Genomic DNA, 461,373 nt, shown 5'->3' on the forward strand with positions numbered 1-461,373 from the left:
AAGCGGTGGTTGGAGAAGATGCTACCATTGTTTTCAACTCCAAGAATCAGCTGGTTAGTGGATATGATATTGCTAAAGCAAGATCCAATTACAACCAATTAAAACAAACCTGTGATATTATAATTTCATTTGGTGCTTTTGACAATTTGGTAATTCGCCAAGAAAAAGCATATCCCGTTCCTGTGTTAACCGTTGGAGGTTTGAGTAGTGAGGTGTCTGGAATAAATAAGTTACAGAAAACATCAGGTATCAATAACCTAACTTACATTGTTTCTAATGATAGTTTTTCCGAAGATATTAAAACCTTTCAGCAATTAGCAAAGTTTAAAACAGTAGGAATTGTTGTAGAAAGACCCTTAACAGAATTAATAGATTTTAATGAGGTGTTTCATAAGAGTTTAAAAGGAAGTGAAATTAATTTTAAATTGATTCCTTATACTACTTTAGATGATATTTTTAAGAATTTAAACGGAATCGATGCCTTACAACTAGCAGGAGGATTCTCGTTAAAAACTTCAGAAGTAAAAGAATTGGCCCAAAAACTAATTGAGCAAAAAATACCATCGTTTAGTTCTGTAAGAAAATCAGATGTAGCTAACGGGATTTTAGCTACTAATCAAACCGAAGATAATTTTAATACCTTCTTTCGTAGAATAGCCCTTTCTATAGAGTCTTATGTGAACGGAACTAATTTTTCTGAACTTCCAGTACTATTAGATTTCAATAATGAACTAACCTTAAATTTTAATACGGCTCAAGCTCTAGATGTACCCTTACGATATAGTTTAATTGGTCAAACAGAATTTATAGGAGATGTCAATAACAATCCATCGGCACAGAAGGTATATGATTTACCAATGGTGATTAATGATGTACTTGAAAATAATCTATCATTACAAGCGGTTGAAAAAGACGTGTTGGTTAGCGAACAAAATGTAAAAACAGCTAAAAGTAATTACTTACCAAGTGTTACTGCTACGGCAACAGGAACTTATGTAGATCCTAATATTGCAGAAATAAGTAACGGACAAAATCCAGAATTTGGAGCTTCTGGAAATGTTACGTTACAACAAGTGGTGTTTTCAGAAAGTGCTAATGCAAATATTCGCATTCAAAAAAGCCTAGCAAAGGCACAACGAGAACAATTTAACACAGAGCAATTAGATGCTATTTTTAATGGAGCAAATGCCTATTTCAATGCCTTGATTCTTAAGGCGAATTTAGATATTCAAATGCGCAATTTAGACCTTACCAAAAAGAACTTACAAATTGCCGAAGAGAACTATAATGCAGGACAATCAGGAAAAACCGATGTATTGCGTTTACAAAGTCAGCAAGCACAGAATACACAAGCCATGATTGAAGCTATTAATCGATTGAATCAAAGTTTTATCGGAATCAATCAATTAACCAATAATGCAACCGATTATGAAATAGATGTAAAAGAAGCTTCTTTAGATGAAGAATTGTTTCAGCAGTATAACTACGATAAGTTTATTGATATTCTTGATTCTCCCGTACAACGTGATCCTTTTGTAGAATTTTTGATTCAAGAAGCTTTAAAAAACGCTCCAGAATTAAAGCAATTAAACTACAATTTAGATGCAGTAAAACGTCAAACAAAACTATATGGTAAAGGACGTTTCTTGCCTACACTTGCGCTGCAAGGACAATACAATTATCAGTTTTCACGCTCTGGAGTAGGAAGTACATTTCCAACGGGCTTTCCTACGCCTCCAGATGGAAATTATAATGTCGGATTGAACTTAAGCTTGCCTATTTTTAATAAAAACACCAATAATATTAACAAGCAAACGGCCATTATTCAGCAAGAACAAATTGAAATAAACTCAAATAATGTGAAGCTAGCTATTTCAGCCAACGTAAGAAATGGCGTGTTGAGTTTAATCAATCAAATTTCAAATATTGAATTGTCAAAAGTTTCAGAAGTATCTGCAAAAGAAGCGCTTGATTTAACGCAAACATCGTATTCTACAGGAGCTGTAAATATTGTTCAACTATTGGATGCACAAAACAATTATCTGAATGCGCAATTGGCTAAAGCAAATGCAATATACAATTACCTCATAGCAACATTGCAATTAGAGCGTTATTTAGGGTATTACTTTTTATTACATACCGATGATGATAATGCAAAGTTTAACCAACGTTTTTTAGAATTCTTGAATAACAACTAATACAACTAATCTACAATACACCAACACCATGAAAAACATCACTCAATTAATATTATTATGTGTTTTTTCTCTAATTTTCTTTTCATGTGGTAAAGAGAAAAAAGAAGTACAACAAGCATTAAGACCTGTAAAGTATCAACAAATTGGATATTTGGGAGGCGATAAAATCCGTACGTTTAGTGGAACTGCAAAGACCGATAAAATCATCAATTTAAGCTTTAGAAGTTCAGGGATTATTACTGAGTTTAATATGAAACTGGGACAAAAAGTAAACAAAGGACAATTGTTAGCAAAACTGGACAATGTACAATCGAGATTGTCATTTGAACAAGCAAGAACCCAAGTAAACAGTGCACAATCGCAAATGAATACAGCAAAGTTAGGATTGAATCGTGTACGTTCTTTGTATGAAAAAGGGAGTGCTTCTTTAAGTGATTTTGAAAATGCAAAGAACAGTTATAAAACGGCGCAAGAAGCATTCAACTCAGCAAAAAGAGGATTGGATATTCAGGCAGAACAAATAAAATTTGGATTTATCTATGCACCCGATAGTGGAGTCATTGCTTCGGTAAGTGCTGAAATTGATGAAAATGTAAATCCAGGGCAAACCATTGCAACCTTGAATGCTGGAACCGAAATGGAAATTACCTTAGGATTGCCAGAAAGTGTGATTAATGGTGTAAAAGAGAATATGAAAGTAGATGTAACTTTTACCGCATTGGCAAATAAAAAATTTATTGGAAAGGTAACGGAAGTTGCGCCGGCAGTGAGTGCCAATACAGCTACATATCCAGTAAAAATTGCAGTCACAAATCCATCAGATTTAATTAAAAGTGGAATGGCATCGAATGTAACTTTCGATTTTGGAAATCATACCTTAGATGATAAAGTGTTGGTGGCTCCTGCACATGCTGTGGGAGAAGATAGTAATGGGAATTTTGTATTTGTTGTGAATGGAGAAGGAGAGAAAGGAACGGTTAAAAAGCAAAAAGTAACCATAGGCAAGCTTACTTCAGAAGGTTTCGAAATAACTTCAGGATTAAATGCAGGACAGAAGATAGCTACAGCAGGGTTGCAAACTTTGTTAGATGGGCAAGAAGTAAAATTGAATTAATCTAACAAAACCAGTCAATATGAATTTAGCAAAATTCTCAATAGATAAGAATAGAATTACCCTAATGGTACTTGCAACCATTGTTATCATGGGGCTTGTCATGTATTCTGGATTGTCGCGTGATAGTATGCCTCCATATACAGTACGCGTAGCAACGGTAGTTTCTGTATTTCCAGGGGCGAGTCCTGAGCGTGTAGAACAATTGGTAACGGATAAGATAGAAAAAGTAGCACAAGAATTACCTGAGTTAAAAGATGTAAATTCTACGTCTCGTACAGGATTATCGGTAGTTTCAGTAACTTTAAAAGATGAAACCTCTCCTGAAAAATTACAATCTGTTTGGGATCGTTTACGAAGAAAATTAAACGCTATTCAAGGGTTACCGCAAGGAGTGAATCCGAATTTGAATGATGACGGAATTGGAGATGTATATGGTATTGTGGTTGGTTTAACTTCAGATGGGTTTAGCTATGCTGAAATGAAAGATTATGCCGATGATATCAAAGATGATTTGATTCGCTTACCAGATGCTGCAAAAGTAAGTATGGGAGGTTCACAAGACGAACGTGTATTTGTTGAATTTGACAATACGCGTTTAAAAGAATATGGTTTGTCTGCTTCTAAACTGCAACAAATAATTGGTACCACCAATATTTTAAACTCAGGAGGTCAGGTAAATGTAGGGGATGAACGTATTATTTTAGAACCTACTGGAAACTTTAACTCGGTAAGTGATATTAGAGATATGTTGGTGCCTGTGGGAAATGGATCTCAACTGGTAAAATTGGGAGATATTACGACAGTTAAAAAAGGTTATGTAGATCCGTCAAGTCAAGAAGTATTTATCAATGGGAAAAAAGCCATTTCATTACATGTCAACCTAAAGAAAAACTCGAATGTAATTGAGTTAGGAAATCAAGTAAATGGTGTTGTGAATGAATGGCAAAATAGATTACCAGTTGGATTAGAACTAACCCGTGTATCATCTTTAGATACCTATATTGATGATAAAGTAGATAACTTTATTAGCAATCTAATGCAATCTATTGCGATTGTATTAGTGGTAATGTTAGTATTTCTAGGATTCCGAACTGGTTTTGTGATTGCAAGTTTAATTCCGATTGTAACCATCATGACTTTGATGATTATGGGGCTGATGAAAATAGGATTGAATCAAGTAACATTAGCGGCCTTAATTATGGCATTAGGAATGCTGGTAGATAATGCCATTGTGGTAGCAGAAACCATTATGGTAAAGCTCGAACAAGGCGTTGATAAGTATAAGGCTGCAGTAGATGCATTCTCAGAATTATGGATGCCTTTATTAATTTCTACCTTAACTACATCGGCAGCCTTTTTAGCCTTTTATTTATCGCCAACTTCTATGGGAGATATTGTAGGGCCTATTTTCGTAGTAATTTCTATTGCGTTATTATCTTCTTGGTTTATTGCGTTAACCGTAATTACCTTATTCTGTTATTTATTCTTAAAAGTAGCGCCAAAAGAAACTAAAACACCTAGTTTGATTGATCGTGTGATTAATAATTTAAAAGTGGGGTATAAGGATTTAATCATGGTAGCACTTCGTAATAAATACAAAGTGATTGTAGGAATTTTTATTGCCTTTTTTGCTTCCTTATATGGTTTCGGATTTATTCCATTTGTATTCTTCCCAGATAGTGATCGAAATATGATTACGGTAGATATTAATTTACCACAAGGAACAAAAATTGAGCGTACCAAAGAAGTGGTGGCTGCTTTGGAGAAATACATGATTGATAACCTAAAAACCAAAGAGGGTCGTGAGTTAGGAATCGTAGATTGGAGTGCCTATGTTGGAGAAGGACCAGAGTCCTATGATTTAGGATATTCGCCAGATGAAGCCAATTCAAACTATGCCCATATCTTGGTAAATACTTCTTCGTTTAATGAGAATAAGGAAATGATAGCGCAATTAGATAGCTATGCGTTTAACAATTTTCCGAATGCAGATATTCGTGTAAGTACCTTATCTAGTGGTGGAGCAAGTACTCCGATTGAAATAGAAGTTTCAGGGAATAATCCAGATGAATTGGCGAAAATTTCAGAAGCGGTAAAACTAAAACTTTCAAGTATCTCAGGAACCAAGAATATCAAAGATAACTGGGGACCAAAGAGTAAGAAGTTTTTGGTAAAAGTAGATCAAAGTAGAGCGCAAACAGCAGGGGTTTCAAGTTCTGATATTGCTACTTCGTTAACTACGGTATTAGACGGATTTCAAACAGGAGAGTACCGAGAAGATGACAAATCAATTCCAATTGTCATGCGTGCAGATGCATCACAACAACAATCCTTAGCTTCTTTAGAAACCTTGAATGTATTTGCACAATCGAGTGGTAGAAGTGTACCTTTATTGCAAGTAGCAGAGATTATTCCGCAATGGCAATATGGTAAGATTGTACGTAAGAATTTGCGAAGAACCATTAATATTACGAGTAAGCTAACAGCGAATGGAAATGCTACCGCAATTACCAATGAAATTACACCTTGGTTAGATGAGCAAATGAAAACTTGGCCATCAGGATATACTTATGAATTAGGTGGAGAAGCAAAACAATCAGCAGAAAGTATGGGTTCTGTCATTGGATATTTACCAATTTCTGGATTTATCATTGTATTGTTATTAATCATTCAGTTTAACTCGTTCCGTAAAATGTTTATGGTAGTATTAACCATTCCATTAGGAATAATTGGAGTGGTGATTGGCTTATTGACCTTCCAAGAACCTTTCGGATTTATGCCTTTCTTAGGGGTGATTTCTTTAGCAGGAATTGTAATTAACAATGCCATTGTATTGATAGACCGTATGGAAATAGAATTGGCAGCAGGACGTAGTGAACAAGATTCTGTAATCGCAGCCTGTTTACAACGTTTCAGACCTATTTTATTGGCAACCTTTACAACGGTATTAGGATTGATTCCATTATATCTTTCAGGAGGAGAGATGTGGGAAGGAATGGCCGTAAGTATTATGATCGGATTGTTATTTGGTACCATTATTACCTTATTGTTTATCCCATCCTTGTACAGTGCTTTGTTTAAAGTGAGTTATAAAGGCTATGACTTTAACGAGCAATTATTAGAAGAATAAAAAAGTATAGCATTATATAAAAAAATCCACCTCTAGGGTGGATTTTTTGTTTATTGATTTAAAAAGGAATCTATAATTCGTTCTGCTTCTTTGGAGGAAATTTCAGGATTGTCGTTTACCAAAATAACATCAAAATCTTTGGCATATTCCATTTCTTTTTTGGCTTTACCTAATCTCGTTTGAAGCGTAGCTTCGGTTTCTGTTTTTCTATTTCTTAAACGATTCTCTAATTCTTCTATGGAGGGAGCTTTTACGAAAACGGAAAGAGCTTTATCTCCGAAGTACTTTTTTAAATTTAAGCCACCAATAACATCTACATCAAAAACAATTACTTTACCAGCCTTCCAAATACGTTGTACTTCAGATTTTAGAGTGCCGTAAAAATTGTCTTCATATACTTCTTCCCATTCAATAAATTCATTAGCAGCTATTTTTGATGTAAACTCTTCTACCGACAAGAAATAATAATCTTTGTCATTAGATTCAATGTTTCTTTTGGCTCTGCTACAGACAGAAATTGAAAAAGATAATTGATTGTTTACAGAAAGTAAGTGTTTGACAATAGTTGTTTTTCCTGCCCCCGAAGGTGCTGAAAAAATAACAACCTTCTCATTTTGTTTCATGCTATTTTTTATTTGGTTCTGCAAAAATACAATGAAAATTTTTTGGAATTGAAAAGCCTGAAACAAGTTCGGTTATTTCAGGCTCTTAAATGTTTTAGAAATTATAACTGGAAATTTCGATTAAGTTTTGATCTGGGTCTCTTGCATAAATAGAGCGTATGTCTCCTAAAGCTCCAGTTCTTTTAATGATGTCTGGATACATTTTTAAGTTGTTGAATTCTAGAATTTCTTTGACATCATTTAGAGGTATTGAAGTTATTAGACATAAGTCTGCGGTACCTGGCAGTGCAATAGTGGCTTTGGGTTCAATTTCTTCTCCTTTAATATGTAAATTGATTTTTTGATCTCCAAATTTTAATGCTTTTCTATTGTCTCCAAAAGAAATCAAATCCATATCTAATACTTCAGTATAAAAAACAATTGTTTTTTCTAAGTCATTTACAGTTAAGACTAAATGATCTAACCTTTGAATAGGTATCTTTTTATCTTTCATAATACATAACAATAGAAGACTTTGCTAAAGTATTTGCATTCAGATAATAACCTACTATTGCTGGATTTGTGTTTTTGTCTAAACCAAGTTTGTCTGTTTTTAAAGCGTAAACAGTGATTACGTATTGATGTGGTCCGTGACCTTCGGGTGGACAGGGTCCTCCGTAACCAGATTTACCAAAATTTGTAATGCTCTGTATGGCTTTTTTGGGTAATAGATTTGTTGAAATATTTCCTGCACCTGATTTAATTTTATTAATATTTGCGGGAATATCAAAAACTACCCAATGCCACCAACCACTACCAGTAGGAGCGTCTTTATCGTACATGGTAATTCCAAAACTCTTAGTTCCTTTTGGAGCATTGACCCAACTAAGAGCTGGTGATGTATTGTCGCCTGAGCAACCAAATCCATTGAATTCTTCTTTTTTGGTTGCTTGGCCTCCAATATCTGAACTGGACAATGTGAATGTTTGTGACCAAATAATACTTGGTAATGTAAATGCTAATAAGATAAGTACTCGTTTCATTTGCTTAGATTTTTAATTATTCTCTTTTGCAAATTTCAGAATGAAATGAATGTTTCTGTTAGCTGGTTTAGTTCAAAAAGTATACTAAAAAGTTCATTTTGAATGTTGTTGAAATTGTTTAGGAGTTATTCCGTATTCTTTTTTAAAGGCACTTATGTATCTTGATAAACTACCAAAGCCATATTTTAAGTAAATGTCAGAAGCTCTTAAATATTTGTCTTTTAAATCGTTCTTAGATAGTTCTAATCGTCTTTTTTTTATCCATTTAGAAGGAGTAGATTGATATTCTTGATAAAAGGCTCTTTTAAATGTAGACAAGCTCATATTACATAAAAAGGCTAACTCATCAACAGATAAACCTTTGGTTATATGTTTTTCAATTACCTGACGTAAACTAGAAGAATATCTGTCGGCTTTTAGAAAAGAGAAAAACTCATTTCCATAGGTTTCATAGCAGTAGATTAGTAGTTCTTCAATTTTAGCTTGCTGCATTCTATCTGAAGGAAGAATATTAAGAGATTTTATATAGAGTTTTATATAATTATCAAATGGTAAAACTCTGTATAGTTTAGTTTCATTATTTTCTTCATAGTTTATATTTATATTATACTTGTTTATGAACTCAAGTAAAAAATCGTTTGAAAAAGTAATAAGCTTGCTTCTATAATTGGAGCTTGTAGAAAGTGTTTCAGTCATTAAACAATTACCTCTTTTTACAATTAAAAAGTTTGAAGCTAAGATTTCTTCACTTTCATTTGAAGAATATATTTCTTTAACACCTTCCATTAAAAAACTGATGGTATAAAAATCAAACGATACTCTTTGTCTTGAAGAGATAATGTGATGTTCATAATCGATTATATAAGCATCTTTTTTAACTTCCTCACTTATTAGTTGTTCAGGTATGTTGATTATGCTCATTATAATTTTTATTGTAAATATACGAAGTCCTAGTTTCCGAAAACTTTTTTGTTGGTTTGTTTTAACTTATTACCAGAGCACAAATTTGAGATAGATAAAACGTTATTGTTAAACGTACTGTTTTGCTATGAAGGTATGAAACATTAAAAAACCCTTTAAAACTCAGTTTTAAAGGGTTTTTTCGTGACCTCGGCAGGAATTTTCATAGAACATCCTGACTGAACTCTCTTCTGTAAATAAGAAACCACACAGCTGTCGCTATTTGTTCTTTGTTTTATTCCAAAAGTTTCAAATTGAATTTGGTTTTTTCCATAAAAAAAAGAACCACACCATATGGTGTGGTTTCTTGCTTAATGTGACCTCGGCAGGATTCAAACCTGCAACCTCTTGAGCCGTAATCAAGTGCACTATTCAGTTATGCTACGAGGCCTAATGCGTTTGCGGGTGCAAATATACAGCTATTTTTTAATTGCAAAAATTATTTTTCAATTTCTTTTCTGAAATTTTCAATTACATTTTTAGCGCCCTCAAAATCAGAGTCAAAAATATGTAACTCGGCAGAATCTCCAAAGGTTCCAAATCCTGCAAGTCTTCCAGATTCTTTATCATCCTTAATAATAGAAGGAATACTAATTTGGTCTAATAAATAAGCCAACCTGTTTACTAAAATCGAGGTTCCTGTAAATATTTTAATATGTTCTTTCATAACGTTTAGGTTTTAAAGGTTAATCTAATGCATTTATGGTAACAAAAGCACGCCATCCAATAATGGCTAATTGAAATTTAGATGCTTTTGCAATGTCCAACTGTCTTTTGGTAAAAGACGGTAAAAGAACTTTGTTTAGTTTGGCTAAAAACTTAAATAATTGTTTTTTCATTAAGTAGTTGATTTACTATCAAAAATAATGAAAAAATCTTTAAAACTAGAGTGGTAGCTTCACTCTAGTTGTAGTTTTTCTTTTTCTTTCTTGTTGTTGGTTAGTCGGTGTTAACTTCCCGTGATAACAAATTTCCCTTCGTATGTGTTTTCTTTTTTAGCTTTTCATAGAAAGCGTACGCTGTTGTTGTGTTTTTTTGGTTTCTTTTTCTTTCTTGTTGTTGGTCAGTTGGTGTCAACTTCCTTTAATAACAAACTTCCCCTTTGTGTTGTTTTCTTTTTCTAGCAATTCATTAAAAGCGTACGCTGTGTCTCTTTTTCTTTTTTATTTCTTTTTCTCCATCATTTTCTTGGCTAATTCAGCACCAATTAACGATTGTAATAAGTTGCCATTGTTTCCATTTTTACTTCCTTCAATGTAGGTAGAAGGTAGTTTTAAATCTTTAATTTGTTGCGCAACTCCTACTGCAGTTTTATACTCCCATTCAGCACGTTCTTGAGGGGTTAATCCTGCACTTACTAATTTTGCATTTTCATAGTATTGAGCATCCGCAGCAACTTTTTTACTTTTCGCTTTAAATTGCTCTACTTCATATTGTTTTTTCTCTTTGATTAAGTTAAACTCAGCAACTTTCGCTTCTGTTTCAGCAGCAATGGTTTGTTGAATTTGTGCTTTTTCTAAACGGGCTCTTTCTTTTGCTTTTTCAGCTTCTCCTTTTGCTTTTTCTTTTTGAGCACGATAAAATTCACGCTCTGCTTGTTGTTTTTCTAATTGTGTTTGTGCAACTTCTTCTTTTTGCAATTGTAAGCGGTTGTCAAAAGTCTCTTCCCAATCAATCTCATTTACCACAGCTTGCACTACTGTTAATCCGTATGACTTTAACGAGTTTCCTTTAACACGTACTGGTTCACCATTTGACATTTTAATTCTAAATCTTTTTTGACGAGATTCTTTGTTAGGTACAGTTCTTACAATTGTACTGTCTCCAATAATGTCTGGCTTTTGATTTTCAACATACTCTTCTAAAACATACATTCCGTTTTCTAATTGGTCTTGAAAATACCTGTCAAAATCAGCCGCTTGTCCTGAGATATAATCTTGTGCAGCCATTAACTTACACGTGTTTTTTATAGATTGATCTATGTTGGGTATAATACGAGAACGTATTAAGTTCTTTTCGGTTTTATTTCTGTCTGCAACCGATAAAAACTGTTCTTTGTCGGTAGTATTGATACTAATTACAATTGAGGTTGCAATTTGCCCCTTTACCGCGTCGTTGAATTCCCACTGTCTTGCTTTGTCTACATAAGCATATTGACTTTGGTCACCTAACTTTCCATTTTCATTAGGAATAACATATTTGATAGGGATTTCAAACTGAATAGGAATCAATCTTCCCCACATTTTTGTTTTTATTCCTTGTTGAAATACCGCTTTTTGTCCTCCCCAAGGGTATTGAACAGCATAGGCAGTACCTGGTTCAGCGTAAAAAAACATTCCTGTAATAATACTCATCACCACCCCAATAATAATAAACTGAATACTTCTTTGTGTGGTAAACCAGTCTATGACTTTGTTGTTTTTGATAATTGATTTTAAAATAATAGCCACCACTCCCATGATGACTAACAAAATTCCAATAATTGTTAGCATAATAATAGTTGAATTAATATAGTTGATTTAAAAAAATTGTTGAACGATTTCAGTTGCAATTTGAACGGCAAAAATAGCTAGTTTTAATATAATAGTAATCATTAATAGTATAGTGTTTTTATGTGTTAAAATAGTTTGATTTCGATATTGTTTTTCGAATATATGAGGTTGCAAATGTTTGTACCAAATGGTTTGAAAAGAATTAATTTATTTGGATTGATAAATGAAGTTTAAAAAGTTGATTAAGTTTTAATGTGTAACTAATGTTTCTTGAAAAAAATAATGTATTGTAAGTTTAAAATGGTTTTAGTGTTTTAAAGTGTAATGAAATAAAGGAGCTTTTTTGGCGCTTTTAAAAAAGTAAAGGAACAAACGCTTTTTTTTAGGAAGATTTTTGCCTTTTGATTTTTTTCAATCCAACTCGAACTGATAAAAATCATTGTTTATGTGGAGTAATTTTTTTAGTCTTTTTAATTTGAAAAAGGGATTGAACAAAAAGAGTATCTTCGCAGAAAAAAAACGTACATGAGTATTTTATACATAATCGGTGGATTAATATTGTTGGTTTTAGGAGGAAATTGGTTGTTAAAAGCAGCAGTAGGATTATCATTAAGATTAAACATACCTAAAATAGTAATTGGTATGACCGTGGTTTCTTTTGCTACCTCGGCACCAGAATTAATTGTTAGTATAAAATCAGCTTTAGATGGGGCAACTGGTTTAGCAGTAGGGAATGTAATAGGTTCTAATATTGCCAATATTGGATTGGTTTTAGGAATTACCGTAATACTATCTTCTATCAATGTAGAAAAAAGTTTTTATAAAACTGATTGGCCAGTAATGATGGTGGCCTCTTTATTATTGTACTTTTTTATTGTAAATGACAGAACCATTCAATCCTATGAAGGAATGATTTTATTTGGAATGCTAGTGGTATTCCTAGTATACTTATTACGTTTTCAAAAACAGGCTGTGGTAGACGAGATGCCAGAAGATGATGAGGAGTTACCTTTATATAAGGTAGTATTGTTTTTAGCAGTAGGAGGTTTTGGATTATGGGCAGGATCGGAGTTGTTAATAGACGGTTCAGTAAGCTTGGCTAAAAATATGGGAGTAAGTGATGCGGTAATTGGAGTTACAGTAGTTTCTGTAGGAACCAGTGTTCCTGAGTTAGCAGCTTCTATAATTGCGGTTTTAAAGAAAGAAAAAGCCATCTCATTAGGAAATTTAATTGGTTCTAATGTGTTTAATATTTTGGCAGTTTTAGGAATTACGGCAATGATTACTCCAATCGAAGTAAAATCAGACGCCTTGAGCTTAATTAATAATGATATTTATTGGATGTTAGCCATTTCATTCATTGTGTTACCATTGGTATTTATACCTAAAGGATTACGCTTAGGATGGCGAGATGGAATCATTTTACTTGGAGCCTATATTTTCTTTGTATATCAAACATTAACATAAAAGAAAAATCCCGCAATTGCGGGATTTTTTTATGAATTCAAAAACTAAAAACCTACTTAGATTTTTGCGCTTTTTACAGTGTCAATAATTCTTCCAGCTACTTTGTATGGATCAGCATTAGAAGCAGGTCTTCTGTCTTCTAACCATCCTTTCCAACCTTGCTCAACAGTAATAATTGGAATTCTAATAGAAGCACCACGGTCAGATACACCATAGCTAAAATCGTTGATAGAAGCTGTTTCGTGTAAACCAGTTAAACGCTGGTCGTTATATTCACCATATACTGCAATGTGTTCTTTAGTTACTGGTCTGAAAGCTTCACATACTTTTTCATACGTTTCTTGACTACCACAAGTTCTTAATAAAGTATTAGAGAAGTTTGCGTGCATACCAGAACCATTCCAATCTCCTTTTACTGGTTTTGGATGGTACTCAATGTAGTATCCATATTTTTCAGTTAATCTGTCTAGTAAGTAACGAGCTACCCAAATTTCGTCTCCAGCTTTTTTAGCACCTTTTGCAAATAATTGGAATTCCCATTGTCCAGAAGCAACCTCCTGGTTAATTCCTTCAAAAGTTAATCCCGCAGCAATACATAAATCAGCATGCTCCTCAACGAAATCACGTCCGTGTGTATTTTTACCACCTACAGAACAGTAGTACATACCTTGTGGACCAGGATAACCTCCAATAGGGAATCCTAAAGGTAATTGTGTGTGAGTATCCATAATGAAGTACTCTTGTTCAAAACCAAACCAAAAATCGTTGTCATCATCATCTATATTAGCACGCCCGTTTGATATGTGTGGTGTTCCATCAGCATTTAAAACTTCTGTCATTACTAAAAATCCATTCTCGCGAGCTGGGTCTGGATAAATAGCTACAGGTTTTAATAAACAATCAGAATCTCCTCCTTCAGCTTGTCTAGTTGACGAACCGTCAAAAGACCAAATTGGACAATCTTCTAACTTTCCACTAAAATCTTCTACAACTTTAGTTTTACTACGCATGTTTTGAGTTGGATAATATCCATCTAACCAAATATATTCTAATTTAGATCTAGTCATGATTTTTGTTTTGTTATTGTTTTTGAACTAATTATGATGCAAATATGTGGTATTTTTTTTATACCCTAAAATTTTTAGGGGTATTTTTGAAAAAGTTAACCTTAATTTAAATTTAACCCTCAAAAAAATAGGGTTAAAATTATTTTTAATACTTTTGATGTGGTTTAACGGTAAAAAAACAAAATGTCTACAATTCGATTTAGAGCTTTAGAGCAAACCTTACATAGGAAACCGATTTTGATTGAAGAGAAGGGAAGAAGATCAGAACTTTTTGCTCAAAATGTATTTAATGAGCAAGCCATGCGCAGACATATGACGAAAGAAGCATATAATGCGGTTCAAAATGCCATTGAGTTTGGTTCTAAAATAGATAGAGGAATTGCAGATCAAATAGCGTTAAGTATGAAAGAGTGGGCACTCTTAAAAGGAGCAACACACTATACACACTGGTTTCAACCTTTAACAGGAGCAACCGCAGAAAAGCACGATGCCTTTTTTGAACCTATTGATGGAGGAGGAGCCATGGAACGTTTTGATGGCGGACAATTGGTGCAGCAAGAACCTGACGCTTCAAGTTTTCCGCATGGAGGAATTAGAAACACCTTTGAAGCACGTGGATATACCGCTTGGGATCCTACATCACCAGCCTTTATATATGGTACTACTTTATGTATTCCTACTGTATTTGTTGCTTATACAGGTGAGGCATTAGATTATAAGACACCTTTATTAAGAGCTTTGCATGAAGTTGATAAGGCTGCTACTGCTGTAGCAAAATATTTTGATAAGAATGTAAACAAGGTAAATGCTACCTTAGGTTGGGAACAAGAATATTTCTTAATTGATATGGCGTTGGCAAAATCGCGCCCAGATATTAGCTTAACAGGGAGAACTTTGTTAGGACATTCTTCAGCAAAAGGACAACAATTAGACGATCATTATTTTGGAACCATTCCTACGCGTATTTTAAATTTTATGCGCGATTTGGAACAAGAGAGTTTATTGTTAGGAATTCCTGTAAAAACAAGGCATAACGAAGTAGCGCCCAATCAGTTTGAATTAGCACCTATTTTTGAAGAAGCAAACTTAGCAGTAGATCATAACTCCTTATTAATGGATGTTATGAAGAAGGTTGCAGAAAGACATGCTTTTAAAGTATTGTTTCATGAAAAGCCTTTTGCAGGAGTTAATGGATCTGGAAAGCATAACAACTGGTCGTTGGCAACCAATACAGGAGTAAACTTATTAAGTCCCGGAAAAACGCCAATGCGAAACCTAGAATTTCTAACCTTTTTTATCAATACTATCAAAGCAGTAAATGATTATGAAGAATTGTTAAGAGCTTCTATAGCGAGTGCAAGTAACGATCATAGGTTAGGAGCTAATGAAGCACCACCTGCTATTATTTCTGTTTTTATAGGATCGCAATTATCTGCTGTTCTAGATGAACTTGAAAATGTTACCAAAGGAAAAATTTCTCCAAAAGAAATGACCGATTTAAAATTAAATGTGGTTGGTAAAATTCCAGAGATACTTTTAGACAATACAGATAGAAATAGAACTTCTCCATTTGCTTTTACAGGAAACAAGTTTGAATTTAGAGCGGTAGGATCAACTGCAAATTGTGCCAATGCAATGACCGTATTGAATACCATTGTTGCGAAACAGTTAACAGCATTTAAAAAAGAAGTAGATGCTTATATTGAAAAACATTCTGTTAAAAAGGATGATGCCATTTTTAATGTGTTAAGAGAATATATCAAAGCATCAAAGAGAATACGTTTTGAAGGAAATGGTTATGGAAAGGAATGGGAAAAAGAAGCGAAGAAAAGAAAACTAAGCAATCATAAAACAACTCCCGAAGCATTACGAGCAAAGGTTTCAGAGGCTACTATTAAATTATATGAAGAAATGCATATAATGAATGAAGTAGAATGTAAAGCACGATATGAAATAGAAATAGAAGAATATACTTTACGTTTACAAATAGAGTCGAGAGTACTAGGAGATATTGCTAGAAATCACGTAGTTCCAACGGCTATACGCTATCAGAATATATTGGTAGATAATGTAAAAGGATTGAAAGATATTTATGGAGATTCTTTTAAAACCATTGCCAAAGAACAAATGATGATTATCGAATCGATATCAATACATATAGAAAAGATAAATCATTTGATTAACCTAATGATTGAAGAGAGAAAGAAAGCAAATGCCTTAAAAAACTCAGAGAAAAAAGCAGTTCATTATTGCAATAAGGTAAAACCGTATTTTGAAGAAATACGTTACCATTGTGATAAATTAGAGCTAATTGTAGATGATAATTTATGGCCCTTAGCGAAGTATAGAGAACTGCTTTTTACGCGATAATTGGTGTAGAAAAACGGTTTTTGAACAGGGAAATCCTTTTTTTTAAAAAGGGGGATTTTCCTGTTTTTTGTTTTTTAGAAGAAGTCTAAACCTCAGTGTTTGTAATCATTACAGCAAAAATTCGACGAGTTGAACTCGTTTTTTTAAGATTTCGATAATAAATTTTGTAAATTAGCAAAGCTTAAACGTTTAAACAAGTGAATCTTACAACCTGCCCTAAGGTTGTTGAAATGTGAAAGAAGACACCACTCCCAAAATCGCTTTTACATTTTCCCTGTAATTTTAAATACCCTTATAATTATTTGAAGCTATCGGTTACATAATACCACTATGTTAACCCTAGGATAGACTTTGTTTTAACTATTGTATTTTAAAATTATTAATCATGAAAAAATTATTTTTTGTACTAGCTTTTTTACTAGTAGGGGCCATGGCTTACGGACAAGGAGAGCCAGCTAAAGCTAAAAAAGCAAAAAGGGCAGTAACAGCCCAACCAGTTGATTGTTTAGATTGTGAAATCGAAAAAATGGGACCTGAAGAAAGAGGTGCCGATGTAAATACAAATAAGCTTACTCAAACAGGTTTGAGTAATAGCGCAACTGTTTTACAAATAGGATTAGGGAACAAATCAACTGTAGACCAAGATGGTAAAAATCAATCTTTTACTGGAGGATATGATAACGATGTAAAAGTTTATCAAAGAGGAACTAAAAACGAAACCTATATCGACCAAAATGGTGATATGAACACAGGAAGAGTTACTCAATTTGGTGAAATGAACTACGCTGAGCAAAAAGTAGGTGTAGGATATGCTGAAAACAATACAGCAACATCGTATCAAAGTGGAAAGAAGAATACATCTTTACAAGAGCAATATTACGATAATAATGAAGCTCACGTAATTCAAGATGGAGAAGAAAACTATGCTAAACAATACCAAAGTTCTGGTGCCGATGGAGTAGCAGGATCTTATGCTTGGGCAAGACAAGACGGGTATCGTAATATGTCTGAACAAGTTCAGAATGGAAGCGATAATAGCTCTATTGTAGACCAAGATGGTAGTTATAATATGGCACATACTAACCAAGCAACTTCTTCTGGAGGAGAAAACGATTCTGATATAGAACAAGACGGAAGAGCAAATTTAGCTTGTGTAGATCAAGTGGCGTCATATGGAGGAGATAATGACTCAGATATTGATCAAGATGGATATAGAAATAGAGCTTCTGTTAAGCAATCTTCTACAGGTCGTTTTGCCGATAATGATTCAGACATCGATCAAGAAGGAAGATATAACAAAGCAGCTGTAGACCAAACTGGTTATTATGGAGATAATGATTCTGATATCGATCAAGATGGTACTTTAAATCGTGCATCTGCAAGACAAGTAGCATCTTCTGGAGGAGATAACGATTCAGATATCGATCAGGACGGATGGAGAAACAGAGCTGTTGTAGATCAAAGAGCTTCAACAAGAGGAGATAATGATTCAGATATTGATCAAGAATCTTCAAGATATGGAAATTACGCTTCAGTAATTCAAAGAGCATCTTACTATGGAGATAATGATTCAGATATTGATCAAGATGGAAATAGAAATAGTGCTGTAGTAAACCAATACGCTAGAGGATATTCTGCTGACAATGATTCAGATATCGATCAAGAAGGGTATAGAAATTATGCATCTGTAAGACAAACTGCATATACTCGTAGTGATAACGACTCTGATATTAATCAGGATGGAAGGTATAATAGAGCTATGGTAGAGCAAAGCGCTTCTACTGGAGGAGATAATGATTCAGATATTGACCAAGACGGAACAGCAAATTTTGCATCGGCTTTACAAAGAGCATCTAGAGGAGGAATGAATACTTCAGAAATCGATCAAGATGGTTATAGAAATTCGGCTTGTGTAGACCAAAGTGCGCGTGGAGGATTCAATGAGTCTGATATACTTCAAAGTGGTTCTTTTAATAGTGCTTCTGTTGTTCAAACTTCATTACCTGGATACAGTAATACAAGTTGTATTACTCAAACAGGTAGAGGAAATTCTGCTTGTGTACAACAAACAGGAACTCCTGTATCAGGAGGAGGACTATAGGGTTTAGATAGTTAAAGTGAAATAATTAATGGAGAGTGAGCTTGGTTTTCAAGCTCCTCTCTTAATAATCAAAATATAAAGACATGAGGTTTCTATTAATTTTTGGAATACTTTTTTTCAGCACCAACATGCTGTGGAGTCAGGAAACTTCTAATAAGGATAGAGAAGTATTGTTTATTCAGCAAATTGATTTGGCGTCAATTAACCAAAATAATAATGATACCAGTAATTTAACTATAGGAAGAAACAATCTTAATCAGAATCATCAATTTATCATTACTCAAATAGGAGAAGGAAATTTATTGAATATAAAAGCAGGAATTAATGATTTTCAAACCGTAAAACAAACAGGAGCTAAAAACTACTACAACTTTATAGATTATTACAATTCTAGAAGATCAGATATCAACGTTTTACAAGAAGGAACTGCAAATTCACTGCATGTGTATGGAACAAATTCTTTTACAGATAAAATAAAGATTTACCAGAAGTCAGACTATAAAACAATTACCATTCGAAATTTCTAATTAAGAACTTTGAAAAAATGAATTTATATACAAGTTGTTTCGTTTTTTTTCTCTGCATTTCTGCAGTTGTGTTTTCTCAAGAAGAAACCAATATTGTTGGGAAAATACAAGTTTTAAAAAATGACAATTTTATCAATTTAAAAGCAGAAGTAATTAATGATGGTGTTTTGTTTGTTGATGAGTTGAGCTATAATCTGGTAGCTTTAAAAAAAGATGTAAGAGGTAATTTTTCAAATAACAAACAATCGGGAGAATTTTCGATTAAACCCAATGAGAAAAAGGAATTAGCCCTTATAAGATTAAACGTAAACAAAAAGGAGGAGTTAAGAGCATTTCTATTTATAAAACACAAAGACAAACTCATTTCTAGAGATACCTTTTCATTAGGAGGAGTAAAAAAAGTGAAAAAAGAAGTAGGAAAAATTAACGAATCTAATTTTATAATTAAAGGATTGGTTATTGACGAGGCAATAACAAAAATAGGGAAGGACTTTTACGATTTTTTTTATCAAACCTACCTGTTGTCTGGAATAAAATATCCTTTCATAATTAAAATAAAAGAAAGACCGGGGCTAACAAGAACAACCAACATTAGTGTTGAAGTTGAGGATAATATGATTTTTGAATTTAGATCCAATCCAAGTGAAGACTATCTGAAAGAAATAGTTAATGTATCACTTGCAAGATTAAGGGTGTACGCAAAACAAAGAAGAGTTTTGAAAAGTCAAAAAATTTAAAGTATGAGAAAAAAGATATATTGCTTACTACTACCATTGCTGTTTTTTAGTGTTTCTGCAATTTCGCAAACATTAACCTACAGACCTATAAGTCCATTTTTTGGAGGAAATAACCCATTTGCATACCAGCAATTATTGGCTTCTGCAAATGCACAAAACGATTTTCAAGAAAATAATGATGGCTTAGAACAACAATCTGACCTAGACAATTTTACGGAAAGTTTGAACAGACAGTTGTTAAATACGCTTTCAAATAATTTGTTTCAAGAACAATTTGGAGATCAAGAACTAACGGTTGGAACCTATGTGTTTGGATCATTAGCGGTAGAAATTTCTCCAACAACAGGCGGATTGTTAGTAAATATATTAAATACAGAAACAGGAGAGCAAACTCAAATTGTGATACCTGGAAATTAAAAAAACGTAAACTAACCAAACTTAACCTCTATGAGAAAAGCATTATTAGCAGTATGTTTTAGTTTGATACTACTTATGTTAACAGGTTGTGGTGCATATTTTAATCAACCATTTAACCAAACTAAAGCAAGAATTGGTGAAAGCACTTCTTCATTCAACAATTTAGTGAAAGAATTCTCTCCTAAAGAGAAGATAATTGTTGGTGTTTATAAATTTAGAGATCAAACAGGGCAATACAAACCAGCAGAAAACGGATCTACTTTTAGTACGGCTGTAACACAAGGGGGAACAGCAATTTTACTAAAGTCGTTAGAAGAATCGAAATGGTTTAAGCCTATTGAACGAGAAAATATAGCAAACTTACTTAACGAACGACAAATTATACGATCTACTCGTCAAGAATATGAAGGGAACAAATCTAAAAAAATGCCTCCATTATTATTTGCTGGAATCATTTTAGAAGGAGGGGTTGTTTCATATGATTCAAACATTATTACAGGTGGTTCAGGTTTGCGTTATTTTGGAGTTGGAGGATCTAATCAGTACAGAGAAGATAGAATTACGGTGTATTTAAGAGCGGTATCTACTTCAAATGGTGAAATTCTTAAAAACGTATATGTATCAAAAACTATTTTATCTCAAGGGATTTCTGCCAATTTATATCGATTTGTTTCCTTAAGAAGACTTCTAGAAGCTGAAACAGGAGTAACAAAAACTGAACCGACCCAATTAGCAGTAAAATCGGCAATTGATAAAGCAGTTGAACAATTAATTATTGAAGGTGTAGCGGAAGGTTTGTGGAATGTAAATGGAGGAAAACAAGTAAGAGATTTGTTTCGTAAACAAGTAGATACAGAAAAAACAACGGCAAAAAACACCTTACTTTATAATAGAAAACAAGAAGAACGAAGAGGTAGACTATCAGCCGGAGCAGGGATGGGGGTTTCAAGAATTCAAGGAGACTACACAAATCCAACGTATCAATTTGGTTTTGATTTAAAAGCTAAATATACGTTTGATGATCGGAGGTTTAACTTCTGGGGAACGATTGGAAGGTTTGAATTAGAAAATAAAGGAAGCTTTCATCAAACTTTTATAACCTCAGGTTTAAATTTTGAATATGTAGTGCTTCCAAGAGACCGTTTAAGCCCTTATGTGTATACTGGAATTGGTTCAATTTCAACAAAAAATTTAAGTCAAACATTTTTTAAAATTCAAGGAGGAGTTGGACTAGAATACTTAATTACCAACAAGTTTGGAATTTATATAAATGGTGAAGGAAATATGCTTACAAGAGATGACCTTGATGGGCAAGTTGTAGGCGAGAAGAATGATTTAGTTTGGCGTTTCGGGTTTGGTTTTAATATCTATCTATAAAATAAAATAGTATGAAAAAAAAGTTACACATAATAGGCCTTCTTTTTGTTTTAGCATTGTTTGTACAATGCGGAGAAGATGGCTCAATTGGCCTAGTTGAATTTGGAAATTTAACAGGTAAAGTAGTGAAGAAATCTAATTTTGAACCTTTAGAGAATGTAAAAATAACGCTATCACCATCGAACAATACAACCTTTACAGATGCTGATGGTAATTTTTCATTTACAGGAATTGAAGCACAAGATTATTCTGTTCAAGCTGCCAAAGATGGATATTTAGATAAGTTTGAAGGAGCAACGGTAAATAAAGAAAATGCAGTAAATGTAGTGTTAGAAATGGAAATTTCTACAGCACTTAATCAAGCACCTACCAAACCAAACTTACTGACACCTTCTGATGGAACTATCGATTTAAACAATGTTGTGAATTTAACATGGGAATCTACAGATCCAGATGGAGATGAACTGACCTTTGTTATAGAGTTACGTAATGATATAGATAGCGAGGTTAAAAAATACGAAGACATTAAAGAGTTGGCTTTTGAACTAACTGATTTGAAATTTGGTGTAAAATATTTTTGGCAAGTTTTAGCGTCAGATGGTATCAATCAACCTGTATCAAGTTCAGTATTTTCTTTTACAGTGAAAGAAGATCCCGGAAATCGTTTTTTCTATGTTAGAAATGAAAATGGGAATAGTGTAATTTATTCTGGAAGTTTCAATGCGCAAAACGGAAGTGCCATCAATGAAATTAGATTAACTTCAGAAAATGCAAACTCATGGAGACCACGTAAGAGCAATGCTGCTGGTTTGATAGCATTCTTAAGAACCGATAGTAACGAAGCACATATATTTACAATGAAAGCTAATGGAAATGATGTGCAAAAAGTAACATCTTCAGTTCCAGTAGCAGGATTTAATTTAAATGAAATGGACTTTTCTTGGTCGCCAAATGGTGATAAATTGATATATCCAAGTTTTGGAAAATTATACATGATTAATAAAGATGGTACCGGTTTACAAATGATATACGAAACTACAGACGGAAGTTTAATTTCTGAGTGTGATTGGAGTGAAGATGGAAGTACAATAGCCTTAAAAACGAATGACTCAAATGGATACAATGGTTCAATTTTTACTATTGATGTAAACGGAAATGTGTTAAATACAGTGGTTTCTGGAGTTATTGGAGCTTTAGGAGGATTAAATTTATCAGCTTCTGGTAACCAATTATTATATGCGAGAGATATTTCTGATTTTCAATCAGCTAATTATAGGCAATTAGATACGAGAGTTTTTATCTACAATTTTACAACAATGATGAATACACCAGTATCGGCCGACCAAAAAACAGCGGGAACCAATGATTTGGATCCTAGATTTTCCCCGAATGAAGCAGAGGTGATTTTTATGAACACGTCTAATGATGGAATTTCTCAAATGAATGTGGTCAAAACTAACCTAGCTGGTAATATTCAAAGAGTAGAATTATTTCAAAATGCTTCAATGCCAGATTGGGAGTAAAGCTACTTTTGAATATACAAAAAAGCCGAATGAAAAATCATTCGGTTTTTTTATGGTGGCAATTTTATAAAAACTAAATTTGCAACAACAACACAACAACACAACAACAAAAATGAGTCAAGAAATTTCAAAACGCTACGCACAACGTGGTGTTTCTGCATCAAAAGAAGATGTTCATAATGCAATTAAGAACATTGATAAAGGATTATTTCCAAAAGCTTTCTGTAAAATTGTTCCAGATTATTTAACAAACGATGAAGATTATTGTTTAATAATGCATGCTGATGGAGCGGGAACCAAAAGTTCTTTAGCCTATATGTATTGGAAAGAAACAGGAGATGTTTCTGTATGGAAAGGAATTGCACAAGATGCTTTAATAATGAATATTGATGACTTATTATGTGTAGGTGCAACTGATAATATTATGTTATCTTCTACTATTGGAAGAAATAAAAACCTGATTCCTGGTGAGGTAATTTCTGCAATTATTAATGGTACAGAAGAGTTGATTTCTGAATTAAAGGAGTTTGGAGTTACTATTCATTCTACTGGAGGTGAAACAGCAGATGTAGGAGATTTGGTACGTACCATTATTGTTGATTCTACGGTAACAGCTCGTATGAAAAGAGCAGACGTTATTGATAATGCTAATATCCAAGCAGGAGATGTAATTGTTGGTTTAGAATCATTCGGACAAGCATCTTATGAGAAAGAATATAACGGAGGTATGGGATCAAATGGTTTAACATCTGCACGTCATGATGTTTTTCATAAATATTTAGCAGATAAATATCCAGAAAGTTTTGATGCCGCTGTTCCTTCTGAATTGGTGTATTCTGGAGGTATTAAGTTAACAGATGAGGTAGAAGATGCTCCTATTGATGCAGGAAAATTAGTCTTATCTCCTACAAGAACTTATGCCCCAATTATCAAAGAAATTGTATCGAAGTATAATGCTGATAAGGTACATGGAATGATACATTGTAGTGGAGGAGCGCAAACAAAAATTTTACATTTTGTAGATGATTTACATATTGTAAAAGATAATATGTTTCCAATTCCACCATTATTTAAATTAATTCAAGAGCAGTCTAAAACTGATTGGAAGGAAATGTATCAAGTATTTAATTGCGGACATCGTATGGAATTATATGTGTCTCCTGAAGTGGCAGAAGATATTGTTGCTATTTCAAAATCGTATAACGTAAATGCTCAAGTTATAGGAAGAGTAGAGGCGTCTGAAACTAAAAAACTTACTATAAAGAGTGCTTATGGTACTTTTGAATATTAAGATATTATAAACAAGCTATAAAAAAGCCTCAGATTTTTCTGAGGCTTTTTTTATTAATTACATTCAGGTCTATTTAGCTTTATTTTACCTAACATGTTCCATGTTTCATGTTCAAAAGGTTTTGGTGAAAGCTTAAAAAATAACATTGTTTTTTGCTTAACCTTACAATAAGTAGTTTCAATAAACACCTTTAATTTAATTGGTTTATGGGTAGCAAAACGATCAAAGGTTTTAATACTTCCAATAAAAAGATTTGTTGATTCTGAATTTTTAATTTCAGTCAAATGAACAACTGCTTTATGAGCATCCATATTTTTATTAACGCCAACTCCGTTTAATCCATCAAAATACTTTTCTAAATTGCTCATAAGTTCTTGAGCATCGATCCTTTTTGAATGATCTAGATTCCAAGCAAAAGTATAAGACCAAAAGTTTGGATGCTTCGGGTCTCTCCAACCTTTTGGAGGAAAACGTACTTCGGCAATTCCTTTGTAGTGTATGTTTTTTGCAAAGCGTATAGGGAAAGGAAAATCCTCTTTAGCCCATGAAGTATCAAGTTGAATAAGATTTTTACTTGTTTCTTTTATGGTAACCTTATCCAATTGATTCCATATAGGGTTGGTTTTGTCTTTTGGAGATATACGAAATGTGATCGTTGATATAAGATCTTTTTTAGAGTATTGTTGACTACCAGAAATGTTCAAAGTAATTACTTTACCTGTATGAAAGCCATCAAATACGATCATTTTTCCTGTGAAACCATTGTTTTTTTCTTTTAAAAAGACTTTAGGTTCTGGAAATTCTTGTGCCCAATGATTAGGTTTCATTAAACCATCAAAATAGTTTTTAAAACCTTTACTGATTTCTTTTAGTGCAAGAGCTTTAGAACTTTCTATTTTCCATCCCATTACCAAAGACCAAAAGTCATCGCTTTTAGCATCCGACCAGTTCGGAGCGAAAAGAAGTTCTTCAAAACCTGTAAATTTTACATCTGGAGCCCATTTTACTGGAAATTTAATAACTTCTTGTTTCCAACCATTTGGGTTTTCAAAAATTGAGAGAGTTTCCTTTTTTTGAGCATGTCCCATACCTACAAACAGGACGGTTGCAAAAACGAATACTATTTTTTTCATGCTTATAATTTTACTGACACTTCAAAACCAATTCCGTCTGAAATAGCACCATCTTTAAATTTACTTGTGTAATTAACATTCCATAATCTTCTATTAATTTTGAATCGAGTTTTCATCTCTTTTCGCTCATAATTAAAAGAAGCCCTAAAGTTAATAGGTTTTGTGATTTCTTTAAGTGTTAAATTAGCTTCAATTCTGGCTTGGGAGGTGTCGAAGTATTCAACTTTGGTAATTTTGAGTTGCGCCAGAGGGTATTTTGTTACATCAAAAAAGTCTGGGTCTTTCAAATGGTTTAGTAAGCTCAGTTTACCTTTTTTGTCTTGAATATCGCTGTTGCTCATGGAATTCATGTCAATAATGAATTCACCCCCTGTTATTTTGCCATCTGTTTTAACGAAATGTCCTTCTTTAAAGTTAATAAATCCATCATGTCCTCCAAAGTAAAATGTATACTCTCCTATCCATTTAATACTACTCTTTGTAGTATTTATATGTAATTTTTCTTGTGCATTGCTTTGAGTGATAAAGAAAAAAGCACTCATAAAAATGATGATCATTGTTCTCATTTGATTTAATTTTAAATTCAGGCTAAAACTATTTTAGTAGGATTTAAAAAATGTCAAACGAATGCAAAAGAAGTGCAAACAGATGTAAAATATTAATAAAATAAGGTGTTTTGACGTTCGTAACTAATCTTTAGAGATGTTTTAATCGTTTGGAACAAATTCAATATCAACCATGCCTAGATAAGAAGTGGTTGAGAAGGTTGTAGGAAGCATTTGTGAAGTTCCTAAATAACTACCATATCCTTTAACTAAAACATCACCGATATCTGATGGAAAGATAGCTGCTCCTCCTTTATTGAAAACATAATAATCACTGGTATTCACAGAAACAAAATAATCAACACTAGAAGTTATTGCGATAGGAGAAATTTCTTCGGTAGAAATTAATCCATTGCTAGATTGTACTTCTTGGGTAAGTAATAACTCTTCGGTTTCAAAATTCCATAAGGAAACACGATAACTACCATTGGCAGGAACACGGATACTTACCGATTTTATTTTTCCGTTTTTAAAGGTTTTGAATTTATAACCTACTTCAAAGGTGTTTGGACTATTTACGGTAGATTGTAAATCTAAAATACCATTTTCTATCAACGCCTTCATAGGATACTGAGAGGCTTGTTCAGGCGTAGTATCATCATCTTTACCACAACTTAGTAAGATGAATAGAAACAAAAGGAGGTAATGTGTTACGTTGTTTTTCATGTCTTAAGTTGTTGTTTTTCAATAGGTAAGATAATGAAAAAAAACGAGAATACTTTGATTTATAGGGTTTTATAAAATCCTATGAGAACTAATCTAAGGATTGAAAAACGAAATCAATATGAAATTCTTCATTGGCTACTTTTGCTTTTAAATATTCTTTGGATTTCCAATAAGTAATAATCTTAGGAAATTCATTCTTATGGTTTTCTGCTGTAAAAGAAGTATCTGTTTGCTGGGTAATAGCAAATAAAGTAGGTGATTGGTTAACTCCTGTAACTTGTAAAAATAAAGAATCGTTTTTAGTGATTATATGTAGTATCTCTTTAAAAGTTGTATCCTTTTGCTTTAAAGTAAAACCTAGTCCAGATAAATCTTTATTCCAAAATTCATAAGTAGTATGATTAGGCTTATTATTAAGGCGTTTCCATTTTCCAATTAACCATTTTGGTTTTTGCTCTTTTGATTGGTGTTTACAAGAAGCCATTGTTGTTATAATTAGGAGTGCTAGTAGAAGTCTCATGAGAATTTTTATAAAGTGTTGATATATTGATGACGAATTAACTCCTTTGGAGAGGACACTAATTTACTCCAACCATCTTTAATAAGATATAAAGTATCTGAAATTTCAATGATCTCCTTATATAAATGATCAGTAATGATAATCGTTTTATGTTGTTTCTCCCGTTCAAATATTTCCTTGAGTTTTTGGATATGTAAGGGAGCTAGGTGAGAAAAAGGTTCATCTAATAAAACAATTTCAGCACTGGATACTAACATGATGTAAGTTTCTATAAGTCGTCTTTCTCCTCCAGAGAATTCTCCAAAACATAAATCTTCTTGGTTCTTAAAATTAGGGAAATCAATAAAGAAATCAGTTAAAGAAACATTGAAAAAATAAAATCCTTTTTTTAATGAAAACTCTTTTGGAATGATGTTGAACTGAGGTAAATATTTTACAATCCCTTTTTTATACAAAGGAGATAATAGAGGCTTGCTATTGAGCCTGATAAGTTTACTTTTAGGTTGTAGTTCGCCAAAGATAATTCTGAGTAAAGAAGTTTTACCACAGCCATTACGTCCTAGAATACCTGTAATTTTTCCTTTTTGAGCTTTTAGATAGATGGCTCTCAGAATTTCTTTACTGCCAAAGTTAAGTTCAACGTTGTCTATTTCTAAAATATCCATTTTATAATTAGGTTTATACAAACTAAAAGGAAAAAGTTAAGAAAGAAAATAAAGGAGTATAACTTGAATTCTGTTAATCCGAAATTATAATAAAAATATAGGGTTTGTTTTTTTCTGTCGTTGATAAAACGGTGGTAAAACCAAGTAGTAATAACAGCAGTAATTAATGCAATTAATACCCAGAAAAAAGCCTTTAGTTTTAATAGTATAAATAGAGAAAAAGCTAAAGACAGGAAAAACTTTGTCCTATAAAAAAGAAAATAGAGTCTTAATTTTTTCACAGCAGTATCTAAGTTTAAAATCAAATATACTTAAAAGAAGGATTCAAATTAAAATCCGATAAAAAATTGTAAATTCGCACTCCAAGAAAAGAGTAAGATGTTAGATAAGTTACAGATAGTAAAACAACGTTTTGATGAGGTTTCAGACTTAATCATCCAACCCGATGTTATTTCTGATCAGAAGCGTTACGTACAATTAAATAAAGAATATAAAGATTTAGGAAAGGTAGTTAAGAAAGCTAATGAGTACGAAACTTTATTGAACAATATAGAGGAAGCTAAAGAAATTATTGCCGATGGAAGCGATGCTGAAATGGTAGAAATGGCAAAAATGGAAATGGATGAGGCGAAAAGTCGTATTCCTGCTTTAGAAGAAGAAATGAAATTCTTATTAATTCCAAAAGATCCAGAAGATGGTAAAAATGCAGTAGTTGAATTACGTGCTGGTACAGGTGGTGATGAAGCAAGTATTTTTGCAGGAGATTTATTTAGAATGTACAACAAGTACTGTGAAGGAAGAGGTTGGAATGTATCTGTGGTAGATTACTCTGAAGGAACCAATGGTGGATTTAAAGAAATTCAGTTTGAAGTTTCTGGAGAAGATGTATATGGAACCTTAAAGTTTGAAGCTGGAGTACACCGTGTACAACGTGTACCTCAAACAGAAACTCAGGGACGTGTACATACCTCTGCAGCGACATGTATGGTGTTTCCAGAAGCAGAAGAATTTGATGTAGAAATTAATCCTAAAGATGTACGTATAGATTATTTCTGTTCTTCAGGGCCAGGAGGTCAATCGGTGAATACAACCTATTCAGCGGTACGTTTAACACACATTCCAACTGGGTTAGTAGCTCAATGTCAAGATCAAAAGTCTCAACACAAGAATAAGGAAAAAGCGTTTAGAGTTTTACGTTCTCGTTTATACGATTTAGAATTGGCTAAAAAGCAAGCAGAAGATGCGGCGAAACGTGGTTCAATGGTAACTTCGGGTGACCGTTCTGCAAAAATTAGAACTTATAACTACCCACAAGGTCGTGTAACTGATCATAGAATTGGATTGACCTTATATGATTTACAAAATATTGTAAATGGAGATATTCAAAAAATTATAGATGAATTAATGCTCGCTGAAAACACTTCTAAATTAAAAGAGTTAGGAGAAACAATATAAATGAAAAAGCAACCTTAAATAGGTTGCTTTTTTTATGAAACTGTTAGTTTAATAGATAAAAACCACACCCAAGGGGGTGCGGTGATAAATTAGGGGATAGAACTAATCAATAATGATTAATTAATTATATCAACCTAACTTGTTGATTTAAAGATAGGTAAAAAAATGTTAAAAAACAAAGCAAAGTATTGGTTTTCAGAAGATTTACATTTTAATAAGTTGTTAAGTTGTAAGGAGTACAATAATTTGTCAGTTCTTTAAATAAGCGGTACATTCGCTGTACTGATATTCTATTCTGTATTAAGGTAGATTCTACAATTATTTTAAAGGTAATTATTTCACTTTCTCATAGTTCAGTAATACCTAGTTTTTAGTGGTGGTTTTTTTTAGTTTGTAAAAGCGAACTCTTTTTATATCATAGGACTTCACGTATAGGAGTTTTATTTCTTGCTTTATTCATAACATTTCATTGAACTGTTTATAATAATTGCTTGATGTAAGCTAAGTATTAATTTATAAATCATAAACCATGTTAAAGATTATTGTAAAAGAAGGTGAGAATATTGATAGAGCCTTAAAGCGTTATAAACGTAAGTATAGAAATGTGAAAATATTGCAAGAGCTAAGAGAACGCAAGCAGTATACAAAGCCATCAGTAGCAAGAAGAGCTGAGGTTAAGAAAGCAGCTTACAAGGAGCAACTGTTTAAACAAGAATAGTATACATAAAAAAGAGCTACTTTCAAGTAGCTCTTTTTTATTAAGTGTAGTTTGTATTATAAGCCTTGGGCTATATGTTTGAGACTCGTAGTATCTAATACAAAAATCTCTTTACCTTTTAGTTGAATCAGTGCTTTCTTTTTAAACTCTGCAAGCAAACGAATAGCACTTTCTGTGGCCGTACCAATGATATTGGCAATATCTTCTCTGGTTAAATGAATATCTATTGAACCATTTTCTCTTTTAGGAAACTTATCATTTAAATACAATAAAGTTGCAGCCAAACGTTGTTTAACCGTTTTTTGAGCCATGTCAACAATTACATTATCAGCTTCCTTTAAAGAGGTGGCCATATTTTTAAGAATATCCATAGTGAAATTAGGATTCTTTTCTAAGTCTCTTACAATTTCTTCTTTAGGAATAAAACAAACTTCCATATCATTCACAGCTACCGCCTTTAAATTGGAAGCTTCATCATTGATCAAACTTCGTTCTCCTAGTAAGTCTCCTTTTTTAATTAAGTGAATAATTTGGTCTCTACCATTTTCACTCATTTTAGAAACTTTACAAATTCCATCTTTCACGCAAAAAACACCATTGATGTGTTCTCCTTCTTCAAATAAAACCTCCCCCTTTTTTATGGTTTTAGAAGTTTTACATCCAGAAATTCTAACTAATTCATCTTTTGTTAGCGCTTTTAAAGAATTAAACTGTCGGATAATGCACTGTTCGCATTTGCTCATAGTAATGCCTTTTAAGAGTATTTCAAATATACTCAAAACCTGACAAATATCATGTTTTAAAATGGATTCTTATTGGATATTTGCAGTAGGCAAAAGAGTAAATATGGAAAACACAAAATGTTTTCATTGTGGTAACCCATGCGATACAGAAATTATTAAAATAGAAGAGAAATCTTTTTGTTGTAATGGATGTAAAACGGTATTTGAGATTTTTTCTGAGAATGACTTAACTTGTTATTACGATTTCCAGAACAATCCGGGAGCAATTCCACAAGAAATAAAAGGGAAATACGATTTTCTAGACAATACATCTATTGTAGAAAAATTAGTAGAGTTTAATGATGGCAATGTACAAGTGGTAAATTTATATATACCACATATTCATTGTAGTTCCTGTATTTGGATATTGGAAAACCTACATAAACTTAAAGAAGAAGTAAGTGCTTCACAGGTTAATTTTCCAAAAAAGACCGCACGTATTACGTTCAATTCAGCAACAACCTCTTTAAAAGAAATTGTGTTGTTATTGAGTTCTATAGGATATGAGCCTTACATCTCTTTAGAAGATTATGAAGTAGGTAAAAAGAAAGTAGATCGAAGCTTAATTTACAAATTAGGAATAGCAGGATTTGCTTTTGGAAATGTAATGTTTTTATCTTTTCCAGAGTATTTTGAAGTATCTGAATACTGGTTAGAACAATACAAAGGAGTTTTTAGATGGTTGATGTTTGTGTTCTCTTTACCCGTAGTTTTTTACGCTTCTCAAGATTATTTTATTTCAGCCTATAAAGGGTTACGTTCAAAAATTCTCAATATTGATGTGCCTATTGCTTTAGGAATCACTGTGTTGTTTATAAGAAGTGCTGTCGAAATTATTTTTGATTTAGGAACTGGTTTTTTTGATTCGTTAACAGGATTAGTGTTCTTTCTATTATTAGGGAAGTTTTTTCAACAAAAAACATACAATTTCTTATCGTTTGAACGTGATTACAAATCATACTTTCCAATAGCTGTTACCAAACTAACTTCAGAAGGAAAAGAAGAGAATATTCAGATTTATGATGTAGAAAAAGGAGATCGATTGTTAATTAGAAACCAAGAACTGATTCCTGTAGATGGTATTTTAATGAATGGAGATGCACAAATCGACTATAGCTTTGTTACAGGAGAAGCAGTACCAGTATCTAAAAAATCGGGAGATAAGTTATTTGCAGGAGGGAAACAACTATCAGGAGTTTTAGAAATGGAAGTTTTAACCTCAGTATCTCAAAGTTATTTAACACAACTGTGGAGTAACGATGTGTTTAAAAAAGATAAGCATTCGTCTTTTAAAACAATAACCGATAAAATAAGTCAACATTTTACTATTGTTATTCTATTAATAGCATTGATAGCCACTGCGTTTTGGTTATACTACGATGCAAGTAAAGCCTTAAATGTGTTTACAGCAGTATTAATTATAGCATGTCCATGTGCTATTGCATTGGCCGCTCCATTTACGCTAGGGAACATATTACGTATTTTAGGAAATAAGAAGTTTTATTTAAAAAATGCAACAGTGGTAGAGCAATTGGCAGCTTTAGATACTATAATTTTTGATAAGACAGGTACATTAACCACTAATAAAGAAAATCAAATTGTTTATGAAGGAACTTTCTTAGCTTCAAATGAAAAATCAATTTTAAAAAGTGCTTTAAGGGGGTCAAATCACCCATTAAGTAGAATGCTATATGATTCGCTTACAGAAGAAACAAGAGAAATTGAGACATTTGAAGAGTATACAGGTAAAGGGATAGCGGCTGTTTGTGACAATACTAAGTTGAAGGTGGGATCAGCTACTTTTGTTAAAAATGCCCATGAGCAAATGAACTTAGATACGTCTGTTCATGTAAGTATTAATGAAACTTACAAAGGGAAATTTGTTTTTAAAAATGCCTATAGAGAAGGAGTAAAAGAGTTGTTTACTGAGTTAAGTGCAAACTATAATTTGGCAGTAGTATCAGGTGATAATGAAGGAGAGAAAAAGTACTTAAAAGACTTACTGCCTCAAGGAACAAGTTTATTGTTTAATCAAAAGCCTGAGAATAAACTATCTTATGTAGAAGAATTGCAAAATAATGAGAACCGCGTAGCTATGATTGGAGATGGCTTAAATGATGCAGGAGCTTTAGCTCAAAGTAATGTGGGAATTGCAATTTCAGAAAATATTAATGTTTTTTCACCTGCTTGTGATGCCATATTAGATGCATCTAAATTTAATCAGATAGCGAATTATATAAAGGTGTCTAAAAAAGCAATTCAAATCATTAAATATTGTTTTATATTGTCTTTATTGTATAATATAATAGGGTTGTATTTTGCTACAACAGGACAGTTAAAACCAGTAATAGCGGCTATTTTAATGCCTTTAAGTTCAATTAGTATTGTTGTTTTTACAACCATTGCAACAAATGTAATAGCAAGAAAAATTAAGTAAGAATATGGAAATTAATAAATATATAGATCACACTTTGTTAAAGCCAACAGCAACCAAAGAGCAAATTATTCAGTTATGTTCAGAAGCCAAGTCGTATAATTTTTATGCGGTTTGTGTAAATGGTTCTTATGTGGAATTGGCAAAGAAAGAATTAGAAGAAACTTCAGTGAAAGTAGCAGCTGTTATTGGGTTTCCTCTGGGAGCAATGACCACAGAAGCGAAGGTATTTGAAGCTAAAAATTGTATCGAGAAAGGAGCGTCAGAAATTGATATGGTAATCAACATTGGAAGATTATTGGATGGTGAATTTGACTATATAGAAAATGAAATCAGATTGATAAAAGAAGCTATTGGAGCCAATGTGTTAAAAGTCATTTTTGAGAATTGTTATTTGAATAAAGAGCAAATTAAAATGGTGAGCCAATTAGCAGTAAATGCAGGAGCAGATTTTGTGAAAACATCTACTGGATTTGGAACAGGAGGAGCAACATTTGAAGATGTTCAACTAATGAAAGAAGTAGTAGAAAACAAAGCTCAAATAAAAGCAGCAGGAGGGGTGCGAGATGCCAAGACTGCACAAAAATATATTGAAATGGGAGTTACACGTTTAGGTACTTCATCAGGAGTATCACTAGTAACAAAAGGAATTTCAGATAAAAATCAGTATTAAAAAAATGTAGTTACAAAAATGTCAGTTCGAGTGTGTTCTAGAAGTATGAAAAGAAATGTATCGAAAACAATATTCTGTAACTACCTACTAAAATTAAATCATTAAAAAATGAGTGTACATATAGAAGCCAAAGCAGGAGAAATAGCAGAAACAGTTTTACTACCAGGAGACCCAATGAGGGCGAAATGGATTGCAGAAACATTTTTGGATAATCCGGTGTGTTATAACGATGTTAGAGGAATGCTTGGGTTTACTGGAACATATCAAGGGAAAAGAATTTCGGTACAAGGAACTGGAATGGGAATTCCTTCGGCTTTAATTTATGCGCATGAGTTGATTAATGAATATGGAGTTAAAAATTTAATTAGAGTAGGTTCGGCTGGATCGTATCAAGAAGAAGTAAAGATTCGTGATATCGTGGTAGCTATGGCAGCTTCTACTAATTCAGGGTTAAATACCATACGATTTAATGGAGCAGATTATGCACCCACCGCAAGTTTTAAACTATTTCAAAAAGCGATTGAAGTAGCAAAAGAAAAGGGAATTCCTTTAAAAGCAGGTAATATTTTAAGCTCAGATGAATTTTATGCAGATGAGTTTGAAAGTTATAAAAAATGGGCAGACTATGGAGTTTTGTGCGTAGAAATGGAAACTAATGGATTATACACTGTAGCGGCGAAACACAAAGTAAACGCCTTATCTATCTTAACAATTTCAGATAGTTTGGTTACGGGAGAAAGAACAACTGCCGATGAAAGAGAACAAACCTTTAAAGAAATGATTGAAATTGCTTTAGAACTAGGAGAATAGTTTGAGTAGTTAATTGAAGAATGATTAAACGGTATCGTAACATGAGCACACTTATTCAAAAATATAATATTCCAGGACCTAGATATACGAGTTATCCTACAGTTCCTTATTGGGATGAAACCACATTTTCAAAACAAAAATGGATTCAAACTTTTCAAAAATCTTTTGAAGAAAGTAATACCTCAGAAGGAATTAGTTTATATATCCATTTACCTTACTGTGAAAGCTTATGTACTTTTTGTGCGTGTCATAAACACATTACAAAGCGCCATGAGGTAGAAGAACCTTATATTGAAACGGTTTTAAAAGAATGGGATTTGTATGTCGATTTGATCGATGAGGTTCCTGTGATAAAGGAAGTGCATTTAGGAGGAGGAACACCTACTTTCTTTTCAATTGGGCAGTTAGAAAAACTAATCAATGGAATTTTTAAAAGAGCCCAAAAACACCCAAATCATGAGTTTAGTTTTGAAGGACACCCAAATAATACTTCCAAAGAACATTTACAAGGTTTGTATGACTTAGGGTTTACTCGAGTAAGTTTTGGAGTACAAGACTATAATCCGAAAGTACAAGAAGCAATTCATCGTATACAACCTTTTGAAAACGTAGAAAGAGTTCACAATTGGGCAAAAGAAATAGGATATACTTCTATTAGTCATGATTTAGTATTCGGACTTCCTTTTCAAACCAAAGAAAATGTAATTCATACCATTACTAAAACAAAAGAATTACAACCCGATAGAATTTCATTTTATAGTTATGCTCATGTACCTTGGGTGAAAGGTGTTGGACAACGTGGATTTAATGAAAATGATTTACCTAAAAATGACGAAAAAAGAGCCCTGTATGAAATAGGAAAGGAGTTGTTTGCAGAGATGGGATATATAGAAATAGGCATGGATCATTTTGCTTTACCTACAGATAGTTTATATACCGCTACAGAAACTAAAACATTGCACCGAAATTTTATGGGATATACGGCAAATAAAACCCAATTAATGATTGGTTTAGGAATGTCGGCAATATCAGATTCTTGGTATGGTTTTGCACAAAATGTAAAAACGGTTAAGGAATACCAGCAAATCGTAAATGATGGTGAAATTCCGGTGTTTAGAGGGCATATTTTATCCAAAGAAGATTTGGTAATGCGTAAGCATATCTTAAATATCATGTGTCATTTCAACACTTCATGGGAAGAAGAAGCATTACAAATTGAAAATATAGAAAATCATATAGATAAACTACAAGAAATGATTAATGATGGTTTGGTATGCGTTGAAAAAAATCATTTAACGGTTCCTGAAGAGGCAAGACCTTATGTAAGAAACATTTGTATGGCTTTTGATAAGAAACTTCAAGAAAAACAACCTGAAACAAAATTGTTTTCAATGACGATATAGTTAATTAATTGATTTTAAATTAATTATGATTAATATCATGGTTTTGTGTCTTAATAATTGGTAACTTTAAGAAAACTTAAAAACTCTTGAATTATGGGAACAATAACTGAGACAAATTGGACGAAGAAGGAGTTATATACATATCTTTTTATTTACTGCATGAATGCAGATTTTATAGAGGCTCCAGAAGAGCTTGAGAGAATAACTTCTAGGGTAGATAATGAAACCTATCAAAGAATGCATGCAGAATTTGATGCAGATAGTGATTATGCCAGCATTCAAAAAGTAAAAGAATCATTGGTTAATTTAAACATTTCTGATGCTGAAATTGAAGTGCTTTTTGAAGAAATGAAGGATCTATTTCTCGCAGATGGGAAGTATGAGATTTTAGAAAGAAATTTAATGCTAGGATTAAAGAAAGTTTTAAAATAAAATATTGTTTAAATATTTTAAAATGAGTTCGTTATTTACGGACTCATTTTTTGTTTACTGCATAAAAAAAATCTTAAAACATGACTTTTGTCATATTTTAAGAAAACCTTCAAACCTACCTTTGACGTATAATTATCAGGCAAGATATGAGCGTTATTTACTTACTACTTACACTAAGTATTTTAGTGGCAATTGTTTTTTTCATTGCATTTATTGTTTCAGTAAAAAAGGGACAGTACGATGATTCGTACACACCCTCGGTTCGTATGTTATTTGATGACGAATTGGTGAAAGAAGATAAATAGAAAACTAACAAAATAGATATTAAATTCAATTTAGATTATGGAAATGCAGCAATTTTATTACGATAACAAAATCGTAAAAAAGTTCATTTACGCCACGTTACTCTGGGGGATCGTTGGTTTCTCAGTAGGACTACTGTTGGCTTTTATGTTTTTATTCCCAAATATTACTGACGGAATTTCATGGTTAAGCTTTGGGCGTCTACGTCCGTTACATACCAACGCAGTAATTTTTGCATTCGTAGGAAACGCAATTTTTGCAGGGGTGTATTACTCACTTCAGCGTTTACTAAAAACACGTATGGCAAGTGACTTTTTAAGTAATTTCAACTTCTGGGGATGGCAGTTAATTATTGTTGCTGCAGCGATAACCCTACCGTTAGGAATTACAACATCCAAAGAATATGCAGAACTAGAGTGGCCTATAGATATTGCTATTGCTTTAGTATGGGTAGCTTTTGGAGCTAACATGATTTGGACGATTTTACAAAGAAGACAACGTCACTTATATGTAGCTATTTGGTTCTATTTAGGAACCTTTGTAACGGTTGCTGTATTACATATATTTAATAGTTTAGAGTTACCAGTAAGTTTCTTAAAATCATACTCAGTATATGCAGGAGTACAAGATGCCTTGGTACAATGGTGGTACGGACATAATGCGGTAGCATTCTTCCTTACAACACCGTTCTTAGGATTGATGTATTATTTTGTTCCGAAGGCAGCCAATCGTCCAGTATATTCTTATAGATTATCTATTGTACACTTCTGGTCGTTAATCTTTATTTATATCTGGGCCGGTCCTCACCACTTATTATATACATCGTTACCAGATTGGGCACAAAACTTAGGAGTAGCATTCTCTGTAATGTTAATTGCACCATCTTGGGGAGGTATGATCAATGGTTTATTAACCTTACGTGGAGCTTGGGATAAGGTAAGAGTGGATCCAGTATTAAAATTCATGGTAGTAGCAATTACTGGTTATGGTATGGCTACGTTTGAAGGACCAATGTTATCTCTTAAAAATGTAAATGCAATTGCGCACTTCTCTGACTGGATTATTGCACACGTGCACGTTGGAGCCTTGGCATGGAATGGTTTCTTAACCTTTGGTATGTTATACTGGTTAATACCACGTATGTTTAAAACAAAACTATACTCTACAGCATTAGCAAACTTCCATTTCTGGATTGGTACTTTAGGTATTATCATGTATGCGTTACCAATGTATGTAGCAGGATTTGTACAAGCTTCAATGTGGAAACAATTCAATCCAGATGGAACCTTAACTTACGGTAACTTCTTAGAAACCGTAAACGAAATTATTCCAATGTATTGGATGCGTGCTATAGGAGGAAGTTTATTTATTCTAGGTGCCATTGTAATGTTATACAATGTTGTAAAAACAGTGAAGTCTGGATTTGATGTTACTGATGAGTTAGCAGAAGCACCAGCATTAACAAAAGTATCTAAATACAGAACATCAAAAGAAGGTTGGCATACTTGGTTAGAAAGAAGACCAATCAAATTAACCATCTATGCAACCATAGCAATTTTAATTGGAGGTATTGTACAAATTGTACCAACCTTATTAGTAAAATCTAATATTCCAACCATTACCAGTGTAAAACCATATTCGGCATTAGAATTAGAAGGTAGAGATATATACATTAGAGAGGGATGTGTAGGATGTCACTCGCAAATGGTACGTCCATTTAGAAGTGAGGTTGAACGATATGGAGAATATGCGAAAGCAGGTGAGTTTGTATATGATCATCCGTTCTTATGGGGTTCTAAACGTACTGGGCCAGATTTATTAAGAGTTGGAGGAAAGTATTCTGACAGTTGGCACTTAAACCATATGTATGATCCACAAAGTACTTCACCAGGTTCTATTATGCCAGCATACCAATGGTTGGTAAGAAATGAACTTGATAAGAGTGATACCGAAGCAAAAATGAGAGCTATGGTAAGCTTAGGAGTTCCTTATACAGATGAAGATATTGCCAATGCACAAGCAAGTATGGAAGCCCAAGGAGCTAAGATTCAAGAGAATTTACATCAGGACCCAGATTTTGCAAAGAGTTATGCTGATGATAAAAAGTATGCACAGCAAAACGGACAGAAATTTATCGAAATGAAAGACAGAGAGATTGTAGCATTAATCGCTTATCTACAACGTCTAGGAACCGATATTAAAGTAAAAGATATAGAAGACCAATTAGGTAGTAAAAACTAGAAATTATGTTAAAGTTCGTAAAAAATCACATGGAGACTATTGCTGGTATTGAAATCTACCCAATTATCTCATTAACCATATTCTTTACATTCTTTGTAGTGTTGTTTTGGTGGGTGTTTACAGCCAAAAAGGAGTATATAAGTAAGGTAAGTGAATTACCATTAGATAACTAGTAAATAAAAGTAAGATGAAAAAGTATTTTCAATCTATAGCATATATAACGTTCATTGCAGTTACACTTTTTGCTATTATGACTGCAATACAATCATACGAAAATCCATTTAGTTTGTATGAGAACCCATTAGTGTGGATTGCCATTGTAGCCTTGATTATTGTAATTCTAATGAAAGAATTGTTAAACATCGTTGCGCAGCAAAAAGCAGAAACACTTCAAATGGAAAAAGAAGGAGTAAATCCTGAAGAAGTAGATCATTGGGCTTGGGCAAAACAATTAATTAAAAAGTGGACAGATACCAAGGCCATTGAAGAAGAAGATGAAATTATCTTAGATCATAATTATGATGGTATTAAAGAGTTAGACAATAACTTACCACCATGGTGGCTATATATGTTCTATGCAACCATCATTTTCGGAGTAGTATACTTAGTAAAATATCATGTATTAGATGGTGATAGCCAAACTACAGAATACAACAAAGAAGTTGCCTTGGCAAAAAGAGAATTGGCAGCGTTTAGATCTACTTCGAAAGAAGCAGTAGTCGATGCAGAAACGGTTACGGTATTAACTGCCGATAGAGATTTAAGTAGAGGTAAAGCAGTATATAACCTAAACTGTGCGGCGTGTCACGTTGCTGATGGTGGAGGTGGTATTGGACCTAACTTAACTGATGAATACTGGATTTTAGGAGGTGGAATCAAGAATATATTTACCACAATTACCAATGGAGGTAGAGATGGAAAAGGTATGGTAGCTTGGGGAAAAACATTGAAACCAAAAGATATTCAAAAAGTAGCAAGTTATATTATGACTTTCCAAGGAACCACTCCAGCGAAACCAAAAGCACCACAAGGAGAGTTGTATAAAGATGAATCAGCTCCAAAAGAGGTAAAAGAAGAAGGAACAGAACAAGCAAAAGATAGTGTGCGATAATTTAAAATTACTGCAAATTAGTTTTTAATAGTTGATTATGGAAACTCCCAAGAACGAACAATTTAGAGATAGTATCGGTACGATAAATGAAGAAGGTAAACGTGCTTGGGTGTTTCCTAAAAAACCAAGTGGAAGGTTTTATAAATACAGAACCTATGTCAGCTATTTTTTACTACTATTTTTACTGTCAGCTCCTTTTATAAAAATAGACGGAAACCAGTTTTTACTGTTCAATGTTTTAGAAAGAAGATTCAATATTTTCGGATTCCCATTTTGGCCACAGGATTTTCATTTACTCGTGGTGTCTATGATTATAGGAGTGGTGTTTATCATTCTGTTTACAGTTGTATTTGGTAGAATTTTCTGCGGATGGATTTGTCCACAAACCATTTTCTTAGAAATGGTTTTCAGGAAAATAGAATATTGGATTGAAGGAGATAGAGGAAAACAAATACGTTTAGCAAAACAAAAATGGAATGCAGAGAAAATTAAAAAGAGAGTTTTAAAGTGGATTATCTTTTTTATCATTTCGTTTTTAATAGCCAATGTGTTCTTAGCATATTTGATTGGAGGAGATACGGTGATTGATTATGTAACCGGAAATCCTTTAGATAACATTAGCACCTTAATATCGCTGTTGATATTTACTGGAGTCTTCTATTTTGTGTTTGCATGGTTTAGAGAGCAGGTGTGTATTATTGCTTGTCCGTATGGAAGATTACAAGGAGTATTATTAGATAATAAAACCATTAATGTTGCCTACGATCATGTAAGAGGAGAAGGAGAAAAAGGACGCGCAAAATTCAATAGAAAAGAAGACAGAGCAGCTTCTGGAAAAGGAGATTGTATTGATTGTTTTCAATGTTTAAATGTATGTCCGACAGGAATTGATATCCGAAACGGAACACAATTAGAATGTGTAAACTGTACGGCATGTATTGATGAGTGCGATCATATGATGGAAAAAGTAGGATTACCAAAAGGATTGATACGTTACGCAAGCGAGGAGAATATTGTAAAGAAAGCACCTTTTAAATTCTCAGCAAGAATGAAAGGGTACTCTGCAGTATTAGGAATCTTAATTGCAGTTTTAATCGGAATGTTGTTCTTACGAAATGATGTCGAAGCTACGATTTTACGATTACCAGGACAATTGTATCAACACAAAGAAAACGGAATCATTAGTAATATTTACACCTATAAGGTAATCAATAAAACGACCAAGCAAATAGACGATGTAAGTTACAAGTTACTATCGCACAAAGGGAAAATAGAAACGGTTACTCATCAAAATTTTGAAGTTCCAAAACAAGGATTGGCGGAAGGAACATTGTTTATAGAATTGCACCAATCTGAAATGAAAAAAGAAAAGGTCACCTTAAGAATTGGAGTGTATAGTGGAGATCGATTGATTGAAACGGCAAAAACTAATTTCTTAGGACCAAGAAGCTATCGATAGGTAGTTTTAAGTTGATAGTTTTTAGTCTTTTGGAGACAGGAGACAGAGAAAAGAATAAATAATAACCCGTCATTACGAGGAAGAATGACGAAGTAATCTCTTAATCAATAAACAGAATACTTCATTCTTAATGACACAAATACAATAAAAATGAAACTAAACTGGGGCACGGGCATAGTAATCGCAATTATTGGATTTATAGGATTTATCATGTATTTCGTAATTACCATGAGTACAGGTAAAAATTATAATCACGATTTAGTATCTGATAAATATTATCAGAAAGAACTAGAATATCAGAACAGTATTAATGCCACAAAAAATGCAAAGGCATTAAAGGAAAATATAAAAGTTGAAAAAACAGCAAAAGGATTAAACATCCATTTTCCAACGGAGTTTAATCCTAAAGAAATTTCAGGAAAAGTGTTCCTATATAGACCATCTAATAAGCAATTGGATTTCGAAATTCCAATTTCACTTTCCAATACATATTTGCTCGTGCCTGAGAACCGTTTGTTAGGTGGTCGCTGGAACATCACTGTATCCTGGAAGCACAAAAATAAAGATTATTTATATCAGAAAGAGTTGATTTACTAATGTATATATCAGCACTCATATTAGGATTGTTAGGAAGCTTCCATTGTATAGGAATGTGTGGCCCAATAGCGTTTATGTTACCAGTTGATAGAACAAACAAAGTAAAACAGTTCTTTCAAATAACAAGCTATCATTTAGGGCGCTTATTTACCTATAGTTTGATAGGAATGCTGTTCGGATTATTGGGGAAGAGTTTTTATTTCTTCGGATTCCAACAGCAACTCTCTATCATAATGGGAGTTTTAATGATTCTAGTTATTTTACTTCCCAAAACGTTTCAGAAATATAACTTTTCCAACAGAATCAATAAGCTTGTAATGAAGGTGAAGTCTACCTTAGGAAAAGAATTAAAAAAGAAAGGAAACGATACTTTTTTTACCATTGGTTTTCTCAATGGTTTTCTTCCATGCGGATTAGTATATATGGCAGTATTTGGTGCATTAACCGCTTCAAATGCTTTTTCTGGAAGTATTTATATGTTATTATTCGGATTAGGAACCATTCCACTAATGACAACCGTAGTGTATGTTGGTAACTTTGCAAACGGATTGATAAGAAAGAGAATATTACAAGCAATCCCTTATGTAGTTGTTTTTATCGGTGTCTTATTTATTCTCCGTGGATTAGGGTTGGGAATTCCCTATGTATCACCCGTTTTAAAAAGTACTGCAGACACTGTTGTAGGTTGTCATTAAGTGGATAATATTTTGGCGTTCATTGCTAAAATTTCAGGGAAATGAATGCAAGCTTCTTTGTGCTAAGAAAACAGATTGTTATAGCTTTGTACTTTTAAGAAGTATCTTATGAAGAAAGAAGTTTTAAACTACAGTTTTATCATCATCGGTTGTTTGTTAATGGCGTTTGGTGTAGTTGGATTTTTAAGTCCAAACAAAGTAGCCATGGGAGGAACAGGAGGTTTAGCCATTATATTCAACTATTTATTTAGTCTTCCAATAGGGGTGTTGTTTGCCCTCATTAATATTCCTTTATTAATCATTAGTATTCGTTTTTTAGGAAAGTATTTTGCTTTAAAAAGTACCGTAGCCATTATTACGGTGAGTATTTTTATAGATGTTATTTCAGAATACATCGGATTACCTGCTTTAAGCAAAGAACCACTGCTAGCAACATTGTATGGAGGAATAGCTGTAGGATTGGGAATCGGGTTTATCTTTAAAGGGGGTGGATCTGCCGGAGGAGGAACTATTATTGCTCGAATTATTACCTCTAAAACATCACTAAAAACAGGTACCGTTATTTTAATATTAGATGCCATTGTAGTCGTATGTACTGCCATTGTATTTAACAATGTAGAATTAGCGTTGTGGAGTATGATAAGTATTTTTATTACTACTAAAATGATTGATGTAGTACTATCGGGTAGACCTAACGGGCGTGTGGTACACATATCTTCAGCCAATAACTTAGAACCTTTGGGTAAACTAATCAATGAAAAAATTGGCGTAAACGGAACCTTGGTAGCTGGAAATAATCTAAGCTTGAGCAATGACAAATACATCATTTTTGTAACCGTACCAGTAAACCGATTGAATGCTTTAAAACAATTGGTATATGCAGAAGATAAAAAGGCTAAAATGATGGTAATGGATGCTACAGAAATGCTAGGAACTAAGTTTTTAGAATAAGGGTTTTTAGGAGTTTTAACCTGATAAAAATCATATTTTTTTATACAAAAGAGAAGTACTTTTAATGTAGAAATTAAAACCAAATCTCTTATGAAAAAAATTATTGTACCCGTTGATTTTTCTGAATATTCAGAGAGAGCATTACAAACCGCAAGCTATTTAGCAAAGTTCTTTGATGCTGAGGTATTACCCGTACATATGCTTGAACTATCAAATGCACTAATTTCTAGATCTGAAAGTGCCGTAAACGAACAAACAGTTTTCTATTATAAATTAGCAGAAAAACGCTTTAAAGAATTTTTAGATAAAGATTTTTTAAAGGAGGTCAAGGTAACACCTATTATCAAGCATTTTAAAGTATTTAGCGAGCTCAATGCTTTAGCAAGAGATGAAAATGCCGATATGATTGTGATGGGATCTCACGGTGCTACTGGAGCTAAAGAATTTTTTGTAGGCTCTAATACCGAAAAAGTAGTTAGAAATGCGGAAATACCCGTATTGGTAATTAAAAACGAAGCGGTAACTACCTCTTTTAAATCGGCAGTATTTGCTTGTGATTTTTCAGATGAAGATATTGAACCTTACCAACAAGCCAAAGCATTGTTAGCTCAGTTTAATTGTACGGTAGATTTACTACATGTAAATACCCCTAATTCTAAGTTTAGAAGTACCAAAGAAATGCAAGAAAAAGTAGCCAATTTCTTACAAAAAGCGGAAGGGAGTATTGCTAATTTAGACAAGGTACATTACGTAGCGGATTATACCATTGAAGATGGGATTTTAGAGTTTTCTAATGTGCATGGAAAAGATGTGATTATCATGGCAACACACGGACGTAAAGGACTACAACATTTTATTGAAGGTAGCATCTCTGAAGATGTAGCCAACCATGCTACCTTACCCGTATTGACTTTTAAGATTTAAAATATAGGTTTCCTCTTAATTCAAAAAAACCTCGACATCTTAGTTAGATGTTGGGGTTTTGTTTTTATACCTACACTGTATAAATTACCTACTTCTAGGTAAATAAAGTCAATTGTTTGTTCTTAATTTTAGCTAAAAGAAACCTTTGTTAGAAAGACTAAGATTAAAACTACCTTAAAACAGATTAAACATGAAAAAACTTTTGTTTTTAACAACTTTGTTGACTTTATTGTCGTGCAAATCAACAGTGCATATGTATGTATATGGTCTTAAGAATTTTGATGTAAAGAGTGAAAGAGATTTGCTAAAAGTCAAAAAGAAATTTTTACATAAAGAAAGAGATGCCCAAATAATTCAACCGCCTAAGGTCTCTGAAGGAGTTAGCTTAACCAACTTAGCATATTACGGAAAAGCAAAATCAATACTTGAGTTAGAGAGTGATAATTTTCATGTAGTAGATGTGTCTTCGCAGTTAAAGTCTTTAAATGTAGAGAAATTGTCTGGAGATAGAGTTGAAAAAATAATCATAAATAGTACCATTAGTATCTCACCATATGAAAGCGGATGGCTCGATAGATTAATATCATCTGCAGAGAATTTACCAAAAGGAGAACATAGAATTCAGTTCACAGGACCCGAGTTTTTTAATCCAGGAACTATCAATTTTCAAATGATACTCTTAACTGTTTTAAGAGAAATTGACTTTTCCAAAGGGTTTAGAATTTCCTATACTTTTGACGAAAAGTACAATATGTACATCTCATCAATTTGGTTAACTAAAAGATAACTTGAACTACAACAAAAAACAAATTTAAGGTTGTGGTGTAGTCAGAAAAAATAGAGTAAATAAAAGGATGGACTTCTGTTCATCTTTTTGGTTGTTAATTTTATTCTTTTTTGGGAGCAAATAGATAAATCCAGATTAAACGAGATAGCTTAAAGTTTACACCTACCAATAACAGAGATAGTAATACAATTAAACCGAAGCTTAAAAACCATTCTAATTGTAAGAACAACCTAAAAATGATAAAAGCGGCTATACTTTCAGCTACAATTAAACCATAGCTTACATACATGGCTCCAAAAAAGAAACCAGGCTCTTTTTCATAAACAAAATCGCAATGAGAACAACTCTTTTCCATTTTTCCAATTTTGAACAAGTTAAAAACAGTGTTTTTAAATACTTTTCCTTTGTTACATCTTGGGCATTTATTAGAAAGTAAAGCTATAACTGATTTCATATGATTTAAATTTGTGCAAAGGTATGATGCTGTGTTTTGGAAAATGTTATCCATAAGTTGCTTAAATTTGTCTAATTAAGACATTTCTGTATGATTCCGATTTTAAATATTGAAAATTTTCAACCTTCTATAGCAATTGAAGATTACTTTTATAGCAATGAGTTAGATGTCCATTTAAAAAGAAACGAACGCTATTTTAGTCAACCACATAAACATAGTTTCTATTTATGTGTATTGATAATTGAAGGGGAAGGGAAACATGAAATAGATTTTACTACCTATGAGGTAAAACCAGGACGGGTGTTTTTCTTAAAACCAGGGCAATCTCATTTTTGGAGTTTTACATCTTCGGTAAAAGGATTTATCTTTTTTCATACACTAGAGTTTTTTAGGTTGAGTATGAGTGAATTGAATTTGAATGAGTTTCCTTTTTATACCTTACATGAGTCTTTGATTGATTTACCCAAAAACAAAATAGCCTCCTTTAGTACATCCTTTCAAAGAATTAATGAAGAATATCATACCGATGAAATTTTAAAAAGAGCCTCCTTACTGAGTTTGGTAAACCTACTCTATATAGATTTTATGAGGCTATATAATCAAGAAAATACACCACAGCCCAAACAAACGGTAAACAACATTATCGTTATTCATAAGTTAGATGATTTGATTACTACACATTTTAAAGAACATAAAAAAGCAGCATTTTATGCCGACAAATTACATATGTCGGTAAGGCATTTAAATAGAATTTCTAAGGAAGTCTTAGACAAGACCGTTACGGATTTATTGTATGAGAAAGTAGTATTAGAAGCAAAACGATTATTGGTACATTCAAAACAACAACTAACCGATATTGCTTATGAATTAGGCTTTGAAAACTATTCGCATTTTTCTAAGTTTTTTAAACTTAAAACTGGTGAAAGTCCAACTGCTTTTAGAAAACGTTATTAACATAGGGATCTTATTTTTTTGTTGTTTACGAGCCGTTAGTAAAGAAAAGCTTACCAACTATTGAATTCAAAAATAGTTTGGACATGGTTGAAAACTTCGGTTTTTAATTGTTTGGAAGTAAGTGGTTTGATATTATTCTTTCTTTATATTTACCGATCTTAAAAAGCAACACACAACTATGGACAACCTGTCTTTTATCAATATTATTATTGGTATAGCTCTTATTATTTTTATTTTTTTCAATAAGCATAATTTGGGTAAAAACGTATACGCTAAACTTGCTATCATAGGGGTGATTAGTATTTTTACCTTATCGGCGTTGTCTGATTATCTCATGACGTTAGGTGCTACTCTTCGTTATAGTATATTTACCTATATAGCATTGCTAGTATCGCATTTAATAGGATTTTTTTTATTACTATTCGTTTCTGCCATTACAGGGCAAACCAGCCATCTTAAAACCATTATAATTGCTGTTATTGGAGTTACTGTAGTAAGAGTATTGCTTATTTATTCTTTGATCACAGGGTTTCTAATAAAACAAGATGCATCTAATATTGATAATTTAGCAGAAGCCAATACTAAGCTACCAATAATACTTGCTAATACAGATGAGTTTATAATGGCAGCTTTCAATTTAATATTAACAATTATAGCCTATAAAACATTAAAAAAGGCGCCGTTAATTGTCGATTTAGGTTCGAGTAAAGCACTGTATTATAAATGGGGAAAAATTATCTTAGTTTTTTCAATAGTGCTCTATACAATTGTGCTTTTAAATACAGTACTGCTGTCTTTTAATAGAGATAATTTAGAGCATATTTTATTTGTAGAAAAGATATTAAAATCGATATTTTTTATTTTTCTAATTATATCGATGATGTATTTTCCTGTGTTTGCTTATTCAGGTAAATATGAAGATTTACCATCTTTGTATGAAATAGATAAAGAAAAGTATAAAGGATCTACTTTAATTGATTCACTAGCACTTTTTAATGAGATAGATACTTTAGTTCGAGATGAAAAATTATACCTTGATTCTGAATTAAAGATGGATAAGGTTTCTAAAAAACTAGCAAGACCAATTCCGCATATCTCTCAAGCCATTAATGAGAACACGCAGAATAGTTTTCCAGATTATATCAATTCTTTTAGAATAGAAGAAGCTAAGAAGAAACTGTTAGTGGAAAATCCTGATACCATTTTTGCTATTGCTATAGACATAGGTTTTAACAACAAGACTACTTTTTACAATGCATTTAAGAAGTATACAGACATGACGCCTACACAATATAGAAAGCAATTTAGAAAAGAAAAGGACGCTTAGTTGGGTATCTTACTTCATAACTATTAAAGTTTTAGTTTTTTACAAAACTAGTGCTTCCTATGAAACTTCAATAAATCCATATTCCTATAGGAATGGGATACTATAAACTTATTCTTTCTTAAAAAAGAAATTCAATTCTCTCTCTTAATTAATGTTTTAGAAACCATTTGTTGATGGTTTTTTGAAGGAGGAATGAAGAGATTAGTTACTTAAATACCAGAAAACGGAAATAAAAAGGGGTCATTTAAATGATTACTTCATCCTATAGTGATAAGACCTCAATGAACTGTTTTTTCAAGGGATTGTTGGTGATTTGTTAGGTGTAAACAATTATAAAAATGAACTTATTTTTTGTGTTAGTATTGTAAAACTGAACTTTTTATTAAAGAAGGGAAGCTAATTTTAATCCGAAATTATTTAATTATAAATTAACCCTTCAGAAATGAAAAACAATTATTTAAAGGCGATGGTCCTTTCGTCTGTTCTTCTAGGAACGAGTTATCAAGTACAAGCACAGAACAAACAAGAAGTAGAATCTATACGTGGCAGTTATGATTTAAAAAAACTACAAAGATTAAGTAGTAATTTTCAAAAAGAAAGCAACAATAAAAAAGAAGAAGCTTATAAAATAGCTAAACAAAAAGGATGGGAAACTACCATCTTTAAAAAGGATGGTACCTATATGGAACTTCAAGAAGTTGTAGATGGTAAACCTATTTATTATACAACATTTAATGTAGACGCGGCAAAATCAACAAGAACAAATCACTTACACAAAGGTGGTTCATTAGGCTTAAATTTATTTGGTCAAGGAATGAAAGCCTATGTATGGGATGGGGGAGTACCCAACAAAGACCATCAAGAATATGATGGAACTGGAGGAAACAATAGAGTATCTGTAGGTGATGGATCTTCTACTTTGAACTTTCATGCAGAGCATGTAACGGCTACTATTGTAGCGTCAGGAAAAGTGGCGAAAGCAAAAGGAATGGCTCCCTATGCATCTGCCATTGGAAATGATTGGAACAATGATAAGTCAGAAGCAACAAATGCAGCATCTAATGGAATGATACTTTCGAATCATTCATATGGTTATGGCGCAGCGCAAATTCCTGATTATTATTTTGGAGCATACATTAAAGTTTCTCGTGATTGGGATGAATTGATGTTTAATACACCAAATTATTTAATGGTAGTAGCAGCAGGTAATGATGGACAGGATGAAAGCTCGAATGCAGAACCATTAAATGGAAACAAGGCTTATGATAAATTATCTGGTCATGCTACCTGTAAGAATAATTTAGTAGTGACTAATGCACAAGATGCAAATGTTGACGCAAGCGGAAAGTTAATTTCAGTGCAAATTCACAACTCAAGTAGTGAAGGACCAACAGATGATTTACGTATCAAACCAGATATTGCAGGGAATGGAGCAGGAGTATACTCAGCTACTCACTTTCCTAGTTATGACAAGGCATCTGGGCAAAACAATAGTGACGGAAATGTTAACGATGATTATGTTGAAATGACAGGAACATCGATGGCAGCACCAAATGTAACAGGTTCTTTATTGTTATTACAACAGCATTATAAGAATAAGAACAATAACTTTATGAAAGCAGCTACCTTAAAAGGTTTGGCTTTACATACTGCTGATGATGCAGGTTCAACAGGACCGGATGCCATTTTTGGATGGGGATTATTAAATTCGAAAGAAGCTGCCGTAGCTATTACACAAGCAGGTAAAGAAGCTCAAATTAAAGAGTTAACATTAACATCAGGAAAGTCGTATACCTTAACAGTAGAGTCTGATGGGAAAAGTCCATTATTAGCATCAATTTCATGGACAGATAGACCAGGTACGGCTACAGAAAAAGCAAATCAATCTACAGCTGTTTTAGTAAATGATTTAGATATTAGAGTTAAAAAAGGAACTACAACCTACAATCCTTGGAAATTAACAGGAGTAAACACTAATACCAAAGGAGACAATAAAGTAGATCCTTATGAAAGAGTAGATGTAGCAAATGCATCAGGAACCTATACAATTACGGTTACTCATAAAGGAACTTTAACAGGAAATAGTCAGAATTTTTCTTTAATCGTAACAGGATTAAAAGGAGCACCAATAGTATGTAATGCAACAGTACCAACAAATGTAGTTGCAAATAACGTAACGGAAACGGAAGCTAAAGTAGAATGGACTGCGGTAGTTGGAGCAAAATACGATTTACAATACCGTAAATCTGGAACTACAAATTGGATAACTAAAGAAGCAACTACAAATAGCTATACAATTGAAGGCTTAACAGCTGAAACAAAGTATGACGTACAAGTACGTAGTAAATGTGCAATTAAAAACTCTGCATATAGCACTTCAATTAACTTTACAACTAAGAAAGAAGCGGCTAAAGATACACAAGCACCAACAGCACCAACAAGTTTAAAGGCTACTAATATTGAGAAAACTAATTTAACTTTAAACTGGACAGCTTCAACCGATAATGTTGCCGTAACAGGGTATGATGTATATAGAGGAACTACAAAGTTAACAACGGTAACAGCGACCAACTATAATGTAACTGGTTTAACAGCTGATACAGCGTATAAGTTTTCTGTAAAAGCAAAAGATGCAGCGGGTAATATTTCTTCTAGTAGCAATGAAGTCAGTGTAACCACTAAATCAGATTGGGATGATGATTGGGATGATGATTGGGGAGATGATTGGGGGGAATTCTCAATAAATGGTGATACCTCGAAAATTACTGTTTTTCCAAATCCAACATCAAACTTTTTAAACATTAAAATAGTATCATTATCAAATACTAGGTATTCCATTATTAATGCGGTAGGTAGCGTGGTACAATATGGGAAAGCAACCAATAACATAGATGTTTCAAAATTGCCAAATGGAATTTACTTCTTTGAGTTAAAAACTAAAAAAGAACGAAAGGTACTTAAGTTTATAAAAGAGTAATCAATATTGAATTACCAAGAATTGACAAAACATGTTTTAGTCAATAGTTTTATTTTTTTAGATCATGAGCCTCAACTAAAATTAGTTGGGGCTTTTTAGCAGTTAATATGTTTTGATTCTAGTTGTGGTTCATGAAAAAGGTGAATACTGCTTTGTAAAAAAGAATAGCTATTCAATACATTATCAGCTATACGAATACAGTCTTTTTCAATTTTGTTTTTAACGCTCATTGTAAGCGTTTGTGAATTGTTATGATGTTTGATTACAATACTACCATTTGGGTAGTAAATGATTAGCTCGTTTTTTAACTGTTCCTGTAATAATAAATCAAACTCTGCACTTAACCAGTTGGTGAACCTATTGAAAAAGGCAAAGGATTGTTTTTCTTTCAACTCCATGTAGTAATAGGAATTATAGTAGGTAATATGGATGTTGCTTTTCATTATACTTTGATAAAAATTCGTCTTTTAAATAAAATAAACCCTAAAAGGATATAAGATAGCATTACCGTGAATGCATATAAAAGGGAGGCTAACTTATTGTTAGTAATAACACTGGTGTATAGATGTTCATATAAGAAAGAATGTATGTTTTGCTGTTCGTTTAAGTTGACTAAATAAAAGGTCTTAGCAACGAGTGAAGACAAGAAATAAATAGTAATGGCATTGGTGCCTACATAGATGCAGATTTTTCCAAATGTTTTTTGTTGAACATCTGCCACATAGTAAAAAATCAACAAAAACAAAATGGCCCAACCCGCTGTAACTAATACAAAACTGCTACTCCACAATGCTTTGTTTATCGGGAAAAATACATTCCAGATATATCCTATCAGCAAGGCAAAACTTCCGCTACCGAACAAGTATTTTAGTTTAACGTTAGTATTTTTTAAGAGAAGTACTTTTCCTATTAACACACCTATAATACAACTAATAATAGCTGGGATGGTACTTAGAATACCTTCGGGATCATAATCGGGTTTCCATAAATGATTGTCCAAAAGTTGTACATCAATATAGTTAGCCCAGTTATTGGGAACTCTTGCCAAACTGGGAACTTCTCCGTTGGGTAAAGGCACATAATTCAACACTATAAAATAGCCCACCAATCCCCAAAAAGAAATATGTAACAATGTTTTGGTGGTACAGTTTAAATACAAAAAAGAGGTGATGCAAAACACAATTCCTATACGCTGCAGTACACCAGGTAGCCGAACCGTTTCATAACTTTCAAAAAAAGGAAAGTAAGGAATAAACCAGTTTAAAAAGAGCCCAAGTGCTATCAACTTTGCACTACGAATGAATATTTTTTTATAGATAGTTCTAGAAGCTTTTTTATGCTGATATGCCAAAGTAATAGAAACGCCTACAATAAAAATAAAAAAAGGAAAGATTAAATCTGTGGGAGTTAACCCATGCCATTCGGCATGCAATAAAGGTGGGTATACATGGCCCCAATCACCGGGATTGTTGACCAATATCATTGCCAATATGGTAAGTCCTCTTAATATATCTACTGATTGAATGCGTTGCATAGCGCTTATTTTTTTAGTCCGATTTTATGTCCGTAGACGGCATAAAACAGTATAAAAACATAACAAGGAATTAAAATCCAATAACTCTCGGTAGATGCTTTTGCTAAAGCAGTTACTTCACTAATTCCTTCGGTTATGTATGCTTCTTTGTAATGATCTATAAGTTTGCCAAATAAAGGAGGAATGATAGCACCTCCTGCAATGGCCATAATTAACAAAGCAGAAGCAGTTTTGGTAAATTTACCTAATCCCTTTAATGTTAGAGGCCATACAGCTGGCCATACTAACGCATTGGCAATACCTAAAGCGGCAACAAATAAGATTGAAGTAAATCCGGTGGTATTCATGATTAAAATGGTAAAAACAATTCCTAAAACAGCGCTTATTTTTAAAGCGGTTTGCTGTTGAAGATATTTCGGAATTAAAATAACCCCCAGAATATAAGTTGCTACCATTGCCATTAGAGTAAATGTGGTAAAGAATTTAGCTTCTGAAGCGGAGATTCCTAAGGAGATTCCATAAGAAATAATCGTATCTCCCGCAATAACTTCGGCACCTACATATAAGAACAAGGTAATAACCCCTAACCATAAATGAGGGAATTGAAATATAGAGGTTTTATGGTGAGGACTAGTACTAGTTTCATCGTTCTCTTGCGGATGTACTTCGGGCAAGGGAGCCCATCGAATTAAAACACCAAGTACAAAAAGAACCAGTGCCATAATAATGTAAGGAGTAATTACGCTATTGGCCATTGTATTCAGTATGGTTGATTTTTCAGCATCGTTTACTGTTAAAAGTTGTTCTTTGATTTCATCAATTCCAGAGAGTAATAAAGAACCAAAAATTAAAGAGCCTAAAGCTCCTGCTACTTTATTGGAAATTCCCATGATAGCAATGCGTTTTGCACCACTTTCTAAAGGACCTAAAATAGTAATGTATGGATTGGCTGCCGTTTGTAAAATGGTCATACCTGTACCTTGAATAAAAATACCCAATAGAAACAATGAATACGTTCTTGCATTTGCAGCTGGTATAAAAATTAAAGCTCCGATTCCCATAATAATTAAACCTACAGACATACCTTTTTGATATCCAATTTTATTGAGTAGGTAGGAAGCAGGAAGAGCCATTAAAACAAAAGAAATATAAGAAGCAGAGGCAACTAAATATGATTGAGATTCGGTAAGTTCGTTAATAGTTTTCATAAATGGTATCAACGCTCCATTTACCCAAGTAACAAAACCAAAAATAAAGAATAAGCTTGCTATGATAACAATAGCGGTAACCTGTTGATTGTTTGTTGTTGTATTCATCTTTCTTTATTACAATGAAAAATGAAGTAAGTAATTAATCAAGCAATGATTAAATTTTTTCTACCTGTAACACAAAAAATACGCTAAACACATCAATTTTGTATATAAAGTTCTTATTCTCTGTTTAAAATAATCTGTTTGGTAAGATTGATATATTTTCTTCCTATTGGAATTCTCTTTGAACCTATTTCAATTAAATTTCCTTCAATAGAATCAATTTTATCTAAAGCAATGGTATACGACCTATGAATACGAAGAAATTTTTCACTTGGTAATTCTTCAGTAATACTGGTAAGTGATTTATGAACAATATATTTATCGGTACTTGTTTGAATTCGAATATAATCTTTCAAACTCTCTATGAACAAGATATCTTTATATTTAATCTTAACTAACTTTTTATCTACTTTTAAAAAGATATAAGAGTCAGATTGATTGGATGAAGCATCTAAATTTTGAGTTAAGTATAATTGTTGAGTGAGTTTGTTAATAGATTTTATAAATCTAGAAAAAGGAATAGGTTTTACTAAATAGTCGAGTACATCTAAATCGTAACTATCAACGGCATATTCACGATAAGCCGTTGTAATAATAACATAGGGTTTTATACTTACGTTTTTTAGAAAATCTAAGCCACTTATTTTAGGCATATTAATATCTAAGAAAACAACATCAACCTTATGTTCTTCAATAGTAGGTAGTGCGCTAATAGGGTCATTGAATGTACCAATAACCTCCATGTTTTTAAATTCTGTTAAATGATTTTCAATAACCTTAATGGCTAAAGGTTCATCATCGATAATAATACAATTAATTTTCACTGTATTCTTTTTTAGTTAGCGGAATATTTAAGTTAACGGAAAAAATATTTTCTTCTCTTGAAATATCAAGTTGGTAACGGTTCTTAAAAATTAAATCAAGCCTTCTTTTCGTATTTGCATTGCCAATTCCTTTTTTATCATTAACCTCAAAAGAAGGGTTAAAACTGTTTTTTAAATTGAAAACCAACTCATTTTGCGGATTGATTTTGAAACTAATATAGATATAAAAATCATTACTGTTTTTATTTCCATGTTTAAAACAGTTTTCTATATAAGGTAAAAATAATAGAGGAGGTACTTTTGCTTGACTGATATCTCCATGTATTTTTAAATCAATATTAGCATTTTTATTACAACGTAGTAATTCTAAATCTATATAATTTTGAATGTATTCTATCTCCTTTAACAAACTTACATTAGGTTCTTTAATATCATAAATAACATATTGCATAATATCAGAAAGCTTTAAAACCACTGAAGATGCTAAATCAGATTTTTCAAGTGTTAAAGCATATAAGTTGTTCAGCGTATTAAAGAAAAAATGGGGTTGTATCTGTGTTTTCAAAAAGTTTAACTCGCTTTTTAAATGCTCTTTTTTAAGATTCTCAATTCTTTTACGTTGGTTAACCCAATCTACTGTAAGTTTTATGGCTGTTGCCAATGCTAAAACGTATAATTCTCCCAGAGTTACTGCAATAATATGATTAAAGGTAAAGGCTTCCTGATACCCTTCTGCCTCGGGCCAAATATTTTCAGTAACCAATACATAATTCAACAGAGTTCTAACAATATATAAAAGACATAAAGAAACAAACACTAAAGAAATGTATCTTTTGTACTTTTTTGCTAATAAAAATTTAGGAATGAAAAAATACAAATTAAGATACACAAGAATAATGTGTAGTGGGAACTCCACCAAATTAGATTTTAAAGAATACCAATAATCGTCAAAATAGCTTCCCCATCGTATGACATTGAAGCTAAAATAGCCAATCCAGAAAAGAATGTGATATTTTTTTGGAATGGTTCTAATAGAGGTATTATTGTCGTATAATTTAAGTTCAATCATTAGTGTTAATTTGATAAAAAACACAGCAATTTAATATATTAGTATGAAAAAATAAACTTGATTTTTATTAATGTCTCAATGGTTTTTGCAGTTATCTATGCTGGAGTGTTGTTTATTCCCAATTTCATGTTGTTAGTAGATAATATTTTTTCAAAACTTTATTCTATTTCTACATTTAACCTAACTATATTCTAATTTTTACTTAAAATGAAAAAAAATAAAATTCTACTATTTTTCTGTTTTTATATACTCTTAATAGGAGTATCTATAGCTCAAGAAAAGAAGGTAGTCGGAGCGGTTACATCAGCCGCAAGTGGAGATCCTTTACCAGGGGTTAATATCATAATTAAAGGAGATACCAAAGGTACAGAAACCGATTTTGATGGAAAGTACACGATAAATGCTTCTTCGGGAGATGTATTAGTGTTTTCTTTTGTAGGAATGCAAAGCAAAGAGGTAACCGTAGGAAGTCAAAGTACAATTAATGTACAGTTAGAAGAAGGCGATCTTTTAGATGAAGTGGTAGTAACTGCTTTAGGTATTAAAAAAGAGAAAAAAGCCTTAACCTACTCAGCTCAAGAAGTAGATGGAGAGGAACTTACCAAAATAAAACAAACCAATCCAATTAACAGTTTATCTGGGAAATCGGCAGGGGTTACCATTACAAGAAGTTCTTCTGGACTTGGAGGAGCAGCAAAAGTAGTATTAAGAGGAAATTCTTCTACCAGTAACAATGATCCATTATATGTGGTAGACGGAATTCCAATGTCTAATAATGGAAATGGTTCGAATGGATCTGAACCAGGAACAGATATTTTTGGAAGTCAGATTGGAAATCGAGACGGAGGAGATATCATGTCATTGATTAACCCAGATGATATTGAATCTTTAACCGTATTAAAAGGAGCTTCTGCATCTGCCTTATATGGTAGTCAGGGAGCCAACGGAGTTATTTTGATCACTACCAAAAAAGGAAAAGAAGGAAAGCTTTCAGTAAATATGTCTTCAAGCTTTACAATTGAAAACGTAATTTCTTTACCAAAATTACAATCAGAATATCAATCAGCTTCTGTAGGAAATCCAATTGCTGAGAACGGTAGGGTAACAGATCCTAAATCTTGGGGAGATAAAGCTTCTGGATTAAGAAATGATGCAGAAGACTTTTTCAATACAGGGTATACTGCAATTAATGCAATAAACTTAACTGCAGGAAACGCAAAATCTCAAACTTACTTTTCTTTTGCAAACACCTTAGGAGGTGGAGTGATACCTGAGAATAAATTGATAAGAAACAATGTTACTTTACGAGGAACCTCTAAGTTTTTTAATGAAAAAATAGATGTTTCTGCAAGTATCAATTTATCAGATCAAAGAATTACCAACAGGCCAACCAACGGATTGTATTCAAACCCATTAACAGGAGTGTATTTGCACCCAGTTGGAATTGATAGAAATATTTATAAAAACCAATTTGAATACTTCAATGCATCTTTGAATATGATGGATCAGTATGCGTCTTCTTTTGATGAAAATATTCAACAAAATCCTTACTGGTTAATCAATAGAAATCCAAGTAAAGATGTAGCACAAAGAGTATTAGCAAACTTATCAGTTAAATATCAAATAAATGAGAATGTATCATTGCAATCAAGATTAAGCTATGATAAGTCGTTTTTTAAATTTGACAAAAGACAATATGCAGGAACAGATCCTGTAAACTCTGGAAACAACGGAAGGTATATTTTAGAGAAAACTGAAAATACACAGCAGTATGTTGATTTAATAGCAAATTACTCTAAAGACCTTTCTGAAGATTTTTCTTTTACAGGATTGTTAGGAACGAGTTTGACGAAGTATGCTATAGGAGATCAAATTTTATTAGACTCGGGAAGAGACGGAAACGGATTAAATTTTCCGAATGTATTTACCATAGCAAACTTCGAAACGACAAATAATATCAGTCAATCGGTAACCAATAGAGAAGTACAATCAGTTTTTGGATCTGTAAATTTAGGATACAAAAAGATGTTGTATTTGGAAATCACGGGTAGAACAGACTGGTCTTCTACGTTAGTAAATACAAGATCAAAGTCATTCTTTTATCCATCTGTTGGTTTAACAGGAGTTTTATCAGAAATGTTTGAACTACCAGAAACAATCAGTTTTGCTAAAATTAGAGCGTCTTATGCAGAAGTAGGGAAGGATATCCCAGCGTATGCAACTGTACCTTTGAGTACAATAAATACTACAGATCCTAATATTAGTCAGGCTTCTTTTGCTCCATTAGAAACTTTAGAACCAGAAAAGCAAAAATCTTTTGAAATAGGAGCAGAGTTAAGAATGTTTGATAACAGAGTTGGCCTAGAATTCACGTACTATAGTACTAAAACATTGAACCAAATATTCTTTATACAGGCACTTCCAAATATTAATGGTTTCCCGCAGAATATTGTAAATGCTGGAGAAATTACCAATAAAGGAATTGAGTTAATGTTGAATGTAAAGCCGATTAGAACAGATGATTTAACATGGGATTCAGCAATCAACTTTGCACAAAATGAAAACAAAGTGGTTTCAGTGCACCCTGGTTTAAATAATGGAGAAGCTGTTATTACTGCAGAAGGAGTAAACGGATATAGATATTCTTTAGTTGAAGGAGAAGATTTTGGAAGTATTCGAGCAAAAACTTTAGTGAGAAATGCAAATGGAACTCCAGTTGTAAATTCTTCAGGAGACTTATTAGTAAATGATGATTTTACTACAGTAGCACATGCACAACCAGACTTTACATTAGGTTGGAACAATACCTTCAATTACAAAGACTTTAGTTTTAGCTTTTTAATAGATGGTAAGTTCGGAGGAGATGTAGTAAGTGTAACTGAAGCTGTAAATGATCAATACGGAGTATCACAGGCTACTGCCGACGCCAGAAACAGAAATGGAGGAATGGTCAATGTGGTAGACGAAACTGGTGCACCATCACAAATAACAGCGCAAGCATATTATAATAAAATAGGAGGAAGAGCAGGAGTTTTAGGAGAGTACGTATATGATGCAACCAATATCAGTTTACGAGAAGTAGCACTAGGATACAAATTACCAATAAAATCAAATTTATTTGAAAGTGTTAAGTTGTCATTGATAGCTAACAATTTGTTTTTCTTGTATAAAGAAGCTCCATTCGATCCGAATATTGCAGCAAGTACTGGATTAGGATTACAAGGGGTTGATATCTACAATCAACCTTCAACTAGAAGTATAGGATTTAATGTAAATATTAACTTTTAAGCAAGATGAAACAGATAAGTAAATATATATATGCATTCATAATTTTAATTATTGTTAGTGCGTGCACGGAAGATTTTAAAGACATCAATACCAATCCTAATGGTATTTCACAAGAGAGTATTTCACAGCAGTTCAATCATATTAGAACTAAGTTTTCTCCTATGTTTTCAAACATTATCAGGGTAAATCCAGCTTGGAATTATCAGTTGCAACATGGATTAAATTCAGATGTGTACTCTGGGTATATGGCCGCTCCAACACCTTTTGCAGGTAACATTAATAATCAAACCTATAGCCTTGTTAATGGTTGGAATGGGTTTATCTGGAGTGATGCGTATAACGGAGATCAAGGAAATGGAGTAATACCACACGCAAGAGGAGTCAAAGAACAAATAGGTTTAAGTGATATTGATGGAGGAGAAAAATTTATCTTTTTAGCCAATATTATTAAAGTAATGGGAATGCATAGAGTATCGGATGTATTCGGACCTATTCGTTATTCAAAGTATGATAATTATGAAACTACAGGAGAATACGATTCTCAAGAAACTGCTTACAAAACCTTTTTTGCAGAATTAGATGAGGCAATAGCCGGATTAAAGCAGTATGAAGGAAATACGCAATTTGTTTCTATGGATTTATCAAATTTAAATGGAGATATTGCTGCATGGAGAGCTTTTGCAAATACACTTCGCTTACGATTAGCAATTAGAGTTTCTAAAGTAGATGCAGCGTTGGCTAAAACAGAAGGAGAAAAAGCCTTGAGTAGTGATGCAGGATTTTTAAGTACAGAATTAACTGTTGACATGGGAGGTTTTGTACATCCAATAGCAACCATTAGTGGAACTTGGAATGACGTATGTATGAGTGCCGAAATGGAAGTGATTTTAAAAGGATTTAATGATGGTAGAATTGCCAAGTATTTTAATGCACCAGCAGACGCTAGTTTAGGAGATTACAAAGGAGTGAGAATGGGTATTGATATTACAGCAAAATCTCAATATGCAAGTCATTCACTTTTAGGAGACGTAGTAATGGCAGCTGAAAGAAAAGTTTGGTTTACAGTAGCTGAGGTATACTTTTTAAAAGCGGAGGCCGCTTTAAGAGGTTGGGCAGGAGCTGGTACTGCAAAAGACAATTATGAATTAGGAGTAAAAGCTTCTTTTGCACAGCACGGAGTTTCTGATGTAGACACCTATTTAGCTGATAATACAAGTACTCCAAATGATTTTGTAGATGCACTTAATGCAGTGAATAATGTAGCGTACGCAAGCGATGTTAAAATTGCATATAACGCTACAGGAACTAATGAAGAACAATTAGAACAAATTATAACACAAAAGTGGATTGCCATGTTTCCTGATGGACAAGAAGCTTGGAGTGAATTTAGAAGAACTGGATATCCAAGAGTTTTTCCAGTTGTAGTGAACAATAGTGGAGGAGATATAGATACAAATACTCAAATACGACGTATCAATTTTGTAGACAGTGAGAAGAACACAAATGCTGCCAATGTACAACAAGCTGTAGGGTTTTTAAAAGGACCAGATAACGGTGGTACGAGACTTTGGTGGGATACAGGTGGAAGTAATTTTTAATAAAATGAACTTTGTTTTAACAATCGGGAATGTAAGCATGATATGTAAATGCATTCTCGTTTGTTTTTAGTACCTCTTTTAAAGTGGTTAGTCGAAAAAATTAGCTTCATCATATTTCTCGAGATAATTTTATTAAAAAATTAAAATAATGGTCACAGATATATATATGTATAATCCACAAGAAATAGTTTACAAGCCTGCAGGACAATTTGAAGAAACTCGATTCGAAAAAATTCATAACATTATTTTTAATAATTCGTTAGACGCTTCTAAAATTGTAGCAAAGGAAATAGCAGATTTAATCAGGCAGAAATCTAAGGAAGGAAAAATGTGTGTATTAGGATTGGCTACAGGATCTTCTCCAATTAAGGTTTATGAAGAATTAGTTCGTTTGCACAAGGAAGAAAACTTAAGTTTTACAAATGTAATCACGTTTAACTTAGATGAGTATTTACCTATACAACCCAATGATATGCAAAGTTACTATTACTTTATGCATGATCATTTGTTTAACCATGTAGATATTTTACCAGAAAATGTGCACATACCAGATGGTACCATTTCATCAGAAGAAATCTATCAATATTGCATTGATTATGAATTGAAAATTAAAGAAGCTGGTGGATTAGATTTTCAATTACTTGGTATAGGAAGAACCGGACATATAGGATTTAATGAACCTGGTTCTCATCAAAATTCAGGAACAAGAAGTATTACATTAAATCATATAACAAGAGTAGATGCAGCTTCTAGCTTTTTAGGAATCGATAATGTTCCTAAACGAGCAATTACAATGGGAGTAAATACCATACAAAAAGCACGACGTGTTGTACTTTTAGCTTGGGGAGTTAATAAAGCTAAAATTATAAAAGAAACCATTGAAGGAGATATCACCTCTCAAGTTCCTGCCACCTATTTACAAAACCATAAGAACGCAACGTTTATTTTAGATATTGAAGCCTCTTCAGAACTTACAAGAATAAAAACTCCTTGGTTGGTGTCTTCTTGCGTTTGGAAAGATGAACTTAAAAAGAAAGCTGTTTTTTGGTTGAGTGAGAAACTTCAAAAATCAATCTTAAAACTTACAGATAAAGATTATAACGAGCATGGAATGTCTGGTTTATTAGCAGAAGAAGGGAATGCGTATGATTTAAACATAAAAATCTTTAATAAACTACAACATACTATCACTGGTTGGCCGGGAGGGAAGCCAAAATCTGATGATACAAACCGTCCAGAAAGAGCAAATCCATCAAAAAAACGTGTACTCATATTTAGTCCGCATCCTGATGATGATGTTATTTCTATGGGAGGAACTTTTGATCGATTGGTAGAGCAAGGACATGAAGTACATATAGCCTATCAAACATCTGGGAACATTGCGGTAACAGATGAAGATGCTCTAAAATTTGTTGAGGTGGCAGCAGGATTAACTTCCAATGCTTTGGCAATAAAAGATATGGTTGGTAAAATTCTAACAAAAAAGAATAATAGCATCGATTCATTAGAAGTAAGATTGTTAAAAGGAGCAATACGAAAAGCAGAATCGTTGGCGGCAACAAGATATCTTGGATTACCTGATGAGAATGTCCATTTTTTAAACCTTCCATTCTATGAAACTGGTACGGTAAAGAAAAAGAATCTTTCAGAAGAAGATATAAACATAATGAGTGATTTAATAACGAAAGTTAAGCCACATCAAATTTATGCAGCAGGAGATTTAGCTGATCCTCATGGTACTCATAAAGTGTGTTTGGATGCTTTATTTGAATCAATCGAAATATTAAAAGAACAAGCATTTATGAATGATTGTTGGGTATGGTTGTATAGAGGAGCTTGGTTTGAATGGGAACCATATGAAATAGATATGGCGGTACCGATGAGTCCAGATCAGGTGATCAAAAAGAGACACGCAATATTCTTTCATCAATCACAAAAAGATAAAGTAATGTTTAGAGGAGATGATGCTCGTGAGTTTTGGGTAAGAGCAGAAGACCGAAACCGATTGACTGCAGAAAAATACCATGGTTTAGGTATGGCAGATTACGCAGCTATTGAAGCTTTTAAACGATATTATTTTTAATATATGAAAAAAGAGTTTTATTTAATTATAACAATATTGAGTACTGTTTTTTTATCGTACTCTCAAGAAATAGAAAAGGATTTTGATTTAATGCCTTGGCCAAAAGAAATAACAGGCAATTCAGAGAAGTTAATAATCACTGAAAACTTTACCATATCCTTAAACAATCAAAGTAATAGAGTCTATAGAGCAGCTACACGATTTATTAGACGGTTGGCTAATAGTACGGGAGTATTTATAAATGAAGGGTTTCCTGTTCAAAATAGCAAAAAAGCAACCGTACAAATTCGTTTTAAGAAAACAGCAGATTTAAACTTGAAAGTTAATGAAGCTTATACCCTAGAGGTAAATCGAAAAGGAATTACTATTGAATCTGAAACTGATATTGGTGTGTTACATGCATTAGAAACACTAAGGCAATTAGTAACCTTTAATAAACATGAGTATTTCTTTAGAGGAGTTTCTATTAAAGATGCCCCTCGTTTTAAATGGAGAGGACTTATGATTGATGTAGCGCGTCATTTTCAACCCGTAGCTGTTCTTAAAAGAAACTTAGATGCAATGGCAGCTGTAAAGATGAATGTTTTTCATTGGCATTTATCCGATGATCAAGGGTTTAGAATTGAGTCGAAAGTTTACCCGAAGTTGCATGAGTTAGGATCAGACGGTCAATATTATACCCAAGAAGAAATTAAAGAGATTGTAAACTATGCGAATAGATTAGGAATTCGCGTAATTCCAGAAATAGATGTTCCTGGGCATGCAACAGCTATTTTAACAGCATATCCTGAGTTAGGAAGTAAAGATGGATATGATTACAAAATAGAACGATTTGCAGGGGTTTTTGATCCTACATTAAACCCTATGAAACCGGAGGTTTATGTGTTTCTTGATAAGTTATTTGCCGAAGTTACTACGTTGTTTCCTGACATTTATTTTCATATCGGAGGAGATGAAAACGAAGGGAAGCATTGGGATGCTAATAAAAAGATTCAAGCATTTAAGAAAAGACATAGTTTAAAGACAAACCATGATTTACAAACATATTTTAATATTAAGTTAGAGAAAATATTAAAAAAACATGGAAAAAAATTAGTTGGTTGGGATGAAATCATGACTCCTAATATGCCTAAAACGGCCATCATCCACTCATGGAGAGGAGAACATGAAGGATTTAAAGAAGGAACTTTAGTTGAAGCTGTAAAAAAAGGATACCAGGCCATACTTTCAAATGGTTACTACATCGATAGAATGCAACCTGTAGAGGAGCATTATCTTATTGATCCTACAAATGGCATAACATTCACTTCTAAAGAAGAGCAACTAATTTTAGGAGGAGAAGCAACCATGTGGGGAGAACTTGTAACTCCACTAACTATTGATAGTCGCATTTGGCCAAGAACAGCTGCAATTGCAGAAAGGTTTTGGTCCCCAAAAAACATCAGAGATGTTGATAATATGCGAAAAAGGTTACAAAAAGTAAGTCTGCAATTAGAAAAGATAGGCATTACTCACTTGAAAAATCAAGATGTAATTTTAAGAAACCTTACCAAAGGACAAGAGATAAGTTCGTTAAAAACATTGACAAAGATTTACGAACCTTTAAAGATTTACTCACGAAATAAAGGAGGTACTGAGTATAAGTCATTTTCTCCATTTACTTTGTTTGCCGATGCTTGTACCACAAACGCAACTGATGCAGAAAAGTTTGCTAAGGTGGTAGATGTCTACATGAAAACTTCATCGGTAAAGAGCAAAGAAGAATTATTGAGTTTATTCGAAAAATGGAGTAATAATTATAAGGACTTCTTAAAGTTAAATACCAATCCTTTATTGGAAGATATTAAACCCTTTTATGCAAGTTTGGATGTGGTCTCCTCAACGTTAATACACTCCATAAAAAAAGGGAAGTTAATGACAGAAGAAGCGTCTTTGATCAAAGAGAATTTACAAAAGTTGAACGAACCCTTAGAAGATACTGAATTGATGATTACAGAATCGTTAAACAAGTTGATAGCTCATTTAAAAGGAGGTAGAACAAAGTAATTTTTAATGTAATATCTTTTTGTTAAAAAAACGATTATAATTATTGTAGTAAAAGCCTTTGGGAAAATCTCTTTGGTTGTTTGCAAAAGATTAAAATTAAAGACATATGCAAAACACAGTAACACTAAAAAACATAGCATCAAAATTAGGAGTATCAGTATCTACTGTGTCAAAAGCATTGAATGATAGTTATGAGATAAGCAACTCAACAAAAAAAAGAATAATAACAGCAGCCAAAGTACTCAACTATAAACCTAATTTTTATGCTAAGAGTTTAAAGAAAAGAGAGAAGTTGATTATAGGAGTCATAGTACCCTCTTTAAAAGAAGAGTTTTATTTGAACTTGGTTACAGGAATCACGGAAGAATCTTATAAACAAGGACATCTCATAATGGTTTATCAAACAGGAGATACTGTAGAAAAAGAAATCTCTTATACTCGTTTGCTTTCAAGAGATATTATTGATGGATTGATTTATTCATCAAACGCCAAAAAAGAGGAAAACATCTACTTAGAGAAATTGTTGAAAGAAGACTTGTTACCTATTGAATTAATGCAACGAACAACTCAAAAAAACTTTCATGATTTTGAAGAAAACGGAACCGTAAAAGAAGTTGATTTAGGAAGGGAATTAGTGAATAAAATAATTGATAGAATAAACTCGTAAGAAATGATTTTAGTAGCGGATAGTGGATCAACAAAATGTGATTGGGTTTTAATAGCAAAGAATAAGAAAAAGGTTAGAAGAGTTAGAACTAAGGGATTGAATCCGGTGATACTGAAAGAAGAACATATTGTAAAGGTTATACAGAAAAACAAAAGTTTAAGAAAATATAAAGACAGTATAGAGCAAGTGTATTTTTTTGGAGCGGGTTGCAATACAGAAGAAAGTAAAGATCTTGTTTCTAACATTCTTACATCTCAATTTGTAAATGCAAGAAGTATTTATGTAAATGAAGACTTAATGCTTGCAGCTTTATCTATAACATCAGAGCCAGCAGTCGTTTGTATCTTAGGTACAGGTTCTAATTGTTGTTTCTTTAATGGTGAAGAAATAGAACAGAAAAATTTAGCAATGGGCTATTTGTTAATGGATGAAGGAAGTGGTAATCATTTAGGGAAAGAGCTGTTAAAGAAGTACTATTATAATAAAATGCCTGAAGACCTTAAGTTTTCTTTAGAAAAAGAGTTTAATCTATCCCCACAAAAAGTCATCTCTAAATTATATAACTCCAAAGCACCTAATAAATATTTGGCAAAGCATGCGCGATTTTTATTTGAAAATATAGAAAATGATTTTTGCCAAGAAGTCATAAAAGATGTTATACATCAATTTATAGAAAATCAATTAAAGGAGTATAAAAATGAAATAGTTTCTCATCCAATTTATTTTGTAGGGTCGGTAGCGTATTTTTCTCAAAACCTTATCAATGAGAAGTTGAAATCTAAAAACATAAAACAAGCCAATAGGTTTGTAAGAAGGCCTTTACAAAGTTTTATTCAACGGATAAAAAATGGAGAAGAGGTTTTTAAAAATATAAAAACACAAGAATTTCATTATCACTAAAAAATAAACCCTGTAAGTACATAACTTACAGGGTTTATTTGTGGAGACGCCGAGTATTGTTATTTCTATATCTTGTTATAACTAAAGAATATAATTAACTATAAAACCCTTGTTTATCAAGGGTTTTGTTATATTTGTTTCATATCGAAGTTTTAATAAAATATAACATTTTTGTCAGTGAATTTGTCAGTAAGATATGAAACATACTTTTTATTTAGATAAAGCAAAATCAGAAAAAAAAACTCTGATTATGTTTTCTTGCAGTTTCAAATTAGAAAAAAAGAAATTTGTTTATTCCACAGGAGAAAGTATTCTCCCTGAACATTGGAATAAAGAGACAAACTTACCAAAGTTAAAAGGTCCAAAAAAAGATCCCTCTGCTAGAACAATCTCAAATCAATTAAATAGATACTCTAAATACTTTTCTGAAATAGTAAATATTCATAAAAATATTGGAGAACCTCTGACTTCACAAAAACTGAAAGACCTTTTTAATAAAGAGTTTAAGAAAGGATATGGTAATATTGGGGATTTTTTTTCAGTATTTGATGATTTTATGAAAGAAAAAATTGAATTAAAACATTGGTCTCATTCTACTATTAAAAGGTATAAGAATATTAAAAATATTCTGAAAGCTTTTGAAAAAGAAAAGAAGTACAAATTGACTTTTTCTACAATAAACAATCAGTTTCATAAGAAATTTACTACCTATTGTATGGATGATTTAGGGCATATAAATAATACTTATGCTCGTAATTTAGGACTTTTTAAAACATTTATGTATTGGGCTTATGATAATAAAAAAACGATGAAAGATGATTTTAAAAAGTTTAAGAAAGTTGAAAAGGTAATTACAAATCAAGTTGCTTTAACCCTAGAAGATTTACAAAAATTATTAAATCATAAATTTAATAATGAGCGATTAGAAAAAGTTAGAGATACTTTTGTGTTTGCTTGTGTTACAGGAATGCGTTTTGGTGAATTAACAACTATTTCAAAATCATCAATTACAAATGATGCTATAATTTTGAAAGAGGAGAAAGATGAAACAAAGCAAGTACGAGAAATTCCTTTAAGCTCAATATCTAGAGCGATTTTAGAAAAGTATAACTATAAACTACCTCTAATAACGAATCAAAAACAAAATCAATATATCAAAGAGGTTTTTAAAGAGCTTGACTACACGTTTGAGGTACAGAAGGTAACAACTAGAGGAAAAGAAAACATAAAAGAAGAAATGCCTTTTTATGAAAGAATTTCTAGTCATACTGCAAGGCGTACTTTTATAACGATGATGAAAAGAAAAGGTAAAAGTGATAAATTAATAGCTTCTGTTACTGGTCATCGAGATATGAAAACGTTGAATCAATATTATCAGGTAAGTACAGATGAAAAGAAAGATGCTATTGACGAAGTTTTTAAAATAGATTAGCTATGAAGTACGCAAAAAATCAAACTATTGATAGGATAAAAATACTAATATTTATACTTGTCTTTTTTGTGTTTTTAATTGTTCTAATTAAGAATCTTAATATTTCTATATATATTAAAGAATTTATTATAGGTGTTGCTTTTTTATTATTTATTATTTATCTGTTTCTAATGTATTTTGAAGTAAAAAAGGTACAGATGGCAAAAGTTAAGTTACCTAAAAATGATGTTTCAAATATAATTAATGACGAGTTAACTTTTCAAAATTTATTTAAGGAATATAAATTTGAAGAGTTTAAACAGAAGGTTTCGGGATTGGAAGTTTTAAATAAAAACTCTTTGAAAAAAAGAAAATATATTAATGCCGTTCTTTATTACAAATTGATGAATAATAATTATTTATTTGAATGGGTTGAACCTACAACAATTTACCATAAATTTTCACAAGTTTATTTTGATGTTAAATATCATAATTCTAATTTTTCAAAAAATAAGATTGAAAAAATGACTTTAAAATCTAATAAGGATAGCATGAGTAATGCAATGAAAGTTTATTATTACGATTTAAAAGTTTTGGGAGATAATTAATGCTTTTTTGAGTTTCAATTGGTTTCAATTGAATCAATTGAACTGTTTTTTATAGCTTAAAGTGTTATTTAACTACACCTTTGTGGCATAACTCAAAATGTCATAAAATGGAAAATCCTTTTGAAAAAATAACTTATCAATTAGAGAAATTAACTTTATCTATTGAAGAACTAAAAGAAGTTAGTAGGACAGAAAAAGAAGATAAAATATATTCTGTAGAGGAAGCTTCTGAAATTACAAAATGCTCTAAACAAACTATTAGAAGTCTAGTTAAACGAGGTATTATAAAAGGCACACGAATTGGTAGAAGAATTTTAATTCCACATGAGGAATTATTTAACTCTATGAACGAAGTGAAATCGTTGAAATACAAGCGATAGATGAAAAGTTTAGAGCCAAGTTATTACTCAATAATTCCCGCACCTGTAAGGTATGATAAGCGTTTAACCCCAAATGCTAAAATATTGTATGCAGAAATAACCTCATTAACTAATCAATTAGGATTTTGTTATGCGAGTAACAAGTACTTTCAAGATTTATATCAAGTTTCAAAGCAATCAATAAATACCTGGTTAAAACAGCTTGAAGAATACGGGTATATTAAACGGCATATTTATCGTGATAGAGGTAGTAAACAAATCTTGAATAGGTATATAACAATTTTTGAAAAGCCTATACAAGTAAACTTTAATAGGTCTATACAAGAAATCTTTACAGATAATAATAAAGCTTTAAATAATAAATTTAATAATTTAAAAAAGAGAAGTTTAAATCCTAGAAAATCATGAAAGCAGGGCAAAAATTAAAAATTCAAATGGGGTTTGAATTAGATGAAGAAAAAAAAAAGAGTTGCGCGAGAAAAAAAAGAAATTGAACGGAATGTAGAATATTTCATAAAAATTTCTAAGTCTAAAATTAATACTAATCAGAAAATGAATACAGAAGAATTTAAAAATGTATTTTGGAAAATAGCGAATGAGTATTTTTCAAAATTAAATAGAGAATTTATAGTTGATGATAACAACAAGGACTTCCTACATCTTTTGTCGTTATATTTTTCAGAAAACCAAGATTTTGAAACAATTGCTGGCGGAGAAATAAGGAAGGGACTATTAATCTATGGTTCTTGCGGAACAGGTAAATCCTCAATTTTTGATATAATTCAAAATATTAGTAAAAGATACGGTTTAAAATCTTTTTGGTTTAAAAATGTTTCTGTTCATCAAGTAATAACCGATTATAATACACAGGGAGAGGAAATAGTAAAAATATATACTAGAGGAAAGATACATTTTGATGATTTAGGGGCAGAAAAAGAAGCGAATAGTTGGGGGATTCGTGAAAAATTGATGATTAGAATTTTAGAAACACGATACAACCTTTTTAAAGAAAAAGGGATTAAAACATATATAACAACAAATTTATCACTTGAAGAATTAAAAAAAATCTATGGTATGCGTGTCTACGATAGATTATTTGAAATGTTCAATTTTCTAGAGTTAAACGGAAGCTCTAGAAGATACTAAAGTATAATTATCTAATTGGTCAATTATAGGTTTAGATAAATAGCTGTAAATCTAAATATCTATTTAACAAATTAGTTATTTATGTATTTATCTAATTCTCTGAATATTTAAAAGACTATATAGATAAGTGTCACTTTTAAAGACTTTCGCAACTTTTACTTTGGATTAATACACATATTTTTCATAGATGATATACTCATATGCTTTCGTTTAAAAAATGCTAAGAAAAACCTGTTTTTATTTTTTTGCAAGTTGTGTTTTCGCAAAGCGAATGAAAACAAATCTTGCCCCTTTTTATCAAGGGGAGAGTAAAAAAATCTCCCAAGTCGATTTTTAAAAATTAAAGGTAAAGCATCAATATAGCTTATGAAATACTCAAAAGAACAGAGAAAATTAATTGCAAAAAAAGCTGTTGAAGAAAACAACGTAGCTAAAATTTCTGCTGAATATGGTTTGAATCAAAGTACTGTTTACAGATATATTGAAAAGTTAAGAAATAATGATAATAGAAAAAATCATTTAAGTATATCATTCACAGATAAAGAATATGAAAAATTAGTTAGTAAAGCTAAAGATTTAGGTTATGAAAAAAACTATGCTTACTACATAAGAAAAATGCTTTTCGATAAAAATAGAATAATGGTTAATCCTAAAGTATTAATTGATGAATTGTATCTATTAAGAGCTGAGATAAATAAAATTGGTTCTAATGTAAATCAGATAGCTAATTACACAAATTTTTTAGGTAACAGAAACAGTATAGAAACTCAATTTTATGTACGCTATTCTGAACTACAAATTGAATTTGAAAAGCAAGTAAATGAAGCTAGAAAAAATATAGATGATATTTTATCTAAGATATGACGATTCTTATAGTTTTTTTGAAAGTACAATTTGAAAAAAATATGTTTTCTAAATTGAACACCAGAAATGCTTTTTGGTCAAATAAAGTTATCTAGTGATTTTTATTATAAAGTTTCCTTTGTTTGTTGATTCGCTTTTATTTTTAGATAATTTTAATTCCTTACTTAAAGATATAAACGACAATATCCTTTCATATGGTGTTAATGACAAAAACTGGTCTAACTGCCTTTGGTTGCTTTCTTCTTTAGTTTCAAAACGGACTTTCATATTAGCGATTTAATACAAATATAGTGTTTAATAGGAAGTTTTAAATAGGTTTGGTTTCAGATATTTTAGTGCTATAATAATAGAAAAAACGTAAGTTTGTAACAAACTAAATAATATAAGAGAATACATAAATTAACATAAAATACACAGCGTTTAGCTTTTGATTTGGAACTAGGAAATCGCCAATTTTTTAAATCCTCCACATTCAAAACTAAGACGCCCACGTACTGCGTGGGCTGTTCTTGTTTGGAGGAAAGGGTGTTTGGCGATACCACTAGTTCATCAAGTTTCAGTTCCACGCTTTTTTTATACTCCAAAATGAAACAAATAGGACAAATTTCAAATAGTACTGCAACAAAAAAAGATAATGAAATGCTTTCTGATTATTGGAAAGTAAAAAGCAAAAACGATATCGAAGGTTTTGTTTTTTCAGATAACGAGTTTTTAAAAAGATATTCTAATAACAAGAGTTTCTTAAGTTTAAAAAGTATAGAAACATTTGCTGTTTATCGAGTTTCTAAATGTGATGTATGTCTAGATTCTTTTAACATAATTATCAATGACAGAAACCATCTAAGAGAATTTCTTCAATCTAAAATTAAATGTTGTCGTGTTTGCAAACTTTACCAATCTTCAATAGAAACAATTACAAAATAATTTTTAACAACTAAAACAACCAATTATGAAAATCAATTTATCCTCATTAACAATCTTTTTATTCGTATTAATGACATCTTGTAGTTCTGATAAACTTACTAAAGAAAAAGTAAGAGAACTCTACAAAGAATGTTATGAAAAAGGAGAAACCCAATATGCAGAAAAAAAGATAGTACTTGGAAACAAAACTGTACTAAATAAAAAGTTAAATCCTCAAAATACTGAAGAAAACTATAATAAATTAAAGGCGCAAGGCTTGATTAGTTTTGAAAAATTAACAACATCTTTTATGGGGTATCCAGAGTATAATATTTCACTAACAGAAAAAGGGAAAAGCTATATTTCACAAACAATAAAAAAAGGAGCTTGGACTACAACTATGATGAAATGTTTCTCATTGGAATTAGATGAAATAAAAGAAATTCACGAAATTCCAGAAAAAAATATAGCTACAATAAAAGTTACTTTTAAAAAAGTTAATAAAACACCTTTCATTATTTTAATGAGTGAGAAATCAAATAATAATGAAGTAATTGAAAAAACTATTGGTTTGAAAAAAACAAACGAAGGATGGAAATTGTGTGATTAGAAACCAATAATACTTTAGAACTCGCTTACGCTCGATATTTTTATTTTCAGTGAAACAAGTTTAACTAAAAATAAAAATAGTCGGGCTTTTTATTACAGCTTTAGTTTTTTACTGTAGCTGTGTTTATTTTAATACTCATTTAGTGAGATATTAAATAAATACTTCTAAATTAGCACCTGAATTTAAATATTCAAAGATGAACCGAATTAAAGTGGTTTTAGAACAGAAAGGAATAAAACAAAAATGGTTAGCAGAACAGCTAGGTAAGAGTTATAATATGGTAAACTCTTATGCTCAGAATAGACGACAACCAAGTATTGAATGTTTGTATGAAATTGCTGAAATATTAACTATTGATGTAAAAGATTTAATAGTTTCAAGCAGAAATAAGAATGAAAAATAGATTAAATGTAATAGACTTATTTTCAGGATGTGGGGGGTTGAGTGAAGGTTTGCTTCAGTCAAAGAAATTTGACCTAGTTGCTCATGTAGAATGGGAATTACCTATGGTTGAAACTCTAAGAAATAGATTAGTTAGTAAATGGAATCACACTAACGAAGAAGCAAAAAAAAGAGTAGTTTTTTTTGATATTCAAAAAACAGAAGAATTAATAAATGGTAATTGGAATGATGAAACAGTTAAAAAATATGCTTCTAAAAATGATTCTCTGATTATTAATAAAGGGTTAAGAGGATTAATTAGTAATAAGAAAATAGATGTTATTGTTGGTGGTCCACCATGCCAAGCATATTCTATTCATGGAAGAGCAACAGACCCTAATTCAATGAATGACGATTATCGTAATTATCTTTTTGAAAGTTTTGCTCACATTGTAAATGATTTTCAACCTAAAGTATTTGTCTTTGAAAATGTCCCGGGTATTTTAAGTTCTAATCCTGGAGGTGTACCTATAACAGAAAGAATCTCAAAAGCATTTAATAAAATAGGATATAAAATACTAGATTCAAAAAACTTAAAAGATTCTGTATTTGATTGTTCTGAATATAATGTACCCCAAAATAGAAAAAGAGTTTTAATTATAGGAATTAAAAAAGATTCTAAATTAAAATTAAGCGATTTTTATGAAGCTATAAAAAGTAGAAGTAATAAAAACAATAAAAAGACTGTAAGAGATGCAATTGGTTTTTTGCCTGCTATTTACCCTTTAAAAAAACCAAAAAAAGTAGGTAGAAAAAATGTTTCTCATTATTCATTAGACAATAGTGTTTTACAGCATACACCTAGATATAATAACTTAAGAGATATCAATATTTTTAAAGAGTGGGTCACAAATAAAATGAATTATATATCTCATCAAGAGAAAATTGAATTTTACTATAAGAAAACAAACAAAAAAACTTTATACAGTAAGTACAGGAGTTTGGAATGGGATAAACCTTCTTATACTATTGTGGCTCATTTGCAAAAAGATGGATTAACATTTATCCACCCTGATGCGGAGCAAGCTAGGAGTATAACTATTAGAGAGGCAGCATTATTAATGACTTTTCCTTTAGATTATAAATTTTTGGGTTCAAATGCCTACTGTTACAAGATGATAGGTAACGCTGTTCCTGTTGAATTTGCCAAGATAGTAGGTGAATCTGTATACAAAGTATTTTCTAAAACAGAAATAATAAAAGAGTATGAATGTATTGATAGCGTGTGAAGAAAGTCAAACAGTTTGTAAAGCCTTTAGAAATATAGGTGTTGAAGCATTTAGTTGTGATATCCTTCCTTCTAGTGGAGGTCATCCTGAATGGCATTTTAATTGCGATGTGTTTGAAATAATAGATAATAATGGAGGTGTGTTAGAAAATGGTGAAGAGCATTTTATTAAAGGTAATTGGGATTTAATGATTGCTCACCCTCCTTGTACTTATTTAGCCGTTAGTGGGGCTAGATGGTTTTATCACCCAGATGATAAACATTTACCTGTTACTAAACGTAGACCACACCCTAGATTTCCTGATAGAGCTAAAAAGCGTGATGAAGCATTAAACTTTTTTATTAAGCTTTGTGAAGCACCAATTGAGAGAATTGCGGTAGAAAATCCAGTTGGTACTGTTAATACAAAATACAGAAAACCAGATCAAACTGTTCAACCATGGATGTTTGGTGATGAAGCATCAAAAAAAACATGCTTATGGCTTAAAAACTTACCTAATCTAGAACCAACAAATATAGTAGGTGAAGGAGAAAGAGTTGTCTTGTCTAGTGGAAGGTCATTACCAAAGTGGTATTCAGATTCTTTTCACACTTCAATTCCGACAGAATTAAGAAGAACTTTAAGAAGTAAAACTTTTCAAGGATTTGCTAACGCAATAGCACTTCAATGGTCAAATTTATAATTATGTTTCATGATTTATATTAGAGAAATTTTTAAACAAGATTTAAGAGGAGGAAAACAAATAGCATTTCCTACAAAACCTTCAAATAATTTTTTCAATTTTGATTATGTAAAACCAGACGAAGATCGAAAAATATCCTTTTCTTTTATAGAAGACGATATTCACTCTGAAAATAACAAGTTTAACAATAAACTCATAAATACTAGATTGTATGCTGCAGAAGGAAAAGAAGCAAGGATAGATAGTGAATTAAAAAGTTTTTTGATTAAATCATTAAAGGCTGAAATAGGAGATATAATTGTTTTTATTAGAAAAAATGATAAAGAGTTTCAATTCAAATTTATTTCGAGTAAAGATAAAGTCAGATACAACCTTTTAAAATCATTAATAAATGGTTATCACGAACTCCCGATAATTGATAATGATAGGAGCGAGAAAGAAATTACTATAAAAGCGATTAATAAAATCTTTTACGGAGCACCAGGTACTGGTAAATCTCATAAAGTAAAAGAAATTGTAAAAGGTAAAGAAGAAAGAACGGAAAGAGTAACATTTCATCCAGAGTATGATTATTCGTCTTTTATTGGTGGTTATAAACCTACAATGGATGGTGAAAAGATTAAATACGAATTTGTTCCACAGGCTTTTACAAATGTTTATATAAATGCTTGGAATGACCTAGAAAATGATTATTACTTGGTTATAGAGGAAATTAACAGAGGGAATTGTGCAGAAATTTTTGGAGATGTTTTTCAACTATTAGATAGAACTAATGATTATAAAATAACTCCTTCTAAAGAATTAAAAGAATATTTGGAAACAAAGTTAAAAGATAATCCTAACATTCAAGCGAATAAACTTTTACTTCCTCCAAACCTTAGTATTTTGGCAACAATGAATACCTCAGACCAATCATTATTTCCAATGGATAGTGCATTTAAAAGAAGATGGGATTGGGAATATATTCCAATCAACTATTCAAGAATAGAAGATGAGAATTCATCAACAAAATTTGTCGTGAAAATATCAAATGGTGAATCATTTAAATGGTTAGATTTTATCGAAAAAGTTAATGAAAAAATTAGTCAAAATCATAATTTGGGAATGGACAAATGTTTAGGGAATTATTTTATTAAGCCTATAAATGACGTAATTGAAATAGATACTTTTATTAATAAAGCGATTTTTTACTTGTGGAATGATGTTTTTAAAGATGAACGAGAGGAAGAAAGCATCTTTAAAAACAAAGTTACTTATGAAAAATTCTTTCCAATAGATGAAAAAAACGGAATACAAAAAGTAAAAGATATTTTAGATGATTTGGAAATTGATTATAAAGATTCAATCTAATGAGAATCCTAATTGAAGGAGAAAAATATAAGTTAGAAGAACTAAATAAAATTTTTGATAACCAAAAATTTTATTATCAAAACGATAGTCAATATGGCACAATATTATCGGTAGGTTATTATCATTCCTATGAAAAAGGAGAGCTTGTTTATATGCTACCAAAAGTATTTATGGCTGGTGGTGGAAAAACAGTATTTAACACAGATAAAGAAGAACTTTACAATTTAGATAAAGTAGAAAGTTTTAAACACAAAGAACAGTATAATTGGATTAGGCAAATTTCTGTTTATTTTTATAATAGTCTACTAGAATTTAAAAGAAGAAATAAATCAACTACCATTGTTCAAAGTTCATTATTGTCAAATTTAAATACTAATTTAAAAGATAAAGAATATTCTTATTTAGATTTACTTTTAAGTTTTGTTAATTTTTATAAAAAGAATAAAAACCAAATTTTATTTAAGTATGTTGAATTTAATTCTAAACAAGTAAAAAAGCTTAATTGGGAAAAGACAATTAGAAAATCAATTCCACTAATTACACAAGACAAAAAGCCTATTTACAACATTTTTAGAAATAGGAAAAGAATTATAAATACTGAAGAAGAACTATTAATCTATTTTTTTTCAATTTTAAATAAATTAAATACAGAACATAATCTCTATTTAAATATTGATAAATCTTATCCATTAATAAAAGGTGCAAAATTTGAACTGTTACAAAAAAATGGGTTATCAAAACTAAAAAAAATAAAATACCGTTATTTCAATGATACTTTGAAAAAAATGTATCATTTATGTGAAATCTATTTTTCTCAGACAGATACAAGTAGTATCCGTAAGAAAAAAGAGGAATTCATTTCTGTAAACAGCTATAACTTAGTTTTTGAAGATATGATTGACAAACTTTTTTCAGATAAAATTGAAGATAAAAAAACATCTGACGGAACGACATTAAGACATTTAAAATATAATGATGATGGTAAAATAATTGACCATATTTTTGATTACCAATCTTTATTAGACACTAGTGATATTTTTTATATTGGAGATTCTAAATATTATAAATCAGATAATACGGCTGGTAAAGTGTCTAAATATAAACAATTTACTTATGCTAGAAATGTAATTCAATATAATATTGACCTTTTAAATGAAACAGATTCATATTATAAAGAAAATTTAAGGTATAGGGACAAACTTACTGAAGGTTATAATATTACTCCTAATTTTTTTATTTATGGATATATCAATGATTATAAAAACTTTGATAATAATAAATTGACTGAAAAAGGAGATGTTGTGAAATCGTTTCACTTTAAAGAAAGGCTATTTGATAGAGATACACTTTTTGTTCATCAATATAAAATTAATTTTCTCTATGTTTTGAAATCTTATTCTCAATTTAGTAATCAAACTATAGAAAAATTCAGAACAGAAACTAAATTAGTATTTAGAAATAACTTTATTAACTTCTTGGCAAACCCTAGTAAATCGGAGTTTCAATTTTTTGAATACAGAAAGGATAATATTGAAGCTTTTGTAGATGATAATTTTAGAAAAATAAATGGAAAAACTTTCTATACAAAAGAAAAAAAATTGATTTTAGCTAAACATAAAACAGATAGAAGTTTAGATGAGATTTTGACAGAATTTAATGAGTATCAATTCCAACATTAATTTAGCCAAAATGTTTTAATAAAACTAGATTAAGTATTGAATGAAAATAAAAACTAGATTTACATATAGAAGTTATAACGGAAGTACTGAATATAGTAAAGAAGATAATATTTATTATGGAAAAATAATAAATATAACAAATCTTGTAAGTTATGAAGGAGCTTCAGTAAAAGAATTGGAAGAAAACTTTAAAAATGCTGTTGATGATTATTTAGAAATGGTTAAATAATTTCTTTTAAAAAAGTCAGTAAATTTGTCAGTATAAAACAACAAACCCTGTAAACATAATGCTTACAGGGTTTATTTGTGGAGACGCCGAGAATCGAACTCGGGTCCAAACAAGCAGCTCAAATGCTTTCTACATACTTAGTTTTGATTTAGTTTTCGACTAAAAGCTGATTCAAAACCACCCACTTTTAGCTTATCTCCTTAAATTTCGAAAACTTATCGGAGTGTTAAGTTTTCTATGTTTACTTTTACGATGCCCAAAAATGAAACGCCGTAAACCAAGGCTTTTCGTGGACATTTAGCTTGCACACCTTGTGTGCCGAGGCTCTATCTTACTATAATTCAGATTAAGCAGCTAAAGCGTAGTTATCTTCGCCGTTTAAAAGTTTGAAATAAGTTTTACGAGTTGTCATCTCACTCCTCGGTATGCTTACATTATCCCTGATCTCGCTGTCAAAACCAGTCGTCCCCAATATGTCAAAGAATTAAAATTATAATCGGCAAAAAGTATACCAATTATTAGGGCGTTCGGGTGGGCTTTTATTACTCTTTTTTTTAAGAAAACTTCATAAAAGAGCTCAAACAAATCGCTTAATCCCTAACGCGGGCAGCAAATATATAAAAATACTATTTGTGCAATAATTTTAAAACAAGTATTTTCGCAGGAAATGTTATAAAATATAACAATAAACAAAAAATTGTTTAATTTTAATACAAACAGACAATGAAATTCGGAATCATAAGAGAACGTAAGAATCCACCAGACAGAAGAGTTGTTTTTTCTCCAGAAAAACTAAGCGAATTTAAAGAAAAATTTCCGCAAGCAACCATAGCGGTAGAAAGTTCAGATATCCGAGTTTTTTCTGATCAAGCATATAAAGATGCCGGATTAGAAGTATCCAATGATGTTTCAGATTGCGACGTACTTTTAGGGGTAAAAGAAGTCCCTGTAGAGGCCTTAGTTCCGAATAAAAAATATTTCTATTTTTCACATACTATTAAAAAGCAACCTTACAATCGTAAGTTGTTAAAAGCTATGTTGGAAAGAAATATTGAAATGTATGATCATGAAACTATTGTAAAGGAAAGTGGAGCAAGATTGATTGGTTTTGGACGTTATGCTGGATTGGTAGGAGCTTATAACGGATTTAGAGCATTCGGATTAAGAGAAGGATTATTCAACTTACCAAAAGTAGAAACCTTAGCTGATTTAGATGAGGTAAAATCAGAATTAGATAAAATTACCCTGCCTAATATCAAAATATTATTGACGGGAACAGGAAAAGTGGCCTACGGAGCAAAAGAAATTTTAGATCACCTACAAATCAAACAAGTGAGCGATGCTTTGTATTTAACTGCTGATTTTTCTGAACCTGTTTATTGTATGGCAGATGTGATGGAATATAACAAACGTGTGGATGGTAAAGTAGGAGAGAAGTATGCCTTTTATAAAGACCCATCTGGGTATGAAAGTAACTTTATGCCCTATGCAAAAGTAACAGATTTCTTTATTGCAGGGCATTTCTATGGAGATGGAGCTCCATATTTATTTACAAGAGAAGATGCGAAACATCCTGAATTTAGAATCAAATATGTAGCTGATGTTTCTTGTGATATCGATGGACCTGTAGCCTCTACTATTCGTCCTTCAACCATTGCTGATCCTATTTACGGGTATGACCCTCAAACAGAATCAGAAGTTGATTTTAATGACGAAAGAGCAATTACAGTAATGGCGGTAGATAACTTACCATGTGAGTTACCAAAAGATGCCAGTGAAGGTTTTGGAGAAATGTTTTTAGAACACGTAATTCCTGCTTTTTACAATAATGATAAAGATGGAATTTTAGAAAGAGCAAAAATGACGACCAACGATGGTAAATTAACAGAGCGTTATGCTTACTTACAAGATTACGTAGACGGAAAAGAATAATAATTAGTTCAATCCCACTTCGGTGGGATTTTTTATATCATGATATCTGATAAACAATTTTTGGTAGATACCGCAAATATGAGAATGCCATTTGGTAAGTACAAAGGAACCTATTTAATAGATATACCAGAATATTACTTAGTTTGGTATAAGAACAAAGGATTTCCAAAGGGGAAATTAGGAACTATGCTTGGCTTGGTATATGAACTCCGATTAAACGGATTAGAAGATATTTTAAAAAAAATAAGGGAATGATTGTGTGAACATCATTCCCTTTTACTTGTCTATTTAAACCCTTATTTTAATAAAGACAAGTTGTAAGTGATTCCCCCTGAATAAATAATTGAATCACCTATGTTTCTTCCATCAATAACTTTTCCAATACCAGCACTAATTCCTAAGTTTGGAATAACTTCTTTATAAACTGTTAATCCAACTCTAGCGTAGTCAACATCTGTTTCTGGGAAATTTCCGGCAAAGGCTGGTGAACCAATATCAACTCCTTCTTCAGAATTAGCGTAGTCTGCCCAAGCTTCTACATAAATATGCTTACTTGCATATCCAATTTTTCCACTAGTAACAAAGGCATTAGGAGCATTAAAATCTCCTCTATTTGGTATCAAGTTGTTATCTGCATCTCCTCTTAAATTGTATCCGGCATAAAGCGTAGAGAAGAAACCGATATCAGTATTTAAATGTAGTCCTAATCGTAAGTCTACTCCAAAAGCACCTGTACCTAAAGATAAAATTCCAACAGGTTCATAATTGGTTGGAATAACAACTGCACCAGCTGTTAAAATGCTTAAATCTGCTTTTGCAAACTTAAATGTGTGTGCATTTAACTTTAATCCAATTGTAATGTCTTGTAAACCAGAAATAGAAGTTTCTCCATTTACTGGGTCAGGAGCACCACTGGTATTTTCTGCAGAAATATACGGTACTTTAACAACTGCTGATAATCGGTCAGTAATACCATACTTGGCAAATAAAGAGAAAATGTTTTGATTAATTTCTCCATGAACAGGAACAGCATCTTGCTTTTCTTCTCCTAAGTAAAATTGGTCAAAATCACTTTTTGCATAAGAAGCTGTGATTGAAAGATCTCCTTTTTTCGGTGTAAAACCATCAAACATACCTTGTGCATTTGAAGCGGTAGAAACTCCTAGTAAAACGCACAACGTACATACTGCTTGGGTAATTTTTTTCATTATGTATATTGTTGATTTAATTACAAGTTCGTCGAGAAAAAAATCAATCATTACTCAAAAAAAATGATTTAACATTTTTTAACAACATAAACTGCAGGTATTTTATGTACTTTTAAAATGTGAAACCGGCAGAACTTTACATTCTAAATCAACCAGAACCTTTTAAATCAATATTGCTACATATACAGTTATTGGTTGAAAGTACTTTTCCGGAAGTAGTAATGCAATACAAGTGGAAAATTCCGGTATATTATTTAAACGGAAAGCAACTATGTTATCTAAATGCTTCCCATAAAAAAGGATATGTAGATGTTGGATTTTGGGCTAAAAATTTATTAGATGATTACAATGCACACTTAGTCTCAGAAAAGAGAACTGTTGTAAAATCACTTAGGTACACTTCTGTAGAAGAAATTGATGAAAAAATTTTAATTGAAGTTTTACAAGTTATCGGACTTTAATTTTATACTCCAGTGCTAATTCATTATTGATATATATATGTAAACTGGTATCACGTTTAGGATTTTTAAAATACAGATTAGTTAAACGCTCGTGTTTGTTTACTACTTGTGCCTTATGCAATATCTTATCGTGTAAATAAAGATAACGAATCTTATCTGATTTTGATAGCTTTTTTACCGTAAGACGTATTCTCTCTCTTTTGTTGATGATAATCTCTCCAACAGTAGGTGTTATAATTTCAATGTTGCTTTTTAAGAATGCATTTTGAAAGAAAGGATCCTCACAAAATTGTTGAAATTCTTTTTGTTTCATAAACCTTTTCCATTTTAAACCTGTAGCAAAATGGGTAAGTTTTAAAAACTTTTTTCGGGCATCAAAATACTTGAAATTAAGATGTTGCTGCCAAACATCTTTATACATATAACCAGAACCAAAGGTAACATCTATTAATAACCATCTATTATCAATGTTAACACTGTTCCAAACATGGTTCTTAGTTGTAGGTTTAATACCAATATCTTGGAAGGAGGTTTTGGTATAACCAAAAATTAATTCATTCGGAATATCAATTAGGTTGCAAATTCTTTGAAAGAGATAGGCGTACCCCGTACAAAGTCCCTTCTTTTTAGAGAAGGCTTTTTGAGCGATTTCTTTCTTCTTTCTTTTTTTTATCCAATTTAAATCACTTTGATCATTGAAAACGATAAATTCTGGTTGGCGTAATAAATTAGAATCATACAACATATAGTCGTATTTAATATTTATTCCAATCCAAGTGTATACTGCTCTTACCTTTTCAAGATTACTACCTTTAAAGTCGTAATTTATTTTTTTAGCTAGCTCTTCTATAGATGTTACTTCGGGATAGGAGCTAACTATTTGATCAACTTTTTTAAGGTTTTGAGCAAAAGAAAGTTGGTATAAGAAACCAAAAAATAAAATGAGTGTAATCTTTTTCATTTTTCTACATTGTTAAATATCAAAATATAAAAAATTACTGAATTAAAAATTCTAAGACTACCTCGCCATTGATTAAAAGAAACAGTTCCTTCGCACCTTCGGGTGGAGTAATACTCAAAGTACTAATATTATTTTTTTGAGTTATTTTAGGTTGTACGGCAAACTGATACCCCAAAAAACCTACCATAACACGTTGATCCCTTTTTAGATTTTCAAGTTTAATTTCTACCTGATTGTTGGTAGAGGTTAAAATTCCTTTTTGTGGAGCTATTAATTGTAAGTTAGATTTTAAAAAACTACTATCGTAAATAGGTTGGTTGTAAAAATCCGCAAGTTCCATACGTCCAATGCGTAATTGCCAAAGTTTATCGACAGGAAAGTGCGTTTTGAAATGTTTACTTTTAGGAATATTGTAGTAATATGGATTAAAACGACGTTGCCATTTACCATTCATCACGGCACCTGCTGCCCAAGTGGCGTCTAAAAAAATCCATTTGTTATGAAGCTTTACGGCATTCCAAGCATGGTTTGTACTATTTCTTGGGCGATTTATTTCTTGAGAAGTATTTCGGATATACCCTTTAATAACTTCATTTTCTATTTGAAGTAAAGAACAAACTTTAGCCAAAGTTTGAGCATACCCTTCACAAACTCCTTTTCTAGTTCTGAGGGTTTGCTTTACAATATTGTCTTTTATTTCTCTAATTTTTTGAAGGCGTTCCGCTTCATCTCTATATCGAAAACTTACTCGTTTGTTTTTCGGATTATAAAAATCTTCTAAATCATATCGAATGTTTTGTGTTAACCAGAAAAAAGCCGCTTTAACTTGGTCTTCTTTAGAGTTAAAATCTTTTGAAATGGAAGTTGCTAAGTTTTCAGCAGTGATTAATTTGGGGTAAGAGGCCACCTTTTCTTGAATAGAAGAAAAGTCTTGACTAAATACTGAAAGAGAGGTGAAAAAGAGAAAAAATAAAAGTTGTTTCATGGTAAAATTATATGTTTAAGAAACAACTTTTATTATCAAAAATTGTGCCTATAAATTATTTATAGTTTTACGTATCGTTACTAAGTTATGAAGTAACTTCTCTAAATAATCTAAATGTAACATGTTTGCACCATCAGATTTTGCATTTGCTGGATCAAAATGCGTTTCCATAAATAATCCATCAACATTATTTACTACACCAGCACGAGCGATGGTTTCAATCATATCTGGTCTACCTCCAGTAACACCACTCGATTGATTTGGTTGTTGTAATGAATGGGTAACATCTAAAACAGTAGGTGCAAATTGACGCATAGTTGGAATACCTCTAAAATCGACAATCATATCCTGGTACCCAAACATAGTACCTCTATCGGTAATCCATGCCTTTGTGTTTCCTGCATCATGTACTTTTTTAACTGCATGTTGCATTGCTTCAGGGCTCATAAATTGTCCTTTCTTTAGGTTAACAACCTTTCCTGTTTTAGCAGCTGCAACAACTAAATCTGTTTGTCGAACTAAAAATGCTGGGATTTGTAAAACATCTACATAGGCTGCTGCCTTTTCAGCATCAGATACTTCATGAATATCTGTAACAGTTGGTACATTAAAAGTTTCAGAAACTTTACGTAAAATTTTTAAAGCTTTTTCATCTCCAATACCAGTAAAACTGTCAATTCTACTTCTATTTGCTTTTTTAAAACTCCCTTTAAATACGTACGGGATTTCTAATTTAGTTGTAATTTCTACAACCTTTTCAGCAATTCGCAATGCCATATCCTCTCCTTCAATAGCACAAGGACCTGCTAATAAAAAAAAGTTGTTAGAATCTGTATGTTTTATATTGGGTATAAGATTTAAGTCCATTGGTAAAAATTTTGAACAAAATTAAGAAATTAAATTGGCTATCTTTAAGCTTTGAAACTAAATAAATATCATGAAGAAAATTATTCTATCATTTGCAGTTATAGGTGCACTAACTGCTTGTAATCAGGCTAAAAAAGAAAAATCTACAGATAAAAAAGAAGAAAAGACAGCAAGTAAGGTGAAAGAAGTAGAAATAGACTCTGCTACTGTAAGAAAACACTTATATACATTAGCTTCTGATGAAATGGGAGGGAGAAAGCCAGGAACTGAGGGAATGGAAAAAGCAACGCAATACATAGAAAGTGAATATAAAAGAATTGGTTTAAAAACCTTTGACACTTTAACAACCTATCGTCAAAACTTCACTCATAATGGTATTGAAATGAGTAATATTATTGGAGTATTAGAAGGAAAATCAAAGAAGGACGAATATGTTATTGTTTCTGCGCATCATGATCATTTGGGAATGAAAGAAAGTGGAGAAGGAGATCGTATTTTTAACGGAGCAAACGATGATGCTTCTGGAGTAGTTGGGGTATTGGCACTTGCAGAATATTTTGCAAAAAAAGGAATGAATGAACGCAGTATTGTATTTGTTTGTTTTACCGCTGAAGAAATGGGGTTAGTTGGATCTAAGTATTTTGGAAAAGATATTGATGCTTCAAAATTTGTTGCAGGAATTAATTTAGAATTGATAGCAAAAGAACCTAAAACTGGACCAAAAACGGCTTGGTTAACTGGTTTTGATAGATCTGATTTTGGTAAAATAATTCAAAAGAATTTAGAAGGTACTGGGTATAAGTTATTTCCAGATCCGTATCCGAAATTTAACTTGTTTTTCAGATCAGATAATGCTTCTTTAGCAAGATTAGGAGTTCCTTCTCATACGTTTTCTACGACACCAATCGATATTGATGCTGACTATCATAAAGTTACTGATGAAGCAGAAACTTTAGATATGGGAGTTTTAACTGAAACGGTAAAGGCTGTTGCTAAAGGAACCGAAAGTATCATAAATGGAGTAGATACGCCTACGAGAGTGGTAATAGAAGAATAAAAAAATACATAGTTTGAAATAAAAAAGGATCGCATCGCGATCCTTTTTTTTGTTGACTATTTAAAATAAGTGTTAAGGTTTTTAGGTATGTGTTAAAGAAGTATTAAAAAATTACTATATTCGCAATGTTTAAAAATTAATCCCTTCATCATGAAAAAAACACTTTTAAGTCTAGCAGTGTTGCTAGCAGTGGTTTCTTGTTCAGATAATGAGTCTGTAGATTTACAAGAAACGCAAGCAGAAATTCTTTCAAAAAAAGAAATTAATCAAAAAATTGAATCTTCATTACAGCAAACAGGCGATTTTAAATGGACAGAGCAAGATGCTAACTTCATTTGGAGTGCTGTAAAACACGGAGAAGATATTTTAACTGTAGGTTATGGAACTTCAAAAAATAATTTTGCAAGAAGTGCTGAAGCCGATAATATAAAAGAGCAGTTAATAAAATTAATTCATAATATAGAAGGTGCTTCTGCTAAAGGAAAAACAGAACTTTATGTAGATGAAAATGTAAACTACATTGATATCAAAGTAACGAATAAAGCTACTATTGAAACTTTATTAAAAGATAGCAGAGTTCGTTATATCGAACCAAGTGCATACAATTTTTACCTTTCTAACAACAACACCCAAGAACGTTCAAGTTCTTCTGGAGGTTCTGGTTGTGGATATGCTGGAGTAGCAACAGCATCTGCAGATTATAGAACTGTAGCGCCAGGAGCTAGAGTACCTTGGACTTTCGATAAACATAATATTCCGCAAGCTTGGAATTATAGTACAGGAGCAGGAGTATCTGTAGCTATTATTGATACTGGATTATCTCCAGAACAAAAATGGATGAATCAGTATTTTAATGATGGATATTCTTCAGGAAGATTTGTTCAAAAGTATGGAACTTTCGTAGATTCTTGGTGGGCATGGTCTAATAATTATGATGGTGTAAATGATAAATGTGGACATGGTACTAGCATGGCTTCTGTAGCAACGGCACCAAGAAATAATGATAATTTACCTGTAGGGGTAGCATACAATGCAAACTTAGTAAGCTATAGAGCAGTAGAGAATGTTGTGATAGATGATTATCATGAAAAAAGAGGAATTGTAGAAGCATTAACGGCTTTAGCAAATAGAAGTGATGTTAAAGTAATTTCAATGTCTTTAGGATATCCATTTAGTATTGGAAATGTTTCAGATGCTATAAAGTATGCACACAGTAAAGGAAAAATGATTTTAGCAGCGGGAGGAACTTCTACCTCGTTTACAACTTGGTATGGAGTAATTTTTCCAGCAAGTATGAATGAAACAGTTGCTGTAACTGGAATTAAAGAAAACAGTTACTCTAAGTGTGATGTATGTCACTCAGGGTCTAAAATTGACTTTACAGTACAAATGCAAAGAACTAATGGAACTGATAACAAGGTACCTGTATTAAGTTATTATAACGGACAAGCAAATTATGTTGGAGGATCTTCTGTAGCAACAGCTACAACTGCAGGAATTGCAGCTTTAGTATGGTCTAAACATCCAACATGGTCTCGTGATCAAGTATTACAAAAAATGAAAGAATCAGCTGATTTTTATCCTAGTAAGCATTCAGAATATGGATATGGAAATATTGATGCTTTAAAAGCTGTTCAATAAAAAATCAATTAACTAATCTTAGAAAGCCTCGAAGTTATTCGAGGCTTTTTGTATTTTTATTGGGTATAGTTTTTGATAAAAACTTTAAAATGATACATATGAAATATATTAAGCTTTTAGGACTTCTTTTTTTTATAGGATGTGCTTCTGTGAATGTGGTTTCTGACTACGATTCAAAAACAAATTTTACGCAGTATAAAACATTCCTGTTTTTTGAAGATGCAGGGAAAGGATTAAATGAATTGGATGTAAAAAGGATTGAAAGAGAAATTATAGCAGGATTAGAATCTAAAGGGTTAAACACTGCAGAATCTCCTACCTTCTTAATTAATATTGTTGCAGAAGAAAGAACTTCTGAAAATAGAAATACCATTGGAGTAGGTATTGGAGGAGGAGGTAATGTTGGTTTTGGTATTTCCGGTGGTATTCCAATAGGAAGAAAAAAGGTGAGTCAACAATTAATGATTGATTTTGTAGATGCAAAAACCAACGAATTAGTTTGGCAAGGAATAGCAAAAACAGAAATGAAAGTAAGAGCTACTCCGGAAGAAAGAAAAGCATATTATAAAAAAGTTATTGCAAAGATTTTGGAAGAATATCCACCAAAAAAGCCTCAAAAATAATTTGAGGCTTTTCTTTAACAACTACACACTACTATGTCCTAATCTAGTAATACATTTTTAGAGATTTTTCTCCAGTCAACTATTTTAAAATTTTGATGTAGACTATCCTTTTCTTGTGTATTGGCTCCGTCTTGTGCTATAAAAATACCTTGAGGATATTTGCTTCCTAAGTTTTGAGAACTAACATCTATTCCATCGGTATCATAGGTTCCGTCAATAATACTATCTTTTAAAGAGAAACTTTTAATATAGGCATTTGTTACTCTATCCAATACCGCATAGCTATTATTACCTTGAGAAGATAGAATAATGTATCCTTTACCATTTCCAGCATCATACAAAGTAACACCTTCAAAGTCTGATGCCATATTTTTGTCTTGGGTACTAATTACTTGAGTTGCTTTAACAGAAGCTTCAGGCTCTGCATCAAATTTCCACAAGGCAGTGTCTTCTTCTCCGATATATACTTTACCATAAAAATCGTCAGCAACGATACCTTCTCCTTGGCTTTTAAGATTGAAATTTCTTACAAGTTTAGCGTCTATTTTAGCAGTATTCTCAAACAATTCCCATTGTTCAATACCTCCTTCTTTCCCAACCATAAAAACATATATCTTATTGGTTTTGGCACTTTTGTACATTCCTAATCCATAAACTTCATTAAGATTCGATTTGATTGGTCTTGCTGCAATTTCTTCTAATTCTCCAGTTGGTTGCACTGTTAAAATAGAAATTGTATTGGTGGTTCTATTGCTGGCAGTAACCACAGTAACTTCTTTTCCATTTAATAAAAAGCCATCACGAATGTCTACATTATTTACACGTCCAATTTTATAAGTATACAATCGCTCTCCTTCTAAATTATAAACTTCTAAACCTTCTTTTTTGTTGGTGCCTATAATAGTTGATTTAGAAGGATCTGTCGGATGCACCCATATACAAGGATCATCAGCAGCATCGTCAAAAGAAGCTACAGGTGTTGTTTCTGCATCTGCTGTTAACTCAATGATGTTAGAATTTTCAACTTGTGGAGTAGCTTTCTTTTCCTTTTTACAAGAAATCATACCAACACAAATAAGGGCTACTATAAAAATATACTTCATGTTTAAAAATTGTATTTTATTCCAAGATTCCAGTTGTAATCATAAAACTCTGCTTGTCTTGTTTGATTCTTACTTCCTTGATAAAAACGTAGTTCTTGATTAGTTAGATTTTTAGCTTCTGCGTAAATACGTAAGTTCTTAGTAATGTTATAAGCTGCGTTGATATCTAAAAATAATTGTTGATCATAGAATGCATCTGTAAATGTATCTTTTCCATATTCGAAAATATAATCATCGGCAAAGTTCAAAGATGTTCTAATAGATAGTTTTGCTGTTTCGTAAGCTAAAGAACCATTAAACATGTTTTTTACTGCTCCCGCTAGAGGTAATCCATTTTCTCTACCTACAATACCATCTGTTTTAGAATCGGTAAATGTATAGTTTCCATAGATGGTTAAATTTCTTAAGAATCCTGGTAAGAAGTTTAATTTGCGTTGTACAGAGATTTCAAAACCATATACTTCAGCTGTTCCTCCATTAAAAGGTCTTGTAACGTCGTATATTTCTGTGTTGCCACCTATAGTAATAGATTCTCTGGAAATAGAATTATAAATAAATTGATCGATATCTTTATAGAAAACCCCTGCTGATATAATTCCCACGTTACTAAAGTAATGTTCAAACATTACATCAAAATTCATCGATTCAGTTGGGTTTAAACTAGAGTTTCCATATTCGGCCTCTAAATCATCACTATTGATGTTTCTATAAGGAACTAAATCAAAATAGTTTGGTCTAGCAATAGTATTGGTCCAAGCGGCTCTAAGAAGTGTATTGTTATTAATTTTATACTTTGCATGTAAGTTAGGCAACCAGTTAATGTTAGAGTTGCTTCCAGAAGTAGTAGTAACTTCTTCTTCTTCAATTTTTAAATCAAATCCGTTATAATCAATAGTAGTTTTTTCAGCTCTAATCCCTGCAATGATAGAAAGATTTTCTCCTAATTTTTGATTTAACATTCCGTAAAAAGCGTAAATGTTTTCATCTGCATCGTAGTTTCCAGGAACGTATTCATCTAAAACAGCTTCTCCATTTATTAAGTTTAAACTTCCTAAAAATTCTCTTGAAGTAAATAAACCTGACTTATAATTATCTCCTGCTAAGTAACCATTAACAGTATAATCGGCTGTAGTTGTAAGGTTCATTGTAGGGAATTGGCTTTCCAAATCATATTCAAAGAAATTATTATCTCTTAATTTTTCTTTGTACTTGTGCTTGAATCCAAATTTTAAATTGTTCTTATAAGTACCTGTAGTATTTACTGGAATAATAAGATCTATTTTAGAACTCATTTTACGTTCTCGTGTAAAACGTTTTTCTTCTGTAACTTCATCATATACAAATTTATTGGGATCGTTGAAATCGTTGTTTGTAGGGATTAAAGTTGGGAACTTTGCTCTTGAAAAATCTTGTCGAACTTCAATGTCGTCATTTTCAAAACGTATATAACGTTCATTCGGACGTTCTTCTTGTGCTCTAGAAATTCCTGTTTTCCATATGAGTTTTACATTTCCAAAAAGTAAATGTTCTCCTCCAATAGATAGTTTATAAACACTTTGCTTTTCAAGTCGAGTGTTATCATTTGTACTATTATTAATTCCTCCTTTGGTTTGACGACGGACTTCAGCTTTAGATATTCCACTGGCATCAGGAGCATCAATCTTTCTAAAACGTACTCTATAACGGTTTTCAAAGTCTTTTCTTTGGTTGTACATAGATTTGAAAAAGAGTGTATTGTTTTCATCTAAGTTCAAATCAAGATTTGTGGCAATACTCATACGGTTTCTTTTAACATCATATCTTCGAATATCGTGTTCTCCTAGATAAGAGTTTCCGTTGTCGTTTTCCCATTCAAATTCTACATTGTCAGAACCGTATTCATTAGAGTTATAAGAAGCATTGATTACATAGCCTAGCTTTTTGTTAAAAGCTCTATTAGTAACTAAACCTGAGAAATTATAGTTAGGAGTGTTTCTTACAGGATTTTGTCCGTAAGACCCTGTTAAAAAGGCTCTAAAAGTACTTGGAGCTGATCGAGTAATTAAGTTAACAGAACCACCAATAGCGTCTCCTTCCATATCTGGAGTTACCGCTTTGTTTACCTCAATTGTTTGAATCATATCAGATGGAATTAAATCCATTTGTACACGTCGGTTATCTCCTTCAGCAGATGGAATTCTATCGCCATTTAAGGTAACTGAGTTTAACTGTGGTGCCAACCCACGAATAATAATATCTCTTGCTTCCCCTTGATCATTTTGCATAGAAATTCCAGGTACACGCTTTAAAGCATCTCCAATATTTGCGTCTGGAAACTTTCCTACTTGGTCAGCTGAAATGATATTGGTAATATTGTTTTTGTTTTTCTGCTGGTTTAAAGCTTTTGCTTGTCCTTTACCAATACTTCCTTTGATAATAACTTCAGCAAGCTCATCTGTTTTAGGTAGTAAAGAGAAATTTTTGATAGTTGTTCCTGCGTTGAAAGAGATGCTTTCTTCAATGTCTTGATATCCAATAAAAGTAATGGTTATCTTATGGTTTCCTTTGGGTAAATCAATAAGTTCATAGTAACCATTAAAATCACTTGAAATCCCAATTTTAAGTGAAGGAACTAGTATAGTTGCTCCAGGTAATGGTAAATTGTTTTCATCTAGTATTCTTCCTTTTAAACTTGAATTGTCTTGTGCATACCCCCATATGCTTGTAAGACAAAAAACAAATAGTAGTAGTTTTTTCATTGTGTTTGTTAATTGATATAGAATTATTCTGAACAAAACTATTTAGGAAAAGTGGGAAGCATATTTTGTTATTGTTAGTAAATATTTATGAAACTTTCATAGAAATATTAATTGGATGTTAATCTGTTTAATATTCTGTAATGTTTTATTTAATTTTAATTAATCTAAAAGTTACTTTAAAAAAACATAGCATATGGCATACAATGAATTTTTATCAGATAGAATAGCGCAATATTTTAAAGAGCATCATGTGTCTTTTTATGAAAAGAAAATGTTTGGAGGTTTATGTTTTATGGTAGATGATAAAATGTGTGTAGGAGTAAATAAGGATGAGGTTATGGTAAGAATTAACCCTGAATTTTATGAAGAAGTACTCACAAAGAAAGGTTGTAAAGAAATGAATTTTACAGGAAGACCTATGAAAGGTTTTGTGTTTTTGACCGAGGAAGCAACAGATTTAGATGAAGATTTGTTTGAATGGTTAGCGTTGGCTTTAGCTTATAATCCATTTGCAAAATCGAGTAAAAAGAAAGCCTCCAAATAATGAAGGCTTTTATATAAAAGTAAGAATATGTTATTTTAAAATTGATAACGAATTCCTAAACCAAAGTCTGATTGAAATCCATCGTAAAATCCGCTAAATCCGATTTCTGGGCGGTAATCTAAAGAAATTACAATTGGAATATCAAAGTTATACTCAATACCCACTACACCAGCACCAAATATTGCAGTACTGCTATTAGCTGAAGCAATTCCACCTCCAAATCCAGCAAACCAATTGAACTGGTCTTCTAATTCCCAAACCCATTGGTATAATCCAGTTGCTTTAAAAGCATCTCCTTTTCTAATTCCAAGGTCAATTTCTAACCTATTACTATCACTAAGTTTTCTTTGGTAAGAAATTTCTCCTCCAAAACCGTTATTGTCTCCAAAGCGAACCCCAATCGCATTGTCAGAAATTTCCTGAGCACTCATTGTAAAAGCTGCTAGGAATAATCCGAAAGTTAAAAATAATTTTTTCATGTTCTTGATTTTTATGTTATGCTAATATATCAATTATTTAACGGTTTAGGGAGAGGTTTAGTATGTGCCTAATTCCGTTGCCCCTGCGAATTTAGCCGTTTGTCATAATTCAGTTCTTCACTACTTGAAACCAAGTTAGTTTTGATCTAAAATTTAAATTTATAATTATGACTAAAATCCTAAATGTATTCATCATCGTCTTATTTTCTTTAAGTTGTAAATCAACCTTAAAGAAGAAAGAAGCAATTATAACCACTGATATCACAAATTTTTGGACGGCTTATGATAAGATTAAAGCAACACAAGATTCTGTTTTGCAAGTGCAATATTTAAAGGAGTTATTTTTAGATAAAGGAACAATAGGTCTAAAAGATATTATGAAGGCAAGGAGATATACTATAAATTCTTATTTAAAAGCGATTCATAAGTATCCGAAGTTTTGGGAAACTTTACGACCTAATACTTTAAAAATAGAAAGTTATAAAGAAGAAATAAATAGGGGAGTAGCTAGTTTTAAAGAAATATATCCCAAAGCAAAAGAAGCAAAGATATTTTTTACCATGGGAGCTTTTAAAACAGGAGGAACTACGATGGAAGATAAAGTTCTCATAGGAACTGAGATTGCTTTGGGAGATAAAACGATAAATGTATCAGAGTTAAAAGAAGATTTTCCTCATTTACCTAAGTATTTTAGTACCAATATTCCAGAAGAAAGTATTGTATTTAGCAATGTACATGAATACGTACATACACAGCAAGACACTACAATAGCCAATTCATTGTTATCAAAGGTTATGATAGAAGGTGTGGCAGAGTTTGTCGCAGAAAAGGCTTTGAATATTCCATCTCCAAATGAATGTACAATATATGGAAAACAGCATGACGCCAAGATTAAAGAGGCTTTTGTCAAAGAGATGTTTACGAAGTATGAGGTTCGATGGTTTTGGAGTAATACAAATAATCAGTTTAAAGTGGGAGATTTAGGATATTATATTGGATATGCAATTTGTAAAAGTTATTACGAGCAAGCAAAAGATAAGCAACAAGCTATTGAAGAAATGATTACGCTAGATTATCTAGATGAAAAAGCACTACATTCCTTTATTAATAAATCAAACTATTTTAAAGAGTCGATTGAGAATTATTATGAAATGTCTGAAAAAATGAGACCTAGAGTAGTTGGTATCAGTGAGTTTGAAAACAATTCAATAAATGTAGATGCTAGTATTAAAACAATGACCATAGAGTTTTCAAAGGAAATGGATACTGGTTTGATGAACTTAAGATTAGGGCCTCTAGGTGAAGAAAATTTACTACAAGTAACCAATAGTTTAGGATGGTCTGAAGACAAGAAAAAAGTTACTTTTGAAGTAGCATTACAGTCTAATTTACAGCAACAATTATTAATAACCGATATCTTTCGTTCTAAAGAAGGTTATTTATTAGCGCCATATTTAGTTGACATCACCACAAAATAAATACATTTACTATTTGAATAACTTGCTAATTAAAACGTATTAAGAGAATTATCAATATGAACTATTTTTTTTCAAAAAAAGCAATACCCAATTATAGTGTTTGGAGCATTACTTTACTGTCTTCTTATATAATGAAGTTGAGTGATTTAGGAAAAACAAAAGAATTGGTTTATTACTTCATCTCTGAATGCTTTGTTTGGTTCTTGATAGGAGTGTTATTAACTGGACTTATTCAAATAGGTTTAGAAAAGTTAACAAAAGACAAAAGTGTTATTACTAAAATTGCGTATCTGATTATTCTAATGTTGATGGTGTCAGTAGTGTTTAATTATGTTTTTTGGCCTCTTATTGATATATTACATACATACTTTCTAAAGAAGTCTAGTTATCATGGTAAGTTTGCTACACGTATTTTCAATTGGTTGAATTGGATTATTTGGTTTGTCTCTTACACTGCTTTAAATCTCTATACCGAAGTAGAAGAAGCAAAGTTAAAGAACATGACTTTGCAGACAACTTTAAAAGAATCTCAATTAAATATATTAAAAGGACAAATTAACCCTCATTTTATGTTCAATAGTTTAAATAACATAAGAGGATTAATGTTGGAAGATACTAACAAAGCAAGAGAAATGTTAACCTCTTTGTCGGAAACGCTGCGCTATGCTCTTAGGCAGAATGCAATTACCTCTATAGCTTTAGAAGATGAATTAGAAATGGTTGAAAAATACCTAGATCTTTCTAAAATTCAATTTGAAGATAGATTACAGTACGAAAAGCATATTGATACGTCATCATTATCCATTCAAATTCCTCCAATGCTGATTCAAATGTTGATAGAAAATGCCATTAAACATGGAATTTCCAACATAAAAGAAGGAGGAAAGGTTACATTATATACAGAAATACGTACTAATAAATTATGTATAAAAGTTACGAACCCTGGTAGATTAAGAAAAAAGTTTGATGGTACTCAAGTAGGTGTTGAAAACATTAAAAATAGATTGGAATTATTATACGGAAAAAAGGCTTATTTTGAATTAAAGGAAGTAGGAAAGAAAGTAGAAGCAATTATAGAAATTCAATTATGATGAAAAAGTTAAAAGCGGTTATTGTAGAAGATTCTCGTTTGGCAAGAAACGAATTAAAAGAGTTGCTAAAAACATATCAAGAAATAGAACTCATTGGTGAAGCAGAAAATGTTGATCAAGGGTACGAATTGATTACTTCAGAAAAACCTGATTTACTGTTTTTAGATATAAATATGCCAGAGAAGGATGGATTCGAATTGTTAGAAATGTTAGAAGAGGTTCCAACTACCATTTTTACGACGGCTTTTGATGAATACGCCATCCAGTCTTTTGAATACAATGCATTCGATTATTTATTAAAGCCTATTAATTCAAAACGTTTTTCAAAAACAATTGAAAAGGTTAAAGAACAATACCTCAAAGTTACTCATAAAGAAAAAAGAGAAACGAATACATTAAGCCCAGAAAAACAAATCTTTATAAAAGAAGGAGAGCGGTGCTGGTTGGTAAAGATTGAAAACATTACCATGTTTGAAATAGTAGGAAATTATACACGTGTTTTTTTTGAAGGGAATAAACCTCTTATATACAAATCGCTCGCAAAGATTGAAGAAAAGTTACCCGAATCTTTGTTTTTTAGAGCGAATAGACAACAAATAATTAACATAAATCATGTAAAAAAAATAGTAGCTTGGTTTAACGGAAAATTGAAAATAGAATTGCAATCTGGAGAAGAAATTGAAATCTCCAGAAGGCAATCTTATATTTTTAAAGAACGTTTAAGTTTATAAACATTTTATTTTACCTTAATTCTTGTTCCTTGACTATGACTGGTAAACTCTGGAGCATACATGTTTTGAATGGTAGTGATACCATTACTAAAATCACCAGCGTTATTCACTCTAACATCGTATTCAAATACATATACTCCTTTAGGTAAATAATCAAAAAAGAAGTTGGTCGCTGCATCTTTAGTACTTTGATAATATCCCAATCCGTCTTGCCATTTGTACTGAGATAGTGCATCAATAGGTTCTACCCCTGAAGCACGTAAATCTTTCATATGAATAAACTCCATATCTCGATCAGTACGCAGTTCGATTCTTATCGTGATTAAATCTCCAACTTTTAATGAAGTGTCGTTTGTAATGGCTAGTAACTTCTTGCCCGTATCTGAATTTATTTTTTTAAAGAGTTCTTTCTTTAGCTTTAGAGGAGTTTCAACAGAAGTTATTTTATCTAAATCTTCAAAATATTGCCAGTAAATACCTCCCCACGCAATGCCATTATTTTTCTTTGTTAAGGTAATTTCTCCCATTTCAGGTTGAATTTCATTACCACTCCAAGAAGTTTTGAAATAACCAGTCCCTGCCTCAACTTTTACATCCTTAATTTTTAATGGGTTAATAGGAGTATTCCCTAAGGAAATGTCTACCATATCGGTTACAGAAATCCAATCTGAACCTTTTAATAATAAGGCATATATAGCTTCGGTAGTTGCTTTAGTAGTTTTCCATTGACTTACTTGCTTGTTCTTAAGTAACCAAACTTTTAAGTTATCAATCGTCTCTGAATCATTTTCAATTTCAGAAAAAGCTTCTATTAATAAGGCTTGCGTTTCTATAGGAGCTTGATACCAAAACCAACTAGATTTATTACTTTTCCAATACATTCCTAACTCCTCTGAAGTAATACTTGTTTCTTTTAAAGATTTTAGAATTTTACTCGAAACTTTTTGACGGTTATTTCTAAATTGAATCAATGCTATTTGTGCTTTACCATACAAACCAAAATCTTTCCAAAATTCTTCAGCTTGATTTCTATAATATGCAATAGCCGTTTTTGTGTCATTTTTAATAGTAACGTCTTTAAAGAAGCTACGCATGTACAAATATTGAATATGGAAATTACCAATGTGTTTTTGCTTTAAATATTTCTCTGCGCTAGTAGTTCCATTTTTTCTTCTAATTTTATCAGCTTCTTCTTGTAATTTTTTATAGCGATCATTCATTTGCGTATCTAAAAACTGAATTGCTTTTTTTAGCATTTTCTTGGTTTTAGAAGTATAGTTTTGAGTACCTAAATGTTGTAAATGCCCAAAACCTGTAGCAATATGATTGGTGATATATACATTCGCATAATTGCTTCCTTTAAACCAAGGGAAACCACCATTGGTCATTTGATAATCATACAGTTTATGTAATGTTTTTTCTTGCATGTTTTTCATATGATTTAAATCAAATAACAATGCAATACGCTTTTTTTGTTCTGTTTCAGATTGTGCATCTCTCAACCACGGAGTTTCTTGAATAATCAATGATTTTAATTCTTCATTTTTCTCCAAATTGCTTAACAAAGCATCAGAAGATTTCCATGCGTTAAAAACTTCCTGAATTCTAGGGTTTGAATTTGCAATATGACTAGCAATAGTATTGGCATAATAACGAGCAAAGGTTTGCTCTGAACATTCATATGGGTATTCCATTAAATAAGGTAGTGCTTGTATAGCATACCATGCCGGGTTAGAAGTTACTTCTAAAGTAAGCTTATGGTTTTTTATACTGGTTGAAGTATTGTTTTTTAATTTATTAAGATGAAAAGTTTTTGATTGATTGCTACGAACCCAAATAGGCAACGTTTCAGTAACCAACATCCTATTTGATAAAACAGGTAAAACATTTTGTTCACCATCAGAAAAATTACCTGCTTTAGCTACTATTTGGTATTGAATAGCTTGTAGGGTGTCAGGAATATTCAAATTCCAAGAAACGTTTGTGTTTCCTCTTGAATCAACAATAAAACTTTGTTGACTTTGTGTGTTTTCTATGTTAAGATTTATAGGTTTTCCAGTAATAGCGTCGGTTAAAATTAATTGAGCAAGTCCTTGTAGTTTTTTATCAGACAGATTGCTAATTTTTGAACTGATACTAATTTGATCTCCTTCTCTTAAAAAACGAGGTGTATTAGGAGTAACCATTAATTCTTTTTGAGTTACGACCTCAAAGGTTTTAACTGCAGCGTGTAGTTCTTTTGTATGTGCTAATAATTGCACTTTCCACTTCGTTAAAGCCTCTGGGGCGGTGAAGTTAAAAGAGATGTTTCCTTTGCTGTCAGTAGTTAAATGCGGGTAGAAAAAAGCAGTTTCTTGTAAGTTTTTTCTAATTTGAATACCTTTTAGAGGAGCTCCTTTTTGATTTTCTTTCTTTTTGTCAAGAGTACTATCATAGGCGAAAATAGACTCTTCGTTTTCAACTGCCGTATCATCTTCACTTGCTGAAGCAATTTTTTTCATCATAGCAGGTGCTGCTGCTCTTCCTCTAATTCGTATATTCTTATTAGAAGTGCCATAGCCGGTAATAACTACTTCTTCCAAAAGATTACCTTCTTCCATTTCTACGAATAAATAGTTGGAATCACCTACAACTCTTTCTTGACTTTCCATTCCAGTAAAAGAAAATACGAGTACATCTCCTTTTTTAACCTTGATATTGAATTTTCCATCAAAATCTGTAGTTACTCCATAATTAGTGCCTTTGATAAGTACATTGACACCTGGTAGTGGACCACTTTTATCAGAAACAATTCCAGATATGGCATCATCAAAATCAGTACGCTGTGTAGCAAGGTTTCTTAAATATTCTTTGTTAATCCAGCTCAAGTTGTTAAAACTAAATCCGAACCAATTAAAATGATCATAAGCTTGTTGTGGAAATCTACGTTTAAATTGAGTATCAGGATTAGTAATTCTAAAATTGGTGTTTCTAAAACTCTGACGCGAATTGGCATTAGTATAGGTTCTATAAATAGGTCTTCGAATTGGATTAAACTGCCATTGATGGTTTACAAACTGATCTAGAGAAGCATCATACATACTGGCCAATAGCTCTGCAGTAAATTTGTCTTTTTTAGCTCCTTTTACAGTAAAACTCCAGGTTTCATTTGCTCCAGGTTTTAATTTGTCGCGAAATGTTTTGGTCAGAATTTCTAAATCAGTTGTTGGGTAAGGAACGGAAATATTTACACTACCATTAGCAAAAGAGTTATAATTGGTATAGTAGTAGGTAACTCCAAATCCTCCTACATCTTCTTTGGTAACAGGAATGTTGATAGTTTTATGATTCTGATTTAAATGAACATAATAGGAATTTACAATTTGATACTTTTTTTCAATAAATACCATAACCGTAATATCTTGAGAGTTAGAACTCACGGTAATTTTGGCAATATCCCCTGGTTTATAGGTTTTCTTATCAGTCTTTATTTGAACCAATGCATTGTCTGCAGGACGCTTATCTTTTTCAGCATATATATCGAACCAATGTTTGTTACTGACTTCTTGATTAAATTTATCTTTTGATTTTAATTCAATAAGATACTTTCCTGAAGTCCATTTTCTAATATTTTTCAGTTGGACTTCTTTAGCTTTAGCAGTATTAAACTTAGTTTCGAAAACAAGTTTCCCTTTCTCCCACTGGAAGGGATTGTCTTCATTTTTATAAGCCTCATTAGGGAATTTTATCTTGTATTCTTTTTGAGAAATTATTTGATAGTCAGGAGTTTTCCACGGACGTTTACGAATCGGATGTTTTGGTGCTTGTAGTTTATAAATTTTAATAATTCCATGAGCAGGAACGAATTCGTCATTTAAATTTCTTGTGTCAATTTTAAATGAATGATTTTTTGAAGTTTTATCAATAGGAGTGTCCATTTGAATATTAGCAGTTAAACTATGATATCCAACCTTAACTTGTGTTGTTGCGCTTCTAGTTTCTCCATTTATATCAGTTACATCTGCTGTAACTTCATAAGTAAAAATAGGAAGGCTTTCTTTAGATACACTCTCATCGGGTAATGCTTTAAATTTTATCGAAAAATTTCCTGAAGCATCGGTACTACTTTCTCCAAAAGTTATTTCTTGTGGTTCAGAAGTAAAACTAGGTCTAAACCAATACCACCAACGAGGATATTGTACTTTTCTATGAACACGATACACTACCTTCCCATCGGTAATATTAGCTCCCGAAAAAGCTTTGGCAAACCCGTTTAAAGTAATACTGTCATTTAATTTATAAGCTTTCGTTATAGGTTTAAAAACTGTTTCGAATTTAGGACGCTTATATTCTTCAACTGAGACTTGAGTTGTATGGCTTGTATTATTTATGTTAGCTTCAATAATAAACTCACCTGTAAGTCCTGTATTTGGAATTATTAGAGCGCCTGAAAAAGAACCAAAATCATTGGTTTTCAGTTCAAGGGTTTTTATGATTTGATAGTTTACATCTTTAAAGAAAACCGTTACTTGTTTTTGAGTAAGAACTTCTGATTTCTTTTTAGAAGTTTTCATAGAAATACCTTTAAAATGGATAGTTTGACCTGGTCTATAGATACTTCTGTCAGTAAATAAAAATGTTTGTAAATAAGACTTAAAAGAATTATCGTTCTTATAACGTCTATTCAAATAGAACCCCTCAAAAATGGCGCTATCTTTTTTGTAATTTACTGAGGCAGTTACATTGTGATAATAATTGTTTGGGTTAAAGGTAAATTCTCCTGTTTTATTTGTAGTAAAAGTTCTGTGTAACTTTTTAGCATTTTGATTGTGATGGTTTGTAAAGGTTAAAGATGCATTTTCTATTGGAACTCCAGAACTTCTATCTACAATTTGATAGGTTTTCCTCCCGTTATTATCTCTCATTACAATAGCTAAATTGGTAACCTGAATATTAGCTGTTCCTAAAATAGCTTCTTCCAATTTTGTTGCAGATGAGGCAACAATTAAATAATTATCTAAGGGTAACTTAGGAATAATAATTTCGCTTGTATGAAGTTGATAATCGTTTTCATTTTTTAAGTTAGTAGACCAAGAATCAACTTTTTTAAGTTTATTGATAAATTCAATTTTATCCTTTTTTAAATAGCTTTTTTCAAACTTTTTTAATTCAGCTTTGGAAATTTCATAGATAGCAAAATGAACTTTATCCAAATTTTTGTAGGTAATTAAGGTTTTTGAAAATTTATTTGAAGGAATGTATTGTTCTGTAAGTAACTCTACTTTTTTACTTAGGATTTTCTTTTTAAGATGGTCACATTTATATGCTCCTTTACTATCTGGAAATTGTTCGATGATCGCATTGCAAATAGCAAGAGCTTCTTTATTTTTAAAACGATGTTCAGGATTTTTTGTTGGGGTATAAGTGTTCGCTTTTTCATTGTATATTTTAGCTACTTCATAAGCATAGAGTCCTGAAAGTTCATTGTTTTTTAAACTGCTTTGAGAAGCAATCAAGGTGTTTAATAGCACTTCCTCTTTATCGTTAAAAACGGCATGTTTATTTACAAAGGTTAAACGATGTAAATCAACATCTATCATAGCTCTTCTATTATTTTTTATGTGAAAATTGATGAGATCTTGGTATATCTTTAATGCATTGAATTGTAGAGACAAGGAGTCTTTACTCTTTAAATTGAGAGCGCCAAATGTATGCGCATTACCCAAGTAGTCTTTATTATTAAGCTTAAATTGATAAGCTGGTTTTGTAATGTTAGTTTCTGTAGTTTTATAGAACTCTAATGCATTATGTGCTAAAAAATCATAAAGTGTTGGACGGTATTTTTTTGAACCTTTAGCAAGAATTAATATTTCAGAGAATTGATAAATATCGATTTGTTGTAGTTTGGTTCTATTCTTCAATGACGCTTGATAAGTTGTATGGATTTCTTTGAAAAGAGTATTGAGGTCCCAAGTTCTAAAATCTTTTTCATCAACTTTTTCTTTAGTTTGAGTTCTGTTATAGAATTTCCATCTATTTCGAGTAAAATATTGCCAGTATAAATTGGCTAATACATTTTCTAAAACATTGCTAGTAGGAAATTCACTTTTGTCGATTTGTTTTTTAAACTGAGAAATGATTTTCAGTTGTGCATCTTCTTCTAAAGTCAGTGAGAACTTACTTTGATATAATAAAGTTTTTACTAATTGAGGAGCGTTTTGTTCTTTATCTGCCTTCTCATAAATTTCATCTACAATTTCTAGGGCAGATTTAGGCAAGTTCTCTAATTCAAACTTGTGAACTTGATCCCATAGGTCGTTGTAGTTTTTTTGGGCATGTATAAACGTCGAAAATAAAATCATTAATAGTATGGATGTGAGTTTTTTCATAACTAGCGTCATTTTGATATTCAAATCACTAAAAAAATAATCTACAGGACAATAAAGAGTTTGTGAAAATAGATTTTGAATGAGTGAATTAAACTTTTCAATGAGTTTCGTTTTAAAGATACTTAAAATATAGCTTGGTTTTGTATTTTTGACTTTCGTTACAGATAACTAAAGCATGAAAATTCATTTTATAGCCATCGGCGGAAGCGCAATGCATAACCTAGCAATTGCATTATACCAAAAAGGATACCAAATTACAGGAAGTGATGATACCATTCATGATCCATCTAAAAGTAGATTGGAGAAGTATGGGGTGTTGCCAAAAGAGTTTGGTTGGTTTCCTGAGAAAATTTCATCTGATTTAGATGTTGTTATTTTAGGAATGCATGCGAAACCAGATAACCCTGAGTTATTAAAAGCACAAGAGTTGGGAGTTAAAATATATTCTTATCCAGAATTTTTATACGAACAATCAAAAGACAAAACTCGTGTGGTAATTGGAGGTTCACATGGTAAAACTACAATTACTTCTATGATTTTACACGTGTTAAATTACCATGATAAAGATGTAGACTATATGGTAGGTGCACAATTAGAAGGGTTTGAAACCATGGTGAAACTTACCGAAGAGAATGAATTTATTGTATTGGAAGGAGATGAATATTTAAGTTCTCCAATAGATAGAAGGCCGAAATTTCACTTATACAAACCCAATATAGCCTTATTAAGTGGTATTGCGTGGGATCATATTAATGTGTTTCCCTCATTTGAAAATTATGTAGAGCAATTTTCAATCTTTACAGAATCGTTAACGAATGGAGGTATCATGGTTTATAATGAAGAAGATATTCATGTAAAAAGGGTAGTGGAGGACAGTACACATCCAATTAAAAAGTACCCTTATGAAACACCGAAATATACGATTGAAAACGGTACTACGCTTATAGAAACTGAAGAAGGAGATTTACCTTTAGAAATTTTTGGCGAACACAATTTGCAAAATTTGGCTGGAGCAAAATGGATTTGTCAACATATGGGAATTGAGGAGGATGAGTTTTATGAAGCTATTGTAAGCTTTAAAGGGGCGAGCAAACGTTTAGAAAAAATTACTGAGAATAAGGAAACAGTGATTTTTAAAGATTTTGCTCATAGTCCAAGTAAAGTAAAAGCAACAACTACAGCAGTAAAGAATCAATATGCAAATAGAGAATTGGTGGCCTGTTTAGAACTACATACGTATTCAAGTTTAAATGCAACCTTTTTAGCTGAATATAAAGGAGCGTTAGATAAAGCAGATAAGGCAGTGGTATTTTACTCACCAGATGCTGTTAAAATTAAGCAGTTAGACGAGGTTACGGAACATCAAATTGCTGAAGCTTTTGAAAGAGAAGATTTAATTATTTTTACGAATCCTCAGGAGTTTAAAACATTTTTGTTTAATCAAGAATTAAAAAATAAAGCTGTTTTGTTAATGAGTTCTGGTAATTATGGAGGGCTTGATTTTAATGAGGTTAAACGTTTAGTTTAAGAATATCAATACCTTAACGTTTTAGTTTTTCTTTTAACCATGCCTTACTAGTAATTCTTTGAAGTAACCAATTTCTTATTTTTTTATTAGTGAAAGCATTTTTTATGATACTTAAACGATCTTTAAAGAATAGTTTTTGATTGGTTTTCTTTCTCTTTGATTTGTTTTCCTCAGTATTTTGAAGCCTATCTAAAAATTCTAGCGTATAGGTTTGGCTCTCTATTGTAGAATTATGAATTATATTCTTACTACTTAAAGCTATAGCAGAGCAGGCTAAGTAATTGTTGGCGGGATGAAATAATACATCATATTTTGCTATTGCATCCAAAGAGTTGACTTTTAAAGAAAGCAAGAAAATATCATAGGAGTTTTTTAAAGCAATATCAAAAAAGTGCTGTCCGTGATCATTTAGTTGTTTTGAAAAAATAGTAAGTGCCAACTGATTTTCAAGAGAAAGGAAGGAATCGCCATTTTTTTGTAGGATAGTATCTTGAATATGTTGGTAACTAAAGTTTTTTGCAAAATCTTTATGCAACATTTCTTCATGAATTTCTACAGCAGCTATTCTATCTTTATTGGTAAGTCGAGGCAAATGTCTAGCATCATCAAAAACTTTGGTAGTTTTATTTTGATACCCATTTTTTTTAAGGATATTAAATGCTTGGTCAGCGTGTTCTTTTGAGACCAAAAAATCAATGTCACCGACCATACGTTCTCCAATATCTTGATAAAGACCACTCAAAAGGTTGCTTGTTCCTTTTAAATAAATAGGGGTAATGTTTTCTCTTAAAAGTATTTGAGTAATCTCCTTAGCCTGTGTCAGAATTTGTTCGTTACGATCTCGATTTAAGCTGGTAATATATTCCATGTATTCTACCAGATCTTTTGGTAGATATTGTAAAAAACCAACACGTTTTAAATTACAAAATAAGGCAGGGAAAACATAGTGAGCAGTGCTCACTTTTACAATATTGTCCCAATTGATATTTCCTTTTTGTAATTGTTTTTCAACTAGTAATTTGTTTTCCTTCTCATGAGAAATAGTTAAACAAAGACCAATAAAAAAAAGTGTTTCCTTATAATTCATTCTTAAATAGTTTTTCTACGGTAGCAATCATTTTTTGATTGTTAGAGTAGGTTAACTGATAACAGTTTAAATTAGAAAACCAGTCTAAGAAAATAGAAGCATTTTCTTTTAAAGGAGATAACCATGAATCAGGAATTAATTGTTCAAATGCCTGAATGTTTGAAATTTTAGAACATTGGAGCTCGCTGTCTTTTATATATTTAATAAAGACCAAGTTTTTACAAGGAAGATGTTGAGTGTAATCAGAGTTTTTTGGAGGTAAATATCTAACGATTTTATGAAGTCGTTTAAAATGATATTCTGCTGATGTTTCAAGTTCAGGGTATATTGGAAGTAAAGTTTCTAAACTGTTTTTTTTAATTGAAATTGCAGAAGGAAAACTATAAACCTCTTGGCTTTGGGTATCAACAGGAACAAAGTCGTCTGCCAAACAGGTAAATTTATTTGCTTGTAATAAGGCAAGAGAAGTACTTTTTCCATTTCCAGAGTCACCCAAAAACAACATGGCTTCTTCACCATTACTAATAGCTGAAGCATGAAATACTCCCAACCATTTATCTTCTGGCTTTTGATGGATTAGTTCTACAATTTTCATAGAAAATTTACCTTGAAAATAATGTACTTCACTAATACTCCATATTCCAACATTTTCTCCATCAATAAGAAAGCTTATAAAATTACTATTACTATAAACTTTAAAGTGATGTTGAACAACATCAGATGATTCGATTTCTAAATGAGCAAATTTAGGGTGTACAAGATAAAGCTCATATTCAGAAGCAAAATCAATTCTAAAAACAACTTGATTGATTTGGTAGAAAATAGATTTTAAAAACTCCATTGGTTCTTCAATGGAAGCAATTGTTTCATCTGTATAAATTTCAGAAGGAAGCATCAATAAGGAAACATCCTCTATTAATTTACTAAGTTCACCATCTGGAATATGAATTTTGTTGGAAATAATGTGGTGTATTTCTTCTTTTGAGATGTTATCTTTTAAACAAGAAAGAATTTCACTAACAATAGGTTCAATGACCAAATATTCATTGGAATCTTCAAACCAAACCACTGATTTATTTTCAATACTTTTAATAATCATAATGTGTAAAAATAGCAAAACCTCGAATGACTCGAGGTTTTGTTTGTAGATATTTTTAGTTTATTAAAATCCTCCACCTGGTGTATCTGGAAGTGGACTTTGAGCTTGTGCTTTTTGTGGATTTAAAATCATATAGGTTCCTAGTGCTGTTAAGGCCGCATATTTACTATAATTTCCTATTTTTTTTAAAGCTTCTTTACGTGTGATATTATCGTTATTGTTTATATTTTTTTCCATGATGTTTCGTGTTTTAGTCTAAAATGATCTTTTTAGTTGTTTTCCCTTTATTTGAGTTTATTTCAACAACATATACCCCTGTAGTTAAGGAAGGTATATCTAAAGTTGAAACACCATCTGAATCAAAATCTTTTCTGATAACTTCTTTACCAAGTATTGAGTAAACTTTTAAAGAAGCTTTGTTTTGTTGTACTCCTACAATAGTTAATGTGTTAGGAGCAGACTTGTAAACACTTACATCTATAGTAGATAAATCTAAAGGAGCATCTAATTTTAAAGATGTTATATGTAAATAAAATTGCCCAATACCGTTTGCATCTTCATTAAGTGTTATTTTATAAGATGTGTCTGACAAATTGGTAAATTCATTATTTTTACGATCTTCTAAGTACACATAGAATGTATCTGAAAGGTTTTCAGAAGTAATGCTAAATTCAATTTCTTTACCAGCTTTTGCATTTAAACCTACAGGAATCACAGAACGATTCATGTCGTTTTTAGGTAATGATTGTATTGCATAGTTAACTCCGTCATTATCTGATACCAGTTGCGAGTATACAGCAAAATTATTTGTAGTACCACTAAACATCTTACCATCATAACCATTATCGAAACCTTTAGTAGTACCATCAATAAAGTAAAATTTAGTTTTACTGGTTTCTTTATTTGCAGAAATGTTTAAGTGAATTTCTGACTTTGAGTTAGACTTTTGAAAAGTATCTGTGGTTTCGTGACTTAAATCAGCTGTTTGAAAAGTTACGCTACCTCCAGTACCACATTCTACAAAGAAAGCTTGTCCTGGCGCGATTTTAAAATCATCTGCAGTAACTTTAGTTTCATAACTACCTGTAGCTTGATTCCATACCCATAAAGTTTGAGAAGTTAATAAACCTGAGTTATCTGGTAAAAATCCACCCGTACCACTATTTAAAAACGCAGTAAATGGATTCCCCACTAAATTAAATCCAGTTGTTCCAATAGATATTGATCTTGTTACATTAGAGTTATGTACAGTTCCTGTGAAAGCTAAATTACCAGCAGCAGCTAGTTTAATAGAATATCCTTGTCCATTATTCAAAGTCCCTGAAGAACTTGTAGTTTGATATATCCATCTTGAACCCGCAGCTTGTGTGTTATCATAAGGAGCTAATCCAATTCTTCCCGCAACAGAACCTGAAGCAAAATTATTATTGGTTCTTAAGTCTGTAATGCTTTCTCCAGAAACAGGAGAAGATACGAGGTACCAGTTGGTAGTTCCAATACTTCTTGTATATGTGGTAGGTCCTGTGACCGAAGCTGTGGCTATTAAAGAAGCTCCAGAAGCAATACTTATAGAGTTTACGGTAACTGAACTTGAAATAGTAGGGTAATTGGTTAAACCATTTGGAATTGTGACATCTGTACCAGATGTAGGAACAGCCCCAGTACTCCAATTGGCTACATTATTCCAGTCGTTACTAGAAGCTCCACTCCATGTGGCAACATCTGAAAATGCAGTTCCATTGAAAGAGGTGGGAACACCTGTAGGAAAAGTAAAGGCTCCAGTAGTCCAGTTTGCAGGATTATTAATCATTGCTGCACAATCTCCTAAGGAAGAGTTACATGTTGTAGACCCAGAATAGTATCCTAAGTTAGATGTTACAATAGCAGTACTTCCATCTGTTAATCCCGTACCTGATAATGTAGCTAAAGGTGGAGTAGAACCAAAACCTCCATAAAAAGTAAGGAAAGTCGTAGCACTACGAGTAGTTCCTGTAGTAGTACCTAGGTATGCAAACAATTGATCACCTGCAGCTAAATTAAATCCACCATTGGTCTCGACCACAGCTCCTATATTAGCAGTAGGTGAATCATTTCCACTACTTACCTGAATTACGGTTCCTGCACTAATTGTACTTCCAGTACTATTGGTCCAAGTGTTATTTCCTTCAGATGTTTGAGAATTAAATCCAGCTCCAGTCCATTCTTCATCATCAAAAATAATAGAGGTACCTGCTGTACAGTCATCTAAAAGAAGAAAAGCATAATCAGACTTTGAAGTTGGAGAAGTTAGTTTGTTGAAAGCAACTATGGCGATATCACCTGCTGCATCAATTGTACCATTATTGTTTTGGGCACATAATTTTCCATTAACAAGGAATAGTAATAATAAAACGCATAGTGGTTTTATTACTACAGTAGTAGTTTTAATTTTCATTTTATGATTGATTTTCGGGTTACCGTCTAAAGATAATTTTTTTTTTATAAAAAACCTCTAAAATTTTGTTTTAGAGGTTTTGGTAAAATCTTATATCGTTCAACGGAAACGATTATTAATTTCTTGATGGAAATACACCTTGTAGGCATATGATATAACGAACAGTAGTAAAAGGTTGTCTATTGTCAAAAGATTGATTACCTCCTGTATTTCCAATAAGACCATTACCTGTAAGAACAATAGGAACATTTCGCCCACCATATATTGCATTAGGTGTTGCTTCTGAAGAAAAACGATCAGCTCCGGTATTGGCTAAAACACCTGCACCTGGATTTGATTCATCTTCATTTCCTGCTTCTGTATTAACTGGAATCAGCGCACTCCCGGTAACATTTGCTAATGACATCATATGATTATGACTTGGTATTTGAGTAATGTTTAATGTTCTCAATTCAGATCCTCCTTTAGCCCCTTGTCTGTAATCTTGTAATCCAGGTCCTCTTCCTGCACTGATAGCTACCCTACCTCTTAAATCTGGTAAACCAAAAGTTGTTCTTCCGTCTCCTCCGTATGTTGTTCCTAGTATTGAAAATAAAGCAGTGTTTTGAGAAATTGCTAATAATTGTCCTTCACAAAAAGCCCACCCTCTTGGAGCAAAATTTCCTCCGAACATTTTAATTTCTCCAAGAAATCCTTCTTGTTGAGCATTGATGTTGGTGATTGATAAAAATACTAGTAGTATTCCCCCGAATAATTTAGTTTTTAAATTCATAATAAATAAGTTTAGATTAGTTTTTACTTACTACAAATTTATTTTGAAAACTTCTTCGATAACTAAAATGATACCTTAGTGTAAATCATATAGGCATATGTGTAGCTTGATTTGTCACAAGTGTATTTAGTTCTTTCTCCAGAAAAAAGGAGTTAATAAGATTAATACAGTAAATAACTCTAAACGCCCTATAAGCATTAGGAATGAGCAAAACCATTTGGCTCCAACAGAAAGGTGTGAGAAATTATCTACAGGACTTACTGTACCTATGGCAGGCCCAATATTTCCTAGAGAAGAGGCACAAGCACCAATAGCGGAAATAAAGTCAAGTCCTAAGAAAGCTAAAATCACCGTTCCAATAATGAATATGAGCATATATAGGATAAAAAAGGATAAAATATTGAATACAATATTTTGACTAACGGCCTTCCCATCATAACGAACAGGTATAATGGCATTAGGATGTAGTGATTTTTTAAACTCTAAAAAGCTATTCTTAAGCATTACTATATGACGTACTATTTTTACACCTCCTGATGTTGATCCTGCAGATCCTCCTAGAAAGAATAAAGAGAAGAATAAAGCTGTAATAAAAAAGCTCCACATGGTAAAATCTGCAGTTACGAAACCGGTGGTTGTTACAACAGAGATAACAGCAAACAAAGCATGTCTTATAGCGCTCTCTGTTTTTCCCCAAACCATTGGGTGTTCTATACTAGTTTGTAAGGAAGGATCTTGGAAAAATAATATAACAATGGTCACAATTGTAGAAATCAAAAGAATTCCTACGGCGTAATATTTAAATTCTTCACTTTGAATTACTTTTTGAACTTTTCCTTTTAATGCAAAATAGGTAAGGACAAAGTTCGTACCTGCTACAAACATGAAAAAGATAATGATATACTGAATTAAAGGAGTTCCATTCCAATGAGCAACACTCGCATTTTTTGTAGAGAATCCACCAGTACTAACGGTGGCCATGGCATGGTTAATAGCATCAAACCATGTCATACCAGCTACTTTTAAAAGTAAGAATTCTACTACAGTAAGGAGCACATAAATTAACCATAGTCGTTTAGCAGTGTCTGTAATTCGAGGGTGTAGCTTATCTGCTGAAGGTCCTGGAGCTTCAGCCATAAAAAGCTGCATTCCTCCAATACCTAATAAAGGCAAAATGGCAATGGTTAATACAATTATTCCCATACCTCCAATCCAATGAGTTGCACTACGCCAAAACAAAATTCCCTTGGGCATAGATTCTATGTCTGTTAATATTGAAGAACCAGTTGTAGAATAACCAGAGATGGTTTCAAAAAAAGCATCAGTAACACTTGGAATAGCTCCGGTAAAAATGTAAGGAAGCATTCCGGTAAATGAAAGAGTTAACCATCCTAACGTAACGATTAAATATCCTTCTTTTTTCTGAATGTTTTTTTGTTGAGGTTTATTGAAAAAATATAGTAATAAACCGATAGATACAGTAACAATTCCAGCATTTAAGAATCCCCACTTAGCTTCATCATTAAAATAAAAACTAAAAGGAATAGATAACCACATGAATAATCCGTTCAAAACGGCTGTGATACCCAAAAAACGGTAAATAAGTTTGGTGTTAAGATTTTCCATTATTGAATAAATCTTCTACAATTGATATGGCTTCTGGTAAACAAAAAACAATGGCTTTATCTCCACTTTGTAATTGAAAATCTCCAAAAGACATTAAAGGTTTTTCATCTCTAATAACTCCTCCAAATACCGCTTCTCTAGGAAAACGTAGATCTTTAATTGGAGCTTTGGTTACTTTAGCGTTTGGTTGCACTTCAAATTCGAAAACTTCAGCATCAATATTATGTAAATTTGCTAATGCTAATATTTCTCCTTTGCGTATATGTCTAAAAATATTACTAGCAGCAATTAATTTTTTATTAATAAGGGTATCTATACCAATGGTTTGAGAGATATTGATATAGTCCATGTTTTCCACTAGGGCAACAGTTTTCTTAACTCCTTTTGATTTGGCTACTAAACAAGACATGATATTTGTTTCAGAATCTCCAGTAACGGCAATAAAAGCATCCATATTTCGAATGTTTTCACCTTCCAAAAGCTCTAAATCTCTACCATCTCCATTAATAACTAATGTATGACGTAGCTCTTCTGCTAAACTCAATGCCTTTTCTTTTTTACGCTCAATCAGTTTAACGTTAAAATTATCTTTACATAAGTTTCTAGCAGTTTTATGTCCAATGCTACTACCTCCTAAAATCATAACATTTTTAATTTCAATATGTTCTTTACCAATAATTGGGTATAACTTATCAATGCTATAATTAGGAACAGAGAAATATACTTGGTCGTTCATTTTATATACTGTGTCACCACGTGGAATAATAGTTTGTGCTATTCCTTCTCGCTTAATTGCAATAGTAATAAAATCAACAATGCTAAACTTTTCTTTAGCCTCTTTAACTGTTAAATCTAAAATGGGAGATTTATATCCCAAGGTAGTTCCCATGACATTAAAAACACCATTTTCGAAAGCAACAGTGTCGTTAAATGAAGATTGACGTAAAAGAAGATTAATCTCTTCTGCAGCTAATTCTTCTGGAGAAATCATAAAATCAACTCCATAATCCTGGAAATTAATACAGTCGTTTTTTAAAAATTCAGGATTATTAATTCTAGCAATTGTTTTTTTAACACCTAAAGCTTTTCCTATAACAGAAATGGTAAAATTAGTATTTTGACTTTCTGTTACTGCTAACAACAAATCTGCAGATGCAATACCTATTTCTTTTAATAAGTTAATAGAAGTAGCATCACCTTTTTTGGTAATAACATCTAAATGATTGTTGATATAATTAAGTTTCTCTCCATCAAAATCGATAACATAAGTATCTTGAGATTCATAAGAGAGAAGTTTAGCTAAGTGAAATCCAACATCTCCAGCTCCGGCGATGATTATTTTCATAATACGTTACAAATGGGAATAAGAGCAAAGATACTGTGCTTGTTCTTGTTGTGCAAAAAAAGAACTATATTTATCATTAAGAAAAGAAAAGCTATGAAAAATAAATATTCCATTAAATCTTGGGCTTTAGATGATAGACCAAGAGAGAGATTAGTATTAAAAGGGAAGTTTTCACTTTCAGATACAGAGCTGTTAGCTATATTAATACGATCTGGAAATAGAGAAGAATCTGCTGTAGATTTAGCCAAACGAATGCTCTTGTCGGTAAATAATAGCTTACATAAACTTTCTAAGTTATCTATTGAAGAACTTATGAATTTTAAAGGTATTGGAGAAGCAAAAGCCGTTAGTATTGTCACTGCATTAGAATTAGGAAAACGAAGACAGTTTCAAACCAATGAAGTAAAACCAAAAGTGTCTTGTTCTAAAGATGTATTTCTTGTTACGCAACCGTTAATTGGAGATTTAAGCCACGAAGAGTTTTGGGTGCTTTTTTTTAACAATGCCAATGAAATTATAGCCAAACAGCAACTTAGTAAGGGAGGTTTTACAGGAACAATTGTAGACATACGGTTGTTGTTTAAGAGGGCTTTAGAATTACAATCAATTGCAATTATAGTCTGTCATAATCATCCTTCAGGAAAACTAAAGCCAAGTAAATCAGATATTCATCTTACTAGAAAGATTAAAAAAGCTGGAGAAACCTTAGACATTAAATTACTAGATCATTTAATAATTACCGAAAAAGCGTATTTTAGCTTTGTTGATGAAGGTGTTTTGTAATGATTTTTTAGTAACGTATGATACTTATTTACTCACATAAAGTAACTCCAAGAATTCGGTATATCTTTAAACATATTTTTACCAGAATTTTATTAATTGATATAGATTTTACCACAAAAGTAGAGGATTTTGTTGCTTTTAATGGGCCTAAGTTATCTTATAATAAGGTTCCATTAGGAAAGGAGTTTTTTATTCGAAGTCATGATCTACTTTTTCAACAAGGGGTAAGAGATGTTGATATTCATATAGAAAAATGGGAAGGGATACCCAGTTTCTTTTCAGCAGGGGAGAGGTCGGCAATCCCTTTTGATATTTTCGCTGCTAGTTTTTACTTAATTACTAGATATGAAGAATATCTGCCGCATATAAAGGATAATCATGGACGATTTACAGCCAAAGAGAGTATTGCGTATCAACATGGTTTTTTGGAAAAACCGCTTATAGATATTTGGGCTTACAAGTTAAGGAAGGTTTTACAAGAAAAGTATCCTGATTATCAGTACCAAGAAAGAGTATATAAGTATATATCAACAATTGATGTAGATAATGCTTATTGTTATAAACACAAAGGAATTATTAGAACGATAGCAGGTTTTTTGAAGGATGCTTCACAGTTTAAAATATTTAATTTATGGGATCGCTTTGCGGTTAGGTTTGGAATAAAAAAAGATCCATTTTACACTTTTAATGAGATTTTGGACTTAAGAAAAGAATTGAATATTAGAACCATTTTCTTTTTCTTAATTGGAGATTATACAACCTATGATACTAATGTGTCAACATCAAAAAGCAAGTTTAAATTGTTGATTAAAGAAATGGTTGACTATGCAAGAGTAGGATTGCATCCTTCGTATTACACATCTACAGATATTGTTATGCTCAAAAAAGAAAAAGAGCGTTTGGAGAACATAACTAATATGCCCATTATAAGATCTAGACAACATTATTTGAAGTTTAATTTGCCAGATACGTATCAACGATTGATAGATTTAGAAATAAAAGAAGACTATTCCATGGGATATGCAAGTCATGTAGGCTTTCGAGCAAGTACTTGTACCCCTTATTATTTTTATGATTTGGACTTTGAGATTCAGACTCCATTGAAAATTTTCCCGTTTGCTCTAATGGATACAACTCTTAATGACTACATGAAGTTAACACCGAAGCAGTCTTTAGGAAAAATAAGAGATATTAAAAACGAAGTTAAACGAGTAAACGGAACATTAATTACGCTGTTTCATAATGAAAGTTTGAGTAATTATCAAAGATGGAAAGGTTGGAAACGAGTATACGGTACCATGTTAAAAATGGTGAAAAATGACTAAATAATTATTTATGCTAAGTGTTAAACATATTTTCTTCGATTTAGATCATACATTATGGGATTTTGATAAAAATTCCAAGCTTACATTCAAACAAATATTTGAAGAGCAACAAATTGATCTCAATATTGATGTTTTTCTGGAAGTATATATGCCCATAAACTTTGAATATTGGAGGTTATATAGAGAAGATAAAATTGAAAAAGAAGCGTTGAGATATGGAAGACTGAAAGATACATTTGATCAGTTGAAATTTAGTGCTACTGATGATTTAATACATCAAATTTCACATGATTATATAAGTTATTTACCAAATTATAATTATTTAATTGATGGAACTATAGAGCTTCTTGAATACCTAAAGCCTAAATATGAGTTGCACATTATAACCAACGGTTTTGAAGAGGTGCAAAATTTGAAGTTGGAAGAATCGGGAATTAAAAAATATTTTAATGAGATTATAACTTCAGAGGAAGTAGGAGTTAAAAAACCAAATGTGAAGGTTTTTGAGTATGCCTTTGAAAGAGCGGCTTGTTTGGCTCATGAATCAATAATGATTGGAGATAGTTATGAAGCTGATGTGTTAGGAGGAATAAATGCTGGTATGTTAGCCGTTTATTTTAATCCTGAAAAAAAGGAGGAAAATGGAGTCTTATCAATAGCTAAACTGAGTCAATTAAAGCAATATTTGTAGCGGTACATCGTTTTTTATTTATGAAAATCAATTTTTTTCTTCCAATTTTAATGGTAATTACAATGGGATTTTCCTCTTGTGTAAAAGATATTAACCTAGATCAAGTGAATGATTTCAACTCTGAGCCTAGATACATTGCATCATTGGTGTATTTTAAAATTCCAGCACTGGGTTTTTTGGATAGTTCTAACAATGAAATCACAACTTCAATATCAGACGAAACAAGGCTAGATCTTATTGAAGAAGAAGTTTTTCAAAAATATTTAAAAGAAGTAAAGTTAGATTTCGAAATATCAAATCCTTTTGATAGAAATATTCAAGTTGAATTGCAGTTTTTAGATGAAGCAAATGGTATTACATATCAAATAGGCCCTATTTTGATTCCTGCAAAAACAGCTAAAGTTGTTTACCAAGAAACAATATCTGTAGCTGGAACTCCACAATTTTTAAATAGTAGAAACATTAAGGTATTGTCACAATTAATAACGACTACAGGTTCTCCAATTGAAGCAAATAACACAGAGGAATTTGAATTTAAATCTGCGGGAACTTTTACTTTTCAAATATAATACCAATGAAGAAGTGTTTATATCTATTAGTAATGCTTTGTGTGGTTATATTTAAATCAGTAAAAGCTCAGAATAAGAAGTTATTATACGATTTTGATGAGATACCTCAAACTATGTTATTAAATCCAAGTGTGAAACCTACTTATAAATGGCATGTAGGAATTCCTTTTATATCTGGTATTTCTTTTGATGCTGGTCTATCTGAAGTTACCGTTGCAGATTTGTTTAGAAATGATGGAGTAGATTTTACAGTAAAAGTAAGAAATGCTATCGATAGAATTTCTACTGAAGATTATGTAAGTATTAATAACCAGATAGAGATTTTAAGTGGTAGTTTTAAACTTAATCAAAGAGACCATCTCAGTTTTGGATTTTATACAGAATTTGATTTTTTTGCAAATTATCCAAAAGATATCATTGATTTAGTAAACGATGGAAATACAACTAATTTGAATAGAACATTTCTTTTGTCTCAAGCAAATGTTAAGACAGAACTAATAAGTGTATTACATGCTGGAATTGCCCGTAAACTGAATGATAAAATGACTATTGGAGGTCGATTTAAAGTTTACTCAGGAATAGCGAACGTTACAACAAGTGGTAATACAGGAAGTTTTACTACGCGTTTGGGACAAAATAATATATACACCCACAGCTTAAGTAATATTAGTTTTAATGGATACAGTTCAGGTGTTTTTTTTGATGATGATATAGAAGCCAGTGATATATATGGAAAACTTTTTTTGGGTAATGTAGGTTTTGGTTTTGATATAGGGTTTACGTATCAAATAGATAAACAAACCAAAATTACGGCGAGTTTATTGGATATCGGATATATATCTTATTCAAAGGATAATAAAAATGTAGCTGTAAGAGGGAATTATACATTTTCAGGAATAGAGTTTCAGTATGATAGTTCAAATAGTGATTATTGGCAAAACCTGATAGATGATTTTAAAGCACAAGTTCCTTCAGAAGAAAACGAAAATTCATATGCTGTTATGAGACCAATAAAATTTAATGGGTCTTATAAATATAGTTGGGGAAAAAGTAGAAATGAAGAGAGTTGTTATGATATGACTTATAAAGAATATTATAATAATTCTGTTGGAGCTCAAATCTTTTCTGTATTTAGACCATCAGGACCTAAATTTGCTCTGACAGGATTTTACGAACGAAGAATATCGAAAGGAATCAATACAAAAATTACATATACGATTGATGATTTCTCATATACAAACTTTGGTTTGGGGTTGTCGACTAAAATAGGTAAATTTCAGGTCTACGGATTAGTAGATAATTTATTTGGACTATCGGATATTGCAGCTACTAATTCCGCGGCTTTTCAATTGGGTATGAATTTAATATTTAAATAATAAAATGAAAAAAATTGTGTACTTGTTTTTAATGTTTTCAATAACAACATTTGCTCAGAAAACAATTAATAACTACAAATATGTTATTATTCCTAATCAGTTTAGTTTTTTCAAAACAATTGATAAGTATGAAACAAGTTCTTTAACCAAGTTCTTGTTTAATAAGTATGGTTTTAAAGCGTTTTTATCAAGTGAAAGATTACCTGAAGACCTAGAACAAAATGGTTGTTTGGCTTTAAAAGCAAATGTCAAAAATAATTCTGGAATGTTTACTACAAAAAATGTAATTGAATTAAAAGATTGTAATGGCAAAGTAGTATTTACATCAGTAGAGGGAAGAAGTCGAAAAAAACAATATAAAGATGCTTACCATGAGGCTATTAGAAATGCCTTTAAATCAGTTCAACAGTTGAATTATGTTTATGTTCCGAGTATTAATGAAGAGGTTAATGTTGAAAAAGATGCCCCTGCAATGGTTCAAATTCCGAAGGTAATAGAACGTAAACCTATAGTACTTAAAAAGACTAAAAATGTACTATATGCACAAGCGATTAAGGATGGTTTTCAATTGGTAAATACAAAGCCAGAAATAATATTTTATGTACTAAAGACTAATTTGAAAGATGTTTTCGTAATTAAAGGGAAAGATGGAGTTTTATATAAATCAGGTTCTCATTGGGTAGCTGAATTTTATAAGAATGGTACTAAAAAGATAGAAACTTATGAGGTTAAGTTTTAATATTATTGATCTAAATAATCAATTACCTTTTGATAAAATTTGAATAAAGGTATAATTGCAGAAGGTGAGTTTTCAAAGGCCAAATGATATTTAGTTATAATAAGTTTTTCATAGCTCTTTTTTGAGGAAAAAATATAGGGGTCAAAAGCAACTTGTGTACTTAAAGGTTCTAATTCCTTTAAGGCATTCTCTTGTAAAAATAATTTGAAATTACTGTTAGTAGATTTAACTTTAAACCTACTTTGTTTTCTTAAAAATAGATTAATAAAGTGGTGTATTGTATCTATTTCAAAATCAATAAACTTTATATCAGGGTTTAGAGAACAAACAACTTGACCAGAAGCTTGAGCTCCAATAGTGTTCCTAACAACAATCAAATTGTTTTTATGTTTTAATTTTAGCGTATATGTTTCAAATGGTTCTCGGCTTCCATCAAAGTAAGAGTATTTTTCTTTTTTTATGTTTAGTTCTCCTCTTAAACCTTGTGCTATTTTTTTTACTTCTTTTTCAAAATCCAATGTTCACAAAATCTTAATAGTTATACTTTTCTTTCCAGCGCTGTTTTAAAATATCTCTAAAATTATTTTCTCTTGAGTTATTACCTGGTTCATAGAGCTTAGTTCCCTCAATCTCTTTAGGCATGAATTCTTGTACTACAAAGTTTCCAGGGTAGCTATGTGAGTATTTATAATCTTTTCCATATTCAAGATCTTTCATTAATTTGGTTGGAGCATTTCTAATAGACAAGGGAACAGATAAATCACCAGTTTGCTTTACCAATTGTTGAGCGTTATTTATAGCCATATAGGATGCATTACTTTTGGCGGAGTTAGCAAGATAAATTGCACATTGACTTAATATAATTCTTGACTCCGGATATCCTATAGTACTAACGGCCTGAAAAGTGTTATTAGCCAAGATTAATGCAGTAGGGTTTGCATTACCAATATCTTCTGAAGCCAAGATTAGTAATCGTCTTGCAATAAATTTAACGTCTTCGCCACCTTCTATCATTCGGGCTAACCAATATACTGCAGCATTTGGGTCACTTCCTCTGATAGATTTAATAAAAGCGGAAACAATATCATAATGCTGCTCTCCAGTTTTATCATATCGAACAGTATTTTTTTGAACTTTTTCTAAGACGAGTTTGTTGGTAATCTCAACTTGCTCCTCAGAGGCAACTAACAAGTCAAAAACGTTCAAAAGTTTACGAGCATCACCACCAGAAACACGAAAAAGTGCATCTGTTTCTTTTAATGTAATGTTTTTTTTAGCAAGAACTTCATCTTGCTCCATTGCTCTATGAAGCAAGGCAAGCATATCTTCTTTTTCAAAAGAATTTAGGATATAAACTTGACATCTAGACAATAATGCGGGAATAACTTCAAAGCTAGGGTTTTCTGTTGTAGCACCTATTAAGGTCACCCATCCACGCTCCACAGCTCCTAAGAGAGAATCTTGTTGAGACTTGCTAAATCTATGAATTTCATCAATAAACAAAATAGGGTTTTTCTGAGTAAACAGTCCACTACTTTGTTTTGCTTTTTCAATAACCTCTCGTACATCTTTCACTCCTGAACTAATGGCACTTAAAGTATAAAATGGTCGTTTAGACTCGTTGGCAATAATGTTTGCTAAAGTTGTTTTTCCAATACCGGGAGGACCCCAAAGAATTAAAGAAGGAATAATACCTTGTTTAATGTGATTGGTTAAAATTCCATTTTTACCCACTAAATGTTGCTGACTTATGTAATCATTTAGTGATTTTGGTCGTATACGTTCTGCCAAAGGTTGATTCATTTGGTAAAAATAGAAAAGATTTATGACAGATGTTCCGAAATTTAACTTTGGAAATGTTTTTGTTATTTTAAAAATGATGAAAACAGAAGAAAAATTACAATATTCAAATTCTATATTTTTAATTCCGACAATATTAGTGTTTAGTATTTGGTTTATTTACTATTTAGAAATTCGTTTTGGTTGGAATTTTAACAAGTTTGGAGTGTTACCGAGAAAATTGAGTGGTTTAAAGGGGGTTTTCTTTACACATTTTATACATAGCGGTACCAAACATCTTTTTAATAATTCAGTGCCTTTATTCGTGCTTACAGCAAGCCTTTTTTATTTTTATAAAGAGGTAGCGTCCAAAGTTTTGATTTATGGAGCTTTGTTAACTGGAATGTTAACTTGGATAATAGGAAGAGAATCTTATCATATTGGTGCCAGTGGAGTGGTGTACTTATTATTCAGTTTTGTTTTTTTTAGCGGAATTATAAGGAAGCATTTCAGATTAATATCAATGTCGCTAATTGTTATATTTTTATATGGAAGTATGATATGGTATATATTTCCTGTTAAAGAAGGTATGTCATGGGAAGGGCACTTGTCTGGTTTTTTGATGGGGTTAGTGTTTGCCTATATTTATAGGAATACTGGAATTGTTAAAGAGAAGTTTGTTTTTACCAAAACTGAATTTGATGATATGTTTGATGAAGATGGGAATTATGTACCACCAGTATATAACGAGGAAATAGAGGAGGAGGTAGGCTCCACTGATTTAACAAGAGATATTAGTTTTACCTATGAAATAAAAAAGAATGAGGATTAACTCATTCTTTGTCTAACAGTTTCATATAAAAAGGCACCACAAGCTACTGATACATTTAAGGATTCAATCTCTCCCAGAAGTGGAAGTTTGGCTTTGTAATCTACCATTTTAAGTACGGAGTTACTAACACCTTTATGTTCAGATCCCATTATGATAGCAATGGGTTGATTCATATCAACTTTGTAAATCGAGTCTTCTGTTTTTTCCGTTGCTGCTACTAGTTTGATGTCAGAAGCTTGCAATTGGAATATAGCATCTTTAATATGATCAACTTTACAAATAGGTACTTTAAATGCAGCTCCTGCTGAGGTTTTAATAGTTTCTGCATTCACTGGTGCAGAACCGCTTTTTTGAATAATTATTCCGTTTACACCTGTACATTCAGCAGTTCTTATAATTGCTCCAAAATTACGAACATCAGAAAGTTGATCCAATAATAAAAATAAAGGGGTATTTTCTGATTCAATAGTTTTTTCAATTAATGATTCTAAATCATAAAATTCTATTGGAGATATCTTTGCAACGGCACCTTGATGATTATTGTGTTTAGATAAGCGATCAAGCTTTTCTGTAGGAACTATACTCGTCGAAATTTTATTTTTTTTAATTAGTTTTTCTAATTGAAAATACAAATCACCGCGCAGTCCTTTTTGTAAATATACCTTATTTATTGATGAGCCGCTATCTATGGCTTCAATGATAGCTCTTATACCAAATATTGTTGTTGATTCTTGCATGCTGCAAATGTAGTTGAATTTATTGTATAAAAAAACCACCTCGAAAGAGGTGGTTTTTAAGATATAATTTAATGATTTTAGTTTTTCGATAAAATCATTGATCTATCAGTAAAATATCCTTCAGCGGTATAAGTTAAAGTAATAGTAGATTTGTCTGCAGATACAGTACCAGAACCACTAACAGGAATACCAAAGTTATCAGCTAAGAAACCTCCAGTAACGGTGATGTTACTACATGCATCAGAGATGTAAAATGGATAGTTACCTCCAAAAGCATTATCAGCTCCAATAGAATAAGTCCCGTCTCCAGTTTGAGTAATAGAAACAGTTTTCCCATTTCCATTTGTATAAGTCCAGCTTCCAGCTAAATCTGAAGGGCATAATACACTAATGTTAAAGTCAACCTTAGAGTTTCCTTCGAAATAACCTTCCGGTCCATCAAAAGAGATAGACATAGTCTCTCCCATTCTGTTTAAGCTACTATCAGTAAAGTTGATAGGAATTACTACTTTGTTATCTCCTTTAGGGATTGTAACAGATGCAGGAACTGTATAGTTATCTGCATTCATAGATGTAGTAACATTTAAATTAATAGTGGTATCAGATCCCATTTTCTTAGAAGTAAAAATGGTAACTTGAGTATCTAAGTTAGAGTTCTCCACAACAACGATATCCTTTTTAAAGGCGTCTGCTGTGATAAAACTTAAGTCCTTAACCTCTATTGAATCATCATCACAACTATTTAAAGTCATAAATGATATAGCCAACATAGCTAGATATAATATTTTTTTCATAATTGTATAAATTATTAACTACCGAGGTAGTGTTATTAGTTTTGAGTTGAAATAAACGGATTGTTTAAGATCTCAGCTTGTGGGATCTCGAAACTTAATCTGTTGTCATCATAAGACATTACATCACCAACAAAAATTAAGTGGTTAGAACCTCTAACAATATCCATTTTGTTTCTTCTCTTTAATAAATAAGCTTTACCTTCTCCCCAAAGCTCTAAACGAGTTTGTAAAGTAATTTCGCTTGTTAAAGCAAGAGTAGATAAACCATCAATATAACTTGCGTCGTTAACTCTTTCAGAAACAACAGTTTTTAATGCTCCTCTTGCAGCACCTGCATCACCATCAGCTTTTAAAGCAGCCTCAGCGTGTAATAAATATACTTCAGCAATTCTCATATAGAATACATCAGTAATAACAGGTCTCTGACCATCCCATTGTCTTGCTGGGTCATAGTATTTACGCCAGTTAATTAAATCACTAGATCTAAACCAGTCTCTTCTTACATCATCAGCTGGCATTTCAGCATATAAAGAAGCATCAATAGATTTACTATTTCCTACAGAAGCATATCCATAAGTAAAGTAATCCATTTGAGAGTAGAAAGAAGCTAAACTAACACTATCATCAATAGTAATGTCAGATGCCCAAATCCATCCTGGAGTAGAGATAAAGTTCATTCCGTCTAAAGCTTGAGCTTTAGCTAAAATTGGATAACTTCCAGTATTAATTACATCAGCAGTTAAAGATTTAACTTGATCCCAGTTTTTATCTTCAGAAGCATAAGCATATGCTAATAACATTTTAACAACATCAGTGTTAATTTGACTTTTAGCAGTTCTGTTAAAATCGCTTAAAAGAGATAAAGCATCATTTAAATCACTATAGATTAAATTATATACTTCTTCCATTGTACTTTTTGCTACACCTTCTACCTTTTCAGCACTGTTATAAATAGGTAAAACTTCTTGAGTAGGATCATATCTATCAGTATATAATTGTACTAAATAGAAATACGCATAAGCTCTCATTGCCTTAGCTTGTCCCATGTAGTGACGATTAGCTTGAGCTTCTGGAGTAATATCATTACCTCCTAAAGTACCAATAAGCTTGTTAGCAGCTCTAATGATTCTATAGTAGTATCTCCACGCCATATAATTAGCTCTATTTGTAAAGTCTACAGAAGCTTGTAAGTTACTAAAAGTACTATACCATCCGTAGTTTGTTTCAGAATGAGCAATATCCGCAGATAACATATCTGTCCAAATATCAATACCTTTTTGACCGAAATCATCGTCTCCACCGAATCCTCCAGTACCTGGTAAATACATTAACTGGTATAAACCAGCAACACCACCCTTAATAATTTCCGGGTTGAATTCAGCAGCTTGTCCAAGCTGCTCAGTTGATAATCTATCAGAAGGTTGTACTTCTAAAAAATCATCATTACATCCATAGATAAATAGGATGAAAATTGGTAAGATTTTTACTATTTTTTTAAGCATAATTTCTTGATTTAAAATTTAACTCTAACTCCTAAGCTAATATTCGTTAAAGGAGCATAACTATATCTTGCACTACCTCCAGATTCGCTAGTCGTTGGGTTGAATCCTTCTCTAGCAGATAATAAGAATAAATTATCTCCAGACATCCAAATATTAAGATTAGAAATTCCTGATTTTTCCAAATACTTAGACGGAACAGTATATCCAATCCTTACATTATTTAAGGCTAAATAGTCTGTTTTTGTAACAAATCTAGAAGAAGCTGCGTTTGCAGTGTTATAAGTAATGTTTCTATCTGGATTTGAAGTGTCATTTTCACCGTTAGTTAAAGCAGGTACATTAGTGATGTCACCTGGTTGTTGCCAACGATTAAAGATGTTTTTGTGCCAGTTCCAGCTACCAACTCTATCGTTATCCATCATGTCAGCGTAAGCTGCATCATATGCATAACCACCTAAGCTATATACGAACTGAGAACTAATATCAAAATTCTTATAAGTCATGTTTAATCTGAATCCTCCTCTTACAGTTGGGATACTAGACTTGTTTAAGAATTGTCTTGTAGCAACAGCTGAATTACTTGTTGTAGTTCTTACTAACTGTCTGTTAGGGAACTCAGCTTGATATTCATGTAACGAGTTAACAACTTCGTCATCTTGAGATTCATTAAATACACCATCACCATTAGCATCGTAAAAGTAAGTGTACCATAAAGGAGCACCGTTTGAAGGATCAACACCAGCCCACTCTCTAGTATAAATATCATATAATGATCTACCAGCAGTTCTACCAAAAATACCATCGATATCGATTACTTTAGGTTGACCAGTACCATCGATTGGCATTTCTTTAATTTCATTGTTTAAGAATTCACCATTAATACTTGCGCTAAATTTAAAGTCTTCTTTATTAATGATTCGAGCATTGATATCAAATTCTAAACCTGAGTTTCTTAATACACCTTCGTTTACATCTACGATAGCAACACCTGTACTAATTGGTAATCTCTTATCGAATAATAAGTTTTCAGTATCCTTGATATAGTAATCTACGTTTACATCTAAGAAATCACTGATTTTACTTTCAACACCAACCTGGTACATTTTAGAAGTTTCCCATGTTAATGCAGAGTTTCCTACAAAACTTTCAGTATAAGAAATTTCACCACTTGCGTTGTTAATATCATGTAAAGTAAGACCTGGGAATAAACCAGCTCCAGATTGCTCACCAATAATACCGTAACTTGCTTTAAGCTTTAAAAACTTTAAATATTTGTTGTTATTTAAGAAGTTTTCGTTTGTCATGATCCAAGCACCTCCAACAGATCCAAAAGTATCCCACTTGTTACTTCCTAAGAATCGAGAAGAACCATCACGTCTAATAGATCCAGATAAGTAGTAAGTATCTTTAAAGCTATAGTTAGCTTGAGCGAAGTAACTTTCAAGTCTACTCTTATTAGTATAAGATGTAGTTGGTAATGTTACGATAAAGTTGTTAAATTCTAATAATCCAGGTAAAACAACTTTGTTCTTAGCAGCATTGGTTAACTTAAACTCGTTTTGGTTTGTTTCGTGTGCAGCAAGTGCAGTAATAGAATGCTCTCCAAACTCTTTAGTATAAGTGAACATGTTTAAGAAGTTCATAGTAGTAGATCTAATAATTCTTCTACTTAAGCTACCTTCAGTAGCAACACCTACACCAAAGAAAGGGTTTGAGTAAATGTTTCTAGTTCTATCATTATGTTGAAGACCGAATTGCGTCTTGAACTTTAAGTTCTCAAAAAGATCAACATCAAAAGAAACGTTTGCGTTTACTTCGTGTCTTTTTTCTCTTCTGATATTATTTCTTGCATCAGCAAGACCATTTGTTAAACCAGAGAAGTTTCTTCCTCGTCCGATATCATAAATAAATCCTCCGAAAACAGGATCTGGAATTCTATTTCCATTTGCATCTCTTTCGAAAACAGGGTAAATAGAAGGCATGTTGTCTACTAAGAAGAATACGTTACCAGAATCACTAGTTTGACCATTGTTGTTTAATTCTGAATATGCATAACCAATGTTAAAGTTTGAAGTTAACCACTCTCTAACATCTTGAGTTAAGTTAATTCTTCCTGAGTATCTTGTATAGTCAGAATTAACACTATAACCTTTACTATCTAAATAACCGATAGAAGTAAAATACTTACCGTTTTCACCACCACCACTCATTTTTACGTTTGCTTCTGATCTAATAGAAGGTTGGAAAGAGTAGTCTCCCCAATATTCAGGAAGGTATCTTCTTCCTACTCCAGATCTTACACTTCTTGTAGCAGGATCGATTAATTGAGAAACATCAGAAGTATCCCAAGAGTTATAATCTGGGTTAATACCAATAGATCCGAATAAATTTGCGTTAGCAAAAGCAACAGGATCTACACCTCTGTTATTTCCTTGGTTGTAAATTGCTTCCCAAGCAAGACCGATGAAGTCATTAGATGATCTAATTACATCATATCTAGGAATAAAACTGAAGTTAACCCCTGTTTTAACATCTACTTCAATGCTTGAAGAGTTTTTCTTACCACCTTTAGTTGTAATTAAGATAACCCCGTTCGCACCTCTAGATCCATAAATTGCAGTTGCAGTTGCATCCTTTAAGATAGTAGTACTTGCGATATCTTCAGGGTTAATAGAGTTTAAGTTTCCACTAAAAGGAACACCATCTAATACATAAAGAGGACTTCTGTTACCATTTACAGAACCGAAACCTCTAATTCTAATAGTAGAAGTAGAACCTGGTTGACCAGTAGTGTTAATTACGTTTACACCAGCAGCCTCACCCGCTAAAGATTGTGATACGTTTGTGAAGCTCTTTGCTTGAATATCTGCAGTTTTTACAACTTTTGCAGTACCAGTATAGGCTTTCTTTGTAGTAGTACCATAACCAACAACAACCACCTCTTCTAGTAAATTGTCATTTTCTAAGGTTACATTTATTTGGTTTGAAGCACCAACTGTTCTCTCCGCATTTTTCATTCCGACAAATGAAAATACTAATACATCTCCATTTTTAGCTTGGATTGAATAATTACCATCAAAATCAGTTTCGGTACCTTGAGTCGTTCCTTTTTTAAAAATCGTAACCCCAGGTAAGGGACCAGATTCATCAGAAACAGTACCAGAAATTGTTCTGTCTTGCGCAAAGGATATTTGCACAATAAACGCCAAAATAAGCGTTAGAATTCCATTAAACTTTGTTTTCATTATCTAATAATTTGAATTAATTAGGCGCTAAAATCTTAAAATATTCTTAAAGCCGCAAATTTTTGTTGTGTTAATTAACAAAAAAGCTTAGTATACATGGCATATACTAAGCTTTTTATAATTCAAATTATTATTATTCTTAATGGAAAGGTAAAACCTGATCAGAAGTTTTATTTGCAACTAAGATTGCATTTAAATCTATAGTCGTAGTTGCTGTTTTGGCTACTGCATCGTATGTAATAGCATCTAAGTTAGCAATGTTTGAATTTATAAAAGAAGGAATTACTGGAGTTGTTCCAGGGTCTCCTGAGTTGATGTTTGGGTTTAAAGCAATTTCCTCTTCGAAAATAACTAATTTAACTCCCATATCAACAAGTCTCATACCTTCAGCTAAGAAAACTTCTTGTCTAGTTCTATAAATTAACTCTAAAGCTTCATCTTCTGTTGTAACAGCATCGATTTCAGCTACAGTTACAGAAGTACCAGAAATAGAAGGAACACTTACATTACCAGCTTGACGATCTAACACTAAACCAGTTCTACCGTTAACTGTAATATCTGCTTTATCAGGTCTAGATCCTGGGTCGTTTTGAGTTCTACCTTCTACAGCATCACTAAAGGTTCTTACTTCTCTAGTGTTTACTAAAGTTAATAAATCTTTTAAATTGTCTTTAGCAGCATTTAAATCCGTTGAAACATTTGCCTCAGCTAAAATTAAATATGCTTCTTCAGCTTTTAAATAGTGGATCGAAGGATCAGCACTTGCACTTAAGAAAGAATATTTAGGATCTAAAAAATCTAAAGTTGGAAGTGGTTGTAAATCGTCAAAAGTACCTCTTGCGAATAAAGCAGCTTCCATTACACTTACAGGACCACTACTACTAGCTTCGTCAAATCTAGCTTCTCTTGTGAAACTAGTACTTAAAGCTAAAGCGGCATTAGCAGCACTAACAGCCATTGTTCTATTACCTAAGAAGTAATATGCTCTTGCCTTAGCTAATTGGTAATCAGCTCTGTTGTTTAAAGCGATTGCGTCATCAAACTTTTGTACAGCTAAATTATAGTTGTCAGTTGAAGAAGCAGGAGCTCCAAGAGGTTCTTGTGGTAAGAATGAGAAATACATTCCAGCATATAAATAAGACATTCCTTCAAAGAATAAAAAGTCAGCCTTAGTTGCATCAGTAGCTTCAGAATCGTTTGGTGCAACTTCATTAGTACCAAACTTAGCTAATTCTCTTAAACGAGCAATATTACGTTGCGTATCTCTCATATCTGGATCTGTTATCCTAATATCAAGAGCATCCATAAACTGGCTATAGAAAGTTTGTGTGTTTACAAAGTTGTCCGATCCAATTTCAGCTAAGATTACAGTTTCGTTTTGAACTAAAGACATTTGTCTTTCTACTCCTTGCAATAAAATTGCAGCAGAGTTAGGTTGTCCCACAACCGCTGATTCCGAGAAATTAGGGTTGGTTACCGTGGTAAAATCCACTACTTTATTAAAATCATTAGTACAGTTATATAAAAGTGCTAAAGATAATATTGGTATAAATATTTTTTTCATTTTTTTCTAGATTTAAAATTGGAATTTAAGAGAGGTCATGTAAATTCTTGGAGCAGACTCGGTACCGTATGCGAAACCACCAGTAGCGAAACCATTTTGAGCTCCTACACCAGATCCAGTTGTTTCAGGATCAAAGTTACCAGCTGTCCAGTTGAATGGATTTGTAACGTTGAATCCTACAGTAACGTTTTTGAATAAACTTAAAGTTTCACCAAAGCTATAAGATAAACCAATGTTTCTGATTTTAACAAAGTCAGAATCAAATACGAAATAGTTTACATAGTTAAATGGAGAAGTTGTTCCAACTAAGTCTGCTGGAATTCCAGTGTTGTCATGTCCTCTTAAGTGTCTTAATAAGAAACTTAAATCTACAGATTTACCTCCGAATTGGTAGTCTCCAGACATAAAGAAGTTAAACTTCTTGTAAGAATAGTTTAAGCTGAAAGATCCAAAGTGAGGAGCGTAAGTATCACCTAAGAAAGAATTTCTTTCAAAGTTGTAAGAACCATCTGATTGTCTAACTGCAGCAGTACCTCTTAAGTATCCTAAAGAAAGTCCCTCGTCAACACGAGATCCAATTACTGTAAATCCACCAACGATAAATCCTGGAGCACCTCCTGTACTTGTAACAACGTTATTGTTTTTGTTATAAGAAGCATTAAAGTTTAATGTATGATCTTCAGTTTGAACAAGTGTAGAAGATAATTCAAATTCCCAACCAGTGTTTTCAATTTCACCAATGTTTGTAGTTTGGCTTAATTGTCCAGTAGATTGTGCTAAGTTAGGGTCAAATAAAGCATCAGTAGTAATACCTCTATAGTAAGTAGCACCTAAGTTTAATCTGTTGTTGAAGAAACCTAAGTCTAAACCAAATTCAGTAGTAGCTACTTTTTCAGAAACTAAGTTAGGGTTTCCTGGGTTTCCGAATGTAAATGCTGGAACTCCAAAGAAAGTGTTTAATGTGAAGGTTTTATCCTCAGCAAAAGCTCTTGGGAATAATGTAGCTTCACCATAGTTAGCTCTTAATCTAATGTTAGATACAGTCTCGTTAAAAGAAAGATCATTGTAGAAATCGTGATCTGAAAGATTATAAGTAAGACCAACTTTAGGTAAGAAACGAGTTACAGCCGCAGGACCTGCAGATGTGTTTTGGTCAATTCTACCTCCTATTTCTAAATAAGCAACATCATAGATACCAATGTTTTCTAAGAAATATAAACCGTAGTTTGCATTCTCTAAAATTTGATCTTCAATTTCTTTAGTAGGATAGTTTTGTACTAAGAAAGAACCATCAACCCCTCCAGAACCACTAAGTCTAGATTGTCTATCTGAAGTTCTAAAGAACTGTCCACCTAATATGGTTACAAAAGAAAAGTTTTCTAAGTCAAACTTGTGTGTAAAGTTTAAGTCAGCCGTAGTAGTAAAAGAACTTCTTAAAGAACGAGTAATTGTACCTCTATCAGTTGTTCCAGGAGCTTCTGCACCTAATGCAACTAAAAGTGCGTTTGAATTTCTTTGTTGGTTTTGAGAATTTCTTGAATCAATACCAATCGTAGCATTTACTTGTAAGTTATCTAAGATATCGTAAGTAAATTTGTTAGAGTTTGTGAAACGGTGAATGAATCTTTCGATGTCAACTAATTTACCAATTTCTTGTGCTCTTGCTTTTTCAGCAGCCCATTGAGCGTCTGTTAATTCGTCTAAGTTTCCTCTTCCTGCACCTTCAAAAGCAGAGAATCTAGAGAAACTTGTGTTTGCGTTAAAGTCAGTGTTAGCGTCAAAACCTACATAAGAGAATGATCCACTATACTTCAATTTCTCATTTAATTTTGCATTTAAACCAAACGATAAAGATCTTTTAATTTGTTCGTTGTAGTCATTGAAACTATCATCGTGATATAAGCTTCCTGAGAAGTTATAAGTTACATTTTCGCTACCTCCATTGATTCCTACTTTATATTCTTGAGCAACACCAGGCTTAAAAAGAGCCTCTGCAGTTCTGTCATATTTTAAGAAGTCTTTAGTTGCGCTAATTACACCTAATCTAGATTCGAAAAAGAAGTTAGCTCTACCAGCTTTACCTTTTTTAGTAATGATTTGGATAACACCATTTGCAGCATCAGCTCCATATAATGTAGTAGCAGCACCCCCTTTGATATATTCAATTTTTTCAATTGATTCAGCTGGGATATCTGCAAGAGCAGAAACGTTTGCCCCTCCAGTTCCAATTCCTAAAGTTGGATTTGAGTTTAAGTTATCAACTCTAACTCCATCTACAATGATTACTGGTGTAGCAGAAGTAGAAGCTGAAATAGGACCTCTTGTTCTAATTAAAGCAGTTGTACCAGGTTGTCCTGAACTCAATCTAATTTGAGCACTTGGAGTAGTAGACTGTAATAATTGGTCTATTTGATTTCCTGGAAGTTTTTCAATATCCTTAGAAGATAAAACATCTACCTTAGTAGATAGTCTTTTTCTTTCAATACCAGAACCCTGTCCTGTAATGATAATCTCATCTAAAACATTGTCTTCCTCCATTGAGATGTTCATTGTTGATTCATTACCAATTGTCTTTTCCACTGTTTTCATACCAATAAAGCTAAACTGAATAATATCTCCAGTATTTGCTTTTATAGAGTAGTTACCATCAAAATCAGTTTCAGTACCCTTGTTGGTGTTTTTGATTAAGACTGTAACGCCTGGTAAAGGACCAGAATCATTCGAAACTGTTCCCGAAATTGTTTTTTCTTGAGCAAATGTTATTTGTACAAGTAACGTTAGAATAAACGTTAAAATTCCATTAAACTTTGTTTTCATTTTATAATTATTTGAATTAATTGCCGCTAAAATCTTAAATATTTCTTAAAGGAACAACTATTTTGTTAAAAAAATACTAAAAGCCTTTTAGCTTGTTATCCCCCGTTAGTTGGGGATTTATGGTTAAACTTACATAGATGTTTTATTTTAAACAAAAGGGTTGTTTTTTGTTAAATTTTCTTAATATGTTTTTTGTGTTTGAAAAATAAAGCGCTGATATTTGATTAATTATAAAATAATTGTACATTTGCAAACTCTTAAAAAAGAGTATAATTAATAGTACAAACGAAAAATTAGTAACAATTTAGTATGCCAACTATTCAACAATTAGTTCGTAAAGGAAGAACCAAAATGACTAAGAAGAGTAAATCGGCTGCTTTGACGTCTTGTCCGCAAAGACGTGGAGTTTGTACGCGTGTGTATACCACTACACCTAAGAAACCTAATTCAGCAATGCGTAAAGTAGCGCGTGTTAGGTTAACTAACGGTAATGAGATCAACGCGTATATTCCAGGTGAAGGACATAATCTTCAGGAGCACTCGATAGTATTAGTCAGAGGTGGAAGGGTAAAAGATTTACCAGGTGTTAAATATCACATTGTACGTGGTGCATTAGATACTGCAGGTGTTGAGGGAAGAACTCAACGTAGGTCTAAGTACGGTGCAAAACGCCCTAAAGACAAAAAGTAAAAATTAGTAGTAACTTTTTTAATGTAGAGACATGAGAAAAAGAAGAGCTAAAAAAAGAGTTTTGTTACCGGACCCAAGGTTTAATGACCAATTAGTTACACGTTTTGTGAATAACTTAATGTGGGATGGTAAGAAATCTGTAGCATTCAAAGTTTTTTACGATGCAATGGATATCGTAAATGAAAAGAAAACTGACGAAGAAAAGTCGGCTTTAGAAGTATGGAAAGATGGTTTGTCTAACGTAATGCCACATGTAGAGGTGCGTTCTCGTCGTGTAGGTGGTGCAACATTCCAAATTCCAATGCAAATTCGTCCAGATCGTAAAGTTTCAATGGCGATCAAATGGATGATTTCTTATGCGCGTAAGCGTAATGAAAAAACAATGGCACAACGTTTAGCATCAGAGATTTTAGCTGCTGCTAAAGAAGAAGGTGCTGCTGTTAAGAAAAGAGTAGATACTCATAAAATGGCTGAGGCTAACAAGGCATTCTCACACTTTAGATTTTAATAACAATGGCTAGAGATTTAAAATTTACAAGAAATATTGGTATTGCTGCTCATATTGATGCAGGAAAAACTACAACTACTGAGCGTATCTTGTTTTATACAGGAGTTTCTCATAAAATTGGAGAAGTGCATGATGGTGCTTCTACAATGGACTGGATGGAGCAAGAAGCAGAAAGAGGTATTACAATTACTTCTGCTGCAACTACTTGTGAGTGGAAGTTCCCGATTGAAAATGGACAACCAACTCCTGATACTAAAGGATATCACTTTAATATAATTGATACTCCTGGGCACGTTGACTTTACTGTAGAGGTAAACCGTTCATTACGTGTATTAGATGGTTTAGTATTCTTATTCTCAGCTGTTGATGGTGTAGAGCCTCAATCAGAAACAAACTGGCGTTTAGCAGATAACTATAAAGTACCTCGTATTGGATTTGTTAATAAGATGGACCGTCAAGGGTCTAACTTCTTAGCAGTATGTCAGCAGGTAAAAGATATGTTAAAGTCGAATGCAGTGCCAATCGTATTAAATATTGGTGATGAAGCAGACTTTAAAGGAATTGTAGATTTAGTAAAGAACCGTGCTATTGTTTGGCATGATGATAATTTCGGATCTACTTTTGATATCGTTGATATTCCAGAAGATTTAAAAGAAGAAGCTGCTGAGTTAAGAGCTAAGTTAATCGAAGAGGTTGCTGCTTATGACGAGAATTTATTAGAGAAGTTCATGGAGGATGAGAACTCTATTACAGAAGAGGAAGTACACGCTGCTTTACGTGCTGCTGTAATGGATATGTCTATTATTCCTATGGTTTGTGGATCGGCATTTAAAAACAAAGGTGTTCAGTTCTTATTAGATGCTGTTTGTCGTTATTTACCTTCTCCAACAGATAAAGAAGCAATTATTGGTACTGATCCTGATACAGGAGAAGAGATTGCTCGTAAGCCAGATGTAAAGGAGCCTTTCTCGGCTTTAGCATTTAAGATTGCAACAGATCCTTTCGTAGGACGTTTAGCATTCTTCCGTGCATATTCTGGACGTTTAGATGCAGGTTCATACGTGTTAAATAATCGTTCTGGTAAGAAAGAGCGTATTTCTCGTATTTACCAAATGCACTCTAACAAGCAAAATGCTATCGATTTTATTGAGGCAGGAGATATTGGAGCTGCTGTAGGATTTAAAGATATCAAAACAGGAGATACTTTATCTGCAGAAAAAGCACCAATCGTATTAGAATCAATGGATTTCCCTGATCCAGTAATTGGTATCGCTGTTGAGCCAAAGACTAAGGGAGATGTAGATAAATTAGGTATGGCTTTAGCTAAATTAGCTGAGGAGGATCCAACGTTTACGGTAAAAACTGACGAAGCTTCTGGTCAAACAGTAATTTCAGGAATGGGTGAGTTACACTTAGATATTATTGTAGATCGTTTAAAGCGTGAGTTTAAAGTAGAGGTAAACCAAGGTCAACCACAAGTAGAGTACAAAGAAGCAATTACTGCTACTGCAGAGCACAGAGAGGTTTATAAGAAGCAATCTGGTGGACGTGGTAAGTTTGCTGATATCGTATTCAAAATGGAGCCAGCTGAAGAAGGTAAGCAAGGTTTAGAGTTCGAATCTATCATTAAAGGTGGAAACGTTCCTAAAGAATTTGTTCCTTCAGTAGAGAAAGGTTTCAAAGAAGCAATGAAGAATGGTCCATTAGCAGGATATGAAATGGATGCAATGAAAGTAACATTAGTAGATGGTTCTTTCCACCCTGTAGATTCTGATCAATTATCATTCGAATTAGCTGCAAAAATGGGTTACAAAGCTGCTGCTAAAGCTGCAAGAGCTGTGATCATGGAGCCAATGATGAAGTTAGAGGTGTTAACTCCAGAAGAAAATATGGGTGACATCGTAGGTGACTTAAACAGAAGACGTGGTCAAGTAAACGATATGAGTGATCGTTCTGGATCTAAAGTAGTAAAAGCTATCGTTCCATTATCGGAAATGTTTGGTTATGTAACTTCTTTACGTACATTATCTTCTGGTAGAGCAACATCTACTATGGAATTCTCTCACTATGCAGAGACTCCTTCAAATATTGCAGAGGAAGTAATCGCTAATGCTAAAGGTTAATTAAGATGAGTCAAAAAATTAGAATAAAATTAAAATCTTACGATTATAATTTAGTAGATAAGTCTGCTGAGAAAATCGTTAAGACAGTAAAAAGTACTGGAGCGGTTGTTAACGGACCAATTCCATTACCAACTCATAAAAAGATTTTTACAGTATTACGTTCACCACACGTAAACAAAAAATCTAGAGAACAATTTCAATTATCTGCTTACAAGCGTTTGTTAGATATCTATAGTTCTTCTTCGAAAACTATTGATGCTTTAATGAAACTTGAATTACCAAGTGGAGTTGAAGTTGAGATTAAGGTATAAGTAAATGATAACTTTCGGTTTAATTTTGTTAAACCGAAAGTTTTTTATACTTTTGCACCCGAATTAGGATTCAGGGTGTAATTTTATATGCTGAATTTGAATTCAGTAAGACATGTCCGGAGGGTTTCGCGAAGGAAAAATGGAAAAACACTTAAGAGCTAAGCTAAATGTGTTTTATGCTCTTTTTTTTTGAGAGAAATTTCGGAAGTCTAAAAAATGAAACTTTAGTTTCAAATAATAATTATTAATTGACGCGCTGGATAAATAAATCTATCGTCTAAAACAAACAAATATGTCTGGGTTAATAGGAAGAAAAGTAGGAATGACCAGCTTATTCGATGAGAACGGGAAGAATATTCCTTGTACCGTAATCGAAGCAGGTCCTTGCGTTGTTACCCAAGTCAGAACCGAAGAGGTTGATGGCTACAATGCTTTACAACTTGGTTTCGATGACAAAAAAGCAAAAAGCTCTAATAAAGCTTTAGATGGTCACTTTAAAAAAGCTGGTACATCTGCTAAGAAGAAAGTTGTTGAATTTCAAGGATTTGATGGTGAGTACAAATTAGGTGACTCAATTACTGTGGAAATGTTTACTGAAGGAGAGTTCGTTGACGTGTCAGGAACTTCTAAAGGTAAAGGTTTTCAAGGTGTTGTTAAACGTCATGGTTTTGCCGGAGTTGGACAAGCAACTCACGGTCAACATAACCGTTTAAGAGCTCCAGGTTCAATTGGTGCTGCTTCTTACCCTGCAAGAGTATTCAAAGGAATGCGTATGGCAGGTCGTATGGGAGGAGATCAAGTTAAAGTTCAAAATTTAAGAGTATTAAAAGTGGTAGCTGATAAGAACTTAATCGTTGTTAAAGGTGCGGTTCCAGGTCACAAAAACTCTTATGTAACTATCGAGAAATAATGAAAGTAGCAGTATTAGATATTACAGGAAAAGATACTGGTAGAAAAGTTGAACTTTCTAGCGAAGTATTCGGTATAGAGCCAAATGATCACGCAATCTATTTAGATGTTAAGCAGTATTTAGCTAACCAAAGACAAGGAACTCATAAGTCTAAGGAAAGAGCTGAAATTGCTGGTTCTACAAGAAAGATAAAGAAACAAAAAGGTACAGGTACTGCTCGTGCAGGATCTATTAAGTCTCCTGTTTTCAGAGGAGGAGGACGTATCTTTGGTCCAAGACCGCGTAATTATTCTTTCAAATTAAACAAAAATTTAAAGCGTTTAGCTCGTAAATCAGCTTTAAGTTTACAAGCAAAAGATAACAATTTAGTAGTTGTTGAAGATTTCAATTTTGAAGCTCCAAAAACTAAAGAGTTTGTTAATGTATTAAAAGCTTTAGAATTAGATACTAAAAAGTCTTTATTTGTAATTGCTGAAGAAAATAAGAATGTTTATTTATCTTCTCGTAATTTAAAAGGTTCTAAAGTAGTAAATGCTACAGGAATTAACACTTACAATGTTTTAAACGCAAGTAAAGTTGTTATTGCTGAGAGCACTTTAGAAGGAATTCAGTCTAATTTAAGTAAATAGGGAAAGAAATGAGTATTTTAATTAAACCTATTATTACGGAAAAAGCTACAAATCAAAGCGAAGATTTTAATCGTTTTGCATTTGTTGTAAATAAGAAAGCTAACAAGTTAGAAATCAAAGGAGCTGTTGAAGCTGCTTATGGTGTAACGGTTGAAGCAGTAAGAACTATGAATCATCCAGCAGAGAGAAAAACTAAATATACTAAGAAAGGTTTAGTTACTGGATTAACTAGTGGTTACAAGAAGGCAATCGTTCAGTTAGCAGAAGGAGAAACTATTGATTTTTATAACAATCTTTAAGAAAGACAACAATGTCAGTTAGAAAATTAAAACCAATAACACCAGGTCAGCGTTTTAGAGTTGTAAATGGGTTCGACACCATTACTACTGATAAGCCGGAGAAGAGTTTATTAGCTCCGAAAAAACGATCTGGAGGTCGAAACAATCAAGGGCGTATGACTACTCGTAATATCGGAGGAGGTCATAAGAAAAAGTATCGTATTATCGATTTTAAAAGAGATAAGAATGGTATCCCTGCTACAGTAAAAACTATTGAGTACGATCCAAACCGTACTGCATTTATTGCATTAGTGGTTTATGCTGATGGAGAAAAGCGTTATGTAATTGCACAAAACGGATTAAAAGTAGGTCAAACTATCGTTTCAGGAGAAGGATCAACACCTGACGTAGGAAATGCAATGCCTTTAGCAAACATTCCTTTAGGTACAACAATTTCTTGTATCGAATTACGTCCAGGACAAGGAGCTGTTATGGCTCGTTCAGCTGGTTCTTTCGCACAGTTAATGGCAAAAGACGGTAAGTATGCAACAGTTAAGTTACCTTCAGGTGAAACAAGATTAATCTTATTAACTTGTATGGCAACTATCGGAGTTGTATCTAACTCAGATCACCAATTATTAGTTTCTGGTAAAGCTGGTAGATCAAGATGGTTAGGTAGAAGACCAAGAACGAATGCTGTTCGTATGAACCCAGTAGATCACCCAATGGGTGGTGGTGAAGGACGTTCTTCTGGAGGGCATCCAAGATCTAGAAACGGTATCCCAGCTAAAGGATTTAAGACTAGATCTAAGACCAAAGCTAGTAACAAGTATATTATAGAACGTAGAAAGAAATAATAAACCATGGCAAGATCATTAAAAAAAGGACCTTACGTTCACTATAAGTTAGAGAAGAAAGTGTTAGCTAACGTTGAGTCAGGGAAGAAAACAGTTATCAAAACTTGGTCAAGAGCAAGTATGATTACTCCTGATTTTGTTGGGCAAACTATCGCTGTTCACAATGGACGTCAGTTTGTACCAGTATACGTTACTGAAAACATGGTAGGTCATAAATTAGGCGAATTTTCACCAACTCGTTCATTCCGTGGACACGCTGGTGCAAAAAATAAAGGAAAAAAATAGTAGGAAATTATGGGAAGTCGTAAACATAACATGGCAACACAGTTAAAAGAGGCTAGAAAGTCTAGAGCTTTCGCTAAATTAACTAATTGTCCTACATCACCAAGAAAAATGCGCTTGGTGGCAGATTTAGTAAGAGGAGTTGAAGTTGAAAAAGCTTTACAAATCTTAAAATTCAGTCCAAAAGAAGCATCTCGTAACTTAGAGAAGTTATTATTATCAGCTATTGCTAACTGGCAAGCTAAGAATGAAGATGCGTCAATGGAAGATGCTGGATTATACGTTAAATCTATCTGTGTTGATAGCGCAGGAATGTTAAAGAGATTAAGACCAGCTCCACAAGGGCGTGCTCATAGAATTCGTAAGCGTTCTAATCACGTAACTTTAGAGTTAGGAACTAAAAATAACAGTAATTAATCAAAGTAGAAATGGGACAAAAGACAAATCCAATAGGAAATCGTTTAGGAATTATCAGAGGATGGGAATCTAACTGGTATGGAGGAAATGACTACGGTGATAAAATTGCTGAAGATGATAAGATAAGAAAGTATTTATATGCTAGATTATCTAAAGCAAGTGTATCAAGAGTAATTATTGAGCGTACTTTAAAACTTGTAACCGTTACTATCACTACGGCTCGTCCTGGTATCATTATCGGTAAAGGAGGTCAAGAGGTAGACAAGTTAAAAGAAGAGCTTAAGAAGATTACTGGAAAAGAAGTTCAGATTAATATTTTTGAGATTAAACGTCCAGAATTAGATGCGAGATTAGTAGCGTCTAGTATTGCTCGTCAAATCGAAAATAGAATTTCTTATAAGAGAGCAACTAAAATGGCTATCGCTGCTGCAATGCGTATGAACGCTGAAGGTATTAAAGTACAACTTTCAGGACGTTTAAACGGAGCTGAAATGGCGCGTTCTGAGCATTACAAAGAAGGTAGAATTCCTCTTTCTACGTTTAGAGCAGATATCGATTATGCATTAGTTGAGTCACATACTACATACGGAAGAATCGGTGTGAAAGTATGGATTATGAAAGGTGAGGTATATGGTAAACGTGAGTTATCTCCATTAGTAGGCTTATCAAAGCAAAAAGGTGGAGGAAACAAAGGTGGTAAACGCCAACCTCGCAGAAGAAAATAATTTTTAAAAGAAATTAGACATGTTACAGCCAAAAAGAGTAAAGTTCCGTAGAGTTCAGAAAGGCAAGGGTAATATGAGTGGTAACTCTGGTAGAGGTACTCAACTTTCTAACGGAATGTTTGGTATCAAATCATTAGATCAGAACTTACTAACATCTCGCCAAATAGAAGCAGCTCGTATCGCGGCAACTCGTTATATGAAAAGAGAAGGACAGCTTTGGATTAAAATTTTCCCAGACAAGCCAATTACTAAGAAACCATTAGAGGTACGTATGGGTAAAGGTAAAGGTGCTCCAGATCATTTCGTAGCAGTAGTAAAACCAGGAAGAATATTATTTGAAGTTGGTGGTGTACCAATGGAAGTAGCAAAAGAAGCATTGCGCTTAGCTGCTCAAAAACTTCCTGTGAAAACGAAGTTTATCATCGCAAGAGATTTTGATTATAACGCTTAATTCTATAAACCATGAAACAATCAGAAATTAAAGAATTATCAACAGCTGACTTACAAGACAAGCTAGGAGCGTTGAAGAAAAATTATACGGATCTTAAGATGGCTCACGCCATAACTCCATTGGAAAATCCAATGCAGTTAAGAAGCTTAAGAAGAACTGTTGCAAGAATTGCTTCAGAGTTAACAAAAAGAGAATTACAATAATTCTAGTCAGTTTTAAAGATGGAAAAAAGAAATCTTAGAAAAGAGAGAATAGGTGTTGTATCTAGTAACAAAATGGAGAAATCTATTGTTGTTAACGAGGTAAAAAGAGTTAAGCACCCAATGTACGGAAAGTTCGTATTAAAGACTAAGAAGTACGTTGCACATGACGAGAATAACGACTGCAACGAAGGTGATACTGTAAGGATTATGGAAACACGTCCTATGAGTAAATCTAAGCGTTGGAGATTAGTAGAAATCCTAGAAAGAGCTAAATAATATGTTACAAACAGAATCAAGATTAAAAGTAGCAGACAACACTGGAGCTAAAGAGGTTTTAGTGATTAGAGTTTTAGGAGGAACAAAAAAGCGTTACGCTAGCGTTGGAGATAAGATCGTTGTTACGGTAAAGTCTGCAACTCCAAACGGAACTGTAAAGAAAGGTCAAGTATCTCGTGCAGTTGTTGTTCGTACTAAGAAAGAAGTTAGACGTAAAGACGGATCATATATTAGATTTGACGATAATGCTTGTGTATTATTAAATCCTACTGAGGAAATGAGAGGTACACGTGTATTTGGTCCTGTGGCTCGTGAGTTACGTGATAAACAATTTATGAAAATAGTATCATTAGCACCTGAGGTGTTATAAAATCAGATTTTAAAATGAAAAAATTTAAAATTAAATCAGGAGATACTGTTAAAGTTATCGCAGGAGATCATAAAGGATCTGAAGGAAAGGTATTACGTATCTTAAAAGATAAGGATAGAGTAGTTGTAGAAGGTGTTAATATGGTGTCTAAGCACACTAAGCCTAGCGCTGCTAATCCACAAGGAGGTATCGTAAAAAAAGAAGCTCCATTACATATTTCTAACGTGGCTTTAATCGAAAACGGTGAAGCAGTAAGAGTTGGTTATAAAATGGAAGGAGATAAGAAGGTAAGATTTTCAAAAAAATCAGATAAAGCAATATAACCATGAGTTACGTACCAAGATTAAAAGAAGAGTACAAGAGCAGAGTAGTTAAGGCTCTTACTGAAGAATTCGGTTATAACAATGTAATGCAAGTACCTAAGTTACAAAAGATCGTTGTAAGTAAAGGTGTAGGTGCTGCAATTGCTGATAAGAAATTAATTGAATACGCTGTTGAAGAGTTAACAACTATTACAGGGCAAAAAGCAGTATCTACTGTTTCTAAGAAAGACGTTGCAAACTTCAAATTACGTAAAGGAATGCCAATTGGTGCTAAAGTTACGTTAAGAGGAGATATTATGTACGAATTCTTAGATAGGTTAATTACAGCTTCATTACCACGTGTAAGAGACTTTAACGGAATCAAAGCGAATGGTTTTGATGGTAGAGGTAATTACAACTTAGGAATTACTGAACAAATCATCTACCCAGAGATTAATATTGATCAAGTGAAGAAAATTAGTGGTATGGATATTACATTCGTAACATCTGCGAACACTGATAAGGAAGCAAAATCATTATTAGGAGAATTAGGTTTACCATTTAAAAAGAATTAATAAGATGGCTAAAGAATCAATGAAAGCGCGTGAGCGTAAAAGAGCTAAGATGGTTGCTAAATATGCAGAAAAGAGAAAGGCTTTAAAAGAAGCTGGAGACTATGAAGCATTACAAAAGTTACCAAAGAACGCATCACCAATTAGAATGCACAATCGTTGTAAATTAACTGGTCGTCCTAGAGGATATATGCGTCAGTTCGGTATTTCACGTGTAACTTTCCGTGAAATGGCTAATCAAGGATTAATCCCAGGAGTTACTAAAGCAAGCTGGTAATATAGCTCGTTTTATTTCAATATAATTAAGCATACAACCCTTAAAAGTTGTATGCTTTTTTGTTGTATTTATATGTTTTCTTGAGATGAAAATAAGAGGCAATTATACCCAATAAATTAATAGTCAAACTGATAATTGATAAAAGCCTTTTTTTTTCGAAAAGATTATGTATATTTGCACTCTGTTTTTTATAGGGTAAATTACGTCTTGTAAGTACTTGATACAGAAGGGTGTGTTTTTGTTAGAGAAAAGCAAGAGAATTATTCTAAAAAACAAAAATGAATTGTTAACTGGTTTCAGGTTTAGGAGTTACGATTTTCGTAGGAACAATAGAAACTGCTAAAAACCAAAACCGCAAATTAATTATTATGTATACAGATCCAATCGCGGATTTTCTTACTCGAGTTAGAAATGCTATCGCAGCAGGTCACAGAGTAGTTGAAGTTCCTGCTTCAAAATTGAAGAAGGAAATGACCAAGATTTTGTTTGATCAAGGTTACATTTTAAGTTATCAGTTTAACGATAATACCGTACAAGGTACTATCAAGATAGCTTTAAAGTATGACCGTGACACAAAAGAGTCGGTTATTAGAAAAATTCAAAGAGTTTCTACACCAGGTTTACGTAAGTATGTTGGTGCTAAAGAAATGCCTAGAGTATTAAACGGTTTAGGTATTGCAATCGTTTCAACTTCTAAAGGAGTTATGACGAACAAAAAAGCACGTAACGAAAACGTAGGTGGAGAAGTATTATGTTACGTTTACTAAAAAACATTTTGTAAGATGAGTAGAATAGGTAAAAGCCCAATATCATTACCACAAGGTGTTGAAGTAAAAGTAGACGGAAACGTGGTAACAGTAAAAGGAAAGTTAGGAGAGTTAACTCAAAACTTAACTTCTGATATTACTGTAAAAGTAGAAGATGGTACTATTAACTTAGAAAGACCATCAGATAGTAAAGAACACAAAGCTGCTCATGGTTTATACCGTGCTTTAATCAATAACATGGTTGAAGGAGTTAGCAAAGGTTATACTAAGGAATTAGAGTTAGTTGGAGTTGGATACAGAGCTTCTAATCAAGGTCAAAAATTAGATTTAGCTTTAGGTTTTTCTCACAATATTATTTTAGAATTAGCTCCAGAAGTTAAGGTTGAAACAATATCTGAAAAAGGTAAGAATCCAATCGTTAAGTTAACTTCACATGACAAACAATTAGTTGGTCAGGTTGCAGCAAAAATCCGTGGTTTCCGTAAGCCAGAGCCTTACAAAGGAAAAGGAGTTAAGTTTGTAGGAGAAGTAATTAGAAGAAAAGCAGGTAAATCTGCATAATTTATAGTATTATGGCATTATCAAAGCTTGAAAGAAGACAACGTATTAAGCATAGAATTAGAAAGATTGTTACTGGTACAGCTGCTAAACCAAGATTATCAGTATTTAGAAGTAACAAAGAGATTTATGCTCAATTAATAAATGATGTAGATGGAGTTACTTTAGCTTCAGCATCATCAAGAGATAAAGAAATTACAACAAGCACTAAAGCAGAAGCTGCTGCTGCAGTTGGAAAAGCTATCGCTGAAAAAGCTACTAAAGCAGGAGTAGATACTGTTGCTTTTGACCGTAACGGGTATTTATACCATGGTAGAGTAAAAGTATTAGCAGACGCTGCAAGAGAAGCTGGTTTAAAATTTTAAGAAATTATATTATGTTAGGATATAAAAACGTAGAAAGAGTAAAACCAAGCGGATTAGAGCTTGTTGATAAATTAGTAGGAGTACAACGTGTTACCAAAGTAACTAAAGGGGGTAGAGCATTTGGTTTCTCTGCAATCGTAGTTGTTGGAGACGGTAACGGTGTAATCGGACACGGATTAGGAAAGTCTAAAGATGTTTCTTCAGCAATTGCTAAGGCAGTAGAAGACGCTAAGAAGAACTTAGTTCGTATTCCAATCTTAAACGGAACATTACCTCACGAGCAAAAAGGTAAATTTGGTGGAGCAAAAGTATTCATCAAGCCTGCTTCAAATGGTACCGGAGTTATTGCTGGTGGTGCTGTACGTGCGGTATTAGAATCAGTAGGTGTAAAGGACGTATTATCAAAGTCTCAAGGATCATCTAACCCTCACAATGTAGTAAAAGCTACTTTTGATGCTTTATTACAATTACGTAGCGCTGAAACTATCGCTAGACAAAGAGGTATATCTTTAGAGAAAGTTTTTAACGGATAAAATTTAAGACGATGAGTAAAATTAGAGTTACACAAGTAAAAAGTCAAATCGGTCGCCTTAAAAACCAAAAGAGAACGTTAGAGGCGTTAGGATTACGTAAAATGAACCAAACTGTAGAGCACGAAGCAACTGCTACAATTTTGGGTATGGTAAATAAAGTTCAACACTTAGTTTCTGTAGAAGAAGTTAAATAAAACAAAATAGAATGAGTTTATTACATAACTTAAAGCCTGCAGAAGGAGCTAACAAGAACCAAGGGAAGCGTTTAGGACGTGGAGAAGGTTCTGGAAAAGCAACTACTGCTGGTAGAGGACATAAAGGAGCTAAATCTCGTTCTGGTTATTCTAGAAAGATTGGTTTTGAAGGAGGGCAAATGCCACTTCAAAGAAGAGTTCCTAAGTTTGGATTCACTAACATTAACCGTAAGGAGTATGTTGGAATCAACTTAGACAAGTTACAAACTTTAGTAGATAACGGAAGAATTAAAGATACAGTTAATTTAGAAGTTTTAATAGAGAATCGTTTAGCAGGAAAAAACGATTTAGTGAAGATATTAGGAGGTGGTGAATTAAAAGCAAAATTAAATATAACTGTTCATAAATTTACTGCATCAGCTAAAGCTGCTATTGAAGCGGCAGGTGGTGAGGCAGTTACCTTATAATCCCTGTAAAAGATGAATTTTATAAATACCTTAAGAGACATTTTCAAAATTGAAGAGTTAAAAGAAAAGATTCTTTTAACGATTGGTTTAATTGCTGTATATCGTTTTATGGCTGCTGTTCCATTACCCGGAATAGATCCAACACAATTAGCAGAATTAAAAAACAATGCAGAAGGTGGGCTTTTAGGTTTATTAAACGCATTTACAGGTGGGGCATTTGCTAGAGCGTCAGTAATGGCACTTGGTATTATGCCTTATATTTCTGCTTCTATTGTAGTACAGTTAATGGGGATTGCAGTACCTTATTTACAAAAACTACAAAAAGATGGAGAAAGTGGACGTAAAAAGATTACGCAAATTACACGTTGGTTAACGATCTTAATTACATTAGTTCAGGGTCCAACGTATATTACATTTATTAAAACACAAATGGGATTACCAGATGCAGCTTTCTTAGTTGGAGGTGCTACATTCTGGGTATCATCAATGATTTTACTTACCGCAGGAACTATTTTTGCAATGTGGTTAGGGGAACGTATTACTGACAAAGGTGTTGGTAATGGTATCTCTTTATTAATTACAGTAGGTATTATCGCAAACTTCCCGGCAGCATTTATTCAAGAGGTAATTTCTAAAACTACCGCTGGAAATGGAGGGATAATGATGATTTTAATTGAATTAATCGTTTGGTTCGTAGTAATCTTGTTATCTGTTTTATTAGTTACAGCAGTTCGTAAAGTTGCAGTGCAATATGCAAGACGTACAGTTGTTACAAACATTAAAGATGTTGATGGTGCTCGCCAGTATATCCCGTTAAAGTTAAACGCGGCTGGAGTTATGCCAATTATTTTTGCACAGGCTATTATGTTTTTACCAGTAGCTTTAGGTCAAAAATTCCCAGCATTAAATAGTTTAACTGATATTAATGGATGGCAGTACAATGTAATATTTGCTATCTTGATCATCATCTTTAGTTATTTTTATACGGCTATTACTATACCGACTAATAAGATGGCTGAAGATTTAAAAAGAAGTAATGGTTTTGTTCCAGGATACAAGCCAGGAGAGGAAACTGCTAATTATTTAGATTCAGTATTATCTAAGATTACTTTCCCTGGTTCATTGTTCTTAGCTGCTTTGTCGATTTTACCGGCAATCATCGTTAAATTTGGGGTAACTCAAAATTGGGCAATGTTTTATGGTGGAACATCATTAATCATTATGGTAGGTGTTGCTATCGACACTATTCAGCAAATTAATTCATATTTATTAAACAGTCGTTATGACGGTTTAATGAAAACAGGTAATAGTAACAGAAAATCATCAAAATAATATGGCTAAGCAACCAGCAATTCAACAAGACGGAACGATAACAGAAGCATTATCAAATGCTATGTTTCGCGTAGAATTAGAGAATGGACATATTGTTACGGCTCATATCTCTGGTAAAATGAGAATGCATTATATCAAATTATTGCCAGGAGATAAGGTAAAGTTAGAAATGAGTCCTTATGATTTAACGAAAGCAAGAATTACTTACAGATACTAAAAACACATACTGATGAAAGTAAGAGCATCATTAAAGAAAAGAAGTGCCGACTGTAAAATTGTACGCAGAAAAGGCCGTTTATACGTAATAAATAAGAAAAATCCTAGGTTTAAACAAAGACAAGGATAATTATTGAATTAAAGTCATTAGTAATTAGTAGTTAGATGAATCTGTTTGAAATAGAAATGTTTAGGATTCTAACAACTAAAAGCTAACACTAACACTAAGAAAGATATATGGCAAGAATCGCAGGTATTGATATTCCAAAGAACAAGAGAGGAGCAATCGCTTTAACTTACATCTTTGGTATCGGAAGAAGCAGAGCTAAGGAAGTTTTAGCTAATGCAAAAATTGACGAGAGCATCAAAGTTCAAGATTGGACTGATGATCAAATTGCAGCAATTCGTGAGCAAGTAGGAACTTACACTATTGAAGGTGAATTACGTTCTGAAGTTCAATTAAACATTAAACGTTTAATGGACATCGGATGTCAAAGAGGTATTCGTCACAGACTTGGTTTACCATTACGTGGACAAAGAACTAAGAATAACTCTCGTACAAGAAAAGGTAAGAGAAAAACAGTTGCTAACAAGAAAAAGTAATTGTTAGTTAAGTTTTTACTAAACATTAAAGAATTATGGCAAAGTCTAAAGTAACAAAGAAACGTAAAGTTATAATAGAATCAGTAGGTGAAGCGCACATTACTGCATCATTTAACAATATTATTATCTCTTTAACGAATAAAAACGGAGACGTTATTTCTTGGTCATCTGCAGGTAAGATGGGCTTCAGAGGTTCTAAAAAGAATACTCCTTATGCAGCTCAATTAGCAGCAGAAGATTGTGCATCAACGGCAAAGGAAGCTGGTTTACGTAAAGTTAAAGTTTATGTAAAGGGACCAGGTAATGGTAGAGAATCTGCTATTCGTTCAATCCACAATTCAGGAATAGAAGTAACAGAAATCATTGATGTTACTCCAATTCCTCACAACGGATGTCGTCCTCCTAAGAGAAGAAGAGTATAATTTTATACAAATTATTAAGTTGATTCCTAAAGAAATTTTCTTTAGGAATTTGACTTAAATTACAATTAAATATTTTAACAAAGTAGAAAAAAGATTATCGAAGGAGTACGCCTTAATTCATAATCTCTACTTAAATTAATTTTAGAAATGGCAAGATATACAGGACCAAAAACTAAGATTGCTCGTAAATTTGGTGAAGCAATTTTCGGAGATGATAAGAACTTTGAAAAAAGAAATTATCCTCCAGGGCAACACGGTGTTGCAAAGAGAAGAGGTAAGAAATCTGAATATGCTATCCAGTTAATGGAGAAGCAAAAAGCAAAGTATACATATGGTATATTAGAGCGTCAATTCAGTAACTTATTCAAAAAAGCATCAGCTTCTAAAGGGATTACTGGTGAGGTTTTATTACAATTATGTGAATCTCGTTTAGATAACGTTGTTTATCGTTTAGGAGTAGCTACTTCTCGTAGAGCTGCACGTCAATTAGTTTCTCACCGTCACATTACTGTGAATGGTGATATCGTTAACATTCCTTCTTACAGATTAAAAGCTGGAGATGTTGTAGCGGTAAGAGAAAAGTCTAAATCATTACAAGCAATTGAAAGCGCTTTAGCTGCGAATTCAAGTGTTTACGAATGGTTATCTTGGAATGCTGATCAAAAATCAGGAACTTTTGTTAAAGTACCAGAAAGATTACAAATTCCAGAGAATATCAAAGAACAATTAATCGTAGAATTATATTCTAAGTAATAAATTAACCATATTGGTATTTAGCCAAAGGGTTTATTCGTATTTCTTCAAACTTATAAACCGCGCAACTAAATAACAATTAAAACGAAGAACAAAAACTATGGCAATTTTAAATTTTCAAAAGCCTGATAAAGTAATAATGATTGAATCAACTGATTTTTCAGGAAGATTCGAATTCAGACCGTTAGAACCTGGTTTTGGTTTAACTGTTGGTAATGCTTTAAGAAGAGTATTATTATCTTCATTAGAAGGGTTTGCAATTACATCATTACGAATTGATGGAGTAGATCACGAATTCTCTGCTATTCAAGGTGTGGTAGAAGATGTTACAGAAATCATCTTAAACTTAAAACAAGTTCGTTTTAAGAAGCAAATTGAAGAGTCGGATAGAGAAACTGTATCGATTGCAATTTCAGGTCAAGAGCAATTAACAGCTGGAGATTTACAAAAGTTTATCTCAGGTTTTCAAGTATTAAATCCAGACTTAGTTATCTGTAATATGGATACGTCTGTGAATTTAAATGCAGAAATCACTATCGAAAAGGGTAGAGGTTTTGTTCCAGCAGAAGAAAATAAAAGAGCAGGAGCTCCTTTAGGTACAATTTTCACAGATTCAATTTACACTCCGATAAAGAATGTAAAGTATGCTATTGAAAACTTCCGTGTAGAACAAAAAACAGACTACGAAAAGTTAGTTTTTGATATTGATACAGACGGTTCAATCAATCCTAAGGATGCATTAACTGAGGCTGCAAAAATCTTGATTCACCACTTTATGTTATTCTCAGATGAGAGAATTACATTAGAGGCAGACGAGATTGCTCAAACTGAAACATATGATGAGGAATCATTACACATGCGTCAGTTATTAAAGACTCGTTTAATTGATATGGATTTATCAGTTAGAGCCTTAAACTGTTTAAAAGCTGCTGAAGTAGATACTTTAGGAGACTTAGTATCATTCAACAAGAGTGATTTAATGAAGTTCAGAAACTTTGGTAAAAAATCATTAACTGAATTAGAAGAGTTAGTGAACAACAAAGGTTTAAATTTCGGAATGGATTTAAGCAAATACAAATTAGATAGAGATTAATTAAAATTAGATTAACCCTTCCATAATTTGCTCCTCGAAATGAGTAGTAGCAAGATGGGAGCTAAAACAAACGGTCATGAGACACGGAAAAAAGTTTAATCATTTAGGAAGAAAGTCAGCTCACAGAAAAGCAATGTTATCTAATATGGCTTGTTCTTTAATCGAACACAAGCGTATTAACACAACAGAAGCTAAAGCGAAAGCTTTACGTAAGTTTGTTGAGCCTTTAATTACTAAATCAAAGGATGATACTACTCACAATCGTCGTGTAGTATTTAGTTACTTACGTAACAAGTTTGCTGTTACTGAATTATTCAAGGATGTATCAGTAAAAGTTGGTGATAGACCAGGAGGATATACTCGTATTATCAAATTAGGAAATCGTCAAGGAGATAACGCTCCTATGGCAATGATTGAATTAGTTGATTATAACGAACTATATAATCCAAAAGGAGAGAAGGCTAAGAAAACTACACGTCGTAGTCGTCGTGGAGGTAAGAAAGCTACTGCACCAGCAGCTGATGTTCAAACTTCACAAGAAGAAGAATAGAATGAAGATTCTTTCAAATCATATCAAAAGGGACAAACATTTAATGTTTGTCCCTTTTTTTATATAATTTTGCAATCAAATTTATACAACACACTAAATGAAATATCAAGAGCGTAAAAAGGCATTAGTTTTATTAGCAGATGGAACTATTTTTTATGGAAAGTCAGTAGGTATAGAAGGAACTTCCACTGGTGAAATTTGTTTTAATACTGGAATGACAGGCTACCAAGAAGTCTTTACAGACCCATCTTACTTCGGTCAATTAATGGTTACTACCAATGCTCATATTGGTAATTACGGAGTTAATAGCGAAGAGGTAGAATCTGAGGGAATTAAAATTTCAGGTTTAATCTGTCGTAACTTTAGTTTCACACATTCGCGTGTAGATTCTAATGGAAATTTATTAGATTGGTTTAAAGAGCATAACTTAGTTGCGATTTCTGATGTTGATACACGTGCATTAGTATCTTACATAAGAGATAATGGAGCTATGAATGCTATAATTTCAACAGAAGTTGATAAGATAGATGAGCTTAAAAAGCAGCTGGCAGAAATTCCAAATATGGAAGGTTTAGAACTGGCTTCAAAAGTATCAACTAAAGAACCTTATTTTATTGGTGATGAAAATGCTCCGATTAAAATCTCTGCATTAGATATAGGAATTAAAAAGAATATTCTAAGAAACTTGGCAAAGAGAGGAGCTTATATTAAAGTATACCCATATAACGCAAGTTTTGAAGATATGAGTAACTTTAATCCTGATGGTTATTTTATTTCTAATGGACCTGGAGATCCAGAGCCATTAGTAGATGCTCAAAATACAGCAAAACAAATTATTGAGAAAGATTTACCATTATTTGGGATTTGTTTAGGGCACCAAGTAATTGCTTTGGCCAATGGAATTTCTACTTATAAAATGCATAACGGACATAGAGGTATTAATCATCCTGTTAAGAACTTACTTACAGGAAAAGGTGAAATAACTTCTCAAAATCATGGATTTGCAATTAATAGAGAAGAAACAGAAGCACATCCAGACGTAGAAATTACACATGTACACTTAAATGACCATACGGTTGCTGGTATTCAAATGAAATCAAAAAATGTATTTTCAGTGCAATACCACCCAGAGGCAAGTCCAGGACCTCACGACGCAGAGTATTTATTCGATCAATTTATTGAGAATATTAAAAAAGCAAAAGTAGAGGCGTAAACGTTTTCGTAATTAATCATGGATTCATGATTAAAAAAGAAGACAAATAAGTAAATTAGCAAAGAAAATAATTCAAATCCCGTGAATGTATATTCACGGGTTTCTATATTAAAAATAAACAACTATGAGTATTATAATCAACATTCACGCACGTCAAATTTTTGATTCTAGAGGAAATCCTACAGTAGAGGTAGATGTAACTACAGAAAATGGAGTAGTCGGTAGAGCGGCAGTTCCTTCTGGAGCTTCTACAGGAGAGCATGAAGCGGTAGAATTGCGTGATGGAGGAGATACATATATGGGTAAAGGAGTATTAAAAGCAGTAGAAAACGTTAATACTCTTATTGCTGAGGAGTTACTAGGAGTATCTGTTTTTAAGCAAAACATGATTGATCAAATGATGATTGATTTAGACGGAACTCCAAATAAATCTAAATTAGGAGCGAATGCTATTTTAGGAGTTTCTTTAGCTGCTGCAAAAGCTGCTGCTAATGAGTTAGGATTACCATTATATCGTTATGTAGGCGGAGTTTCGGCTAATACATTACCGGTTCCTATGATGAATATCATTAATGGAGGATCACATTCAGATGCACCAATTGCATTTCAAGAATTTATGGTAATGCCAGTAAAAGCAAAGAATTTTACAGAAGCAATGCAAATAGGTTCTGAAATTTTCCACAACTTAAAAAAGGTTTTACACGATAGAAATTTATCTACCGCTGTAGGAGATGAAGGAGGATTTGCTCCAACATTAGAAGGAACTGAAGATGCTATTGAAACAATTGCATTAGCAACTAAAAATGCTGGATATAAATTCGGAGAAGAAGTAATGATCGCATTAGATTGTGCTGCTGCTGAATTCTTTGTAGATGGAAAGTATGACTATACTAAGTTTGAAGGAGCTAAAGGAGCAGTAAGAACTTCTGAAGAGCAAGCATCTTATTTAGCGGAATTATCTGAAAAGTATCCAATTATCTCTATTGAAGATGGAATGGATGAGAATGATTGGGACGGATGGAAAATGTTAACGGATAAAGTTGGAGACAAAGTTCAATTAGTTGGAGATGATTTATTTGTAACCAATGTAGAGCGTTTATCTAGAGGAATTGAAAACGGAATTGCAAATTCAATTTTGATTAAAGTAAACCAAATTGGAACTTTAACAGAAACCATTGCCGCTGTAAACATGGCACATAATGCAGGATACACTTCTGTAATGAGTCACCGTTCAGGAGAAACAGAAGATAATACCATTGCAGATTTAGCTGTAGCGTTAAATTGTGGTCAAATTAAAACAGGATCTGCATCTCGTTCAGATCGTATGGCAAAATACAACCAATTATTACGTATTGAAGAACAATTGGCTGATGTGGCATATTATCCGCAAGAAAATGCTTTTAAAGTAAAGTAAATCAAATAGATATATTTATTTAAAAAACTCGTTAATTTGATTAACGGGTTTTTTGTTTTTTAAGAGTTTGATAGATTGATAAACCTTATTTTCAGATATTAAAAATCTATGGTTCTCAATTTTTAAAATATTTTAAAAAATGGTATCTTCGCAACTCACTTCAATAAATAAAAATTTTAATAAAAAAATGTCAGATATAGCAAAATTACAAATTGGCGAAAAGAGCTATGAGTTTCCACTTATAGAAGGAACAGAGAATGAGGTAGCAATTGATATTAAAACTTTAAGAGGAGCTACTGGTGGGGTTGTAACTATAGACCCTGGATATAAGAATACAGGTTCTTGCCAAAGTGCTATTACATTTTTGAATGGAGAAGAGGGAGTATTAAGATATAGAGGTTATTCTATTGAGGAATTAGCTGAAAAAGCAGATTTTTTAGAAGTAGCTTACTTATTAATTTTTGGAGAGTTGCCAACAAAAGAACAGTTAGATAAATTTTACAGTGATATTTTAGATCAAGCAATAGTAGATGATGATATTAAAAAGATCATAGACGCATTTCCAAAGAATGCACACCCAATGGGAGTGTTATCTTCATTAACATCTGCTTTAACTGCATTTAACCCAACTTCTGTTAATGTTGATTCTGAAGAAGACATGTATAATGCAATCGTAAAGATTATGGGTAAATTACCTGTACTAGTTGCTTGGACTATGCGTAAGAAGCAAGGATTACCATTACATTATGGTTCTCGTAAATTAGGATATGTAGAGAATGTTTTAACAATGATGTTCCAAAAACCTAATGATGAGTATGAATTAAATCCGATTTTAATTAATGCTTTAGATAAGTTATTAATCTTACATGCAGATCACGAACAAAACTGTTCTACATCTACAGTACGTATCGTAGGATCATCTCATGCTGGATTATTTGCTTCATTATCTGCTGGGATCTCTGCATTATGGGGACCTTTACACGGTGGGGCTAACCAAGCAGTATTAGAAATGCTTGAAGCGATTAAAGAAGATGGTGGAGACACTAAGAAATACATGGCGAAAGCGAAAGATAAATCTGATCCTTTCCGTTTAATGGGATTCGGACACAGAGTATATAAGAATTTCGATCCACGTGCAAAGATTATTAAAGTAGCTGCAGATGAAGTATTAGCTGACTTAGGAGTGCAAGATCCAGTATTAGATATTGCTAAAGGATTAGAGCAAGAAGCTTTAAGCGATCAGTATTTTGTAGATCGTAAATTATATCCAAATGTAGATTTCTACTCTGGAATTATATACAGAGCTATGGGGATTCCTGTAGAAATGTTTACAGTAATGTTTGCTTTAGGTCGTTTACCAGGATGGATTGCTCAATGGAGAGAAATGCGTTTACGCAAAGAACCAATTGGACGTCCACGTCAAATCTATACTGGTGAAAATTACAGACCATTTGTAAAGTTAGAAGATAGATAAAAAATTAGAAATGTCATTTAAAAGCTTTTAAATGACATTTTTTATTGAACTTATTTTCAATGAAAGAAATAAAACTTATAAAAAACAGATCAGATATTGGAGCTGGAACTCGTGGTTCTGATATGGGAGTAGACGCAATTGAAATTGCGGCAATCAATAAGAAGAACGATTATTTTAATCGTTACGAATTTGAAGATGTAATTACCGAGAACGAATCTATTTACAATAAGGTAAATAATTCATTTGGAAAGCAGATTGAAAGCGTATTTAATCAATGTAAACGGTTAAGTAACCATGTAAAAGTTAATTTGCAAGAAGGTAAATTTCCATTGGTTTTATCTGGAGACCATTCATCCGCGTTAGGAACAATAAGTGGAATTAAAGCTGCTTATCCTAACAAAAGATTAGGGGTTGTTTGGATTGATGCTCATGGAGATTTACATACACCGTATACTTCACCTTCTGGAAATATCCATGGAATGCCCTTAGGTGCAGCAATCAATGATGATAACTTAGATTGTCAAATCAATGATATCGATCGTGAGACTGCTGAGTACTGGGACCGAATGAAAAACATTGGTGTTTTAGGTCAAAAAGTAATGCCAGAAGATATTGTTTTCTTTGGAGTTAGAGATACGGAAGAACCAGAAGACAAACAGATCGAAAAGTATGGTATCAAAAATTACATGGTTGCAGAAGTACGTTATAGAGGTTTAGAAACTTGTGTTAATGAAACATTGGAGAGTTTAAAAGATTGTGATGTTATTTATGTTTCCTTTGATGTAGACGCTATGGATTGTGATATGATTTCTTACGGAACAGGAACACCTGTGCCAAAAGGATTTGATCAGTATGAAATTATTGAAATCATTAATCAATTACTAAAAAGTAAAAAAGTAGCTTGTGTTGAATTTGTAGAGGTGAATCCTTTATTAGATTTAAAAGGAAATAAAATGGCAGAAACTGCCTTTGATGTACTTCAGGAAGTTACAAAAACAATAGAAAAGATATAAGTATTATTAAGTATACTAAAAGAAAACCACGAGTAACACTCGTGGTTTTTTTGTTTTAATTGTTTGATAAATATTGAATATGCGTAGCTTTTATTTTAAAGTTACTGAAAAAGCCTTCAACAGTTAATTCTCCTTCTTTAAGTCCTGGATTTAAAGTAATACTTACTTCTGCACTAATTGGTTTTGGAGGGTTAGGAACAATTGAAATAGTACCTTTAGATGCTGCATTAATGGTTGTATAACCAGTGCTTGGGTTGAAATGAGATGGACCATTAAAGTTTAGCAGTGTAGTAGATCCCATTACCCATAACGTTGAAATTTTAATTTCTCCAATAGCATTGTCTTCAGATAAAGTTAATTTTAATGTTCCAAACGGACCATTGATTGAGTCGGGGTTTTGAAATGCATATTCAGCGATAATTTGTATCGCCCCAGAACTTAATTGCTCTAATTCTTTGTTAGAATTTACTAAAGTTTTTTGTACTGTAGTTTCCATATGATAAGTTTAAAGTTGTTGGTTAATTGAAGTAAAGTTCTTTAATTAAAGGAATCCTTTTTTGTTGAAGGTTATAAAAGCACTAAAACAGAGTATAACAGCATTTAGATTGATCAAGAGTAGTTTTTTCTTTTAAAACAGAAATAAACATTTATATTTGTCTTGTAAACTTTAGGAGTAGCTAGTTCGCTAGTTTGAGAAATATCCTTAGAACCTGATATGGTTAACACCAGCGTAGGGAAAAGTTGTGATACTGCATGCTAGTATATAAAAGGTTGTACACCTGTTATACTTCTTCTTTAGTTTACTTTAAAGTATTTATACAATGATTATAAAAGTAAACGAAACTCCTAGAGAAATTTCAAATACAATGTCTTTACAAGAGTTAATAGACGAATTACAAATTTCAGTAAATGGAATTGCTATTGCTATTAATAATAATGTGATTAAAAAGGAAAATTGGCAATTACATTCGCTTAAAGAAAATGATAATATATTGATTATTAGATCTACTCAAGGAGGATAATTCATAAAGTATAATAGAAGAAAGCATAAACTAACAACCTTAACAATGAAGAAAAAAGATACCGCACCAAAGCAAGATGGTGTAACTAGAAAACCATTTCCAAATTCGAAAAAAATCTACGTTTCAGGAAAAATACACTCACAAATTCAAGTAGCAATGAGAGAAATTGAATTGAATGATACTGTGGATGCAATGACTAAAAAAAGAACTCCCAATGAACCAGTAACAGTATATGATACTTCTGGACCTTATACTGACCCTAATAAAGAAATTAATATTCATAACGGACTAGATCGTATTCGTGAAGAATGGATCAATGAAAGAGGAGATGTAGAAGCATTAGAAAACTTTACTTCAAAATATTGTAATGAACGTTTAAACGATGAAAGTTTAGATCATCTACGTTTTAATCTAAAACATAAACCGAAAAGAGCTAAAGAAGGAAATAATGTTACTCAATTGCACTATGCAAAAAAGGGGATTATAACTCCTGAAATGGAATATGTAGCTATTCGAGAGAATCAACGAATAGATGAAATGACTCGACTATCTAAGCAACATCCTGGGCAAGATTTTGGAGCAAATATTCCTGAAAAAATCACTCCAGAATTTGTTAGAGAAGAAGTAGCAAGAGGTAGAGCTGTAATTCCATCAAATATAAATCACCCAGAAGCAGAACCAATGATTTTGGGAAGAAACTTTTTAGTGAAAATCAATGCAAATATTGGTAACTCGGCAACAACTTCTTCTATTGAAGAGGAAGTGGAAAAAGCAGTTTGGGCTTGTCGTTGGGGAGCTGATAATATTATGGATTTATCAACTGGAAAGAATATTCATGAAACAAGAGAATGGATTATTCGTAATTCACCAGTACCAGTAGGAACAGTACCAATTTATCAAGCACTAGAAAAAGTTAACGGAGTTGCAGAAGATTTAACATGGGAGATTTTCAGAGATACATTAATAGAACAAGCAGAACAAGGGGTAGATTATTTTACCATTCATGCAGGAGTTCGATTAGCGTATGTACCAATGACAGCAAAACGTATAACAGGCATTGTATCGCGTGGAGGATCTATTATGGCTAAATGGTGTTTAGCACATCATAAAGAAAGTTTCTTATATACCCATTTTGAAGAGATTTGTGATATAATGAAAGCTTATGATGTAGCTTTCTCATTAGGAGACGGATTGCGTCCGGGATGTATAGCAGATGCTAATGATGAGGCACAATTTGCTGAATTAGAAACCTTAGGAGAATTAACAAAAATAGCTTGGAAACATGAAGTACAATGTTTTATTGAAGGACCAGGACACGTTCCTATGCATATGATTAAAGCCAATATGGATAAACAATTGGAAGCTTGTGGTGAAGCTCCATTTTATACATTAGGACCGTTAACTACTGATATTGCTCCAGGGTATGACCATATTACTTCAGGAATTGGAGCTGCTATGATTGGATGGTACGGGACAGCAATGTTGTGCTATGTGACTCCTAAAGAGCACTTAGGGCTACCAAACAAAGATGATGTACGAACTGGAGTAGTTACCTATAAATTAGCAGCGCATGCAGCAGATTTAGCAAAAGGACATCCTGGAGCACAACATAGAGATGATGCTTTAAGTAAAGCTCGTTTTGAATTCCGCTGGGAAGATCAATTTAATTTAAGTTTAGATCCAGAATTAGCACGAGAATACCATGATGAAACCCTTCCAGCTGAAGGAGCTAAAATTGCGCATTTCTGTTCTATGTGTGGACCAAAATTCTGTTCTATGAAGATAACTCAAGAAGTAAGAGATTATGCAGCTAAGAAAGAACTAGAATCTGAATTGGCACTAGAGGAAGGAATGAAGGAAAAATCTGAGGAATTTAAAAATAAAGGATCAGAAGTATACTTATAGAAAAAAAGTAAGCGTTTATAATTATGAGTTACGAATTAAAATTTTGACCTTTTAAGAGTGTAACTCATAATTAAAAACAAATTGTATGATTGTATTAATAGCACCAGAAAAAGATATAGAAAATGAAGTAGAAATTCTACATCGTTTGTTCGATGCAGGATTACAGTTTTATCATTTTAGAAAGCCTTATAAAAACTATGAAGAGCATGTAAGATATCTGAATCTGATTGATCAAAAGTATCACTCAAGAATTGTAGTTCATTATTTTCATGAGTTGTTGGAAGACTATAAATTAAAAGGAATCCATTTACAAGAACAGCCTAGAATTGATTTAAAGGAAAGACTAATATCTTATGTGAATAGTTATAAAGAAAAAGGATGTACTGTAAGTAGTTCTTTTCATGAACCTGAAGTTTTGGATGCTTGTGAGGTGAAATTTGATTATAATTTGTTAAGTCCAGTGTTTTCATCCATATCAAAAAAAGGATATGAAGGAAAAGGGTTTGATGTAAGACATATCAATAAAACCGTTGTAGGAATGGGAGGTGTAAATTCAAAAACCATTGGGAAAATCAAATTACTAGGTTATAAAGGAGTTGGTGTATTAGGAGGTGTTTGGAATTCAGAAAACCCAATAGAAAGTTTCAAAGCTATACAGCGACAATATGAAATAGAAAAATCAACTAAAAATTGAAACAATTGAGTGATAAGAATTACATATTGTCTATTGCAGGATTTGATCCTTCAAGTGGAGCAGGTATTACTTCAGATATTAAAACATTTGAAGCGCATAATTTATATGGATTATCTATTTGTACTGCTATTACGGTTCAGAATGATATAACTTTTAAGAAATGCTACTGGGTAGAAAAGGAGATTATTATTAGTCAAATAGAAACGTTGTTTGAACGCTTTGATATTAAAGTGGCTAAAATTGGAATTATTGAATCTTGGGAAGTTTTATTGGAGGTAGTGCAGACGTTGAAAATTTTTAATTCAGACATAAAGATAATACTAGATCCAATTTTGAAAGCAAGTGCAGGGTTTGATTTTCATGCGAATAGCGATTTAGAAGTATTTGAGAGAGTATTACAAAATTGTGATTTTGTAACACCTAATTATGAAGAGATAAAATCATTATTCCCTAATAAATCAACGGAGGAAACGATAGAATTCCTTTCTGAAAAAACAAACGTTTATTTAAAGGGAGGACATAGAGAAGATAAAAAAGGATGGGATGAAGTATATCACAATAAAATAGTGAAATTGAATATACCTCCTATTGCAGATGCTATTTTTGAAAAGCACGGTAGTGGTTGTGTACTTTCATCGGCATTCGCAGCTAATTTATACAAAGAAGCATCCATTGAAGATGCCGCTAAAAATGCAAAGGCTTACACGGAAGAATTTTTAAACTCTAACCCAAGTTTGTTGGGAAATCATCAATATTATGATAAGTAAATTACAGTATATTTCTCAAGGAAATACTATAGAAGAACACCTAGAACATATTCAGAGAGCATGTTCATATGGAGTAGAGTGGGTACAACTACGAATAAAGAATATAGATGAAAAAAGTATTCTTGAAACGGCTAAAGAAGCAAGAGCTATCACAAGTCATTTTCAAACAAGATTAATTATCAATGATTTTTATAAAGTAGCAAAGGAAGTACAAGCAGATGGAGTTCATTTAGGTAAAACAGATACTTGTCCTGAAAAAGCAAGAAGATATTTAGGTGATTTTTATACTATTGGAGGAACTGCAAACACATTAGAAGATTGTAAAAAACTGGTAGATAAAAAAGTAGATTATATTGGTCTAGGCCCTTTTCGTTTTACAGAAACTAAGAAAAATTTAAGCCCAGTATTAGGCCTTAAAGGTTATGAACTTATTATAGATGAACTCAAAAAAGATATTCCCATTATTGCTATTGGAGGAATAACGATAAATGATGTGACTTCTTTATTAGCAACAGGAATTCATGGCATAGCAGTTTCAGGAGAAATAACACAAAATTTTGGACTAATCCCTTCATTTCATAAGTTACTTCATACAGGTAGTTCGCAAGAGCAGGTATATCGGTTTAATTAATTAAACCTTAAAAAAGAAAACAATGACAACATTACAACTAGCAGATAAAACTTTCAATTCAAGATTATTCACAGGAACAGGGAAATTTAGTTCTTCTCAAAAAATGAAAGAAGCATTATTAGCTTCTCAAAGTGAACTGGTAACTGTGGCCTTGAAAAGAGTAGATGTACAAAATGAAGAAGATGATATTTTAAGTCATTTAAATCATAAGCGCATCAACTTATTACCCAATACTTCAGGAGTAAGAACAGCAAAAGAGGCAGTATTTGCTGCTGAATTATCTAGAGAAGCTTTAGAAACAAATTGGGTTAAATTAGAAATACATCCAGATCCTAAGTATTTATTACCAGATCCTATTGAAACTTTAAAGGCCGCGGAAGAATTGGTAAACAAAGGATTTGTGGTGATGCCTTACATTCATGCAGACCCTGTTTTATGTAAGAGATTAGAAGAAGTAGGAACGCAATGTGTAATGCCTTTAGGAGCTCCTATTGGTAGTAATAAAGGACTAAAAACTTTGGAGTTCTTAGAGATTATTATAGAACAATCTAATGTGCCTGTTGTAGTTGATGCAGGTATTGGATCACCATCACATGCAGCACATGCTATGGAGTTAGGTGCCGACGCTGTACTGGTAAATACAGCGATTGCGGTATCTGAAAACCCTGTGGCAATGGCAACAGCATTTAAAATGGCTGTAGAAGCGGGAAGAATGGCATATGAAGCAAAACTTGCTCCGATAAAAAAACATGCTGAGGCAAGTAGCCCTTTAACTTCCTTTTTAAGCTAGGTTTAATTTTTAGTAAGAATTAAAGGTATGATGAGTACAGTAAAAACCGTTACTACACATAGTTTTGAAGACATTTTTAATCAGTACGATTGGGATACAACTTTAAACAGTATTCTCTCGAAAACTGAAGGAGATGTTAAAAGAGCATTAGCTAAAGAAAAAAGAGATTTAGAAGATTTTAAAGCATTAATATCTCCCGCTGCAAGACCATATATTGAACAAATGGCACAGAAGAGTAGTATGTTAACTAAGAAGCGATTTGGAAATACGATTCAAATGTATGCTCCTATGTATTTGAGTAATGAATGTCAGAATATTTGTACTTATTGCGGATTTAGTTTAACTAATAAAATTCCAAGACGTACGTTGACGGATAATGAAATATTGGAGGAAGTAACGTTTTTAAAAGAAAAAGGGTATGATCATATTTTGTTAGTAACAGGAGAAGCGAATAGAACTGTAGGAGTAGAGTATATAAAAAATGCTATTCAATTAATTAAGTCGCAATTTTCTAACATAACGATTGAGGTACAGCCATTAGATCAAGATGAATATGAACAACTAATTGAAAACGGACTCTATGCCGTATTAGTATACCAAGAAACATATCACGAACAAGAATATAAAAAGCACCATCCAAAAGGGCGAAAATCAAACTTTTATTATCGTTTAGACACACCAGATAGACTTGGAAAAGCAGGAATTCATAAAATAGGGTTAGGAGCTTTGTTTGGTTTAGAAGATTGGAGAGCAGATAGTTTTTTTACAGCGCTACATTTGAAGTATTTACAAAAGACATATTGGAAAACGAAGTATTCCATATCTTTTCCAAGATTACGACCACATTCTGGCGGATTAGAGCCTAAAGTAGAAATGACTGATGCAGATTTAGTACAGTTAATCTGTGCTTTTCGATTGTTTGATGAAGATGTTGAACTGTCTATGTCTACTCGTGAAAGTGAAGTTTTTAGAAACAATATTGTCAATTTAGGAGCAACTTCAATGAGTGCAGAATCTAAAACAAACCCTGGAGGTTATAGTGTAGAACCTCAATCTTTAGAACAGTTTGAAATTTCAGATGAAAGAACTACAGAAGAAATTGTTCAAATGTTAAAAAATCAAGGTTTGGAAGTTGTATGGAAAGATTGGGAACATTTTAATTAATTTTGGATATTGAATCATATAACCTATTAGACAAGAGATGCAAGAGCTAACTTCGGAAGAACAAAAACAATACAGTCGTCACCTAATTTTAGATAAAATTGGAAAAGAAGGACAATTGAAATTGAAACAGTCCAAGGTTTTAGTAATCGGAGCAGGAGGATTGGGGTGTCCAATATTACAATATTTAACAGCAGCAGGAGTTGGTACTATTGGTATTATAGATCACGATACAGTAGATCAAAGTAATTTGCAAAGACAAATATTATATACGGTTGATGACATTGGAAAATCCAAAGCAGAAACAGCAGCTTTGCGATTAAAAAAACTAAATCCCTTTGTACATTTCGAAGTTTATAAAGAGGAATTAACTAATAAAAATGCACTTTTATTGTTTAATAAATATGATGCTATCGTAGATGGAAGTGATAATTTTGCTACTCGTTATTTAACAAATGATGCGGCTATTATAGCTAAAAAGCCTTTGGTATATGGTGCAATTTTTAAGTTTGAAGGACAGGTAAGTGTATTCAATTATAAAGGAAGCGCATCATACAGATGTTTATATCCAACCCCTCCAAATCCAGAGGAATCTCCAAATTGTTCGGAAATTGGCGTTTTAGGCGTTTTACCTGGAATTATTGGGAGTTTACAAGCTAGTGAAACAATTAAGATTATTTGTGGAATAGGAGAGGTGTTAGCAAATAAATTATTGATGTTTGATACGCTGAGTATGCGTCAAATGACTTTAAAGTTTGAAAAAACAGAGCAGGCTGAAATTGAAAGCCTCGAAGATGATTATGCTTTTTTCTGTGGAATTCAAACGGCGAATAAAGAAATTGAACAAAAAGAATTAGAAAAGGACATTAATAAATATAACTTATTAGATGTTCGAGAGCTTTGGGAGCGGGAAGAATATCATATTGGAGGACAACATATTCCATTAGGGGAATTGCAAAATAGATATACAGAAGTAAACTTAGATAAACCTTTAATTGTTTATTGTAAGTCAGGTAAACGAAGTGCTAAAGCTATTGAGTTTTTAGAAAGTAAATACAATACACCCGATTTTATCAATTTAAAATCAGGTGTACGCTAAACATATTTAATTTATTCTTTTAGTATAGATATAGTAATTTCTATCAACAGAAATATTATCTGAATTTACAGCAAGAGTTTGCCATTTTTCTGTTGGATTTATTTCAAAACTTTTTGTTGCAGCATTAATTTTAACTGGCATGTTAAAACCTTTTATAGTGTTGTGCCACTTAAATTTAAGCTGCCCGTTGTTAATTTCATATTTTAAGATTGGAATCTCTGTAGTGCGTAAATATTGATCAAAAACGGTACTTAAATCAATACCAGATTTTTTTGAAATGTAATTTTCAACTTCTTTTGTGGTTACTGTTTTATGATAAAAAGTAGCATTTAAACCACGTAAAATAGCACGCCATTTATCATCATTATTAATTAAGGTTCTAATAGTGTGTAGCATATTGGCTCCTTTGTAATACATGTCACCAGAGCCTTCGTTGTTTACGTCATATTTCCCTATAATAGGTTTGTCATTCTGTATATTTCTGCGAGTTCCAATTACATAATCAGCTGCAGCTTCTTTTCCATAGTAATAATCTAAAAATAAGTTTTCAGAATACGCTGTAAAACTTTCATGAATCCACATATCTGCTATGTCTACATTGGTTATGTTGTTCGCAAACCATTCGTGACCAGCTTCGTGAATAATAATAAAATCAAATTTTAATCCCCATCCAGTACCAGACAAATCTCTACCTAAATACCCTTTTTCGTATTGATTACCATAGGTTACAGAACTCTGATGTTCCATGCCTAAGTAAGGTACTTCTACCAATTTGAAACTATCTTCATAAAAAGGGTATTTACCAAACCAGTGTTCAAAAGCTTTCATCATTTTAGGAGCATCTTTAAAGTGTACTTTTGCTTTTTCTAAATTATCTCTTAAAACATAATATTCCATATCCAATTCACCAGCTTCGCCTTGGTATTTTTCAGAAAAATGAACATAATCACCAATATTCACATTTACTCCATAGTTATTAATAGGATTGTTTACAAACCAATGGTACGTAGTTGTATTGTCACTATGAGTTTCTACTTTACGTAATCTTCCGTTAGATATATTCATTAAATTCTTAGGAACGCGCACACTAATGGCCATACTATCTACTTCATCATACATATGATCTTTATTTGGCCACCAAACACTAGCTCCCAAACCTTGACAAGATGTAGCTACAAAATGTTTCCCATTTGAATCTTTCTTCCAAGAAAACCCTCCATCCCAAGGAGCTCTTATGGCTTCTTTAGGGTATCCTTCGTAATACACATCAATACTTTGAATGCTACCCTTTTTTTGAGGAGCAGTAAGTTTTACAAAATGAGCATTTCCTTCAGAAACAACTTTTAATTTTTTTCCGTTTTGTAAGACTTTCGTAATTTTTAAAGGAGATTGCAAATCTACTTGCAATGTGTTGTTAGGTTGTAACACTTTGTATTGAATTGTGTTTTTACCAAAAATAAATTTCTTGTTTGGTTTTACTTCAATATCTAGGTGATAGTAGGTTAAATCCCACCATAATCTTTCAGGAGTAATAGAACCTCTTAAGGTGTCTTGACGTGTGAAATTTTCTTGTTTAGAATTTAGAAGAGATTCTTTTTGAGCGTTGACTTTACATGAAAATAAAGTAGAACTTAAAAGAACAATAAGAGAAAATTTGCGAAACATATGAATAAACTTAGGTTTAGATGCGAATATAAGTTTTTAAACTGTTTTTTTATTTTAGATATTTGCTGAAATTTTATTCAATGCAAAAAGTTGTATTAATTACAGGAGCTTCCTCTGGAATTGGTAAGTCGATAGCTACATATCTTCATACAAAAAATTATAATGTTTATGGAACTAGTAGGAATCCAAATAAAGTGGACCTACCTTATGCAATGGTTGCTTTAGATGTAACCAATTCAGACACTATACAAAATGCTGTAGAAGAGATTATGGCTAAAGAAGGAAGAATCGATGTGTTAATCAATAATGCTGGAAAAGGAATAACTGGTCCTATTGAAGATACACCTACTGATGAAATGCGTGCAAATTTTGAAACTAATTTTTTTGGAGCTATTGAAGTAATAAAAGCAGTACTTCCAACAATGAGAAATCAAGAAAATGGATTGATTATCAATACTACCTCAATTGCAGGATATATGGGATTACCATTTAGAGGTGTTTATTCGGCAAGTAAAGGAGCTTTGGAATTGATAACAGAAGCATTAAGTATGGAAGTGAAACAATTTGGAATTCGTGTTGTAAATGCTGCGCCAGGTGATTTTGCTACCAATATTGCTGCAGGAAGATACCATACACCTGTTTTTGATGAATCAGCTTATAAACAAAAGTATGCCGAAAACTTAGCTTTAATGGACGAGCATGTAGATGCTGGAAAAGACCCAATAATTATGGCAAAAGCTATTGAAAAGATTATAGAAACTAAAAACCCGAAGATTCATTATAAAATTGGAGCTTTTATGGAAAAATTCTCGATTGTTTTAAAAAGAGTATTGCCAGATAAAGTTTATGAAAAGCTTTTGATGAATCACTACAAACTATGAAAATAATTACTACAACTCTTTTGGTACTCTTATCATATGTTCTTAAAGCACAAAGCATTGAAGGAAAATGGTTGATGAGTACGGAGAACGCAATTGATACTTATTCTATTCCTGAAATATTTGTAATAGAGTTTAATAAAGGAATGACAAGAGTGTTTGATTTTGATAAACCAGTAGAAAAAGAGAAAAAAATTATAATAACGAAAGATACTTTAGAATTTACTGAGAAAGATAGCATTGTTAGTTTACCTTATAAGTTTATAAGCAATGATGTGCTTCAAATAGTTCATTTTATAAAAGATGAAGAAGGAGAAAAGAGTGAGTTTCCAGTAACTTATTTTAGAATAAAACCTACAAAAACTTCATTATCCAAAGAAGAAATAGAAAACATTATATATAAAACAGAAATAGGTACTATTTCTTTTGAAAAGAGTTTAGAAAATTATTTGTTAAAAGTTAAAGAGGAGGATTTTAACTTTTTTAATGAAAGGTTTTTTATTGAAAAATTGGATGATACTTTTGTTATTTCGAGTTATCAATATGGAAAAAGAAATAACATAACTTTAATTAAAGAAGTAAATAATAATGGTTTAGTATTGGTTGGAGGCAATGAAAAACCTTATCTGTTGACTTTAAAAAAGGTGAACACTAAAAATTAAGTGTTTACACGTATTATTTATATTAAGCTAAGTATCTTTGTTCTTTAAATTATTCTATTAATCGAACACAACTATTTAATACAATATATACATGAAATTTTTTATTGATACTGCAAACTTAGATCAGATTAGAGAAGCGCAAGCTTTAGGTATTTTAGATGGAGTTACTACAAACCCATCATTAATGGCTAAAGAAGGAATTACTGGAGAAGAAAATATTAAGAATCACTACAAAGCTATTTGTGAGATTGTTGATGGTGATGTTTCTGCAGAGGTAATTTCTACTGATTTTGAAGGAATGGTAAAAGAAGGAGAAGCATTAGCTGCTTTACACCCACAAATTGTGGTAAAATTGCCAATGATTGCTGATGGAGTAAAAGCTTGTAAGTATTTTTCTGATAAAGGAATTAAAACAAATGTTACATTAGTGTTTTCTGCAGGGCAAGCTTTATTAGCTGCAAAAGCAGGAGCAACATATGTATCTCCATTTATTGGTCGTTTAGATGATATTTCTACAGATGGATTAAACTTAATTGAAGAAATCCGTATGATTTATGATAACTATATGTTTGATACAGAAATCTTAGCAGCTTCTGTGCGTCACACAATGCATATTATTGATTGTGCTAAGCTTGGTGCTGATGTAATGACTGGACCTTTAAGTGCAATTTCTGGATTATTAAAACACCCATTAACAGATATCGGTTTAGAAAAATTCTTAGCAGATTACAAAAAAGGAAACTAATCAACATAGTTGATGTAAAATACTAAATGTCATTTCGATTTCGAAATGACATTTTTTAGCTAAAATATATGTACCCAAAAAAAGAATTAGCACAATTAGTAATTTCGGCTTGTCATCAATTTGAAATTGATACGGTAGTAATATCTCCAGGTTCGAGAAATGCTCCCTTAACGATTGGTTTTTCAAATCATTCAGGAATTGAAACGTTGAGTGTAGTTGATGAGCGTTGTGCTGCGTTTTTTGCTATGGGTATAGCCCAACAAAAAAGAAAACCAGTAGCCATTGTATGTTCTTCTGGATCTGCTTTGTTGAACTATTATCCGGCCATTGCTGAAGCTTTTTACAGTCAAATTCCATTGATTGTTATCTCAGCAGACAGACCTAAACATTTAATAGATGTTGGAGATGGTCAAACCATTCGTCAAGAAAATGTATTTAAAAATCATATTCTCTACTCGGCGAACTTAGTAGAAGGAGAAACAGATCAAAATAAAATTTTAATAACAGAGGCATTACAGACTTCAAAAGAAAATATGGGCCCTGTTCATATCAATGTTCCTTTTGATGAACCTCTATATGAAACAGTAGAAGAATTAAATGAATTCGATTTTTCTAAGAATGTTTTGAAAGAAACAAAGCAGTCTGTAAAATTTGAAAAGTTAGCTTCTATATGGAATACTTCTGCTAAAAAAATGATTTTAGTAGGAAGTAACTATCCTGATATTGAATTACAAGAAGTGTTAGAAGCTTATGTACAAGATATATCTGTTTTAGTTTTAACCGAAACCACTTCTAACCTTTATCACGCTAAGTTTGTTAATTCAATTGATAAATTAATTTTTCCATTATCAGATGAAGAGTTTAAAGCACTTCAACCTGATGTTTTAGTAACATTGGGTGGATTAGTGATTTCAAAAAAAATAAAACAATTTTTAAGAAAATATCAGCCTAAACATCATTGGCACATTGACCAATTAAGAGCCTTTAATACTTACTTTACGTTAGATGAATTTATTCAGGAAGAACCAGTGAAAGTTCTAGAAGAGTTCTCAAACTACACTAAAAAAGTAGAGAGTACGTATCAATCTAAGTGGTTATTAAAGAAAGAAGAAAGAGCTCTAAAACATCAGGAGTATCTGTTAGGTTGTGAGTATTCAGATTTAAAAGTTTTTGAGTCTGTATTGAATACGATACCAAATAATAGTCAGGTACAAATAAGTAATAGTTCTACTATTCGTTATTCGCAATTATTTGATGTGAATCCAACCTTAAGAATATTCTGTAATAGAGGAACAAGTGGGATTGATGGAAGTACGAGCACCGCAGTTGGTGCCGCTTTTTCAGATGAGCAACAAACTATTTTTATAACAGGAGATTTAAGTTTCTTTTACGATAGTAATGCATTGTGGAACACTAATATTCCAAATAATTTCAGAATAATTATTTTAAACAATGCTGGAGGTGGAATTTTTAGATTTATTCCAGGGCCTTTAACTACAAATGCTACAGAGTATTTTGAAACTCCACATAATCTAACAGCAGTACATTTGGCTAAAATGTATAATTTTGAATATGTTGCTGTAAAAGATCATATAACATTAGAGAAAGAGTTGGGTGATTTTTATAAAGAATCTGAACAACCAAAAATAATGGAGGTATTTACTCCAAAAGAAATTAATGATGTAGTTTTAAAGAACTATTTTAAAAACTTATAAGATGGAATTAAAGGAAGGTGATAAAGTTGATTTAGTAATTGGAGTTCAAACTACTTTAGGGTACTCTGTGTTGATCAATGAAGAAACGGAAGGCTTATTATATAATAATGAGGTTTTTAAAGATATTGAAGAAGGAATGAGAACGGTAGGTTATGTGAAGAAACTTCGTGAAGATGGTAAGATTGATGTAGCTTTACGTCCTCAAGGATTTAAAAACGTGATTGATGAAGATGTAGAAAAGGTATTGGCAAAGTTAAAAGAGAAAGGCTATTTGTTATTAACCGATAAAAGCTCACCAGAATCAATTAAGTTTCATTTACAAATGAGTAAAAAAGCTTTTAAGAGAGCAATTGGTAAACTGTATAAAGAAAGAAAAATTACGTTAAGTGAAGACGGAATAGAACTGAAATAAAAAAGACCTAAATTAATTTAGGTCTTTTTTATGTATACGCTTTTCAGCTTTGTTTAATTATCTTCCTGTTCTTCCTCTTCTTCTTGTTTATCTTCTTCCTCGTTAAACTCTTCTTCTTGAGCTTTTTGTTCAGCTTTTTGTTTTGTTAATAAATCGTTTACACGTTTAATGTTTTCATAAAAAGCATTTGCGTTAGGATCTGAAGGGTCCATTTTACCAAAAGCAGCTTTGTAATAAAAATCTGCTCTTTCGTAATCTTTACCAAGCTCATAATATTTACCAACATAATAATCACCTAAATGCATGTCAGGATATTTGATCATAACAAAGTCACCTAAAACACGTAAGTAATCCCCATCTTGTTTATCAGTAACAATTCCTTCAATGGTAAAGATGTCATCTAAACGAACATTTAAGTTGTTACCATATAGATATTCAATATCTAAGTATTTTTTCTCTAGATATTTAATAGCTTCTAAAGGTTCTAAATCTTTAATCTTAGTTTCGTATTCTTCTTTTGTGATTTTAGCATAAATAGAAAACATATTCGTAAACGCTCTAGGAATTGTTTCACTCATCATAGAAAGTAAACTAGGAGCATTTGGAAATTCATCGAATTTAATATTTAAGTTACTTGCATCGAAAGAAGATAAATAAGTACTTATTTGTTTAAAACGATCGTATTGTTCCTTTTTAATATAATTCTTATTGTTACTATTATAAATAAAGAAATTGTTGTCCACATTTCCTAAACGAGATAAGGAGTAAGACTCTAAAGTAACACCGGCCAACTCTGAATAATATGGAGAAGCACATATATACGAATTAAAAATAGGGTTCTCTTCCTTTAGAAAATAATTAATCAAGTTAATAGATTTACCTTCTCCTGCAATCGTTAAAAATGGTGAAGTTCTATAAGTTGCTTCCGCAAAAGGAATGATTTCTTTTTTTATAAAACGATGAAATTGTTTTGCTGTAGCTGTTAAATCATCATTTTTAGGAACGATGGAAACGTCTCTATGATACGTTTTTTCCATGTTAATACCTATAACAATTTGTCTAGGAGCTTTGTCTACATCAGCAAACAACTTCGCATTTCCAACATACAAATCAAATAAATAATCATCACCTAATATAATTGCAACAGGATAACTCAATTCCGCATCCGTTTCATAACCTTTAGGGAGGTAAATTTTTAAATTACGTTTGGCTTTTAGTTCAACAGAATTGTACTCTTTTGTAATCACTTCTTGAGAAAATACAAGTGCTGAAAAACTAAATGCTACTAAAAAAAATAAATGTTTCATCGGGGATGTTTTGTTTGTTTCAAATATAAAAAAGAAAAATAAAGTTATTATGTTATTTTTGCTCAATAATATAACGATAATATTTTGGAATTATGATAAAACCAGAGTGGAAAACTGCAAAAGAATACGAGGATATAACTTATAAGAAGAGTCATAATGTAGCACGAATTGCATTTAACAGGCCTAATGTACGTAATGCGTTCAGACCAAAGACGACATCAGAGTTATTAGACGCTTTTCATGACGCACATGAAGACACTAACATAGGAGTAGTATTATTATCTGCAGAAGGACCTTCAACTAAAGATGGTGTGTGGAGTTTTTGTTCTGGTGGAGACCAAAATGCACGTGGACACCAAGGGTATGTTGGAGAAGATGGTTATCACCGATTAAATATTTTAGAAGTACAACGTTTAATTCGCTTTATGCCAAAAGCAGTTATTTGTGTAGTGCCAGGTTGGGCTGTAGGAGGTGGACATAGTTTACATGTAACATGTGATTTAACCTTAGCGAGCAAAGAACATGCAATATTCAAACAAACTGATGCAGATGTAACTTCTTTTGATGCTGGGTATGGTTCTGCTTATTTAGCAAAAATGGTAGGTCAAAAGAAAGCTCGTGAAATTTTCTTTTTAGGAAGAAATTATTCTGCTCAAGAAGCTTACGAAATGGGAATGGTAAATGCGGTAGTTCCACATGATGAATTAGAGCAAACAGCATTTGACTGGGCACAAGAAATATTAGCAAAGTCGCCAACATCTATTAAAATGTTAAAGTTCGCCATGAACTTAACAGATGATGGAATGGTAGGACAACAAGTGTTTGCTGGAGAAGTTACACGTTTAGCATATATGACTGATGAAGCAAAAGAAGGTCGTGATGCGTTTTTAGAAAAACGTAAACCAAATTTCCCTAAGACTTGGATTCCATAATTAATCAAAAATTTAATACGACATTTATAATTCATAGTTAAATAATGAAGATAATTTGTATTGGTCGCAACTATGCGAAACATATAGAGGAGTTAGCCAATGAAAGACCTGAAAACCCTGTTGTTTTTCTAAAACCGGATTCAGCTATTCTTCCTAAAAAAATGCCGTTTTTTATACCTCCTTTTTCAAATGATGTACATTATGAGGTAGAGGTATTGGTAAAAATAAATAAAGTAGGAAAACATATTTCTCCAAAGTTTGCACATAAATATTACGATACTATCGGTTTAGGAATCGATTTTACCGCTAGAGATGTGCAAGCTCAATGTAAAGAGAAAGGATTGCCATGGGAAAAAGCGAAGGCCTTTGATGGTAGTGCTATCGTAGGACAATTTTTTCAGAAGGAAGAGTTTGATTTAGATAACTTGTCTTTTCAATTACACAAGAATGATGAAATTGTACAAGATGGAAATACAGCTAATATGTTATGGAAGATTGATGAATTGATTAGTTATGTATCTCAATATTTTACACTTAAAAAAGGTGATTTAATTTTTACAGGAACACCCGCAGGAGTTGGAAAAGTAGTAGAAAATGATGTGTTAACCGGAACTATAGAAGGAAAACAAGCTTTTCAGATTAAAGTAAAATAATTAATAATCCCGCCTTAGCGGGATTTCTTTTTAAAAAGAAGCTCATGAACGCAGAAATAATTACCATAGGTGATGAAATTCTTATTGGACAGATTATAGATACCAATTCAAAATGGATTGCTAAAGAATTGAACAAAATTGGAGTCTCAGTTCACCAAATATCTTCTATTCAAGATGAGAAACAACATATATTAAAGGCTTTAAACGAAGCAGAAAGTAGAGCAGATATTGTAATTGTAACAGGAGGGTTAGGTCCAACCAAAGATGATATTACCAAAAAAACAATTGCCGAATATTTTGAAGATCCTATTGTGGTTGAGTACCCTGAGGTAATTGAGAACATCAAGCATTTATTTAAAAAGGTAAACCATCCATTTAATGAAGTGCAGCGATATCAGGCACAGTTACCATCAAAAGCTACTTTATTAATGAATCGTTTGGGAACTGCACCAGGCATGTGGTTTTATGAAAATAATACAGTTTTTGTCTCGTTGCCAGGAGTACCTTATGAAATGAAAGGGTTGATGACAGATAGTGTATTACCTAAACTTCAAGAGCAATTCCAATTACCTTTTATTATTCATAAAACGGTAATGACCGTAGGAAAAGGAGAGAGTGTTATTGCAGAGCAGATTGAAACTTGGGAAGAAAACTTACCAGAAGAAATAAAGTTAGCTTATTTACCTTCTTTTGGAAGAGTTCGTTTGCGTTTAACAGCGAAGGGAACGAATAAAGAATATCTCGAAGAAGAATTATCAAAACAGCTTCTAGAATTGAATCGATTAATTCCAGATATTATTGTTGGTTTAGAAGAGGAAACTTCACTCGAACAAAAAGTAGGGGAGCTGTTAAAAGAAAAAGGAAAAACATTAGCTACTGCCGAAAGTTTAACAGGAGGTAAAATTGCAGCAACATTGGTTTCTGTACCTGGTTCATCAGCATACTTTATAGGGAGCCTGGTTACATATACTGCAGATCTGAAACAACAATTGCTAAATGTTTCTAAGAAAACAATAGAAGAATGCACTGTGGTAAGTGCAGAAGTAGCGAAAGAAATGGCATTAGGTTGTTTAGATGCATTGCAAACAGATTATACCATTGCGGTTACTGGAAATGCAGGACCTACAAAAGACAATAATGACAAGAGTGTAGGCTTGGTGTATATTGCTATTGCAACGAAGCAAGGTGTTGAAGTTCATGAATTTAACTTTGGGCAACCAAGAGAGAAAGTAATAAATAGAACGGTCACAAAATCTTTAGAGCTTTTACAAGGGATATTATTAAAATAATTAGTATTTTTGCGCCCGTTATGCTTCCAAATAGGCTAGATGCTGAGCCTAGTTTGAATAGATTAAAATAAATGAAAATTTAATCGAGAATATTTTTGCGCAATTAATTAATTTGCGTAAATTTGCACCTCGTTTAGAAATAACACTATAAAACTGTCAAGAAGATGTCTAGAGTTTGTGAATTAACAGGAAAAAAAGCGATGGTAGGTAACAACGTATCGCACGCTTTAAACAGAACTAAAAGAAAATTTAACGCTAACTTAATGACCAAGCGTTTTTATATTCCAGAAGAAGATAAGTGGATTACATTAAAAGTATCAGCTTCTGCATTAAAAAATATTAATAAAAAAGGAATCTCTGCTGTTATTAAAGAAGCTAGAGAAAAAGGTTTCTTAACAAAATAATTCCTTACTAGATAAAAATTTAGAGAGATGGCAAAAAAAGGAAACAGAGTTCAAGTTATATTAGAATGTACTGAGCACAAAGCTTCTGGTCAACCAGGAACTTCTCGTTATATCACAACAAAGAACAAAAAGAATACTCCTGATAGAATGGAATTAAAGAAATTTAATCCAATCTTAAAGAAGATGACAGTTCACAAAGAAATTAAATAATTAGCTACGGCGTAAATTTTATATAAAATGGCAAAGAAATCAGTAGCAACGTTACAAACAGGTTCGAAAAGATTAACCAAAGCTATCAAAATGGTAAAATCTCCAAAGTCAGGAGCTTACACATTTGTTGAAGCTATTATGGATCCAACACAAGTAAACGACTTTTTAGCTAAAAAGTAATTCTTGTATACAGTTTAAAGAAAAGCTACTTTCTATTGAGAGTAGCTTTTTTTATGTTTTAAAAAACTGTATTTTTGGGCGTTACCCTTCGGGTCGGGTCTTAAGCGCTACTCGGTAGCCGGCTGCAACCCCTAGCGAAACGTAATCGTTAAATGACATTTTGACCGTATTTTGAAAATGGTACAATTTTTAACGTAAACCAAACGATTATAAAAAATTAGAATGAGTTTTTTTAAAAAAATCTTTTCAAAAGAAAAAAAAGAAACCTTAGATAAAGGTTTAGAAAAAACCAAAACAAGTTTTTTCTCAAAATTATCAAAAGCTGTAGCTGGAAAAGCTAAAGTAGACGATGATGTCCTTGATAATTTAGAAGAAGTTTTGGTTTCTTCAGATGTTGGAGTAGATACTACTTTAAAAATTATTGATAGAATAGAAGAGCGTGTTGCACGCGATAAGTATTTAGGAACAGAAGAGTTAAATCAAATCCTTAGAGAAGAAATTGCAGGATTACTATCTGAAACAAATACTGGAGATGAAACTGACTTCACTATTCCTGAAAACAAGAAACCATATGTATTAATGGTAGTAGGAGTCAATGGAGTTGGAAAAACAACAACTATTGGTAAACTAGCTTCACAATTTAAAAAGAAAGGCTTAAAAGTTGTTTTAGGTGCGGCAGATACTTTTAGAGCTGCGGCAATTGATCAATTACAGGTTTGGGCAGATAGAACAGATGTGCCAATTGTACGTCAAGAAATGGGATCTGATCCTGCATCTGTGGCATTTGATACTGTAAAATCAGGAGTAAATCAAGATGCTGATGTAATTATTATTGATACAGCTGGACGTTTACATAATAAGGTAAATCTTATGAATGAATTATCTAAGATTAAAAGAGTAATGCAAAAAGTAATACCGGATGCACCTCATGATGTATTATTAGTATTAGATGGTTCTACTGGGCAAAATGCCTTCGAGCAAGCAAAACAATTTACTAAAGCAACCGAAGTAACTTCATTAGCAGTTACTAAATTAGATGGAACAGCAAAAGGAGGAGTGGTTATTGGAATTTCAGATCAATTCCAGATTCCTGTGAAATATATAGGAGTTGGAGAAGGAATTGACGATTTACAAGTGTTTAATAAACATGAATTTGTAGACTCGTTTTTCAAATAGTAAAAAAATAATACCTAAATAAAATAAAAAAGCTCCTTAACAAGGAGCTTTTTTATTGACTCAATTAACTTTTTGATTTAGAACTTGAGTTAAAATATATCAATATTGAGCTCAATGCTAACAACAATGAAATAAATAGGATGCTATATCCACTTGCTGGATCAAATGCAATAGAAGTTTGTAAAGAAACACCATTTAATTGAGGAATATAAATAAGAATACCCAAGCTTAATAGCAACCCAATTGATACTAATATGTTTGGGACTATTTTTCTAGATATTCTTTTTGGATAATTCGATTTTTTCCATTTCCAAATTTGATATGAAAATAATATGAATAACAGAAATACCAGGAACGGTAAATGTCTATAATAAGCGAAAGATGAACTATTGTAGTAACCTTTACCCAGAAGGATTCCATAGATGCCATTTATAATTTCTACTTCAGGAGCTTGATTTGAATTAATAAGTACTACAATGGCTTTCTTTAAAGAAGGTAAAATGTACATATGTGATTCAAAACTTTTATTCGTTCCTCCATGATAAAAAACTGAAGAGTCGTTGTTTATAAACCATCCCAATCCATAGAACGATTTATTAGTATCTTTTTTAGAAACTAATTGAGTTACTGTATTTGAATTTAACTTTGAGTTTGGGTGATTATGATAGCCATTCATAATATGACGTAAATATGTAGCCATATCGCTCGCAGAACTAGAAATTAAACCAGAAGAAGCTTCCTGAGGATGAAGATCAGCGTTGAATTTTAGAATAGGATAATATAGGAAATACTGATAACTATTAATTAAATCAATATTTGTATTAGCGGATGTTTCATGTAATTCTAAGGGAGAAGTAATATAAGACTCTAAACATTCTTCATATGTCTTATGTGTTACTTTCTTGATAATTAAACCTAGTAATCTATAATTCACGTTTGAATACCTAAATGGCTGTGTAGGTACATTTTTTATTGCTAACTCTCTTAAAGTTTTAGCGTAGTACGCTTCATAACTAAAACTAGTGTCAGTTTTGAATGTTCTTCCCATCTCAGTACTAATACCAGAAGTGTGACGTAACAAATCCTCAATAGTAATCTTATCAGAAATTTGTTTGTTTCTATACCTAAACCATTGTAAATATTTAGATACAGGATCTTGTAGGTGTAACTTTCCTTCTTCCTGTAACCTAAGAATAAGTAATGCGGTAAACGATTTTGAAATAGAACCAATCAAGTACCTATCTCCTTTTTTTGCATCTCCAAAATGCTTTAAATAGACTGTTTTATGTTCATCGGTTATCGCAACAGCTATACTTGGAGAATTGTAATATTCCCTTTTTTGTTTGATAAAATTGGTAATTTCATCTAGAGTTTCTTTTGATAGCTCTGAATTGTTTTGCGCAGAAGAAAACAAAACAGTAAAAAGGAACAGTAGTGATAAAAAAGTTCTCATAGAATCTTGTAATTTAAAAGTTGTTTTTAGAAAATATTTTTTGGAGTAAATGTATATGAACAACCTCTAGAATGTTGATGTTATATAGGATTAGTGGCGAAAAGCACAGTTTTAGGTGCGAAATTAATAACGAATTATGAAGTTCTTCAGAACTTTTTGTGGTTGGATTTTGGTATGCATACGTTTGTATATTCCTTTTTTCAAATAGAGAATATGTAAATACATATACAAACAAGCTCTTCTTTTTTAGAAGAGTTTTTTGTTAGTATAATTTATATCTTTGAGAATCAGATAAATTATACATTACTACTATGCATAAAATATGTTACATATTGCTAGTCATCTTACTTATTGGATGTAAAGCAAAAAAAGAAGAGGTTGCACAAGATTTTACTATATATAATGAAACAACAGAAATAAAAGATCAACAGGCGCATGAGAACCCTCGAATGAAGTTTAAACTAATTCAATCTAAGGTATTAGATATGAATGAAGTTTTTAAACCTTTTCAAAATGAATTATCAAAATTTTCAGAAACAGATTACTCAAGTTTAAAACCATTAATTCTTGAAAAATCAATACCGTCAATTCAAAAAGCAATTAAAGCAGGTAAATTAAATTATGAAAAACTAATATTATTCTATTTATACAGAATTAAAAAGTTTGAGAGTGATTCTACAAAGTATTTAAATGCTGTAATTAGTTTAAATCCGAATGTAGTAGAAGAAGCTAGACAAAAAGATAAGACTTTAAAAGAGAAAAATATTTCAACTGAATCAATTTTCGGAATGCCAATCTTATTAAAGGATAATATTAATACGGATAATTTACCAACAACAGCAGGAGCTTTAGCTTTAAAAGATAATAGAACAGGAAATGCTTTTATTGTAGAGAAGTTAAAAGAAAATGGAGCTTTAATCTTAGGAAAGGTTAATTTAAGTGAATGGGCATATTATTTTTGTGCTGGATGTCCATTAGGATATAGTGCTATTGGAGGTCAAACGTTAAACCCATATGGTAGAAAAGTATTTGAAACAGGAGGATCAAGTGCAGGAAGTGGAGTAGCCACTGCTGCTAATTATGCAGTAGCAACCATTGGAACGGAAACAGCGGGATCTATAACCTCACCATCCAGTCAAAATTCGGTTGTAGGGTTAAAACCAACAATTGGAGTGTTAAGTAGATCTGGAATTGTACCAATATCAAGTACATTAGATACACCAGGGCCTATGACTAAGAATGTGATTGATAATTACATTCTTTTTAAAGCAATGCTTGGGTTGGATGCAACCGATAAAAAATCAAAGGAATTTAATGAGATAGCTGAAGAATTAAATCCAACAGAATTGAAGGGAAAAAGATTTGGTGTTATTGCTTCATTGTTAGAGAATCCTGTGTACAAAAAAACTACAGAAAGCTTAAGGGAAGCGGGAGTAGAAGTTGTTGAATTGACACCTGAGCAAACAAGCTTAGAAGGCTTTTTAACATTGTTAAATATTGATATGAAGTATGATTTACCACATTATTTTGAAGGTAAACCTGTATCAGTTACTTCAGTTGAAGATGTGATTACTTTTAACAAAAAAGACAGTATTCTTAGAGCACCGTATGGTCAACAATTATTTGAAGGGATTGTAAAAGATACTACAAGTTTAGAAGATTTAGAGAAAGTAAAGAGTAGTTTGAAGACAAATAGTAGAATATATTTTTCTGCTTTAGAATCAGATAATTTAGATGCAATTCTTTCAATCAATAATTATCATTCAGCATATTCAGCGGTAGCAGAATATCCCAACTTAACTATTCCAATGGGATATAAAGAAACAGGAGAACCAATGAATCTTACATTAATAGGAAAGCCAAAATCGGAGTTTACCTTACTATCTTTAGGCCTATCTATAGAAAATCTAACAAAAATTAGAAAATTACCTAAGGGGTATGAGTAATAAATGGTGAATAAATCATAATTTTGCACTCCTTAAAATCAGTTAGATGCGTACAAAGACGACAAAACAGAATAAGATTAATGTAGTAACCTTAGGGTGCTCTAAAAACGTTTACGACAGTGAGGTGTTGATGGGGCAACTGAAAGCAAATGGTAAAAATGTTGTTCATGAAGATGAAAATGATGATGGTAATATTGTAGTAATAAACACTTGTGGTTTTATTGGTAAAGCAAAAGAAGAAAGTGTAGATACCATTTTACATTATGCACAAAAGAAGGAGCGAGGAGAAGTAGATAAAGTGTTTGTTTCTGGTTGTTTAAGTGAGCGTTATAAACCAGATTTAGAAAAAGAAATTACCAATGTAGATCAATATTTTGGTACACATGATTTACCTAACTTATTAAAGGTTTTAGAAGCAGATTATAAGCATGAGTTAATAGGTGAACGTTTAACAACTACACCACAACATTATGCCTATTTAAAAATAGCTGAAGGGTGTGATAGACCATGTTCTTTTTGTGCAATACCTTTAATGAGAGGGAAACACAAATCAACTCCAATTGAAGATTTAGTTACAGAAGCTCAAAAGCTGGCTGAAAAAGGAATCAAAGAAATTATGTTAATAGCTCAAGATTTAACATATTACGGTTTAGATCTTTACAAGAAAAGAGCATTGGCAGATTTACTTAAAGAGTTAGTAAAAGTAGATGGTATTGAGTGGATTCGTTTACACTATGCTTTTCCATCTGGTTTTCCAATGGATGTATTAGATGTAATGAAAGAAGAGCCAAAGGTTTGTAATTACTTAGATATTCCATTACAACATATCAATACTGAAATTTTAAAATCTATGAAACGTGGTACAACTCATGAGAAAACTACTGCGTTGATTCATAAGTTTAGAGAATATGTCCCTAACATGGCAATTAGAACAACTTTAATTGTTGGATATCCTGGTGAAACAGAAGAGCAATTTCAAGAAATGAAAGATTGGGTAGAGGAAATGCGTTTTGAGCGTTTAGGAGCTTTTGAGTATTCTCATGAAGAAAATACAGGTGCTTTTGTTTTAGAAGATGATGTGCCAGCCGATGTAAAGTTTAGAAGAGTAAACGAAATCATGGAAGTACAATCGCAAATATCATGGGAATTAAATCAAGAAAAGATTGGAAAGACGTTCCGTTGTTTATTTGATAGAAAAGATGGAGAATATTACTACGGACGTACAGAGTTTGATTCACCAGATGTAGATAACGATGTGATTGTAGATGCTCGTGAACATTATATTAAATTAGGAGAGTTTATTGATATAGAGATTTATGATGCTGGTGATTTTGATTTACATGGAACTCCTTTGGTAAAACAAGAAAGGCCTGTTCCTTTGAATAAGAGAAACGAAGAAAAAAAATGATAAAAAAATCCTGCAATTGCAGGATTTTTTTATTCATCTTTGATAGAGTTTAAAAGTTAATATCGCGTATTCAAAAAGGTAAAGAGTGTGGATAAATTGATTAAATACATAAATGGTTACGTAACACTTAATACAGAGGAATTGACTGTTATTTTGTCTTTTTTTAAAAGAAGAGTATTGGAAAAAGATAAGTTTATTATTAAGAAGGAACAGGTGGTAACCGATTATTATTTTATCGTCTCTGGAGGAGTAATTATTTATGATATTGAAGATGATATACAGTATACAAGATATTTTGCTTTTGAAAATGAGTTTATAGGTGATATTGTTAAAATAAAAGAGAAAAAGCGTTCTAACTCATATATAAAAGCTATAGAAAAGACTGAGTTATTCAGTATCTCACATACCGATATGGAAATGTTATACGATCGATTTCCTTTATGGCAAAAGTTTGGAAGATTGTTATGGGAAGATGCATTTGCAAGCGTCTTGTATGGGATACATAATTTTCAAACTTTAACCGCAAAAGAGCGTTATTTAGATTTGCTAAAACGTTCAGATCTTATATTCAGAGTACCATTAAAAGATTTGTCTTTGTTTTTAGGAATAACTCCACAATCACTAAGTAGAATACGAAAGGAAATAAGTACTAAAAGAGAGTAACCTGAACTTCATAAATACCATTAGAAATTCTAGAACCCAATGTAATTACCATTTTTTTAGATTTTGATCGAAATAGCTATAGCATAATTACATGTTATTTGTAACGATTTTATAGAAAATGAACAGTCATTGGTATTAATTAACATTTGGTAATTTAAGGAAAAGAATATCAGACAATCTTTGTATTAAACTTAATTAATACAAATAAAATGATTGTAAGAAGAATAGTAGTTATAGCCTTATTTCTGGCCTCGAGTATGTTTGGACAAGTAACAGGAGAGGTTTTTGTTCCAAATGAAGATAGAGATATGTTTTATGTTCATTATACTCCAGAAATAGAAGATAATTCGCTTTATGAATATGAAAGAATAAGTGGGAAGTTTGGATTTCGACCAATAAAAATCGGTAAAATTAACTTTTATAATACTATTGGTATGGATTATCATTCCATATTTAATAAGAATAATAATCTCTCTTTTCTTAGGGGTAAAGAAAAATATTATAACATAAACTACAGTTTATTAACGCAATACAGAGTTTCAAGAAGTTGGACCATAAATGCGTTGTTTTTACCACATGTTATTGGAAATTTTAATGATGAACTAACCGAAGAAGATGTAAATATTAACGGAATTTTATTTGCTGAGAAAATATTTAAAAGTAAAAGGAATAAGAATTATTATGTATTAAGCTTTGGGGTCGGATACCTCACTCTATCTGGAAAAACACTAGTGAATCCAGTTGTCAATTTTACAGGGAATATAAATAATAAAGTAACCTTTACAGTAGGTTTACCAAATACTTATATCAAATATAATTTCAATAAAAAGCATAGTATAAAATTGTTAGGGGATTTAAACGATTTTACAATGAGAGTAAATAAGCCTTTTATCCAAAATCAATTGAATAGTGTAAGAGTACATAAATCAATTTTTACAACAGTTACAGCAGGAATAGAATATACCTATTGGTTAAGTAAAAACGTTGGGATTATGGGGAGAGGTACTCATTCTGTATATGAAAAATACAGTTTTGAAGATGTTAATGAAAACGTGTTATATGAATATGATACTAATTTGAGGAGCTATGTTACTTTAGGATTAAAAATTAAAGCATTTAATAAGTAAAATAGAATGGGAAATAGAAAATTAGTATATAACAACTTTACTGCAAAAACATTTATGTTATTAGTAATTCCAGCATATGTTTTTCCTGCATTGATGTCTTGGTTATCAGGTTGGCTTTTTAAAAACTCAGTATTAATGAAAGCAAGTTTTATAAGTATTGCTATACCTTCTTTAGTAGCAACCATAATAACTTACGTATTGTTATGGCAAATGAAAGTATGGCAAAAGTTTCCAAGTAAAAAGTATACAAGGGTATTGTTTATGACATTGTTATTGTTGGGAATTGCCATATTGGTAATTCAGTTATTCAGTTTGAACAATATTGTATTTGATATTCTATTGTCAACGGTTTTAGGAACTGTAATAACCACTTTGAAATTACCATTAAAAAAATAAATAGTATATGAGTTTAGAAAAGCCAACAATAGTTGTTTTTGGAGCAACTGGAACCGTAGGAGCTGAGGTTTTAAAATTATTGAGTAGTCGTAGTTGTTTGGTGAGAGGCGTGTTAAGAACTCCTTCCAGAGATTTACCAATTAGATTAAATGAAACTAATAACAACATTACATATGTAGCAGTTAATTTAAAGTCAAAGGAAGAAATAGAAAGAGCTTGTATTAATTCTGATACCATTTTTTTATTAACAGGAACATCTCCTTGGCAAGTAAATTTTGAGACAAATATTATAGAAGTAGCTCAAAAGTTAAAAATAAAACGAATAGTAAAATTATCAGCACCTGTAATGCCGAGTAACATTCATGTAGAGGTAAGTGATTGGCACAGACAAATAGAAAGAACACTTGGCAAAAGCGGTATTGATTATTGTTTGTTACAACCACATTCTTTTATGCAAAATTGGGAACGAAACACCTTCACAATTAAATATTTTGGAAAAATATTTGGAGTGATGGAAGAGGCAAAACGAAATTATGTAGATGCCAGAGATGTAGCAGAAATAGGAGTAGAATATTTGCTTTCTGATAAAGAGTTAAATGGGGAGGCAATTGTTATTTCAGGACCTGAAGCAATTTCAAATAAAGATATGGCTAATAGGATTTCACATGTAACTGAAAAGAAAGTTGTTTACGAAAATATTTCAAGAGAAGCTTATTTAAAAAAGTTGACAAAACAAGCGAAATTACCCATGTGGTTGGCAAGACATATAATAGAAATAGAAACTTTAGCACTAAAACAAACTGAACCAACAACTGATACTGTGCAAGTAATATTAAATCGACACCCAAGAATAATGGATACTTATTTACAGGAATCAAGACATAAATTTATGATTTCCAAGTGGAGAGGATTCTTTTAAAAGTATAATGTTGAATAACTAAAAAATCCTGCTAGAGCAGGATTTTTTTTAGTTTATATAGATAATGAGTTATTTTTTAATTACAGAGGAATTTCTAAAGAAAACCGCATTAGCGAAAAATAGTTTACCATTTTCCCAAAAAGCACGGAAAAGAGGATTGTCGACCATATAAATTATACTTCCACGACCAATTTGTTCTTCACCAAATAGTAATGACTCTGGAATTTTTTCCAATGCCTTCTTTCCAGCAAAACCGGAGATGTTTTTAGTGTCTTTTGTAAAGTAGGCTACATTTCCACCTTTTTTAAGATATTCATAGCTTGTATTTCCTAATTTTAAAGAAAAGTATTGATTACTATAACCAAAAGCTAAAGGATGCGTGGCATCTACTTTACTCTTAAATATTGCTCCAGTAATGAGGTTATTTGTACTTTGTCTTTCTAATTGAGCATAAGGAGTAAGATTGGCTTTTTTAATCTTAGTTGTATCACCTTTTTTGGTTTTTAATGCAAACTGTTTCTTATCTGCAAAACTGCGCAAAGCGTTTCCGATAACAATAGTAGTTCCTCCTGTACTCATCCATTTTTTTAATTTTGTCAAAGCTCCTTTATTCAAAATACTTCCATAGTACCCATTAGGAATAATTAAAACGTCGTAGTTGTTTAAGTTGATTTGATTTAATCTCTCGGTATCTAATATATTTATTGGGTATTTTAATTGTTGTTCAAAAAAGTGCCAAACTTCTCCAAAACTTAAAGAGGAAGTACCTTTACCAGATAATACAGCTACTTTTTGTTTATTTATTGGCTTTACACTATAAGAACCAAAATCGACTCCTGAACTAACAAAACCAGTGTTTACAGGAGTAATCTCTCGATGATTTTTGTTGGCAATGGTAATAAGTTTTACATCAAAATTTTCTAAGTTTTTATTGTCATGTCTCAAAACAATTAAACTTCCTCTATCATATGATTTACCTCCGATAGAAAATGGTTTCTCAGAAAAACGTACTTTGATATTTTTATGAAGAAGAGTAGCTAAGAATGTTGCATCTTCTAAACTATTCCATTTGCTAACATAAGCATACGAGTTTGGAGATGCTGTATTATTATTGACTTTAATGCTACTGCTTTTTACGGAAGCAACTTTCTTTTTTGAAGCTAAAGCTTGTATTCCATGAGCATATGGTAAGGCCCATGCTGTGATATCATAAGTTAAAGAATCTGCCAATTTAGCATTCGGTTCAAAAAGAGCTTTTACCATTTTTCCTTTAGGTTGATCTGTATGAATAACAATATCTTTTGAAGTAGTTTTTAAGCTTCCTGTTTTTGAAGTGACATAATTATATCCATTTACCTTTCCTGGAGAAGTAGTCTCATATTGAATTTCATGTTTATCTAATAAATCTGTAAGACGTTTAATTTTATCCGCATTTTGATTTTTTAATACATAACTTTTATAAGTAAGATTTTTTGTGTTGAAAAAACTCTTAAACTCACTATTCAGTTTAGAAGCATTTTTTGAAGCGATTTCAACAGTAGATAAACCTGTTGTATTATGGTGTTTTATGCGGTCTACTAAAGTAAGTGTATATCCATGGTCTGTATCAATTCCTAAACCAGCCATTCCGTGTCCAGCTTGTTCGTAGGTCATTCCGATTGCTCCCATAAAGGTAGGATAGGTATCACCATAACTTGGGTATAATAGGTCAAAACTTTCTTTGGTAAAATATAACCAATTGTTTCTGTCGAAATGTTTTGCATGATTTTTTCCTATTTGAACTTGAAAATCGCGTTGCCAATCAGAAATAATTTCATGGAAAGGTTCTGCTGCGGGAGCAAAATAGTAAGGGTTGTTTATATATTGCTCATGAAAGTCAACATGAATATGAGGTAGCCATTTGTTATAAATTTTTAAGCGATGTTGAGTTTCTATTTGTGTAGCCCACGCCCAATCTCTATTTAAATCAAAAAGATAGTGATTTGGTCTTCCTGTAGGCCATGGATCTCTGTGTTCCTTTGCTTCTTGATTAGTGTTGTAAGGTGTACTACTTACTTGATTATACCAATTAACATATCGATCTCTTCCATCTGGATTGATACAAGGATCTATGATTACCAATGTGTTTTCTAGATAAGATTGTTTTTGAGTAACCAATTCATACAAGGTTTGCATTGCTGCTTCTGTACTAGAAGCTTCATTTCCATGAACGTTATAGCTTAACCAAACAATGGCTATATCATTAACTTCTTTAGTATTAGAACTATTGGTTTGTGAGATATTATTGTTTCTAATTTCTTCTAGTTTATCAATGTTTTTTTGTGATGAAACATAGGTTACATATAATGGTCGATGTTCGTTAGTTTCACCATATTTTTCTAAAATAACATTGTTTAAGTTTTTACTCACATAAGTAAAATAGTCTACCACTTTGTGGTGTCTTGTAAATCGTTCTCCCATTTCATAACCTAAAAACTCTTTTGGAGATTGAATTTTTTGTGCAAACAACGTAAGGTTAATTGTAAAAAGGAGTAGTAATAGTTTATACTTCATTATAATTAATTTGATAGCTCTGTAAATGTAAACAATAAAAAGATTCTTTTTTATTCGAAACTAATGATTAAGCTTTTTTTAGCAATTTTTTTTAATAAACTTTGCTCTTATGAAAAAAGCATATTTTAATTGGAGTTCAGGGAAAGATTCTTCTTTAGCATTATACAAGGTTTTACAAGAGCAGGAGTTTCAAATAGACAAGTTGATTACGAATATTAATAAAGACTATCAGCGTGTTTCAATGCATGGATTACATGAAAGTTTATTAGAAGCTCAGGCAGAAAGTATTGGAATTCCACTTGAAAAAATAGAATTCCCTGCAGATGTTACGATGGATTTGTACAATCAGAAGATGAAAGAGAAAACTTCTGAATTAAAAGCTCAGGGATATGAGCATGCTGTTTTCGGAGATATTTTTTTAGAAGATTTACGTACCTATAGAGATTCAAAATTGGAAGAGGTTGGAATTTCAGGAGTATACCCTCTTTGGAAAAAGGATACGAAGACTTTATTGTATGAATTTTTAGAGCTTGGATTTAAAACAATAACAGTATGCACAAATGCGAAATTGTTAGGAGAAGAGTTTGTGGGAAGGATAATAGATGAAGATTTTATTAAGGATTTACCTGATGCTATAGATGTTTGTGGAGAAAATGGAGAATTTCATACTTTTTGTTTTGATGGGCCTATTTTTAAAGAACCTGTACAATTCGAAATAGGAGAAAAAATCAAAAGATCTTACACGTTAAATAAAGATGATTCTCAGAATTGTCATTCGTCAACAAAAGAAAAAGTAAAGAGTTATGATACGAGTTTTTGGTATTGTGACTTGAAAAAAATCTAAGAGATTAATTCTCTAGTGTGAAGAAGAAGGTGGTTCCCTTGTCAATTTCAGAGGTTAGCCAAATTTTCCCACCATAACTACTCACTATTTTTTCAACAATAGAGAGTCCAATTCCAATAGAGTCTTTAGTGTTTTCAAGTTTTTGAAAAGCATCAAAAATTTTAGAATGGTATTTTGGGTCAATTCCTTTACCATTATCTTTTACATAGTAAATAGTTTTTTCATCTTCTTTGTGGAAACCAATTTCAACAATTCCTTGTTCCTTATTGTTGTATTTGATGGCATTATCTAAAAGATTTTGAAACAACTGTTGCAATCTATGTTTGTTAGCAAGTATTGGAGGAATATTAGGAGTTGTTTTTATTTTAATATTTTCAGGAACATTAATGTACTGAATAAGATCCTTGATGAGTATATTTAGGTCTATTTCAGAAAGATTAAAATCATTTCGCTCAATAGTAGCATATTCTAAGATACCCTTTACAAGTGATTCCATTTTGTAAATGTTTTCACTTATAGAATCTAGATATTGAAATGCTTCTTTATTTAAACTTTCTCCATGATCTTCCTTTAACCACGTAAGTAATGTTTCAATATTTCTTAAAGGAGATCTTAAATCATGAGAAACGATATGAGCATAATTACTAAGGTCTTGGTTTTTCTCTTCTAATTGTTTTAACAATCTTTTTTTGTTTTCAAAAACAGTACAAGCTTCAAGGGTATTTGCTAATTTGTTTATGACGGGTAGTAATTGCTCAGAGTTCTTTTTAGAAATATTAGAAGTGTTGGAATACAAAAATAGATAACTGTTTTGATGCAGTTTGTAAATGACAATAGTTCCTTTCAATACTTTTATAGGAACTAATATTTTATACTTTGTATTGTATTCAATAATGGTATAACCGTTTATTGAAGTTAAGAATGTTTTTAAATGAGGATCTAATTTGGAGTTAATGGCATGACCATGCGGAACAGAATATTTTTTACTGAGCTGATTTTTTTCATCTAAATTAAGAATCCAGCATGCATTTAAATTTCTTCTATGTAAGAGAAGTTTCAAGAAGGAGTCGCAGTTTTCATAATAATCAAGAGATTTACCTATGCTCATTGAATATTCATAAAGACGTAGAATATCTAATATTTTGTTGTCCCTTTCCATTTATTCAAACAAACCAACTACGATAGTTTTATTATAAAATTCGATATACCCATTTCCATACGAAGAAATTTCGCCTAATGTTAATGCACCACTTGTAGGAATTGTAGGATGTTTGCTATGAATGGCTTTTGAAACATTTTCTAATTCATGTTTAAAATCATCTTTTAAATAAAGAATTCTTGAAATACAATCTATAACCATAGCAAATTTTGGGAACTCTGCTTGATTGGCTACAGTTTCACCTGCAGTTTTAGCAGCATGGATTAGTTGATTTTTATTACCTTTCATAATGTTAATCATGGTGTTTTCTTCAACTTCGCCAATACATACCAACGAGTTATCATCATCTATGGTTAAAGGGTCTCTAATAATATAATCTGTTCCTTGTTTTATAACACCAATAGGATAGCCCATAGCTAGTTCGAAAAAAGCGGTATCACTAAATTGTTTTCCAGAATCTTCTTCGACTACTTGCTTGTAAATGTCAAAAGGAGTTTCCCAATTAATACCTTTAATAGTGTTGTTGTTAGCCTTTGTTACAATAAAAGGACCATCTAATTTTTCCCATCCATGTTCTACACCAATAGAAGATTTCATTTCCATTAAACAAACAACAGCAGCGTCCTCTAAGAATCCTTCTTCTGAAAATATACAAGGTTTTTGTTCTAAACTTAAACTTCCAGTGCCCCCACCAAAATAATTCGTTCTCATACCATATTCTTGATAGAGTTTACTCAAAAAGTTTGAGATGTTTGAGGTAAGTCCGTCAACAAAAGTTATTAAACTATAATGTCCATCATCTTTAAAATTAGTCGGTTTAATTTTAAACTGTTTTTCTCGAATGTTTTTTACGGTATATGTCTCAATCACGTTAGACAATTCGTGAACAATAATACCTTCATTTTGAACATTATTTTTCCAAATAATCATTGGAAAAATTCCTCCTATAAACTTGATGTTGGCTTCAATTAAAGAATCAATAAGCTTATTAATATCAATATTAGTGTGTTCACCAATAGAAATTAAGGCAGTATTATTATTTACAAAGCTTTTAATATTTGAAGCTATTTCATGTACATCTGTTGTAGTTAAATGGAGCATATTTTTAAAAGTTAAGCAATAACCGAATATACTCAGAAGTTAAAAAAGAGTAATTGAAATTAGATGAAAGGTAGCTTTCTATAGATGAATGGAAAGATTGTAGGGTTAATTGTTGATTAACTTTCGTTAAAATGATTTAGAGAGTTACATAAAGGAACAATCTATATAATCTGTAATCATGTGTAGTAGAAGCCCTATACCAATAATATTAAAAGGTCTCTTTAGAAAGAGTAATATCACATATAGAATAATTGCATAATAAGTATGAAGAGGGTGGAAATTAATGCTACATCTGTTTGGAGCAAAAATAGGATTTGCTAATAAGTGGTCTAAATCGACAAGCATAGTAGCTAACAAGATAAGACTTACTTTTTTCCATTCATTTCGAAAAAAAGTATAGGCTATAATTATTGGAAATCCAAAGTGTAAAAAATAATGAATAAACGTTTGCATTTACAACAACTTTAACTAACCGCTTTTTCTAGCGCTAAAAAATGAGTTGTATTATTATTTGCTTTTAATGGGAAAATTTTTAATTCACATGTATAGCTTGATTGATCTTTTTTATAATTTAGAATGATTTCTGTGAAGGGTTTATTTTTTAAAAGTTTTTTACGAATACGTTCTCTAGAAGCATTAGATGTTTTTTTTCCTTGTAAAAATGAAGGAGATTTCCCAATGGCAAATGCTGTCTCATACCCAGTCATTTTTTCAAAACCATTATTCACCCAAATTATTTTTTTATCACTGTTGGTAATAACTAAAGATTCGTAGATATTACTTTTTAAAATTTGGTTAATACTATTTTTCCATTCAAATTTATCAGCTAGATTTTGGACTTCTTTGAGGTCCGATCTAAGTGTAGCATTATTAAATAAATCTTGAATTCCCCAACTTAATAAGTTTATGTTTTGTTTCGTTGAAGTAGGTATTAAAGAAGAAAGTCTATTGTACTCGTCTTTATGCAAAGAAGATAAGTACAAATCTAAACTCATCATATTATTAAAATCGTTTTTCATAGAAGTGAGGTGTTTTTTGTTATTAGAAAGATAGCTTTAATATTTAGCAGGGCCAATATTTTTAGAACTACTTTTTATAAACTCACGAAGATCATCATTTGCTTTTTCTAAATCTTCCTTTCTAAGATACATCATATGTCCACTTCTATATCCTTTAAAGGAAAGACGATTTTTAAGTTTTCCGCTAGGGTCAATTTTACCCATAGTATATTTAGCAGCGGAATATGTTGTGGCACCATCGTAATAACCAGACTGAACTAAAACGTTTAAATAAGGGTTTTGTGCCATGACTTTACGTAAGTTTTCTCTAGCATTATTATTACTAAAATCCCAAGGGCGAACCGAACCGAACATATTGTATTTTACATCAGTTTTGAAGTTTAGAACATTTTGAATATAATAATTAATGGCAGGAGTAAATGAATGAAGCCAAGAAACTAATTCTGGACTATAATCAGGGGAAGTTCCTGTTTCACGTCTATCAATTCCCAGGTATCTACTATCTAATCTTCCTATAGTTTTACCAGAGGTTTCTCTTAATAACTCTTTCCAAAAATAACGGTTAGGTACTTCTAAATTATGTTTTAAAATGACTTCTTTTTTTATACCTGAATAATACGCCATTTTCTCAGCAACGGTGTTTTTTTCGGTTTCACCAATGTATCCTCCTTTTGCTAAAGCAGGGAGTAATTGGTTAATTGAAAATTGTTCAGCTTCAGGTAAAATTTCTAACAAGTCTTTTTGTTGTAAAGCAGGTGGCAACATTTTATGATACCAAGCTGCAGCTGTAAAGTAAGGGAAATTTATGGCGTAATCTTCAGAACTTTGAGTTCTTAATAATTGATAGTCGGCTGGGGAAACCATAATAACACCATTAAGATACATCCATTGATTGCTTTGTAATTCATGAGCTAACTGCATTACTCTTGTTCCTCCATAACTTTCACCAATAATGTATTTAGGAGAGTTCCAACGATTATTACGAGTTACAAATACATTTAACCAATCAGCCAAATATTTCGCATCAGCATTAATTCCAAAAAAATACTTTTTATCTACTTTTTCTTTAGGAGCAACTATAGGTCTTGAATAAGCTGTGTTAACAGGATTTACAAAAACAATATCCGCTTCGTCTAAAATAGAATATGGATTGTCTTTGATTCCATATGGTTGAATTGGGTTTCCTTCATCATCAATTTTTAAAATTTTAGGACCTGTATAGGCAATATGCATCCAAACGGAAGCAGAACCTGGACCTCCGTTAAAAGACATGATTAAGGGTCTTTTTTCTCTGTTGGTTACATCGGTTCTGTAATAATAGGTATAAAACAATGTTGCTTTTGCAATTCCATTAGCGTCGTATACAGGTTGTGTTCCTGTTTGTGCATTATAAGGAATTCTTTTTCCTTTTATCAAAACAGAATTAGAAGTAGTAACTGTAGTGTCTAAAGGAACTCTTTTATCCTGTCCAATGGTTAGTGTTGCACATAATAAAGCAATTAAAAAAAAAGTATTTTTCATTATAGTTGTTTGATTGGAAGCCTAAAAGTATCAAAACTTCTCAAAAACACCTAATCCGAATAAAGCAAAATCATATTTAACAGGATCTTTAGGATCAAATTCTCTTAAAGTGAGGTCTAATTCTTGAATGGCTTTCCAATCGTTTTGTTTTCGTTTGAGAATTTGAAGTTTTCTTGCAATGTTTCCTGTATGTACATCTAGTGGGCAATGCAAATGAGCAGGAGAGTGGCTATCCCATATTCCAAAATCAACACCGCTCGAATTATCTCTTACCATCCAGCGTAAAAACATGTTAATAAAGGTAAATTGTGTGGTTAATTAAAATCAATAATTTCGTCTTTTAACAACTCAATTAACTCGTATTTAAATTCTTTTATTTCAGCTCCTTGATACTCACTATTGAATGGGTTTATTTTATCTATTTCACCAATAGATAGTTTGCTTTCATTTTGCAAACCTTTAATATCAATATTATCTTTATCTATACCATAGTATTCTAATAAAGCAATATCCATTTCTCTATCTTCCTCTAGTTCTTTATTAGTGTTGGATTTATTTCTGTACTTAGATATCCAGTACCATTTATTAGCTTTCCAATTCGTCATAAAAGAAGAAACCTCATCATATCCTTTATATTTTACATCCAAGAAAAACACTCCCATTTTACCTTCCTCTTTATAATGCTTGATATTAATCTTTTCGATAAGAGAATGTATTATTCTCTTAATATCATCAAAACTAGATTCTTCTGTATATTCATTTAGTAATCTTTCTGTTCTATTATCTCTGAAATTCGACTCTGTGAGTATAAGTTCTTCTTCTAATGTTTGAATTAATTTAATTTGTTCTTGCTTTTTTTCTTTTAAAACCAAAACATTTGACCGAACAAATTCGTCATCTTTAAATTCAGATTCTTCATCAAACATCATTTTATATCCTTTAATTAACTGTTTCTCTACTTTTTTAAGAACTTCCTTTTCTTTTTCTAATTTTTCTTTAATCTTTTCATGTTTAGATTCTGGTTTAGGTAAACTTTCTAAATATTTTTTTAAATCTTTTGTCTTAAAAAGATGTTTTATAATAAAGCTATCTAACTTACTTATATTAATACTTCTGGATTCTTTACAATTAGAGTTTGGGTAAACTTTTCCTTTGCATTTATAAGCATTATCTCTGCTGGTTTTACGTCTTTTACCTACAAATAAACGTTCACAATGATTACAAGTGATTAATCCATTTAATAGATAATTATAATGTGATTTTTTTCCTACGTTTTTTTTATTTACTGCTAAGTTATCTTGAACTTTTTGCCATAATTCTGGTTCTATAATATTAGGTACTTGCGAAGAGATTAATTCCACTTTAACCTTTGACTTAACAATTTCTCCGTTTACATTTTCAATTTTATCTTCATAAAGATTCCACTCTCTGACACCTTTGTAAATTTTATTTCTGAGAATATCACTTATTACATTGCCTCTCCATTTAACAGAGCCTTTATCATGAATAGTCGTTATACCCGTGTATGAATCTTTTCTCGTAATTTCTCCTTTAAAATTTCTACTATACTTTGTAGGGATTCCTTCGTCATTAAAAATATTAGCTATAGTATATGCTCCTTTACCTTCTAAAGATAATTCAAACATTCTCCTAACGTGAATAGCCTCTTCTTCATCAACTACATAATCATTATTACTAGATTTTTTATATCCATAAGGTTTGATACCATGTGTTTTTCCCTCCATTGCTTTTCGTGCATTAGCTAACCGTACTTTTTTTGACGTTATTTCTGCGTAATAAGCATTAACGACTGACATTAAGCTTGCAAGCATCCTATTTGCAGAATTGTTTAAATCAAAGAAAGAACCATTAGGATAGTATTTTACTTTTTTATTCAAACACTCTGCTACAAAGAAGTCCCAAGTCCGTGAATTTCTCTCTATTCTAGATTGGTCAATGCAATAAATGTGTGTTATTTCATCTTTTCTTATATCTCGAAATAAATCAGATAAACCATCTCTTACGCTCTCATCTTGAGTTCCACTAATTCCATCATCTACATATACTTGATATTCTAAACCTAGTTCTTTAGCACATTTTATTCCTCCATCACGTTGGTCGTCTATAGTGTATTTATCTTTTCTATTCTTTGATGTTCTACAATATATTCCTAGCATTAACTTTTTTATTTAATCATTAAATATCGAAAAAAATATTGATTTTTATAATATCACTCCTCCTTAATACAAGGCACTGTCCCCAAAGCATCTTTAAAAACAGATTGCATTATTTTAAGAGTGATTTCTTTATGTTCTTCTTTTACTATTACAGCATCATGAATAGTGAAAGGAATAATATTTTCTTCTACTAATTTTCTGCAAATTTTATCAATAAAAATATCCGACTCAATTTTTTGAAGTTTGATGGCGAAATCTGAATGTTTTTTAGTTTTGTATAATGATATGATTTTGTAAATATTAGGATAAGCCTCTTTAAAAATCTTTTTATCATCTAAATAACTCTTATTTTTAGAATAAGCAATCTTCATCCATAAATCTTTTGATTCTTCTCTAGTTGTATTGTATAGTTCTTGTAGATGCTCATACCAAACTCCTTTAGTGGTGTATTCAAAATATTTACTTATTTCTTTCTTTAAATCTTCGGTAGCATTAGTTAGATGTTCTTTTAGTAGAATATTGAATAAAACAGGCTGAGCATTTTTTAAGTCTAAATACACCATGTCTTGATAACCAACGATAAATTGACGTAAATCACTACTTAAATTGGTTAAATTAGTATCAATCCTTCCATTTGTTTTATTTCGTTTGTAGTAAATTGATTTTAAATTTTTGCCACCTTCAATTGCTTTAATTGAGCTAACTCTTGATGTATATTTATTATAAGCTTTTAATTTTTCTTCTTCACTTTCAGCTTTATCTATATTCTCAAAGTATTGAGTAGTAGAAAAAGCAATTGCTTTTTCAGCATCTATCTTAAAGTTATTTCGAAAATGACTTCCCATTTTTTTAATATGCTTTGGGGCATTATTAATAAAGGTTGAATCGTCATTATAACTACTGGTTAAATAGCTTTTATTTTTGGGAGTAATTAAAATTTTTATTTTGTACCATAAGCTGGAAATCCTACTTTTTTGATTGTTTAAATCTTTAGGTATTTCAATGCTTTCAGAGTAGTTTTGTTTTGTTGTTGTGAAACAATAGGGAGTAGTTATATCTTCACTTATTATATTATGAATAGATAATAATTTATTATACTCTTCAATATATTTATTAATTTCAAATATATAATAGTAAGTTGCTTTGTTTTTGTAATAGTTATCGTTCCATATAATACCTTGGTTTACAAGAAATCTAATATAATTAGGATAAGAATTTCCATATTTAGCTTTTAGGTATCTTGAGTCTAAAGGAATAAATTTATACGAATACTTTTCTTTCTTTTTAAATATGGAACTCTTGTTTATTATTTCACTTATTATAGAAAAAAACACTTCAATGTTATAATCAAAATCAGCAAAACCAAGGTGAAGTTTCAAAAGCAAATTATCTACAATTGCTTTCGGTAAATGTAAGGTTCTATATTTTTTATATACTTTTTTCTCTGCCATCAACTCAATTTATAATACGCAATATAACATACATTTTTTAAGAGGAATTGCATGTTTTTAAATATAAACATAGAATTTTACTTGAAATTTTCTCTTTCTCTTTAATCTAATTATTAATAAACTGTCTAGTTTTTAATTATAGCACTATTTTATAAAATTGCATGTTAGCGAATAGGTGAGATTCAAAATCCTAAAAAGTACATTTAGAACATTATATGGTTATAATAACCCACCCAGGGAGGGGTCTCTAAGAGAGGTCTCCCCTCCAAGCTGTACATAGGTAGGTATTAAAAAAATGTAAATTGAAAAATGTATATAAACGTGTACAGCTTATGTTGTTTTCTAATATTGGAGAGCAGTAACTATATATTCAGCTAGGAATAATTCTTCTAATTGATTGTTTTTTACCAACCAATTGTATTCTTCCTGTAAAATGTCATCATTTATTATAGCTTCTTCTTCATATGTTACTTTAGCATACGTTATTAATAGTTCTTTAATTAGTGGTGTTTTAGTAATGTCTATATTTTCTAAATTATGATTCATTTTTAATTCTTTTTAGTTTTTGTTATGTTGTACTTAGGATTAAATTCAACCAAAATAGATTGATGAATCCTCCAGCTATGTTGCTTTTTGTATAGTAAGTCTGGATTGTTTTTATACTTCTCTTTCAGTTCTTTAATTCTGTAACGAAATGTTCGTTCACTAATATTAGTTAACTCTAATACCTCTTTGAATTCATAGTATGTTTTTTGTTTCATTAGCTTATGTTTATTAATAAATATGCAGCTGCAACCAAAAAGACCATTTTTGAATAATATTTTTTAAAATATTGTTTGTTGCTGCTATTATTGATACATTTAGAGTCCTTAAAAAATGAAGTGAAAAACTTTTTTATCTAAAAACAAACTAGCTAAAATGGCAATTAAAAAATCGGATTTATACAGCTCTTTATGGGCAAGTTGTGATGAGTTACGTGGCGGAATGGATGCTTCTCAATACAAAGATTATGTACTAACAATGCTTTTTGTAAAGTATGTGTCAGATAAGTATGCGGGTAATCCTATGAGTTTAATTGAAGTGCCTAAAGGAGCTTCATTTGATGATATGGTAGCTTTAAAAGGACAACCCGATATTGGTGACCGTATTAACAAAGAAATTCTTAGACCTTTATTTGCAGCCAATGGTTTAGAAGGCGCTATGGAATTAGCCGATTTCAATGATGATGAAAAACTAGGTTCGGGTAAAGAAAAAGTAGACCGCTTATCTAAACTTATTGCCATATTTGAGCATGAAGGTTTAAACTTTAAAAATAACCGTGCTGAAGATGATGATATTCTTGGTGATGCGTATGAGTTTTTAATGCGCCACTTTGCTACCGAGTCTGGAAAAAGTAAAGGACAGTTTTATACTCCCGCAGAAGTATCTAGAATTTTAGCCAAAGTAATAGAAGTAGATAAAGCAGATAGACCATCCTATACGGCATATGACCCAACCTGTGGTTCGGGGTCGTTATTATTAAAAGTTGCTGATGAAGCTCCTAATGGCTTAACCTTATACGGACAAGAGAAAGATATTGCTACCAAAGGGTTAGCTATTATGAATATGTGGCTTCATGGCTATCCAGAAGCTTCTATTGCTAGTAAAAACACCATTGCTTCTCCACAATTTAAAGATGACGGACAATTAAAGCGTTTCGATTTTGTGGTAGCAAATCCACCGTTTTCTGTAAAAAACTGGACAAGTGGTATTGTACCTATGAATGATGAATTTAATCGTTTTAAAGGCTATGGAATTCCTCCAGAAAAAAATGGAGACTACGCTTTTTTACTACACATTTTAGCCTCGTTAAAAAGTACAGGTAAAGGTGCAGTTATTTTACCACACGGTGTATTGTTTAGAGGAAACGCAGAAGCAGAAATTAGAAAGAACATACTAGAGCGTAAGTGGATAAAAGGAATTATTGGTTTACCCGCAAACTTGTTTTACGGTACAGGCATTCCCGCATGTATTATTGTGTTAGACAAAGAACATGCGAACGAGCGAGAAGGTGTTTTTATGATAGATGCCAGTAAAGGATTTATTAAAGACGGAAACAAAAACCGTTTACGTGAGCAAGACTTACACAAAATTGTAGATGTATTTAACTCACAAACTGAAGTTAAAAAATACGCTCGTTTTGTGCCTTTTTCAGAAATTGAAAAGAATGAGTACAACTTAAACATACCTCGTTATATTGATACTCAAGAAGCGGAAGACATTCAAGATTTAAATGCACATTTAAACGGAGGCATACCACAAAAAGATGTAGATGCCTTACAAGAGTATTGGACTGTGTACCCAAATTTAAAACAAGAACTATTTAGTACTTTAAGAGAGGGCTATTTACGCTTAAATGTAGCAAAATCTGAGATTAAGAACACCATTTATCAACATCCAGATTTTATTAGCTATAACGAGACGTTAGACACTATTTATAAAGAATTTACCACAGCAAACCATGCCTTTTTAAATAGTATTGATATAACTACCAAACCAAAAGCGTTTATTAAAACCATTGCAGAAGATTTACTTACACGTTATGCCAACAAAGCACTTATTAACAACTATGATGTGTACCAGCATTTGTTAGACTATTGGAATAACACCATGAAAGATGATGTGTATTTGTTAATAGAAGACGGTTGGGTAGCCAAAACTAAGCGAATTATTGAAAAAAATAAAAGTGGTAAAGAAGTAGATAAAGGTTGGACGTGCGATTTACTACCGAAGCAATTAATAATAGATACCTATTTAGCTGAAGAACAGCAAGCATTACAAGCTATAGAGGCTGAGTTAGAAACCATACAAGCCAATAATACAGAATTGATAGAAGAACATGCTGGTGAAGAAGGATTGCTAAATGAAGCTACCAACGATAAAGGTAGCATTACCAAAACCACAGTAAGCAAGTATATAAAAGAAATTAAAGATAATCCTAACGAAGCAGAAGCGTTAACAGTAGCTAACCAATTATTGAAGCTTTTTACTAAAGAGGCTAGTTTAAAAAAGGATATTAAAACAAAAACAGCTGCTTTAGATGAACTTTGTTTGGCTCAATATGGTAAACTAACCGAAGAGGAAGTACACCAATTGGTAGTAGATAAAAAATGGCTAGCCAATTTACAGGCTACTTTACAAACGGAAATTGATGCCATTTCTCAACGTTTAACGAGCCGTATTAAAGAACTAGCGGAACGTTATGAGCATACGTTAACCGAATTGGATAGCACCACCAATGAATTGGAAAGTAAGGTAAGTGTACATTTAAAAACAATGGGTTTGGTATGGAGTTAGCAACAAAACAAGGGTTTAAGCAGACAGAAATAGGTTTGATTCCAGAGGATTGGAGAATTAGGGAATTAGACCATGTTTTAAAGTTTGGAAGTGGTCAAGACTACAAACATTTATCAAAAGGTGATATCCCAGTTTACGGGACTGGGGGTATTATGACATATGTTAATAATCACCTCTATAATGGAGAATCAGTTGGTATTGGAAGGAAAGGAACAATCGATAAGCCAGTATTTTTATCTGGAAAATTTTGGACTGTAGATACGCTTTTCTATACGAAGGACTTCTTGGATTCAATCCCTAAGTTTATATATTATAAATTCTTGATAATACCATGGAAAGAGTATAATGAAGCTTCTGGTGTTCCAAGTTTAAATAAAAACACTCTTGGTAAGATTAAGATTGCTCTCCCGCCAACCCTAAAAGAACAAAAAGCCATAGCCACAGCTTTAAGTGATGTAGATGACCTTATTGCAAGTTTAGAAAGTTTAATAGCTAAAAAACAAGCCATAAAACAAGGCGCTATGCAGCAGTTGTTAACGCCTCCACACAAAGGTGGTAAACGCTTACCTGGGTTTTCTGGAGAGTGGATGGAGAAAAGTTTGACTGAACTAGCCTGGTTTCAAGAAGGTCCTGGCTTGAGAAAGTGGCAATTTACTACTAAAGGAATTAAAGTAATTAATATCACTAATCTGGTTGATGGGTATCTTGATTTAGATAAAACTACCAGACATATTTCATGGGATGAGTTTCATAAGATGTATAAGCATTTTGAAGTAGATGAGCATGATATTGTTGTAGCTAGTTCTGGTAATTCATATTGTAAAACATCAATTGTTCGCCAACAGGACTTACCTTTGGTTATGAATACTAGCGTTATTAGGTTCAAACCTAATTCAATAATGAATTATCAATTATTATTAATTTTATTGAAATCAAGCCAATTTAAGAAACAAATAGATTTGCTTATTACTGGCGGGGCTCAACCAAATTTTGGACCAGTGCATTTACCAAAAGTATTTTTTAGTATACCAGAATCGAAAGAAGAACAAAAAGCCATCGCTGAAATCCTTTCAGATATGGATGCAGAAATAGCCCAATTAGAAACCAAAAAAGCAAAATACCAACAACTCAAACAAGGTATGATGCAAGAGCTGTTAACAGGTAAAACAAGGTTGGTGTAGTATGAGTGATACTGTTGCAAATAGTACTGAAGTACATACAGGTAAAACTTATGGATTAAAGTCTTTTAATCAACTAAATAAATACCGTTTTGTTGTAGAGAAGTACCAAAGAGGTTATAAATGGGGCACAAAACAGGTTGAAGAACTATTAGACGATATAAACAGTTTTAAAAAAGAAGAGCAAGCTTTTTATTGCTTACAACCTATTGTAGTAAAAGAGATAGATACAAATAAGTTCGAGCTTATAGATGGGCAACAACGCCTAACTACCACCTATATTATTTTACAATGTTTAGGCATAACAATTTTTAATTTAGATTATAAAACCCGTAAACAAAGCGAAATATTTTTAAACAATATTAAAGACCTTACAGTGGTCGATTTAAGTAAAATTAAGTTAACACAAGCTTGGATTGACTATGCAGCTGCAAATCCAGAACAAAATAATGTAGATAACTACCATTTTTTTAGTAGCTACCAAATAATTGCAAATTGGTTACAAGCTTTAAGTCCTTCAGAAAAGGAAATATTCACCAATAAATTACGCAACCACACTAAAGTGATTTGGTATAGTATTAAAAGTAAACAAAGCCCAGAAGAAATTTTCATCAATTTTAATCAAGGAAAAATACATCTAGAGCAAGCTGAATTAATAAAAGCGCTTTTTGTGTTGCATCTTAAAGCAGAAACAAACCCAGAAATTAGAGCTTTTAAAACCAATCAGTTTGCTGAAGAATGGAATACTATAGAAAATCAATTACAGGACGATGCCTTTTGGTATTTTGTAAGTAATGACACTTCAGACAAGCGTAAAGCCAATCGTATAGATTTACTTTTCGATATCGTAAAAAAGAAATCTAAAAAAGAGCAAAGTAACTTATTTGCATATCATAAATACCTATATAAATTAAATACAGGGACTTTAAAAAATGAAGATTGGCAAGAGGTTAAAAATTTATTTAATCTCTTATTAGAATGGTATCAAGACCGAAGCTTATATCATTATTTAGGACTGCTTATTCACCTAGACATAAAATCAATTAGCGAGGTATATAAAGATTACCTAGAGGATGAAAACATAAAAGATAAGCTAGATTTTGAAAAACAAATAAAACAATGGCTTTCTAATACAATTAATATCAACCAACCCGATAGTAAGTACAATTTAGCCAATTTAGTGTATCAAACACCCAAAGAAACACACACTATTCTTGTTATCCATAATGTTGCAACATACCATACTAGCGACACTAATTATAGGTTTCCTTTTGATAAATTAAAAACACAAAAATGGAGTTTAGAACATATTCATGCGCAAAAATCTGAAGAGTTTGAAAAAATATCAGAAACCCAAAATTGGATAAATGATATTAAGTTACTGCTTGATGATGCCGATAATACGTCTGATTTAGAAGCACAGTTAAACACTTTAGAACTAGATATTTCTGCATATAAACTAGAGGACGACATTCCAAAAGCAATAAAACGTAGAACTAAAGAACTTAGTGATTTATTAGACAAAAAATTGGACACGCATAGTATTAAAAATCTGTGTTTATTAGATGGCGCTACCAATAGTAGTTTAAGTAACTCTAATTTTCAAGATAAAAGAGAAAGTATTTTACAAATAGATATGCAAGGAGGTATTGTTAAAGACAATGGAAAAAGGCAAAAAACTTTTATACCTATTTGTACAAAAAATGTGTTTTTAAAATATTACACAAAAAACACCAATGCCATAAACTTTACATTTTGGGGCTATGAAGATAGAAAAGATTATGAAGAAGCTTTAGAACAAAGTATTACTAATTATTTGACTTAACGAAATGACAGAAGAAAATAACATAAAAACGTTTTGGGAAGTTATTCAAGAAAATCAAATTGAAATTCCAGTAATACAAAGAGATTACGCACAGGGAAGGCAAAACGACCGTGTAAATCAAATACGAGAAGATTTTGTAGAAGCATTAACCAAGGTTTTACAAAACGAAAACAAAGAAGCCTTGCATCTTGATTTTGTGTATGGTAGAATTCAAGGTAAAGACCAGGAATTCATTCTGGCTAGAAATAAAGAAGCTGTTGAAAATGTACTAAAAGCGGTTCAAGGTTATGCCAGTAATTTAAACATGGATGTTGGTGTAGATATTAGTCATAAGAAAAATGAATCTACACCATTAACTTATAGAAAACTCATCCCTTTAGATGGGCAGCAACGACTTACAACACTCTTTCTATTGCATTGGTATCTTATTCAGCGTATAAATCAAACAGACGTTAATCAGCAATTAAAACATCTTGAAGGTTTTAAATACAAAACAAGAAAGAGCACTACCGAGTTTTGTAATTATTTAACTCATTTAAATAATTACGACATTAAAAATCTATTCGTTGTCGATAAGAAAGTTTCAGAACAGATAGAAAAATCGACTTCCTTTTTTAGAGTGTGGAAGCATGACCCTTCTGTTAAAGGAATGTTAGTTATGTTAGATGCAATCCATAATAGGTTGAAGCATGTTTCTGAAGAGCAATTACAGCTCATGTGGAATAACTTGACTACAAATAGAAAAATTACCTTCGATTTTCTGGACTTGGACGAGTTAGACCAAACAGATGAGTTGTATGTGAAGATGAATGCCAGAGGGAAGCAGTTGTCCGATTTCGAGCATTTTAAAGCGTGGTTGCAAGAGTATATAAAAAAAGAAGATAGCATAACCATAAAAGAAGTTAGATGGGAACACGAACTAGATACCAGTTGGTTAGATTTATTTTGGACACATAAAGAACCTAAGGTATTTCAAGTAGACGATGCTATATATAATTATATTAAAAGCATAAATCTTTACAAGTATATTGTTAATACCAAGGAAGAACATATTAACAAAAACCTTATTGAGAAGATTCGGGAAACCAATAAAGAGAAAAATTTTATTACTCTAAACACATTTAAAAAATTCGATTTCTTCTCTTCAAAAAGTTTAGATTTTTTATTCAATACACTTTCAAAGCTCTCTAGTGATAAATTACTCAAGCTCAATGCTAGTTTAAAAACAATAAGTTGTTATCCTTTTATAAAAGGAAAAAACATTGATGAATTCTTTTTTAATGAGAGCCAAAATTTGTCTTTATGGGATAGAACCTATTACTACGCATATATTTTATTTATTAATGATGTAGATGATTTTGATGAAAATACAATAGTTGCAAAATTTCAATCCTGGATGCGTATTTGTAGAAACTTAATTTACAATACCTACATTCAAAATCCAGAAACTTTTATTAAAGCAATTAAATCTATCTATGAGCTTTCTGCTTTTAAATTTACTATTGAAGAGCATCTTATTAAAGCTGATTTTAAAGTTTCATTTTTTGAATCTCAAGTTAAGGAAGAAGTCAGAAAATTAAAGTATTTCAAACTTGGAGATAACTGGAAAGAGAAAATATTAGAATATGAAAATCATAGTTATTTTTATGGACAGATAGATTTCTTATTTGATTTGCTTGAAGAAGACCAAGAAAATTTTGAGTTGTTTAAACACTATGGAGATACTTTATGTGATTTATTTAAATCCGATATCGAAAAAGAGAATCATTTATTGCAAAGAAGTTTATTAGCTCAAGGTAATTATACTATTGGTTTATCTGGACAAAAACGTACCTTTTGTAAGTCGGACAAAGGAAATTTGAGAGCTTTGAATGATAATTGGAGAAAAGTATTTAATGATGAAGGCAGATTAAAAATCTTGAAATCTTTGTTAGATGATAAGCGTCCATTTAGCGATATAGTAAAATCGTATTCAGAATCAAATTGGCGTAAATACTTTATTAAGTACCCATCGGCAATAGCATATTGTAAAAACAGGTTTTTTGACTCTGACCATAATCTTGATGTTAGATTGTTAAGTGGTAGTACTTATAATGGTAAACATACAGATTTGTATTTGTTTATCTTGTTAAAAAAACTAGAGGAACACGAAGAATTTGAAAGTTTAAGTTTTATTCATAAAGATGTTAATAACTATAGAACTGAGTCTAATTTCCCAAGTATTGAAGTTTTGAATGATGAAAGAATAATCATTACCATAAACTATAGTTATAATCTTTTACAGAATAATAAAGGGTTTGAGATAAAATTAGAAGATGATTCATTATTATCTGAATTTAGTAACACCTTTAGTAAATATCAGTCTGTTAATGAAAAACATATATTTCAAGTTGTTAATGATATTTCAGAAATGGATACTATGCTAGATAGTATCATAAAGAATCTGTTAATCACAGATTCGGTTTTAAAAAATAGCATATGAAAAGCATAGGTAAATCAGAAAGAGAAACACAAAATAGAATAGTACAACTATTCCAAAGCAAACTAAACTATTCATACCTGGGTAATTGGGAAGACCAAGAGCGTAAATACCCTGTAGAAGAAGAGCTACTTTTAAAATATCTTGTAAATAACGGTTATTCTACAACGCTTTCAGAAAAAGCTATTTCTATTTTTATGAGAGCAGTAACCAATCTTTCTGATGATTTATATGAATCTAATAAAGAAGTTTACAAGCTATTGCGTTACGGTATATCTGTAAGAGAAGAATTAGGTAAACAAAAAGAGACGGTTTGGCTAATTGATTGGAAGAATAAACAGAATAATGACTTTTCAGTAGCAGAAGAAGTTACTGTAAAAGGAAAACATAATAAAAGACCCGATATTGTAATTTATGTAAACGGAATTGCTTTAGGAGTTTTAGAGCTTAAAAAAAGTAAAGTTGGTGTAGAGGAAGGTATTCGTCAAAATAGAGATAATCAAAAACCAGAATTTATTCAACAGTTTTTTACCACAATGCAATTGATTTTGGCGGGTAATGATACTCAAGGAATCCGCTACGGAACCATAGGTACTCCAGAGAAGTATTATTTAAAATGGAAAGAAGAAAGTGTTGAACAATATGATTATTTATTAGATAAACACATTGTACAATTATGCGAAAAAGAACGATTACTAGAGTTAATTCATGACTTTGTTGTGTATGATAAAGGAGCTAAGAAATTAAGTAGACCTAACCAGTTTTTCGGTATCAAAGCAGCACAAAACAATATAAGAACAAAAACAGGGGGTATTTTATGGCATACCCAAGGTTCTGGTAAATCTTTAACCATGGTTTGGTTAACAAAATGGATTAGAGAAAATGTAAAAGATAGCCGTGTATTAATTATTACCGACCGTCAAGAATTAGATGGTCAGATTGAGAAGTTATTTACAGGTGTTGAAGAAAAAATATACAGAACAAAAAGCGGTAGAGATTTAATAAGTGTTCTTAACCAAAAAACAGAAATGCTAATCTGTAGCTTGGTGCATAAATTTGGGCGTAATGATGAAAGTGGTGATTATGATTCTTACATTGAAGAGTTAAAACAAAGTTTAGGGTCAGATTTTAATGCCAAAGGAGATATTTATGTTTTTGTAGATGAATGTCATCGTACACAATCTGGAAAACTTCATGATGCCATGAAATCCATTTTGCCAAATGCCTTGTTTATTGGTTTTACAGGTACACCGCTACTAAAAAAAGACAAGCAAAAATCAATTGAAGTTTTCGGAGCTTACATTGGTAATCCATATAAATTTGATGAAGCGGTAGAAGACGGTGTTGTATTAGATTTACTTTATGAAGCAAGAGATGTAGAGCAATTTGTAACCGACCAACAGAGTATTGATGAGTGGTTTGAAGCTGAAACTAAAGGTTTGACTGATGTAGCTAAAATAGAGCTAAAAAAGCGTTGGGGAACCATGCAAAAAGTATTAGGTTCTAAATCACGATTGGAAAAAATTGTATTTGATATTGTCAAAGATTTTAAAGTAAAGCCTAGACTTTCATCTGGAGAAGGAAATGCTATGCTGGTATCGGGTTCTGTATATCAAGCCTGTAAATACTATGAACTTTTTCAGCGTTCTGGTTTTAAAGAATGTGCAATTGTAACTTCATATCAACCACATCATGCAGATATTAAAGGAGAAGATACTGGTGAAGGTTCTCCAACCGATAAGCTCTTAAAATATGAGGTGTATACTCAAATGTTAAAGGGAAAATCTACAGAAGAATTTGAAGAAGAAGTAAAGGCTACTTTTATTAATGAACCAGCCAAAATGAAACTGCTCATTGTTGTAGATAAATTACTTACTGGTTTTGATGCACCATCTGCAACGTATTTGTACATCGATAAAAAGATGCAAGACCATGGCTTATTTCAAGCTATTTGTAGGGTAAATAGAGTTGATGGAGATAAAAAAGAGTATGGTTACATTATAGATTATAAAGACTTATTTAAAAGCTTAGAAAGGTCAATTTCTGATTATACTTCTGAAGTTTTTGATAATTATGATGAAGATGATGTAAAAGGGTTATTAAAAGACAGACAAGAAGAAAGTAAAGACCGTTTAGTAACAGCATTAGAAGCTGTAAGAGCATTATGTGAGCCAGTACACCCTAAAGACGAACCAAGCTACATAAGATATTTTTGTGGAAATACAGAAAATCCGTTAGATATAAAGAATACGGAAGAAAAAAGAGTGCTTTTATACAAAGCCGTAGTTTCATTAATTAGAGCATATGCTAATATTGCTAATGAAATGTATAAAATTGGATTTTCCGATGCGGAAACTAAAAAAATAAAAGATGAAGTACTATATTATTCAGATTTAAGAGATACAATTAAGCGAGCTAGTGGTGATTATTTAGATTTTAAACGATTTGAACCAGGAATGCGTCAATTAATGGACATGTATTTAGATGCAAAATCTAGTCGTAAACTATCAGATTTTGAAAATCAAACCCTGGTAGATTTAATTGTAAATGTATCAGAACCAAGTTCTCCGTATTTATCAATATCAAAACAACAAGCAGTTGCTGAAACAATTGAAAACAATGTTCGTAAAGTAATTATAGAAGAATCTCAAGCCAATCCAAAGTATTATGAAAAAATGTCAAAATTACTTGATGAATTGATTCAGTTAAGAAAAGAAGAGGCTATAGATTATGAAGAATATCTAAATCAAATTAAGGAGTTAGCTGAGAAAGTCGCCAATACAAATAATACTAATGATTATCCTAAATCTTTAGATACAAAAGCTAAAAGAGCTTTATATGATAATTTAAATTTTGATGAGTCATTAGCATTAAAATTAAATAATGTAATTATAGAGAATAAATTAGATGGTTGGAAAGATGGAGGAATTAAAGAGAAAAAGTTAATGTTAGCAATAAATATGGTAATTTCCGATGTAGATAAGACGTTAGAGTTGATGGAAATAATTAAAGCACAGAATGAGTATTAGTGAAGAGAAGATAGGAATTTCAAATATTGAAATCGATGTGGTTAGAAAAAATATAAAGAACATGCATTTAGCTGTCTATCCTCCAACAGGAAGAGTCAGATTATCTGCGCCACAAAAAACAGATTATGAAGTTTTACGATTATTTGCTATTTCCAAATTAGGTTGGGTCAAAAAACATATTAAGAACTTTAATGAACAACCAAGAGAGACTAAAAGAGATTACATATCTGGTGAAAGTCATTACATACAGGGTAAAAGAGCTTTACTTAACGTTATAATAGAACAGAAAGGTAAAAATAGAATTGAGTTTGACGGTGTTAAGCAAGTGAAATTTTATGTAAAAACTAATACAACCCATGAGCAAAAAGCTAAATTGATGAAAGAATGGTATCGAAATGAATTAAAAAAACAAATACCTTCATTAATAGAAAAATGGGAAAAAATTATTGGAGTAAAATCTAACAGTTGGGGAGTCAAACAAATGACAACTAAATGGGGTTCATGTAATATAGAAGCAAAAAGAATTTGGTTGAACCTTGAATTAGCAAAAAAGCCGACAATTTGCTTAGAGTATATAATAGTTCATGAATTAGTTCACTTATTGGAAAGAAATCATAACGATAAGTTTGTTAATCACATGAATACATTTATGCCTAAATGGAGACTTTATCGGGACGAACTTAATAATTTACCTGTAGCTCATAATGACTGGGGGTATTAGAAAAACGCTGTAGACAAATAAAAAGAAGAGCAATAAATGATAATAGACGAACTAAAAGAAAAAGGAATTAATACAACCCAAAGTGTTATCAAGTATCTAGCTCGAAACAATAGAGGCACATGCTTTCTTCCAGAGAACCTTACAGAATTAATAGCACAAATCGCCAAATCAAATTCACCTAAAAACTGTATCAATTTAAATTCCAATATAGGTGAAATACTCTCTAAATGTAAAGATATAGATAACACTTTAGGTCTAGATGTAAGTCAAGAAAACATTGAAATAGCTAAATACCTAAACCCAACCTTACATTTTGAAAACTCAAACCCTATAAACTACAGTATACAAAATAAATTTGATGTTGTTATTTGTTTCCCGCCATTAGGACAACGAATTGAAGTTAATGGAAGAAAAGTACCTTCCTCAAAACTATACATTACCAAATCCCTTGAATTACTTAGTATTAGAGGAAAAGCAATTCTAGTCTTGCCTCATAATTTTTTAACTGCATCAGTTTACAAAGAAATAAGGAGTGATATTTTAGAAAATTATGGAATAAATAAGGTGATATCTTTACCTCAGAAACTATTAATTAATACAGGAGTTAAACTTTCAATTATTGAAGTAGTAAAAAAGCCAATCGAGAGAACAGAGTTCTATAAAATTCAATCTTTAAACTTTAACGCTTTTAATAAAATTGCACATATTCCAGATTTTAAGGTGTCTAAAGAAAATCTTAATGAAAGGTGGGATTACTCGTATCATAATCCAAAAAACAGAGAGTATGAAAATGAGTTGAAATCTCAAAAAACAAAAAAACTGGCAGAATTAGTAGAAGTATTCGTTGGTACATATTTTTCTAATGAAGAGAAAGCAAGTAATGGAGATTATTTGTGGTTTACTACACGTAATCTTTCAAACGGTAAATTTCAATATTCAGCAAACGATATATTTATTTCAAAAAAAGAATTTAGTATACGAGAACAGACTGCTATAATTCAAAAAGGAGATATATTAATATCTCGTATTCATAGAACTAAAGAAACTTTTTATGTACATACGAATACAAAGCAAAAGCTTATTGCTTGGCAACACTTTATCATTTTAAGAGGAAAAAATGCCGAATATGTTGCAGCCTACTTAAACACAGATTATGGAATCAATTTATTTAACCAACAAATAAAAAGACAAGTAGGTAGTTCTACTGTTCCAACAATATCAGTTAGAGATTTAAAAAATATCGAAATCCCGATACTTCCAATTGGAGACCTTGAACTAACTTCTAAGCGAAGTCTTGAAAAACTTTCTTATGAGGAACTATTAAAAATTAATGAAAAGTATAATGCCTTAAAGTCTAAGTTTAATACTTTAAAAAAGGGAAATACTATTTCAGCACATGAGGCACAGTTGAATAGTATGCAAGAAACACTAAATGAAGTATTAAGCAATCAAAAAGTAATAACAATTAAACTAGATGATATAAAATCGACATTGATTGAGCTTACTAATGATTTTAAACTGATTAAAGACCTTCCACGTGACATTGACGAAAAAATAATACGGCTTAATGAAAATTTAGATAGTAAATTAGAGACCTTATTACAAGACCAAAAGCAAATTGACTTTTATATCAAAGAAATTAAACGTTGGTTTGACTTTTATGATATTTTAGAAGTCAAGAGTCAAAAATATTTACCAGAAGCAGAATATATCTTTGACCACATATCAAAACTCCAAAATCCAGACTATTCTCCATTTATTCTTCAATATTGTAGAGCTTTAGAAAATGAACTTTTAAAAAAAATATTTAGAGCTTATGTACAATCACTTATTGACCAAAATATTGATATAGAAGAAGATTTTGCTTGGGATTTTGGGCGTAAAGAATCGGGGAAACTTAATAATGACAATACTTTTAGATTAGCAAAACACTTAAAAAGGTGTTTAGGAAGGTCTGAAGAAGAATGGTTTTTTGAATTAGGTTCAATGGAAGTTAATTTAAGGTATCTCACAGGAAGGACAGTTGATAAAAGCCCTTTACTTCAAGATTTAAAAAGTTTTGTCTTAAATAGATTTAAAGACGAATTTTTGAATATCGAGTATCTTGACGAAATCAAAACTATTATTCGTGATTACAGAAACCAATCTGCACATCCAAATTTAATTGATACTCAGAAAGCCATAAAATTTCACAAACAAATGAAACAATGTTTGGTAAGTCTAATGGAAAACTATAAAAAATAATTAAATGAAACAGAATAAAAAGTTTTTAGAAAGTCCGTTATATTTTGAATATCCAATATCTTGTGAAGTTATGATTGATGAGGATAATAAGGTGCGTAATAAACCTTTTAGTGCAACCGAATTTGTTTTTTATAATGGAGAATTCGAGTTTCAGAAGGATTGGGTCAAAAAAGCCTATAAAGATGACTTAATTGATTTTATTCAATTGGAATCTAAGGATTCAAAAGACTTTATTTGTAATAAACTTATAATGAGGTCTGAACTTAGTTTAGATAATTTATTGGAATTAAAAAATTAAAGTGGATGTATGAATAAAAACAGCACCGCATATTACGATTTACTATTCGAAATAGCAGAGCCAAACAATAAGGCCTTGTCATATCGTATTAAAGAATTAAAACGTATTCTTCAACTAATTGCTTCCGATTATACTTCAGAGATTTCTATACAGTTTCCAAGTTTGTATGCCAGATTAGATTTTATTTATAGAAAAGAAAAGGTGTATGGTAACTTAAAGAAAAATCTAGGTGCTTTGAGATTTCATACTAAAACAGAGGACGCACTTGCTAAAATAGATGAAGGGTATTTTTATGGATATTTACTAACTGTAGGTAAATTTATAGAGAAGTTAACGGCAATTCCAATACCAAATTGGTTTAATGATATTGCAGATAAAGCAACCTACGATACTTATGAACCACCAAAAGCCAAAGCGCATTATAGTGCTTTAGTTGTATATGTTTGGGATAAAACAAGTAGCCATATTATTGTAGATACCGATGATGGCAATCAGTTTAAAATACCATTGCAAGATGATTATCTTCTAAAAGAATATGCCGATACGCTGGGTATAATTCAAATAGGTGATAAATTATCCTTGCTAGAAGTTAAGATTGATGAGAATGACAATTGCTTGCCATTACACATAGTTTATCAGCCCGATTATTTAATTGATATTTCTGCTGTGGCAGAATGTTTTCAAAATATTGGTGGTAATGAAATAGCACCATGGCAGCTTTTTTTTATTAAACGAATGATTGAGGTAGAAGCTTCATCAGCCTTATTAAAGGGGAATGTCTCGAATTATTTTATGGATGAGTTAGTGTATGCCCCTAGAGATAATCAGCCTCTATTTAACAACCTAATAAAAGAAACATTTAAGAATAGTCCTTTTCAATACACGGTCTTATTTAAAGATGACCAGGAACTAAAAGGCTTTGTACAAAAAACAAGAGAACAATTTGATAATTTAAAACGAGTAGTTCAAATAGATTTTGAGAGTGATGGCGTTGAAATAAATAAGGATAGTACTGTTTTAGAACCCGCATTCATAAACGAAAAAATAGGGCTGCAAGGACGTTTAGATGTCTTGGACAAATCTAATCAAGCAGCAAAGATTATAGAATTAAAATCTGGGCGTTTACCGTGGCCACCAAATGATACGGCTAAAGTTAGTGATAATCATGCAGCTCAAGCAAGAATGTATCGTATGATGTTGCGACAAGTTTATAATATGCCAGATAACAATATTGAAGCTGCAATCTGTTATTCTTCCGCAACTACAGAGGGTGAGAATATAAGATGGGTACCTAAATATGTGGATTTTGACAAAAGAATACTAAATACTAGAAACCTTATTGTTAGCAAGGAAAGAGCTATTGTGTCAGCAGAAAACAATGATGCCATACGCCAGTTTTTTAATGATTTGGGATTTGAAAAATTGGGGATTGAATTACATCCTAATTTAGGTTGGTTTAGACGAGATTTTGATACGATTCAAGATGCTATTAGAAAATTAAATAATGATGAATTACAATACTTTTTGGCATTTTATCAATTTGTGGCACAAGAGCTCATGCTTTCTAAAATTGGTGATGGAAAATATTCAAAAGGTCATGCAGCTCTTTGGAACAAAGAAGATATTGGAGAAAATGATGAAAGTGATACTATAGAGCCTTTAAAAGTTGAAGAAAACTATAGTGATGATGAAAAGAACCCAAGGTTAATACTGAAGCATACGGCTTTTTTAGATACAGATTCATTCAATTTTAGACGAGGTGATATTTGTGTTCTTTATCAAAAAGTAGAACATGATGCCATAGTTACTCAAGGGCAGATTTTTAAATGTTCTATTTCAAAAGAGATAGATAATGATGGCTGTATGGAAGTTGTTTTTAGATACAAGCAAAATGCAGTAGCTAAAGATAAAATTTTCAACAACGATAAACCTTGGTGTATAGAACACGATAGTCTCGACCATTCATTCCATAGCATGTTTAAGAGCTTACTCAAGTTTATTAAAACAGATAGGTCTAAGCGAGATTTAATACTGGGTAAAAAAGCACCAGAAAAGTTTGATTGTGAGTTAAAAGAGTATGTCACCGAAGACGAAAATAAAAACCCAGAATCAAGACAAGAGCAAAATAAAATATTAAGTGAAGCATTATCGGCAAAAGACTATTATCTATTAATTGGCCCTCCAGGAACTGGTAAAACCAGTATCATGTTAAAGCACTTGGTAAGACAGCTTCATAGCTCTATAGAAGGTAACATTTTGGTTTTAGCATACACTAATAGTGCCGTAGATGAGATTTGTGAGTCGATTAATAATGCTATTATAAATTTTGAAGACCAAAATGATGGCCGTATTAATTTTGGACGAACAGATAGAAACTTTATTAGAATAGGTTCAAGATTAGGAACTGCTACAGAACATCACCATAACTTATTAGATGGCATTGCAGAAGGCTGCTCCAATAGAGCTGAACTAGTGGAGGTTTTATCAAAACACCGTGTTTTTGTTTCAACAGTATCATCAATTATTAATAAAACAGAACTTTTTAAAATCAAGAAATTCGATACGGTTATTATTGATGAAGCTTCACAGATATTAGAACCGCAATTGGTTGGTTTATTAGGAAGGTTTAAAAAGTTTATTCTTATTGGAGACCATAAACAGTTACCAGCAGTTTCATTACAAAGTCAAGAACAAGCAAAAAGATTTGATTCTAGTTTAAAAAGTATTGGTATTGGTGATTTGAGAGAGTCTTATTTTGAGAGAATGCTGCGATTATCAAAAGATAAAGGATGGAAACATGCTTCTAATATGTTGAGCTTCCAAGGACGAATGCATAAAAGTGTTGCTACATTTCCAAATCACTGTTTTTATGGAAATAAATTAAAGATAGCTGGTTTACGCCACCAAACTGGAGCATTGCCATTCAGAACTTTCGAAAATGACATCCAAAAATATTTAGGGAATAGACGATTATTATATATTCCAAGTAAAGTTACAGAGTCTAGTAACAGAAAAACAAACGAGTTTGAAGCCCAAACTACTGCAAAAGTGGTGCAGCAAATTATTGATTTATACAACAATAATGAAGGTACTCTACTTACTGACAAAAATGAGTTGAGAGAAGTTAAATACCAATCACAAAAAACCATTGGTATTATTACGCCTTACAGGAATCAAATAGCATTAATAAAGAAAGAGTTAGAAAAAGCTGAAATCCCTAATTGGGAAGGTATTGCTGTTGATACCGTAGAACGATATCAAGGTAGTCAAAAAGATATTATTATTTTGAACTTATGTGTTAACTCTCTCGCACAGTTAGAGTTTTTGTCTGCAAACACTACAGTTGATAGTGATACAGGAGAACTTGTGGACAGGAAGCTAAATGTGGCTCTTACCAGAGCTAAAGAACAGCTTATATTGATAGGGAATCCATATTATATTTCTAATGTTTCTATCTACTATAAATTAATTCAGTTTATTAAATCTAGAGGAGGTTTAATTGAAGAAGGAGTCGATGGTTTTCTTTCTGGAGACATTTCTTTTAATGAAGAACTTGATTTGAAAAAGACCTCTACTGAAGAAGAGGTACAACTACCAGACGCCTCTTTTAATTTGGTTTTTAATGAGCTTGTTTTGAATCCTATAAAAGATAGAAGTCCTAATTATCCAAAGGGTATTTTGGGATATGATAATGAATATAACCGTACAACGGTTATTGGTTATGGACGAGCTAATTTTGATGAAGTTATCATTACTCATGAGCCAAAAGACCGTACCTTATTGTATTGCTATTACAATATGAGGAAACATTATTTTTCTCAATTAGCTATTTTTAAATCCTTTGATGAGTTATTCCAAAATGAATTACAAAACAATTCTAAGAAAATTGTTTTTATCGATTGGGGATGTGGACCATGTACAGCTGGAATAGCACTTCAGTCATATTTAAACACTGCCCAAGAAAATGCTATGATTGAATATTTTGGAATTGATATTTCAACCGCAATGTTAGAAAAGGCCGAATCATTTTTACAATCTTCAATGTTTGGAGCTAATTTTAATTATAATTTGGTGACAAATTTCTCTGATATTGAAGAAGCTCAATTTGAAGATATGCTATCGCAAACAAAGCTTTGCATTTTTAACTTCTCTTATTTTTTTGGAAACATAAATTCAGAACAAGCTAAGCTATTAGCAGATTTTATTAATCAATTGGTTGAGAGATTTCCATTGAATAAGTACTCTATATTATTCCAGAATTCTGCTATGGAAAAGAGAAATCATAGTTATAATGTGTTTAAAAGAACACTAAAAACATATAATTCCAAATTAAGTAGACGAGAAGTTGTTAGATACAAAAATAACGAAATGTCAAGGTATGAGAAAGATGAAAAAGTGTATTTTGAATTATTAGAGTTGTAATGGATTTATTTGGAATATATAAAACGGATGAAGAGCTTAATAAAGAGCTTGTGTCACAAATAAACGGTTTAGTTTATAAGGAGCACTTTATTACTGAAGCTGAAGAAAGAACACTGATTGATATTATTGATAAGCAACCTTGGTTGTCTGATTTAAAAAGAAGAGTACAGCATTACGGTTATAAATACGATTATAGAGCAAGAAAAATTAATCAATCTTTTAGAATAGGTGAATTGCCAAATTGGAGTAAACCGTTATGCGATAGACTATTAAACCAGGGTGTTATTGATTTTAGGCCAGACCAAATTATTATAAATAACTACGAACCAGGCGAAGGAATAGCAATGCATGTGGATTGTGAACCCTGTTTTAGCGATACAATAATTTCATTAAGTTTAGCTTCTGATATTGTAATGAATATCAAAAGTGTTAATTCAAATGATAAATTAGGTATGCTGTTACAACGAAGGTCTTTATTAGTCTTTAGTAACGACTCAAGGTATTTGTATGAACATGGGATTGCTTCTCGCAAATCTGATAAATTTAACGGTACAAAGCGAAACCGTGAACGAAGAATATCGTTAACATTTAGGAAAGTTATATTAGAATAAATGCGTGTCCTCACTAAATCCCGATTTAAGTTAGGTTTAGAATGTCCAAACAAGCTATTCTATACCAAGAAAGATAAATATGTCAATCAAAAAATAGATGACACCTTTTTGCAAGCTCTAGCTCAAGGTGGATTCCAGGTTGAAGAACTCGCCAGAATGCATTATCCAGAAGGTGTTTTAATTGAAGGCAACGATTGGGATTATGTTGGATTGGCAGCACAAACACAAACATTACTACTTCAAGAAAATGTTATCATTTTTGAAGCCGCTTTCTTAATGGACAACCTGTTTATTAGAACGGATGTACTAGTAAAACAAAGAAATCAAATTCAACTCATAGAAGTTAAAGCAAAGTCGTTTAATCCTTCAAATGAATACACATTTATAGGTAAACGTGGTGGTTTGGTTACTGGTTGGAAACCCTATTTGTTTGATGTTGCCTTTCAAAAGTATGTGATGCAGTTAGCCCATCCAGAATGGTCTATAACCTCAAAATTCATGTTGGCTAACAAGGAGTCTACAGCGTCTATTGATGGATTAAATCAGCTATTTCGCATAAGCAAACAAGCCGATAATAGAACAGGGATTCTAAAATTGGAATCCGATATTACAAAACTTGGAACTTCAGTTTTAGGACAGGTCGATATTAGTCATATTGTAGCTGCGATAATGATTGATAAACACAAATATCATGACAATATGGGCTTTGTAGAGTCGATTAATCTTTTAAAGGCGGCATATTTAGAAGATAGGTATTTCAATTGGCCAACCAGTTACAGAGCCTGTAAAAGTTGCGAGTTTAAAACTACAGAAGCAATGGGACAAGAAGGAAAGCTATCTGGATTCAAAACTTGTTTTAAAAGACAACATCTATGGGGAGATAAAGATTTTGAAATGCCAAACACTTTTGATATTTGGGACTTTAGACGAGGAGAGAAACTGTTTTCTGAAGGGATTGTTTTTAAAAAAGACGTTACTCCAGAGGCTATTGGTTATAAGGAAGTTACTGGTAAGTTATCTCGAACAGAACGCCAATGGATTCAAATTGAAAAGGATGTTAACGAGGATGGTTCTAGTTATGTAGATGTGGATGGACTGAAGCAAGAAATGAATTCCTGGGTATACCCTTTACATTTTATAGACTTTGAGACCAGTACAGTTGCCTTGCCATTTAATAAGGGCAGAAGGCCTTATGAACAAATAGCATTTCAGTTTTCACATCATATCTATTATGAAGATGGAACAGTTGAGCATGCTACTGAATATGTAAATAATGAAGCTGGTGTGTTTCCAAATTTTGAGTTTATACGGCAACTAAAACATGCACTCGAAAAAGATAAAGGTACTATTTTTAGGTTCGCAGCTCACGAAAATACTATTGTCAATGCTATCTATGAGCAATTGCTAGATTCCGATGAAGTAGATAAACAAGAGCTTATTGATTTTGTTCAATCCATTTCTCATAGCAAGAACGATAGTGTTAAAAAATGGAAGGGCGAAAGGGATATGGACGACTTATGTGAAGTCATTAAAAAGTATTATTACAATCCACATACCAAAGGTTCCAATTCTATTAAGATGGTCTTGCCAGCAGTATTGAAAAGTAGTAAGTTCTTAAAAGATAAATACTCACAATCGATTGGCGATATTAGGGTTTCGAGTAAAAATTTTGATGCCAATCATGTTTGGTTACAAGTAGAGGAGGGAGAAGTTAAAAGTCCATACAAACTTCTTCCTAAAGTTTATGAAGATTGGACAGAAGAACAAATCGAGCAATCACTTTCGGAAATTGAAGATGTTTCCGATGGAGGGGGTGCGCTTGCAGCCTATGGAAAATTGCAATACACCAATATGTCCAACCATGAAAGAGAACAACTCACAAAATCGTTACTAAAATATTGTGAGTTGGACACCCTTGCTATGGTGATGATATTTGAGCATTTTAAGGAGGATTTGGTTAAATAAGGTGTTCATTTTTAGACTATGCTTCAAAATAGTACACTTAATTTAAAGATATACTTATCAATATAGTGTATAATTTTGATACCCTAAAAATATACATTATATTTACTTTATAACATTTTAGATTATGAAGGTAAAGTATATTAGAGTTTCAACATTAGACCAAAATACGGAAAGACAGCAAACAAATTCAAATAAGTTTCAAACAGTTTATATAGATAAAATAAGTGGAGCTATTCCATTCTTTGAAAGGCCACAAGGGAAAAAGTTAACTAACGATATAAATAATAATAAAGTTGAAGAAGTTCATGTATCTTCAATCGACCGTTTAGGAAGGAACATTCTTGATATATTAACCGTTTCAGAATTTTTAAATACAAATAATGTCAATTTGTATGTTGAAAATATAGGTATGTATTCAATGATTGATGGTAAACCAAATACCATTTTCAAGATGATTATTAGCGTATTAGGGAATGTAGCTGAGATGGAAAGAACAAATATGCTCGAGCGCCAACGCCAAGGCATTGAGATTGCTAAGGCTAAAGGGAAGTACACAGGTCGTCTTTACGGAACCGCTATGAGCGATGCCGATTTTTTAAAAAAATACAAAAAAGTAAAACAAGAACTTGAAAATGGCGAGTCACTTAGAAGAGCAGCTAAATTGGGAGACTGTTCATTAGGTACTGCTCAAAAAGTAAAACGATTAATAAGCGCTTAGTTATATTTTTAATTAAAACTTCTCGAAAATTCCTAAACCAAATAAAGCAAAATCATATTTTACAGGGTCTTTATAATCTAATTTTCGTAAAGCGGTGTCTAATTCTAATAAAGCCCTAGAATCATTTTGTTTTCTTGTTAAAAGTCCAAGTTTACGTGCCACATTTCCAGAATGTACATCCAAAGGACAAGATAAAACAGAAGGAGATATATTTTTCCAAATTCCAAAATCTACTCCAGTATTATCGTTCCTTATCATCCACCTAAGCCACATATTTATTTTTTTTGCCGCTGAGCCTTTGTTTGGGTCAGAAACATGTTTGGTTGTTCTACTTGGATGATTTATTTCAAAAAATATCTTTTTAAAGTTGTGAATTGCTGGCTGAAGAGAATTTTCTGTAGCATATTTTTGAAAAATAGACTCTAATCCTCCATGATTTTTATATATATGCTTTAGAGCTTTTATGAAATAAATAAAATCAATCGAATTAAAAGTTCGATGAACAAAGCCTTCTAATTGTTCAAGGTTATGTTCTTTATGATTCATTACAAAGTCATGAGGTGAGTTGCCCATTAAATCAATCATGCGATTTGCATTCTTAATTATCATCTTACGGTTTCCCCAAGCTATTGTTGCGGCTAGAAAACCAGCAATTTCAATATCTTCCTTTAAAGAAAACTTATGAGGAATTGATATAGGGTCATCATCAATAAAATTAGGTGTATTAAACTCAATTACTTTAGAATCAAGAAATTCTTTTAATTCATTAAAATTTAAAATCATGGTGTAATAAACTATTATTAGTTTTTAACTATTGTTTAGCATTTAGGTTCCATTTGTATACTGCTAAATCTTTGTTACCTATTCTTAGATTATTAAATTTATCAACGTAATCCAAAACACCTTCTATGTTTTCTTTCAGCAAATTTTTAAATGTTTCAACGGTATGTGAGTCAAGATATTTTTTTTCAAACTCTTCTGAAATTTCAACTGCTCTAAATAAAATTTCTCTATGGTCGACTTGAAATTCTTTTCCTGTAGCTAGAAGACTTTGATTTGCATAGTGACATATTGTTAAAGAAACTAAAGTTAATCTAATTGTTGGATGTGGATGTGAGTTTTTTGAATAATAAATTTCTTCAACGTTTCCAAAAGATAAAATATAAAGAATTATTGGAATTATAATTAAGATTAGAAATCCTTCTGTTATTGGCTTATCTAAGACAAAGAATTTTTCAGCATACTGTAAAATATGAGTACTAACGCATAATGCACTATACTCATCTGCATCTAACTCTAAAAGATGTTTAAGTTCATTGAATTCTTCTTCAGCAGTAGCTTCCTCTTCTAAATTACTAGCTACAAAATCAGACTTCTGAATTAAATGAGCTAATTCATGGTAGAATGTAAAATGTAATGATGCTTGATACATCAGTTCAGACAAGTCTGTATCTATAAATCTTCGAATAATTTTAAAGAATCTTATTTCACCATCATTAATACTAGTATTTTCTCTAAAACTCTCATACAACCACTTAATAGTACCTAAGTTAATGCTTATTAAGCCAATGTTATTCAAAAACCTTGCGCCAGCATTCTTATTTAAATATGGTCTGAAAATTATATGTGAAGGCTCGATTCCATAATGATAATTTCTATGAAGTGTTTCTGAATAAAACTTTATAACATTTAATAATTCTTCGGATATTGGTGATTCTGTGAAATCAAAAATTTCATTCTCGGCTAATCCTGTGGATATAGAAATTTGTTTTACTACTTCTGAATAATCTTTTAACTCCATAAATGTAAATTTAATAAAATCTTGCTACATATATTACCTGTGTTAACATATTAATTCTTTTAGAAGCAGAACCTTTTAACGGGTCTGAAACGTGTTTTAAGGTTCTGTTTAGATGTGGTATTTCAAAAAAAACTTTTTTAAAATTGTGAATAGCTATTTTATAATTGTTATCCTTTTTAGTGTGTAAAACACTTTCTAAACCATGATGATTTTTATAAATGTTTTGTAAGGATCTAACAAAATACTTGAAATCTTCTGCATTAAATGTACGGTGTACAAAACTTTCAAAGTCTATAAGATCTTCTTCAGTATGATTGAGAACAAAATCAAAAGGAGAATTCCCCATCAAATCCATCATTTTTTTAGCGTTGTTGATAATCATTTTTCGATTACCCCAAGCAATTGTAGCAGCTAAAAAACCTGCAATTTCAATGTCTTCCTTTAAAGAAAATTGATGTGGTATTTGAATTGGATCACTTTCAATAAAATCAGGGCTATTATATGTAATGACTTTCTCGTCTAAAAACTCTTTAAGTTCTGTACTATTCATTCTAAATTAAATCTGCTGCAAAGCTACCTAAAATAAAGAATGCATTATAACAAGCATGTAGTAAAATACTCCATCCTAAACCAAACTTTACTCTAATAAAGCCTAAATACCCTCCTAATATAATTTGTGGTAAGACAAGTATTGGAGCTAAGATTAACACATTCGTAGTTATGGTAAAATTGGTTAAATGAATCAAACCAAAGATAAAAGCAAAGGCATAAAAAGCCACCTTAAATGTTTTTTTATCACGAAACAATGTAATAGGAGCTCTAAAAATCAATTCTTCTAGTAATGGTGCTACGATAACAGCAAAAATAAAAACAACAGTTTTAGACATTGTTTTCATCATTTCTTCCATAGCATGGTCCTCTAAATTAACCAAACCAGTATTTTCAATAAGAATAAAAAGTGGTGATAAAAGTGCTCCTGTAAGAATACTTATGATTAGAATGTTGAAAAATTTTTTTAAACGATAAGCGGTATCTTGATTCTTATCTTTTTCTAAAATATGTAATTATTTCGCTAAAAGTTTCTTTCATGATTAATTAGATTTTCTAATTAGTAGTAAGAAACAAGTGAATGTTACATTATTCTACAATAATACCATCTTTCATAATTAAAGTTCTATCTGCCATAGCAGCTAAATCTTTGTTATGGGTTACTAAAACAAAGGTTTGTCCGAACTCATCGCGTAACTTAAAAAACAATTCATGTAAGTTTTTAGCTGAGGTAGAATCCAAGTTTCCAGAAGGTTCATCCGCAAAAATAACAGAGGGACTGTTTATCAAAGCTCTTGCAACAGCAACCCGTTGTTGTTCTCCTCCAGAAAGTTGGTTTGGTTTATGGTTTTCTCTATGGGATAATCCTAAGAAGGAGAGTAATTCTTTGGCTTTTTTTTCAGTTTCATGTTTACTTTTGCCTCCAATATATGCTGGAATACAAACATTTTCTATGGCTGTAAATTCAGGTAATAGTTGATGAAATTGAAAGATGAACCCAATGTGCTTGTTTCTAAATGAAGAGACTTCTTTGTCTTTTAGGTTTTTGATTGAGATATCATCTACGAACAATTCATAATCCTGTTGTTTCAAAGGTTTGTCTAAAGTACCTAAAATTTGGAGTAAGGTAGTTTTACCTGCTCCAGAAGGCCCTACAATAGCAACAATTTCTCCTTTTTTAATATGTAGGTTTACTCCTTTTAAGATTTCAACTTCTCCGTAATGTTTGTGTATGTTTTTAGCAACAATCATAAATTCCTTGTTCAGAAAAACGAATGTAAAAAAAGAAATCAGATAAACCTAGAAAGCTTACCTGATTTCAGACTTTAAAAAAAATCCCCTAAAATATATTTTTAACATCGTTATAGTCTATAAAGTATACCAACCGAACAGAAAAAGTATGCTGGTTTGGTTCGTCAAAAAGACTATCGAGATTATTGAAGAAATTTTGTGATGTATTGCTATTTGAACTGAAAATAGAGTTTCTGTAAAAAGCTATTAATTGACTACCAGGAGCAAATTGCCAGATATAATTTAAATCCAAATTCCAGCTATTAAAATTCATGTCATGATCTCCAGTATAGCTCGTGCTTTCTAAAGCACCATTATTTTGGTTAAGTACATAGAATCCTTTGTATGGAACTTTACTCCAGTTGTGCCTAAATGAAAGTGATAATGACGACTTAGTACTGAAACTGTATTTTCCGGTAAGTGTATTATTATATGTTGTCCAATCTCTTTGTCCGAAATATATCCCAGCATCATCTTCATTTACATAGCCATATTCATTACTCGACTTACGATAGTTGAATCCATATACCAATGAAAATTGATTATTGAAACGATATCTTGGACGAATACCAAAGCCATAATTTCTTTGGTCAATACCACTTACGGCTTGCTTAAAAAAGGTATGCCAGAAATCATAATCTATAGCAAATTTCTTTCGGTAATCGGAAGACGCCCAGTGATTAATATTAAGTCGCATAGGTCTTTCGAATTGAACTCCACTTAAAGACCCTTGTCTAGGTTCAAAAAAGTCTTTACTCTTAGAACTAAAGTTCAAATTACCACCAAAACTAAAACGGTTTCTTGTGTTTGCCCAAAATGATAATCCAGAATTTGCACCAGTAAAAGTTCCTGAGTGATGTAGGAAGTTAAAGTTGTAATACCAATTTACACCGTAATTGTTGAAGATCCCTTTAGGTTTTAATAGACGATATCCAGTAAAACCATAAATCCTTTGGGTATTATTTCTAAACAATATTCCCATGTCATTAGGATTAAAGTCTTTGTTGTCAAATTGGTACCCGATTTCCCATCTCCAAGTACCAGCGTGTTTACCTATACTTGTATCAAAAGAATATCCTGTTGCATTTTCAGAAGGGTCATCCGAGATATTGGTCATTCTAAAACTTCCATCTATGTTATAAGTACTTTTTTTATTTTCAACATGCCATAGTAATCCGGTAGCATTGGCGTCTCTAAAATCACCAAATCGAGTTACATTGGTGTTAATTAAACTAACCGATGAATTTTGATTGAATTGCTGGTCTAATACCAAGATGTTGTAATTAGAAAAAGGGTTGGTGGTTTCTGTTCTTGTTTCTCCAGTTGCATTGTTTTTTATAGTAGCTTCTGTTTTATCGGTAATAGCATTAAAAAAACCTATTCCTAAACCATTTTTGGTTCGTCCAGAAATTTTTACGGCATTAAGCATTTGTACTTTATCATCTGAATTGACTAGAGTTTCTGTGTCCTCATCTACATTAGGTGAATTAATAGGAGCTCCTCCAATTCTTCTCGAGTAAAAAAGTCTTCCTTTGTTAAATAGCTCAGTACCCTCTGTAAAGAATTGTCGTTGTTCAGAAAACTGTTGTTCAAAAGGCCCTAAGTTGAGAACAACATTATCAAAACCTACTTGACTAAAATCAGGAATTAAAGTGGCGTCTAAGGTGAAGTTCTCAGTAATACCATATTTAACATCCATTCCTACACTCCAGTCAAAATCGGTTTCTCCATCAAAAGTTACTGTTGTAGCAGATGCATAAGGATAAAAAGATAAACGTGTAGGAGGTTTTATGTCTCTAAAGTTTTCTATTAAACCATCATATTGAGTCCAACTTCCTCTTGTATTATCAACATGATTCCAAGTATATCGTGCATTTATATTTCTAACTTCTCTATGAAAGTTCATTCCCCAACTTTGTATTGGTTGATTGGCAAAACGTAATGCTCGGTATGGAATTTTCATTTCAACTGTCCAACCATCTTCAGTAATTTTATGAGCACTTTCCCAAACTGCATTCCAGTTCCAATCTTCTCTCCCTCCGTTTGAAACTTTAAAGTCAAATTGAACTCCTGAGGCGGTTACAGCAAAAGCAAACGGATTTTGTCCATCATCATTTGGGTTAATTAATATCATGAAGAAATCAGCATTACCAACATTATCACGGTTTACAAACTCATTTGGTATTTTAGAAGGTTCTGGGTCTGCCATGTTAGCAGAAATATATATCGCATTATCATCGTAGGTGATTTTTACCTCAGATTTATGTGTGTCAACTTCAGCTTTTCCGTTATCTGGTCGCATCATTACAAAATTGTTGGCTGCAGGAGCTGTAGACCAAGAGGTGTCAGTCAAATTTCCATCTATAATGGGGGCTTCCGAAATTCTAGTAGCATTGAGTTTTTTTCTGTTTTGATTAACTTCTTGAGCAAAAATATTCGCTGAAGTAAGCAACAGAGTTAGTAGTAGCGTATAAAAAGTTTTTAACATGGTTGATTAAAGTGAGTTTTCGGTTTAGCTAAATTATTGTGGATTTATGCTAAGAAATCATAAATTGATGTTAATTACTGTAAAGACCTGTTAATTTTTGAGCCGTTACATTTTAAATGTTAAAGAATTGTGAAAAGCAATTTTGATTTGATAATCAGTGTACAAGTTTACCTTAAATTAAAGTACAAATTAGCTGAATATATCATTTGAATTTGTATTTTTGTTCGACTTTTAAAATTCATAACTGAAATGAACTTACACGAATATCAAGGTAAAGAAATATTAAACAGTTTTGGCGTTCGTATTCAACGCGGAATTGTGGCAAGTACACCTGAAGAAGCTGTAGAGGCAGCAAAGAAATTAACTGAAGATACAGGTACAGGTTGGCATGTAATTAAAGCACAAGTACACGCAGGTGGTCGTGGAAAAGGAGGTGGTGTTAAGTTAGCTAAAAACTTAGATGAGGTAAAAAGTATTTCTAATGATATTTTAGGAATGATGTTAATTACTCCTCAAACTTCTGCTGAAGGAAAGTTAGTAAATCAAATCTTAATCGCTGAAGATGTTTATTATCCTGGAGATAGCGAGCCTAATGAATTTTATATGTCGGTTTTATTAAACCGTGCTACTGGTAGAAACATGATTATGTACTCTACTGAAGGAGGTATGGATATCGAAGCAGTTGCTGAAGAAACTCCACACTTAATTTTTACAGAAGAAATCGATCCTGCTACAGGATTATTACCATTCCAAGCGCGTAAAGTTGCTTTTAACTTAGGTTTAAGCGGAGTTGCTTTTAAAGAAATGGTAAAATTCGTAACAGCATTGTATACAGCATATGTGAAGTCTGATTCTGCGTTATTCGAAATTAACCCAGTATTAAAAACTTCTGATGATAAAATCATGGCAGTTGATGCTAAAGTAACTTTAGATGACAATGCTTTATTCCGTCACAAAGATTATGCAGCAATGCGTGATGAGCGTGAGGAGAACCCAATTGAGGTTGAAGCTAGAGCTGCTGGATTAAACTATGTAGATTTAGATGGTAATGTTGGATGTATGGTAAACGGAGCTGGTTTAGCAATGGGTACTATGGATTTAATTAAGCAAGCTGGAGGTGATCCTGCAAACTTCTTAGATGTTGGAGGTACTGCTGATGCTCAACGTGTTGAAACAGCATTCGGAATCATCTTAAAAGATCCTAACGTAAAAGCAATTTTAGTAAATATCTTTGGAGGAATCGTTCGTTGTGATCGTGTTGCTCAAGGTGTTGTAGATGCTTACAAGAATATGGGAGATAAAATTAATGTGCCTATTATTTGTCGTTTACAAGGAACAAATGCTAAAGAAGCAAAAGAATTAATAGATAACAGTGGAATGGAGATTATCTCTGCTACAGAGTTCCAAGAAGCTGCTGATAAAGTACAAGAAGTTTTAGGTGCTTAAAACTTTTTAATTAATTCTTAGTAGATATATTAAAGAACCTCGCTTTTTAAGCGAGGTTTTTATTTGTTGATTTATATTGTTAAACTTAAATAAAGAAAATGAAAAAGATTTTAATTCTACTATTATTACCTTTTCAGTTAATTGCTCAGGAAATTTCAAATTCAGTACAGTTTTGGAACACTTTAAAAGAGCATTGCGGAAAAGCTTATGAAGGTCAAATTACTGAAGGAGGAAAAGAAGGAGATGGATTTATGGGAGAGAAATTAATAATGCATGTTCGTTCTTGTGAGGTAAATACAATTAGAATTCCATTTTTTGTAGGAGAAAACAAGTCTCGTACTTGGGTTTTTACTATCGATGAAAATAAATTAATTAGTTTGAAACATGATCATAGGCATAAAGACGGTTCTGAAGATAAAATTACTCAATATGGTGGTTCAAACCCTAATACTGGTTTAGCGCATATTCAATTTTTTCCTGCAGATCAAGAAACGTCAAATTTAATACCACATGCATCTAGTAATGTTTGGTGGGTAACTATAGATAAAACAAGTTTTACTTATAATTTACGAAGAATTGGAACAGATAGATTTTTCTCAGTAAAATTTGACTTAACAAAAGAAGTTAAAACTCCAAGTGCTCCTTGGGGTAGTAAAGACTAAAAGTTTCATTTTAAAAGAGAGTAGTTTTATAAGTAGTTCGAAGTGAAATTGTCTTTATAAGCTCTACCTATAGGAAGTTGTTTACCGTTTGTTAAATGTATCATGTTTCCTGAAACCTTTTCAATAAAATCAATATTGATAATAAATGATTTATGCACTTGAACGAAATTGGAAGGAAGTTTAATTAACCAGTTTTTTAATGATAAAGATGTTAAGGTTTTTTTATTAAGCATATAAGCTTCGGAATAATCGGAGGAAGCTTCAATATGCGTTATGTTTTTATAATGAAGTTTAATCAGTTCATGACCAGATTTAATGAATATGTACGTTTTATCAATTTTGCTGTCTTCTGATAAAACTACACTTTTTTGAATAGTAGTGTTTACCTTGTTTACTGATTTTAAAAAGCGTTCAAAAGAAAATGGTTTTAAAAGATAATCAACAACATCTAATTCATAACCTTTCAACGCATATTCACTAAATGCAGTTGTTAAAATGATGTGTGGTTTTTGATCCAAGATCTCAATAAAATCAATACCCGATACTTTTGGTAAATGAATATCTAAAAACAATAGATCAATGGGAGTTGTTTTTAAGAATTGAAGCGCTTGTAACGCATCTGAGAAAGTACCTTTTAACTCTAAAAAATCTATCTCGCCAATATACTTTTGTAAGATACGCTGTGCTGGTGCTTGATCTTCAATAATTACACAAGAAATCATTGGCTAGATAGGTTAAGAGTTAAATGTACAATATAACAATTATTATCAGTTGTAATATTGAGTTTATGTGCTTTCGGATATAGTAATTGTAAACGTTTGTTTACGTTTTCTAAACCAATACCCGTAGATAGGTTTTGTGTATTAGCATTTTCTAAAAACGTGTTTTTACATACAAAAATTAACTGATTGTTTTTAATGCTTAAATCAACGTCAATTTCAATTAATTCTGATTGACTAGCGGTACTATGTTTAAATGCATTTTCAATAAATACCATTAAAATTAATGGGGCAATTTTATAACTACCTCTGCAGTTTTTTGTATTGAAACGAACTTTACCTCTTCCTTCAATTTGAAGTTCATTTAGAGCAGTAAAGTTCTTTAAATGTTGAATTTCTTTTTCTAAAGGAACAAAGTCTTCCTTACAGTCATATAACATATAGCGTAATACAGAAGATAATTCTAAAATAATCGAAGGTGTTTGAGGGGAATTATCTAAAGCATAGGAATATAAGTTGTTTAGATTATTAAATAAAAAATGTGGATTTATTTGTGATTTTAAAAATCGTAATTCGCTTTCATTTACAGCCCTTTGCATGGCATCTAATTCTTGTTGTTTTTTAACAATGTCCCAAGCAATTTTAAAACCAACCATCATAAATATAATAGGAAATATACTTAATAAAGTATAGTAAATATTGGATACATGTTCAGCTCTTTCACCACCAACCAGTAATGGTTCTAATACATATTCTTCTACATAGTATACTCCTAAGAAAATTACTACAATAAAAGTCCAAAATGCTGCGAGTTTCTTAGTGTAAAAATATTTTGGAACTAAAACATAACTGATAAACAGAGAAACAGCTAGATAAAAACTGAAAAAAACAATAGAATATAAATGAAAACATTTGTTGTGTTTGTCAAAAGAGTAGATCAAAAATAAGACAACAGCAAATAAAGCTTGATATATAAACTCTTTAGCTTTAAAGTTGATTTTCATGTTTTTATGTTTTGTTATAAAAATAAATTAGGACCAAAAATATATTGTAAATGTTAAAAGTGGTTACAGAATTCTGTGTTCGACACTTTTTAAGAGGTGAACAACATATGTACGTTCACCCTAAAAATATGGTAGTTTAAAGAAAATATTATCACAAACTCTCTGTAAAATTGATTTTTGCTGTATTAAAAATATACAAATGAAATTAAATTTACTTGTCGTATTCCTATTCATAGGGCAATTATGTATCGCACAAAACTCCTTAACAGTTAGAGGTAAAATTGTAGATGCTAATTCTAAGCAACCTTTAGAATTTGTATCGGTGATAGTGAATAATAATAAAACGAATCAACCCGTAACAGGAGCAACCACAGGAATTGATGGTGCTTTTGAGTTAAAGACTAAAGTAAAAGATGTTAATGTAGAAATTAGTTTTATTGGATTTAAAACAAAAAGAATTACTACTATTAAAAATATAAACGGAGTAGCTAACTTAAATACTATTGAACTGGAAGAAGATGCACAAGAATTAGATGAGGTTGTAGTACGTGCGGAAAAATCTTCTACTGAGTTTAAATTAGATAAAAGAGTATTTAATGTTGGTAAAGATTTAAGTTCAACTGGAGCTAGTGCAATGGAGGTTTTAAATAATGTACCTTCTGTTAATGTTAGCATTGAAGGAGCAATTACTCTAAGAGGTGGACAAGGAGCACAGATTTTAATTAATGGTAAGCCTTCTGTCATAGCAAGTCAAGAAGGGAATGCATTAGGAACTATCGTTGCTGATCAAATAGAGAAGATAGAAGTAATCACCAATCCTTCTGCTAAGTATGAAGCCGAAGGTACCGCAGGTATAATTAATATCGTTTTAAAGAAAAATGATAAAAAAGGTTGGAATGGTTCTATTAGTTTGAATACAGGAATACCGAATAACCATAGTGTTGGAGTAAGTCTAAATAAAAGAACTGAGAAGTTTAATATTTTTAGTCAGATAGGGGTAGGAAAGCGTACTTTTCCAAATGAATCGAAAAGTTATAACTTAAATAGAACCAACAACAATGAAATTTTATCAAACGGGAATGGTGATAAGAACGAGCAGTTTTATAATATTACCTTAGGAACCGATTATTACATTAATCAATATAATGTAATTACATTGTCTGGAAATTTTGCTTATGAAATAGAAGACGAAGATTCTAAAACTCAATTTGATCAAGTTGAAGGTAGTAATGGAAATTTGAATAGTTCGTACAATCGATTCGAAATTACCGAAGCAACCAATCCAAAATTTCAATACGAACTTCAGTATAAAAAAGACTTTAAAAACAATAAAGAACAGAGTTTATTGTTCAGTGCGTTAGGAAGTTTTTTTGGTAAAGATCAGACATCTGAATTTAATAATGAAGCTATCGTTGGAATTGCAGATCCTAATCAAAAAACACGTACTGATTTTAAAGAAGCACAATACACATTTAAATTAGATTATACACATCCCATAACTGAAGCATATACTATTGAAACAGGGACGCAATATGTATTGAACGATGTAACAAATGATTATGCTGTAGATAATTTTCAAGGTGGTATTTGGGTGAACGATGTAAATTTGACGAATATTTTTGATTACAAGCAAAATGTATTTGGAGTATATATAACCGGGGCTTATGAAGGAGAACAATGGGGAGTGAAGCTTGGAGGTCGTTTAGAAAATACAGACTTAAATACAGTTTTACAAACTACCCGTCAGGAGAATGCTCAAAACTATACTAACTTCTTTCCAAGTGTACACACTTCATATAAAGTAAATCATAATTTTTCTATTCAAGCAGGGTATTCAAAACGTATTTACAGACCTAGATTATGGGATTTAAATCCGTTTTTTAATATTCGAAATCAGTTTAACATTTTCACAGGGAATCCGAACTTACAACCTGAATTTACAGATTCATATGAGTTGACTTCTATTCATAAATTGGGAAAACTTAATTTAAACTTTGGAGTATATTATCGAAATACCACAGATGTGATTGAAGATGTGTCTAGTTATAACACCACTACTGGAGTAACTACTCGTATGCCTCAAAATTTTGGGACTAGTAAAATAACTGGTTTTGAAGCAAATTATAAAGTTAACTTAACGAAATGGGCTTCTGTAAATGGAGATTTTAACTACAATATATTTAATAGAAAAGGACAATTTGATGCCGATAACAATTTCGATTTTGAAGGAAGTCGCTGGGATACGAAGTCTACAGTGAAATTTAAGCTACCTGAAAGTTTTGATTTGGAAGTGTCAGGGAATTATCGTTCAAAATATAAAACAGCACAAGGAACTGTTGCTAAAAATGTTTTTGCCAATTTAGGTTTGAGGAAAAAGATTATCAAAGGAAAAGTAATTCTAAACTTAAGTGTTCGAGATTTATTTGCCTCAAGAATTTTTGAATCTACGCAAGAAGGAACCAGTTTCTTTAGCAGTAGTAGCCGCCAAAGAGGTCGTTTTGTAACTTTTGGAATTAGTTATGGTTTTGGAAAAGGAGAAGCTATGGAATATTCAGCAAGAAAGAGATTTTAAACAAAAACAACAATTAACAATTATAAATTTAAATAAAATGAGAAAATTAATTATTACACTAATTTTAATAGTAACTGTAGGGGTAAATGCACAAGAAAAATGGACAGTAGATGCTTCACATTCATCAATTAATTTTGCCGTATCACACTTAGTGATTTCCGAAACTACTGGTTCTTTCGATAGTTTTGATATTTGGGCTTCTTCTAAGGAGAATTTTGAAGTACCAGTGTTTTCTGTATCGATAAAGACAGCTAGTATTAATACTAAAAATGAAGGAAGAGATAAGCATTTAAGAGCAAATGACTTTTTTGACGCAGCAACATACCCTAGTATAAAATTTGTACAAAAAGAGTTCAAAAAACGAGAGGGTAAGAAGATTGAAATATTAGGAGATTTAACCATTAAAGGTATTACTAAACCTGTAATTTTAAAAGGGAAGGTTAATGGAGTAGTTGCTACTAAATATGGAATGAAAGCAGGAGTAAAGTTACAAACTACAATTAAACGTACTGACTTTAAAGTAGGTGGAGAAGGTGGTTCTATAGGAGAAGAAGTAGAGCTTGTTATCAATTTAGAATTAAACAAAAAGAAAGCATAATTGTTCCCAGACTAATTCTTTGTTGTAAAAAATGCCCCACATTTAAATGTGAGGCATTTTTATTTATATAAGAGTGAATTATAACTTTTCCTTTAAAATTTCAATTTCATCACGTAATTGTGCTGCTGCCATAAAATCTAAAGCTTTTGCAGCTTCCTCCATTTGCTTACGTTTGTTGCGAATACGTTTTTCTATTTCAGCTTTTGGTAAATATTCCAAATCTTGTTCCGCTGCCTTTTGAATTGCAGCATCATATTGATGAGTCGTAATGGCTGATCTAGATAGGGTATCGTCTATTTTCTTGTTAATTTGTTTTGGAGTTATACCATGCGCAGAGTTATAATTAATTTGCTTTTCTCTTCTACGATTGGTTTCATCAATCGTCATTTGCATACTATTGGTAATTTTATCCGCATACATAATGGCTTTTCCGTTTACATTACGTGCGGCTCTACCAACTGTTTGTGTTAAAGAACGATGTGAACGGAGAAAACCTTCTTTATCAGCATCTAAAATAGCAACCAATGAAACTTCTGGAAGGTCTAATCCTTCTCTTAATAGGTTTACACCAATAAGTACATCAAAAAGTCCCTTACGAAGATCTTGCATGATTTCTACACGTTCTAAAGTATCAACATCAGAATGTATATAACGACAACGTACTTGAATACGTGTAAGGTATTTAGCTAACTCTTCAGCCATTCGCTTGGTTAATGTAGTAACTAATGTACGTTCATCTTTTTCTACGCGAATTTGAATCTCTTCAATTAAATCATCTATTTGATTTAAGCTAGGACGTACTTCAATTTCTGGATCCAACAACCCTGTTGGACGAATCACTTGTTCTACAAATAAACCTTCTGTTTTTTGTAGTTCATAATCTGCAGGAGTAGCAGAAACATAAATCACTTGATTTTGCAACATTTCAAACTCTTCGAACTTTAAAGGTCTATTATCCATAGCAGCAGGTAATCTAAAACCGTATTCTACTAAATTTTCTTTTCTACTTCGATCTCCTCCATACATCGCATGAACCTGTGGTACGGTAACATGACTTTCATCAATAACCATTAAAAAATCGTCTGGAAAATAATCTAACAAGCAGAAAGGTCTAGTTCCGGCTTCACGTCCGTCTAAATAGCGAGAGTAATTTTCAATTCCAGAACAATATCCTAATTCACGAATCATTTCTAAATCAAACTCTGTACGTTCTTTCAAACGTTTTGCTTCTAAATGTTTTCCTATTTCTTTAAAATAATCGTATTGTTTCATCAAATCTTCTTGAATTTGATGAATGGCATTCTGTAATACATCAGGAGAAGTAACAAATAAATTAGCAGGATAGATGTTCAATTGATTTAGTCGTGTAATGATTTCATTGGTTTCAATATTAAAAGATTCAATTTCTTCAATTTCATCTCCAAAAAAATGAACGCGATATGCACTATCTCCATAAGAAGGATAGATGGTAACAACATCTCCTTTTACTTTAAAGGTACCACTTTTGATTTCGGTTTCTGTTCGTGCATATAAACTAGTTACTAATTGATGTAAAAATTTAGTCCTAGATATTTGCTGGTCTACCTCAATTGGAATTACATTCTTTTTAAATTCAGTAGGGTTTCCAATACCATACAAACAAGAAACAGAAGCCACTACTAATACGTCTCGTCGTCCAGAAAGTAGAGAAGAAGAAGTACTAATTCGTAAACGTTCTATTTCGTCATTAATAGACAGGTCTTTTTCAATATAAGTTCCTGTTACTGGGATATATGCTTCAGGCTGATAATAATCATAATAAGAAACAAAATACTCTACTGCATTGTTAGGGAAAAATTGTTTGAACTCAGAATACAACTGTGCAGCCAAAGTTTTGTTATGAGCTAATACTAAAGTTGGTCTATTTACTTTAGCTACGACATTGGCAACCGAAAAAGTTTTACCAGAACCAGTTACTCCCAATAAGGTTTGAAACTTTTCTCCTTCAACAATTCCGTTGGCTAATTGATTGATAGCTTGCGGTTGGTCACCCGTAGGTTGAAACTCTGAAACAATTTGAAAATCCATAACTACAAAAATAAGGTATGAATTTATCTTCTTAATAAACTAAAATGGCTTTTTTTTGTTCGAACCTTTCCATTTTTATCTATAAGTTGTGCATTATACCAATAATCTGTAGAAGGAAGTTTAGAGCCATTGTAAAAACCATCCCATCCTCTATGATTTTTATTTGGAATGATGGCAACTTGTTTACCATATCGATCGTAAATTTTAACCGTTACATCTCGAAAAAAATCATTGTCAACTCCTTGGATTTTCCATGTGTCATAGACTCCATCATCATTTGGAGTGAAATGTCTTTGAAAGAAAATTACAGGAATTTCATCGGAGATAGTATCACCACAACCATTTCTGTCTCGAATGGTTATTGTGTAAATTCCTATGGGAAGGTTGGAAAAGGTAATGGAAGAGTTAGTACCATTTAAAAACAGATTTGAATTGCTAATCATGAAATCATAAAGACCTAGTCCGTCTACTGATATTGAAATACTGTTGTTGTTTAAAGAATCATCTATAACTGAAATATCAAGGATAACAGCTTTGCTAGATGCAATTACTTCAAAAGTATTAAAAGCATGGCATGGATTGATGAGTTGCGAGTTTTGTCGAATGGTTTCAACACGATAGGTTCCCGCTTCAGATGCTTCATATACAGCATTTGTAGCGTTGGAAATACTATTTCCATTAAAATACCATTGATAGGTGTCATTGGAATTTCCTGTTGAGGCATCTAAGCTAACCGTAGCTAAAGGTAATGTTCCTATAGGGAAATTTACACATAGTAATGTGGGAGTACTATTACCCTGCGGTATAGGTAAAGATTCTACAAAAATAGTAAAAGTAAAAATTGAAAAGCAACTCGGATCTGAATTGAGAGAGACACGAACAAAGATGTCTGATGCATTGGTGAAAAAGTCATCATTATAAGGCGCTAATATTGGATTGTTTTGAGCATTTGCATCATTTTGTGTTCTATAGAAGTTAATGGTATGTGTTGTTGTATTTATGGTTGGATTTAGCGTAAGTATTTCGTTAATAGTATTATTAAAATCATAGGTTCCTTGTCCATTACCTATGCTGTTGGTGGCTGATGGGTTATTTGCATTTTCATCTATTTCACAAACATAAACATCGCTAATATTGGTATTGTTTATAACCTCGTTTACTGCAAGTGATAATGTACCAAGAGAAAAACAACCCGTATTTCCGGAAGAACTAAAATTTACACGTACCACTAAGGTTTCAGGATTGGAAGTGTTTATATAATTTGTTTTAGGGAGTGGAGAAGAAAACGTGGTATCGCTTAAAGAAAAGAATTCAACTGTAACATTAGTAGCATTATTTGTTAAAGCAGCTTCTTGCGTGCTTAAGTCAAACGTTGTACTTCCATCATTTGGATTAGTATCGGAATCACATTTTTCAAAAGGAGGAACAGAAACTATTGTTGGAGCAGGAACAAATTCAACTTCAACTTGAGAATCTAAAGTTTTAGCACAGGTTGCTTTTAAGGTAGTAGTAAGTTTGTAGATACCCGATCCCCAATTAACATCATTAATAGTAAGAATAGAATCTGTACCGATAATGTTACCATCCTTTTCCCATGAGTATGTTGCTCCTGGTTCAATTCTTCCAGCTTTTAATCGATAGTCTTGACCAGCACAAAAGAATTGTTTGGTGTCACTGATTATTTGATCGGTATCGGCATTAAGTATAGTTGTAGGTAAGAAAAATGATTGAATAAAAGGAGGGAGTCCTTGAGCAGAATTTCGCCCATTTAAGTTTACGCCATTATGAACATAGTTGATACTATTTTTGTCGTTTTCAGGATTGTTAATGACACCCAATTGTGGACTCTCACTCACAGCGTGATAGATTTTTCCATCAGGACCTAATTGAAAAGCTCCTCTTGTTCCTCGGTAAGTAAAAAAAGGTGTACCTCTTGAATTATTGATTATTGTGATGTCTGGATTGCTGATATCAAACTGATACAGATTAGCTTCAGCAAATTGAGAAAAAATATCAGGTCCAGTGGCAATATATAGTTTGTTGCCTGATATAGAGAATTCTACACCATAACCAATATTACCATCTAAATTGAGTCTTCTTCCATTAGAAACTACTCCAGTAGTTGCTGAAAAGTCGTAAATAAAAGACCCAGCTTCAGAGCTAGCTTGTACCAATTTGGTACCATCTGGAGATAATTTTAGATAACCTCTGCTACTAAAAAAAATAAAGAAACCAATAGGAGAAATAACAGGGGTAGTATTAACACCTGTACTTGTAACTTCAAAAGCATAAAAGTTATCTCTATCGGCAGTAATAACCCAAAAAGAATCACAGGTCCTTCCAACAACCGAGGTTACTTTTTCATCTGCTGAACCTACCAACAAAACATTTTTGGTAGTGACATCTCCATTGCCTCCATTTAAACTCATATCGATAATGGAATATCTAAAACCATCTCCATTACCTTCTTGGGCATCTACTGTAAACAAATAGTAAATATTTGTATTGGAAGGGTTGGGTACAATTAAACCAGATTGAGTACTTGAATTATCACCTAATAAACCAGTACCATTTGGCATAAGATTATGATTTCTATCCCAAACCTGAATACCGTCAGAATAGAAGAGAAGATTTCCATTTTGATCTGATATAGAAGAGCAACCTTCTAAAGTGTTTAATTGTCCATTTGTAAGCGCAACGGGTACACCAGTACTAAAATCAAGACCCGCATTTCTTCCGAAATACCAAAAGTTAGCTTCATTTTGTGCCGTTAATATAATTGAGGAGTGAAGAAATAATAAGAGAATTAATTTCTTCATCGTACGAGTTATTATCTAACACAAAGTTAATCAAATAATTAGAGTTATTAAAGTACTCGATTGAAGATGCATTGAAAAACAGTGTTTTTCATGTGTTTTATAGAGGGCTTTTTCGAATATGTAATAGTACCCCATTAAAAAAGGTGAGCTATTTAGCTCACCTTTTTGTTTTTATAAATTATCTTCTTAGTAAAGAGAAGTGTCCTTGATGTTGGTGTACTTGGCCTTTTCGATCTACTAGTTGAATTTTAAACCAGTAATCACTTGAAGGTAATACATTACCATTGTAAGTACCATCCCAACCAATATGGTCAATAGGAAGAATGGCTACTATTTTTCCAAAGCGATCAAAAACATGAATACTACTTGAAGGATAAAAACTAGAATTAGCTCCTTTTATTTTCCATGTATCATTAAGACCATCTCCATTAGGAGTTAAGAACTTAGGATATTGAATAACTGAAACATCTAACCTTGCATTTGGTTGACATCCATCTTTATCTTGAATTACAATAGTATATATACCTCCTTTGATATTATTAAAAACAGGCTCGTCTTGGAATAATGTTTGAATACCGTTTTCATCAATAAGTGAGAATTCGTAATCTCCAATACCTAAGTTGTCATTTTCTGTAATAATTGTAATAGAGTAGTTGTCTAGTCTGTTGTTGTTTGTATCATCTACAATAACCACATCGTCAGCATCAAATGTTGGAGCAATAGATTCATCAACAACTATTTCTTCCATTCTTTCACAACCAGTACCATCTTGCATCGTAGCAGTAACTATATAAGTTCCTCCAACTTGAACATCTAAAAATGAATCAGTACTTAAAATAGTTCCTGGAGTTCCTCTTACATACCATTTATAATCGTAAGTGGCTCCTGGATTTAATGCTTCTAATCTTGTTTGTGGGTTGTTTAAACAAACAATAACAGGGGTCATTACAGTAAAATCAGGTAAAGGGTTAATAACGATGTTGAAGGTTAAATCATCATTTACACAAGAGGTTTTTGTATTTTGAACTCTTACATAAATTGTTTGATTGTTTGCAGTATTTTCATAAATATTATCGTTAATAGGAGAACTTCCTGTTTGTGCATCCCCTAAATTTTCATGAAAGGTTACATTATAGTTACTATGTTCAGTGGCTGGATAGTTTTGTAAAATCTCAGGGATTTTCGAACTTAAAGTGATATCACCATTAATTCCGTTAGTGTCACTCTGATTTGTGTCAGATGTGTTATCACAGCTTTCAAGATTTGTAATGTTCACAGGTAAACTAGGCTCTGGATACACAACTAATTGAAGTGTAGCAATTCCATTTCTACATCCTGTAGCAGTGTTTAAAATACTAACATGAATAACTTCAAGACCTGGGTCATCACTTAACAGATTCGCAGGGAAAATAGTTCTAGTAGGATCATTGGAGTAATTCGTTTTAGGAAGAGGAAGTACTCCATCAATAGCATCTTGACGTGTTCTGTGGTAAGAAACTTCAAAGTCACTTGAACTTCTTCCGTTAAGAACATCTGCATCTCTCTGTGATAAATCAATGTTTTGAGCAAGTCTATTTCTTGGGTCTCCATCACTCGCTGTCGCAATATCACAAACTTCTAAATTAGGAATAGCATTTGTAACAACAGGTAATGGATTGATAATAATATCGAATGTTAAATGATCATTGAAACATCCTGTACTATTGTTTACAACACGAACATAAATAGTTTCCCTATCTCTAGTTTGATTCGTATAGTTTGTATCATTAAGAATTGGAGAGTTACCAGTATTCGCATCTGTAGGAGAAGTGTGAAAGGTAACTGTATAATCCGTTAAAGGTTGTGTTGGTCCTAGAATGTCGTTTACACGATCTCTTAGGTTAATATTGATGTTAATTCCATCGTCAAAAGCTCCACTATCAAAATCGTCACAAAGTTCAAAGTTTGCTGCGGTATTAGCTAAAGGAGGTTGTTGTGCCCAAATTGTAAATTCACCTAACCCTGTACAGTCATTATTAACTGTATTTATAATTTTAATGTATAAAGTTTGAGGTGTTGCTGCAGGAACATTTCTATTTCTATAATTTGCTAAGTCAGGAATAGCATTTAATACAGCGTCTCTATCGGTTGTGTTTTCAAAAATTAACACATTTAAATTCGGACGCAATGCAGCAGGGAACAATGCTTTTACATCTGTTTCAACTGAACTAATATCGAAATTAGTAATTCCATCCGTATCATTATTATTGACTGTGTCATTACCATCAATATCTAAAAAGTCATCACATACTCTAAATTCATTGGTATATGCAACATTTGAAGAGTGTCCAATAACAATATCTATTCTAGATATTCTATAACAGTTTTTATTAGTAATTGTTCTTACCCAAACTGAATCACCATTAGATAAAGGATGAGCAGTTTGATTAATTATTTCAGCAGTATCATTTATCGCATCCGTTTGTGTTGGATAGTACTTAAAAGTTTCGTTAAGATAATTTGCAGAAATATTTTGTTGTGCTAAGGTAAGATTGATGTTTGAGTTTAAATCAGTATCATCATCACAATGTCTAATAATTGTTGGATCATTTACAATAACAGGTAATGGATTTACAACAAGATTAAACGAGATAGAAGCATCATTACACGCCGCATTATTTCTATTTTCAACTCTAACATATATTGTTTGAGAATTCGCAGAAGTATTTCTGTATGCAATGGTTTTATCTATTACATCAGTAGTTTTGTCTGTCTGCGCTCCTATAAGAGTAAAGTGATAAGAAACTTCATAAATAGCAGGATCTAAAGGACCTAAAATTTCGTTGTCTTTTGTATTTAAGATAAAGTTATTGAAAAAACCATCTGTATCACCACCGCTTACCACGTCATCACATTCTTCATAATCTACAGGATTTTGTGGCACTGGACTTCCAGTAACAGCAAGTGTAAAAGTTTCAACATCAAAACAAGCATTTGGTGCTGCTCTGTTATGTAATCTTGCATGAATGGTTTGATTACTAAATGGAGTTGGATTTGTATATGGGTTGGCTAACGCGTTTGCAGTATTATTATTGTTAGCATCTGCTGCATTTAAATAGTAAACAACTTCGAAAGTTGCAGGGTCTAATCCGTTTAATACTTGTGGAGTTACATCATTTTGTAAGTTAAAAGTATTGAATCCATCATTATCTACATCACAGAAGAATATATTATTAGGTTTTGTAGCTGTAGCCGCTTCGTACACCTCTAAATTAAATTTTGCTAATTGCTCAAGTACGTTACCGCAATTATCTGTTAGAGTAACTTTAAGTCTATATGTACCAGCGTTAGCAGGAGTGATACTATTCAGTGTTAAATCAATTGTACTTGAAACAATTGTAGTGGTAGTACCATTGTCAAAAGTCCATTCATATACCACATTCGTTCCTGTAACAGGATCCGGAGCAATTGTTTTTGTATCACCAATACAATATTGAAGTGTTTGATCATTAACAATATCACTTGTAACTTGATCCTTAATTTCAATAGGAAGTAATAACGATGATAAAAAAGGAGGCAATCCTTGAGTTGCTGTTCTACCGCCTAAATCAACCGTTTGATGAGAATAATCACAAGCAGCTCCAGCTTCATCAGGTTGGTTAATAACACTAATTCTAGTGTTTTGGTCACTGGTCCAATAAATTTTTCTATCTGGACCTAATTGTAAAGCTCCTCTTGTATTTACATAGCTATGAACTCTATATCTTGAAGCATTTACTCCAGCAATAGTTGGTTGAGTTACATCATATTGATATAAGTTTTCTGTAGACCCAAATCTCCAATCACCAGTAGAAACATAAAGTTTTTGACTTGTAATTGAAAACTCAGCTCCATATGCGTTTTCAGCTCCTACATTAATTCTTTGTGGACTTGAGCTTCCTCTATAATTGGATACTCTACCGGTAGTGTCGTCAAAGCTAAATAAATAAGCTCCACTTGTCATATTGGCCAAAAGTAACTTTTCACCATCAGGAGAAACTTTTAAATAACCTCTTGGGTCTGTAATACCTAAAGTACTAAAAGAAGAGACTACAGGATTTGCAGTGTCTACACCATTTTCATCAACTTTGTAAGCATAAAAATCACCATTTTGAGCAAATGAAATCACCCAGAAAGTATTACAACTACTAGCTCTTACGGCGGTAACTTTTTCTGTCCATTGGTTTTTTAATAAAGGAGCATGTAAATCAACAGGTCCGTTAACAATATCACCTCTACCACCATCTTGGGTCATATCAACGGTATAATACCAAAAACCATATTCTCCACCACTACCAACAACAGCTCCTACAGTAAAAAGGTAATAGATATTTGGTTTTTTAGGTGCTGGAACGGTTAATGCCGATTGTGAACTTGAAGAATCTCCTTTAAGAGTTTGTCCTCCATTACTAACATCAGAGAATGGCATTGGTTGATTGGATGCATTCCAGATAGTTAAGTTTCTTGCATTTGGAGAAGGTGCTCCTACATAGAATAGGAGATCTCCGTTTGCATCAGAAAATGAAGAGCAACCTTCAAAAGTATTTAACTGACTTCCAGAAACTGGAAGCGGTGCCCCTGAATTAAAATCTAAAGCGGCATTTTGTCCAAAGTACCAAAAATTAGCTTCTTTTTGAGAGTAAATAGAGGTCGATGTTATTAATACTAATAATACGAAGAGTAGTAGCTTTTTCATTAAATTAAAATTTGTTGCTAATATAAAACAACTAAACTACTTAAAACCCTCTATAAATCTCGTTTTTTTAACAAATAATATGATAGATAAATAAAAATCGTTGTCCAAACAAGTACAATAAGTATATTTAATGCACTTACAGAATAGTCTTTTGTGAAATTTTCTCCTATTTGACTAGCTACTGATTTTACTGCACCTAATCTAGTAAATGGCTCTTTTATCAAATTGGCCATTGCTTCTAGAGGAAGGTAGTTTTTGATGTTTTGAGCTGTATCCCAGCTTGATACAAATTTCCAGCCAAGTATACCATAAATTAAATTTTCAATAAATACCCAAACAATCATCGCTCCAACTGCGAATGCAGAACGTTTTATTAAAATACCTAAGAATAGTCCAAAAGAGAAAAAACCAACAAGTTTTATGAAAAATGCTACGAGATACTCTAGATCTGAAAAAATAATGGATAGTTCGTTGAAATCAGAATAAATCATTCCCAAGATTAAAGAAACTCCAAAAACGAAAAGTGTTGATATTAAAGCAAAAGCAACAACCGTATAAAATTTAGAAAGAATAAATTCTTGCTTGCTTAAACCATCAATTAAATTTTGTTTTAAGGTTTTGTAACTGTATTCATTAGCCATCATAGAAACAATGACCAAAAGAAGGAAAAATTTTAAGATAGCTGCAATATACGTGTTGAAATGCCAGATGTATGGAAAGTTGAAAATACCTTGATCAGCTAAGTGGAATTTTATAGGTCCAATGTCAAATTTTATGGCAGCGATGAGTGCAATTGAAGTTAATAATCCAAAATATATAATTGATAGAACTTTACTCGCTCTATTGTGTTTTAATTTGTGAAATTCAATGGTTAATAATCGTAACATAGCAGATAGGTTAGTTGTTGTTGGTTAAATTTAAAAATTGTTGTTCTAAACTTGGTTTTCTCTTTACTAAATGAGAAACTGTAATACCATTTTCAAATAAATATTGATTTATTTTGGCTGCAGATGTTTCGTTTTCTAGGCTAGCAATAACCAAGTCGTCATCAACATTAACGGTAGCAATATCATAATAGTTTTTTAAAGAGGTCACCAATTTATCAATATCTCCTTCTGTTTTAACTTCAATAATACCATTTGAAGCAATCATATTTTCTACTCTTCCGCTATACAATTTTACACCGTTTCTAATAACTACCACATGAGAGCAAACTTTTTCTACTTCGTCTAATAAATGGGATGCAAGTAAAATAGTAGTTCCGTTCTTAGCAATCTTTCTAATAATTTGGCGTATCTCATGAATTCCTTGAGGATCAAGTCCGTTTGTAGGCTCATCTAGAATTAAGATTTCTGGATTATTCAATAGGGCAGAGGCAATTGCTAATCGTTGTTTCATTCCTAATGAATAGGTTCTAAACTTACTGTTTCTACGTTCGTATAAGTTAACGACTTTTAATTTTTCTTCTATATTATCAGCAGGTACTCCTTTAATCTTACAGATAAGTTGTAAGTTTTGAATAGCGGTCATATATGGATAAAAGTTAGGGCGTTCAATAATTGCACCTACCTTTTTTAATGCTTCGTGTGTAGACATTGATCCGTCAAACCAACTGAATTCACCAGAAGTTTTGTTTACAACATTTAAAATAATTCCTAGAGTAGTGGACTTACCACTACCATTTGGACCTAAAATACCGTAGACATTCCCTTTCTGAATATCAAAAGAGAGGTTGTTTACAGCATGTATTTTTCCAAATTTTTTATCGAGATTTTTAATTGATAATATAGTTTCCAAAGCTTTTTTGGTTTAGTTAATTATATAATTATTTGACGAGTCAAGTTTTTAATTGTTACAATTTATAAAAAGAAAAAAGACTTTCAGGTATTGAAAGTCTTTTTTTGATTTGAAAGTTAACAGCGTTTAAGATTTGTCTATTAATCTAAATCCTTCTCCATGAATATTTAATATTTCTACATTCTCATCACGCTTTAAATATTTTCTAAGTTTAGCTATATATACGTCCATACTTCTTGAAGTGAAATAGTTATCATCTCTCCAAATTTTTGTAAGTGCCAATTCTCGAGGCATTAAATCATTTTTATGAATTGATAACATTCTAAGAAGTTTACTTTCTTTTGGTGAAAGTTTTTGAGGTTCTTCTCCGTTGAAAGAAAGATGACGTAATTTAGAATTGAAATCAAATTTTCCAATTTTAAATTCAAACTCTTCACTTTCGGTAGATTTTTCATTTTCTTTTCTTTGAAGAATTGCTTTGATTTTGTGTAAAAGGACTTCAGAATCAAAAGGCTTGTTTAAATAATCATCTGCACCTACTTGATAACCCTTTAATACGTCTTCCTTTAAAGTTTTAGCAGTTAAGAAGATAATTGGAACTTCTTTATTGGTTGTACGAATATCTTGTGCTAAAGAAAAACCATCTTTACGAGGCATCATAACATCTAAGATACACAAATCATATTCAGAGTTTTTAAACATAATTAACCCATCAATTCCATCTTTAGCATGTGTAACATTATAATCATTTAATGCTAAATAATCTTTTAAAACTGTTCCAAAATTTGGATCATCTTCAACTAATAAAATCTTTTTTGTTCCCATTTTTGCCTTCTTTATATTAATGGTATTTTTATTGTAAATGTACTTCCTTTTCCTTTTTCACTATCAACAAATACCGAACCTTGATGATTCGTTATTATTTCTTTTACATACGCCAGCCCTAAACCATGACCTTTTACGTTATGTATATTTCCCTTATGTTCTCGATAAAACTTATCAAAAACATATTTTTGAGCATTTTTGCTCATTCCTATACCTTCATCTTTTATCTTAAAGATAAAAAACTTATTAGTATTTTCCGAATAAACATCAATCTTTGGAGGTTTTTCAGAATATTTAATTGCGTTCTCAAGCATGTTTACTACAACATTGGTTAAATGAAATTGATTTCCTAAAACTTCAGTTGAAATAGCTTTGAAATGCATGTTTACGCTTCCTTTCTTATTGTCTACTATTAGTTGAATGTGTTCTATTGCTTCCTCAATTATGTCGTGCATATCAACAGCATCCTTACTAATATCAATTTGATTCTTCTCTAGTTTTGAGATTCTTAGAACATTTTCTACCTGACCATGCATTCGTTTATTTTCGTCACGAATCATTTGCACGTATCTTTTTACTTTCTCCTCATCTTTAATGATTTTCGGGTTCTTAATCGCATCTAAAGCAAGATTAATTGTTGCTATTGGAGTTTTAAACTCATGCGTCATATTATTAATGAAATCAGTTTTGATTTCTGAAATTTTCTTTTGTCTAACTAATTGATACAGCGATGTCGAAAAGGCTGCAATAATAATTCCAATAAATAGCAAAGACAAAATTAAAATCTTGAAGATATCCGATAATATCTCTTTCTTTCTATCTGGAAATTTTACATATAGTTTATAAATACTATTTCCTTTTTCATCTTCAAAAAGAGAATAATAAAAGTTATCTTCTGGTTGAATTTTAAAATATCCCGATTTTAAAGAGGTTGCTAAACCGTCTTCATAGACGCCATATTTAAATTCCTGCTTTATATTTCTTTTTGCAAATTCTTCTTTTAATGTCGCATTTAACTCAGAGTTGCTTATTCTCTTATTTAATGGTAATCTTCTTCTAATTTCAGAAAATGTATCATATAGTTGAGCATTGTTCAAGTCTCTAAAGTTACTCGATGTTGTAAACCTATTGGCAAGACTATTACCAGAGTATTGATCTGTACCAGTTAATGCTTGAACAAACATATAATCTCTAGTTCCAGTGATTTTTTTGATAACAACAGATTCATCAAAGTTAGGATTCCCAAAACTTTGAGTTGGGATTTCATGTTCTTCCTCTATATACTCACTAAAAAGAAACTTCTTACGACCTGTAGTGTCTATTTGCTTATATAAAAAGTTTTTAACTCCCGTTTTAGTTCGGTATAAATTACTTTCTATAAAAGGTGTGTATTTCCTAACAAGATCTTGTTTCTCTCTTTCCTCTATACGCTCAGCTGTTTGCGCTAGCGCAATTCTAACATTCGTTTCAAATCGTTGCTGTTTGTTTTTGATAGAATCTTTAATCCAATATACTTGAACAGAGATGATTCCTATCAAAGAAATACTCATTAAAACTACAATAAGAATAAATATTCGTTTATTCATAACTCAAAAATATGTTAATAAGATATTGGATAGATTTCTTTTAACTTACATTAACAAAGATAATTTCTTTTTAAGAAAATTTTAAGAATTACTATGAGATGTTTGTATTGAAGGAATTGTTTTTTGTTAAATAATTGTGGATTCTTAAAACATCCTTGTTGGTAATTGCTAAATCAATGTTAAATATCTTATAATGAGAAAGTAATAGTTTTTTCTCGTCTGACCATTGATTTTTTATACGATGTAGAACATCCTCTCTGGTTACACCATCTCTTTGTATGACCCTTTGAATTTTGATATCTAAAGGAGCGGTTACTGTTACTATTTTGTCACAAAATTGATTACTATTGTTTTCAAACAGAATGGCATTTTCATATACGATATAATCTTTATCATTATTATCTTTTATGAAATTGCTTAAATGTTGGTGTACTTGAGGGTGTACGATAGCATTTAAAGTGGCTAACTTGTGTTTGTCTTTAAATACTATGGATGCTAAATAAGCTCTGTTTAGCTCATTGTTTATATAAGTTTTTTCGCCAAACTCTTTGATTAAAGAGTTTTTGATTGTTTCAGAAGTATTCATAAGCTTTTTTGCTTCAGCATCTGCTATATAAACAGTAACGTTTTTCATTTTTGAAAACATAGCCACCACTGTAGATTTACCACTACCTATACCACCAGTTATTCCAACAACCATAAGTTATTTGTTAATTAAGAAGTCAATTTTATTAGGAGAAATACGAACAGAAGAAATTAACTGAGGTTTTTCCTTTAATTGAGGGATAAGAAAATCAACATTATCGTTTAGTGCTTTTCTATAATCACAAACAATTTCAAAAGACGTATTTGTTATTTTATTAAAGTTACTCAATCCAACTTTATAAGTTACTGTTACTTTTTTAGGAAAAATATTTAGTTGAACATTTGGAGGGACATTTTTGAGTGTAATTGGTACACTTATTTCATCTTCGGTAAACTTGTCAACTTCTAGATTTAGTGTAGCTTCAGTTTGATTAAACTTGATCGAAGAGTTTTTAGGTGTTACAATTTTTGCAGTTTTAGAAATGCTTCCAGAAACATTATCTAGAACAATTTCTTCTAACTCTAGCTCATTAATTTCCTTTAATTGATCTTCTGTACCAGAAATTAATATTGTAGGAGGAATAATTTCAACAGGTTTAGCTAAATCATATCCTAATTGAAAATTCATTTTAATATTAGAAACCAAGGAGACATTCTTTGAGGCAAGCTTATCTAACTGAACAATAATCGAATCTTTTTCTATTTGTTTTAATTTAATGCCATTACGTAATTGTTTCTGAATAATGGTATTTAAATTTTGAGTTAAGAAAAAGTAGTTTGCTCCTTTTTTTTGTAATCCTTTAAGGTCTAAACTTATTTCTGGAGTAGATAAGCTTTCTGCAAATAATTTAAATCCCGTTGCTTCAACTGTCATCGGAATTTCTGAAATAGGCTTTTTTTTATAGACTTTATCTAAAGGTAAGTTTTCATACCGAATTTGATAGGTTATTTCCGAAGAATACTCTTTTGACAAATTGATTAAAAGCCACATCAAAGCAGAGGCAAACAAAAAGCCAAAAAATACTTTAGGTATGTTATTGAATATTTTCAAAATTAAACTTTATGCAATCTAGCAAAAAAAAAGTGAGCATTTTGCTCACTTTCTTAACTTTTCTAAAAAAGATTACTTTTCAGTGTCTTGTGTATATTTTTTACTAAGTTCAAGAGAAATAGCCGAACGTTCGAATTTAATTTTTCCAGCTCCAGTTTCAACAGTTACTGTATTATCGTTATCGTTGATTTCAACTATTTTACCATGTATACCACTTGAAGTAACAATTTTATTACCTTTTTTAATAGAGGTTTGAAATTGTTTTTCTTTTTTCTGACGGTTCATCTGAGGACGAATAATCAAAAAATAGAAAACTCCCAGCATTGCAGCAAATGGTAACATGTTCATTAGTCCACTTGAACTACTTTGTAGTGCTATTGATACAAACATTATGCGTCTTTCTTTTTAGGAGTTACCATTCCTGTTATTTTAACAACTTCTCTACCACTTTCAGTATTCGTGAATAAAGTAACAGATTTAGATTGTTTGTTTGGTTTACCGCTAGTATTGAAAGATACTTTAATCTCACCAGTTTCACCTGGTTTAATTGGAGTATTCTTTGGCCACTCTGGAACTGTACATCCACAAGTTGCCTGAGCATTTGTAATAACTAAATCAGATTTTCCTGTATTCGTTACAATAAAGCTAGTTTTTACGATTTCACCTTCTGGTACTGTTCCAAAATCGTGAACTTCTCTATCAAATGAAATTACTGGTGCTCCTTTACTTATATTTAAGTCTCTTTTTTCAGCACTTACTAAATTTTCAGACTTAACTTTTGATGAAGCATTTCCTTTACCACAAGAAACAAACATTCCTGTAGAAACTAAAATGGCTAATGCAACTACTATATTCTTCATGATCAATAAAATTTTAAATAGTGAGGTAAAAATACTAATTTATAGTAATCCTCTTCCAATTTTAACCATTCTTTTTGAGTTTTGATACTCTTTTGATAGTTTATCTAAGACTCCATTAATGAATTGCCCACTGTTGCTAGAAGAGTAATCTTTCGCCAATTCAATGTATTCATTAATAGTTACTCTACTAGGAATTGATGGGAAATGTAAGAATTCTGTGATAGCCATTTTAATTAAAATCATATCAATATCAGCAATTCTATCTGCTTCCCAGTTTGGTGTTTTTGCGGTGATTTCTTCATCGTATTTGTGTTGATGAAGCATAGTTTTATTAAAAAGATTACTGACAAATAACTTATCATCATTGTCTTTATATAAGCTTCCTAAAATAAATGGTTTATTTGGGTTTTGTTTATTAAGAGATTTAATAATCCAAGTATTTACAAAAGGAATATCATCTACCCAAGAAATCATTTTATCTTCATAATATTCGGCAAGCTTTTCATTAGGAGCTACAATCTCTCTAAAGAAATCTATTACAAAAGCTCTATCTACGTTATATGAATCTTCAACGGTATCCATATATTTTTGGTAAATACTACTTTTTTGTAATTCCTCCCACAGAATTTTAACGTACTCATCATCTAAGATCCAGTAGTTAAGTTTGTTTAATTCGATATACCCTTCTAAGCTAACGCTTTCGTTAATTAGATTCAGTAATCGATTGTTCGTAAATTTTGTGTTTGGGTTTAAATCTTCTTTTGTGGCTAGAATTTTCTTTTTAGAAAGTTCCATTTTTTTTCGAGCTAACTTTTGAACTTCAACTAATAATTGAAGGTTTAAAGTATAAAGATCGAACATTTTTTGAATGCTATGTTTTACAAACTTTTCTTCTTTAACTAAATCATTGTTGTCAGAGTGTAACATAGCGTACACTGATTGCATTACTTTAACTCGAATATGTCTTCTGTTAATCATTATAAAGAACTTTAAAAAAAAGAGCGATAGAAATTATTTCTAACGCTCTGCAAAAGTAAAACTTTTTTAATTTTTTATCTAGCTATTTTGCTCTTTTTTGCGAGCATCAATTCTTGCTTGTGCAATATTAAAAGCAGCTTGGTGTGTTGTAATATTTTCCTTTTCTGCTAAAGCAAATATATCTAAGGTAGTATTGTAGATATTCTCAGTTCTTTTTAAACTTTCAGCTTTGTCATATCCTACTACTTCAGCATATACATTGATAATACCACCAGCGTTAATTAAGAAATCAGGAGCATATGCAATTCCTTTTTCTTGTAACATTTTACCGTGCTTTAACTCATTAGCTAATTGGTTGTTTGCTGCACCAGCAATTACTTTAGCTTGTAATTGAGCAATGCTTTCGTCATTTACAGTAGCACCTAATGCACATGGAGCATAGATGTCGATATCTAATCCATAGATATCATTACCTAAAACAACATTTGCACCGTATTTTTTGCTTAATTCTTCTAAACGAGCTTCGTTAATATCATTTAATATAACTTGTGCTCCTTCATCAGTAATATGTTTTACTAAAGTTTCTCCAACGTGTCCAACACCTTGAACTAAAACTTTCTTTCCTTCTAAGTTATCTGTTCCAAATTTGTATTTAGAAGCAGCTTTCATTCCCATATAAACACCATAAGCAGTTACAGGAGATGGGTTTCCAGATCCTCCGATAGCTTCTGAAACACCAGTAACATGAGGAGTTACTTCTCTAATAACATCCATATCGCGCGTTTCCATACCAACATCTTCTGCAGTAATGTACTTTCCGCTTAAAGAATTTACATATTCTCCAAACTTACGCATTAATGCATCATTCTTTTGTGTTTTAGCATCCCCTATAATAACAGCTTTACCACCTCCTAAATTTAATCCAGAGATTGCCGATTTATAAGTCATACCACGAGATAAACGTAAAACATCATTTAATGCTTCCCATTCGCTTTTATACTGCCACATTCTAGTACCTCCTAAAGCAGGTCCTAAAGTTGTGTTATGAATACCAATAATTGCTTTTAAACCTGTATCTTCGTCGTTGCAAAACACGATTTGCTCATGATTGTCAAAAGAGAATTGACCAAATACAGGGTCGTTCTTAAGGTCTTTAGTATCAATGATTTCTGATGTCATCTGTAGTTGTTTTTTACTTTGAGATTATTTAGGTAATCTCAAAAAATGAGTTGCAAAAGTAAGAAATCGTTAAATCATAAGCAAAAAATCTACCTCTTATTATGTTATCTTTAACAATTAAGGTGTTAGATTGCATATATTATATTAAATAATAAGAATTAATATTGAAAGCACTACAATATCTAAACAAATACTTTATAAAGTATAAATGGCGTTTACTTTCAGGAGTTGTTATTACCTTGTTGTCAAAGGTTTTAGCGTTGAGGATTCCGGTAGTTATAAGAAACTCTTTAAACGTTGTGGAATCTTATTTGAAAAAGGAAATAGAGAGTTTATCGGAAGTGAAATCTGAGTTGCTTTACAATATTTTCTTAATTATTGGTCTTACTTTGATAGCTGGCTTTTTTACTTTTTTAATGCGTCAAACCATTATAGTAATGTCTCGTTTGATTGAATTTGATTTAAAGAATGAGATTTATAAACAATATCAAGAGTTGTCGATCAATTTTTATAAGAAGAATCGAACGGGAGATTTAATGAACCGCATACATGAAGATGTTTCTAAAGTACGAATGTATTTTGGTCCTGCTATAATGTATACACTGAATATGATTGTTTCTTTTGTTGTTGGTTTTACTCAAATGCTTCAGATTGATGTAAAATTGACTATGTATACATTGATACCTTTTCCTGTTTTATCAATTTCTATTTTTATTTTAAGTAGACAAATCAATAAGAAAAGTACTGTTGTACAACAATACCTATCCAAATTAACAACCTTTAGTCAAGAATTTTTCTCAGGGATTAACGTGGTTAAATCTTATGCGATTGAACCAAATGTAGAGAAAAGTTTTAGAGAGTTAGCAGATGCAAGTAAAGAAAAGAATATTGATTTATACAAAGTGCAAGCTTTATTCTTTCCTTTGATGATTTTGCTAATTGGAATTAGTAATATCATTGTACTATATGTTGGAGGAAAGCAATATATCAATGGAGAAATTGGATTAGGAGTTGTAGCTGAGTTTTTCTTGTATGTAAATATTTTAACATGGCCTGTTGCGATAGTGGGATGGGTAGCCGATATAATTCAACAAGCAGAAGCTTCTCAGCAACGTATTAATGAATTTTTAAATCATGTTCCTGAAATTCAAAATGAGGTTGAAGATAAAACACCTATTAAAGGAAGTATTGAGTTTAACAATGTTTCATTAACATATGACGATACCAATATAGAAGCATTAAAGAATATTAGTTTTTCTGTAAATGAAGGTGAAACCTTAGCTATTTTAGGAAAAACAGGAAGTGGTAAATCTTCTATTGTAAACTTAATTGCAAGGCTGTACGATACTACTAGTGGTACGGTTGTAATTGATAATAGCCCTATAAAAGAGCTTAATTTATATTCTGTAAGAGATCAAATTGGTTTTGTACCTCAAGACCCGTTTTTATTTTCAGACACCATTGAAAATAATATAAAGTTTGGAAAGGAAGATGCAGATCGAGATGAAATCATAACAGCAGCAAAAAACGCTGTGGTACATAAGAATATAATTGATTTTAAAGATGGCTATGATACTATTTTAGGAGAGCGAGGTGTTACATTGTCTGGAGGACAAAAGCAACGTGTGTCAATTGCCAGAGCCATCATAAAAGACCCTAAAATCTTAGTGTTTGATGATTGTTTGTCTGCTGTTGATACTGAGACAGAAGAACAAATATTAACAAATTTAGAAAACGTATCTGCACATAAAACAACGTTTATCATTAGCCACAGGGTTTCTTCAGCTAAGAATGCAGACAAAATAATTGTTTTAGAAGCAGGAAAGATCGTGCAGCAAGGTGTTCATAATCAACTGATAAAGGAAGAAGGTTTCTATAAAGAGCTTTATGAACAACAACTTTTAGAAAAAGAAATGTAGGGATTTGTATTGTCAAGTAAAATATTTTTTTAGATTTGTTGAGGAAATAAAACAACCAACTAGTTTTTAAAAGACGAATTATGAGCGAGAGAGTAGAACAAGAAGAAATTTTTTCACAAGTTTTAAGAGCAGGAAGAAGAACTTACTTTTTTGATGTAAGGTCTACGAAGGCAGATGATTATTACTTAACTGTTACAGAAAGTAAAAAGTTTACACATGACGATGGGTCTTACCATTACCAAAAGCATAAAATTTATTTATATAAAGAAGATTTCACTAGCTTTAAAGAGATGCTAGATAAAGCAACCGACTTTATTATAAATGAAAAAGGGGCAGAAGTAATTAGCGAACGCCATCAAAAAGATTATAAAAAAGAAGAATCAGTAGCAGAAGTTTCTGCAGAGAACTTTACAGATGTTTCTTTTGATGATATTTAAAAAATGAAATGTAAAATTAGTTTAACGCTATTGTTATAAACTAATTATTGCATTTTTAATTCAAATTCAATTTACACAAATCTTAAAAACCACTAACATTCAAATGTTAGTGGTTTTTTATTATGAAATTTTTTCTTTGGGGATTGGTTTTGACGAAACTAGCTTCATCAATTCCTGGTATGTAAGGGTTTTACCCACCTTACTGTTTAGTTTATCATCCTTTTTTTTAAAGTAATTTAATGTGTTCATAGCTTGCTGATTTTAATTTTCTATAAAATTAGCAATAAAATTATATTTTAATGTTAAGAGGATGCTAAATTGAAGTAAATAAGTGTTTTAACTTATAGGACCTTTTTCATAGTCCCGGTTTTAGCTACAGTTTCTAACCATTCCTTTTCTGGAGAACTGTCAATAGTAATACCACCTCCAACATAGATATTTGCAATGTTGTTTTGAATTTCCATACAACGTAGATTTACAAAAATACTAGAGTTGTTATTCAAATTCAGTTCCCCTAAAAAACCAGTATAATAGGTTCTATCGTAGTTTTCGTTATCTATAATAAATTGCTTTGAAGCTTTTTTGGGTAATCCACATACCGCTGGAGTGGGGTGTAAGGCTTCAATTATTTCAGCTATATTATTAGAATGTTCTCCGCTAATCTTAGTTTGTAAATGAACTAAATTACCTGCTTTGATGGTGTTTACTCTTGAAGTGGTTATATGGGTAGTAATAGGAGTTAGTTTATCTAAAATGAAATCGGTAACAAATTGTTGTTCATCAATTTCTTTCTGTTCCCAAGTAACCTCTTTATCTTTTTGATATACTTGAGTACCTGCTAAAGACATTGTTTGAAATTGTTGATGGTTTACTTTGATTAAGGTTTCTGGAGTTGCACCAAACCATAAACCAACTTTTGGATGGTACCATACGTAAACCATAGCAGTCGAATAAGTATAAAGAAGCTTTTTAAAAGTAGAAGAAATATCAATGTTTTTTAAAGCAACTTGTTCTTTTCTTGATAAAACGACTTTTTTAAAGTTTCCATTTTGAATAGCTTCAACACCTGCTGTCACAAGATCTAAATGAGATTTTTTAGAAGAAATATCTGAACTAATATCATTATTTAGTGCATACTGATTAGTTATGGTAATTTCTTCTTGAGAAAATTCTGACTGGTTAAATGGAATTAAAACAGAAGGATTGTTATTATCAAAAGGAGCAAAAATGAATCCACTTTCTGTTAAGTTGCTGGATGTATGAAGAGCATCGTTCTTTTGAATATATAAATTTACGCTGAGCTCTTTAGGTTTTCTGTAAGCAACAAAGGGTTGGTGGTTATGATATGCGATCTTTATTTTTTCTAAAATACTCAATCTAATTCGTTTAATAGTTGTTGTTTTAAAAAGGCAAAGTTACTCCAAAGTATTCCATGTCCAGCATCATCCACTTCTATAAGTTCAAATTGACTTTTTGTAAATTGATTTTGCAAAAATATAGAATTTGAGAAAGGAACAATCATATCAGAATTTCCATGAATACTTTTAACCTTACTTTTGGTGGTATTCCATTGGTTCTCAAACTGAGTAAGATCTTTTTTATGTGAAAGTTTTTCTTTAGAAGCTTCTTTCCAAACATCAGGAACAAGCCATCTGGTTAATTTCCATTTATAAAAATTTACCAGCCAAGGCATCGGTTCAACCTTGCTATAAACAGCTGGAGCAAGTAAAATGATTCCTTTTAACTTCTGTTTTATAGAAAGAGCAATAGGACCTCCATAAGAATAACCAAAAAGAATGGTTTTGTCTGGATTCAGGCCGGAAATAATCGTGTTTAACATGGCGTTTTCAAAAGCAATGCTTTCTTGTACTTTATTTTGGTCATTAAAATTATAACCGATTCTGTCGTAGGCAATCATATTTGCTTTTTTTTGAAGTAAACTATCTGTTAAAAAACGGTTGAAATCGTTTAAAGAGCCAATAGTTCCGTGTACAAATACAATTGTTGGTAATGTAGTGTCTGAAACAACCTCAATTTTCCGATATTCAAAATCTTTAAATTTTTCTTTGCTTAGTTTTGGTTGAATTACACTATTTGCATAAGAGTCTAAAATTGTTTGATCACTCTTAGGGCTTGTATAGTATCTAAACAAGAAGTATAGAATAATTACAAGAGAGAAGATAATGTACGTTGAAATTTTGAATATTTTTTTTAGGAGTCTCACTTTTTATCTAAAACTATATTAGTGATTTTACAAAGGGAAATTAAGTTCTTGTCTTCATCAATAATTTTTACTTCCCATAAATGAGTTGTTCTTCCTTTGTGCATTAATTTGGCAGTAGCATAGACCATTCCTTCTTTTTTACTTTTTAAATGGTTTATACTAAGTTCTATACCTTTTACAATTTGTTTTTTTGCATCTATAAAAATTACAGAGGCGCAGCTTCCTACAGTTTCAGCCAATGCTGCTGTAGCTCCTCCGTGCAATAGACCTAAAGGTTGGTGAACTCTTGAGTTTACAGGCATTTGTGCGGTTAAAAAATCTTCACCCACCTCGGTAAACACTATTTCTAGAGTTTCCATGAGTGTATTTTTGTTTAATTTATTAAGTTTTTCTAATAGTTGCTCTTTCTCCATTGCTAATAGATTATCATCTCAAAAATACGTATTTTTGTGGTGATTAAATAATGGAGTAATGTATAAAGTACGTGTAATTTTAGATACGCAAGAAGATGTAATTAGAACCTTGATGGTAAATGAAAAAGAAACTTTAGAAAGTTTGCATTTTACCATTGCAAAAGCTTTTGGTTTTGATGGTCAGGAGATGGCTTCTTTTTATAGAACAGATGAAGAATGGAATCAAGGAGAAGAAATTCCATTATTTAATATGGCAGAAGCTGGGGAAGGAATTTCTATGGCTACGTGTGTTTTGAATGAAACTTTACCCAAAGTACATGACAAGTTGATTTATGTATATGATTTTTTACATATGTGGGCATTTTATGTAGAAGTTATCGAAGTTTCAAGTCAAGAGATTGATGAGGCAAAGCTATTATTATCTGTGGGAGAAGTTCCGGCAGAAGCTCAAGAAAAAGAATTTAAGTCAGAAGATATTATGAAAGGGTTTGATGATGAGTTTAAAGATGAATTTGATGACTTAGACCGTATAGATGATTTTGATTTTAACAATTTTTAAATAGCTATGGCACAGTTTATAAAGTTATATAACGACAATCCTAATCCGAAAGAAATAGAAAAAGTAGTAAAGGCTTTACAAAATGGAGGTTTGGTAATCTATCCAACCGACACAGTTTATGGTTTAGGATGTGATATAACGAATTCTAAAGCCATGGAAAAAGTAGCTAAAATAAAAGGAGTGAAGTTAGAAAAATCTAATTTCTCCTTTGTTTGTAATGATTTAAGCCATTTATCAGATTATGTAAAGCAAATAAACACAGCTACCTATAAAATTTTAAAAAGAGCGCTTCCTGGACCTTATACGTTTATATTACCTGGAAGTAATTCCTTGCCTAAGGTTTTTAAAAAAAGAAAAACAGTAGGTATACGTGTGCCAGATAATAATATAGCAAGAGCTATTGTAGAAGCATTAGGAAACCCTATCGTTTCAACTTCAATTCACGATGAAGATGAAGTATTGGAGTACACCACAGACCCTGAGTTAATTTTTGAAAAGTGGCAAAATATTGTCGATGTAGTAATAGATGGTGGTTATGGAGACAATTATGCATCGACCGTAATTGATTTAACAACAGATGAACCTGAAGTAATTCGTGAAGGAAAAGGAAGTTTAGATGTTTTATAGTTTTCTACAAAACTTCCCGAAAGATAGTGGACCTATTTATCAAGAGACTATAGAGGGTAGATTGCCAGTAGAACCTTTTAATACTTTTAGTAATCTTATTTTTATAGTTATTCTTATTTATTTTGGTAAGAAAATAATTAAAAACCCTAAAAAGCATCCTTTCTTTTTATTTGCAATCCCTGTTATTTTTATTAGTTGGATAGGAGGTACTATGTTTCATGGAACTAGAAGTCATGAATTTTGGTTGGTGTTGGATTGGTTGCCAATTATGATTGTTTGTTTAGGAGGGATTATTTACTTTATTGGAAAAATAACAAAGAAATGGTGGCAACGGTTATTTCTATTTATAGGATTAATTGTACTCACAATCTTGCCAAGAATGTTGTCTTTACCAAAGAGCTATAGAATTTCATTTGGGTATTTAATCACGGCATTTACAGTATTAACTCCTTTTCTTTGGTATGCCTATAAAACACAATGGAAAAGAGTTCAATACATATTGTATGGAGCTGGTATCTTTTCTTTAGCAATTCTTTTTAGAACGCTAGATAATATAATGGTGCTATTGCCTATGGGAACACATTGGTTATGGCATATGTTTGGCGGAATTGCAGTTTTTTTTCTATTATATTACATATATAAAGATCAAGAAGATTTAGTTTGAGTCTTTAAATCTTCCAGTTATGAGCCAACCTCCAAAGTCTTCTGATACAGCAATTAATAATGTGTTTTTTCCTTTTTTAAGAGGAAGGTATACAGCATCAAAAAGACCAACGGTTCCCAAATAGCGATAATCTCTAGAACGCCATTTGTTGGTTCCCTTATAAATAGGTTTCCCATTTAAAATAACTACAACTCTATCGCTATATCCAAATTCAAAAAGTTTTGTTTTGGGTTTATCAGATTGAACTTCAATTTTAGCAAAAACCGTATTTCCTACTTGTCCATCATAGCGTTGTAGTTTTCTTGAAATATTGGCTGCGGTACCTTCTTCGACTATAATCTCATTATTCCATTTTCTTGAACGAATGAGTATTTTTAAAGAATCAATATTTTCAAGATGCTTTTCCTCAAATTTGTCAGAGATTATCCATTTAGGTACCAGATTTTTAATAGGGGTTCTTGTTTTAGGGATGAAATTTTTGATGACCGTTTGATTCGGGTCAATTTTTATATTGGCAAGATGTAGTCCAGAAAAACGTCCGCCTCTAAAGGCAATTAAACCTTCTTGTGTTTTATGAAATAAGTTCCAAGATAAATTGGGGGTTTGTGCTTCATCTAAAAAGACTTGGGCTTTATTATTATTTACCACTAGTTTTACATGAGTCCAATCATTGAATTTATACTTGTAGGGGAAAGAATATTTTTCTCCAAAATATAATTGCCATGGAGTTATTCCTTTAGTGGCTGGAGCAGCTTGATTTGCATCTGGTTTTCCTGAGAGATGGGGACGCATGAACCATTGTTCAGAATCCAGATTTTTAGTTCCTCTAAAGTATACTCCTGGAAAAGCCTGTTCCTCTTTTAAAAATACATCAAATTCAATAGTACCATTTAAAAAGGTTTTATCTTTTAAAGTAATGGCTCCACCTTGAATATATATTGCATCTTTTCCTTTGTAGTTTTCAAAAATATACGATTTTGCATTTATCTTCCAGTTTGTTGTATCTAAAGGAATGATTTTTTGGGCTAGGCTGATATTGGTAATAAGTAATAAAGCGATAAAGAATTTTGCATTCATGGTAATTGTTTTAAATGATGTTCAAATTTCTATTTTATTGTATATCAATAGAAAACAAATAGGTTCAAGTTGATACATAGTTGTTCAAATGATAATTTTTGGTGATTTTTGTTCTAATGAGTACATATAAAGAATATAAGGAGGTTAAAGAGTGTTTAGTTTTAATTGAAGAAAAACTAGATTGGGGAAGTTCTCACTTATGGCATAACGATGTTTTTATAGAGTTAAGTGAAAAGATTCAAGAAGAAACAAAAATCTTGTTAAGTCCAACTACATTAAAAAGAGTTTGGGGAAAGATAAACTATAATAGCACTCCAAGTATTAGTACTTTAAATGCATTGGCGCAATTTGCCGGGTTTTTAAACTGGAGAGATTTTAAGAATAACCATAAGAAATCTACAGTTTCTTATTATAAAAAAGTGATACACTCAAACTTTCGTGTAATTATGTTGTCAGCCTTTATAATTGCAGGGCTGTTTTTATCGATATTTTCTATGTCAAATAGTAGGAATGAGGTTGTGGATTATTCGAATATTCCTTTTAAAAGTAGGCCAATTACTGAAGGATTACCAAATTCTGCAGTGTTTGATTTTGATTTAGATGGAGTAAATTCTAATAACATTATCATTCAACAATATTGGGACGAAACGAAGACAATTACCATTCAGAAAGACCAAAAGCAAGCAACGGGACAATATTATTTTCCAGGATATTTTAGAGCAAAATTATTAATAGATAATACAATTGTGAAAGAACATGGTTTATTCATTAAATCAAATGGTTGGATGGGAACTATTGATTACAACCCTATACCCAAATATTATGTAGGAGAAGAAATTAAAAAGAATGAAGGTGAAGGTATCTCCTTTTCAAAAAAGGTGTTTGATGAGGTAGTAAATAAAGAGAAACCAGTAACTACCACCCTACATTATGTGAATGACTTGGGAGATATTTTTGGAGATAATTTTGAGTTTGAATTAGAAGTTAAAAACCTTTTTAGGGAAAAATGGGGAGTATGCCAAAAAACTATGATAATCATTGTAGGAACAAAGAGTGCCTATGTGGTTCCTTTTTCAATTAATGGTTGTGCTGCTGAAATTGGAATGATGTTGAGTGATTTGTATTTAGATGGAAAGAAAAATGATTTATCTTTTTTAGGAACAGATTTTAGTAGTTACCAAAAGCTAAACATACGAACAGAAAACAAAGAAGTCGTTATTTCTATAAATAACAAAGAAATTTATACTAATACGTATAATAGTACTATAGGTAAAGTAGTTGGAGTGCGTGTTAAGTTTTATGGAATTGGAGAAGTTAAAAACCTTTTCTTGAGAGATTTAAAAGGAAATGTGTTTCTAAAAAGCTAATTTTTTAAATCTGTAAACTTTTTCTTACCCAATGCATAATATTGCCAAACTATAGATTTGTGTAAAAAGTATTTTGAACTTTTAGTTGTTTTACCTCTTTTCTTTAAGAATTTGAACAAGTTTTTATAAAAACTAAAATGAGCTTTTAAGATTGCAAAGAGATGTTTTGGTTTGAGTTCAATTAAAAACTTAATTCCTGCTACCCCATCTAAAACTAAACGAGAAAATATAACAGGAAATAGTCTGGAAGTAGGTAGGTTTTTAACTAAGTTCAGTAAACTATTTCTGAAATTTAAATAAGTTTTCTTCGGGTTAAGTGTGTCTAGAGTTGCTCCACCTACATGATATACTGTAGACGCTCCAACATATTTAACATCGTATCCTTTATTCGTTGCTCTCCAGCATAAGTCAATTTCTTCTTGATGTGCAAAGAAGTCTTCGTCAAACCCTTTTAATTCGTTAAAAACAGATGAACGAATAAAAAAGCATGCACCTGAACCCCAAAAGATATTAGTGGTGTCATCAAACTGACCACTGTCTGTTTCTAAGTCACTAAAAATTCTACCACGACAATAAGGGTATCCAAACGCATCGATAAAACCTCCACCTGCACCAGCATATTCAAATTTAGTTTTGTCTTTAAAATCTAAAATTTTTGGCTGAACAATCGCAGTGTTTTGTTCACTTGAAAAAGTAGTTATGATTGGAGTAAGCCAATTTTCGGTAACCTCAATATCAGAGTTTACTAAACATAAAATATCAGCTTCAATACGTTGTAGTGCATCATTATATCCTTTTGCATAACCTCCATTGTCCTTATTCTGGATAATCTTTACAGAAGGGAAATGTTCTTTTACAAAATTTACAGACGTATCTGTAGAAGCGTTATCTGCAACATATACTTCAGCTTGCTGAGAGCTATGCATTACAACAGAAGGTAAAAACTGTTCAAGTAGTTTTACGCCGTTCCAATTTAATATGACTATTGCTGTTTTCAAGAGTGCAAACTTACATTTTTAAAATTAGTTACTGCAGTGCTAAAACCATAAAATAACATTAAAATTTGAAATGGACTTATTCTTTGTGAATGGTCAAGTTAGGCCAAGTTGCTTTCCAGTTTTTATTCGTAATTCTTTGGTTGTAAATGGTAAAATCAACACGAGGAGTAGGTTTAACATCTAGGTTAAATAAATCGATTAAACCATAAGGAGCAATAACATTTATTTGATTGTTATGATTAAGCTGAATTGCAATTGCCGTAGCTGTTTCAGGCCAATATGAAATAGCATCTGTACAATTAATGTATTTAGTATGATTGTTATAAAGATGCATTCTAGCTTGATTCTTTACAGACCAATTAACCTCTGGATATTTCTTTTTTAATGTTTTCTCAATTTGAAAATCTACTTCGGAAGAGAGGTTTGACGAATCAAAGTATATGACATCAACATCATTTAAAGTAGTTCTTGGTTTGTTGTGTTTAACATCCCATACTTTGTTTCTTATAAACCCAGCACCAACCCAACAATCTTTCAAGTTTAAATCGTTTACAATTTGCAAGATGTGAAGCATCCAAGCATCGTTTTTTATAATGCTAATGAGTTCAGAAGAAAAGTCCTGTTCCATGTTTTATTTGTAAGAAGGAATATCTTTTAGAAAAACATAGGTTTCATTCTCTTTATCTAATACACAGAAATAATGCTCTAAACCGTTGGTGACAACTAAATAAGTAGCATTTAGTTTTAGATTATAGCGCGCAATTTGATCGAATGTACTTTGTGTAATTTTTATATGTGGAGCTTTACATTCAACAATAATATTTGGAGTTCCTTTCGAAGAGAATATCACAATATCTGTTCTTTTTTTTAAGTTATTTATTACCAGTTGTTTTTCGATGGCAATTAACGAAACAGGATATTTTTTCTCTTGAATTAAAAATTGAACAAAATGTTGTCTTACCCATTCTTCTGGTGTAAGTACCACATATTTTTTTCGTAAACTATCAAAAATAAGCGTCTTATTTTCGTTACTTTTGAGCTTGAAATTATATGTAGGAAGATTGAGCTTTTGCATGATTCAAAAATAATGAAATGAACGAAATTAAATCTATCATCTCTGATATAAAAGCTGGAAATACCAAACCTATTTACTTTTTAATGGGTGAAGAACCGTATTATATCGATAAGATTTCAGATTATATTGAAGATAACGTATTAGAAGAATCTGAAAAAGGTTTTAATCAAGTGGTAATGTATGGTAGAGATGTATCTATTGATGAAATTGTGTCTTCTGCAAAACGTTATCCAATGATGGCAGAAAAGCAAGTGTTGATTGTTAAGGAAGCACAAGATTTGAGTCGTACTATTGATAAGATTGAAAGTTATGCGATCAATCCTCAACCTACTACTGTACTCGTTTTTAATTATAAATATAAAAAATTAGATAAGCGTAAAAAAGCATATAAGGCCATTGCTAAGAATGGATTGATTTTCGAAAGTAAAAAGTTATATGAGAATCAAGTGTCCGATTGGATTCGACAAGTATTGAGTTCTAAAAAGTTTAATATAGAGCCAAAAGCGTCGCAAATGCTGGTAGAGTTTTTAGGAACTGATTTAAGTAAGATAAGTAATGAGTTGGATAAGTTGGTTTCAGTGTTGCCTAAGGAAACCATTATTTCAGATAAGCATATCGAAGAAAATATAGGGATTTCAAAAGACTTTAATAATTTTGAGTTACGTAAAGCAGTTGGAGTAAGAGATATTGTAAAAGCAAATAGAATTATAAATTACTTTGCTCAAAATCCAAAGAATAATCCTTTGGTAATGACTATTTCTTTATTAAATAGTTTTTTTACACAATTATTAATGTATCATGGGTTGAAAGACAAGTCAAAGGCTACGGTTGCTAGAACTTTGGGAGTGAATCCATATTTTGTAGATGACTATGTCAATGCTGCTCGTAATTATCCTATGAGAAAAGTTTCTCAAGTTATTGGTTTGTTAAGAGATGCTGATGTTAAAAGTAAAGGAGTAGGGGCTAATCAATCCCATGCTGATATTTTAAAAGAGTTATTGTTTAAGATTTTACATTAATGGAAAAAGATTCTGTTCTTTATAAAGAGTTTAAAGACTTATTATTATCTGAAGAAGAGCAGAGGTTAATTTTTTCTGGCTATGAAAAAATTGTAGTAAAGAAAGGTGAGTTATTGCTAAAAAAAGGAGCGATTGTAAATAATTATTACTTGGTTGAAAAAGGATTTTTACGCTCTTTCGTTTTGGATATTGAAGGGAATCAAGTAACTACAAGTTTTTATACTGAAGGAAATATAGTTTTAGAAGAAACTTCATTTTTTCTGAGAACTGCAACCCAAGAGAGTATAGAAGTGCTTGAAGACTCCGTTTTATGGAGTAAGAATTTTGTAATTTTTCAAGAGCATTTTAATACTTCTGAAAAGTATAGAGAGTGGGGAAGAGCGCACTTAACTAAGAACTTTTTTGAATTCAAACAAAGAAGTTTGTCAATGATTACGAAAACTGCTAAAGAAAGATACTTAGATTTGTTAGAAAATAGGCCAGAGGTACTTCAAAAGGCAAACTTGAAAGATATAGCTTCTTATTTAGGTATTACCGATACATCTTTAAGTAGAATACGAAAAGAAATCTTACAATAGCGTTCTTGTCATATGGCAAGTTTTTATCTACAAGTAGGAATTATTTTTGAGTAAAATATTTAATTATGATTCCGAATTTACCTTTGTTTATTTCTATATCTTTTGTTTTAACCACAGTATATGTTATCTTTTTATTTATCAAGTCAAATACAGTTAGAAAAAGTAGTCTATTTATTGTTTTGCTATGGACAGTTGTATTAAGTATATTGTCTTATGCAGGGTTGTATCATTACCAAGAAGGAGATACCTATTCTAGATTTGTTTATATCTTATTACCTTCAATAATCTTCATGGTTTTTTTGTTAAGAAATAAAGCTAATTATGAGACAAGAGATTTTAAATGGAGTACAGCTTTACATATAGTTCGTTTACCCATTGAGTTATTATTGTTTCAGTTAGCAGTAAGAAAATGGATTCCAATGGAAATGACTTATGAAGGTTGGAATTATGATATCATTCCAGGAGTCACAGCTGTGATTTTGGTAGCTTGGATGAATTATAGGAAAATAGATTATAAATTATTATTGGGGTGGAATATTGTGAGTTTATGTTTGGTACTATTTATTCTATCTAATGGATTTCTATCTCAGGAATTATTGTACATAAATTTTGGATATGCAGTTCCAAATAAGGCGATTGCATATTTTCCTATGGTTTTATTAGCAGGTGTTATTGTTCCTATTGTAGTTTATACCCATATTAGTGATATAATTCTATTAAAGAAAAAGATTTCGGAAGGTGGTTAATTGGTTCCACAACATTTTTTATACTTACGCCCACTATTACAATAACAAGGATCATTTCTAGAGATGTCTATCTTTTTAAAATGAAGGTTTTTATCTTCCATGTCTTGTTGAAACATGTGTTCTAGAAGGTCATATAACTGAGGGTGTTTTTTAGCTAAAAGCTTTGGTCTTTCAAAGAAATACTCACTAACTACAGAAAAGAATTCTGCTCTATTTGTTCCGCCATATGGATTAATATCTGAAGTTTCGTCATAGATTTCGTCCATTTTTTTGTTCATTAAATCAATCCAAGGAATGGTATATTGTTTTTCTAGTAAAACCTCTGGGATTCCATCAACGTTTCCATCGAGTTTATCTATTAAGTGAACAAATTCGTGAATGGCTGTATTCTTTTTATCTGATTCATTTTGAAATCCTAAGCGTAATGCATGCCTAGAAAGAATCATTTTTCCTTCTAAGTATCCATTACCAACCATACCTAATATCATTCGATCTGGTCCAGTTGTTTCAAAATCATGATTAAATGAATTTGGATATAGTATTATTTCAGATAAGTTGGGATAATGCCAATTCGGAAAATTAAAAATAGGAATCACAGCACTAGCGGCAATTAAAACTTTGTCTATTTCTTCCACAGTAGTATCCACACCTATAATCTCACAGTTGAGTAAAAACTCCTGAATTTTAAATTCAAACAATTCTTTTTGTTGTGTGTTTAGAGCATTGTAAAAAGTTACGTTTTGTATTAAGATAGGTTTCCATGCTTTAGGAAAATCTAAAGATGGAGTTGGAGTGCTCTTATATTGTTGTTTATCCTTTTTTTTTGTTACAAAAAAGAATAGGGATATTATTACAATTGAAGAAACGGCAAGAATCATTTAAGCAATTTATTTTTTAAGCGTAAAAAACTCACCATGAAGGTGAGCTTTTTTTATTATGAGTTTATTTCTTTAGAGATTATTCCGCTTTGTCAACTACAACACGTTTGTCGCGATTGGCAACTTCCCAAGCAGTATGGAAAACTAAACGAGCTCTCTTTTCTAACATTTCATAATTAATTTTATCTGGGGTATCTGATGGTTGGTGATAATCAGCATGTGTACCATTGAAATAAAAAATAATAGGAATGTTATGCTTTGCAAAATTGTAATGATCTGAACGATAGTAAAAACGATTTGGGTCATTTTCATCGTTATATTTATAATCTAAAGCAATGTTGGTGTACTTTTTATTCATTGCCTCAGAAACATTATGTAATTCTGTACTTAACTTATCAGAACCAATTAGATAGATATAGTTTGGTTGTCCTTTATGGCGGTCATCAACTCTACCGATCATGTCTATATTCAAGTTAGTTACTGTATTAGCTAATGGAAAAATTGGGTTTTCAGTATAGTATTTAGAACCTAATAATCCCTTTTCTTCACCTGTTACATGTAAAAACAAAACAGAACGTTTAGGACCTTTACCTGCATCTGCAGCTTTTTTAAAAGCTTCTGCAATTTCTAAGATGGCCACAGTTCCAGAACCATCATCATCTGCACCGTTATAAATTTCTCCATCTTTAACTCCTTCATGGTCTAAATGTGCAGAAATGACAACAATTTCTTCAGGTTTTTCTGTTCCTTTGATAAATGCTACCACATTTTCAGAATCTTTTAAGGTCATACCTCTGCGGTTGTTGCTTAAATATTCTGAAGGTACTTCTTGGAAATAGTCATCACCACCTAAAGGAGATACAATACCACTATTTACATAAAAATCTTTTAAATATTTTACTGCTTTCTTTTGTCCAGGTTCTCCCGTATTTCTTCCTTCAAACTCATCAGAAGCGTAAACGAATAAATGTTTTCCTAAATCCTTTGCTGTAATTGTTTCTGCATACTTAGCGGCATAGTCAATGTTAGGATCTTCGTTGGAAGTTTGCTTGCTAGAAGCACAAGCAACAAGTGCAGAAGCACCTGCTATATAAAGTAATTTTCTCATTAATGTTAAATTAAAGTTTTGGTTTGGCTTGTTTTCAAAAATAACAAAACCTTCCCAAGTCGCAAATTTAACTTTTCTTAATAATGAATTGTTCTAATGTTTTGTTAAATGTAATGAGCTCTTTAGGAAACAATTGCTCAAATGCATTTTGTTCAATTAATTCCTTAGCATTCCCATTGTATACATTGTTTTCTGTTAATAAAACAAACTCATCTGCTAATTGAATGGCGAGATTTACTTCATGTGTAGAAATAAGAATTGTTTTTCCTGTGGTTTCAACAAGCTTTTTTAGCAATGAAAATACTTTAAAAGTATGATGAATGTCTAAATGAGCAGTAGGTTCATCTAAAATGATTATTTCGGTGTCTTGAGCTAAGGCTCTTGCAATGAGTACTCGTTGTAATTGTCCGTCACTTAATTCGTAAAAACGTTTGTCTTTTAAATGAGCAATTTCAGTTTGTTCTATCGCCCAAAGAATTTTTTTTAAATGCTCTTGGGTCAACGTATCGATCCAATTGGTATAAGGTTGTCTTCCTAAAGAAACTAATTCAAAAACAGTTAATTGACTTACAGGTAAACGTTCGGTAAGTACCAAGCTTAAAGTTGTTGATAACTGTAAGTTTGAATAAGTTGATAACTCCTTTTGGTTTATTTCAATAGTACCTTTTAAAGAAGGTTGTACTTTAGAAAGAGTGCGAAGTAAAGTAGATTTTCCAATACCATTTTTACCTAATAAAGCAACAAACTTACCTTTTTCGATAGCTATATTAATATTAGAAACAATAACGTTCTGTTGCTTCTTGGTTTTGTAACCTATGCTTAGGTTATCGGTTTTTAATACGGTATGTTTGGTTTCAGTACTCAATTTTAAACGTATATTTTCTTTTTTCTTACTAGTAACCAAATAACTATTGGAGCTCCAAATAAAGAGGTAATAGCATTGATAGGTAATGTGAATTCGCTAGTTGGCAACTGAGCAATACTATCACAAATTAATAAAATAATGGCTCCTGTTAAAGCAGCTGCTGGAATAAGTATTTTATGATTAGAACTAGAAAAAAACATTTTAGCAATATGTGGAACGGCAATTCCAACGAAAGCAATAGGTCCTGCAAAAGCAGTAATTACTCCAGTAAGTAAACTGGTTACTAATAAAATAATATTTCTACTTTTCTTGATGTTGATACCCAAACTCTTCGCATAGTTTTCTCCTAATAAGAAACTGTTTAAAGGTTTAATTACAGAAAACAAAGCTCCTATACCTACAATGTAAATTACAAAAAACACAGATAATTCGTTCCAGCTGAGGTTTCCTAAACTCCCAAAGCTCCAAAAAACATACTGCTGAATTTGTTCTGCTTCACTAAAATAGGAAAGTACGCTGATAATAGCTGAGGTTAATGAGCCAAACATTAAACCTATGATAAGAATAGACATGGTGTTTCTTACTTTATTAGCAGCTGCTATTACCGCTAACAACACCAAAAAAGAACCCAAACTAGAAGCAATGGCGGTAGACCAACTAGAAACTAAGGCATTTCCAAGAAAGCCACCAAAAAGACCAGAGCCTAAAATTAATACCGCAACACCTAAGCTAGCTCCTGAGGAGATTCCTAATACAAATGGACCTGCTAAAGGATTTCTAAACAACGTTTGCATTAATAAACCACTGATAGATAAACCTGAGCCTACTAAAATAGCAGTAATAGTTTTAGGTAATCGATAGTTAAGAAGTATGGTTTCCCAGCTTTCTTTAAAAGGGATACCTCCCAACAGAATATTAAAAATTTCTTTTGGTGGAATTGCTACAGATCCTAAACTTAAATTCAAGAAAGCAAAAACAAATAGTGAAACTATAAGTATACTAAAGTATTTGATATTTGTTTTAGTCGAATTCAATTAGTTGAACGAATTTAAAAAGTCTACCAGTTTTTGAATTGCACGGCCACGATGACTAATGGCATTTTTTTCATCAGCACTCATTTCGGCAAAAGATTGTGTATATCCTTCTGGTTGAAAAATAGGGTCATATCCAAATCCTTTTTCTCCTTGTTTTTCTGAAAGAATGGTGCCATTGCAAATTCCATCGAATAAATACTGTTTCCCATCTAAATTTAAGCAAATAGATGTTCTAAACTGTGCGTTTCTATCAGAATTATCTCCTAATTCAGAAAGTAGTTTTTGCATATTGTTTTCTGCATTAGCAGGTTCACCAGCATAACGGGCTGAATATACTCCAGGTTCGCCGTTTAAACTTTTAACCTCCAAACCAGTATCATCGGCAAAACAATTGTATCCAAAATTTTCGGTAATATGATTCGCTTTAATTTGAGCGTTTCCTTCCAAAGTAGTAGCTGTTTCTTCTATATCATCGAAACAATTGATATCTTTTAAAGAAAGGAGTTGTATAGATTCTGGAAGCATTTTTTGAACTTCAGAAAGTTTATTTAAGTTGTTTGTAGCAAAAACTAATTGCATTTTTCTGTTTTTTGAGTAAACAAATGTATCAAATTTTATAATCTTTGTATAAAAAAGATGACGACTTTATAAATTAAGAGAATTTGTTGAATCCCTTGGTTTTAAAAGGAAGTCGTGTAAATGTCGGGTTTAATTCATTTAAAATATTTCGTAAAACTCAAATTCAAAACTAACATTGTATGAAAAATAAAAATTTACTTACCATGAAACAGCCAGAATTAGGAAGAAAGATTTACGAGTTACGAAAGCAAAAGGGATTGACCCAAGAAGAATTAGTTGAAATGTGTAATATCAATGTACGAACCATTCAACGAATAGAAGCAGGAGAAACCACACCAAGAAGTTTTACAATAAAAGCCATATTAGAAGCATTAGAGGCGAACTTAGACAATTTTACCAGCGAGACAGCAATATCCAAAGAGGATACAAGAATATTGAATGTAGCATGGATTTTTGGAATCATTTACTTTGTTTTCGGATTTATAGAAACGGTGGCAGATATTTATCAGTTTACTGGAGATGAGTCTTTTTTTAATACAGTATCATATTCTGTCGTAAAAATAATTTCATCAATTACGTTTGTGTTGTTTTTTATGGGATTTTTTAGAATAGCTAAAATATTTGATACACAACTGCTTAAAATAGTAGTGGTAGTTTTAATGATTGCCTATGTAGTATCCTCAATTTTAGATGTATATACCATTAACTTAGCAGATGAAACTATTGTTATTTCCGCTATTGGAGAACTAATTGTTTTTGGAGCGCTTCAAATAGCATTTGGACTCAGTTTACTGCAACTAAAAGATAAGCTGGGAACTTTGATTCAAGTAAATGCAATTTTAGAAATTATTACAGGAGCCTTGTTAGCAACTGTGCTTTTAGCTACACTTGGATTGGTACTTTTAATACCAACCATTTTGATTGAAATTATAGTTTTGTATAAACTATCGAGAAAATAACTTATTCATGATGATAAGGTTCATTACGAAGAATCGTAAAACCTCGATAAATTTGCTCAACTACAAATAAACGAATCATTTGATGGGAAAAGGTCATTTTAGAAAATGATACTTTTCCTTTTGCTTTATTATAAACAGCTTCTGAGAAACCATATGGTCCACCAATGACAAAGACCAATTGCTTGATTCCAGAGTTCATTTTCTTTTGTAAATATTGAGAAAATTCTATGGAAGTAAAGTGTTTTCCTTTGTCGTCTAGTAAAACCAACTCATCTGTAGGTTGCAGTTTTGCTAAAATCAAACTACCCTCTTTTTCTTTTTGCTGTGCTTCCGATAAATTCTTTACATTTTTGATATCAGGAATAATATCTAGCTCAAACTTTACATAATGCTTCAGTCTTTTTTCATAGGTGTTAATGAGTTGTATCAGATTTTTATCATCTGTTTTACCTATAGCAAGTAGTTTTATCTTCATAGAGCAAAATTACAAATGTTTTATGAACTCTTAAGGAGTAGTTTTCGACTTGGACTGTGTTTAGTTAGAGTTCTTGCGGTGGAGGTGGTTGAGACGGGGGGGTAAGAAAAACAAGTTTTTCATTTAATATTATCTTTATATCCTTTCTATCAGTTACTTTTTCAAAAGCTTCTGTTAACAGATTCAATACATTGATCAATTTCTCTAAACCATTTTGATCATAAGATACATTAATTAATAACTTTTCAGGATTGTCACTCCAACTAGGATTTTGTCCATTATTTTCTATGTCTCTTTTAAGTACTGTGGTTAAACTATCCAATGAATAAAATGTCTCGTTAGACTTTTTGATTGTATCGTTGTAAATTGAAAGAGTGTTTTTTTCTCTAATTAAAACACAACCAAAATTTTTCCAACAAATGTTACGAAAGTAAATATGTTTGATAACACTGTCGTTTTTTATACTAATTTTAGGAATACTATCATTACAAACAATTTGTGTAGTTCGCTTGATTAATTCTTCCCAATTATTCAGTTTGTTGAGATCTAATTCTACCGAAGTACTGTCATTTTCGTTGTTTAGCAATCCAAAGCTTTTATTAATTATTTTTTCAGGCTTTTTATTGAAATGTTGACATCCACAAAAAGCAAGAAGTAGTAGAATTAGAACTGATATTTTAATTTTTCTCATTTTTAATATGTGCAACTTTTATTAAAAGTAATTAAAAACTTTTGACTTTAATATTTTCTAGAGGAATTATCTAATGAGCTGTGGAGAAGAAGTGATTAAATGTCAGGTTATTATGATTAGCTTATTTTAGGTAGCTCAATTTTTATCATTTCAGCTTCTCCAATTTTACGAGATCCTTCATATATCCACCATTTTTGCCCTATATATAAATACTTTTCAATTGGCTGAGTTGTTAAGAACCTTGCAGTTACATTTTTTGTTGTTCCTGGGGCTAAAAGGTTTCCTTCTCCAAACTGAAAGTCTCCTACGTACGTATACTTTAGTGTACCGTCTTTTTCGTATTCAAAAACATGATTTGGGCGGTATCCATTTGCTATTGAAGTTTTTCGTCCACCAGCTTCTTTCGAATATAAAGTTAATTTACATGTAACATGATATAAAGGAGGAGTTTCATCTAAGTCAAAATCAGTGATGCTTTTTTCAGTATATTTTCCCCAAGCAAAATGATCAAAGACTTTTGAGTAGCCTTGATCTAACCATTTCTTAAAAACTAATTTACCGTTGAAGTAGAGGTAAAATTCATTATTCTTTATTTCTTTTTTTATTATCATAACTATTTTACTCAGGATATATATATTTATTAATTATATCTTCAACCACCACTGGATGGTTTTTAAGTTATCCAGTTCCAATGCTGTCAAGTTTTGAGTTTCAAATTCAATCAATTTGCTTTTTAATACATCAATACCATAATTTTCTCTTAACCAAAAAGGGAACTCTTCAACACTTTTATTCCAATTTTTGACAGTCAACTTTAGAATTGAAATTAAATCTATTTGAGTCTTTGGATTTAATTCAGTAAGTATTTTTGCTGCATATTTTTGATCAATATAATGAGAGTTTTGTCTATCAGTATTTTTAAATATTTTGATGACTCCTTCAATAATAATTTGATCAGAAACATTCTTTAGTTTTTCTATTAACTGTCGAAAACTTAAATCACCAATTTTCTCAATGAGATCTATTGAAATATAGAATTCGTTTTTTAGGTCATCAGATGTTTTTGGGACTTTCATTTTTTAACTCGTAAGAAGCATTTTTCTGTCAAAAATAAGTAAAAACAAAAAACCACACTAAAAGCGTGGTCGGTAACATACGTTGTTGTAATTGTTTTCCTTACAACGATAAACAGTACAATAATACAAATTGAATAATAGCAATAGCGTAAATAAAAAGTTAAGGAAATATTAAAATTATAAGTTGAGTAATACTATGATGGCTCCAACCCAAACAAAAACAACAAAAAGAATATCAATAAGATCATTGGTTTTAAATAGAAACATCTCGTACATTAAGATTAAAGATTCTTTAGCAGCTTTCATAGTAGTAGGTTTGAGTTGTATAAGCTAAGTTAAGAAAGAGATTTTATAAATGAGATAAAACTTATTCACAGTTGTTGATAAAACTTGTTGGTTTTAAGTGTGTTAATGGTTGAGTTGATTTGAACTACAACACTTGTTAAAAGAAGTGAAACAAAGTTTTTAAGGCTGTAGAATTTTGTTAGTAAAAGATGTCTTCATCCGATAAGGATAATTAAAACAAAACACAAAACAGAGAACTAAAAATAGTTGTATTTTTACGTCAGAATAACTGAAAATATGATATCAAAAGAACAATTTGAGAAAGAGCTAGATTTAATAATCGCAAATGCCATAAGAGAAGATATTGGAGATGGAGATCATACCTCATTATCGTGTATTCCAGCTACTGCAACTGGTAAAGCAAAATTATTAGTAAAAGACGAAGGAATTATTGCAGGAGTAGAGTTTGCTAAAAAAGTATTTGCATACGTAGATAAAGATTTAAAAATAGAAACGTTAATAGAAGATGGAGCACAGGTAAAGTATGGAGATATTGTTTTTTATGTAGAAGGAAAATCACAATCTATTTTAATGGCAGAACGTTTGGTATTAAACGCCATGCAACGTATGAGCGCCATTGCTACCAAAACACGTTTTTTTGCGGATTTATTAGAAGGTACTAAAACCAAAGTATTAGATACTCGTAAAACCACTCCAGGAATTAGAGCCTTAGAAAAATGGGCGGTTAAAATTGGAGGAGGAGAAAATCACCGATTTGCTTTGTATGATATGGTAATGATTAAAGATAATCATATTGATTTTGCAGGAGGAATTACACAAGCCATTACCAAAACTAAAAAGTACTTGGCAGAAAAAGGCTTAGATATAAAAATCATCGTAGAAGCACGTGATTTAGAAGAAATCAAAGAAATTCTTTCTAATGAAGGCGTGTACAGAATTTTGATTGATAATTTTAACTATGAAGATACTCGTAAAGCAGTAGCTTTAATTGGAGATACCTGCTTAACAGAATCTTCAGGAGGAATCAATGAAAAAACCATTAGAGAATACGCTGAATGTGGTGTAGACTTTATTTCTTCTGGAGCATTAACACACTCTGTATATAACTTAGATTTAAGTTTAAAGGCAGTAGATTAATATAACCCAATGGTCATTGTACATAAAATAAAGTAATCTTTTTATGACAAAGACTTGTATAAACAACTAAATACTCATGAAAAAAAGCTTAATCCTCGTAGCTACTTTGGTATTGGCAATTTCTTGTAATACAAAAGAAGCTAAAAAAGACACAAAAGCAGATATGGTAGAAAACCCGTTACTGGTAAAAAGTTCCTTAGACTATGGAGCGCCAGATTTTACTAAAATAAAAAACGAACACTTTATGCCCGCTATTTTAGAAGGGATGAAGTTACAAAATGAAACGATTCAGAAAATAGTAGATAGCGAAGAAGCTCCTACTTTTGAAAACACTATTGTAGCTTTAGAAGAAAGTAGTAAAACATTAGACAATGTAACAGCGGTATTTTATGGTTTAGCAGGTGCACATACAAACGACGAGATTAAGGAAATTCAAAAAGAACTAGCACCTAAATTTTCAAAACATAGCGATGATATTTTGTTAAACACCAAATTGTTCGCACGTATCAAACAAGTGCATGATAATTTAGAAAATTCAAAATTAGATGCTGAATCTGCTCATTTAGTAAAAGAATACTATAAGAACTTTGTAAAGGCAGGAGCAAATTTATCAGAAGATAAAAAAGAAGCATTAAAGAAAATCAACTCTGAATTAGCAAGTTTATCAAACGATTTCGGAAAGAAATTGTTAGATGCTAGTAAAAAAGGAGGGGTAGTAGTAACCGATAAAGAAAAATTAAAAGGATTTTCAGAAGATAAAATCAAGTCAATAGAGAAAGATGGATCTTATGAAATTCAGTTAATCAATACTACACAGCAACCATCATTACAATCTTTAGAAAACAGAGAAGTTCGTAAAGAATTATTTGAAAAGTCAATTCACAGAACTGATGGAGGAGAGTATGATACCAGTGATTTGGTAAAGAAGATGGTAACTTTGAGAGCTAAAAAGGCACAAATTTTAGGGTTTGATAACTATGCTAGCTGGAGTTTACAAGGAACGATGGCTAATACTCCAGATAAGGTGTTTGAAATGTTCAATGGATTAATTCCAGGGTCATTAGAAAAAGCAGCGTCAGAAGTAAAAGAAATTCAAGCAGAAATTAATAAAAACGGAGGAGATTTTAAATTAACTCCTTACGACTGGAATCATTATGCTGAAAAAGTACGTAAGTCGAAGTATAATTTGAATGAGGAAGAAGTAAAGCCTTATTTCGAGGTAACCAATGTACTAGAAAAAGGAGTATTCTATGCAGCAACGAAGTTGTATGGAATAACATTTAAAAAACGTACAGATATTCCAACATACCATCCAGATGTAGTAGTATATGAGATTTTTGAAGAGGATGGAAGCCCGTTAGGATTATATTATGGAGATTTCTTTGCTAGAGATAGTAAAAGAGGAGGTGCTTGGATGAGTGCTTTTGTAAAACAATCTAAGTTACGTAATCAAAAGCCTGTAATTTATAATGTATGTAACTCACCTAAACCAGCCGAAGGAGAGCCAGCATTGATTAGTTTTGATGATGTAGAAACCATGTTCCATGAATTCGGACATGCGTTACACGGATTATTCGGTAATCAAACTTATGCTTCTATTTCAGGAACAAGTACTTCAAGAGACTTTGTTGAGTTTCCATCGCAGTTTAATGAGAACTGGGCTACACATCCAGAGGTATTAAACAACTACGCATTACATTATAAAACTGGAGAAGTAATTCCTGAATCATTATTAAAAAAGATTAAAGATGCAGGAACTTTTAACCAAGGATATTCAATCATTGAAAACTTATGTTCATCGAATTTAGATATGCAATGGCATACTATTTCTGTAGATGATACCATAGAAGATGTAGCAAAGTTTGAAGAAGGAGCATTAGCGAAAATGAAGTTAAATGTAGATGAGGTTCCTCCAAGATACCGTTCAACATACTTTGCACATATTTTTAGTGGAGGATATGCTGCAGGGTACTATTCGTACTTATGGACAGAAATGTTAAGTCATGATGCATATGATTGGTTTAAAAACAACGGGTTGTTAACTCGTGAAAACGGACAAAAATTCCGAGAGCAAGTATTATCAAAAGGAAATACAATGGATTATGCAGAAATGTATAAAATATTTGCAGGAAGAGATCCACAAGCTGAGCCGATGTTAAAAGCAAGAGGTTTGAAATAAATGGAGGATTATTTTGACAACGAAATATATTCAAAAGTCAATTTTAATACCTTAAACATACAAAAAGGAGAATATGACAATTGTACGTTCGAGAACTGTAACTTCGAGAACGTACATGCGTCTAATATTCAGTTTCTGGAATGTGAGTTTGTTGATTGTAATTTTAGCAATGCTATTTTAAATCAAACCGCATTTAAAGATTGTAGTTTTTTGAATTGTAAGTTAATCGGAGTTAAGTTTAATGAATGTAATCCGTTTTTCTTGCAACTGAATTTTAAAAATTGTCAACTCAATTTTTCCTCGTTTTATCAATTGGAAATTCCGCATACAAAATTTATCAATTGTGAGTTAAAAGAAGCTGATTTTACAGAAACGAATGTTTCAAATGCAGTGTTTGAAAGAAGTAATTTAGAAGGAGCAATTTTTGAAAATACCAATTTAGAAAAAGCCAATTTGAAAACCGCATTTAATTTTTCTATTTCGCCAGAAAAGAATCGATTAAAAAAAGCAATGTTTTCAAAAGAGAATATCGAAGGATTGCTAAGTAGCTATGGAATTGTAATTGAAGATTAAAGGTTGTGAAAAAAGAGAAAGAAAAGATTGAATTTAGAATTTATAGTGGTTCCCATAAAGAAGAAATTATTAGAATTTTTAGGTCTAATTGTCCGAAATATTTTAATATCAATGATGAAGAGAACTTAGTTTATTTTCTAGATAATTTTACTGATGAGAATTACCTAGTAGCCCTGCAAGAAGGAAAAGTAATTGGTTGTGGCGGGCATTATACCAAAGAAAATATGCATGGAATTGCTTGGGTAATGTTTGAAAAGCACTCTTTAGGAGCCAATAAGATTTTAAACATTTCTGATCTTTTTTATCAAGAAATAGAAAATAGAATTATTTCAGAAGGAAAATTGTTTCCTATTTTAATAAACACAACACAGTTAATGGAAAGGTTGTTCAATCGATATGGTTTTAAAACCTATGAAGTAATCAAAGATGGGTTTGGAAAGGGATTGGATGAATATAAAATGAAAAAATTGCTAAAATAGTTTTACGAATGACTAGAAGAATTGAAGACAAACTAGAAAAGATTCCAGTTGTAAATTGGGTCGTAGCCTTTGGAAAGAAAATTAAAATTCCAGGGCTAGAAGGAATGTCTTTGTACGACGTACTAGAAATGTACGGTATTGGCATTGTAAAAGGAGCTTTAACAACTAGAGCAGGAGGAATTGCATACAGTTTCTTTATGGCTATTTTTCCTTTTTTACTATTTATTCTTACGTTGATTCCCTATATTCCTATAGACGGATTTCAAGAAGGTCTTTTCTCTCTTATACAAGAAATATTACCCCCAAAAACCTTTGAAGCGGCAGACAGTGTTTTAAAAGACATTTTAAACAACCAATACGGAGGCTTACTATCGTTTGGTTTTTTAGTTTCTATCTTTTTAATGACCAATGGAGTGAATGCTATCTTTGGAGGCTTTGAATATTCATACCATGTAAAAGAAGTTCGAAGTGTCGTAAAGGCTTATATTATTTCATTAGGAGTATCTTTGCTAATGTCGTTGTTCTTAATTGTAACGGTTGTGCTTATTATTATGTATCAAATTGCGCTTTCTAAAATAGGAGAGTATGGTTGGTTTGATTTAAACGACTTAGATTTATTTTACTACGGAAGAGGTTTTCTATTCTTATTAATGATTTTTACAATTGTCTCTTTACTATTTAGGTACGGAACCAAGCAAGGAAAAGAAGTAAAGTTTTTCTCGGCAGGAGCTGTATTAACTACAGTAGTATCTATGTTTACTTTTTATCTTTTTGGTATTTATGTAGTAAAGTTTGCACAATACAATCAATTATACGGTTCTATCGGAACCTTACTTATTCTAATGCTTTTCGTCTGGTTAAATGCGATCATCTTGTTGTTAGGGTTTGAGTTAAACGCTAGTTTATACCGATTAAAACGTAAAAATAAAGCCTAATTTAACCACTGTTTTTCTGCATAAATTTCGGATATTTGCAAGCTCATTTAACGATTTAAATTTTAAAAAATGAAACCAAGTATCCCAAAAGGAACCAGAGATTTTTCATCAACCGAAGTAGCAAAGAGAAACTATATATTTTCTACGATTAAGCATTCGTTTGAAAATTTCGGATTTCAACCTATTGAAACTCCAAGTTTTGAAAACTCTTCAACACTTATGGGAAAGTATGGAGAAGAAGGAGATCGTTTGATTTTTAAGATTTTAAATTCAGGTGATTATTTAAAAAAGGTTGATGAAACCTTATTAACAAATAAAGAGAGTCAGAAAGTAATTTCTAAAATTTCTGAAAAGGCTTTACGTTACGATTTAACAGTGCCATTTGCACGTTACGTAGTACAACACCGAAATGAAATTACCTTTCCATTCAAACGTTATCAAATTCAACCTGTATGGAGAGCGGATAAGCCGCAAAAAGGAAGATTTAGAGAGTTTTACCAATGTGATGCAGACGTAGTAGGAAGTACTTCACTTTGGCAAGAGGTAGAATTTGTACAGTTATACGATACCGTTTTTAGTAAACTAGGATTGAATGGTACGACTATAAAAATTAACAACAGAAAGATATTGTCTGGTATTGCTGAGGTAATTGGTGCATCAGATAAGTTAATTGATTTTACAGTTGCTTTAGATAAATTAGACAAGATTGGTAAAGAAGGAGTGGTAAAAGAAATGCTTGGAAAAGGTATTTCTGATAGTGCTATAGAAAAGGTCGATCCTTTATTTAATTTTGATGGAGATAATCACGCTAAATTAGCGGCGCTAAGTAAGATGTTAGAAACGTCTGAAGAAGGAATGAAGGGAGTAGAAGAATTGCAATTTATTGTAAATGCTATTGAAGAACTTGGTTTAAGTTCAGCTTCTTTAGAAATAGACGTCACCTTAGCACGTGGATTAAATTATTACACAGGAGCTATTTATGAAGTAGCTGCACCAGAAGGTGTAAAAATGGGATCTATCGGTGGAGGAGGAAGATATGACGACTTGACAGGTATTTTTGGAATGAAAGATGTATCTGGTGTCGGAATATCATTTGGATTAGATCGTATTTATTTGGTGATGGAAGAATTAGGATTATTTGAAGCAGTAGCATTACCAAAGCCAAAAGTGTTGTTCTTAAATTTTGATGCAGACCAAAGTATTGCTAAGGTGAAGGCAATTAGAGAATTGAGAAGTAACAATATTAAATCTGAATTATATCCAGATGTAGCTTCAAGTAATAACCAACAAAAAAAGCAGTGGAAGTATGCTACAAATAGAGAAATTGACTTTGTAGTAACGGAAGCAGAAAATGGTACACTTGTTGTAAAAGATATGAAGGCAGGAGAACAAGTAACTTGTACTGTCAACGAATTGATTAACAAACTAAAGTAAATTACCGACAATGTCGTAAATTTACACCTTATAACAACAGAAAGAAATGTTTGAAGTGAATAACAACAAAATGAATGACGAAAGAATAGACGAAATAGGAGAGAACCACATTGCAACGTCGGCTAAAACTCCGTTAAGAGCAGATGCTTTTGATATTTCGGACAAAGAAAAAATAGAAAGAATACAAGAAAGTGTTAAAGAAATTCTTGAAACTTTAGGAATGGATTTAACAGACGACAGTATGCAAGGAACTCCTAAAAGAGTTGCAAAAGCTTTCGTTAATGAATTGTTTATGGGGTTAAACCCGAAAAATAAACCAGAAGCTTCTACTTTCGATAATACTTATAAGTATGGTGAAATGTTAGTAGAAAAAAACATCATTGTGTATTCTACTTGTGAACACCACTTATTACCAATTATTGGTAGAGCGCATGTAGCTTATATTTCAAAAGGGAAGGTTATTGGTCTTTCTAAAATGAATCGTATTGTAGAATATTATGCAAAGCGACCTCAAGTACAGGAACGTTTAACAATGCAAGTAGTACAAGCAATGCAAGAAGCATTAGGAACAGAAGATGTAGCTTGTGTTATTGATGCAAAACACTTATGTGTAAACTCTCGTGGAATCAAAGATATTGAAAGTAGCACGGTAACTGCTGAGTTTGGTGGAGCATTTAAAAACAAAGAAACAAAACGTGAATTCTTAGACTACATCAAGTTAAATACAGACTTTCACTAGACCATAAAAAAATATAGTAAAAAAGCTCATTCAATTTGAATGAGCTTTTTTATTTTCGCTAAACTCAATAATCATTAAATTTTAAATATGAAAAAGCAAACATTACGATTAATTGCTATGTTTTTTGCTACTACCTTCATAGTATCTTGTAGTAGTAATAGTGAATCAGGTTCTATTGGAGACGAAAAATTAGCGGCAGAGCAAAACGCTTCTGAAGAGAATATAATTCCAGTAGCTAGTTTAGAAAATGGACTTTTAATTAATGGAGCAACCAAAAAAACTGGAACACCTCCAGCACCAAATAGTAATATTGATTTTACAATAGGAACTGATAACGGAACAGGTTTTCAAAAATCAGGTATAAAGATTAAGTTTTCGGCAACAGATGATGTAAAAGGAGCATATATACGTTTTAAAGATGTAGATGGAAATGCTACCACAAGTTATTTTGATGTACCAGCTACTTCTTTTGGATATAGAGGAACAACTAAAATAAAAAAAGAAGTATTGTTTCATGCCACTGAAAAAAGTACTGAAAATAGAGCCATTACCGTAAACTTTAAAGATGTAATTCCTCCTGGTAAATTTTGTTATGATATTTGCATCTATGATAGTGCGAACAACGTAAGTCAAATAGAAACAGTATGTGTTACCATAGAATCATGGGGAGGTAATGCTGCCATGGTTGGAAACTGGTCTTTAGATCGCATTGAAAATACAGAAGATCTTGAAGAAATAGAATGTACTGGAGGTGGAAAAGTGAGCTTTTATTATGAAAACGAAATTATTAGTAGAGATGTAGTTCTTAGTTTTAAAGATAACGGAGCTTATAATGATGAGGTAAAAACAGTATCTAAACACCTTAACTATTCAGAAACCGTAAATACATGTTCTTTGGTGTATGAACCTGAAGAGAGAGAAGAATTTGCAAGAACTGGAAATTGGGCGTTTAACGAAGAAGAAAAAGAGTTGACAATTGTGATGTTTAAGTATGACGATTTAATAGATGCTCAAAACTCTGAGGAATACGAATTTGGAGATTCTGTTTTTAGCGGAATTACGTTGAAAGAGATTACAGGAAGTACAATGATTTTAGAAGAAGAAATAGGGTCAGGTGATAAAAAGATTACTTATTACTTTAAAAGAATATAAACTAAGAATTAAGTATAAAAAAAGCTCCTTTAATTTAAAGGAGCTTTTTTTATGTTGTAATATTCTATTCTTCAGATTGATTTTGTTTTAATTTTTTTATTCCATCAACTAAAAACCAAGAAGCAAAAAGCAATCTAACAAGTAAGAAGATATACTTGTTTTCCGTTCTAAAGTTAAGTAACACCCTATACGTTTCTCTTTCTTGAAAGAAGGTGCTAAATGTTCCAACTAATATAAATACACCAATAGCTAGATAAATAAAAGGTAATATTTTTTTCATTTTATTGAATAGGGATTTTAATTTCGTATTGTTTTCTACTCTTATTGTTTAGTTTATTTTCTCTTAGCCAAGAATTATGCAGTTTTAACTCCTTATAGGTTGTGTTAAAATGTTTAGCAAAGGCTGCAATATTTGTAATGGCAGTATCTACTTTTACCGTATATGTAGGAGGTAAGGTATACAAATCTTCTTGATCAAATTCAAAACCATATCTTTTAGGATTTGTCATAATCTCTTTTAAAGCTAAGATTCGAAATACGTAACGTTCTGTTTCGTTGGGTAATTTGGCATCATAGTAATTGGTTACACCTTGTACATCTAGTCGTTTAGCTACTCCGTAGTTACCAGCATTATATGCAGCAGCAGCCAACGTCCAAGAACCAAAACGTTTTTTTGATCTTTTTAAATATTCCGCAGCAACTTTCGTCGATTTTTCAATATGATAACGTTCGTCTACATTGTTGTTAATTTCCAATCCAAATTCTCTACCAGTTTGTTTCATAAAGTGCCACATACCCGCAGCTCCAGCAGATGAGGTTTCATCAATAAATCCACTTTCAGCTAATGCTAAGAACTTAAAATCGTCTGGTAAACCATATTTCTTTAATAAAGGTTCGAGAATGGGAAAATACTTATGTGATCTTTTTAAGAGTAACAAACCATTAGATTGCCAGTATGTATTTACTAATAACTCTCGGTCCATTCGTTCTCTAATATCTTCTCGTTCTATAGGTACACGTTCTCCAGCTAAGTTTAAACCTTCGGGTAACTTAACTGCTTTTATAGTATAGTTTTCCGCGACATTTTTTACTACCGGTTCCTTGTCTTTACTAATACTGTTGGTTAGTAAAACAGATAAACCACTAACGGTGATTAATGATAAAATTCTTACAGCTTTATTCATACTTCAATATTTTATTTAGAAACACATGAATTAATTATGATACGGATGCTATATGGGCACACGTTTCTTCTATATGCTTAGAAATGGTTCTAGCTTTATTAAGAATCATAATATGTGTTCCTTGTTCAACTTCAATTGCGTTTTGTATATATTTTATAGGGAAAACTTCATCTTGTCTTCCATGTATATGTGTTATCTCTTTTAAAGGCGTTTCCTGCTGCCAATGTAATACATTGTATATGGCCCATTGTAAATAATCAGCTTGTCTTACTGATAAATACATTTTATATAATTCAGCTCTCTTTTTTAAATACTTTCCAAAGAAAAACTTTTCATAATTTTCAATGTTTGCCACTATATTAGTTGGAAACAATTTATATGCTTTGGTCACTTGTGCTAAGCGTAATCTTTTTGGCAATTCTTGTTTACATTTAATACTCGACACAATAATAACCTTTTTACAGTCGATAAGTTTGCTCATTTCTTGCACCATAACCCCTCCAAATGAAACCCCAATTAATACTGGGTTTTGTTCGTTGATGTTCTCACACATACGCTGTGCATATGATTCAATAGATTCATTAACACTTTTAGGTTGTATCCACTCTAAATAATGAATTTCAAATTTGTCTTTAGGAAGGGATATATATTCAAATATTTTAGAACTTGCAGCAAGTCCAGGTACAAAGTAAATATGAGTTTTTGTCATTATTCTAAGAACTTTTTATCATATAAGAATTCAGTTGCATATTCATGAATGTCTGATAAGTCATCTGGGATATTTTGCCATAAACGAACTTTGACTTGTCTTCCATCGCAAAAGATATAGGTACTGGCTAAGTCCGTTATTCTAGGGTCATCATAAGCATCTTTAAACTTAGAAAAATCAGAATTTTCAATTTTATCTAGTAAAGATTTTAATTCTTTTTCAGATAATTCAAATTCATGTTTACCACTCTTTAATACATGCTCTCTGCCATTAAAGAAGGCTTTACCATCTTTGTTAATGTAAAAGTCATAGACAGGACAATCTCCAAAGCAGGCTGTTTTTTTAATGGAAATTAACCTGTTCTGTAATTTACTTTTTAGCTCATTAATAACTTCTTCTTTCCCGTCATCTACACTTTCAAAAACATTTGATTCTTGCAAGCGTTGTTTCCAAAAATCCTTTTTATTACTTGGAATGGTAACTAATGCAGAAACTACACCTTTAGCCTCTAAGTCTAACTCATTCCAAGTAAGACCACTATTGGTAATTAATGCTTTGGCACTTTCAATTTGTTTGGGATTGTTCAGAATTACAACTAACTGATTGTCTTTCATCTCTTCTTTCACTGGATCTGTAGTACGAGTTAATTCTTCAGGTTGAATTTCTTCAATGGCGTTTGGATTTTCTTTTTTAGGAGTACCGCAGGTCATCGCTAGAAAAAGCATACAAAGACTTAGATATTTCATAATAGGGTGATTTTGATTTTTTGTTTTGAAGGGTCAATTTTTTGTTGAGACTAAAGTTACAGTTATTTCATACAAAAGCAAAAAGAAAAGCCCCTAAAATGGGGCTTTTAACAAATATTTTATGAGTTGTTATGCAACTACAGAATCTTTTACAAAATCAAAACGAACCAAACCATCTTCGTCAATTGTGGTTAAGGTAACTTTATGAAGTGTATTGACTAATTCAGGATTCCAAGGAGCCTTAACTTTTACGTAATTTTCAGTAAATCCGTGGATATATCCTTCTTTGTTTTCACTTTCAAATAAAACGGTTAAGGTATTTCCGAGTTGACTTTCATAAAAAGCCCTGCGTTTTTTAACCGATAACCCACGTAACATTTTACTACGTTTTGCACGAACATTTTTAGGAACTACGCCGTCCATTTCTGCTGCCTCTGTATTTGCTCTTTCAGAATACGTAAATACGTGTAAATAAGAAATGTCTAAATCGGTCAAATAATTGTATGTTTCTAAAAATAATTCATCTGTTTCACCAGGAAAACCGACAATTACATCTACACCAATACAAGCGTGAGGCATAACTTCTTTTATTTTCGCTACACGATCTGTGTATACTTTGCGTAAATAACGACGTTTCATTTTCTTTAATAAAGTATCACTACCAGATTGTAATGGAATATGAAAATGAGGTACAAAGGTGTCTGAGTTAGCAACGAAATCAATGGTTTCATCTTTAAGTAAATTAGGCTCAATGGATGAAATACGTAAACGATGAATTCCTTCTACAGTATCTAATGCTTTTACTAACTCTAAGAAAGTATGTTCATGTTTTTTATTACCAAACTCACCTTTACCGTAATCACCAATATTTACTCCAGTTAACACAATTTCCTTAATTCCTTTCTCAGAAATTTCTTTAGCATTCTTTAAAACATTTTCTAGAGTATCACTACGAGAGATTCCACGAGCTAATGGAATCGTACAATACGTACATTTATAGTCACATCCATCTTGAACTTTTAAGAAAGCACGTGTACGATCGCCAATAGAATAAGCACCTACATATGAATCAGCTTCTTCAATTTCACAAGAATGTACTTCTCCAATATCATTTTTGGTCAGGTCATTGATGTAACTAGTCACGTTGAATTTTTCGGTAGCCCCTAAAACCAAATCAACACCATCTACAGCTGCTAATTCTTCGGGCTTTAGTTGAGCATAACAACCAACACCAATAACAAAGGCATCTTCATTTTTCTTTAATGCAGATTTAACAATAGTTTTAAAACGTTTGTCTGCATTATCAGTAACCGAACATGTGTTTATAACATATACATCTGCTTTTTCTTCAAATTCAACACGCTCAAAACCTTCATTTACAAAGTTTCTAGCGATGGTAGAAGTTTCAGAAAAATTGAGTTTACAACCTAAAGTATAAAAAGCTACTTTTTTATCTACATTCATCTTTTCTCTATCCTAAATAAAAAACAAAAGCCTTGTACAAGTCTTTAATTTTTTAGAAGTTCGTATGGTATATTTAAATTTACAATACTGTTTTACACAGTTTGAATTTGCAAAAGTACAATTAAAAGATGATTTTTGAAACTGAAAGATTAGTAGTTAGAAAACTAAAACTAACTGATATTGAGGGGTTTTTCGAATTGGAAAGTAATCCTAAAGTATTACAGTATGCTACTGGAGAAGTAAAAACTAAAAAAGAGTGTCAAATTGAACTTGTTGAATTGATTGAGAAGTATGAGAAAAAGGACAATGATTTTTGGATTTATACGATTGAAAGAAAACAAGATCTAACCTTTATAGGAACGTTCGCCTTGATAAAAGATGAAGAAGGAAATGACGAAATAGGGTATCGTTTTATTGAAAGATTTTGGGGAAATGGGTATGCTACAGAAATATGTGAAGGACTGATTCCATATTGTAAATCTATTGGAATGAAAAAACTGATAGGTTGTGTAGTAGATGTGAATGTTGCTTCTGCCAAGATTTTAAAGCGATTTGGGTTTAAAGAAATCGAAAAATTTGTAAGTGAAGATATCGGTTTACCAGAAACAAAATATGAACTTATTTTATGATTGTAGATAATTTGAAGCCTCCGTATTATGCCGTTATTTTTACGACAACAGTTACTAACACTTTGGAAGGGTATGTTGAAACGGCAGAACGAATGGAAGCCTTAGCCAAGCAGCAGAAAGGTTTTTTGGGAATTGAATCTGCTCGTGCTGCAATCGGTATTACAGTTTCTTATTGGGAAAGTTTAGACGCTATTAGCAATTGGAAGAACAATATAGAGCATACAGAAGCTAGAGATTTAGGAAGAGAAAAATGGTATAAAAAATACCAATTAAGAATATGTAAAGTTGAACGAGAATACGGTTTTGAGCAGTAAATATTATGTACGCAACACTATCAAGAATTTTAAAGAAGTTTTTTAAAGAGAGTACTATTTTTAAATATGGGTTTAATGTATCTCCAATGTATCGAAGATCCACAGGTAAGATATGTGCTGTTTCTGAAGATTTATTAAGAGCACGGGTGAAGATTCCAATATCTTATAAAAATAGAAATTATGTGGGGTCTATCTTTGGAGGGAGTTTATTTTCGGCCACAGACCCTGTGTTTATGATTCAGTTAATGAATGTTTTAGGGAATGATTACGTGGTTTGGGACAAAGAAGCAACCATAAAATTTAAACGACCTGCGACCCAAGATGCATATGTCGATTTTATTTTTACCGAAGAAGAAATTCAAGAAATAAAAGAAAGGGTTGTAACTGAAAAAGAAATCAATTTAAATAAAGAAATTAAAATAACTAACAAAGACGAATCAACCGTTTTTGCCGAAGTATCAAAAGTAATTTACATTGCAGATAAAGTCTATTATAAAAACAAACGTAAGAAGAAGTAGTTTAATCTTAATTGCATTTGTATTGCTTTTTTCTTGTACTAAGAGAAAAGCAACCTATTCAGATACAGAAGTCTTTCGTTACAACGAACATTCGAATATTACCTCTCTAGATCCTGCCTTTGCCAAAGATCAAAGAAATATATGGGCAGTAAATCAATTGTATAACGGTTTAGTAGTGTTAGATGATAGCTTACATGTAAAACCAGCGATAGCTAAAGAATGGAATATTTCTGAAGATGGAAAACATTATCAATTTACTCTGAGAAATGATGTTTTTTATCATAAGCATTCATTATTTGGAAAAGACTCAACAAGAAAGGTAAACGCAAAAGATTTTGAATATTCTTTTAATAGATTATTAGATAAAGATGTGGCCTCACCAGGGGGGTGGGTATTGCAGAATGTGGAGTCATTTACAGCGGAGAACGATTCGGTGTTTTCTATGCAGTTAAAACAACCGTTTCCTCCATTTTTAGGATTATTAGCAATGAAATATTGTTCTGTAGTACCTAAAGAAGCTGTAGCTTATTTTGGAAATACCTTCAGAGCAAACCCCATCGGTACAGGACCGTTTCAATTTAAATTATGGGTAGAGAATACAAAATTAGTTCTTCGTAAAAACCCGTTGTATTTTGAAAAGGATAATAAAGGAAATCAGTTGCCTTATTTGGAAGCCGTTGCGGTTACTTTTTTACCTGATAAACAAAGTGAGTTTTTACAGTTTATTCAGGGAAATATTGATTTCATGAAGAGTTTGGATGCTTCCTATAAAGATGATATTCTAAATACGGATGGTACGTTGAAAGAAAAGTATGCTTCCAGAATAATCATGCAAACAGGAGCCTATTTAAACACGGAATACTTAGGGATTTATTTAGATGGAGAGTTAGAAACACCTACAAAATCAAAATTGATTAGACAGGCCATAAATTATGGTTTTGACCGAGAGAAGATGATTAAGTTTTTAAGAAATGGTATTGGTACACCTGCCACAAGTGGATTTATACCTAACGGACTCCCTTCTTTTAATAATCAGAAAGGGTATTCTTTTAATCCAGAAAAGGCAAGAAAACTAATTACCCAATATAAAGAAGAAACAGGAGATAAGAATCCAAAAATTACAGTTACTACCAATAGTAATTATTTAGATTTATGTGAATTTATTCAAAGAGAATTACAAAAGATAGGACTTGATACAAAAGTAGATGTAATACCGCCTTCAACGTTACGACAAGGAAAAGCGAGTGGAAAGCTTCCAGTTTTTAGAGCAAGTTGGATTGCAGATTATCCCGATGCAGAAAATTATGTATCTCTTTTTTACAGCAAGAATTTTACACCTAACGGACCAAATTATACCCATTTTAAAAACGAAACGTTTGATGAATTGTATGAACAATCTATCAAAGAAGTAGCTGTTGATAAACGCTATAAATTATATCAAAAAATGGATAGTATTATTATTGAAGAAGCTCCTATAGTGCCTCTGTATTATGATGAGGTGATACGATTTAGACAAAAGAATGTAAAGGGCTTAGGAATAAACCCAATTGATTTATTAGACTTAAGAAGAGTAAAGAAGGACTAATTCTTAGATTCGTTCCAATAGTAACTATCAGGATAGATGCGTTCTCCAAAAATAGCGGTGCCAACTCTTACAATGGTTGCACCTTCTTCAATGGCAATTTCTAAATCATTACTCATTCCCATGGAAAGTTCGTCTATACGAACATTAGGAATCTGCAAAGAATTGATATCCTTTTGAAGCTGTTTTAAAAGACGGAAACATTTACGAATCTCTTTAGATTCTGAACTCAAGAGACCTATGGTCATTAAGCCTTTAATGTTGATGTTATTAAACTTGGCTACTTCTTGTACTAAGGCAATAGTATCTTTTGGTTTTGCACCAAATTTACTTTCTTCAAAAGATGTGTTTACTTGAATATAAACATCAATGGTTTTATTTTCAAGAGTTAATCGCTTGTGTAGTTTTTCTGCTAATGATAAACGATCAATAGATTGAATACAACTTGCCCATTTGATAACTTCTTTAATTTTATTGCTTTGTAAGTGGCCTATAAAATGTATATCTGGTTGTAAATCTACTATAGCGTTGGTTTTTTGCTTTAACTCTTGAACTTTGTTTTCGCCTATAAGAGGTACACCTTGTTCTATGGCAAAACGTATCTTTTCAATGCTTACCGTTTTAGTAGCAAGTAATAGACGAACTTCATCCGGAGTTCTGTTTACTTTTTTACAAGCGTATTCGATTCTTTTGTAAATTGTATTTAAATTATTTACAATACTATCCATTTTCTAGTGTAGTTTTTAATTCTTCTTTTTCAATTATTTTACTTTTTATGTCACGATGAACGATGTCTTTTGCTTCTGCATAGGATATATCATATACTCGATTAATATCTCGAAATTCATCTGGGAATTCCTGTAAAAGTTGTTGGTAATATTTGTCTAAATCTGACTTATTTGGAGCCTCAAATTTTAATTTTAATTGAAAGCGTCTAAGTAAAGCGGAGTCTATAGTAGAAGAATAGTTAGTGGCCGCTATTAGTAAAATGTTATTTGGTAGAAAATCTATTAGCTGTATGATGGTGTTAACTAATCGTTTCATTTCGTGAGAATCTTTGTTGTCATAATTCCTAGCATTTCCGATGTAGTCAAACTCATCTAAGAAAAGTACAGCTCTTTCTTTAATAGCTTTTTTAAACACCTCTGAAATGTTTTTGGCTGTTTCACCTAATTTTGAAGATACTACAGCACTAAGATTAAGAATAACTATTTTTTTGTTGAGTTTTTTGGCGATGGCCTTGGCAGTTGTTGTTTTACCACAACCTGTATGTCCATATAATAGAAGTTTATTATCAACGGTAAGTTTATATTTATTTAAAATAGCAACATGTGCATATTCTTTTAATAGTTGTTGAATGATTTTTTCATTAATGCTGTTTAACTGAATTTTACCTAATTCAATCGTTGTCTCTTCAGGGTGAAAAGTAAATGTGTTCATTAGTATTTAAATAAATAGAAGGAAAATATGTTATAAGTAATTGAATATAGAATAAACTGTTTCAATATTTTGAAGGTCTATTTTTTATATTCATGTTCAGGACAATCAACCCTTAGTTCTTTCGATGTAAGTTTAGTCTGTAAAAGTTTACAAAAATGTTCATTATCAGTACGCTCATAATAAGAACAAGTAAAACACATTCTTTGAATAGTTATGACACCAGTTTGATTTAATTGATAAATAACTTTTAACAAACCTGCCAGTATCTCTTTTTTTTGTGCTTCTGGTAATGTGGTTAAAGGTTTTTCAATATTAAAAGTGAAGTTGGAAGATTTTTCTGCAACTTGTGTTCCTTTGTTCGTTAAACCAATTAAATAGCTCCTGGTATCGCTAGGATTAGTAAACTTCTGAATCAATTCTTTTTTTAATAAAACTTTTACGCTGTCACTAATGGTGGCTTTCGTCATATTAAACTCATCAGCTAAGTAGCTTACCTTGCATTTATCTTCTGAATGGAAGCGCAAAAAAATAAGGATTTGAATTTGAATAGGACTTAAAGAGTTTTCTTTACTTTCATTCCAAAGCAGTACTCTAAAAGCTTCAGAGATTCGCTCTAAAGCTACCACTATTTTACTTTCAATTGAACTATTTTGATGGTCTAAGTTAAAAGGAGATTTCATTAATTACAGTTTTCGATTTCGTAAATAAAATACCCTTTATCTTTTATAATGTTTTCCCATGCTGGCTTAAGGGCTTCTACATGGCAAAATACACATTCTTTTGAAGATAGGTCAAGGCTTTCTAACCCTTTTGTTTTTAAATATTCCTTACCATAGTTAAATATCACATTGGTATTTTTAAGCGTAGACGGAACAATAATATCAAAATGCATGATACTACCATCTTTTTTAGTTACATAGGTATCCCAAACTGCTACATTCATAATTTATTTAGTTTAATAAAGTTAAAAAGCTCTACAAAGTTAGGAATCCTAACTTTGTAGAGCAAAAAAATTATCCTTTTACATCTTGCATTGAAGCACCAAAGTTAATGTGTAATACATTTCCATTAGGTGTTAATAATGCTGGTACAGAGGTTACACCGGCTTTTTCTGCTTCGGCAATGCGGCTTTTATCTTCACCAAAATGTACTATTTCAACATTTTCAGATCCGATTAAATTTATGATGTCGTGTTCAGCACTAATGCAAACAGGACATCCTGCATGATAAAAAATAGACTTGTTCATATGTTTATGTATTTAAATTCGTTACAAATATAGTAAGGAATCCTAACTAAAAAAGAATTAAAATCTTAAAATTTTGTTAATGAGGTGAATTTTTAGGTTGGAAGAGTTTTGAAAGATTACTTTGTTTTTGAGTTTTAATTCCTGATTTCTAGTGTTTTATTTTTCAGTATAAAAGTGAAACTCAAAAAAAAGAGAGGTTAATCCTCTCTTTTTAAATATTATATACTTTCTACAAATTCTAAGAAAACTTTTTTATGCAGCTCCAAATCTAAATCAGGAGAGATAGCTACACGAGCAATATAATCTTTATCTCCTTCTTTCGTGGTTCCTTGGGTTGAAGTTGCAGGGATGGTCCAATAACATCCTTTTAACTGTCCGTAGCTTACACAATACTTACTTTCGTTAGGTATTTTAGTAATCATTAAGTTAATCAACTTTAAATTCAATGCTCTTTTATAAGCTTCTCTTTCCTCTTCGGAATCTCCTTTAGTTGGAAGATCTAAAGAAAATACGGAAGGAGTAAATCCTTGGGCTGCCAATTCTTCAGAAACAAAATTGATTTTAGCAGTAGGTAATACCTCTTCTATATAGTTTACAAAAGAACGTGTGTTTTTATAGGCATCATCAATTCGTTGTACCATAGAAGGTAATTGCTCTGCCAATAACTCTAATTGAAGTTCAGTAGCTTCATTATCGCATAGTTGAATGTGCTTTTCTATCTTGTCCATTAAGCTAGCAGCTTTTTGGTTCGCAACACAAAAACCAGCAGTACATTTACCTCCGCTCGGAAACTTAGATCCACTTACATAAGCGATGGTTTTTACAGAAGATAGTATTTCGTTATCTCCTAAGAAGTTTACGTTCGGACAAAATGTTTGATCTAAAATAAATACAGGTTCAATAGCATTGTTTCCAGAAGGAGTAGTACGAGTAGCACTTAACACTTCTTTTAATTCTAAAAGATTAGGAACTTCAACTCTAGGATTGGTTGGAATTTCTGCAATAATATAAGGAACAGCATCTTCTTGAGCTATTTTATCTAAAACGACATTAACACTTTGCACCATATTGTTTCCACCATCAACAGGTAGGTCCATAACGTCTACGTTGTCTAAACAAGCTGCCACACGTCTTGCTTGATCGTTAGTTCCACCATAACAATTTGGAGGAACTACAATTTTAATTGCTTTTCCAGGATGATTTTCTAAGGCATGATCAATCAATCCCATTACAATAGCATATTGAATAGAAAGCCCGCTAGAACCTACTACTGCCTTTGAGTTTGATTTTGTAATCTCTTTAATAGTTTCTAATACTTTATTACGATTGTTTGCTGTATCAAAAGAACTATCGTGAATAGATTGTCCAGTTAATTGTTGTAAAGCAATTACAGTATTAGATGGAGTCATGGCAATTGTTTCCCTTCTTCTTACATGTTGAATTTCTGAAACATACGATTCATTCTGTTCACCATTTACCAATAAGATACTACCTAAATTAGCATGCGTATTGATATAAAAGTCAACTTTCGGTGAAATTGAAAAATCACAAACATTTTCTTGTTCAGAAACCAAAATAGTAGTTCCATCAAATTCAGAAAGCTCTTCTAAGTTGTTTATTTTTATTACATCAAATTGATAATTGTATACTTTTTTAACTACATCAATATCAAAGCAGCTTGGTAATTGATTCGTATATACAATTCGAGTGTTTTTGTTAGCCAATAAATTTTTTCTTAAAACCGCTAAAATAGGAGTGGTCTTAGAAGAGAAACTAATTACATTCGTAGGATTGGTATTGTATACTTTTCCTAAAGCCCATTCTAAAACAGAAGATAAAGGATGTCCAAGTCTGATGTAATCATAAGCGGTAGGTAATTCACTTAAAACCTCTGTTTGAAAATTGTTTGCTTCAAATAAGGTGTTGAATTGTTCTAAAAACTCTGTTTTAGCTAATTCTTCGTTGTAAATATCTAATCGGTGTGTTGTTAATTTTAGCCAGTCAGCCGGCATATTTTGAACAACATTTGAAATATAATTGAGCACAGTATTACTTTGCATATGTATCGACTTTATTAAGGCATGCAAGATACGCTAAATAGAGTTTTTTTAAAAGAACCGAAAAGTATGTTTAACCCTTTTTTAAGAATCAATAGAAATTAAACTTTGAGTTTTATTTGATTTACCCATATTTGTGTTCTATTTCCATTCTTTAGGAACTCTTCTAACATAAAAATACGATTGTATTTTACTTTTTTATCAAAGTAGATTTTCCCATTAATATAAATTTTTACTTTTTTATTTAGGTTCACCATTTCGGGTGAAATATTGATTTTAAAAGTACTAATACAAGATGTTTGTATATGAAAGGAATTATTGGCATATCGTGCTTTTACTTTTCCAGATTTTCTAGGAAAATCGAAGGCTTTCTTATCAACTTTCTTGCTTACTAAACTGTCATTGTTGTTATATGATAACCATTCGGTTATTTTAAAATTTAAATTTTTATGCCATTGGGCTTTCGATTGTAGAGTATCTAACTTTATGTTTGATATCCAATCTATATCTCCATAGGTATTGTCATCAAACTCCCAAGATATTTGTTTAGGAAAAGGGTCTCTTTTTCTTTCCTCTAAGTGATTAAATAGAATTTTGTAGGCTGGTTCAGATTCCTTAAACTCTGGAAACCAATGAGGAAATCCTTTATATCGATATTCCTGATAGTTTTCGTTTATTCGAGTCATCAATTTAGTAAAATCATCATTCGCTTTAGGAGGGTAATAATAATCTTGATCTGTTGAAAAGTGAACAAATGAACGATTGGTACCGTTTTCAACGAAGGTTCCACCGGTAAAAACCTTTGGTTGTGTATTAAACCCGTAAAAACCTGCAAATAGTGTAGGTTGCTTCATTAAATAAGAGAAAGAACCGGTTGCTCCATTTGAATGACCTGAAATGAAAACTTTATTATCATCAATATTGAGTGCTTTTTTTACTGATTTTAAGATTTCGGGTATCATATAAAAACCTTTGTTCGAAAGCATCCAGTTATATTCTTTGTTAGCACCTGGAAAAATTAGAATAACATTACTAAGATCTCCATATTTGGTATAGTATTTATTCCAACCACCTAAAGTAATTTCCGGTATTCGGTATTTATGAAACTCAGTAAAACGAACTGCTCCATGTAAGAAAAACAACACAGGATATTTTTTACGAGGATTATAATGTTTAGGTAAGTGAACGAGGTAAGCACTTTCGGTACTATTATTAATTTTTAATGAAATCGAATAATTCTGTTGTTTTTTAGGCAGATACGTGTTGTATTTATGTATTGATTTATATAATTTCTTAGGATTGTTTATGTTGCTAAGATTAATAGTTGAAGTTTGAAAAAATTCTGTTTGTTGAGTTTTAAGTTTTTCAAAAAAAGTAATACTATCTTTTTTAGCTATTGCTGTTAAACTTTTCCAACGATCATCATTTAATAAGTTTTTATAATCTTTTTGAGCGTATGAATCTAAAGCAAAACTCCATCCAGGATATCCTTGATCATCTTTTTCCATTTTCACTAAAGGTATTAAATAAGAAAAAGCTTTGTCTTTTAATTTAAGGCTAGAGGCCATGATAGAAGCATAGTATAAACCTGTTCCATTAATACTATCAGGGTATTTCTTAAAGGCAGTATCTAGTAGTTTTAAAGTTGAGTTATATTTTAAGGTGTCTTCTTGTTGAGCAATTTTAGTGGCTTTATTGATAACCTCAGTATAATTACTTTGAGCAATTGAAGTATGAAAGACTAGTAAGGAAAGTATTGCCAATAAATGTTTCATGATATAATTTTTGTTGCAGCAAAGTTATTATTGATCAAGAATAAAAACTTGTATAAAAGGAACATTTAGTGATAAAGTTAAAGATGCCAAAAAGTATCTTCTTTGCCAAGTTTGGTTCCTTTGTCAAAGAATTTTTTAGGTGAATGTTCTGTTAAGTTTTTGTAGGTCTTATTAAAATGAGGTTGGTCGCTAAAGTTGAAACGATGTGCTAACTCAGTAAAGGTTTCATTGGTGTTTTCAAAAAGTTTATTGTTTATAGTTTTCCTGAATAAGACAATTTCATGAAATTTTTTAAGAGAAATTCCAATGTTACTTTTAAAGACTCGATTTAGGTGTTGTCTACTCACTCCAATTTCATTAGACATTTTTATTACAGAGAAATTCTCGTACGAGTTAAAAATATATTGAAGAGATTTTTCAAGAAAGGGATGTTCGAAGCTTACCAATCGTTTTAACAAGAAATCATCTAATTTTGTGGATAGTATAGATGCATGAGTCGTTGAGAAAATTTCATTTAATTCGCTTGAAGTAAAAAAATCATGATTAAAAATAAACTCGTTAAAATTTAAGTCTCTATAAAACTGTTGAATGCCTAACGGATTAAAAACAATAACTATTCTATAAACCTTTCCAGACTGCTTTACCCTAAGTACTTTTTCTCTAACTGGGGTGAAAATTTGAAAAGGCTTTGATTTTTCAATAAAAACCATTTCTCCATCGGCCAATCTTTCATGAGATGAGTACAGTGAAATTGTAGTATTAAAATGAGGAAAACATTGAAATGTAGTAGTCAAATTATCTGGTTTTATATCAAGATAATAGTAGTTGACGTACTTTTTAACAAGTTCGTTTTTCGGTTTAAACGTTTCAAAAGTTTCTTTTTCCATTTTTAGAACTATTCCAAGCGATTAGCAATTTACTTTTTATAAATCTGATTAAAGTTTGTTTTATAATAAAATGAATATCTAATATTTCTCCTTTGCTTTTATTTTCAAATCTGTTAAATTAAGAAGAAAATCACAGCATTTTGCGTAAGCGGTACCTCTAGGAGTCCATCTGTCCACTACATGATATTGTTTTTCTGTAACACCTTCAAGAATCCATTGAGACCCATCATGGCCCGGAAATTCATCCAATATAGTAGGTGTATCCCAGAAATTAATTGATGAAATTATTTTTTGAAATTCTGTCCACTTTTCTAAAGGTAATTCCTTTTGCACGTTAATTATTACTTTTCCAGGCTCATAACCACCTGCTCCATCACATACTTTCCAAGTAAGAAATATTTGACCGTTTTTATTATCTAGTCTAACTATAATTGGATTATGAAATGTTCTTAACCAAGTAAAACGAAAGGAGTTTGTTATTGAGCTATTATCAAAAAGAATGGGTTCTTCCATCGCTTTTAAATGATTGGAATACCATTTATTAACAAACTGAGAAATCTCTATTTCATTAATAACATTTATTTGATAGTTTCTATTCCAGTTTATGGGAAAACTTCCAAAGGTTTTTAAAGGAAAAAATAATGTTGAATTTCCTTGATATTTTTTATAATAAATTAATTTTTCCGAATAGTTTAAATAATTAGCTAATTGTATTAAAGTATATCTTAGTAAACTCTTACTAGAGTTCTCCAAATTAAAAACTAATTGCAAATAATTAAAAGATTTAGTAGCTAAGTTTTTTAGTTTGGGATTGTTAGAGTTTTTCTTGTATTCATTATTGAATATATGGTAAAAAGTTTCACCCAATAAAAGGTTTGCTTCAATGTTATTCTTATCTAGAGCTAAAGCTTTTTCTAATGGTTTTATTTTAATTGAATCGTAAGAGAGTATTCTTCCAAATTTATATTTAGCCTCTAGAATAAGAGGTTTTGGGTTTGATTTGTCATTCTCTCTTAACTTCTTAAAAAATAAGTTTAAGGAATCTTTATAGTTGTTTTTTGTCAGAGAATTAAAATTTTTGTTTTTTTCGAATGTATTTATAATAGGGTCTTCAAAAGGATATCTATATGATTCAACTAAATAATAAATGGCAGTTTCGTTATATTTATCTAAATTAAATATTTTAGTACAAACCTGTTTTATAGAATCGAGTTCTGATATTGGAGTATGGCGCAGTTCAATTTCAAGTAGCTTTATTTTTTGATCTAAATCATTGTTTGGAATTAGTAAATCAGATTTGTTTTTTTCTTCTGTTACAGACAATCTTTTTTCAGAGTTCTTGGTTTTACAAAAAGTTAGAATACTAAAGATTCCTAACAGAAAAATTAATTTAGTAGATTTCATTTTAAGCAATTTTTTGACTAAATATATTAGAAAGAATAAATGTTAAAAAGTTACTTCTTCTTTCAATTTTCAATGATAATGGTTCCGATTAAGGCTACTCCAATGGTAATGCCACTTACAGCATCTATTAGTTCACCCCCTCTAATAATACCATAAATAGCAAATAGGATAGAGGCAATTCCAATTCCAACAACAAGATTTTGTGTAGTTTTACTCATAATTAAAAAATTTTATTCGCTGAATTCTTTTGGATATTCAACAATACCTTGAACACCTTTCAACCCATTTTCTATTAGTTCAATAACCATGCAATTTTCTTTAGGAACCTCAAAAGGTAGTTTAATTCCAAAGGTATGTGCTTGTTTGTAACCAAATTTAGGATAGTAATGTGCATGCCCTAATAATACAATAGATGTGTGTCCTAATTCTTTAGCATTTTTGTGAGCTTCTAAAATTAATTTTCCTCCAATACCTTGCGCTTGAAATTTTGGTAAAACAGATACAGGAGCAAGAGCTAATGAATCGAAAACGTTCGTTTCATTTTTAATTTTCAGTTTAGTCACTAAAATATGCCCCACAACAATATTATCAATTTCAGCGACTAAAGACAATTCAGGAATAAAAGCATCTGATTTTCGCAAACGCTCTACCAGAAATTGTTCTTTTTGATCACTAAAAGGTTCATTTTTAAAGGCTTCTTCAATTAATTTAAAGACAGCTTTAAAATCATAATGATTTTCTTGACGTATAATCACGTTATGAGTTTTTAAAACACCAGTTCTTTAATCTTTTCCTTGATTCGCTGTTTAATATTTGTAGGATAACTTCTTTTTCCATGAAAAACATCTGCCATGGCATCAGCAAAACGTTGTCCATATTTTTTCAATAAAATATTTCGAACAGTCTTTTGCTCATAAAACCATTTTGAAAGCCATAAGCCTGTCTCAATTTCAGGTAATAACTTTTCTTCTAGTTTTTCTATGTACAATTGAGAAGCTTTCTCAGAATCTAATTCACTTTCAATAAGAGCTTCAGCAGCTAATTTTCCGCTATAAATAGCATTGGAAATACCTTCGGCGGTAATCGGATCCGCAAAACCAGCTGCATCACCAATTAAAAAAACATTGTTTTTTACAAAACCATCTGTACGGGGAGCAACGGGGATTTGAAATCCATGCTGCGATTCACTTACAATATTGGTTAAACCAATTGTTTTTAAATATTCTTGATAATATTCTTTTAAATTTATTTTGGTTCTTCTCGCAGAAGCAACACCTACAGATAGATGATTTTTCTTAGGAAAGTTCCATGCGTAGCCATAAGGAATTGCATCAATATCAAAACGTACCTCTTTTGATAAGCGTTCAAAATCTTCTTCTGGTACTTCAACTTCATATTCTAATGCAGGAATCAATTTTCTAGTATCTTCTTTCCATCCAGCCATTTTAGCTGTTGGACTTAAAGCACCATCGGCAGCTATAACAAACTTCGCGGTAATCTTATCTTCTGAAGTTTCTAAAACAATTTGATCGTTTTCAAATTGTAACTTTTTAAGTTTATGGTTCTCCAAAATAGTACATCCTAATTCTTTTGCTTTCTCAACAATGAGATTATCAAAAGAATCTCGCATGATCATTGTAATAGTAGGGTCTTCTCTATGTGTTTGAAAGTGTAGCTTTTTACCAAGATAAATGTCAACTGTATGAAACTCTTTTTCAACTACAGAATCAATATTAAAAGGTAAATCTTTTCGTCCTCTAAAAACAAATCCTCCTCCACAGGTTTTGTAACGAGGTAGGGTTTCTTTTTCTATAATTACAGTAGAAATTCCATTTTTGGCTAAATGAAATGCCGTAGAAGCTCCTGAGGGGCCACTCCCAATAATGGCTACATCAAATGTTTGCATGCTGTTGATTTTTGCGTTTAAAAATACAGTTTTTGATGTAATTACCAATGCATTCTGGTAAGAATAGGGTGGTGGTCGGAAAATTTAATTTGGTTAAATGTTTTAAATTGATTGATAGTTGCCTTGGTATCAGTAAAAACAAAGTCTATACGAAGTGGATATATATATCGAAACGATTTTCCTAATCCAAAACCAGCTTCAATAAATGTATCTTTTTTATTTTTTGATAATTTTTGATACACCCATGAGTAGGCAGTATTGTTAAAATCGCCGCACATAACCTTTTTCCCTTTCCAAGAAGCTTCATGTTTTAAAATACGTTCTGTTTGAGCTACTTGTTTTTTGAACCCGTTTTGCAAACGCTTGAACAATTTTTCAGAATCTTTTTCTCCAAAGTTTTCTTTTTTCGGATTAATTTTTAACGATTCAAGATGTACATTATAGATGCGAATCGTATCCTTGTTTTTAAGAATGTCAACAAAAATTGTATTGTTAGCACTGTGTTCAAAGTTCAAAGATCCGGAGTTGATTATAGGGTATTTAGAGTAGATTGCTAAACCAAATTTGTTTGATTTAGATTTTGTTTTGATGTATTTATATTTAAGTTTTATATCCAAGTCCTTAGAGTTGTAAAACTCTTGAAGAGCCACAATATCTGGAGATTGGTTATTAATAAACTGGTATATTTTTTTCTCGGTACTTTCATCCTCTTCATGTTTGTAATGATTAAACAAGCGTACATTATAGGTCATTACTTTTAAATCATTATTGAGTACGACATCTTTTTTAGAAAATTTGAAAAATGGTGGCGCAATAAACCAACCAATCCCTAAAATTAAGGCAGATAGAATGAAGTTTTTATGAAGTTTAATCAACCAATAAATTAAAAATAAAACATTGATAATGATAAGCAAAGGAACGAATAAGCTAAAAACCGCAAAAGCAGGAATTGTTTTGGGAGAAATATACGGAAGGACATACGAAAGCAATAAAGCTGTCGCAAAAATTGAATTCAAAAACAATACAATTTTACGCATGAATATTCTTCTCTTTTCTATTTGTTTCCTTGTTTAAATAAAAACTCTTTTTCGTCTTTGGTCAAAGCGTCGTAGCCTGATTTGCTAATTTTATCTAAAATAGCATCAATTTCTTGCTGATTTTGCGTTTTTGTTCCTGTTTTCTTTCGGGTTTTATTCCCCGATTTATAGACGGTTTTTAAAGGTTTTTCTTTCTTTTTAAAGAGGTTTTTGAATGGAGAAAAAATATCAAGTTCTTTATTACTTGCTTTGTTAACATATAAAAAACCAAATAGGGCTCCCCCTAAATGTGCTAAATGTCCACCTGCATTACTTGCAGGAATTTGAATGATATCTATGGCGATCCAAATAGCAGCCAATATCCAAAGTTTTACAAAACCGATTAACGGGAATTTAATTTCATAATTGGGCATATAGGTGGCTATCCCAATAAATATGGCAGATATTCCTGCAGAAGCTCCTAATAAAATACTATTATGAGAGTCTTTTTGGAGTGCTGGAAACGTGTTGTAGCTGATCATAAAAATAAGTCCACCTACTATTGTTCCAAGAATATAAAAGTTTAAAAGTTGTTTTGATGTAAAATACTGTTTGAATAAATGTCCAATAAAAAACAGAGCGATTAAATTGAACAGAATATGTAAAAATCTAGCATGTAAAAATCCATAAGTTATGATAGTCCATGGTTTATGAATAAAATCATTCAGGTTAGCAGGTAACGAAAACCATTCAACCAAAATATTGCTATTAAATTGGAATAGATAGCTAAATGTATTTGCTAAAAAAACCAATAAAAAAACAGCTAGGTTGGCATAGATAAGCTTTTCTATGATACCAGCGTTTTTGAAGCGATGTTTTATGTGTTCCAAGAAGTCCATTCGTTAAAAGCGTCTAAATTGATTTTTTCTCCAATACCATGCAATTATAAATCCAATAATGGCTCCACCAATATGTGCAAAATGAGCTATATTACCGATAGAGTATTTTGTTACTCCAAAGAATAAATCACCGAAAATCATTAAAGGAATGAAATACTTTGCAGCAATAGGGATGGGTAAAAATATTAAAGCCAGTTTGGCGTTAGGGAAGGCTAACCCAAAAGCAACTAAAACACCATAAATAGCCCCTGAAGCACCAACTGCTGGAGTACTAAATAAATTACTTATTTCTATCAGGTTGTCTCCTAGCCCTTGATATGGTACCAGATTCGTGTTTTTAGATAAGATAGTATTACATTGATTAATAAAATCTTGGGTAGTTTGAGCAGAAATGTCAAGTATTAGTGAAATTTCAGATTCAGTTATTTTTGAAGATAACAACTGTTCATAAATACTGTTAAATTGATAATAATTTACAAGTGTATAAATCAATCCAGCTCCAATTCCTGCAGAAAAATAAAAGAATAAAAACTTCTTTTCTCCCCACATTTGTTGTAATGGAGTTCCAAAGGCCCATAAAGCATACATGTTAAATAAAATATGAGGAAAGCTCCCATGCATAAACATATGGGTTACATACTGCCAAAAACCAAAATTCTCATTTTGCGGAAAATGTAAAGCAAATAGGTTGGTTAGGTCCATTTGAAGCAATTGAGGGGCAACAAATAGAATAACGTTAATTAGTATTAAATGCTTAATAGCACCTGTTAATCTTGGCATTGTTTTTTGTTTTATGTTCTTTTTATAGCGAACTATTTACAAATTTATTTTTTTAACATTTAAAAAATTACTTTTAAATACTATTTATTTGTTAAAAATAGTATCTATCTCTTGTAAAGTGAGCGTTTTAAAAATTGGTTTTCCAAATGGTGAACTATTAGGTTCTTTACAAGAAAACAAATCATTTACTAAGTTTTCTTGTTCTTTATTTGATAAGGTAGTTCCTGTTTTAATAGCCAATGATTTTGCAAAAGATTTTGCCATAATATCAAAATGACTAAAACTAGTATCAGGAACTTCTAATTTCATATCATCCAATAACTGCTCCAAAATAAAAGTAATTTGACTTTCTGTAATTGAAGTCGGAATTCCTCGAATAACCACACTCTCTTTGGTAAATTCTTCAAAAACAAATCCAGTTCCTTCCAAATCTGATTTGATACTGTAAATCATTTCAATATCATTTGAAGAAAATGAAATGCTTACAGGAAACAATAATTGTTGACTACTAGCTTCCTTTACAGTAATACTCTCTAAAAATTCTTCATATAACACACGTTGATGTGCCAATGATTGATGTATTAGAACGACTCCAGATTTTATAGAGGATAAGATGTATTTCTTTTGGATTTGAAAAGTTTTTCCTGTTTCTGTTTCGTGAGAACTTTCAAATAATTGTTCTTGTTGAGAACTTACAGAAGCAATTGGTTCGAACTCAGTATTTGTATATAAAGCTTCCCAATTTCCATGATCTTTTTTAAAGTTCGCAGTATAACTATTTGAACTACCCGAAGAGTTTGAAGAGCCTGAGGTGTAGCTAGTACTATTCGTTTTAATAGGTTCTGTAGGGGTTGGGTCGTTTTTAAACGGATTAAAAGTAGGGTCTACCGTAATTTTGGGCATAGAAGCCGAAGTAACCTTACTCAAATCGTATGGAGTGTCTAAATTAGCATCTCTATCAAAATCTAAAACTGGAGCAATGTTATATTGTCCTAAACTGTGTTTTACAGTAGCACGTAAAATTGCATAAAGCGCTTTCTCATTATCAAATTTGATTTCTGTTTTAGTAGGATGTATGTTAATATCAATACTGTTAGGAGGTACCTCTAAGTATAAAAAATATGATGGATGTGATCCTCCTTCTAACAGTCCTTCGAAAGCATTTACAACAGCATGATTTAAATAGGAACTTTTAATAAAACGATCGTTTACAAAAAAGAACTGTTCTCCTCTTTTTTTCTTGGCATACTCAGGTTTTGCTACAAATCCAGTAATGGTTAAAATGTCAGTTTGTTCTTCTATTGGAACCAACTTCTCATTCATTTTTGTTCCAAAAATACCTACAATACGTTTACGTAAATTACTTTTAGGTAAATTGTAAATTTCATTGTTGTTATGATGCAACAAGAAACTGATATCTGGATGTGCCAATGCCACACGCTGAAACTCATCAACTACATGACGTGTTTCAATGGTATCTGATTTTAAAAAGTTTCTGCGTGCAGGAATATTGAAAAATAAGTTCTTAACGGCAATACTAGTTCCTTTTGCTGTAGAAACTACTTCTTGAGAAGTTATTTTACTACCTTCAATTTTAATTTGAGTTCCAAGCTCTTCGTTTTCTAACTTTGTTTTTAACTCTACATGTGCAATAGCCGCAATAGATGCTAGAGCTTCTCCTCGGAATCCTTTTGTATTTAAGTTAAAAAGATCTTGAGCATCTTTAATTTTTGAGGTAGCATGACGTTCAAAGCTTAAACGAGCATCTGTTTGACTCATTCCTTTACCGTTGTCAATTACCTGAATTAAGGTTTTTCCAGCGTCTTTAAGTAATAATTTTATAGATGTAGCTCCTGCATCAATAGCGTTTTCAATAAGTTCTTTTACAACAGAAGCAGGTCGTTGAACAACTTCTCCTGCAGCAATTTGATTCGCTACGTGATCAGGTAGTAATTGTATGATATCAGACATTTAGTTAGTTTCTTGGTATAAAAATAGAGAGATCAAAATCAATAATATAAAGGAAAAGCAATATCAAAATAACAATAGTTATTACAATGGTTTTATTCAATCCCCCATATTCAGAGTTTTTAAATTCCTCTATGGCAGCATTGAACTTTCCTTTAATCCCTTTGCGTTTACCAACGGTACTCCTATATTCATCAAATTTGTGTTTGAATTTGTATGGATTTTCACCTTTGTAATAGCGAGGTTGATAATCAAACTTTTTATTTTCTCTCTTAATAAATCCCATAAATAGAAAAGTGTATTTTAAGTGTAAAACAATCAAAAATTACACCAAAATAAGATGAAATCCAAAGTTACTGAATAAATTAAAGGTGGTCAAAAAATGTTTATAAATAGTATGTTTAAGAGATATTTGATTGTATAAAAAAAGTCAAGAGTATATCTCTTGACTTTTCTTTATATTGTTTAAGCGAGTAGCTTATTAAAAACCAATTTCTGAAGTAGAAGTCCCAGTGTTTTTAATTGCAGCCATTTTAATAGCGGCTACAGCACATTCTACTCCTTTGTTTCCTAATTTTCCACCAGAACGATCTATAGATTGTTGCTTAGTGTTATCTGTTAATACACAGAAAATCACAGGGATGTCATATTTGATATTTAGGTCAACAATTCCTTGTGTAACTCCTTCACAAACAAAATCAAAATGTTTTGTTTCTCCTTGAATTACATTTCCAATTGCAATGATGGCATCTACTTTTTGAGATTCAATCATTTTTTTACAACCATACACCAATTCAAAACTTCCAGGAACATCCCAGGAAATGATATTTTCTTTGGTAGCTCCACAATCTAAAAGTGTGTCAATTGCTCCTTTGTGAAGGTTCCCTGTAATGTCAGGATTCCATTCAGAAACAACAATCCCAAATCGAAAAGATTTCGCATTTGGGATTGAAGCTTTATCGTAATGAGATAAATTTGTTGTTGCCATATTAATTATTGTGCATATTTAGCAGCATTAATGTATTTTTCAATATCTCTACCCTGATCAGAGTTTGAATACTTCTCTTTAATTGTAGAGAATAATTTTTCAGCTGTACTATAATTTTTTACTTCCATTGCAATTTGACCTGCTTTAAATAAAAATAATGGAGAAGTAAATTGATTGTCTTTTTTGTTAGCTGCCTTTTGGTAGTAGTCTAAAGCGTCGTCTAATTGATTGATATCAGCAAAAGCATCACCAATAGCACCCAATGCTGTTGGACCTAATAATTCATCATCAGAGTCAAACTTACTTAAGTAGTCAATAGCTTCCTTATACTTTTTCATTTTTAAGTAAGAAATACCAGCGTAATAGTTTGCTAAGTTTCCTGCTTTTGTTCCACTAAAAGTAGAGGCAATATCAATGAATCCGTATTTACCATCACCACCTTCTAAACCTAAATTGTATAAAGAATCTGCTTTAACACCAGCTGCAGTTGCCGCTTGATCAAAGAACGTTCTAGGGAAAGCTAATTCATTAGAAGCTTCTTTTTCAGTTGGTTCAGCAATGAATTTATTGTAACCTAAATAACCTAAAATTAAAGCTGCTATTACAACTAATCCGTAGAATAAAGGTTTGCTGTTTTTTTCAATCCATTCTTCTGATTTATTGGCAGTTTCGTCTAAGGTATTAAATACTTCAGCCGTTGTACTTTGCGTTTCATCAAATGTTTCTTCTACTTCTTGAACAACCTTTTCTTTCTTAGGTTTATAACCTCTTTTCTTGTATGTAGCCATAATTGCTTAAAAATTAGTGGCGACAAAAATAGTTTTTTTAATTGGATTTTAAAAACCGATTATTCGTAAAATTTCGATAATTTGCGCTTTCTTTTCTCAAACATTCGTATTACATGTATTTGCAGAAGCTATCACTAGTGAATTTTAAAAATATTGAATCGCAAACTTTTGAATTTCAAAAGAAGATAAATTGTTTTGTTGGTAATAATGGTATTGGAAAAACCAATGTGCTAGATGCAATCTATTATTTGTCATTTGCGAAAAGTTATTTTAATTCGATTGCAGGACAGAATATTCGTCATGGACAAGACTTTTTTATGATTGAAGGTGAGTATATGTTAAGTGAAAGAAATGAGAAAATTTTATGTTCTTTAAAGCGTGGACAAAAGAAAGTGTTGAAGCGTAATGGAAAGGCGTATGAAAAATTTTCAGAACATATAGGTCAATTACCCTTAGTTATTATTTCTCCTGCAGATAGAGATTTGATTGTAGAAGGAAGTGATACTCGTAGAAAATTTATTGATGGAGTTATTTCTCAACAAGATAAAAAGTACTTACAAAGTTTAATAAACTATAATAAGGTGGTGAGTCAACGAAATGCCTTGTTAAAGTACTTTGCAGCCAATAGAACGTTTGACGCGTTGAATTTGAAAGTTTATGATGAACAATTAGTAGAGTACGGAAAAGTTATTTACGAGAAGCGAAGAGCTTTCTTAGATGAGTTTGTGCCAATTTTTAATGAAAAACATCGTGTGATATCAGGAGAGAATGAAGAAGTGAATTTGCGATATAAGAGTCAGTTGCATGAAACATCATTTGAAGAATTATTGACATTAAGTTTAGAAAAAGACAAAATAATTCAGTATACTACAGTAGGAATACATAAAGATGATTTAGGATTTGAAATAGGAGAGTTTCCTATCAAGAAATTTGGGTCTCAAGGACAACAAAAATCCTACTTAATCGCTTTAAAATTGGCGCAGTTTGAGTTTATTAAAAGGCAATCAAATGTTACTCCGATTTTATTGTTGGATGATATTTTTGATAAATTAGATGAGCATCGTGTAGCCCATATTATTGATTTAGTAAATAATGATGAGTTTGGTCAGATTTTTATCACCGATACACATGCAGATAGAACAGAAACAGTTATAAAGCAAAGTAATCAAGAATACCAAGTTTTTAAATTAAGTTAGATGGCAAAAAGAGAAAATAATAGTTTTTCTATAAAGGATTTAATGGGAAGTTTTATTCAAGAGAATAATTTGAAAAAAGGTTTCCAGAAAATGCATATTGAGGAAGCTTGGGAGAAATTGATGGGAGCAGGAGTAGCTTCATATACAAGTGAAGTAAAGCTTCAAAACGGAACTCTTATCGTTCGTTTAACTTCTTCTGTACTAAGAGAAGAACTGAGTTACGGAAAAGAGAAAATCATCAATATGCTAAATCACGAAATGGGAGAAGATTTGGTGAAAAGATTAATGCTAGTCTAAAAAGAACTCATATAATGCTCAGTGTAGCTTATATTAACTTGGGTTATTTAAAGCAAAAAACTCGACACATGTTGTATCGAGTTTTTAATATATGTTAAGAAGTTGTTTTCTTAGAACATCTCTCTTCCTGAGAAATGGAAAGCACCTTCGATAGCTGCATTTTCATCAGAATCAGAACCGTGAACAGCGTTTTCACCGATAGAAGTAGCGTATAATTGACGGATAGTTCCCTCAGCAGCTTCAGCTGGGTTAGTAGCACCAATTAAAGTTCTAAAATCTTCAACAGCGTTATCTTTTTCTAAGATAGCAGCAATAATTGGTCCACGAGTCATAAACTCTACTAATTCACCAAAGAATGGACGCTCACTGTGCACTCCGTAAAAAGTTTCAGCGTCACGCTTAGTCATTTGAGTTTTTTTCATAGCCACGATTCTAAATCCTGCAGCGTTGATTTTTTCTAAAATAGCACCAGTATGTCCGTTTTCAACAGCATCTGGTTTAATCATTGTAAAAGTTCTATTTGTTGCCATTTGTATAAGTTTCAAAATGTTAAATGTGAATTGTACTACTCGTACAAATCGGCGCGAAATTACATATTTTTTTTAATTTAATTGTATATTCGCCACTTATGATTTTAAAACGATTTGAAGAGTTAAGAGAATTTCTTGAAAAACCAAGAAATATTGTGGTGATTGGACATAAGAACCCTGACGGGGATGCCGTAGGGTCTACTTTAGGTTTAAAACATTATTTAGATAAAAAAGGGCATACAGTACAAGTATTGATGCCAAATGAATATCCAGATTTTTTGCACTGGATACCTGGGTCGGAAACAGTAAAGCGTTTTGATAGACAAAATAATCAGTCAGTGAAAGCTTTAGGAAGATCTGAAATTATTTTTCTTTTAGATTTTAATGCACTCCATAGGGTGGGAGATGATATGAAAAATACCTTAGAGAAATATGAACACGATTTTGCTTTGATTGATCATCATCAACAACCAGATGATTTTGCATATATGTATTCAGATACATCTATGTCATCAACTTGTCAAATGGTATACAATTTTATTGAAATGATGGGAGATGTAGCAATGATTGATAAAAACATAGCAACTTGTTTATATACTGGTATTATGACGGATACGGGTTCGTTTCGTTTTCGTTCAACAACAAGTCAAACCCATAAGATAATAGCTGATTTAATAGATAAAGGTGCTGAAAATGATCGTATTCATAGTAATGTGCATGATGCGAATTCATACAATAGACTTTTATTATTAGGACAAGCATTAAGTAATTTGAGTATATTACCAGAATATAAAACTGCATTTATCTCATTATCTCAAGAAGAAAAAGACAAGTTCAATTATGAAAAAGGAGATACTGAAGGGGTAGTGAATTATGCTTTGTCTCTCAAAGGAATAGTCTTTGGAGTTATTTTTATTGAAGATAAGGAGCAAGGAATTGTGAAAATTTCTTTTAGGTCTAAGGGTAAGTTCTCCGTAAATCAGTTTGCAAGAAATCATTTTAATGGTGGGGGACATGATAATGCTGCAGGAGGTAGAAGCACGAGTGGATTAGAAGATACTATAGAAAAATTTAAGACGTTATTACCAACATATAAAGAGGAGTTGTTAACGAGTTATGAAAGTTAGAATAGCTACAATAGTGTGTTTTATATTGTTGTTTTCTTGCAAAGAACCTGAAGCGAGAAGACCAAAAGGGCATGGAACGCAAAACTTTTATAAAGAAATTCTTGAGAAGAGTAAAAAACTAAATAGCTTAGAAAAGAAGCGTTTAGAAAAATGGATTGTTCAAGATACGGTAAATGATTATAAGTTATCGCCTTTAGGGTTTTGGTATATGTATCATGTCAAGGATACAGTAGATACAACAACCCCTAAGTTAGAAGATGTTGTTCAAATAGCTTTTGATATAACCAGTATGAGTGGAGATACACTTTATAATAAACAAGAAAGAACGTATAAAGTGGATAAAGAAGATTTTGTTCCTGGTTTACAAGATGGAATAAAGTTGATGAAAAAAGGAGAAACTATTACATTTGTGATTCCGTCATATGTGGCTTTTGGAGTCTCAGGAGATGGAAATAAAATAGGAATTAATCAACCAATAAAAAGTACAGTTACTTTAATAGATATTAAATCAAGCAATTAAAAATGAAATTAACTAAAGTTTTAGCAGTAGCAATCGCAGGTATGGCAATTGTTTCTTGTAATAATGGAGGCTTCAAAGCGAAAAGCTCTCTAGATAATGAATTAGATTCTGTAAGCTACTCATTAGGGTTAGATATGGCTGTGAAAATCAAAGCAAATTTTGATGAAATGGACCAAAACTTATTTGTTCAAGGTTTTAAGAACGGGATGGACTCGACAAGTATGTTGATTGAAACTAAAGACGTAAATGAAGTTTTGCGAGCTTATTTTCAGAAGAAACAACAAGAGAAAATGAAGCAAATGCAAGAAGAGCAAAAGAAAAAAGCTGAAAAGGAATTTGCAGATTATAAGAAAGAGAACGAGCAATTTTTAGTTGATAATAAAACTAAAGATGGAGTTCAAACTACGGCAAGTGGTTTACAATATATAGTGGAGAAAGAAGGAGCAGGAGAAGCACCTACTGGAAACCAAAGAGTAAAGGTTTTATATAAAGGAACTTTAACGGACGGAACTGTTTTTGATTCGAACGAAAATAGAGAGAGACCATCTGAGTTTGGAATAGGACAGGTAATTAAAGGATGGACGGAAGGACTTCAGTTAATGAAGCCGGGAGCTAAGTATAAATTCTTTATTCCTCAAGAATTGGCTTATGGACATCAACAGAGAGGTCAACACATTAAGCCGTTTTCAACATTGGTTTTTGAAGTAGAACTAATGGAAGTTGTACAAGACAATTTAGGAGCGGGTCACTCAAAAGGAGATGGACACGGACACTAATAAAATATTAAAAACACCAACTTTTAAGTTGGTGTTTTTTACTTAAACACCCTTTAAAAGATGAGAATTGTAAAGTATTTATTGGTATTAACGCTGATTGTTGTTTCTTGTAAATCAGTAAAATACCCGGATTTAGAAAATGGTTTGTATGCAGATATACAAACAAATAAAGGAGATGTATTGGTAAAGCTCTATGAAAAAGAAGTACCAATGACTGTAGCTAATTTTGTAGCCTTGGCTGAAGGGAATCACCCGAAAGTAACTGATTCTCTTAAGGGGAAGCCATTTTATGATGGAACTAAGTTTCATAGAGTGATTAAAGACTTTATGATTCAGGGAGGAGACCCTACTGGAACCGGAGGAGGTAATGCAGGATATAAATTTGATGATGAATTTCCGATGGATCAAGAAGCTAAGTTAATATACCCTCATGATGGGCCAGGAGTATTGTCGATGGCAAATTCTGGACCAAGTACAAATTCTAGTCAGTTTTTTATAACACATAAAGAAACACCTTGGTTAAATGGAAAACATTCAGTTTTTGGAAAGGTTAGTATTGGTCAAGATGTTGTGAATGCTGTAGAACGTGATGATTTTATTAGTAAAGTGGATATTATTAGGGTAGGTAAGGATGCTAAAAAGTTTGATGCTCCTGTTGTTTTTGAAGCAGAATTTGCCAAAGTAGAAGAGCGTAAAGCAGAAAGAGAGCGAATGATTCGATTAAAGAAAATGAAATTTCAGGAAGAAAAAGAAATTCATAAATCTACAGCTACAGATTCTGGGCTTAAAATTTTACAACTTCAAGAAGGAGATGGGAAGAAGGTGAATCCAGCAATTCCAACTACAGTACACTACACTTTGTATTTAGATGATGGTACAAAAATTGATTCATCTTTGGATAAACAAACTCCATTTACATTTACGTTAGATGATGCTAATATGCCATTAATAGCAGGGTGGAAAGAAGGAGTAAAAACTATGAAGGAAGGTGGTAAATCACGCTTTTTTATTCCATATTATTTAGGATATGGTGAAGGTGGTTATGGACCTATTCCTGGTAAGTCTGATTTGGTTTTTGAAGTAGAAGTATTAAAAGTAGGGAAGTAGTTTGTTAGATTATATTTTACAAAAAGATAGAGAGTTACTGATCTTCTTAAATAATTTAGGAAGTGAGCAATGGGATGGTTTTTGGTTATTTATCACGAATCAATTTAATTGGATACCTCTGTTTGCTTTTATATTGTATCTGGTTTTTAAAAACTTTGGATGGAAAAAGGGATTGTTTTTGATGCTGTTTATTGCGGTAATGATTACTTTTTCAGATCAGTTTACAAATTTTATTCGAGGAGTATTTGAAAGACTTCGACCTATTAATGATGCTACAATAAGTCATTTATTAAGAGAAAAGTTGATTTCTCCTAAAAGTTTTAGTTTTACTTCGGGTCATGCAACTTCATCAATGACAATATCAGTATTTATATTTTTCTTGCTAAGAAATAAGTATCCAAAATATATAGGTTTGATATTTTTATTTCCTATTGTATTTGCTTACAGTAGAATTTATTTAGGAGTTCATTATCCTACAGATATAACAGTAGGAGCTATAAATGGAACTATTATAGGTTTTGTTTTTTATAAATTACACTCTATTCTAACAAAAAGAATTTTCGATTAATTCTTTTTGTTATTGTAGTAAAGGTATTTGGTACTATGATAAAATCCACTTAGTAAGCTATCCATGCTTTGAGTGATAAGTGGTTTTTTCTTATAAATATTTTCAAGGTTTGTACTATTTAAATTGTACAAACCTTGTTTTTTTGTAGTGGTTGTTTTGTAATAATATAATGAGTCGATGATCAACCCAGCTGATGGTTCTCCTTCTATATTTTTGTAAATAAAAGAAGCTGGTTTGGTTAATGTTGAGTCTAAGGCATTAATACCTAAGGTATAGTTGGTGTAATCGATGCGCGCAAGTTCCATGGTAGTAGGAACAATATCGATTAGGTTTATGTTCTTTTTAATGGTTTGTGGAGCGGCGTATTTTGGTGAATAAATAAAAAGAGGAACATTGTGTCTTAAAATCCCTAGTTTATCTTCATTTTCTTTAAAATGAGTAATCTTTTTCATACCTCCTTGATGGTCTCCAAAAAATACAAATATGGTGTTGTCAAAATATCCAGATGCTTTAGCTCTTTCAATGAACTTACCAACATTAAAGTCTAAATAACGTAATGCGTTCAATTGTTCTAAAGATCTATATGCTGACTTTTCTAAAGTTTGTTTGTTAATGTTTTCTTCTTTTAAAGGTTGGTAAGTTTCTTTTGTATCAGGAACTGTAAAAGGCATATGGTTGGTAGCTGTCTGAATATAGGCAACAAAAGGAGTTTTTTGATTGTGTAATTTTTTTAACTCTTTGTCAGCTTCTTTAAAAAGATCGTAATCGTCAATTCCCCAAACATCTGCTCTATTCTCGTTTTCATAACTTCCTTCTTCAAAAACTTTTAAATCATTAATATTAGATTGAAAAACAGCTCTAATATTGGCCCAGTTAGCACTACCACCTAAAAAATAAAGCTTTTCATAATTGTTAAATTGATCCAATAATATACGTTGGTTTATAACATTTGGGTTTCTTGAAGCCGACCTAACATTATCTACATCTGGTAAACCAGTGACACTAGCAAAAACACTTCCTGCAGTAGTTGATTTATGAACATAGTGATTGGTGAAGTTGATACTTTTTTTCATTAAGCTATCCATTACTGGAGTGCTGTTCATAGGATTTCCATAAAAACTTAATGCTGCATTCCCCGTAGATTCAAGCATTACAAATACAACATTAGGAGAATGTTTAATAGAATCTTTAAAAGAAGCTGTTCTTGTAAAATTTAAACTATCACCTTGCATACCTAAATAAGTACGCATTGCAGGATAATATTTTTTAGTTTTTTCAATGTCAAAACCTTCAGATCTGAATTTGAAACTATCAAAAAAGTATAAAACTGGGTTTAAACTAAATTGGTTGATGTTTTTATTTTTAGAAAAGAATGCTTGACTCCATCTCAATGGGTAATGAGTAAAGCTATTGTAAATTCCAAAAGCGAGTATCAGTAAAGTTGTAACAAATAATATGGCTTTTTTCTTCTTACTAGTATTCTCTGTTGCATTTTTGAATTGACTGAATAACCACTTGTTAAATTTTATTGATAGAAATATAAAAAGAACGATACCTATCAGTCCTTTAAAAACAGGGTAGCTCTCAAAAAATACTTGAGAAGAAATTTTTAGATTTTCAAAGAAGCGCAATGCAGAAGCATTTAAACGTAAGTTTAAATAACTGAAATGCCCAAAGTCGAATAAATAAAAGCTCAATAAGACAAAATGTACAATAGAAAAGTAAGTAACACTGATTTTTTGTGCTATTTGTCTTTTGAAAAATGTGTTTGGAATAGAAAATATATAAATAGCAATTGGAATAACTGCTATAACTGCTAGTTTAATGTCAAATCTTGTACCTAATAAATAAGCTCTTTTAACTTCATTAGTTGCGGCATCAGATAAATCTATACTAAAAGTGTAGAAAATATATCGTAAAGTAAATAGAAAAATGAAGATAGCTAGAATGTTAGCAAAGGTGTATTTAATGTAATTAGGTACGTTTTTGAACATTTTGATAATCTTTAAAATGAAGGCAAAGATATTTATAAAAAAAAAACACTTGGTACCCCAAGTGTTTTTTTATGATAAAAAGTTAAGAATTATTATTCGTCAAACTCTGTTCTTGTTTCCTGCGGCTTTTCGCCTTTTTCAATTTTTATGTTAAGTTTATTCGTCTTGTCGTCTAAATCCATAAAAATTGAATCTCCTTCGTCTAATTTAGAGTTTACAATTTCTTCAGCTAAAGCATCTTCTATATATTTTTGAATTGCTCTTTTTAAAGGTCTTGCACCGTATTGCTTATCGAAACCTTTATCAGCAATATAATCTTTTGCTTTTTCACTTAAGGTTAAGTTGTATCCTAAATCAGCAATACGAGTTAATAATTTTTGTAGCTCAATATCAATAATCTTGTGAATGTCTTCACGCTCTAAAGAATTAAAGATAATTACGTCATCTACTCTGTTTAAGAATTCTGGAGCAAAAGTTTTCTTTAAGGCACCTTCAATAATACTTTTTGCATGAGCATCTTCTTGTTCTTTTTTCGAAGAGGTGCCAAAACCAACTCCACCACCAAAATCTTTAAGTTTACGAACTCCAATATTTGAAGTCATAATGATTATTGTGTTTCTAAAGTCTATTTTTCTACCTAAACTATCAGTAATGTGTCCGTCATCTAAAACTTGTAAAAGAGTGTTGAACACATCTGGATGAGCTTTTTCAATTTCATCTAAAAGAACAACAGAGTAAGGTTTGCGACGAACTTTTTCAGTAAGTTGTCCGCCTTCTTCGTATCCTACGTATCCTGGAGGTGCTCCAATTAATCGAGAAATAGCGAACTTTTCCATGTATTCACTCATATCAATTCTAATTAAAGAATCGTCAGAATCAAATAATTCTTTGGCAAGAACTTTAGCTAATTGAGTTTTACCTACACCTGTAGATCCTAAAAAGATAAAAGAACCTATCGGTTTGTTTGGATCTTTTAAACCAACTCTATTACGTTGAATAGCTTTAACCACTTTTGTTACTGCGTCATCTTGACCAATTACTTTTCCTTTAATTAGGTTTGGTAATTCAGCTAAACGATTACTCTCAGCTTCAGCAACACGATTTACAGGAATTCCTGTCATCATTGAAACCACTTCAGCAACATTGTCTTCAGTTACTGTTTCTCGGTGTAGCTTAGAGTCTTCTTCCCATTGATTTTGAGCAGATTCTAAAGCTGTTTCAATATTTTTCTCGTCATCACGTAATTTTGCAGCCTCTTCATATTTTTGGCCGCTAACCGCTTTGCTTTTACGTTCTCTGATCTCTTCTAATTTAGCTTCTAGTTCTAAAATTTGTTGAGGAACAACAATGTTGGTTATATGAATTCTAGATCCTGCTTCATCCAAAGCATCAATAGCTTTGTCTGGTAAAAATCTATCGGTCATATAACGATTTGTTAATTTAACACAAGCTTCGATAGCTTCATCTGTAAACTCAACATGATGGTGTGCTTCATATTTACCTTTGATGTTGTGTAAAATTTGTACAGTTTCTTCTACGGTAGTAGGATCTACAATTACCTTTTGAAAACGACGCTCTAAAGCTCCGTCTTTTTCAATATTAGTTCTGTATTCATCTAAAGTAGTTGCTCCAATACATTGAATTTCTCCTCTAGCTAAAGCTGGTTTTAGCATATTAGAAGCATCTAACGATCCTGTAGCGCCTCCGGCACCTACGATAGTGTGGATTTCATCAATGAATAAAATGATATCATCATTTTTTTCTAGTTCATTCATTAATGCTTTCATACGTTCTTCGAACTGTCCTCTGTATTTTGTTCCTGCAACTAAACTAGCTAAGTCTAAAGAGACAATACGCTTGTCAAATAAGATTCTAGATACTTTTCTATTAACGATTCGTAGTGCTAACCCTTCAGCAATAGCTGATTTACCTACTCCAGGCTCACCAATTAACATTGGGTTATTCTTTTTGCGTCTACTCAAAATTTGAGAAACACGCTCTATCTCTTCTTTTCTTCCAACGACAGGGTCAAGTCTATTTTCTTCCGCTAATGCCGTTAAATCACGTCCAAAATTGTCTAGAACAGGTGTTTTAGACTTCTTTGTTTGTTTTCCTTTAGGAGGTTGTTGCCCATAAGGATTTGATTTTTCATCTGAAAATTCACCTTCAGATGGAGTTTCAGCAATTGGATCTATATTCATGTTATAATCTTCTACGTGTAATTCTTTATACACAGCCTTCGCTTGATCATAATCTACGTCGTACTTTTGTAAAAGTTTTGTTGTAGGGTCGTTTTCGTTTCTAAGTATACATAGCAAAAGGTGTGCGGTATCTATCGCAGAGCTTTGATATAACTTAGCTTCTAAAAAAGTGGTTTTAATAGCTTTTTCAGCCTGCCTTGTTAAGTGTAAGCTCTTCTTTTCGTTTGAATGTAAAGAAGGGGATGAAGGATTTAATTTTTCCAGTTTATGGCGCACTAAATCTAAATCTACATCGAACGTAGTTAAAATTTCAATAGCCTTTCCGTCTCCTTTTCTTATTAAACCTAATAAAAGATGTTCTGTTCCAATAAAGTCATGTCCTAGTCGCAGGGCTTCTTCTTTACTGAAAGTAATAACATCTCTAACTTGTGGTGAAAAATTATCGTCCATAAAATTTATTTCTGTGTTGTGTAAAGTTAATGAGATTTTTTATTAAAAATTACAAAAAAAATGCCAATTCTAATTTGTGTCAATTTGACGGATTAAAAAAGATGGAGAATCTTTATAAAATTGTTAATAAAAAGGGTTAAAAGGGTAAGGTAAACTTTGTGTAAACGTTAAGGAAATTGTATCTTGCCATGTTTTAAAAAACAACACTTTTTTAGTGTTGTTGACAAGTGAGTTTTATAAAAGGGTAAAATTCACTTTTTTATGAAAATAAATACTAATATTTTAAAAAGAAATATATGGCAGATGGCGAAAAGTTGATACCTATCAACATTGAAGAGCAAATGAAGTCAGCTTACATCGATTATTCGATGTCGGTTATTGTTTCGAGAGCATTACCTGATGTAAGAGATGGTTTAAAACCAGTACATAGAAGGGTTTTATTCGGAATGCATGAATTAGGTATCAAATCTACTGGAGCATATAAGAAATCAGCAAGAGTGGTTGGGGAAGTATTAGGTAAGTATCACCCACACGGAGATACATCTGTATATGATTCTATGGTACGTATGGCACAAGATTGGAGTGTGCGTTATATGATGGTTGATGGGCAAGGGAACTTTGGTTCTGTAGATGGAGATAGCCCAGCAGCAATGCGTTATACAGAGGTTCGTATGCAAAAAATATCAGAAGAAATGTTATCTGATATTGAAAAAGATACTGTAGATCACAAATTAAACTTTGATGATACTTTAAAGGAGCCAACCGTACTTCCTACAAGAATTCCAAATTTATTAGTAAATGGAGCTTCAGGAATTGCAGTAGGTATGGCCACTAATATGGCACCACACAATTTAACTGAGGTTATCAATGGTACCATTGCTTACATCGATAATAGAGATATTGAAATTGACGAGTTAATGCAGCATGTAAAAGCGCCAGATTTCCCTACAGGAGGAATTATCTACGGATATGATGGTGTACGTGATGCTTTTCATACCGGTAGAGGGCGTATTGTCATGCGTGCAAAAGCTACCATTGAAGAAGTAAAAGGACGTGAGTGTATTATTGTAAATGAAATTCCTTACCAAGTTAATAAAGCAGATATGATTAAGAAAACTGCTGACTTAGTAAACGATAAGAAATTAGAAGGAATAGCAAGTATACGTGATGAGTCTGACCGTAAAGGAATGCGTATTGTTTATGTATTAAAGCGTGATGCAATACCAAATATTGTTCTAAACAAATTGTTTAAATACACTCAGTTACAAACTTCGTTTAGTGTAAATAATATTGCTTTAGTAAATGGTCGTCCAGAACAGTTAAATTTAAAGCAATTGATTCATCATTTTGTAGAGCATAGACACGAGGTTGTTGTGCGTCGAACAAAATATGAATTGGCAAAAGCAGAGGCAAGAGCTCATATCTTAGAAGGATTAATTATAGCTTCAGATAATATAGATGAAGTAATAACCATAATTAGAGGTTCTTCGAATGCTGATGAGGCTAGAGAAAAGTTAATGGAACGTTTCGAATTAACTGAAATTCAAGCCAGAGCAATTGTAGAAATGCGTTTACGTCAACTAACAGGACTAGAACAAGATAAGTTACGTGCTGAGTATGATGAGATTATTAAAACGATTGCTGATTTAAAAGATATTTTATCAAATGAAGAGCGTCGTTACAATATCATAAAAGACGAATTACTATATATTAAAGAAAAATATGGTGATGAGCGTCGTTCTACTATTGAGTATGCAGGAGGAGATATGCGTATTGAAGATATGATACCAAACTCAAAAGTGGTGGTAACTATTTCTCATGCTGGATATGTAAAGCGTACAAATTTAGATGAATATAAGGTTCAAAATAGAGGAGGTAGAGGTCAAAAAGGTGCTACCACTAGAAATGAAGATTTTTTAGAACATTTATTTGTTGGAACTAACCATCAATATATGTTATTCTTTACTCAAAAAGGAAAAGTATTTTGGATGCGTGTGTATGAAATTCCAGAAGGAGGAAAGAATACAAAAGGTAGAGCGATTCAAAATCTTATCAATATTGAACAAGATGATAAAGTAAAAGCATTTTTAGTTACAGGAGATTTAAAAGATGAAGATTACATTAATTCTCATTATGTAATTATGGCTACCAAAAAAGGACAGGTAAAGAAAACTCCTTTAGAGCAATATTCTCGTCCTAGAGCTAATGGTATCAATGCAATTACTATTAAAGAAGGAGATGAACTATTAGAAGCAAAACTAACTACTGGAGATAGCCAAGTAATGTTAGCTTTAAAGTCTGGAAAGGCAATTAGATTTGAAGAGTCTAAAACAAGACCGATGGGACGTACAGCTTCTGGAGTTAGAGGGATCACTTTAGGAAATGAAAAAGATGAAGTGATAGGAATGGTTTCTGTAAACGATATGGAAAGCAATATCTTAGTAGTATCGGAAAAAGGTTATGGAAAGCGTTCTAATTTAGAAGATTACCGAATTACAAATAGAGGAGGTAAAGGAGTTAAGACTCTGAATATTTCTGAAAAAACAGGTGAGTTAGTAGCTATAAAAAATGTTGATGATTCAAATGATTTAATGATCATTAACAAATCAGGACTTACCATTAGAATGGCTGTTGAAGATTTAAGAGTTATGGGACGTGCGACACAAGGTGTACGTTTGATAAATATTAAAAATAACGACAGTATTGCTGCAGTAGCAAAAGTATTGCATGAAAAAGAAGAAAGTGAAAATGGCACGGAAATTGAAAATGATGATAATGAAAACCAAGAATAACAAATAATAAATCATATTTTTTTAAGATGAAAAAACAAGTTTTAGCACTTTCTTTAGGATTAATGTCTTTAGCAGCTACGGCGCAAAAATCAGAGTTAAAGGCAGCTGAGAAGGCTATAAAAAAACAAGATTTTAATACCGCTATTTCTACTTTAAATTCAATTGAAGGTTCAGTAGTAATGGGAGACGATAAGTACAAGCCAAAGTTTTATTATTTAAAAGGGCAGGCATATGCTGCTAAAAAAGATTATAAAACGGCTGGAGAAGCTTTTAGAGAATTACAAGCTATTGGAGATAAGAAGTATGCTGCACAAGCTGGACCGATACTAAATAAAATGATACAAGAAGTATCAAACGATGCAGTTGATTTATATAACAATAAGAAGGATTATTCGAAAGCAGCTGATAAGTTTTATTTAACGTATGTTTTAAGCCCAAGAGATACTTCATTTGCTTACAATGCAGCGGTATCTGCTACACAGGCTAAAGAATACGATAAGGCCTTAGGATATTATGCTGAGTTAAGAAAAGTAGGATATACAGGAATTGAAACTAAATATGTAGCTACTAATAAAGCAACAGGGAAAGTTGAGAACTTAGGGTCTGAAAAGCAGAGAGATTTAATGGTTAAATCTGGACAATATATCAAACCTGGAATTGAAGTTTCTGAATCTAAGCAAGCTAGTATTGTTAAAAACATAGCTTTAATCTTAAAGGAGCAAGGAAAAACAGATGAGGCAATTGCTGCATTTAAAGATGCAAGAGCATCAGATCCTAAAGATTTAAACTTAATCTTGAACGAAGCTCAGTTATATGTTGAGATGGGTAAAATGGATAAATTTGGTGAATTAATGGAAGAAGCAGTTTCTTTAGATCCAGAAAACCCAACATTATATTACAACTTAGGAGTTGTAAATTATAATCAAGGTAGAATGGAGGAAGCTAAGAAGTATTATGAAAAAGCAGCTGAATTAAAGCCAGATTATGCGGATGCTTATATGAACTTAGCAGTTGTTGTTTTAGATAAGGACAAGAATATCGTTGAGGAAATGAACAAGAACTTATCTAACTTTAAAAAGTATGATGAGTTAGCATTAAAGCAAAAGGAAGTATATAAAGAAGCTTTACCATTTTTAGAAAAAGCAGATAGTTTAAATAGAAATTTAGACACGGTTAAAACTCTTATGAATTTATATGAAGTTTTAGAAATGGAAGAAAAAGCTAAAGAATATAGAGATTTATACAAGTCAATGAGATAAGTATAAGTAGAAACTAGTAAAAAAGCCGAAACAATTGTTTCGGCTTTTTTATTGTATAAGTTTTAGTAATAAGACTATTTGTATTACTTAACTATTTCGTTTGAAGTTTCTTCTTTAGTGTTGTATTTTTACATACGTTTTAACAAGAAGAATCAAATGAAAATAATAATATCTCCTGCTAAATCTTTAGATTTTGAAAGTAAAGTTCCAACAGAACTATATACACAGCCACAGTTTTTAGAGAATGCTACAAAGCTGAATAAAAAACTAAAAACTTTGTCTAGAAAGAAATTGTCAGAGCTTATGAAGATTTCTCCGGATTTAGCGGCTCTTAATTATGAACGAAACCAAGTTTGGAATCCTGATTTTACACCCGAAAACGCGAAACAAGCTGTTTTTGCTTTTACCGGTGAAGTTTATAGAGGGCTTGATGCAAATACAATAGAGGAAAGTAAGTTACCGTTCTTACAGGAGAATTTGAGGATTTTATCAGGGCTATATGGTTTATTAAAACCATTAGATTTAATGCAGCCGTATCGTTTAGAAATGGGTACAAAACTTAAGGTAGGTAGAGCAGAGAACTTGTATAAGTTTTGGGGAAATACTATTGCAGAAACATTAAATGAAGAGATAAGCGACACTGAATTGTTTGTCAATTTAGCGAGTGCAGAATATTTCAAAGTTATTCCTAAAAAGGTGTTAAAAGTACCAATGATAACTCCTGTTTTTAAAGATTTTAAAAACGGACAATATAAAACTATAATGACCTTTGCTAAGAAAGCCAGAGGGCTAATGGTTCGTTATATTGTAGATCATAATATAACAACATTAGAAGGGTTAAAAGCATTTGATGTAGATGGTTATGGCTTTTCTCAAGAAATGTCAACAGAGCTTGAATTAGTATTTACAAGATAGTTGTGTGAAACGAGTTTTAAAGAAATTAACAGCTATAAGTGTTTTTTTGTTAATCATAACTTTAATATGTAATAAGGTTGTGATTAACAACGCTCTTGACAGGCTTTATTCAACTACTGCAAACATTCCGAAAAATAAAGTTGGTTTGCTCTTAGGAACCTCAAAGTACTTAATTGATGGAAGAATCAACTTGTATTATAAATTTAGACTTGATGCTGCGGTAGAACTTTATCAGGCTAAAAAGATTGATTTCATTGTTGTAAGTGGAGATAATGGTAGTAAAAGTTATGACGAACCAACTACTTTCAAAGAAGACTTAATAAAGGCAGGTATTCCAGAGCATAGAATATATTTAGACTATGCAGGTTTTAGAACACTTGATTCAATCGTAAGAATCAAAGAAATTTTTAAACAAAGTTCGATCACTATTATTTCGCAAAAATTCCATAATGAAAGAGCTTTATATTTAGCCGATAACTACAACATCGAAGCAGTTGGGTTCAATGCAAGAGGTATTTCTGGTGGATATGCTTTTAAGGTAACTATTAGAGAATATTTAGCCAGAGTAAAACTGTTTATTGATATATTTTTTAATACACAACCTAAATTTTTAGGTAAACCTGTTGTCATTCCTTAACAGTCAGCTAAACCTACAGTAATAGCTAAACCACCTTCAGAAGTTTCTTTATAGTTACGATTCATATCTTTAGCTGTTTCCCACATAGTGTCAATTACTTTGTCTAAAGGTACTTTAGATTCCTTAGGATTAGTTTCTAAGGCCAATTCTGCAGCGTTTATAGCTTTGATAGCTCCCATAGCATTTCGTTCAATACAAGGTACTTGTACAAGTCCACCGATAGGGTCACAGGTTAACCCTAAGTGATGTTCCATAGCAATCTCTGCAGCAACTAAACATTGTGAAGGAGTTCCTCCTAAAAGTTCTGTTAAAGCCGCCGCGGCCATAGCAGAAGATACACCAATTTCAGCTTGACATCCACCCATAGCAGCTGAAATCGTTGCGTTTTTCTTAAAAATACTTCCTATTTCACCCGCTGTAAGTAAAAATTTTCGGATATGTTCCGTATTAGCATTATGATTTTCAATAACCATATAGTACATTAAAACAGCAGGAATAACACCAGCACTACCATTTGTAGGAGCAGTAACAACTCTTCCTAAAGAAGCGTTTACTTCATTTACCGATAATGCCAAACAACTTACCCATTTTAAAATTTCTCTAAACTTAACTTCTGTTTTTCTAATAGCAGAAATCCATTCTTCTTTAGAACCATAAGTAGCTTCTTTTATCAGTTTTTTATGAGTTTCAAAAGCTCTACGTTTTACATTAAGTCCTCCTGGAAGAATACCTTCAGTATGACATCCGATATACATGCATTCTAACATGGTGTCCCAAATTCTATCAAGTTCTGAGTTTATTACACTTTTTTGTCGAAGCACTAACTCATTTTCGAATACAATTTCAGAAATGTTTTTATGGTGTTTTTCACAGTATTCATCAAGCTCTGAGGCTCTATTTATTGGAAAAGGAAAGTTTTGTTTATTTATCTCCTCACTTTTCGAAGCTTCAGCACTTTCTTGAATCACAAACCCTCCACCAATTGAATAATAAGTTTCAGTTGATATTTCATTCTTATTTATATCAAAAGCTCTAAAGGTCAATCCATTTGAATGAAAGTCTAAAAAGTCTCTGTTAAAAACAACATTCTTAAATGAGAAACTTAGTGTTTTCTCGTTGTTAAATTGCAGTCGATCAGTAGCCTTAATTTGAGTAATAATGTTTTCAATATCCTCAATAGGAATATATTCAGGATCCGTACCACTTAAACCTAATAATACTGCTAAATCAGTAGCATGACCCTTTCCTGTTAAAGATAAAGATCCATATAAGTCAACTTTTAAAGAACACACCTCATTAAAAAGCGTTGTGTCTTTTAATTTTTTAATCCATTGCTGAGCTGCTCTCCATGGACCTAAGGTGTGTGAACTAGAAGGACCTACACCAATTTTTAGCATATCAAAAACACTAATAAACTGTGACATATATAACGTTGTTTGTAGATGGCTAAAATAAAAAAATCCTGTATTGAAAATCAATACAGGATTCATATTTTTTAATACAATAGTATTACATTCCGTATACAGACTCCTTGTCAAACTTTTTAACAAGCATATAGTATACTACTGCACGATATTTGTTTCTTTCAGATCTTCCGATTCTTTCCATAACATCATCAATCGCTTTATCTAATTCTGGACCATCAGCTAAACCTAACTTTTTCATTAAGAAATTTTTCTTAACAGTTTCTAATTCTTTAGGATCTGTACCAGAAACTGTCTCTGCATCTTTTTTATAGATAGAAGGACCTAATCCTTTAGTTACAGCTGTTAATAAGTCAGTATTTGAACGGATGTCTCTATCATCCATGAATTTTTTGTAAAGCGCTACTTTTTCGTCAAATTTACTCATGATTTTTTGTTTAAAAAGTTTAATTTAAATTTTGTGACTTTTCATCCTTTCAAATATAGAAAAATAAATTAGCTAATCAAATCTCTTTTTTGGCGAAAATTGAGAATTGAAATTGTTAATTAATTTGTTGAAAACAATTAGTAGTTGTAGTAAATAGGCACTATTCTTGTAGTAAATTTATATGAATTCAAATCTGAAGCCTATGTCACTATCAAAATTTGAATCAATGTTGAAAACCAACGATGTATATTTTTTCGATGCCACAGAGTTCGAAGATATTATACAGCATTATTTAGATGTAGGTAAGCACTCATTAGCTAAAAAGGCCGTTCAATTAGGTTTAGAACAGCATCCTACATCAATTCAGCTCAAACTAATGTTTCTTGAACTTTTGATTTTTGAAGATAAATTGAAAGAAGCAATAGGGTTGTTAAAAGACATTGAAGCCGTAGAACCACATAATGATGAAGTATTCATTCAAAAGGCAATGATTATGTCTAAGAAGAAACATCATGATAAAGCAATACAAATTTTAAAAGAGTCTTTAAACTATGTAGAAGATCCTTCTGATATATGGTCCATGATTGGTATGGAATATCTGTATCTAGATGATTTTGAAAATGCCAGACTTAATTTTGCTAAATGTATAGAAGTTGATTTTGAAGATTATTCTTCTTTGTACAATATTATTTATTGTTTCGATATGGAAGATAGTCATGAAGATGCTATTGGATACTTAACAGCATATATAGATAAAAATCCTTATTGTGAAATCGCTTGGCATCAGTTGGGAAGACAGTATTATGTATTGAGTAAGTATGAAGAGGCATTAAGGGCTTTTGATTATGCGGTTATAATAGATGAGAGCTTTATAGGAGGATACCTAGAGAAAGCAAAAACTTTAGAAGAGTTAAAGCGTTATGAAGAAGCTATAGAGAATTACTTGATAACACTAGAATTAGACGATCCTACAGCTTTTGCATATATTAGAATAGGAGAGTGTTATGAGAAACTTAACGATTTAAATACCGCTATCAATTATTATAAAAAAGGTGTTCATGAAGACCCTTTATTAGATAAGGGATGGATACTTCTTACAAATATTCATTATAAAGAGAAAAATTATCAAAAAGCCTTGTACTATATAAACAAAGCTTTACAAATTAGAGATGATAATCCGTTGTATTGGAGAAAGTATGGTGAAATTAACCTAAAGATGAACTTTTATGAAGAGTCTGTAAAGGCTTTTGAAAACTGTATCCAATTAGGAGATAATGATATAGAAATTTTTGTAACCTTAGCAGACATTCAATTGTTTTTAGGAGAGTTTAGTGATGCACTTAGAACAATGATTAGAGCTAAGAAAATTTATAGAGAGTTTGCTGAAATTGAATATAGGTTATGCGGACTTTTCATGATACTTCAGAAAGAAGATTATAGTTTAACGCATTTAAGAAACGCATTGGCTATAGACTATGAATATCATAAGGTAATAAAGCCATTATTTTCATCTGTATTTGAAAAAGATAAAGTGAAGCATATTATAGATAACTATTCCTTTTAAGGAAATTTAGTTCCAAATAATTTTACAGGTTTTAGGTACTCCAAATTTGATTTTTCCTTTTTCGTAACTAGAGAAAGGATTGTTAGCAAGTAATAATTTTTTTAACCGTCGCAGGTTTCGAGCATTTAAGCCATTCGAAATTTGCGATAGGTTATTATTAGATACATCAACTATTTTAAGATTCTTCATCCCACTAAAGGAGTCAGGGAACAGCCAGAGAGAATTGTTTTTTAAGTATAACTTTTTTAGTGCTTTAAGTAAGTTAATCTGTTCAGGAAGTTCCTCTAGTAAATTACTTTCAAAACGAAGTGTTTCTAATTTTTCTAACCTCAAAATGTTTTCTGGAATACTTGTAAACTTATTGAAATTTAGGTTGAGCGATTTTAAATTATTTAGGTGATGTACGTTTACAGGCAGTGAATTTAAGTTATTATTGGCTACATTTAGCGTTTCTAAATTTTTCAAAACTAAAATTGCGCTATCTATTTGTTGCAAGTTGTTATTTGAAGCATCGAGTGTTTTTAAGTTGACAAAAGAGATGAGCTCTTTAGGTAATTTACTTAATTTTTGATTAGAAAGATTCAAATGATATACAAAATTAGGTGTATGATTCGCTTCAACCAAAGAAGTAAATATTCTGCTTTCTTGTGAGAAAAGAATATGATTAATAAATAAGATTAAAAAGAAAGTAATTTTTTTAAGCATGATTTAATTAGGGAAAATTATATGATTAAAGTTAGTAATTTTAAAACAAAATATAACATCTGAAAGGAAAAATAGAGATGTTTTTTAAGTGTAAATTAAAGGAAAATATAGTGTTGAACTCGAAAACGATTTCGCATTTTTTTGTAAAACAAGTATTATATTTCCCTAAATTTGAAATTCGGTTTTTATGAAAAAAGTAAAAAAAATAGCAGTAATGACTTCTGGTGGAGACTCACCAGGAATGAATGCAGCCATACGTTCAGTGGTTAGAGCATGTGCATATTATAGAACAGAATGTGTAGGGATTTATAGAGGATACCAAGGATTAATTGAAGGTGATTTAGTTCCTATGACAGCACGTAGTGTAAATAATATAGTGCACAAAGGAGGAACAATTTTAAAATCAGCACGCTCAAAGGATTTCAGAACAAAAGAGGGTCGTAAGAAAGCACATGAAAATTTATTAGAGCATAAAGTAGATGCTTTAGTGGTAATTGGAGGTGATGGATCTTTTACTGGAGGAGTAGTGTTTAATAAAGAATATAACTTCCCAATTATTGGAATTCCAGGAACTATTGATAACGATATTTTTGGTACATCTCATACTTTAGGGTACGATACAGCTTTAAACACAGCAGTAGAAGCAATAGATAAAATTAGAGATACTGCGTCTTCTCACAACAGATTGTTTTTTGTTGAAGTAATGGGACGTGATGCTGGATTTATTGCATTGAACGCTGGTGTTGGAGCAGGAGCAGAAGAAATTTTAATCCCAGAAGAAGATTTAGGATTAGAAAGAATGTTAGAATCGCTAAAGAAAAGTAGAAGAACAGGAAAATCATCGAGCATTGTAGTAGTTGCAGAAGGAGATAAGTCGGGAAGAAATGTGTATGAATTAGCACAGTATGTTGAAGAGAACATGCCAGAATATGAAGTAAGAGTATCTGTACTAGGACATATGCAAAGAGGAGGTTCACCATCTTGTTTTGATAGAGTTTTAGCAAGTAGATTAGGTGTTAAAGCGGTAGAGTTACTAATAGATGGTAAAACAAATTTAATGGTAGGGTTAAAAGATAATAAAGTAACCACTACTGAGTTAGAAAAAGCAATTAAAGGAGGTCATACTATAGATATGGATTTATTAAGAGTATCTGATATTATGACTACCTAGATATAAATTAGAATAGAGTATGATAAAAGTTGGAATTAACGGATTCGGAAGAATAGGTAGAATTGCCTTTAGGCAAGCAATGTTAAGAGATAACATGCAAATTGTAGCAATTAACGATTTGTTAGATGTTGATTATTTAGCCTATTTATTAAAGTACGATTCTGTTCATGGACGTTTTAATGGAGATGTAGAAGTTAAAGATGGTCAATTAGTTGTAAACGGAAGAACTATTAGAGTTACTGCTGAAAGAAACCCTGAGAATTTAAAATGGGATGAAGTAGGGGCAGAATATATTATAGAGTCTACAGGTTTCTTTTTAACGAAAGAAGCGGCAGGTTTACACTTAAAAGGAGGAGCAAAGAAAGTGTTTATATCGGCACCTTCTAAAGATGCTAATATGTATGTGATGGGAGTAAACCATACAACAATGACAAAAGAAGAAACAGTAGTTTCTAATGCTTCATGTACCACAAACTGTTTAGCACCATTATCTAAAGTGATTCACGAAAATTTCGGAATCCAAGAAGGATTGATGACTACAGTACACGCTGCAACATCTGGTCAAGGTGTAGTTGATAGCCCAAATAAAGATAGAAGAAGAGGACGTTCTGTACTTAACAATTTAATTCCAGCATCAACAGGAGCTGCGAAAGCAGTTACGAAAGTAATTCCTGAATTGGAAGGTAAGTTAACAGGAATGGCTGTAAGAGTACCAGTGGCTGATGTATCTCTAGTTGATTTAACTTTTAAAACAGAAAAAAGTACTTCATTAAAGGAAATTTTAGCAACTTTAGAGGAAGCATCTAAAGGAGAATTGAAAGGGATTTTAGGATATACAGAAGATAAAGTTGTGTCTCAAGATTTTGTTTCGGATGCAAGAACTTCAATTATTGATGCAGATGCATCGTTAGAATTGAATGCTAATTTCTTTAAAATAGTTTCGTGGTATGACAACGAGTTTGGATATTCAACAAAAATTTTAGATTTGTTAGAATATGCTGCAAGTTTATAATTTACTTATAAAGAATAGTTAAAACCTGATAGTTTTTAGAAACTATCAGGTTTTTTTGTATGAATAAGTTTTATATTTGTAGTCCTTTTTTAAAAAAGGGTAATTTAGGTAAGAATTGTAAGGAGAAAACTTGCATAAAATATAAAACAAAATGATTAAAATAGGAATCAACGGATTTGGTAGAATAGGGAGGTTAGCATTCCGTTCAGCCATGAAAAGAGACAACGTTCAAGTAGTTGGAATCAACGATTTGTTAGACGTAGAGTATTTGGCCTATTTATTAAAATATGACTCAGTTCACGGACGTTTTGATGGAGAGGTGGAAGTAAGGGATGGGAATTTGGTTGTAAATGGACAGGTGATTAGAGTGACTGCCGACAGAAATCCAGAAAACTTGAAGTGGAATGAGGTAGCAGCAGAATATGTTATTGAATCAACTGGGTTTTTTACAGTAAAGGAAAAAGCAGCATTACATATTAAAGGAGGAGCAAAAAAGGTAATTATTTCAGCACCTTCTAAAGATGCAAAAATGTATGTGATGGGAGTAAATCATACAGAGATGCAAGCGGATGAAATGATTATTTCAAATGCATCTTGTACCACGAACTGTTTAGCTCCTTTAACGAAAGTAATTCATGATAATTTTGGATTAAAAGAAGGGTTAATGACTACGGTACACTCTGCTACGTCAACACAAAATACAGTTGACGGACCAAATAAAAAATGGAGAAGAGGGCGTACAGTGCTTAACAATATTATTCCAACAACAACTGGTGCTGCAAAAGCTGTAACTAAAGTAATTCCAGAGTTGGAAGGGAAGTTAACAGGAATGGCAGTTAGAGTACCAGTACCAGATGTGTCTTTAGTAGATTTAACATTTAGAACAGAAAAAAGTACTTCTTTGAAGGAAATTTTAGCAACATTAGAAGCATCATCAAAAGGAGAGTTAAAAGGTATTTTAGGCTATACAGAAGATGAGGTAGTATCGCAAGATTTTGTTTCTGAAACTAGAACTTCTGTGGTAGATGCTAAAGCAAGTTTGGAGTTGAATGAGAACTTTTTTAAGGTAATTTCTTGGTATGACAATGAGTTTGGTTATGCAACAAAAATTGTTGATTTATTAGAGTATTCAGCATCTTTGTAGAAATAATTAAGAATTAATATATCAGATTCCCGTTTTCAAACGGGAATTTTTTATTTACTTTTATAACCTATGGAAATAGCAATTATAGCACACGATGGTAAAAAAGCAGATATGGTTCAATTTTTAAATGAACATAAAGAAATTTTGCATCAAAAAAATATTGAATTAATCTCTACAGGAACTACAGGAACAAAAGCTGAAAAAGCGGGGTTTAAGGTAACTAAATATTTATCTGGCCCTTATGGTGGTGACGCTCAAATAGCGAGTAGAGTAGCAGAAGGAAAGTGTCACATGGTTCTTTTTTTCAGAGATCCCCATGAAAAACATCCACATGAACCAGATATTACAATGTTGTTACGTTTATGCGATGTACACGATGTACCACTAGCAACAAACCTTTCAACTGCTGAATTATTGATAAAAGCAATATAAAAAAAAGTCCACTTTTAAAAGTGGACTTTTTTTATGATGTATATAATTCTTGCGATTATTTAATAGCAATCATACTAATTTCAACATTGACAAATTTTGGTAAGTTTGCAACTTCAACAGTCTCTCTAGCTGGGGCAGTTGCTTCATCAAAATATTGTGCATACACTGCATTAATTTTAGAGAAATTGTGCATGTCTGAAATGAAAATAGAAGTTTTTACAACATTCTCAAAAGTCATGTCGGCAGCAATTAGAACTTCTTTCATGTTCTCCATTACTTGTTTAGTCTCAGCTTCAATAGAATCTTGTACCAATTCACCAGTTGTTGGGTCAATAGCTATTTGACCAGAGGTATACAATGTATTTCCACTTAAAACAGCTTGGTTATATGGCCCAATAGGAGCTGGGGCTTTAGTTGTTGTTATAATTTTTTTCATTTTTATATAGTTTCGAGGTAAAATATATTTTTCTGAGAAGAGTATATTTAGAATAATACTCTGTCTGGTGGTTGATTTTTATCCCATTTAAGATCACTTAATACACCTGATTTAACTCCAATAAAGAAATAGTAAGAAGAGTTGGTTCCGAAAGGAGTCCAGTTAAAATTGAATCTCCAGCTATCCAAATCTCTAGAAAAAGTTAAACGCGTATAGGTAAATGAATTTTGTTTAATATCGTATCCCGAAGAAAAACCAACTTTCCATTTTGGAGATAGTTCAACATCACCACTAAACATTAATGAATTGTTTCCTATCTGCCCGCCAGTTAAGCCATTGTTGGTATAATTCATAGCGTACGCTAAATTAAGAGTCCACGGAATCTTAGCTCTATATAGTTCAGCTTCTTTGGTTTTAGACTCATTGCTATTTTGCGGATTTCTGTTGTTGGTAGCGAAACCATTTGTGTTTGGTAAGTTTTCACCAAATACATCTGGAGTATCCTGAGCACCATTACCGTTATTGTTATCTTTATTATCGTCCTTACCTTTTTCAAAATCTTTGCTTGACAACGAATAATTGGCGGTAACTCCAAAGTTGGTCATTCTAAATATACCAGAGTTGAACTTGTTGATACGTTGTCCTTGGTCGTTTACCTGATAAGGGTCAAAAGTAGCATTCATATTTAAAGCAAGTTTATCTTTAAATAATCGGGTTCCTGCATTTGCATTAACTGGACTCCAACGTAAACTATCGGCTGCAATATTATAACTTGTACTAAAGTTTAAGTTGTTTAAAATGGTTATTTTCTTATCCTCTTCATCACTATCTGCATCTTTAGGAGCAACTTTAGCCTCTAAAACATTGTTTACAGATATTCCAATAGAATTAGAAACACCACTTCCAGGAGTACCATAAATTCCGCCTTCAAAAGGAGAATATGTAATTAGGTCGTTCGGATCGTTACTTTGCTGCACTTGTAAATCATGATCTGCAGCAAAATTAGGTCTATATCCGTAAGAAATAGAAGGCCTTATAGTGTGTCTTAATGCTTTTAAACGTCCTTTTTTAAACGAAAATGTACCATAGATTTGTGTAGATAAAGACATTCCAAAATTGTATTCGTGAAAACGATTAAATCCACTAATAGTATCGTTAACTACTGCTCCTAAATTCCCCTGAGAGTTGGTTGCTGTAGGATCAAATCTTTTATTGATTTTATCAAAATACCAGGTTTCCGTCAAACTTACGTTAGGCGATAACGTAAAATATTTAAAGGCTTTGATATTGGTATTTGTACTCATATTGTGTCGAACTCCCTTTTTAGCTTCTCTAAACATTTTATCGGTAAAAAACTCATCATCAGTAGTGTTGATTCTGTATTCACCTTGCATGCTATAGTTAAGGCCCATTTTTTGTATAGGGTTCTTCTTAACACCACCTTTACCAGCAAATGGATAAATTCTATCCATATTCAATTGTAATGAAGGAAGTGTCATTGTTATTTGTTGTGTATTGGTGTTTTGAGAATGTGTTGCTGTTACGTTCATGTTAAATGGTGTACCAACAAACTTTCTGTAATATGAAACCGACGAACTTAATGTGTTATTTAAAAACTGAGAACTGTTAAATTCGTTTAAAGATTGTCTATAATAACGGCTACTTCCTAAGTTAACAGATGCAGAAAATCGTGAGTTTGGATTAGCCTTTGCATCTTGGCTGTGACTCCATCTAATATTAAAGTTAGTAGATCTACTAAAATCACTAAGTCCTCGTATACTTTGTATAAGGTTCTCAAAGCGAATACTAAAACTACCATTAAATTTATAACGAACATAGTAGTTGGAATCTCCTCGTAGTCCCCAGCTTCCATTTGTATATAAATCTCCAAGCACTGTCAAATCAAAGTAATCACTTAAAGCAAAATAATATCCTCCATTTTGTAAAAAGAATCCTTGATTATTACTTTCTCCCCATGAAGGAATAATAAAACCAGAAGATCTTTTATCTGTTAAAGGAAAATAAGCAAATGGTAAATAAACAGGAGTAGGAACATCTGCTAAAACCAAATTACTACCACCTACAATTATCTTTTTACCAGGAACCAACTTGGCTTTATTTGTTGCAATATAATAATCTGGTATTTTTTTTTCAGAGGTTGTAAATCTTAAACGTCGCATATAAATGGTAGAGTCGTTTACACGTTTCGTTTTTTCACCATAGGTAATAATACCTCCTTGGTCTGTCTTTACACCGTATACTAGCGCCTTTTTAGTTTTAAAATTGAAAATAATAGAATCTTGCTCAGATTCTTGGCTTCCTTGAACAAAAACAGGTCGTTGTTTATAACCAGTACTGTCTTTAATTCCTTTTGCATACACCAGGTTATTTTTATAATCTAAAATGATAATTCCTGCTTTTAAATCAATATCGGTATAGGTTACATGGGCTTTGTTGTATAACGTAAGCGTTTTATTTTTGGCGTCTTGTATTGTGTAATCCTCTGCATCATGAGTTATAATACCATCAATAACTTCTTTTGGTTTAATGGTATCATTGGCAATAGTATCTTTTTTTATTAGGATATCTTTCTTTAAACGAATGGTTGAATCCTTCTCAACCTTTACAAAGGTACTATCCTTAGCCTTAATTGGAACAGCCTTTTTTTTGCCAAATTCTTGTGCGCTACCTATTTGAGAGTAAAAAAGATAGCAGATTAAAAGTATATAAGTTAGATTTGTTCGCAATACTATAAATACTATTTTTGTGTTATATTTAAGATTTGGCGTGTTATTTGAACTAGCCTGTTTTAGAAGTCCAAAAATAGTTAAATTTTTATTGATGCAATTCTTAAATTTTTATAAAAATAATTTAAAAAACTTTATTCTAATAACGAGTGTTATTAGTAGTTTATTTTGTGGTTTTTCAGGAGAGGCGTATGCTCAAAAAAAATACGTAGTTGTTTTAGATGCTGGGCACGGAGGTAAAGATTCTGGAAACTTAGGAAACGGGTATAGAGAAAAGAACATCGCCTTGCGTGTAGCACTAGATGTGGGAAAAGAGTTGTTAACTGCCAAAGATATTGAAGTAGTTTATACAAGAAAAACGGATGTTTTTGTCGAATTACACAATAGAGCTAAAATTGCAAACACTAAAAATGCGGATTTATTTGTGTCGATACATTGCGATGCTTTTACAAAAGCAGAGCCACATGGAGCAAGCACATTTGTGTTAGGATTAAGCGGTAATAAAGAAAATTTAGAGATAGCAAAGAAAGAAAATGCGGTAATTTTATTAGAGGACAATTATAAACAGAACTATGATTATGACCCGAATTCACCAGAATCACTGATCGGATTGTCAGTACTTCAGGAAGAAAATTTGGATAACAGTTTAGGAATTGCTGGGTTTATTCAAGATAATTTTGTTTCATTAAAGAGGTTCAATAGAAAGGTAAAGCAAGCAAATTTTTTAGTGCTTAGAGAAACAGTAATGCCGAGTGTACTAGTTGAATTAGGCTTTTTAACGAACAAGGCAGAAGGTAGGTTTTTAAATACTCGTCAAGGACAAATTAAAATGGCAAAAGCGATTGCCAAAGCCATTAAAAAATACGTAGATAGATTAAAAGTGAATACGGTTAATAGGTCTGCTCCAATAGCGGTTACTGTTGTAAAAGATAAAGCAACGAAGAAGAAAACCGTAAAAAGTCCAGTAAAAAAAGAAGTTGTAAAAACGGTACCACCGAAAAAGAAAGAATCTAAAAAGGTGGTAGCTAAGAATACCAAAACAAAAACTCCTCCAAAAACTAAAACTGTAACATCAAAGAAAACGATTGCAAAATCGACTTCAGAAAAAGGAGTTGTTTTTAGAGTTCAAATAGCGGCTTCAAAAAAGAAACTAAGTACTAAGAGTTTTAATTTTAAAGGACTGGATAATGTGAAAATGAAAGTATTGGATGATTATTACAAATATTTTTATGGAGAAACATCTAGTTTTAAGAAAATTAAAGAAATTTTAAAGGAGGTAAAACCAAAGGGTTTTAAAGATGCTTGGATTGTTGCTTTTAAAAATGGACAAAAAATTTCGATAAAAGAGGCTCTAAAATCCCAGTAATTTAGATGTATTCTAAGAATTTCTAACAAAATTATTAGTATTTTCGCTCGTAATAATTTTGTTCTATGTCTAAAGAATTAAAAACAGGAATCGTATCCGTAGTAATAATAGCGCTTTTTATTTGGGGCTATAACTTTTTAAAAGGTCAGGATTTGTTTAGTCCAAATTCAAGGCATTTCTACGTAGAATATAATAATATCAACGGACTTAACGAAGCTAGTTTAGTTACTATCAATGGACTAAAAGTAGGAAGAGTAGATGATATTTCTTTCAATAGTAAGCCTGATAAAAAAGGAAGCCTATTAGTAAAGATTTCATTAGATAACGACTTTCAATTCTCTAAAAACAGTATTGCAAAAATCTATTCAGCAAGTTTAATGGGAGGTCAAAACTTGGCTATTGTTCCGAGTTATGAAGGTCCAGAAGCTGTTTCTGGAGATTATTTAAAAGGAGAAATAGAATCTGACATGTTTTCTTCGGTAGGGGAAAAGTTAAATCCGCTACAAGCAAAATTAGAAAATGTATTGGTTGGAGCTGACTCTTTGTTGATTGGTTTTAACGAAGTATTAGATAAAAAATCTAGAAAGAGTTTAAATAGAAGTATTTTAGGGTTAGAAGGTACTATTGCAGATGTGCGTAAAACCTTATCTTCAGTAAACTCTTTGTTAAAAGACAATAAGACTAATTTAGATTCTACCTTAATCAATGCTAAGAAAATTACAAGTAATTTTTCTAAAGTTTCTGAGGATTTATCAAAAGCTAAATTAGGAGAGACAGTAAAGAAGTTAGAAAGTACCCTTACCAATGTGAATGCGCTATTGGCTGATATGAAGTCAGGTAAAGGAACGTTAGGTAAGTTAATGACAGATGATAAGATGTATAATAACTTAACAAATGCTTCAAAAGAAATGGAAGAATTGCTACGAGAAATGAAGTTGAATCCGAAGCGCTTTGTACATTTTTCATTATTTGGAAAAAAACCAAAACCTTATAACGAAGAAAACAATCAAAAAAATACAAGCAACAACTAAACAAACAATAAAACAACTAAATATTAATTCATTAAAACCTATAAAAAAGAAGATTATTATCAATTATAGTTAAACAATTTTACTTTTAAAAACAATGGAGAAATACCTACCAAACATCTTTTTTGCAATTGTATTAATTGCGGGTATTGGATATTTTGTAATGAACGTTAGAAAGCTTATCCGAAATATTAAGTTAGGAAAAGATATTGACAGAAACGATCGAAAGCCAGAACGATGGAAGAATATGGCAAAAATAGCTTTAGGCCAGTATAAAATGGTTCGTCGTCCACTTTCAGGAATACTACATATTGTAGTGTATGTTGGTTTTATTTTAATTAATATTGAAATGCTTGAAATCGTAATAGATGGATTATTTGGAACACATCGTGTTTTTCAACCGATATTGGGAGATGCTATTTACGGATTCTTGATTGGAAACTTTGAAGTTTTAGCTGCATTAGTGTTTGTAGCAGTAATTATCTTTTGGTTAAGAAGAAATATTCAAAGAGTGAAGCGTTTTTGGAATAAAGAAATGGCAGGTTGGCCGAAAAATGATGGAAATATCATTTTATATTTTGAAATGGTTTTAATGAGTTTATTCTTAGTAATGAACGCAACAGATGTACCTTTTCAAGAAGCAGGTGCGGGAAATGTAGTTTCACAATTTATAGCACCGTGGTTTAGTGAGTTTTCTCTTGAGGAGTTACACATTATAGAAAAAGCTGCTTGGTGGTTACATATTGTAGGGATTTTAATTTTCTTGAATTATTTATACTATTCTAAACACCTACATATTTTATTAGCGTTCCCAAATACATTCTATGCGAAGTTAGATCCTAAGGGACAGTTAGATAATTTAGAGGCGGTAACAAAGGAAGTACAAATGATGATGGATCCAGATGCAGATCCATATGCAATGCCTGAAGAAGGAGCAGAAGACGAAGAACCAGCAAAATTTGGGGCTTCAGATGTAGCTGATTTAAATTGGGTGCAATTAATGAATGCTTACACTTGTACGGAGTGTGGACGATGTACTTCATCTTGTCCAGCAAATTTAACAGGGAAAGAATTATCTCCTCGTGCGATTATGATGAAAACTCGTGATCGATTAGAGGAAGTTGGAAAGAATATTGATGCCAATGGTGGAGAATTTAAGCCAGATGGTAAACAGTTATTAGACGATTATATTACTCGTGAAGAGTTATGGGCTTGTACCAGCTGTAATGCATGTGTACAAGAATGTCCAATTGGGATTGATCCATTATCGATTATAATGGATATGCGACGTTATTTAGTAATGGAAGAGTCAGCAGCTCCACAAGAGTTAAACATGATGATGACCAATATTGAAAATAACGGAGCACCGTGGCAGTATAGTCAAATGGATAGATTAAACTGGAAAGACGAATAATCTAACCAACGCACTAAAATGTCGGTTCAACTAATTTTTTAGCTAAAAGATTAATGAACAAAAAAACTAGTATTAATTCTCAATTACAAATTACGAGTAAATCGTAATCCATAATTATAAAAATCGAAATTAATTATGAACGTACCAACAATGGCAGATATGATGGCTCAAGGAAAGCAACCAGAAGTGTTGTTTTGGGTCGGAGCAGCAGGAAGTTATGATGATAGAGCAAAAAAAATAACCAAAGCTTTTGTAAAAATATTAGAGCAGGCTAATGTAGACTTTGCAGTATTAGGTACCGAAGAAAGTTCTACGGGAGATGCAGCTAAACGTGCTGGGAATGAATTTTTATTTCAAATGCAGGCTGTTACAAATATTGAAGTATTAAATGCGTATGAAGTAAAAACAATTGTTACTTGTGATCCGCATTCTTTCAATACATTAAAAAATGAATATCCAAGTTTAGGAGGTAAGTATACCGTTTACCATCATACACAATATATTAATAAGTTAATAGCAGATGGTCGTTTAGACGTAGGAAATGAAGTGTTAAAAAATAAGAGATTAACCTATCATGATCCTTGTTATTTAGGACGAGCAAATGATGTTTATGAAACTCCGCGTGATTTAATACGTCGTTTAGGAGTTAAAATGACTGAGATGAAGCGTCATAAATCAACAGCTTTATGTTGTGGTGCAGGAGGAGCGCAAATGTTTAAGGAGCCTGAAAAAGGAGATATGGATATTAATATCTTGCGTACAAAAGATGCTTTAGAAACGAAACCTCAAATTATTGCTACAGGTTGTCCTTACTGTAATACGATGATGACCGATGGAGTAAAATTCCATTTAAAAGAAGATCAAATTGTAGTAAAGGATATTGCAGAGTTAATTGCAGAAGCAAATAATTTATAAGATATACTGTAAAATATAAACAAAAGAAAAAGGAAGACATTGTCTTCCTTTTTTTTATTTAATAGTAGTACTTTTGAACAATTATTATAGAATAAATGAAAAACTTTATAAAAGCAGCTCGTTTACGAACATTACCTCTTTCTATATCGGGAATTATTGTTGGAGCATACTTAGGTTCAGTTGATAAATTTTCACCTATTACGAAGGAGTTATTGGATGCAACGGTTAATTCAGACAGAGTTCCGTTATATCAATCTTCAATTTTTTGGTTAGCTATTTTAACTACTATTGGATTTCAAGTACTTTCTAATTTTGCCAATGATTATGGTGATGGTGTAAAAGGAACTGATGATAACAGAGAAGGAGAAGCAAGAATGGTTTCGTCAGGAGCAATTACTCCAAAACAAATGAAAACAGCAATGATTGGAACTACTATTTTTACTTTGATAGTAGCAATTCTATTGATTTATGTTTCTTTTGGAAAAGATAATTTTGGGTATTCATTATTATTTTTTGGATTAGGTATTGCCTCTATTGTAGCAGCGATTAAATATACAGTGGGTAAATCTGCTTATGGTTATAGTGGTTTTGGAGATATTTTTGTGTTTGTGTTCTTCGGTTTGCTAGCCGTAGTGGGAACTTATTTCCTATATACTAAAGAACTTAATTTTACTATTTTTCTACCTGCATTTACTGTTGGATTACTAAGTACAGCAGTATTAAACTTGAATAATATGCGTGATAGAGTAAACGATGAAAAATCAGGAAAGAATACTCTAGTAGTAAAGATTGGTTCGGAGTTTGCAAAATATTATCATTATTATTTAGTTGTAGCATCCTTTTTATTTGCACTATTATATGTAGTAATTAAGTATCAATCTCCTTTTCAATTTTTATTTGTTATTGCTTATTTACCATTAATAAAACATCTGTTATTTGTGTATAAGAATAAGGAAGAGCGATTGTTAGATGGTGAGTTGAAAAAGGTAGCACTTAGTACTTTTTTGTTTTCTATTTTATTCGGATTGGGGCAAATTTTGTAACTTTCAATAAAAATACTACCCATGAAAATACTGTCCCAATTATTATTCTCTTTTGTTTTTTTGTTAGGATGTGGTGGAAATAATGACGCCCCTTCTTATGGATATGGAACTTCTCCTCAAAATGAAGTGGCAGAATCTATAGAAATAAACGGAAATAACGTTAATACGACTCAAGATCATTCAAAAGAAAGTAGTAATGGTACTATCATTCAAAGAAAACTGATAAAGAAGGGGAATGTATCTTTTGAGACGAATGATTTAACCAAGACTAGAAAACATATTGAGGAATCACTTCTCAAATTTAAAGGATATATCTCTGAAGACAATCAATATAAATCTTTAGATAATATTACCAGTAATTTAACGATCAGAATTCCTTCGCAGCATTTTGATACTTTTTTAAATGAATTGTCTTCTGCAGTTGAAAAGTTTGATCATAAAAATATATCGGTAAATGATGTTACCGAACAGTTTTTAGATATTGAAGCACGTTTAGCAGTCAAAAAATCTTTAGAAATTCGTTACAATGAACTTTTGAAGAAAGCAAAAACGGTTAAAGAAATACTGGAAATAGAAAGAGAATTAGCAAACGTACGTTCTGAAATAGAGTCTATGGAAGGACGATTACAATACTTACAAAATCAAGTGTCCTATTCAACATTAAGTATTCAGTTTTATAAAGTGGAATTAACGAAGTCTTCATCCACAGGTTTTTGGAGAAGATTGGGTAATGCTTTTTTTAATGGTATAGATAATATCAAATGGTTCTTTATAGGACTTATAAATATTTGGCCATTTATCTTGTTGTTAGTAGGAGGAATTTATCTATTAAGAAAACGAATTAAACGAAAAAAATAATGAAAATTACATTTTACGGTCATGCATGTTTTGGTATCGAAGTTAATGGAACTCATATATTGGTAGATCCATTTATTACTGGAAACCCTTTAGCATCGCATATTAATATAGAAGAAATTAAGGCAGATTATATTTTGGTAACTCATGCACATCAAGATCATGTGTTAGATGTAGATGTAATAGCTAAAAGAACTGGTGCTACTATTGTTTCCAATTACGAAATTTATATGCATTATACGGCAAAAGAATTAAAGGCGCATCCGTTAAACCATGGAGGTACTTTCAAAGCAGCAGCTTTTTCGGCAAAATATGTGAATGCTATTCATACCTCATCTTTTGCAGATGGAAGTTATGGAGGGCAACCAGGAGGTTTTGTAATTACTGCTGGTGAAAAATCGCTGTATATTGCAGGCGATACTGCAGTTACTATGGATATGAAATTAATACCAATGACAACAGAGTTAACAGCATCAATTTTTCCAATAGGAGATAATTTTACAATGGGAATAGAAGATGCTATTATTGCATCTGATTTAGTCGCTTGTAACAAGGTGATTGGGTGTCATTTCAATACATTTCCTCCAATACAAATAGATGTTGAAGATGCTAAGAAGCAGTTTTCAGCAAAAAACAAAGAATTAAACATTTTAGAAATAGGAACTTCAATAAGTATTTAAATTAAATGAAAGTAATAAAGATAATTTTAGGAATTATTATTGCAATATCGATAGTCTTTTTTGCGACTGGGTTAATTGTAAAAGAAACTACGTATATGGTGAAAGTCGAGATTAATAAGCCTATAGCAGAAGTCTTTTCAAAATTTAATGATACTGAGTTATTAAAAGAATGGATTCCTGAAGTGAAGTCTCTTGATATCATTGAAGAAAAACCGGGTAAAGTTGGGAGTACGTATAAGATGATCGTTAAAAATCAAGGTCAAGAAATGGCAATGACAGAAAAAGTGTTGGCCTTTGTTGAAAATGAAAAGGTAACGTTACATTTTGATGCGGATGGAATGTTAAAAACAGATGATTATAATTTTATTTCAGAAGGAAATAAAACCATTATAACACAAGACACCAAAATTACCGCTAAATCGTATATTTTAGGATGCACATTTCCTTGGTTTAAAGGACAGTTAAAGAAACTTAGTCAAGATTATTTAGAGAGGTTTAAAACCATCGCTGAAGAATAATTAGAATAAAAATAATATGCTAAAGGCTAGCTATAAACAATATATACTAAACTTTAAACAAGCAAGCGGTACGTCTAGAGGAATCTTACGAACAAAAGAAACCTATTTCTTAATATTGGAAAAGGATAACAAACGAGGAATTGGAGAATGCGGATTGTTTAGAGGATTAAGTGCAGATGATAGACCAGATTATGAAGAAAAGTTACAATGGGTTTGCGATAATATTGGCTTAGGTTTAGAACGTTTGTTAATGGAACTGATGCAGTTTCCGTCTATTCAATTTGGTGTAGAACAAGCATTTCTTTCTTTAGAAGGAGTTACTCCGTTTGAATTGTTTCCATCAAAATTCTCTAAAGGAGAAGAAGCAATTTCTATCAATGGACTCATTTGGATGGGGGATAAATCGTTTATGCAACAACAAATTAAAGATAAATTGCAGCAAGGGTTTTCTACTATAAAAATGAAGATTGGTGCTATTGATTTTGAAACAGAATTTAATTTGTTAAAATCTATAAGAAAAGAATTTTCATCTAAAGAAATAGAATTGAGAGTTGATGCTAATGGAGCGTTTACACCGAACAATGCTTTAGAAAAATTGGATCGTTTGGCTAGCTTAGATATGCATTCAATAGAGCAACCTATTAAACAAGGTCAATGGCAAGAGATGGCAAGTTTATGTGAAAAAACACCTTTGGCAATAGCCTTAGATGAAGAGTTAATAGGAGTGTTTTCTTTAGAAGAAAAACAAAAATGTATTGAAACCATTCAGCCACAATTTATTATTTTAAAACCAAGTTTAGTTGGTGGTTTTAGAGGAAGTAAAGAATGGATTGATATTGCATCAAAATACAAGGCAGATAATTGGATTACTTCTGCTTTAGAAAGTAATATCGGTTTAAATGCCATTGCACAATGGACCTATACATTAAAAAATCCACTACCTCAAGGATTAGGAACAGGTAGTTTGTTTACAAACAACATTGAAAGTCCTTTAGAAGTGGCCAAAGGAAGCTTACAGTATAACCTTAGTAAAGATTGGGAAATATCGATTTAATTGGTAAAAGACATAGAATAAAAAGTCTAGATTTTTTCCAACAAGTGTATAAAGGAAAGAATCATTGGTATATCTGGATATTAGTTTCGTTGGTTGCATTTGTACCATTTGCACTCAGGATATATCATTACCTATTTGTAAAAGTTCAGAAACCAAAAGCACCGGTAGCAATAGATTCAAATCTGCTTCTTGTAAAAGGTTTGTCTCATTATCTATTTTACTTAGTACTGTTGTTATTGGGAGTACGATATCTGCATAAGAGACCTATTAGAACGGTGTTTACATCTAAAAAGAAAATAGATTGGTGGCGTTATATTTTTGGAGTAAGTTCATGGGGGTTATGCATAGTAGTGTACTTTTCATTGAATTATTATTTCTATCCTGATAACTATCAGTGGAATTTTAAGCTAGTTCCATTTTTAATTCTATTTCTAATAAGTTTTACAATTGTTCCAATAGGAGCTATTTTTAAAGAGCTTTATTTTTCTGGATATTTATTGCAGGGAATAGGGTTACTAACCAAACGAAAATGGGTAGCTATTGTTCTAACTTCTGTAATTTATATGTTTGCCATTGGAATGAGTCCAATATTTGAACAAGCAGGTTATCATGTACTATTCTTTTATTTTGCCTCTAGCTTATTTACAGGGATTATAACAACAATAGATGATGGTGTAGAGCTAGCGATGGGATTACAAACAGCAAATAATATTTTTGCAATTTTATATATAACTACAAATTGGACAGGGTTAAGAACAAATGCATTGTTTTTAGATATTTCAGAACCCAAAGTATTATTTATTGTATACATTCCTGTATTTATATTTTTTCCAATATATTTCTTTATATTAAAGAAAATGTACAATTGGAAAAATACCAAAGAGAAAATCTTAGATAAGATTGTAGATATAAAATAAACTAAATCAAACCAAACCAAACCAAACCAAACCATACAAATGAATTTTATACAACAAGCATATAAAGGAAAGAACAATTGGGTTTATTATTTAGTGGTAATTTTTATTGTATTTTTCGGATGGCAATTAATAGGGGTTGTTCCTCTTTTTGTTACAGCTATTTTACATTCAGAAAGTACTGCTGAACTAACAAAAGCAGCCAACGACAACTTTATGAGTTTGGGTATCAATAGCAATTTGTATTTGTTTATGATGATATTAACCTTTGCTATTGGTATGGTGTTTTTACTTTTAGGAGTAAGGTATGTACACAAACGACCTGTAAAAACGCTTATTACAAGTAGAAATAAAATTGATTGGAAGCGCTACTGGTTTGCCTTTACTGTTTGGGGTATTGTATCTGCATTGGTTATTTCTATAGGGATTTTATTAGAACCAGAAAGCTATACTTGGAATTTTAAACCAGTACCATTTTTTACATTATTGGCAGTATCGTTTTTGTTTTTACCATTGCAAACAAGTTTTGAAGAACTCTTGTTTAGAGGATATTTTATGCAAGGTTTGGGAACTTGGTTTAAAAATAGATGGGTTCCACTAATCGTAACTTCTGTAATTTTTGGATTATTACATGGAGCGAATCCGGAAGTAGCAAAATTGGGATATATCTCAATGGTCTTCTATATAGGAACTGGGTTTTTATTCGGTATTTTAACATTGATGGATGAAGGAACTGAATTAGCGCTAGGTGTGCACGCCATTAATAACATAATGGCAGCAATTTTTGTAACTACAGATTGGACAGTTTTTCAAACAGATGCTTTATTTGTAGATACTTCTGAACCTTCTGTAGGTATCGAAATGTTTTTGCCAGTGTTTGTTTTATACCCTCTATTATTATGGTTTTTCTCTAAAAAATACGGTTGGACGAATTGGAAAGAAAAGTTATTTGGGAATATAAAACAGCCAATTACTGAACAAGAATCTATGTAAAAGTGTTTAATGAAGAAAGTAGAGAATCGATTCCATAGTAAGTTTCAATTAAACAATCAATCATTTACAAGTATCGAAGAATTATTGCTTTTTTCAAAACAAGTAAATAGTTCAATTTATACTTTCTTATCTGATTGGTTTGATGAAAAAAGTTATGTGATCGTACATACTTCTGGATCTACAGGGAAACCTAAGCCAATTCAGTTAAAAAAGGAGTTTATGATAAACTCGGCAAAAGCTACAGGTGCTTATTTTAATTTATATGAAGATACGACAGCATTATTGTGTTTATCTGCTGACTATATAGCTGGAAAAATGATACTCGTAAGAGCATTGGTTCTAGGATGGAAACTAGATGTAGTAGCTCCTGAATCTGATCCACTTAGAAAAGTAAATAAAGTATATGACTTTTCTGCTATGGTTCCTTTACAATTACAAAGTTCGTTAGAACAATTATATAAAGTAGGAAAGTTGATTGTTGGAGGAGGAGTGGTGTCTAATGAATTGATTCATCAAATTCAAGAGGTTGATACAGCTATTTTTGCAACCTATGGAATGACCGAAACAATAACGCATATTGCGGTAAAGAAGTTGAATCACTTTAATGATTTTACTGAAGAAGAGGAATCTTATTATTATACATTACCTAATGTAAATCTAAGTTTAGATGGTCGTAATTGCTTGGTAATCGATGCTCCCAAAGTGTCAGAAGAGTTAGTTGTTACCAATGATGTTGTTAATTTGGTTTCAGAAACAAGTTTTGAATGGTTAGGTCGTTATGATAATGTAATTAATTCTGGAGGTGTAAAACTACACCCAGAGAAGATTGAAGAGAAATTATCTGCAGTGATTGTAAATCGTTTTTTTGTAACAGGAGTACCTGATACTAGGTTAGGAGAAAAGCTTGTACTCATAATTGAAGGGAAAGAAGAGAAAACTATTTTAGATAACATTCGTTCTTTGGAAGGGTTGGCTAAATATGAAATTCCGAAAGAAATCTATTTTGTAGATTCCTTTATTGAAACAGCTACAAAAAAAATCCAACGTGCGCAGACATTGGATTTGATATATCATTCATAATTCTAAAAAAAATAGATTTTACCTATCTACATCTAAGAAATCGTTGTTTTCAAAAGCACTTTTATACTCGCTCAGAGAAATTCCATAACGTTCGGCATTGTAATTTTTCTCTTTATCTATTTTATAAAGCCTACTTTTCCTAGAAATCTCCATAGAGTTGGCTACGAAGAAAATAGAATCTTGAGTTACTTTGGTTACTTTTAAAGTAGAATAAGCGCTGTCAGAAGATTTGTATTCAACAATATCATTTATTTGTGGTTCATTGATATAGTTAACCACATCTTTTTCATGTTGATTTGCTGCATATAATCCAAAAGCAATCAAACCTCCAATAATTACTGAACCTACCCAATGCGTAACAGGAGATTTTGTTGTTCTCTTTACATTATCATGAGCTAATTTTAATTGTTCGCTCATATCTTTTCGCTCATAGGTGGCTTTACAATGATTACATTCTGAAATTCCTTTTTTACCAATTGGAAAAATAGGAATCCAATAAAGATAAAAATACCTTCCGTAAATGCTGATAGTGTGAGAATCTTGTTGCCCGCAGTGGTTACATTTTACACCACTAACTCTTTCACTGTGTAAGTGAGAACCTTTGGTTCCATAAAAAATCATAACAATAAGTTTTTAAATAGTTGATGCTAAATATACTAAAATAAACTGACTAGTTATTAGGGCTTTGTAAACCAGAAGGCTACACTTTACTTAACATAGATGCAGTGTTCAGTATACAATGTGCTATGATTAAAGGCCATAAATTCCTTCCAAATTTAACATAGGCAATTCCCATAACCAATCCTATAAGAGCTACAGAAATAGATCTTTCAGAGATGTCATAAGAATGTCTAAATCCAAATATTAAAGCTTGTAAAAGTACCGCAATAGCTGTCGCAAAGGAGGTCTTGGAAAAGATGCGTTCAAACCAAGTAATTAAGAAGCCACGGTCTAACAACTCTTCTAAGGCAGACTGTATTAAAATAAAAGGAATGATAGTGAAAAAGTGTCCCCAGTTGTTTTTAAGGTCTCCAAATTTAGAAATTGCTTGTTCTGAAGAAGTATCTGGAGCTAGTTGAAAAGGTAGGATGTTCTGAATTTGCTTAAAAATAATAATAAGAATGGGAATGGCGACTAAAATTCCTATGGTTACCAGTAAGGTAATGTATATGTTTTTAGGTTTTTTTAAACCTAAATCTTGCCAAGAAATATTGCGTACTTTCATTCTCCATGTAGCTACAATCAGCGTAGTAAATGACCAAAAAAGTCCGTTGGCTATAAAATGAAGTTTAGGGAAATAAACCTCACGTATTAAAAACATGATAGCAATATAAAGGAGAATGTCGAATAAAAAACCTTTTCGGTTTTCTTGAGTTGAAGTTTTAAAATTCATGTGGTTAGCTTATTAGTTCCTATATAGGACGACATTTAATTTTAGAAGTTACAAATAATCTAAATTGGATGGGAAGTGAGTGATTTATTGGTATATTAGTTTTAAAAATTAAAAGATTATTATGGGAAGATGGATGGAAGGACTGAATAAGGATAATGAAGTTATTATGGCGTTAGCTCCCAATTTTCTTATTTATTCTTCAAGGGCAATGCCTAAAAAAATGAAAGCTGATTTTCCTCGATTAACTGATTTGTATATAACTTCTAATAAATGGATAGATGAGTTACAGAGTTTTGAAGGAGAGGAGTTAATAGCGTTAAAATTTGAAATAGAAAAATTAGAGAATATACTTAGTTTTAAAGAATATATTTCAGGAGTTGATTCAGAAAGAGTGTTGAAAAATTGGATTTCTGAAGAGTATCAATTACAAGATATCCTTATTGATATAGAACATTTGAAAAGTTTCTTTAATCAAGCTATTAATGAAAAATTAGAGGTAAAAATTTATTTATAAGTATAAAAAAAAGGAACCGTAACGGTTCCTTTTTAGAATAAACTAGCCCCCCGAGGCTAATTAATTCGCACGGCAATATATAAATATTTTGATGAATTTTAAGGAAAAAAACATATTGATTTTTGCAATCAAAAAAGTATTATTCTTGAGTAATTTTTCTAGGCTCAAACAAGTAGGAACAATTGATGTTCAATTAGTTTTTTAAGTATATTCGTTATCAAAGACTTCCAAAGAAAATGAAAAAGAGAATTATAGGAATAGATGTAGCGCGATCCTTGGCTGTAATAGGGATGATTATTGTTAATTTTAAAATGGTCTTTGGTCAGAATAACCCTAATTGGATTTCCGCATTTGCCAGTGTTTTTGATGGAAAAGCTGCGGCTACTTTTGTGGTTTTAGCAGGAGTAGGGTTGGCTTTAATGACCAAATCAGCAATTGCTCAAAAAGATGATAATAAGTTAAAAAAAGCTCGTAAACGAATTATAAAGAGAGCATTGTTTTTGTTTGTTCTCGGAATCTCTTATATCGCAATTTGGCCGGCTGATATATTACATTTTTATGGAGTTTATATGGCTGGAATACTTTTGTTATTAACTAGCAAGGAAAGAACGATAATGTTTTGGGCGATATGCTTGATTATACTTTTTCCTGTACTTCTATTATTTTGGCATTATGAACAAGGATGGAACTTTCAAACACTCGAATACCAAGATTTTTGGACATTTAAAGGCTTTGTAAGAAATCTTTTCTTTAATGGTTTTCACCCTGTTATTCCATGGATATCTTTTATGCTATTTGGTTATTGGTTAGGAAGAAAAGATTTGCATAAGAATGCATTTGTAAAGAAAGTGTTTTGGATAAGTTCTGGAGCGTTTATCTTAATTCAAATGATTTCTTGTGGAATTATTTCTGTTTTCTCAGAGGGCAATTCAGAAGTTACTCAAGAATTGACAGAAGTTTTTGGTACCAATCCAATGCCGCCATTACCATTGTACATGTTTAATGGTGTTGCTATTGCATTTTTAGTCATCTCTGGATGCATACTTTTGGCAAAAAAATATGAAAACAATTTTATAATTGATGCATTGTATAAAACAGGACAATTGGCATTAACCTTTTATGTTGCTCATGTGATTATTGGAATGGGAATGGTAGAAGTATTGGGAGCAAATCAATTAGGAACCTATTCTATTAAATTCTCAGTATTGTATGCTTTAATATTTAGTTTTGGCTGTATTGTTTTTGCAGTGATTTGGAGAAAGTATTTTATTGCTGGACCTCTAGAATGGCTTATGAGAAAACTTACAGATTAAGAAAAAAAGTGCTTTTATCTGTATATTTTAATATGTTGTTAGTATTGTATTCATATTGAAACAAAAAAAGCCAAGTTTTGCAACATGACTTTTTTCTAACTAACTTAAAATTTTTGCATCAAAAATGATGCGCGGCAAATGTAAAAATTTAACTGAATATCATAGAACAAAAAAAGTTAAACTAATACTAAAAATGGTTATTTAAAATTGTAGAAAATGAAGAACAAAGTAAGACACTTTTCATATATAGGTTGCCTATGGTTATTTCTTGCATGTAACTCAAATAAAAAGGAATCTGTAGCGGTTTCAATTGATGTTTTAAATGTTGAAAAAGTTGAGGTATATGAATTAAATTCAAAAAATAAATTGAAAATGAAAAAAGGTTTTGAGACTATGTTTATAAAGGATTTTAACGAAGCAGTTACTACAGAACCTCGTAAGTTTAAAAAAACATATAGAGTGCTAATTCATTATAAAATAGGTAGCAATGATACTATTTTATCGAATGGAGAAAATCATCAGTATAAAAGATGGAGTAAAACAGCATTCAACTTGATTGAAAAATATAAAGAAAACTAACGTATTTAAATATTTAAAATAGATATAAGAATTTTAGCTATGAATAACATCAATAATTTTAATGTAAAATCAGAACTCATTAAAAAACACTGGAAACATGTAAATGAATTGTACGTATCTTATAAGGAGTTATTAGAAACCTATGATGAAGATGAAGAATTGCCTTATGATGAGTTGTACGATATTGGTTTTGAACATTGGAAAGAACAGTATTTCGGATTCGTTTTGGAACCTATTAGAGACAAAGTATTAGATTTCTTTTATAAGGCACAAATAACTGATTTGAAGTCAGCAGGGACTGTAAAAAGAAAAGAAAAAACATATCTTATATTTTATTATTTGTATCAGTATTTCTCACTTGGAATTAAAGCTTATCATGAAGATGAAGAATTCGAAGAAATAAGATTAGATGTTTCTATGGATTTAAATATGGATTTGTACAGAGTGTTTGAGGAAGTTTGGGAAGAATTTGGATTAGGGACAAAACTGGATGCGGAATTATTTGAAGAAAAAGAGGAGTTTTATGCTATTGAAGTAGAAATGTTAAAGCCTTTTTTGTCAGAGTGTTGGAATGCTGCAAAATTAAAGTCTAGTAAAAAAGTTAAAGGAATTTTGTTAGAAGCTACAGGTGGTGACATAGGGCACTCTCTAGATAATAATCAGAAATTGGAAGAGGTATATTAATAGTAAACCTCTTTCTTATCTGTTTTAAAGAAGTATCAAATTTAGTTAAAATTGATGCTTCTTTTAGATTTGTATTTCGTTCTAGTTTTTACTGTTTTTATACTTTAAAAACATGCTCTTATTGCATTTTTTCAAAAACAGACACTTCTTTTTGTCAATTTTGAAGAGTCAATTAATCAGACTAATCATATAATAACTAACCTTAAAACTTATATTATGAGTGCAATAACACCTATTAAATTACCTGCTCCAATCGAATGGAGTACCAAAGAGCAAGCGGCACTTACGCATATTGAAAATTTAAAAGTCATTTTAGACAAACCAGCAAACAAGTTAAATTATATAGCAGCATTGGCTGAGTTAAGTGTAGAAGTATTTATAGATAACCGATCTAAGAAAATTGTAGAATATTGGTTCCCTTATTTAGCTGGTGAATCAACACTTGAAGATTTTTTTAAAGCATGGTTAACCTATACGCCTACTTGCGATAGCCCAGGGAAATACATTGAATATTGGGATTATTTAGTAAATACAAACTCAGGATTGCTTTTAGCAAACGATGAGAGTTTTAAACCTTGGTTTACAGCATTTTTGAATTTTCATGGAGATTGGATAAACAGTACTTCTTCAACAGAAACATTAGCAGATTGGATGGTATACAAAGGAACTCCTGCTCATCCATTTGATATCAATGATTATGAAAGACCAGATCCAAAAAGTCCAACAGGAGGATTTCAATCATTCAACCAGTTTTTCTTACGTAATTTAAAACCTGGTCAAAGACCAATGTGTAATGAAAAGCAAGCAGATGATGTAATTGTCGCTCCTTGTGATGGTGGAATTTTCTTTTTAAATCATGCCGATAAAACCAAGAGTATTGAAGAATTAAAAAAGACAGATTACGATTTACCAGGAAAGTCAGATCGTTTCGGAATTATGGAAGCATTGCCTGGCTATGGAAGTCATTTTTTAGGAGGAGATTTACTGGATATATTATTATGGTTTACAGATTACCACCATTTTCATGCACCAGTAAGTGGTACAGTAGTACATCAAGGAATGTATCATGGATCGTATAATTACGATTTTGGAGATTATGATCCTAAAGATTTTTATGCACCAACATTGCCAAAAGATAGTGATCAAGTTGGATGGTATGAAAAATTAGGAAAGCACCAGCGTTATGTATGGATTATCAATACCAAAGAGTTTGGATTAGTAGCAATGGTTGCTATTGGTTTCTGGGGAGTAGGAAGCATTGTAAATGCTGTAGAAAATGGAGCAAGCTTAAAACAAGGTGATTATATGGGACACTTTGGATATGGTGGTTCGTCAATAGTTTTAGCTTTTAATAAAGATGTTGATATAGACTTTAAAGTTGGTAAAGAACCAGTACAAGGACCTAATACCCCAACACTTATGAAAGTTAGAGAATGCCTAGGGAAATTAGTTAAATAATGGGAGGTATACTGGCTCTTTTGTTATAATAAAACAAGGGAGTCAGTTTATACTATTCAATAAATATATAAAGAATATAACACCTTTTTTAAGGTGTTTTTTTAGTGTATCATATGATTTTCAAATAAAACTAAAAGAAAGTTATATTTGTTGCCATAACTAAATTATTGAAAAGGAGTTGTTATAAATTAAAATAGAAAATCAAAAAATTGCATGGAACTAGTATTTGAAAGTGAAAATAAGGCGACCACTTATCGAGATATAAAAGAAACTATTTTAGTAAAGATACCATTACTAGCTATAAAAAGTTATTTGTTATATAGTTTATTGTTATGGACCAAACCTGAATTAATAGGATTTATAAAGTGCTTATTGTTATTAGAAACAATGTATTGTATGAAATTGATTTTTGGTTTAAAAACAAAACACTTAAGAAGTATACACATAGATACTGATAAAGAGGCTTTAATCATTACTCACTATAATTTCTTCGACCCTTCTATTGAAACAATTTTCAAAGGGAATACAATTAAGATTTCTGAAGTAAGACATATGCCAGTGTCATCATTTTCTTTCTATAATTTTTATACTATTCAGGATCATCAATCTAAAGTTAAAATTCGAACCATAGATTTTAAGGATGAAGGATCAGATTTTGAGAATATTTATACGAAACTTAACAAGAAATGTTCAAGTTAAATCTTTGGTAAAAAAGGAAGAGTTCACGGTGATTTTTTTGAAAAAAGAGCACAGCCTAAGAAAGGCTGCGTCTAGTAGGTGAATTTAATCGAGTCCCCACTTAACTAAATTCGCGCAAACGTATTTATAATTGAATTTCTACGCAAATATTAGCCGACGAATGATTTATTTTTTTAAAAAAAGACAACATATGTTAAGATTTTAAAGAGTGAATCAAGGAAAGTTTAGAGGTTGCATAAAGAATACAAACAATAAACTACTTTTTGAAATAGTTTTGAGAAGAAAGAACTAGGTTAAAAGAGCTATATTAGTATACATATCTAAAGAAATTAAAAGCATATGAACATTGAAGATATTTCAACTATTTGTAATAGTCTTACTTCTGTAACTACCGATATAAAATGGGAAGATCATTTATGTTTTAACATAGGAGAGAAGATGTTTTTTATTACTTCACTAGAAAATATACCTACGAATGCTTCTTTTAAAGTATCTGATGAAGATTTTGAAGAACTAACCAATAAAGCAGGGTTTAAACCTGCTCCTTATTTAGCTCGATACAAATGGGTGTATGTAGATGATTTGAACCGTTTATCAAAAGAAGAATGGGAGCGTTATATATTTAAATCGTATGAACTTATTTCTTCTAAATTTTCAAAAAAGAAAAGGGTAGCGTTAGGGATAGCTGAATAGCAATTACTTATAAGAAGAGATGTTTAGTAGTCATCTCTTTTTCTTTGTAAGTATTGTGTTAATTACATGTTCATCTTTTACTCAAATTAAAGATAAAAAAAGGAGCTTTAAAAGCTCCTTTTTTATTATTAGTCCCAAAATGAACAACAATTTGGGTGAATTGGCACTAGGCAAGTTGTCGCTTCTTTTGGTTGTGGTACACATAAATCTTTAAAAGGATCATCGTTTCCGCCGTTTATAGATTTTTGAGCTTTTTTGCCCATAACTTTACCTAAGCTTGAAATGTTCTTTAACATAATTTGATTTTTAAAATTTCTTAAAAGTAGCCATATAGAAATAAAAAAATGAGATGAATCACCTACTAAAAGTAAGGATTTACCTTACTTAACTAAATTTAACATTTCACTAAAAGCAAATTCAAACTATTTTTTCTTTTTTAATTTAATAATGTCAAAAACAGTATCATATTTTTCAGTAAACAAAAACTCAGATATTACAGACGTTAGCTTTTTCTTTTTCCCCTCAAGTAGGTCTGTTGTTTCTTTGCTAAGTTTACTAGTTTGTGATAGTACATTATGAACATACTGATCTTGATGATACGCTAAAAACTCCCTTACATTTTCAGCAATACTTAGGTTTTGAAAAACCAATTTTTTATAATTCACTGTTTAAACTAACCTTATACTTGTTCAATAATTTTTTAGTAATTCCCATATTAGCTTTCTCTCGATCTAATGCTAAATAGATAAAATACTCACCATTTTCTGAAATATTGATAATATGAATCTGATTAGACAGGTTAAATTGAATATCATTTAACTCCTCATGAATATTTAATTTATTCATGGTTTGCTGCTTGGCGTTGATTATTTCAACATTAAACGCCGAAGCAAGTTCTAGATCAAATCCTTCTATAATAGAATCACAAATTAAGGATTCACCAGATGATAATTCGGTAACACTTACCCCTCTATAACCCGGAATATTTTCTTTTACATTGTTTACTAACTCTTTTAAAGCTGTTTCCATTTTTTATATTTATTTGTTAAACTCTTTTCTTAAGCTGATATCTAATACTCCGATATTGATGTTCTTATTGGAAGAAAAACATAGAATATCATTGTGGTATTTAACCAAAACAAGTTGCTCTTTGTTGGATCTTATAATCAGATTGGATAATTCTGATTTTAGAAAATCATTAAAATAATGTTGAGTCATATTAAAAACAGTTGCACCAAAAGGAATGATGTTTTCTTTTGTTTGATGTCCTTCTTTATGATAAAACTCAATAGTATTTCCTTGTTTGTCAAAAAGGTAAATACTGTTAGAATTTGTGTTTGATAAAAGTTCTTCTAGGTTCAAGATTTGTTTTAATTTATTGATTATACTATGTATTAGATTGAAACTAAATTCGAGGCAAAGGTAGCGGGGCAATAGGGTTTGTGCAGGGAATTATAAGTGTATGAAGTATAAGAATCGGATATTTAAACCTTATTAAACAAGTTAGTAAAAGGTAGAAGTGGAAATACAAATTTTTCTTCATTTATAAAAGAATAAAACCCAGCTTTAAGCCTTAAGTAGAGGAAATAAAAACTAGTAATTAACTTTAAGTAAAGCTGAGTTTCATATAAATAAGGGGTATAAAATTTCTAAATTCTTATAAAAAGACTAACTACAGGCTAGAAATTTTATACAGCAAAGTTATCATGACTCTTTAAACTGAATAACAATAAGAAGTTCTAATGAGTTTAAGATTCTGAAATGTACACTTTAAAATATTATAAAGAAGATTTGTATTGGGCTGGAGTCATATGTACATTTTTCTTAAAAGCATTGTAAAAGGTAGCTTTGGTATGAAATCCAGCCTCTAAACCAATTCCTTCTATAGATAAGTGCTGTGCTTCATTACTTTTTAAAAGTTTTTTAGCGAGTTCAACTCTGAAAGAATTGATATAACTATTAAAGTTTTGCGATTTAACCTTATTAATCGCATAAGATATTCGCTTGGGATGCACATGAATGGCTTCTGCAATATCTATAATGGTAAGTTTGTTATTCATATAACATTTCGATACTTGAATATAATCATCAACTTTAATACAAGTCTGTTGGGCTTCGTTGATAGACATTAAGTTTTGAGTCGTTTGCGAAGTAATTTTATCAGAGGAAACCAATAAAGGGGTTAATTTGGTTTTTGTGGAATGGTCAATTGGGTGTTGCTCATCTGCAACATTTTTATTCCATACCAAAGTACGGATGTTTTCTTGTGTTACTCCTTTAAACGAAACCCAGTAAATAAGAATCACATTTAAAACAGAAATCCAAGCATACCAAGCATGGCTCTCTAGAAAAATATTGATTAAAATAACCAAATGAAACAAAACACTTGCATAGGTAAACCACTTGGTCCAGCTTAAAGTTTTTCGCTGAACATAGGTATATTGATTGTGTACTTCAATAACATGTGAATGAATCCACTTTAAAATAAGATATGCTATATACAGAGAATAGGAGAGTCCTCCTATAAAATATACAATAGCCGCAGATGAATTTTTTATTTGAAGCTTAAGTTGGTAGGGCAGAAGGAAAATAACCAAGGCTACTAGAAATTCTATAACTCCTGGAATTAGTGTCCAATAACTAGCTTTTTTCTCCTTTAAAATAGAAGTTTTTTGAACATAAATGAGTAGTAAAGGATAGGCTAAGAAATGAAATCCAACAGGAAGTAATTCTAATTCTGGGTGTTTGGTTAAATAGTTAAGATCGTGTAATATGTTAGGAATAGGTTCAAGTGAAAACAAAAGAATAAACATACCTAAAAATAGTATGGGTTTGTTTTTTTTAGAATAGTAAAAAATTAAAACGACCCCAAACAATAACCCTTGCACAACACCAAGCGTATCTATAAAACTAATGATACTATTCGATAAATCCATTTGCTAAAAACCCCTATTATAAATAAAAAGATAATATTCATCTCAATGATTTCCCTGTTCATTGATTCAGAAGATACAAAATAGCATCATAATTATATAATATGATTGTGAAAAGAAGTCTTTTTAAGTACATATTTCAGAATATTAAACTAAAAAAGGAACTGTTTATATCATATTTTACTTTGTCAAGTAATTTTATTAGTATTTAAGTTATTATTAAATAAAAGGCACAGTATAATTAAAAATCAGGTTCAAAATCTTCTTTTTCCAAATCTTTTTGGTCAAACTCATAAATTGGTTTTAACTCATTCAAATAAATATCATCATTTAAAAGTTGAGAGAAAAACTGCCAGCTTTTAGCATCAGGAACGTAAAATACAGTAGGAATGTTTTTTTTATCTGACAAGGAATAATAAAAAACTGTAGGGAAGCCGTCAATTGTTGTTTCTTCAGATGTGAAATCTAAAGATTCAGAGGTTAATCCGTTTACAGAAGCGTAGGTTTTATATGCATTTTTATTTATAGCTTCGGAGTAGAGGTGTAAGTATACTTTTCCAGAATAACGATATACATGTAAAGAGTCTTGTTGAATTAAATATTTGGCAATCCTCATTGCAATTTTTTTCTCTCTTTCTTTTGTACTTATGGGTTTACAGCTTAAAAGAAATAGCAAAACAAAAAAAACAATTTTATTCATTTTCGTAGCAATTAAAAAATTAATAATGACTTAACAGTGTTAAGGTGTAACCAACAATGAGTTACTGTTTTTCTTCATTCATGAAGCAATTTAGAAATTAATATTGATTCGAACTCCTTTTTTGAGATTAGATTAAATGAAATCATGGCATTTATTCATTTACAAAATACTCTTCAATTGGAATAGGTTATATTGAATTTTTCGTTTTAATGATAGTTGAGTTTTTCTTTATAAAACTATAACTTAATAAATTAAGATTTCTTTGACAGTCTTTCATGTGATAAATAGTAATTTTAATGAGCATATATCAAATGCTAGTACATTAAATATATAGTTATTGAAAAACATGAAATCTCTACAAACTTTAATTCTTGTTTGTTTTATAAGTATAGCAGCAAGAGCTCAAGAAAACGCACCCATTACGATTGGAATAAACCATACGATGCAATCAACAGCTTTAAAAGAAGAAAGAACTATTCAAATTTATACACCTGATGGCTATAAAGATTCAAAAAAAGCATATCCTGTGTTATACATTTTAAATGGACAATGGTATTTTCATAGTGGAGTGTCCATTCAAAAATCTTTGCGCACGCCTGGAGTTATTCCAGAAATGATTGTTGTAGGAATTAATGATAGCAAACAACCACGATGGTCTTTATTTGGTGAGAAGAAAGATACGTTTACTAATTTTTTAGTTGATGAGGTTATGAACTATATAGATACAAATTATAGAACAACCAATGAACGTGTCATTTTTGGTTGGGAAGCAGCAGCCTATTATATCAGTGAATTAATTTTAAAAAGAAGTGATCTTTTTGATGGTGCAATTATTACTGATGGAGGATATGCATCAGAAGATTTGGTGAAGAATTTCAAATCTAATAAAGATATTTACCTGTATATGGCGAATTCTAAAAAAGACATTTACTATATCAATTCAACAGAAGCATTTCATAAAATATTGCAAAATAGTAGTCCTGAGAATTTAAAATGGAAATACACTTTATTTAATGATGAGGTCCATGAATCATTGGCACATTTAGCCATGTATAAAGGATTGAAATATTACTATCATAACTACGACTCTCTTGTTTTTGAAAGTATTCAACACTACATAGATGCTGGAGGAATAGAGTATTTAACCAGTTATTTTAAAGAACGTGCTAAAAGGTTTGGTGGAGACGGACAAATAGATAATAGCACAAAAAATGCTTTAATCTGGCTGGCTTGGAGAAGAGATAATTTTGAATATTTTAGTTTTTTTATGAAGGAGTTTAAAGATGTGTTGAAAACAAAAAGGTACGACTCTGCTTATTGGCAAAATAGATTTGGACAGTTCTATCTAAAGCATAAAGATTATAAAAATGCTCGTAGCTATTTTAACAACGGTCTAGATAAATATCCGAACTCTAATTTTGAAGCAGAAATGAAAAAAGGATTAAGCTTAGCAAAACAAAAAAAGGGGTAATTGATGGGGTTGATTATTTTAGAGTGATTGATTTATAGATTTTTTGGTGACATTTTAATTTTTCCTACTTCAGTTTTTTTGTGAACATAGTACATTGGGTACCTTCCAAAAACCCATTTACCATTTTCAAATTTGAAAGAAATATACCCCGATAGGTTAGGTCGTTTATGATCTTCAAGTTCAATAAATTTATACTTTTCTTCAATTTTAATAAAATCTTTTTCTTTAGGTTCATAGTTAAAGTCAAAAGGATTGTTAGAATTTAGAACTTCCGAAATATGCTCAATAGTCAGTTCTTTGTTAATTTGTCCTTGAGGACGTATCATCATTCCCATGACACTATGTTTATGTACCTCTTCTTTAAAAGAAGAAAGCGTCCATTTAAAATAGGTTTCCATATAGGAGCCATCATCGTTTAATAGCGCCATTAGCGACTCATTCTTTTTTACTTGATATAGGTTAGCAACTTCATCTGCAAAATCAATATTAATAGCTAGCTTATTGGAGCAGGTACAAAAACGGATTTTTAAATTTTCTTTACACATAACACATAGTTTTAATGATTAACAACAATTTTTTATAAGATCGGTGACAAACGTTTTTAATTTGTTTATTTCATTTCTATTTAGAGAGCAATAAATGAAAAATTCCTCATTTATAAGAACACTTTCAGAATTAATCTTTAGTCATTCTTTCTAGCTTTATCTAATGTCAAGTTTAGTTTTATTTTAACAAAGTCAATTGTACGTTTTATGTGTTCTTCATTTCCAAATCTTGCAACCACAGTATAATTGTTTAATAATTCATTCAAACGATTCAAAACTTTGTTTAATAGATCGCTATCTAAATCAACTCCTGATCCTAAATGAGCAATAAGATTATCTATTAGGTCTGATGTTTCCTCGTCCAAACAGTTTATTAAAGCAAGGCAGTAAATTTTGTTCTGAAATACAAAGTCCATTTTTCTAGAATCATACTCTACAATTACAGAAGCAAGTCGATGTAGGATTTCTGATGACCACAAATTTATGTTGTTCTCGAAATAGTCCCAATCTTCATTATTTAGACTTTCAATATATTGCCCAAATGATTCTAAAACACCGGGTTCATTGTAGGTGAAATCTTTCCATTCGAAATCATTGACTAAATAATTGTATAAATCTTGTACTTTATGATTTTTAAAGTAATGCATTTAAATAAATTAATGGTTTGTGTTGGACTTTTTATTAATTAAAAACAACATTCTACAATAATAGAGTACAAAAGGAGCTCCACTGATCAATGTTATTGCAAATAAAGAAAATCCATTGCCCCAGGCTTTGAAGCATATTAATAAAAACGAAACCAGTAATAACGTTACACCTATTTTAATCCAATTTTTTATGGTATGTGTTTTTTTATAGAATAGTGTAGGTATTAATAGTAGTTTTCCAATAAGCGAAATTATTATGGCGATTCCGAGAATACTTTTAAGAAAACTAAATTTTTGAACATCAATACCATTTTCAATGAGTTGAGGAATAACCAATATTTCAAGTAGAATTAATATTCCACCACCATGTCCTTCAGGAATTATAACAATAATTATCGAGTTATAGATTAAAAAAAGGGTTAATACTTTTTTAATCAATTTGTTTTCATTTTTCAATTAGCTGCAACTTTTAATTTGTGTAGCAAAATAATTATTTATTCTTGATCAGAAAAGACTAAGAGTGACCTTTTATTATAATTACTTTCTTTTTTTGATAAAATAAATAGAAACGAAATATAAACCCCACTAGCAATTACTGGTGGGGCTGTATTTTAAGATAAAAGAAGTGTTGTCTCTCGTCATGAGCATCTTTTTAAACCACATGCGCAAAAAGTTTATTCACAATTTTCCATTTGCCCTGTATTTTGAATAGCGATAAATAATCATAGTAATTAAATCCCAACATGGGTACATGCAATTTTACCATGGCTGCTTTTCCGAGAATGTCGATACCCATAATCGACATGTTTAAAGTCTCTCCTAGATCATTCGGACTTTTTCTTGTCTTCACAGTTTCAATATATTCATTAAGGTTTTTAATGTATTCAATTGAATTGATATCTCCATATAGAGTTGCATCGTTGCTAAAACAAGTTAAAAGATTTGAGACGTTACCATAAAAGATTCCTTCAAAATAAGTATTGATTAGTGTTTCGATTTCTTTAATATTCTCCTGATACATTGCTTATGTTTTAGTTGCTACTGTTTGTGTTCCATTGAAGCCCCAATTTTCTAAAGGTATTTCATCGATAACCACATGAGTAGTTGCTGGATTTTTGTTTAAAATACGAACGACTAATTCCGTAGCCCCTTCAATTAATAGTCTCTTTTGGTCTTTGGTTACATTGGTATCTGTAACTTTGATATTGATGTATGGCATTTTGTTAATTTTAGTGGTTAAGGTTGTGTTTTAATCCCATGTAGAAGTTGAAGAGATTGCATATTTTCCTGCTCCTAAAAAATAGATAACCATAGCTCCAAACAGGTATAAACCTTGTAGTTCTATTCCCCAACCACCATATTGATTTAAAGTAAAAATATGAGCTGTATGTGCCATTAGAATAGCTATTAGCATATTGAAAGCTAATATTAAACTAGCTAGTCTCGTTCTCCAACCCACTATTATCAATATAGGAGCAATTATTTCACCCATAAAAACGGCGTATGCAATAAATTCTGGCACTCCAATACCATTGAGTAGACTTTTGATGAATGAATAATTAGAAGTTAGATTCGCAACTCCATGAAATAGAATAAGCAGCCCAATACTTAAGCGTTGTAATAATCGTCCGACATCTTTGTTTTGAAATTTGTTTGTGGTGTTCATATCCTATAATTTTTTAAAATTAATACGATACAAAAGTCAAAAAATGACTGACTGAACCACAGGACGATAATCACTAATAATTTGTGATATATGTCACAGGTAAACGAAGTTTATTTTAGTTATTTAAGCGACTTAAAGTTTCTCTACTAACGCCCAAATAGGAAGCGATTAACTTTTTAGGGACTCTTTGAAAAAGTTGTGGATATTGCTCAAGAAGTAACTCATAGCGTTCTTTGGAAGAGTTTTTTAATAGCGATAAGATTCTGTTTTGAAGTGCAATTCTACCATACTTACTTTTTTTAGCCCAAAAACGTTCCATTTTGTGCATTTCTTTGGTAAGTTTTTCTCTGTTTTCATAGCTGATATAGAGTAATTCACAATCTTCAATACAATCTATGTTTATTTTAGAAGTAGTTTGTTTTACAAAAGACTCGTAATCGGTTATCCACCAATTCTCCATTCCGAATTGTAGAATATGTTCTTTTCCGTGCTCATCAAAAAAGTAGCTTTTTAAACATCCTTTAACCACCCAATATTCTTTACTAGCAATTTCACCTTCTTGCAAAATATATTGATGCTTACGCTTGGTAGTACTTTCAAAATGACTTAAGATAAAAGCAAACTCTTCATTGGTAAGTTCAATGAGTTCTTCTATATGTTGTCTTAGTGGGTGTTTCATTTAGTTATTATGTTTTTAGTTTGTTCATAGCACTGAATTACAGCCATTGTTGCGGTTAGTTTTTATTTTAATTTCTTTTTTAATAACTAATCAATATGAAGTTCTCTTTTTCTTTAAATTTTTCCATAAAATTAGATTGAAATGTATCTAAATATTCTTTCTTCACACATTTCTTTAATTCTAATAATTTGTCTAAGGTAAAAATGAAATCATCCGCTTTAAACTTTTTGAAAAAAACAGGTTTTACCCCTTTGCGTTGGTACGAAATATCGACAGAGTGATATCCTTTTTCAAGTCCGATTTCGCTATTTTCCAATCCCACTTTTCTAGTGGTTAAAAAATCAGAATAGTCAATTCTCAATTCAGGGTTTTCTTCATCAGAAAACCATTCAAATTTTGATTCTGATTTCTCTACTATTTTAATTAGATAAATGTCTAATCCCATAAGTTTCTTAAATTAATCACAACGATTAGTGTAAACTGTCGTTTTAATGCACTTTATATCTTATTGTAGAGCGTTTTTATTTGTTTTTTAATTCTATTTTCCGTCCATCCAAATCCTGAATTAGAGCCGTTAAACCCCATTCAGTTTCTTTAGGCTCTGATAATATTTTCCAAATCAACAATTTTATTCCTCAAATCTTCAATCTCAAATCCTATTCTTATTGAATTATCAGCTTTTCCATTGATTTAGTCAAAGGATAAATTTCAAATACAAATCCATTTTGTTCAGAAGCATAATGAAAGGGACCATTTCCGTGACGATGATAGTCAAATTTATGACCTATTAGTTCGTACTGTTCTTTTAATTTTTCAGGATCTCCTGTTCTAATGACTAATAAGTTTAAATTCATCTTAAAAAATCAATCTTCAATTTTATAATTCTTATCTCTATAGATAATATTAAACTTGTTATTTTTTAGTTCTGTATTCCATCCGTTATTGAGAGCAAACTTTATAGAATCACTTACAAATTTTGGAGTAACTATTTTAGGTTCAAATTCAGGAGGGCGATTTTCTTTATCATTAACATATCCCCAGACATCATACCATCCGAAGTCTACTGTCAAAATATTTTCTTTATGATTATCTGGTCTAACATCAATAATACCTTGAAAGCACCAATTAAAATTAATGTTTTCAACTTTTATTGGTCTAAAACCTCTTTTTTTATTGGGTTTTGTCATTTATAAAAGTGTTTTTGTACTCATAATACTCTACGGTCATGTGTATGAAACGTAGCCTATAAATAGACACTAATTTTTCGGATTAACACAGAGCCGAATTTTTATATTTTGTTTTTATATTTTTTAAAAACCAAATTAAAAATTTGGCAGACTTTCTAAATATACACAAACCTTTTGGTTTAGTACTTATTAGCTATGTTTTATACATCGTGTTGTGCGTAGTTTTTTATATCTCGCCATTTTCAGTTTCCGTATATATTAGTTTTCCATTTTTGAATTCGAAATATATTGTAGTCCAATCACTTAATGCTAAGCTCAAATTCTTTTTACTTTTTAATTCTGCAAAATATGGTGTTAAAATTATTTGGAATCTTCCATCTTTTATGGTCAAAGGTGTTATCTCAACCAACCTTAATCGGTTTTTGTTTTTTCGAAAGTACTTTTGTCTATTCGCCAAGCAATATTTTGTATACTTTGTTGTGCACTGGCTTTTATTTATTTAATTCGTTGCGATACAACTCCGCTAACGTTTTCCGTTTTGTTTCGTTTTTTAAAATATTCTGTAACCACATTTGTGGTTGGTCAGTCGCATTTCCATATTCTCGGTCTTTAAATTCCTTAAATTCTAAAAAATCAGGCCAATTAATATTGTGAATATGCTGTAGTGAATAAACAGCCATTTCTCCATTCGTTGCTCTGAAAAATGGGCAAGTATGGACTTTAGTTTTCGTTGTGTCAGAAAGTTTAGAGATAAGAAATTCAGTCAATTCTACTTTATCATTTTTAGCAAATTTTTTCCATTCTGTTTCGCTAAAAACCATAGTTGGAATTTCTTTCTTTTTTTCTGTGACATATTGTGTTCCACCTAAACAACCTCCTTTTTCAAAAACCATAAAATTCCATTGGTCAGCAATTGAATCAGTTTGCTGTATTCCTATTTGAGGGATTTCTTTAATCAATTCAGATTTAGTTTCTGTTTGGTTTTTACATGAAACCAAAGTCAGAATCAGAAGTAATATTTTTAATGGATTCGTCATTTTTAGCTTTTGCACAACGTATTTGTATAAGATTAGTTGCGTGATTTAGGTAATTAATTTAGTAAATACAAACTGAATAGAAAATCTGCAAAGATTTTCTTAGGCAGACTTGTACTAGCAATTAATTTTATACTTTGTTAGGTGCAGTTTTTATTTTTAAACTCTTCAAATATTTTTTTCTGGTCGTAACTGAACATCATAGCTCGTGTCCTAAATGTTATTAAATAATTCTTTATTCTGCAATGAAATGGCATTGTATTAAAATAAACAAAGTGTCCAGCAGGTTGAATTTGTTCCAAAGCTTTTTTTGCTTCTTCTTCATTTTCAAATTCCCATTGCTCAATTATTCCGTCTGATATTGTATTACCTCCATTTTTATCTCTGTAAAAATATCCCCAAATACTTTTAGCATTTTTGAATAACTTAATATCTAGTTTAGTGGATAGTTTATTTAATAGTTTTGGGTCAAAGTCATTAGCTCTTTTTAAATCAGTATTTTGATAGTCTATTTTATAAAATGGATAATCACTAAATAAAGTTTTTTCACCTAAATATTCGTATAATCTCTTTTTTCTTAATCTTAAAGTATCAGGAATCCAATTAGATTTTTCAATTTCTTTGACAAACTCAATAAGTTCAGGAATTGGAATACTTTTATAAATAACAGTTTTTTCTTCTTTTTCTTTTGATATAATAGAGTCTTCAGTTATGACAGTTTTAATATCATTTTTTTGGGTTGAGTCCTTGCTGTTTTCTTCTAGTACCCTTTTACAGCTACAAATAATTAAAAAAGCAATTAATATTATCGATTTGATTCTCATTTCTTGAATTACATCTAACGGTCTCGGCTATGCGCTGTGACGGATTATGACCACATACTTTTTAGCCTTGACCATAAGTTTGATTTATTACTGGATTTTGGAGTTTCTGATTCATCCGTCATTGTCGTATAGCCATTGTTAGCAACTGTCTCTTTTTCTTTTTTATTCGTTATCTTTTTTAAATAATCTTTTTGTGCGTCTGTTATTTCATTCTTAGAATATAAATTCACGCTGTCATTTGAAATTCTTAATGTCAATTCCGAATTCTGTCCCCATTTAATTATGTCTTGAGGAAATTCGGAATAGTCAGTCAAGGTCAAGTCACTTTTAACTTTTTCAAAGTCGATTTCTATATTTTCAAAATATTCACTTATCGAATTTTTATACCCTAATTGGTCAATTTCTTCGAATATCGCTAAGTCTTCAATTAGATTTTCAAATTTGGTTGCTTTTGGCTCTCATCCTTCGTAATACTTGCCATCAAAGTCAATTGTGAAGTATTCTTGGTAACGAGTGTCAGCACAGGTCAAATGGTCATTAGGAATATCATCTTCCGCTGGATGATAAATTAATTCATTTATTATTTTATCTGGGTATCCAAAATCACCTCTGACTTTTTCTCCGTGTAATATTCCAAAACAAATAGGTTCAAGACCAGCGTAAATTGTTAGTCCACCATAGTTTAATTGGAAATCAATCAATTCCTGAGTTGGTTTAATTCCAATTTTTGAAAAAGCATTTTCAATCATATCCAATGACTTCACGGCATCACTTCGATATTCTTGTTCGTTTAAAAAATCGGTTGCTCTTTCTGTTAATTTCATTCTTTTATTTTACTACTTGTGGTTGTTGCGAACGTATTTGTATATGATTTTTTGCGGGAAAAGGATGCGAGTTCTTTTCCAATGATGCGGAAAGATAATTAATAAGATTGAATTTCCGGTGAGGAAATTCAGCCGCAATTAATTATGCACCTTGTTGAGGTTAGTTTTTTAATCATCTAGAACAGATTCTAGTCTTGTTCTTATGAAAGAAGTGAAACTATCATAACATAATTCCATATCGGTAATTGTTTTTAATCCTGGATTCCAATAAAATACTTTTCCAAAATTTTCTGAATCTCCATCGCAGCACAATACCCATTGATCTCCAAGTCCAGCGTCTCCAAGTTGTATATGTTTTTTAAAGAGCCCATATTTTACTTGACCCTCTTTACTTAATCCAACAAAGTTTATATGAACAGGGTCTAAGTCGTTTCCATTATTTATTAACCCGTTAATTTCAACTGATCGAACAGATATTGCTCCATATTTTTCAAGGAAAGCTTTGAAATCTTTAGGTAAGTTTATGTTTAGTAATTCTGAAATTTTTTGAAGACGCTCAGGAGTACCAGGTGTGCTAGTATATATTATCTCATCTTGTTCTTTAAATTTATTAAGTAAGTCTTCTATCATTTCTTTATTATAATTAACCACAACGTTTAGTATATGGCAAGTAGGGCAGACGGGAGCAGGACATGCTCTTAGCAGCACTAAGCTGAACGTTTATTTTTGTTTTTATCTTTTATTAAAAGCCAAATTAACGATTTGGCGAATATTATTTTAGCAATTTACATTCTTAAATAAAGTGAGCCCTATTTGCTATATACCTTGTTGGGCTTCGTTATTGTTTTATTATAGGTGGAATATCATTATTCTTGTGCCATTCCTGAATGACTTTTAATTTTCTGAATCTCTTACTTATTAATAAACGAATTAGTTTTTCATTGCGGTCAACTTCGAGCTTTATCCACAAAGGCATTTCGTTATGAGCTGAAACAAGAGAATTGCATACATCAGTCAGATTCATCTTTACGTTAATGATTTTCGGTAATAACCAATAATTCATGATGTCATCGGTGTTGGTTTTCAGCGAAGTATTCTCATTAGAATCATAATCAATAACAAAGTCTGAATAAAATACCTCTTCATCCGAGAGAGCTCTGTTGAGCATTAACTCTAAATATTTGGTGTTTGATTTATTCATTTTTTTTATGAAGCCCAACAAGCTTTAAACTATAACTTTTGCTAATAAAGAATGACAGTAATCCTCGAAATTCTAGAATAGAAGTTGTTTTGCTTTTATTCACATTGAGATTTGTTTCAGTTACATACTCATCAATTATTTTCAAGAGTATTTTTTGATTTGCAATACTTAATTGAGTATCTCCATATTCGTCAATATAAATACCTGTCCATTGCTTATATATAGCAAATATTTCCCAAAGGTAAGAATATTTACGACTCTCTAATCCAAATAAATATTCATTCTTTTCAAGTATAAAAAAGTCTAATGCTATTGATTTATTTTAAATTAAACTTTTCTAGTGTCATTTTTATTACTTCATTATTTAACCTTTGAATTGGAAATTCAGCAATCAAATAAGGTGGATAACCTGAATCTTTGGAGTTGTCATTTATTTTATAGGATTCTATTTTTCTATTTCTAAATCTTAATAAATAAACCTTATTCCCATCAGAACAATAAAAATCAATTTCGTGATTTTCCATAAATTCAGTAGGTATTTGATGAATGTCAATTATCTTCCAATTATCAAATTCTCTATCATATCCATTTTGATATTCTGCGCATTTTTCAAATTCTTTTATTGTCATTTTCGATAATTACTGCCAACTAGTTATATCAAAACAAATATATTGTTTATAAGGTTAATAGCTAGCTCCGGATAATAAAACAATTTGTGTTTCTTTATCGAAAAACTATTGTTATTAAAGGTCTAGTATAAGAATAGTAGCGGATTTTTACATACGGACTTTTCAGTTAAACACAGACCTTTTTTATGTTTACTAACTTTCTGTTTTAGCGATTAAACCGCTGTTATTTTTATACAATGTTGGTAGTAGTTGTTTATTCCACTGTTAAATTTTGTCTCTCAACTAGAAAATCAAAAGTTAATTCTGATAAGCCTTTTCCATCTACAACTCCATTCCAAGCTCCATGTCCCGCAGGGTTTCCATTCGGTAGTGTTAGGGTCGCGAGTTTGTTGTAAACCCCCAAAGAGTTATAAATACTTTGCAGTTCAAGTGCTTCTTCATAAGGTGTTACAAGATCCTTTGCAGTACCATGCCCCATAAATAATTCTGGATCATTAACGTCATATCTGTCATATTGATTCAATTCATAAACTGCTTCAAACACATCTAGCTTAATGTTTGACCCCCAGAAATAAACCATGCTTCTCACTACATAAGACTCGTTTAAGTTTGTAGTAGAAAGTGTAGGATCATCACTAGTGGTAATTTCGTCTCTAAAATCTTCTTGATTTGAAATTCCCAAGGCAATTGTAGTGATAGCTCCTGCAGAAGCTCCACCAACTGTAATGTAATCTTTATTTATGTTATAAGTGCTTGCGTTTGCAACTATCCAACGAAGAGCAGCTTTTGCATCTCTTTGGGCGATATACATAGCAGTTGCTTGCTGAACTTGATCTACACTCTGTGCTCCTTGCAAAGCATTTCCAATCCATTCTTGAGGTGCAATTCCTCTATAATACGTATATAATTTTTCAGGAGTCATTCCTTGGATTATACCAAGTTCTTCTACTGTTCTATAATCTATAGATATAAAGACCCACCCTCTAGAAACATAATAATTTGCCATCTCCACAATTTCGGGCTTAGTCTTTGTCCCACCTTTAAATCCACCTCCATGAATAAACATAAAAACAGGTCTATTACTTGAATTATTATTAGGATAGTACAAATCTAATTTTAGGGGAATTGCAAAAGCGGAATTGCTTGTTGCATTATGACTAAGTCCATCAGCATAAGTGATGTCTTCTTCTTTTAAAACCGTGTAAGAGGCTTCAGCTTTTACTATTGGTATTCCATTGACTGGTGATGTTGTTTCATCGTTACTACAAGAAGTAAATAATAATATCGCGAAAATTGTTAAGTAAGTTATTTTATTCATGTCTGGTACATTAATCAAATTCCTTTCTTGGACTGTGTTTTCTCGTAAAGGTTTAATTACCGTCAACGGTCTTGTATATGAAAAGTAGCAGATTTTTAACTAATTTTTCAGTTTTAAAATGACCTTTTATTTATTCATTTTCTTTCTATTAAGCATTAAGTCGCTTTTTTTTATATACTTTGTTGTAGCCAGTTTTTTTATCTCATCCATCCTTCAACAATATAATTCCGCTCAGTTATTTTATAATTCTTTCCATTTAAAGGTTCGAACCATAATTCAATTCTTGCGGCATATTTATCTCCCCAAGAACCTTCGTAAATAGTAAATTCTCCAGCATATAATTTAGGTTCAAGATTTTCTACATTGACTTTTGATCTAACTTTCATTCTATCAGCCGAAAGGTGATCGTTTGAAGTCACTTCAAATGCTTTTATATAAAAGTTTCCCTTTTCAGTCGGTTTGTAATCTGTAAAGTAGTTATAAATTCCGGGTTGAAAAGAGGAAGCCAAAACCAAATCAAATTTTTCAAAGTCATTTTCAGTTGGGTCAGTTTCCAGCGGTTCATAAATCTCAATGTCTTTTGGGATTTTTTTATTCGCTCCATAGTAATCTGGTGGCGAAAAAGTAAAAATGATTGATACAAAAACAAATAAAAATCGTGAAATCAGTATTTGAGGAATCAGGAAATACCATTTTTTGATAAATATTTGAACGATTGCGGATATTATATTTCCTAAAACATTCATGAAAAATAACATCAACGAAATATCAATTATTGAGTTACTTTTCAAAACTTCTCCAAGAAGAAATACTATGAAAGGAACCAAATATGATACAATTGGAATCCACCAGACTTTAAAGTATTTAAAAATGGGATTCTTTATTTTTTCTAAATTCAATTTGGCGATATAAGCTGAAGTTTTTAGTAATTTTATTCACTTTTGTTTTACTTCAAATATAATGAGTTTTATCTAAGTTTAATTTACAGTAAGACTATTTAAAACTTGAATATTTAAAAAAATGACGCCGAGAGTAAGCACTAACAAGGTCGTATATTTTATAATAAAGAAAAGTTTATTTTTCTATTTAAAAAGATTGATAATTCAACAGATATCACAAATCTAATTGATTGTTTTTCTATTCCATTTTTCTCTTTTGCCACTTTTATCAATTGTAACAAAAGTTTTCTTTTTAAAATCGAAATTTCTCAAAATATTACTTTCTTGATGCTTTTTCTTAGTAAAGGGATTTAATTGTATATTAATTTTATGGTTTTCGAGTAAATTGAATGAAAAATAGCTGTTCTCATATCCAATATATTCAGTATACCCATAAATTAGCTGTTCACTTTTTTTAAAGGTTAATTCAACTTCACCATTTGAATTAGTTAGATATTCTTTTTGTGTAGGAAGTAATACAATTTTTGAACCAAGCATCGGGCCGTTATTTGAATCTGTAAGATTAAACAAAACTTGTACAGAATCTTTTTTAATTGGTTGTTTGGAAACACTAATACGATATGATTTTACGTGTTCTGTTTTATCAAAAATTAAAGCCAAATTATCTTCTTTAAATTGCCATTTACCAGAAACAACATTTTCATTTTTTAAATGCTTTCCTTTGAACAATTTAAAAGTATTGTCTTTATTTAGTATTAGACATTTGGATATGTCCTGAACTCCATAGTTAACACAAAATTTTCCTTCTATTTTATGTTGACTATATAGTTTATTAAAACTTAAAACAACGATGGTAGCTATAAGTTTAATTACAATTTGTTCTTTTAGAAGTACTTTCACCTTACTGTGCTGCTTTTATAATGTTTTTAATATTTAACCTATCTCCTTAATCAGAAACGAAAGCTTTAAAAGAGTAGAAAGTAATCCTCCAGATATCATAAATCGAGTTGATTGTCTTGTATAGGTTTGATTAATTCCCATTATTGGGTTCAGAGTCAATGTCTTCTTGATCGATACTGATTATTTGAGAGGTATTAAGAAGTACTCCTGCTGAAGTTATGGTAGCCCCAATCTGAATTGTTATTGCTGGAGCTCCTGCCGTAATTGTAATTCCAGATAAGTCCCAATCTCCAGTAGCATCATCATAAGTTCCTGTTGTTATAGAAGAACTTCCTGAGTCATACGTAAAACCAGATGGTAATAAATCTCTAACAACTACTCCTGTAGCATCTTGTGGACCTGCATTAGATAAAGACAATGTAAAAACGACTACATCTCCTACTTTAGGAATTGGGGTATTGACTGTTTTAGTTAATTTTAGATCTACCGTAGGTACCATTTCTAGTGTAAAATAGTCATTATCATTAAAGGATACTGTTGCTGAATACACACCTCCAGATAAATTTAAGTCGTATTCTTCTATAACAGAACTAAAATCTGAAACAGTACTCCTTAAGAGTTTAAAAACCCCTGTAGGTACTCCAGATAAATCTAAATCTGCTTCATTAACTGAAAAAGTTACGGTGCCTACATCTCCTGTTTCGCTTACTCGCCATTTAGTATTCACTCTATACCTTTTATTCGCTGGGGCTACTGTTGAAAAGGTATAATCGGAATTTATTTGATCCTCACCCCAAAACAGATATTCATTATTATTCAGGTTACTTGGTGTATTGATTCTTATTATACCAGTACCCTGAGAATCTGTATGATTACTACCATCAGAAGCTTGTCCAATTCCCGCAACTTTATGATCAAAATCACCTGTAGATGTGTCTTCGTTATATAGATCATTCGATGTCAATGTGAAATTGTATTTTGCTGATAAGTAATTGTTTATGATTGTTCTTTCTGCATCATTTAGAAGTATATCAAACATAATTATCTCACCTATTCTTCCATTGAAATAATAATTTGGTGTTAGGTTTTCATTTCTTCCAGCTCCTACACGAAAAGGCCTAATAGTGTTGAGTGTCATCGAATGACTACTTGTTTGGTTCAAAGTATTATTAATAAATAATCGCTTGTTATTAGAAGCAGTATTTTGATAGAATAAATTTTGAACAGCCCAGCTTCCAGATGTAGATATAGAATTACCCGTAGTTTGCCAGGGGCCAGTATCTCTTCCAGTCCAAAAGTCCCATCTATTAGATCCAGGTCTAGAATACAATATAAACCCTCTAGTAGGTGTACCTGAAGGATCATCTCTATTGGAAACAACGGCTTTATATCCACCTGAACTTGTTACATTCGTAGCTGAAAAAACACTAAAGGTGTTTGGGTTTAAAACACTTTCAAAGGATTTTTCAAAATAATTAGACGACCCATTGAAACTATATGAGTTATATCCGTTTATATCTGCTGTATTGAGTACCGCTCCATTTCCATCACCAAAATCAAATCCTCTACCAGAACTATCTACCCATAAAGAGCCCGTATTCCCTGTAGATTGAGGTCTTAACCACAAAACTAAATTTGTACCACTTCCTACAGTTCCTACTCCTCCTGGTCCAGTTTGTGCACCTAGAAAATAAATAGGAAACAATAAAGTAAATAAAACAGATAAGTGCTTTCCTTTCATTTCTCTTGCTTTAGTACGAAAATATAAATTCATATGGTATTGACAAAAAGGACATCCGTATTCTATGAAAAACATAATGTTTTTATGATGAAGTTCTAGTTGTCTAAATAATCCATTTCTTATAATTGGTAGTAGGCGATTTTTTTCCTTTGAACATCAAAGGAAACTGTGTTTTAATTAAAAATATAATAGTCTATTATTCAATTATGGAATTTGTTTTTACTCCTTTTTTAAAAGTCATAGTTTCTATTAGTTTTCCTTTTTCATCATAATATTTAGCTATTCCATTTGGTTGGTAATCTTTAACATCAACTTCCAGTTTAAGCTTTCCATTCTCATAATAAAAAAAAGTTTTTCCATATGATGTAAGATTAATAGTGTCTAATTGGGATATTTCTAATTTTTTAAGATTCCCATTTGAATAATAGCTTTTGCAAGTATCTCTATTTCTATCATTCCAATAGTTACAATGCTTTTTTAATGTTTTGTTTGGATAATATGCTTTATATTCTCCATGAAGTTTTTCATTATACCTGAAATTCGATTCTTCTATATTTCCGTTTTCATAATAAAAGAAGCCCTGTCCCGATTGTATTCCTGAAACCCAATAAGCAGACGATTTTAAATTCCCATTTTTCCAGTAGTTTTTCCTTTCTCCGTGAGGCTTTCCATCTTTAAAGGTTATGAGTTCTTTCAATTTTCCATTGTCACTCCAGTATCTTTTCCATAACCCTTGTTCTAAATTATTTTCAACAAGACCTTCTTCTACAATAATTTTCCCTTTGTTTGAGTAAAAATGCTTATAATATCCATTCTCATAAATCCGTTTATACTCCTTGTTATTTTTTTGCCAAACTGTTTTTATTAAGCTGTCAGTTTCCTTATCGAATAATTTTTCTATTCTGTTCGGTAGACCATCTAATATTTCTATCTCACCAAATTTTTTACCATTATCATAATAATAAGTTAATAGACCTTTAGTATATTCAAAATCTGAATGTTCACTGATTTTTTGCCAATATCCATCTTGTCCATTTTCTTGAAAAAAGATGTAATTAGAATTCCTGTACTTAGAATCATTAATATTGCCTTTTTCTTTACAGGAACATATGATTAGAAAAGAGATGATTAAATAGTAAATTTTCGATTTCAATAGCTTTATGTTTTTAATTATAGATACCTCATAATATATGAGCCAAAATAACTATTTAGTTTAGATGGAAAAAAGATAAAAAGTGCTTTTATTCCAAATTACGAAGCTTTTTGAATAGTATTGCTTTTCAAAGCTTAAATTTCTTCTGTTTCTCAAGACATTTTTAAAAGAGTTAATAGTAATTGATTATATATCGCAAATGGAGTTGATTATCTTGAACTAAAAATCTTTTTTAATTATAGTTTTTGTTAAATTTATAGTAATGTGTTTGACTAGTAGCGAATCTGTAAGTACTTTTTCAGAAAATAATTTACAAAACGAAAAGTAACAGCTAAATGAGTTTTAATTCAATTAGCAGTTACTCATAGATGTTGTTAGCATGTGTTTTTATTCTATTCTTAATGTAATCTTTTAGATTTGTCATTCCCTTTATTAAATAGAAACCATATTTTTCTGAATTTGAAATTAAGATTTTATTTGGTTCAAAAAACATAATTTCTATTGATTCATTGCTCGATTTTGTAAAGGAGAGTCTAATAAATTTACTGGTGTCTAAGTCTTTATATATGTAGTCTGCTTGTTCTAAACCAGATAGGTTTAAATTAATAACTTTCGATTTTAAAACAACTTTTTGAGTTGTGAAAAAATTATTTCTTTCATAAGTTTCAATGTACTCAATTATTGCTGAGCTATCTTTTTGTAAGAAGTTCTGTAGTTCTAAATTAAAATCAAAATCGTTGTTTAAAATTAAATCAGTTAAAAACTCTATTTTATTTATTTTCCATGTATCTCCGTTTCTTATTAATTCAATATTTAAATCTACATCTATTGCTTTGCTGAATAATGTATTTACTTCTTCTTTTATTTTTTTTGGAGAGTGAAAATATTTTTTTTCAACTAATAAATTTCCATTAACATATCTTCTTGAATTAGATTCTTTCTTCCCATTTTTAAATCCTTCAAAATTTGTAATTCCTTCTTTTTGAAAATATTCATTTATATTTTCAATAATTAAACTAAGATCTTTTTTTGATTTCTTTAATTTAAAGTCTTCAGAGCAATCGTTATATAAATCTTCAATATTGGAATTGAGAATACCTTTATGTATAGCGGTAAACATTTTTTCTGTATTATTAAAATACTCCTTTTTTAAAATTCTATTTTGATTTTTTTGTTGAGCATATGAGGAAAAAAAGAAGAAAAATGATGTGGCAATTAATAGTTTTTTTAACATTTGAACGTTTTTATATTTGTTAATCTTTTTTAGATAATCTAAGTATTGCATTTTTTTCGTTTTTCATGTTTAATTTTTTCGAATTACAAACAACTTATTTATATACAGAATAAAAGTACTGTTATACATCCAGTTAGTTAATATAGGTGGAAGTTTTTAGCAATTTTATTCACTTTTGTTTTACTTCAAATATAATGAGTTTTATCAAAATTATTTAGTGATAAAAATCATAAAAGCTGAACTATGTGTGAATTACTTTTATAAACAATTGAGTTAAGTGGTTTCATTAAAAAATAATTGAAATGTTGAAGTATATATTGACGTGGTTTCCAATGATTATGATAGCGATAATAAATGGTTTTTTTCGTGAGAAATTTTTAGCAAACTATTTTAATAACCTTCAAGCACATCAATTATCTTCTGTATCCATGATTATGTTGTTGGGTGTTTATATCTGGTTTGTATTCAAGGTTTTTTTCCCAGCTTCTGGGAATCAAGCAATATTTATTGGGCTAATTTGGTTGTTGTTTACCGTAATTTTTGAATTCTTATTTGGGTATTATGCTATGGGGAATTCTTGGAATAAATTACTAAGCGATTACAATGTTTTAGAAGGGAAAGTTTGGGTTTTTGTGCTGATTTGGATTGCTATTGCTCCCTACATTATTTATCGAATGCAACTCGTTTTCCTTCAGGAAAATTGAGTTTAGGGCTTTTCAGTTTCTCAGGATATCTTTAAAAGATGAGAAAGTAATTGACTAGACATCATAAATCGAGTTGAATACCCTCAATTGAAGATTTTGTTTTAATTGTACTTTGGGTTAAATATTAGGAGCATTTTGGCTAAGCTGCGTTTTAATGCAGTTTAGGTTTTATTAAACTGGTTTATATTCCTTCATATTTAGTTACAACAAATTTTAGTTTCTTTATTCCGCCATTCAAACAGTCCGCTAAAGTTGTCTTCCAAATTTTTAACTCAATAAATGAGTTATTTCTTTCTGTAATTCTATATGTTCCAATTCTAAAATTCATTTTAAACCTTAACCAGAAGGTTTTTATTCTTGAGTTTTCTTCTATTATTTTTTCACCATTAACAAATTCCATATAATCAAATCCTTTGATATTATCACCAACTATTTTTCTAACACTATTTTTATTGAAATAGTAAATGTTTTTGGTAGTCAACAATACTTTTTTTTGTCTACTAAAGTTTATTAATGCAACTTCAAGTTCATTACTTTCGAGATTTATTTTTTCATTATTTAACTTGTTTGAATTTTCAAAAAATGTTATTCCTCTGGAATTTCTATAATATTTAAGTTTTAATAAAATCTGTTTTCTTAGATGTTCTTTTTTCTTTTTGATTTTCACAGTAATATTTTTTATGTCTGAGTACTTGTTGCCAACGGTTAGTGTAAACTGTCATTTTAATGCAGTTTATACCTTGTTGTAGAGCGTTTTATTTATTTTTTAATTCGATTTTACGTCCATCTAAATCTTGAACGATAGCAGTCAATCCCCATTCTGTTTCAGTTAGTCCTGATTTAACTATCCAATTGGTTTTGATTAAATCGTTCATTTTCTTATTCAGGTTTTCAATGTCAAAACCTAATCGAATTGAATTATCTACTTTTTCTATTGATTTGGTTAAGGGATATATTTCAAAAACAAATCCATCTTTCTCGGAGGCATAGTGAAAAGGACCATTCCCATGTTGATGATAGTCAAATTCAAACCCTAATAGCTCATATTGAGTTTTTAGAAGCTCAGGTTTTTTAGTTCTAATTACAAGTAGGTTGATATGCATTATATTAATCCTCTTTTATTTACATTCTCAAACTTTGATTTGAGAATTGTTATTAATTCAGGTTGCATATAGTCATATTCATCGGGTATGTATAAACAGACTATCTTTTTATTTTCATATACATCGGGAAATTGTTTTCTTATTGTATTTCGATGATGTTTTTCCATTACAATTATGGTGTCAGCCCAAGATAGATTCTTATAAGAAATGATCTTTTTAGTTTCTTTATCCGTTCCAGCTGAATCAATTTCGAAGCGTTGATCATTCTTGTACATTTCATGAGCTGTCGAACTTCTCATCTTATTGATTGTACAAACGAATAATATTTTCTTTTTTTTGCTCATTTTATACCTATGTTCTATAAAGTACTGGGCTATGATGCATGGTTGTTTAGAGAATTTTGTGCCACTGGCATGGTGATCATAGCTTTATTATTTATTATCAATTCTAAAAATATTAATTCTTTTTCAGTTTATTAGCCTGCAATGCATTATAGCCGTTGTTGGCAATTGTTTTTATTCACCCCATTCATAATATAAAGTCATTTCATTTCTTTCTTCACTCAGTAATATAAATCCATTAATTAAATGATTCTTTTGTGTTGAAGGATCTATGCTTATTAGATCAGTTTCAAAAGATAAAACTGTAATTTTTCCTTCAATCCATCTTGGAAAGTTCTCAAAACCACTAAATGGAGTTTCTATTTCAGGATTAAATTTACCCCAACTAATTGGGAAAATTGCTTTGTCATTATAAAGCCATTTATGAGTTTGCTCGCTGCTAAATGTTTGTTCTTTTTTTAAAATCCACCCGTTATCTTTAGCCAGTTTTATAATTTCATTTTTATTGTATTTTCCATTTATTCCAACCCAATGCAATACGTGAATTCCACCAAACCATCCATTCTGATTTATAAATTCAACTCTATTTTGGTATTCAAATTTTTTCCAAAAACCAACAGGAGAAGAAAGATTACAATTGGTAAAACAAACTAGAATTAAAATGTAGAATAGTACTTTCAATTTCATAATTATTGCCAGCGGTCTTGTATATGAAAAGTAGCGGATTTCAAGCACGAATTTTTCAGTCTTACAATGACCTTTTATTTATTAATTTTCTTTCTATTAAGCGATTAAGTAGCTGTTTTTTATATACTTTGTTCTGTCTAGTTTTATCGTTTTGCTTGTTTCTCTTTTGGAATGTTTATCACTCCACATCCTGTTACAAGCCATTTGTTATCAAGCTCCTTAATCTTCATTGTTATTTTAAATCCTTTCCAATTTATAGCTTCTACAGTCAAATAATTTGTTTTTGAGTCAAATTCTGAAAACTTGAATCCATCATCAGGATAATCTTGAGCGTCAAAAATTGGGTCAAAGCCTAGTCCATATTCTGGATCAGATTTTTCTGCCTCTTCAATCATTCTCTTGAGTTCTGTTTTAAATTTAGCACTAACATTTGGATGAGCATTTACAAATTCAATAATTCCAACCTGTTCTTTCGTTTTATTACAATTAGAAACGTATTCATTAATAAATTGTATCGCTACATCTGCAATCGAATCTGTATAGTTTAATTCAGTCTTCTTAGTTTTTACTTCTTTTAAATCAATTTCAATTTGTTCTTTCTTTTTGGAGTTATTCTCTTTTTGTTTTTCTCCACAACTAAAAGCAAAGAAAATCAATAGAATTAAGTATGGTTTTTTCATTAATTTTTGATTTCTATTCAGTTTTTGGAAATTATACACAACGAACTTGTGAATGAAATATAGCGTGTAAAAAGGTACTAACTTTTCGGATTAACACAGCACCAAATTTTTATATTTTGTTTTTAATTTTTCTTGTTCAAAAGTCAAATCAAAATGATTTAACGACCTTATAAAAATACACTAAACTTTGTGATTAAGTACCAAGGTCCGTATTAATTATAGTCAATGTCGTACGGCGTTTTTTTGACTTAGTCTATCCATTCTTTATAATATGCGTCTTCTAAATATAATTTTGTCTTTTTTGCTTTGTTTAAAACATCATTTTGTTCAGGTTCAGGATGGTCACTCAAATATGAAACAGCTTTTATAAAAGCTCCATATCTAATAATGCTTTTCTGATTTTTTATTAAGATTACCGATTCTAAAATATCAAGGGGTATTAGATCTTTTAAGTCATAATTCCAAATATCCAAATAGGATTCTAAATAATATTCCTCGGCATTATTGATATCATTTTTTGCTATTAGTTTTCTAATCAATTTTTCTAGTAAGTCTTTATTTTTAAAATCATTATTAAGTTTCACTTTCCAAATTAGTCTAATTAATAAATATTCATTTATCCATTCTGTTTTGTCTTCAACAACTAATTTTCCTAATTCTTGAATTAGTTCATGATTTGAATAATTATTCTTTTTTGCAAAATTAAAAACCTCCTCTAAATAATATTCTTCAAATTTTTCTATTTCAGAATTCCCTCCTTCAATATTTGATTTCTCTTTTTTAAGATTTATGTATTCAATATTTAAATCAATGATTCTTTTCACAATTTTTTTTTCTAATGCTGTTCGGTAACGTATTTGTATGACTGTTGTTACGGGATTAAAGTTACATATTTTGTTTTGGAATGATCGTTAGTAATCACGGGATGGATTCGGACGAAATCGAATCCGCCGTAATTGTGGTTATACATTGTTATCTGCTGGTTTTTTTCTAAATCCGAAGTATCCACAAATCAATGCAATTAACATTATTATTCCATTTATTATCCAAAATATCCATTCAAATTCTCTTTCAATTAGTAGTTCATAAGTCGGTCCTGGAACATTTGTTTGTATGCTAACATTCAGGATATTCGGTTTCGAATTAGCATTAACAAATTTTAGTTGTAATTCATACTCTTCTCCACGTTTGCTTAAGAAGCTGTTATTTTCAAATACCTCAATAGGTTTATTGTTCCTAAATATCTTAATGTTAAATTCAATAGGTCTTAGTGAATCTATATTCTCATAAGGTCTAGGATCTTCGAGGTTAAAGCTAATTTCATAAGATGATTTAAAGTCAGTTGTAAATTTTTCTGATATTTCTAATTCGTTTTCAAAAGGATATTGTTGATTGAAAGCTGTCAAATTTCTATTTGTTCTGTCAGGAATCAATTCAATTGTCCAGTAAATAGAAATTGAACTCAGGATGATAAAAATAGTTTTTAATATTCTTTTTGACATTGTTTGGTTCAGCTTGCAGGTAACGTTCTGTGTATGGACAGTAGGGTAGATTCGAAGTACTACACTTTCAGTTTACTACTGAGCCAAAACAAACGTTTTTACTTTTAATTTTCCTTTTTTTGTTAAACGTCAAAACTTTGTTTTGGCATTGCCTGCTCAAAGAACAGGGCTTTCATTTTATCTTTAAATGCCCTATTGGCTATACACTTTGTTATCTGCTGGCTTTATTTTTTATTCTATCTAGCTGTTGAAATATTCTTTCTCCTAAATCTATATCACCAACAAAGTCGTCCCATTGGCAAGTAGGTGCAAACCAAACTCGCAAATCTTCAATTACGTTTTCATTTCCATTTTCTAATTTCTTGATACGGTCTACAAGGTCAGTATGGAATTCTTCAGCAGACAAATGTTCTCCCGAGTAACCTCCAGAATATTCAGATAATATTTTTTCAGCTTTTTTTAGGTCACCTAAAAGTGAAACTACTTTATTCCGCTTCTTGAAAATATTCATAAGCATATCCTTCTATTTCTCCACTTAACTGATTTCCATTTTCGTCTTTCAAGTCATACATTTCCTGAGTTCCACCAATTGAAATACAACCGTCTAAACCTAATAAAACAGTGTAAAAAATGTCCGTTAACGTTCCGTCCATTATTTTTTTCATTATTTCATTTTGTTGGTTGTTCAGATTTAATGATTTAATAAGCTGTCCAACTTCTGATTCAGGGTTTTTGGATAGATATTCAGTCAGAAAATCTTGTTTCTCTCTATAAAATCCTTTTACGAATTCTTCTGTGTTCATTTTGTTTTTTTAGCTTGCAGGTAACGGTTTGGCTAAGCTGCGTTTTAATGCAGTTTAGGTATTGCTGTGCGCAGTTTTTTTATTTATTTGTTACAATTTTATTCAAGCAACGAGTAATTGCTTGTCTAATGTCATCTGCTTCAGTTGAACCTTGACCTTCTGCGGTACATGAACAAACAAGTGAATTTGTTGTTGATATAAACTGTATCGTAACTTCAATTGTATAACCACCCAGTCCTGTACTTCTCCTACCGCTTTCACCATAATTAACTATTAATGTTTCATCAGATATATCATTTTTCAATTCTGGAACTAATATATATCCTTCTTTCACTAAAATTCCTGCAATAACATCTTTTGGGTTAACACTTTTGCTAGTTGAATAATATTGCCCATTGATTGATGTTCCGGTACTCGAAGTCAGACTCTTTGTTTGGGAAATATAAATGTATTTGTAATTTTTAATATCTCCTTTTTTTATTGCCGTAGCTGGTTGTAAGGTAACGCAACTAGTTAGAGCTAAACAAAGGATAGATAATGTGAAAATTTGATTTAATTTCATTTTTAATATCCTATTTAAAAAACAATTTGGTTTTACACAAATTACACACAACTTATTTATATACAAAATAAAAGTACGATGATAAATCCAATTAGGCGATATAAGTAGAAGTTTTTTGCAATTTTATTCACTTTTGTTTTACTTCAAATATAATGATTTTTATCAAAATTATTTAGTGATAAAAATCATAAAAGCTGAGCTATTCGTGTATTACTTTTATAAACAATTAGGTTACGTTGTTTCATTAAAAAGTAATTGAGATGTTGAAGTATATATTGGCATGGTTTCCAATGATTATGATTGCGATAATAAACGGTTTTTTCCGTGAGAAATTTTTAGCAACCTATTTTAATAACCTTCAAGCGCATCAATTATCTTCTATATCCATGATTGTTTTGTTGGGTATGTATATATGGGTTGTATTCAAGGTTTTTTTCCCAGCTTCAGCCTATCAAGCAATATTTATAGGATTAGTTTGGTTATTGTTTACGGTAATTTTTGAGTTCTTATTTGGGTATTATGTTATGGGGAATTCTTGGAATAAATTACTAAGCGATTACAATATTTTAGAAGGAAAAGTTTGGGTTTTTGTGCTCATTTGGATTGCTGTTGCTCCCTACATTGTTTATCGAATGGAACTAGTTTTCCTTTAGAAAAATTGAGTTTAGATCTTTTCAGTCTCTTAAGGTATTTTTAAAATAGCTTATAATAATCACTCAGATATCACAAATAGAGTTGATTATCCTGAATTGAAAATCTCATTTTAACTATGGTTTTTCCATACTAATTTTACGGGTTTCCTTATGGGATTGAGTTTTCAAACTTGTAAATTGCAGTTCAGACTATAGTATTTTGATATGACTAGTTGTACAAAAGCTAAAAACAATGAACACTGAAGAATTTGTAAAAGTATTTCATACCGAAAAGTAGGATTTTTTAAAAGAGTATTTATCTGATAATTCAGATACGGAAGTTGGGACTTTAATAAGAAGTCTTAATCTGAATGTAGAACAGACCGAAATATTGAAAAAAGTTCTGGACTCATCTTTTATAGATAATTTTTATACAATTCTTCTTGGATTAGATGGAAGTACTCCGATTGGCGGAATTCAAGAAATGTATGAACTAAAAGACGAAAGCGGAAATCAATTGAGTGGTGAAATCGAAGGCTATGCTTATGCATACTTTCAAGAGAAAAAATAATTATGGGAATAGAAAAAGGTAAATATGACGTCGAACTAATACGACGAACAAAAGAATTGATTCAAGATTATGATGGAAAATACAATCTGACTTTATTGATGAATGGACTTTTAAGTTTAATTGTCTTACCTCAAGAACACAATTCTCGAATAAGAAAGTTGACATTTATGAATACCGACTTGAATGACATCCCAGAAATAAAGTTCGTTTTGGAATCACCTCGTTTTTATTTCGACCGACGCGGATTTAATAATGATTTGAAAAATCTAATGAAAAGAATTCGGAACGGAATTTCTCATCAACGAATCGAAACGATTAACACAAAAGGGAAATGGAAAGGGGTTAAAATTCAAGATTTAGACAGACATAATAATGTTGGATTAAATTTAGAATTGAAAACTTCTGAATTGAGAAAGTTTGCGTTTTTTATAGCAGATGAGTACATCAAAGAAGTGAGAAAAGCCAGTGGATAACAAGGTGTATAAAACATAGCTAATAAGTGCTAACCCGAAAGGTTTATACTTATTTGCGAAGAATGTCAAATCTTTAATTAGGCATTAAAACTAAAAAATTAAAACAAATTATAAAAATAGGGCTCTGTGTTAATCCGAAAAGTTAGTGTCTTTTTAGACGCTATGTTTCATACGCAAGTCCGTTGGGCTTAATTAGAAAAAACTACATTAATGAAAATATTTATTAGCTGGTCAGGAGAGCTAAGTAAAAAAATCGCAGAAGAACTACAAGAATGGATACCTCAGGTGATTAACAACGTTGAACCTTATGTAACAAGTAAAAGTATTAAAAAAGGAGATAGGTGGTTAAGTGAAATATACAAGGAATTAGAGGAGTCTAACTTTGGACTAGTATGTCTAACTAAAGATAATCTCAAATCTCCATGGATAATGTTTGAAGCTGGCGCGATTTCTAAAAACTTACAGGATTCAAGGGTTAGTTGTTTACTATTTGACGGACTAAATCAACACGAAGTTGAAAAACCACTTTCATTTTTTCAAAATACTCAATTTAGTAAAGAAGAGTATCAGAAATTAATGTTCTCTATTAACGACTCATTAGGTGAAAAAGGGTTAACAGAAAAGGTGCTAAATAAATCATTTGAGAAATGGTGGCCTGATTTAGAGTCAAAAGTAACAACAATAACGGCAGAGTATTTCCCAAAAGTGCCGAAAAGTAATAAAGATGATATACTAAGTGAAATACATAAAACGACAACATACATTTCAAACGCTGTATCTCGATTAAACTTAAATTTGCCAAAAGAGAGTCTTGACTTTTCGAATTTCACAGAAGATGCTGCTTTAGAATTTTCTGGACATGAGTGGAATCACCCCGTTAGAGTTTTAATTAACCCAGTTCCTGACAAAGACGGTAACTTAAAACTAGTAACAATAACACATGAAGGTGCTTTCATAGAGGATTCACCTGGACCATCTTTAAGAGGTGTGTTAATTGAACTATTATTCCAGTCAGAAGAAGGTCCTTTTTGGTCATTAACCCTTCATTTTCATAAAGGACAAACATATTTAAAAGTTGATTTTGCTGAGTTAGATAAAGAAACTGCGGACAAACTAAGAGGTGAAACTATATGGAGAGATTAAAAACTAAGTCCAATAAGGTGTATAGCCAATTGGGCTATTAGTGATAAAATGAAAGTACAGTTCTTTGAGCTGGCAACGCCAAAACAAAGTTTTGACGTTTAACAAAAAGAAAATTTAAAATAAAAAGTTTGTTTTGGTTTGGTGGTTTCAGAAAGTGTAGTGCTATTAACCAACACCGTCAAATCCTTGATTTGCTTTTAAAATGAATAAGATAAAAACAAAATATAACGCTTTGGCTCAGTGCAAACTTGAAAGTTCATCGCTTTCTATTGCCCTACTTGTCATATACTAACCGTTATGTTTAATACAAAAACAAGATGCTTCGAACAATAATATTGCAATCATACAAGAAAATTGAAAGAAGAAAAGTTGTAAATGCTTTGGATGAATTATGTAGTCCAAATGATAATTACGGTTGGGCTTCTGCAGGAATTTATGTTTACTGGAATTATTATACAAATGAAGTTCTATATATTGGATTAACTGTAGATTTAACTGAACGCTTTAAACAACATAATGGGTTTTATCCAAGTGTTGACAGAAATACTTGCAAATACGAACAAATAGAAGAATACTTTAAAGATAATGAAAAATTAGGGTTTTCAATTATTGTTCAATCATCACTTTCTCAACCAGTAACATCTAAATTAAAGAAAGAATATAAAGAATTTACCAAGCAATTTTCTCCTATAGAAAGCTATATTGGCAATGAAGGCTTGGAATCTATAAAGCATCAAGAAGGAGTTCTAATTGAAGTTTTTAAACGGAAAAACGGAAATATACCTCAATGGAATAAGATGAATGGTTCTATTAGTGGACAAGACTCTGTTAAACCAATTAATTACGATGCCATAAAGGTAATTTCAAATAGAAAAGATAATATCTTACTTTCCAAATCATCATTATTTGAACTGGCTGAAAGTTCAACTTTTGAGAGATACGAAAATTTTCTACATGCTGTCAGAATACTTGCTCCTGTATGTGGGGAAAAAAGAGCAATTGAAATTTTAAGAAATGACTCAATAATTGATACCTACAGAGAAATGATAGAGAATGGATATATTAATAAAAAACTTGAAATATAAAGAGCTAAACACAACACGGTGTATAAAACATAGTTAATAAATGCTAAACCGAAAGGTTAGCAATTATTTATGAAGTTTGCCAAATTTTTAATTTGGCTTTAAAAAGAGAAAAGATTAAAATCATAATATAAAAATTCGGTTCTGTGTTAATCCGAAAAGTTAGTATCTTTTTACAAACTAAGTTCCATACACAAGCCCGTTAACTTTAATTAAAAAAAATGGCAAAATTAATAATAGACACCTGTTCTTGGTTAGAAATTTCAAAACCAAGATTTAGTGAAGTATTAGCAGAACTTGAAGACCAAGTTAATAAAGGTCAAACAGTCTTACTCACTAGTGAAATAATCATTGAGGAATGGGATAGAAATAAAAATAGAATAATACAAGATATTAAAGCTTCAATTCGTTCACACGCAAAATCCGCATTAAAACTGACTGAATTTTTAGAAGAAACTGAAGCTAAGCAGATATTAGATATTGTTGGAAAATATAAATCTGAAGAAGCTAAACAAGAAGAATTAGCAATGACTCACTTTAACAGAGTTGAGAAAATTCTAAAAAGCTCTACTATATATCCAATTAGTGATAAATTAAAGTTAGAGGTAACAGAAAGAGCTTTACAGAAAAAAGCCCCATTTCATAATAGTAAAAATAACACAGCAGATGCTCTTTTATATCTAGGTGCAGTCGAATATGTTGATAAAGAAGCTCAAGTCGCAACAGATTTATTTTTTGTCACGATAAATTACAAAGAATTTGCCGACCCAAAAGACTCAACAAAATTACACCCTGAATTAGAAAAACGAAATGTTCATTTTTATAACAATTTAGCTCAAGCATTAAAAATGAGAGCAGAACTTGTGGACGAAATGGATGAATATCACGAATATCAATTATGGAACTGGATTGAAGATCAAGCTGAAATAATGAGAGGAAAATAACTAAAACTAAGAATACCTATAATTAATTGACTACTCATAGCCGAGAACGTTAATTAACAATAGTTTTTCCTTACCTATTTTACGGATTCCCTTACTTAATTGAATTTTAAATTTAATAGGTTGCCGTTTAAACCATTGATAAGTTGGTAGAAGTAATTAGAAATAGAGATGCATTTAACACACATTAAGTTTAAGCCTACAAAAAGACATAAATTAAATTTTCATCCAAAAGAATTAGATGATACTAAAATGTCAAAAGAAAGTAAAGATTTTGCTGAAAAAATTATAAGCTCAAAAAAAACTGTTGATCAATTTGATCAAGACTTAATTATAATGTTTGAAAATGAAGTCATTTATGGTTTTGATTTATACAATGGTAAAGATAAAATTATTATTCCTGAGATCAATCCAGTAACTATTTTCTACTCAAATGCAATAATGTCATATAGGAATTTAATCTTAAAAAAGGATTCTCTTCTAAATGAATCACCAACTTTAAATAATTTTAACATACCAATTGATCCAAATAAATTTGGACATTTTTTTCAATTAGCGAGTAATTGCATTATTAATTTACAATCTGCTCTAGAAAGTTTTGCGAACCGATCAATTCCTGAAGATTATGAATTCAAAAACAAAGATGGAAAGAAATTTAAACCTTCATTGGGACATAAACTCAATAAAACAGTGCCGGAATTGAATCAAAATTATTTTAAAAGAGTATACCCCAAAGAGAACAATATTATTAGAAGGTTGATAGGCTTAAGAAATGAGATTATACATTTAAAACCTGCGGAGGAAAAAACTAACACTAAATATAAGGAAGTTTATAGGAGATTAATAGGATTTGAGTTTTTAGGCGCAATTCGAGCAGTTAAAAAATTTATCAATTTTTATGAATCGAACCTAATTGAAGAATGCACTTGTGGTAAAGAATATTTCTATGATTTTAGTATTGTAGATAAAGGTTAAAAATATTGTTGAATTAAATACTTAATCTAGAGATTAATTTTATAACTCTAAAACTATAGAGTATCAAATAATATATTTACTACAGCATCTCTTTTTGATAAGAACAAATTAAAACAAACCCCGTTAGCAAACACTAACGGGGTTCTATATTGTATAATAAAGAAAAGATTATTCCTCCATAGAGTGGTAAACGGTGTTTACATCATCATCTTCTTCTAAACGTTCTAATAACTTGTTTACTTCCTCTTTTTGTTCGTCAGAAAGGGCAGTAGTAGTGGTTGGAATACGCTCAAATTCAGAAGAAACAATTTCAATATTATTTTCTTCTAAATATTTTTGAATCGAACCAAATTGTCCAAACGGAGCATATAACATTACGCTGCTATCTTCTTCATCCGTAAAAACCTCTTCTACTTCAAAATCGATCATTTCCATTTCAAACTCTTCCAAGTCCATTCCTAAGGTATCTTCTTTTACTTTAAAGTTTACTACGTGGTCAAACATAAAAGCAACCGAACCAGAAGTTCCTAAGTTACCGTTACACTTGTTAAATGCAGCACGTACATTGGCAACCGTACGGTTGTTGTTGTTTGTAGCGGTTTCTACTAAAACTGCAACACCATGTGGTGCATACCCTTCAAACAATACCTCTTTATAGTTGGCAGTATCTTTATCAGATGCTTTTTTAATTGCTCTAGCAACATTATCCTTAGGCATGTTTGCTGCCTTTGCATTTTGTATTACAACACGTAAGCGAGAGTTTGTTTCTGGGTTAGGACCTCCTTCTTTTACAGCCATTACAATGTCTTTACCAATTCTGGTAAAAGTTTTAGCCATTGCCGACCAACGTTTCATTTTTCTTGCTTTCCTAAATTCAAATGCTCTTCCCATTTCTTAATGTTTTGTTTCGCAAAGGCAAATGTAACCAATGCAGTACTTTTTTACAATTAAAATCTTTTCTTGAAAATTTGTTTTCCATCTTTGGCATGATATGCCCTCCAGGTACCCGACTGTTTGCCGTTTTTAAACTGTCCTTTTAGCTTCAGTTGTCCATTCGGATAATAGTGTTTATAATCACCATCTGGAATTCCATTATCCAATTCAACTTCGAATTTTAACTTTTTATCTTCATAAAATTCTTGGTATTCCTTAGCACTTAAATCTGAAGGATGAATGGCAGGTAGTTTAAAAATACTTTCCGCAGTTTCAACCACTACAGAGTCTTTTTGTGGCGTAATTTTTTTATATAATTCCTCCTTCAAAGCTTTCTCTTTTTGAACTTGTTGAGCAATTTCTTCAGGAGACTGATACGAAAGTGTAATGTTGCTTTTAAACTGGTCTCCTTTAGAGATCAATTGCAATCCTACCTGAGAAAACGAAGTGAAATATTTTTTGTTTTTTATCAGTTGTTGTTTGGTCTTTCTATCTAATAAACTCAATAAGTCGTTGTAAGAATTTCCAGCTTCTGCATAAGCAAATACACTCGATTTACTTTCAAACTGATAATTGAAGTCTTCAAATTGCGTAGAAGTATGTAAAGTATATCCTACCAAATGACTATTGATGATTTCTTTTAATGAATTCGGACTGGTACTAAACACCACAAAATCATCCATAATAGTAAAGTAAGGCTTTTCCATTTTAGCAAACGTATTTCCTGCTAACATTTTAAAAAATCCTTTTAAATCAAAATAGTAAATCGGATATCCTTGATAGTTGATTTGTTTATACTTTAATGGGGTGTTTTCTTTAATTTTAGAAAGCACAAACTGTAAGTTTTCTTTGGCATCATAAATATCATCCGCTTTGATAACTGCTGCAATATCTTTTTTGTTTTTAGACAAGTTGGAATTAAAATGAAGTAAGCCTATTTCATCTCCAATCCAACTGTATAAGTGCTCTTCAACATTGATACTTAATTGCTCTTCAATAGTATTGATTTGTTGGGTGTAAATTTCAAAGGCCTTTGGGTTTTCTTTTTGAAGCTCATCAAAATTAGCATGAAATTCTTCAAAACTTTCAAAAGCAAAACTTACATACAATGAGGTATTTCTTGGTGCTATTTTGGCAATACTTCTTTTCCCTTTACCAGATTTCTGAATCGCTCTTAAAAAGGTTTCAGAAGTAGGGTTTACATTGGTATATCCTAAAGCTTGTATAATACTTCCTTCAATAATAGAAATATCTAAACCAGAATAAAACAAGGTAGCTTTTATATTCTCAAAATTCTTCAGATTAGAACTATTGGTAAAACAGCTTAAATACTTGTCTAAGTATTCGTATTGAACATATACATTGAAAAAACCATCGTTATCCGTTGCTGTTTTAATCTCGGTAAAGTTGACATCTCTACCAATAACGGGTGCCATATATTGCTCTATAGATTGCTCTACCAATACATGGGTATACGAAGCTACGAGTTGATTTTTGATAAAAGTAATGTAAAGCGTTTCTCTAGTTTGCACATTGTATAGCTCAATAATTTCATGCGCTTTGTGCATGCGTTGGGTAACCCTAAAATTATCACCCGCTAATTTTTGAATGGCACTTTTTAAAAAACGTAATTTCGAAAACTTTTGAAGATCTGCAACATACAATAATCCATATTTTCTAGGCTTGTATACATGTACAGAAACTAATAAATCGCGTTCGCCAATAAAATCAATGACCTCTTTTTGGTCTTGAAACGTTTTGTCAAAACTGTTGAGGTTTTTGGTAACCTCTTTAAAATAAGAATTGGTTTGAAAATGTTGCCATATAGGGCTAGCACTCACCTCATCCCAAGTATCAATTGGGCGTTCTGTTTCTACGATAAAAACAGCATCTTTAGGTATTAAATAAATAGGATTGATATTGTCCTCGTCGGCTAAAGTGAAAATATATGCTTGGTATAAAATAAAACCTATAATTGCAATTAATACGCCCCATATAATTTTTTTAGTCATACCTAAAGATGTTGTGATGTTATGTTAGATTAAACTTGTAAAACTCCTAAATTAAACGGCTTTTCGATAGGAGCGTGGTTCGCCGCTTCAATACCTAAAGAAATCCAGGTTCTGGTATCTAACGGGTTGATAATACCATCGGTCCATAATCTAGCCGCTGCATAATATGGAGAAATTTGTTCGTCGTAGCGAGATTTAATTTTATTAAACATCTCCGTTTCTTTCTCTGGAGTAATTTCTTCACCTCTTGCTTTTAAAGATGCCATTTCTATTTGTAATAATACTTTAGCAGCAGAAGCACCACTCATTACAGCAAGTTCAGCACTTGGCCAAGCAGCAATTAAACGAGGGTCATAGGCTTTACCACACATGGCATAATTACCAGCACCATAAGAGTTACCAATAACAATCGTAAACTTTGGTACAACAGAATTACTCACGGCATTTACCATTTTAGCACCATCTTTAATAATTCCACTATGTTCAGACTTGCTTCCTACCATAAAACCAGTTACATCCTGTAAGAATACTAACGGAATTTTCTTTTGGTTACAGTTGGCAATAAAACGGGTTGCTTTATCAGCAGAATCGTTGTAAATCACACCACCAAACTGCATTTCGCTAGGTTTTGTTTTAGCTCCTTTCGATTTTACAATCTTACGTTGGTTGGCAACAATACCTACCGCCCAACCATCAATACGAGCATATCCAGTAATAATGGTTTGTCCGTATCCAGCTTTATATTCATCAAATTCAGAATTATCTACCAAACGATGAATGATGTCCATCATATCATACTGCTCGTTACGAGCTTTTGGTAAAATTCCAAAGATTTCATCTTGGTCTTCCTTTGGAGGAAATGCCTCTTTACGATTGTAACCCGCCTTGTCATAGTCACCAATCTTATCCATTAATTTTTTAATGGTGTCTAAAGCATCCTTATCATCTTTCGCTTTATAATCAGTTACTCCAGAAACCTCACAGTGGGTGGTAGCTCCTCCTAAAGTTTCATTGTCAATACTTTCACCAATAGCAGCTTTTACTAAATAGCTACCTGCTAAAAAGATACTTCCTGTTTTATCTACAATAAGTGCTTCATCACTCATAATAGGTAAGTAAGCACCTCCTGCAACACAACTTCCCATTACCGCAGAAATTTGTGTAATTCCCATACTACTCATAACAGCGTTGTTTCTAAAAATACGTCCGAAATGCTCCTTGTCTGGGAAAATTTCATCCTGCATAGGTAAATACACTCCCGCAGAATCTACTAAGTAAATAATAGGTAATTTATTTTCGATGGCAATCTCTTGCGCACGTAAATTCTTTTTTCCTGTAATTGGAAACCAAGCTCCAGCTTTTACAGTAGCATCATTCGCTACTACAATACATTGCTTTCCGCTGACATATCCAATTTTTACAACTACACCTCCAGAAGGACATCCTCCATGCTCTTTATACATTCCTTCACCAGCAAACGCACCAATTTCAATAGACTTGGTATCCTTGTCTAATAAATATTCAATACGTTCTCTTGCCGTTAATTTTCCTTTAGCATGATGCTTATCAATACGTTTTTGTCCACCACCTAATTTTACTTTTACTAGGCGTTGACGTAATTCTGATGCTAAAAGTTTATTGTGGTCTTCGTTTTTATTGAAGTTAAGATCCATGTGTATGTTGTTTGTTTTTGGTGTGCTAAAATAAGAAAATCGATAGAGATTCCAACTAGCTTATTGATACGATTTTATAATACTTTCTACAGTTTTTTCAATTGTTTCGTTGCGTTCTTGCCTCATCAAAACTTTTGGCTCAGCGACACGTTCTTTACAATTTACTACGCCACAAGTTTCGCAGGTAACCCCAACGGTCTTTTTTTCAAAGGTATCTTCCTTAAAAAAGGTAAGTTTCTTTTTTAAATGGGGAGATAACAATAAACCAAGACTTACACTTCGATTGATATGCTCTTTAAACGGATCTGAAGTAGCCGCGGAAAGTACTAAATATTCATTCTTAGAATTCTGGTAGGAAGAAATTTGAATTCCGTAGGCAGATTTCTTAAAAGGAAACTGTTCTAACTCCTGTATAGTATTAATAGAAATCCATCTTCTGCAATAATGTTCATTATTTCTATTGGCATGAGGGGTTTGTTGTTGCGTAATGTGCATTTCTTTGGTTAGTCGGAAATGCGGTGTATTTTCTTTGTGTGTAAAACGTAAAAAGAATAAGTTCTTTATATTGAAATGTTCTGGTAATATATTGGTGAGTCGCTGATAAAATGTTTCATCAGAACAATTATAACTCTTTATAATCTTATGTAACTGTAAAGGTTGCCAAGTGGTTAAACTAAAGAAATGACTCAGTTTTTTAATCAAGCTATCTTTCGGAATGATTAAAGCACCTGCAAAATAAGAAGCAATCATGTTATTCAATACCTGATCAAACGAATCAAATTTAATCCAAGGGAAGGTAAATAGTCGATCGCGAATACTTAAATAATTATAAGCAATCTCTTTGGCGTAGATAAAAGTTTTTTGTGCTTCTGAAATATTGTTGTACACCAATAATACCTTTTTATTTGGAATATAGATGTTTCTTAATTCAGATAGGTTTTGATGGTTTTGTAATTCTTCAAAATCAATTGTATATCCATATTCTTCTATAAGTATTTCTTCCAAATCTTTAGAAGTAATGGGTTTCTCTAAATTGATATGGTAGGCTTTGGCAAAATTGATTACATCTTCTTCAATGTTCTCAAAATAATTATTGTGCGCTTCTTGGTACGAACGTAAAGAGGCCAAAAAGAAACTTTCTCTCGTAAGATTATAGTTTTGCGAAATTTTAATAATGGTACTTATAAAGGCATTCACCTTTGCCGGAGCATTGGCAATAATATCAATTAAGTTGTTTTTCTTAATACCAAATAACTCTAAGGGAAGCTCTTTTAATACTCGAGATTGTAAAATCTCACCAATAGGAGCCAAGTTTTTATCCAGTTTTAACGACACTAAATGATCATAAGGAACCTCTAATTTCTCTGAGAGTGTCACAATCTTATCGGTTTTTGGATACTTTTTTCCCTTCTCAATTTCATTTAAATAAGACTTAGAAAGTCCTGTGAGTTTAGATAACCCAAAGAGTGATAGGTCTTTACTCGTTCTGATTTGTTTCAGTTTTAATCCAAATATGAGTCTGATATATTCTTCTTCCAAAGTATTTTTTTAAAAAATTCGCAATCCAAAGGTAAAAAAATTAGCGAATTAATAAAAATTAGTGTTTTTTTAATATTTAGCGAACGTTCGCTTTTTGTTTCAAATCCTTTTTTTTAATATTGTTTCATCAAAAAAATAATACAACTAATTATGAGTCAAGATGTTTTAGTAAAAGAAATCCAAAGTGTAAATTTCCAAGAGTCCCCTTATAAAAGTATTTTGACAAGAGAATCTAAAGAGTTTCTTGTACAACTTCACGATACCTTTAACCAACGTAGGTTGCAATTATTAGAAGAAAGAAAAATAGAACAAGCCTATTTTGATGCAGGAAACTATCCGAGTTTTCCAGAAGAAACCAAAGCTATAAGAGAAGGAGATTGGGTTTGTGCGCCTTTACCAGAAGATTTATTAGATCGAAGAGTTGAAATTACAGGACCTGTAGATAGAAAGATGATCATTAATGCACTCAATTCTGGTGCTAAAATGTTTATGGCAGATTTTGAAGATAGTAGTTCACCTTCTATTCAAAATATGTTAGATGGTCAAGTAAACCTAAGAGATGCCGTAAATAGAACCATTTCTTTTTACAATGAGGCAAAAGGAAAATCATATGAGTTAAAAGAAGAGGTAGCAACCTTATTAGTACGTCCAAGAGGATTGCATTTAAATGAAAAACATTTACTAATTGACGGCGTAGAAATGTCGGGTTCATTGGTAGATTTCGGGTTGTATTTTTTCCATAACATCAAAGAATTACAAAAAAGAGGAAGTGCTACTTATTTTTATTTACCAAAACTAGAGCATTATATGGAAGCTCGTTGGTGGAATGATGTATTTGTATTTGCTCAAAACTATTTAGAAGTCCCTCAAGCTACCATTAAAGCAACGGTATTAATTGAAACCATTACGGCGAGTTTTCAGTTAGACGAGATTATTTATGAATTAAAAGATCATATGGCTGGTTTAAATTGTGGACGTTGGGATTATATCTTCTCGTATATCAAAAAATTTAGAAATCATAAAAACTTCTTTGTGCCAGACAGAGCGCAAGTAACCATGCAAACTCCATTTATGGAAGCCTATTCATTAAAAGTAATTCAAGCTTGTCATAAAAGAGGGGTGCATGCTATGGGTGGAATGGCAGCACAAATACCTGTTAAAAATAATGAAGAGGCGAATGAACTGGCTTTTACCAAAGTTAAAAACGGTAAAGAACGTGAAGTTAAAAACGGACATGATGGTACTTGGGTGGCACACCCTGGAATGGTGCCTTTGGCTACAGAAGTATTTGACGCTTATATGAGAAATAAGAATCAAATCGATTTAAAAAGAGAGGATCTTGTTATTTCTGAAGGAGATTTGGTCGCAATGCCTGAAGGAACGATTACCGAAAGAGGAATTAGAGAAAATATCAATGTTGGAATCTTATATATTGAATCTTGGTTGAGAGGTTATGGGGCAGCAGCATTGTATAATTTAATGGAAGATGCGGCAACAGCAGAAATCTCTAGAACACAATTATGGTTATGGTTGCATAGCAATGCGATGTTAGAAGATGGAAGAACTTTTACAAAAGGAATGTACGAACAGTTTAAAAAAGAAGAACTGAAAAAAATTCAAAGATTGGTAGGAGAAGAACAATATACAAAAGGAAAGTTTGCCTTGGCAATTGAGCTGTTCGACCAGATAGTATTATCAGAAGAGTTTGAAGAATTCTTAACTACACCAGCATATAAACACCTGTAAAAAAATAAAAAAGTCCCTAAATGCGGCAACATTTTCGGGACCATAAATTATTAATAAATCGATAACTTATTAACAACACAAAATTATGAAAAATTTAGCTCAGAGCAGTTATAGTTCTGCATTAGAAACTGTAAAAAGTTTAAAACAGAAGTACGGTAGTACTTGGAATGCAATTACTTCTGAAAGTGCAGCACGAATGATGACTCAAAATCGTTTTAAAACGGGGCTTGATATTGCAAAGTATACAGCTGCTATTATGAGAAAAGATATGGCAGAATATGATGCAGATAATTCAAAATACACACAATCTTTAGGGTGCTGGCATGGATTTGTTGCACAACAAAAGATGATTTCGGTAAAGAAACATCATAAAACAACTAGTAAAAGATACTTATATCTTTCAGGTTGGATGGTAGCAGCTTTGCGTTCTGAGTTAGGACCTCTACCAGATCAATCCATGCATGAAAAAACGGCAGTACCTGCGTTGATCAAAGAGATTTATGATTTCTTAAGACAAGCGGATGCAGTGGCACTAAACGATTTGTTTAGAAGATTAGAGCAAGGAGAAGACGTACAAGATCAAATAGATAATTTCGAAACACATATTGTTCCAATCATAGCTGATATTGATGCTGGATTTGGAAACGAGGAAGCAACGTACTTATTGGCTAAAAAAATGATTCAAGCGGGAGCTTGTGCCATTCAAATAGAAAACCAGGTTTCAGACGCTAAGCAATGTGGACATCAAGATGGAAAAGTTACCGTACCGCATGAAGATTTTATTGCAAAATTAAATGCCATTCGATATGCCTTTTTAGAATTAGGTGTAGAAGAAGGAGTAATTGTTGCTCGTACCGATTCTGAAGGAGCTGGATTAACACAAAAACTACCTGTAAGTCAAGAACCAGGAGATTTAGCTTCGCAATACTTAGCATTTGTAGAAGCAGAAGAAATTTCAATTGCAGAAGCTAGAGAAGACGATGTGTTGCTAAAAAGAGATGGGAAATTAGTACGTCCGGTGCGTTTAGCAAATGGATTGTATAAGTTTAAAGAAGGAACGAATATCGATCGAGTAGTACTTGATTGTATTACCAGTTTACAAAATGGTGCTGATTTATTATGGATTGAAACACCGACTCCACATGTAGGACAAATTGCAGCAATGGTAAATCGTGTAAAAGCAGTAGTACCCAATGCAAAATTGGTATATAACAATTCGCCATCTTTTAACTGGACTTTAAATTTTAGAAATCAAGTTTATGATGCAATGGTAGTAGCTGGAGAAGATGTTTCTATGTACGATAGAAACAACCTAATGGATGCACGTTACGATGGTTCAGAATTATGTGCAAGAGCAGATGAAAAAATTAGAACTTTCCAAATAGACGGAGCCAGAGAAGCTGGAATTTTTCACCACTTAATTACACTTCCGACCTATCATACAACGGCGTTACATATGAATGATTTAACAGAAGGATATTATGGTGAAGAAGGAATGTTGGCCTATGTAAAAGGAGTACAACGTCAGGAAATTAGAAAAGGAGTTTCTTGTGTGAAGCACCAAAGAATGGCAGGGTCTGATTTAGGAGATGATCATAAAACATTTTTCTCTGGAGATAATGCACTAAAAGCTGGAGGAGCAAAGAATACATCTAATCAATTTGAAATTGTTAAGAAGAAAGAAAGAGCAGTAGCAGAGGCTTTATAGTTTATAGTAATTAGTATAGTTAACACCCAAATTCCCTATCTATTTTTGGTTTGTAAAAGTTGTTTGTCTGATAGATGGGGAATTTTAAGAATAGTATTTATAAAACATTAGCTGTTTGTAAATCTTTTTGAAGCAAAAAAGCTCCCGAGAGGGAGCTTTTTATTTAAGTTTTAATTCCATTTTGATGTCACTTCTTACATAAGGAGAATCCGTTTCAACAGGTATTTCTATAAAACCGTATTTTCTATAAATATAAATGGCATTTTCTAGTTTGGTGTTAGAATATAAGACCAACTTGTCAAAATTGTGCTCTTTCGCAAAATCAATACAGTTTTGCATGAGTTTTTGTCCAATTTTATGTCCACGATGATTGGGTGAAACCGCCATTTTAGTCAATTCAAAGACATTGTTTTCTTTCATAGGCATTAAAGCAACAGTACCTACAATTTCATCATTTAGTTTAGCAAAAAAGATATGGCCTCCTTTGTTGATAATGTACTTATCTGGATTGCTTAATACTTCTTCGTCATAAGGTTCAACATAAAAGAATGTTTTTAACCATTCTATATTTAAATCATAAAAATACGAAGCGTAGTTATCTTCATAAGTAATGATTTCTACTGGGTTTACTATGGTATTCATATGGATGTGTTCTATAATAGCTTCGCTGAAGCCTTTTTTGTTAAATTTATTTTCTAAAATATTCAAATGTTCAATTAAAGAACTAGATTCAATTTGAGTGTATTCTTTAATAGTGTGTTCAATACTGTTCCAAATAGGAGTTACTTTTTGAACCAGTTGTTTACCTTTTTCCGAAAGGTGAATGATTTTTTTACGTTTATCGTTTTTGTCTTCTTTTAATTCAATAAGCTCTTTCTTAACCAATTTATTAATGGCTTGTGTTGTAGCAGGTTGCGTGGTTCTTAAGCTGGCATTGATTTCTGTATTGGTTACACCGTCCTTATTTTTAATGATTTTAAAAGTAGGGAAGAGGTACGGGTCAAAATCGATTTGAAAAGTGTCATATACAATTTGAGTTTCTCTCATCATATATTCACTCACTCTTTTTAATCGAGATCCCATTCCTATTTCTCCAATACCTTGTAAAGCGTCCATTTATTAATAATTAAGTATTTATATAAGTACTTATACAAAATTACAAAAAATTATGATAACTTGAAAGTTAATTACTTGTTAATAATTTACCTAGAAAATATTTTCCATGGTAAATAAAAAAATAATTTATATCTTTGTCTAAATTTTAAAACTAATTAATCATGAAAAAAAACAAAATTATCTTTTACGTATCTACAGGACTATTAACATTAATGATGTTGATGTCGGCAGGAATGTACTTTTTTAACAATGCGGAAATCGCTAAGATGTTTGAGGCATTCGGATATCCAACTTACATTATTTACCCTTATGGTATAGCCAAAGTTTTAGGATTAGTAGCACTGTGGTTTTTTAGAGGTAAGTTTTTAAACGAATGGGCATATGCTGGATTTTTCTTTGCATTCATTTTAGCATTCTTTGCGCACTTTATGATTGGAGATGGAGAACAAACAGGAGCGTTAATTGCCATGGTACTTTTAATTACATCGTACATTTTTAGCAAAAAAATAGATGGCTAAACAACAAGAATCAATAGTAAAGTTAACGACGAAGAACTATTTAGCAGAGGCGAAGATGCGACAGCATTTTGTTGTGATAGACGAGCCTGTAAAAGCTGGTGGAGATGATAATGCACCAACTCCTGTTGAATATTTATTAACTGCAATAGGCGGATGTGTATCTATAACATTGCGTATGTATGCAGAGCGTAAAGGATGGGATTTAGGTGAAATTACCGTAAACGTTCGTCAGAAAGAAGAGTTAACTTCAGAAGGAATAAAGAAATCTCTAATTGAAGAGATTTCTTTTGAGAAGGAAGTAACTCCTGAACAAAGAGAAAAATTATTAGAAATCGCAGGAAAATGTCCTGTAGCAAAAATGGTAAAAGGGGAAACTCCTATTACAAGTAACATCGTATAAAATAAGAAGTAAAAATGAAAAAAATAGCAGCATTTGCAGGTAGCACAAGTTCAACATCTATCAATAAACAATTAGCTACATATGCAGCAACACAATTAGGAAATACGTCATTTGATGTATTAGATTTAAACGACTATAAAGTATCTATTTATAGTGAAGATGAAGAAAGAGCACACGAATATCCAACAGGCGCAGAATTATTTAATGAGGCTTTAGATCAATATGATGGATTTATAGTGTCTTTAGCAGAGCATAATGGATCTTATGCAGCAGCATTTAAAAATTTATTTGATTGGGCGTCACGCAAAAACAGAGAAGTATTTAGAAACAAACCAGTACTGGTAATGGCAACTTCTCCAGGAGGTCGAGGAGGAGCAAATGTATTAGGAGCAGCAACGGGTACTTTTCCTCATATGGGAGCAAATGTAATAGGAAGTTTTTCTCTTCCAGGATTTTATGATAACTTTAAAGAAGGAGAAATTGTAATTGAAGATAAAAAGAATGAGTTAAAAGAAGCAGTGGCAACTTTTGAACAAGCTTTGTAATTCAATTAAAGGTAACAATAACTAACAAAAAACAACACACTTATGGCTGAGAACAGAGAAATTACAAAAGAGTATAGTAATGCAGACTTAACGGTTTATTGGAAACCGAATACCTGTATTCATGCTAAAAAATGTTGGAAAGGCTTATTGCAAGTTTTTAATCCACAAAACAGACCATGGGTAAATATGGAAGGAGCCACCACCAAACGCATTATAAAGCAAATTGATGAGTGCCCTTCTGGAGCTTTATCCTATAAAATGAAGCATGAAGTTGTAGAGGGAACTCAGCAAGAAACAGAAGTAAAATGTATGGAAAATGGCCCGCTAATGGTGATGGGTGATGTTCATATTACCAACTCTGATGGTTCTACAGAAAAGAGAAACAAGGTCACTGCATTTTGTAGATGTGGAGCTTCTACAAACAAACCATTTTGTGATGGTAAACATAACGATGTAAACTTTGTGGGTTAATGGAAGTGTTACAAGAAGATAACGGGAAAAAAGGTGAGTTTTACGTAGAGGTAAATGGTAATAGAGATGCGTTAATGACCTATACTTGGGCTGGAGAAGATAAAATTATTATAGATCATACAGAAGTAGGAGATAGTCTTCGAGGACAAGGAGTAGGATATAAGCTGGTAGAAGCTTCGGTTAACTTTATGAGAGCAAAAGGAATCAAAGCCATTCCATTATGCCCATTTGCCAAAGCAGTATTCGATAAAAAGGCTGCTTATAAAGATGTATTGGCTTAGTAGTTTCAGTTGTAATATATTCCTTGGTAAATAAATTTATTTTTCGTAATTTTGTACTCGAAAGGAGATAAATATGAAGATTACATTGTACGGAAGAAAAGGACATGCACATACAGTTGCTTATAAGAACTTTTTAAGATCTGCAGAAGTACCTTTTGATTACAAAGATGTATCAGAAGATGAAGCAGCAATAGAGCATTCTAAAGAATTGTATGACGGTGTGGTAAAGTATCCAACATTGTTTGTAAATGATGAAGTGTATTTAACACCTACATCAGATACTTTTAACAAAGTAATGCACGATTTAAAATTAAGAGGATAAAATTATAATTGATTTCGAGAGGATCGAGATGCTATTAAAGAGTAAAATAAATGGGAGATATTTCAAAGGATATTAATTCAACGTTTCCAAATAATAGAGTGAAAGCTTTTATCAATATAAAATATACAGCAAATTGGATTAGTAGTAGGGAGAATGATTTTTTTAAACCCTATGGAATATCACCACAACAATACAATATTCTTAGAATTTTAAGAGGAGCTAACGAGCCAACAAAAGTTCAAGTTATTAAAGATAGAATGATTGAAAGAGCTCCGAACGCAACACGCTTAATGGATAAGTTGTGCGATAAAAAGTTGATAGCACGCATACGCTGTGAGCATGATAGAAGAGTGGTGTTTATTAGTATTACCAATCAAGGATTGGAATTATTAAAAACAATTGATGACAATATTGATTTTGATTTTATCCATAACCTTACAGAAGAAGAAGCAACACAATTAAGTAACTTATTAGATAAAATTAGATAAGATTCTTCCTGTCCATCAGGAAGAATTTAAAAACAAAAAAATTTACAACAATATTTTCCAAGGAAAATAAAACAAAGGTAAATAAAATGCAAAAACTAAAAACAATACAACATAAAGTAGGGAGCCCATTAGTAAGTATGGGACCAATAAGGTTAAGACAACCATTACCAACAGAAGGAGTAGCAATGGTAGATCCGTTTTTATTATTACATCATTACGGACCCTATGCGATAAGTCCGTTTAACAATCCTTTTGACTTAGGTCCACATCCACACCGAGGATTTGAACCGATTACTTTATTATTTAAAGGAGAGCAGTTTCATAGGGATTCATTAGGGAATGAAATGTTGGTAAAAGCAGGAGATGTGCAATGGACAACCGCAGGTAGAGGAATTATTCATGCAGAAGGACCATCGAAAGAATTTGTTGAAAGAGGAGGTGAGTTGGAAGGAATTCAATTATGGTTAAACCTTCCAGCAGAAAAGAAAATGATGCCAGCAAACTATCAACATGTGAAAAAGGAAGATATTCCAGTTATTGAAAATGAAGATAAAACGATCGCTTTAAATGTGATTGCTGGAAGTCAAGGTGATGTGACAGGGCATATTAAAACACAAACAGAAGTTAATGTGTTTACGGTAAATACAAAGGATGCTGGAAAGATGTTAGTTGATCTTCCAATGAATCATGAATCTTTGGTGTATTTATTAGATGGAGAAGTAATGGTTAATGATGAAGTAACCCTTAAAAAAGGGGCAACACAAATGCTAACTTTCCATCATGATGGTACAGCGATCGCAATAACAGCAAAACAAGAAAGTACGTTGTTAGTGTTATCTGGAAAACCTATCAAAGAAAAAGTTGCTTCTTGGGGACCTTATGTAATGAATACACAAACAGAAATTATGGAAGCATTACGTGATTACCAAAAAGGTAAGATGGGATATTTATACTAAATTAGTTAGGAATGGATAGGAAAAACTTTTTAAAGAAATCGATTTTAACTGGTATAACGGCAGCATTAGTGCCTGGTGCATTAAATGCTGCCAATGAAAAGAAAAAAGCATTAAAAGTTTTAGAAGAACAAATAGGATTTAATCATTTACCTAATAAAGAAATTAAAACAATGAAAACCGTATTACATAAAGCAAATTCAAGAGGACATGCAAATCATGGTTGGTTAGAAAGTTATCATACTTTTAGTTTTGCTAATTATTACAATCCAGAACGAATGCATTTTGGGGCATTGAGAGTCTTTAATGATGATTATGTACAACCAAAAATGGGATTTGGAACACACCCACATAATAATATGGAAATTATCTCTATTCCTTTGGTTGGAGCTTTGTCTCATAAAGATAGCATGGGAAATAAGAAGGCAATTACCACAGGAGAAGTACAGGCAATGTCGGCTGGAAGTGGATTAACACATTCAGAATTTAATGATAGTTCAGATGAAAGGGTAAACTTTTTTCAGTTATGGATCATACCAAACGAAGAAAATGTGGTACCTAGATATGAGCAAAAACATTTTAAAGAAGACGAACGAAAAGATCAATTGCAAGTATTGGTAAGCTCTGTGAATTCTGAGAACAGTGAAAGTTTAAAAATTCATCAAGATGCACAAATATCTAGAATCACATTAACAAAAGGAAACACTTTCGACTATATCACGAAATCAGAAAATCATGGAGTGTATATTATGAATGTTGAAGGAAGTATAAGTATCGATGAGCAACAGCTTGAAAATAGAGATGCTTTAGGTATTTGGGAAACATCTAAAGTCACTCTAAAAGCAAAGGAAACTTCAGATATATTATTGGTAGAAGTACCAATGAAATAAAGGGAAAAAGAACCTTAGAAGAAAAAAACTCAAAGATGAAAATCTTTGAGTTTTTTGTTGTCTAAAAAATTGTATCTTGCAATTTATTATGCATGCATAATAAAAACAACAAAAACTATCAACAAAATGACAAAATACAAACACATTTTCGAGCCCTTAGATCTTGGATTTACCACACTTAAAAACAGAATTTTAATGGGGTCAATGCATACAGGGTTAGAAGAAGAAAAAAATGGTATTGAGAAAATAGCAGCTTATTATGCAGAGCGTGCAAAAGGTGGAGTAGGGTTGATAGTTTCAGGAGGTATTGCACCAAATATTCAAGGATGGACGGCTCCTTTTTCTGCTCGTATGAGTACGAAAAAGCATGCAAGAGAACATAAAAAAATTACAGAAGCAGTTCACAGAGAAGGTGGTAAAATTTGTATGCAGATTTTACATTCTGGACGTTATGGGTACCATCCTATGAGTGTGGCTCCTTCTAAAATTCAAGCACCAATTAATCCGTTTAAACCCTTTGCTTTAAAACAATCAGGAATACGAAGAACCTTAAAAGACTTTGTAAACTGTGCAAAATTATCGCAAGAAGCAGGGTATGATGGTGTAGAGATTATGGGATCTGAAGGATATTTGATTAACCAGTTTATTGTTACGAGAACTAATAAAAGAACCGATAACTATGGAGGGAGTTATGAAAACAGAATCCGTTTAGCCGTAGAGATTGTTCGTAAGACACGTGAAGCTGTTGGAGAGAACTTTATTATCATTTACCGTTTATCAATGTTAGATTTGGTAGAACAAGGAAGTTCTTGGGAAGAAGTAGTGCAATTGGCTAAAGAAATTGAAAAAGCGGGAGCTACTATTATCAATACAGGAATTGGTTGGCACGAAGCTCGTATTCCTACAATTGCAACTTCGGTTCCTAGAGCAGCATTTACTTGGGTAACTAAAAAAATGAAAGAGGAAGTATCAATTCCTTTAGTTACTTCTAATAGAATTAACATGCCAGAAACGGCCGAAGAAGTATTGTCAAGAGGAGATGCAGACATGATTTCAATGGCGCGTCCGTTTTTAGCAGACCCAGAATGGGTGATTAAGGCAAAAGAAGAACGTGATGATGAAATTAATACCTGTATTGCTTGTAATCAAGCTTGTTTAGATCATGCGTTCCAAAAGAAAGTAGCAAGTTGTTTGGTGAATCCAAGAGCTTGTCATGAAACCGAATTAAACTATTTACCTACAGATAATAAAAAGAAAATCGCAGTCGTTGGAGCTGGGCCAGCAGGATTGGCAGCAGCTACAGTAGCGGCTCAAAGAGGGCATGATGTAACGTTGTATGATGCAGATAGTGAAACAGGAGGGCAGTTTAATATAGCAAAACAAATCCCTGGAAAAGAGGAGTTTTATGAAACGATTCGTTATTTCAATAAGCAAATAGAACTGCACAATGTTAATTTAAAGTTGAATACTAGAGTAAATGCAGATGATTTAGCGAGAGAAGATTTTGATGAGGTTGTTTTAGCAACAGGAATTACACCGCGTACGCCACGTATTGAAGGAATAGAGCATGACAAAGTATTGACGTATATAGATGTTGTAAAACATAAAAAACCAGTTGGTAAACGCGTGGCAGTTATTGGAGCTGGTGGTATTGGTTTTGATGTTTCAGAATATTTATCGCATGAAGGAGAAAGTACTTCTCAAAATATAGATGCTTGGTTGCAAGAATGGGGAATTGATAAAACCCTAGAAGCAAGAGCAGGTATTGAAGGTATTCAACCTGAGTTTCACCCTTCACCAAGAGAAATTTTTATGTTCAAACGAAGTAAAGGAAAGTTTGGAGGTAATTTAGGAAAAACGACAGGATGGATTCACCGTACGGTATTAAAGAAGAAAAAAGTACAGTTTATCAATGAAGTTCAGTACTCAAAAATAGATGATCAAGGATTACACTATGTTCAAAATGAAGAACAAAAAGTGTTAGATGTAGACAATGTTATTGTATGTGCTGGTCAATTACCATTTAAAGAATTATTAGAGCCTTTAGAAGCTAAAGGAATTACAACGCATGTAATTGGTGGAGCAGATGTTGCTGCTGAATTGGATGCAAAAAGAGCGATAGACCAAGGTAGCAGATTAGCTGCTAAGCTATAGTTTATAAATTTAAAATCAAGTTGTAAGAAAGCTCGTCGTAATTGACGGGCTTTTTTATTTTATTATTTTTGTAGAGATGAGTGATCTGACTGAAATATCGAAGTTTTTTGAAACAGAATATCCCCTAAACAAAGAAGGATTGGAAGAGTTACTCGCATTGTTTCAAACAAAAACATTTACAAAAGGAACGCAGCTTTTAAATGGAAGTCAAGAAGAGAAACAACTTCGATTTTTAAATACTGGTGTCATTAGGGAATACTACGCAACTCCAGAAAAAGAAACGAATATTAACTTTTTCACACGACCACAGTTTATCACAGATTTATCCTCTTTTATCAATAATTCAATAACCAAAAAGCATCAAGAAAGTTTAACGGAAGTAGAGGTGTTATATATAGATAAACAAGCTTTTCGAGATTTATTAAGTAAATATGAATGTGGTAAATCTTTTATCGATTTATCCTTTCAAAAATTGTTGAAGCATAAAGAGCTTTTGGAGTACAATAGAATAACGAAAACAGCAGATGAACTATATAAAGAAATGCTTATTTATAAACCGAATTGGTTAGAGAAAATTCCGCAGTATCATATCGCTTCTTATTTAAATATTACTCCGGAAACCTTAAGTAGAATTCGAAAAAGAATTTCTTGATTTGAATCAATGTGAGGTTTTTTAGATCGAGGAATCTTTGCAATATAAAATTAAACGTCATGAAGATTCATCATTTAAGAAATGCAACAATGGTTATTGAAACTGCTAAGCATGTGATTTTAGTCGATCCTATGCTAGGAGAGAAGGGAAGCGCAGGACCACCATTTACTTTATTTCGATTCAAACCTAAAAGAAACCCGATTATAGATTTACCTAATGGATATGAAACTACTTTAGAAAAGGTAACCCATTGTGTAATCACACACCAACATCCCGATCATATTGACAAAGCTGGAGAGCTATTTTTAAAAGAGAGAAACATTCCAGTTACTTGTAGCCAACTGGATGAAAAAGTATTTAAAAAGAAAGGTCTCAATGTAGTCCAAACTTTACAATATTGGGATGAGAGCGAATTTTTGGGAGGAACTATTGAAGGGATTCCTGCACGTCATGGTTATGGATTCATTGCTAAACCAATGGGGAATGTAATGGGATTTGTGATTAAGTTAAAAGATGAACCTAGTGTTTATTTGAGTAGTGATACCATTTATACAAAAGATGTAGAAAAAGTATTGAAAGAATACAAACCAGAAATTAGTGTAGTAGCTGCAGGAACTGCCCAATTGGATCTGTTTCAACCATTACTCATGCGTGTAGAGGATGTTGTAAAGTTTGTAAAAACTACGCAAGGAAAAGTAATTGCAAATCATTTAGAAGCAGTAAATCATTGTCCAACAAAACGAACCGATTTAAGAGCGATGTTTAAAAAAGAAGGGGTGGCAGATAGAACTTATGTTCCCGAAGATGGTGAAATGATGGAATTTTAATTGTGATTTTATTTTTAAAATTATAGGTCAGGGTAATCATGTGGTCTCATATTCAAAAGCAATCTATAATGAAGTAATACAAGAAAATTTTAGTTTCCTAATTAATTTGATTTCATAAGTTGCAAAACTTGTGGAATCTTTTCTTACTTTAGGAAGTCTATGAACCAGCCTAATTTACATCAGCGTTTTAATCGCGTAAGAGCATATACAGAAGACATATGCAAACCTTTACAAACAGAAGATTATGTGGTGCAAGCATCAACGTTTGCGAGTCCTGCTAAATGGCATTTAGCGCATACTACCTGGTTTTTTGAAGAGTTTGTTTTAAAAACACATATCCATAATTATCAGGTTTATGATCCTAATTTTAGTTTCTTATTTAATAGCTACTATAACAATGTTGGAGAAAGAGTTTTTAGAGCGAACAGAGGAACAATTACTCGCCCTAATGTAACTGAAGTATATGGTTATAGGGCTTATGTGAATAAGTATATGTTACAGTTTCTTAGCGGAACATATACTAAAGACATAGAAGAAATAGTTGAGTTAGGCTTGCATCATGAGCAACAGCATCAAGAATTATTAATTACCGATATTAAATTTATGCTTGGGAGTAATCCTATTTTTCCCGTATACCAAAAAGGAGCTAGTTTAATAAATTCTGAAAATACAACTTTAGGTTTTATAAAAATAGAAGAAGGGCTATATGAAATAGGACATAAAGGAAATGAGTTTTGTTATGACAATGAGTTAGGAGTGCATAAGGTTTTTCTAAATGATTTTGAAATTAGCTCAGCGTTAGTTACCAATAAAGAATACATAGAGTTTATAGAAGATAAAGGATATAGTAATTTTAATCTTTGGTTAGATGCAGGTTGGACTTGGGTAACTGAAAATACTATAAACTCACCTTTATATTGGTATAAAATAGATAATGAATGGTTTCATTTTACCTTATCAGGATTACAAAAAGTAAATCCCAATGCAATACTCACACATGTCAGTTTTTATGAAGCTGCTGCATTTGCTGAATGGAAAAAAATGCGATTACCAACGGAGTTTGAGTGGGAGGTAGCCTCTAAGAAAATGGAATGGGGAAAACGTTGGGAATGGACTTATTCAGCATATTTACCCTATCCTAACTTCAAAAAGGCAGCAGGAGCTATTGGTGAGTATAATGGTAAATTTATGATAAATCAAATGGTACTTCGAGGAGCTTCGGTAGCAACATCACCAAATCACAGTCGATATACATATCGCAATTTTTTTCACCCGAATGAACGTTGGCAGTTTACAGGAATTCGATTAGCAAAGTAATATGTTAGAACAATTTATGAGAGATGTAGATACAGGTTTATCTGCATCATTCAAACATTTATCGTCAAAATACTTTTATGATGATATAGGAAGTCAAATTTTCCAAAAGATCATGGCTATGCCAGAATACTATCTTACAAATTCAGAATATGAGATCTTATCGTTACAAGCTAAGCAAATAGCAGAAAAGGTAAACTTTAAGGTCCCGTTTAATATTATTGAGTTAGGGGCAGGCGATGGTTATAAAACAATTAGATTGCTGAAAAACCTTAAAGGCTTAGGTTTAAACTTTACCTATATTCCAGTTGATATTTCAAAGAAAGCAATTGATATTTTATCTGCAAAAGTAGCAGATGAAATCCCTGATGTAAAGTTAGAACCTTATGTAGGAGACTATTTTAAATTATTAATTAATTTACCCAATTCTATCCCCAGTTTAGTATTGTTTTTAGGAAGTAATATTGGGAATTTTAAAGATGAAGATGCGAGAAGTTTTTTGAGTTTGATTCAAAGTCATTTAAAACCTAATGACAAGTTATTAATTGGATTTGATTTGAAAAAGAATCCAATTACCATTAAAAACGCCTATGATGATCCTCATGAAATAACAAAGGCGTTTAATATGAATTTGCTACACCGAATAAACAAGGAGTTAGGAGCAAATTTTAATCTGAATAAATTTGATTTTTACTGCCATTATAATCCAATAACAGGTGAGGTGAGAAGTTATTTAGTAAGCTTGGAGAAGCAAGATGTTTTTATTCAGTCGCTAGAAAAAACCTTTTCTTTTGATGTGAATGAGTTGATTTGGACAGAATTGTCGAAGAAATTCGATTTTATAGAAATAGAAGCTTTAGCAGTCAATTCTGGATATAAGTTAGAACATCATTTTTTAGATTCGAAAAACTACTTTACGGATAGTTTATGGAGTAAATAGTTGCAATTTTACAATTTTACAATTTTACAAGTTTCAAATTCAATTGTATCAAAACTTGTTGATGTCCATTCACTTAATGATCTTAAAATAGGAAGTAGTGCTTCTCCACGTTTAGAAAGTGAGTATTCTACACGTGGTGGGGTTTCAGCAAATCTTTCTCTAATAATAATTTGATCTTCTTCCAATTCTCTTAGCTGTTCAGTAAGAACTTTTTTAGAAATATTAGGGATAAAAAGTAGTAGTTTACCAAAGCGCAAACTACCATTAGCCAATATATAAATAACAATTGGTTTCCATTTACCACCTATGATATTCATGGCATGTACAAGCGTACAGCTATTAGGGTTTTCAATTATTTTACGAGCCATAGTTACCTTTTTGTAACCACAAATTTAAGTAAAATAATCTTATTAGTATCAAAAATAAACTATTAATAGTAACTTTGTGAAACTAATTAAAAAGAAATAAAATGCAAAATGTTTTTATCATAAATGGACATGAAGAGTATGAATTCTCGAAAGGAAGGTTAAATGAGAGTTTAATAACTCGTCTTAAAGATTTACTAGCTAAAGAAAAATTTTCAATAAAAACGACTACAATGAAAGATGACTATGATATTGAGGAAGAAATAATGAAGCATCAATGGGCAGATATAATTGTTGTACAAATGCCAGTAAATTGGATGGCCACTCCATGGAGTTTTAAAAAATATCAAGATTATGTATATAGTTTTGGTATGGATGGTCGTCTTTGTTCTGGAGATGGACGTACTCGAGAAGATGCTAGTAAGCAATATGGAACAGGAGGAACCTTACAAGGGAAAAAGTATATGCTTTCATTAACATTTAATGCTCCTGAAGAAGCATTTAATAACAAAGAACAATGGTTTTTTGAAGGGAGAAGTGTAGACGACCTTTTTTTACCGACACATCTTAATTTTAAATTCTTCGGTATGGAAGCGTTGCCGACTTTTGTATGTTATGATGTAATGAAGAATCCAAATATTGAAAATGATTTTCAACGTTTTGAAGAGCATATCAATAAACATGTTGTTAACGCATAAATCACTAATGTAGAAATGGCAGATTTACAAAAAAGTTTAGATAAACTTAAACTTAAGATTGAAGGAGGAATGGCTCCTGAAAGTGTTGCAATCATGCATCAAGCAACAAAAGATTTGGAAGCGAGTGGAGTAGTAAATGGTATTTTGAAGGTAGGTGATAAGGCCCCAGAATTTATCTTGAAAAATCATAAAGGAGTAACTATAATTAGCGAGGAATTGTTAAAAAAAGGTCCTATATTAATTACTTTTTATCGTGGATTATGGTGCCCTTATTGTAATAAAGATTTGGCTTATTTAAAACGCTTCAAAGAACAGTTAGAAGCAAAAGGAGTAACTTTGTTAAGTATTTCTCCCCAGTTAGAAGAAAACAATAATAAAATTGTAGAACAACAAAGATTAAACTACGATTTGCTAACAGATAATGGTAATAATATTGCTAGTGCGTTTGGTTTACGTTGGACGATGATAGATCCTTTAAAATCATTATACGATTCTTTCGGAATTAACTTGCCTAAATATAATGGAGATACATCTTGGACGCTTCCAATTCCCGCACGCTTTATTATTGGGGAAAATGGAATCATTAAGTATGCAGAGTTTTCTGTTGACTATACCAAACGTCCAAATCCAGATGTATTGTTAGATATCTTATAAAATCTATAAAGTATAAATTTGTATTTTAGTGATATGGATCTTTCAAAATACAAGGTGGTTTAAATTTTATTAAAAACTTATTTAAGAAGATCTATTCATAATTATGTGAATCCTATCAAAAAGAAACTGAATTCAATAACACTTATTGAATTTCTTTTAATATCAAATTAATCAACTATGTACACTAGAAGAAACTATTCCATCAGAGATATGCTGTCATGGACACGACGCTATATCTACATCTTTGTAATTCTATCATTAATTCCAGTACTGTTATATACAGGGCTAAGATGGTATTGGTTGCATTTGCCATGGTTGCCAATTGGATTGGTGGGTACCGCACTAGCTTTTATAATTTCATTTAAGAATAATGCTACCTATGGTCGTTTATGGGAAGCCCGTAAAATATGGGGAGGAATTGTAAATGCTTCTCGTTCTTTTGCAATGATGACCAATGATTTTATAACCAATGAACGAGCCGAACATAAGTTAAGCGAGAAAGAATTATTTGCATTTCGAAAGCAGTTGATTATGCGTCATGTTGCTTGGATGGCTTCTTTACGTCATGCTTTACGTACTCCGAAGCCTTGGGAGATATCTAATTATAATAAATCAGATAGAGAGTATATAGACAATAGATTGAATGTGAAAGAACGCGTATCAACTTTAGATGAAGAACTTACAGGATATGTAACGGAGGAGGAAAAATATTTTATTTTAAGTCAGCGTAATAAACAAGGAGCTTGTTTGAATTTGCAATCAAAGCAATTAAGAGATTTAAAAGAGAAGGGGTATATATGGGAGTTTGCATTTTTAGAAATGGAAAGAATGCAAGTAGAATTTTTTACACTACAGGGAAAAGTAGAACGTATTAAGAACTTTCCATATCCACGTCAGTTTGCTACATTGAATCGTTTCTTTATTTGGATTTTCGTGTTTTTATTGCCTTACGGAATGATGCACGAGTTTAATAAAATCGGAAAGCAAATAGTAGAACTTACACATACTTGGAAGCCTTATCCAGAAGGAGGATACCATCATTTAATAGAATTAATTGGAGAGCATTTTGTTTGGTTTACAATTCCGTTTAGTATCGTCATTTCTTGGATATTTCATACGATGGAACGTATTGGAGAAGTATCAGAAAATCCGTTCGAAGGAACACCAAATGATGTACCAATTACCACAATGTCTAGAGGTATAGAAATCGATATTCGTCAAATAATAGGAGATGAACCAGATGAAATTCCTGGACCTATTGAAGCTAGATTCGATACTCAAATGTAATACTATAATTAATCCTGCAAATGCAGGATTTTTTTTTGCATCATTTTTAAAAGGATGCGTCTTAGAAGGTGAATAATAAATAAAATTAAAAGAAAGATGCAAAACACCCAATTACCCGTAGCAATTATAGGAGCTGGTCCGGTAGGTTTAGCGGCGGCAGCTCATCTTAGTTTAAAAAATATCCCTTTTATAGTATTTGAAGCTGGAACATCTGTTGGACAAAATATGTTGTCTTGGAGTCATGTTCGCGTGTTTTCACCTTGGAGGTATAATATAGATAAAGCAGCACGAGAACTGTTAGAACAAACAGATTGGAGAGCACCTGATGAAGATGGTTTACCAACAGGAAAGGAATTGGTGGAACTATATTTTCGTCCGTTGGCAAATCTTCCGCAGATTTCACCATTCATACATGTGAATGCTAAAGTAGTATCCATAGGAAGAAAAGGTTTTGATAAGATGAAAACTTGGGGAAGAGAGGAAAAACCATTTTCAATAAAAGTAGAAGAAAAAGGAAAAGTAAATTACTATGAAGCCAAAGCAGTATTAGATGCTACGGGAACATGGAACCAACCAAATCCAATAGGTTCTGGAGGAGTGTTTGCAGAAGGAGAGCAAGAATTAAGTGAGCATATATTTTATGGTATTCCGAATGTAAAAGAAGATCATTTGGAACGTTATAAAAATAAGAATGTAGTTGTTGTTGGAGGTGGGCATTCTGCGATTAATGCATTGTTGGATTTGGCGGAAATACAAAAAGAATACCCTGAAACGCAATTGAATTGGATTTTGAGAAAAGACACCATGGCAAGAGTGTATGGAGGAAAGGAAGATGATGCGTTAGCTGCAAGAGGAACCTTAGGAATTAAAATAGAAGCCCTGGTAAATAGTGGGAAACTAAATGTATACACTCCTTTCCATATATTAAAATTAGAGAAGAGTGAAGAAGGAATCCAAGTAACAGGAGACCTGAATGGAACATTGAAAACCATTTACCAATTAGATGAAATTATTAGCAATACAGGATCTCGACCTAATTTAGATATGATACGAGAAGTTCGAACAGATTTAGATGCCTCTTTAGAATCTGTATTTGATTTAGCGGAATTAATTGATCCGAATATCCATAGTTGCGGTACAGTAAGGCCACATGGAGAAAAAGAATTGCGTCATCCAGAAAAAGATTTCTATATCGTAGGTTCTAAAAGTTATGGAAGAGCTCCTTCGTTTTTAATGGCTACTGGATATGAGCAAGTACGCTCTATTGTAGCCTATTTAGCAGGAGATTTAGAAGCGGCAGCACGTGTTGAATTAGATTTACCACAAACAGGAGTTTGTAGTACTGATTTTAATTCTGCAAAAGAAGGAAATGTTGGTAGTTGTTGTGGTTCCGAATCGGTTGAAGAAGAGAAGAAAGTAGCTTCTTGCTGTTAAAAATAAAAACCATTGATTTAATAAAAGTATAAAACTGCATCATTTTAGAAGTACTACGTCTTAAAAGATGAGAAATAATAAAAACAAGAATACATGAAAACAAGAAATAATAAGAGAGAAGAAAAAACAATGCAAGGAGGAGGATGTTGTGGAACGGTTCCTGTAAAAGTTACAACAGCTCAAAATACTTGTGGAGCTTCACTAGAAGTAAATGAAAAACCACAAACAGGTGGTGGATGTTGTTAACAACAAAAGGAATAACATATAAAAAACAAAGCTCCTCTTTTAGAGGAGCTTTACGTTCTAGTTGGGTAATGGCTTTTGCAGGTTTAGGAGATGCTATTCTATATCCATTATTACCGGTATATGGTGCTGAATTGGGATTCTCAGCTTTGTTTATTGGAATTTTACTTTCTATCAATCGATTTGTAAGAATCATTTCAAATACACACATCGCTAACTTAATTAATCAAATAGGAATGAAGAAGATGCTTATTGCAACTTCGATGTTGGCAACGTTAACCACATTTGTATATGGATTGAAATTAGGAGCGGTACTATTTTTAATAGCAAGAGTTTTATGGGGATTGAGTTATTCTGGATTAAAAATCGCTACGTTAAATTACGCATCCAAATCTGAAAAGAATGCAGGGTTGGCATTCGGACTTACCACAGCCATAAAATCTTTAGGAAGTTTGTTTGTATTGTGGTTCGGATCTTATTTAATAGCGGCTGCAGGGGTTCAAAAAGGGCTTTTTGTTATAGCTAGTCTTAGCTTAATTGGTATTCTATTGGCTTTTACATTACCGAGCATTCCATCAGAATCAAAAGCAGTAAATACCAAACAAACATTTTATCCAAGTACCATAAATATATTAGTTTTTCTAATGTCTCTCACAGTTGATGGTATTATGGTAGTGGCCTTGTCTAATTTGATAGGGAGCACTATGGAAATATCTGAAGTCCTAATTTTAGTAGCATTTTACTTATTCCTTAAAAAACTATTTACTTTGTTATTCTCCATTTTAAGTGGAGTACTTTCTATAAAAATTCAACCGAGTATATTGTTTTCTGTAGGGGTAATATGTGTAATATTCGCTTTGCTGTTAATTGTGGTAGGTTTCCCAATAGTAGGAATCATTGTAGCTTTCTTATTTAACACAATGGTAGTTACATTTTCTCCATTGGTGGCTATAGAACAACAAAAAGAAAACAAAAATTCATTGCAAGCAATTTCAAGTGTTAGTACTTGGTGGGATTTAGGGGCTGCACTGGGAGCTTTTATTGGAATTATACTTGTAAATGCTTTAGGAGTGCAAACACTTTTTTTAATTTTATCAATAACTTTAACTATCTTATTCATCATTTATATTATTCAAAATGCAACAACAAATCGTTCAACTATATAATCCTTTATTAGGTTACGTTAAAAAGCGTGTTCGTAATCAAGAAGATGCTGAAGATTTAACACAAGATGTATTTTTTAAGTTGGCAAAGTCTACTAAAGAGCCTGTAACTAATTTGAAAAGTTGGGTATATACAATTGCAAAAAATACTATTACAGATTACTATCGAAAAAAACATGTAGAAACAAATACGATAGAAGAAGACACCTATATGAACTATGAATCTTCAGAAGATGCTGGGGAAGAATTAAGCACTTGTGTAAAGGCTTTTATAGAGCAATTACCAGAAGAGTATAAAGAATTGTTAGTCTTGTCGGAATTAAAAGAAATCCCTCAAAAAGAAATTGCGGAACAGTTGAATATGAATTATGTAACTGTACGTTCTAAAATACAACGTGGAAGAAAAAAATTAAAAGAACTAATTGATGGATGCTGTACCGTTTTACAAGGAGGAAAAGGAAGTATTATGGAGTACGAATCTAAAACTGGGTGTAACAAAACAACATCGTGCGATTAAGAATGCATCATTCTCATATACGATCGTCTCAAATAAAAAAATAAATAATGAATTCATTCGATACAGTTAAAACCAACTATAAACACTCTTTTGTAAAGAGTAATCCAGAAATGTTAACCTCAATGTTCGGTACTACAGATGTAATACCTCTTTGGATTGCAGATATGGATTTTGAAGTTGCTGTGCCTATAAAAGAAGCACTACAAGAATTGATAGACAGAAATATATACGCCTATGAATTTAACACTACAGGAATTTATAAAGCCATTATTGATTGGAATGTAAAACGTCATCAATTGAAGTTAAACCCTGAATCATTTGTACAGGTAACAAGTGTATTAACCGGAATAGCTGTGCTAATTAAAGAGTTGACCAATAAAGGAGAAGGTGTTATGATACAAACACCGGTGTATCATCAGTTTGCAAATGTTATTAAATCTACCGGTAGAAAAGTAGTAGCAAATCCTTTGAAAATAGTAGAAGGAAAATACCGAATGGATTTAGCAACAATTGAGAATAATTTTAAAGAAGAAGCGGTTAAATTGTTTTTGTTATGTAACCCACACAATCCAGTAGGACGCGTATGGAGAAAAGAAGAACTAGAAGAATTAGTTCGGTTAGCAAATGCTTATGGTGTTACGATTATTAGTGATGAGATACATTCCGATATTGTATATGCTAAAGCTACATTTCATAGTATAGCATCATTAAACGAAAGTGATAATCATATTGTTATTTTAGGGTCTCCGGCGAAAACATTTGGAATGCAAAGTATTTCTAATGGGTATCTCTATATAAAGAATGAAGCAATACACGAGAAAATAAAGAAAGTAGTGTCTTCTATGTATTTAGATCATGGAAGTATTATTGCAGGAAATGCAACTATTGCGGCTTATACCAAAGGAGAAAAATGGTTGGATGAATTATTGAGTTATCTAGAAAACACCTTGAGCTGGATTGAAACCTTTCTTGAAAAAGAATTACCTCAAGTAAAACTATTTACTCCTGAAGGAACCTACCAAATTTGGTTAGATTTTAGAGAGTTAGGACTATCAGATAAAGCACTAGAGCATGTTATAGTGAAGCAAGCAAAATTAGCTTTGGCACCAGGAAGTTGGTTTGAAAGTTCACATACACAGTTTATGAGAATGAATATTGCATCTCCTTTAGAAACAATACAAAAGGTATTTGGTCAGTTAAAAAAAGCTATTGATAATGGGGTAGATGAGAATTTCAATGAAAATGAAGAAGCTAGTTCGACTTGTTCTTGTTAAAATCACCTGTATTATTTAGTAAATGAAAATCTACGATACAATTGTAATTGGTGGTGGTCAAGCAGGACTTTCGGTAGCCTATTTTTTACGTCGTTCAAAGCTTGAATATTTGGTGTTGGATAACCAAGCGAAACCTGGTGGAGCATGGTTACATACTTGGAATAGTTTGAAACTATTTTCACCAACAGAGTATAGCTCATTATCTGGTTGGATGATGCCTAAAAGTGAACATGAGTATCCGACTAAGAATGAATTTATTAATTATTTAGAGCAGTATGAACAGCGATATAATTTTCCTATTCGAAGAAATACAAAGGTTGTAAGTGTTCATAAAGAAGAAGGAATATTCAAAATAAGCACGAATCAAGGAGATTTTTATACCAAAACCTTAGTAAGTTCCACGGGGACAGCTCAAGAACCATTTATACCAGACTATGCCAATGTAGGAGAATTTGAAGGAGAGCAGTTACATTCGGTTAATTATAGAGATTCAAGTGATCTTTTGGGAAAGAAAGTGTTAATTGTTGGAGGAGGTAACTCAGGTGCGCAGATATTGGCAGAGGTCTCTAGAGTTGCTAGTACCCAATGGATCACTTTAGAAGAACCTCATTTTTTACCTGATGATATAGATGGTCGTTATTTGTTTAACCAAGCAACGCAGAAGTTTTTAGGAAAGTCAACGGAACAACCTTCCAAAAGAAAGGCGTCTTTAAGTAGTATTGTAATGGTTGAAAGTGTAAAAGAAGCAAGAGATAGGAAAGTGTTACATACGAAAAGACCATTCAAATCATTTTATAAGGAAGGTGTTATTTGGAAAGATGGAACACAAGAGCCTTTTGATGTGGTAATTTGGTGTACAGGATTTAAAGCGAGTTTAAGACATTTAGATACACTAAATATCATTAGAAATAACAAGATAGAAACGCAGTATACTCGCTCAGTAAAAGAACCGAATTTATGGTTGGTGGGTTATGGAAGCTGGACCGGTTTTGCTTCGGCTACCATTTACGGAGTAGGAAAAACAGCAAGACAAACTGTAAAAGAAATAACAGAATTTTTATCATAACTTGCATAAAAAAACAAATGCAAAAAAGTAACAAGGTTTTTATAGCAACAAGTATAGACGGGTTTATAGCCGATAAAAATGGAAACATAGATTGGCTTCATGAAATACCTAATCCAGATAATATAGATATGGGATATCATGAATTTACATCTTCAGTGGATGCTATTGTAATAGGAAGAACAACCTATGAAACGGTGCTGGGTTTTGGTATCGATTGGCCCTATCAGAAACCTGTGTTTGTGTTAAGTAATACACTGTCTGATGTACCTGAAAATCTGAAAAAAAAAGTGTTTTTAGTAAAAGGAACTTTAACCGAAGTTTTAGAGCAGATTCATAATAAAGAATGTTATGCTCTTTATATAGATGGAGGAAAGGTGATCCAGAGTTTTTTAAAAGAAGATTTGATAGATGAAATGATTATAACAAAGATACCAGTACTATTAGGAGAAGGAATATCCTTGTTTTCAAATTTACCAAATAGGCTACATTTTGAATGTATACACACTACAATATATTTAGATAAAGTGGTGCAAAATCACTTTAAAAGAGTGAAATCATAAAATTTCTGCATCATTTTAGAATGTCATCGTCTTATCAGGTAGAATCAATGTTTAATTATTAAAACCTAAAAAACGATGACATTTAAATTTAAACCAACAGTATTTGCAATTGCAGTAAGTTTCTTTACTCTTTTTACAACAAATGTATTAGCGCAAACGGCTTGTTGTGATGAGAAAAAAGACAAGGCCGCATGTAATACAGAGAAAGTAGCTGAAGAAAGTACTTCTGGATGTTTGCCTTCTAGTTGTAGAGGAGCTAAAACCAAGTTTGGTGAAGCAAAAGTAATTTCATCTTTAAGAGAAAATTTAATTGGGTTAAAAGCGCAAATGGAGCAATCTAAAACTCCAGTTTTTGCTCAACGTTCGTACGATATCCATGGAATCGTTGGAGAAAACGAGGAGAAGAGTTTACAAATTATTGTGAGAGAGCTTAAGTTAATTGAAAAAGAGTTTGCTAGTAAAACAAAGTTCAAAACTTCAACTTTTAAGTTGCCTAGTAATAAAGCAAAGCAAGTAGCCTATTTAGATAATAGAATAAAAGAATTGAAAGCCTATTTGTAAAAGCTAGAATTACATAAAAAATGACTTTTAGAAAACTCATAAGTTTATCTATTGCTGTAAGTTTTGTTGTATTATTTGTTACAGGCGTTTTATCCTTTTTTCAACCTTATTCGAACCATACAGCGACTTTACATACAGTGTTTGGAGTACTATTTACTTTTGGGGTAGTTTTCCATTTAAAAAACAATTTTCGCTCATTTATCTTATATCTCAAAGGAAAGTTACCGCTGTTTATAGTGCTAATTGGTGTATTGGTGTTTTTTGCAGGATACTATCAAATGTATCCTTTAAATAAGTTTATGGACTTTGGAGCTAAGCAGAAAGCAACAAGTGAAAAAGAACTTAACCGTACCGTTTTTGAGTTGGTAGAGATGAATACATTAAAAGATATTCAATTATCTATTGATGTTTTACGTTCAGAGCATTATTGGCATCCGCAAATGGCTATTTGGATCGAAGATACCGAAGGAAACTATAAAGAAACACTCTTTGTTTCAAAAGCAACAGCAAAAGGATTGTTTTTTGGAGGAAGAAGTAAAGAGAATTTTAAAGATTTCGATGAAATTAAAAATGCATCAGGTGATTATAGAAGAGTAAATGCGTTGCCTGTTTGGTCGCATAAAAGAGGAGTGAAATATACAGATGGATTGTTTGTGCCTCCAAGTAATCAACCTTTACCAGATGCGATTACGGGAGCCACCATAACGGATAATTTTCAATTGCTAACCTCTGTTAATAAGTTGAAGGAGTTTACATTAAAGATAGAAATTAATGTAGCTTTTGATGATAATGAATATTACTCAGCATATGATTTTCCTGATGATAAGGTATTTCACAATGGAACAGGACAATTAGGACAGCCCTCTATAATTTTTGAAACAAAAGTAAATATGAATGATGATAAGAATTATTATTTAATGGATCTAGTTGGGCATGGTCATCATTCTGGACAAAACGGTATTATTTATAAAGATTTGTCGAGTTTAACCACAGCCAAAAAAATCATAGAACGAATAGTGTTAGGAGTACAAGAGAATCTTTAAATCTAAATTTTAAGAAAAGTTTAAAAGCTAATCCTTGCGAGAAAATTACTTGCATGGATTAGTTTTTTTATTTTTGAAGTATGTCAGAAAATAAAAGTACAAACGAACAACTACACGAAATACTCAAGTTTCAGAAAGGAGATTTTTTTATGAAGCAAGGAAAGGTTTGTACGGTTATAGGTCAATTGCTTAAAGGAGTAATGAGAGGTTTTGAATATGATATAGATGGTAATGAAATAACAACTCATTTCTATCAAGAAGGTGATTTGATTGTAGGGAGTTTTCTTCCAAATGGAAAAATGACATTCACCATTGAAACTTTAGAAGACTGCGACGTTTCAGTAGCTAATTATTTAGAGGTGATGGCTAATGTAAATAAGGATAGAGAAATTACAGAAGTTATTACCAGGGAATTTCAAAAATTAAATCAACAATTACAGTCAAGATTAGTGTCACTTTTAAACTTAAACTCATTAAAGAAGTATGAACTGTTTTTAAAAGAATACCCAAGCTTAATTAATCGCGTACCCAATTATTATATTGCAAATTATCTAGGAATTACTCCAACTCAGCTAAGCCGTGCTAGAAAGAAATTTGTTGAAAATTCAAATAAAAAATCACTTTAACTTTATCGTAAGCTCACTTCTCAACAAATGTTGATGAATGCCATATTTCATGATTATAATTTTGCTGAAACAAAGTTTAATTATAAGAAATGTATTTATGAAAAATTTGATTTTAGCAGTTGCAATGTTAGTTGGTTTAACTTCATGTGGGCAACATGGACATGGAAGTTTTGCCTCAGAAACAAATGCCAATTCATTAGCACAACCTACTAATTTTCCTACGGTAGGTTTTAAAAAAGAATATCAAGAAACAATTGAATTTCCGGTAGCAAAAGTATTTCCATTATTTGAACCACAAGGGCGTTCGCTGTTATATAGTAAATGGAATCCGATACTATTAAAAGAGGGAGAAGATGGTTCATTAAAAGGGCGCATAGAGTTCTCTAAGTATGATGATTTAGATGTTTTTTTGAAAGTAACAAAATACAACCCTAAAAAAGGACATATTCAATATTTTATTACTTGGGATGATTTTGAAGTTCAACGTATAGATATTTTCTGTACACCAGGAGAAAAAGAAAATACCACCAAAATTAGATGGATAGAATACAATGCAGGTTTGTATGAAAAAGGAGAAAAGTTAGTAAGCATGTTTGTGAAAAAAGGTTACTTGGTGAAAGTAGTACAACGTTATATAAACAATATTAAAAAGCAGTTAGAGAATGGAAAATAATATAAACACCCATTATACTTTTTCTGATACAGAGTTTTCTCAGCAATTGGCAAACTGTAATTTAAATCCAAAGTTATTTAATCACGAAGCGCATTTGCGATTGGGGTGGATTTTAATAAATAAATTAGGATTAAAAAAAGCGGAGGAAGAAGTTGAAAAACAACTTTTAAATTTTGGTAAGTATAATGGAGTACAGGACTTATATAATCGAACGGTTACGATTGTGGCAATGAGAGCAATTGATCATTTTATGAAGCGATCAAAAACTAAAAAATTTAAAGAATTTATCAATGAGAACTCAAGGTTACAAACAAATTTCAAGGACCTCATTATGAAACATTATAGTTATAATATTTTTGAATCAGAAGAAGCAAAAAGCATATTTAAAGAACCTGATTTAAAACCTTTTTAAAAAGAATTAATAAAACTCTGCAATGGCAGGGTTTTGTTTATTTGATGTAAAAGTGTAATTTTAGGTTATCAAAATGATAACAATTGCCTTTGATAAATATAAGTATGATCGTCCATTGGCAATGGACTTTTTTAAGATAGAAGAAAATAACGAGTTTCTTTTAACTGAAGAAGTCCATGATACTGATTTTTTTGAAATATTCTTTTATGATGAAGCCGATGGGTATGTGGTGTTGGATGGAGAAAAGATATTACTGAGAAAGGGGCTGTTTTTATTTGTGTCTCCTTATCAAAAAAGAAGTTGGGTTGTAGATGAAAACAAAGTAAAAGGATGGGCAGTTATTTTTGAAAAGGAGTTTTTAGCCAATTTTTTCTCAGATAAACTATTTGTGTACCGACTTCAATATTTTTACAATAAAAGTGTACTTACAACTTTCGAATCAGAAGAATTACTTTCTATCTTTAATCATACGATTTTCAATGAAATTCAAAATGAAATAATCAATTTTAAAAGTGATTCAAGACATATTTTGAGAGCGCTGTTGTATTATATTTTAATTAAAATGAATCGTGTATTTTGTGAGAAATATCAATTGGATAGTGAAACTCAATTAAATAACAATGCTTACTTGTTTAAAGAAGCTTTAGAACAAAACTATCGACATAAACATAAGGTAAATGACTATGTTTCTTTACTAAATGTGAGTAGAATAACCTTGAATCAATCTGTTAAAAAACAATTCAATGTTACCGCAACAGAAATGATAAAAGATCGCATTATTTCAGAAGTAAAAACACAATTAATTCATTCTACTAAAACTATATCAGAAATAGCCTACGATTTAAACTTTTCTGAACCTAATAATTTAATCCGACTGTTTAAATTGAAAGTAGGAACTCCTCCAAATCAATATAGGTTATCAAAATGATAGTTTTTAATCTGTATTAGATATCTTCAGAAATAGCACTTGTCTATAATTTTGTACCTGTAAATAAACTTTAATTGATTTTTAGTTTATGATTGATTAGAGCTGCCTTTTCGGTAGTTAAGGTAGCTTTTCAATTTAAAAATCAGTTAGAGGATATCATAAGAAATCAATCAATTAAAAGTCAATTATGAAAAAAGCAATTGTAATCGCAACAGGAATAGCTTTGTTAGCAGCTTGTAAAACAGGACAAAAAACAGAATCAAAACAACCAAAAGAAACAACCAATATGGAAGTCAAAAAAGAAAGTTTAAAAGAAACAGCATTAAAAGCACAGGATGCTTTTTTTAAGGAATATAGTGCAGATGGAATTAAAAAATACTTTACAGAAGATTATATTCAGCATAATCCGCATGTACCAACAGGAAGAGAGCCGGTTTTAGGGTTTTTAGAACCGTTAAAAAACGCAGGTACTACATCGACCACGCATAGAATATTACAAGATGGAGACTTTATTGTATTACACAATTCGTATGACAATGCAGAAGCATTTGGAGGAAAGGAAATGGTAGCTTTTGATGTTTGGAGAATGAAAGACGGTAAAGTAGCAGAGCATTGGGATAATTTAACTCCTAAAGTAGTGCAAACTGCTAGTGGAAGATCACAAGTAGATGGTCCAACTGAAGTAACAGATCTAGATAAAACAGATGCTAATAAAGAATTGGTTAAAAAGTTTGTAGATGATGTATTGTTTGGTAATGCTCCAGAAAAAATTACAGAATATGTTAGTACAGAACAATATGATCAGCACAATCCGTTAGTAAAAGACGGTTTAGAAGGATTAAATGAAGCTATTACCTATTTAACTTCTCAAAACAATATGTTTATATACAAGAAAGTACATAAAGTTTTAGGAGAAGGAAACTTTGTATTAACCATGAGTGAAGGAGAGTGGGGAGGAAAGCCACAAGCCTTTTATGATTTGTTTAGAGTAAAAGATGGAAAAATTGTGGAGCACTGGGATGTGATTCAAGAAATTCCAGTGAAAATGGCACATGAAAATGGTAAGTTCTAAATATTTTATAAAAGCCTCGACATTAAGAATGTTGAGGTTTTTTCTTAAAAAGAATCTAAGAAATTTACTATTAGTTTTAGTCTGTATAGGGTGTTTTAGCTGTCAACAAAATAAAGAAACAATGAAGAAACCATATGTTATAGAAGTAACTACTTTTCAATACAAAAACACGATTGATAAAAATGACTATTGGGAAGAAGACGCAAAAGTAGAAGAGAGATATACGAGTAACCAAAAAGGGTTTATTCGAAGAGAAAGTGGTTTTTCAGAAGAGAATAATGAAGTTGTAGTGGTCGTTTATTGGGAAACAAATGAAGATGCAGAAAAGTCTATGCAAAAGTTTATGAAAGATACATCAGTGGCTAAGTTTGCCAATATGATAAATCCAACTACACTGATAATGAAACGTTATACTGTGAAATAAGAAGTATACTTAGATATGAATCCTGTTTAGAACAGGATTTTTTTATGTAGTAATTTTAGAAGAAACCGTACATTTGAGTAATGCAACACTTCAAAACGATATCAGATTATTGCAAGGCTATTCAAATACCAGCTCCAAAACAAGCTTATTTTGATATTCGAACTTTTGAGGAAAACATGCCAACGGTGGTTGCTAAAATGCCTTCTTTTAAGCACGAGTTTTATGCAATAGCAATAAAGGTAGAAGGTTCTGGAAAAGCAATTTCTGGACATCATACCAATTTTCCAGAAGGAGCTACTGTATTTTTTAATACGCCATTTCAATTAATTTCATGGGATATTTTGCCTGATTGGGAAGGGTATTATTTAATGTTTTCAAAAGAATTTATTACACAATCAAAACACTTACAACAACTACTAAGTGAGTTTCCATTTTTAAAAATAGATCAATCCATTCCTTTTGAAGTAAAGCCAGAAGAGGTTTCTAAATTGCTAACGATATATGAAGGGATTTATGAGGAACAGCAAAATTTAAAGAAAGATTCACCTCTTATAATAGAAGCGCAGGTTTTGGTATTGTTGAATTTTGTAAGACGATTCTTTAATGTGCAAGTAACCAAACAAGATGCTGAAATTGCTTTCCGAAAAGCAGATGTCAACTTATTATCGAGATTTCAAACCTTAATAGAAACAAGTTTTTATGAAAACACTTTGGTAGTTAAAAGAACGCACTCACCAAGTTACTATGCTGAGTTATTAGCAATTCACCCAAATCATTTAAACGCTACAGTAAAACAAATAACAGGTCATACTGCAAAGGCGCATATTAACAATCATATTCTTCGTTTGGCTAAATCTCGTTTACTGCAAACACAAATGAGTATTAAAGAAATTGCCTATTCATTACATTTTAGTGCTCCCAATAATTTCAATAGTTTTTTTAAAAAACATATTGGACAAACTCCCAATTCATTTAGAAAGAATAGTTAGATTTTATTGAAGACATGCAGTTGTCAGTTTGAGTGTTTTTACGAAGTGAAAATGTATCGAGAACTTTTCTATGTAACTAAACTTCTTGTTACAGAATTCCTTTGAACCCTTATTTAAAACAAAGATTTCCTCCCTTTCTTTGTTTTTTATACTTCTTGATTTGATTCTATAAACTTTTACGAGAAAAGCTGTCAGACCTTTGTATCATCAAAACAAATGATATGAGAGCAATAACAATTTTTATACTAATACTATCCTTGTTCGGATGTCAATCACAAAAAACTCATACAATTATGAACGAAACTATAGCAATACAAGAAACTGTAATTAAAATGTTCGTCAATTCTGATGAGCGAAATTGGAGTGAAGTTGAAAAGCAATTTGCTTCAAAAGTGAATTTAGATTATTCCTCTATGACTGGAAATCCTGCTTCGGAAGTTTCACCAACCGAAATTACTTCAGGTTGGAAAACAGTATTACCTGGTTTTACTTATACACATCATCAATTAGGAAATTTTATTACCGAAAGTAATGGAAGTAGAGCCCATTCTTTTTGTTACGGAACTGCCACACATTTTATAGAAGATGAAAATGGAAGTGTATGGACGGTTGTAGGAACATATGATTTTAATCTAGAAAAAATAGATAACAACTGGAAGATTACTTCGATGACTTTTAACTATAAATACCAAGAGGGGAATGGGAAGCTAATTGAGAAGGCAATTGAAAATGTAAAAGCAAACTAAAATGAAAAAGCTATTCACCTTAGTAACAATAACATTCTTTTTATCCTGTACTAACAAGGAACTATCAGATAAAGTAGTACAGCAACAAAACCAATTAAAAAAGTACCAAATGACAGCCAACAAAGCCAGAAAAAATAAAGCAACTGTAAGAGCATTTTATGATGCTTTAACAGCAGAAAATGCCGAGACTGTAGCCAATTTATTTGCTGAAGACGCAAAACATATCAATCCTTATCATTCAGGGATATTTCCTAAGGGAGCAAATGGTAAAGAAGCAATTAAAAATTATTGGGAGCCAGTATTTCCAAATTTTGACGGAATGACATTTCCAATAGAGGAAATATATGCGATGGAAGACCCGAATATTGTTTTTGTAAAATACAAAGGAAACATTCAATTAAAGAATGGAGAAGGAGTATATAGTAACGATTATTATTCAACCTTTAAATTCAATGAAGAAGGAAAAATAATAGAGTATGTAGAAATTTTTAATCCAATTACTGCTGCCAAAGGTTTTGGATTAATCGATAAAATCAAATAGTAAGAAATGAAAAAAATACTTGTATTAGCCACAGTCGTTCTATTAAGTGCCTGCGGTAAAACAGAAAAAAAGCATACAGAACAAACAGCATTAAAGAAATCTAAAAATAAAGAAGTAACCATGAAAAAAGTCAATTTTAAAAGTGAAGGATTAAACTTAGTCGGAAATTTATATTATCCAGCAAATTTTGAAAAAGGTAAAAAATACCCTACAATTGTTTCTTCAGGAAGTTGGACAACCGTAAAAGAACAAATGGCAGGATTATATGCAAAACGATTTGCAGAAAACGGATTTATAACATTGGCCTTTGATTATAGAAATTATGGAGAAAGTGAAGGGTTACCAAGAGCTTGGGAGAATCCAGAAATGAAGATTCAGGATATAAAAAACGCAGTAGCCTTTTTAAAAAGCTTACCAGAGGTAGACGAGGATAAAATTGGGGCTTTTGGTGTATGTGCTGGTGCTATGTATAACTTAATGGCAGCTTCTGAAGATGACGATATCAAAGCGGTTGCTACAACAGCGTCTTGGTTACATGATGGAGAAGCTGTAAAATTGTTTTATGGAGGGGAAGAAGGTGTTAAACAACGAATTGAAGCTGCACAAGCAGCTAAAAAGAAATATGCAGAAACAGGTGAGTTTACTTATATCAAAGCAATTTCAACTACAGATACTACTGCAGCGATGTTTGGGGAGTTTGATTATTATTTAAATCCAGAAAGAGGAGCAATTCCAGAATGGAGTGCAGATCAATTTGCCGTAGCTACTTGGGAAGATTGGTTAAAGTTAGATCCGTTTCCATCTGCTGCAAAGCTAAATAAACCTTTGTTTATGGTACATTCTGATGGTTGTGTATTACCAGATTATACTAAGAAATATTTTGAAGAAGTTTCTTCAGAAGATAAAGAGTTGGTTTGGGTAGCAACAGAATTAGCTTCTCCAATGCATCAATTTGCTTTTTACGACCAAGAAAAAGAAGTGAAGTTAGCTGTAGAAAAAACAAGTGCGTTTTTTCAGAGAGTTTTAGAATAAAGAATATAAAAATGGTGTTTGTTGGCAATAATAATCAAATATCATTTTTTATAACTTTTTTTAAAGTTAAAATCCCTTTACTTAAAACGTAAATTTTATTAATTTTCGTTTTTGATATTAAATAAAAAGATAAATAATTTGAAAGACTATATATTACGAAAAAAAGTCGCTAATAAGTACATAGAGTTTTTAGAAAATGGAGAGGTAGAGAAGGTTATTTCCTTATTTAGTGATAAAGGAATGGTACAATCACCTTTATACGGTATTAAAAAAGCGAGTGATTTTTATAATGAGTTGGCAAATGATACTTCTAATTCTGAACTTTTTGTAAAGGGGATTTTTCAGGAGGAAGATTCGAGTCAATTGGCGCTTTATTTTACTTATAAGTGGACGCTAAAAAACAATGAAAAAGTAATGTTTGATGTAGTAGATATCATTGAGTTTGATACTCAAAATAGAATAGATAAACTAACCATTATATATGATACGGTGATTGCAAGACAGTTAGTAAGTCAGCTGAAAAATTAATTTAAGGAATGAGTCTTAATATACTCTTTAGGACTCATACCTACCTTTTTTTTAAATACTCTTGTAAAATATGCAGGATACTCAAATCCTAATTTATAAGCGGTTTCTGATATAGAAAGATTCGGATTTAATAATAAGCCTTTTGCTTCTTCAACTAAAAACAAATTAATCTGATCTATTGCAGTTTTTCCGGTTTCAGCTTTAATGGTGTCACTCATATAGCGATGACTCACATTTAATTGAGCAGCCATCCAATCAACTGATGGAATACCTTCTTCTGCAAATAAATTTTGTTCAAAATAAGAGTTTAATACTTCTTTAAATTTGGTAATCAAAATCTTGTTATCATCCGTTCTATTGAGAAATTGCCTCTTGTAAAATCGATCCGCATATTTTAGTAAAGTTTCCAATTGAGAAATAAGAATCTCTTTACTAAACTCGTCTTGATTGCTTTGATACTCTTCTTTAATGTTTTTAAAAATGTCTTTTATAATCTGTTCCTCTTTAGGAGATAAATGCAATGCCTCATTAACATTATAATTAAAGAAATTATAAGCCTTTATTTTTTCATAAATATCTAAACTACGTATATAATCTTTATGAAAGGAGATATGATAACTTTCAGAACTAAACACCATATCCTTAAAGGTTAATGATTGATTTGGTGCAGTAAACAACATAGTTCCATTAGTACAATCATATTTGGTACGTCCATAAGACAATTCACCAGAAATAATGTTTTTAAAACTAATACTATAAAAATTGCAAGATAAGGTCATAGGTTCGTCAAGAGCATACGAATCACATTTAGTTCGCTCACCTTCTTCTAGCTCAGTATGTAATACACTGAAAAGTGGATTTTCAGAATCTGGCAAATCAAAATGTCTATGAAATTCTGATATCGTATTAAATTTTAAAATGGGCATTTTCATATGTATTTACTCTTTAAAGTTACGATATTATTTTAGGAATTAATTCCAAGGTAGAAGCCTCATGTTTTTGGGTGTTGTATGTCAATCGCATTGCAGGATAAAGCAGCCCTAGTAATTTTCGATATGCCTTGTTAACTTTAGGGTTTACTTCTTCCAGGTCATGAGGAACTACGCCGTCAATTTCTATTTCTAGATTACCAATCTTCATAGCGCCACTTGGGTTTATTAAGAAGGCATCGTACCAACTCCTTTTTCCGAATTTATATTGACGTACAAAAAAACGTCCTTCAGTTGCAACAATGGTAATGTCTATAAAGTGATGATCTCCACATCTAATTTGATGCACTTTTTTGCTTTGTACTAGTTTTTCTAATTCTTGTATAGTCATATTGAACTCTTTTAAAAGAACCTTTTGTTGAGTTTAAACAAAACAAAAGGTTCTAGCGATAGTATGAAGTAATAAAAAGGGCTGTTATTTATTAAAGAACTTTGCTACTGCATCGGTTGATGCTTTAACCGCTTCTGGTTTGTAGTAGAAATCTACATGACTAAACTCATCAAATGCTATTGTCGTGTTATCATTGGTAAGTTTTGCTATAAACTTCGTAGAGCAAGGAGCAGTAGATGCATTGGTACCATATATGACTAAACTAGGTTGTACAATTTTATCAGCATAAGCCTCTCCGATAGAAATTAATGACTGCATCGCTTGGTCAGCAATATGTATGTTTGAAGCGTTTTTAACAGTTCCTGGACCTTTTACACCGTCTTTTCCGTAGTAACTATACGTTTCTCCGGCCATTGCTGGATAAGCTGCTGCTGCAACAAATTCTTTCTTTGTCATCTCATCGTCCAATCCAAATGGAGCGTGATAATCGGGTTTCCCAGTTTCATATTGCTTTTGCTTAGACGCATTAGCAGCTGCTATCATAGGGTTGGTAACTTCTTTCCCTAACCATTGAAAACCATCTGCTGCCATCATACCAGAAACCATGGCAATTTTCTTCATTCTATGGTCGGTAACTGCAGCCGATGCGATAATAGAACCACCCTGACAAACACCTAATCCGTTAATCTCTTCTACAAAAGGTAATGTTCCTAAATAAGATACCGCGTCCCAAGTATTTTCTATTAATCTAAACATATATCTAGATTTTTTATGCTCTCCTGGTAATGCTGGAGAATCTCCCATTCCTAGATAATCAAACCCTAAGAAAACAAAACCTCTTGCTGCCATTTCTGGTCCATAGGTTGCCATAACTTGTCCTTTAACTTGTGGAAACGGACTCGCACTTACAATTGCTTTGTACTTTTTGTTTGGGTCAAACCCTTCTGGTAGATATAAATCACCTGCTAATTGTACTCCAAATGATGTGAATGTTATACTGTTTTTTCCTGCCTTTAAATTTTCCATGGTATTCGTTGTTTTACTTGTTATGGTATTGTCTGTTATGTTTTTTTGCTCTTGGTTTTGTTTACAACTTGTTGCAAGAGTAATGACGCTAAATATTGCTATAATTTGTTTCATTCTTTTTGATTGTTAATGAATTACAGTGCAAATTTAGAATACCGAATACTTTCAAAAATTATACATTTTGGTAAGAGACTTATACATTTTGGTTTTTATGTATAAGTGATAGAAAAACAGGATGGTTCGAATTAAATAGGAGCTTCTTGTGTTTGTTGCTTTACAACAAAATCTCCCCAATTAGCAATCGCTTGTAATAAAGGAATCAATGTTTTGCCCAAATCTGTCAAAGAATATTCTACTTTTAAAGGAGGTTTTGAAGTATATACTTTTCTACTAATAATACCATCTTCCTCTAAAGCTTTAAGTTGTAAGCTTAAAGTACGCTCTGTGGCAGTAGGCATTTTTTTACGCAATTCATTATAACGCAATGATCCATCGATTAAATAATATAAAATAACCGTTTTCCATTTTCCTCCAATAACTCCCATGGTTAAGCTAGTACAACAAGGATATTCTTTTCCTTTGAATTGATGCATAATGTTAATTTTTCGTAAAAATGAATACTATCATTTTTGACCGTTATTGTATGGCTACAAAACTATACTTAATTTTGTTACTATAAAAATTATAGTATAAATTATTTAGTTATGAGTTATTATTCAGTATTAGATGTTACACCGACTACTACAGATTGGGTAGAAAGTTATGTAGCTGTTTCTGCAGATATTGCGGCTAAGCATGGAGGGAAATATTTAGCAAGGACTGCTTCGTATGAACAAGTTGAAGGAGATGAAAGGTCTGCTGCTTTACGTATTATTCTACAATGGCCTTCAAAAGAAGCAGCTTTGAACTTTATGAATGATCCTGAATACAAGCCGCATTTAGAGGCACGCACAAAAGGATCTGTAAGTCATCATTATTTAATTGAAAAGAAGGACGATTTAGCCTAATCAGATTATGAAAACATTATTAAGCTCATCACTGATATTGGTTTTATTGTTCTCGTGTAAAAACATTGAAAACAATAATGAGCATAAGAAGCCAAATAAAATAACCAATAAGGTTGTTGTAAGTTCTGAAGTTACTTGGGAAAAATTAAACCCAGCTAGAGGAGATAAAAGTCCACAGGCAGCAACGATATGGGGAGATAGAAAAGGAACAGTGGCTACTGGATTTCTAGCCAAATTTGTAGATGGGTTTTCTTCACCTCCACATATTCATAATGTAACCTATAGAGCAGTAGTGATTAAAGGACTTATTCATAATGATGATGCGGATGCTAAAAATATGTGGATGCCTACTGGATCTTTTTGGACTCAACCTGCGGGAGAGGCGCATATTACTTCAGCTAAAGGGGAGGAGAATATAGCATATGTAGAGATTGATAAAGGGCCTTATTTAGTAAAACCGATTTTAGATGAATTTGTTAATGGTGAACGTCCTGTAAATATTGATGCTTCAAATATAGTATGGTTAAATAGTAGTGTGGTTAATTGTATCGATGCTACAAGAAAAGCCGAAATAAGTTTTCTATGGAAACATTCAAAAGTTAAAAACTTACAAGGCCTGTTTATAAAGCTTCCAAAAGGATTTAATGGAAAAATAAAAAGTGACGGAACTACTTTTCATGCTATTATAATTCGTGGTGAGTTAATGTATAAAATGCCAATAACTAAAGAAGTAAAAACACTTGATCAAGGAAGTTATTTTACTTCAGAGAGAGAGTCAATTCATGAAGTTTCTTGTAATGATGAGGTGATTGTATACTTAAGAACAAACGGAGATATAGAAATAGAAGAATAGTGGGTTAGCAAGAGTTAAACTCTAAAACTATAATTTCAATGAATAAAAGTAAGCTTAAAGAGACAGATATAATCTCTTATTCAGAATTAAAAATAAAAGCAGTGCAATGAAAACAATTTTAATCACAGGAAGTACGGATGGTATTGGAAAACTTACCGCAGTTAAACTCGCCAAAGAAGGACATACTGTATATATACATGGAAGAAATTTTGAGAAGCTAAGGAATGTTGTTTCAGAAATTAAAGAAGTATCTGGTAATGAAAATATTGATGGGTTTGTAGCTGATTTTTCTGATTTAGAAACTGTAAAAAATATGGCTTATGAAGTTAAAGAAAAGCTTTCTAAGCTCAATGTACTAATTAATAATGCTGGAGTTTTTAAGAGTAGTATAAATCAAACAAAGTATGGAGATATAAGAATGGTGGTAAATTATTTTGCTCCTTATATACTTACAAAAGAATTAATTCCGCTTTTAGAAAAGAGCAAATCAAGTCGAATTATAAATTTAAGTTCTGCAGCGCAAGCCCCCGTAGAATTAGATGTTATTAAGGGAGCAGAAGTTTTAAATGTAAATTCAGCGTACGCTCAAAGTAAATTGGCTTTAACTATGTGGAGTTTTTCTTTAGCAAAAACACTAAAAGATACATCAATAATTGCAGTAAATCCAGGATCATTATTAAATACTAGAATGGTAAAAGAAGCTTTTGGTCAGCATTGGAGTTCAGCTGATAAAGGAGCCAGTATATTATATGAATTGGCAATTTCATCAAGTTATGAAAAAGAAACAGGAAAATATTTTGACAATGATAAAGGAGATCCAAAAGGAACTTTCGGAGTAGCGCATGGTGATGCTTACAACGAAAGTAAAATCGAAGAATTAATTAAAACGACAAATAAAATTTTAAACATATGAATTTAAAGGAAGTATTAAACTGGCGTTATACTACTAAAGAGTTTGATTCGTCAAAGAAAATTTCAGAAGAAGATTTTGAACAAGTAAAGGCCTTGTTGCAGATGAGCCCTTCAAGTACAAATTTACAACCTTGGCATTTTGTAATTGCCGGTACAGAAGAAGGAAAAGCGCGTTTCGCAAAATCAACTCAGGGATTTTTCTCATTTAACGAGGCAAAGATTTCAAAGGCCTCGCATGTAGTTGCTTTTTGTGCGAAAACAGATGTAGATGATACATATATGAAGCATTTATTAGATAAGGAGGACGAAGATGGACGTTATGCTTCAGCTGAATTTAAAGAACAAATGTATGGAGCGAGAAATATCTTCGCAGATATTCATCGTTATGATTTGAAGGATTTTCAGCATTGGATGGAAAAACAAGTATACTTGAATATAGGTAACTTTTTATTGGGTGTAGCTGCATTAGGTATTGATGCAACACCAATGGAAGGGTTTGATATGAAGGCATTCGATGAAGAATTTGGGTTAAGAGAGAAAGGACTCACAGCTGTAACCTTAGTTTCTTTAGGATACAGAACTACCACAGATTTTAATGCAGAATTACCAAAGTCACGTTTATCAGAAGAGGAAATATTTACAGTGATATAATTTTGTAAAACCTTTAAAAATAGCCCTGCATTTGTAGGGCTTTTTTTATGTGTGTACATAACCTTGTAAAGTGCAATTATTTAACGATATTTGTGGTTCAACTATTATTAAAAACTAATTATGGCAATGAATAAAAATACAGTATTAGGGTGGGCAACCTTGATAATGATACTTATGGGGATTTTACTGGTGTGTTTGGCAGTTTTTAAATATGATGAAATTGCAGGATATGGTTTTGGAGCCGTAGGTCTTGGATTTTTTGCAAATGCGTGGGTGTTTAACGCTCTTAAAGGAAGGGTATAACAATTTAAAAGAATAAAAATGTCAGACGATAAGAAGATTATCTTTTCAATGAATAAGGTTTCTAAAACCTATCAATCAACTGGAAAGCAAGTTTTAAAAGATATCTATTTAAGTTTTTTCTATGGTGCTAAAATTGGAATTCTTGGTCTTAACGGATCAGGTAAATCTACCTTATTAAAAATTATTGCTGGTGTAGAAAAAAACTATCATGGTGATGTAGTATTTTCTCCTGGTTATAAAGTTGGGTACTTAGAACAAGAACCCCAATTAGATGAAGAGAAAACTGTTTTAGAAGTAGTAAAAGAAGGTGTTGCAGAGACGGTAGCAGTGTTAGATGAATACAACAAAATCAACGATATGTTTGGTTTAGAAGAAGTGTATTCTGATGCAGATAAGATGCAAAAATTAATGGACCGTCAAGCAGAGTTACAGGATAAAATAGACGCTTCAAATGCTTGGGAATTAGATACCAAGTTAGAAATAGCCATGGATGCACTTCGTACACCAGATGGTGATAAGAAAATTGGAGTGCTTTCTGGAGGAGAACGTCGTAGAGTAGCGTTGTGTAGATTATTATTACAGGAACCAGAAATTTTATTGTTAGATGAGCCTACCAACCACTTAGATGCAGAATCTGTACACTGGTTAGAGCATCATTTAGCACAATATAAAGGAACTGTAATTGCAGTAACGCACGACCGTTACTTCTTAGATAATGTAGCGGGGTGGATTTTAGAATTAGATAGAGGAGAAGGAATTCCTTGGAAAGGAAACTACTCTTCTTGGTTAGATCAAAAATCAAAGCGTTTAGCTCAAGAAAGTAAAACAGCAAGTAAGCGTCAAAAAACATTAGAGCGAGAGTTAGAATGGGTACGTCAAGGTGCTAAAGGACGTCAAACAAAACAAAAGGCTCGTTTAAAGAACTATGATAAATTATTAAATCAAGATCAAAAGCAAGCTGAAGAGAAATTAGAAATCTTTATTCCAAACGGACCACGTTTAGGAAATAATGTAATTGAGGCAACAGGGGTTTCTAAAGCATACGGAGAAAAGTTACTTTATGAGAACTTAGAATTTAATCTTCCACAAGCGGGAATTGTTGGGATTATTGGACCAAATGGTGCTGGTAAGACTACGATTTTTAGAATGATTATGGGAGAAGAAAATCCTGATGCGGGTACTTTCTCAGTAGGAGAAACGGCTAAAATTGCTTATGTAGATCAATCTCATTCTAATATAGATCCTGATAAGTCTATTTGGGAGAACTTCTCAGAAGGTCAAGATTTGGTGATGATGGGAGGTAAACAAGTAAACTCTAGAGCTTATCTAAGTCGTTTTAATTTTTCAGGAAACGAACAAAATAAAAAAGTAGCAACATTATCTGGAGGAGAGCGTAATAGATTACATTTAGCAATGACCTTGAAAGAAGAAGGAAATGTATTGTTATTAGATGAGCCTACCAATGATTTAGATGTAAATACATTAAGAGCTTTAGAAGAAGGTTTAGAAAACTTTGCAGGATGTGCTGTAGTAATTTCTCACGACCGTTGGTTCTTAGATCGTATTTGTACACATATTTTAGCGTTCGAAGGAGATTCTCAAGTGTATTTCTTTGAAGGAAGTTTCTCTGAATATGAAGAGAACAAAAAGAAACGTTTAGGGGGAGACTTAATGCCAAAACGAATCAAATACAAAAAACTAATTAGATAATTAGATAAAAATTAAAAAGAGAAGCTGATCAGCTTCTCTTTTTTTTGTCTTTTAAATTAAAACTTATTTATACTCCTCCTGCCCAATCACATAAGCAAGAGCAAGGTAAATACTTAGGGCAATAGTTAGGACAGTATACTTCGCATTTAATACCACCGTTGATAGATTTTTGTTCTGATTTGTTTAAGGTTGTTCCTAAGCTAGAAATGTTTTTTAACATAGTTAATAGTTTTAAGTACTTCAATATTAACTCATTTGTGTCTTATAAGGTGAAATAAAACCGTAAAATAAGTAAGGATTCACCGTAGAATTTAAAACAAAAATCAAATGTTAAAACATAAGGAATTAGATGGGGTAGCCGCAAATGAAAAAAAGCTTGTATAAGCAAGCTTTTTTCTTTAATCCCCTAAAAAAATCCGAAGCAAAAACGCTTCGGATGTTGCGGAGAAAGAGGGATTCGAACCCCCGGTCCTGTTACAGACAACGGTTTTCAAGACCGCCGCATTCGACCACTCTGCCATTTCTCCAGTGCTTATCAGTATTATTATTTCCTGATTGCGGGTGCAAATATATGACCTTTTTTTAGTTTAAAAAAAGTTTTTAGATACTTTTTTTGTGGATAAATAACGTGAAAATTGTAATTGTTTTAAAGTCAGGTAGTTTTGAGTTAATTTTTTTTTGATTTTTTTTCAAGAATAATGAGAGTCTAAAGAAGAGTTAAGTATTCCTTGTGTTTTTAGTAGGTTTATCAGGTAAGTTTAGCACATTTTATATTGTAGTTAAATGTAGTTTTTATTGTAAAATAGCTCTACCTTCGTTTTAAAATTATATTATAGGACATGTTTAATACATTTGGAAACATTTTACGTGTAACTACCTATGGAGAGTCGCACGGTGTAGCTATAGGAGGAGTCATTGATGGCTTTCCTGCAGGAATGGAAGTTGATTTTGAAGCAATACAAAATGAATTAGATCGACGTAAACCTGGACAATCTAAAATAGTAACTCAACGTAAAGAACCAGATACGGTTGAGTTTTTATCGGGAATATTTGAAGGGAAAACTACAGGAGCTTCAATAGGTTTTATTATTAAGAACACAAACCAAAAGAGTAAAGACTATAATCATAATACTAACGTGTATAGACCTTCACATGCCGATTATACCTACGATAAAAAATATGGAATAAGAGATCATAGAGGTGGAGGACGTACTTCAGCGAGAGAAACAGCCAATTGGGTTGTAGCTGGAGCTTTAGCTAAACAATTAATTAAGCATATCAATATAAATGCTTTTACATCTTCTGTTGGAGATATCTTCATAGATAGACCTTATCAAGATTTAGACTTTTCTAAAACTGAAAGTAATATTGTTCGTTGTCCAGATGAAACTTCTGCGGAAAAGATGATTGAAAAAATCAATCAGATTAGAAAAGCTGGAGATACTATTGGAGGAACTATTACTTGTGTAGCTCAAAATATGCCAGTAGGGTTAGGAGAGCCTATCTTTCATAAATTACATGCTGAATTAGGAAAGGCAATGTTATCGATTAATGCAGTAAAAGGATTTGAATTTGGAAGTGGTTTTTGCGGAGCAAAGATGCAAGGTTCAGAACATAATGATATTTTTAAAGAAGATGGTACTACAGAATCGAATCTTTCAGGAGGAATCCAAGGAGGAGTTTCAAATGGAATGGATGTTTATTTTAGAGTAGCATTTAAACCTGTAGCAACCATTATGCAGAATCAGAAAACGATAAATTCTGAAGGAGAAGCTACAGAAATACATGGAAAAGGACGACACGATCCTTGTGTAGTACCAAGAGCGGTCCCTATTGTAGAAGCACTTACTGCTTTAGTTTTAGCCGACTTTTGGTTATTAGATAAGACAAGAAAAATATAAAGAAAAGCTGAACTAAGTTCAGCTTTTTGTTTATAAAAACTATACAATTACCTTGTGTTATGTTTTGTTTGTTTTGTAATTTTACAAAGTCACTTCGAGTGATTTCAGTTTTCTACTGAAATTGTATCGAGAAGTTATATAACTTGTTCTCGATAAAATCATTCTAAAGACATTTTAGTAACATTTTATGGAGAAGGTATGGACTACATTAAAGGGCGTGGTGCACAACATAACACGCATAATAAATTTTTACAGCACCAAAGAGAAGTATTAGATGATTTTTTAAATTATTGCGAGCAAGAGAACGAATCCGCAGATACTAATAAAACGACCTATTTAGAAATATTTCCTAAAACAATATTGAATAAAGTAACCAGTCCAGATATTGGTTTTACTTATTCCATGAATCCATATCAAGGCATGTGAACATGGTTGTATTTATTGTTATGCTCGTAATACACATGAGTACTGGGGGTATTCTGCAGGTTTAGATTTTGAACGTAAAATTTTATACAAAGCTAATGCTCCTGAATTACTCGAAAAAAAGTTAAGAAGTAGAAGCTGGGAAGCGCAAAATATTATGTTTGCTGGAAATACAGACTGTTATCAACCTATAGAAAAGAAGCTAGAAATTACACGTCAAATGTTAAAGGTGCTTTTAAAATTAAAACATCCCGTGAGTATAATTACTAAAAACTCTTTAATACTTAGAGATCTAGATATTCTAACGGAAATGACAAGTATGAATTTAGTTCGAGTCAGCATCTCCATAACCTCATTATTAGAGGAAACTAGAAGAATGGTAGAACCAAGAACAGCTACCATTAAGAAAAGACTTGAAACAGTTAGAATTCTTTCAGAAAATGGAATTCCAGTCAATGTAATGATGGCGCCTATAATTCCATCAATTAATAGTCATGAAATTTTACCTTTAGTTAAAAGAGTGAGTGAGTTAGGAGCGGTATCAGTTGGGTATACCGTTGTTAGATTGAATGGGGTTATAGGTGAAATTTTTACAAAATGGGTTAGAACAACGTATCCAGACAGAGCGGACAAAATATTACATCAAATAGAATGTTGTCATAATGGAAGTTTGAATGATTCGAGATATGGAAATAGAATGAGAGGAGAAGGGAAAATAGCTGAGCAAATTAAGATGCAGTTCAAGTTAGCTAGAAAATTGTACTTAAAAGAAAGTCATTTTCCTCCATTAGATTTTACTAAATTTGATAAATACCAAACCAATCAAATGACGTTGTTTTAATGGAGTTTTATAATCAACTTTTGGAAGTTTTGTCTTCAAATTGGGAGCAAGAAATAGTTCTTAAAAGAAATGAGTATTTAGTTTCTAAAGACACTATAAATTCGGATTTGTTTTTAGTAGAAGAGGGGAGTTTACGAGTGTTTATCGATGATGATGAAGAGGAGCACACTATTCGGTTTGGATATAAAAATTCTATCATTACTGCTTTAGATTGTTTTTTAACAGAAACTCCGACAAGATTCTATATTCAGGCATTGAAAAAGTGTAAGTTAAAAATGATTTCAAAAAATGCATTTACAGAGTTAATGCAATCGACTGAAGAAAATAGAAAGATTTGGGAACAACTACTGCAGAGTTTTGTTTTTCAACAAATCGAAAGAGAAATAGATTTAATTACCTATTCTCCTCAAAAAAGATTTGAGAATGTACTACATAGAAGTCCACAAGTATTTCAAGAAATTCCAATGAAATATATTGCTTCTTATTTGAGAATGACACCTGAAACGTTATCTAGAATTTTAAAAACTCTTGATTAAACTCAAGAATTACGAATTTTAAAATGTTCAAATTTGAATAAAAAATTAGAATGGTTTTTAATACAAATGAATTACTTCAAGATTTAAAGGAGTTAGTTGAATCGCATATAAACTATGTAGAACAATTGCAGCAATTGTCAGAGGCTGATTTACAAAAAAAGCAAACTCCAACATCATGGTCTGCAATAGAATGCCTAGAACATTTGAATTTATATGCCGAATTTTATAATAAGGAGATAAGAAAAAGAATAAATAAATCTAGATACCCGAAATCAACATTTTTTAAATCGGGTTTTTTAGGGAATAAGTTTGCGTTAGATATGCTTCCAAAAGAAGGTATGAAAACGATGAAAACTTTTAAAAGTAAGAATCCTATCTATTCAAATTTAGTTGCAAAAGAGGTGTTAATTCAATTTTTAAAACTACAAAAAGAATTGGAGCAATTATTAGAAATGGCTAGCGAGGTTGATCTAACAAAAACTAAAACAGCTATTACGTTACCACTCTTAAAATTTAGATTAGGTGATACGTTTCGATTTGTTATTTATCACAATGAACGCCATATAGTACAAGTTAAAAAAACTTTAAAATAAAAGAGCGTACTTAAAAGTACACTCTTTATACTATTCTATTTCTCTTCTTGTTATTTAATATCTAAAAAAATACCTCCAGAAAAGGAAGGGTTTGCTGCGATGATTCTTCCAGATACAGCACTATCAAAACTAGCAGAAACTCCTAGTTTGTTTGTAATGTAGTAAGCTACTTCAAGGCCAAAACTTGTGAATTCGATATTATTCGCAAAAATACTACCATTGCTATTTGCAGCAGTTAGTGTACCATTTTTAAAAGACTTTAATACGTTTAATCGTCCAATAAACCAAAGTTTATTATGAAACATATTAACTCCAGCTTCTAGTCCTCCTCTAAATTCATCTGAAAAACCTTTAGATCTGTTGTTATAACCTATATATGTTTTAGCATAAAAAGGAAGATCTCCTAAAGTTGTAGAGTACCCCAAAGAAGTAGATAAATATTGATTAAACTCTCCATCACCTGTTTGAAAACTTCCATCACTACCTCCGTTGGCATCTCCAGTAGGTAATCCCAATAAAAGCTTAACATCGGCAGCCCATTTTCCTTTCTTAAAAAAGGCATAACGAGCTCCTAAATCAATATCTCCAAAAGAATTAAAACCTTCTCCTTCTTGAATAGTATTGTTATTAGTACCTGAAATTTGGTTGTTTTGAGCTGTTCTTGTAAAAAATGGTACATAAGCAATAAGATCAAACTTATTTGAAATACCATATTCAGCATACATATTTATGTTAAATTGAGTTCTTGTTACGTTTGGGTCTATTGCACCAGTATCAGTATAATGTTGATCTGATTTTAAGTACCATGCCGAAAGTTTATAATATCCATTTCCTTTTCCTTTAGACCATTGAGCAACTAAAGATGTTGAACTAAAGGCAAATACTATAAGTATTAAAATATATTTTTTCATATGTAAAGTAGTTTCTTGATTTAATTGATTTCAGCATCTCCAACTTTTACACTAAAAGGCTTACACCAGTATAAAAGATGTGAGAAATCGTTAATTTTAGTGTCTTTTATAGTGTATGTATGTGCTCCATTAAAAACAGAAACAGCAGAAATTTCTTTAGCACCACTTACGGTATTTGAGTTGTTGGTAAGGTATAAGAACAATCCTGGTAAACTTGATGAAGCTCTATAATCATCATTTACAATTAACTCTAAATCATTGGTGTTAGGAATCTCCTTCAATGTAAAGGTTCCTGTTAATGTATAGCTACTAGTAGTTCTTATGGTTCCAGTTTTTTCTTTCGGACCAGAATTATCTACCATATCTTCAGTTGCGGTAACAGTATTACTTGTTGATAATGTCGCTCCATTAGAAGAAGTAGTACTTGCTGTAATGGTGGCTGTACCTTTGGTAAAAGCAGTGATTAATCCTGTAGAAGACACAGAAATTATAGCAGGGTCAGAACTATTCCAAGAAATTTGAGCAGCTTGAACATTTCCAACATTATCCGTATACTTTGTAGTATACTGATATGTATTGTTGATGGTTAATTCCTGAATAGGGTTGTTAATAGATAATTTCTCCTCAACGGTATCATTGATAATATCGTTATCAATACAGCTTTGAAATAAGAAAACAAAGACAAGTAAAAACTGAAGGTGTTTCATGTGATTATTTTTTATAGTTGAGAGTTTTGTCGAGAAAAAAAGGAATCATTACATCAGATTGATGTATTTTAGTTTCCTATTTTATTTAACAACACATGTTTAATAACCCATTACTTTTTTTTATTTGCTCATTAGGAGTGTTTAATGGTATTTTGGTAAGTATGTTCTTTTTGTTTTTTGATAGAACTAAAAGAGTTTCTAATTTCCTATTTGGATTATTGGTTTTTTTTCTAAGCTTACGAATAGGGAAATCTGTATATAGGATATTTTATGAAAACCATGATTTGTTAATAATGCAAATAGGTTTGTCAGCCTGTTTTATGATTGGAATATCACTTTTTTACTATTTAAAAGCATCTGTTGAAAATAGAAAAGAGATACCTAAAAGTTGGAAGGTTCATTTTGTTATATTATTGATATTCATTTGTGTAGTGGGGATAGTAAAACCTTATAAAACAAGTGCCGATTTTTGGAGATGGTTTGTATGGGTGATTTATGGTTCTTGGGGATTGTATTTATTAATGTCTACATATGTCTTAAAACCAATATTGTCAAAAATAATATTGAGAAAAGCAAAATGTTCTACTTCAGAGTTTTGGTTGATTGGTGTTTTAGTTGGTAATTGGTTAATTTATGGAGCATATATCATAGGATATTACTATTTATATTTAATAGGTACCATTACTTTTTCGATTGTGTTTTACGGATTGTTGTTTTTCTTTTTACTGAAAAGTAATAGAGAATCTATTTTTAAGGATTTACCAGAAAGGTATTCTTCAAAAAAGATTGAAGAAGATGAAGTTTCTATATTAAAAAGAAAACTAGACACATTAATGAAGGAAGAAGAAGTGTATAAAAAATCAGATGTGAAGTTGTCTATGATTTCTAAAAAGATAGGGGTTTCTTCTCATAAGTTATCACAATTTTTAAATGACAATTTAGGAAAAAGCTTCGCAACCTTTCTTAATGAATATAGGATTGAAGAAGCGAAACGGTTATTAAAAGAAAATGATAACATAACACTGGAATCTATAGGTTTTGAAGCAGGGTTTTCTTCAAAATCTAACTTTTACGCTACATTTAAAAAATTAGTTGGGCAAACACCTGCTCAATATCAAAAAGCACACTTTCAGTAGGTTGTGAGTACAGGATTATAATTTAGGACGCCTGTATTATAACTTATCATCAAAATAGAAAAGCATTTTAAGAGGTTTGATGAAAATTAAAATCTTTTAATATGAAAATCCTATTTACATCCATTTTTGTAGTACTAACTTCAAGTTGTTTTTCTCAGGGAGGGCAACAATCTCTAAAAGGAGAATTACTTTTCAATACTTATAATGCAAAGCGGAAAAAAGTGATTAACTATGATAAGAGTTTTGTGTCTGATGATCAGTTAATTTATGAAAGTATTAATAAGCAGGAATCAGCGAATGTATCAGAAAAAGAACAAATCAAAAGAGTACTTAAAAAATACATGAATGGAAGTTCCTATAACAAACTTAAAATGTTAGAAAGTGCTTTTTCTGAGAATGCTACGCTTTATTTAACCAGTAGAGAAGGTTTTAAAAGGTATACACCAAAAGATTATGTTGGTTTTTTTAAGAACGGTGTGCCTGGTAAGTTTAATGGTAGAGAAGCTAAAATATTAGCTATTGAAATGGTTAAAGATATTGCAACAGCGAAAGTAGAAATTGCTTTCCCTGTAAGAAAGATGATATATGTAGATCTTTTTTTATTGAAAAAATTTGAAGATGGTTGGAAAATAATAAGTAAAACTGCTACTAGGGTAGATAATGGAGAATAACAGGATACTAAAAGTAATTTTGATAGTTGTACTCTGTGTAAATTTTGAGTTTATTAAAGCTCAAGACGCTGTGGTAAAGTATGTAGATGCTGAAATTACTATTGACGGAAAATTTGAAGAGAAAATATGGGGGCAGTTACCCGAATATACCGGTTTTTATAATTATTTACCTACAGATATCGGATTGGCCAAAAATCAAACTTCAGTAAAACTATTTCATAATAAAGAATATTTATTTGTAAGAGCTGTCTATTATGATACAACTGAAAAAACTCAGGTTAATACATTAAAAAGAGATGTGTCTATTGCATTTAGTGACGCATTTATTATGATTTTAGATACCCAAAACCAAGAGCAAAATGGATATTTATTTGCAGTAAATTCTTTAGGAAATCAGACGGATGGCTTAGTGGGAAGAGTAAATGATAGTTATAATTTAAATTTTAGCTGGAATGCTGTTTGGAAATCAAAAGCATTGTTAAATGGAACAAAAAAGCAATATGAAATAGCTATTCCTTTAAAATCTTTGAATTTCAATAAAGGAGATGCGGTTTTTGGGATTCAATTTTATGTAAGAGATATCAAAAATAATTCATGGACTATATTGAAAAATGTAAAACGTAATTATGCAAATTTAGATTTACGTTTTACTGAAAAGTTTATGGTCGAAGAATTACCTGAGAAATCAAGTTCTAGATTTGCTGTCATTCCATCATTGAGTGCTAACTTTCAAAAAGAAGTAGATACTGAAACAGAGCAAACAACTTTTGTTCCTAGTTTAGATGTACAGTACAATGTTACTTCATCATTAAAGCTAGATGCTACCATAAATCCAGATTTTTCTCAGATAGATGTGGATCAGCAAGTAACAAACCTCACAAGATTCTCTGTGTTTTTTCCTGAAAGAAGAAATTTTTTCTTAGAAAATGCTGATTTGTTTTCTAATTTAGGGGTTAATGGAGTGAATCCTTTTTATTCTAGAAGAATAGGAAGTAATTCTGATATTCAGTTTGGAATGAAACTTTCTGGAAATATAGCTCCCAAAACGAGAATCGGATTATTAAATGTACAAACTTCGAGAGAAGAAGAAGTGGCTTCTCAAAACTTTGGAGCTTTGGTTTTGGAACAACAACTGTCTAAAAATTTTACAACTACTGGTTTTTTAATCAATAGACAAGAAACAGATGGGTTTCATTTTGTAAATGATTTTAATAGGGTAGCAGGAGTTAATTTGAATTATAAATCAACAAATAATAGGTGGGTAGGACTGGCTAATATTGGAAAGAGTTTTAATAATTTAATAAACCATAGAAACAATTTTTATAATCTTTCAGTTTGGTATAATAAAAGAGAATTGGAGGCATATGCGTCTGTTAAAAAGGTAGGAGAAAACTATTTAACCGATGTTGGATTTACACCACGTATCTATAACTATGACGCTATTAACGATCTTGTAGTAAGAGAAGGTTATACGGAAGCAACTTTTGGAGTAGAGTATAAGAAGTTTTATGAGCAATCTAAAACTTTGAATTTCGTTCGATATTTAAATTACAGGAATAATACTTATTTTGATGAAAATGGAGATGTGAATCAAATATCACATTTTTTAAACTCTGCAGTATTTTTTAAAGATTTATCAGCGGTTTATTATGTAGTTAATTACGATGAAATAGATTTGAAATACGGATTTGACCCATTGAATAATGGAAATCCGATTGTGCCAGATACATATAATTTTGCGACATTAAAACTTGGGTTTAATTCAGCAAACAATAAGGTGTTTAGGTATAGAGTAAATGTTCAGAAAGGAACTTACTATAATGGAGAAAGAACAACCGCTGGGGCTTATTTGAATTATCAATTACTGCCTTTTGCTAATCTTGAAGTATCTTATGATATCAATAAGATTGATTTAAATGAATTAGGGAAAGATACATTTCATTTAACAAGGTTTACAGGACAAGTCTTTTTTAATAATCGATTAAATTGGACTACCTACGTACAATACAATACACAGCGTGATAACTTTAATATAAATAGTCGTTTGCAGTGGGAGTATAAACCACTATCTTATGTCTATTTGGTAGTTTCAGATAATTATAACAAAGATTTGAATAGAACCAATTGGGGTGTTGCTTGTAAGATTAATTATCGATTTGATTTTTAATAAGAATGCATAAAAAAAGCCTAAGAATTTCTCAGGCTTTTTTATGTATTCATTAGAAAATTAAGCTAACATGGTAACTGGATTTTCTAAATATGTTTTTAGTGTTTGTAAGAATTGAGCACCTACAGCACCGTCCACAGTTCTGTGGTCACATGCTAAAGTTAACTTCATAGTATTTCCTACTACTATTTGTCCGTTTTTAACAACAGGCTTCTCAACAATAGCACCAACAGATAAAATTGCAGAGTTAGGTTGGTTGATTATTGACGTAAAACTTTCAATACCAAACATTCCTAAGTTAGATACTGTAAAAGTACTTCCTTGCATTTCTGCAGGCGTAATTTTTTTATTACGAGCTTTACCAGCTAAATCTTTAACAGAACCTCCAATTTGAGTAAGAGTTAATGCATCGGTATGCTTAACCACAGGAACAACTAATCCTTCATCTACAGCTACGGCAACACCAACATTAATATGTTTATGGTATTTAGTAGTTTCATCTGTCCAAGAAGTATTTACTTGAGGATGCTTTCTTAATGCCATTGCACTAGCTTTTACCACCATATCATTAAAAGATACTTTAGTATCTGGAATAGCATTAATCATTTTACGAGACGCGATAGCATTTTCCATATCTACTTCAATGTTTAAGTAGAAATGAGGAGCGCTGAATTTAGAATTACCTAAACTACGCGCAATTGCTTTACGCATTTGAGAGTTTTTCACCTCTTCTGTTCCTTCTTCTCCTGCAATGGCAAAGTTAGTTACTGCTGGAGTAGGGGTAGCGCTTGCTTGAGCAGTTGGAGCTATTACTTTAGCAGCTGGAGTGAAGTTTTCTACGTCTTTTTTAACAATACGTCCATTTTCACCAGTCCCTTTAACTTCTGCCAAGTTAATTCCTTTGTCTTTGGCAATCTTTTTAGCTAATGGTGAAGCTAAAATTCTACCAGTATTTGAAGTTGTAGTTTCTACTACAGGAGTAGCTTCTGCCACTTTTTCTTCTTGTTTAGGAGTGTCGTTACTAGCTTCTTCTGATGAAGTACTTCCTAAGTTACCTGATTTTGCAGCTTCAATAACACCTGCAACATCTGTTCCTTCAGGACCAATAACAGCTAATAAACTATCAACAGGAGCACTATCTCCTTCATTAATTCCAACATGTAATAAAGTTCCCTCATAAAATGATTCAAACTCCATAGTAGCTTTGTCAGTCTCAATTTCTGCTAAAATATCTCCTTCTTCAACTTTATCTCCTACATTTTTTAACCAAGAAGCAACTGTTCCTTCAACCATAGTATCACTTAAACGTGGCATAGTTACTACCTGAACACCTTCTGGTATTGCAGTTACACTAGTACTTGAAGTTGTTTCTTCTTTATTTGGAGCTTCTTCTTTAGTTTCAGTTGAAGTTTCAGAACTACCACCATTAAGTAATGCTTTGTAGTCTTCACCTTCTTCACCAATAATAGCTAATAAACTATCAACTGGTGCGGTTTCACCTTCTTGAACTCCTATATATAATAAAGTACCTTCATGGAAAGATTCAAATTCCATAGTAGCTTTATCAGTTTCAATTTCAGCTAAAATGTCTCCTTCTTCTACTTTATCACCAACACTTTTTAACCAAGTTGCCACTACACCTTCTTCCATGGTGTCACTTAAACGGGGCATATTAATTACTGTAGCCATAATTTTAATTGATGAATTATTTAATAAAAGGATAATCTTTTTGTTCGTATACTACATCGTGTAAAATGCTTTCGTCTGGGAATGGAGATTCTTCAGCAAATTTCTCACATTCTTTTACTAAGTCTTTTACCTCTTTATTAATAGCATCTATCTCTTCATCTGTAGCATATTTCTTTTCTTTGATAACATCTAAGACTTGAGTAATAGGATCTATTTTTTTGTATTCTTCTACCTCTTCTTTAGTACGGTAGTGTTGCGCATCAGACATAGAGTGTCCTCTATAACGATATGTTTTCATTTCTAAGAAAGTAGGTCCGTCGCCTCTACGTGCTCTTTCAATAGCCTCATCTACAGCTTCCGCTACAGCAATTGGATCCATTCCATTAACAGGTCCACAAGGCATTTCATATCCTAAACCTAATTTCCAAATATCTTCATGGTTTGCAGTTCTTTCAACAGAAGTTCCCATTGCATAACCATTGTTTTCGCAGATAAAAATTACAGGTAATTTCCAGTTCATTGCCATGTTAAAAGTTTCATGTAAAGAACCTTGACGTGCTGCACCATCACCAAAATAGCATAAAGTAACAGCATCATTTCCTTTATATTTATCACCGAAAGCTAAACCAGCTCCTAAAGGAATTTGTCCACCTACAATACCATGACCACCATAAAAACGGTATTCTTTAGAAAAGATATGCATAGATCCTCCTAAACCTTGAGAGGTACCTGTTGCTTTACCATATAATTCAGCCATTACACGTTTTGGGTCTTCTCCCATACCAATAGGCTGAACGTGATTACGATATGCTGTAATCATTTTGTCTTTGGTTAAGTCCATTGCATGTAATGCTCCTGCTAATACTGCTTCTTGACCATTATATAAGTGTAAAAATCCTCGTACTTTTTGTTGAATATAAACCGCAGCAAGTTTGTCTTCAAACTTTCTCCAAAATAGCATGTCTCTATACCAGTTGATATAGGTTTCTTTGGTGATTTCCTTCATTATAATTAGTTGTTTATTTAAAGTTTGTTTTGATTGTTTCAAAACGTAGCTACAAAAGTAAGTAGTTTTTAGTAATTTAGAAAAAGGTTCTTTGTAAAAGTTACGCAAAGGATTTAGTAAATAAAAAGAAATACTTTTTATTCCTTTTCTTTGGCAACAATAATAGTAGCTTTAGCTCCTGTAGCTAAGTTCCATTCATTTGATGAAATTAAGAATCCAGCATCGTTGTAAATTTTAAAAGCGGCTGTGTTAGGGCCAGAACTTCCTTGGTTTAAAGCAACTATTTGTATCGTGTTAATTCCTTCATCTAAAGGAATGTTAAACGACTGAAAATTTTGCTTTAACGTTATGTTTACTACCACAGGAACATCATTTACATAAATAGTTACACGATCTCCGTCTGGATATTGAAAATCTCTACAAATTATATTAACACTTTTTGATTTAGTACTAAAACTTCCCAAGTCTTGATCAATAACAGGATATTGATATTGACCATTGATTTTTTTAAAAGCCTTCAAATAACGTTCTTCAGCTATTTTAGCTTTGGTAAGTATTCCTTTATTTTCTAAATCTCTTTCAGCTTGTTGCTTACGTTGTTCTTTTTGCTGTTTGTTATGAGCGGTTTTAAAGCCACTATCATTTTTAAAATCTAAACTTTTAGGTTTTTCAACTTCTTTAGCAGGAGTATTAAAAAGGCCAATGGTATTGGTTCCTTTTTCTTTTCCGCCATTGTTGCTACCATCTAATTGAGCAAAAATTGAAGACGATATAAATATGCTAAAAAATAGTAAAAATAAATGTTTCATAGTAAGTCATTCGAAGCAAATATAGTGCCGATTTGTTTTTTTGGTCTAAATAAATAGTTAAAACTTACCAGTTTAAAAATTATTTAATAGGAAAATCAAAATAGGTTTTAGGAAAGGGTTCATTACGAAGTGTAAAATGCCACCATTCATTCGGGTAGGGCCTAAAGCCATGTTTTCTCATAACTTGCTGTAATAAACGTCTGTTATCCTTTTGCTTTTGACTTATGTTTTCAAAGGTAATATGAGATTGTTTTCCAAAAAAATCATAAGGGCTACCCATATCTAATTCCAGACCAGTAGTCCTATCTACGATGGTTAAATCAACAGAGCTTCCCCTAGAATGGCCAGATTTAGAAGCAATATACCCTAATTTAAATAGATGTCTTTTGTTAATTTTGGGATAGTATTGTTTTTTCATTAGAGTATCATTGATAACTCTAGCCCATTTTACAAAATGATTTACAGCAGTTTGAGGTCTATAAGCATCATATATTTTCAAACTGAACCCTTGTTTTAGAAGTTCGTCTTGTACTTTTTTTAGAGCATTAGCTGTTTTAGTTGAAGTAATAAGTACATCTTCTTCATACCCATTAATGGGAACTCCTACAAAATTATTATGATTGCAATAACGTAGTTCTTGCTGAATGGTTGGGGCAATATCTTTTACGTATGAAAAACCTTCGGGAAGGTTTTGCGATTGTACTATAAATGTGCTTAAAATAAGTAAAGAAAGAATCCATTTCATAAAGGTAAAAGTACTGAAATGAATTTAAAGAAAAGGGACAGTTTAAATTATAATCAATTCTTTTCATAAGAAAACCTCACTAGTTATCTATAGTGAGGTTTGTAAATGATATGTTTGGGTTTTTCTTATTTGCTTTTAAGTAAATATTTACTAAAACTTTTTCCGTTTATCTTGGTGTACTTAGAGTCAATATCATAAGCAACTTCCATATTTTTGATGTCAAATTCACCACGAACTTTGGTGTATTTTATATTTAAGTCTTCTTCAAAGCGAACATTGTTAAAAGATACACCGTCATTAAACTCTGTGTATTTAAATACAGCGCTGTCTTTGAAAATAGAGTTTTTGAAACTTACAAATCTCTTAAAGTCAGCATACTTAAATGTTGCAGGTTCTTCAAAAACGGTATTTTGAAAGGTAATGTTTCTTTCAAATTTAGAATATTTGAATGTAGAGTCTTCGTTAAATTTAGTTCCTGAAAAGTCAGCATCTTGTTCAAAATCAGAATACTTAAACATTGCTTTTTGTTCAAATGTACAGTCTTTAAATACAACTTCATCTTCAAAGTTAGCGATAAAGGTATATCCACTTTTTTCATGAGGAATATAAGCTAATACATCATCTTTAAAGGTGCAGTTAACAAAAGATACTTTATTGGTAATTTGCTTTTCTACAGTGTTTGATCCTCCATTATTCCACCATTTACTTCTTTTAGGTAATTTAGGTAAGGCTTCTTCCATATAAGTAAGATCTAAAATACCTTCAATGGTAGCATTTGAGATAGTTACTGCTTTACCGTTTTTAATATCTCTTAAAAGGTCACTTGCATTAATAGTTTTTTGAGAAAAGCAAAACGTTGTTGCTAATAAAAAGCTAAATAGTGTAATTATATTTTTCATGAGTCTGTGTTTTATTGTTTTATACTAATGACATTTTAAAAACTAATATGTGACACTATTAAAAAAAAGAAAACCGTATTTAGATAAATCTAAACACGGTTTTGTGTATGTTTTGTTGAGTAATTCTTAGTTTACTGAATCACTTAAACCAGCTCCTGCTTTAAACTTAACAACGTTTTTAGCAGCGATTTGAATTTCTTTACCAGTTTGTGGGTTTCTACCAGTTCTAGCAGCTCTTTGAGATACAGACCATGTTCCCCATCCAACTAATGCTACTTTACCTCCACCTTTTAAAGTGTTAGTTACATTGTTAGTTAAAGAATCTAATGCAGCCTTAGCAGCAGCTTTAGAAATACCTGCGTCAGCAGCCATTGCATCGATTAAATCTGATTTGTTCATAATTTAAATAGATTTTTAAAAATTAATTAATGTTTCTTGCTTAATAGCTCAACAAATATAGACGGAATGCGGGATTGCGCAAGTTTTGAAGCAAAAAAAAATGTAATTTGTTAATAAATAGGGGTAAAATGTTAATAACCGAACTTGTTTTTAAGTAAAAAAGCCATATCCCTTTAAAATAAGGGCTTACAGCACTTTTGCCTTTTCAGAAAAGCTATATCCATTTAATAAGCTATGAACATCCATTAATTTTTTTCCTGAGAGTTTAATTTGATGTATTTGAAGATATCCGCCTTTAACTGCTACTTTCATTTCCTTTTTAGAAGTAACAAGTGTACCGTTTTCTAATGAATGATTTTCAATTTGTTTAGATACCTTATATAGTTTGGCTGTTATTTCTTCATCATTATTAATAATAGTAGTCCAAGCAGCTGGATAAGGATTTAATCCACGGATATGATTGTAAATATCATTTAAAGACTGGTTCCAATCAATTTTACAATTATGAGGATACAATTTTGGAGCAGATTTTTCTTCTAGTTCAGGTTGTTTGGTAGTAGTTATATTTCCTTGTTTTATCAAATCAACAGTTGCTGCCACTAAATCTGCACCTAAGTACATTAAAGTATCGTGTAATTCACCTACGGTTTCATCTTCTTGTATATCAACTTCTTTTTGTAAGATTATTTCACCAGTATCAATTTTATCGTCAATAAAGAATGTGGTAACTCCAGTTTTAGTTTCACCATTAATAATAGCCCAGTTAATTGGAGCAGCACCTCTATATTCTGGTAAAAGGGAAGCATGTAGGTTAAATGTACCATATGCTGGCATGTCCCAAACAGATTTAGGTAACATTCTAAAGGCTACTACAATCTGTAAGTTAGCATCCCATTCTTTTAATGCTGTCTGGAATTCTTCATTCTTTAAGTTTTTTGGTTGAAGAATAGGCAAGTTTTGAGATGTGGCATATTTTTTAACTGCCGATTCGTTTAGTTTTCTTCCGCGACCAGCTGGTTTGTCGGGAGCAGTAATTACTCCAACAACATTATAGTTGTGTTCAACTAAATGCTTTAGTATAGTAACGGCAAAATCGGGAGTTCCCATAAAAACGATACGAATATCTCTCATTATATTAAGGTGTATTTATTAAAAGAATTTAAAGTTATTTTTTCTTCAGATAGTAATAAACGCAAAAGTATTAAAATGTTTTCTTCTTTTGTATGAAGTAATTCACAGATTTCTCTTGAGCTTAAGGTTATATGCTTTTCTAGAAGAGAAATAATATGCTTTTCTTCGATGTTAGATTTTTTCTCCTTTAAACAAACATCACATTGACCACATTTTAAAGAAGAATTTTCTCCAAAATAATGTAGAAGCTGTTGACTTCTACAAATCGTATCATTTTCAATAAAAAAAAGTAGGTCTTTTGTTTTTTGTTTTTTTTGAGAAAGAAATGTGTTTAAATCTTTAGAAATTCTATTGATAGTTTTGTCATCCTCTCTCGGGAATAGGAAATACAATTGACTATTATTAGTTGCTTTTTTATATATAATTGTCTCGTTTGTAGCTAAACGCTCTAATTCTTCAATAATGGACCAAGAGGTACAATTTAGTTTTTTAGCAATTAAAAATTCATCAATTTTAGTCTCTTGATCAAAAACACCTCCATATAATCTCATTATAACTTGTATAATCTTATTGTTCTTTAATTGATATGGAGCAACCAAAAACTGTACAGTAGATCGCTGGTTAAAAGTGTTTTCTAACTGAATAATGCCATTATTGATTAAAATTTGAAGTACTGTATGTGCTTTGTTTGGAGAGAAGTTGTATTTATTACAGAAAGCCAAGGTGTTAAAATCAAAAGAGCTTTCGATATATTCACCTTTTGCAATTTGAAAATGTTGATATAGTTTTTGATGAACTGTTTTTATGTCCTTTAAAGTAGGAAGGGAAGTCGTTTGTAGCTCTCTAGTTAATTCAATATCACTTTTATTAGTGAGTACAACAGAAAAAGCCTTCTCTCCATTTCTACCACCTCTACCAGCTTCTTGAATATAATTTTCCATAGAGGAAGGTAGGTATAAGTGAACCACAACTTTTACATTGGGCTTGTCAATTCCCATTCCAAAAGCATTGGTAGCAACGATGATAGGAGTTTCTTCTGAAAACCACTGGTTAAAGGCAACTTTTTTTTCAACAGAGGATAGTCCACCGTGATAATAAGTACTTTTAAATCCTTTAGCATTTAAATAAGCGCTAATATCTTTAGTTTTTTTTCTAGAATTGACATAAACAATAGCGGGTGCCTTTGTTTTTGTGAAAATTTGAACTAAACGATACAGTTTATCTTCTGTATAAAAAACTTGATAAGCCAAATTATCTCTATAAAAGGATTGTTTGTATATAGAAGCATTATCTATGCTAAGAACATCAGAAATATCTTTTATAACTTTAGGTGTTGCGGTAGCTGTTAAAGCAATAATAGGGGCTTCTGGGTGAATGTTTTTTAAGGTACGGATGTTACGATAAGATGGTCGGAAGTCATGTCCCCATTCAGAGATACAATGCGCCTCATCTATTGCAATTATTGAAACGTTGAGCTGTTTAATTTTCTCCTGAATGAATTTAGATTGTAGTCTTTCAGGAGAAAGGTATAAAAACTTATAATTACCAAAACGAATATTATCAAAAAGAGTAATTAAATCATTTTGTGAGCTTCCAGAAGGAATAGTACAAGCCTTAACACCTTTATCAGTAAGATTTTGTACTTGATCTTCCATTAAAGCAATTAAAGGAGAAACCACGATGCAAACACCTTCAAAATACAATGCAGGAATTTGGAAACATAAAGATTTTCCTCCTCCTGTTGGTAGTAAAGCAATGGTGTCTTTTTTTTGTAAAACAGCTTTTATTATTTGCTCTTGTACAGGTCTAAAAGAACTATATCCCCAATAATCATTTAATATTTTTAAGGCTTTATCCAACATCGTTTATAACGACTGTAAAATAAAATCACAACGTTCTTTTACAGTTCCAAAAGGAACATTTACAATAGTATATCCAATTTCTTGATAAGCATCTCTTAAAAAAGTATCTATTTTTACGGCTTGTTCAAAGGTTTCGTAACGTTCATTATCTGAAACATAAATCTCTTCCCAAGGCGCTAACATAAACACCTTGTCATATAGGTATTTGCTACTCTTTTCTTTATACATAGAAGGGTACTCAGAACCTAAATAATTCATGTAGGCATGTACATCAGGAATCCCTCTATCGAAAAAAACAATTTCCGAATTACTTTTAACTGCGTCTAAATATTGTTGTTCTCTTCCTTCTAATAACATTTGACTAAATAACAAAGGTTGGGTCAAAAATAATTGATCAATTCCTTCTTTTTGAGCCTTTAAAGTTACTTCCCTAGAAATTTCTGGCATACATTCATATCCTCTTTTGATAAGTTCTCTAAGAATAGAAGACTTACCAGTTCCAGGCCCACCAATTAAAACTACTTTTTGTTGCATTCGGCAAAAATAGAGGTTTCAATTTATATATATAATAAATAGTGTAATTTTGTATTTAGTCTCTATGTATAAATGATATAAAAAGTTGCATAGAAATAAAGAAATTAAATCATATTAAAGAATGACCAAAAGAGAAGAGTTTTATAAGAAATTAAAGGAGAAGTTAGATAATACAACAAAATTTCCATCTAATTACTTATATAAATTTATTGTGCCGGCAGACGGAGATCAGGTAGAACAAGTTAAAGGTTTGTTTGATAAGGGAGGAGCAGTTATCACTACTAAAAAATCTAAAACAGGAAAGTACATTAGTGTATCTATAAATCTTAAGGTTAAGAGTTCAGATGAAGTTATTTCTTATTATAAAGAAGCAGAAGTAATTGAAGGTATAATTTCACTATAAATTAAATATGAAAAAAGGTATTGTATTAATTACTAGTTTAATGTTTTGTGTGGCAGTATTTGCTCAAAAGAGTGAAGTATTGTTAACTGTAAATGATGAACCTGTTTTTGTAGATGAGTTCAGACAAGTTTATGAGAAAAACTTAGATTTAGTAGAAGACGAAGCGTCGAAAAGTATTGATAATTATTTAGAACTTTATATCAATTACAAATTAAAGGTAAAAGAAGCTTACGATCTTAAATTAGATACAATATCCAGTTATAGGAAAGAATTGGAAGGGTATAAAAAGCAATTGTTGACCCCTTATTTGCAAGACAAGTCATTTATTGATCGATTAATAAAGGAAGCTTATGAAAGATCAAAATTTGATGTAAAGGCGAGCCATATTTTAATTAGAGTTCCGAAACATATTTTACCTCAAGATACCTTAAGCTATTATAACAGAATAGTAGAAGCTCGTAAAAGAATAGTAAATGGAGCAGGTTTTGAAGCTGTGGCAAAAGAAGTTTCAGAAGATCCATCTGTTGTTGCAAATGCTGGAGATTTAGGATATTTTAATGTTTTTAAAATGGTATATCCTTTTGAAGATGCTAGTTATACAACCAAAGTGAGAGGGCTTTCTAAACCTTTTAGAACTAAGTTTGGGTATCACATTGTAAAGGTTTTTGATAAAAGACCATCCAAAGGAGCTTTTGAAGTAGCACATATCCTGCTAAGAGATAAAGTAAAATTAGATTCAATTTATAAAATAATAAAAGAAGGAAAAGCGAGTTTTGAAGATGTAGCTAAAGAAATTTCAGAAGATAAAGTAAGTGCTCAAAATGGGGGTAAACTCAAAAAGTTTGGTACGGGTGATATGGTAGAGAACTTTGAGCAAACTGTTCTGAGTTTGAAAGAGGAAAATGAAATTTCTAAACCATTTAAAACTGAATTTGGATGGCATATTGTAAAATTACTGAAAAGGTATCCTGTAGCATCTTTTGAAGAGGTAAAACCGAGTATAGAAAAGAAAGTACGTAATTCGAGTAGAATTAAGCTTTCAGATAAAGCAATGTTAGATCGTTTGAAAGCTGAATATACAATTAAGGTTTATGAAAAAGCTTTGCAACCTTTTGACCATAAAGTAATAGATGTTGAAGCAGATAATAATTTGTCAAAAATATTGTTAGTTATAAATGACAAGAAAATTCAGCAAATAGAGTTTTATAAATTCATCAAAAACAAGAGAAACCATTTTGATAAAAAATCATTTAATGATTTTAAAGACTTTGAGGTTCTGAACTATTTTAAAGATAATTTGATTCAAACAAATAAAGATTTTAGAAATATCTATTTAGAATATAAAGAGGGATTATTACTTTTTGAATTAATGCAGCGTAAAATATGGAATGAATCAACGAGTAATAAAGCTGGATTAGAAAAGTTTTATGAAGAGAATAAAACAAAGTATAATAAAGAGTTATCAGAAATAAGAGGAATTGTAATAAGTGATTATCAAAAAGCTATTGAAGATAAGTGGATAAAGGAATTGAGAAATAACAACATTGTAAAAGTTAAAAAAAGAGCGCTTAAGAAATTAAAAAAATCATATAAAAAGACCTAGTGAGACATTATATTTTAATCATATTATGCATTGTAATTACAAGTTGTGATTTAATCTCTATCAAGAAAGAAAAGGTTAGAGATGAACGACCTATAGCAACGGTTAATGAAACCAACTTATACAAAAGAGATATTATAACCATGATTCCTAAAAACTTATCAAAACAAGATAGTGTTGTTTTGGTAAAGAGTTTAATTAATTCATGGGCAAAACAACAATTGTTTTTAAAAAAAGCACAAGAGAATATTTCTTCAGTCAATAGTAAGAAGATTGAAGGGCTTGTAAATGATTATAGAAAGAGTTTATATATCAATGGTTATAAAGAAAGGTTGATTAAACAACGATTAGATACTATTGTTAATGAAGAAGAAATTGAAGAGTATTATAAAAAGAATAAAGAGAATTTTAAGCTAAATGATGAATTGGTGCAATTTGAATTTGTACATTTTGGAACAAATTTTTTAGATAAAAAAGAAACCATTGCTCAGTTTAAATCAGATAAAGAAGAAGATAAAATAGCCTTAGAAGAAAACTCGATAAGTTTTAAATCGTATCGATTAAATGACTCAACATGGGTGTCGATTGATTATTTAAAGCAGAAAATACCGCCATTTAGAGCAGAACCTAAAGAAAAACTGTTAAAAATATCAAAATTCATTCAAAAAGAAGATAGTTTAGGAGTATATTTGGTCGCTGTAAAAAAGATTCTTGGAAAAACAGAAGTGGCTCCTATGGGAGTGGTTATACCAAGAATAAAACAAATTATTTTACATAAAAGGAAAATAGAATTAATTAGAGAGATAGAAAAAACGCTGATAAATGATGCAATTCAAAATAAAAACTTTAAGGAGTATTAATACACTGTTAGCAATTCTTTTTACTGGAATTGTTTTAGCACAAACGGAAACAGGTAAGATTGATGGGGTAGCCGTAGTTGTCGGTAAAAACATTGTATTAGATTCTGATATTGAGAAATTCAAGCAAGAGGTTGAATTACGAAGCGAGGGAAAGGTGACTATTTCTGATTGTGAAATGTTAGAGAGATTAATGCAGCAAAAACTATTAGCACACCATGCAGTTATTGATAGTGTTACTGTTTCAGAATCTGAAATTAGTAACAATGTAAATAGAACTTTAGCATTTTTTAAAAATGAATATGGTTCAGAAGAAAAAGCTATTGCTGCATATGGTTTTAATGATGTAGAGGATTTAAAGAAAGAATTGGCACGTGTTCAAAGAGAAAATCTTTTAATAGAAAAAGAGCAGCAAAAAATTACAGAAAAAATTGATGTAACTCCAGAAGAAGTACGTGTGTACTTTAAAGGATTACAAGATAAAAACGAATTACCAGAGATACCAGCAGAGGTTGAATTACAACAACTGGTTTTAAAAGCGGAACCTACGGAGGAAGCTAATTTAAAAGTGATAGAAAAGCTTAGTAAAATAAAGAAGGAGATTGAGGAAGATGGAGCAAGTTTTAAATTGAAAGCTATCATTAATTCTGAAGATCCTGCTGTAGCTCAGAACAACGGGACCTATGTTATTACTAAAGAAACTGGTTTTGCTAAAGAATTTAAAGAGGTTTCTTTCTCTTTAGACGAAGGGCAAATTTCAGAGCCGTTTAAAACAATGTTTGGGTATCATATTATCCAGTTACATAAAATTAGAGGTAACTCGAGAGAAGTTTCACATATTTTAATGAGACCTGAAATTTCTGATGAAAAATTGAGTAAGACTAAGGAAGAGTTAGAAAAAATAGTGGCAGATATTAAAGAAGGAAAAATCACTTTTGAAGAGGCTGTTAGAAAGTATTCTGAAGATGAAGAAACTAAAAATAGTGGAGGATTGTTAGTGAACCCTTATTCACAAGAACCATCTTTTGAGCTTACAAGAATGCCACCAGATTTGTTTGGTAGAATAAGTGAGTTGAAGAAAAGTGAGATGTCTGATATTTTTTATGATGAAACTAGAGGAGGAGAGAAGATGTATAAAGTATTGTTCTTAAAAGATAAAACAGATACACACAAGGCAGACTTAGTAAAGGATTATGTACGTTTACAACAATTTGCTTTAGCAAAGAAAAAAGAAGAAACAATCGCTAAGTGGTCTAAAGAAAAAATTCAAGAGACGTATATCAAGTTAGGAGACGATTATAAAAAATGTACTTTTGAAAAAGATTGGAAAAAAGAAAATAAATAGTCGTAAATAAATTTACTATATTGTGATTCCCGCTTAGGCGGGAATCTTTATTTAAAAAATTAACATAAACAATTGTTTCAGAATTATGTCAGATGTAACTGCAGTGAATAACCTAGTAGTAAAATATAAAGAGTTACAGAACGAAATAGGAAAAGTAATCATTGGTCAACAAGAAGCAGTAAACTTTACGTTATTGTCTGTTTTTTGTGGAGGGCATTCTTTGTTAGTAGGTGTTCCAGGGTTGGCAAAAACCCTTTTAGTAAACACTATTTCAAATGTTTTAGGACTAAACTTTAAAAGAATTCAGTTTACACCAGATTTAATGCCATCAGATATTCTTGGAAGTGAAATTCTTGACGAAAACCGTAGTTTTAAGTTTATCAAAGGACCTATTTTTTCAAATATTATTTTGGCAGATGAAATTAACCGTACGCCTCCTAAAACACAGGCAGCGTTGTTAGAAGCAATGCAAGAACGTTCGGTTACGGTTGCAGGGCATCATTATCAGTTAGATTTACCATTTTTTGTGTTAGCAACGCAAAATCCAATTGAGCAAGAAGGAACCTACCCTTTACCTGAAGCACAATTAGACCGTTTCATGTTTTCTATTAATTTAGAGTATCCATCTTTTGAAGAAGAAGTTTTGGTTGTTAAAAGCACAACTTCTGATGTTAACCATCAAGCCAAATCATTGTTTAGTGCTAAAGAAATTATCGAGATTCAGAAATTAATACGTAAAATTCCTGTGGCAGATAATGTAATTGAATATGCCGTTGGTTTGGTTGGAAAAACAAGACCTAATTCTGATAAAGCGACAGATTTTATTAAAAAATATATTGATTGGGGAGCAGGGCCAAGAGCTTCTCAGAATTTAATCTTAGCAGCGAAAGCGCATGCAGCTGTGCATGGAAAGTATTCTCCAGATATTGAAGATGTTCAAGCAGTAGCGGTACCGATTTTATCACACAGAGTTGTTAAGAACTATAAAGCTGAGGCAGAGAGTATTACAGTAAAAGAAATTATAACATCATTATTTTAAAATTAAGAGGCTTTAAGCCTCTTAATTTTTATATTATAAATGCATGCTTTTCAGCATTGGTTCTGCAAACAAAGCACTGGCATCTATTTCTTGAACTTCAATAATTGAATTTTTAGTAGAAAAGTTATAGGTAGTTCCAGAGATTACTCCTTGAATTGATAAACTTCCCTTTCCTATGTACTTGAAGGTAGTTTTTTTTGAATTTAAAGATATAGTATCGATTGTATCTTTAATTTTTTTTGATTGATAGTACTCTTTAAGTTTCATTCTTTTTTGACCGCAACACGACATAATTTTAAATATTTATGGATTTGATTTTTCGATGATTTTTTGAAGAATACAAACAGCACCAGAAAGCGAAAACCAAAATAATAAGAAGTTTTCAAAACTATCTGCTTTCCAAATAGCGAATGGAATGGCTGTCCATATACTTAAGCAATAAAAACAATCGAGCAGGTTTCCGAAGAAACCTTGCCCTAATTGCATTCTTAATTTTATGATGATGTCAAATGGACCATCTTCATGACTAAATAGATAAGTAATTCGCCAAATAACAAATACTATTAGTATGAATGATAAGATATCCATAGATTAAGATGTTTTACGTTCTATATAAAAACTATAATGTCTCTTATATCTTGAGGTTTCAAGTCCAGAATTATATCCGTTGGTTACTCTCTTAGCAGCAGTTAAGGCTCCAGATATTACAACAAACTGTTCTCCAGGACGCATCCATCCGGCTTCATCGTTAGAAGGTTTTAGTTGAATATTAACAAAGTCATTTGTGCCAAATTTATCTATTGTACCTCTATAGCCTGGACAAATAGGGTCTGTATTAGAAGGGTTATTCCCTGAGTCAATCTCACCAGTTTTATCACCTGTAATTACAGATGGACTTAGTACATTTACTTTAATATTAGGAGCTGGACATTTAGACATACTTAGTTTATAGTTGTCTACAAAACCATATGGATCATTGGCTTTTATTGAGATGTTTAATGGAATTTTCATTTGACTATTTGTTAATCGGAAAAGCCCACAAGGAACTTTTTCAACATCTCCTGCAAAACTTACTGAGCCAATGCCAAACCCAAGAGGTTTGTTATGAATAAATAAAGCAACCATATCTCGAGCAGCAGGAATTTGGTTTCCGTTTACATCATATCCTTCAATAAGAAAATAAACAGTTCCTGGCGTGTCTTGATCGTATATATTTGTGTTTAAACGAATGTATCTGTCTAATCGAGAAAATTCCCAATCTATTCGATTACCACTCGCATCTCCTAAAAAAACTTCTGTTTGAATACATTTGTATGCAGGAACCGCTATGGCACTGCCACCATCTACTTTTAGCATGGTAGAAAAAGGTCCTACCAAATCACCATGATAATTAGGTAAAGATCTTTTAGAAAATTGAGGATGCCTGTAAACTTGCTTTACAAATTGCCAAGGATTACCAGGTTTTCGATAACGAATAGTATAATGCCTTATGATAGGGTCGTCTTCTGCTCGTTCGGCATTGTACATACATCCGTGAAAATCTACAGTACCTGCCCATGAGGCACAGTCAATGGAGAATCCTGCTTGACTATTTTTTACGGTGATTTTTCCATCTGCATGTAAATGATTACTATAACCTTCCCTTTTTAAGATGGCAGGATTGGTTTGTGCCAAAGTATTTTGATTTCCTCCAATAAAAACATTTCCTAAACTACCTACTAAGTTTCCATTGAAACATAAAGGACCTGTAGTTTCTATTTTGCTTTTAGGCAAACATAAATTAATACGCTGTAAATTATTTACATTAAATCTCGGTGCAGTTTCAAAAACAGTTTTAGAAGGATTGAAACTGTCTTGAATTTTTACAATAATATCCGGTTTTAATTGAGTAGTACTAGTTTCACCTGGAGCGCTATCTTGGAAAATATCTTTTAGTTTGTCCCAAAACCCATGTTTGAACTTAAAAAGATAGTTACCATGCATGTCAGTAATGGCATCACCTAGTTTTTTACGATGTCCATTGCCCGTATAACTACCACCAGCTAATTCACTTGTAGTTCGATCATATTCTTCAAAACTTAATGTTAGATTAGCTCCAACTTCAGTTTCACATCTAAATCTAGAAAAATCGATACTTTTTGCCAACTCTAAACGATCTTTGATGTCTATTACTTGTAAGTTGTTTGAAATGTTTGCTTTTAAAGCACTACTTTCTAACATGAAGTTTGAACTTAATAAATCAGGGTTATCAACTGATTTTTTAGTTTTGGTGATTTCAGTTTTTTGAGATATTCTTTTGTAAATATTAATCTCTTGTGCTGGCATTTGAACTTCATCAACCACATTAATCATAATCGGTTTAAAATCTGGTACGGGATCTGGTTGCGGTAATGGAGGAATTGGAGGAAAAGGTGGATTGATAATATCTCCTGGAATTCTTTCAGGATAGTATTTCTCAATAATCTCTCTTAAACGATCAATTTTAAGCGCTTCTATTAGTTGTTCGTAGGTGTCAATAACAAACCATTTTCTGAAGCATGGATTAATTAAACAAAGACCACTATATAATGTTACGTTACCATAAATCATATAATCATTAATGAGTGCGGCACTTTTACATTCTAAAATTAAATCATTAAAATCTTTGTCTCCTCCAGAATCATTTGATTCTATGTTGAAAACATAATCATTTCCTATTTTTCTTGGGAATTTTAGACGAGTATCTGAAAGCATAAATCCACTTCCTGGGTTGTGCTCAATTGAAATACTCCATTGGTCTCCAGTCACTATTATTGGTGACATGTTGGTAGTTGCGTCGTAGGTGCCATTCCCCGATGATGCACCACTTACTATAAAACGTTGGGGATAAGAGGCCTGTTTGGCTTTAATGCCAATAGACCAGTTTCCTTGCATTGAAACAATCATAACTTAGTTTGGTTAAAAGGTTAATAATTGTGCAAATTTAAGTTCCTGGCAACGTTTTTTAACAGTGTAAAATACTGATTGTCAACGCTTTTATTCCTTGTTTAAGTAGTGTGTTTTTCCTTGTGAAAAAAGGGGGTAACTGGGTAGGGTATTGATAATTATGAAAAAAAACGAGGACTATGTCCTCGTTTGTAATTGGTTAACCAAAAGGGTTGTCAATGGATAGCATTGGTTCTGTAAACCATTTAGGGCCATCTTCAGTCATATAAATATGGTCTTCATGTCGTATTCCAAAAGCATCTGGTACGCATATCATTGGTTCGTTACTAAAGCACATACCGGGTTGTAAAATAGTATGGTCATTTCTTACAATGTAAGGCCATTCATGAATGTCTAGTCCAATTCCATGTCCTGTACGATGAGGTAAGCCTGGTAATTTATAATCCGGACCTAAATGATAGTTTTCCAAAGTTACTCTTGAAGCATTATCTATATCGGCACAAGTCTTTCCTAGTTGTGCAGCATTAAAGGCGGCTAACTGAGTTTCTTTTTCAATATTCCATATGGCGCGTTGTTCTTTAGTAGGAGTTCCAAAAACATAAGTTCTTGTAATGTCTGAGATATAATCATAAAGCATACAACCAGTATCTACTAACACAACTTCGTTATCACCTAAAATTTTAGGAGTTTTAACACCATGAGGAAAAGAGGAATCTACTCCAAAAAGTACAATACAAAAATAAGATCCTGAAGGAATGCCATAGCGTTTATGAGCTTCATTTATAAAAGAAGTTACTTCTTGAGTACTAATACCTACATACAATATTTTTGCAACTGCTTTTTGAACCGCAAGCGTAATATCCATGGCACGTTGAATGATATTAATTTCATTTTTAGATTTAATCATTCTACAGGTTGCAGTAATCGATTTAGCGTCTTCAAATTGATATTGAGTGCCTAGTTTAATAATACCGTTAGAAACAAAAAAAGGCGTAGCTTCATCAATTAATATCGTGCCATTTTTAATGTTTTTCTCATGGAGTAGTTCTAAAAACAGAGTATACGGACTTTCATGTTCCTCCCAGCAACGTACTTTTCCATTTACGAGCATGAAATCAAGAATGGTTCCTTCTTCAAATTTTGGAGCTATGTATTCAAGACTTCCATCGGCATACAATATAGCACCTACCATTCGTTCGCTTGAGTTCCAGCGAGTGCCTGTAAAATAATACAAGTTAGTGCCAGCATGTAAATACATAGCTTTTGCCTTTTGTTGATTGAGTAAAACCGTAGCTTTCTCTATTCGTTTTAAGAATTCTTCCTTTTGTATAGGTTGAATATCATTTACCCAAGGGGTGATCTTTGCTAATTCTTCTTCTATAGTCGAACCTCCAATACCTATCATTTTTTATCTTTTAATTATTATATAATTTATGAATTGTTGTTTCTTCACCTAACCAAGTTTGTAATTTATCATAAATTTTATCTTGATCCTCTTTAGAGAAATGTTTGATTCGAGTAGAGTGATCTGCTTTTTCAAGAACCATTTTTAAAGCATCTACTCCTGACTTTGGAGTTGGGGCACAAGCTCCCCAAGGATCATATGCACCATAAATGTAAATGATTTTGTTTCCTTTGTTTTCGGCAAAGTCTCTCACTTTAGCAATATAGTTTGGATTATAAGTAAGATCAACATCTTTAGGTGCAAAACGTTTGTTTGAAGTACTTTTAACAACTTTTAAAAGATCTTTTACTGGAGTAAAGTCAAACCCATAATATCCTAACTCTGTTAAATGTTGGTAAAATGAAGGTAGGTAAGTATGATATCCATTATCACTGTAAAAACCAATTCCTACATCTTTATGAAATTTTCGTACAATCTCTTTTATAGAAGCATTTGTAGGGGGTAATTGTTCACAAGCACCACCACCCCATTGCCAAAAAGAAAATGGGAACTCTAATACGGTATATTCTAAAGCTTCTTCATGTGGTACTTCAGTAAAATTTAATTTGTTTTCAGTAGCTATTTTTTTGAATTCTTCTATAGCTTCTTTACGGTTTTCTAGAACTCTTCGTTGTAGGGCTATAATATGATCTCTGCATTCTTTTGTTCCAACAGTGTTAATATGATCGGTGGTACGTTGGTCTTCTGTTCCATTGATTAATGGAGCTACATATGGTATGGCAACATCTACATCATTGGGGTATTTTGATTTGTAAATAAGTGTAGTTTCTCCTCCTTTACTAATTCCCGAAGAAATCCACTTACCATTATAAA

465 protein-coding genes, 2 tRNA genes, 1 other RNA gene, 3 pseudogenes and 1 riboswitch (2 of these 472 running past the window's edge) are annotated in these 461,373 nt (G+C 31.7%); of the genes and pseudogenes, 272 read left to right on the forward strand and 199 right to left on the reverse strand.

Annotated features, from left to right (window positions below):
• The 3 genes in view from ABNT22_RS04705 to ABNT22_RS04715 are tightly spaced (at most 28 nt apart) and all read left to right on the forward strand, a layout consistent with a single transcriptional unit that may run on beyond the window.
• Positions 1 to 2,198 carry the 3' portion of a TolC family protein gene (locus ABNT22_RS04705; RefSeq protein WP_348714587.1) on the forward strand. The gene continues 145 nt to the left of window position 1, outside the view, so 2,198 of the gene's 2,343 nt are visible here — the last part of the coding sequence; its start codon lies beyond the left edge, outside the window; it ends in the stop codon at positions 2,196 to 2,198.
• Between the two features lie 28 nt (positions 2,199 to 2,226).
• On the forward strand, positions 2,227 to 3,312 hold the full coding sequence (locus tag ABNT22_RS04710) for an efflux RND transporter periplasmic adaptor subunit (protein WP_348714590.1): 1,086 nt from the start codon (positions 2,227 to 2,229) through the stop codon (positions 3,310 to 3,312).
• Positions 3,313 to 3,331: 19 nt separating this feature from the next.
• Complete coding sequence (locus ABNT22_RS04715; RefSeq protein ID WP_348714593.1) at positions 3,332 to 6,442, forward strand: efflux RND transporter permease subunit; 3,111 nt, start codon at positions 3,332 to 3,334, stop codon at positions 6,440 to 6,442.
• A 50-nt stretch (positions 6,443 to 6,492) separates the two neighbouring features.
• Here the strand turns inward: ABNT22_RS04715 and gmk are convergent, their stop codons facing one another.
• The 8 genes from gmk to ABNT22_RS04755 form a co-directional block, all read right to left on the reverse strand.
• On the reverse strand, positions 6,493 to 7,065 hold the full coding sequence (gmk, locus tag ABNT22_RS04720; protein WP_348714595.1) for a guanylate kinase: 573 nt from the start codon (positions 7,063 to 7,065) through the stop codon (positions 6,493 to 6,495).
• A 94-nt stretch (positions 7,066 to 7,159) separates the two neighbouring features.
• Positions 7,160 to 7,558, reverse strand: a complete 399-nt coding sequence (locus tag ABNT22_RS04725; protein WP_348714597.1) for a VOC family protein — start codon at positions 7,556 to 7,558, stop codon at positions 7,160 to 7,162.
• Entirely contained in the window at positions 7,548 to 8,087 is a 540-nt protein-coding gene (locus ABNT22_RS04730) for a YbhB/YbcL family Raf kinase inhibitor-like protein (RefSeq protein WP_348714599.1), read from the reverse strand. Before ABNT22_RS04730 ends, ABNT22_RS04725 begins: the two co-directional genes overlap by 11 nt.
• 93 nt (positions 8,088 to 8,180) lie before the next feature.
• Complete coding sequence (locus ABNT22_RS04735; RefSeq protein ID WP_348714602.1) at positions 8,181 to 9,008, reverse strand: AraC family transcriptional regulator; 828 nt, start codon at positions 9,006 to 9,008, stop codon at positions 8,181 to 8,183.
• 356 nt (positions 9,009 to 9,364) lie between these two features.
• Positions 9,365 to 9,438, reverse strand: a tRNA-Arg gene (locus ABNT22_RS04740).
• A 48-nt stretch (positions 9,439 to 9,486) separates the two neighbouring features.
• Positions 9,487 to 9,714, reverse strand: coding sequence for a putative signal transducing protein (locus tag ABNT22_RS04745; protein WP_348714605.1), 228 nt, complete (start codon positions 9,712 to 9,714; stop codon positions 9,487 to 9,489).
• Between the two features lie 19 nt (positions 9,715 to 9,733).
• Positions 9,734 to 9,886: an SsrA-binding protein gene (locus ABNT22_RS04750; protein WP_348714607.1), complete on the reverse strand. Its 153-nt coding sequence runs from the start codon at positions 9,884 to 9,886 to the stop codon at positions 9,734 to 9,736.
• Between the two features lie 324 nt (positions 9,887 to 10,210).
• Entirely contained in the window at positions 10,211 to 11,539 is a 1,329-nt protein-coding gene (locus tag ABNT22_RS04755) for a hypothetical protein (RefSeq protein ID WP_348714609.1), read from the reverse strand.
• A 525-nt stretch (positions 11,540 to 12,064) separates the two neighbouring features.
• Here ABNT22_RS04755 and ABNT22_RS04760 point away from each other — a divergent pair.
• Complete coding sequence (locus tag ABNT22_RS04760; RefSeq protein ID WP_348714611.1) at positions 12,065 to 13,006, forward strand: calcium/sodium antiporter; 942 nt, start codon at positions 12,065 to 12,067, stop codon at positions 13,004 to 13,006.
• A gap of 56 nt (positions 13,007 to 13,062) precedes the next feature.
• Here ABNT22_RS04760 and ABNT22_RS04765 read toward each other — a convergent pair whose 3' ends face one another.
• Positions 13,063 to 14,073 (reverse strand): glutamine synthetase beta-grasp domain-containing protein, encoded by a 1,011-nt coding sequence (locus ABNT22_RS04765; RefSeq protein WP_348714614.1) that lies wholly within the window; start codon positions 14,071 to 14,073, stop codon positions 13,063 to 13,065.
• Between the two features lie 183 nt (positions 14,074 to 14,256).
• Between ABNT22_RS04765 and ABNT22_RS04770 the strand changes: the two genes are divergently transcribed.
• The 8 genes from ABNT22_RS04770 to ABNT22_RS04805 all read left to right on the forward strand — a co-directional run bounded on the left by ABNT22_RS04770 (position 14,257) and on the right by ABNT22_RS04805 (position 24,416).
• A complete protein-coding gene (locus ABNT22_RS04770; protein WP_348714616.1) occupies positions 14,257 to 16,443 on the forward strand; it encodes a glutamine synthetase III in 2,187 nt (728 codons plus the stop codon).
• 385 nt (positions 16,444 to 16,828) lie between these two features.
• A complete protein-coding gene (locus ABNT22_RS04775) occupies positions 16,829 to 18,544 on the forward strand; it encodes a hypothetical protein (protein ID WP_348714618.1) in 1,716 nt (571 codons plus the stop codon).
• A gap of 83 nt (positions 18,545 to 18,627) precedes the next feature.
• Positions 18,628 to 19,071, forward strand: coding sequence for a hypothetical protein (locus ABNT22_RS04780; RefSeq protein WP_348714621.1), 444 nt, complete (start codon positions 18,628 to 18,630; stop codon positions 19,069 to 19,071).
• A gap of 17 nt (positions 19,072 to 19,088) precedes the next feature.
• A complete protein-coding gene (locus tag ABNT22_RS04785; RefSeq protein ID WP_348714623.1) occupies positions 19,089 to 19,808 on the forward strand; it encodes a CsgE family curli-type amyloid fiber assembly protein in 720 nt (239 codons plus the stop codon).
• A gap of 3 nt (positions 19,809 to 19,811) precedes the next feature.
• Positions 19,812 to 20,225 (forward strand): curli assembly protein CsgF, encoded by a 414-nt coding sequence (locus ABNT22_RS04790; RefSeq protein WP_348714626.1) that lies wholly within the window; start codon positions 19,812 to 19,814, stop codon positions 20,223 to 20,225.
• Between the two features lie 30 nt (positions 20,226 to 20,255).
• Positions 20,256 to 21,602 carry a CsgG/HfaB family protein gene (locus tag ABNT22_RS04795; protein WP_348714629.1) on the forward strand — a complete coding sequence of 449 codons (1,347 nt, stop codon included), beginning with the start codon at positions 20,256 to 20,258 and terminating at the stop codon, positions 21,600 to 21,602.
• 11 nt (positions 21,603 to 21,613) lie between these two features.
• On the forward strand, positions 21,614 to 23,125 hold the full coding sequence (locus ABNT22_RS04800) for a carboxypeptidase regulatory-like domain-containing protein (protein ID WP_348714631.1): 1,512 nt from the start codon (positions 21,614 to 21,616) through the stop codon (positions 23,123 to 23,125).
• A 112-nt stretch (positions 23,126 to 23,237) separates the two neighbouring features.
• Positions 23,238 to 24,416: an AIR synthase related protein gene (locus ABNT22_RS04805; RefSeq protein WP_348714634.1), complete on the forward strand. Its 1,179-nt coding sequence runs from the start codon at positions 23,238 to 23,240 to the stop codon at positions 24,414 to 24,416.
• Positions 24,417 to 24,469: 53 nt separating this feature from the next.
• Here ABNT22_RS04805 and ABNT22_RS04810 read toward each other — a convergent pair whose 3' ends face one another.
• The 5 genes from ABNT22_RS04810 to ABNT22_RS04830 all read right to left on the reverse strand — a co-directional run bounded on the left by ABNT22_RS04810 (position 24,470) and on the right by ABNT22_RS04830 (position 28,005).
• Positions 24,470 to 25,549: a hypothetical protein gene (locus tag ABNT22_RS04810; RefSeq protein WP_348714637.1), complete on the reverse strand. Its 1,080-nt coding sequence runs from the start codon at positions 25,547 to 25,549 to the stop codon at positions 24,470 to 24,472.
• A gap of 2 nt (positions 25,550 to 25,551) precedes the next feature.
• Positions 25,552 to 26,115, reverse strand: a complete 564-nt coding sequence (locus tag ABNT22_RS04815; RefSeq protein WP_348714639.1) for a YceI family protein — start codon at positions 26,113 to 26,115, stop codon at positions 25,552 to 25,554.
• A gap of 141 nt (positions 26,116 to 26,256) precedes the next feature.
• Entirely contained in the window at positions 26,257 to 26,820 is a 564-nt protein-coding gene (locus ABNT22_RS04820) for a DUF4082 domain-containing protein (protein WP_348714640.1), read from the reverse strand.
• A gap of 88 nt (positions 26,821 to 26,908) precedes the next feature.
• The gene (locus ABNT22_RS04825; protein WP_348714642.1) at positions 26,909 to 27,340 is read right to left on the reverse strand and encodes a DUF6265 family protein; all 432 of its coding nucleotides are present in this window, start codon (positions 27,338 to 27,340) and stop codon (positions 26,909 to 26,911) included.
• A gap of 8 nt (positions 27,341 to 27,348) precedes the next feature.
• A complete protein-coding gene (locus ABNT22_RS04830) occupies positions 27,349 to 28,005 on the reverse strand; it encodes an ATP-binding cassette domain-containing protein (protein WP_348714644.1) in 657 nt (218 codons plus the stop codon).
• A gap of 378 nt (positions 28,006 to 28,383) precedes the next feature.
• Between ABNT22_RS04830 and prfA the strand changes: the two genes are divergently transcribed.
• Positions 28,384 to 29,460: a peptide chain release factor 1 gene (gene prfA / locus ABNT22_RS04835; protein ID WP_348714646.1), complete on the forward strand. Its 1,077-nt coding sequence runs from the start codon at positions 28,384 to 28,386 to the stop codon at positions 29,458 to 29,460.
• Positions 29,461 to 29,989: 529 nt separating this feature from the next.
• On the forward strand, positions 29,990 to 30,178 hold the full coding sequence (gene rpsU, locus ABNT22_RS04840; RefSeq protein ID WP_299110134.1) for a 30S ribosomal protein S21: 189 nt from the start codon (positions 29,990 to 29,992) through the stop codon (positions 30,176 to 30,178).
• A 56-nt stretch (positions 30,179 to 30,234) separates the two neighbouring features.
• Here rpsU and ABNT22_RS04845 read toward each other — a convergent pair whose 3' ends face one another.
• A complete protein-coding gene (locus tag ABNT22_RS04845) occupies positions 30,235 to 30,921 on the reverse strand; it encodes a Crp/Fnr family transcriptional regulator (protein ID WP_348714649.1) in 687 nt (228 codons plus the stop codon).
• A 103-nt stretch (positions 30,922 to 31,024) separates the two neighbouring features.
• Here ABNT22_RS04845 and ABNT22_RS04850 point away from each other — a divergent pair, with 103 nt between their 5' ends.
• The 15 genes from ABNT22_RS04850 to ABNT22_RS04920 all read left to right on the forward strand — a co-directional run bounded on the left by ABNT22_RS04850 (position 31,025) and on the right by ABNT22_RS04920 (position 45,780).
• Complete coding sequence (locus ABNT22_RS04850) at positions 31,025 to 33,397, forward strand: heavy metal translocating P-type ATPase (protein ID WP_348714651.1); 2,373 nt, start codon at positions 31,025 to 31,027, stop codon at positions 33,395 to 33,397.
• A gap of 4 nt (positions 33,398 to 33,401) precedes the next feature.
• Positions 33,402 to 34,067 (forward strand): deoxyribose-phosphate aldolase, encoded by a 666-nt coding sequence (deoC, locus tag ABNT22_RS04855; RefSeq protein ID WP_348714653.1) that lies wholly within the window; start codon positions 33,402 to 33,404, stop codon positions 34,065 to 34,067.
• A 108-nt stretch (positions 34,068 to 34,175) separates the two neighbouring features.
• Entirely contained in the window at positions 34,176 to 34,877 is a 702-nt protein-coding gene (gene deoD, locus ABNT22_RS04860; RefSeq protein ID WP_348714655.1) for a purine-nucleoside phosphorylase, read from the forward strand.
• A 41-nt stretch (positions 34,878 to 34,918) separates the two neighbouring features.
• Positions 34,919 to 36,280 (forward strand): oxygen-independent coproporphyrinogen III oxidase, encoded by a 1,362-nt coding sequence (hemN, locus tag ABNT22_RS04865; protein WP_348714658.1) that lies wholly within the window; start codon positions 34,919 to 34,921, stop codon positions 36,278 to 36,280.
• Positions 36,281 to 36,373: 93 nt separating this feature from the next.
• Positions 36,374 to 36,712 (forward strand): hypothetical protein, encoded by a 339-nt coding sequence (locus ABNT22_RS04870; RefSeq protein WP_348714660.1) that lies wholly within the window; start codon positions 36,374 to 36,376, stop codon positions 36,710 to 36,712.
• A gap of 146 nt (positions 36,713 to 36,858) precedes the next feature.
• A complete protein-coding gene (gene ccoS / locus ABNT22_RS04875) occupies positions 36,859 to 37,017 on the forward strand; it encodes a cbb3-type cytochrome oxidase assembly protein CcoS (protein WP_299110110.1) in 159 nt (52 codons plus the stop codon).
• A gap of 37 nt (positions 37,018 to 37,054) precedes the next feature.
• Positions 37,055 to 39,256, forward strand: a complete 2,202-nt coding sequence (gene ccoN, locus ABNT22_RS04880) for a cytochrome-c oxidase, cbb3-type subunit I (RefSeq protein ID WP_348714662.1) — start codon at positions 37,055 to 37,057, stop codon at positions 39,254 to 39,256.
• Between the two features lie 5 nt (positions 39,257 to 39,261).
• Complete coding sequence (locus ABNT22_RS04885; protein WP_348714663.1) at positions 39,262 to 39,429, forward strand: CcoQ/FixQ family Cbb3-type cytochrome c oxidase assembly chaperone; 168 nt, start codon at positions 39,262 to 39,264, stop codon at positions 39,427 to 39,429.
• Positions 39,430 to 39,443: 14 nt separating this feature from the next.
• Positions 39,444 to 40,367, forward strand: a complete 924-nt coding sequence (locus ABNT22_RS04890) for a cbb3-type cytochrome c oxidase N-terminal domain-containing protein (protein WP_348714665.1) — start codon at positions 39,444 to 39,446, stop codon at positions 40,365 to 40,367.
• A gap of 37 nt (positions 40,368 to 40,404) precedes the next feature.
• The gene (gene ccoG / locus ABNT22_RS04895; RefSeq protein WP_348714667.1) at positions 40,405 to 41,826 is read left to right on the forward strand and encodes a cytochrome c oxidase accessory protein CcoG; all 1,422 of its coding nucleotides are present in this window, start codon (positions 40,405 to 40,407) and stop codon (positions 41,824 to 41,826) included.
• A 150-nt stretch (positions 41,827 to 41,976) separates the two neighbouring features.
• Positions 41,977 to 42,423 carry a FixH family protein gene (locus ABNT22_RS04900; RefSeq protein WP_348714669.1) on the forward strand — a complete coding sequence of 149 codons (447 nt, stop codon included), beginning with the start codon at positions 41,977 to 41,979 and terminating at the stop codon, positions 42,421 to 42,423.
• Positions 42,423 to 43,118 carry a sulfite exporter TauE/SafE family protein gene (locus ABNT22_RS04905; protein ID WP_348714671.1) on the forward strand — a complete coding sequence of 232 codons (696 nt, stop codon included), beginning with the start codon at positions 42,423 to 42,425 and terminating at the stop codon, positions 43,116 to 43,118. The genes ABNT22_RS04900 and ABNT22_RS04905 overlap by 1 nt, the downstream gene beginning before the upstream one ends.
• 108 nt (positions 43,119 to 43,226) lie before the next feature.
• Entirely contained in the window at positions 43,227 to 44,069 is an 843-nt protein-coding gene (locus ABNT22_RS04910; RefSeq protein WP_348714672.1) for a YitT family protein, read from the forward strand.
• A gap of 90 nt (positions 44,070 to 44,159) precedes the next feature.
• Positions 44,160 to 44,993, forward strand: coding sequence for a universal stress protein (locus ABNT22_RS04915; protein WP_348714674.1), 834 nt, complete (start codon positions 44,160 to 44,162; stop codon positions 44,991 to 44,993).
• A gap of 190 nt (positions 44,994 to 45,183) precedes the next feature.
• Positions 45,184 to 45,780 carry a hypothetical protein gene (locus ABNT22_RS04920; RefSeq protein ID WP_348714676.1) on the forward strand — a complete coding sequence of 199 codons (597 nt, stop codon included), beginning with the start codon at positions 45,184 to 45,186 and terminating at the stop codon, positions 45,778 to 45,780.
• A gap of 100 nt (positions 45,781 to 45,880) precedes the next feature.
• On the opposite strand, the gene ABNT22_RS04925 is transcribed toward ABNT22_RS04920, so the two are convergent.
• The gene (locus ABNT22_RS04925; RefSeq protein ID WP_348714679.1) at positions 45,881 to 46,234 is read right to left on the reverse strand and encodes a DUF983 domain-containing protein; all 354 of its coding nucleotides are present in this window, start codon (positions 46,232 to 46,234) and stop codon (positions 45,881 to 45,883) included.
• A 90-nt stretch (positions 46,235 to 46,324) separates the two neighbouring features.
• Between ABNT22_RS04925 and ABNT22_RS04930 the strand changes: the two genes are divergently transcribed.
• The 3 genes from ABNT22_RS04930 to ABNT22_RS04940 all read left to right on the forward strand — a co-directional run bounded on the left by ABNT22_RS04930 (position 46,325) and on the right by ABNT22_RS04940 (position 51,492).
• A complete protein-coding gene (locus ABNT22_RS04930) occupies positions 46,325 to 47,188 on the forward strand; it encodes a helix-turn-helix transcriptional regulator (protein ID WP_348714682.1) in 864 nt (287 codons plus the stop codon).
• Positions 47,189 to 47,366: 178 nt separating this feature from the next.
• A complete protein-coding gene (locus tag ABNT22_RS04935; protein WP_348714684.1) occupies positions 47,367 to 48,515 on the forward strand; it encodes an AraC family transcriptional regulator in 1,149 nt (382 codons plus the stop codon).
• A gap of 442 nt (positions 48,516 to 48,957) precedes the next feature.
• Positions 48,958 to 51,492 carry a S8 family serine peptidase gene (locus tag ABNT22_RS04940; RefSeq protein WP_348714687.1) on the forward strand — a complete coding sequence of 845 codons (2,535 nt, stop codon included), beginning with the start codon at positions 48,958 to 48,960 and terminating at the stop codon, positions 51,490 to 51,492.
• 95 nt (positions 51,493 to 51,587) lie between these two features.
• On the opposite strand, the gene ABNT22_RS04945 is transcribed toward ABNT22_RS04940, so the two are convergent.
• The 5 genes from ABNT22_RS04945 to ABNT22_RS04965 form a co-directional block, all read right to left on the reverse strand.
• A complete protein-coding gene (locus tag ABNT22_RS04945; protein WP_348714689.1) occupies positions 51,588 to 51,935 on the reverse strand; it encodes a hypothetical protein in 348 nt (115 codons plus the stop codon).
• Positions 51,935 to 53,026: an acyltransferase family protein gene (locus ABNT22_RS04950; protein WP_348714690.1), complete on the reverse strand. Its 1,092-nt coding sequence runs from the start codon at positions 53,024 to 53,026 to the stop codon at positions 51,935 to 51,937. The genes ABNT22_RS04945 and ABNT22_RS04950 overlap by 1 nt, the downstream gene beginning before the upstream one ends.
• Positions 53,027 to 53,031: 5 nt before the next feature.
• Complete coding sequence (locus ABNT22_RS04955) at positions 53,032 to 54,342, reverse strand: sugar MFS transporter (RefSeq protein ID WP_348714692.1); 1,311 nt, start codon at positions 54,340 to 54,342, stop codon at positions 53,032 to 53,034.
• 113 nt (positions 54,343 to 54,455) lie between these two features.
• Positions 54,456 to 55,163: a LytTR family DNA-binding domain-containing protein gene (locus ABNT22_RS04960; RefSeq protein ID WP_348714695.1), complete on the reverse strand. Its 708-nt coding sequence runs from the start codon at positions 55,161 to 55,163 to the stop codon at positions 54,456 to 54,458.
• Positions 55,153 to 56,232, reverse strand: coding sequence for a sensor histidine kinase (locus tag ABNT22_RS04965; protein ID WP_348714698.1), 1,080 nt, complete (start codon positions 56,230 to 56,232; stop codon positions 55,153 to 55,155). The genes ABNT22_RS04960 and ABNT22_RS04965 overlap by 11 nt, the downstream gene beginning before the upstream one ends.
• Positions 56,233 to 56,439: 207 nt before the next feature.
• Between ABNT22_RS04965 and ABNT22_RS04970 the strand changes: the two genes are divergently transcribed.
• The 20 genes from ABNT22_RS04970 to ABNT22_RS05065 all read left to right on the forward strand — a co-directional run bounded on the left by ABNT22_RS04970 (position 56,440) and on the right by ABNT22_RS05065 (position 78,346).
• Complete coding sequence (locus tag ABNT22_RS04970; protein ID WP_348714701.1) at positions 56,440 to 59,520, forward strand: SusC/RagA family TonB-linked outer membrane protein; 3,081 nt, start codon at positions 56,440 to 56,442, stop codon at positions 59,518 to 59,520.
• A 5-nt stretch (positions 59,521 to 59,525) separates the two neighbouring features.
• Positions 59,526 to 61,118, forward strand: coding sequence for a SusD/RagB family nutrient-binding outer membrane lipoprotein (locus tag ABNT22_RS04975; protein WP_348714704.1), 1,593 nt, complete (start codon positions 59,526 to 59,528; stop codon positions 61,116 to 61,118).
• Positions 61,119 to 61,266: 148 nt separating this feature from the next.
• The gene (gene nagB / locus ABNT22_RS04980; RefSeq protein ID WP_348714705.1) at positions 61,267 to 63,201 is read left to right on the forward strand and encodes a glucosamine-6-phosphate deaminase; all 1,935 of its coding nucleotides are present in this window, start codon (positions 61,267 to 61,269) and stop codon (positions 63,199 to 63,201) included.
• Positions 63,202 to 63,204: 3 nt separating this feature from the next.
• Positions 63,205 to 65,247: a beta-N-acetylhexosaminidase gene (locus tag ABNT22_RS04985; protein WP_348714706.1), complete on the forward strand. Its 2,043-nt coding sequence runs from the start codon at positions 63,205 to 63,207 to the stop codon at positions 65,245 to 65,247.
• Between the two features lie 106 nt (positions 65,248 to 65,353).
• Positions 65,354 to 65,914 carry a LacI family DNA-binding transcriptional regulator gene (locus tag ABNT22_RS04990; protein ID WP_348714709.1) on the forward strand — a complete coding sequence of 187 codons (561 nt, stop codon included), beginning with the start codon at positions 65,354 to 65,356 and terminating at the stop codon, positions 65,912 to 65,914.
• A gap of 3 nt (positions 65,915 to 65,917) precedes the next feature.
• Positions 65,918 to 66,814: a BadF/BadG/BcrA/BcrD ATPase family protein gene (locus ABNT22_RS04995; RefSeq protein ID WP_348714712.1), complete on the forward strand. Its 897-nt coding sequence runs from the start codon at positions 65,918 to 65,920 to the stop codon at positions 66,812 to 66,814.
• Between the two features lie 196 nt (positions 66,815 to 67,010).
• Positions 67,011 to 68,246: a tyrosine-type recombinase/integrase gene (locus ABNT22_RS05000; protein WP_348727229.1), complete on the forward strand. Its 1,236-nt coding sequence runs from the start codon at positions 67,011 to 67,013 to the stop codon at positions 68,244 to 68,246.
• Positions 68,247 to 68,248: 2 nt separating this feature from the next.
• Entirely contained in the window at positions 68,249 to 68,833 is a 585-nt protein-coding gene (locus ABNT22_RS05005) for a hypothetical protein (RefSeq protein WP_348727231.1), read from the forward strand.
• A 107-nt stretch (positions 68,834 to 68,940) separates the two neighbouring features.
• Positions 68,941 to 69,213: a helix-turn-helix domain-containing protein gene (locus ABNT22_RS05010; protein ID WP_136438650.1), complete on the forward strand. Its 273-nt coding sequence runs from the start codon at positions 68,941 to 68,943 to the stop codon at positions 69,211 to 69,213.
• Entirely contained in the window at positions 69,214 to 69,621 is a 408-nt protein-coding gene (locus ABNT22_RS05015) for a helix-turn-helix domain-containing protein (RefSeq protein ID WP_348727234.1), read from the forward strand.
• 42 nt (positions 69,622 to 69,663) lie between these two features.
• Positions 69,664 to 70,359 (forward strand): hypothetical protein, encoded by a 696-nt coding sequence (locus ABNT22_RS05020; RefSeq protein ID WP_348727236.1) that lies wholly within the window; start codon positions 69,664 to 69,666, stop codon positions 70,357 to 70,359.
• A 366-nt stretch (positions 70,360 to 70,725) separates the two neighbouring features.
• Positions 70,726 to 71,223 (forward strand): helix-turn-helix domain-containing protein, encoded by a 498-nt coding sequence (locus ABNT22_RS05025; protein ID WP_348727238.1) that lies wholly within the window; start codon positions 70,726 to 70,728, stop codon positions 71,221 to 71,223.
• Between the two features lie 585 nt (positions 71,224 to 71,808).
• Positions 71,809 to 72,147: a hypothetical protein gene (locus tag ABNT22_RS05030; protein ID WP_348727240.1), complete on the forward strand. Its 339-nt coding sequence runs from the start codon at positions 71,809 to 71,811 to the stop codon at positions 72,145 to 72,147.
• 25 nt (positions 72,148 to 72,172) lie between these two features.
• A complete protein-coding gene (locus ABNT22_RS05035) occupies positions 72,173 to 72,736 on the forward strand; it encodes a hypothetical protein (protein WP_348727242.1) in 564 nt (187 codons plus the stop codon).
• 196 nt (positions 72,737 to 72,932) lie between these two features.
• Positions 72,933 to 73,139 (forward strand): helix-turn-helix transcriptional regulator, encoded by a 207-nt coding sequence (locus tag ABNT22_RS05040; protein ID WP_348727244.1) that lies wholly within the window; start codon positions 72,933 to 72,935, stop codon positions 73,137 to 73,139.
• Entirely contained in the window at positions 73,129 to 74,406 is a 1,278-nt protein-coding gene (locus ABNT22_RS05045; RefSeq protein WP_348727246.1) for a DNA cytosine methyltransferase, read from the forward strand. Before ABNT22_RS05040 ends, ABNT22_RS05045 begins: the two co-directional genes overlap by 11 nt.
• A complete protein-coding gene (locus ABNT22_RS05050; protein ID WP_348727248.1) occupies positions 74,384 to 75,088 on the forward strand; it encodes a hypothetical protein in 705 nt (234 codons plus the stop codon). The genes ABNT22_RS05045 and ABNT22_RS05050 overlap by 23 nt, the downstream gene beginning before the upstream one ends.
• A 9-nt stretch (positions 75,089 to 75,097) precedes the next feature.
• On the forward strand, positions 75,098 to 76,438 hold the full coding sequence (locus tag ABNT22_RS05055) for an McrB family protein (protein WP_348727249.1): 1,341 nt from the start codon (positions 75,098 to 75,100) through the stop codon (positions 76,436 to 76,438).
• A complete protein-coding gene (locus ABNT22_RS05060; protein WP_348727251.1) occupies positions 76,438 to 78,117 on the forward strand; it encodes a hypothetical protein in 1,680 nt (559 codons plus the stop codon). Before ABNT22_RS05055 ends, ABNT22_RS05060 begins: the two co-directional genes overlap by 1 nt.
• Before the next feature lie 40 nt (positions 78,118 to 78,157).
• The gene (locus ABNT22_RS05065) at positions 78,158 to 78,346 is read left to right on the forward strand and encodes a DNA repair protein (protein WP_348727253.1); all 189 of its coding nucleotides are present in this window, start codon (positions 78,158 to 78,160) and stop codon (positions 78,344 to 78,346) included.
• Between the two features lie 75 nt (positions 78,347 to 78,421).
• Here ABNT22_RS05065 and ssrA read toward each other — a convergent pair.
• Positions 78,422 to 78,816: a transfer-messenger RNA gene (gene ssrA, locus ABNT22_RS05070) on the reverse strand.
• Between the two features lie 253 nt (positions 78,817 to 79,069).
• Between ssrA and ABNT22_RS05075 the strand changes: the two genes are divergently transcribed.
• Complete coding sequence (locus ABNT22_RS05075; protein WP_348714715.1) at positions 79,070 to 80,278, forward strand: NAD(P)-dependent oxidoreductase; 1,209 nt, start codon at positions 79,070 to 79,072, stop codon at positions 80,276 to 80,278.
• A gap of 39 nt (positions 80,279 to 80,317) precedes the next feature.
• Positions 80,318 to 80,533 (forward strand): DUF3820 family protein, encoded by a 216-nt coding sequence (locus tag ABNT22_RS05080; protein ID WP_348714718.1) that lies wholly within the window; start codon positions 80,318 to 80,320, stop codon positions 80,531 to 80,533.
• A gap of 41 nt (positions 80,534 to 80,574) precedes the next feature.
• Here the strand turns inward: ABNT22_RS05080 and ABNT22_RS05085 are convergent, their stop codons facing one another.
• Positions 80,575 to 81,486, reverse strand: coding sequence for a transporter (locus ABNT22_RS05085; protein ID WP_348714721.1), 912 nt, complete (start codon positions 81,484 to 81,486; stop codon positions 80,575 to 80,577).
• A gap of 119 nt (positions 81,487 to 81,605) precedes the next feature.
• Between ABNT22_RS05085 and ABNT22_RS05090 the strand changes: the two genes are divergently transcribed.
• Complete coding sequence (locus tag ABNT22_RS05090) at positions 81,606 to 81,947, forward strand: DUF1801 domain-containing protein (protein ID WP_348714723.1); 342 nt, start codon at positions 81,606 to 81,608, stop codon at positions 81,945 to 81,947.
• On the opposite strand, the gene ABNT22_RS05095 is transcribed toward ABNT22_RS05090, so the two are convergent.
• From ABNT22_RS05095 to kdsA, 3 genes are read right to left on the reverse strand one after another with little or no spacing between them, the layout of a single operon-like run.
• Entirely contained in the window at positions 81,934 to 82,908 is a 975-nt protein-coding gene (locus ABNT22_RS05095) for a transglutaminase domain-containing protein (RefSeq protein WP_348714725.1), read from the reverse strand. The two genes, ABNT22_RS05090 and ABNT22_RS05095, sit on opposite strands and share 14 nt — an antisense overlap.
• Positions 82,909 to 82,942: 34 nt before the next feature.
• Positions 82,943 to 83,893 carry a transglutaminase domain-containing protein gene (locus tag ABNT22_RS05100; protein WP_348714726.1) on the reverse strand — a complete coding sequence of 317 codons (951 nt, stop codon included), beginning with the start codon at positions 83,891 to 83,893 and terminating at the stop codon, positions 82,943 to 82,945.
• Between the two features lie 48 nt (positions 83,894 to 83,941).
• Complete coding sequence (gene kdsA / locus ABNT22_RS05105) at positions 83,942 to 84,760, reverse strand: 3-deoxy-8-phosphooctulonate synthase (RefSeq protein ID WP_348714728.1); 819 nt, start codon at positions 84,758 to 84,760, stop codon at positions 83,942 to 83,944.
• A gap of 70 nt (positions 84,761 to 84,830) precedes the next feature.
• Here kdsA and ABNT22_RS05110 point away from each other — a divergent pair, with 70 nt between their 5' ends.
• From ABNT22_RS05110 to ABNT22_RS05120, 3 genes are all read left to right on the forward strand, one after another.
• The gene (locus ABNT22_RS05110) at positions 84,831 to 85,817 is read left to right on the forward strand and encodes a M28 family peptidase (protein WP_348714731.1); all 987 of its coding nucleotides are present in this window, start codon (positions 84,831 to 84,833) and stop codon (positions 85,815 to 85,817) included.
• Positions 85,818 to 85,967: 150 nt separating this feature from the next.
• Entirely contained in the window at positions 85,968 to 87,458 is a 1,491-nt protein-coding gene (locus ABNT22_RS05115) for a S8 family peptidase (protein WP_348714733.1), read from the forward strand.
• Between the two features lie 98 nt (positions 87,459 to 87,556).
• Positions 87,557 to 88,081 (forward strand): DUF4136 domain-containing protein, encoded by a 525-nt coding sequence (locus ABNT22_RS05120; protein ID WP_348714736.1) that lies wholly within the window; start codon positions 87,557 to 87,559, stop codon positions 88,079 to 88,081.
• Positions 88,082 to 88,119: 38 nt separating this feature from the next.
• Here ABNT22_RS05120 and ABNT22_RS05125 read toward each other — a convergent pair whose 3' ends face one another.
• Positions 88,120 to 89,184, reverse strand: coding sequence for a phytase (locus ABNT22_RS05125; RefSeq protein WP_348714739.1), 1,065 nt, complete (start codon positions 89,182 to 89,184; stop codon positions 88,120 to 88,122).
• Between the two features lie 2 nt (positions 89,185 to 89,186).
• Entirely contained in the window at positions 89,187 to 91,922 is a 2,736-nt protein-coding gene (locus ABNT22_RS05130; RefSeq protein WP_348714742.1) for a TonB-dependent receptor, read from the reverse strand.
• Positions 91,923 to 92,115: 193 nt separating this feature from the next.
• Here ABNT22_RS05130 and ABNT22_RS05135 point away from each other — a divergent pair, with 193 nt between their 5' ends.
• Positions 92,116 to 92,466, forward strand: a complete 351-nt coding sequence (locus tag ABNT22_RS05135; RefSeq protein ID WP_348714745.1) for a TfoX/Sxy family protein — start codon at positions 92,116 to 92,118, stop codon at positions 92,464 to 92,466.
• Positions 92,467 to 92,501: 35 nt separating this feature from the next.
• Here the strand turns inward: ABNT22_RS05135 and ABNT22_RS05140 are convergent, their stop codons facing one another.
• Positions 92,502 to 92,945 (reverse strand): hypothetical protein, encoded by a 444-nt coding sequence (locus ABNT22_RS05140; RefSeq protein WP_348714747.1) that lies wholly within the window; start codon positions 92,943 to 92,945, stop codon positions 92,502 to 92,504.
• A 167-nt stretch (positions 92,946 to 93,112) separates the two neighbouring features.
• Here ABNT22_RS05140 and ABNT22_RS05145 point away from each other — a divergent pair, with 167 nt between their 5' ends.
• Genes ABNT22_RS05145 through ABNT22_RS05155 form a run of 3 tightly spaced genes read left to right on the forward strand, consistent with a single transcriptional unit; the run spans position 93,113 to position 96,245 of the window.
• The gene (locus ABNT22_RS05145) at positions 93,113 to 94,423 is read left to right on the forward strand and encodes a hypothetical protein (RefSeq protein ID WP_348714750.1); all 1,311 of its coding nucleotides are present in this window, start codon (positions 93,113 to 93,115) and stop codon (positions 94,421 to 94,423) included.
• A 56-nt stretch (positions 94,424 to 94,479) separates the two neighbouring features.
• Complete coding sequence (locus ABNT22_RS05150; protein ID WP_348714752.1) at positions 94,480 to 95,514, forward strand: sensor histidine kinase; 1,035 nt, start codon at positions 94,480 to 94,482, stop codon at positions 95,512 to 95,514.
• Positions 95,514 to 96,245 (forward strand): LytTR family DNA-binding domain-containing protein, encoded by a 732-nt coding sequence (locus ABNT22_RS05155; RefSeq protein ID WP_348715393.1) that lies wholly within the window; start codon positions 95,514 to 95,516, stop codon positions 96,243 to 96,245. Before ABNT22_RS05150 ends, ABNT22_RS05155 begins: the two co-directional genes overlap by 1 nt.
• Before the next feature lie 5 nt (positions 96,246 to 96,250).
• Here the strand turns inward: ABNT22_RS05155 and ABNT22_RS05160 are convergent, their stop codons facing one another.
• On the reverse strand, positions 96,251 to 102,613 hold the full coding sequence (locus tag ABNT22_RS05160; RefSeq protein ID WP_348714755.1) for an alpha-2-macroglobulin family protein: 6,363 nt from the start codon (positions 102,611 to 102,613) through the stop codon (positions 96,251 to 96,253).
• A 175-nt stretch (positions 102,614 to 102,788) separates the two neighbouring features.
• On the opposite strand from ABNT22_RS05160, the gene ABNT22_RS05165 reads away from it, so the two are divergent.
• Positions 102,789 to 104,141: a UDP-N-acetylmuramate--L-alanine ligase gene (locus ABNT22_RS05165; protein ID WP_348714758.1), complete on the forward strand. Its 1,353-nt coding sequence runs from the start codon at positions 102,789 to 102,791 to the stop codon at positions 104,139 to 104,141.
• Between the two features lie 13 nt (positions 104,142 to 104,154).
• On the opposite strand, the gene ABNT22_RS05170 is transcribed toward ABNT22_RS05165, so the two are convergent.
• The 7 genes from ABNT22_RS05170 to trkA form a co-directional block, all read right to left on the reverse strand.
• Positions 104,155 to 105,228, reverse strand: a complete 1,074-nt coding sequence (locus ABNT22_RS05170; protein ID WP_348714761.1) for a nucleotidyltransferase family protein — start codon at positions 105,226 to 105,228, stop codon at positions 104,155 to 104,157.
• Positions 105,218 to 106,327: a hypothetical protein gene (locus tag ABNT22_RS05175; protein ID WP_348714764.1), complete on the reverse strand. Its 1,110-nt coding sequence runs from the start codon at positions 106,325 to 106,327 to the stop codon at positions 105,218 to 105,220. Before ABNT22_RS05175 ends, ABNT22_RS05170 begins: the two co-directional genes overlap by 11 nt.
• Before the next feature lie 63 nt (positions 106,328 to 106,390).
• The gene (locus ABNT22_RS05180) at positions 106,391 to 106,564 is read right to left on the reverse strand and encodes a hypothetical protein (RefSeq protein ID WP_348714766.1); all 174 of its coding nucleotides are present in this window, start codon (positions 106,562 to 106,564) and stop codon (positions 106,391 to 106,393) included.
• 13 nt (positions 106,565 to 106,577) lie between these two features.
• On the reverse strand, positions 106,578 to 108,761 hold the full coding sequence (locus ABNT22_RS05185; RefSeq protein ID WP_348714769.1) for a T9SS type A sorting domain-containing protein: 2,184 nt from the start codon (positions 108,759 to 108,761) through the stop codon (positions 106,578 to 106,580).
• Positions 108,762 to 108,876: 115 nt separating this feature from the next.
• Positions 108,877 to 109,533: a phage tail protein gene (locus tag ABNT22_RS05190; RefSeq protein ID WP_348714771.1), complete on the reverse strand. Its 657-nt coding sequence runs from the start codon at positions 109,531 to 109,533 to the stop codon at positions 108,877 to 108,879.
• A gap of 126 nt (positions 109,534 to 109,659) precedes the next feature.
• Positions 109,660 to 111,159, reverse strand: coding sequence for a TrkH family potassium uptake protein (locus ABNT22_RS05195; RefSeq protein WP_348714774.1), 1,500 nt, complete (start codon positions 111,157 to 111,159; stop codon positions 109,660 to 109,662).
• Positions 111,146 to 112,504: a Trk system potassium transporter TrkA gene (gene trkA, locus ABNT22_RS05200; protein ID WP_348714775.1), complete on the reverse strand. Its 1,359-nt coding sequence runs from the start codon at positions 112,502 to 112,504 to the stop codon at positions 111,146 to 111,148. The genes ABNT22_RS05195 and trkA overlap by 14 nt, the downstream gene beginning before the upstream one ends.
• 93 nt (positions 112,505 to 112,597) lie before the next feature.
• Here trkA and radC point away from each other — a divergent pair, with 93 nt between their 5' ends.
• The 6 genes from radC to ABNT22_RS05230 are packed head-to-tail and all read left to right on the forward strand — an operon-like array spanning position 112,598 to position 117,987.
• On the forward strand, positions 112,598 to 113,287 hold the full coding sequence (gene radC, locus ABNT22_RS05205) for a RadC family protein (protein ID WP_348714776.1): 690 nt from the start codon (positions 112,598 to 112,600) through the stop codon (positions 113,285 to 113,287).
• 17 nt (positions 113,288 to 113,304) lie between these two features.
• A complete protein-coding gene (locus ABNT22_RS05210) occupies positions 113,305 to 114,612 on the forward strand; it encodes a polysaccharide deacetylase family protein (protein WP_348714779.1) in 1,308 nt (435 codons plus the stop codon).
• Positions 114,613 to 114,622: 10 nt separating this feature from the next.
• Complete coding sequence (locus tag ABNT22_RS05215; RefSeq protein ID WP_348714781.1) at positions 114,623 to 115,303, forward strand: YjjG family noncanonical pyrimidine nucleotidase; 681 nt, start codon at positions 114,623 to 114,625, stop codon at positions 115,301 to 115,303.
• 20 nt (positions 115,304 to 115,323) lie between these two features.
• Complete coding sequence (locus ABNT22_RS05220; protein WP_348714783.1) at positions 115,324 to 115,872, forward strand: hypothetical protein; 549 nt, start codon at positions 115,324 to 115,326, stop codon at positions 115,870 to 115,872.
• A 5-nt stretch (positions 115,873 to 115,877) separates the two neighbouring features.
• Complete coding sequence (locus ABNT22_RS05225; protein ID WP_348714785.1) at positions 115,878 to 117,248, forward strand: DUF5723 family protein; 1,371 nt, start codon at positions 115,878 to 115,880, stop codon at positions 117,246 to 117,248.
• Between the two features lie 4 nt (positions 117,249 to 117,252).
• Positions 117,253 to 117,987: a hypothetical protein gene (locus ABNT22_RS05230; protein ID WP_348714787.1), complete on the forward strand. Its 735-nt coding sequence runs from the start codon at positions 117,253 to 117,255 to the stop codon at positions 117,985 to 117,987.
• Positions 117,988 to 117,989: 2 nt separating this feature from the next.
• On the opposite strand, the gene ABNT22_RS05235 is transcribed toward ABNT22_RS05230, so the two are convergent.
• Positions 117,990 to 118,505: a hypothetical protein gene (locus tag ABNT22_RS05235; RefSeq protein WP_348714789.1), complete on the reverse strand. Its 516-nt coding sequence runs from the start codon at positions 118,503 to 118,505 to the stop codon at positions 117,990 to 117,992.
• Between the two features lie 13 nt (positions 118,506 to 118,518).
• Positions 118,519 to 119,790, reverse strand: coding sequence for a replication-associated recombination protein A (locus tag ABNT22_RS05240; RefSeq protein WP_348714792.1), 1,272 nt, complete (start codon positions 119,788 to 119,790; stop codon positions 118,519 to 118,521).
• Positions 119,791 to 119,812: 22 nt separating this feature from the next.
• Here ABNT22_RS05240 and ABNT22_RS05245 point away from each other — a divergent pair, with 22 nt between their 5' ends.
• On the forward strand, positions 119,813 to 120,598 hold the full coding sequence (locus ABNT22_RS05245) for a rhomboid family intramembrane serine protease (RefSeq protein ID WP_348727256.1): 786 nt from the start codon (positions 119,813 to 119,815) through the stop codon (positions 120,596 to 120,598).
• On the opposite strand, the gene rlmB is transcribed toward ABNT22_RS05245, so the two are convergent.
• The 6 genes from rlmB to ABNT22_RS05275 form a co-directional block, all read right to left on the reverse strand.
• Positions 120,595 to 121,335: a 23S rRNA (guanosine(2251)-2'-O)-methyltransferase RlmB gene (gene rlmB / locus ABNT22_RS05250; RefSeq protein ID WP_348714798.1), complete on the reverse strand. Its 741-nt coding sequence runs from the start codon at positions 121,333 to 121,335 to the stop codon at positions 120,595 to 120,597. The genes ABNT22_RS05245 and rlmB overlap by 4 nt on opposite strands.
• A gap of 77 nt (positions 121,336 to 121,412) precedes the next feature.
• Positions 121,413 to 122,129 carry a hypothetical protein gene (locus tag ABNT22_RS05255; RefSeq protein WP_348714801.1) on the reverse strand — a complete coding sequence of 239 codons (717 nt, stop codon included), beginning with the start codon at positions 122,127 to 122,129 and terminating at the stop codon, positions 121,413 to 121,415.
• Between the two features lie 35 nt (positions 122,130 to 122,164).
• Positions 122,165 to 123,631, reverse strand: a complete 1,467-nt coding sequence (locus tag ABNT22_RS05260) for a RagB/SusD family nutrient uptake outer membrane protein (RefSeq protein ID WP_348714803.1) — start codon at positions 123,629 to 123,631, stop codon at positions 122,165 to 122,167.
• Between the two features lie 11 nt (positions 123,632 to 123,642).
• Positions 123,643 to 126,876, reverse strand: a complete 3,234-nt coding sequence (locus ABNT22_RS05265; protein ID WP_348714806.1) for a SusC/RagA family TonB-linked outer membrane protein — start codon at positions 126,874 to 126,876, stop codon at positions 123,643 to 123,645.
• Positions 126,877 to 127,015: 139 nt separating this feature from the next.
• The gene (locus ABNT22_RS05270) at positions 127,016 to 128,440 is read right to left on the reverse strand and encodes a hypothetical protein (protein WP_348714808.1); all 1,425 of its coding nucleotides are present in this window, start codon (positions 128,438 to 128,440) and stop codon (positions 127,016 to 127,018) included.
• A 12-nt stretch (positions 128,441 to 128,452) separates the two neighbouring features.
• A complete protein-coding gene (locus ABNT22_RS05275) occupies positions 128,453 to 131,257 on the reverse strand; it encodes a TonB-dependent receptor plug domain-containing protein (protein ID WP_348714811.1) in 2,805 nt (934 codons plus the stop codon).
• Between the two features lie 309 nt (positions 131,258 to 131,566).
• Here ABNT22_RS05275 and rpsL point away from each other — a divergent pair, with 309 nt between their 5' ends.
• The 36 genes from rpsL (at position 131,567) to rocF (ending at position 154,405) form a co-directional block, all read left to right on the forward strand.
• The gene (rpsL, locus tag ABNT22_RS05280) at positions 131,567 to 131,947 is read left to right on the forward strand and encodes a 30S ribosomal protein S12 (protein ID WP_348714812.1); all 381 of its coding nucleotides are present in this window, start codon (positions 131,567 to 131,569) and stop codon (positions 131,945 to 131,947) included.
• 31 nt (positions 131,948 to 131,978) lie between these two features.
• Entirely contained in the window at positions 131,979 to 132,455 is a 477-nt protein-coding gene (rpsG, locus tag ABNT22_RS05285) for a 30S ribosomal protein S7 (RefSeq protein WP_086030206.1), read from the forward strand.
• 5 nt (positions 132,456 to 132,460) lie between these two features.
• The gene (gene fusA, locus ABNT22_RS05290; protein ID WP_348714816.1) at positions 132,461 to 134,578 is read left to right on the forward strand and encodes an elongation factor G; all 2,118 of its coding nucleotides are present in this window, start codon (positions 132,461 to 132,463) and stop codon (positions 134,576 to 134,578) included.
• Between the two features lie 5 nt (positions 134,579 to 134,583).
• On the forward strand, positions 134,584 to 134,889 hold the full coding sequence (gene rpsJ / locus ABNT22_RS05295; RefSeq protein ID WP_075342599.1) for a 30S ribosomal protein S10: 306 nt from the start codon (positions 134,584 to 134,586) through the stop codon (positions 134,887 to 134,889).
• Between the two features lie 292 nt (positions 134,890 to 135,181).
• Complete coding sequence (gene rplC / locus ABNT22_RS05300) at positions 135,182 to 135,799, forward strand: 50S ribosomal protein L3 (RefSeq protein ID WP_348714819.1); 618 nt, start codon at positions 135,182 to 135,184, stop codon at positions 135,797 to 135,799.
• Positions 135,799 to 136,428, forward strand: coding sequence for a 50S ribosomal protein L4 (rplD, locus tag ABNT22_RS05305; protein ID WP_348714821.1), 630 nt, complete (start codon positions 135,799 to 135,801; stop codon positions 136,426 to 136,428). Before rplC ends, rplD begins: the two co-directional genes overlap by 1 nt.
• Positions 136,429 to 136,436: 8 nt before the next feature.
• Positions 136,437 to 136,727 carry a 50S ribosomal protein L23 gene (gene rplW, locus ABNT22_RS05310; RefSeq protein ID WP_348714824.1) on the forward strand — a complete coding sequence of 97 codons (291 nt, stop codon included), beginning with the start codon at positions 136,437 to 136,439 and terminating at the stop codon, positions 136,725 to 136,727.
• A gap of 11 nt (positions 136,728 to 136,738) precedes the next feature.
• Positions 136,739 to 137,563 carry a 50S ribosomal protein L2 gene (gene rplB, locus ABNT22_RS05315; RefSeq protein ID WP_348714826.1) on the forward strand — a complete coding sequence of 275 codons (825 nt, stop codon included), beginning with the start codon at positions 136,739 to 136,741 and terminating at the stop codon, positions 137,561 to 137,563.
• Between the two features lie 6 nt (positions 137,564 to 137,569).
• On the forward strand, positions 137,570 to 137,848 hold the full coding sequence (rpsS, locus tag ABNT22_RS05320; protein ID WP_086030200.1) for a 30S ribosomal protein S19: 279 nt from the start codon (positions 137,570 to 137,572) through the stop codon (positions 137,846 to 137,848).
• 9 nt (positions 137,849 to 137,857) lie between these two features.
• Complete coding sequence (gene rplV / locus ABNT22_RS05325; protein ID WP_299103701.1) at positions 137,858 to 138,262, forward strand: 50S ribosomal protein L22; 405 nt, start codon at positions 137,858 to 137,860, stop codon at positions 138,260 to 138,262.
• Positions 138,263 to 138,273: 11 nt separating this feature from the next.
• On the forward strand, positions 138,274 to 138,987 hold the full coding sequence (gene rpsC, locus ABNT22_RS05330; protein ID WP_299103703.1) for a 30S ribosomal protein S3: 714 nt from the start codon (positions 138,274 to 138,276) through the stop codon (positions 138,985 to 138,987).
• Between the two features lie 19 nt (positions 138,988 to 139,006).
• Positions 139,007 to 139,438, forward strand: coding sequence for a 50S ribosomal protein L16 (gene rplP, locus ABNT22_RS05335; protein ID WP_075342607.1), 432 nt, complete (start codon positions 139,007 to 139,009; stop codon positions 139,436 to 139,438).
• Positions 139,439 to 139,449: 11 nt separating this feature from the next.
• The gene (rpmC, locus tag ABNT22_RS05340; RefSeq protein WP_348714830.1) at positions 139,450 to 139,641 is read left to right on the forward strand and encodes a 50S ribosomal protein L29; all 192 of its coding nucleotides are present in this window, start codon (positions 139,450 to 139,452) and stop codon (positions 139,639 to 139,641) included.
• 18 nt (positions 139,642 to 139,659) lie between these two features.
• Positions 139,660 to 139,917 (forward strand): 30S ribosomal protein S17, encoded by a 258-nt coding sequence (gene rpsQ / locus ABNT22_RS05345; RefSeq protein ID WP_099215304.1) that lies wholly within the window; start codon positions 139,660 to 139,662, stop codon positions 139,915 to 139,917.
• A gap of 1 nt (position 139,918) precedes the next feature.
• On the forward strand, positions 139,919 to 140,287 hold the full coding sequence (gene rplN, locus ABNT22_RS05350) for a 50S ribosomal protein L14 (RefSeq protein ID WP_299103708.1): 369 nt from the start codon (positions 139,919 to 139,921) through the stop codon (positions 140,285 to 140,287).
• 14 nt (positions 140,288 to 140,301) lie between these two features.
• Positions 140,302 to 140,610 (forward strand): 50S ribosomal protein L24, encoded by a 309-nt coding sequence (rplX, locus tag ABNT22_RS05355; RefSeq protein ID WP_299103709.1) that lies wholly within the window; start codon positions 140,302 to 140,304, stop codon positions 140,608 to 140,610.
• 2 nt (positions 140,611 to 140,612) lie between these two features.
• Positions 140,613 to 141,164 (forward strand): 50S ribosomal protein L5, encoded by a 552-nt coding sequence (gene rplE / locus ABNT22_RS05360; protein ID WP_348714834.1) that lies wholly within the window; start codon positions 140,613 to 140,615, stop codon positions 141,162 to 141,164.
• A 4-nt stretch (positions 141,165 to 141,168) separates the two neighbouring features.
• Positions 141,169 to 141,438 (forward strand): 30S ribosomal protein S14, encoded by a 270-nt coding sequence (gene rpsN, locus ABNT22_RS05365; RefSeq protein WP_299103712.1) that lies wholly within the window; start codon positions 141,169 to 141,171, stop codon positions 141,436 to 141,438.
• A gap of 368 nt (positions 141,439 to 141,806) precedes the next feature.
• Positions 141,807 to 142,205: a 30S ribosomal protein S8 gene (rpsH, locus tag ABNT22_RS05370; protein ID WP_348714838.1), complete on the forward strand. Its 399-nt coding sequence runs from the start codon at positions 141,807 to 141,809 to the stop codon at positions 142,203 to 142,205.
• Positions 142,206 to 142,220: 15 nt separating this feature from the next.
• A complete protein-coding gene (rplF, locus tag ABNT22_RS05375) occupies positions 142,221 to 142,766 on the forward strand; it encodes a 50S ribosomal protein L6 (RefSeq protein WP_348714841.1) in 546 nt (181 codons plus the stop codon).
• A gap of 11 nt (positions 142,767 to 142,777) precedes the next feature.
• Complete coding sequence (rplR, locus tag ABNT22_RS05380; protein ID WP_299103715.1) at positions 142,778 to 143,128, forward strand: 50S ribosomal protein L18; 351 nt, start codon at positions 142,778 to 142,780, stop codon at positions 143,126 to 143,128.
• An 11-nt stretch (positions 143,129 to 143,139) separates the two neighbouring features.
• Positions 143,140 to 143,661 (forward strand): 30S ribosomal protein S5, encoded by a 522-nt coding sequence (rpsE, locus tag ABNT22_RS05385; RefSeq protein ID WP_412766884.1) that lies wholly within the window; start codon positions 143,140 to 143,142, stop codon positions 143,659 to 143,661.
• Between the two features lie 11 nt (positions 143,662 to 143,672).
• Positions 143,673 to 143,855 carry a 50S ribosomal protein L30 gene (rpmD, locus tag ABNT22_RS05390; protein WP_348714843.1) on the forward strand — a complete coding sequence of 61 codons (183 nt, stop codon included), beginning with the start codon at positions 143,673 to 143,675 and terminating at the stop codon, positions 143,853 to 143,855.
• 11 nt (positions 143,856 to 143,866) lie between these two features.
• On the forward strand, positions 143,867 to 144,322 hold the full coding sequence (gene rplO / locus ABNT22_RS05395) for a 50S ribosomal protein L15 (RefSeq protein WP_348714846.1): 456 nt from the start codon (positions 143,867 to 143,869) through the stop codon (positions 144,320 to 144,322).
• Positions 144,323 to 144,334: 12 nt separating this feature from the next.
• The gene (secY, locus tag ABNT22_RS05400; protein WP_348714849.1) at positions 144,335 to 145,654 is read left to right on the forward strand and encodes a preprotein translocase subunit SecY; all 1,320 of its coding nucleotides are present in this window, start codon (positions 144,335 to 144,337) and stop codon (positions 145,652 to 145,654) included.
• A 1-nt stretch (position 145,655) separates the two neighbouring features.
• Positions 145,656 to 145,871: a translation initiation factor IF-1 gene (gene infA / locus ABNT22_RS05405; protein WP_068206835.1), complete on the forward strand. Its 216-nt coding sequence runs from the start codon at positions 145,656 to 145,658 to the stop codon at positions 145,869 to 145,871.
• Positions 145,872 to 145,883: 12 nt separating this feature from the next.
• Positions 145,884 to 146,000, forward strand: coding sequence for a type B 50S ribosomal protein L36 (gene ykgO, locus ABNT22_RS05410; protein ID WP_010181906.1), 117 nt, complete (start codon positions 145,884 to 145,886; stop codon positions 145,998 to 146,000).
• A 107-nt stretch (positions 146,001 to 146,107) separates the two neighbouring features.
• The gene (gene rpsM, locus ABNT22_RS05415) at positions 146,108 to 146,473 is read left to right on the forward strand and encodes a 30S ribosomal protein S13 (RefSeq protein WP_348714852.1); all 366 of its coding nucleotides are present in this window, start codon (positions 146,108 to 146,110) and stop codon (positions 146,471 to 146,473) included.
• Positions 146,474 to 146,508: 35 nt separating this feature from the next.
• Positions 146,509 to 146,895, forward strand: coding sequence for a 30S ribosomal protein S11 (gene rpsK, locus ABNT22_RS05420; RefSeq protein WP_299103721.1), 387 nt, complete (start codon positions 146,509 to 146,511; stop codon positions 146,893 to 146,895).
• Between the two features lie 147 nt (positions 146,896 to 147,042).
• Positions 147,043 to 147,648 carry a 30S ribosomal protein S4 gene (gene rpsD, locus ABNT22_RS05425; RefSeq protein ID WP_348714855.1) on the forward strand — a complete coding sequence of 202 codons (606 nt, stop codon included), beginning with the start codon at positions 147,043 to 147,045 and terminating at the stop codon, positions 147,646 to 147,648.
• A 100-nt stretch (positions 147,649 to 147,748) separates the two neighbouring features.
• Entirely contained in the window at positions 147,749 to 148,741 is a 993-nt protein-coding gene (locus tag ABNT22_RS05430) for a DNA-directed RNA polymerase subunit alpha (protein WP_348714858.1), read from the forward strand.
• A 76-nt stretch (positions 148,742 to 148,817) separates the two neighbouring features.
• The gene (gene rplQ / locus ABNT22_RS05435) at positions 148,818 to 149,291 is read left to right on the forward strand and encodes a 50S ribosomal protein L17 (protein WP_348714860.1); all 474 of its coding nucleotides are present in this window, start codon (positions 148,818 to 148,820) and stop codon (positions 149,289 to 149,291) included.
• Positions 149,292 to 149,388: 97 nt separating this feature from the next.
• Positions 149,389 to 150,504 (forward strand): glutamine-hydrolyzing carbamoyl-phosphate synthase small subunit, encoded by a 1,116-nt coding sequence (gene carA / locus ABNT22_RS05440; protein ID WP_348714862.1) that lies wholly within the window; start codon positions 149,389 to 149,391, stop codon positions 150,502 to 150,504.
• Between the two features lie 124 nt (positions 150,505 to 150,628).
• Positions 150,629 to 151,918 carry a phosphopyruvate hydratase gene (eno, locus tag ABNT22_RS05445; protein WP_348714863.1) on the forward strand — a complete coding sequence of 430 codons (1,290 nt, stop codon included), beginning with the start codon at positions 150,629 to 150,631 and terminating at the stop codon, positions 151,916 to 151,918.
• A 187-nt stretch (positions 151,919 to 152,105) separates the two neighbouring features.
• Positions 152,106 to 153,392 carry a citrate synthase gene (locus ABNT22_RS05450; protein ID WP_348714864.1) on the forward strand — a complete coding sequence of 429 codons (1,287 nt, stop codon included), beginning with the start codon at positions 152,106 to 152,108 and terminating at the stop codon, positions 153,390 to 153,392.
• A gap of 59 nt (positions 153,393 to 153,451) precedes the next feature.
• Entirely contained in the window at positions 153,452 to 154,405 is a 954-nt protein-coding gene (gene rocF / locus ABNT22_RS05455; RefSeq protein ID WP_348714867.1) for an arginase, read from the forward strand.
• A gap of 55 nt (positions 154,406 to 154,460) precedes the next feature.
• On the opposite strand, the gene ABNT22_RS05460 is transcribed toward rocF, so the two are convergent.
• The gene (locus ABNT22_RS05460) at positions 154,461 to 154,901 is read right to left on the reverse strand and encodes a hypothetical protein (protein ID WP_348714870.1); all 441 of its coding nucleotides are present in this window, start codon (positions 154,899 to 154,901) and stop codon (positions 154,461 to 154,463) included.
• A 163-nt stretch (positions 154,902 to 155,064) separates the two neighbouring features.
• A riboswitch (TPP riboswitch) is annotated at positions 155,065 to 155,159 on the forward strand.
• Positions 155,160 to 155,226: 67 nt separating this feature from the next.
• Between ABNT22_RS05460 and thiS the strand changes: the two genes are divergently transcribed.
• The 8 genes from thiS (at position 155,227) to ABNT22_RS05500 (ending at position 162,474) form a co-directional block, all read left to right on the forward strand.
• Complete coding sequence (thiS, locus tag ABNT22_RS05465; protein WP_348714872.1) at positions 155,227 to 155,427, forward strand: sulfur carrier protein ThiS; 201 nt, start codon at positions 155,227 to 155,229, stop codon at positions 155,425 to 155,427.
• Between the two features lie 45 nt (positions 155,428 to 155,472).
• A complete protein-coding gene (gene thiC / locus ABNT22_RS05470) occupies positions 155,473 to 157,332 on the forward strand; it encodes a phosphomethylpyrimidine synthase ThiC (protein WP_348714874.1) in 1,860 nt (619 codons plus the stop codon).
• An 85-nt stretch (positions 157,333 to 157,417) separates the two neighbouring features.
• The gene (locus ABNT22_RS05475; RefSeq protein WP_348714876.1) at positions 157,418 to 158,026 is read left to right on the forward strand and encodes a thiamine phosphate synthase; all 609 of its coding nucleotides are present in this window, start codon (positions 157,418 to 157,420) and stop codon (positions 158,024 to 158,026) included.
• Positions 158,027 to 158,031: 5 nt separating this feature from the next.
• Complete coding sequence (locus ABNT22_RS05480) at positions 158,032 to 158,793, forward strand: hydroxymethylpyrimidine/phosphomethylpyrimidine kinase (RefSeq protein ID WP_348714879.1); 762 nt, start codon at positions 158,032 to 158,034, stop codon at positions 158,791 to 158,793.
• Complete coding sequence (thiE, locus tag ABNT22_RS05485; protein WP_348714881.1) at positions 158,783 to 159,424, forward strand: thiamine phosphate synthase; 642 nt, start codon at positions 158,783 to 158,785, stop codon at positions 159,422 to 159,424. Before ABNT22_RS05480 ends, thiE begins: the two co-directional genes overlap by 11 nt.
• Positions 159,425 to 159,446: 22 nt before the next feature.
• Positions 159,447 to 160,214, forward strand: a complete 768-nt coding sequence (locus tag ABNT22_RS05490) for a thiazole synthase (protein WP_348714882.1) — start codon at positions 159,447 to 159,449, stop codon at positions 160,212 to 160,214.
• Between the two features lie 30 nt (positions 160,215 to 160,244).
• On the forward strand, positions 160,245 to 161,378 hold the full coding sequence (gene thiH, locus ABNT22_RS05495; RefSeq protein WP_348727259.1) for a 2-iminoacetate synthase ThiH: 1,134 nt from the start codon (positions 160,245 to 160,247) through the stop codon (positions 161,376 to 161,378).
• Positions 161,379 to 161,415: 37 nt separating this feature from the next.
• A complete protein-coding gene (locus ABNT22_RS05500) occupies positions 161,416 to 162,474 on the forward strand; it encodes a HesA/MoeB/ThiF family protein (RefSeq protein ID WP_348714886.1) in 1,059 nt (352 codons plus the stop codon).
• Positions 162,475 to 162,480: 6 nt separating this feature from the next.
• Here the strand turns inward: ABNT22_RS05500 and ABNT22_RS05505 are convergent, their stop codons facing one another.
• Complete coding sequence (locus ABNT22_RS05505; protein ID WP_348714888.1) at positions 162,481 to 164,139, reverse strand: M1 family metallopeptidase; 1,659 nt, start codon at positions 164,137 to 164,139, stop codon at positions 162,481 to 162,483.
• A gap of 80 nt (positions 164,140 to 164,219) precedes the next feature.
• Here ABNT22_RS05505 and ABNT22_RS05510 point away from each other — a divergent pair, with 80 nt between their 5' ends.
• The 5 genes from ABNT22_RS05510 to ABNT22_RS05530 all read left to right on the forward strand — a co-directional run bounded on the left by ABNT22_RS05510 (position 164,220) and on the right by ABNT22_RS05530 (position 168,551).
• A complete protein-coding gene (locus ABNT22_RS05510; RefSeq protein ID WP_348714890.1) occupies positions 164,220 to 165,020 on the forward strand; it encodes an SDR family oxidoreductase in 801 nt (266 codons plus the stop codon).
• On the forward strand, positions 165,017 to 165,679 hold the full coding sequence (locus ABNT22_RS05515; protein ID WP_348714893.1) for a hypothetical protein: 663 nt from the start codon (positions 165,017 to 165,019) through the stop codon (positions 165,677 to 165,679). Before ABNT22_RS05510 ends, ABNT22_RS05515 begins: the two co-directional genes overlap by 4 nt.
• Before the next feature lie 91 nt (positions 165,680 to 165,770).
• The gene (gene fsa / locus ABNT22_RS05520) at positions 165,771 to 166,424 is read left to right on the forward strand and encodes a fructose-6-phosphate aldolase (RefSeq protein WP_348714895.1); all 654 of its coding nucleotides are present in this window, start codon (positions 165,771 to 165,773) and stop codon (positions 166,422 to 166,424) included.
• Between the two features lie 68 nt (positions 166,425 to 166,492).
• Positions 166,493 to 168,139 (forward strand): 2-succinyl-5-enolpyruvyl-6-hydroxy-3-cyclohexene-1-carboxylic-acid synthase, encoded by a 1,647-nt coding sequence (gene menD, locus ABNT22_RS05525; protein WP_348714897.1) that lies wholly within the window; start codon positions 166,493 to 166,495, stop codon positions 168,137 to 168,139.
• A gap of 1 nt (position 168,140) precedes the next feature.
• On the forward strand, positions 168,141 to 168,551 hold the full coding sequence (locus ABNT22_RS05530) for a DNA-binding protein (RefSeq protein WP_348714899.1): 411 nt from the start codon (positions 168,141 to 168,143) through the stop codon (positions 168,549 to 168,551).
• Positions 168,552 to 168,604: 53 nt separating this feature from the next.
• On the opposite strand, the gene ABNT22_RS05535 is transcribed toward ABNT22_RS05530, so the two are convergent.
• Positions 168,605 to 169,858 carry an alpha/beta hydrolase-fold protein gene (locus ABNT22_RS05535; protein ID WP_348714902.1) on the reverse strand — a complete coding sequence of 418 codons (1,254 nt, stop codon included), beginning with the start codon at positions 169,856 to 169,858 and terminating at the stop codon, positions 168,605 to 168,607.
• A 92-nt stretch (positions 169,859 to 169,950) separates the two neighbouring features.
• Here ABNT22_RS05535 and ABNT22_RS05540 point away from each other — a divergent pair, with 92 nt between their 5' ends.
• The 7 genes from ABNT22_RS05540 (at position 169,951) to ftsY (ending at position 174,702) form a co-directional block, all read left to right on the forward strand.
• Positions 169,951 to 170,790 (forward strand): 1,4-dihydroxy-2-naphthoyl-CoA synthase, encoded by an 840-nt coding sequence (locus ABNT22_RS05540; protein WP_348714904.1) that lies wholly within the window; start codon positions 169,951 to 169,953, stop codon positions 170,788 to 170,790.
• Between the two features lie 44 nt (positions 170,791 to 170,834).
• A complete protein-coding gene (locus ABNT22_RS05545) occupies positions 170,835 to 171,443 on the forward strand; it encodes a fumarylacetoacetate hydrolase family protein (RefSeq protein WP_348714906.1) in 609 nt (202 codons plus the stop codon).
• Positions 171,444 to 171,487: 44 nt separating this feature from the next.
• Positions 171,488 to 172,732, forward strand: a complete 1,245-nt coding sequence (locus ABNT22_RS05550) for a competence/damage-inducible protein A (RefSeq protein WP_348714907.1) — start codon at positions 171,488 to 171,490, stop codon at positions 172,730 to 172,732.
• Between the two features lie 164 nt (positions 172,733 to 172,896).
• Positions 172,897 to 173,136: a 50S ribosomal protein L28 gene (gene rpmB, locus ABNT22_RS05555; protein WP_105004371.1), complete on the forward strand. Its 240-nt coding sequence runs from the start codon at positions 172,897 to 172,899 to the stop codon at positions 173,134 to 173,136.
• 27 nt (positions 173,137 to 173,163) lie between these two features.
• The gene (gene rpmG / locus ABNT22_RS05560; protein WP_013070733.1) at positions 173,164 to 173,346 is read left to right on the forward strand and encodes a 50S ribosomal protein L33; all 183 of its coding nucleotides are present in this window, start codon (positions 173,164 to 173,166) and stop codon (positions 173,344 to 173,346) included.
• A 27-nt stretch (positions 173,347 to 173,373) separates the two neighbouring features.
• Entirely contained in the window at positions 173,374 to 173,526 is a 153-nt protein-coding gene (locus ABNT22_RS05565) for a DUF4295 domain-containing protein (protein WP_086030136.1), read from the forward strand.
• A gap of 222 nt (positions 173,527 to 173,748) precedes the next feature.
• Entirely contained in the window at positions 173,749 to 174,702 is a 954-nt protein-coding gene (gene ftsY, locus ABNT22_RS05570; RefSeq protein ID WP_348714909.1) for a signal recognition particle-docking protein FtsY, read from the forward strand.
• Positions 174,703 to 174,766: 64 nt separating this feature from the next.
• Here the strand turns inward: ftsY and ABNT22_RS05575 are convergent, their stop codons facing one another.
• Positions 174,767 to 176,155: a serine hydrolase domain-containing protein gene (locus ABNT22_RS05575; RefSeq protein WP_348714911.1), complete on the reverse strand. Its 1,389-nt coding sequence runs from the start codon at positions 176,153 to 176,155 to the stop codon at positions 174,767 to 174,769.
• A 311-nt stretch (positions 176,156 to 176,466) separates the two neighbouring features.
• Between ABNT22_RS05575 and ABNT22_RS05580 the strand changes: the two genes are divergently transcribed.
• The 6 genes from ABNT22_RS05580 (at position 176,467) to ABNT22_RS05605 (ending at position 182,614) form a co-directional block, all read left to right on the forward strand.
• On the forward strand, positions 176,467 to 178,101 hold the full coding sequence (locus ABNT22_RS05580; protein ID WP_348714912.1) for an amidase family protein: 1,635 nt from the start codon (positions 176,467 to 176,469) through the stop codon (positions 178,099 to 178,101).
• 46 nt (positions 178,102 to 178,147) lie between these two features.
• On the forward strand, positions 178,148 to 179,509 hold the full coding sequence (rimO, locus tag ABNT22_RS05585) for a 30S ribosomal protein S12 methylthiotransferase RimO (protein ID WP_348714914.1): 1,362 nt from the start codon (positions 178,148 to 178,150) through the stop codon (positions 179,507 to 179,509).
• An 87-nt stretch (positions 179,510 to 179,596) separates the two neighbouring features.
• Entirely contained in the window at positions 179,597 to 180,172 is a 576-nt protein-coding gene (locus ABNT22_RS05590) for a Crp/Fnr family transcriptional regulator (RefSeq protein ID WP_348714916.1), read from the forward strand.
• 209 nt (positions 180,173 to 180,381) lie between these two features.
• Complete coding sequence (locus ABNT22_RS05595) at positions 180,382 to 181,299, forward strand: hypothetical protein (protein ID WP_348714918.1); 918 nt, start codon at positions 180,382 to 180,384, stop codon at positions 181,297 to 181,299.
• Between the two features lie 6 nt (positions 181,300 to 181,305).
• Positions 181,306 to 181,695: a hypothetical protein gene (locus ABNT22_RS05600; protein WP_348714920.1), complete on the forward strand. Its 390-nt coding sequence runs from the start codon at positions 181,306 to 181,308 to the stop codon at positions 181,693 to 181,695.
• 7 nt (positions 181,696 to 181,702) lie between these two features.
• Complete coding sequence (locus ABNT22_RS05605; protein ID WP_348714922.1) at positions 181,703 to 182,614, forward strand: NmrA family NAD(P)-binding protein; 912 nt, start codon at positions 181,703 to 181,705, stop codon at positions 182,612 to 182,614.
• Between the two features lie 69 nt (positions 182,615 to 182,683).
• Here ABNT22_RS05605 and ABNT22_RS05610 read toward each other — a convergent pair whose 3' ends face one another.
• Positions 182,684 to 185,167 (reverse strand): M14 family metallopeptidase, encoded by a 2,484-nt coding sequence (locus ABNT22_RS05610; RefSeq protein WP_348714923.1) that lies wholly within the window; start codon positions 185,165 to 185,167, stop codon positions 182,684 to 182,686.
• 109 nt (positions 185,168 to 185,276) lie between these two features.
• On the opposite strand from ABNT22_RS05610, the gene ABNT22_RS05615 reads away from it, so the two are divergent.
• A complete protein-coding gene (locus ABNT22_RS05615; RefSeq protein ID WP_348714925.1) occupies positions 185,277 to 186,011 on the forward strand; it encodes a diphthine--ammonia ligase in 735 nt (244 codons plus the stop codon).
• Between the two features lie 4 nt (positions 186,012 to 186,015).
• Here the strand turns inward: ABNT22_RS05615 and ABNT22_RS05620 are convergent, their stop codons facing one another.
• From ABNT22_RS05620 to ABNT22_RS05665, 10 genes and pseudogenes are all read right to left on the reverse strand, one after another.
• The gene (locus tag ABNT22_RS05620; RefSeq protein ID WP_348721657.1) at positions 186,016 to 187,170 is read right to left on the reverse strand and encodes a sensor histidine kinase; all 1,155 of its coding nucleotides are present in this window, start codon (positions 187,168 to 187,170) and stop codon (positions 186,016 to 186,018) included.
• The gene (locus ABNT22_RS05625; protein WP_348714929.1) at positions 187,171 to 188,271 is read right to left on the reverse strand and encodes an FIST signal transduction protein; all 1,101 of its coding nucleotides are present in this window, start codon (positions 188,269 to 188,271) and stop codon (positions 187,171 to 187,173) included.
• Positions 188,272 to 188,415: 144 nt separating this feature from the next.
• Positions 188,416 to 188,724, reverse strand: coding sequence for a DUF6122 family protein (locus ABNT22_RS05630; RefSeq protein ID WP_348714931.1), 309 nt, complete (start codon positions 188,722 to 188,724; stop codon positions 188,416 to 188,418).
• Positions 188,725 to 188,735: 11 nt separating this feature from the next.
• Positions 188,736 to 189,290: a PAS domain-containing protein gene (locus ABNT22_RS05635; RefSeq protein ID WP_348714932.1), complete on the reverse strand. Its 555-nt coding sequence runs from the start codon at positions 189,288 to 189,290 to the stop codon at positions 188,736 to 188,738.
• Between the two features lie 36 nt (positions 189,291 to 189,326).
• A complete protein-coding gene (locus tag ABNT22_RS05640; protein ID WP_348714933.1) occupies positions 189,327 to 190,811 on the reverse strand; it encodes a S10 family serine carboxypeptidase-like protein in 1,485 nt (494 codons plus the stop codon).
• Between the two features lie 30 nt (positions 190,812 to 190,841).
• Positions 190,842 to 191,108, reverse strand: a pseudogene (locus ABNT22_RS05645) (DUF2400 family protein); the annotation flags it as partial.
• A 17-nt stretch (positions 191,109 to 191,125) separates the two neighbouring features.
• Positions 191,126 to 192,988 carry a recombinase family protein gene (locus ABNT22_RS05650; RefSeq protein ID WP_348714934.1) on the reverse strand — a complete coding sequence of 621 codons (1,863 nt, stop codon included), beginning with the start codon at positions 192,986 to 192,988 and terminating at the stop codon, positions 191,126 to 191,128.
• 53 nt (positions 192,989 to 193,041) lie between these two features.
• Complete coding sequence (locus ABNT22_RS05655) at positions 193,042 to 194,439, reverse strand: hypothetical protein (RefSeq protein WP_348714936.1); 1,398 nt, start codon at positions 194,437 to 194,439, stop codon at positions 193,042 to 193,044.
• 342 nt (positions 194,440 to 194,781) lie between these two features.
• On the reverse strand, positions 194,782 to 194,985 hold the full coding sequence (locus ABNT22_RS05660) for a hypothetical protein (protein WP_348714938.1): 204 nt from the start codon (positions 194,983 to 194,985) through the stop codon (positions 194,782 to 194,784).
• Positions 194,986 to 194,987: 2 nt separating this feature from the next.
• Complete coding sequence (locus ABNT22_RS05665; RefSeq protein WP_348714940.1) at positions 194,988 to 195,200, reverse strand: hypothetical protein; 213 nt, start codon at positions 195,198 to 195,200, stop codon at positions 194,988 to 194,990.
• A 157-nt stretch (positions 195,201 to 195,357) separates the two neighbouring features.
• On the opposite strand from ABNT22_RS05665, the gene ABNT22_RS05670 reads away from it, so the two are divergent.
• From ABNT22_RS05670 to ABNT22_RS05725, 12 genes are all read left to right on the forward strand, one after another.
• Positions 195,358 to 197,775, forward strand: coding sequence for a type I restriction-modification system subunit M (locus tag ABNT22_RS05670; protein ID WP_348714941.1), 2,418 nt, complete (start codon positions 195,358 to 195,360; stop codon positions 197,773 to 197,775).
• On the forward strand, positions 197,766 to 198,956 hold the full coding sequence (locus ABNT22_RS05675; RefSeq protein ID WP_348714943.1) for a restriction endonuclease subunit S: 1,191 nt from the start codon (positions 197,766 to 197,768) through the stop codon (positions 198,954 to 198,956). Before ABNT22_RS05670 ends, ABNT22_RS05675 begins: the two co-directional genes overlap by 10 nt.
• A gap of 1 nt (position 198,957) precedes the next feature.
• Entirely contained in the window at positions 198,958 to 200,778 is a 1,821-nt protein-coding gene (locus ABNT22_RS05680) for a DUF262 domain-containing protein (RefSeq protein WP_348714944.1), read from the forward strand.
• Between the two features lie 4 nt (positions 200,779 to 200,782).
• Complete coding sequence (locus ABNT22_RS05685; protein WP_348714946.1) at positions 200,783 to 203,260, forward strand: DUF262 domain-containing protein; 2,478 nt, start codon at positions 200,783 to 200,785, stop codon at positions 203,258 to 203,260.
• Positions 203,257 to 206,286: an HsdR family type I site-specific deoxyribonuclease gene (locus ABNT22_RS05690; protein ID WP_348714947.1), complete on the forward strand. Its 3,030-nt coding sequence runs from the start codon at positions 203,257 to 203,259 to the stop codon at positions 206,284 to 206,286. Before ABNT22_RS05685 ends, ABNT22_RS05690 begins: the two co-directional genes overlap by 4 nt.
• Positions 206,276 to 207,007, forward strand: coding sequence for a SprT family zinc-dependent metalloprotease (locus ABNT22_RS05695; protein WP_348714949.1), 732 nt, complete (start codon positions 206,276 to 206,278; stop codon positions 207,005 to 207,007). Before ABNT22_RS05690 ends, ABNT22_RS05695 begins: the two co-directional genes overlap by 11 nt.
• A 36-nt stretch (positions 207,008 to 207,043) precedes the next feature.
• The gene (locus ABNT22_RS05700; protein WP_348714951.1) at positions 207,044 to 209,251 is read left to right on the forward strand and encodes a restriction endonuclease subunit S; all 2,208 of its coding nucleotides are present in this window, start codon (positions 207,044 to 207,046) and stop codon (positions 209,249 to 209,251) included.
• Positions 209,252 to 209,255: 4 nt separating this feature from the next.
• On the forward strand, positions 209,256 to 209,549 hold the full coding sequence (locus ABNT22_RS05705; RefSeq protein ID WP_348714952.1) for a hypothetical protein: 294 nt from the start codon (positions 209,256 to 209,258) through the stop codon (positions 209,547 to 209,549).
• 9 nt (positions 209,550 to 209,558) lie between these two features.
• Positions 209,559 to 213,971, forward strand: a complete 4,413-nt coding sequence (locus ABNT22_RS05710) for an AAA domain-containing protein (RefSeq protein ID WP_348714954.1) — start codon at positions 209,559 to 209,561, stop codon at positions 213,969 to 213,971.
• Entirely contained in the window at positions 213,971 to 214,582 is a 612-nt protein-coding gene (locus tag ABNT22_RS05715) for an alpha-ketoglutarate-dependent dioxygenase AlkB (protein ID WP_348727261.1), read from the forward strand. Before ABNT22_RS05710 ends, ABNT22_RS05715 begins: the two co-directional genes overlap by 1 nt.
• Positions 214,583 to 216,547, forward strand: a complete 1,965-nt coding sequence (locus tag ABNT22_RS05720; protein ID WP_348714957.1) for a DUF2779 domain-containing protein — start codon at positions 214,583 to 214,585, stop codon at positions 216,545 to 216,547. It begins immediately after the preceding gene.
• Between the two features lie 124 nt (positions 216,548 to 216,671).
• Positions 216,672 to 217,265 (forward strand): recombinase family protein, encoded by a 594-nt coding sequence (locus tag ABNT22_RS05725; protein WP_348714959.1) that lies wholly within the window; start codon positions 216,672 to 216,674, stop codon positions 217,263 to 217,265.
• Positions 217,266 to 217,277: 12 nt separating this feature from the next.
• Here the strand turns inward: ABNT22_RS05725 and ABNT22_RS05730 are convergent, their stop codons facing one another.
• The 6 genes and pseudogenes from ABNT22_RS05730 to ABNT22_RS05755 form a co-directional block, all read right to left on the reverse strand.
• On the reverse strand, positions 217,278 to 218,048 hold the full coding sequence (locus ABNT22_RS05730) for a TIGR02757 family protein (protein ID WP_348714960.1): 771 nt from the start codon (positions 218,046 to 218,048) through the stop codon (positions 217,278 to 217,280).
• Between the two features lie 28 nt (positions 218,049 to 218,076).
• Positions 218,077 to 219,066: a hypothetical protein gene (locus ABNT22_RS05735; protein ID WP_348714962.1), complete on the reverse strand. Its 990-nt coding sequence runs from the start codon at positions 219,064 to 219,066 to the stop codon at positions 218,077 to 218,079.
• Between the two features lie 46 nt (positions 219,067 to 219,112).
• Positions 219,113 to 219,616, reverse strand: a pseudogene (locus ABNT22_RS05740) (DUF2400 domain-containing protein); the annotation flags it as partial.
• Position 219,617: 1 nt separating this feature from the next.
• Positions 219,618 to 219,998, reverse strand: a complete 381-nt coding sequence (locus ABNT22_RS05745) for a CPBP family intramembrane glutamic endopeptidase (protein ID WP_348714964.1) — start codon at positions 219,996 to 219,998, stop codon at positions 219,618 to 219,620.
• Between the two features lie 205 nt (positions 219,999 to 220,203).
• Complete coding sequence (locus tag ABNT22_RS05750) at positions 220,204 to 220,866, reverse strand: ABC transporter ATP-binding protein (protein ID WP_348714966.1); 663 nt, start codon at positions 220,864 to 220,866, stop codon at positions 220,204 to 220,206.
• Between the two features lie 88 nt (positions 220,867 to 220,954).
• Positions 220,955 to 223,393 (reverse strand): DUF5916 domain-containing protein, encoded by a 2,439-nt coding sequence (locus tag ABNT22_RS05755; RefSeq protein WP_348714968.1) that lies wholly within the window; start codon positions 223,391 to 223,393, stop codon positions 220,955 to 220,957.
• 249 nt (positions 223,394 to 223,642) lie between these two features.
• On the opposite strand from ABNT22_RS05755, the gene sucC reads away from it, so the two are divergent.
• Positions 223,643 to 224,839, forward strand: coding sequence for an ADP-forming succinate--CoA ligase subunit beta (gene sucC, locus ABNT22_RS05760; protein ID WP_348714969.1), 1,197 nt, complete (start codon positions 223,643 to 223,645; stop codon positions 224,837 to 224,839).
• A 98-nt stretch (positions 224,840 to 224,937) separates the two neighbouring features.
• On the forward strand, positions 224,938 to 225,501 hold the full coding sequence (locus ABNT22_RS05765) for a hypothetical protein (protein WP_348714971.1): 564 nt from the start codon (positions 224,938 to 224,940) through the stop codon (positions 225,499 to 225,501).
• A 26-nt stretch (positions 225,502 to 225,527) separates the two neighbouring features.
• Here ABNT22_RS05765 and ABNT22_RS05770 read toward each other — a convergent pair whose 3' ends face one another.
• A complete protein-coding gene (locus ABNT22_RS05770) occupies positions 225,528 to 226,223 on the reverse strand; it encodes a response regulator transcription factor (RefSeq protein ID WP_348714973.1) in 696 nt (231 codons plus the stop codon).
• Entirely contained in the window at positions 226,220 to 227,224 is a 1,005-nt protein-coding gene (locus ABNT22_RS05775) for a sensor histidine kinase (RefSeq protein WP_348714975.1), read from the reverse strand. Before ABNT22_RS05775 ends, ABNT22_RS05770 begins: the two co-directional genes overlap by 4 nt.
• A gap of 199 nt (positions 227,225 to 227,423) precedes the next feature.
• On the opposite strand from ABNT22_RS05775, the gene ABNT22_RS05780 reads away from it, so the two are divergent.
• Together ABNT22_RS05780 and ABNT22_RS05785 are read left to right on the forward strand one after the other, a co-directional pair.
• On the forward strand, positions 227,424 to 229,796 hold the full coding sequence (locus ABNT22_RS05780; RefSeq protein WP_348714976.1) for a TonB-dependent receptor domain-containing protein: 2,373 nt from the start codon (positions 227,424 to 227,426) through the stop codon (positions 229,794 to 229,796).
• A gap of 37 nt (positions 229,797 to 229,833) precedes the next feature.
• Positions 229,834 to 230,394 carry a YceI family protein gene (locus ABNT22_RS05785; protein WP_348714978.1) on the forward strand — a complete coding sequence of 187 codons (561 nt, stop codon included), beginning with the start codon at positions 229,834 to 229,836 and terminating at the stop codon, positions 230,392 to 230,394.
• Positions 230,395 to 230,472: 78 nt separating this feature from the next.
• Here ABNT22_RS05785 and uvrB read toward each other — a convergent pair whose 3' ends face one another.
• The 13 genes from uvrB to ABNT22_RS05850 all read right to left on the reverse strand — a co-directional run bounded on the left by uvrB (position 230,473) and on the right by ABNT22_RS05850 (position 248,855).
• A complete protein-coding gene (uvrB, locus tag ABNT22_RS05790; protein ID WP_348714980.1) occupies positions 230,473 to 232,461 on the reverse strand; it encodes an excinuclease ABC subunit UvrB in 1,989 nt (662 codons plus the stop codon).
• 23 nt (positions 232,462 to 232,484) lie between these two features.
• Positions 232,485 to 235,280 (reverse strand): T9SS type B sorting domain-containing protein, encoded by a 2,796-nt coding sequence (locus tag ABNT22_RS05795; RefSeq protein WP_348714981.1) that lies wholly within the window; start codon positions 235,278 to 235,280, stop codon positions 232,485 to 232,487.
• A 178-nt stretch (positions 235,281 to 235,458) separates the two neighbouring features.
• Positions 235,459 to 239,994, reverse strand: coding sequence for a T9SS type B sorting domain-containing protein (locus tag ABNT22_RS05800; RefSeq protein ID WP_348714983.1), 4,536 nt, complete (start codon positions 239,992 to 239,994; stop codon positions 235,459 to 235,461).
• Between the two features lie 50 nt (positions 239,995 to 240,044).
• A complete protein-coding gene (locus tag ABNT22_RS05805; protein ID WP_348714984.1) occupies positions 240,045 to 240,881 on the reverse strand; it encodes an ABC transporter permease in 837 nt (278 codons plus the stop codon).
• A gap of 10 nt (positions 240,882 to 240,891) precedes the next feature.
• Entirely contained in the window at positions 240,892 to 241,791 is a 900-nt protein-coding gene (locus tag ABNT22_RS05810) for an ATP-binding cassette domain-containing protein (protein WP_348714986.1), read from the reverse strand.
• A 126-nt stretch (positions 241,792 to 241,917) separates the two neighbouring features.
• The gene (locus ABNT22_RS05815) at positions 241,918 to 242,616 is read right to left on the reverse strand and encodes a response regulator transcription factor (protein WP_348714988.1); all 699 of its coding nucleotides are present in this window, start codon (positions 242,614 to 242,616) and stop codon (positions 241,918 to 241,920) included.
• A gap of 11 nt (positions 242,617 to 242,627) precedes the next feature.
• Positions 242,628 to 244,202, reverse strand: coding sequence for a HAMP domain-containing sensor histidine kinase (locus ABNT22_RS05820; RefSeq protein ID WP_348714990.1), 1,575 nt, complete (start codon positions 244,200 to 244,202; stop codon positions 242,628 to 242,630).
• A 91-nt stretch (positions 244,203 to 244,293) separates the two neighbouring features.
• Positions 244,294 to 244,902, reverse strand: a complete 609-nt coding sequence (gene coaE / locus ABNT22_RS05825; RefSeq protein WP_348714992.1) for a dephospho-CoA kinase — start codon at positions 244,900 to 244,902, stop codon at positions 244,294 to 244,296.
• 3 nt (positions 244,903 to 244,905) lie between these two features.
• Positions 244,906 to 245,838 carry a hypothetical protein gene (locus ABNT22_RS05830; RefSeq protein ID WP_348714993.1) on the reverse strand — a complete coding sequence of 311 codons (933 nt, stop codon included), beginning with the start codon at positions 245,836 to 245,838 and terminating at the stop codon, positions 244,906 to 244,908.
• Between the two features lie 72 nt (positions 245,839 to 245,910).
• Entirely contained in the window at positions 245,911 to 246,228 is a 318-nt protein-coding gene (yajC, locus tag ABNT22_RS05835) for a preprotein translocase subunit YajC (RefSeq protein WP_348714994.1), read from the reverse strand.
• Positions 246,228 to 246,698, reverse strand: a complete 471-nt coding sequence (locus ABNT22_RS05840; protein WP_348714996.1) for a DUF1573 domain-containing protein — start codon at positions 246,696 to 246,698, stop codon at positions 246,228 to 246,230. The genes yajC and ABNT22_RS05840 overlap by 1 nt, the downstream gene beginning before the upstream one ends.
• Positions 246,699 to 246,737: 39 nt before the next feature.
• A complete protein-coding gene (gene nusB / locus ABNT22_RS05845; protein WP_348714998.1) occupies positions 246,738 to 247,676 on the reverse strand; it encodes a transcription antitermination factor NusB in 939 nt (312 codons plus the stop codon).
• Positions 247,677 to 247,754: 78 nt separating this feature from the next.
• Positions 247,755 to 248,855, reverse strand: a complete 1,101-nt coding sequence (locus tag ABNT22_RS05850) for a Glu/Leu/Phe/Val dehydrogenase (RefSeq protein WP_348714999.1) — start codon at positions 248,853 to 248,855, stop codon at positions 247,755 to 247,757.
• A gap of 164 nt (positions 248,856 to 249,019) precedes the next feature.
• Here ABNT22_RS05850 and ABNT22_RS05855 point away from each other — a divergent pair, with 164 nt between their 5' ends.
• Both ABNT22_RS05855 and ABNT22_RS05860 read left to right on the forward strand, forming a co-directional pair.
• Complete coding sequence (locus ABNT22_RS05855; protein WP_348715000.1) at positions 249,020 to 250,774, forward strand: ABC transporter ATP-binding protein; 1,755 nt, start codon at positions 249,020 to 249,022, stop codon at positions 250,772 to 250,774.
• 80 nt (positions 250,775 to 250,854) lie between these two features.
• Entirely contained in the window at positions 250,855 to 251,211 is a 357-nt protein-coding gene (locus ABNT22_RS05860; RefSeq protein WP_348715002.1) for a PUR family DNA/RNA-binding protein, read from the forward strand.
• A gap of 341 nt (positions 251,212 to 251,552) precedes the next feature.
• On the opposite strand, the gene ABNT22_RS05865 is transcribed toward ABNT22_RS05860, so the two are convergent.
• From ABNT22_RS05865 to ABNT22_RS05875, 3 genes are read right to left on the reverse strand one after another with little or no spacing between them, the layout of a single operon-like run.
• Entirely contained in the window at positions 251,553 to 252,587 is a 1,035-nt protein-coding gene (locus ABNT22_RS05865) for a chorismate-binding protein (RefSeq protein WP_348715003.1), read from the reverse strand.
• Positions 252,584 to 253,435, reverse strand: coding sequence for an alpha/beta fold hydrolase (locus ABNT22_RS05870; RefSeq protein ID WP_348715004.1), 852 nt, complete (start codon positions 253,433 to 253,435; stop codon positions 252,584 to 252,586). Before ABNT22_RS05870 ends, ABNT22_RS05865 begins: the two co-directional genes overlap by 4 nt.
• A complete protein-coding gene (locus tag ABNT22_RS05875) occupies positions 253,432 to 253,848 on the reverse strand; it encodes a PaaI family thioesterase (protein ID WP_348715005.1) in 417 nt (138 codons plus the stop codon). Before ABNT22_RS05875 ends, ABNT22_RS05870 begins: the two co-directional genes overlap by 4 nt.
• Before the next feature lie 58 nt (positions 253,849 to 253,906).
• Between ABNT22_RS05875 and ABNT22_RS05880 the strand changes: the two genes are divergently transcribed.
• Genes ABNT22_RS05880 through ABNT22_RS05890 form a run of 3 tightly spaced genes read left to right on the forward strand, consistent with a single transcriptional unit; the run spans position 253,907 to position 255,698 of the window.
• Entirely contained in the window at positions 253,907 to 254,407 is a 501-nt protein-coding gene (locus ABNT22_RS05880; RefSeq protein WP_348715007.1) for an IS1096 element passenger TnpR family protein, read from the forward strand.
• Between the two features lie 6 nt (positions 254,408 to 254,413).
• Positions 254,414 to 255,034, forward strand: coding sequence for an L-threonylcarbamoyladenylate synthase (locus tag ABNT22_RS05885; RefSeq protein WP_348715009.1), 621 nt, complete (start codon positions 254,414 to 254,416; stop codon positions 255,032 to 255,034).
• A complete protein-coding gene (locus ABNT22_RS05890) occupies positions 255,024 to 255,698 on the forward strand; it encodes a ceramidase domain-containing protein (RefSeq protein ID WP_348715010.1) in 675 nt (224 codons plus the stop codon). The genes ABNT22_RS05885 and ABNT22_RS05890 overlap by 11 nt, the downstream gene beginning before the upstream one ends.
• Here ABNT22_RS05890 and ABNT22_RS05895 read toward each other — a convergent pair.
• On the reverse strand, positions 255,690 to 256,775 hold the full coding sequence (locus ABNT22_RS05895) for a hypothetical protein (RefSeq protein WP_348715012.1): 1,086 nt from the start codon (positions 256,773 to 256,775) through the stop codon (positions 255,690 to 255,692). The two genes, ABNT22_RS05890 and ABNT22_RS05895, sit on opposite strands and share 9 nt — an antisense overlap.
• 116 nt (positions 256,776 to 256,891) lie before the next feature.
• Between ABNT22_RS05895 and ABNT22_RS05900 the strand changes: the two genes are divergently transcribed.
• On the forward strand, positions 256,892 to 258,142 hold the full coding sequence (locus tag ABNT22_RS05900; RefSeq protein ID WP_348715013.1) for a hypothetical protein: 1,251 nt from the start codon (positions 256,892 to 256,894) through the stop codon (positions 258,140 to 258,142).
• On the opposite strand, the gene ABNT22_RS05905 is transcribed toward ABNT22_RS05900, so the two are convergent.
• The 3 genes from ABNT22_RS05905 to ABNT22_RS05915 form a co-directional block, all read right to left on the reverse strand.
• On the reverse strand, positions 258,139 to 259,140 hold the full coding sequence (locus ABNT22_RS05905) for a glycosyltransferase family 2 protein (protein WP_348715014.1): 1,002 nt from the start codon (positions 259,138 to 259,140) through the stop codon (positions 258,139 to 258,141). The two genes, ABNT22_RS05900 and ABNT22_RS05905, sit on opposite strands and share 4 nt — an antisense overlap.
• Before the next feature lie 76 nt (positions 259,141 to 259,216).
• Positions 259,217 to 259,768, reverse strand: coding sequence for a nucleotidyltransferase family protein (locus ABNT22_RS05910; RefSeq protein ID WP_348715018.1), 552 nt, complete (start codon positions 259,766 to 259,768; stop codon positions 259,217 to 259,219).
• 3 nt (positions 259,769 to 259,771) lie between these two features.
• Positions 259,772 to 260,215, reverse strand: a complete 444-nt coding sequence (locus ABNT22_RS05915; protein WP_348715019.1) for a type I restriction enzyme HsdR N-terminal domain-containing protein — start codon at positions 260,213 to 260,215, stop codon at positions 259,772 to 259,774.
• A gap of 17 nt (positions 260,216 to 260,232) precedes the next feature.
• Here ABNT22_RS05915 and holA point away from each other — a divergent pair, with 17 nt between their 5' ends.
• The 3 genes from holA to ABNT22_RS05930 all read left to right on the forward strand — a co-directional run bounded on the left by holA (position 260,233) and on the right by ABNT22_RS05930 (position 262,558).
• Positions 260,233 to 261,234 (forward strand): DNA polymerase III subunit delta, encoded by a 1,002-nt coding sequence (gene holA, locus ABNT22_RS05920; RefSeq protein WP_348715021.1) that lies wholly within the window; start codon positions 260,233 to 260,235, stop codon positions 261,232 to 261,234.
• Positions 261,234 to 261,812: a Crp/Fnr family transcriptional regulator gene (locus ABNT22_RS05925; protein WP_348715023.1), complete on the forward strand. Its 579-nt coding sequence runs from the start codon at positions 261,234 to 261,236 to the stop codon at positions 261,810 to 261,812. Before holA ends, ABNT22_RS05925 begins: the two co-directional genes overlap by 1 nt.
• 65 nt (positions 261,813 to 261,877) lie before the next feature.
• On the forward strand, positions 261,878 to 262,558 hold the full coding sequence (locus ABNT22_RS05930) for a hypothetical protein (protein WP_348715025.1): 681 nt from the start codon (positions 261,878 to 261,880) through the stop codon (positions 262,556 to 262,558).
• On the opposite strand, the gene ABNT22_RS05935 is transcribed toward ABNT22_RS05930, so the two are convergent.
• The 5 genes from ABNT22_RS05935 to ABNT22_RS05955 all read right to left on the reverse strand — a co-directional run bounded on the left by ABNT22_RS05935 (position 262,555) and on the right by ABNT22_RS05955 (position 267,022).
• A complete protein-coding gene (locus ABNT22_RS05935) occupies positions 262,555 to 263,436 on the reverse strand; it encodes a zinc-dependent peptidase (protein WP_348715027.1) in 882 nt (293 codons plus the stop codon). The genes ABNT22_RS05930 and ABNT22_RS05935 overlap by 4 nt on opposite strands.
• Before the next feature lie 79 nt (positions 263,437 to 263,515).
• Positions 263,516 to 264,544 (reverse strand): M28 family metallopeptidase, encoded by a 1,029-nt coding sequence (locus ABNT22_RS05940; protein ID WP_348715029.1) that lies wholly within the window; start codon positions 264,542 to 264,544, stop codon positions 263,516 to 263,518.
• Between the two features lie 67 nt (positions 264,545 to 264,611).
• Positions 264,612 to 265,409, reverse strand: a complete 798-nt coding sequence (locus tag ABNT22_RS05945) for an ABC transporter ATP-binding protein (protein ID WP_348715030.1) — start codon at positions 265,407 to 265,409, stop codon at positions 264,612 to 264,614.
• Between the two features lie 2 nt (positions 265,410 to 265,411).
• Positions 265,412 to 266,443, reverse strand: a complete 1,032-nt coding sequence (locus tag ABNT22_RS05950; protein ID WP_348715032.1) for an iron ABC transporter permease — start codon at positions 266,441 to 266,443, stop codon at positions 265,412 to 265,414.
• Positions 266,444 to 267,022: a non-canonical purine NTP diphosphatase gene (locus tag ABNT22_RS05955; RefSeq protein WP_348715034.1), complete on the reverse strand. Its 579-nt coding sequence runs from the start codon at positions 267,020 to 267,022 to the stop codon at positions 266,444 to 266,446.
• Between the two features lie 179 nt (positions 267,023 to 267,201).
• Here ABNT22_RS05955 and ABNT22_RS05960 point away from each other — a divergent pair, with 179 nt between their 5' ends.
• Positions 267,202 to 267,981: a helix-turn-helix transcriptional regulator gene (locus tag ABNT22_RS05960; RefSeq protein WP_348715036.1), complete on the forward strand. Its 780-nt coding sequence runs from the start codon at positions 267,202 to 267,204 to the stop codon at positions 267,979 to 267,981.
• A 1-nt stretch (position 267,982) separates the two neighbouring features.
• On the opposite strand, the gene rlmH is transcribed toward ABNT22_RS05960, so the two are convergent.
• The 5 genes from rlmH to ABNT22_RS05985 form a co-directional block, all read right to left on the reverse strand.
• Complete coding sequence (gene rlmH, locus ABNT22_RS05965; protein ID WP_348715037.1) at positions 267,983 to 268,456, reverse strand: 23S rRNA (pseudouridine(1915)-N(3))-methyltransferase RlmH; 474 nt, start codon at positions 268,454 to 268,456, stop codon at positions 267,983 to 267,985.
• Between the two features lie 64 nt (positions 268,457 to 268,520).
• Positions 268,521 to 269,147, reverse strand: a complete 627-nt coding sequence (locus ABNT22_RS05970; RefSeq protein WP_348715039.1) for a hypothetical protein — start codon at positions 269,145 to 269,147, stop codon at positions 268,521 to 268,523.
• Positions 269,148 to 269,263: 116 nt separating this feature from the next.
• Positions 269,264 to 269,758 carry a hypothetical protein gene (locus tag ABNT22_RS05975; RefSeq protein ID WP_348715040.1) on the reverse strand — a complete coding sequence of 165 codons (495 nt, stop codon included), beginning with the start codon at positions 269,756 to 269,758 and terminating at the stop codon, positions 269,264 to 269,266.
• A gap of 33 nt (positions 269,759 to 269,791) precedes the next feature.
• Positions 269,792 to 270,223, reverse strand: coding sequence for a hypothetical protein (locus tag ABNT22_RS05980; RefSeq protein WP_348715041.1), 432 nt, complete (start codon positions 270,221 to 270,223; stop codon positions 269,792 to 269,794).
• A gap of 177 nt (positions 270,224 to 270,400) precedes the next feature.
• Positions 270,401 to 270,529: a hypothetical protein gene (locus tag ABNT22_RS05985; protein WP_348715042.1), complete on the reverse strand. Its 129-nt coding sequence runs from the start codon at positions 270,527 to 270,529 to the stop codon at positions 270,401 to 270,403.
• A gap of 276 nt (positions 270,530 to 270,805) precedes the next feature.
• Here ABNT22_RS05985 and nadC point away from each other — a divergent pair, with 276 nt between their 5' ends.
• From nadC to ABNT22_RS06025, 8 genes are all read left to right on the forward strand, one after another.
• On the forward strand, positions 270,806 to 271,666 hold the full coding sequence (gene nadC, locus ABNT22_RS05990) for a carboxylating nicotinate-nucleotide diphosphorylase (RefSeq protein WP_348715043.1): 861 nt from the start codon (positions 270,806 to 270,808) through the stop codon (positions 271,664 to 271,666).
• A gap of 76 nt (positions 271,667 to 271,742) precedes the next feature.
• Positions 271,743 to 273,845 (forward strand): M3 family metallopeptidase, encoded by a 2,103-nt coding sequence (locus tag ABNT22_RS05995; protein WP_348715045.1) that lies wholly within the window; start codon positions 271,743 to 271,745, stop codon positions 273,843 to 273,845.
• Positions 273,846 to 274,418 carry a pentapeptide repeat-containing protein gene (locus ABNT22_RS06000; RefSeq protein WP_348715047.1) on the forward strand — a complete coding sequence of 191 codons (573 nt, stop codon included), beginning with the start codon at positions 273,846 to 273,848 and terminating at the stop codon, positions 274,416 to 274,418.
• Positions 274,419 to 274,423: 5 nt separating this feature from the next.
• Positions 274,424 to 274,897: a hypothetical protein gene (locus tag ABNT22_RS06005; protein ID WP_348715049.1), complete on the forward strand. Its 474-nt coding sequence runs from the start codon at positions 274,424 to 274,426 to the stop codon at positions 274,895 to 274,897.
• Between the two features lie 8 nt (positions 274,898 to 274,905).
• Positions 274,906 to 275,832, forward strand: coding sequence for a YihY/virulence factor BrkB family protein (locus tag ABNT22_RS06010; protein WP_348715050.1), 927 nt, complete (start codon positions 274,906 to 274,908; stop codon positions 275,830 to 275,832).
• A gap of 69 nt (positions 275,833 to 275,901) precedes the next feature.
• A complete protein-coding gene (hisS, locus tag ABNT22_RS06015; RefSeq protein ID WP_348715051.1) occupies positions 275,902 to 277,266 on the forward strand; it encodes a histidine--tRNA ligase in 1,365 nt (454 codons plus the stop codon).
• Positions 277,267 to 277,312: 46 nt separating this feature from the next.
• A complete protein-coding gene (gene folE, locus ABNT22_RS06020; RefSeq protein WP_086030677.1) occupies positions 277,313 to 278,005 on the forward strand; it encodes a GTP cyclohydrolase I FolE in 693 nt (230 codons plus the stop codon).
• Positions 278,006 to 278,092: 87 nt separating this feature from the next.
• Complete coding sequence (locus ABNT22_RS06025; RefSeq protein ID WP_348715053.1) at positions 278,093 to 279,157, forward strand: hypothetical protein; 1,065 nt, start codon at positions 278,093 to 278,095, stop codon at positions 279,155 to 279,157.
• Positions 279,158 to 279,221: 64 nt separating this feature from the next.
• Here ABNT22_RS06025 and ABNT22_RS06030 read toward each other — a convergent pair whose 3' ends face one another.
• From ABNT22_RS06030 to mtaB, 5 genes are all read right to left on the reverse strand, one after another.
• Positions 279,222 to 279,437: a hypothetical protein gene (locus tag ABNT22_RS06030; protein ID WP_348715054.1), complete on the reverse strand. Its 216-nt coding sequence runs from the start codon at positions 279,435 to 279,437 to the stop codon at positions 279,222 to 279,224.
• Between the two features lies 1 nt (position 279,438).
• On the reverse strand, positions 279,439 to 280,341 hold the full coding sequence (locus ABNT22_RS06035; protein WP_348715055.1) for a lytic transglycosylase domain-containing protein: 903 nt from the start codon (positions 280,339 to 280,341) through the stop codon (positions 279,439 to 279,441).
• Positions 280,342 to 280,375: 34 nt separating this feature from the next.
• On the reverse strand, positions 280,376 to 281,050 hold the full coding sequence (locus ABNT22_RS06040) for an alpha/beta hydrolase (RefSeq protein ID WP_348715056.1): 675 nt from the start codon (positions 281,048 to 281,050) through the stop codon (positions 280,376 to 280,378).
• The gene (locus tag ABNT22_RS06045; RefSeq protein ID WP_348715057.1) at positions 281,050 to 281,796 is read right to left on the reverse strand and encodes a DUF6438 domain-containing protein; all 747 of its coding nucleotides are present in this window, start codon (positions 281,794 to 281,796) and stop codon (positions 281,050 to 281,052) included. Before ABNT22_RS06045 ends, ABNT22_RS06040 begins: the two co-directional genes overlap by 1 nt.
• 129 nt (positions 281,797 to 281,925) lie before the next feature.
• Complete coding sequence (gene mtaB, locus ABNT22_RS06050; protein ID WP_348715058.1) at positions 281,926 to 283,260, reverse strand: tRNA (N(6)-L-threonylcarbamoyladenosine(37)-C(2))-methylthiotransferase MtaB; 1,335 nt, start codon at positions 283,258 to 283,260, stop codon at positions 281,926 to 281,928.
• A 128-nt stretch (positions 283,261 to 283,388) separates the two neighbouring features.
• Here mtaB and ABNT22_RS06055 point away from each other — a divergent pair, with 128 nt between their 5' ends.
• From ABNT22_RS06055 to ABNT22_RS06070, 4 genes are read left to right on the forward strand one after another with little or no spacing between them, the layout of a single operon-like run.
• Positions 283,389 to 283,889: a GNAT family N-acetyltransferase gene (locus ABNT22_RS06055; RefSeq protein WP_348715059.1), complete on the forward strand. Its 501-nt coding sequence runs from the start codon at positions 283,389 to 283,391 to the stop codon at positions 283,887 to 283,889.
• Complete coding sequence (locus ABNT22_RS06060) at positions 283,886 to 284,203, forward strand: antibiotic biosynthesis monooxygenase (RefSeq protein ID WP_348715060.1); 318 nt, start codon at positions 283,886 to 283,888, stop codon at positions 284,201 to 284,203. The genes ABNT22_RS06055 and ABNT22_RS06060 overlap by 4 nt, the downstream gene beginning before the upstream one ends.
• Positions 284,204 to 284,208: 5 nt before the next feature.
• Positions 284,209 to 284,721, forward strand: coding sequence for a DUF4442 domain-containing protein (locus ABNT22_RS06065; RefSeq protein WP_348715061.1), 513 nt, complete (start codon positions 284,209 to 284,211; stop codon positions 284,719 to 284,721).
• Positions 284,678 to 286,306 (forward strand): ABC transporter substrate-binding protein, encoded by a 1,629-nt coding sequence (locus ABNT22_RS06070; protein ID WP_412766883.1) that lies wholly within the window; start codon positions 284,678 to 284,680, stop codon positions 286,304 to 286,306. The genes ABNT22_RS06065 and ABNT22_RS06070 overlap by 44 nt, the downstream gene beginning before the upstream one ends.
• Here ABNT22_RS06070 and ABNT22_RS06075 read toward each other — a convergent pair.
• From ABNT22_RS06075 to ABNT22_RS06165, 19 genes are all read right to left on the reverse strand, one after another.
• Positions 286,303 to 287,031, reverse strand: coding sequence for a YggS family pyridoxal phosphate-dependent enzyme (locus ABNT22_RS06075; RefSeq protein WP_348715062.1), 729 nt, complete (start codon positions 287,029 to 287,031; stop codon positions 286,303 to 286,305). The two genes, ABNT22_RS06070 and ABNT22_RS06075, sit on opposite strands and share 4 nt — an antisense overlap.
• Complete coding sequence (locus tag ABNT22_RS06080) at positions 287,024 to 287,743, reverse strand: ATP-binding protein (protein WP_348715063.1); 720 nt, start codon at positions 287,741 to 287,743, stop codon at positions 287,024 to 287,026. The genes ABNT22_RS06075 and ABNT22_RS06080 overlap by 8 nt, the downstream gene beginning before the upstream one ends.
• A gap of 77 nt (positions 287,744 to 287,820) precedes the next feature.
• Entirely contained in the window at positions 287,821 to 288,423 is a 603-nt protein-coding gene (locus tag ABNT22_RS06085) for a MarR family winged helix-turn-helix transcriptional regulator (protein WP_348715064.1), read from the reverse strand.
• Positions 288,423 to 288,686, reverse strand: a complete 264-nt coding sequence (locus ABNT22_RS06090) for a DUF2024 family protein (protein WP_348715065.1) — start codon at positions 288,684 to 288,686, stop codon at positions 288,423 to 288,425. Before ABNT22_RS06090 ends, ABNT22_RS06085 begins: the two co-directional genes overlap by 1 nt.
• A gap of 70 nt (positions 288,687 to 288,756) precedes the next feature.
• Positions 288,757 to 288,990: a thioredoxin family protein gene (locus tag ABNT22_RS06095; protein WP_348715066.1), complete on the reverse strand. Its 234-nt coding sequence runs from the start codon at positions 288,988 to 288,990 to the stop codon at positions 288,757 to 288,759.
• Between the two features lie 218 nt (positions 288,991 to 289,208).
• Positions 289,209 to 291,050: a cystathionine beta-synthase gene (locus ABNT22_RS06100; RefSeq protein ID WP_348715067.1), complete on the reverse strand. Its 1,842-nt coding sequence runs from the start codon at positions 291,048 to 291,050 to the stop codon at positions 289,209 to 289,211.
• A gap of 98 nt (positions 291,051 to 291,148) precedes the next feature.
• The gene (locus ABNT22_RS06105; RefSeq protein WP_348715068.1) at positions 291,149 to 292,822 is read right to left on the reverse strand and encodes an alpha/beta hydrolase-fold protein; all 1,674 of its coding nucleotides are present in this window, start codon (positions 292,820 to 292,822) and stop codon (positions 291,149 to 291,151) included.
• A gap of 77 nt (positions 292,823 to 292,899) precedes the next feature.
• A complete protein-coding gene (locus ABNT22_RS06110; protein WP_348715069.1) occupies positions 292,900 to 293,709 on the reverse strand; it encodes a helix-turn-helix domain-containing protein in 810 nt (269 codons plus the stop codon).
• Between the two features lie 78 nt (positions 293,710 to 293,787).
• Positions 293,788 to 295,113, reverse strand: a complete 1,326-nt coding sequence (locus ABNT22_RS06115) for a hypothetical protein (RefSeq protein ID WP_348715070.1) — start codon at positions 295,111 to 295,113, stop codon at positions 293,788 to 293,790.
• Positions 295,114 to 295,175: 62 nt separating this feature from the next.
• On the reverse strand, positions 295,176 to 295,331 hold the full coding sequence (locus tag ABNT22_RS06120) for a hypothetical protein (protein ID WP_348715071.1): 156 nt from the start codon (positions 295,329 to 295,331) through the stop codon (positions 295,176 to 295,178).
• A gap of 12 nt (positions 295,332 to 295,343) precedes the next feature.
• A complete protein-coding gene (locus tag ABNT22_RS06125; RefSeq protein WP_348715072.1) occupies positions 295,344 to 295,868 on the reverse strand; it encodes an N-acetyltransferase in 525 nt (174 codons plus the stop codon).
• A gap of 11 nt (positions 295,869 to 295,879) precedes the next feature.
• Positions 295,880 to 297,019: a geranylgeranyl reductase family protein gene (locus ABNT22_RS06130; RefSeq protein WP_348715073.1), complete on the reverse strand. Its 1,140-nt coding sequence runs from the start codon at positions 297,017 to 297,019 to the stop codon at positions 295,880 to 295,882.
• A gap of 41 nt (positions 297,020 to 297,060) precedes the next feature.
• Complete coding sequence (locus tag ABNT22_RS06135; RefSeq protein WP_348715074.1) at positions 297,061 to 298,056, reverse strand: endonuclease/exonuclease/phosphatase family protein; 996 nt, start codon at positions 298,054 to 298,056, stop codon at positions 297,061 to 297,063.
• Positions 298,057 to 298,073: 17 nt separating this feature from the next.
• Positions 298,074 to 298,934 (reverse strand): rhomboid family intramembrane serine protease, encoded by an 861-nt coding sequence (locus ABNT22_RS06140; RefSeq protein WP_348715075.1) that lies wholly within the window; start codon positions 298,932 to 298,934, stop codon positions 298,074 to 298,076.
• A gap of 3 nt (positions 298,935 to 298,937) precedes the next feature.
• A complete protein-coding gene (locus ABNT22_RS06145) occupies positions 298,938 to 299,714 on the reverse strand; it encodes a rhomboid family intramembrane serine protease (RefSeq protein ID WP_348715076.1) in 777 nt (258 codons plus the stop codon).
• 84 nt (positions 299,715 to 299,798) lie between these two features.
• Positions 299,799 to 301,685, reverse strand: coding sequence for a DNA mismatch repair endonuclease MutL (mutL, locus tag ABNT22_RS06150; RefSeq protein WP_348715077.1), 1,887 nt, complete (start codon positions 301,683 to 301,685; stop codon positions 299,799 to 299,801).
• 4 nt (positions 301,686 to 301,689) lie between these two features.
• The gene (locus ABNT22_RS06155) at positions 301,690 to 301,968 is read right to left on the reverse strand and encodes a riboflavin synthase subunit beta (protein ID WP_348715078.1); all 279 of its coding nucleotides are present in this window, start codon (positions 301,966 to 301,968) and stop codon (positions 301,690 to 301,692) included.
• A gap of 195 nt (positions 301,969 to 302,163) precedes the next feature.
• A complete protein-coding gene (ribH, locus tag ABNT22_RS06160) occupies positions 302,164 to 302,670 on the reverse strand; it encodes a 6,7-dimethyl-8-ribityllumazine synthase (protein ID WP_348715079.1) in 507 nt (168 codons plus the stop codon).
• A gap of 5 nt (positions 302,671 to 302,675) precedes the next feature.
• Positions 302,676 to 303,458, reverse strand: a complete 783-nt coding sequence (locus ABNT22_RS06165) for a tetratricopeptide repeat protein (RefSeq protein WP_348715080.1) — start codon at positions 303,456 to 303,458, stop codon at positions 302,676 to 302,678.
• Between the two features lie 113 nt (positions 303,459 to 303,571).
• On the opposite strand from ABNT22_RS06165, the gene recF reads away from it, so the two are divergent.
• Positions 303,572 to 304,654, forward strand: coding sequence for a DNA replication/repair protein RecF (gene recF, locus ABNT22_RS06170; protein ID WP_348715081.1), 1,083 nt, complete (start codon positions 303,572 to 303,574; stop codon positions 304,652 to 304,654).
• The gene (locus ABNT22_RS06175; protein WP_348715082.1) at positions 304,655 to 304,951 is read left to right on the forward strand and encodes a DUF721 domain-containing protein; all 297 of its coding nucleotides are present in this window, start codon (positions 304,655 to 304,657) and stop codon (positions 304,949 to 304,951) included.
• 110 nt (positions 304,952 to 305,061) lie between these two features.
• On the opposite strand, the gene ABNT22_RS06180 is transcribed toward ABNT22_RS06175, so the two are convergent.
• Positions 305,062 to 305,481, reverse strand: coding sequence for a nucleoside-diphosphate kinase (locus ABNT22_RS06180; protein ID WP_028892988.1), 420 nt, complete (start codon positions 305,479 to 305,481; stop codon positions 305,062 to 305,064).
• A gap of 98 nt (positions 305,482 to 305,579) precedes the next feature.
• On the opposite strand from ABNT22_RS06180, the gene ABNT22_RS06185 reads away from it, so the two are divergent.
• Genes ABNT22_RS06185 through ABNT22_RS06205 form a run of 5 tightly spaced genes read left to right on the forward strand, consistent with a single transcriptional unit; the run spans position 305,580 to position 309,579 of the window.
• A complete protein-coding gene (locus ABNT22_RS06185; RefSeq protein WP_348715083.1) occupies positions 305,580 to 306,608 on the forward strand; it encodes a bifunctional oligoribonuclease/PAP phosphatase NrnA in 1,029 nt (342 codons plus the stop codon).
• Positions 306,598 to 307,128 carry a gliding motility-associated peptidyl-prolyl isomerase GldI gene (gene gldI / locus ABNT22_RS06190; RefSeq protein WP_348715084.1) on the forward strand — a complete coding sequence of 177 codons (531 nt, stop codon included), beginning with the start codon at positions 306,598 to 306,600 and terminating at the stop codon, positions 307,126 to 307,128. Before ABNT22_RS06185 ends, gldI begins: the two co-directional genes overlap by 11 nt.
• Positions 307,129 to 307,130: 2 nt before the next feature.
• The gene (locus ABNT22_RS06195) at positions 307,131 to 307,904 is read left to right on the forward strand and encodes an FKBP-type peptidyl-prolyl cis-trans isomerase (protein WP_348715085.1); all 774 of its coding nucleotides are present in this window, start codon (positions 307,131 to 307,133) and stop codon (positions 307,902 to 307,904) included.
• Positions 307,905 to 307,964: 60 nt separating this feature from the next.
• Complete coding sequence (locus tag ABNT22_RS06200) at positions 307,965 to 309,011, forward strand: peptidylprolyl isomerase (RefSeq protein ID WP_348715086.1); 1,047 nt, start codon at positions 307,965 to 307,967, stop codon at positions 309,009 to 309,011.
• A 1-nt stretch (position 309,012) separates the two neighbouring features.
• Positions 309,013 to 309,579 carry a phosphatase PAP2 family protein gene (locus tag ABNT22_RS06205; RefSeq protein ID WP_348715087.1) on the forward strand — a complete coding sequence of 189 codons (567 nt, stop codon included), beginning with the start codon at positions 309,013 to 309,015 and terminating at the stop codon, positions 309,577 to 309,579.
• Here ABNT22_RS06205 and ABNT22_RS06210 read toward each other — a convergent pair.
• On the reverse strand, positions 309,576 to 311,573 hold the full coding sequence (locus ABNT22_RS06210) for an LTA synthase family protein (protein WP_348715088.1): 1,998 nt from the start codon (positions 311,571 to 311,573) through the stop codon (positions 309,576 to 309,578). The two genes, ABNT22_RS06205 and ABNT22_RS06210, sit on opposite strands and share 4 nt — an antisense overlap.
• A 92-nt stretch (positions 311,574 to 311,665) precedes the next feature.
• Positions 311,666 to 314,224 carry an ATP-dependent Clp protease ATP-binding subunit gene (locus tag ABNT22_RS06215; RefSeq protein WP_348715089.1) on the reverse strand — a complete coding sequence of 853 codons (2,559 nt, stop codon included), beginning with the start codon at positions 314,222 to 314,224 and terminating at the stop codon, positions 311,666 to 311,668.
• A gap of 296 nt (positions 314,225 to 314,520) precedes the next feature.
• Here ABNT22_RS06215 and gyrA point away from each other — a divergent pair, with 296 nt between their 5' ends.
• The 4 genes from gyrA to ABNT22_RS06235 all read left to right on the forward strand — a co-directional run bounded on the left by gyrA (position 314,521) and on the right by ABNT22_RS06235 (position 319,827).
• Positions 314,521 to 317,016 (forward strand): DNA gyrase subunit A, encoded by a 2,496-nt coding sequence (gene gyrA / locus ABNT22_RS06220; protein ID WP_348715090.1) that lies wholly within the window; start codon positions 314,521 to 314,523, stop codon positions 317,014 to 317,016.
• A 26-nt stretch (positions 317,017 to 317,042) separates the two neighbouring features.
• Positions 317,043 to 318,275 carry a tetratricopeptide repeat protein gene (locus ABNT22_RS06225; RefSeq protein WP_348715091.1) on the forward strand — a complete coding sequence of 411 codons (1,233 nt, stop codon included), beginning with the start codon at positions 317,043 to 317,045 and terminating at the stop codon, positions 318,273 to 318,275.
• Between the two features lie 156 nt (positions 318,276 to 318,431).
• Positions 318,432 to 319,190 carry a peroxide stress protein YaaA gene (gene yaaA / locus ABNT22_RS06230; RefSeq protein WP_348715092.1) on the forward strand — a complete coding sequence of 253 codons (759 nt, stop codon included), beginning with the start codon at positions 318,432 to 318,434 and terminating at the stop codon, positions 319,188 to 319,190.
• Between the two features lie 4 nt (positions 319,191 to 319,194).
• Complete coding sequence (locus ABNT22_RS06235; RefSeq protein WP_348715093.1) at positions 319,195 to 319,827, forward strand: vancomycin high temperature exclusion protein; 633 nt, start codon at positions 319,195 to 319,197, stop codon at positions 319,825 to 319,827.
• On the opposite strand, the gene ABNT22_RS06240 is transcribed toward ABNT22_RS06235, so the two are convergent.
• Both ABNT22_RS06240 and ABNT22_RS06245 read right to left on the reverse strand, forming a co-directional pair.
• Positions 319,824 to 321,251 carry an L-serine ammonia-lyase gene (locus ABNT22_RS06240; protein WP_348715094.1) on the reverse strand — a complete coding sequence of 476 codons (1,428 nt, stop codon included), beginning with the start codon at positions 321,249 to 321,251 and terminating at the stop codon, positions 319,824 to 319,826. The genes ABNT22_RS06235 and ABNT22_RS06240 overlap by 4 nt on opposite strands.
• An 85-nt stretch (positions 321,252 to 321,336) precedes the next feature.
• Positions 321,337 to 321,678, reverse strand: coding sequence for a DUF2853 family protein (locus ABNT22_RS06245; protein WP_348715095.1), 342 nt, complete (start codon positions 321,676 to 321,678; stop codon positions 321,337 to 321,339).
• Between the two features lie 226 nt (positions 321,679 to 321,904).
• Between ABNT22_RS06245 and ABNT22_RS06250 the strand changes: the two genes are divergently transcribed.
• Positions 321,905 to 323,242 carry a tetratricopeptide repeat protein gene (locus ABNT22_RS06250; protein ID WP_348715096.1) on the forward strand — a complete coding sequence of 446 codons (1,338 nt, stop codon included), beginning with the start codon at positions 321,905 to 321,907 and terminating at the stop codon, positions 323,240 to 323,242.
• A 6-nt stretch (positions 323,243 to 323,248) separates the two neighbouring features.
• Here ABNT22_RS06250 and ABNT22_RS06255 read toward each other — a convergent pair whose 3' ends face one another.
• Positions 323,249 to 323,947, reverse strand: a complete 699-nt coding sequence (locus ABNT22_RS06255) for a leucine-rich repeat domain-containing protein (protein ID WP_348715097.1) — start codon at positions 323,945 to 323,947, stop codon at positions 323,249 to 323,251.
• Positions 323,948 to 324,134: 187 nt separating this feature from the next.
• On the opposite strand from ABNT22_RS06255, the gene pfkA reads away from it, so the two are divergent.
• The 4 genes from pfkA (at position 324,135) to ABNT22_RS06275 (ending at position 327,706) form a co-directional block, all read left to right on the forward strand.
• Positions 324,135 to 325,118, forward strand: coding sequence for a 6-phosphofructokinase (pfkA, locus tag ABNT22_RS06260; protein ID WP_348715098.1), 984 nt, complete (start codon positions 324,135 to 324,137; stop codon positions 325,116 to 325,118).
• Between the two features lie 19 nt (positions 325,119 to 325,137).
• Positions 325,138 to 326,130, forward strand: a complete 993-nt coding sequence (gene gap, locus ABNT22_RS06265; RefSeq protein WP_348715099.1) for a type I glyceraldehyde-3-phosphate dehydrogenase — start codon at positions 325,138 to 325,140, stop codon at positions 326,128 to 326,130.
• Positions 326,131 to 326,281: 151 nt separating this feature from the next.
• The gene (gene gap, locus ABNT22_RS06270) at positions 326,282 to 327,274 is read left to right on the forward strand and encodes a type I glyceraldehyde-3-phosphate dehydrogenase (protein ID WP_348715100.1); all 993 of its coding nucleotides are present in this window, start codon (positions 326,282 to 326,284) and stop codon (positions 327,272 to 327,274) included.
• Positions 327,275 to 327,343: 69 nt separating this feature from the next.
• The gene (locus ABNT22_RS06275) at positions 327,344 to 327,706 is read left to right on the forward strand and encodes a methylglyoxal synthase (RefSeq protein ID WP_348715101.1); all 363 of its coding nucleotides are present in this window, start codon (positions 327,344 to 327,346) and stop codon (positions 327,704 to 327,706) included.
• 55 nt (positions 327,707 to 327,761) lie between these two features.
• Here ABNT22_RS06275 and ABNT22_RS06280 read toward each other — a convergent pair whose 3' ends face one another.
• Both ABNT22_RS06280 and ABNT22_RS06285 read right to left on the reverse strand, forming a co-directional pair.
• On the reverse strand, positions 327,762 to 328,142 hold the full coding sequence (locus ABNT22_RS06280) for a Rid family detoxifying hydrolase (RefSeq protein ID WP_348715102.1): 381 nt from the start codon (positions 328,140 to 328,142) through the stop codon (positions 327,762 to 327,764).
• Positions 328,143 to 328,189: 47 nt separating this feature from the next.
• Complete coding sequence (locus ABNT22_RS06285; protein WP_348715103.1) at positions 328,190 to 330,889, reverse strand: putative LPS assembly protein LptD; 2,700 nt, start codon at positions 330,887 to 330,889, stop codon at positions 328,190 to 328,192.
• A gap of 94 nt (positions 330,890 to 330,983) precedes the next feature.
• Between ABNT22_RS06285 and ABNT22_RS06290 the strand changes: the two genes are divergently transcribed.
• The 12 genes from ABNT22_RS06290 (at position 330,984) to ABNT22_RS06345 (ending at position 342,749) form a co-directional block, all read left to right on the forward strand.
• Positions 330,984 to 332,255, forward strand: a complete 1,272-nt coding sequence (locus ABNT22_RS06290; RefSeq protein ID WP_348715104.1) for an N-acetylmuramoyl-L-alanine amidase — start codon at positions 330,984 to 330,986, stop codon at positions 332,253 to 332,255.
• A 65-nt stretch (positions 332,256 to 332,320) separates the two neighbouring features.
• On the forward strand, positions 332,321 to 333,286 hold the full coding sequence (locus tag ABNT22_RS06295; protein WP_348715105.1) for an MlaD family protein: 966 nt from the start codon (positions 332,321 to 332,323) through the stop codon (positions 333,284 to 333,286).
• Between the two features lie 94 nt (positions 333,287 to 333,380).
• Positions 333,381 to 334,697: a (Fe-S)-binding protein gene (locus ABNT22_RS06300; RefSeq protein WP_348715106.1), complete on the forward strand. Its 1,317-nt coding sequence runs from the start codon at positions 333,381 to 333,383 to the stop codon at positions 334,695 to 334,697.
• A gap of 135 nt (positions 334,698 to 334,832) precedes the next feature.
• Positions 334,833 to 335,612: a (Fe-S)-binding protein gene (locus ABNT22_RS06305; protein ID WP_348715107.1), complete on the forward strand. Its 780-nt coding sequence runs from the start codon at positions 334,833 to 334,835 to the stop codon at positions 335,610 to 335,612.
• 95 nt (positions 335,613 to 335,707) lie between these two features.
• Positions 335,708 to 336,655, forward strand: a complete 948-nt coding sequence (gene menA / locus ABNT22_RS06310) for a 1,4-dihydroxy-2-naphthoate octaprenyltransferase (RefSeq protein ID WP_348715108.1) — start codon at positions 335,708 to 335,710, stop codon at positions 336,653 to 336,655.
• Between the two features lie 21 nt (positions 336,656 to 336,676).
• Positions 336,677 to 337,513 (forward strand): DUF4349 domain-containing protein, encoded by an 837-nt coding sequence (locus ABNT22_RS06315; protein ID WP_348715109.1) that lies wholly within the window; start codon positions 336,677 to 336,679, stop codon positions 337,511 to 337,513.
• Positions 337,513 to 338,190 (forward strand): metal-dependent hydrolase, encoded by a 678-nt coding sequence (locus tag ABNT22_RS06320; RefSeq protein ID WP_348715110.1) that lies wholly within the window; start codon positions 337,513 to 337,515, stop codon positions 338,188 to 338,190. Before ABNT22_RS06315 ends, ABNT22_RS06320 begins: the two co-directional genes overlap by 1 nt.
• 5 nt (positions 338,191 to 338,195) lie before the next feature.
• Positions 338,196 to 338,708 (forward strand): SRPBCC family protein, encoded by a 513-nt coding sequence (locus ABNT22_RS06325; RefSeq protein ID WP_348715111.1) that lies wholly within the window; start codon positions 338,196 to 338,198, stop codon positions 338,706 to 338,708.
• Positions 338,709 to 338,724: 16 nt separating this feature from the next.
• Positions 338,725 to 339,762, forward strand: coding sequence for an o-succinylbenzoate synthase (locus tag ABNT22_RS06330; protein ID WP_348715112.1), 1,038 nt, complete (start codon positions 338,725 to 338,727; stop codon positions 339,760 to 339,762).
• A complete protein-coding gene (locus tag ABNT22_RS06335) occupies positions 339,744 to 340,679 on the forward strand; it encodes a type II CAAX prenyl endopeptidase Rce1 family protein (protein ID WP_348715113.1) in 936 nt (311 codons plus the stop codon). The genes ABNT22_RS06330 and ABNT22_RS06335 overlap by 19 nt, the downstream gene beginning before the upstream one ends.
• A 39-nt stretch (positions 340,680 to 340,718) precedes the next feature.
• Positions 340,719 to 341,669 (forward strand): CPBP family intramembrane glutamic endopeptidase, encoded by a 951-nt coding sequence (locus tag ABNT22_RS06340; protein WP_348715114.1) that lies wholly within the window; start codon positions 340,719 to 340,721, stop codon positions 341,667 to 341,669.
• Positions 341,670 to 341,678: 9 nt separating this feature from the next.
• Entirely contained in the window at positions 341,679 to 342,749 is a 1,071-nt protein-coding gene (locus tag ABNT22_RS06345; protein ID WP_348715115.1) for an AMP-binding protein, read from the forward strand.
• A gap of 18 nt (positions 342,750 to 342,767) precedes the next feature.
• Here ABNT22_RS06345 and ABNT22_RS06350 read toward each other — a convergent pair whose 3' ends face one another.
• Together ABNT22_RS06350 and ABNT22_RS06355 are read right to left on the reverse strand one after the other, a co-directional pair.
• On the reverse strand, positions 342,768 to 343,370 hold the full coding sequence (locus ABNT22_RS06350; protein ID WP_348715116.1) for a zinc-ribbon domain-containing protein: 603 nt from the start codon (positions 343,368 to 343,370) through the stop codon (positions 342,768 to 342,770).
• Positions 343,371 to 343,449: 79 nt separating this feature from the next.
• Entirely contained in the window at positions 343,450 to 344,142 is a 693-nt protein-coding gene (locus tag ABNT22_RS06355; protein ID WP_348715117.1) for a CPBP family intramembrane glutamic endopeptidase, read from the reverse strand.
• Between the two features lie 121 nt (positions 344,143 to 344,263).
• Here ABNT22_RS06355 and ABNT22_RS06360 point away from each other — a divergent pair, with 121 nt between their 5' ends.
• From ABNT22_RS06360 to ABNT22_RS06390, 7 genes are all read left to right on the forward strand, one after another.
• Positions 344,264 to 344,656: a hypothetical protein gene (locus ABNT22_RS06360; RefSeq protein WP_348715118.1), complete on the forward strand. Its 393-nt coding sequence runs from the start codon at positions 344,264 to 344,266 to the stop codon at positions 344,654 to 344,656.
• A gap of 236 nt (positions 344,657 to 344,892) precedes the next feature.
• A complete protein-coding gene (locus tag ABNT22_RS06365; RefSeq protein ID WP_348715119.1) occupies positions 344,893 to 345,969 on the forward strand; it encodes a DUF418 domain-containing protein in 1,077 nt (358 codons plus the stop codon).
• A gap of 216 nt (positions 345,970 to 346,185) precedes the next feature.
• Positions 346,186 to 346,548, forward strand: a complete 363-nt coding sequence (locus ABNT22_RS06370; RefSeq protein ID WP_348715120.1) for a hypothetical protein — start codon at positions 346,186 to 346,188, stop codon at positions 346,546 to 346,548.
• Between the two features lie 39 nt (positions 346,549 to 346,587).
• Positions 346,588 to 347,232: a hypothetical protein gene (locus tag ABNT22_RS06375; protein WP_348715121.1), complete on the forward strand. Its 645-nt coding sequence runs from the start codon at positions 346,588 to 346,590 to the stop codon at positions 347,230 to 347,232.
• Between the two features lie 216 nt (positions 347,233 to 347,448).
• A complete protein-coding gene (locus ABNT22_RS06380) occupies positions 347,449 to 348,690 on the forward strand; it encodes a phosphatidylserine decarboxylase (protein ID WP_348715122.1) in 1,242 nt (413 codons plus the stop codon).
• Positions 348,691 to 348,903: 213 nt separating this feature from the next.
• The gene (locus ABNT22_RS06385) at positions 348,904 to 349,389 is read left to right on the forward strand and encodes a hypothetical protein (protein ID WP_348715123.1); all 486 of its coding nucleotides are present in this window, start codon (positions 348,904 to 348,906) and stop codon (positions 349,387 to 349,389) included.
• Positions 349,390 to 349,728: 339 nt separating this feature from the next.
• Entirely contained in the window at positions 349,729 to 350,082 is a 354-nt protein-coding gene (locus ABNT22_RS06390; protein ID WP_348715124.1) for an MmcQ/YjbR family DNA-binding protein, read from the forward strand.
• A 128-nt stretch (positions 350,083 to 350,210) separates the two neighbouring features.
• Here ABNT22_RS06390 and ABNT22_RS06395 read toward each other — a convergent pair whose 3' ends face one another.
• From ABNT22_RS06395 to ABNT22_RS06420, 6 genes are all read right to left on the reverse strand, one after another.
• Entirely contained in the window at positions 350,211 to 350,378 is a 168-nt protein-coding gene (locus ABNT22_RS06395; RefSeq protein WP_348715125.1) for a hypothetical protein, read from the reverse strand.
• A 126-nt stretch (positions 350,379 to 350,504) separates the two neighbouring features.
• A complete protein-coding gene (locus tag ABNT22_RS06400; RefSeq protein WP_348715126.1) occupies positions 350,505 to 350,747 on the reverse strand; it encodes a hypothetical protein in 243 nt (80 codons plus the stop codon).
• On the reverse strand, positions 350,737 to 351,111 hold the full coding sequence (locus ABNT22_RS06405) for a hypothetical protein (protein ID WP_348715127.1): 375 nt from the start codon (positions 351,109 to 351,111) through the stop codon (positions 350,737 to 350,739). Before ABNT22_RS06405 ends, ABNT22_RS06400 begins: the two co-directional genes overlap by 11 nt.
• Positions 351,112 to 351,120: 9 nt before the next feature.
• Positions 351,121 to 351,444: a hypothetical protein gene (locus tag ABNT22_RS06410; protein ID WP_348715128.1), complete on the reverse strand. Its 324-nt coding sequence runs from the start codon at positions 351,442 to 351,444 to the stop codon at positions 351,121 to 351,123.
• Positions 351,445 to 351,860: 416 nt separating this feature from the next.
• Positions 351,861 to 353,018: a helix-turn-helix domain-containing protein gene (locus ABNT22_RS06415; protein WP_348715129.1), complete on the reverse strand. Its 1,158-nt coding sequence runs from the start codon at positions 353,016 to 353,018 to the stop codon at positions 351,861 to 351,863.
• A gap of 238 nt (positions 353,019 to 353,256) precedes the next feature.
• Positions 353,257 to 353,715 (reverse strand): hypothetical protein, encoded by a 459-nt coding sequence (locus ABNT22_RS06420; protein ID WP_348727264.1) that lies wholly within the window; start codon positions 353,713 to 353,715, stop codon positions 353,257 to 353,259.
• A gap of 346 nt (positions 353,716 to 354,061) precedes the next feature.
• Between ABNT22_RS06420 and ABNT22_RS06425 the strand changes: the two genes are divergently transcribed.
• Complete coding sequence (locus ABNT22_RS06425) at positions 354,062 to 355,186, forward strand: alpha/beta hydrolase-fold protein (protein ID WP_348715131.1); 1,125 nt, start codon at positions 354,062 to 354,064, stop codon at positions 355,184 to 355,186.
• Positions 355,187 to 355,218: 32 nt separating this feature from the next.
• On the opposite strand, the gene ABNT22_RS06430 is transcribed toward ABNT22_RS06425, so the two are convergent.
• The 23 genes from ABNT22_RS06430 to ABNT22_RS06540 all read right to left on the reverse strand — a co-directional run bounded on the left by ABNT22_RS06430 (position 355,219) and on the right by ABNT22_RS06540 (position 371,718).
• The gene (locus ABNT22_RS06430; protein ID WP_348715132.1) at positions 355,219 to 355,731 is read right to left on the reverse strand and encodes a hypothetical protein; all 513 of its coding nucleotides are present in this window, start codon (positions 355,729 to 355,731) and stop codon (positions 355,219 to 355,221) included.
• Positions 355,732 to 355,868: 137 nt separating this feature from the next.
• Positions 355,869 to 356,378 carry a hypothetical protein gene (locus ABNT22_RS06435; RefSeq protein WP_348715133.1) on the reverse strand — a complete coding sequence of 170 codons (510 nt, stop codon included), beginning with the start codon at positions 356,376 to 356,378 and terminating at the stop codon, positions 355,869 to 355,871.
• 9 nt (positions 356,379 to 356,387) lie between these two features.
• Entirely contained in the window at positions 356,388 to 356,834 is a 447-nt protein-coding gene (locus ABNT22_RS06440; protein WP_348715134.1) for a hypothetical protein, read from the reverse strand.
• Between the two features lie 196 nt (positions 356,835 to 357,030).
• On the reverse strand, positions 357,031 to 357,399 hold the full coding sequence (locus ABNT22_RS06445) for a nuclear transport factor 2 family protein (RefSeq protein ID WP_348715135.1): 369 nt from the start codon (positions 357,397 to 357,399) through the stop codon (positions 357,031 to 357,033).
• Between the two features lie 3 nt (positions 357,400 to 357,402).
• Positions 357,403 to 357,597: a 4-oxalocrotonate tautomerase family protein gene (locus ABNT22_RS06450; RefSeq protein WP_348715136.1), complete on the reverse strand. Its 195-nt coding sequence runs from the start codon at positions 357,595 to 357,597 to the stop codon at positions 357,403 to 357,405.
• 30 nt (positions 357,598 to 357,627) lie between these two features.
• Positions 357,628 to 358,044, reverse strand: coding sequence for a DoxX family protein (locus tag ABNT22_RS06455; protein ID WP_348715137.1), 417 nt, complete (start codon positions 358,042 to 358,044; stop codon positions 357,628 to 357,630).
• 115 nt (positions 358,045 to 358,159) lie between these two features.
• Positions 358,160 to 358,723, reverse strand: coding sequence for a Crp/Fnr family transcriptional regulator (locus tag ABNT22_RS06460; RefSeq protein ID WP_348715138.1), 564 nt, complete (start codon positions 358,721 to 358,723; stop codon positions 358,160 to 358,162).
• 79 nt (positions 358,724 to 358,802) lie between these two features.
• Positions 358,803 to 359,168 (reverse strand): hypothetical protein, encoded by a 366-nt coding sequence (locus ABNT22_RS06465; protein ID WP_348715139.1) that lies wholly within the window; start codon positions 359,166 to 359,168, stop codon positions 358,803 to 358,805.
• 217 nt (positions 359,169 to 359,385) lie between these two features.
• Entirely contained in the window at positions 359,386 to 359,577 is a 192-nt protein-coding gene (locus ABNT22_RS06470) for a hypothetical protein (RefSeq protein WP_348715140.1), read from the reverse strand.
• Positions 359,578 to 359,586: 9 nt separating this feature from the next.
• Positions 359,587 to 359,910, reverse strand: coding sequence for a hypothetical protein (locus tag ABNT22_RS06475; protein ID WP_348715141.1), 324 nt, complete (start codon positions 359,908 to 359,910; stop codon positions 359,587 to 359,589).
• 491 nt (positions 359,911 to 360,401) lie between these two features.
• Entirely contained in the window at positions 360,402 to 360,947 is a 546-nt protein-coding gene (locus ABNT22_RS06480; protein WP_348721655.1) for a hypothetical protein, read from the reverse strand.
• 137 nt (positions 360,948 to 361,084) lie between these two features.
• Positions 361,085 to 361,768, reverse strand: a complete 684-nt coding sequence (locus tag ABNT22_RS06485) for a hypothetical protein (RefSeq protein ID WP_348715143.1) — start codon at positions 361,766 to 361,768, stop codon at positions 361,085 to 361,087.
• 44 nt (positions 361,769 to 361,812) lie between these two features.
• Entirely contained in the window at positions 361,813 to 362,082 is a 270-nt protein-coding gene (locus tag ABNT22_RS06490) for a hypothetical protein (RefSeq protein ID WP_348727266.1), read from the reverse strand.
• Between the two features lie 144 nt (positions 362,083 to 362,226).
• The gene (locus ABNT22_RS06495; protein ID WP_348715144.1) at positions 362,227 to 362,592 is read right to left on the reverse strand and encodes a hypothetical protein; all 366 of its coding nucleotides are present in this window, start codon (positions 362,590 to 362,592) and stop codon (positions 362,227 to 362,229) included.
• Between the two features lie 168 nt (positions 362,593 to 362,760).
• Positions 362,761 to 363,222, reverse strand: coding sequence for an SMI1/KNR4 family protein (locus tag ABNT22_RS06500; protein WP_348715145.1), 462 nt, complete (start codon positions 363,220 to 363,222; stop codon positions 362,761 to 362,763).
• Positions 363,223 to 363,430: 208 nt separating this feature from the next.
• Positions 363,431 to 363,793 carry a hypothetical protein gene (locus ABNT22_RS06505; protein WP_348715146.1) on the reverse strand — a complete coding sequence of 121 codons (363 nt, stop codon included), beginning with the start codon at positions 363,791 to 363,793 and terminating at the stop codon, positions 363,431 to 363,433.
• Positions 363,794 to 364,110: 317 nt separating this feature from the next.
• Positions 364,111 to 364,422, reverse strand: coding sequence for a hypothetical protein (locus tag ABNT22_RS06510; protein ID WP_348715147.1), 312 nt, complete (start codon positions 364,420 to 364,422; stop codon positions 364,111 to 364,113).
• Positions 364,423 to 364,675: 253 nt separating this feature from the next.
• Positions 364,676 to 365,740 (reverse strand): hypothetical protein, encoded by a 1,065-nt coding sequence (locus tag ABNT22_RS06515; RefSeq protein ID WP_348715148.1) that lies wholly within the window; start codon positions 365,738 to 365,740, stop codon positions 364,676 to 364,678.
• A gap of 197 nt (positions 365,741 to 365,937) precedes the next feature.
• A complete protein-coding gene (locus ABNT22_RS06520; protein WP_348715149.1) occupies positions 365,938 to 366,639 on the reverse strand; it encodes a hypothetical protein in 702 nt (233 codons plus the stop codon).
• 222 nt (positions 366,640 to 366,861) lie between these two features.
• A complete protein-coding gene (locus ABNT22_RS06525; RefSeq protein ID WP_348715150.1) occupies positions 366,862 to 367,539 on the reverse strand; it encodes a hypothetical protein in 678 nt (225 codons plus the stop codon).
• A gap of 130 nt (positions 367,540 to 367,669) precedes the next feature.
• Positions 367,670 to 369,313, reverse strand: coding sequence for a hypothetical protein (locus ABNT22_RS06530; protein ID WP_348715151.1), 1,644 nt, complete (start codon positions 369,311 to 369,313; stop codon positions 367,670 to 367,672).
• 163 nt (positions 369,314 to 369,476) lie between these two features.
• Positions 369,477 to 370,433, reverse strand: a complete 957-nt coding sequence (locus ABNT22_RS06535) for a toxin-antitoxin system YwqK family antitoxin (RefSeq protein WP_348715152.1) — start codon at positions 370,431 to 370,433, stop codon at positions 369,477 to 369,479.
• Between the two features lie 358 nt (positions 370,434 to 370,791).
• Positions 370,792 to 371,718 (reverse strand): hypothetical protein, encoded by a 927-nt coding sequence (locus ABNT22_RS06540; protein ID WP_348727268.1) that lies wholly within the window; start codon positions 371,716 to 371,718, stop codon positions 370,792 to 370,794.
• Between the two features lie 251 nt (positions 371,719 to 371,969).
• On the opposite strand from ABNT22_RS06540, the gene ABNT22_RS06545 reads away from it, so the two are divergent.
• Positions 371,970 to 372,371 (forward strand): hypothetical protein, encoded by a 402-nt coding sequence (locus ABNT22_RS06545; protein ID WP_348715154.1) that lies wholly within the window; start codon positions 371,970 to 371,972, stop codon positions 372,369 to 372,371.
• A 181-nt stretch (positions 372,372 to 372,552) separates the two neighbouring features.
• Here the strand turns inward: ABNT22_RS06545 and ABNT22_RS06550 are convergent, their stop codons facing one another.
• The 10 genes from ABNT22_RS06550 to ABNT22_RS06595 all read right to left on the reverse strand — a co-directional run bounded on the left by ABNT22_RS06550 (position 372,553) and on the right by ABNT22_RS06595 (position 378,049).
• Positions 372,553 to 373,038: a hypothetical protein gene (locus ABNT22_RS06550; RefSeq protein ID WP_348715155.1), complete on the reverse strand. Its 486-nt coding sequence runs from the start codon at positions 373,036 to 373,038 to the stop codon at positions 372,553 to 372,555.
• Between the two features lie 88 nt (positions 373,039 to 373,126).
• Positions 373,127 to 373,474: a hypothetical protein gene (locus ABNT22_RS06555; RefSeq protein WP_348715156.1), complete on the reverse strand. Its 348-nt coding sequence runs from the start codon at positions 373,472 to 373,474 to the stop codon at positions 373,127 to 373,129.
• On the reverse strand, positions 373,474 to 373,773 hold the full coding sequence (locus tag ABNT22_RS06560) for a hypothetical protein (RefSeq protein WP_348715157.1): 300 nt from the start codon (positions 373,771 to 373,773) through the stop codon (positions 373,474 to 373,476). The genes ABNT22_RS06555 and ABNT22_RS06560 overlap by 1 nt, the downstream gene beginning before the upstream one ends.
• A 216-nt stretch (positions 373,774 to 373,989) precedes the next feature.
• The gene (locus tag ABNT22_RS06565) at positions 373,990 to 374,502 is read right to left on the reverse strand and encodes a hypothetical protein (RefSeq protein WP_348715158.1); all 513 of its coding nucleotides are present in this window, start codon (positions 374,500 to 374,502) and stop codon (positions 373,990 to 373,992) included.
• Between the two features lie 143 nt (positions 374,503 to 374,645).
• On the reverse strand, positions 374,646 to 375,182 hold the full coding sequence (locus ABNT22_RS06570) for a hypothetical protein (protein WP_348715159.1): 537 nt from the start codon (positions 375,180 to 375,182) through the stop codon (positions 374,646 to 374,648).
• Positions 375,183 to 375,430: 248 nt separating this feature from the next.
• Positions 375,431 to 376,006, reverse strand: a complete 576-nt coding sequence (locus tag ABNT22_RS06575) for a hypothetical protein (protein WP_348715160.1) — start codon at positions 376,004 to 376,006, stop codon at positions 375,431 to 375,433.
• Between the two features lie 138 nt (positions 376,007 to 376,144).
• Positions 376,145 to 376,684: a hypothetical protein gene (locus ABNT22_RS06580; protein ID WP_348715161.1), complete on the reverse strand. Its 540-nt coding sequence runs from the start codon at positions 376,682 to 376,684 to the stop codon at positions 376,145 to 376,147.
• Between the two features lie 211 nt (positions 376,685 to 376,895).
• Positions 376,896 to 377,195 carry a hypothetical protein gene (locus ABNT22_RS06585; protein WP_348715162.1) on the reverse strand — a complete coding sequence of 100 codons (300 nt, stop codon included), beginning with the start codon at positions 377,193 to 377,195 and terminating at the stop codon, positions 376,896 to 376,898.
• Positions 377,170 to 377,487 (reverse strand): hypothetical protein, encoded by a 318-nt coding sequence (locus ABNT22_RS06590; protein WP_348715163.1) that lies wholly within the window; start codon positions 377,485 to 377,487, stop codon positions 377,170 to 377,172. Before ABNT22_RS06590 ends, ABNT22_RS06585 begins: the two co-directional genes overlap by 26 nt.
• Positions 377,488 to 377,566: 79 nt before the next feature.
• A complete protein-coding gene (locus tag ABNT22_RS06595; RefSeq protein ID WP_348715164.1) occupies positions 377,567 to 378,049 on the reverse strand; it encodes a hypothetical protein in 483 nt (160 codons plus the stop codon).
• A gap of 260 nt (positions 378,050 to 378,309) precedes the next feature.
• Between ABNT22_RS06595 and ABNT22_RS06600 the strand changes: the two genes are divergently transcribed.
• From ABNT22_RS06600 to ABNT22_RS06630, 7 genes are all read left to right on the forward strand, one after another.
• Positions 378,310 to 378,702 carry a hypothetical protein gene (locus tag ABNT22_RS06600; protein WP_348715165.1) on the forward strand — a complete coding sequence of 131 codons (393 nt, stop codon included), beginning with the start codon at positions 378,310 to 378,312 and terminating at the stop codon, positions 378,700 to 378,702.
• 370 nt (positions 378,703 to 379,072) lie between these two features.
• Positions 379,073 to 379,252, forward strand: coding sequence for a hypothetical protein (locus tag ABNT22_RS06605; RefSeq protein ID WP_348715166.1), 180 nt, complete (start codon positions 379,073 to 379,075; stop codon positions 379,250 to 379,252).
• Between the two features lie 2 nt (positions 379,253 to 379,254).
• Positions 379,255 to 379,725, forward strand: a complete 471-nt coding sequence (locus tag ABNT22_RS06610; RefSeq protein WP_348715167.1) for a HEPN family nuclease — start codon at positions 379,255 to 379,257, stop codon at positions 379,723 to 379,725.
• Positions 379,726 to 379,935: 210 nt separating this feature from the next.
• Complete coding sequence (locus ABNT22_RS06615; RefSeq protein ID WP_348715168.1) at positions 379,936 to 380,868, forward strand: toll/interleukin-1 receptor domain-containing protein; 933 nt, start codon at positions 379,936 to 379,938, stop codon at positions 380,866 to 380,868.
• Positions 380,869 to 381,185: 317 nt separating this feature from the next.
• Positions 381,186 to 381,953, forward strand: a complete 768-nt coding sequence (locus ABNT22_RS06620; RefSeq protein ID WP_348715169.1) for a hypothetical protein — start codon at positions 381,186 to 381,188, stop codon at positions 381,951 to 381,953.
• Between the two features lie 218 nt (positions 381,954 to 382,171).
• Positions 382,172 to 382,894 carry a PIN domain-containing protein gene (locus ABNT22_RS06625; protein ID WP_348715170.1) on the forward strand — a complete coding sequence of 241 codons (723 nt, stop codon included), beginning with the start codon at positions 382,172 to 382,174 and terminating at the stop codon, positions 382,892 to 382,894.
• A 168-nt stretch (positions 382,895 to 383,062) separates the two neighbouring features.
• Positions 383,063 to 383,866, forward strand: coding sequence for a HEPN domain-containing protein (locus ABNT22_RS06630; RefSeq protein ID WP_348715171.1), 804 nt, complete (start codon positions 383,063 to 383,065; stop codon positions 383,864 to 383,866).
• 168 nt (positions 383,867 to 384,034) lie between these two features.
• Here the strand turns inward: ABNT22_RS06630 and ABNT22_RS06635 are convergent, their stop codons facing one another.
• Genes ABNT22_RS06635 through ABNT22_RS06650 form a run of 4 tightly spaced genes read right to left on the reverse strand, consistent with a single transcriptional unit; the run spans position 384,035 to position 390,023 of the window.
• Positions 384,035 to 384,757 (reverse strand): YebC/PmpR family DNA-binding transcriptional regulator, encoded by a 723-nt coding sequence (locus ABNT22_RS06635; RefSeq protein WP_348715172.1) that lies wholly within the window; start codon positions 384,755 to 384,757, stop codon positions 384,035 to 384,037.
• A gap of 56 nt (positions 384,758 to 384,813) precedes the next feature.
• On the reverse strand, positions 384,814 to 386,811 hold the full coding sequence (locus ABNT22_RS06640) for a DUF3352 domain-containing protein (protein WP_348715173.1): 1,998 nt from the start codon (positions 386,809 to 386,811) through the stop codon (positions 384,814 to 384,816).
• Positions 386,812 to 386,840: 29 nt separating this feature from the next.
• Positions 386,841 to 388,484 (reverse strand): acyl-CoA carboxylase subunit beta, encoded by a 1,644-nt coding sequence (locus ABNT22_RS06645; protein WP_348715174.1) that lies wholly within the window; start codon positions 388,482 to 388,484, stop codon positions 386,841 to 386,843.
• Between the two features lie 60 nt (positions 388,485 to 388,544).
• Positions 388,545 to 390,023, reverse strand: coding sequence for a helix-turn-helix transcriptional regulator (locus ABNT22_RS06650; protein WP_348715175.1), 1,479 nt, complete (start codon positions 390,021 to 390,023; stop codon positions 388,545 to 388,547).
• Between the two features lie 150 nt (positions 390,024 to 390,173).
• Between ABNT22_RS06650 and aceB the strand changes: the two genes are divergently transcribed.
• Together aceB and ABNT22_RS06660 are read left to right on the forward strand one after the other, a co-directional pair.
• Complete coding sequence (gene aceB, locus ABNT22_RS06655) at positions 390,174 to 391,769, forward strand: malate synthase A (protein WP_348715176.1); 1,596 nt, start codon at positions 390,174 to 390,176, stop codon at positions 391,767 to 391,769.
• 85 nt (positions 391,770 to 391,854) lie between these two features.
• A complete protein-coding gene (locus ABNT22_RS06660) occupies positions 391,855 to 393,477 on the forward strand; it encodes an isocitrate lyase (protein ID WP_348715177.1) in 1,623 nt (540 codons plus the stop codon).
• A gap of 159 nt (positions 393,478 to 393,636) precedes the next feature.
• On the opposite strand, the gene ABNT22_RS06665 is transcribed toward ABNT22_RS06660, so the two are convergent.
• Entirely contained in the window at positions 393,637 to 394,593 is a 957-nt protein-coding gene (locus ABNT22_RS06665) for a bifunctional helix-turn-helix transcriptional regulator/GNAT family N-acetyltransferase (protein ID WP_348715178.1), read from the reverse strand.
• A gap of 161 nt (positions 394,594 to 394,754) precedes the next feature.
• Between ABNT22_RS06665 and ABNT22_RS06670 the strand changes: the two genes are divergently transcribed.
• The 14 genes from ABNT22_RS06670 (at position 394,755) to ABNT22_RS06735 (ending at position 405,348) form a co-directional block, all read left to right on the forward strand.
• Positions 394,755 to 395,111, forward strand: coding sequence for a DoxX family protein (locus ABNT22_RS06670; protein ID WP_299103965.1), 357 nt, complete (start codon positions 394,755 to 394,757; stop codon positions 395,109 to 395,111).
• Complete coding sequence (locus ABNT22_RS06675; protein ID WP_348715179.1) at positions 395,104 to 395,511, forward strand: OsmC family protein; 408 nt, start codon at positions 395,104 to 395,106, stop codon at positions 395,509 to 395,511. Before ABNT22_RS06670 ends, ABNT22_RS06675 begins: the two co-directional genes overlap by 8 nt.
• Positions 395,512 to 395,525: 14 nt before the next feature.
• Entirely contained in the window at positions 395,526 to 396,056 is a 531-nt protein-coding gene (locus ABNT22_RS06680) for an NADPH-dependent FMN reductase (protein ID WP_348715180.1), read from the forward strand.
• A gap of 42 nt (positions 396,057 to 396,098) precedes the next feature.
• The gene (locus tag ABNT22_RS06685) at positions 396,099 to 396,527 is read left to right on the forward strand and encodes a (4Fe-4S)-binding protein (RefSeq protein ID WP_348715181.1); all 429 of its coding nucleotides are present in this window, start codon (positions 396,099 to 396,101) and stop codon (positions 396,525 to 396,527) included.
• Positions 396,527 to 396,808, forward strand: a complete 282-nt coding sequence (locus ABNT22_RS06690) for a GNAT family N-acetyltransferase (protein ID WP_348715182.1) — start codon at positions 396,527 to 396,529, stop codon at positions 396,806 to 396,808. Before ABNT22_RS06685 ends, ABNT22_RS06690 begins: the two co-directional genes overlap by 1 nt.
• 73 nt (positions 396,809 to 396,881) lie before the next feature.
• Complete coding sequence (locus ABNT22_RS06695; RefSeq protein WP_348715183.1) at positions 396,882 to 397,130, forward strand: glutaredoxin family protein; 249 nt, start codon at positions 396,882 to 396,884, stop codon at positions 397,128 to 397,130.
• Positions 397,131 to 397,180: 50 nt separating this feature from the next.
• A complete protein-coding gene (locus tag ABNT22_RS06700; RefSeq protein WP_348715184.1) occupies positions 397,181 to 397,618 on the forward strand; it encodes a MarR family winged helix-turn-helix transcriptional regulator in 438 nt (145 codons plus the stop codon).
• Positions 397,619 to 397,704: 86 nt separating this feature from the next.
• A complete protein-coding gene (locus ABNT22_RS06705; protein ID WP_348715185.1) occupies positions 397,705 to 398,574 on the forward strand; it encodes a pirin family protein in 870 nt (289 codons plus the stop codon).
• Positions 398,575 to 398,585: 11 nt separating this feature from the next.
• On the forward strand, positions 398,586 to 399,461 hold the full coding sequence (locus ABNT22_RS06710; protein WP_348715186.1) for a pirin family protein: 876 nt from the start codon (positions 398,586 to 398,588) through the stop codon (positions 399,459 to 399,461).
• A gap of 126 nt (positions 399,462 to 399,587) precedes the next feature.
• Complete coding sequence (locus ABNT22_RS06715; RefSeq protein ID WP_348715187.1) at positions 399,588 to 401,615, forward strand: NADPH-dependent 2,4-dienoyl-CoA reductase; 2,028 nt, start codon at positions 399,588 to 399,590, stop codon at positions 401,613 to 401,615.
• Positions 401,616 to 401,691: 76 nt separating this feature from the next.
• Positions 401,692 to 402,267, forward strand: coding sequence for a Crp/Fnr family transcriptional regulator (locus tag ABNT22_RS06720; protein WP_348715188.1), 576 nt, complete (start codon positions 401,692 to 401,694; stop codon positions 402,265 to 402,267).
• Between the two features lie 59 nt (positions 402,268 to 402,326).
• A complete protein-coding gene (locus ABNT22_RS06725) occupies positions 402,327 to 403,094 on the forward strand; it encodes an MBL fold metallo-hydrolase (protein ID WP_348715189.1) in 768 nt (255 codons plus the stop codon).
• Between the two features lie 159 nt (positions 403,095 to 403,253).
• On the forward strand, positions 403,254 to 404,411 hold the full coding sequence (gene egtB, locus ABNT22_RS06730; RefSeq protein WP_348715190.1) for an ergothioneine biosynthesis protein EgtB: 1,158 nt from the start codon (positions 403,254 to 403,256) through the stop codon (positions 404,409 to 404,411).
• 1 nt (position 404,412) lies between these two features.
• Positions 404,413 to 405,348: an L-histidine N(alpha)-methyltransferase gene (locus ABNT22_RS06735; RefSeq protein ID WP_348715191.1), complete on the forward strand. Its 936-nt coding sequence runs from the start codon at positions 404,413 to 404,415 to the stop codon at positions 405,346 to 405,348.
• 8 nt (positions 405,349 to 405,356) lie between these two features.
• On the opposite strand, the gene ABNT22_RS06740 is transcribed toward ABNT22_RS06735, so the two are convergent.
• The gene (locus tag ABNT22_RS06740; protein WP_348715192.1) at positions 405,357 to 405,716 is read right to left on the reverse strand and encodes a helix-turn-helix domain-containing protein; all 360 of its coding nucleotides are present in this window, start codon (positions 405,714 to 405,716) and stop codon (positions 405,357 to 405,359) included.
• Positions 405,717 to 405,817: 101 nt separating this feature from the next.
• Between ABNT22_RS06740 and ABNT22_RS06745 the strand changes: the two genes are divergently transcribed.
• The 23 genes from ABNT22_RS06745 to ABNT22_RS06855 all read left to right on the forward strand — a co-directional run bounded on the left by ABNT22_RS06745 (position 405,818) and on the right by ABNT22_RS06855 (position 424,184).
• A complete protein-coding gene (locus ABNT22_RS06745) occupies positions 405,818 to 406,411 on the forward strand; it encodes an NAD(P)H-dependent oxidoreductase (protein ID WP_348715193.1) in 594 nt (197 codons plus the stop codon).
• A 15-nt stretch (positions 406,412 to 406,426) separates the two neighbouring features.
• A complete protein-coding gene (locus tag ABNT22_RS06750; RefSeq protein ID WP_348715194.1) occupies positions 406,427 to 407,065 on the forward strand; it encodes a peroxiredoxin-like family protein in 639 nt (212 codons plus the stop codon).
• Between the two features lie 177 nt (positions 407,066 to 407,242).
• On the forward strand, positions 407,243 to 408,352 hold the full coding sequence (locus tag ABNT22_RS06755; protein WP_348715195.1) for a bestrophin family protein: 1,110 nt from the start codon (positions 407,243 to 407,245) through the stop codon (positions 408,350 to 408,352).
• A gap of 96 nt (positions 408,353 to 408,448) precedes the next feature.
• Positions 408,449 to 409,786 carry an NAD(P)-binding domain-containing protein gene (locus ABNT22_RS06760; protein ID WP_348715196.1) on the forward strand — a complete coding sequence of 446 codons (1,338 nt, stop codon included), beginning with the start codon at positions 408,449 to 408,451 and terminating at the stop codon, positions 409,784 to 409,786.
• A gap of 93 nt (positions 409,787 to 409,879) precedes the next feature.
• Entirely contained in the window at positions 409,880 to 410,032 is a 153-nt protein-coding gene (locus tag ABNT22_RS06765; RefSeq protein WP_348715197.1) for a hypothetical protein, read from the forward strand.
• A complete protein-coding gene (locus ABNT22_RS06770) occupies positions 410,023 to 411,195 on the forward strand; it encodes an MFS transporter (RefSeq protein WP_348715198.1) in 1,173 nt (390 codons plus the stop codon). Before ABNT22_RS06765 ends, ABNT22_RS06770 begins: the two co-directional genes overlap by 10 nt.
• Positions 411,167 to 411,709: a sigma-70 family RNA polymerase sigma factor gene (locus ABNT22_RS06775; protein WP_348715199.1), complete on the forward strand. Its 543-nt coding sequence runs from the start codon at positions 411,167 to 411,169 to the stop codon at positions 411,707 to 411,709. The genes ABNT22_RS06770 and ABNT22_RS06775 overlap by 29 nt, the downstream gene beginning before the upstream one ends.
• Before the next feature lie 47 nt (positions 411,710 to 411,756).
• Complete coding sequence (locus ABNT22_RS06780) at positions 411,757 to 412,983, forward strand: PatB family C-S lyase (RefSeq protein WP_348715200.1); 1,227 nt, start codon at positions 411,757 to 411,759, stop codon at positions 412,981 to 412,983.
• A 22-nt stretch (positions 412,984 to 413,005) separates the two neighbouring features.
• Positions 413,006 to 414,049, forward strand: coding sequence for an ArsO family NAD(P)H-dependent flavin-containing monooxygenase (locus tag ABNT22_RS06785; protein WP_348715201.1), 1,044 nt, complete (start codon positions 413,006 to 413,008; stop codon positions 414,047 to 414,049).
• Positions 414,050 to 414,066: 17 nt separating this feature from the next.
• Complete coding sequence (locus ABNT22_RS06790) at positions 414,067 to 414,609, forward strand: dihydrofolate reductase family protein (protein WP_348715202.1); 543 nt, start codon at positions 414,067 to 414,069, stop codon at positions 414,607 to 414,609.
• 75 nt (positions 414,610 to 414,684) lie between these two features.
• A complete protein-coding gene (locus ABNT22_RS06795) occupies positions 414,685 to 415,170 on the forward strand; it encodes a hypothetical protein (RefSeq protein WP_348715203.1) in 486 nt (161 codons plus the stop codon).
• A 20-nt stretch (positions 415,171 to 415,190) separates the two neighbouring features.
• Complete coding sequence (locus ABNT22_RS06800) at positions 415,191 to 416,213, forward strand: hypothetical protein (RefSeq protein ID WP_348715204.1); 1,023 nt, start codon at positions 415,191 to 415,193, stop codon at positions 416,211 to 416,213.
• An 80-nt stretch (positions 416,214 to 416,293) separates the two neighbouring features.
• Positions 416,294 to 416,839 carry a Crp/Fnr family transcriptional regulator gene (locus ABNT22_RS06805; protein WP_348715205.1) on the forward strand — a complete coding sequence of 182 codons (546 nt, stop codon included), beginning with the start codon at positions 416,294 to 416,296 and terminating at the stop codon, positions 416,837 to 416,839.
• A gap of 97 nt (positions 416,840 to 416,936) precedes the next feature.
• Positions 416,937 to 417,512 carry a hypothetical protein gene (locus tag ABNT22_RS06810; protein ID WP_348715206.1) on the forward strand — a complete coding sequence of 192 codons (576 nt, stop codon included), beginning with the start codon at positions 416,937 to 416,939 and terminating at the stop codon, positions 417,510 to 417,512.
• A complete protein-coding gene (locus tag ABNT22_RS06815) occupies positions 417,502 to 417,924 on the forward strand; it encodes a hypothetical protein (protein ID WP_348715207.1) in 423 nt (140 codons plus the stop codon). The genes ABNT22_RS06810 and ABNT22_RS06815 overlap by 11 nt, the downstream gene beginning before the upstream one ends.
• 73 nt (positions 417,925 to 417,997) lie before the next feature.
• A complete protein-coding gene (locus ABNT22_RS06820) occupies positions 417,998 to 418,852 on the forward strand; it encodes an AraC family transcriptional regulator (protein ID WP_348715208.1) in 855 nt (284 codons plus the stop codon).
• Positions 418,853 to 419,039: 187 nt separating this feature from the next.
• Positions 419,040 to 419,924 carry a nuclear transport factor 2 family protein gene (locus ABNT22_RS06825; RefSeq protein ID WP_348715209.1) on the forward strand — a complete coding sequence of 295 codons (885 nt, stop codon included), beginning with the start codon at positions 419,040 to 419,042 and terminating at the stop codon, positions 419,922 to 419,924.
• Between the two features lie 121 nt (positions 419,925 to 420,045).
• Positions 420,046 to 420,348 carry a hypothetical protein gene (locus ABNT22_RS06830; protein WP_348715210.1) on the forward strand — a complete coding sequence of 101 codons (303 nt, stop codon included), beginning with the start codon at positions 420,046 to 420,048 and terminating at the stop codon, positions 420,346 to 420,348.
• Between the two features lie 80 nt (positions 420,349 to 420,428).
• Entirely contained in the window at positions 420,429 to 421,337 is a 909-nt protein-coding gene (locus ABNT22_RS06835; protein ID WP_348715211.1) for a helix-turn-helix domain-containing protein, read from the forward strand.
• Between the two features lie 221 nt (positions 421,338 to 421,558).
• On the forward strand, positions 421,559 to 422,083 hold the full coding sequence (locus tag ABNT22_RS06840) for a nuclear transport factor 2 family protein (RefSeq protein ID WP_348727271.1): 525 nt from the start codon (positions 421,559 to 421,561) through the stop codon (positions 422,081 to 422,083).
• 1 nt (position 422,084) lies between these two features.
• On the forward strand, positions 422,085 to 422,624 hold the full coding sequence (locus ABNT22_RS06845) for a nuclear transport factor 2 family protein (protein ID WP_348715213.1): 540 nt from the start codon (positions 422,085 to 422,087) through the stop codon (positions 422,622 to 422,624).
• A gap of 6 nt (positions 422,625 to 422,630) precedes the next feature.
• Entirely contained in the window at positions 422,631 to 423,656 is a 1,026-nt protein-coding gene (locus tag ABNT22_RS06850; RefSeq protein WP_348715214.1) for an alpha/beta hydrolase, read from the forward strand.
• A 138-nt stretch (positions 423,657 to 423,794) separates the two neighbouring features.
• On the forward strand, positions 423,795 to 424,184 hold the full coding sequence (locus ABNT22_RS06855; protein ID WP_348715215.1) for a nuclear transport factor 2 family protein: 390 nt from the start codon (positions 423,795 to 423,797) through the stop codon (positions 424,182 to 424,184).
• Here the strand turns inward: ABNT22_RS06855 and ABNT22_RS06860 are convergent.
• From ABNT22_RS06860 to ABNT22_RS06875, 4 genes are all read right to left on the reverse strand, one after another.
• Complete coding sequence (locus ABNT22_RS06860) at positions 424,181 to 425,116, reverse strand: AraC family transcriptional regulator (protein ID WP_348715216.1); 936 nt, start codon at positions 425,114 to 425,116, stop codon at positions 424,181 to 424,183. The two genes, ABNT22_RS06855 and ABNT22_RS06860, sit on opposite strands and share 4 nt — an antisense overlap.
• 19 nt (positions 425,117 to 425,135) lie before the next feature.
• Complete coding sequence (locus ABNT22_RS06865; protein ID WP_348715217.1) at positions 425,136 to 425,504, reverse strand: hypothetical protein; 369 nt, start codon at positions 425,502 to 425,504, stop codon at positions 425,136 to 425,138.
• An 84-nt stretch (positions 425,505 to 425,588) separates the two neighbouring features.
• Complete coding sequence (locus ABNT22_RS06870; protein WP_348715218.1) at positions 425,589 to 426,644, reverse strand: alpha/beta hydrolase; 1,056 nt, start codon at positions 426,642 to 426,644, stop codon at positions 425,589 to 425,591.
• A gap of 131 nt (positions 426,645 to 426,775) precedes the next feature.
• Positions 426,776 to 427,123, reverse strand: a complete 348-nt coding sequence (locus tag ABNT22_RS06875; protein WP_348715219.1) for a helix-turn-helix domain-containing protein — start codon at positions 427,121 to 427,123, stop codon at positions 426,776 to 426,778.
• A gap of 111 nt (positions 427,124 to 427,234) precedes the next feature.
• On the opposite strand from ABNT22_RS06875, the gene ABNT22_RS06880 reads away from it, so the two are divergent.
• The 6 genes from ABNT22_RS06880 (at position 427,235) to ettA (ending at position 431,966) form a co-directional block, all read left to right on the forward strand.
• Entirely contained in the window at positions 427,235 to 427,537 is a 303-nt protein-coding gene (locus ABNT22_RS06880) for a DUF1330 domain-containing protein (RefSeq protein WP_348715220.1), read from the forward strand.
• Positions 427,538 to 427,544: 7 nt separating this feature from the next.
• The gene (locus ABNT22_RS06885) at positions 427,545 to 428,390 is read left to right on the forward strand and encodes a DUF4437 domain-containing protein (RefSeq protein WP_348715221.1); all 846 of its coding nucleotides are present in this window, start codon (positions 427,545 to 427,547) and stop codon (positions 428,388 to 428,390) included.
• A gap of 106 nt (positions 428,391 to 428,496) precedes the next feature.
• A complete protein-coding gene (locus ABNT22_RS06890; protein WP_348715222.1) occupies positions 428,497 to 429,303 on the forward strand; it encodes an SDR family NAD(P)-dependent oxidoreductase in 807 nt (268 codons plus the stop codon).
• The gene (nfsB, locus tag ABNT22_RS06895) at positions 429,300 to 429,953 is read left to right on the forward strand and encodes an oxygen-insensitive NAD(P)H nitroreductase (RefSeq protein ID WP_348715223.1); all 654 of its coding nucleotides are present in this window, start codon (positions 429,300 to 429,302) and stop codon (positions 429,951 to 429,953) included. The genes ABNT22_RS06890 and nfsB overlap by 4 nt, the downstream gene beginning before the upstream one ends.
• A gap of 126 nt (positions 429,954 to 430,079) precedes the next feature.
• Entirely contained in the window at positions 430,080 to 430,256 is a 177-nt protein-coding gene (locus ABNT22_RS06900; RefSeq protein WP_299104327.1) for a CAL67264 family membrane protein, read from the forward strand.
• Positions 430,257 to 430,274: 18 nt separating this feature from the next.
• On the forward strand, positions 430,275 to 431,966 hold the full coding sequence (gene ettA / locus ABNT22_RS06905; RefSeq protein WP_348715224.1) for an energy-dependent translational throttle protein EttA: 1,692 nt from the start codon (positions 430,275 to 430,277) through the stop codon (positions 431,964 to 431,966).
• Positions 431,967 to 432,033: 67 nt separating this feature from the next.
• Here ettA and ABNT22_RS06910 read toward each other — a convergent pair whose 3' ends face one another.
• Positions 432,034 to 432,186, reverse strand: a complete 153-nt coding sequence (locus tag ABNT22_RS06910) for a hypothetical protein (RefSeq protein WP_348715225.1) — start codon at positions 432,184 to 432,186, stop codon at positions 432,034 to 432,036.
• Between the two features lie 222 nt (positions 432,187 to 432,408).
• Positions 432,409 to 432,493 (reverse strand) — tRNA-Ser (locus tag ABNT22_RS06915).
• Positions 432,494 to 432,805: 312 nt separating this feature from the next.
• Between ABNT22_RS06915 and aroC the strand changes: the two genes are divergently transcribed.
• From aroC to ABNT22_RS06935, 4 genes and pseudogenes are all read left to right on the forward strand, one after another.
• A complete protein-coding gene (aroC, locus tag ABNT22_RS06920; RefSeq protein WP_348715226.1) occupies positions 432,806 to 433,867 on the forward strand; it encodes a chorismate synthase in 1,062 nt (353 codons plus the stop codon).
• A gap of 198 nt (positions 433,868 to 434,065) precedes the next feature.
• Positions 434,066 to 435,131: pseudogene (locus ABNT22_RS06925) on the forward strand (PA0069 family radical SAM protein).
• Entirely contained in the window at positions 435,131 to 435,667 is a 537-nt protein-coding gene (locus ABNT22_RS06930; RefSeq protein WP_348715227.1) for a Crp/Fnr family transcriptional regulator, read from the forward strand. The pseudogene ABNT22_RS06925 and the gene ABNT22_RS06930 overlap by 1 nt, the downstream one beginning before the upstream one ends.
• 50 nt (positions 435,668 to 435,717) lie before the next feature.
• On the forward strand, positions 435,718 to 436,260 hold the full coding sequence (locus ABNT22_RS06935; RefSeq protein WP_348715228.1) for a DinB family protein: 543 nt from the start codon (positions 435,718 to 435,720) through the stop codon (positions 436,258 to 436,260).
• 50 nt (positions 436,261 to 436,310) lie between these two features.
• Here the strand turns inward: ABNT22_RS06935 and ABNT22_RS06940 are convergent, their stop codons facing one another.
• Both ABNT22_RS06940 and ABNT22_RS06945 read right to left on the reverse strand, forming a co-directional pair.
• Complete coding sequence (locus tag ABNT22_RS06940) at positions 436,311 to 437,171, reverse strand: hypothetical protein (RefSeq protein WP_348715229.1); 861 nt, start codon at positions 437,169 to 437,171, stop codon at positions 436,311 to 436,313.
• A 20-nt stretch (positions 437,172 to 437,191) separates the two neighbouring features.
• A complete protein-coding gene (locus ABNT22_RS06945) occupies positions 437,192 to 437,878 on the reverse strand; it encodes an Ig-like domain-containing protein (protein WP_348715230.1) in 687 nt (228 codons plus the stop codon).
• A gap of 320 nt (positions 437,879 to 438,198) precedes the next feature.
• On the opposite strand from ABNT22_RS06945, the gene ABNT22_RS06950 reads away from it, so the two are divergent.
• From ABNT22_RS06950 to ABNT22_RS06960, 3 genes are all read left to right on the forward strand, one after another.
• Positions 438,199 to 439,014 (forward strand): helix-turn-helix domain-containing protein, encoded by an 816-nt coding sequence (locus ABNT22_RS06950; protein ID WP_348715231.1) that lies wholly within the window; start codon positions 438,199 to 438,201, stop codon positions 439,012 to 439,014.
• Positions 439,015 to 439,115: 101 nt separating this feature from the next.
• On the forward strand, positions 439,116 to 439,685 hold the full coding sequence (locus tag ABNT22_RS06955) for a nuclear transport factor 2 family protein (protein ID WP_348715232.1): 570 nt from the start codon (positions 439,116 to 439,118) through the stop codon (positions 439,683 to 439,685).
• 19 nt (positions 439,686 to 439,704) lie between these two features.
• Positions 439,705 to 441,852 carry a DUF5916 domain-containing protein gene (locus ABNT22_RS06960; RefSeq protein ID WP_348715233.1) on the forward strand — a complete coding sequence of 716 codons (2,148 nt, stop codon included), beginning with the start codon at positions 439,705 to 439,707 and terminating at the stop codon, positions 441,850 to 441,852.
• 60 nt (positions 441,853 to 441,912) lie between these two features.
• Here the strand turns inward: ABNT22_RS06960 and ABNT22_RS06965 are convergent, their stop codons facing one another.
• The 9 genes from ABNT22_RS06965 to ABNT22_RS07005 all read right to left on the reverse strand — a co-directional run bounded on the left by ABNT22_RS06965 (position 441,913) and on the right by ABNT22_RS07005 (position 450,926).
• Entirely contained in the window at positions 441,913 to 443,541 is a 1,629-nt protein-coding gene (locus ABNT22_RS06965) for a 2-oxo acid dehydrogenase subunit E2 (RefSeq protein ID WP_348715234.1), read from the reverse strand.
• A 16-nt stretch (positions 443,542 to 443,557) separates the two neighbouring features.
• A complete protein-coding gene (gene pdhA, locus ABNT22_RS06970; protein WP_348715235.1) occupies positions 443,558 to 444,547 on the reverse strand; it encodes a pyruvate dehydrogenase (acetyl-transferring) E1 component subunit alpha in 990 nt (329 codons plus the stop codon).
• Between the two features lie 137 nt (positions 444,548 to 444,684).
• Positions 444,685 to 445,356, reverse strand: coding sequence for a hypothetical protein (locus ABNT22_RS06975; RefSeq protein ID WP_348715236.1), 672 nt, complete (start codon positions 445,354 to 445,356; stop codon positions 444,685 to 444,687).
• A 79-nt stretch (positions 445,357 to 445,435) separates the two neighbouring features.
• Positions 445,436 to 446,101 (reverse strand): M15 family metallopeptidase, encoded by a 666-nt coding sequence (locus ABNT22_RS06980; protein WP_348715237.1) that lies wholly within the window; start codon positions 446,099 to 446,101, stop codon positions 445,436 to 445,438.
• A 125-nt stretch (positions 446,102 to 446,226) separates the two neighbouring features.
• Positions 446,227 to 447,000 carry a pentapeptide repeat-containing protein gene (locus tag ABNT22_RS06985; RefSeq protein ID WP_348715238.1) on the reverse strand — a complete coding sequence of 258 codons (774 nt, stop codon included), beginning with the start codon at positions 446,998 to 447,000 and terminating at the stop codon, positions 446,227 to 446,229.
• A 126-nt stretch (positions 447,001 to 447,126) separates the two neighbouring features.
• Complete coding sequence (locus tag ABNT22_RS06990; protein WP_299104032.1) at positions 447,127 to 447,399, reverse strand: HU family DNA-binding protein; 273 nt, start codon at positions 447,397 to 447,399, stop codon at positions 447,127 to 447,129.
• Positions 447,400 to 447,585: 186 nt separating this feature from the next.
• Positions 447,586 to 448,530: a methionyl-tRNA formyltransferase gene (fmt, locus tag ABNT22_RS06995; protein WP_348715239.1), complete on the reverse strand. Its 945-nt coding sequence runs from the start codon at positions 448,528 to 448,530 to the stop codon at positions 447,586 to 447,588.
• The gene (locus ABNT22_RS07000; RefSeq protein ID WP_348727274.1) at positions 448,530 to 450,392 is read right to left on the reverse strand and encodes an ATP-dependent DNA helicase RecQ; all 1,863 of its coding nucleotides are present in this window, start codon (positions 450,390 to 450,392) and stop codon (positions 448,530 to 448,532) included. The genes fmt and ABNT22_RS07000 overlap by 1 nt, the downstream gene beginning before the upstream one ends.
• A 3-nt stretch (positions 450,393 to 450,395) precedes the next feature.
• Positions 450,396 to 450,926, reverse strand: coding sequence for an ATP-binding protein (locus tag ABNT22_RS07005; RefSeq protein WP_348715241.1), 531 nt, complete (start codon positions 450,924 to 450,926; stop codon positions 450,396 to 450,398).
• 121 nt (positions 450,927 to 451,047) lie between these two features.
• On the opposite strand from ABNT22_RS07005, the gene ABNT22_RS07010 reads away from it, so the two are divergent.
• The 5 genes from ABNT22_RS07010 to ABNT22_RS07030 all read left to right on the forward strand — a co-directional run bounded on the left by ABNT22_RS07010 (position 451,048) and on the right by ABNT22_RS07030 (position 456,170).
• Positions 451,048 to 451,329 (forward strand): DUF493 family protein, encoded by a 282-nt coding sequence (locus tag ABNT22_RS07010; RefSeq protein ID WP_348715242.1) that lies wholly within the window; start codon positions 451,048 to 451,050, stop codon positions 451,327 to 451,329.
• A gap of 7 nt (positions 451,330 to 451,336) precedes the next feature.
• Positions 451,337 to 452,932 carry a peptidylprolyl isomerase gene (locus ABNT22_RS07015; RefSeq protein WP_348715243.1) on the forward strand — a complete coding sequence of 532 codons (1,596 nt, stop codon included), beginning with the start codon at positions 451,337 to 451,339 and terminating at the stop codon, positions 452,930 to 452,932.
• Positions 452,932 to 453,789: a hypothetical protein gene (locus ABNT22_RS07020; RefSeq protein WP_348715244.1), complete on the forward strand. Its 858-nt coding sequence runs from the start codon at positions 452,932 to 452,934 to the stop codon at positions 453,787 to 453,789. The genes ABNT22_RS07015 and ABNT22_RS07020 overlap by 1 nt, the downstream gene beginning before the upstream one ends.
• The gene (locus ABNT22_RS07025) at positions 453,752 to 455,131 is read left to right on the forward strand and encodes a peptidylprolyl isomerase (RefSeq protein WP_348715245.1); all 1,380 of its coding nucleotides are present in this window, start codon (positions 453,752 to 453,754) and stop codon (positions 455,129 to 455,131) included. The genes ABNT22_RS07020 and ABNT22_RS07025 overlap by 38 nt, the downstream gene beginning before the upstream one ends.
• 85 nt (positions 455,132 to 455,216) lie before the next feature.
• Positions 455,217 to 456,170 carry a MoxR family ATPase gene (locus ABNT22_RS07030; protein ID WP_348715246.1) on the forward strand — a complete coding sequence of 318 codons (954 nt, stop codon included), beginning with the start codon at positions 455,217 to 455,219 and terminating at the stop codon, positions 456,168 to 456,170.
• Between the two features lie 33 nt (positions 456,171 to 456,203).
• Here ABNT22_RS07030 and ABNT22_RS07035 read toward each other — a convergent pair whose 3' ends face one another.
• The 5 genes from ABNT22_RS07035 to ABNT22_RS07055 form a co-directional block, all read right to left on the reverse strand.
• Positions 456,204 to 456,437, reverse strand: coding sequence for a hypothetical protein (locus ABNT22_RS07035; RefSeq protein ID WP_348715247.1), 234 nt, complete (start codon positions 456,435 to 456,437; stop codon positions 456,204 to 456,206).
• A 36-nt stretch (positions 456,438 to 456,473) separates the two neighbouring features.
• Positions 456,474 to 456,758 carry a DUF1360 domain-containing protein gene (locus ABNT22_RS07040; RefSeq protein WP_348715248.1) on the reverse strand — a complete coding sequence of 95 codons (285 nt, stop codon included), beginning with the start codon at positions 456,756 to 456,758 and terminating at the stop codon, positions 456,474 to 456,476.
• A 3-nt stretch (positions 456,759 to 456,761) separates the two neighbouring features.
• A complete protein-coding gene (locus ABNT22_RS07045) occupies positions 456,762 to 459,095 on the reverse strand; it encodes a hypothetical protein (protein ID WP_348715249.1) in 2,334 nt (777 codons plus the stop codon).
• A 199-nt stretch (positions 459,096 to 459,294) separates the two neighbouring features.
• A complete protein-coding gene (locus tag ABNT22_RS07050) occupies positions 459,295 to 460,500 on the reverse strand; it encodes a Xaa-Pro peptidase family protein (protein ID WP_348715250.1) in 1,206 nt (401 codons plus the stop codon).
• 10 nt (positions 460,501 to 460,510) lie between these two features.
• On the reverse strand, positions 460,511 to 461,373 hold the 3' portion of the coding sequence (locus tag ABNT22_RS07055) for a S28 family serine protease (protein ID WP_348715251.1). It continues 463 nt past the right edge of the window; 863 of the gene's 1,326 nt are visible here — the last part of the coding sequence; its start codon lies beyond the right edge, outside the window; it ends in the stop codon at positions 460,511 to 460,513.

The organism is Tenacibaculum sp. 190130A14a (assembly GCF_964048965.1).
In the GTDB taxonomy this organism is placed as follows: Bacteria; Bacteroidota; Bacteroidia; order Flavobacteriales; family Flavobacteriaceae; genus Polaribacter; species Polaribacter polynesiense.

Bases quoted from the DNA above. Each gene is read 5' to 3' on its own strand.
- ABNT22_RS04710 (WP_348714590.1), top strand. From the start codon at position 2,227: ATGAAAAACATCACTCAATTAATATTATTATGTGTTTTTTCTCTAATT.
- ABNT22_RS04715 (WP_348714593.1), top strand. From the start codon at position 3,332: ATGAATTTAGCAAAATTCTCAATAGATAAGAATAGAATTACCCTAATG.
- gmk (WP_348714595.1), bottom strand. From the start codon at position 7,065: ATGAAACAAAATGAGAAGGTTGTTATTTTTTCAGCACCTTCGGGGGCA.
- ABNT22_RS04725 (WP_348714597.1), bottom strand. From the start codon at position 7,558: ATGAAAGATAAAAAGATACCTATTCAAAGGTTAGATCATTTAGTCTTA.
- ABNT22_RS04730 (WP_348714599.1), bottom strand. From the start codon at position 8,087: ATGAAACGAGTACTTATCTTATTAGCATTTACATTACCAAGTATTATT.
- ABNT22_RS04735 (WP_348714602.1), bottom strand. From the start codon at position 9,008: ATGAGCATAATCAACATACCTGAACAACTAATAAGTGAGGAAGTTAAA.
- ABNT22_RS04745 (WP_348714605.1), bottom strand. From the start codon at position 9,714: ATGAAAGAACATATTAAAATATTTACAGGAACCTCGATTTTAGTAAAC.
- ABNT22_RS04750 (WP_348714607.1), bottom strand. From the start codon at position 9,886: ATGAAAAAACAATTATTTAAGTTTTTAGCCAAACTAAACAAAGTTCTT.
- ABNT22_RS04755 (WP_348714609.1), bottom strand. From the start codon at position 11,539: ATGCTAACAATTATTGGAATTTTGTTAGTCATCATGGGAGTGGTGGCT.
- ABNT22_RS04760 (WP_348714611.1), top strand. From the start codon at position 12,065: ATGAGTATTTTATACATAATCGGTGGATTAATATTGTTGGTTTTAGGA.
- ABNT22_RS04765 (WP_348714614.1), bottom strand. From the start codon at position 14,073: ATGACTAGATCTAAATTAGAATATATTTGGTTAGATGGATATTATCCA.
- ABNT22_RS04770 (WP_348714616.1), top strand. From the start codon at position 14,257: ATGTCTACAATTCGATTTAGAGCTTTAGAGCAAACCTTACATAGGAAA.
- ABNT22_RS04775 (WP_348714618.1), top strand. From the start codon at position 16,829: ATGAAAAAATTATTTTTTGTACTAGCTTTTTTACTAGTAGGGGCCATG.
- ABNT22_RS04780 (WP_348714621.1), top strand. From the start codon at position 18,628: ATGAGGTTTCTATTAATTTTTGGAATACTTTTTTTCAGCACCAACATG.
- ABNT22_RS04785 (WP_348714623.1), top strand. From the start codon at position 19,089: ATGAATTTATATACAAGTTGTTTCGTTTTTTTTCTCTGCATTTCTGCA.
- ABNT22_RS04790 (WP_348714626.1), top strand. From the start codon at position 19,812: ATGAGAAAAAAGATATATTGCTTACTACTACCATTGCTGTTTTTTAGT.
- ABNT22_RS04795 (WP_348714629.1), top strand. From the start codon at position 20,256: ATGAGAAAAGCATTATTAGCAGTATGTTTTAGTTTGATACTACTTATG.
- ABNT22_RS04800 (WP_348714631.1), top strand. From the start codon at position 21,614: ATGAAAAAAAAGTTACACATAATAGGCCTTCTTTTTGTTTTAGCATTG.
- ABNT22_RS04805 (WP_348714634.1), top strand. From the start codon at position 23,238: ATGAGTCAAGAAATTTCAAAACGCTACGCACAACGTGGTGTTTCTGCA.
- ABNT22_RS04810 (WP_348714637.1), bottom strand. From the start codon at position 25,549: ATGAAAAAAATAGTATTCGTTTTTGCAACCGTCCTGTTTGTAGGTATG.
- ABNT22_RS04815 (WP_348714639.1), bottom strand. From the start codon at position 26,115: ATGAGAACAATGATCATCATTTTTATGAGTGCTTTTTTCTTTATCACT.
- ABNT22_RS04820 (WP_348714640.1), bottom strand. From the start codon at position 26,820: ATGAAAAACAACGTAACACATTACCTCCTTTTGTTTCTATTCATCTTA.
- ABNT22_RS04825 (WP_348714642.1), bottom strand. From the start codon at position 27,340: ATGAGACTTCTACTAGCACTCCTAATTATAACAACAATGGCTTCTTGT.
- ABNT22_RS04830 (WP_348714644.1), bottom strand. From the start codon at position 28,005: ATGGATATTTTAGAAATAGACAACGTTGAACTTAACTTTGGCAGTAAA.
- prfA (WP_348714646.1), top strand. From the start codon at position 28,384: ATGTTAGATAAGTTACAGATAGTAAAACAACGTTTTGATGAGGTTTCA.
- rpsU (WP_299110134.1), top strand. From the start codon at position 29,990: ATGTTAAAGATTATTGTAAAAGAAGGTGAGAATATTGATAGAGCCTTA.
- ABNT22_RS04845 (WP_348714649.1), bottom strand. From the start codon at position 30,921: ATGAGCAAATGCGAACAGTGCATTATCCGACAGTTTAATTCTTTAAAA.
- ABNT22_RS04850 (WP_348714651.1), top strand. From the start codon at position 31,025: ATGGAAAACACAAAATGTTTTCATTGTGGTAACCCATGCGATACAGAA.
- deoC (WP_348714653.1), top strand. From the start codon at position 33,402: ATGGAAATTAATAAATATATAGATCACACTTTGTTAAAGCCAACAGCA.
- deoD (WP_348714655.1), top strand. From the start codon at position 34,176: ATGAGTGTACATATAGAAGCCAAAGCAGGAGAAATAGCAGAAACAGTT.
- hemN (WP_348714658.1), top strand. From the start codon at position 34,919: ATGAGCACACTTATTCAAAAATATAATATTCCAGGACCTAGATATACG.
- ABNT22_RS04870 (WP_348714660.1), top strand. From the start codon at position 36,374: ATGGGAACAATAACTGAGACAAATTGGACGAAGAAGGAGTTATATACA.
- ccoS (WP_299110110.1), top strand. From the start codon at position 36,859: ATGAGCGTTATTTACTTACTACTTACACTAAGTATTTTAGTGGCAATT.
- ccoN (WP_348714662.1), top strand. From the start codon at position 37,055: ATGGAAATGCAGCAATTTTATTACGATAACAAAATCGTAAAAAAGTTC.
- ABNT22_RS04885 (WP_348714663.1), top strand. From the start codon at position 39,262: ATGTTAAAGTTCGTAAAAAATCACATGGAGACTATTGCTGGTATTGAA.
- ABNT22_RS04890 (WP_348714665.1), top strand. From the start codon at position 39,444: ATGAAAAAGTATTTTCAATCTATAGCATATATAACGTTCATTGCAGTT.
- ccoG (WP_348714667.1), top strand. From the start codon at position 40,405: ATGGAAACTCCCAAGAACGAACAATTTAGAGATAGTATCGGTACGATA.
- ABNT22_RS04900 (WP_348714669.1), top strand. From the start codon at position 41,977: ATGAAACTAAACTGGGGCACGGGCATAGTAATCGCAATTATTGGATTT.
- ABNT22_RS04905 (WP_348714671.1), top strand. From the start codon at position 42,423: ATGTATATATCAGCACTCATATTAGGATTGTTAGGAAGCTTCCATTGT.
- ABNT22_RS04910 (WP_348714672.1), top strand. From the start codon at position 43,227: ATGAAGAAAGAAGTTTTAAACTACAGTTTTATCATCATCGGTTGTTTG.
- ABNT22_RS04915 (WP_348714674.1), top strand. From the start codon at position 44,160: ATGAAAAAAATTATTGTACCCGTTGATTTTTCTGAATATTCAGAGAGA.
- ABNT22_RS04920 (WP_348714676.1), top strand. From the start codon at position 45,184: ATGAAAAAACTTTTGTTTTTAACAACTTTGTTGACTTTATTGTCGTGC.
- ABNT22_RS04925 (WP_348714679.1), bottom strand. From the start codon at position 46,234: ATGAAATCAGTTATAGCTTTACTTTCTAATAAATGCCCAAGATGTAAC.
- ABNT22_RS04930 (WP_348714682.1), top strand. From the start codon at position 46,325: ATGATTCCGATTTTAAATATTGAAAATTTTCAACCTTCTATAGCAATT.
- ABNT22_RS04935 (WP_348714684.1), top strand. From the start codon at position 47,367: ATGGACAACCTGTCTTTTATCAATATTATTATTGGTATAGCTCTTATT.
- ABNT22_RS04940 (WP_348714687.1), top strand. From the start codon at position 48,958: ATGAAAAACAATTATTTAAAGGCGATGGTCCTTTCGTCTGTTCTTCTA.
- ABNT22_RS04945 (WP_348714689.1), bottom strand. From the start codon at position 51,935: ATGAAAAGCAACATCCATATTACCTACTATAATTCCTATTACTACATG.
- ABNT22_RS04950 (WP_348714690.1), bottom strand. From the start codon at position 53,026: ATGCAACGCATTCAATCAGTAGATATATTAAGAGGACTTACCATATTG.
- ABNT22_RS04955 (WP_348714692.1), bottom strand. From the start codon at position 54,342: ATGAATACAACAACAAACAATCAACAGGTTACCGCTATTGTTATCATA.
- ABNT22_RS04965 (WP_348714698.1), bottom strand. From the start codon at position 56,232: ATGATTGAACTTAAATTATACGACAATAATACCTCTATTAGAACCATT.
- ABNT22_RS04970 (WP_348714701.1), top strand. From the start codon at position 56,440: ATGAAAAAAAATAAAATTCTACTATTTTTCTGTTTTTATATACTCTTA.
- ABNT22_RS04975 (WP_348714704.1), top strand. From the start codon at position 59,526: ATGAAACAGATAAGTAAATATATATATGCATTCATAATTTTAATTATT.
- nagB (WP_348714705.1), top strand. From the start codon at position 61,267: ATGGTCACAGATATATATATGTATAATCCACAAGAAATAGTTTACAAG.
- ABNT22_RS04985 (WP_348714706.1), top strand. From the start codon at position 63,205: ATGAAAAAAGAGTTTTATTTAATTATAACAATATTGAGTACTGTTTTT.
- ABNT22_RS04990 (WP_348714709.1), top strand. From the start codon at position 65,354: ATGCAAAACACAGTAACACTAAAAAACATAGCATCAAAATTAGGAGTA.
- ABNT22_RS04995 (WP_348714712.1), top strand. From the start codon at position 65,918: ATGATTTTAGTAGCGGATAGTGGATCAACAAAATGTGATTGGGTTTTA.
- ABNT22_RS05000 (WP_348727229.1), top strand. From the start codon at position 67,011: ATGAAACATACTTTTTATTTAGATAAAGCAAAATCAGAAAAAAAAACT.
- ABNT22_RS05005 (WP_348727231.1), top strand. From the start codon at position 68,249: ATGAAGTACGCAAAAAATCAAACTATTGATAGGATAAAAATACTAATA.
- ABNT22_RS05010 (WP_136438650.1), top strand. From the start codon at position 68,941: ATGGAAAATCCTTTTGAAAAAATAACTTATCAATTAGAGAAATTAACT.
- ABNT22_RS05015 (WP_348727234.1), top strand. From the start codon at position 69,214: ATGAAAAGTTTAGAGCCAAGTTATTACTCAATAATTCCCGCACCTGTA.
- ABNT22_RS05020 (WP_348727236.1), top strand. From the start codon at position 69,664: ATGAAGAAAAAAAAAAGAGTTGCGCGAGAAAAAAAAGAAATTGAACGG.
- ABNT22_RS05025 (WP_348727238.1), top strand. From the start codon at position 70,726: ATGAAATACTCAAAAGAACAGAGAAAATTAATTGCAAAAAAAGCTGTT.
- ABNT22_RS05030 (WP_348727240.1), top strand. From the start codon at position 71,809: ATGAAACAAATAGGACAAATTTCAAATAGTACTGCAACAAAAAAAGAT.
- ABNT22_RS05035 (WP_348727242.1), top strand. From the start codon at position 72,173: ATGAAAATCAATTTATCCTCATTAACAATCTTTTTATTCGTATTAATG.
- ABNT22_RS05040 (WP_348727244.1), top strand. From the start codon at position 72,933: ATGAACCGAATTAAAGTGGTTTTAGAACAGAAAGGAATAAAACAAAAA.
- ABNT22_RS05045 (WP_348727246.1), top strand. From the start codon at position 73,129: ATGAAAAATAGATTAAATGTAATAGACTTATTTTCAGGATGTGGGGGG.
- ABNT22_RS05050 (WP_348727248.1), top strand. From the start codon at position 74,384: ATGAATGTATTGATAGCGTGTGAAGAAAGTCAAACAGTTTGTAAAGCC.
- ABNT22_RS05055 (WP_348727249.1), top strand. From the start codon at position 75,098: ATGATTTATATTAGAGAAATTTTTAAACAAGATTTAAGAGGAGGAAAA.
- ABNT22_RS05060 (WP_348727251.1), top strand. From the start codon at position 76,438: ATGAGAATCCTAATTGAAGGAGAAAAATATAAGTTAGAAGAACTAAAT.
- ABNT22_RS05065 (WP_348727253.1), top strand. From the start codon at position 78,158: ATGAAAATAAAAACTAGATTTACATATAGAAGTTATAACGGAAGTACT.
- ABNT22_RS05075 (WP_348714715.1), top strand. From the start codon at position 79,070: ATGAAATTCGGAATCATAAGAGAACGTAAGAATCCACCAGACAGAAGA.
- ABNT22_RS05080 (WP_348714718.1), top strand. From the start codon at position 80,318: ATGATATCTGATAAACAATTTTTGGTAGATACCGCAAATATGAGAATG.
- ABNT22_RS05085 (WP_348714721.1), bottom strand. From the start codon at position 81,486: ATGAAAAAAATTACCCAAGCAGTATGTACGTTGTGCGTTTTACTAGGA.
- ABNT22_RS05095 (WP_348714725.1), bottom strand. From the start codon at position 82,908: ATGAAAAAGATTACACTCATTTTATTTTTTGGTTTCTTATACCAACTT.
- ABNT22_RS05100 (WP_348714726.1), bottom strand. From the start codon at position 83,893: ATGAAACAACTTTTATTTTTTCTCTTTTTCACCTCTCTTTCAGTATTT.
- kdsA (WP_348714728.1), bottom strand. From the start codon at position 84,760: ATGGACTTAAATCTTATACCCAATATAAAACATACAGATTCTAACAAC.
- ABNT22_RS05110 (WP_348714731.1), top strand. From the start codon at position 84,831: ATGAAGAAAATTATTCTATCATTTGCAGTTATAGGTGCACTAACTGCT.
- ABNT22_RS05115 (WP_348714733.1), top strand. From the start codon at position 85,968: ATGAAAAAAACACTTTTAAGTCTAGCAGTGTTGCTAGCAGTGGTTTCT.
- ABNT22_RS05120 (WP_348714736.1), top strand. From the start codon at position 87,557: ATGAAATATATTAAGCTTTTAGGACTTCTTTTTTTTATAGGATGTGCT.
- ABNT22_RS05125 (WP_348714739.1), bottom strand. From the start codon at position 89,184: ATGAAGTATATTTTTATAGTAGCCCTTATTTGTGTTGGTATGATTTCT.
- ABNT22_RS05130 (WP_348714742.1), bottom strand. From the start codon at position 91,922: ATGAAAAAACTACTACTATTTGTTTTTTGTCTTACAAGCATATGGGGG.
- ABNT22_RS05135 (WP_348714745.1), top strand. From the start codon at position 92,116: ATGGCATACAATGAATTTTTATCAGATAGAATAGCGCAATATTTTAAA.
- ABNT22_RS05140 (WP_348714747.1), bottom strand. From the start codon at position 92,945: ATGAAAAAATTATTTTTAACTTTCGGATTATTCCTAGCAGCTTTTACA.
- ABNT22_RS05145 (WP_348714750.1), top strand. From the start codon at position 93,113: ATGACTAAAATCCTAAATGTATTCATCATCGTCTTATTTTCTTTAAGT.
- ABNT22_RS05150 (WP_348714752.1), top strand. From the start codon at position 94,480: ATGAACTATTTTTTTTCAAAAAAAGCAATACCCAATTATAGTGTTTGG.
- ABNT22_RS05155 (WP_348715393.1), top strand. From the start codon at position 95,514: ATGAAAAAGTTAAAAGCGGTTATTGTAGAAGATTCTCGTTTGGCAAGA.
- ABNT22_RS05160 (WP_348714755.1), bottom strand. From the start codon at position 102,613: ATGAAAAAACTCACATCCATACTATTAATGATTTTATTTTCGACGTTT.
- ABNT22_RS05165 (WP_348714758.1), top strand. From the start codon at position 102,789: ATGAAAATTCATTTTATAGCCATCGGCGGAAGCGCAATGCATAACCTA.
- ABNT22_RS05170 (WP_348714761.1), bottom strand. From the start codon at position 105,228: ATGAATTATAAGGAAACACTTTTTTTTATTGGTCTTTGTTTAACTATT.
- ABNT22_RS05175 (WP_348714764.1), bottom strand. From the start codon at position 106,327: ATGATTATTAAAAGTATTGAAAATAAATCAGTGGTTTGGTTTGAAGAT.
- ABNT22_RS05180 (WP_348714766.1), bottom strand. From the start codon at position 106,564: ATGGAAAAAAATATAAACAATAACGATAATATCACACGTAAAGAAGCT.
- ABNT22_RS05185 (WP_348714769.1), bottom strand. From the start codon at position 108,761: ATGAAAATTAAAACTACTACTGTAGTAATAAAACCACTATGCGTTTTA.
- ABNT22_RS05190 (WP_348714771.1), bottom strand. From the start codon at position 109,533: ATGAATTTAAAAACTAAATTATTCGGGGGAATACTACTAGTATTTTTA.
- ABNT22_RS05195 (WP_348714774.1), bottom strand. From the start codon at position 111,159: ATGGAAAATCTTAACACCAAACTTATTTACCGTTTTTTGGGTATCACA.
- trkA (WP_348714775.1), bottom strand. From the start codon at position 112,504: ATGAAAATAATCATCGCCGGAGCTGGAGATGTTGGATTTCACTTAGCT.
- radC (WP_348714776.1), top strand. From the start codon at position 112,598: ATGAAAAATAAATATTCCATTAAATCTTGGGCTTTAGATGATAGACCA.
- ABNT22_RS05210 (WP_348714779.1), top strand. From the start codon at position 113,305: ATGATACTTATTTACTCACATAAAGTAACTCCAAGAATTCGGTATATC.
- ABNT22_RS05215 (WP_348714781.1), top strand. From the start codon at position 114,623: ATGCTAAGTGTTAAACATATTTTCTTCGATTTAGATCATACATTATGG.
- ABNT22_RS05220 (WP_348714783.1), top strand. From the start codon at position 115,324: ATGAAAATCAATTTTTTTCTTCCAATTTTAATGGTAATTACAATGGGA.
- ABNT22_RS05225 (WP_348714785.1), top strand. From the start codon at position 115,878: ATGAAGAAGTGTTTATATCTATTAGTAATGCTTTGTGTGGTTATATTT.
- ABNT22_RS05230 (WP_348714787.1), top strand. From the start codon at position 117,253: ATGAAAAAAATTGTGTACTTGTTTTTAATGTTTTCAATAACAACATTT.
- ABNT22_RS05240 (WP_348714792.1), bottom strand. From the start codon at position 119,790: ATGAATCAACCTTTGGCAGAACGTATACGACCAAAATCACTAAATGAT.
- ABNT22_RS05245 (WP_348727256.1), top strand. From the start codon at position 119,813: ATGACAGATGTTCCGAAATTTAACTTTGGAAATGTTTTTGTTATTTTA.
- rlmB (WP_348714798.1), bottom strand. From the start codon at position 121,335: ATGCAAGAATCAACAACAATATTTGGTATAAGAGCTATCATTGAAGCC.
- ABNT22_RS05255 (WP_348714801.1), bottom strand. From the start codon at position 122,129: ATGAAAAAAATATTATATCTAGCTATGTTGGCTATATCATTTATGACT.
- ABNT22_RS05260 (WP_348714803.1), bottom strand. From the start codon at position 123,631: ATGCTTAAAAAAATAGTAAAAATCTTACCAATTTTCATCCTATTTATC.
- ABNT22_RS05265 (WP_348714806.1), bottom strand. From the start codon at position 126,876: ATGAAAACAAAGTTTAATGGAATTCTAACGCTTATTTTGGCGTTTATT.
- ABNT22_RS05270 (WP_348714808.1), bottom strand. From the start codon at position 128,440: ATGAAAAAAATATTTATACCAATATTATCTTTAGCACTTTTATATAAC.
- ABNT22_RS05275 (WP_348714811.1), bottom strand. From the start codon at position 131,257: ATGAAAACAAAGTTTAATGGAATTTTAACGTTTATTCTAACGTTACTT.
- rpsL (WP_348714812.1), top strand. From the start codon at position 131,567: ATGCCAACTATTCAACAATTAGTTCGTAAAGGAAGAACCAAAATGACT.
- rpsG (WP_086030206.1), top strand. From the start codon at position 131,979: ATGAGAAAAAGAAGAGCTAAAAAAAGAGTTTTGTTACCGGACCCAAGG.
- fusA (WP_348714816.1), top strand. From the start codon at position 132,461: ATGGCTAGAGATTTAAAATTTACAAGAAATATTGGTATTGCTGCTCAT.
- rpsJ (WP_075342599.1), top strand. From the start codon at position 134,584: ATGAGTCAAAAAATTAGAATAAAATTAAAATCTTACGATTATAATTTA.
- rplC (WP_348714819.1), top strand. From the start codon at position 135,182: ATGTCTGGGTTAATAGGAAGAAAAGTAGGAATGACCAGCTTATTCGAT.
- rplD (WP_348714821.1), top strand. From the start codon at position 135,799: ATGAAAGTAGCAGTATTAGATATTACAGGAAAAGATACTGGTAGAAAA.
- rplW (WP_348714824.1), top strand. From the start codon at position 136,437: ATGAGTATTTTAATTAAACCTATTATTACGGAAAAAGCTACAAATCAA.
- rplB (WP_348714826.1), top strand. From the start codon at position 136,739: ATGTCAGTTAGAAAATTAAAACCAATAACACCAGGTCAGCGTTTTAGA.
- rpsS (WP_086030200.1), top strand. From the start codon at position 137,570: ATGGCAAGATCATTAAAAAAAGGACCTTACGTTCACTATAAGTTAGAG.
- rplV (WP_299103701.1), top strand. From the start codon at position 137,858: ATGGGAAGTCGTAAACATAACATGGCAACACAGTTAAAAGAGGCTAGA.
- rpsC (WP_299103703.1), top strand. From the start codon at position 138,274: ATGGGACAAAAGACAAATCCAATAGGAAATCGTTTAGGAATTATCAGA.
- rplP (WP_075342607.1), top strand. From the start codon at position 139,007: ATGTTACAGCCAAAAAGAGTAAAGTTCCGTAGAGTTCAGAAAGGCAAG.
- rpmC (WP_348714830.1), top strand. From the start codon at position 139,450: ATGAAACAATCAGAAATTAAAGAATTATCAACAGCTGACTTACAAGAC.
- rpsQ (WP_099215304.1), top strand. From the start codon at position 139,660: ATGGAAAAAAGAAATCTTAGAAAAGAGAGAATAGGTGTTGTATCTAGT.
- rplN (WP_299103708.1), top strand. From the start codon at position 139,919: ATGTTACAAACAGAATCAAGATTAAAAGTAGCAGACAACACTGGAGCT.
- rplX (WP_299103709.1), top strand. From the start codon at position 140,302: ATGAAAAAATTTAAAATTAAATCAGGAGATACTGTTAAAGTTATCGCA.
- rplE (WP_348714834.1), top strand. From the start codon at position 140,613: ATGAGTTACGTACCAAGATTAAAAGAAGAGTACAAGAGCAGAGTAGTT.
- rpsN (WP_299103712.1), top strand. From the start codon at position 141,169: ATGGCTAAAGAATCAATGAAAGCGCGTGAGCGTAAAAGAGCTAAGATG.
- rpsH (WP_348714838.1), top strand. From the start codon at position 141,807: ATGTATACAGATCCAATCGCGGATTTTCTTACTCGAGTTAGAAATGCT.
- rplF (WP_348714841.1), top strand. From the start codon at position 142,221: ATGAGTAGAATAGGTAAAAGCCCAATATCATTACCACAAGGTGTTGAA.
- rplR (WP_299103715.1), top strand. From the start codon at position 142,778: ATGGCATTATCAAAGCTTGAAAGAAGACAACGTATTAAGCATAGAATT.
- rpsE (WP_412766884.1), top strand. From the start codon at position 143,140: ATGTTAGGATATAAAAACGTAGAAAGAGTAAAACCAAGCGGATTAGAG.
- rpmD (WP_348714843.1), top strand. From the start codon at position 143,673: ATGAGTAAAATTAGAGTTACACAAGTAAAAAGTCAAATCGGTCGCCTT.
- rplO (WP_348714846.1), top strand. From the start codon at position 143,867: ATGAGTTTATTACATAACTTAAAGCCTGCAGAAGGAGCTAACAAGAAC.
- secY (WP_348714849.1), top strand. From the start codon at position 144,335: ATGAATTTTATAAATACCTTAAGAGACATTTTCAAAATTGAAGAGTTA.
- infA (WP_068206835.1), top strand. From the start codon at position 145,656: ATGGCTAAGCAACCAGCAATTCAACAAGACGGAACGATAACAGAAGCA.
- ykgO (WP_010181906.1), top strand. From the start codon at position 145,884: ATGAAAGTAAGAGCATCATTAAAGAAAAGAAGTGCCGACTGTAAAATT.
- rpsM (WP_348714852.1), top strand. From the start codon at position 146,108: ATGGCAAGAATCGCAGGTATTGATATTCCAAAGAACAAGAGAGGAGCA.
- rpsK (WP_299103721.1), top strand. From the start codon at position 146,509: ATGGCAAAGTCTAAAGTAACAAAGAAACGTAAAGTTATAATAGAATCA.
- rpsD (WP_348714855.1), top strand. From the start codon at position 147,043: ATGGCAAGATATACAGGACCAAAAACTAAGATTGCTCGTAAATTTGGT.
- ABNT22_RS05430 (WP_348714858.1), top strand. From the start codon at position 147,749: ATGGCAATTTTAAATTTTCAAAAGCCTGATAAAGTAATAATGATTGAA.
- rplQ (WP_348714860.1), top strand. From the start codon at position 148,818: ATGAGACACGGAAAAAAGTTTAATCATTTAGGAAGAAAGTCAGCTCAC.
- carA (WP_348714862.1), top strand. From the start codon at position 149,389: ATGAAATATCAAGAGCGTAAAAAGGCATTAGTTTTATTAGCAGATGGA.
- eno (WP_348714863.1), top strand. From the start codon at position 150,629: ATGAGTATTATAATCAACATTCACGCACGTCAAATTTTTGATTCTAGA.
- ABNT22_RS05450 (WP_348714864.1), top strand. From the start codon at position 152,106: ATGTCAGATATAGCAAAATTACAAATTGGCGAAAAGAGCTATGAGTTT.
- rocF (WP_348714867.1), top strand. From the start codon at position 153,452: ATGAAAGAAATAAAACTTATAAAAAACAGATCAGATATTGGAGCTGGA.
- ABNT22_RS05460 (WP_348714870.1), bottom strand. From the start codon at position 154,901: ATGGAAACTACAGTACAAAAAACTTTAGTAAATTCTAACAAAGAATTA.
- thiS (WP_348714872.1), top strand. From the start codon at position 155,227: ATGATTATAAAAGTAAACGAAACTCCTAGAGAAATTTCAAATACAATG.
- thiC (WP_348714874.1), top strand. From the start codon at position 155,473: ATGAAGAAAAAAGATACCGCACCAAAGCAAGATGGTGTAACTAGAAAA.
- ABNT22_RS05475 (WP_348714876.1), top strand. From the start codon at position 157,418: ATGATTGTATTAATAGCACCAGAAAAAGATATAGAAAATGAAGTAGAA.
- thiE (WP_348714881.1), top strand. From the start codon at position 158,783: ATGATAAGTAAATTACAGTATATTTCTCAAGGAAATACTATAGAAGAA.
- ABNT22_RS05490 (WP_348714882.1), top strand. From the start codon at position 159,447: ATGACAACATTACAACTAGCAGATAAAACTTTCAATTCAAGATTATTC.
- thiH (WP_348727259.1), top strand. From the start codon at position 160,245: ATGAGTACAGTAAAAACCGTTACTACACATAGTTTTGAAGACATTTTT.
- ABNT22_RS05500 (WP_348714886.1), top strand. From the start codon at position 161,416: ATGCAAGAGCTAACTTCGGAAGAACAAAAACAATACAGTCGTCACCTA.
- ABNT22_RS05505 (WP_348714888.1), bottom strand. From the start codon at position 164,139: ATGTTTCGCAAATTTTCTCTTATTGTTCTTTTAAGTTCTACTTTATTT.
- ABNT22_RS05510 (WP_348714890.1), top strand. From the start codon at position 164,220: ATGCAAAAAGTTGTATTAATTACAGGAGCTTCCTCTGGAATTGGTAAG.
- ABNT22_RS05515 (WP_348714893.1), top strand. From the start codon at position 165,017: ATGAAAATAATTACTACAACTCTTTTGGTACTCTTATCATATGTTCTT.
- fsa (WP_348714895.1), top strand. From the start codon at position 165,771: ATGAAATTTTTTATTGATACTGCAAACTTAGATCAGATTAGAGAAGCG.
- menD (WP_348714897.1), top strand. From the start codon at position 166,493: ATGTACCCAAAAAAAGAATTAGCACAATTAGTAATTTCGGCTTGTCAT.
- ABNT22_RS05530 (WP_348714899.1), top strand. From the start codon at position 168,141: ATGGAATTAAAGGAAGGTGATAAAGTTGATTTAGTAATTGGAGTTCAA.
- ABNT22_RS05535 (WP_348714902.1), bottom strand. From the start codon at position 169,858: ATGAAACATTTATTTTTTTTAGTAGCATTTAGTTTTTCAGCACTTGTA.
- ABNT22_RS05540 (WP_348714904.1), top strand. From the start codon at position 169,951: ATGATAAAACCAGAGTGGAAAACTGCAAAAGAATACGAGGATATAACT.
- ABNT22_RS05545 (WP_348714906.1), top strand. From the start codon at position 170,835: ATGAAGATAATTTGTATTGGTCGCAACTATGCGAAACATATAGAGGAG.
- ABNT22_RS05550 (WP_348714907.1), top strand. From the start codon at position 171,488: ATGAACGCAGAAATAATTACCATAGGTGATGAAATTCTTATTGGACAG.
- rpmB (WP_105004371.1), top strand. From the start codon at position 172,897: ATGTCTAGAGTTTGTGAATTAACAGGAAAAAAAGCGATGGTAGGTAAC.
- rpmG (WP_013070733.1), top strand. From the start codon at position 173,164: ATGGCAAAAAAAGGAAACAGAGTTCAAGTTATATTAGAATGTACTGAG.
- ABNT22_RS05565 (WP_086030136.1), top strand. From the start codon at position 173,374: ATGGCAAAGAAATCAGTAGCAACGTTACAAACAGGTTCGAAAAGATTA.
- ftsY (WP_348714909.1), top strand. From the start codon at position 173,749: ATGAGTTTTTTTAAAAAAATCTTTTCAAAAGAAAAAAAAGAAACCTTA.
- ABNT22_RS05575 (WP_348714911.1), bottom strand. From the start codon at position 176,155: ATGAGAACTTTTTTATCACTACTGTTCCTTTTTACTGTTTTGTTTTCT.
- ABNT22_RS05580 (WP_348714912.1), top strand. From the start codon at position 176,467: ATGCATAAAATATGTTACATATTGCTAGTCATCTTACTTATTGGATGT.
- rimO (WP_348714914.1), top strand. From the start codon at position 178,148: ATGCGTACAAAGACGACAAAACAGAATAAGATTAATGTAGTAACCTTA.
- ABNT22_RS05595 (WP_348714918.1), top strand. From the start codon at position 180,382: ATGATTGTAAGAAGAATAGTAGTTATAGCCTTATTTCTGGCCTCGAGT.
- ABNT22_RS05600 (WP_348714920.1), top strand. From the start codon at position 181,306: ATGGGAAATAGAAAATTAGTATATAACAACTTTACTGCAAAAACATTT.
- ABNT22_RS05605 (WP_348714922.1), top strand. From the start codon at position 181,703: ATGAGTTTAGAAAAGCCAACAATAGTTGTTTTTGGAGCAACTGGAACC.
- ABNT22_RS05610 (WP_348714923.1), bottom strand. From the start codon at position 185,167: ATGAAGTATAAACTATTACTACTCCTTTTTACAATTAACCTTACGTTG.
- ABNT22_RS05615 (WP_348714925.1), top strand. From the start codon at position 185,277: ATGAAAAAAGCATATTTTAATTGGAGTTCAGGGAAAGATTCTTCTTTA.
- ABNT22_RS05620 (WP_348721657.1), bottom strand. From the start codon at position 187,170: ATGGAAAGGGACAACAAAATATTAGATATTCTACGTCTTTATGAATAT.
- ABNT22_RS05625 (WP_348714929.1), bottom strand. From the start codon at position 188,271: ATGCTCCATTTAACTACAACAGATGTACATGAAATAGCTTCAAATATT.
- ABNT22_RS05630 (WP_348714931.1), bottom strand. From the start codon at position 188,724: ATGCAAACGTTTATTCATTATTTTTTACACTTTGGATTTCCAATAATT.
- ABNT22_RS05635 (WP_348714932.1), bottom strand. From the start codon at position 189,290: ATGAAAAACGATTTTAATAATATGATGAGTTTAGATTTGTACTTATCT.
- ABNT22_RS05640 (WP_348714933.1), bottom strand. From the start codon at position 190,811: ATGAAAAATACTTTTTTTTTAATTGCTTTATTATGTGCAACACTAACC.
- ABNT22_RS05650 (WP_348714934.1), bottom strand. From the start codon at position 192,988: ATGCTAGGAATATATTGTAGAACATCAAAGAATAGAAAAGATAAATAC.
- ABNT22_RS05655 (WP_348714936.1), bottom strand. From the start codon at position 194,439: ATGGCAGAGAAAAAAGTATATAAAAAATATAGAACCTTACATTTACCG.
- ABNT22_RS05660 (WP_348714938.1), bottom strand. From the start codon at position 194,985: ATGAATCATAATTTAGAAAATATAGACATTACTAAAACACCACTAATT.
- ABNT22_RS05665 (WP_348714940.1), bottom strand. From the start codon at position 195,200: ATGAAACAAAAAACATACTATGAATTCAAAGAGGTATTAGAGTTAACT.
- ABNT22_RS05670 (WP_348714941.1), top strand. From the start codon at position 195,358: ATGGCAATTAAAAAATCGGATTTATACAGCTCTTTATGGGCAAGTTGT.
- ABNT22_RS05675 (WP_348714943.1), top strand. From the start codon at position 197,766: ATGGAGTTAGCAACAAAACAAGGGTTTAAGCAGACAGAAATAGGTTTG.
- ABNT22_RS05680 (WP_348714944.1), top strand. From the start codon at position 198,958: ATGAGTGATACTGTTGCAAATAGTACTGAAGTACATACAGGTAAAACT.
- ABNT22_RS05685 (WP_348714946.1), top strand. From the start codon at position 200,783: ATGACAGAAGAAAATAACATAAAAACGTTTTGGGAAGTTATTCAAGAA.
- ABNT22_RS05690 (WP_348714947.1), top strand. From the start codon at position 203,257: ATGAAAAGCATAGGTAAATCAGAAAGAGAAACACAAAATAGAATAGTA.
- ABNT22_RS05695 (WP_348714949.1), top strand. From the start codon at position 206,276: ATGAGTATTAGTGAAGAGAAGATAGGAATTTCAAATATTGAAATCGAT.
- ABNT22_RS05700 (WP_348714951.1), top strand. From the start codon at position 207,044: ATGATAATAGACGAACTAAAAGAAAAAGGAATTAATACAACCCAAAGT.
- ABNT22_RS05705 (WP_348714952.1), top strand. From the start codon at position 209,256: ATGAAACAGAATAAAAAGTTTTTAGAAAGTCCGTTATATTTTGAATAT.
- ABNT22_RS05710 (WP_348714954.1), top strand. From the start codon at position 209,559: ATGAATAAAAACAGCACCGCATATTACGATTTACTATTCGAAATAGCA.
- ABNT22_RS05715 (WP_348727261.1), top strand. From the start codon at position 213,971: ATGGATTTATTTGGAATATATAAAACGGATGAAGAGCTTAATAAAGAG.
- ABNT22_RS05720 (WP_348714957.1), top strand. From the start codon at position 214,583: ATGCGTGTCCTCACTAAATCCCGATTTAAGTTAGGTTTAGAATGTCCA.
- ABNT22_RS05725 (WP_348714959.1), top strand. From the start codon at position 216,672: ATGAAGGTAAAGTATATTAGAGTTTCAACATTAGACCAAAATACGGAA.
- ABNT22_RS05730 (WP_348714960.1), bottom strand. From the start codon at position 218,048: ATGATTTTAAATTTTAATGAATTAAAAGAATTTCTTGATTCTAAAGTA.
- ABNT22_RS05735 (WP_348714962.1), bottom strand. From the start codon at position 219,066: ATGGAGTTAAAAGATTATTCAGAAGTAGTAAAACAAATTTCTATATCC.
- ABNT22_RS05750 (WP_348714966.1), bottom strand. From the start codon at position 220,866: ATGATTGTTGCTAAAAACATACACAAACATTACGGAGAAGTTGAAATC.
- ABNT22_RS05755 (WP_348714968.1), bottom strand. From the start codon at position 223,393: ATGTTAAAAACTTTTTATACGCTACTACTAACTCTGTTGCTTACTTCA.
- sucC (WP_348714969.1), top strand. From the start codon at position 223,643: ATGAACTTACACGAATATCAAGGTAAAGAAATATTAAACAGTTTTGGC.
- ABNT22_RS05765 (WP_348714971.1), top strand. From the start codon at position 224,938: ATGAAAAAGATTTTAATTCTACTATTATTACCTTTTCAGTTAATTGCT.
- ABNT22_RS05770 (WP_348714973.1), bottom strand. From the start codon at position 226,223: ATGATTTCTTGTGTAATTATTGAAGATCAAGCACCAGCACAGCGTATC.
- ABNT22_RS05775 (WP_348714975.1), bottom strand. From the start codon at position 227,224: ATGAAAATCAACTTTAAAGCTAAAGAGTTTATATATCAAGCTTTATTT.
- ABNT22_RS05780 (WP_348714976.1), top strand. From the start codon at position 227,424: ATGAAATTAAATTTACTTGTCGTATTCCTATTCATAGGGCAATTATGT.
- ABNT22_RS05785 (WP_348714978.1), top strand. From the start codon at position 229,834: ATGAGAAAATTAATTATTACACTAATTTTAATAGTAACTGTAGGGGTA.
- uvrB (WP_348714980.1), bottom strand. From the start codon at position 232,461: ATGGATTTTCAAATTGTTTCAGAGTTTCAACCTACGGGTGACCAACCG.
- ABNT22_RS05795 (WP_348714981.1), bottom strand. From the start codon at position 235,280: ATGAAGAAATTAATTCTCTTATTATTTCTTCACTCCTCAATTATATTA.
- ABNT22_RS05800 (WP_348714983.1), bottom strand. From the start codon at position 239,994: ATGAAAAAGCTACTACTCTTCGTATTATTAGTATTAATAACATCGACC.
- ABNT22_RS05805 (WP_348714984.1), bottom strand. From the start codon at position 240,881: ATGTTACGATTATTAACCATTGAATTTCACAAATTAAAACACAATAGA.
- ABNT22_RS05815 (WP_348714988.1), bottom strand. From the start codon at position 242,616: ATGGGAACAAAAAAGATTTTATTAGTTGAAGATGATCCAAATTTTGGA.
- ABNT22_RS05820 (WP_348714990.1), bottom strand. From the start codon at position 244,202: ATGAATAAACGAATATTTATTCTTATTGTAGTTTTAATGAGTATTTCT.
- coaE (WP_348714992.1), bottom strand. From the start codon at position 244,902: ATGGTTGTTGGAATAACTGGTGGTATAGGTAGTGGTAAATCTACAGTG.
- yajC (WP_348714994.1), bottom strand. From the start codon at position 246,228: ATGTTTGTATCAATAGCACTACAAAGTAGTTCAAGTGGACTAATGAAC.
- ABNT22_RS05840 (WP_348714996.1), bottom strand. From the start codon at position 246,698: ATGAAGAATATAGTAGTTGCATTAGCCATTTTAGTTTCTACAGGAATG.
- nusB (WP_348714998.1), bottom strand. From the start codon at position 247,676: ATGATTAACAGAAGACATATTCGAGTTAAAGTAATGCAATCAGTGTAC.
- ABNT22_RS05850 (WP_348714999.1), bottom strand. From the start codon at position 248,855: ATGACATCAGAAATCATTGATACTAAAGACCTTAAGAACGACCCTGTA.
- ABNT22_RS05860 (WP_348715002.1), top strand. From the start codon at position 250,855: ATGAGCGAGAGAGTAGAACAAGAAGAAATTTTTTCACAAGTTTTAAGA.
- ABNT22_RS05875 (WP_348715005.1), bottom strand. From the start codon at position 253,848: ATGGAGAAAGAGCAACTATTAGAAAAACTTAATAAATTAAACAAAAAT.
- ABNT22_RS05880 (WP_348715007.1), top strand. From the start codon at position 253,907: ATGTATAAAGTACGTGTAATTTTAGATACGCAAGAAGATGTAATTAGA.
- ABNT22_RS05885 (WP_348715009.1), top strand. From the start codon at position 254,414: ATGGCACAGTTTATAAAGTTATATAACGACAATCCTAATCCGAAAGAA.
- ABNT22_RS05890 (WP_348715010.1), top strand. From the start codon at position 255,024: ATGTTTTATAGTTTTCTACAAAACTTCCCGAAAGATAGTGGACCTATT.
- ABNT22_RS05895 (WP_348715012.1), bottom strand. From the start codon at position 256,775: ATGAATGCAAAATTCTTTATCGCTTTATTACTTATTACCAATATCAGC.
- ABNT22_RS05900 (WP_348715013.1), top strand. From the start codon at position 256,892: ATGAGTACATATAAAGAATATAAGGAGGTTAAAGAGTGTTTAGTTTTA.
- ABNT22_RS05910 (WP_348715018.1), bottom strand. From the start codon at position 259,768: ATGGAACAGGACTTTTCTTCTGAACTCATTAGCATTATAAAAAACGAT.
- ABNT22_RS05915 (WP_348715019.1), bottom strand. From the start codon at position 260,215: ATGCAAAAGCTCAATCTTCCTACATATAATTTCAAGCTCAAAAGTAAC.
- holA (WP_348715021.1), top strand. From the start codon at position 260,233: ATGAACGAAATTAAATCTATCATCTCTGATATAAAAGCTGGAAATACC.
- ABNT22_RS05925 (WP_348715023.1), top strand. From the start codon at position 261,234: ATGGAAAAAGATTCTGTTCTTTATAAAGAGTTTAAAGACTTATTATTA.
- ABNT22_RS05930 (WP_348715025.1), top strand. From the start codon at position 261,878: ATGATTCCGAATTTACCTTTGTTTATTTCTATATCTTTTGTTTTAACC.
- ABNT22_RS05935 (WP_348715027.1), bottom strand. From the start codon at position 263,436: ATGATTCTTGCCGTTTCTTCAATTGTAATAATATCCCTATTCTTTTTT.
- ABNT22_RS05940 (WP_348715029.1), bottom strand. From the start codon at position 264,544: ATGAGAAAATTACTTTATATAGCAGGTGCTTCTGCACTTGTTGCTTGT.
- ABNT22_RS05955 (WP_348715034.1), bottom strand. From the start codon at position 267,022: ATGCAATTAGTTTTTGCTACAAACAACTTAAATAAACTTTCTGAAGTT.
- ABNT22_RS05960 (WP_348715036.1), top strand. From the start codon at position 267,202: ATGAAAAATAAAAATTTACTTACCATGAAACAGCCAGAATTAGGAAGA.
- rlmH (WP_348715037.1), bottom strand. From the start codon at position 268,456: ATGAAGATAAAACTACTTGCTATAGGTAAAACAGATGATAAAAATCTG.
- ABNT22_RS05970 (WP_348715039.1), bottom strand. From the start codon at position 269,147: ATGAGAAAAATTAAAATATCAGTTCTAATTCTACTACTTCTTGCTTTT.
- ABNT22_RS05975 (WP_348715040.1), bottom strand. From the start codon at position 269,758: ATGATAATAAAAAAAGAAATAAAGAATAATGAATTTTACCTCTACTTC.
- ABNT22_RS05980 (WP_348715041.1), bottom strand. From the start codon at position 270,223: ATGAAAGTCCCAAAAACATCTGATGACCTAAAAAACGAATTCTATATT.
- ABNT22_RS05985 (WP_348715042.1), bottom strand. From the start codon at position 270,529: ATGAAAGCTGCTAAAGAATCTTTAATCTTAATGTACGAGATGTTTCTA.
- nadC (WP_348715043.1), top strand. From the start codon at position 270,806: ATGATATCAAAAGAACAATTTGAGAAAGAGCTAGATTTAATAATCGCA.
- ABNT22_RS05995 (WP_348715045.1), top strand. From the start codon at position 271,743: ATGAAAAAAAGCTTAATCCTCGTAGCTACTTTGGTATTGGCAATTTCT.
- ABNT22_RS06000 (WP_348715047.1), top strand. From the start codon at position 273,846: ATGGAGGATTATTTTGACAACGAAATATATTCAAAAGTCAATTTTAAT.
- ABNT22_RS06010 (WP_348715050.1), top strand. From the start codon at position 274,906: ATGACTAGAAGAATTGAAGACAAACTAGAAAAGATTCCAGTTGTAAAT.
- hisS (WP_348715051.1), top strand. From the start codon at position 275,902: ATGAAACCAAGTATCCCAAAAGGAACCAGAGATTTTTCATCAACCGAA.
- folE (WP_086030677.1), top strand. From the start codon at position 277,313: ATGTTTGAAGTGAATAACAACAAAATGAATGACGAAAGAATAGACGAA.
- ABNT22_RS06025 (WP_348715053.1), top strand. From the start codon at position 278,093: ATGAAAAAGCAAACATTACGATTAATTGCTATGTTTTTTGCTACTACC.
- ABNT22_RS06030 (WP_348715054.1), bottom strand. From the start codon at position 279,437: ATGAAAAAAATATTACCTTTTATTTATCTAGCTATTGGTGTATTTATA.
- ABNT22_RS06035 (WP_348715055.1), bottom strand. From the start codon at position 280,341: ATGAATAAAGCTGTAAGAATTTTATCATTAATCACCGTTAGTGGTTTA.
- ABNT22_RS06040 (WP_348715056.1), bottom strand. From the start codon at position 281,050: ATGACAAAAACTCATATTTACTTTGTACCTGGACTTGCTGCAAGTTCT.
- ABNT22_RS06045 (WP_348715057.1), bottom strand. From the start codon at position 281,796: ATGAAATATCTAAGTCTTTGTATGCTTTTTCTAGCGATGACCTGCGGT.
- mtaB (WP_348715058.1), bottom strand. From the start codon at position 283,260: ATGAATGTAGATAAAAAAGTAGCTTTTTATACTTTAGGTTGTAAACTC.
- ABNT22_RS06055 (WP_348715059.1), top strand. From the start codon at position 283,389: ATGATTTTTGAAACTGAAAGATTAGTAGTTAGAAAACTAAAACTAACT.
- ABNT22_RS06060 (WP_348715060.1), top strand. From the start codon at position 283,886: ATGATTGTAGATAATTTGAAGCCTCCGTATTATGCCGTTATTTTTACG.
- ABNT22_RS06065 (WP_348715061.1), top strand. From the start codon at position 284,209: ATGTACGCAACACTATCAAGAATTTTAAAGAAGTTTTTTAAAGAGAGT.
- ABNT22_RS06075 (WP_348715062.1), bottom strand. From the start codon at position 287,031: ATGGATAGTATTGTAAATAATTTAAATACAATTTACAAAAGAATCGAA.
- ABNT22_RS06080 (WP_348715063.1), bottom strand. From the start codon at position 287,743: ATGAACACATTTACTTTTCACCCTGAAGAGACAACGATTGAATTAGGT.
- ABNT22_RS06085 (WP_348715064.1), bottom strand. From the start codon at position 288,423: ATGAAATCTCCTTTTAACTTAGACCATCAAAATAGTTCAATTGAAAGT.
- ABNT22_RS06090 (WP_348715065.1), bottom strand. From the start codon at position 288,686: ATGAATGTAGCAGTTTGGGATACCTATGTAACTAAAAAAGATGGTAGT.
- ABNT22_RS06095 (WP_348715066.1), bottom strand. From the start codon at position 288,990: ATGAACAAGTCTATTTTTTATCATGCAGGATGTCCTGTTTGCATTAGT.
- ABNT22_RS06100 (WP_348715067.1), bottom strand. From the start codon at position 291,050: ATGCAAAGTAATACTGTGCTCAATTATATTTCAAATGTTGTTCAAAAT.
- ABNT22_RS06105 (WP_348715068.1), bottom strand. From the start codon at position 292,822: ATGAAACATTTATTGGCAATACTTTCCTTACTAGTCTTTCATACTTCA.
- ABNT22_RS06110 (WP_348715069.1), bottom strand. From the start codon at position 293,709: ATGGAAAAAGAAACTTTTGAAACGTTTAAACCGAAAAACGAACTTGTT.
- ABNT22_RS06115 (WP_348715070.1), bottom strand. From the start codon at position 295,113: ATGAAATCTACTAAATTAATTTTTCTGTTAGGAATCTTTAGTATTCTA.
- ABNT22_RS06120 (WP_348715071.1), bottom strand. From the start codon at position 295,331: ATGAGTAAAACTACACAAAATCTTGTTGTTGGAATTGGAATTGCCTCT.
- ABNT22_RS06130 (WP_348715073.1), bottom strand. From the start codon at position 297,019: ATGCAAACATTTGATGTAGCCATTATTGGGAGTGGCCCCTCAGGAGCT.
- ABNT22_RS06135 (WP_348715074.1), bottom strand. From the start codon at position 298,056: ATGCGTAAAATTGTATTGTTTTTGAATTCAATTTTTGCGACAGCTTTA.
- ABNT22_RS06140 (WP_348715075.1), bottom strand. From the start codon at position 298,934: ATGGACTTCTTGGAACACATAAAACATCGCTTCAAAAACGCTGGTATC.
- ABNT22_RS06145 (WP_348715076.1), bottom strand. From the start codon at position 299,714: ATGCCAAGATTAACAGGTGCTATTAAGCATTTAATACTAATTAACGTT.
- mutL (WP_348715077.1), bottom strand. From the start codon at position 301,685: ATGTCTGATATCATACAATTACTACCTGATCACGTAGCGAATCAAATT.
- ABNT22_RS06155 (WP_348715078.1), bottom strand. From the start codon at position 301,968: ATGGGATTTATTAAGAGAGAAAATAAAAAGTTTGATTATCAACCTCGC.
- ribH (WP_348715079.1), bottom strand. From the start codon at position 302,670: ATGGCAACAACAAATTTATCTCATTACGATAAAGCTTCAATCCCAAAT.
- ABNT22_RS06165 (WP_348715080.1), bottom strand. From the start codon at position 303,458: ATGGCTACATACAAGAAAAGAGGTTATAAACCTAAGAAAGAAAAGGTT.
- recF (WP_348715081.1), top strand. From the start codon at position 303,572: ATGTATTTGCAGAAGCTATCACTAGTGAATTTTAAAAATATTGAATCG.
- ABNT22_RS06175 (WP_348715082.1), top strand. From the start codon at position 304,655: ATGGCAAAAAGAGAAAATAATAGTTTTTCTATAAAGGATTTAATGGGA.
- ABNT22_RS06180 (WP_028892988.1), bottom strand. From the start codon at position 305,481: ATGGCAACAAATAGAACTTTTACAATGATTAAACCAGATGCTGTTGAA.
- ABNT22_RS06185 (WP_348715083.1), top strand. From the start codon at position 305,580: ATGATTTTAAAACGATTTGAAGAGTTAAGAGAATTTCTTGAAAAACCA.
- gldI (WP_348715084.1), top strand. From the start codon at position 306,598: ATGAAAGTTAGAATAGCTACAATAGTGTGTTTTATATTGTTGTTTTCT.
- ABNT22_RS06195 (WP_348715085.1), top strand. From the start codon at position 307,131: ATGAAATTAACTAAAGTTTTAGCAGTAGCAATCGCAGGTATGGCAATT.
- ABNT22_RS06200 (WP_348715086.1), top strand. From the start codon at position 307,965: ATGAGAATTGTAAAGTATTTATTGGTATTAACGCTGATTGTTGTTTCT.
- ABNT22_RS06210 (WP_348715088.1), bottom strand. From the start codon at position 311,573: ATGTTCAAAAACGTACCTAATTACATTAAATACACCTTTGCTAACATT.
- ABNT22_RS06215 (WP_348715089.1), bottom strand. From the start codon at position 314,224: ATGGACGATAATTTTTCACCACAAGTTAGAGATGTTATTACTTTCAGT.
- gyrA (WP_348715090.1), top strand. From the start codon at position 314,521: ATGGCAGATGGCGAAAAGTTGATACCTATCAACATTGAAGAGCAAATG.
- ABNT22_RS06225 (WP_348715091.1), top strand. From the start codon at position 317,043: ATGAAAAAACAAGTTTTAGCACTTTCTTTAGGATTAATGTCTTTAGCA.
- yaaA (WP_348715092.1), top strand. From the start codon at position 318,432: ATGAAAATAATAATATCTCCTGCTAAATCTTTAGATTTTGAAAGTAAA.
- ABNT22_RS06240 (WP_348715094.1), bottom strand. From the start codon at position 321,251: ATGTCACAGTTTATTAGTGTTTTTGATATGCTAAAAATTGGTGTAGGT.
- ABNT22_RS06245 (WP_348715095.1), bottom strand. From the start codon at position 321,678: ATGAGTAAATTTGACGAAAAAGTAGCGCTTTACAAAAAATTCATGGAT.
- ABNT22_RS06250 (WP_348715096.1), top strand. From the start codon at position 321,905: ATGTTGAAAACCAACGATGTATATTTTTTCGATGCCACAGAGTTCGAA.
- ABNT22_RS06255 (WP_348715097.1), bottom strand. From the start codon at position 323,947: ATGCTTAAAAAAATTACTTTCTTTTTAATCTTATTTATTAATCATATT.
- pfkA (WP_348715098.1), top strand. From the start codon at position 324,135: ATGAAAAAAGTAAAAAAAATAGCAGTAATGACTTCTGGTGGAGACTCA.
- gap (WP_348715099.1), top strand. From the start codon at position 325,138: ATGATAAAAGTTGGAATTAACGGATTCGGAAGAATAGGTAGAATTGCC.
- gap (WP_348715100.1), top strand. From the start codon at position 326,282: ATGATTAAAATAGGAATCAACGGATTTGGTAGAATAGGGAGGTTAGCA.
- ABNT22_RS06275 (WP_348715101.1), top strand. From the start codon at position 327,344: ATGGAAATAGCAATTATAGCACACGATGGTAAAAAAGCAGATATGGTT.
- ABNT22_RS06280 (WP_348715102.1), bottom strand. From the start codon at position 328,142: ATGAAAAAAATTATAACAACAACTAAAGCCCCAGCTCCTATTGGGCCA.
- ABNT22_RS06290 (WP_348715104.1), top strand. From the start codon at position 330,984: ATGCAATTCTTAAATTTTTATAAAAATAATTTAAAAAACTTTATTCTA.
- ABNT22_RS06295 (WP_348715105.1), top strand. From the start codon at position 332,321: ATGTCTAAAGAATTAAAAACAGGAATCGTATCCGTAGTAATAATAGCG.
- ABNT22_RS06300 (WP_348715106.1), top strand. From the start codon at position 333,381: ATGGAGAAATACCTACCAAACATCTTTTTTGCAATTGTATTAATTGCG.
- ABNT22_RS06305 (WP_348715107.1), top strand. From the start codon at position 334,833: ATGAACGTACCAACAATGGCAGATATGATGGCTCAAGGAAAGCAACCA.
- menA (WP_348715108.1), top strand. From the start codon at position 335,708: ATGAAAAACTTTATAAAAGCAGCTCGTTTACGAACATTACCTCTTTCT.
- ABNT22_RS06315 (WP_348715109.1), top strand. From the start codon at position 336,677: ATGAAAATACTGTCCCAATTATTATTCTCTTTTGTTTTTTTGTTAGGA.
- ABNT22_RS06320 (WP_348715110.1), top strand. From the start codon at position 337,513: ATGAAAATTACATTTTACGGTCATGCATGTTTTGGTATCGAAGTTAAT.
- ABNT22_RS06325 (WP_348715111.1), top strand. From the start codon at position 338,196: ATGAAAGTAATAAAGATAATTTTAGGAATTATTATTGCAATATCGATA.
- ABNT22_RS06330 (WP_348715112.1), top strand. From the start codon at position 338,725: ATGCTAAAGGCTAGCTATAAACAATATATACTAAACTTTAAACAAGCA.
- ABNT22_RS06340 (WP_348715114.1), top strand. From the start codon at position 340,719: ATGAATTTTATACAACAAGCATATAAAGGAAAGAACAATTGGGTTTAT.
- ABNT22_RS06345 (WP_348715115.1), top strand. From the start codon at position 341,679: ATGAAGAAAGTAGAGAATCGATTCCATAGTAAGTTTCAATTAAACAAT.
- ABNT22_RS06350 (WP_348715116.1), bottom strand. From the start codon at position 343,370: ATGATTTTTTATGGAACCAAAGGTTCTCACTTACACAGTGAAAGAGTT.
- ABNT22_RS06355 (WP_348715117.1), bottom strand. From the start codon at position 344,142: ATGAATTTTAAAACTTCAACTCAAGAAAACCGAAAAGGTTTTTTATTC.
- ABNT22_RS06360 (WP_348715118.1), top strand. From the start codon at position 344,264: ATGGGAAGATGGATGGAAGGACTGAATAAGGATAATGAAGTTATTATG.
- ABNT22_RS06365 (WP_348715119.1), top strand. From the start codon at position 344,893: ATGAAAAAGAGAATTATAGGAATAGATGTAGCGCGATCCTTGGCTGTA.
- ABNT22_RS06370 (WP_348715120.1), top strand. From the start codon at position 346,186: ATGAAGAACAAAGTAAGACACTTTTCATATATAGGTTGCCTATGGTTA.
- ABNT22_RS06375 (WP_348715121.1), top strand. From the start codon at position 346,588: ATGAATAACATCAATAATTTTAATGTAAAATCAGAACTCATTAAAAAA.
- ABNT22_RS06380 (WP_348715122.1), top strand. From the start codon at position 347,449: ATGAGTGCAATAACACCTATTAAATTACCTGCTCCAATCGAATGGAGT.
- ABNT22_RS06385 (WP_348715123.1), top strand. From the start codon at position 348,904: ATGGAACTAGTATTTGAAAGTGAAAATAAGGCGACCACTTATCGAGAT.
- ABNT22_RS06390 (WP_348715124.1), top strand. From the start codon at position 349,729: ATGAACATTGAAGATATTTCAACTATTTGTAATAGTCTTACTTCTGTA.
- ABNT22_RS06395 (WP_348715125.1), bottom strand. From the start codon at position 350,378: ATGTTAAAGAACATTTCAAGCTTAGGTAAAGTTATGGGCAAAAAAGCT.
- ABNT22_RS06405 (WP_348715127.1), bottom strand. From the start codon at position 351,111: ATGGAAACAGCTTTAAAAGAGTTAGTAAACAATGTAAAAGAAAATATT.
- ABNT22_RS06415 (WP_348715129.1), bottom strand. From the start codon at position 353,018: ATGGATTTATCGAATAGTATCATTAGTTTTATAGATACGCTTGGTGTT.
- ABNT22_RS06420 (WP_348727264.1), bottom strand. From the start codon at position 353,715: ATGAATAAAATTGTTTTTTTTGTTTTGCTATTTCTTTTAAGCTGTAAA.
- ABNT22_RS06425 (WP_348715131.1), top strand. From the start codon at position 354,062: ATGAAATCTCTACAAACTTTAATTCTTGTTTGTTTTATAAGTATAGCA.
- ABNT22_RS06430 (WP_348715132.1), bottom strand. From the start codon at position 355,731: ATGTGTAAAGAAAATTTAAAAATCCGTTTTTGTACCTGCTCCAATAAG.
- ABNT22_RS06435 (WP_348715133.1), bottom strand. From the start codon at position 356,378: ATGCATTACTTTAAAAATCATAAAGTACAAGATTTATACAATTATTTA.
- ABNT22_RS06445 (WP_348715135.1), bottom strand. From the start codon at position 357,399: ATGTATCAGGAGAATATTAAAGAAATCGAAACACTAATCAATACTTAT.
- ABNT22_RS06450 (WP_348715136.1), bottom strand. From the start codon at position 357,597: ATGCCATACATCAATATCAAAGTTACAGATACCAATGTAACCAAAGAC.
- ABNT22_RS06455 (WP_348715137.1), bottom strand. From the start codon at position 358,044: ATGAACACCACAAACAAATTTCAAAACAAAGATGTCGGACGATTATTA.
- ABNT22_RS06460 (WP_348715138.1), bottom strand. From the start codon at position 358,723: ATGAAACACCCACTAAGACAACATATAGAAGAACTCATTGAACTTACC.
- ABNT22_RS06465 (WP_348715139.1), bottom strand. From the start codon at position 359,168: ATGGGATTAGACATTTATCTAATTAAAATAGTAGAGAAATCAGAATCA.
- ABNT22_RS06470 (WP_348715140.1), bottom strand. From the start codon at position 359,577: ATGAATTTAAACTTATTAGTCATTAGAACAGGAGATCCTGAAAAATTA.
- ABNT22_RS06475 (WP_348715141.1), bottom strand. From the start codon at position 359,910: ATGACAAAACCCAATAAAAAAAGAGGTTTTAGACCAATAAAAGTTGAA.
- ABNT22_RS06480 (WP_348721655.1), bottom strand. From the start codon at position 360,947: ATGACGAATCCATTAAAAATATTACTTCTGATTCTGACTTTGGTTTCA.
- ABNT22_RS06485 (WP_348715143.1), bottom strand. From the start codon at position 361,768: ATGAGAATCAAATCGATAATATTAATTGCTTTTTTAATTATTTGTAGC.
- ABNT22_RS06495 (WP_348715144.1), bottom strand. From the start codon at position 362,592: ATGAAATTAACAGAAAGAGCAACCGATTTTTTAAACGAACAAGAATAT.
- ABNT22_RS06500 (WP_348715145.1), bottom strand. From the start codon at position 363,222: ATGATAGAAGACTTACTTAATAAATTTAAAGAACAAGATGAGATAATA.
- ABNT22_RS06505 (WP_348715146.1), bottom strand. From the start codon at position 363,793: ATGAATAAATCAAACACCAAATATTTAGAGTTAATGCTCAACAGAGCT.
- ABNT22_RS06510 (WP_348715147.1), bottom strand. From the start codon at position 364,422: ATGACAATAAAAGAATTTGAAAAATGCGCAGAATATCAAAATGGATAT.
- ABNT22_RS06515 (WP_348715148.1), bottom strand. From the start codon at position 365,740: ATGAATAAAATAACTTACTTAACAATTTTCGCGATATTATTATTTACT.
- ABNT22_RS06530 (WP_348715151.1), bottom strand. From the start codon at position 369,313: ATGAATTTATATTTTCGTACTAAAGCAAGAGAAATGAAAGGAAAGCAC.
- ABNT22_RS06540 (WP_348727268.1), bottom strand. From the start codon at position 371,718: ATGCAATACTTAGATTATCTAAAAAAGATTAACAAATATAAAAACGTT.
- ABNT22_RS06545 (WP_348715154.1), top strand. From the start codon at position 371,970: ATGTTGAAGTATATATTGACGTGGTTTCCAATGATTATGATAGCGATA.
- ABNT22_RS06555 (WP_348715156.1), bottom strand. From the start codon at position 373,474: ATGCATATCAACCTACTTGTAATTAGAACTAAAAAACCTGAGCTTCTA.
- ABNT22_RS06560 (WP_348715157.1), bottom strand. From the start codon at position 373,773: ATGAGAAGTTCGACAGCTCATGAAATGTACAAGAATGATCAACGCTTC.
- ABNT22_RS06565 (WP_348715158.1), bottom strand. From the start codon at position 374,502: ATGAAATTGAAAGTACTATTCTACATTTTAATTCTAGTTTGTTTTACC.
- ABNT22_RS06570 (WP_348715159.1), bottom strand. From the start codon at position 375,182: ATGAAAAAACCATACTTAATTCTATTGATTTTCTTTGCTTTTAGTTGT.
- ABNT22_RS06580 (WP_348715161.1), bottom strand. From the start codon at position 376,684: ATGTCAAAAAGAATATTAAAAACTATTTTTATCATCCTGAGTTCAATT.
- ABNT22_RS06585 (WP_348715162.1), bottom strand. From the start codon at position 377,195: ATGAATATTTTCAAGAAGCGGAATAAAGTAGTTTCACTTTTAGGTGAC.
- ABNT22_RS06590 (WP_348715163.1), bottom strand. From the start codon at position 377,487: ATGAACACAGAAGAATTCGTAAAAGGATTTTATAGAGAGAAACAAGAT.
- ABNT22_RS06595 (WP_348715164.1), bottom strand. From the start codon at position 378,049: ATGAAATTAAATCAAATTTTCACATTATCTATCCTTTGTTTAGCTCTA.
- ABNT22_RS06600 (WP_348715165.1), top strand. From the start codon at position 378,310: ATGTTGAAGTATATATTGGCATGGTTTCCAATGATTATGATTGCGATA.
- ABNT22_RS06610 (WP_348715167.1), top strand. From the start codon at position 379,255: ATGGGAATAGAAAAAGGTAAATATGACGTCGAACTAATACGACGAACA.
- ABNT22_RS06615 (WP_348715168.1), top strand. From the start codon at position 379,936: ATGAAAATATTTATTAGCTGGTCAGGAGAGCTAAGTAAAAAAATCGCA.
- ABNT22_RS06620 (WP_348715169.1), top strand. From the start codon at position 381,186: ATGCTTCGAACAATAATATTGCAATCATACAAGAAAATTGAAAGAAGA.
- ABNT22_RS06625 (WP_348715170.1), top strand. From the start codon at position 382,172: ATGGCAAAATTAATAATAGACACCTGTTCTTGGTTAGAAATTTCAAAA.
- ABNT22_RS06630 (WP_348715171.1), top strand. From the start codon at position 383,063: ATGCATTTAACACACATTAAGTTTAAGCCTACAAAAAGACATAAATTA.
- ABNT22_RS06635 (WP_348715172.1), bottom strand. From the start codon at position 384,757: ATGGGAAGAGCATTTGAATTTAGGAAAGCAAGAAAAATGAAACGTTGG.
- ABNT22_RS06640 (WP_348715173.1), bottom strand. From the start codon at position 386,811: ATGACTAAAAAAATTATATGGGGCGTATTAATTGCAATTATAGGTTTT.
- ABNT22_RS06645 (WP_348715174.1), bottom strand. From the start codon at position 388,484: ATGGATCTTAACTTCAATAAAAACGAAGACCACAATAAACTTTTAGCA.
- aceB (WP_348715176.1), top strand. From the start codon at position 390,174: ATGAGTCAAGATGTTTTAGTAAAAGAAATCCAAAGTGTAAATTTCCAA.
- ABNT22_RS06660 (WP_348715177.1), top strand. From the start codon at position 391,855: ATGAAAAATTTAGCTCAGAGCAGTTATAGTTCTGCATTAGAAACTGTA.
- ABNT22_RS06665 (WP_348715178.1), bottom strand. From the start codon at position 394,593: ATGGACGCTTTACAAGGTATTGGAGAAATAGGAATGGGATCTCGATTA.
- ABNT22_RS06670 (WP_299103965.1), top strand. From the start codon at position 394,755: ATGAAAAAAAACAAAATTATCTTTTACGTATCTACAGGACTATTAACA.
- ABNT22_RS06675 (WP_348715179.1), top strand. From the start codon at position 395,104: ATGGCTAAACAACAAGAATCAATAGTAAAGTTAACGACGAAGAACTAT.
- ABNT22_RS06680 (WP_348715180.1), top strand. From the start codon at position 395,526: ATGAAAAAAATAGCAGCATTTGCAGGTAGCACAAGTTCAACATCTATC.
- ABNT22_RS06685 (WP_348715181.1), top strand. From the start codon at position 396,099: ATGGCTGAGAACAGAGAAATTACAAAAGAGTATAGTAATGCAGACTTA.
- ABNT22_RS06690 (WP_348715182.1), top strand. From the start codon at position 396,527: ATGGAAGTGTTACAAGAAGATAACGGGAAAAAAGGTGAGTTTTACGTA.
- ABNT22_RS06695 (WP_348715183.1), top strand. From the start codon at position 396,882: ATGAAGATTACATTGTACGGAAGAAAAGGACATGCACATACAGTTGCT.
- ABNT22_RS06700 (WP_348715184.1), top strand. From the start codon at position 397,181: ATGGGAGATATTTCAAAGGATATTAATTCAACGTTTCCAAATAATAGA.
- ABNT22_RS06705 (WP_348715185.1), top strand. From the start codon at position 397,705: ATGCAAAAACTAAAAACAATACAACATAAAGTAGGGAGCCCATTAGTA.
- ABNT22_RS06710 (WP_348715186.1), top strand. From the start codon at position 398,586: ATGGATAGGAAAAACTTTTTAAAGAAATCGATTTTAACTGGTATAACG.
- ABNT22_RS06715 (WP_348715187.1), top strand. From the start codon at position 399,588: ATGACAAAATACAAACACATTTTCGAGCCCTTAGATCTTGGATTTACC.
- ABNT22_RS06720 (WP_348715188.1), top strand. From the start codon at position 401,692: ATGAGTGATCTGACTGAAATATCGAAGTTTTTTGAAACAGAATATCCC.
- ABNT22_RS06725 (WP_348715189.1), top strand. From the start codon at position 402,327: ATGAAGATTCATCATTTAAGAAATGCAACAATGGTTATTGAAACTGCT.
- egtB (WP_348715190.1), top strand. From the start codon at position 403,254: ATGAACCAGCCTAATTTACATCAGCGTTTTAATCGCGTAAGAGCATAT.
- ABNT22_RS06735 (WP_348715191.1), top strand. From the start codon at position 404,413: ATGTTAGAACAATTTATGAGAGATGTAGATACAGGTTTATCTGCATCA.
- ABNT22_RS06740 (WP_348715192.1), bottom strand. From the start codon at position 405,716: ATGGCTCGTAAAATAATTGAAAACCCTAATAGCTGTACGCTTGTACAT.
- ABNT22_RS06745 (WP_348715193.1), top strand. From the start codon at position 405,818: ATGCAAAATGTTTTTATCATAAATGGACATGAAGAGTATGAATTCTCG.
- ABNT22_RS06750 (WP_348715194.1), top strand. From the start codon at position 406,427: ATGGCAGATTTACAAAAAAGTTTAGATAAACTTAAACTTAAGATTGAA.
- ABNT22_RS06755 (WP_348715195.1), top strand. From the start codon at position 407,243: ATGTACACTAGAAGAAACTATTCCATCAGAGATATGCTGTCATGGACA.
- ABNT22_RS06760 (WP_348715196.1), top strand. From the start codon at position 408,449: ATGCAAAACACCCAATTACCCGTAGCAATTATAGGAGCTGGTCCGGTA.
- ABNT22_RS06765 (WP_348715197.1), top strand. From the start codon at position 409,880: ATGAAAACAAGAAATAATAAGAGAGAAGAAAAAACAATGCAAGGAGGA.
- ABNT22_RS06770 (WP_348715198.1), top strand. From the start codon at position 410,023: ATGTTGTTAACAACAAAAGGAATAACATATAAAAAACAAAGCTCCTCT.
- ABNT22_RS06775 (WP_348715199.1), top strand. From the start codon at position 411,167: ATGCAACAACAAATCGTTCAACTATATAATCCTTTATTAGGTTACGTT.
- ABNT22_RS06780 (WP_348715200.1), top strand. From the start codon at position 411,757: ATGAATTCATTCGATACAGTTAAAACCAACTATAAACACTCTTTTGTA.
- ABNT22_RS06785 (WP_348715201.1), top strand. From the start codon at position 413,006: ATGAAAATCTACGATACAATTGTAATTGGTGGTGGTCAAGCAGGACTT.
- ABNT22_RS06790 (WP_348715202.1), top strand. From the start codon at position 414,067: ATGCAAAAAAGTAACAAGGTTTTTATAGCAACAAGTATAGACGGGTTT.
- ABNT22_RS06795 (WP_348715203.1), top strand. From the start codon at position 414,685: ATGACATTTAAATTTAAACCAACAGTATTTGCAATTGCAGTAAGTTTC.
- ABNT22_RS06800 (WP_348715204.1), top strand. From the start codon at position 415,191: ATGACTTTTAGAAAACTCATAAGTTTATCTATTGCTGTAAGTTTTGTT.
- ABNT22_RS06805 (WP_348715205.1), top strand. From the start codon at position 416,294: ATGTCAGAAAATAAAAGTACAAACGAACAACTACACGAAATACTCAAG.
- ABNT22_RS06810 (WP_348715206.1), top strand. From the start codon at position 416,937: ATGAAAAATTTGATTTTAGCAGTTGCAATGTTAGTTGGTTTAACTTCA.
- ABNT22_RS06815 (WP_348715207.1), top strand. From the start codon at position 417,502: ATGGAAAATAATATAAACACCCATTATACTTTTTCTGATACAGAGTTT.
- ABNT22_RS06820 (WP_348715208.1), top strand. From the start codon at position 417,998: ATGATAACAATTGCCTTTGATAAATATAAGTATGATCGTCCATTGGCA.
- ABNT22_RS06825 (WP_348715209.1), top strand. From the start codon at position 419,040: ATGAAAAAAGCAATTGTAATCGCAACAGGAATAGCTTTGTTAGCAGCT.
- ABNT22_RS06830 (WP_348715210.1), top strand. From the start codon at position 420,046: ATGAAGAAACCATATGTTATAGAAGTAACTACTTTTCAATACAAAAAC.
- ABNT22_RS06835 (WP_348715211.1), top strand. From the start codon at position 420,429: ATGCAACACTTCAAAACGATATCAGATTATTGCAAGGCTATTCAAATA.
- ABNT22_RS06840 (WP_348727271.1), top strand. From the start codon at position 421,559: ATGAGAGCAATAACAATTTTTATACTAATACTATCCTTGTTCGGATGT.
- ABNT22_RS06845 (WP_348715213.1), top strand. From the start codon at position 422,085: ATGAAAAAGCTATTCACCTTAGTAACAATAACATTCTTTTTATCCTGT.
- ABNT22_RS06850 (WP_348715214.1), top strand. From the start codon at position 422,631: ATGAAAAAAATACTTGTATTAGCCACAGTCGTTCTATTAAGTGCCTGC.
- ABNT22_RS06860 (WP_348715216.1), bottom strand. From the start codon at position 425,116: ATGAAAATGCCCATTTTAAAATTTAATACGATATCAGAATTTCATAGA.
- ABNT22_RS06865 (WP_348715217.1), bottom strand. From the start codon at position 425,504: ATGACTATACAAGAATTAGAAAAACTAGTACAAAGCAAAAAAGTGCAT.
- ABNT22_RS06870 (WP_348715218.1), bottom strand. From the start codon at position 426,644: ATGAAACAAATTATAGCAATATTTAGCGTCATTACTCTTGCAACAAGT.
- ABNT22_RS06875 (WP_348715219.1), bottom strand. From the start codon at position 427,123: ATGCATCAATTCAAAGGAAAAGAATATCCTTGTTGTACTAGCTTAACC.
- ABNT22_RS06880 (WP_348715220.1), top strand. From the start codon at position 427,235: ATGAGTTATTATTCAGTATTAGATGTTACACCGACTACTACAGATTGG.
- ABNT22_RS06885 (WP_348715221.1), top strand. From the start codon at position 427,545: ATGAAAACATTATTAAGCTCATCACTGATATTGGTTTTATTGTTCTCG.
- ABNT22_RS06890 (WP_348715222.1), top strand. From the start codon at position 428,497: ATGAAAACAATTTTAATCACAGGAAGTACGGATGGTATTGGAAAACTT.
- nfsB (WP_348715223.1), top strand. From the start codon at position 429,300: ATGAATTTAAAGGAAGTATTAAACTGGCGTTATACTACTAAAGAGTTT.
- ABNT22_RS06900 (WP_299104327.1), top strand. From the start codon at position 430,080: ATGAATAAAAATACAGTATTAGGGTGGGCAACCTTGATAATGATACTT.
- ettA (WP_348715224.1), top strand. From the start codon at position 430,275: ATGTCAGACGATAAGAAGATTATCTTTTCAATGAATAAGGTTTCTAAA.
- ABNT22_RS06910 (WP_348715225.1), bottom strand. From the start codon at position 432,186: ATGTTAAAAAACATTTCTAGCTTAGGAACAACCTTAAACAAATCAGAA.
- aroC (WP_348715226.1), top strand. From the start codon at position 432,806: ATGTTTAATACATTTGGAAACATTTTACGTGTAACTACCTATGGAGAG.
- ABNT22_RS06930 (WP_348715227.1), top strand. From the start codon at position 435,131: ATGGAGTTTTATAATCAACTTTTGGAAGTTTTGTCTTCAAATTGGGAG.
- ABNT22_RS06935 (WP_348715228.1), top strand. From the start codon at position 435,718: ATGGTTTTTAATACAAATGAATTACTTCAAGATTTAAAGGAGTTAGTT.
- ABNT22_RS06940 (WP_348715229.1), bottom strand. From the start codon at position 437,171: ATGAAAAAATATATTTTAATACTTATAGTATTTGCCTTTAGTTCAACA.
- ABNT22_RS06945 (WP_348715230.1), bottom strand. From the start codon at position 437,878: ATGAAACACCTTCAGTTTTTACTTGTCTTTGTTTTCTTATTTCAAAGC.
- ABNT22_RS06950 (WP_348715231.1), top strand. From the start codon at position 438,199: ATGATTGGAATATCACTTTTTTACTATTTAAAAGCATCTGTTGAAAAT.
- ABNT22_RS06955 (WP_348715232.1), top strand. From the start codon at position 439,116: ATGAAAATCCTATTTACATCCATTTTTGTAGTACTAACTTCAAGTTGT.
- ABNT22_RS06965 (WP_348715234.1), bottom strand. From the start codon at position 443,541: ATGGCTACAGTAATTAATATGCCCCGTTTAAGTGACACCATGGAAGAA.
- pdhA (WP_348715235.1), bottom strand. From the start codon at position 444,547: ATGAAGGAAATCACCAAAGAAACCTATATCAACTGGTATAGAGACATG.
- ABNT22_RS06975 (WP_348715236.1), bottom strand. From the start codon at position 445,356: ATGAAACATTTATTTTTACTATTTTTTAGCATATTTATATCGTCTTCA.
- ABNT22_RS06980 (WP_348715237.1), bottom strand. From the start codon at position 446,101: ATGAAATGGATTCTTTCTTTACTTATTTTAAGCACATTTATAGTACAA.
- ABNT22_RS06985 (WP_348715238.1), bottom strand. From the start codon at position 447,000: ATGAAAAATATAATTACACTATTTAGCTTTTTATTAGCAACAACGTTT.
- ABNT22_RS06990 (WP_299104032.1), bottom strand. From the start codon at position 447,399: ATGAACAAATCAGATTTAATCGATGCAATGGCTGCTGACGCAGGTATT.
- fmt (WP_348715239.1), bottom strand. From the start codon at position 448,530: ATGAGAGATATTCGTATCGTTTTTATGGGAACTCCCGATTTTGCCGTT.
- ABNT22_RS07000 (WP_348727274.1), bottom strand. From the start codon at position 450,392: ATGTTGGATAAAGCCTTAAAAATATTAAATGATTATTGGGGATATAGT.
- ABNT22_RS07005 (WP_348715241.1), bottom strand. From the start codon at position 450,926: ATGCAACAAAAAGTAGTTTTAATTGGTGGGCCTGGAACTGGTAAGTCT.
- ABNT22_RS07010 (WP_348715242.1), top strand. From the start codon at position 451,048: ATGACCAAAAGAGAAGAGTTTTATAAGAAATTAAAGGAGAAGTTAGAT.
- ABNT22_RS07015 (WP_348715243.1), top strand. From the start codon at position 451,337: ATGAAAAAAGGTATTGTATTAATTACTAGTTTAATGTTTTGTGTGGCA.
- ABNT22_RS07025 (WP_348715245.1), top strand. From the start codon at position 453,752: ATGATGCAATTCAAAATAAAAACTTTAAGGAGTATTAATACACTGTTA.
- ABNT22_RS07030 (WP_348715246.1), top strand. From the start codon at position 455,217: ATGTCAGATGTAACTGCAGTGAATAACCTAGTAGTAAAATATAAAGAG.
- ABNT22_RS07035 (WP_348715247.1), bottom strand. From the start codon at position 456,437: ATGAAACTTAAAGAGTACTATCAATCAAAAAAAATTAAAGATACAATC.
- ABNT22_RS07040 (WP_348715248.1), bottom strand. From the start codon at position 456,758: ATGGATATCTTATCATTCATACTAATAGTATTTGTTATTTGGCGAATT.
- ABNT22_RS07045 (WP_348715249.1), bottom strand. From the start codon at position 459,095: ATGATTGTTTCAATGCAAGGAAACTGGTCTATTGGCATTAAAGCCAAA.
- ABNT22_RS07050 (WP_348715250.1), bottom strand. From the start codon at position 460,500: ATGATAGGTATTGGAGGTTCGACTATAGAAGAAGAATTAGCAAAGATC.